We start from the raw sequence: 461373 nt of genomic DNA on the forward strand, positions 1-461373 counted from the left end.
TCATAGAATGATTAATGAAGGGCGTGTACAGTGGTTTAAACAACAATTAGTTTCTGGTGGGACAATTCAAATTCCAGAAACACCACAGATTCCACAACCACCAATGATAAGTGGGACAGGTATTGTTTATATTACTGGTAAAAACGTGAACTTAAGAAAAGGACCAGGTACTCAATATGATTCAATTAGAAAGCTAAATGCACCTGAAAACTATAAAGTATGGGGACGTTCTGGCGGATGGCTTAATTTAGGTGGCGATCAGTGGGTTTACGAAAACTCAGAGTGGTTACATTTCGAAGCGGATGGACAATCATCCACAACTTCGCAACCTTCAAATGATGGTGTAGGGGTAGTTACTATTACAGCAGATGTATTACGCGTTCGTACTGGACCAGGAACAAACTACGGTATTGTGAAAAACGTGTACCAAAGTGAAAGATATCAGTCTTGGGGATATAGAGATGGTTGGTATAATGTTGGTGGTGATCAATGGGTTTCAGATGACTATGTAAAGTTTGAAAGGTAAAAAAATTATATGGATGTAAATGTGAAGTTCTTTTTTTACAAAAGAATAGTTTGGTAAATAAAACAAGAGCTGCCTTTTTGACAGCTCTTGCTTCTTTATTAATATTGAATTTTAAAATTAAACGGCTCCATTTTCAATTCATAATTTTCACTCGAACCTTCAAGAGATATTTGAATCTCTCCTTTATCTACAGGTAATTTCGGAAATGCTAATACGGCATCAGCTGTAACACCAGGCAGTAAATCGCTTGGTATTTTAGGATATTTAGCTTCATAGTTATCTGTTCTTTCAAATTGTTGACCATTTACTACTAAACTTGATTTAAATTCATAGAAACTGAATTTAGAAGCCGCCTCATTTTTTATAGAGAAGAATACCCTAGTTTCGTTATCGGCAAGTTCAACTTTTTGGATTGAAAATTTGTAACCATTTTGAACTTGTTCTTGATTAACTTCGATTGTTTTTTTTGCAGGAGCAAAAGCAGTTGAATAATCTGATTTCTCAATACTAGAAGCAAGAATTAAAGGTGTTTTTAATGTTGCACCGAATCCGTTTTTACCTTCAAAAGTGTCTTTAACTTCTCCTTTTACATGAATAATATCATCAACTTTTACATCAATTTTAGTATCTTTAATACCAATTATAGTATTCATGCTATTATTGAGGCCAGCCCAACCTTGTATGTATGTTCCGTCTTTATCTTTTTCAGGTTGCACAAATACTTTAGCATAAAAATCAACTTTTTTACCTTTATATTCTTTTGGATTTGAATACATTTTTTCAAATTCTTCTTTAGTTAAAACTTTTTCAGATTTGGTCTTTTGCGTTTCTGTACTTTTCCCCTTAGATGATTCTTCTTTTGATGTTGTTTCTTTTGAACAAGCGGAACCTAAAATAATAGCTCCACAAATTAAAGATAAAAATAATTTTTTCACAGTGTGTCCTCCCAATTTATGTTTTAAAATTACAATATCTAGTATAACAAAAATCTTACATTTTTTAACGGGTAAAATGTAAGATTATTTCAATGGTAGAAAAATTAACTTTTTTCTATTTCTTCTATTTTTTAGAAAAGACTAGAAAACGTATGAAAAAACCAAACGATGAAAACCCTGATATAACAAAATGTTTAAAAGAGGAGAAAAACAAATAAAAGGGGTGTATCTATTTTTAGGACAAGGGCAATAGAAGAAATAAAAAAGTGCTAACAAGTTTGCAAACGAACTTGCTAACACCTATACGAAATAGACATAAAATATCGCTGATATGTCATTTTAAAAAACAGTAATAATTTAGTACCTATAACGAACCACTATTTATTATAATAGAAATCGTAAAACATATCGTTTTACAAAAGTAAGCGTGTTTGGAGGGGAAAACGGTGAAGGGGACTAAAAAGGAAATACATATAGACGAAAAAGTCATTCGTTACACACATATCGAAAAAGGTTCTAATACGGTTTGCTTTATGTTTTCAGGTTCCGGTTACAATTATGATAAACCATTATTCTATTATGCAACAATGCTTATGCTTGAAAATAAAATAGATGTAGTACATATTCATTATTCCTATGATGGACAGTTAATGGAAAAACCAATGGAAGAAGTAACGAAAGTAATGATGGATGATATTAATCCTATTATTAATGAAGTGCTAAGAAATGGACAATACAACGATTCGATGTTTTTAGGAAAATCACTCGGAACAATCCCGATTGCAAATGATTTAATGAAGAAAGAGGAATTTGCACAATCAAAAATGATACTACTTACACCTTTACTGACGTTTGATTTGATTTTTGAGTCCATCTTACATAGTCATCACGACGGGCTTTTAGTAATTGGAGACAAAGATCATCAATACAATGCAAGTCAAATGGAGCGATTAGAGCAATCCAATTTAAAGATTGAGATTGTTAAAAATGCAAACCATTCTTTAAATGTTGGGGAATTTGAAACGGAGAATTCAATTGAAGCTATAGCGAAAGTAATAGAAAAACTTAAAGAAGTTGTTAGGACAAACTAATTTATCAACACATGCAAAAAGAGGTGCAAATTGCACCTCTCTTTTGTTTAGTAAGCCTTCAACACATGAAGCAAATAATCTTTCCGATTTAGCGGATTAAAGTCAACACGTTTTCGAGTAGGGAAGGGAGCCGTAAGTTTTGTAAAACCACCTGGCTTTGTTGTAAAGATTCCTTCTCCTTCAGCAAATGAATGGAGCATTCGTTTAAAATTCTCTGTTTTTGCAACAGGTAATGATCCTGTTAACTGGTAAGAATCATTATTTAATATAGGCTCTACAAAAGTTGCTGGTATGGCAGCGAGCTTATACATTGTGGTACTAATTGCGTGCTCTGGTACAGTTAATTCAAATTCGTTTAATGGCTCATATACACATGTTTCAGCCCGTTTCAAAGCATCCATTAATACGAGCGGTGTTAAATTTCTAAAGTCACTCGCTGTTGTAACAGGGCTTGCATAGCCGGTATGTGTTAATGTGACGATAATGTCCGTAACTTCCCATCCAAATAAACCTTGTTTTAACGTTTGAAATACTGTATCTTCAATCGCTTTATGAAATGCTAAAGGCAGTGATCCAAGTTCAACACCTAAGTTATACGTTATGCCAGAGTTAAGCGCGCCACGTTCAACTTTGAACCCAATTGTTGCGTAAAAAGGATTCTCTTTTTCGCCCATTACATCAAAGCTATTCCCTATGCCAATTGGTTTTTCAATACATACAACTCGCGTGTTTGAAAAGGTAACTTGTAAATTGTATTTTTCATAAAGTGTTGTTTCGATAACTTCTTTTTGTACTTCACCGAAAAGGCGAATGTATAGTTCATTATGAACATCGTCTTTCCAAACTTTAATGAGAGGATCTTCTTCGCATAGTTCCATAAGTGCAGCGTATAAATCATGAATTCGTTCTTTTGGTACTGCTTCAATAGCAGCTTCCATTTGTGGTTCGGCAAAGTGAATATCCTTTATATAATCCGTCCGCTTACCGATAATATCACCAATTTTGATATTCGTAAGTCCCGATACTTTGCAAAACTCTCCACTATGAACAGTAGAGGCTTGAACTGCATTTCCATTATGAAATATGCACATTTTTTTAATCTTCTCTTTATGTGATAGAGACTCACTGCGCTGAATATCAACATATTTTCTAACGTGTAAACAACCAGAAAATAGTCTTACGTAAGCAATCTTTTCGCCAGAAGATTCACGTTCAATTTTAAATACAACACCGGATAATGTTTCATCTTGAGCCGATTTAGTAGCTGGAATTAAGGCTGAAATATTTTTAAGTAATTCAGTTACTCCTATACCTGTCATTGCTGAACCAAAAAAGATAGGAAACACATTTGCTTGTTGTATTTGTTTTTCTAGTTCTTTTCTTAATGGCGTATCTGATATTATTTCGTTATTTACATATGACTCAAGCAATGATTCGTTAAATGGTGCTAACAGTTCCATACAATCGTCATAGGATTTATATTCAATAATCCGAGCGTCCTTTGTACCTTCGTTCTCTACAGAGTAGAAGGGGGATGCTTCATTTGAAAGAAGCTCTTTTATTTGTTTCACAACTTTTTCAGTATTTGCGCCACTACGGTCTATTTTATTAACAAATAATATAGTAGGTATGTTTAATTTCTGTAATGTCCGCATTAAAATCTTCGTTTGTGCTTGCACACCTTCAACGGCAGAGATAACTAAAATCGCACCGTCTAAAACGCGGAATGATCGCTCCACCTCAGCGATAAAATCAGCGTGTCCAGGTGTATCAATGACATTTACTTTTAAACTGTCAATAAAGAAAGAAACGACCGATGCTTTAATCGTAATTCCGCGCTGTCTTTCTAATTCCATTGAGTCAGTTTGCGTGCTTCCGCTATCAACGCGGCCAATTTCTTTAATTACATTCGTTTCAAAAAGAATTCGCTCAGTCAAACTCGTCTTGCCAGCGTCTACGTGCGCGACAATCCCTATATTTATTGTTGTCATATATAAATATCCTCATTTCACTTTCCATTTTTAATTCCTCATTTCTATGTGTGTATTGCCGCATTACAATCACTCTCCAGTCATTTAAATTATTACTATTATAATGTAATTTACATTTTTTGTAACGCTACAAAGCGCCTTAATTTGGAAAAAATAAAAAGAAAACAAAATGCTTGCATTCTAAATCGATATAGATTATATTAATTGACATATCAACTATTGATACATCAAACATTTTTGATTTGGATGTAAAGGAGGGGTAATTTGACAAGTTCATGCTCAAAAGAAGCGATTATTTTATATAAATTACACTTTCTAAATAAAGAAGTAAGTTCGAAGTTTGAAGGGTGTACAGGTATGAGTCAGTCTCGATTAGAGCTTATACTTCAGTTATTTGAAGTAGATGAAATTAGTCAAAAAGCACTTCAGCAAGAAGTGAATATTGATAATGCCGCGATTACGAGGCATTTAAAACAGCTGGAAGCAAACGGAATGATTACAAGACGTAAAAATCCAGATGATAACAGAATTACGTTAGTGTCTCTTACAGAAGAGGGACGAAATAAAATTCAAGTGTATCAAGAGGAAAAAGAGCGTTTCGCTACTTCAGCATTTAAAGGATTAAGTGAAGAAGAACGCGACAATCTTTTAACGATGTTAGACCGCATTCAAGAAAATATAAAAGAACTTTAAAAAAGGGAGAATACAACTATGACTAACTCAGTAAAAACAAATGATTTTAACGAAATTTTAACAGGACGCCGTTCAATCCGTAAGTACGATCCTTCAGTGAAAATTAGCAAAGAAGAAATGACTGAAATTCTTACAGAAGCAACACTTGCACCATCTTCAGTAAACATGCAACCATGGAGATTCTTAGTTATTGAAAGTGACGAAGCAAAAGCAACACTTGCGCCACTTGCGAAATTTAATCAATCTCAAGTAGAAACATCTTCAGCAATGATCGCTGTATTTGGTGATTTAAATAACTTTGATAATGCAGAAGAAATTTACGGTACAGCAGTTGAGCGCGGACTTATGCCAGCAGAAGTAAAAGAAGATCAAATGAAAAAACTTTCAGGTTACTTCTCAATGGTTACACCAGAAGTAATGAAAGATACTGTATTAATTGACGGTGGTCTTGTAGCAATGCAATTTATGTTAGCAGCACGTGCTCACGGCTATGATACTTGCCCAATTGGTGGATTTGAAAAAGACCAAATCGCAGAAGCTTTCGGATTAGACAAAGAGCGTCACGTACCAGTTATGTTAATTTCAATCGGAAAAGCTGCTGACAGTGGTTATCCATCAGTACGTCTTCCAGTTGAAAAAGTTGCCCAGTGGAAGTAATTTTATAAAAAAACAGAAATAAGTGAGATATGAGAGGGGAAACACCATGATTATTATTCACGCAATATTTCAAGTAGATCCAGCAAAACAACAATCGTTTTTAGAAGAAATTCAGCCATTACTTCATGGTTCAAGAGAAGAAAGTGGAAATGTATCTTACGATTTATATAAAGATACTGAAAAAGAAAGTGTTTATACGATGGTAGAAGTATGGAAAGATGAAGCAGCAGTTGCGAGTCATAATACGAGTGAACACTTCACATCTTTCGTTAGTAAAGCATCACAGTTTTTAAATGCTCCGCTTGATATAAAAGCTTATAATGGAACGTTAGTAAAATAATATGGTTATAGAAGATGACTTTGGCGTATGCTGAGGTCATCTTTTTTATTTTGATAGGAATATATTTACTTCTAACGTGATGTGTTATAATTTGGAAAATAAATATTCTTAATTTTAAAAATATTTTAAAGGTGGTAGTGAAATATATGAACATATTAAAGAAAATCACTAACAATATTTCAAAGGTCATTATAGGGAAAAATGAATCGATTGAACTAGCAGCTATAGCTCTTATAGCAAGAGGACATATTTTATTAGAAGATGTACCTGGGACGGGGAAAACAACATTAGCGAAAAGTTTGGCTAAAAGTGTGGACGCTAAGTTCCAAAGAATTCAATTTACAGCTGATACTTTGCCTGGAGATGTTATTGGACTCGAATATTTTGATGTGAAGGAATCGGAATTTAAAACGAGGTTAGGGCCTATTTTTGCAAATATAGTATTAGTTGATGAAATTAATCGGGCTGTACCGAGAACACAATCTTCGTTACTTGAAGTTATGGAAGAACGTACTGTTACAATTGCGAAGCAGACACATTCACTACCAGAACCTTTTTTAGTAATTGCAACGCAAAACCCTCTTGAATCGGCTGGTACATTTCCTTTACCTGATGCACAATTAGACCGATTTTTACTTACTATACGCCAAGGTTACCCTACGAGAGAAGCGGAAAAGGAAATGATGAATCGGTTCCAAACGAATGATCCATTAGAAACGCTACATTCTATTATTTCAAGTGAAGAAATAATAAATATACAAAAACTTGCAAGGGAAGTGTTAGTAGGGAATGATGTGCAAGATTATCTTCTTGAAATTATTGAAGCAACCCGTAAGCATGAACTGATTGAAATTGGTGTAAGCCCGCGAGGCACATTGGCATTTATGCGGGCAATCCAAGCACGAGCAATATTAAATGAAAGAGATTACTGTACACCAGATGATATAAAACTACTAGCTGCATCCGTTTGTGCTCATAGGTTAACGTTAACGATAGAAGGGGAGATGAAAACGACGAAAGAACAAATCATGAAAGAAATTCTTCATACGATTAGTGTGCCAGTGGAGAATCTACGATGAATCAACAGCTTGTGTATACACCTTTAGCCGAGCCTTTCGTAATAGGAGTTATGTCAGTTGTAGCCGTTATTTTATGTGTATTTTCAAGTAATCTACTCATATTATCTCTCGTATTTTTGTATGTAATTTTAATAGGTACTATGCATGTATACATACGTAAAGTATCTCGTGTTCAATGGGAATACAATCAAGGTAATTCGAACGTTTTTATAGGTGAAACGAATACGTGCAAAATAAAAATTTCAAACAACGCGATATTTCCTATTTTCAATATCGTATTTCGATTTAAATGTGAAAACAAGCTAACTTGGAATCATGATGAACTAAACAAAAATCATAGTACAGGTTCAAATTATTATTTGAATTTCAATATAAAAGGTGGAGAGACCGTTTCATTTGATTTACAAGCTGTAGCATTAAAAAGAGGTATCGCGAAATGGGAAGAAGTTGAAATTGTTATTACTGATCCATTTGGATTCATAACGAAACATATAACATATAAACAAGTTGATACGCCGTCCTATTTAGTTTTACCAGCCGTTCCGAAAATACAAGTTCCTGAATTACAAGAATGGTCACGCGGATTTCGAAAAGCAATGTCTTCTCCGCTATATGATGAAATGAAAGTAATGGGAGTGAAGTCTTATGAAAATGAAGATTTTCGTTCTATCCATTGGGGTGCAACAGCAAAAACAGGGACGATAACTGCGAAAAAATATGAACGAACACAATCTGATAAATACGCGATTTATCTCAATTTACAAAATAAAAGTGGCGTTTCTTTACGAAATGATATTGAAGAGCTTATTGAATTAACCGCAGGCATATGCAAACAACTGCTCATGCAAGATTGTTCATTTGAGTTATGGATTAACAGTGTGAAAGGTAACGGATTGTTACATGTAAAGAACGGGGATAATCGGAAACATTTGCAAAATGTATTAAAGGTACTTGCCTCAATATCGGACCAAGATACGCCTGTATCATCTTCTTATTTTTACACAGCTGGATTTCGTCGTAAGGAATTGGATGCGGTTCCTTTAATTCTTGGTACTTCTCCAAGGAAATATAGTAGAACGAATAAATGGATTGTAATTAAAGAATAAGAAAGGGCTTATGTCATGTTGAATAAAAAGCGGCATATGAAGGTGAAGTTTTGGAGTGTAAAAGCTTTAATCATGCTTTTCTTTGCGATTAGTGCGATCATGTTATCACAAGGTATTGTGCATGTACAAGACATAGTAAAAGAGCGTTTTTTTAGTGAGACTGAGACCAGATCGGAAAAGAATTATAACTTTATAAGCAAAGACGAACCGTATGATGATTCTGCAAGATTTATAGATGAAGAAACAGGAGATATAGGTATAAGAACGACAACGGATAGGAAATTTCCACCTTTCGAACGAGAAAGGTCATGGGGAGACGTATTTTCTGTACTTTCAAATTCATGGATTACTATAGCGTTTTATATGATTATCGCAGTGGCAAGTATATATTTTCTCTACAAATCTATTAGGAAAAGGTTGACGAAAACAGAAATAGAGCAGGAGAAACAATCTGTAACAAAAGAGAATACGGTAAGAACTGTAAAGGATGAAAAAGTCATTCATCAGTTAGAGCAACCGTTACCTACAGATATGATAAGGAAAACGTTAGTTGAATGGGAAAGAAGTTTACCATTTCATGAACAGAGAAGGTCTTATGAAACGATACAACAATGGTTAAAACGAATATGTCGAACGAGAGATATTATTCCGATATATGAGTCTGTTCGTTATGGTGAAAAGACGTATACGGAGTTAGATGTTAAGAAGACTATGCGGTGGATAGAGCGGGATGGAAAAGGGCGATGTGAATAGTAGAATGTACTATATGAAAATAAAATGATGGCTGAGTTAATCTGAATATGAAAGTTATATAAGTAAATAAAATTAGCTGCAAATTAATTTTATTTACTTATATTTAATTGCATGTTAATGTATACTTAATTTTTTAATATCTCTACCAATGGAAAAAGAATATACAAGCTATATGGAACTCTTTGTAGAGTATTGCTTCTTTAATTGTTCATGAGTGTATCTTTGTTTTATTAATATAGAATGAAAAAAGGATGCATTAGAGCTAAACGATTAACGGGTAGCATGTTAATAAAAAATTACATGAGTTTAGTAAAAACTTATAATTTATTTTTAAGGGTGTGAAAATATAATGAAACCGGTATTGAAAAGCATACTTATTTCCTTTGCTTTTTCTGCAGTAGGGATGTGTTGGTTGCTGTTCATGTTATTTAGAGGAGGCGGAGACTGGTTATTGTCTTGGATAGGTGTATTAATGGCATATTTATCTTTATACACTTTAATAGATTTATATTGTAAAAATACATACGAAAAAACATTAAATATAGTGCTTATAAAATCAACAGTTACTACCTTTAGTTTTGGAGTATTAGGAATCATATTTGGTATAATACACGAGCTATTAACACCATGGAGTCTCAGTTTAATGGTTTGGTATTGGCTGCTAATTCTACTTTTATTTTTAACGACCATAATATTATTAGTTATTTTAGTATTTGTAAATCGTAAAGATCAAAATTTCCCCGGGGTATATAGATTACTTATACTTCTAAGTTTACTTCTTACGTTAGGACCAGTATTGTGGCCACTGTTTTTTACTATTATTGGAAATGGTATGAATGCTAGTGCAGGATGGTAAAACTGAATAAAGATTAGTAGTTTAAAGAAGTGAATGAAATAAAAAGTTGATATAGGATTTTAAGTATGTAAGAGAACGTGTTTTGATAAATTGAAAACACGTTCTTTTTTTATTGTTAATATTAATATGAACTCCTTAAATTTATAAGATAATTCGATTGGGAAAAAGATATGTTACTGGAACAAACATATATGTACCTTTGAAACGAACGCAATTAATGAATCATCTTAAAAATAATAAAGACGAGGTGAAATGAAAATAAGGGCAGTTAAGTGGCTGTCCTTATTTTATATGCCCTTTTTATTTTCATGCATAGCTCTTTCGCAGTTTATCGTATCAAAATTTGAACGTAAGTATTTCGTAAGGAATGGATAAGAAAAAAGAGAGTTTTATCATATAGGATTAAAGTATAACTTGAATTAATCCGATATTAATAGAGGAGAGGGAGCCTTATGAAAAAATGTAATTCAATTAAGTTAGCAAGTTTGGCAGTTTTATTAGCGGGTACTACTCTATTCACACCAGGTTTTACTGTGAAAGCAGAGTCTGTTCAAAATTTATCTAGTCCGTCACAATCACATGATCAAAAGAACCGAAATGGTTGGAAACAAGTAATGCAGGAAACAGTTCAGCTTGGAACCCCAGGAATATTAGCGAAGACGTCTAACAATGGAAAGATTAGTAGTTATACTGCTGGCGTCGCGGATTTAAATACAAAGAAAACAATGAAATCGGATTATCGTTTTCGGATTGGGAGTGTGACGAAGACTTTTACCGCTACGACTGTTCTTCAATTAGTAGGAGAAAATCGCGTGCAACTTGACGATCCAATTGAAAAGTGGCTACCCGGTCTCATTCAAGGAAATGGGTATGATGGCAATCAAATTACGATACGTCAACTTTTGAATCATACGAGTGGTATAGCTGAATACTTAAAGTCAAAAGACGCTGACATAATGAATTCGAGAAAAACGTATACAGCAGAAGAAATAGTGAAAATGGGACTTTCTCTACCCCCAGATTTTTCACCAGGTAAGGGATGGCTGTATTCAAACACAGGATACGTGATATTGGGAATGCTTATTGAAAAAATAACTGGAAATAGTTATGCGGAAGAAATTGAAAAGCGAATTATTGAACCTTTGGATCTGTCAAATACGTTTTTACCAGGGAATTCACCCGTTATTCCAGGAAAGGATCATGCTCGTGGGTATATGAAAATAGAAGAAACAAGTGAATTGAAAGACATGACGTATTATAATCCGAGTTTAGCTAATTCAGCTGGAGATATGATTTCTAATGCGGACGATCTAAATAAATTCTTTTCATTTTTACTTGGTGGTAAGTTACTGAAAGAACGTGAGCTAAAAGAAATGCTTACTACAGTTCCTATAGAAGGAAAAGGTGTTGGTGATGGATATGGGCTTGGGATCTATGAGACTAAACTTCCAAACGGTGTTTCAGTTTGGGGTCACGGAGGGGCAATTCCTGGATTTACAACTTTTGTTGGCGGAGTAATGGGAGGCAAACATACATTAGCTGCCAATATTAACTCTTTAGGTGCGATGGATGTTTTTACACAGTTTAATAAAATGATGCAAATTGAATTTAAGAAATAGATGAAAAGAAAGCGAATGGAATACTGCTTTAAAGGACAGTATTAGCATTCATGGTATGGCAGCAATCAAGTATATGTAGAACATAAATACGGATACAAGTGTAATTCAATCTTATAGTCTAGTATAAAAAGATGTCAGTTGCATGACATCTTTTTTATTTTGGATCAAAGAGATATATTACGAATTTTGAAAATTGTTATTTTTGTAATTATTACATATAATAAAGGGTATAGGGGATATACAGGGGAGTTATGAATGGATAATACTTTAGTTAGTTAATTAATTTTTGTTTTAATAAATAAAAGTAAATTGATGTGGAGTGAAGTACATTGGGACAAAATCAGTTTAGATGGAGTAACACACAATTACGAGAACATGTTGAAGTAATAGATGGCACAAGAAGCCCGCACATTTTATTCAAGAATGCAACATATTTAAATTCCTATATGCGCGAGTGGGTGCAAGCAAATATTTGGATCTATGATGACCGCATTATATATGTAGGAGAAAAACTACCAGAGCAACTACATGAATGTGAAGTGATTGATTGTGATGGAAAGTATGTAGTTCCTAGTTACATTGAACCGCATGCACATCCATATCAATTGTATAATCCAGAAACTTTAGCGAATCATGCGATGCAGTTTGGGACAACAACTTTTATTAATGATAATTTAACTTTATTTTTCACGTTACAACGTGAAGAAGCATTTCATTTATTAGATGAATTTGAAAAGATTCCGGCAAGTATGTATTGGTGGTGTCGTTTTGATGGACAGACTGAACTACAAAATGGGGAATCTTTATTTAATAGTGAAGAAATAATGGAGTGGCTGAAGCATGAAGATGTTCTTCAGGGCGGCGAGTTAACAGCATGGCCAAAACTATTAAATGGCGATGATGAAATGTTACATTGGGTGCAGGAAACAAAGCGCTTACAGAAAAAAGTAGAAGGTCATTTTCCCGGTGCGTCTGAATCAACGTTAGCGAAGTTAAAGTTACTAGGTACTGATTGCGATCATGAAGCGATGACGGGGCAGGAAGCATTAACACGTCTTATGCAAGGTTACACCGTTACTCTTAGAAACTCTTCTATCCGTCCAGATTTAGAAGTTTTACTGAAAGAATTGCTGGAATTAGGTGTCAAGCAATTTGATAGATTCATGTTCACAACAGATGGTTCACATCCGTCATTTTATGAAAACGGAATGACGAATAGGATGATAGAAATCGCGATAAAGCAAGGAATACCAGTAATTGATGCCTATAATATGGCAAGCTATAACATTGCTTGTTATTATAATATGGAGCATTTACACGGCGCGATCGCGACAGGAAGAATTGCAAATATTAATATTTTGGAAAGTAAAGAAAATCCGATTCCAATAAGTGTAATTGCAAAGGGTAAGTGGATGAAGCGTGACGGAATAAACAAAAATGCATCATTACATATAGACTGGAGTAAATTCAAAGTAACTCCATTATCATTAGACTGGTCTTTAAAGAAAGAAGATATGATTTTTTCTGAAACAACAGGTATAAAATTATTAAATGATGTTATTTCAAAACCATATGTAACTGAAATCGACTTAAACGGTGAGGAACTTTCTCTAGATCATGATGAGTGTTTCCTTATGATGATTGCTCGTGATGGTACTTGGCGAGTGAATACAGTTGTAAAAGGCTTTGCAAATAAATTAGGAGGCCTTGTTAGCTCCTATTCCGGTACAGGTGACATCATCCTCATTGGAAAGAGTAAAGAAGATATGCTTACAGCTTTTCATAGGGTAAAAGAGCTTGGCGGGGGAATGGTAATAGCTGAAAAGAATGAAGTATTACACGAAATAGCATTACCATTGCTCGGGATTATGTCTAATTTAAAAATGAGTGAATTAATACAGGAAGAAAAACAGATGGTGAAATTATTGCAAGAGCGTGGCTACGCGTATGACGATCCGGCATTTACGATTTTATTCTTTTCTGCGACGCACTTGCCTTTTATACGGGTAACACCTATAGGATTATATGATGTGAAAAGTAGTAAGGTACTTGCTTCGCCGATGAAACTGATAAATCAATATTAAAAGGAAAGGTTCTATAAAAAGTCTATTTTATAGGACCTTTCTCATTCTTAGCATAAGAATATCCTAAGCCTCAAATAATATAGTATCTAAATCATTTGAGGTGATACTTAAATATGAAAAAACTATTGTATGTTTTAAGTGTATTTATTTTGTGCGTATCTATACAGCATGTGGTACATTCTCAGTCAAATGCACCAAGGTTATCTTCGGATTGTCTGGAAGAAAGTAAAATTCGTGATGAAAAGTATGTGAAAAACATTATGAATGACATTATATCTACATTTGATTTAAAGATTGATGGAAATAGTTTTTGGGAAATTAGTAAAAGAGACCTAGAGGCTGCACATTTGATGTATGGCGGAAGGGAAAATGATTCTTATTATAATTCGCTAACTAAAGTTTATGATAGTGGTGGATATAGGGGAGAGCCTAGATTATTTGTGAAGGCGCAAGAAGCATTTTTACTTTATAAAGAAATAGACGATACTAATGTAATGAAACGCCTAAACCTTGAAAAAGGGGAATGGATTGTTACCGAAACGAAAAAGAAGCAAGGGAAAATCGTGGAATACAAGCCGTTACAATGTGAAAAGGATTATCTGGAAAAAAGAAATGAGTACCATAATATGAAATGAGATGACGAAAATCTTGAAGGGGAAAGATTTCGTTAATAAATGTACATTGGTCGATAGAAATCACGAGTAAGTTCGCAAAAAAACGTCATTTTAATCATTAAAAATGACGTTTTTTTATATTCTTAAAGCCTTTGCATCGCACTCTCAATCCTCTTTGCCAAATCAGCTGACACTTCATGGAAATACCCTAAAACTACCTTTCTTATATCATCGGAGATAACTTTCAAATCACTAGCTAAGTTTTCGGCAAGATGTTCTTTTTCTATCGGTTGTAACTTCGCATAAAATTCACCAGGCTGCCCAAAGTCGTCTTGCTTAGTTATAGAAGCTCTTTCAAGTTTTCCTTCAACGTATCTTCCGTCACCGCTAGTTGCTTGATTAGCAGGTGTCCAATTTTGCTGTTGGTTGATCGCTATTTTACGAAATTCAGGTCCAATTCTTCTTCTTTGAGAATCACTATAAATGTTAGCACGACCTTGTAGCATTTTATCATCTGATAGTTCTGCACCGTCTAGTAAATTAGAAGGGGAGAAAGCGACTTTTTCTACTTGTTCTTTATAGTTTTCAGGATTTTTATTTAATACCATTTTGCCTACTGGTATAAGAGGATACTCCTTTTCATCCCATACTTTTGTATCATCTAAAGGGTCATAAGAAAGGTGTGTTTCATCTTTAGGATCCATGAGCTGGACATATAAACCATATTCCACTGCTTTACCAGCCTCAATTGCATCGTATAAATCTTTCCCGCTATAATCAGGATTTTCGGCGGCCAGTTTATTTGCTTCCTCACTAGTAATGAATTGTACACCTTCAAATGGATACCAATGATACTTTACATACTTTCGATAACCTTGAGCATTTCTCCAAACATATGTATTTACACTATGTCCTGGGATGTGGCGAAGACTTTTTGCCGTACCAGCATCAGAGTATAAACGGACAACAAAATGAATGGATTCGGGTGCTCTAGCAACAAAATCCCAAAATCTATCAGGGTCTATTAAGTTATTTTTAGGTGAAGGTAATAACGCATTAATAGTTTCAGGGAAACGCATCGGATCACGAACAGAAAAGACAGGAAGGTGGTTACATAAAAGATCAAATACGCCTTCTTTTGTATAAAATTTTGTAGCAAAACCTCTTACATTTCTAGAAGTATCAGGTGTTCCTTTCGTACTAACAGCTAATGAAAATCGAACCATAACAGGAATTTTCTCATTAGAATTTTGTAAAAAGCTTAGTTTTGTATGTTCAGACATCGGATATATCGTTTGAAAATAACCGAATGCACCAAATCCTTTTGCATGAACAGGTCTTTCTAAAATTTTTTCATGAATAAATTCTTGTAACGCCTCGTGCAGTACATTATCTTGCTTTAAAATAGGTCCACGTGAACCAACTGTTTGAGAGTGAAGTATAGCTTGTTCATTACGTTCTCCATTTTCATTAAAGCCTTTCCCTAGTAAAGATTGTCCCTGTTTATCATAGTTTTCATCCATCGATATAGCCTCCAAATCTTTTTTTTCCATTGTTACTAAATATGATTTTATAGCCTTGATTATGTATGAAACGCAAAGTTCAAAATAGTAACAGACCGCTAGATGAAAAAAACGTGTATGTAGTGGACCTGTTGAAATAGAAGAAATTATGGAAAAATGAATATCGGGAAGAAAATTACTATTAAAATTACAATCTTAAAAATGAATTTATACATGACTTTATAGAGAATGAACATAAATAAACAGGGAAAATAACTAGGAGGAATTTAAAATGTCGGATTGGTTTCAATTAGATAAAGAATATATGATGCCTACGTATTGTCGTACGAAGGTTGCAATAGAAAGAGGAGAAGGGTGCAAGCTTTATGATGTGGATGGTAAAGAGTATGTAGATTTATTTTCTGGTGTCGGAGTGAACGTATTAGGGTATAATCACCCGAAAATCGTGCAAACGACAATGGAGCAAGTTACGAAGTCTCTGCATCTTCCGTTTCATTTTTTAAATCCAGTTGCGATTGAGTATGCAAAGAAATTAGTTGATTGCTCTTTAAAAAATGGAAAAGTCTTTTTTACAAACTCTGGTACGGAAGCGACAGAAACAACATTGAAATTAATTGATAAATATAGAGCGAATACGCATGAGGAACGTGAAGGAATCGTAGTGCTGAAGAATAGCTTCCACGGGCGTACGTTAGGGGCACTTCATTTTACGAGACAAGAAAGTGTATATCAAAATTTCCCTAAAACATCGATTCCTGTATATGAAGTAGAGCGCGAGAATATAGAGCAATTAGAAGAAACAATTGTTAAAGAAAATCCAATTGCGATTATGCTAGAGCCTGTATTAGGTAGCGGGGGGATATACCCTTTATCGGGTGAATATTTACATGGTGTTCAAAACTTATGTGATAAATATAATGTCATTCTTATCGTTGATGAAGTTCAAAGTGGTATGGGGAGAACTGGTAAACTATTTGCTTATCAAAATTTCAATATTACACCGGATATTATTCAAATTGGTAAGGGAGCAGGAGGCGGGATACCGCTTGGCGGAATTATTGTAGGTGAAAAGTTATGTGATGTATTTGCACCAGGAGATCACGGCACAACGTTTGCTCATTCTTCAATGGGAACGGCTTTAGGGTTAACGGTTTTAAATACATTGATTGACGATGGTTTAATGCAAGAAGCGTATGAAATGTCACACTATCTAAATGATAAATTGCAAGAAATTCAGAAAGAAAATTCTTATTATATTCAGGAAGTACGTCATGCTGGGATGATGTTTGGAATTAGTTTGAATGATAAGAATGAAAATGTTAAGAAATTACAGGTGGAGCTAATGGAGAAAGGAATGTTAGTTGATGTTACACAAGGGAACATCATCCGTTTACTTCCTCCATATATAATTACTAAAGAAGAAATTGATGCATTTATTTATGAGCTTATCTCCTGTATTCATAGCTTATCAGCTATAGCGAGTGTTTAAAAAACTTTATAAAAAAGCACCTTATTTTTAATTCAAATAGGAAGAAAATAGGGGTGAAAAAAATAAATTTACGTATTAAAATAAAAAGCTGAAAAAGGTACTCGTATAGCGCCTTCTTCAGCTTTTTAAAATAGTAAATTACTTAATCTAGGAAGCATCTCGTTGGACAAATAATTAATTATGTGAAACAATAATAACAGATAAGGAGACGTTGCTTTTCCTTAAGTGCTTCGTATTGAATTTATTCTAGTAAGAGAAGGTGTGCTTAAAGAAGTTAAATTAAATAAGGGGCTGTTTTACTATATGCAACAAAATAATGATTTGAATTTTGAACCTCAAGACGTTAATATTGTCAATTCTAAACAAGCGAAAAAAGCAGTTATTGCTACTGGTATAGGGAATGCAATGGAGTGGTTTGACTTTGGATTATACGCGTATTTAGCGGTAATATTAAGTCAATTATTCTTCTCAGGTGTGGATAATAGTGGTTTGCAACTTGTACTTACATTTGGTACATTTGCAGCGGCCTTTCTCGTTCGACCAATCGGAGGTATTTTCTTTGGTAGAATAGGAGATAAGTATGGCCGAAAGATTGTTTTAAGTACAACTATTATTTTAATGGCACTTTCTACATTATTCATCGCATTACTACCAACCTATGAACAAATTGGTGTATGGGCACCAATACTACTTTTAATTGCTCGAATGATTCAAGGCTTCTCTACAGGCGGCGAATATTCAGGAGCAATGGTTTATATCGCAGAATCTTCTCCAGATAAAAAGCGTGGTATACTCGGTAGTGGTCTTGAAATTGGAACACTCTCAGGTTACATTGCTGCCTCGGTAATTGTTACCATTTTAACGTTATTATTAACAGATGAGCAAATGCTCAGCTGGGGATGGCGTATTCCTTTCTTAATTGCTGCACCAATTGGTTTGGTCGGTTTATATTTACGACGTCATTTAGATGAATCTCCAATCTTTCAAGAGATGGAAAAAGCACAAGAGGAATCTGAAGACAACGAACAATTTTCATTTATGGATATATTAAAATATCACAAAAAAGACTTCTTATTAAGCACAGTAATTGTTGCCTTCTTTAACATTACAAACTATATGATCCTTTCGTATATTCCTTCTTATTTAACACAAGTACTAAAAGTCAAAGAAACAACGGGCTTATTAATTATTTCAATTACGATGGCACTTATGATTCCACTAGCACTTTATTTCGGTAAATTAAGTGATAAAGTAGGTAATAAACGCGTAGTACAAATTGGTTTACTCGGTTTAGCATTATGTTCAATTCCAGCATTTTTATTAATTGGTAACGGACATATTGTAGCCATGTTTGCGGGTATTTTCATTTTAGGTTTCTTCCTTAGTGTATATGAAGGAACATTGCCTTCGCTATTACCAGCACTCTTTTTCACAGATGTACGTTATCGTGCGCTTTCTATCTCCTTTAATATTTCTGTATCTATATTCGGTGGTACAACGCCGCTTGTATGTTCATACTTAGTTCATGCTACTGGTAATCCACTGGCACCAGCATTTTATTTAACAGGTGTAAGTGTAATTGGATTAATTGTGTTTAGTGTACTGTTTGTCACAACATCAGGACGTGCACTAAAAGGTTCTTATCCTACTGTAGAATCGAAAAAAGAAGCACATCAAATTGCTAAAGAGGATCCTGAAGAAACACTTTGGTGGCATGAAGAATCTTTAGAAATTGAAGCAGGAAAAAAAGCATAATTTGTGAAAAGCAACGTGGACTTTTACACAAAAAGACTCCTAGTTTAATAGGAGTCTTTTTGTATACATCATTTTCTCTTCTTCTTCAAACTCTTCTGATACGCATAAAGCTTATAAACCTCTTCCTTAAATTCATGCAGAAGTACAGTGTTTTCACCATTTGAATAACGCACTACATTATACGCGTCTATAATAATATGACTCTGAATATTTACCTCTTCTTCATCATTAATTCTCTCTAGCCAAGCTTCAACAGTTTCTCCTCGTTCTCGGTTTAAAGGGGGGGATAGTTTACTCTCGAGTTTGAAAATTTCTTTACGAATTTCGTTATGTGGTGGTTTATTTCGTTTGAACCGTTTTGGGCTAATGCCTTCTTTATCAGTAATGATTGTAGATTCAAAGACAGGCATATTTGGTAAACTCAAATGTTTTCGTTTTTTTACTATTTTCCAAACGACGTAAATAGCGATGGCTGTACAGGCTATTATTGTAATGCTATTTATGAGAGTTGGATCAAAAGGACGCTGCCCCAGGTCCTCTTTAATTTGAGGATCTTTTAAATTTCCTTTATTCGACCAAAAGTCGTCTGTATCTTTTAATGCAGCTGCCGAGAACAATGGATTTAAAGCATAACCAAATCCTAAGGCAACTACTTGTATGATATAAGAAAAAAGAAGCCGAATATAAGGAAATACCGGAATAAGTAAAACGCTAATTATTCCAATCGTAATAATAGAAGTGAAACGTAATAGCTGTTGATTACGATTGGAACCTGTTAACCAAAATGTAATCATAATGTGTAAAGTTAATAGTAACAATTTCCACAATGGTGGAAAGGGGGCATAAAATATAGCTGAAACGACAAACCATACAATACCGCCTAACGATTTTTGTACTGGATATCCCGGTCCAACAGAGTGTAAGATAAAGAAAAACAGTGGTAATAATATTGTGCCTAAAATAGAGAAAGGTAGAAATAAAGAACAACCGATTATTTGAATAACTAACAGTAGTACAAAACCTGTTGTTTTTTTCTTCATAAATTTATGAAGAAGAAATATTCCTACATAACCGGTCACTAAAAATATAGCAATACCAACTAGTTCGTCCCTTTCTGTTAATAACGAAAGGAGGAGGAGCAGAATAAAGTCATTAACGTGATAGAGCCAAGTTTTCAAGCTTCTCCACCATCCCTTCATTATTAATGAGGAACGTAGGCTGAGATAGAAGAGGGAGATCATTCTTCTGCATACCGATGTATATCATTGTAGAGGATCGCTCCCTTTTTCTCGTTACATAGTGAAGAAATCCTTGTTTTGGAAGTAACGTACTATCATCTGAAATACGTGCTAATTCCTCTAAAGCCTTCCCGTAATGTGTTTGTCCTTCATTTAATGGTAAATGCAATGCACCAGTTTCTGCTAATAGACTAATAAATAATTCAAACGGTATTTGATGCTTCGTTGCGAATTGACAAATGTATGTTGTAAATGAAATAAGGTCTTCTACATTTTCTTTCCAACCGAATCCGCGATCAGCAGCTAAAGAAAGACAAATCGTCCAACTATAATTTTTTACAGGTTCATATTGCTTCGCTTGTAACGCCTGCATTTTGGCGGATGCTTTCCAATGAATAGAGCGGAATGATTCACGCTCGTAGCGCTTTACACCGATAATGGATGTTTCATCATTGTAAAAAGAGAAATTCGTTCGATACGAACCTGTTAATAGTTGCTGAAGTTCTTGTAAGCCGGCTACCTCTTTAGGAGAAGGGTACACAATAATTTCAGCCTTTAACTTATCGAAAACAGGTAAATGTACAGTTAAAAGATGAAAAGGATCTTTTAAAACACATTCGAACTGTTCAATTTGAAACACACCACGCTTCGTTGCGGTTAATGTTAAATCCCATTTTTGTGCTGAATGAGCAGGTTGTGAAAATGGGAAAGAAAATAACGTTTTCGATATTTGTTCAATCCCTTGATCCTTATGCGGTATAAGAGATGAATTTAAATGAAAATAACAAACGCCGTTAACAAGTGGTATGTTTGCACCATTTTTTAAATGAATATAAAATTGTCCAGATTCATCTGGGAAAAGCCGAGTTGTTTGTTTCTCATTTATAATTTGAAATTTTTTCTCTAAGTAAGCGACATATTTATAAATGAAAATCGCAAATAAATAGTAGAAGAAAAAGAGAAACATAATAATTCGTTGCGGCAGAAAAAACGTAAAAAGTATAGCGCCTGGCACAGTTAATTGAATAATATGGAGTTGAAAAAATAAAGGTACAGTTACAACGCGCTGTCCATTCATGCTTGTTCAATCTCCACAGGTACGTCCACTTCTTTTAAAATCCTTTGCATTAATTCATTTTTTGTCGTACGTAAAGCTCCTTCCATTGATAAGACGATACGGTGATTCCAAACGGAAGGAACTAAAAATTGTATATCTTCAGGTGTGCAATATTCTCTGCCGCGTAAAAAGGCTAGTGCTTGAACGGCACGTACTAAAGCTAATGTAGCACGCGGGCTTACACCGTTAGCAATGTAATCATGATTTCTTGTAGCGTGAGCAAGCTTAATAATGTAATGTTCTAACGGTTCTGATACGAAAATTTCTTTCACTTGTTTCTGTGCTTCTAAAATGTCTTCTAAAGAAATGACAGATGTGACGCTTTCTAACGGTGCATTGTTACGAAAACGGCGCATCATTTTTAATTCATCTTCAGGAGACGGATAACCAATTGAAATCGTCATTAAAAAGCGATCAAGTTGTGCATCTGGAAGAGGGAAAGTTCCTTGTGATTCAATCGGGTTTTGCGTCGCAATAACAAAGAATGGTTTCGGAAGAGGAGTAGACTGCTTTTCAAGCGTTACTTGTCGTTCTTCCATCGCTTCTAACAAACTAGATTGTGTTCTCGGCATCGCGCGGTTAATTTCATCTGCAAGTAGTATATTTGTCATAACTGGTCCAAGTCTTAATTCGAATTCACTAGTTTTTGGATTGAAATATTCAATACCTGTTACATCACTCGGAAGTACATCAGGGGTAAATTGAACGCGAGAAAAATTACCACCAATGCTTTTAGAGATTGTTTTTGCTAGTAATGTTTTTCCAGTACCAGGTACGTCTTCAAGCAGTACATGTCCATCAGCAAGCAGTGAAACGAGGAGTAAATCAATTACATTTTCCTTACCGACAAAAACAGATCCTATGTTTTCTTTTAATTTATTTATCATATGTATCATTCCTTTCAAAATAAAAGTGGATATTTCTATATTTTAACAAATTATTCAGAAAATTGGTATGATTTTTTAATCCGAAGAAATAGATATTTAATTTTAATATTACACTTGCATATTTTGGAATATGATTACACAATATCGTTATACGATGTATCGTAAGTCGATATATCATGAAGCGATGTATCGGAGGTAGTTATAATGAATGCGAAAGCGCAAAAATACATTCCATTAACTGAGGCGACATATTACATATTGTTGTCACTTGTAAAGCCAATGCATGGTTATGGAATTATGCAAATGGTAGAAGAGATGACAAATGGGGAAGTAAAGCTCGGTCCTGGTACTTTATATGGGAATACTACGAAGTTATTAAAAGAGAAATTGATTGTTGAAGTTGCCTCTACAGACAGAAAGAAGTGCTACGAGTTAACACCATTTGGTAGAGAAGTGTTAGAGCTAGAGTATAACAGACTGCAGAGATCTGTAAGGAATGGAAACAGTATATTAGGGGAGTGAATGGAAGATGGAGACAAAGAAGATATTCAAACCTTTCGCGGTATGGAGCGTAGAAAAAGAAGAAGCTTTTTTACGGAATATGCACCAACAAGGCTGGGCATTACAAAAATACAATGTGATGTATACGTTTAAGAAAACGGAGCCGAAAGATGTAATATATAAAGCGGATTTTAGATTGGATTATAAAGATTCAAAAGAAAAACAAAAAGAATATATTGAACTATATGAAATGTGTGGCTGGAAACATGTAACGAGTTTTACAAAATGGAATTATTTTTGTAAGGAAGTAGAAGAGGAAAATGAGTTGCCGGATATATATTCAGAAAAGGAGACGAGGATACAAAAACTAAAGGAGTTATCACTATTCTTTGTTATTATGTTAGCAACTATATTACCATCAATGTATAACGTATTTTTAAGTCCGATAGAATCAAGAGTGCCTATTTGGGCGAAAGTTATGGTGGGGGTTGTTAGTTGTATGTGGATGTATCTCTTTATAAGGCTCTCTTGGAAAATTAAGAAATTGAAAAGCGAAATATTATAATAAAGAGCGGATTTTAAAAGAAGATGATTTCGTAGATATTATACGGGAATCATCTTCTTTCATTTCTATGTAATTTTATTTTGTTCACTCTTTTTTACATAATAAAAGACTGTATATTTAAGGAATAGAACTAACAGTTACAAAGATAATACTAGTAATAATACCTAAAAAAATCATAAATGATGAAGAAACGATTAATAATAATGAACTACTGATTAAGACTATTTTATTAGAGTTTTGATGTTTAAAGTGGTAATAAAGTAAAAAGCCGCAAACAGTAGAAACAATCCATATAGCTAGACCGTAAGGAGTTGTTATCTTCTTCCAATCGAAAATCCAAAAGTAAAAAATACTTATGTGACAAGTTAATAGTAGAAATGTAGATGGAATCATTAACTTTTTATTTAAAATCATTTATTTCACCTCTCTTATGTAAATATTACTAAAAGAGTGTGGAGTTGAAAATATAATAGGGAAGTGAATAAGGTTTTCACTTAAAGAAACTACGAGATGAGTAAGAGATATTTCTAAATCAATTTCCATTTGCAGGGGAATTTAAATGGAAAAAGAACCATATAAAATTATGAAGGGAGGAGAGTCATAAAATGCAGAGAATGAACAATTATTTTCGTGCTCGTGCGAGTATGGTATACATGATGACTAATAATGAAGTAATGAATCACATTGTTGCTTTTCATATGGATACGAATGGAGTGCTCACTTTTGTGGGTTCTTACCGAACTTACGGAAGAGGTACTGGTATAAAGGAAGTTTCTACAGAAACGGCAAACGATGGTATAGATCCTCTAGCATCACAAGGTTCTCTCACTTTGTCCCGTGATGGTCGTTTCCTATTTGCAGTTAACGCAGGCAGTCATAGTATTAGTAGCTTTATCATAGCAGATAACGGGGTGCCGACTTTCGTGGATGTAAAGTCATCAGGGGGTGCTCAGCCCAATAGCATTGGTGTGTATGATAATCTTCTCTATGTCTCCAATGTAGGTAATGCTGCAAACAATTTTGCATCAAATATTACTGGATTTCACATAGATGATAAGGGAAACCTTACACCTATTCCAGGATCCACTCATGCTCTCAGTACCTTTAATGCTCAGCCTGCACAAGTGCTCTTCACCCCGGATGGTAGTAAAATTGTTGTCTCCGAGCTTACATCAAACCATCTCAGTATCTTCCATGTAAATAAAGATGGTACGGTTACAGGACCAATTGTTAATGATTCTTACGGTAAAGGCCCATTGGGTGCTTACTTTCTATCGTCCGGAATTCTCTTAGTTACAGAAGCGGTTTCAAATGCGTTGTCATCTTATTCATTGAGCAATGACGGTACTCTTCATGTAATCAGCGGCTCTGTACAAAACGGATATAAAACTGCCTGTTGGGTTATAACAACGAAGGATGAACGTTTTGCCTACACTACGAACACTTTAAGTGGCACCATCTCCACCTACCAAATCGCCCCCAATGGAGTACTGTCAGTAGTAAGGCATATTACTAGTACACCGCCGGGGACAGCACCGGGTCTTCCGATGGATGTTGGAGTGAGTAAAGATGGACGACATTTTTACACCCTTAATGGAAATCAGGGCACAGTGTCAGTATTTAATATTCACAGTGATGGTAGTCTAGTAAGGTTGCAGGTTGTTGCTTCATCAAATTTTCCTTACTTTGGGTCGCAAGGCTTAGCTGTTCTTTGATTCTATTGGGCCGCTATATTTGTGTGGAAAAGAAAAATATATAACGGTGTATGAATAGTAGACATGTAGATGAATTAGGAACCTTTGATTAAACAGCAATTGTCCACCTTACTTACGTAAAACGGAAAATCCCCCTATAGAAAATTGATAGGGGGTAGGGAAATGTTTAAGAGAAAGACTGATTTTGCGCAGGTTTTATAAATTGTTCTGGGTTTTCAACAAGCCCACATACAGCACATTGGACGCGGTAAGTAGGTCCTTGATAAGCCATATGAAAAGCGTTCATCGTTTCATTCGTGTATTCTTCTTCTACATGACCAGTTTGTGGATTTAATTTTACTGGTTTTACTTGTTGCTCAAGAATATTAAAGCGCGTTCGGTTCGTTTTACAACTTGGACAAAGCATTGGTTCCATATGTATACACCTCCATTTGTAGCATTTCTTAAGCGGTATGATTTTATGCAAGTAAAAAAACTTTCTCAATATAAATAGGTGTTTATTATATTTAAAATTCAGAAAAAATAAAATATAATAAATGTAAGAACTGGTTATGTCCAAACCAAATCTCCTGTTTTATGCCAATAAGCTGGGGGGCCGAGAAATCGGCCTCATTTTTTTGTGCCCATCTCAATAAGGTACAAGGTTTTTAAAAACATTTGTCGAATTTTTAAAGGTGAAGGTTAAGGGGGAATAATTATGAACTTAAAAATGAAATACATTATTTTATATGTAGAAAGGTTTGAGCAATGTCTTCAGTTTTATAAAGAAATTTTAAGATTACCAATAAGAGAAGAGCACGGTACATATATTGAATTTGAAACAGGAGCAACAATTTTAGCGATGAATACACGAGAGGATGTTAAGGAGTTAACGGGACTACCTCTTACAGAAGGTGTACTACAATCTTCTCATTTTGAGTTAGGGTTTGTTGTAGAAGATGTAAAGGGAACGATTGAGAAATTAAAAGAACAAGGGGTGAAAGTTCTAGTTGAGCCAATCGTAAAACCGTGGGGACAAACAATTGCTTACATTGCTGATCCAGACGGTAATTATATTGAAATTTGTAGTTCATTAGAATAGAGGGAGAAAAAGAGGATGGGGTTTCCAAAATTAGAGACAGAACGTTTACTATTAAGAGAACTTACACTATTAGATGCAGAAGCGATGTTCCATTATTTTTCAAAAGAATCCGTTATTCGTTATTTTGGAATGGACTCTTTCGAAAATATTGAGCAAGCGAAAACGACAATTCAAACGTTTAGAAAGCGTAATGAAGAGGGAAGCGTATTTCGCTGGGGAATAGAGAAGAAAGGAACGGATCAATTAATTGGTACGTGTGGATTTCATTTAATTAACAATCATCATAAACGGGCTGAAATTGGTTATGAGCTAGATGATACATATTGGGGGCAAGGATACGCAACCGAAGCACTGCAAGCAATGCTAGCTTACGGATTTGAAACGTTGCAATTTATAAGAATTGCAGCTGTCGTATATATAGAAAATGAAGCTTCCCGTAATTTATTAACAAAAGTCGGATTTCAAGAAGAAGGATTACTTCGAAAATATATGATTCAAAATGATGTTGCTCATGACACGGTCGTTTATTCATTATTAAAAGAAGATTGGCAAAAGTAATGAGCACAAATGAAATAATGAAGGTTATTAAGGAACATAAAGATAAGCGATTTATAATAGGTATAGACGGACTAAGTCGTTTGGGTAAAACAACATTGGTTAAAAAATTAGAAGAAAATATGAAACGAAGTGGAATCTCGTTTCATATTTTTCATATTGACGATCATATTACCGAGCGTAACGAGCGATATAATACTGGATTTGAAGAGTGGTATGAGTACTACAACCTTCAATGGGATATCGATTGGTTGCTGCGAAACCTTTTTCAAAAGTTACAAAGCGACATTGAATTAGAATTACCTTTTTATCATGATGAAACAGACTCATGTGAAATGAAAGAAATACAGCTTCCTTTAGTAGGTGTAATAATTATAGAAGGCGTTTTTCTGCAGCGAAAAGAATGGAGAGATTTCTTTCATTATATGATGTATTTGGATTGTTCAAGAGAGACAAGGTTTCTACGTGAAAGTCCAGAAACGCAGAGGAATCTTTCAAAATTTCAAAGTAGGTATTGGAAAGCTGAGGAGCATTATTTGGAAGCGGAATTGCCGAGGGATAGGGCGGATTTAGTAATACAAAATATGTAACAATGTAAGTAAGTACAAAATAGAAGGTGTATAAAATGAATATATTATGGGATTTTGATGGGACGTTATTTAATACGTATCCTGCATATACAATGATGCTTTCTGAAATATTAGGTGATGCAGTAGATAAACAAGAAATATACAAAAACTTAAAAATATCATATTCCCACGCAATCCAGTATTACAACATTTCAAGTGCGCAGGAAGAAAAGATTAAGGTTTTGAAGAAAAAGTTTACTCCAAAAGATATGAAACCATTTGAAGATGTCGAAGAGATTTTGAAATTTGCACATAAAAACGTGATTATGACACATAAACATAGGGCAGGAGTTATGGAAATCTTAAAATATTACGGCTGGGACAAATACTTCGTCGATATGGTTACAATTGACGATGGTTTCCCCCGAAAACCGAACACTTTATCTTATGATCATTTGCATAAAAAGCACAGTATTGATTTAGCTATTGGTGATAGAGAATTAGATTTATTACCTGCAAAAGAATTAGGTATTTCAACATGTATGTTTCAAGGGAATTGTGATGTAGCGGATTATTCTTTATCGCATTACTCGGAATTTTTTAACGTAGTGATTGATAGAGAGGTTATTTTATAAATAATTCAAATAAAACCTTTACTTTTTGCTTGAAAGTAGAGGTTATTTTCTATGCTTTATAAAAACTATAGAAAATTAATACTTTCTAGTACTTAGGAGGAGATTGGTATAACGATTTGAATTATATAGTTATAGATAAATCTATAGATGAAAAGATTTCAATAAAGCGAGTGATCACATGAGTATTTTCATTTTAGAAGATGATGTCATACAAGCACAGCAAATGAAGCGGCTAGTTGAAGAGATTTGTGAGGAGTATATGTTGCCTTTTGATTTTATAGAGGTAACTAGTAAAAGTGAAAACATCATTACTAACATTCCTAAGGCGAAGTATATCCCAATCTATTTTTTAGATATAGAGATAAAAAGAGAAGAACGTAAAGGGTTACAAGTGGCACAAGAGATACGAAAGTATGATACGCAAGGAATTATTGTGTTTGTAACGACGCATTCTGAATTTGCGCCTATTTCATATCAATACATGGTATCAGCTTTAACTTTTATTGATAAAGGGTTGCCATACGAGGAGAGGTGTAACGTTTTTGAACAATGTTTACTCCAATATGAAGCGCGTAATAAGCATATTATTCCATCTGATGATTTTATCGTTGAAAATAGTAATGCGACTGTGCGGGTTCCGTTTCATGAAGTTGAATATGTTATGACTGATGAACCGCACCGTTTAGCATTAGTGACGTTAGATCGTATCGTTTATTTTTATGGAACATTAAAGGAGATAGAAATAATAGATGAACGTTTATTTCGTTGTCATCAATCATATATCGTGAATACGAAGCAAATGTCTTATTACGATGCGAAGCAAAAAATGATAGTTTTAAAAAGCGGGAAACGTATTCCAGTATCACGTCGTTTATTGAGTAAAGTACGTAACATATTAAAGGGTGAGATGTAATGTATATTTATGATTTATTTGCAATACTGCTTACTAGTATGAGCCATACGTTTTTATACATTCAATTAATTCGGTACAATAGATTGTCAGTTAGAATGTTAATAACTTTAAGTGCGGTATTCATTATTTTACTCGCGATTGTTGTAACAGTAACGAGATATCCAGAGTTGAATAGTACCATTGTGTTATTTCTAATAAGTTTAGGATTAATGCAAAATGAATTGAAATTTAAGCATAATTTATATTTTGCACTAGTGAGTATGGTGATTATAACGTTAGTGAAAATGTTGCTTTTCGATTTAGGAATGAAAATCTTTATGTTAACGCCATTCAATTTATATTTATGGACAGGTAGCATTATTCACCTTATCGTATCAACCCTTACTTTTATAGGTATTGTATTAGCTCGTAAACGAATTCAAAGCATTGCTCAGTACATAGTAGGAAGTCCACTATATTATATTACTTATATTTTGTTAATTGTCGGGTTTATTATTGAACTAATTTTGACTAGACCATCCACTGATTTTTTAGCAAAGTTAAATCAACAATATGGTGAATTAAGTTACATATCAGCAATTGTATTGTTTTTTATATTACTACTTATTGTATTACTAAGTTCACATTTGGCGAAAGAGGAGTTAGTGGAGGAGCATGAAAAACGTTTAGATAAAGAGTTATTAGATTATGTGGAGAAATTAGAGGATATGCATGATGAGCTTGCTAGTTTCCGTCACGATTATATGAATGTATTACTATCGTTAGAAGAGGGAATACGTACGAAAAATGTGAAAGAAATTGAGCAAGTGTACTATGACGTTATAGCTCCTACGTTAAAAACAATAAATGATCATGAACTTGATCTTGCGAAATTATCTCGTATACATATACCTGAAGTGAGAAGTGTATTGAGAGCGAAAGTTGGTACTGCCCAGCAACAACAAATAAAAGTAATGCTTGATATACCGGAGAAAATTGAAATTGTTTCGATGACGATCATTTCATTTATTCGCATCATTTCAGTTTTAGTAGACAATGCAATTGAAGAGGCAGTACATAGTGAGGAAAAGATATTGCAAATCGCATTCTTTGAAATGGATTCACGACAATATTTTATTGTACGTAATAGTTCAAAGGATGAAGTGATTGATTTGCAAAAAATTTATGAGAAAAACCATTCAAGTAAAGAAGGGGCTAGAGGATACGGGTTATTCTCATTAAAACGTATTATGAATAAAACAAATAATGCGACGTTAGAAACAACGTATGTAAGTCCTTATTTTACTCAAACATTCATATTAAAAGAGATGAAATGACCATCTATGATGAAAATGAAACCGAATAGGAAAGAACTACATACTTTCTTCACTCGTTTTTATACACTTCAAGTAAGAGGTGAAACGAGATGAATGGTCTTATTTTTACAGCGTGTATAAGTATAGGATTACCGCTTGTTGCACTTTTATATGCTTTTTGGAAGAAACGTTATATCCCGTATATGCTAGGCGTATTGGCATTTGTTGTATCACAAGTTTTAATCCGTATACCAATACTGAATTATTTAAATGGAAATAGCACAGCTTTTTCAATGTTTAGTGTCATGCAGCCTATATTATTTGTGATTATGCTTAGTTTGTCAGCTGGTATTTTTGAAGAGATAGCTCGTTTTATTGCAATGCGTTATTTTATGAAACCACGAGATTGGCAGTCTGGATTTTTATTCGGAGTAGGGCACGGTGGTATTGAAGCTGTATTGATAGTCGGTATTCCAGTAGTATCTCTATTATTATCGCAAACAGTTAGCGGAAATACGGATAGTTATTTTGTCGGTGGAGTGGAACGTATCTTTGCGATGTTAATCCATGTCGGTCTGTCATTCATTGTATTGCAAGCTGTTGTCCAAAAGAAATTTCGTTATGTTGTATATGCAATTTTCATCCATGGGACTGTAAATGCACTAACAGGCATCATCCCACTATACGTACCAGCAGATAGGGCTATATTAACTGTAGAAGTTACAATAGCAATTTGTGCTTTACTTCTATTTAGTTATAGTTTCATCTTAAAAAGAAAGGGTGTATTAAAATGAAAAGAATGTTACTCATTATTATAAGTGCTATTGCGGCGTTCGCACTTGCAGCATGTACCGGTAATAAAGTAGATGAAAGTACGTCAAAAAAATTTATTCCGAAGGCGGAAGAAATTGTAACGTTACTAAATGAAGCTAAGTATAAAGAGGTGCATGACAAATTTGATAGTAAAATGAAAGCTGGATTACCAGAAGAAAAAATGAAAGATCTTACACCTGTAATTGAAAAAGCTGGTACATTCGAAAAGATTGAAAAAAAGTCGATTGAAGAAAAAGATGGTTTATATACAGTTGTTCTCGTAGCAAAATATAGTAAAGAACAACGTACCTTTATCATAACTTATAACGCTAAAGAAGAAATAGCTGGTTTATATATTAAATAAAAACAGATACAGTGGAAGTTTCCACTGTATCTGTTTTTTTGTTTTAACCAAATTATGGTTATTCGTGCTAATATGAACACATAGCTATATAAAAGGGGTGGGTATTATGAGAACCGAAATAGTTCCCAAAAAGAAGTACAGTATAATAAGCTATATATCTTTACTCATCGGAATTATGTGTTTTTTATTCGTTTTTATAACTCCGACGAGAATAGCGAATGCGGGAAATATAGTTGGAGATTATGTAACGATTGCTCTTACAGGTGTAGGTATTATACTTTCAATAATTACAATGACGAAACAAACAGAGAAGAAGGCAATTGCAATTATCTCATTAATACTTTCCTCATCGTTTTTTATTTTTTGGATTATCGCGATTATCTTATTGTTTACTGGGCAAATAAGTTTTGCGCCGTAATGAGCGATAAAAAGAGTCCTTCATTACGAGAAGGACTCTTTTTTATTCGCTATCTTCAGGTTGATATTCTAAAATATCCCCAGGCTGGCATTCTAATGCTTTACAAATAGCATCTAAAGTTGTAATTCTAATTGCTTTTGCTTTTCCATTTTTTAATATAGAAAGGTTAGCCATTGTAATTCCAACCTTCTCCGAAAGCTCTGTTACACTCATTTTTCTTTTAGCTAACATTACATCAATATTAATTATTATTGCCATGTTATTCACCTCAGACCGTTAAATCATTTTCTGATTTTATATCTATCGCATCTTTTAAAAGTCTTTGGAGAACGGCAGCAAAGACTGCGATAACCATTGAAGCAAAGATTAGGAGCATGCCAAGTATAATAATACCTGGTGCGTCATCTCTCTCTGCTACAAGATAGAAGAGTGGCATACCTACCACATATAAAATACTGATTGTTACTGCGCAGTTTTTTATCTTTTTTAAAGCCCTAACAGATAATTTCGAGAAAGCGTTACCCTTGTCAATGAAGCTTACAAGCTTAAAGGCTTGATATAGAGCAAAATAAAAAGGTAGCACCGTTGCATATAGATTGATTAAAACAAGATATTTTATAAATGCAATATCTGGGAACAATTCTGCTGCATATTTCCCTATGTTAGGAACTAAAAATATACATAAAGCAAGAACAGGGATTCCAATCAGAATAATAGCTGTCTTTAAAAAGAGTGTTGATCCTTGTTTCATATAAAGCACCTCATTTATTAATTATCTATTTAATCTAACATGAAATTTATCGTTTAACAATAAATTTTTATTTATTATAATCTTGTTTTTATTGTTAAACCAATTTTGTATTTTAATGAAGATAATCATTCCTTCTTTCTGTAAATGATGTTATGTTAAAAGTAACGATTAAGTCGTTCTTATCCCGCTATTTGTGGGAGTCGGGCTGCCCGTAAAAGCCCGATTGGTGAAGGCTAATAATCAGTGGGGATGGAAAAAAAAACCTCTGATTAAAGTTTCACTTTATAGATAATAATTAATATGATTATACCTTTAGAATTTCTTCAACTACTACAAATAAATCAATAGTAAAAAGCCGATTATCCTTTAGATTACAAGAAATCGGCTTTTTATATAAAAGATCGCTTAGCGTACGAAAATCGCTTTTTGTTGGCAGTGCCCTGTCACAATCAAGCTGAGAAAAACAAATAATCCAAAACGAGAAAATTCTTAAGTTGATGGATGTGTGATGCTACTCATATGTTAAGGTTCGAGTCATTTGAAACAGCACCCTCTATATTGAGTGGTGTTAAAGCGACGTATATGATAAAAAAGATGTATCGCTTGTAAAAAAATTGCATCACCTTGAATGAGCTAATACGACAAGAATCCGTTTCGGGCCTAATTAGGGAATGCAGTACAGATCAGTATATAGTATACAAGCATTCCCTTTCTATAAATACGGTATGTTTTTAATATAATTAAAAGAAAATTTTTGTGTTCTTTAATATGATGTCACATAATACCAGTTTTTTTCTATTTTTGTGATTTCTTTATATTCATTATTAAAGTCGTATTTGTTTGGTCTAGTATCATTTGGTGTATAAATAAATCCTGAAAAATTATCTAATATACCACGATAAGTAAAAAAGAAAACAGAAATACCATTTTTATTTTGTTGAATAATTACATCCCCACCGTTTTTGGAAGTGGATGCAAACTGTTTAGGTAAATGAATTTGTCTACTATCATAATGAACATTAGGAGTTAACTCTTTATGTTCTATAAGTGCTATAACTTTTTCACGGTCTTCTTTATAGATAATAAAATCTAAATTTATATAAATCTCATTAAATGGTATACATATCCAAGTAATTATTATGATTAATTGAATAATTAATGGTTTCCAATTTTTGTATTTGATAAGATGTATGATTGTGAAAATTAATATTAAGAAAAACAATCCATGAACTATTATTGAAAGAAATGGCATAACAAATGGGGTAAGGAATTCAACTAAATACCATTTGAAAAAATGATAAAGTATGAGAGCGAGACCGCTTATTAATGTAATTTTGGTTAAATTCTTATTCAAATTTTGAATCTCCTTTCTATACTAAAAACTATGTGATTTTAGTATGAATATAAAATATATTCTTTCATAAATTTCCCTTGTTTTCATTTTATTAACTTTGTGTGATTAATATTTTGAATATATCATAGATTTGAAATTAAATAAACGGACGTTGAATTTTTATATTTTATATAGAATAACAGTTAAATAAAAGTGAGGGAAGTTTTCAAAATAGACTAGTTTTTTATTTTAAATGTAATTTGATTTGTTTCATGAAATAGATCCGGTTCCGGTAAAATCAGTTGTAACAAGTGAACATTACGTTCATTGTGTATGTTATTCGTTTTTTATCGTTCTAGAAAACTGGTTATTGTTAGTTTCCTGACAGTGGGGAATTAATAATAAAAAAGAATAAATATAAGCTTGCGTAAATGTTATGGAAAATCAAATCCTTGTTTACATTGAGGATGTCGAAAACAGCTTATGGAGGAGCAACAATGATGAATCTTCGTAAAAAGATAATGAGGCTAGCATTAGTGGGAACGATTGTACTAGGTACAGGAAGCATAATGAACGATAACGAGGTAAAAGCTGAGACGAAAAAAGCAGGACAGCTCACTTCTTATTGTGGAAACAGGGCAGTACAGAAGTGAAAAAAACTCTGTGTTTCTTTTTAATTAATATATTTATTTGGAAAAACTTCGAAATTTCCGGCACAAATGCTCCTTCTATCCTATAATAGAAGCTATTCTGGACGTAAGTAATTTGTAAGGAATGAGTAAGAAAAAAGAGATTTTCATAGTATAAAATATTTATTATACCTACGTATAACACCTACTACTAATAATGTGTTATAATACGAATTAGCAACATAAAGGAAAGGAATTAGAAAAAATGACATTACAAAATACTAAAAATTTAAAAAAACAAGTTGCTCCTTTTGAAAAATCAACGGCAAAAAAAAGTGTTTGGCAAATCATCAATACGGTAGTGCCATTTATTATCTTATGGTACCTTGCTTATAAAAGTTTGTCCGTTTCTTATTGGCTAGCATTAGTTCCATCTCTGTTAGCCGCTGGATTTATGACACGGGTTTTCATTATTTTTCATGATTGTACCCATCATTCTTTTTTTAAAAGTCGCCGTGTAAATAGAATAGTAGGGACATGTATGGGTGTTTTAACTTTATTCCCGTTTGATCAATGGGGGCATGAGCATTCCGTTCATCACGCTACAAGTGGTAATTTGGATAAGCGAGGTACAGGAGATATTTGGACGCTTACAGTGAATGAATATTTGGCAGCGCCATTTAGACTCCGTTTAGCATATCGTTTATATCGCAACCCATTCGTTATGTTTGTGTTAGGTCCGATTTATGTTTTCTTACTTAAAAATAGATTTAACAGAAAAGGTGCTAGAAAGAAGGAACGCATGAACACCTATTTGACGAATGTTTTAATTGTTGCTTTAGTAGGGTTACTTTGCTGGGCAATCGGATGGCAATCGTTTCTTTTAGTACATGGTTCCATATTCTTAATAGCAGGTTCAATAGGTATTTGGCTGTTTTACGTACAGCACACATTCGAGGATTCTTATTTTGAAGAAGATAAAGATTGGGAATATGTGAAAGCGGCAGTGGAAGGAAGTTCGTTTTATAAACTTCCCAAAATCCTGCAATTTCTAACTGGTAATATTGGATTTCATCATGTTCACCATTTAAGTCCAAGAGTACCTAACTATAAACTAGAAGAGGCACACAATAATACGCTTCCTTTAAAGAATGTACCAACGATTACTCTTGCTACAAGCTTGCGGTCAATCCGTTTCCGTCTTTGGGATGAGCAAAACAACAATTTTGTTAGCTTTAAAGACGTTAAAAAATTAGTGAAAAACAATGTTTCTATTCCAGTAAAATCAGAACTATAACTTCATCAAATATGACTGACTCCCCTTAATCATTTTCGATTTAAGGGGAGTTTTTGTTTAAATGGTAAATGCCGGATAAACAGCAAACTTAAATGATTTAAATTGTAATGGAGGTGGATTAGGAAATAGTAGGTATTAATATTAGAGGACGATAAAAATATTATGTTAACAATTTAGGGCGATTGATATTACTTTTTTCAATAGATATTATGCTTAGTCTCTGAGTATATTTCATCTGGTATGTATCATGTCTTTTACAAGAAACGTATGATTTAAAACTTAATACAATCTGCAGAAAATACATATAAAAATGATGTTACCTTAATGATAAAAGGGTATTACGCTATAAAATAAATGATAATAAGAACAGTGAAATTATTTTAAGATAACAAAATAGAAAACGGACAAACTCAATTATCCTTGAATTTGTCCGTTCAGTTAAAGGTGAAAAAGGAGGAGTATGTAAATGTAATGTACATATAGTCTAAAACTGTTTAAAGATATGTGAATGTATTTAAAGTGGGTTTCTTTACACTTATTTATTACTTTTTAGTTTGCCTAGATAGTTCAACAGACTTTTGCGTACAACGCTGCATAGCTGAAATGATTGCTGTTCGTAAGCCTTTTTCCTCTAATGTTGCTACAGCTTCTATCGTTGTTCCGCCAGGAGAACAAACCATATCTTTCAATGCACCTGGATGTATTCCTGTTTCTAGTACCATTTTTGCAGAGCCTAATACAGCTTGAGCTGCGAATTTATATGCTTGATTTCTTGGCATACCATCTAGTACGGCAGCATCTGCCATCGCTTCTATAATCATATATACGTATGCTGGCGAAGAACCACTTACAGATGTTACAACGTCCATTAATTTTTCGCTTACAATCTCTGTTTGACCAAAGCTATTGAAAATGTTTAGCACATCTTCTAAATCTTTTTCTGTCACCATTTCATTAGGGCATAACGCAGACATTCCTTCTCCAACAAGAGCAGGGGTGTTAGGCATTACTCTTACAACCTTTAATTTTTTAGCAAAAGCTTCTTCAGTACTTTTAATGCTTTTCCCGGCAGCGATCGTTACGACGATAACATCGTTTTTGATTATTTCTTTTATTTCGTTAATGATTGATGCGTATAGGTCTGGTTTAATTGATAAAATTAAAATATCAGCATTTTTAGCTACTTCATTGTTGTCAGTAGTTGTAGTTAGCCCATATTTTTCACTAGCATTTTTTAAATTCGTAGTGTTTAAATCCGAACAACGAATATTATTTGCAGACACTATCTTTTTGTTTAGCATCCCACCAATCATAGCCATTCCCATATTTCCGCAACCGATGAATCCAATTTGTTTATCCATAATAACTCAATCTTGCTCCTTTTATAATAAATTATATCATTTTGAAATTGTTATCTTAAAATAACAATAACATCTCCATGCAATATAAAGAAACATTCTAAGAGAATATATTCCTTTTTGCAACACCAAAAGTTGAAAATCAATTATATTCGACATTATGTAAATATATACACTTTAATTTTAGGTTTTATGTTGATGAATATGAGGTAAACTTATATCGATTTGTATTTTCATTCAGTAGGGTAATAATTTCATACAAGTAACTTGCCGCTCTATTTATTTTTAAAAATACTTCTTGACACCAAATCAAATTATATCGCATAATATAAAAAATTAAACCGAAAATCGTTGAAGGGAAATAGTACATATGTCTTCTTGCGAAAGAGAGTGGAATTCACCGGCTGAAAGATTCCTCGTATAGAATGTATCGAACCTATCCCTGAGTCTTAAATGAAAGTTTAGGCGTACGCCTGCGTTATAGGCGCCAAGTGGATATCTATGTATATCAATTAAGGTGGTACCGCGGAACAATGACCGTTTCGTCCTTTTTATTTTATTAAGGGCGAAGCGGTCATTTTTATTTTGCCCTTTAGTACTATAGGTGCAGCATTGATGAGGATAGACATAGCTGCAAACTGTATAAATAAAAGTGTAATTTATAAAAACTTTGATTTTAGACTTGGGGGATAAAAAAGTGAGAAAGCAAAGAATTGTTGTAAAGATTGGGAGCAGTTCCTTGGCAGCAAGTCATGGAGGCATCTGTAAAGAACAACTTTCAGATCACGTTGCTGCATTGGCACGATTGAAAGAGGAAGGGCATGAAGTTTTGTTGATTACATCTGGGGCAGTCGCTGCAGGTTTTTCTGCTCTAGGGTATCCTAGCAGACCTGTGACAATTAAAGGGAAACAGGCTGCTGCCGCTGTCGGGCAAAGTTTATTAATGCAGGCATACACGGAGGAATTCCGTAAATATGGTATCGTTACTGCACAACTTTTACTAACGAGAAGTGATTTTTCTAGAAAAGAACAATACAGTAACGCTTACGCTACTTTAGGAGAGCTACTAAATCGTTCCGCTCTTCCTATAATCAACGAAAATGATTCCATTTCTTTAGAAGAGCTGACGTTCGGTGATAATGATATGCTGTCAGCTTTAGTAAGCGGACTTGTTTCGGCGGATATGCTCATGATTTTTACAGATGTGAACGGTTTATATGACCAAAATCCTCAGAAAAATGCGGATGCGAAAAAATATCATTTCCTTCCTGAGGTAACGGAAGAAATTGCTTCTCTTGCAGGAGATGCTGGCTCAAAACTTGGGACTGGCGGTATGAAATCAAAAATCGATGCTGCAAAGACGGCACTATCTCTTGGAGTGAGTGTATTTATCGGAACGGGATGTGGACAGGAGAAGTTTTTAGATGTTATGAAGGGCAAAGGTGATGGAACATATATCGGGAATGCTCCTCAAAAAGTGATTAAGATAAACAAGCAATGGATCGCACTACATTCGCTTGTTAGCGGACAAATTGAAGTAGATGCGGGGGCAGCCACTGCCATCATTCAACATGGAAAGAGTCTTCTTCCTGCTGGTGTTACAAATGTGTCAGGATTTTTCCAAGTGGGTGAAGTCGTGGAAGTAATCACGCAACAAGGGCGCGTAATAGGAAAAGGACAATGCACATATAGCGCAGAGGAACTAAAGGATCTAAAAGGTATGCAAAGCCAAGATATTCAAGCAAGAGGGGAAAGGCCTAGTTATGAAGTTATCCATAGGGATCATTGGGTTTCATTTTAAGAATAGTGAGGGCAGAGTCCACTGCTCAAATTCTTTAATTCCATAGGCGGGAAACACTTAGTTGGTCGAGATAAACGGGTCTTTAATTTTTACTTATTAACTTTTTAAAAGGAGGAAATAAAAATGAATGAAGTGTTGGCAAAGGGGAAAAAGGCGAAAGAAATTGCTAGAGAACTTGTACTTAAATCTACAAATCAAAAAAACGAAGCACTTGCTGCGATTGCTGATCAGATGATAGTAGAAACAGCTTATATTTTAGAGGAAAACAAACGGGATATTGAAGAAGGGAAGACAAAAGGATTTTCTGATTCTCTTCTTGATCGCCTTATGCTGAATGAACAGCGTATCATTGATATGACTGAAGGTATTAAGCAACTAATTGATTTACGTGATCCTGTTGGAGAATGTGTTAGTGCATGGGAACGACCAAATGGATTATCTATTCAGGAGATGCGCGTACCACTTGGTGTTGTCGGAATGATTTACGAGGCAAGGCCGAATGTGACAGTGGATGCTGCTACAATTTGCTTGAAAACAGGAAACGCAGTAATACTACGTGGTAGTTCTTCTGCTATTCATTCTAACAAAGCCATCGTTAGCGTTATTCACCGAGCGCTTAAACAAACAAGCTTGCCTCCAGAAAGCGTACAGCTCATAGAAGATACAACGCGCGATAGTGCAAAGCAGTTGTTTACATTGAATGAGTACTTGGATGTTCTTATCCCAAGAGGCGGCAAGCAGTTAATAGATACTGTAGTGAGAGAAGCATCTGTTCCAGTACTTGAAACAGGTGCGGGAAATTGTCATATTTTCATTGATGAAACAGCGGATAAACAAATGGCATTTAATATTATTATAAACGCAAAAACGCAGCGTCCATCTGTATGTAATGCAATTGAAACGATTATACTTCATGAGAATTGGGCGCAACAATTTGGTAGCGAGCTATTTTCTTCCTTGAAGGAAAGAGGCGTGGAGCTACGTGGTGATAATAAAGCATTGGCAATTGATTCTTCTATTGCATTAGCTTCAGAAGAAGACTGGGAAACAGAGTTTTTATCTCTCACACTGGCAGTTAAAGTGGTTTCCACTACGGAAGAAGCGATTCATCATATAAATACGTATGGATCCATGCATTCCGAAGCGATTATTACAGAGAACGAGGAAAACGTCAGTAAGTTTTTCACATCTGTTGATGCGGCTGCACTGTATCATAATGCATCAACTCGTTTTACTGATGGATCTGAATTCGGATTCGGCGCAGAAATTGGCATCAGTACACAAAAGCTACATGTAAGGGGACCAATGGGGCTACCTGCATTGACTTCCACAAAATATGTGATTCGTGGAAATGGACAGATTCGGAGATAAGAATTATAAAAGAACAAGTAATAAGATGAAGACACCCAATTCAGTTTAAGTGTCTTCATCTTATTACAATTATTCATTTACCATACAAAAAGCCCCACAAGCATAGCGCTTAATAAGGAAACAGCCATTCCGCTAACAAGAAGCTTCCAAACATTTTTACCGATTATTGATGATTTTTCCCCGCCAAATAATGAATTATAAGTTCCATAAATCATACCTACTGTACTAAAGTTTGCAAAAGAAGCTAGAAATGTAGTTGCAACTGCAATTGTATGTGGTTGTAAAGACTTTAGGTTTGATTTTAAATCCATCATTGCAACAAATTCATTCGTTGTTATTTTTATCCCCATTAATTCAGCTACATACATAGCATCTTTTCCTGATAAACCAAGTAAAAAAGCGAAGGGACTAAAGATAATCGAGAAGATTTTTTGAATTGTTAAACCTGTTACAAAAAAGCTTAAAATACCATTTAAACATGCTGTTAATGCTACATATCCAATTACCATCGCTAAAATAACAATAACCATATTCATCCCAACTAACATACTGTTTGAAATAGTAGAAAAGAAATCTTTTTTTTCATTTTTTGAAGGTGAATAAATAACATCCTCTTCTTTAGTAACTTCTACAGGATTTAAAACATTAGCCAAGATTAATGCGTTAATACAGTTTAAAGGAATAGCGCTGAAAATATATGTTGCTGGAACCATTGATAGATAAGCACCAAGAATGGATCCGCTGACGCTACTCATACTCATAATTCCAAAAGTCAACAAACGATTTTCTTTTAACACAGATAATTGATCACGAACAACTGCAAGTGCTTCCGTATTTCCTAAAAACATCATTTGAATGGAAAAGAAGCTTTCTAACTTTGGTAAACGAGAAATCTTTGAAATGATTGCACCAACTTTATCAATAATCCAAGTTAAGATTCCAAAATACGAAAGAATATCAAAGAAAGTGATAACAAAAATGATAGGAAGTAAGGCGCTAAAGAAGAAATCAACTGTTTGATTTTCCATAGCTGAAGGAAATACAAATCGAATTCCTTCATTCGCACATGATAGTAGCCAACTGAAAAATGACGCAATTTTATTAATGATAATACTGCCCAATTTCGTGCCTAACATAAACCACGTAATAAAAAGCTCCAATATTATTAGAATAACAATTGGTCTCCATTTTATTTTTCTTTTATTAGGCGAACATAGGAAAACGATTAATATTACAACGAAAATCCCTAACATATTTAATATGAAATGCATGTCAACAACTCCTTGAGGCTTATTATTTGTATATAAAAAAGCCTCTATTCTTCCAAATTTGGATTATGATCAGAAGTTATGAAGAATGTAAATTATGTTTGGGAGTAATCTATTTCAATTTATGTATTAAAAATTAATGTTTTTTCGCTTTATAAAGGATATGTATTAATAATGTAAAGCAACAAAATAAATCTATTGGTAGAACGAAGGACAATAATTATTGGAAGTATGATAAAATTTTCTAAACTAATAACTGTGTCCATTTTTAAATTGTTTAGGTGAAATACCAGTATGTTTTTTAAAGACCTTTGTAAAATGACTTTGGTCATGGAAATTTAATAGTGTGGAGATTTCTGATATAGAATGTTTTGTATAGGTCATTAAGCTTTTTGACTCATCTATCTTAGCACGCTGAATATATTCGTCTAATGAAATTCCAACTTCTTTCTTGAAAAGGGAAGATAGATAACTAGGATTTAATACGACTATTTCTGCTAGATGGGATAGTGTAATATCTTCGTAAAGATGAGTAAATATATAATTTTGGCATATGTTTATAGGCTTTGAATGTTTTTGCATTTTCCCGTTTTTAACTCGTTCTGAGAACTCAAGTAAAGCATTCTCTAAAAATGGGGAAATGGCTTCACTTTTTTTTATCTCTTCGAGTTTTTGAATTAATAAATCACTGAGGGTATATGCAATTTCAGGGAATAGTCCACCATCTATAGCCGACCTTGTCGCGAGTGTAATTGCTGCGATGGCAGAATTTTTCTGGCTTCGCAGGTGACTTGTTTTTGACAACACCCCAAAATCTCCTGATTCAGGTAATTTTCTTAGATTTTTAATTAAATCATCCTTTTTTCCTTCCTTAATACACTCAAATATTTTCCTTTCAACTAGTGGATCGATATGAGTTAATGTACTTTGACGTTGCTCCGATATATGTATAGCGGGCTGTTCAATCTCAAAATCATCCTTTTTTAACAGTATATTTTTTTGCAAAATATCAGCAATGTCTAATTTTTGTTGATACAGCATGTAATAAAGAACCATGCTTATATTTAAAAATTGCAAATTGCTTAAAACAGGGAGAGATTGATAATAGCGAATCATTTCCTCTTTGTTTATTTTTAGTTGAAGATCATTAACGATTCCTTTAATTGAGGTTTCTAATAACCTGGAATAAAGGACTGGTCCAACGATGATATTCCCGCAAAGTTGATCGTTTAAACGTAAGTTAATTGAGAAAAAATTTTCAAGAAAGGCAGTCTCTTCAAGTACCGGAAAAGTATAGGGTGGATTTCCCTTAAATAGTTGATTAAATAACGCCTCTTTTGAAGAATACAAAGGGTTATGTTGAAAATTGTGCGAGATTTCAAATGCCAAATCCCCTTTGTTATCAATGAAAAAGATAGGTGTTTTATGTATGTCAAAGACTAGCTTACAAATATAATATAAATCTTCAAGTTTGGAGCAATTCATTATTTTAACCTCTATTCTTTAAGCATTAGCCTATATATGTACAAGTTAAAATCCTCTCCTAAGCAAAGGTTTTAAAATAAGAACGAAAGAGAGTACGGTTTAACCATAAATATAATCAGCTAAAATTTTTACCGGTATTCTAAAAAATATACCATAACATCTAAAAAATAATAACTATAATGACATTAAGAAAGCGTTTACTTAATTATTTTTTAGGAGGGCTATCATGAAAAGGGATATTAAGAAAATCATTTCACAAATGACATTAGAAGAAAAGGCAAGTCTATGTTCTGGATTAGACTTTTGGAATACAAAAGGGATTGAGCGATTAGGAATTCCTTCAATTATGGTAACTGATGGACCACACGGACTTAGAAAACAGGCAGAGGGAGCAGATCACTTAGGGATTTATAACAGTATTCCAGCGACTTGTTTCCCTTCAGCAGTAGGGTTAGCAAGTACATGGAATAAAGAATTAATAAAACAAGTAGGAGTTGTATTAGGAGAAGAATGTCAGGCTGAAAATGTAGGAGTTCTCCTTGGACCAGGTGCAAATATAAAACGTTCGCCGCTATGCGGAAGAAACTTTGAATATTTTTCAGAGGACCCGTATTTATCATCACAAATGGCTGCAAACCATGTTAAAGGCGTACAAAGTCAAGGGGTTGGAACGTCATTAAAACATTTCGCTGCTAATAATCAGGAGCATCGCAGAATGTCTGTAGATGCAATTGTTGATGAAAGAACATTGCGTGAAATCTATCTTGCTAGCTTTGAAGATGTTATTAAGGAAGCACAGCCTTGGACAGTAATGAGCGCTTACAACAAAGTGAATGGTGAATACGCTTCGGAAAATAACTATTTATTAAATGATATTTTAAAAGATGAATGGGGATTTGAAGGTTTTGTCGTTTCTGATTGGGGTGCAGTAAATGAGCGTGTTGCAAGTATAGCGAACGGCTTAGAGTTAGAAATGCCTTCAAGCTTTGGAATTGGTGAGAAGAAGATTGTTGATGCAGTTAACTGTGGTGAGCTGGCTGTAGAAAAGCTTGATCAAGCAGCAGAGCGATTACTTTACATTATTTTTAAAGCGTATGATAACCAATTAGAAAACGCTGTGTATAGTAAGGACGCACATCATCAGCTTGCAAGAGAAGTTGCAAGTGAAAGTATGGTTATGTTACAAAATGAAGCTTCCATTCTTCCGCTGAAAAAAGAGGGAACGGTAGCAGTAATTGGAGGGTTTGCAAAGCAACCACGTTTTCAAGGTGGCGGAAGCTCTCATATTAATTCAACAAATCTTGAAAGTATTCTCGAAGAAATTGAAACGGTATCAGGTGAAAAAACGAACATATTATTTGCCCAAGGCTATGACATTGCAAGTGATGATGTAAATGAAAGCATGGTTAATGAAGCAAAAAAAATAGCAGAGCGAGCAGATACAGCGGTCCTTTTCGTTGGACTTCCAGATCGTTATGAATCTGAAGGCTTTGATCGAAAGCATTTACAGATGCCAGAAAATCATGTGCAATTAATTGAGGCTATCGCTGAAGTTCAAAGTAATATCGTTGTAGTTTTAAGTAACGGTGCTCCAATTGAAATGCCATGGATAGGTAAAGTAAAAGGAATACTTGAAGGCTATTTAGGTGGCCAAGCATTAGGCGGGGCGATTGCCGATATATTATTTGGTGATGCGAATCCAAGCGGGAAATTAGCGGAAACATTCCCGAAAGTGTTAAGCGATAATCCTTCTTACTTAAACTTCCCTGGTGAAGGGGACAAAGTGGAATACAAAGAAGGTGTGTTCGTCGGATACCGTTACTACGATGCGAAAAATATTGAACCGTTGTTCCCATTTGGTTTTGGATTAAGCTATACAAATTTTGAGTATAGTAATCTTTCAATAAATAAGAAAGAGATAACGGATACGGACACTGTTTCTATCAGTGTGAACGTGAAAAATACTGGCAGTATAGCAGGGAAAGAAATTATTCAGCTTTATATAAAAGATGTTGAAAGCAGCATGACTCGTCCTGAAAAAGAGCTAAAAGGATTTGAAAAAGTAGAATTGCAACCGGGAGAAGAAAAAACGGTTAGCTTTACTTTAAATAAAAGAGCATTTGCTTATTATAATGTTGAATTAAAGGACTGGCATGTTGAAACAGGCGAATTTGAGATTTTAGTAGGAAAGTCTTCAAAAGAGATCGTTTTACATGATAGCATGTATGTTCAATCAACGACTATAACTCGAAAACCAGTGCATCGTAATACGTTACTTGGGGACATACTTACGGAACCAATCTTAGCACCACTTGCAAAAGAGCTTATGGAAAAAGCATTAAAAGACAGTCCGTTTGGTAGTATGACTGAAGGGGATAGTGATGCCTCTGAAATGATGGACGCTATGCTGAACTATATGCCATTACGAGCATTAGTGAACTTTAGCGCAGGTGCTTTTACAGAAGAAATGTTGAGTGAAATCATTGGGATATTGAACGATGCGCAGATGAATTAATAAGTGTGAATGAATTTTTTATCCCGTATTAACGGGCGGTAAGACTCCTACCTTAAAACTTGGCGAATGCGAGGAAGTGAGGTGGGAGATAATGGCCCGGAGATGCCCGGTTGGTTTGGGTAATAATCAGTCGGGATGGACAAAATCCCACTGATTAAAGTTTTATTTTATCCATGTAGGACGTTTCTCCAGCACGCAAAAAGGCAAATGAGAGTTAGAATCTCATTTGCTTTTTTTGTACTTATTTTGCTAAATGTAGAATCATATGCTTATCTATCATCTTTAATCATTGCTTATAAATATGAACGATGAGATGGCCATGAACCTTGGAGTTTACGAAGTTGTATAATTTGACCTGTATGATATGCATCGTGCAATAGGATATTCATATATTGTTGCCAAACTGGTAGAGACGGACTTGGTTGATCCAGTTCTGCTTCTTGAAGGGATGTTAATGAAGATCGTAAGGCATCATGTACTTGGAGCGTTCGCTTCACTGTTTGTTGCCAAGCATCATCATCATTAGGTCCACCTTGGACAAACGTGTCATCATTATTTTGTGGAGCAACAAATGTGTCATCTTGATGTAAGCGGGAAAGTAAGCGCTCTTTAAAGGTTAGTAAATGGTTTGCATTTTCCCAAATCGTATTACTGGCCTTTCCTTCTAGTTGCCAACATGCTTGTGCAGCAGTAAGATTCTTTAACGCTTCTGATATCGGTGGATACCATTCTTCTTCGTAAAAAACTTGCTTGACCCCATTTTGTAATATTTCTTTTTTACTCATTCGTATAGCCTCCTTAACTATGAGATAGACCGGCAATAAGTGTTAGAGAAATTAAGTAGAAACGTACCTACTTATCATCTAATTGATATTTGGAAGTCTCTAAAAGAACAATACGGCGCCGTTGTAGTAATTGCAGAAATAAACTTATGCTTTCTAAATCATTTTTCTTACTGCAATAAATTCTCCTTTCTCTTCAATAAACCTGCCTCATAGTTGAACAAGAAAATTAACTGCAGCTTAAATTTAAAAACTTGTAGCAATATAAAATTCAGAAAGTTTTAAAATTCCAAAAAATTAGAAGGTATAATTCGATAAAAATAGAATTAAATACATAGCAAATAAGGAGGGGATAAAATGGAAGTCTTTCACGTGACGAGTAGAAAGAGGGAAACGTACAACGTTGAAATGAAGTATTCGATACTTTTCGAATGCGCACTTGGCATTGCGGCAATTACTCATAAGAGGTTAATCGATACTCTTGAAAAGACTCAAAGTGAATGGGAAGAAATAAGACAATCTTTATCACATGAAATGATAGAGCATTTACAATTTGTTGAGAAGCATAATACGTGGAAAGCGTTGCTTCAGTTATTGTATGAGGGAGATTTTCAGGATCTATCACAGTTTATTGCAAATATCGATTCATTTTCAGAAGAAGATTTAAAGTATATATGTTTACCGTTTTTAGGAGAAGTGTATCAAGCGAAAAGACGTTTAGCCGCAAGCGGAGAAGCATCTGTAATACACGAACTAAAGGAACTGACACATGATCATCAGTTTTTCTCTACGTATATAGAGTTTGTATGTCATGCCGATGTGCGTGAACTAAAAACGCATTTAATTGCCGTTATGACAGGGTGGTATGACAGTGTTGTTAAAAAAGAGGCAGAAGAAATTGTTTCTATACTAGAGCGAGATTATGAAGCGAAAAATGAAATGAATAAAAAGATGCAACCGGAAGAGTTTGTAGAGTGGGCAACAGGTGGCGTTACATATATGCCAGAGCCAAGTGTTCATCACGTACTTCTTATCCCGCAAATTACATACAGACCGTGGAACATAGAAGCTGATATTGAAGATACGAAAGTGTTTCATTATCCAGTCGCAAATGAAAGTATACATCCAGAAGATCCGTATGAGCCGAGTTATTTTTTAGTTCATAAACATAAGGCGCTGGGGGACGAGGCAAGGCTTCGTATTGTAAAACTACTATTTGAACAAGAGCGTACGCTGCAAGAAATAACGGAAAGATTACAACTAGGAAAATCGACAGTACATCATCATTTGAAATTGTTACGTTCAGCAAAGTTAGTTGATATTCAAGACGGGAAATATGTATTGAGAAAGAAAGCAGTGCAGTCTTTAGCGAAAGAATTAGATGCATTTTTGAATAGATAATATATAACGAGAATGTACATAAAGGGAGGAATTTAATAGAAAAGTTGGTGAGCTATAGTGAAAAGTGTATTGAAAAACCGTTCATTCTTTTATATGTGGATTGGTAGTGCAATTTCAGAATTAGGCGGGGCTTTCGGGACGTTATGTAATTCAATTCTTGTATATGAGTTAACAGGATCGAAAACAGCATTAAGCAGTATGTGGTTACTATATCTAATTCCTTCTCTCATACTGCAACTTATAAGTGGCCCATTTATTGATAAATGGAGCCGAAAGTGGATTATGATTTTTTCGCAATGGATGCGGGCATCTGTTTTCTTACTGCCTTTGGCGATGCTAGTTACTAGCAGTATAGAAGTTTGGCACATTTACGTTGTCCAAATTATAGTTGGTATCATTACGCCTCTTTATACCCCTGCGAGCCAAGCGATTACACCAACTGTTGTGAATAAAGAGCAGCTTCAAGACGCGAATGCGTATATTGATGGAATGACTCGTCTTATGATGTTTCTCGCGCCAGTAATAGGTGGTATCGTCATTAAATTTATTGGAATCGAACTTACGCTATCTTTCGTATGTATGTGTTTATTTATAAGCGGAGGATTATTGCTTTTCATAAAAGAAAAGAGGGTACAGCAAGAACTTAGAAAAACGTGGCTAGAAGAGTTTCTTCACGGCTTTACATACTTTTTCGCAAAACCAGTTATCGTTTGGCTTGGTATCTTTCTAACATTCGTTCAATTTGGAGTAGGAGTAACGATGGTTACGAATCTTCCTTATATTAAAGATGAACTATCGGCAGGGTATGCTGAATACGGTTATTTTATGGCAGGATTCCCACTTGGCTATGTAGTTGGTTCCATGTTAGTTGGGAAAGTGAAGTATAGAAGCCGTAGATTACTTATGCTTGGAGGATTATTCGTAGGGGGCCTTACTTACATTTCACTAGGTTTAAATAATAGTATTATTATTGCGATTGTAATCGAGGTAATTGCTGGTATTTGTATTTCATTTTTCAATGTTCATAATACGACGATATGCCAACAAACTGTCCCAAATAATATGATAGGAAAAGTATTTTCAGTGCGATTATTTTTCATACGATCGGCAATGCCATTAGGTGTGTTATTAGGGGGAATACTGAGTGAAATGTGGGGAGTGAGAGTACTATACTTTATCATTGGCTCGATTATATGTGTCACTTCTTTAATAGGAATATTGCTTCCGTATTTCAAATTTTTAGATGAGGCGATTGAGGAGAAATCTGCATAATGCTAAAGATTCGAAACTTTATAATTGAAAATAATTATCATAATCAATTATAATAGAAGAATACTAGTATTCGTATTACAAAGAGGGAGTGGAATATATGTTTATCGAAACGAAGACATTTACAGTAAAAGAAGGTACATCTAATATAGTTGTAGAGCGTTTCACAGGAGAAGGAATTATTGAAAAATTTGAAGGATTCATCGACTTAAGTGTTCTCGTTAAAAAAGTAAGACGCGGAGACGAAGAAGTTGTAGTTATGATTCGCTGGGAATCGGAAGAAGCATGGAAGAACTGGGAAACGAGTGAAGAGCACTTAGCTGGACATAGAGCGGGCCGCGGTAAGCCAAAACCAGATCATATCATTAAGGTTGAGCACGGGGTTTATTATGTGAAATCATCGAAATCGACTTATCAACAGTCGTAAAAATACATTTGTTTAATTATATTCTTTCGAATAAATAACCATCTATCTGCTTACTGATAGATGGTTATTTATATTGAATAAAGAGAATGATTCGCCTGTGATGTAAGAAGAATTAACGGACAGGTTAAAACTAGAAATGTTATAATATAAACTCGATCAGTGAGTAAGATTAGGAGGGACAATAATGGTTCAATCGATAGTTCATATTGCATTAGTAGTAAAAGACTATGACGAGGCAATAGAGTTTTATACAAAGAAACTAAATTTCACATTAGTTGAAGATATTTATCAGCCAGAAGAAAACAAACGGTGGGTAGTGGTATCTCCTCCAGGTTCAGTCGGCACCACAATATTACTAGCCAGGGCATCTAAACCTGAACAAGAGCCCTTTATTGGTAACCAATCAGGTGGTAGAGTTTTTCTTTTCTTAAATACTGACGATTTTTGGAGAGATTATAATGAAATGATTTCAAGAGGAATAGAATTTGTGAGAGAACCGAAAGAGCAATCATATGGAATTGTGGCAGTGTTTAAGGATTTATACGGGAATTTATGGGACCTCCTGCAACTAAAAGATGATCACCCAATTGCACAAAGAATTAATAGAAAGCAATGCGACTAAGCATTTCACATGTATGTGAAAATAAAATAGAGCTCGGTATGTAAAAATTAGCAGTGTTTATAATGGAAATGTATGAGAAAAAATATAATTCAATATCGTTTAAAAGGTGTTTGCGTATTTTAGAAACTGAGAAATATCGATATATTCTTATAGGAATTCTATTACGTGCTCAATAACTTTGGAGGGTAAAAATGATAGAAAATCTTTCATTTATTACATATGAAAATCATAAAGAGTTAGTACATAAAATTCTAAATGAATATATAGCTAGGAATGAAGAGAGTGGATTAATGCTCATCGGATCTATAGCAAGAGGTGACGCATACCCCGAATCCGATTTAGATTTATACGTTCTTTTAGAGAATGGACAAAAGAAAGATTTTCATTCTGAAAAGAGAGAAGGTATTTTAATTGAATATAAGTATGCAGACTTTAAAAGAATTCAATTAAACTTTAAAAATAATCCAATGGAATTATACTCTTTTCTAGAAGGAGAAATTTTATTTGATAGTAACGGTGAGTTGAAAAGGTTAAAGGAAATAGCTCAACATAATTATGAAAATTATGCTGTTTCTAGTGATAAAGTAAAAAGCATTTCTCATTGGTTAAATAGTTCGCTTATTAAAATTCAGGCTGCTTTGAAAGTGAAAGATGAGTTAAAAGCTTCATACATAGTTCACACATCAATGTGGACATTACTAGAGGGAATATGGGCTATTAATAACAAGCCGACACCTCCAGCTGGATCTGCTTTAAGGTATATTCAAGCATTATCTATTAAACCGAATAATTTTGATGATTTACTTAATAAAGTGTTTTTAGGAGATACGACAGAGCGAATCTCTTCAGCAATTTCCTTGATTGAGTGGATTTTACTTAATTTGGAGAATAAATAATATGGCTATAACACTTGTCAAATTATATAGGTAAATCGATACTCCATGTCGAATTGTTCATATGATTGCATTCCTTTCGAAAAACGTTCTAAGCTATAGGAAAAAGCATAAGACTATAAAAAAGTCTTAGACGGTATATCTTTCTTTACATATGTAAGTGTTATCAATATGAGTATATATACCCTCTGCTTAAAAGGAGATGAGTAAATGAAGTTAAATCATTTGAATCTATGTGTCGATGATTTATCAGAAGCTAGACATTTCTTTGAAACATTTTTTGATTTTCAATTTTTGGAGCAAAAGGGAAAGGCACTAGTAGTGATGAGTGATGAGAGTGGATTTATACTTGTGCTAAGCGATCCAAAAGCATTTAAGGGGAATAAGGAAGTTATGTATCCGGAAGCTTTTCATATTGGTTTTTTAGTGGATAATTCAAGTGAAGTTGATCATGCATATAATCGTTTAGTAGCTGGTGGCATTGAAATAGACAAGGAACCGTATGCAATGAGAGGTAGTAGTTATGGTTTTTATTTTACAATGTTTAATGGATTGTTAATTGAAGTGTCTTGCCTTGACTATAGAGATGGTAAGAAAGTTTCAAAACTGAATGGCACTCATCAAGAATAATTCTTTGAAGGTGTATATATAGCCCCTTATCCAGTTTGGAAAGGGGCTTGTTCATTTTATTCGCTTTTTTAATGGAACACCCAAGTGAAAAATAAGCATCTTTTAGTCAAAAATCTGACTTGTGAGACAGCTTCTTTATTAACCTATAATGTAAATGGTCTCCATTCTCGTATGAAACAATGGATAGACCGATTTAAAGGCGTGGTTACAAAAGATCTCGATAACTATCTCGTTTGATTTTTATTTATTGATAGTTGCAGTAACGAAAGCACTAAACACAATATAAAAGAGTTTCTCCTATCGTCATTTGTATATGAAATGATTGATACGTATGAGAGCTTACGTTTATTTAAATTTATTGTGTAATTGTTCATTCTTATGCAACAAAAAATAATTATCGTTTCTTTCTTAAAATGATAAAATTATATTTGGAGGTTAAATTATCAAAAAATTCAGTGTATTTTCAATAGTCTTGATGTTTGTGGGGATATTATTATTCGGATTAAATTGGATAATAGATGGATATTCTGAGCCGGTTGTCCTTTTTAGTTTTATTTCTTTTTTAGTTGGAATTGTACTAAGTTTTATAGCAGTTGCTAAACGGGAAAAAGGAACATTAAAATTCATATCACTTATTTCTTTCTTCGTTGTGATGCTTTTAATTACTTGGTTTGAACCATTTCAGGTACTTCGAATTATTACTTGGCTAAAAAATGTCTCTTAACAGCGAAAAGTCGAAAGTATAAAAACGGGAAACCCTTATATTTGGGTTTCCCTCTAATTTACTCAATTTTCAATATTAAAATTTAGCAGAGCCAAAAATATAAATATTAAGCGTGAAAATAGTAAGGATACACCGATTATGGCAGAAAATTAGTGGGAGTTTATCATTATTTTAAGAAATAGAGGAAGATTTCTTATAGGATAAGTGAAAATCTAAAACAAATTATTTATGAACGAGAGTGTAGTCACTTTAAACCAACTGTTGTAGATTTTAAATAAAGTTTGATAAAAAGGACTATTTTGTAGGGGAATTGTTTATGCATAAAAGAATACTAATTTTTTGTATACTGTTTCTGTAAACTTTCGCGAGGGTTGGAAAATAGATTTGCAAATCAATCGGGTTTCCAATCTGATGTGGTGATGAGGTACGAAACTATTATGAGTGCAGTGAAATAACTAGGAGGTTTTCACTATGACAACTTCATATAAAGCTATGGCGTTCCAGCTGAAAACTGAACGACTTGACCTGAATATGTGGGAGGAATCCGATGCAGTCTGGCTGAGAAAATTAATTGGCGAACGTGGTGTGGACGTGCCAACCATTGACTCCGTTCGTAGCGATCTTATCGAGATGCATAAGAGAGCAACCGAAAATGGCATTTCCCTTCTCACGATTCGTAGGCGAGACGAAGGAGATTTTATCGGATACTGTGGCTTGATTATCGGTCGTTCCACGCTTGAAGAGCCGGAAATTGCATACGAGTTGTTCCGCAGTGTTCATCGTAATGGTTATGCGACTGAGGCAGCATCCGCTGTGCTGGAGGCTGCGATTGCTACTGGGCGCCACAGACTTTGGTCAACTGTAGGTGCTTGGAATGTTGCGTCCTTCCGGGTACTAGAAAAGATAGGATTTGAGCGGCATCACAGTACGTGGGACGAGCGCGGTGAGATTGTTTGGAACGTACGCGATCTGTAGAGATCCTGACTAAATTCGGAACAATGAAAAATGTAAAATGTAAAAGAAAGCCCATATGTTAGATTACTCAGTCATCTAACATATGGGCTTTTCTTTATAGTAGAATATTAAATTTTTGTATATTTAAGTGTAATAGTCTGTCTTTCACATTAATTTTTTACATCATCATATAATTCCAGCGCCTCTTTCACATTCAATCTATTTTTCACAATGCCATGTATCGCTTGAATCATCGCAGCCGGATGTTCGGACTGCCATATGTTTCGGCCCATGTCTACTCCGATTGCACCTTCTTGCAGCGCATTGTACGTAATGTTTAATGCGTCTTCGATTGAATCTAGTTTCGGTCCTCCCGCGATTACGACTGGAGCAGGGCATGTGCTTGTGATTTTTTCGAATCCTTCGCAGTAGTACGTTTTAATAATATCAGCTCCCATTTCAACACATACGCGGGAGGCGAGTGCTAGAAAGCGAGCTTCACGTTTTTGTAGTTCTTTCGCAACGGCGGTAATACCGAGTACTGGCAGGCCGTAATCGTGAGCTTCAGAGACTACGTTTGCGAGATTTGAAACAGTTTGTGTTTCAAAGTCTGATCCAACAAAGACAGAAACGCCGACGCCAATTGCGTTTTGTTTTACTGCTTCTTTCACAGGTGTAACAATTGTTTCATTCGCTAAATCTTTGCCTACTACAGTTGCCCCGCCTGATACACGCATAACCATCGGTGTGTTGCAGTTTTCAGGAATACAGGAACTTAATACGCCTCGTGTTAAAAAGAGGGAGTCAGTATATGGAAGCAAGTTTTTAACTGTTTCTAACGGTTGTTCAAGTCCGTGAATTGGCCCTAAAAAGTAGCCGTGATCTATCGCTAACATAACCGCTCTGCCGTCAGGTAAAATTGTGTTTAATCGATTTTTAAATCCCCAAGTCATTAGGAATCACTCCTTCGTTAATGTTGGATTTTCAGTTTGTACAGTATCTTTATTTGGTAAATGTGGTGACTTTATAAAAACAGCTTTAAAAGGCTTATCGGAATGGTTAATAAGATAATGAGATTCATGAGGGCGAATTTGCAAGACATCACCTTGTTTGATCGGAACTCTCTCGTTATTCACATAGAAATCTATTTCGCCTTCTAACGCATAGAAGACTTCTTCGCACGTTGTATGATAGTGATTTTGAAACTCTTGCCCAGGCTGAATGACGACAAGCCCAAGATCAATATTCGGACCTTGTATTAAATATTTCGGGCCGTTATCACCGAAGCGATAGGAGAAATCATTTTCATTCGCTTTTAACATACATTTCACTCCTTTATCCCGCGTTAACGGGCAGTAAAACTCCCATCTCAAAAATTGGCTGGAGCAAAGAAGTTAGGGGGAAGTCAACTGCCCGTAAACGCCCGATTGGTTCAACTAATAATCAGTGGGGGAGGAACAAAACCCCCACTGATTAAAGTTTCACTTTATGTAATGTGTTACAGAGCACCGGGTGCAATCCACATATGTGAGGTGAGCCCTTTATCGGCTAAAGCGAGCTGACTGTTATACACAGTTTTCCATGTTTCATAGAATTCCTTATATAGTTCATGATTTTCAGTGACTGGCTCAAATGTTTTTTCCCACTGTACAAATTGTTCGGCAGTCTCTGCCATAGATGAATATATGCCAGCACCAACCCCAGCGGCAATTGCCGTACCTAAAGCAGCGGCTTCTTTTACAACGGGTACTTTAACAGAGATTCCGAGGACATCTGCTAAGATTTGTGGCCAAAGTTTTCCTTTAGCAGCGCCGCCAGCAAAAATCACTTCAGAAGGAAATTTACCTGTGAGAGCCTCTATTAATTTCAAGTTGCCGAATGTAACGAAGGCGGCATTTTCTTCTATTGCCCGGAACATTTCTTTTTTACCGCATTTTTCAGCATCTAAACTTAAATTTAAAAAGGATGGTGCAGCATGTCGCCAAGAAATATAATTCATTACATTTGAAAAAGTGGGGATTATGCCATGTGAGCCTACAGGAACTTCTTTCGCTTGTTCTTCTAGTAATTCATAAGCCTCTATACTGAGTTTTTCAGCGAGCCGTTTTTCTTCATGGCAAAAGGCATCTCGAAACCACCTCATAACAAGGCCAGGGAAGAAAGCGATTGTTTCGTATTGCCATAGGTTAGGAATGACGTGGCAATTAACACGAATCGCCGCATTTGGATCAGTTTCTGGTTTTGTTATATTTACTTCTTGTTGCCAAAAACTGCCCCCACATATAAATGTTTGTTCAGGCTTTACAACTCCAGTTCCAAGCGATGCCATTTGTGCATCTCCGCCGCCAGCAACGACCGGTGTTCCTTCATGTAATCCTGTTAATTCAGCACTTCGTTTTGTGATATTCCCAATAGTTGTACCAGCTTCATTTACTTTTGGAGAAAAGGCTAGAGTAAGACCGCATTGCTCAGCGATGGAGTTATCCCAAGCTCTATTTTGTAAATCGAATATACCGGACGTACATCCATTTGAAGAATCAATTTGCAGTACGCCGCACAATTTATATAAAATCCAATCGTTTAACATCGTAAAGGAATGAATGTTTTTGTACACGTCTGGTTCATGTTTTTTAATCCAAAGTAAGCGAGGTAAAGCACCTAACGAAAAAGTTTGACCGGATTTTCTATATAAATCTTCTTCAATTTCGGAACGTATTTGTTTTAGTTCACTAACTTCCGCTGATGCGCGGCCATCAACATTTGCACAAGCCCATATTTCTTGCCCGTTTTTATCGTATAAAACAAAGCCTTCGCGCATGCTCGTTGCACTAATACCTTTAATAGAAGAGGAGGACGTATTACTTTTTTGAAGAACCTCTTTCGTACATTGTTGAACGAGCTGCCAGTTTTCAGTTACATCAAAATTCATAGAACCAGGGTAACGACTATCTGATTTATGAATCCATTCTTTTTGACTAACAGCAAGTTGATTACCGCTTAAATCAAAAAGAACTGCTCGAATGCTCCCTGTACCAGCGTCGTAAGCTAATAGAGTAGACATTAAGAGTCACCTTCCTTTCTTAATAAGGAGAGGGCAGTTTCTTCATCGGTAATTAATGTATGAATGAACTTTCCTTTTAAGGCGCCGTAAATTGCAGCTATCTTTTCCGTACCGCCAGCTACACCAACGACATGTTTCATATTTTGAAGAACAGAGAGTGGTGTGCCGATAAGACGGTTATGATGGGGAAGTTCTAATTGTTTTCCGTCAGTATTATAAAATTGCCCTAAAATATCTCCAGCCCCGTTTTGACTACGTATATAAGTCATTTCACGTAGTGTTAATTTTTCTTCTTTCACAATTGTGGCGTCTTGAGATAAGCTGCCAATGCCAACTACTGCTGTATGAGCGAGTGAAGCGACGTGAAGCGACGTGAAGCATATCTTTCACGCTCGGTTCAGATAGAATAATTTGTGTCATTTCATTTGTAGATGTAAGAAAAGGGGTAGGAATAATATGAAGATCGCCTTGCATGTAGTTTAAATAGCTTTGATTTCTTGGAATATAGTGATTTACGCCTCCTGTAAGAGTAACGATTGAAAGACTCATAGAGCTATCAAAATGAATGTTTTCTAGCATTTTACTTATCGTCTCTCCCCAGCCAATCCCAAGTAAATCACCTTGTTGCAATTGAGTTTCTAAATATTGTGCGGCAGCTTTTCCGAGTGAAAATGCATAATCCTCAGGTGGAGTTGGAATAACGAAAGCATCTTTTAGATGGAATTTTTTCATAAGGTCACGTTCGATGCTTAAACAGTGCAAACCAGTACCTTTTATGTGAAATGTGACGACACCTTCCGTCCGTGCTTTATCTAACAACCGAACGACTTTATTTCTTGAAATGTGAAGAAGTGAAGCAATTTCTTGCTGGGTTAGTTGATCTTTATAATAGTACCAAGCTACTTTTGTTAACAAATTGTCTTCAAAGCTCAGCTGTGACATGCTCTTCATCCCTTTCAACAATTGACCACTGCTTAAACATATGTGTTCGTTATTTTGTTTATTCCAGTTGAAGCGATAAAGTGAAACTTTAATCAGTGTAGGGTTTCATCCCCACACTGATAATTGGCCCAGTGAAAAAAGTGTTCTAGATATGAAAAAAGAAATATACAATGCTACAAAACAAGTAGAACAAAAAATTATTTTCTCAAAAAATGTTCTGCATAAAGGCAGGTGACAACATGTGGAGAGCGTGCCCTTATTACAAGTTACAAAGATGAGTAAATCATTTGCAGATCAACTCGTATTAAAAGAAGTCAATTTACAATTAGAGCGTGGAGATATATACGCTTTAGTTGGAGGAAATGGTGCCGGGAAATCAATGTTAACGAAAATACTAACGGGCTTGTATTCATACGATGCTGGCAAAATGTATGTGAAGGGGGAAATACAAAAGTTTTCAAACACAGCAGAAGCGCATCAACATGGTATTTACTTAATACCACAAGAACCGCTCATTTTTCCTCATATGACAATTGAAGAGAACATTCGTATCGGAATGAAAGCGAACAAGAAAGAACTGCGAAATAAAATTAATAAGTTGCTAGAAGAATTAGGGTGGAACATTCAACTTCATGATCTAGGGTTATCGTTATCCATTGCCCAGCAACAATTAGTAGAAATATTGAGAGGATTAATAAGGGAAGCTGAGATTCTTATTTTAGATGAGCCAACATCGACATTAACAACTCACGAAATTAAGAGTCTTTTTGTATTGATAAAAAGTTTAAGAGAAAAAGGAATTGGAATGATATATATTACGCATCGTTTTCCAGAAATCTTTGAAATTGCAAATAAAGTAGCGATTTTACGTGACGGAATGATTGTAAGTCAAGGTGATGTATCAAGGTATACATATGACATGCTAATGGAGGGGTTATTGCCGAAAGGTTATAGACTTGAGGAGAAGAAAGAAATTGCACATAAAGAAATAGAGCCTTCGGAAATAATATTAGATGTCACGAATGCGTCAAGCTATGCGTTTCAAAATGTATCATTTACTGTACACGCTGGAGAAGTTGTTGGGATTGCTGGGATCGTTGGATCAGGTAGGACTGAACTAGCTGAATCGTTATGTGGATTAAAGCCTTTGAAATCAGGTTCTGTTTTATTAGATAGGAAATCCATTACAAAGTATTCGGTACATAAGCGAATAAAGGAAGGTATGGTGTATGTACCGGAGGATCGAGCAGGGAGTGGTATTTTTTCAATTGCGTCTGTTAAGGAAAATATAACATCTGCATCTTTAAACAGTATGAGTAGCTTCTTTTTAAATAACAAAAAAGAAAGCGCTTTATCCGAATTGTATATAAAACAGTTTAGAATTGTTGTCCCTCATATGAATGAGAAAATGACGTCTTTATCAGGTGGGAACCAACAGAAGGTCGTGCTAGCGAAATATCTTGCATGTAATCCGAAAGTGATTATTCTTGATGAACCGACCCGTGGTATTGATGCGAAAGCAAGATTAGAAGTATACGAAACGATACAAAGTTTGAAGAGAAAGGGACTTGCGCTCATATTAATTTCTTCAGATATGGAAGAAATCGCTCAATTAGCGAATCGTGTTTATGTGATGAGAAACGGAGCATTCGTCTCTCATTTGGAGAAGAAGGAAATTTGTATTGATGAAGTTACACGCCTTGCGTACGGAGGAAATGGAGGTGTAACCGAGTGAACCGTTTATTTAAAATGCATGAGACGTCTATTATTATTTTATTACTTCTTTACATAGCCTTCGTTGGAGTGATGAATCCTAGTTTTGTTCAGTTTAGCTCTTTATCTTTAATTATGAAATCAAGCGTTATTTTAGTTATTTTGGCAATTGGTCAATCTTTCGTATTGTTTACGAAAAATATAGATGTATCAGTAGGATCTATTATGGGATTAAGCGCTGCGGTTTGCGGGATGTTGTTAACGGATGGTTACAATGCTTTCTTTTCAGTACTTGTGGCAATTATACTTGGCGCACTAATTGGCCTGGTAAACGGAATTGGCGTTACGAAATTTCGAGTGCCAGCTATCATTATGACATTAGGAATGCTCGGTATTATTAGAGGTGCAATGTTACTATTCACGGGCGGAAAGTGGATTGAAGATATTCCGAATGAGTATAAACAAATTTCTTCTATTATGATGTTAGGCATTCCGGTAACGGTATGGACCGTTCTTATCATATTACTACTACTATATTTCTTTTTAATGAAAGTACAAATTGGAAGATATTTTTATGCGGTCGGTGATAATGAAGATGGTGCAAGGCTTATTGGAATACATGTAGATAAAGTGAAAATATACGCGTTTATCATATCAGGCATAAGCGCTGGGCTCGCTGGATGTATATTCGTAATGAATATTGGATTCGTTCCAAATCAAACAGGTACAGGGATAGAATTGCAAGTTATCGCCGCTGCTGTTTTAGGTGGTATACATTTAAAAGGAGGAACAGGTTCTATATTTGGAGCGGCATTAGGTGCATTTTTTTTAGAAGTGATAAGCAGTTCACTCGTCTTTTTAAAAATACCTGCATTTTGGAATAGTGCTATTTCAGGATTTTTACTTTTACTCATCATCATATTAGATAGTGTCTTAAAAAAATGGAAGAAACTCCGGCAACTAGAAGAAAGAAGGGTGAATCTATGAGGGGAATACGTAGCTTGTATAGATGGGAAGGGGTTCTTCTCATATTGCTTCTCGTAGAACTCATTCTCTTTAGTTTCATAAATAGTGATTTCTTAAACATTAGTAACCTCCTTTTTAGTATGAACGATTTCCTCATTATTTCAATCGCGGCTATTCCGATGACATTTGTCATTGTAACTGGTGGAATTGATGTATCAGTAGGATCTATTATGGGGCTTACTTCGATTCTTATCGGAGCACTTTGGATGAATGGCATGCCTATACTGTTGGCCGTTATCATTGCGCTCGTAATAAGTTGCATAGCGGGCGGATTAAATGGACTTATTATAAAAATGACAGATGTAGAACCTCTTGTCGTTACACTTGGAACGATGTTTTTATATGCAGGAATCGCCCTTGTTATTTCAGGTGGTTCGGGTGCAGCGGGCTATGAAGGAATAAGTGGTTTACCAGATTCGTATGTGCAAATGGCAAATGGTAGTTTTATCGGTATACCTAATCTATTATGGCTCCTTGTCATTTTAACGATAGTATTTACGATATTGTTTCACCGTACAACATATGGTCGCTACGCAAAATTAACTGGCGCAAATGAAAGTACGGCGAGATATTCCGGCATTCGAACGAAGAAAGTAGTGATTATTGCTTACGTACTTTCTGGGTTAGGAGGTGGATTAGGAGGAGCTTTCTTAACAGCGTATTTCGGTTCAGCTCGTGCAGATATTGGAAGTGAAACGATTTTGCCAGTAATTACGGCAGTTGTATTAGGCGGCACACTTATTACAGGCGGAAAAGGGAGTATTATTGGGACAGTACTAGCGAGTATTTTTATAGGACTCATGCAGTACGGTTTGCAAATGACGGGCTTAACGAATGAACAATCTAATGTAGTAATAGGTATTATCCTTATTGTTTCTGTTATTATGAGACATTTCAAATTACAACGATTCACTACGGGGAAAAGAAGGAATTTGCATAAGGGGGAAATGTCATGAAGAGAAAACTGGGGATTGTTATTATTATGTGTATTTGTTTAATCGGTTTAATTGCTTGTTCTAGCCAAACAGCGGATAAGAAAAAAGCAGATGATGTGAAATTTGCATTCATTCCGAAATTAACAGGAGTTGGCTTCTTCACATCAGGCGGTGAAGGTGCAAAAGAGATGGGGGATAAGTTAGGTGTACAAGTGAAGTATGATGGACCGTCTGAGGCGAGCGTATCAGGGCAAGTAAAATATATAAACAATTTTATTAACCAAAACTATGATGCGATTATGGTTTCATCTACGTCAGTTGATGGTCTCTCGCAATCATTACAACGTGCAAAGAAAAAGGGGATGACTGTATTAACGTGGGATTCTGATGTAAATCCGAAAGACCGTTCATTTTATATTAGTCAAGGTACACCAGACCAACTTGCAAATTTATTAATTGAAATGACTTCTAAGCAAATTGGGGATAAAGGAAAAGTAGCATTCTTTTATTCTAGCCCAACAGTAACAGATCAAAACCAATGGGTAACGGAAGCAAAAGAAATTATTAAAAAGAAATATCCGAACTGGGAAATTGTAACGACGCAGTACGGTGAAAATAATGCACAAAAGTCTTTGTCAGTAGGGGAGAACATATTAAAAACGTATCCGGATATTAACGCAGTAATATGTCCAGATGCAACGGCACTTCCAGCAATGGCGCAAGCGGCTGAGAACTTAAAAATGGATAAGAAAGTAGTCGTAACGGGATTTTCGACACCGAACGTTATGCGTGATTATGTAAAACGAGGAACAGTACAACAATTTGGATTATGGGATGTAAAACAACAAGGTGCCCTCGCAACGTATGTTGCAAATGAAATTGTTGTAAAAGGGAAGAAGTTAAAAGTCGGGGATAGCTTTGAAGTAAAAGGAATCGGAAAAGTGAAAGTAGAGCCGAACTCTATTCAAGGGTATGACTATGAGGCAGACGGAAATGGTATTATCGTATTACCTGAACGAGTTGTATTTACGAAAGATAATATCGATAAGTATAATTTCTAGTAGAAAATAAAAACGTCCGAATATATCGGACGTTTTTATTATGTCGTTTTTTTAATCTATTCATTAATTGTGAACAGCTTCTTTTTCATTTAACCCAAGTGTGCGTCCTGTTGAAGCGTGAAGCTCTTGGAACAGTCTTGGATTTTCCGTAAGTGACACGCCGTAAGAAGGGACCATTTCTTTTATCTTTGGCTCCCATTCTAGTATACGTTCTGGGAAGCATTTTTCTAATACTTCAAGCATAACGTGAACCGCAGTAGAAGCACCTGGAGAAGCACCAAGTAACGCAGCGATTGATCCGTCATTTGCACTAACAACTTCTGTACCAAATTGAAGTGTTCCTTTACCACCTGCATCAGTATCTTTAATTACCTGCACACGTTGTCCAGCAACGACAGTATCCCAATCTTCACTTTTAGCGTTCGGAATAAACTCACGTAATTCCTCCATACGCTTTTCGTGTGATAACATAACTTGTTGGATTAAGTATTTTGTTAATCCCATTTCTTTTAAACCGGCTGCTAACATCGTTAAGACGTTATTCGGTTTTACAGAACCAATTAAATCAAGGTTTGAGCCAGTTTTTAAGAATTTAGGTGAGAAGCCTGCAAATGGTCCAAACAGTAAAGCTTTTTTGTTGTCTATATATCTTGTATCAAGGTGAGGTACAGACATTGGCGGAGCACCAACTTTAGCTTTTCCGTATACTTTTGCATGATGCTGCTCTACAACTTTTGGGTTTTTACATACCATAAATAGTCCACTTACTGGGAATCCTCCAATATGTTTTGACTCAGGAATACCAGTCTTTTGAAGTAGAGGTAGACTACCGCCACCGCCGCCGATAAAGACGAATTTCGCAGTATGATGTTCGATTTTGCCACTATTCATATCGTGAACTTTTACTTCCCACAAACCATTCTTCGTGCGTTTAATATTTTCAACACTATGTTTGTAGTTTAGCTCAACATTTTTAGTTTTTAAGTAATCAAATAACATGCGCGTTAACGCACCGAAGTTAACATCTGTTCCAGAGTCAATTTTCGTTGCAGCCATTGGTTCATTAGAGTTACGGCCTTCCATAATGAGTGGAAGCCATTTTTTTAATGTGTCAGGAGCATCAGAAAATTCCATTCCTTGGAATAGAGCGTTTTTTGAAAGCGCTTCAAAACGGTTTTTTAGAAACTCTACATTTTTTTCCCCTTGCACCAAACTCATATGAGGTAGTGGCATAATAAAATCTTGTGGATTACGAATTAAGTTTTTCTTAACAAGATACGCCCAAAATTGTCTTGAGAGTTGAAATTGCTCATTTACTTTTACAGCTTTACCAATATCTATAGACCCGTCAGATTTTTCGGATGTATAGTTAAGCTCACATAGCGCAGAATGTCCTGTACCAGCATTATTCCATTCGTTAGAACTTTCTTCTCCGGCATTTGTGAGTTTTTCAAATACTTTAATTTCCCATTCAGGTGCCAATTCTTTAAGTAATGATCCTAACGTTGCGCTCATAATTCCAGCGCCAATTAAGATAACGTCTGTTTTTTGCTGCATGTTGCTCATGATAATCTCTCCATCCCCTATATTGGCAAAAAAGAGTAGGTGTTTTTATATCTAAGCCGTAAAAAGAAAACACCGCCTAGGCCCCACCTAGGTATTTACCTTTTTTGTCTCAATTATATAACCATCTCATACTCTATTATAATAATTAATAGACTAAAATATCTAGTGTTATCTGATAATTTTAAACTATTTAACGCTTTATTTTGTAGAATTCTTCTGCCATAAGGGTAAAAAGCATTGTAGTAAAGCGGAATTTGGAGAAGAATTCCAGTTTGATGTTATCTCAAAAAAACTTACCAATACTTTTATTTTTAAGTTTTAATCTTTGAGAATTTGTAAAAATCTGTTTTTATTACATCTTATTTGAAAAAAATAACAAATAGATGATAAGATTATTCTGAAAATAATTAAGGAGGGATACCAATGCTTACAAAAGAACAAGTCGCAAACTTATTTCGAAACTTTTCTGTGAATGAATGTAAAGGATCTAGTGACTTATACGAATATTTATCAATAAAAATTTCTGAAGATGAGGAAGTTCTTACGTTAGCTTCCTACGCACAACCTGGTCAACCAGTCCCAAACTTATTATTAGGTGCAGTCCATTATTTATTGTTAAAAGGAAAAGAGCACAGTTTAAAAAACTATTATCAAAGTTTAGTTGAAAATGCTGATACAAATTTTGAAAATGCCTTTCACCAATTTAAAGATTTTTGCCATGTATATCGTGAAGAAATAATTACTTTATTACAAACGAAACTCGTTCAAACGAATGAAGTAAGACGATGTGCCTATTTGTATCCAAGTTTCTGTTACATATTTAATAAAGTGAACAAACCGTTAGCGTTAATAGAAATTGGTACAAGTTCAGGATTACAACTATTTTGGGATCAATATAGTTATTCATATGGAATGGAAGAAGTGTATGGAAATACACAATCGAATGTTCATTTAACCTCTGAAATAAGAGGGGAGAATATGCCGAATCTGCTAAAACAAAGTCCACCTGTCGTAGAAAGAATCGGACTAGATTTACACGTGAACGATTTAAATGATGACGAAGACTATTTATGGTTACGAGCGCTTATTTGGCCAGAACATAAAGAAAGACTGGTACTATTCGATCAAGCAGCAGAACTTGTAAAAGAACAATCAGTGCAATTAATTGAAGGAGATGGTGTAGTGCTTCTACCATCCATTGTAGATCAAATAAGGGAAGATGCAGTGATTTGTATTTTCCATACACATGTAGCGAATCAAATACCAGAAGGTGTGAAACATACGCTAGAAAAACAAATTAAAGAAATTGGTGCAAAACGTGATGTATTCCACCTATATAACAACATGTGGGACCGGGACCTTCATATTGATTATTATATTAATGGAAACGAATATTGTGAAACGGTTGGGGAAACGGAAGGGCATGGAAAATGGTTTAGTTGGGGGCTTGGGAATGAGTCGTTTTGTTAAATGTGATTTATATAGCGGACATAAACAAAACCTCCACTGATTAGATTGCTATAAATGTATCTTGAAAAAAGAGGGATGAATAATATATAATAGTATATTTATATATAAATTTTAATATATACAAAAGGGCTTGTTCACAATATTGTCACGAAAAATAATAGGAAATCACTTTAGAAAGTAAGTATACTTTGAAATCTAATCCACTCAATAAAGGAGATTATGTATGAAAAAAAAAGAGCTGAATGAGTTGAAAAGAAATCGAACGATACCAATCTTTGATTGCCTGTTTGAAATAGACGAGCAACTAGAATTTTACACAGCACTAGGATTCGATATTACGTATTATCAAAAAGCACCATATCGTTTTGCATCTGTAAAAAATGAATTTACAGAACTTAGTTTTTTCGGAGATAAGAATTTTGATATAGAGCAAAAACATGTTGGATGCTACATTGTCGTTTCAAACATTGATGATGTATATAACATATTGAAAACGAACCTTAAAAAATATTATGGCAAAATTCCTATGAAGGGAGTACCTCGTATTTCTAGATTAAATAATACGGTAGAGGATCGAAGGTGTAATATTACTGATCCAAGTGGAAACACACTTATTATAGGAGAGCCGTTAGGCGATTCAACACTTTTAATAAGCGAGGAAAATAAACAGACAAAAGCTGCCTCTAAGTTTGAAAAAATATATAAATTGGCTTATAAATATGCCTATCCAAAAGAAGATTTCCTGGCAGCAAGCAACTTATTAGAATCTGTTTTTAATAAACAATGCGATTCAGTTTCTAATGAACTATATTTTAAAGCGAAAGTGGTTCAAATAGATGTTTTACTTGCACTAAATAGGCAAGAGAAAGCTATAAAAATCATTCGAGAGTTAGAATCAATCCAATTAACATTAAATGAAAAAAGAAATGTAGAAAATGAAACCCAACGCTTATTAGAAATAAAAGATGAGATACTACTGGTAGTTTAAAAGTAGTATCTCATCTTTTATTTTCTTTTGTTTGAAATTTGTACTAACGATTATGAAATCATGTCACCTATTTTAAGGTTCAGATAAAATATATATTAATGTACGCTCGGGTTCACGTCTTTTTTCGTCTTGGTCAAATAAATAACTAAGCTCAAGATTATTGCGAGGAAAATTAAGCTAGTTCCCACGGTACCGAGACCAAGACCACCGGAATTGTGAGGCTGTGATAAATAATCTCCAAAAGAGGCGCCGAAAGGACGAGTTAAAATATAAGCGATCCAAAAGGCCAACACTGCATTTAATTTGAAGCGGTAGTAAGCGATGGATACAGCCCCAATTAATGCGGCAAATATGAGCGCTGAAATCAAGTAACCTAAGTTGAGACTTTCTGCTACGAGATCACCAGCTGCAGTACCTAATGCGAAGGTGAATAGGATAGCCAACCAGTAGAATACTTCACGTTTTGTTGTGTAAATAGAGTGAATGGACAGTGTCTTCTCACTCACATACCAAGCAGCAAAAGTTGCCAGTAGCAAAAGAGTGAAAACGATGGTTGTAGTCTCTAAAGCGATCCCGAAGTTGTCCGTAAGATTGTCGGTGACCAGCGTGCCAACAACGCTAATTAGCAAAACAGTGAGCCAGTAAACCGAGGGAACATACTTCTTCAACCTGAACTGGAAGAACAGTGTTATAAACAAGAGAGCACTCATAACAAAGGTCGTTTTAGTCAAGCCGAAGTTCAAGTTTGTATTTAAGAAGTCCGCGCCTGTTTCGCCCACTGTAGTTGCCATGATTTTGATAATCCAGAAGAAAATCGTGACTTCTGGAACTTTGCTCAGCATCTGCCAACTTCGTGATGAAACAGAAGTGACTTCATCAGGAAGAGGGATACTATTTCTATTCTTATTTTGGTCCGTCTCATAATTTTTCATATATGATTCCTCCTTACTAGTTATTTATGTATAAACTGAGTGTAACTAATAAGAATGAGATTCAGATGAAATTAGGATGAAAAGAACATTAAAAAAAGATGAAAAAAAAATGAAATATATCCAGCATAGAAAAAGAACGATTCTTCCCATAATTTTTATGGAAAGAATCGTTCCTTTTTTGCTAGAAATATAAACTATAAATTTCAGTATCGACTATTAAAAGGGCGGAATACTTTGCGGGAAGTTGAAAATGTTTTTTGGGTCATATTTAGCCTTTACTTCCATTAACCGATCAAAGTTACAGCTGTAGTAAGCATCCGGCCAATCTTTAATGGAGAGGTCGGGTGTATTAACGTAAACGCCTTTTGTGTATGGTAACATTGCTAATCGAAAATCTTCGGTCCATCGAATGCTTGCGGCAGCACCTTCTTCTTGATCCCAAGTGGAGAATATTGACATGTTCGAAAGTGCTTTTCGGTAAAAATAAGCTGTAGCTTCGTTCGATATTTCAGCTACGGCTCCGCCTAATCCATGGGAAAATAGAGAGGTTGTTGCATGCTGCGGTGAATTGTTTATAAAGTGCTCGATGATCGTGAGTGCTTCTTCAGGCAATAGTGCATACAAATATGGACCTACACTTTTAAATGGTAAAGGCGCTATAGGTTGTGTTGCAGCAATTCGTGTTGCAGCTTCTACCCAAGGTATTTCATTTATAGTTACTGTTAATGGTAAACCAGTTTGTAATAATGGCTGTAGAAGTGCTTGCAATTGTTGGACTGAACCTAGGAATACTCCTTGCATCAATAACGATGGTTCTACCCCTGAAGACATGAAGAGGTGCATGTAAATCGCTTATCAGCGCAAGGGAGGGTATATTCTTGCCATGACTTTAGTACAGGTTTTAAATCTTTTAAGCCCCAACTAATTTCTGCAAATCCCACTGTATTAATTTTATGTGTTCGAAACTTGAAGGAAGTACATATTCCAAAGTTACCACCACCTGCACCTCGATACGCCCAGTAGAGATCAGAATTATGATTAGCATTGGCTCGTATAATACAACCGTTGGCGTCAACCATCTCTAGCTCAATTAAATGATCAAAAGTTAATCCCCATGGACGGGAGAGTACACTATGTCCACCGCCTAATGTCACACCTGCAATACCAGGAGTAGGACAAACGCCGCTTGGCACAACTAACCCTTCAGCTGCGAGTGTTTCAGTTAAAGAAAGGTTTCTCCATCCAGTCCCGATTGTAACAGTCCCACCATTATGATCTATTTCTAATTGCTTTATTTCACTTACATCAATTACAATTCCAGCATTGTTAACGGATAACCCTTCGTAATTATGACGACCAGAGCGCATGCGCATAGGTACGTTATGCTGTCTCGACCAGAGAACTGCATTTACTACATCCTGTGTATTTTGAGCAAAGACAATGATTAATGGGAATTTGTTGAAAAATGTGTTGAATTCCTCTCGAGCGGAATTATATTCTGGATTTCCGGGAGTTACGATACGTCCTGTAAGTTCAATATTTTGATTACTCATTTAAGTCTTCTCCCCTTGTCACATAATAAAATATCTAAAATGTTATTCGTCAGGTGTAAAATCAAATAGAAAAATAGAACTGACTATACGTTATAAGTAGATGAATGAGTGAGTGAGGGGGATTATTCCTAGAATGGGATTTTCGGGCCTATCGGGGAATCGAGATAATAAATAAAAGGCAACACTACATGTATCTCAAATGCAGCATTGCCTTAATAAAGTTAAATATATATACTTAAAATTTCCCCAGGTAATCCATCAATCTCACAAACTACATCTGATGTAAAACCAACGTTTATTAATATTTTTCGAGAGGGGATATTATTTGGATCGATAATTGCCTTTAGTACGTTTACATCTGTCTGCTTCGCTATTTCAATTAATTCTCTTGCAATATAACTACCATATCTTTTTCCCCAGTGCTCTGGCAAAATCATATACCCAATTTCAGCTTCTTTTACGTTATCTTCATTCACTGTTACATGTCCAAGGCCGATAAATTCATTTGTTGCACTGTCATAAACTTTATAAGACCCAAACAGTTTATGCTTTTCATTGCGCCTTAACAATTTTTCATAGTCGTTTTGTGCCTCTTCTAGCGGAATAGCACGCTCTGTAATTTGTGCCATCACTCTTTCATTTGATACGAGCTGGAAATATGGACTAAAATCTGTTGCTTCAAATTTTTTGAAATGCAGTTTATGCATAGGGTTCCTCCAAACGAATTTTTATTTGTTCTTCAGAAAAGATAAACGATAGTTAAATAGTGATCTCTATTTGATTGCCTTCCGGATCACTAATTACACTTTCGTAATAGCCATCTCCAGTGAAACGTGGTCCATTTAATAAAGGAGAACCAGCTTCTTTTAACGTTTTTGTTAGTTCATTTACACGTTCTTCACTTCCAACTGAGAATGCCATATGTGCATAACCAGTAATATTAAGGTTAGGCTCATTTTCTATACCTTTTTTACGCATAAGTTCAAGCCTTGCTCCAGATTCGAACGTAATAAAATAAGATTCAAATTGCTTTGCTTCGTTATGATATAAAGAGTTTGCTTTACCATTAAAGTACTTTGTATAGAAAGTACGCATTAATTCTAAATCATTTACCCAAATTGCTATATGTTCGATTTTCATTCGTTTCACCAATCCTATCTTTATGTAAATTTGAAAATATGTACTCTGTAATAATTAGCGAAATTCAACAACACTAATTAGATGTTCACTTTATTAAATTTGCATGCATATTGCAAGAAATAAGAATGGATGTTAGGAAAAAGCGGATTGTAATGAAAAAATTTTATTAATGGTATTAGATAATTTTTAAGTCATAACATGCATACAATGTCTAATTAAGTGAATTACGTACGTCAAAATTTCAAATAAGGAGGGACATTTGTGGGGCAATTTGAACAAATGGTGATTGTCGGTATTTCCATGTCTTTTATACTGTCTATTATGATATTAGGGTCTACATATTATAATCCTCGCCTTTGGTTAAATGATTATCCGAAAGATATTCAAAAAGTAGTTTTGCCAAAATCGATAAATGAGAAAAAACAAACATTTTATTTCGGAATTATTTACAATATTATTCTCTTCGGAACGCCTTTAGTTTCTACATATATACTACATCACCATGGGAAATTATTGTATATTGAAGCCTATTTACATACTTTTGGGATTGTAATGATTTTCAATTTAGTAGATTTATTAATAATCGACTGGCTTATATTTTGCTGGATTACTCCAAGATTTGTTGTTATTCCTAGTACTGAGGGAATGAAAGGATATAAAGACTATAAGTTTCACTTAAGAGGTGCAATAGCTGGAACGCCATTTTTAGCAATTGTAAGTTTATTTTTGGCAGGAATTGCGACAACTATCTAGTGTGAAGTAGAAGGTCATGAAGAGTTTATAGAAGATAAATAGATTTATAATGTATAGAATTAGAAATGAAAATTTGATAATATTGGAGTAGGAAGTTTTAAAAACAGTATATTAAGTGGTATTGATATACTGTTACAAATGTTTTGATACTCTGTGGAATTCCCTAATTTTATGGAAGGATTTCATAGAATTCAAAAAAATGTAATGGAGGCTATTATGAAAAAAATAATTGGCGCAGCAACAGCAACGTTTTTTGGATTGGGGGCATTTACTACAACTGTTACCGCAGAAACGATCGTAACAGCAGATGTACTCAATGTACGTGAAAAACCGACTACAGAATCAAAAGTTGTCGAAAAAGTAAAAAATGGGCAAGAGTTAAAAGTCATAAATACCGAAGATGGGTGGTCAAAAATTGAGTTAAATGGTAAAGAAGTATTTGTAAGTTCGGAGTTTACAAAAGATATTTACCATGTAACAGCAAATTTGTTAAATGTACGTACTGAAGCAAACACAGAATCAGAAATTCTTGGCAGACTGAAACAAGATGATGTAATTGAATCAACACATCAAGTAAAAGATGGATGGCTGCAATTTGAGTATAAAGGAAAAACAGCCTATGCAAATGTTTCTTTCCTATCAAGTACAGCACCAATTGAAAAGAAAGCTGAAGAGAAAACGAAGCGAGTAGCGAAAGTACAAAAAGCAGTTAAAGCAAAGGAAGAAGTAAAAACGCAGAAAGAAGCAAAAGTACAAGAAATAGCAAAAGCGAAAGAAACAACAAAAGAGCAGAAAGAAACGAAAGCAGAAGAAATAGTAAAGCCTAAAGAAGAAGCGAAAGTAACAGAGAGAGTAAAAGTTAGGGAAGAAACGAAAGCAGAAGAAATAGCAAAGCCTAAAGAAGAAGCGAAAGTAACAGAGAGAGTAAAAGTTAAGGAAGAAACGAAAGCAGAAGAAATAGTAAAGCCTAAAGAAGAAGCGAAAGTAACAGAGAGAGTAAAAGTTAAGGAAGAAATGAAAGCAGAAGAAATAGCAAAGACCAAGGAAGAAGCAAAAGTACAAGAAATAGAAAAAGTAAAAGAAGAAGCGAAAGCGCAAGAAATAGCAAGGGCTAAGGAAGAAGCAAAAGTACGAGAAATGGAAAAAGAAAAGGAAGAAGCAAGAGCGCAAGAAATAGCAAAAGCTAAGGAAGAAGCAAAAGTACGAGAAATGGAAAAAGAAAAGGAAGAAACAAAAGCACAAGAAATAGCAAAGGCTAAGGAAGAAGCAAAAGCACGAGAAATAGAAAAAGCAAAAGAAGAAGCAAAAGCAAAAGCGCAGGAAATAGCAAAGGCTAAGGAAGAAGCGCAAGCACGAGAAATAGAAAAAGCGAAAGAAGAAGCGAAAGCAAAAGAAGCAACAAAGACACAAGAAGTATCTAAAAATAACACACAGTCTGCTAAACGTGAATTAACGGTAGTAGCGACAGCATATACTGCTGATCCAAGTGAAAATGGTACATATGGTGGACGCGTTTTAACTGCGATGGGTCATGATTTAACGGCAAATCCTAATATGAGAATTATCGCAGTAGATCCGAAGGTAATTCCATTAGGATCTAAAGTATGGGTAGAAGGTTATGGAGAAGCTATTGCTGGTGATACTGGTAGTGCTATTAAAGGAAATCGTATTGATGTTTTAATGGGTTCAAAAAGTAAAGCTATGAACTGGGGAAGGCAAACTGTTAAAGTAAAAGTTTTATAATAATTATAGTTATCCAAATAGAAGTCAGTTCTCTAATATTGAGACTGGCTTTTGTTTTTGAGTTAGTGTAATTCATTGGAAAACTTTGTTGATCTGACATAGGATTTTTAAGGGATGTGTTGCTAAATCTGCACCAAAACTTAAATTAAACATGAAACTTGTATTATGTCTATAAAATACAAATATATTAAGAACGAGCTGAGTTTTAATTTTTATTTTTATTTAAGTGAGTTTGTGGTTTGGTGTGGAACTGAAATTTATCGGGAAATACAGAATACTAGTATGATGGCAATGAAGAGTTAACGTATAATGAAATATATAAGTAAAACCGATTAAATCATTTACATAGCATTTTTATATAACATAATTGTTGGAGTAATCAGGCTGAAAGTGATGAAGTTGCGGTTTATTGGCAATTATATTTTGAATTACAATATTGTAATTAAGTTTAAAGGACAGGTGTATTTCATGAAAAAAGTAAGAGGATATATTGAAACAAAGAAACAAGGAGTATTTGAATTACATATAAAAGAAACCGAAGAAAAGTTAGGTGCTATTTTTCCAGCACAATATAGGGATCTTTTTAAATTAGTTAATAACGCCGAAATAGGAGAATGGATACTATATCCTATTAAAGATAATAGAAATTTAATGAAAACTTGGGATGATATAGTTAGACAAAACGTTGAGTTGAGCGATGAGCATATGCCTGAAGATCTTATTATAATTGGTGACGATGGTTCAGGGGATAAATTGTGTTTTAAAATAAATAACGGAATAATGGATGATGAAATATATATTTGGTATCACGAAGATGCTGAAATTGAAGAAATAGCCCCAAATTTAAAAGGTTTTATTATGGAAACTATTCAGGAAGATGACGACTTGTAATGTTTATTTTCTTATAATAAAGTGGATCAGATTTAAATGAAGCGAGGATTAAAAATGACAATGGAATTATATGGCGAACATTGGGATGGAATAAAAGGGTATAGAGTAATGGAAGGGAAAGATTCATATAATCATTATTTCGGTGGTCAAGATTGTGAATTACCATTGTGTAAGTTATGCGGTGAGAAAATGCATCAAATTTTTTGTTTTGATTTGAAAGATGAGAAACTTGCTGAACTTAAAAATGCTGAATTGATTGTATTACCATTCATCTCTTGTTTGAATTGTGCGATGGTGTGGGAGCCGCAATATTTTCAATTAAGTAATGGGGGCAAAACGGTACAAATAATAAAACAAGACAATACGGAAGAGTGGATTATGGAAGCTGAGTATAAGCTACCGGTCAATCTTCCAAAAACTAATGTAAAGCTAACGAATATGAAAAATGAAGATAGTTACTGGGAAGCTTTTGACTTATTCGGTTCGGAATATATATGTAGATTGTTAGGAGCGCCTTTATATGGTGATGTTCCAGAAGATTTAGGATGTCCAACTTGTTCGAAAGAGATGAAATATGTTGCTACAATTACACAAGATCTTGAAGAACGGGAACTTATTTCAGTAGTTGATTTCCAGTTTGGGGAAATGAATATATATTATTATGTATGTAAAGATTGTTCCGTTATGAAAACTGAAATTCAAGGAACATAAAAGAATAAGACTGACATAAAAAGTCAGTCTTATTTTTGATGTGTCACATCATTAAGAATCGTATGAAAGATGTCTTTTTGTATGAAATCATCTGTAAAAATAGTTTCTTTATCAACTTCAATTGTATCGTGAGGGTTATACCATTTACTTAATAAATCCTCACCAAACTCATGCCGTTTTTCTCTTGTATTATGTCGTCTAATGGTTTCCTCTAGTGATAAATCGAAGTAATATGTATGTGCGTCGTCAAAATAATGTATTAATTCTTTTAACATATCTCCATATCTACCGCTGTTTAGAATACCTTCTAAAATAACAAATTCACATTTTCCTTTTCCATACTTCGTAATTTCAAATAGTAAATCATGAGATAAGTTACCCATTGTGTCGTGCACTTTTAACATGTCTCTACGCACGACATCTTGAGAGACTAGTAGTGTCCCTTGGCCAAAATGCTCTTGCAGTTCTTTTGCGATTGTTGTTTTGCCACTTGCGGAGTTTCCTCGAAGAATAATTAATGTTGATTTCAAAGTCTCATCTCCAAATTGTATTGATTTTTCAAATCGCTTTATGTGAGACAATCTCTTAGTTGGTTAAGTAATAGTTTAGGGGATTTGTTCTAGGTTGAACAGTTTAAATTTTATTTGTAAAGATACAGCGAATAGCGAATAGGTAAACTCATCGTAAGTTAAAAGATTGTAATCGGCAAATCATATTTTGCTATAAAACTTTTGTCCAGCTAGGGTTGTCAGGGCGAACTGTTAAACGAATTCGCTGACAACATATAAATTATAAAAGTAGAAGTAGTTTTCAATTGTAGTGTTTCGTGTATTATTTACAATTTTTTTACATTTTTTTACAAAATAAAGTGTATAATTAATGTGATGAAAAATAAAGGAAGGATGAAGCAGGTGGGAGATACATGAAAAAGGCACAGCCTATATGGAAGCGGACGTGGTTTCGCTATCTAGGAGCATTTTTAATTGTACAATTACTATTTATTACTTGCGAAGTTACTGCATGGGCACCAAACTTTAGACCTGGCGGAGAATTTTTTAATAGAATATTAAATTCTCAATTTTTCACAGAATGGTTCACACCATATCAAATTCCGCAATTTAATGTATTTACAGCATTTTTCACCATTACATTACTGCCATATGCATTAATAGGTGCAATTAAAGATTTAACAGCAAGAAAAAATATAAATGAACAATAGAGGTGTCACATGCTATTTCAAGAAGGGAATTTATCTGTTAGATATGTTAATGACAAAGATGCATCTATCATCTCTAAATGGTTAACAGATCCAGAAGTCCTGCAGTATTACGAAGGACGAGATAATCCGCAATCTGTAGAAAAGGTGCTTGATCATTTTATACATCATCCAAACGGTCATGAAAAAAGATGTTTAATAGAATTTGATGCCGTTCCAATCGGTTACATTCAAATGTATCCAGTTGATTCTGAATGGAAAGCGTTATATGGATATGGAGAATCGCAGAATGTATGGGGAATGGACCAATTTATCGGTGAACCGATTTTTTGGGGAAAAGGAATTGGAACAAAACTTGTTCAAGCAGCTATTACATACATTATGGAGAAATTGGGTGCGGAAGCAATCGCGATGGATCCTAGAGTAAATAATGAACGTGCGATAAGCTGTTATGAAAAGTGCGGATTTAAAAAGGTGAAGATATTAAAGAAACATGAACTGCATGAGGGGAAATTAGAAGATTGTTGGATGGTAGAATATAAACAATTATAATAAATATGCAGGGGCTTATAAAAATAAAGGGAGCTGTGTGAAATGAAAAAGGCATTACTAGTTATTGATGTGCAAGCGGGTATGTATACAGCAGGAATCCCAGTACATAATGGGGAAAAGTTTTTAGAAACGTTGCAAGAGCTCATTGGGGAATGTCGTTCAAATGGTATTCCGGTTATTTATGTACAACATAACGGGCCAAAAGGTCATCCGTTAGAAAAAGGTACAGATGGCTGGAAAGTGCATGCGGCGATTGCTCCGCGAGAAGGGGAGCTTGTCGTTGAAAAGACGACTCCAGACTCATTCCATAAGACAAACTTAAACGAAGTGTTACAAGGAAAAGGGATTGAGCATGTTATTATTTCAGGAATGCAAACAGAGTACTGTGTTGATACGACAACGCGAAGAGCGTTTAGTGAAGGGTATAAAGTAACATTAGTAAGTGATGCACATAGTACATTTGACACAGATGTATTACGCGCTGAAGATATTGTAAAACATCATAATGTTGTATTTGGATCATTTGCAGATGTTATTACGTTAAAAGATTTAAAAGTAAAAGCGTAATTACAGAAGTTGCTGTCTCTTAATGGGGCAGCTTTTTTATTTGAAGATAGCCTATCAAACGTTGTCGACAAATTGATATTTCTTGTCGAATCGTTGATATAATTTCATTCACCGTATTGATAGTACAAAAAACAAAAAGGAGCGCCACATCGTCAAAAATTCGACTGATGAGACAGCTACTTTTTTGCACCAGTAATTATGGCTTTATTTCTTCTTATCTTTATCCAACACATTCTGTTCTTCAGCAAACTCCGTGCCATATGCAAACCGGCGATTAATTCGAATGTTATCATTGCTGTGCCTTGTGTGGGAATTAGAAAAGCGATGGACGATTACTTCTGATAATGTAAAGACGATGGCAGAAAGGATACTGCCCCATGCAATTTGCATGTAGTTGTCTAATAAAATATTACCAAAAATCCAAACGCTTAAATACGTAAGTAAGAAATCCGTCATAATGGCAGCGGAATTGCCAATTCGATTTAAAATAATTTTATCAACAAACATATAAGAAACGATTGTGACGAAGAGACTAAAAGAAATGATTTGGACGAGCGTTGCTGGGAAAAATAGAGCTAGTCCGATACTAAAAGCGATGATGCATGATATAAATTTGATAAGTATTACAGTAATATCACTCAATATTTACACCTCCCATTTATACATAGTTTTACAATAAATTCAGGAGTTCATACATTGGAACGGTTTAATTTATATAAAACTTTATCATGCTGAAATTTTATCTAAATATTAAAAAAAACAATTAAAAAATGTTATAGTGAAATGAGAGCGTATGACATTTTTAGGTAAGGGGGAATCCGGGATGTGGATAACTTCAGAAGTAGAAATTCCAGATGAGTTAATCGATCACCTTGAACAAGGTAAGTTAGTATTATTCGTTGGAGCAGGAGTTTCTATGAAGGGGAAATCAAACTTACCGAATTTCGATGATTTAGTTGATGAAATTTCGAAAGCTTTATATGTCGAAAGGCGTGAGATGACAGAACCCCACGATTATTATCTCGGTAAAATTGCGAAAACGAAAGATGTGCATCAAGTTGCAAGAGACCTCGTTAATATAGAAAAATCAAAACCAAATCCATTACACTATGCGATTCCAAAGCTGTTTCCGTTAGATACGGATGTTCGAATTGTAACGACAAACTTTGATCAACATTTTACGTCTGTAATTACAGAAATGAATAGAGAGCTGAATATTTATTATGCACCTGCTTTACCGACAGGGAGAGCGTTTAAAGGGTTGGCTTACATACATGGGAATGTAGAACAAGAGAAAGAAGCTTTAATTTTAACGGATGGTGATTTTGGAAGGGCTTACTTAACAGAAGGATGGGCGAGACGATTTTTAGTTGATTTATTCTCAAATTACACTGTTTTATTCGTTGGGTATAGTCATAATGATCCTGTAATGAAATATTTAGCAACAGGCTTACCACCGAGTACAAGGCGTTATGCTTTCGTCGCACAAGGTGATAATACATATCATTGGGAGCATTTAGGGATAAGACCGATTGTGTATCCGAATAAAGCAAATAATCATCAGGCGCTTGTGAAAGCGGTGAAGCGGTGGGCGGAATTAATGGGGGATAATTATATTACGAAAAGAATGCGTATTCGTGATATTGTAACCGTTCCTCCATCAGTAGAGCAGGAGCAATTATCCTATATAAAACAGTCAATAAAAAAAATTGAAACCGTTCGGTACTTCGTTGAATTTGCTCGTGATTATGAATGGGTGGAATGGCTTGAAGCAGAAGGGAAACTAAGAAATTTATTTCTGCTTACAGCAAATTATGATGAAGTAGATGAATTGCTTGCGGAATGGTTGGTGGAGCAATTTCTATTTAGTCATCAAAAAGAACTATTTCAATTGATTTTTAAAAATCATTCTAAAATATCCCCATTATGGTGGCGAACAATTTGTACTTACTTAAACGAAACGAAAGAAACGATGGACCCTTTGTTGTTTGCAAGATGGACATTGCTTTTATTAGAAACAGCAGAGAAAGATAGTAGCTCTATTGAAATGATCACATATTTATTGCAAAAATGTTCTTTCCCTGAGCATAAAGAAATTGGCTTGTTGCTATTAACGTTTATTTTAGACGGGAAACTTAAATTGAAGCGTGTAAGAAGATGGGGAAATGATACGCAAGAGTCGATTGAACTCGAGGAATCGAGTCGTATACCGATGCCTATTTTTTCTCATGTGGAGCGAATTTGGAAAGAGAAAATGAGACCACATATCGCTTACTACGCAAATCCGATTATGGTTACGGGGTTAGAAAAGATACAACTATTGTCATTAAGACAAAATGCACTGAAAAGAAGAGATAGAGAAATTTCAGAGCAGGAGTTACAGCAAAATGATTTTACATTTTTAATTCAAATTGTAAAAGAGTGTCTTACATATTTATGTGAAAACAATGAGAAAAAAGCAAATCATTATATTACAGAAATGATAGAAACTGCTAGTGTACTTCAAAAGCGAATTGCAATTGAAGCAATGATTAATAATGTATTCGTTACAGCGGATGACAAACTGAAGTGGTTGTTACATGTGGATGTTCTGTTAGATTTCACATGTAAACATGAAGTGTTTCAACTTTTAAAGAATTATTACGCAAATGCTTTAGAGGAAACGAAAGAAGAAGTAATTCAACATGTATTAGAGTATCTTGCAGAAGAGCGGGCGTTTGATGCTTGTCTTGTATTAGACTTACTATTCACGTGTGATTCGAATAGTAAGTGTACGGCGGAAGGATACGAGCTAATGAAACAGAAACACCCCCATTTTTCTTCAGATCTATACAGTGTTCCAAAGAAAGAGGCAAATGAACAACGTATTACATGCAATGTAACAGCTGATGGATTACTGCAGCTGAAAGACGATGAAATAATGGAGCAAGTTCGGCAATTTTCAAGAGATGGTGTTTTTGAGCAACGCCATTTTTTAGAGATGTTATCAAAAGCGTGTAAATTGAATGTAGAGTGGAGTATTTCGTTTGCTTATCAACTAGTAGGCGTGCACGAAATTAGTAATGAAGTATGGTTTGTATGTATTAGAGAGTGGCGAAATAACCGGAATTTGGCGAATGAACAAATTCAAAAAATCATTCCGTTATTGCAGAAATTTATTAGAAATACTGCTTTTCATTGGTTAATTAGTAGTTTTCTATATGAAATTAGTAATCGATTAGAAGAGCTAGATGAAAATAGTATAAGGATTGTAAAACGCTTTGCTTTTTCTGTACTTCCACAAGTTATGAGAGGGGAATCGGATTTTAAGATTGGAAAACAAGAGTTTTACAATGAATCTATTCAGCATCCTGTTGGGAAGATGACTGCTGTATTACTAAAACTGCTAGCATATGATCATTTATACGATCGCAACGTGTATGAATATTTATTTTTATTTGAGGAGCAGGTAAGGGTTACTTCGGAAAGAACGAATTTCATGTTTGCGCGTTTAACAGCAGATATTACGTTTTTATACCATATTGAGAAGCAATGGTGTCGGAAAAATGTATTACCTTACTTAGATTTAAAGAAAGAAAGTGAGCTTACGAAATATGCGTGGGCGGGATTATGTTATACGCAAATTAATCTACCTTTGTTTACAGAAATAAGACGATATATTAAGTATGCAGTAGAACATTTAGATGCACTACATCCATATACGAGAGAAGCATTTTTAAAATGGCTTAGCTTTGTATTTATTAAATGCGTATTATATTGGGAGCAAAAAACAGATTGGTTATATCCACTTTTGATGCAAGAAAACGAAGAGAATAAAATTAAATTTATGCAGTATTTATGCTACTACGTAAAAACGTTAAGTGGTAAGGAACAACAAAAATTTTGGACAGCGTGGCTTAGTGTGTTTTTAAGAGAACGTCCGAAAATGGGCGTAATAACAACGAGAGAATATATGATGCTTTTACGTATTGTTTTATGCATGGATGAGGTTTTAGAAAAAGGATTAAATATTATTTCGAGTAAATTTCAAGGTGTGGAAGGACAATCTAATCAAGAAGAAATGAAACAGTTGTTTATAGAGATACTTGAAAAGAAAGAGCGTATGAAAGCGTATAAAGAATTGTATGCAAATGTGTTTTTTACTTTACTTCAGACGTGTCAAGAAGCCGATTTATTTGAAAGTGAGATTATACAAATAAAAGAACTATTAACCAGGTATGAAGTAGAAAGACATGTATTAAATTTAATAGAAAATGAAATAATTCGCATCGGAATCGTAACGGAGAATTTACAAGAGGAATCATAGGGCGGAAGTGGAATTTTTAAAAAATATATAAAAAGTTATTGACAGTGTTTTGAAAAGCGTTCTATAATACGAATCATACTTATTCAATTTCAAAAACATTTGAATAAACAAAGTGCAATGAAGAGATCACAGTAGTGGTTAGTCTTACTGTAACAGAGAGCTGGTGGTTGGTGTGAACCAGTACAGGGATAATCATGAATTACAGTCTTGGAGCATCTTTTTCATAGTAAAGATAGTATTTTCTTTATGAAGAAAAAGCGGTCAATTGATCGTTAACAGTGAAGAGAGGTAGACGGAAAGTTAGTCTACAACTAGGGTGGTACCGCGATAAATATCGTCCCTACTGATTTATTCAGTAGGGACTTTTTGTATTTTGACGGTCCAACTTGAAAATATAATAAACATGCATTGAAAGGAAAAGCAGTAGTTGTTGTTTCCCTGTAACAGAGAGCTGGTGGTTGGTGTGAACCAGTACAAAAACAAGAGCGAATTACAGTCCTGGAGCATCTTTTTCGTAGTAAAGATATGTATCTTTATGAAGGGAAAGACGGTCACATTGATCGTTAACAATGAAGAGAGGTAGACGAAAGAAGTCTACAACTAGGGTGGTACCGCGATAAATATCGTCCCTACTGATTGAATCAGTAGGGCTTTTTTGTACAAAAAAGTGGCTTATTAACTAGTAGTTAGTGTCTTTATGGTAATTATTAGTTTAAAATAAGAAGAGGTATCGATTCCACTTTAAATTTGTATAATTAACCAGTTCAGAAAATAGAGAATTTTTTATTCTCTTACTATACTTTTAAAACATTAGAGGAGGATTTCCAAATGGCAAATCACGAATTAGATCAATTACGTAAACAGGTAGATGAAATTAACTTACAACTATTACACCTATTAAACAAACGCGGTGAAATCGTTCAAAAAATTGGAGAGCAAAAACAAGTACAAGGTACGAAACGCTTTGATCCAGTACGTGAGCGTGAAGTACTTGATATGCTTGCAGAGCATAACGAAGGACCATTCGAAACGTCAACGATTCAACATATTTTCAAAACGATTTTCAAAGCTAGCTTAGAATTGCAAGAAGATGATAACCGTAAAGCATTACTAGTTTCACGTAAAAAGAAAAAAGAAAATACAATTGTTAATGTTAAAGGTGAATTGATTGGAAACGGAACACAAACGTTCATTATGGGACCTTGTGCGGTAGAAAGTTTAGAGCAAGTTCGCCAAGTAGGGCAAGCTATGAAAGACCAAGGCTTAAAATTAATGCGCGGTGGTGCTTTCAAACCGAGAACATCTCCATACGATTTCCAAGGTTTAGGAGTAGAAGGTTTACAAATTTTACGCCAAGTAGCAGATGAGTTCGACTTAGCGATTATTAGTGAAATTTTAAATCCGAACGATGTGGAAATGGCGCTAGACTACGTTGATGTAATTCAAGTTGGTGCACGTAACATGCAAAACTTTGATTTACTACGAGCTGTAGGTAAAGTTAACAAGCCAGTATTACTAAAACGTGGGTTAGCAGCAACAATTGATGAGTTCATTAATGCAGCGGAATACATTATTGCACAAGGTAATGACCAAATTATTCTTTGTGAGCGCGGTATTCGCACATACGAGAGAGCGACACGTAACACATTAGATATTTCAGCAGTACCGATTTTAAAGAAAGAAACACATTTACCAGTTATCGTCGACGTAACACATTCAACAGGACGTAGAGATTTATTATTACCAACAGCGAAAGCGGCACTTGCAATTGGAGCAGATGCAGTAATGGCGGAAGTACATCCAGACCCAGCAGTTGCGTTATCAGATTCTGCGCAACAAATGGATATTCCAGAATTCCATAGATTCATGGATGAGTTAAAAGGTTTCAAAAATAAATTATCTTAATTCCATATCATAAATGCGCTGAAGAGGAAACAGTAGTGCTTATCTCACTGTTAAAGAGAGCTGATGGCCGGTGTGAATCAGTACAAAGGTAAGCATGAATTACAGCCTTGGAGCATCTTTCCCGCCAACTTTTGGAGAGAAAGACGGTCAAACGATCGTTAAAGAAGAAGAGAGGTAGACGAAAGAAGTCTACAACTAGGGTGGTACCGCGATAAACATCGTCCCTACTGAGCGCTCAGTAGGGACTTTTTTGTACAAAAAAATAGTAAAGGGGCAAGAGAAATGAGATATATTACAGCTGGAGAATCACATGGGCCGCAGTTAACAGTTATTTTAGAAGGTGTACCAGCAGGTTTAACATTAACAGCGGAACATATTAATAAAGAATTATTAAGAAGACAAAAAGGGCATGGGCGCGGAAGACGCATGCAAATTGAAACAGATACAGTTGAAATTGCAAGTGGTGTACGTCACGGAATGACACTTGGTTCACCAATTACGTTAATCGTAAAAAATGATGATTTCAAACATTGGACGAAAGTAATGGGTGCTGAACCAATTTCGGAGCAAGAAAGTAAAGAAATGAAACGTACAATTACAAAACCACGTCCAGGACATGCGGATTTAAACGGAGCAATTAAATATGGCCATCGTGATATAAGAAACGTATTAGAGCGCTCATCTGCAAGAGAAACGACAGTTCGTGTAGCTGCTGGTGCAGTTGCGAAACAAATTTTGAAAGAATTAGGCGTGGAAATTGCAGGGCATGTTCTTGAAATTGGTGGGGTACAAGCGAAGCGTATTTCAAACTTACCAATTGAAGAAATTCAAACGATAACTGAAAACTCACCAGTTCGATGTTTAGATAAAGAAGTAGAACAAGAGATGATGAATGCGATTGATGATGCGAAAAGTAGCGGAGATTCTATAGGCGGTATTGTCGAAGTCATTGCAGAAGGAATGCCAATTGGAGTTGGTAGCTACGTTCATTACGACCGCAAATTAGATGCAAAACTTGCCGGTGCTATTATGAGCGTGAATGCATTTAAAGGTGCTGAGATCGGAATTGGTTTTGAAGCGGCAAGACAGCCAGGAAGTAAAGTGCACGATGAAATTTTATGGGATGAAGAAAAAGGATACACGAGAAATACGAATAATGCCGGCGGTTTAGAAGGCGGTATGACAACAGGTATGCCAATTGTCGTAAGAGGCGTAATGAAGCCAATTCCTACATTATATAAACCGTTAGCAAGCGTAGATATTGATACGAAAGAAGCGTTCCAAGCGAGTATTGAAAGATCTGATAGCTGTGCAGTACCAGCAGCAGGTGTTGTAGCTGAAGCTGTCGTTGCATGGGAACTTGCCGGTGCACTAGTCGAGCAATTCGGAAAAGATCGCATGGAATTACTAAAACAAAATATTTCGCAACATAACAAATACGCAAAAGAATTTTAATGAAAAGGTGGATTTAACATGCGAGTAAAAGATCAACTATCATCATTACAACCGTATAAACCAGGTAAATCACCAGAGCAAATGAAAGAAGTATACGGGAATCATTCATTTGTTAAGTTAGCATCAAATGAAAATCCATTTGGCTGTTCACCTCGTGTTTTAGGAGAATTACAAAAATCGTGGGAGGAACATGCTTTATATCCTGACGGAGGTGCTGAAGTACTCCGTCAAACTATTGCAGAGAAATTACAAGTTCAAATGGAACAAGTGCTTTGTGGTAGTGGTCTTGATGAAGTAATTCAAATTATAAGTCGTGCAGTACTATGTAAAGGAGATAATATTGTTACGGCTGGTGCAACATTCCCACAGTACCGTCATCATGCAATTATTGAAGGCTGTGAAGTGAAAGAAATTGCTTTAAAGAACGGTGTATATGATCTAGATGAAATTTCTTCAGCAGTTGATGAACATACAAAAATCGTATGGATTTGTAATCCGAACAACCCGACAGGCACATATGTGAATGAGCGAAAATTGACTCAATTCATTGAAAGCATTAGTGAAAATACGTTAATTGTCATTGATGAAGCGTACTATGAATACGTAACAGCAAAAGATTTCCCTGAGACATTACCGCTTTTAGAAAAACATAACAACATTCTTGTACTTAGAACGTTTTCTAAAGCGTACGGATTAGCTTCTTTCCGCGTTGGTTATGCGATTGGACAGGAAGAGTTAATCGAGAAATTAAATGTCGTACGTTTGCCATTTAACGTATCTTCATTAGCGCAAAAAGCAGCGACGATTGCTTTTAACGATGAAGCGTTTATTGAAGAAATAGTTCGTGTTAATACAGAAGGATTACAACAATACGAGAGTTTTTGTACGGAAAATGAAATTCCATTTTATCCGTCGCAAACGAACTTTATCTTCTTGCCGGTAGATGATGCTGGGGAAATTTATGAAGCTTGTGCGCATGCAGGGTTTATTATTCGTCCGTTCCCAAATGGTGTCCGTATTACAATCGGAACTAGGGAACAAAATGAAGGAGTGATTTCAGTGTTAAAACAACACTTTGAAAATAAAAAAGGTAAGTCTCGAGATGAGGCAAATGTGTAAAAAGGTAGTATTAATCGGTACTGGATTAATAGGAGGCTCTCTTGCATTAGCGATTAAAAAAGAGCACGATGTAACGATTATCGGTTATGACATATTTAAAGAGCAAGTAGAGCGCGCAAAAGAATTACATGTAGTTGATGAAGTAGCAGTAGATTTACAGCGTGCATGTGAGGAGGCAAATTTAATTGTATTTGCCTCTCCAGTTGAAGAAACGAAAAAGTTGTTACACAAACTTGCATCATTTCATTTACGAGAAGATGTCATTGTTACCGATGTAGGAAGTACGAAAGGGACAATCATGAATGAAGCGGAAGCTTTATTAACAAAGAAAGTTTCGTTTATCGGCGGTCATCCGATGGCAGGTTCTCACAAAACAGGAGTTGAAAGTGCAAAGGCACACCTTTTTGAAAACGCATTTTACATTTTAACGCCAATGAATCACGTGCAGGCGGATCAAGTAGACGAGCTAAAAGAATGGTTAAAAGGAACAGGCTCTCATTTTCTTGTATTAAATACAAAAGAACATGATTATATAACAGGAATAGTTAGTCATTTTCCGCATCTAATTGCAGCAGGATTAGTAAAACAAGTTGAGAAACATGCTGGTGATAATCCGCTTATTCATCAACTAGCGGCAGGCGGATTTAAAGATATAACACGTATTGCATCAAGTAGTCCGAAAATGTGGAGTGATATCGTAAAGCAAAATCGCGGGCATTTATTGGAACTATTAGAAGAATGGATTTCAGAAATGGAAGAGCTATATAAGACGGTTTCTAAAGGAGATGCAGGAGAAATACAAAGTTATTTTGCAGATGCGAAAGAATATCGTGACTCTTTACCAGTTCGAAAAAGAGGGGCGATTCCTGCCTATCACGACTTATACGTCGACGTTTTAGATAAAGTAGGGGCATTAGCCCATATCACGAGCATTCTAGCAGAAGAAGAAATTAGTATTACGAACTTGCAAATATTAGAAGCGCGAGAAGGATTGCTCGGAGTTTTACGAATTAGTTTCCAAAGAGAAGAGGATCGAACGCAGGCAAAAATTGCGCTCGGAAAAGAAGAATACCAAACGTATGAAACAATTTAATGAGGAGGGTGACAACGTGAAAGAAAAAAGAGTACAAACTGTAAATAACGGATTGAATGGCACAATTACAATCCCTGGAGATAAATCAATTTCCCATCGCGCTGTCATGTTTGGCGCAATCGCGGAAGGTAAAACAACAATTAAAGGATTTCTTCCTGGTGCGGATTGTTTAAGTACTATTTCTTGTTTTAAAGAAATGGGAGTAGAGATAACGCAAAATGGAGAAGAAGTTACGGTAATTGGAAAAGGATTAGAAGGTTTGCAAGAGCCAAAAGCTGTATTAGATGTTGGTAATTCTGGTACAACGATCCGATTAATGTCAGGGATTTTGGCTAACACACCATTTTTCTCTTGCGTACAAGGTGATGCGTCTATCGCAAAAAGACCGATGAAACGTGTTACAAATCCATTAAAACAAATGGGCGCAAAAATTGATGGCCGAGAAGAAGGAACATTTACGCCGCTCACAATACGTGGCGGAGATTTAAAAGCAATTGAGTACACTTCACCTGTAGCAAGCGCACAGGTAAAGTCAGCTATTTTACTTGCAGGACTTCGTGCAGAAGGTGTAACAACTGTTACAGAACCGCATATTTCCCGCGACCATACGGAAAGAATGCTTGAAGCGTTCGGTGTAAAGGTAACTCGCGTGGGGAAAGCTGTAAAACTAGCGGGTGGGCAGAAGTTAACAGCAACAGACGTTCATGTGCCAGGTGACGTATCATCAGCGGCATTTTTCTTAGTAGCAGGTGCAATTATTCCAAATAGTAAACTACTATTACAAAATGTGGGAATGAATCCGACTCGTACAGGTATTATTGATGTTCTTGAGAAAATGGGCGCTACGTTTACTGTAGAGCAGATTAACGAAGGAGCATCAGAACCTGCTGCGAATATTACAATTGAAACATCGCCGCTGAAAGGAATCGAAATCGGTGGAGATATCATTCCACGACTGATTGATGAAATCCCAATTATCGCTTTAGCGGCAACACAAGCAGATGGAATTACAGTCATTAAAGATGCACACGAGCTAAAAGTGAAAGAAACGAATCGTATCGATACAGTCGTTGCTGAACTAACGAAACTCGGAGCCCGCATTGAAGCAACTGATGACGGAATGATTATTTACGGCAAATCAACTTTAAAAGGTAGTGCAGTACATAGTCACGGAGATCATCGCATTGGCATGATGCTGGCGATCGCCGGCTGTATTGCTGAAGGAGAAACAACGATTGAAGATGCAGAAGCAGTAGGCGTATCATATCCTACATTTTTTGAAGAGCTTCAAACGTTAGCTAAATAAATTGATGAGAAGCAGATATGCAATGTATCTGCTTTTTTATGTTGGCTTTTTTCTTAAATAATGTTGCTTTATTACGTAAGAATTTTATCCTTATTGATTTTATGAGATTTTTACGCATAATTGTAACTAAGGGAGATGGTTCCAAGTTGAGTAAACAGAATATCAGCACAACAGTTTCAGGGGATTTAATTGTTACCCATCTAATTGGCAAGATTAATACAGCTGATGTTTATGAATGGTTTAATGGCTTCGAGCAGGTTTGTCAGCAATTCATTTCCGAGGGTCGGAAATACAAATTGTTGGTGGATAGAAAAGGATACACGCCAGATCATTTTTCTGTTCAAAAAGCATGGAAAGATAAGTTCTTCAATGAAACCATTTTGAATCACAGTAAGGCAATTGCGTTTCTCCTTGAAGAAGGGGAGATAATGAATTATTTACAACAATCCAATACAAAAGAATCCGTAAAATTTTTCGATGATTATGAACAAGCATTAATTTGGTTGAATGAATATCCAATATAAAACCTTTATTGAACCAGTTTCTCTCAATCAACTGGTTTTTTTTATGCCCGTAATGTTGCCGTTGTCATAAGTTTCATCACTTTCAATGGTACCTCTTAGCTTCGCAAACCCAAGAGAACGCAAGGCTTTTAATATTCTTATGCCGCCAATAGAAAGCAGTTGAAAAGAGCCTTTATGTTAGATTGTTTCTAAATCGATATCTTTTGTTGAAACATCCTCGTAATTTCACTTACCGAACTACAATAGTTTGAATTATGATATAATTCAAACGAGGAATGGAGGAGAAATATATGAACGTTATACAATTAAAAGAAGATAAGTTTAGAGAAGCATTACGTTTATCAGAATATGCCTTTCAATATAAAGCAAATGAAGAACGAGTAGAGCAGCAAATTACACGAATGAAGGAAAGCCATCAAATATACGGTATTATGGAAGGAGAAGAGTTAGCTGCAAAGTTGCACTTAATTCCTTTTCATATTTACATAGGAAAAGAAAAGTTTAAAATGGGCGGCGTTGCGGGGGTAGCGACGTATCCGGAATATAGAAGAAGTGGATATGTAAAAGAGTTACTTCAGCATTCACTGCAAACTATGAAAAGAGATGGACATAGTGTATCGATGTTACATCCATTTGCCGTTTCATTTTATCGTAAATACGGCTGGGAACTTTGTGCGAATCGAATCGTATGTCAGATGACAAAGAGCGATTTAATAATTAAAAAACAAGTGAATGGTACAGTGAAACGTTTTAGTAAAGATAATCATCCAGAAGAAGTAGAGAATCTATATGAAACATTTGCAGAACGATTTTCTGGTATGTTAGTTCGCGGACGTAAATGGTGGCTACAAGCGGTGTATCATGATTTAACATTGGCAGTTTACTATGATGAAAATAAAACGGCGGCTGGTTACATTTTATACAAAATAGAGAATTCTAAAATGAAAGTAGAAGAATTTGTCTCATTACATAATGAAGCAAGAATTGGTCTTTGGAACTTCATCTGCCAACATGATTCTATGATTAAAGATCTAGAAATGATACTAAGTGAGACAGAACCACTTCTTTACACATTACAAGAACCACGAGTAAAAGCAGAAGTAACTCCATATTTCATGGGAAGAATTGTAGATGTAGAACAGTTTTTCAAACAATATGAATGGAACTGGAACAACGAAGAGCAAGAAGTAATTTTACATATTACAGATTCATTTGCACCGTGGAATAACGTAACGGTTCAACTTAAAAATAATGAAATAACAATCGTTAAAGAAGAAACAGCAAAAGAAAATGGAATTCAAATCGATATTAATGCGTTATCTACTATTATGTTTGGTTACAAGCGACCGCTAGAATTAAATGAAATAGACTTAATAAGCGGTAGCGAAGAGGAGATACGTGCATTTGAGAATGTAGTGCCGGTGCGTAAGCCGTTTATTTATGATTTCTTTTAATTAATGTCATGTGCTATGTATGAGTAACAAAGTACTATAATGATAAACTTTTTATTATAGTACTTTTCTATTTAATAGAGTGAAATCATTGTTTTAGGAGGAAAAGTAAAATGATTAGGCAAGCCGTAGGTGCGGTCGTATTCCAACACAGTGAATTTTTATTGGTACATAAGGTGAAAATTAGCGACATAGATGGAGAATATGCTATGTCAAAGGGGGAATGGGATTTTCCTAAAGGTAGAGTGAAACATACAGATAATGATTTAGAGAGTGCTATTTTGAGAGAGCTGGAAGAAGAAACTGGATCTACAAAGTTTAAAGTTATAAAACAATTTGAAGATAAAATTTGCTTTGGCTTTCCTGAAGAACTCAAAATGAAAATTGGATATGAAGAGCAAGAAACTACGATGTTTTATGTAGAATATATAGGTGACAGAATAGATTTGCATCCAAAAGATAATGAAATAAGTCAAGTTCAATTTTTTAAGATACAAGATGTATTGAGGGTTTTAAGTCATGATGATACAAAGAAATTTTTTGATGGGATAACGCAAAAAATGTATTAATATCTTAATTGAGTGTGTTATTTGATAAATGTTTCAATAGCGTATTTACACACTTGACTTTTAATTCATGTAATTTATAATTAAAAACGGAATGAATTTTCATTCCTGGAAATTGAGGTGAGAAAAATGGCTAAAAATAAACAAGAAGACATTTTTGAAGCGGCTATACAATTATTCGCAGAGCGTGGTTACGATGGTACGACAATTCCGATGATCGCTGAAAAAGCAAAAGTTGGCGCGGGTACTATTTATCGCTATTTTGAAAATAAAGAGGCACTCGTTAACTCATTATTTACCAAAAGTATGCTACAGCTATCTGAAACAATAAAAACTGATTTTCCTGTTGAAGCAAATATTCGTGAACAGTTTAGTCATACGTATAACCGTTTATTTGAATTTGCGAGAAACAATGTGAATGCCTTTCTTTTTACAAATTCTCACTGTGATAGTTATTTTCTTGATGAACAGAGTAAGAAAATATTTGATGATTTTATAGGCTTCTTTATGAATATTATTGAAGATGGAATCGAAAAAGGTTTTCTTCGTCCATTGCCTATAATTGCTTTAATTATTATTGTATATCAACCACTTGAAAAATTAATAAAAGTAATGGCGACAGGGCAGTTAGAATACTCAAAAGAATTAGTAAAAGAATTGGAAGAAAGCTCTTGGAATGCTATTAGAATCATTTGATTCTATAGCTTTATAAGGACAGGAATGAACATTCATTCCTAAATAAATATAAAAAACGATTACAGGAGATGATATATCTGTACAATTAATGGAATGAATATTCATTCCGCAGGGAGTGATTCAATAGAATTGGAAAATAATTTAATAGGATAATAGGAATGAACGTTCATTCCTAAGTGATATTTTCAAAAATAGGGAATGAATATTCATTCCCTATGCACCATGAAACTCTAATAACAGGAGATGATTCAAATGAGCAAGCTAAAAAGTTGGAGAAGTTTATCTTTTCTATTATGGATAGTTATTACTATTGCAATGGTCGTAACGATGCCTAATATGGATCAGTTAGTGAAGGAAAAAGGGCAAATCACGATTCCAAAAACAGAACAAAGCAGTATTGCTGACAAGATGATAAAGGAGATGGATAAAGAAGGGGCTGAAAAGTATGAAATTATAGCCGTCTTTAATAGTGGAGATAAAAACGCATTAACGAATGAACAGAAAGAGGAAATAACAAAAACGATCAACGCGCTGCAAAATGAAAAAGAGCAATTAGGAATTAAGGAAGTCGTTTCACATTTAGATAATAAAGAACTAGAGAAACAATTAGTTTCTAAAGATAATACGACTATTTTAACGCAAATATCGGTAGATAAAAAACATGGTAAAATATCAAAAATTGCAAATAATCTTCATAAAAAAGTACAAACGAAAGGAGTTACAACGTACTTAACAGGAAGTGATTTAATAGCGGGTGATTTTCTTACATCCTCTCAAGAGGGCGTGAAAAAGACAGAAGTTATTTCGATCATTTTCATTCTTGTAGTATTAATCATTGTATTCCGTTCACCAGTTGTTCCGATTATTTCTCTTCTTACAGTTGGTGTTTCGTATTTAATTTCAATGGGGATTATTGCCCATCTTGTAGATCAATTTAATTTTCCGTTTTCAAACTTTACGCAACTGTTTGTAGTAGTCGTCCTGTTTGGAGTGGGAACAGACTATAACATTTTATTATATACAAGATTTAAAGAAGAATTAAGTAAACAAGAAAATGCATTTTTGGCTACGAAAGAAACGTTTAAATCGGCAGGTAAAACCGTTTTATATAGCGGGATAGCAGTACTAATTGGCTTTGCATCTCTTGCTTTAGCGAGTTTTAAATTATATCAATCTACTTCAGCGGTAGCAATTGGTGTCGCAGTACTACTACTCGTATTAACCACTTTAAATCCATTTTTCATGGTGCTTTTAGGAAAAGGAATGTTTTATCCAGTTAAAACATTTAAAGGACATGAGGATAGTCGTTTATGGGGATTCTTTGCGAAAAATTCAGTAGCAAGACCATTTATCGCTTTAATTATCGTATTCGTGATATCGATTCCATTCGTATTAAAATATTCTAACACGCTTAATTACAATGATTTATTTGAAGTGGATAATAAATATGAATCAAAAATGGGGATTAACGTAATAGAAGAGCATTTTCCGCCTGGTTTTTCTTCACCAAGTACGTTAGTCATTCAATCGGATAAAAAGTTAGATGAGGCGACTTCTTTACAAACTTTAGATGAACTTACTGATAAAATCTCGAAAGTTAAAGGAGTCTCAGAAGTATATTCACCGACGCGTCCAACTGGAGATAAGATTAAAGAATTATATATAAATAAACAAGCCGGAGAATTGAATACAGGCTTAGGAGATGCCAATGGTGGTATAAAGGAAATTAATGATGGATTAACTGATGCGAAAGATAAGATGGATGGGAATGACTCAAATAGTCTCGCAAATGTTCAAAAGTTAATTGATGGAACAAATGAAGCGAAAAATGGCGTATCAGCATTAGGGACAGCTTTAAATCAATTATCGAATGGAATAAACAATGGAGCACAAGGGGCGAAGCAAATAGAGGATGGGGTAGCATCATTAAACGGAAATATCAATGCCCTGTCAAATGCAACTTCGCAGCTTCATGCTGGCTATGCTCAGTTAGAAAAAGGTTTAAGTTCGTACAATCAATATTTCGGAAGTATTTCTCAAGCGATTGATGGTGCGAAAAAAGGATATGAACAAATTGAAACGTTAATGAACAATTTCATTCAAACAAAACCAGAATTAGCAAATGATCCTAATGTGCAGCAAACATTAGGAATTGCTAAAGAAGCTCAAAAACAATTAACTGGACTTTCAAAAGAATTAAATCAATTGGCGGTGCAGCATAAAGCAGCGATGAATTCGTTTAAAGAAGCGAATCAATCGTTACTGAAAGTAGATAACGGTTTAAAAGAAATGAACAATGGAGTTACCAAGTTACAAAAAGGAGCTGCTGAGCTGAACAAAGGATTGAGCGAAGGGGCTACAGGTTCAAAACAAATTGCGAACAAATCAACTGAGTTACAATCCGGATTAACGAAAATAAACGATGGGCAAGGGCAACTTTTAACAGGGCTTAAAGATTTGCAAGAAAAGATGGGGCAATTACAATCAGGCTTATCTAAAAGTACAGAAGGGCTTGGAAAGATAAGTAACGGCCTAGGGGATGCTCAGAAATATTTAGGCGAGCTTAATGAATCAAAAAACTCTGAGAAATTTTATATTCCAAAAGAAGTTTTAGCGGGAGAAGATTTCCAAAAAGCATTGAATACGTACATGTCACATGATAGAAAAATTGCTAAAATGACAATTATTTTAGACGTAAATCCGTATTCAAAAGAAGCGATGCCAATCATACAAGAGATTAATAAAACGATAGATGGTACGTTAAATGGTACAGAATTAAAATCGGTGAAAAAAGCGATCGGCGGGACAACAGCTAGAAACGTTGATTTAAAAGAAGTAACCGGGCAAGATTTCTTACGTACTGCTACGATTATGTTATTAGGGATTTCGCTTGTATTAATCGTGATTACACGCTCATTCTTAAATTCAATCTTTATTATTGGATCATTAATATTAGCTTACTTTGCTTCACTTGGTATAAGTGAACAAATTAGTTCACACTTATTAAACGTAGAGTCATTAAGCTGGAATGTTCCATTCTTTAGCTTTATAATGATTGTCGCTCTAGGTGTGGATTATAGCATTTTCGTAATGATGCGATACAATGAGCTAGAAGGGAATTCAGTAACGAAAATTGTAAATGCATCTCGTCACATAGGGGGAGTCGTATTATCAGCGGCACTTATTTTAGGCGGAACATTTGCTGCATTAATCCCTTCAGGAGTATTGACGCTAATACAAGTGGCATTAGTTGTTGGCATTGCCCTTATGCTATTAGCTTTAATTGTAATGCCGATATTGTTACCAGCTTTAATAGGATTGGCGAGTAAATTGAAGAGTTATAAAGAGAAAATAATAAATACGAGATAAGAAAAACCTGTAGGGAATGTTTTCTCTACAGGTTTTTTGTATATAAAATATGAAATGAAAAAATGATCTAATGTATTACAGAATGAGAAGCGAATGGGGATATTAGAAAGAGGTCGATGATATACAAAAAATAACTAGGGGAATGGATAAAAACTATTCGATTTCATTGTAGAAAGCTAATCAACCGTTGCTATTCATCCAGCTTCTACTATATAATAGCTATAGTCTACAATAATTGAGTCGTAATATGCGATTTTTTAAGACAATCGGTGAGAAAACGCTGAAATAAGCGGTATTAGTAGGAGGACACAAATGATTACAGTAAGTAACGTTAGTTTGCGTTTCGCAGATCGCAAATTATTTGAAGATGTTAACATAAAATTCACGCCAGGTAATTGCTATGGTTTAATTGGAGCAAACGGTGCTGGTAAATCAACATTTCTAAAGATTTTATCTGGAGAAATTGACCAATCAACAGGTGACATACATATTACGCCAGGTGAGCGTCTAGCAGTATTAAAACAGAATCACTTCGAATATGAAGAGTTCCCTGCACTAGAAACAGTAATGATGGGTCACACACGTCTTTATAAAGTAATGCAAGAGAAAAATGCAATTTACATGAAAGAAGACTTTAGTGATGAAGATGGCATGCGTGCTGCAGAACTTGAAGGTGAGTTCGCTGAGCTAAACGGTTGGGAAGCTGAGTCAGAAGCTGCAATCCTTCTAAAAGGATTAGGTATCGGCGAAGATATTCATGATAAAAAGATGTCTGAATTAACAGGGGCAGAGAAAGTAAAAGTATTACTTGCTCAAGCTTTATTCGGTCAACCTGACATTCTATTACTAGATGAGCCTACCAACCATTTGGACTTAAAAGCGATTCAATGGTTAGAAAACTTCTTAATGAACTTTGATAATACAGTTATCGTTGTATCCCATGACCGTCACTTCTTAAATAAAGTATGTACGCACATGGCTGATCTTGATTTCGGTAAAATTCAATTATACGTTGGTAACTATGACTTCTGGTATGAGTCAAGCCAATTAGCATTAAAACTAACGCAAGATTCTAACAAGAAAAAAGAAGAGAAAGTAAAAGAGTTACAAAACTTTATTGCGCGCTTTAGCTCAAACGCATCTAAAGCGAAGCAAGCAACTTCTCGTAAAAAATTATTAGATAAAATTACATTAGATGATATTAGACCGTCATCACGTCGTTATCCGTTCGTTGGTTTCACACCAGAGCGTGAAGTAGGAAATGACTTATTAACGGTTGAAGGTATTTCTAAAACAATCGACGGAGAAAAAGTATTAGATAATGTGAACTTCACTTTAAATAAAGGTGATAAAGTTGCATTTATCGGCCGTAACGATATTGCAATGACAACATTATTTAAAATTCTTATGGGTGAAATGGAGCCAGATAGCGGTTCATTCAAATGGGGTGTAACAACATCTCAAGCTCATTTCCCAAGAGATAACTCTGAGTACTTCGAGAACAGTGATTACACTTTAATTGATTGGTTACGTCAGTTCTCTCCACAAGATGAATCAGAAAGTTTCTTACGTGGTTTCTTAGGCCGTATGCTATTCTCTGGTGAAGAAGTAAAGAAAAACGTTTCTGTTTTATCTGGAGGAGAAAAAGTTCGTTGTATGTTATCTAAAATGATGTTAAGCGGTGCAAACGTATTAACATTAGATGATCCAACGAACCATTTAGACCTTGAGTCTATTACAGCATTAAACAACGGTTTAATCACATTTAAAGGAACATTACTATTCACTTCTCATGACCATCAGTTCGTACAAACAATTGCAAACCGTATTATCGAAGTAACGCCAAACGGTGTAGTTGATAAGGTAGCGACGTATGATGAGTTCTTAGAAAATGAAGAACTTCAAAAACAAGTTGATGCAATGTACAAAGGTCAATAATGAATGATTAAAACCCCCGCTCTCTTTTATGAGAGCGGGGGTTTTTTAAGTAAACAAATATTCGTTTTAATATAAAGTGGGGGAAGGATTAAAATGAATAATTATTCAAAAATAACATTAGCGAAGGTAAGAAATTTTTGAAGCGTGGATAAACCCTGAAATGATGAAGAAATGGTTTTTTACATTGGAAGGGACGGATAAAGTAACGGGAAATACTCCTGAAGTAGGAGGGAGTTGGGAAATTATTGATCATCGTGGCGGAAAAGATTATCGAGCAATTGGGGAATATATCGAAATGAATCGTCCTAAAAAAAATTAGTATTTACATTAAAAACGCCGCAGTTTAGTGAATTATTAGATAAAAACACAGTTGAAATAAAAGAGAAACAACAAGGGTTTAAAATGATATTTTCACAAAATATAATCGTTGCTCATGAAGAAGATTGGACAAAATATGATGTTGAAAAAGCTTTAGAGGGGTGTCATGATGGCTCTGAACATGGTTGGAATGTAATGTTCATGGGACTTAAAGAGTTGTTTAAAAGAAGAGGGAATAGCTACAAAGGATGATAAACGGTAGTCGAAAAAGTGTAGTTTGAGCAAATTGCCCAAACTACACTTTTTATTTTATGAAATTGGGTAGTTTACATGAATGTACCAAAATTGGAGATAGATTAGTTTGCAAATGAGGAAATAAAGGATTATAGTTTGTGGAGTCATAATTAGTGGATGGGCCCCTGGGAGAAAACAGGAAATGTTACAAATGTATTTTGTAAAATAGAAACCAAAGTCAAAATGTTTAAAAAGAAATAGTTGAATAAATAAAAGCTACAAATTATAATTACTAATATTCTTCATATAGTTAAACAAATAAAATCTATTTGAAGAAGAAAAATTAAATAGAGAGACAGACTTATATAAAATAAGCCTTGGATGATCAAAAGAGGTGGAGAGATGCAACAATTTTTATTAAAGAGTAAACGAGTATTAAGTAATCATTTTGGATTTTTCGTATTTGCCGTTATTTTACTTTGGTTAAAAACATATGCAGCATATGTGACAGAATTTAATTTAGGGATATCGAACACAATCCAAAAGTTCTTACTGTTTTTCAACCCGTTAAGCTCAGCAGTTCTATTTTTAGGGCTCGCACTATTCGCGAAAGGGAAACGAGCTTACATTTGGTTAATTATTATTAATTTGCTAATGTCTATACTTTTATATGCCAACGTAGTATATTATCGCTTTTTCAGCGACTTTATTACGTTCCCGACATTAACACAAACGAATAACTTTGGAGATTTAGGTGGTAGTATTTTTGCATTGCTACACTTATATGACCCACTATATTTCTTAGATACAATCATTTTAATTGTTTTAGTCGCAACGAAATTTGTAAATCCTAAACCAATCCGTGTTGCGAAGCATAAATTATCGCTAGTATTTGTAGCAGGTATTTTATTCTTTAGCGTTAACTTAGGTCTGGCAGAATCTGACCGTCCTGAATTGTTAACAAGAACATTTGACCGCAATTATATCGTGAAATATTTAGGGGCGTACAACTTTACGATTTATGATGGTATTCAAAGTGCGAAAGCATCAACAGAACGAGCATTAGCGGATGGAGATAATATGACAGAAGTTAGAAACTATCTTACATCAACTTATGCAAGTCCAAATCCTGAGTATTTTGGTAAAGGAAAAGGAATGAACGTAATTTATATTCATTTAGAGTCATTCCAAAACTTTTTACTAAACTACAAGCTAAATGGTCAAGAGGTTACACCATTCTTAAACTCATTTACAAAAGATGCGAATACGTTATACTTTGATAACTTCTTCCATCAAACAGGACAAGGTAAAACATCTGATGCGGAGTTCATGTTAGAGAACTCAATGTTTGGATTACCGCAAGGATCTGTTTTTACAAATAAAGCTAATAACACGTATCAATCAGCACCAGCTATTTTAGGTCAACAAGGATACACATCAGCAGTGTTCCACGGTAACTACAAAACGTTCTGGAACCGTGATGAAATTTATAAATCGTTTGGTTTTAATAAATTCTTTGATGCGTCATACTATGATATGAACGAAAAAGATGTAGTAAACTATGGGTTAAAAGATAAACCGTTCTTTAATGAATCCATTCCATTATTACAAACGTTAAAACAACCGTTCTATTCAAAATTTATTACGTTATCGAACCATTTCCCTTATCCAATTGATAAAGCGGAAGCGACAATTGAACCAGCGAAAACAGGTGATTCATCTGTAGATACGTATTTCCAAACAGCACGTTATTTAGATGAATCTGTAAAAGGCTTCATGGATTACTTGAAACAATCTGGTTTATACGATAACTCAATTATCGTTATGTACGGTGACCATTACGGTATTTCAGATAATCATGGCGCAGCAATGTCTCAAATAATGGGTAAAGAAATGAACTCATTTGAAAATGCTCAATTACAACGTGTACCATTAATCATTCGCGTACCAGGAATGAAAGGCGGCATACAACATCAATATGGCGGAGAAATTGACGTTCTTCCAACTTTATTACACTTACTAGGTACAGATACAAAGAATTATGTCCAATTCGGATCAGATTTATTATCGCCAGATCATAAACAAGTCGTTCCTTTCCGTAACGGTAACTATGTAAGTCCAACAGTGACTGCACTGAACGGCAAATACTATGATACAGCGACTGGAAATCCAGTAGAATTTACAGACGAAATAAAACAAAATGAACAAATGGTTCAAAAATCACTAAAATACTCTGACCAAGTTGTTAACGGCGACTTATTACGATTCTACACACCAGAAGGCTTCACTCCAGTAGAGCGTTCTAAGTACAACTATAACCATCGTGATAAAAATAAAACGAAGGTGAAGACGACTGAAGACGGGGAAACAAAATAAATAACAAAAAATCCTACTCGTATAGAAAACGAGTAGGATTTTTTGTTTTAAGATTTACTTTCAGATTTTTGGAGTGCTACTTTTTTAGGCATGAAACATGCGATAATCAAAGCTACAAAAGATAAGACTAACATAAATACGTAGGCATCACTTGAGCTGAAGATAGAAGATAATTTCTTTACTTGCATAACTGAAATGTTTCCATTTTCACTAGATAACTGCGAAGCATGTGAAGTTGATTGAATTGTGTATACCGTGATAATAACTGCTGTTCCAATAGCACCTGCTAATTGACGTACGGTATTATTCACTGCAGAACCATGTGAACCCAGTTCTCTTGGTAAAGCGTTTAAACCTGCTGTATTTAAAGGCATCGAAATGAAACTTAGTCCAATACGTAGAATAATGGTACGAACCATTAAATACATATAAGTGGTGGATTCGGTCAAATCAATTACACCCCACATAGATATAATGATACATATTAAACCTGTAATAAAGAGTGGTTTCGCCCCATATTTATCAAACATTTTACCTGTGATAGGTGATAAGAAGGCATTAATCACAGCTCCAGGTAATAGAAGTAAACCTGATTCAAAAGCAGTAAAACCTCGTCCATTTTGCAAGTAAATCGGTAAAAGAATTAAATCAGCATACATAATCATCGTAATGAGTACGTTAATGACTGATGTAAGAGTGAAAATTTTATATTTAAATACGGATAAATTTAATAGTGGATCGCTAGACTTTATTTGACGTAAACAGAATAGGGTTGTAACAATTATTCCGATGATAATTGTAGTAATAACAACTGGATGATCCCATCCTTTACTTCCTGCACTACTAAATCCAAATATAATACAACCAAAGCCAATCGTTGATAAAATGACACTTACGATATCTAATTTTGCTTTTGTTGTCTCAGCAACATTCATTAAATATTTTAGCGCGAGAATAATAACGATTAATACAAATGGAGCTAATCCAATAAATAACCATCTCCATGATACATATTCAATAATAAAGCCAGATAATGGTGGAGCGATGGCTGGCGCGAAAATTATGGCGAAACCGATGGTTCCCATAATACTGCCACGCTTTTCACTAGGGTATAAATATAAAATAACTGTCATCATTAGTGGCATAATAATTCCTGCCCCAACTGCTTGAATCATTCTTCCTGTTAACAAAATGCCAAAATTCATGGCACATGCGCAGAGAACAGTCCCAATAAACAAAGAGAGCATCGAGCTAATAAATAGCTGCCTTGTTGTAAATCGCTTCATTAAAAATGCCGTAATTGGCACGAGAACACCATTTATGAGCATAAAGCCTGTTGATAGCCATTGAACTGTAGCGGCCGTAACATCAAATACTTCCATTAGATTACTCATCGCTACATTTAATAGCGTCTGATTTAATGTTGATAAAAAACAACCGGAAATGAGCACAATTAATATAATTTTTTTATTTCTTTCTGATATTTCCTTTTGCATTGGTAAACTCCTTCATTGTTGTCTTGATTTATCGACATTGTGTCGATAAAATTAATGGTAACAAAATAAATTTTCTTTGACCATGAACAGTTTTGTTGAAAATGTTCACTACTCGACATAGAAGGTATGCACTGTCGAGTAAGTAAAGAGAAAATCTATAAAGGAGTTTCAAAATGTCTACACCTAAAAAAGAAGATCCTCGTACAGTTCGTTCAAGAGAAATGTTTAAAAATGCTGTTTTTTCTCTCCTATGTGAGAATCCTAGTATTTCAAGTTTAACGGTTCAGAAAGTCGCAACAAAAGCAGGATTAAACCGAACAACCTTTTACTTACATTATCAAGATATTCAAGATTTACTAGACCAAATCACGAATGAGATTTCAAATGAACTTTCAAATAAAATAACCGATTTAATACATGCAAAAGATTTATCAGAAAAACAAAAGCTAACACAATTACTTGATTATTTATATATCCACCGAAATTATTTATTTATATTATTTAAAATGAATCAATTTGAGGAGCAACTATTTTTATTTTTAAAAGAGTTAATAGAAACGAGAAGAGAGAATACGAAAAAGGGTTTGCCTAATGATTATGTTGCGGTTGATATTAAAACAGCTTCATTGGTAGGTATTATCATGTGGTGGATAAGGAATGGACTTCACTTTAGTTCAGATTATATTGCAAATCAAATTTATTTCATGTACAGAGGGTAATGAGTTAAAAATATTTTATGTATCGACACATTGTATTATTAAGTGCGACACCTAAAGAAAAAAGCCCATATCGCTTCGTATAAAGTAGAAGTTATCACATCACTTACTTCATACAGAAAACTGCCCATGAAGGGTTTCAGGAAGAACTGTCGCACTTAGATTGACAAATTGTCTTTAAAATAAAAAATCGTATTGTATAATTTCATATGCCGCATGTATATAGTAAAATTTTTAAATGAAAGTACAATCATTGCACTGTGCATAAACAAGAATTTGGACTTAATTTTAGAAGAGATACAAGATAAGATATTAATAGAAAGCGATTTCAAACTCTAATTTTGCAAAGTTAGTATCTATACTTGCAATTCTATTTAAGAACAAGTATAGAAAGGGTGTATATCATATATGATATTAGATAATCGAAGTATAAGTATTTTACAGCAAATTATTCAAGCGGATAGCTATGTTTCTGTATCTCAATTAATGGAAGTCATACAAGTTTCAAAGCGAACAATTTATTATGATATGAAGAAAATAGAAGATTGGTTAGTTGCAGAGGATTTAAATTCATATGAATATATTCGCCCTTTAGGCTACTGTTTTGATAATGAAACGAAGCAAAGAGTGATAAAAAAGTTAAATGGATTTACAACAAACCAATATGAATATTCTCCACATGAACGAAAAATATTGCTGGTTCTTTATATACTAACAATGGAGAAAAGGATTCTATTAGAAGACTTAATAGAACTTGTGCAAGTCAGTCGTAATACTGCTCTTGCTGACTTAAAAAAAATAAAAGCAGAGTTAGTGAAGTTTAAGCTCGCATTAAACTTTAATCGTAAACATGGCTACAATATTATAGGGAATGAACATGGAAAACGAAATATATTAATCTTAAATCTTTCACAAATAATTTCAAAGCATGGATGGGAATATTTAATATCGCATGTGAAATATATTACGAATGATAATAAAAATGTAAAAGGTAATAAAGATCACGAGGAACTTCTTATAATAAAAAATATTTTATCAAATTGTGAAGAGCTTTTAGGGGTCCAGTACACAGATGAGGTACTTGAAAGTTTAAGCGTTTACATGTATTTATTCCGCAATCGTATTGTAAATGGAAAATGTGTTGAGATGGAAGATGCTGAAAAGGATGTACTAAGAGAAACAAAACAATTTGAAGCAGCAAAATATATTGCAAAACAGTTTGAAAGAGTATTTTTCGTGGGTTTTCCAATAGATGAAATTTATTATATTACGACTCATTTGTTAGGAGCAAAAGTAAATGCTCAACAAAAAGACTTTGAAAAAAGTGAGATTGATGGAATACATTCAATGGTCGGGTATATGATAAAGGATTTTCAACATTATGCTTGTGTTATATTTCAAGATTTTAAAGGACTTGCTTCAGACCTATATCTGCATATGAAACCGGCATATTATCGTGTAAAGTACGGGATTGAAATAGAAAATCCATTACTTTATACAATCCAGCAAAATTATGAAGAAGTATATACTCTTACAAAAAAAGTAATTCATCATTTTGAAGAATATGTTGGAAAAATAGTTTCAGATGATGAAATGGCATATATTACTATGCACTTTGGTGCTTGGATGAGGAAAGAGGGAATCGTTCCCAGCCCAAGAAAAACCGCGCTACTTGTTTGTCCAAATGGTATTGGTACATCACGTATGTTGCAGTACCAATTAGAGCAAGTGTTTTCAAGTGTAGATATTTTAAAAGCCATTTCAAAGCGGGAATATGAATCAAATACATTTGATGTAGATTGTATTATTACTACAACTGAACTGGAGAAGGGGAAAATTCCTATCTTTATGGTAAATCCAATTTTGACCGATTCCGAAAAAGCATCGTTACTACGAAAAGTCAATGTAGCTTTATATGGCGAAAATCAAAATGATTCAGTTGATATGATGATGGGTATTATCCAAAAATACACAGACATTTTAGATGAAAAATCTTTGAAAAATGAATTGAGAGAGTTTATGAGTGGTCCGGTACATATTGATAAGGAGGAGAAATATAAGCCTATGTTAAACGAGCTATTAACTAGAGAATTTATAGAGCTTGAGAATCACGTTGAGACGTGGGAGGAAGCAATTCGTGTTGCGTCGGAACCTTTATTACAAAGTGGACATATTTCTGAAGAATATATTTCTGAAATGATTGCGAATGTAAAGAAGTTAGGCCCGTATATTGTAATTGCACCTAAAATCGCTATACCTCATGCTCGTCCAGAAGCAGGTGTCAAAAAATTAGGGATGAGTTTATTACAACTAAAAGAGGGTGTGTTATTTTCAGAAAAACAAGAGCATGCTGTAAATTTAATTATTGTATTAGCAGCTATAGATAACGAGACACATTTGAAGGCATTGGCACAATTAAGTGAGATGTTATCTGAACCAACGAACATAGAAATGTTAATGCATTCAAATTCAAAAGATAAAATGCTAGAAATGATAGCTAAATATTCTAATTAAAGGGGAGATTGAAATGAAAAAAGTATTAGTTGTATGTGGAAATGGATTAGGAAGTAGTTTTATTATAGAAATGAATGTAAAGAAAATATTAACTGAACTTGGTATGCAAGCTGAAGTTTCTCATACGGATTTAGCATCAAGTAAATCAGAACAAGCAGATCTATATTTAGGTGCGAAAGATATCATTTGCAACCTTGAAGATGGTACTCGCACAGTTGCTGGATTAACAAACATTCTAGATTTAAATGAAATTAAAGAAGCATTACAAAAACACCTGATGTAGAAACGGTGAAAGGGGAGTAGTGCTATGTTTGATTTAATAATGAAAGATATTTTGGGACAGCCTGCAATATTAGTTGGATTGTTTGCTATGTGTGGTTTACTATTGCAAAAAAAGAATTTTGCAGATACAGTTTCAGGAACATTAAAAACAATTATGGGCTTCGTCGTTTTAGGAGGCGGAGCCACTATATTAATAGGGGCTTTAGATGTTTTTGGTAAAATATTTGATAAAGCATTTCATATTAAAGGGATTATTCCAAATAACGAAGCTGTTGTTGCGATAGCACAGCAAACTTTAGGAACAGAAACGGCATTAATTATGGTATTTGGGATGATTGCTAATTTACTAATTGCACGATTTACAAGATTTAAATATGTATTTTTAACTGGTCATCATACCTTATTCATGGCATGTTTAATTTCAGCTGTATTTTCAACTACAGGGATGAAAGGCGCTTCACTAGTTATTAGTGGGTCTATTATTTTAGGATTACTTATGGTCATTTTTCCAGCTCTACTTCAACCGTATGTTAGAAAAATTACGGGAATGGATGATATCGCAATTGGCCATTTCGGTTCAGTTGGGTATTTAGCAGCAGGATTTGTTGGTAGTAAATTTGGAAATAAGGAAAAATCTACAGAACAAATTAAAGTACCGAAGTCATTAGGGTTTTTACGTGATACATCAGTTTCTATGTCATTAACAATGGCTGTGTTATTCTTTATTGTTGCACCATTTGCTGGGAAAAACTTTATCGAAACAGAATTAAGTAACGGACAAAATTATCTCGTGTATTCATTCATGCAAGCAATTACATTCGCTGCGGGTGTATATATTATTCTAGCTGGTGTCCGTATGTTGATTGCAGAAATTGTCCCTGCATTTAAAGGGATAGCAGATAAACTTGTACCAAATGCCAAACCAGCATTAGATTGTCCAACAATCTTCCCATTCGCGCCAAATGCAGTTATTATTGGCTTTTTAACAAGTTTTATTGCTGGATTACTATCTATGTTTATTCTTCCGTTTATCGGATTAAGTGTAATAGTGCCAGGATTAATCCCTCATTTCTTCACAGGGGCAACAGCTGCTGTATTTGGAAATGCAACTGGAGGAAGACGAGGAGCAATACTTGGAGCTTTTGTAAATGGATTATTAATCTCATTCCTACCAGCTATATTATTACCTATATTAGGTGGATTAGGATTTGAAAATACAACATTCGGTGATTCCGACTTTGCTGTTGTTGGTATTTTAATTAGTGAAATTGCGAAATTGCTAGGGAATGTTTTCTAAATAATAGAGCATAAAAAGACTTGAATTCTAATTATGAATTCAAGTCTTTTTATTTAAATATTAAAGTGTAAGAAAGTGAGGGGATTTGAATAAAAGAAATAGGGATTGGTTTGAAAAAAATGTGTTATGATTGTTTGTAAAATCTTTTGATTTTCCTTGAGGATCAATATTGAAACAGAAAAGTATATTTTCAAAATAGGGTAAATAAAAGGAGTCTATGCATGAATTTTAAAAATGAAAAAATATCATTACATTTAGAGGTTGTAAATTACCAATATGCAGATGCAAAAGACGAGTGTGATAGAAATTGGTTAAGAGTAAAAGCGAAACTATCAGAAGAAAATAAAGTTTTTGAAACGATGGATCCTTTTTTACAAACATACGATTTACAGTACATGATAAAATGGTTTGAATCTTTACCAAACCCTACATATAATGAACTAGATTTCATAGAACCAAATTTAGCGTTTGAATTTATGGGGGGAAAAGCAGGGGAGTTTAACATTGTTATTCGCTTATCGCTGGAACTTAACCCCACATGGTGTAAGGAAGAAGAATACGAATTTTCTATCGGTATAACTCAAGAGGATAGGGAGAATATTATTCGTTCTATTGAAGAGCAACAAAGGAAATTCCCAAAACGATAAAAAAAGACTTGATAACCTACAAGAGGGAATCAAGTCTTTTTATTACATACGATTATCATGCCAGAAGTTTAATGGGAAGTGTTCGTTCTCATTATAGGCTTCTAATTCATATCCTCTTTCTTTCAGCCCTTTAATAATTCCAGGTACTGCTTTAACTGATTGTGGATGAATATCGTGCATTAGAATAACTTCTGTTGGGTTTGTAGCACCATGTAGAACGTTTTCTACGATTTTAGCAGATGCAGCGTCTACTGGCATTTTGTTGTATTTCCAGTCTAATGAATCAATTGTCCAGTCCCAAACTTTTAAACCATTTTCTACAACTTTGTTGCGAAGGGCTTCATTTAATCCTGGCATTGAGCCGTAAGCAGGGCGTGTTAATACTGGTGATTTTCCTAGAACACCAGCGATTAAGCCTTGGTCTTCTTTCATTTCATCAACGTAATGACCTTCTGTGTACAGCTTCTTGTAGTTATGAGTCATACTGTGCATCCCAACATAGTGGCCTTCAGCATTTTCACGTTTTACAAGATCAGGGAAAGCTTTCACGTTTGAACCAATTAGGAAGAATGTTGCTTTTGCATTTTCACTTTTTAACATATCTAAAAGCTCAGCTGTGTATTTTCCAGGACCATCATCAAATGTTAAGTAAGCAACTTTTCTAACCTGCCCATTATAGTGTTTTGGAGCTTCTTTTGGTGCTAGGGATGTTTGAATTTCACTTACAAGTTGAACAGATTTAGTTTCATCCTCTGTACTTGCTAGAGCAGTATGTGTTGATCCATAAGCAGCTTCGTATGTAAACAATACCCCGACGCATATCAACAGAGCCCTTTTCATTAAAGTTGTCATCCGAATTCCATTGCGCATAATTTTCCTTCTCTCTATAAAAGTTCTACTCTACTATATTAGCAATTTTAGAGGGGGAAATGCAAAAAAACTTTTTTACAAGCGTAAGAAAGTTTGTAAAAAAATATGCAAGATTTCAACGTTTTGCAGGTTTAAAAAAATGAAACAAGAATTGAATGTATGGAACTGCATGTAAAATGGTTCATTCATGTTTTTTGTTTTAGAAAGGGAGGATAAGTATGAAAAAATTAGCTTGTTTACATGCTCATCATTCAAATATTGAATACATTGACCGAGCGTTGCAATCTTTTGGAATCGAAATACTCCATTTTGTAGATCCCATCTTATCACGCATATTAAAAAAAGATTGTGATTTTGAAAAAGAACAAGCACGGAATAATTTAAAAGATATTATAAAGTATATAGCCAAAAGTGATGTAGATACACTTTTATTAACTTGTACAGATTATATTACGCTATTAGATGAGAATTTCAAAATAGACATACCTATATTGAAAATTGATGAGCCATTTTTTGAAATGATTTGTCATGTTGAAGAGCCACAAACAATACTTTTTACAAATAATCGTACGGTTTCAGGAACGATGGAACGTTTAAAACAATACGCTCGGCAGAATAATAAATCCATACAAGTAAAAGTAGAAGTGATAGAAGGGATATTTGAGTTAATTATGCAAGGTCGTAAAGAAGAGCATGATGTTAAATTAGAAAAGTATTTATATGAAATTATGAAAGATAGAAACGAAATGCTTTCAGTTGCACAATTATCGATGGTAGACGCTGCTACAAGGGTAGAAAATATAATAGGAAGGAACATAATAAATCCGTTGAATGCGCTTGTGGAGTATTGTATACAGAGTGTGAATGAACAACCGTGTGCAAAATAAGGAAGAGGATGTTTTTTGTTTTAAAGAACATCAATAAAATTTCACATACCGTATTTAAAAAATAAATATAGGAAAACCAAAAAATAATGTAGAATATATCGTACATACATATGTGAAGGCAACAAAATATATAAAAGAGGTGGACCTATGTTACTTGAAGAAGTAATGCAGAAACTGGAAGAATGTGGAACGGAACAAAACCGTAAAATCTTTAAAAATCATGGGGCAAAAGAGCCGTTATTTGGAGTTAGTTTTGCAAATTTAAAATTGTTGAAAAAGAAGATAAAAAAGGATCATGATTTAGCAATCTCATTATGGGAAACGAAAAATATGGATGCAATGACTTTAGCAACGATGATTTTAGATCCGAAGAAACTAACGTCAGAACAACTAAATAGATGGGTTCAGGATGTTGATTATTATTGTTTAATGGACGTTCTTATGACAGCTATATGTACGTCGCCAATCGTGATAGAAAGAATGGAAGAATGGACGAAGTCTGATGATGAATGGATTGGAAGAGCTGGTTGGTCATTATTAGCGAATATCGCAATAAAAAATAAAACGTTAGACGATGACTTTTTCTTACCGTATTTAGAAGAGATTAAAGTTCATATACATAATGAAAAAAATCGTAAAAGAGAAGCGATGAATAGAGCTTTAATTGCGGTAGGGGTTCGAAATGAAAGTTTGGAACAACAAGCAATTAAAATCTCACGTGAAATTGGAAAAGTAGAAGTTGATCACGGTGAAACGTCATGCAAAACACCAAATGCAGAATCCTATATTAAAAAGACACGAGAAAGAGCTGAAAAGAAGAAAGTAAAATAAGAAGGGATAAGATTATGAAACCAATTGAAGCGGCACAAAGTATTATTACATCACAATTTTCGAATTGTGATGTTGCTTTACTAGGGGGAAGTGTTGCTAGAGGAGAGGCTACGAAAACATCTGACCTTGATATTGTAATATTTGACCAAAGTTTGTCATCTTGTTATAGAGAATCTTTCTATAGTAATGGTTGGCCTGTTGAAGTATTCGTACATAATTTTGAAACGTATAAAACCTTTTTCAAAAGTGATTGTGAGCGCGGACGACCTTCATTACCTCAATTAGTTTCAGAAGGTATTGTGTTAAAAGGAGAAGATGAAATTGTAAAAATACTCAAAAGAGAAGCGAATGATTTATTAAATAAAGGACCAGAAAAATGGACAGAAGAAACGATGAAGCAGAAACGCTATTTTATTACGGATACTTTGGATGACTTCATTGGTGCAACAAAGAGAGAAGAAGAATTGTTCATCGCAAATTTATTAGCTGATTTAGTACATGAATATGTTTTAAGGGTAAATGGTCAATGGCTTGGAAATTCAAAATGGTTTATTAGAGTATTAAAAAGATATGACGAACAATATGCAGACCAATTTGTAGCAGTTTTTGATCATTTTTATAAAACAGGAGATAAAAATGAATTAATTAGTTTTATAGAAAATACGTTAGAGCAGTATGGAGGAAGAGTTTTTGAAGGGTTTTCTATCGGGAAATGAAAAGGGGATATCAAAATGAATGTACCATTCGTTCAATTAAGAGAATTGACACAAGACGATGTAGAAGATCGATATCAATGGTCATTAGATACAGAAGTAACAAAACATTTAGTTGTACCAGATCAATATCCACCGTTCACTCGTGGCGATACGAGAAGGTGGATTGAAACATGCATAAGTCGAGCGAATGGTTATGAACAACGAGCTATCGCTACAAAGGAAGGTATACACATTGGATGGGTAAACCTAAAAAACTTTGATAATACAAATAAAAATGCTGAACTAGGGATTGCAATTGGAAATAAAGAATATTGGGGTAAAGGATATGGAATAGCAGCCCTATACAGTATGTTACAAATCGGTTTTTCTGAATTCAAATTAGAAAAAATTTGGCTACGAGTAGACGAAGATAATTTACAAGCTAGAAAGAGTTATGAAAAAGTAGGATTTGTTTGTGAAGGAATAATGAGAAATGATCGGTTACGTAAAGGGAAGTTCATTCATCGTTATCGCTATAGTATGTTAAGAGAAGAATACCAATCTTTAAATAGTAGCTTATAAAAATATTATGTTAACTTAAAGGGGCAGGATAAATATGATTCGATTACTTACGAAAGAAGATGCGGAAAAATATTGGGACTTACGTTTACAAGCTTTACAAGTAAATCCAGAGGCATTTGTAACAACGTATGAAGAGGCGATTCGCCAGGAAAATCCTATTAAGAGAGTGGAAAGTAATTTAACAGCTACTACTAGTTGTACATTTGGTGCATTTAATGAAGAAAATCATTTAGTTGGAGTTGTCACTTTACTAACAGAAGAGAGAGAGGCGTATAAACATAAAGGTCATATCGTTGCGATGTATGTAGATGCACAAAACAGGCGGAACGGATTGGCACGTGAGTTAATAACAAATGCCATTCAAAGAGCGCGAGATATAAAACTAGAGCAATTGAACTTAGGTGTTGTATCCACAAACGAACCAGCAAAAAAATTATACGGATCAATGGGCTTTAAAACTTATGGAATTGAAAAGAGAGCTTTAAAAATGAATGGTGTGTATAGTGATGATGAAAATATGGTGTTGTTTCTTTAAAGAATACATATATAATAAGAATTGCGAATTTTAATTATATTCATTTTGTTGTATCGTATAACAAGAAACTAAACAAGGGGTTTTAAAATGAAAGCTATTGTAATAGGGATATTGGCATCATTTTTCTTTGCCTTTACCTTTGTGTTAAACCGGTCGATGGACTTAGGGGGCGGGAGTTGGATTTGGAGTGCATCACTACGGTATTACTTTATGGTTCCAATGCTATTACTTATTGTCATGTATAGGGGGAATTTAAAACAACTCTTGCAATATATGAAAAACAATCCGAAAGAGTGGTTGTTATGGAGTATTGTAGGGTTTGGTCTCTTTTATGCACCGCTTAGTTTCGCGGGTGCGTTTGGACCGGGGTGGCTTGTCGCTTCGACTTGGCAAATTACAATAGTTGCAGGGATTTTGTTAACACCATTTTTTGCGGTAGACCCATTACATAAAAAAATTCCAATGAAAGAATTAGTAATGTCAGGCATTATTTTATTCGGTGTTGTTCTTATGCAAGTAGAACACGCTTCTTCTTTAGGGATTCGTGAAACCATTTTATGTGTGGTTCCTGTACTCATTGCTGCGTTTGCATATCCACTTGGAAATAGAAAAATGATGCAAGTATGTAAGGGCGAATTAGATGTCTTCCAACGAGTTCTCGGTATGACATTAGCAAGTTTACCATTTTGGTTTTTACTATCTGGTTATGAAGTATCAACAGGCGGACTACCGTCAAGTAGTCAAGTTTTCCAATGTTTTATTGTAGCAGTTAGTTCAGGGTTAATCGCAACGGTATTATTCTTCTTTGCGACAGATCTTGTAAAAGATGATCCGCAAAAATTAGCAACAGTCGAGGCGACACAGTCTGGTGAAGTTTTATTTGTATTAGTAGGAGAGCTGATCTGGTTATCGGCTCCAATTCCGTCTTCTTTATCGTGGGTTGGAATGAGTCTTGTAATTGTCGGAATGATACTTCATAGTTATGTAGCTGTAGTTGTGAAAAAAGAAGAGAAAATAACGGCGTAATGAGATTAGCTCTTTTTCAATAAAGAGCTAATCTTTTTTCATGAGAAAGGATGGAGATAGGATGTTACAACGTGTTGAGCATTTAGAAATAGATCCCATTAAAAAAGTATTAAAGCATGCGACCGGTCCGAGTGAAGCAAGCTTATTTAAAGCAGTTTCAATGTATAAAAATAATCAGGCAGTGCTATATAAATATGGGAATAAGGGTTGCATAGGTATAGTGCTAATTCATACAAATAGAGCGAGAATGTGTCACATAGCTGTTGATGAAAAATATCGCAATCAAGGAATTGCACTTCAAATGATTAAAGAAATAATTAGGGAATATGAGTTAACATATATTGAGGCTGAGACAGATACAGAGGCAGTCGGATTTTATAAAAAGTGTAAGTTTAAGATTAAAAGTCTAGGAGAAAAACATCCAGGGGTGGAAAGATTTCATTGCTATCTCGAGAATGAACAGCTGAAAAGTATGTGAAATATGTAATTTTACATATTTAGTTTAGTTTGAAAAAAATGATATTTACAGTATATAATAAAGATAATTGGAAAAATATAGATAAACAGAAATTAGGTGCATAACACATGAGAATGGATAAAAGCAAATTTGTGAAAATTGCAGCTTCAATAGGAGTGTCATCTTTTTTATTAACAGGATGTGCTGATAATGATGAAGAGAGTGCACAAAAAGAAAGTAGTGCGGTAAAAACAGATGGTACGAAGCAAGAAAGCGAACAAGAAAAATTAAATTGTGATGATAAAGCGCCAACGACAGGAAATATAGAAAAAGAAGAATTATGTAGAGATAATAATTCACCCGCTTCATTTAATAATGAGAGTTCCCATTTGCCAATACTTCCGTTCGTTGCTGGATATTTATTAGCAAGTAAGACGTCGAATATGTATAATACTGCGAAACCAAATCTTACAAAGAAACCATATGCAAATAATATTATCCCATACCGTGAAAAGGATGAGCGAAGAAGTGGTGGCGGTGGGTATTACGGTGGCACTAGTAGTAATAATGATTCTTCAAAGAAAGTGGATTTGAATAAGCAACAGCCGAACAGTTCAACTAAAGTGACGCCAGATTCAAATACGTCAAAATCATCTACTACACAAACGCCAAAAGTGAATTCTGGTTCAAATGGAATTGGAAACGCAAAAGCACCAGCTGGATCCTAATTTGAAAGGATAATGGAGAAATGTATACAGAAAAAGAACAGGAAGAGTATATGAAAATCTGGTTTTCTCTTGCAGAAGAGGCTGGTAGAAATGGATTTACATGGCCGAGTTTGTTAGAGAGTGAAGAATGGAATCAATATATGGCAACTAGTATGTATCGTATGCCAGTACGTACATATACTGCAATTTCTAAAGCGACAGAAGAAATTATGTATGTGTTATATAAAACATATCAATACATTACAAATACACCAGCACAATTTCAAAAACTTGGTTTTCCACCAGAGACGTGGGAAATTGCAAGAATGAAACATACTGGTTTATTTTCATATTTTACAAGGCTTGATTTCATCGTAAATCATGATGATATTAAATTAATTGAAGTAAATTGCGATACTCCGACAGGTTATTTAGAACCATCTGTCGCTAATGAAGTATTGTGTCGATATCACGATGTGAATCATCCGAATCATATTGAAGAACACATCGTTCAAGCTTGGGAACAAATTAAACATGATTACAAAATAAGTCCTGACGAAACGATTTATTTTACAAGCTACGATTGGCATGATGAAGATCATCAAACCGTTCAGTTTTTACGAAGTTATTGTTTACAGCAACAAACCGATTATGTAGGAATACAAGATATCGTTGTTGCAGATGATGGAATATACACCCCGGCAGGCGATAAAATTAAATACTTATATCGTTTATATCCAATTGAATATTTAGTTTCAGATACTGATAAAAATGGTAAAAGAATCGGTCTGCAATTTTTAAATCATATCGCACAAGGAAAGGTGCAAATTATTAACCCACCGGCTGCTTTTGTTATGCAAAATAAAGGTATGCTCGCATTAATTTGGCAACTTTATGAAGATGAAGTTTTCTTTGAAAAAGAAGAGCGAGAGATTATTAAGAAATACTTCCTTCCAACGTATTTCACAAATAAACGATTCTTAGAAAGAAAAGAATCATATGTTTCAAAACCGTTATTTGGTCGCGAAGGCGGCGGAGTATCTATTTATGACAATGATGAACTATTGGCTGAAGATCAAACAGAGTATTATTTTGAACAACGAAAAATATATCAGCAATATGTAGACATGCCTGACTATACAATTGATACGTGGGATGGACCATATACTGGTAAACTACTTATCGGTTCTCATTGTATTAGCGGAAGAGCCGCTGGACTGTTTTTACGAGTAGGTGAAAGAATAACAGGGAATTTATCGATGTTTACTGGAGTTACGATTGAAGGGTAGCAACATTTGAATTAAAAGGTAATTAACAAAGAGCGCATCATTTGTGATGGGCTCTTTCATATGAGTATAAAGCTTGAATTAAGAGTGCTAGAGTGATCATTGCTTTGATGTAACGCTTTCATTTTGTTTCATTTCAAAAATTTTCATACCATCTTCATCTACAATTTTAATAGAATCTCTAAGTTTAGGCACACCGATATACATAACAGGGTTTTTTATCTTTTCCTTTGTTTTTTTCAATACGTAAGACGATAACTGATGTATCTTTTTCGTCTGTAACTTCTTTTACTGTAATTTTATCGTTTTTATACTTTTCTCCAAATGCTAAATATACCATCCTTTTTCCTTCACTAATGCTATCGTTTGAGTAATGAATCATAGTTGGATCTTCCTGTGCCTTTTCATATAAGTTTGAAGGGCCATATCCACCTTCGTTATATCTAGATTTTTCTAACACCCAAAAATCTTCATATTCATTATTAGAAAAAGTACAGCCACTTAAGCTAATAATCCCTAATATGAAAAGGGGTAATATAATTTTCTTCATTGTGTGCACCTTCCTTTATTAATTTTAAATAAATACACCATAATTTAACTGTTTCCGATATGATAAGAACGATAGGTCTATAGTAATCTGTATGATTATGTTAAAAATTAAGAAAAATATGATAATATATGTATGTATTAGTTTAAAGCAAAATGGGGGAACAATCGTGAAAATGAATGACATAGTGGCGAATACACAATTTCCAAATACAATCGAAACAATTACAAATGATTTAAAAGCATTAGGGATAGAAAAGGGAATGACAGTTATTGTACATTCTTCATTAAGTTCAATCGGTTGGATATCAGGCGGTGCAGTTGCCGTAGTAGAAGCGTTAATGAAAGTTGTTACAGAAGAAGGAACGATAATTATGCCGACGCAATCTTCGGATTTATCCGATCCAAAACATTGGTCAAGACCACCTGTACCAGAAGAATGGTGGCAAATTATTCGGGATAACGTCCCAGCATTTGATCCACGTATAACACCAACAAGGGCAATGGGAGAAGTAGTTGAATGTTTTCGTACATATCCGAATGTATTGCGCAGTAATCATCCACTCAGTAGTTTTGCAGCATGGGGGCAACACGCAGAAGAAATTACAGCGAATCATTCACTTTCCATAAGTTTTGGTGAAGAATCGCCATTACGAAAAATATACGATTTAGATGGATACATATTATTACTTGGTGTTGGTTATGACTCTAATACGTCTATACATTTATCTGAGGTACGTACAGGTGCACGCGAGTTAATAAAGGTAGGAGCACCTATTATAGAAGAAGGTGTAAGAGTATGGAAAGAATTCGTTGAAATGGATTACGATTCTGATACGTTTGTAGAAATCGGAGTTGAATATGAGCTTAAAGGAACAGTTACGCGTGGGAAGATAGGGAATGCGACGTGCCGTTTTATGAGGCAGCGTGATGCAGTTGACTTTGGAACAGAGTGGTTTCGTGCGAAAAATCAGTAAGGGATGGTTATTATGCAGGAGAAAAAAGTATTAATTACGAGCGGCGGCTGCCTAGAAAAATGGGATCAAGTACGTGGACATACAAATTTAGCAAAAGGTACGATTGGAAGAATTATTGCGGAAGAGCTAATGACAAAGGGCGCACATGTAATATATTTGCATGGCTATTTCGCTGAGAAGCCAATGGATGTAAATAACCAATTAGAATTGCACCCATTTGAGGGGATTATTGATTTACAAGATAAGATGAAAAGTATTATTACACATGAAAAAGTAGATGCAGTTATTATGGCTGCTGCTGGCTCAGATTGGGTTGTCGAAAAGATTTGTGATCAAGATGGAAATATTCTTAATATGAACGGAAAGATTTCAAGTGACATCGCTCCAATTATTCATTTTCAAAAAGCGCCAAAAGTATTAAAACAAGTAAAGAGTTGGGATCCAGAAACGATACTCGTTGGCTTTAAACTTGAAAGTGACGTAAATGAAGCAGAACTTATTGAAAGAGCAAGCAAAAGAATGGAGGGTGCAAAAGCGAGTGTAATGATAGCGAACTCACCGCATTCTTTATATTCTCGCGGTGCTGTGCATCACGTTATTGGACAAGACGGTAATGTGAAGTTATGTAATGGGAAAGATGAAACTGCAAAAGAAATTGTCAATATGTTAGAGCATTTATGTAATCGTATCACTACTATGTAGATTTAAGCTTTTAGAAAGAGATGCAGTCGCATAGTATATAATGGAGTTAATATTAAATTAGTGGGGGAACGTATCCCTCACTAATTATTAAATTGAATCAAATCAATGAAATAGGCCATTAGCTGCTCGTAAATGTGTAATACATGATATATGCATAATGAACATTTTTTGAGGAGTGGATTGTATGGAACATTTATTAAAGCAAGCTATTAAACTTAGAAATGAAAAGAAATATGCGCAGTCTAGAGAGATACTTATAGGATTAACAAACTTTACGAGGGATGCAGAAGTACTATATCAATGTGCTTGGATACATGATGTAATGGGTCTTGAAACGGAGGCGGTTCCGTATTATGAACAGGCAATTGCGAACGGACTTGATGGTGAATCCCTTTGCGGTGCGTATATCGGTCTTGGCAGTACGTATCGTTGTATAGGGGAATATGATAAAGCGATTACTTTATTAGAAGCAGGGATAAAGAAGTTCCCGGAAAATGACGTGATGAAAGTGTTTTTATCATTAGCAAAATATAACGTAAACGAACATGAAGAAGCGATGAAATTACTGTTAGAGACAGTTGTGAAAGTAGATGAGATAAAAGAATTTGAACGTGCTATTTCATTTTATAAAGACCATTTAAATGAGGTTTTTGAATAGAGGAGAGAAGGAATGAATCCATCAATTTCAAGAAGGAAAAAAGGCATTTGGATTGGACTCGTATCTTTAATTATGTTATCAAACTATTTATTGTATGCCCTGCCAATAGTGCCAGCTGCCCCGAAAGAAGTAGTCCTCGGTTCATTATTAGATTTTATGTTTGTAATTCCAGTCATCACATATTTCTTTATTATACGGAAAAGATATTCGTTAACGTATATGTTTCCTGTAGTTATAGCTGGATATGTATTCGCAAGATTTATAATTCCTAGTGATTATTTACAAGCTTTTTCATTTGTTTCGTATGTAATAGTTGCTGGAGAAATTGTGTTCGTATGTTTTGAACTGTTTCTTATATATAAAATTATAAGAGTACTTCCTAAAATAATAAAACGATATAAAGAATATAGAAGTGAGTATTCTTCATTTTCTTATGCGATTGATGCAGCGTTTGATGCTACTATGAAAAGAAGTAAGGCTGTAAGTATCATTCTTACTGAGTGTAAATTAATCTATTATGCATTTTTATCGTGGCGTGAAAAAGTACCAGATGGTGAATGTACATATTCCTATCACAAAAAGACCGGCGCTATAGGTGTTTATATTATGATTATTCACGCAACAGTAATTGAAAGTATCGGTTTTCACTATTTACTTCATCAATGGAATCCAGTAATAGCTTGGATTTTACTCATACTAAACGTATATGCGATGATTTATTTTTTAGCTGAAATACAAGTGATGCGTAAAAATCCAATTGTCGTAACAGAAGAACAAGTTATCATTCAAATTGGATTAGGAAAGAAAGTTGTATTGTCATTTACACAAATTGATAATATTGCATTCTACAAGGGGGAATCCCTAACAGCAAAAGAAGAAAAAGAGGTGCTGGATGCAACTGTTATGGAGTTCATAAAAGAACCTCCTACTTTTGAAATAACGCTAAAAGAGCCAGTGAAAGTGCAGTTGTTGTATGGATTTACTAAAACAGTAAGTCGTGTTCACTTAAATGTTGATGAGAAACGAAAATTTTATGATGCGGTTACTGAAAGGCTAAAACATATGAATGGTGGATAGTGAAAAACTCCTTCTAAATAAGAAGGAGTTTTATTGTGTAATTGTAGACCGTACACTTCTTTATCGCTATATAAACGGATATAATTAAGACTAGAAATAGCATAAGGGGAAACAAAAAAATGAATAAATTACGAACACCTAAAAGTGAAATTATAGAAAGAAAAATCCGATATGACTCGACAATAGTAGATCACAATTGCTTAATACTTGAAAAGAAATCGCAAAGTATCGTGTTATTTTATGAGGTTCAGTATTCATTTACGATGAATACAAATGATTCGAGTTTAACAATCCCAAAAGGAAGTTACACCATTGCATACTACTGGGAAAATCGTCCGTACAATTTATACATATGGAGAGATAAGAACGGAATGTATTTAGGCGCTTATTTTAATGTTGTAAAAAATACGCAAATAACAGACGAACTAGTGTCATTTGAAGACTTAATTATTGATATTATGGTAATGCCAAGTGGAGAATGTTTTATTTTAGATGAGGATGAGTTACCTGAGCCCTTAGAGAGTTTTGAAGGTGGCTATGTGGATGAAGCTCTTTATGTATTAAAGGAAATAATTCAAAAGTCGCTTCCTCAAATGATTGTAGAGACAGAAATGGTGCGGCTAAAATAAAGTTTAATCGATTTGAAAAGAGAATACGTGTTTAATGAAAATGAGTAGTCTCAAGTTATATGATCTAACTTTTTTGATAAATCTAAGGTTAGAAGCATATTTCTTGGGATTACTCTTTTTTTGTAGGAATTTTGTTGCTTAGTTTCTAAATTGATTTTTAAATTTATCAAATAAGATTGACTGAATCAAGTTCAGTCGTTTATGATTGAATCAGATTCAGTCGTGGTAAAAAACATAGTAGGAGATGACGTATGAAAAGAATATCAAAAGAACCCGATATAAGACGCCAAGAGTTAATGGATATTGGTTTTGAACTATATATGAAAAATGGTATGGGAGGATTTAGCATAAAAGATGTTGTTAGTCGGGCTGGTGTAGCAACAGGGTTGTTTTACTATTACTTTAAATCTAAAGAAGATTTTGTTGATGAGACTTTAAATAGCTTCATTGTGAAAAATATGGAGTTAATTGAAGAAATACTTATTTCAAATGAACGGTCTGTAATGCAGAAGATGAAAGATTCTCTAGATATATTTTGGACATTTATTGAAAAATTAGCACCCTATAAAAATGTGAGTTCGTTTCAGACGGAACAACATTTTCAACTGGAACAGAAATTATTCACACGAATTCAACCATTAATTCGACAAGTAATTGAAGAAGGAGTGAAAACGGGGATTTTTTATACTGACAACTCCTCATTAGCTTCTGGATTTATTTTATACGGTCTTAGCAGTATTGCTCATTCAGAAGTAAAGTTGAATCTAGATACGAAGCAAGAAATGGTTAATTTAGTATTAACTACACTACGATACGATCAAAAAGAAGGTGAATGTATATGAAGATTATTATCGATGGAAACAATATTTCGCAAGAGCAACTTACAAAATGGAAAAGAGAACGTATTAAAAAAGCATTAAATACATTAGGACATAAAGGGCCTGAAATAAATGATACAGACGTCATGATAAAAAAGCTAACGGAAGTAAAGTTGAAATATTCATATAATGAAATGTATGATAAACTGAAATCAAAACTTAGATTAAGTGGAATAGGTATGCGTATCTGTACTGTTTTATCTGGTGATAGACGAAAATTTTCAAAAACAAGCATCTATTTAGATGGGATTACAGCAGAAGAAGCTATAAATGGAATTGATAGTTTTATGCTTGAACAATCACGTGAAAATAATCAAGTGAATTTATCGGCTTGTCCTGATCACTATGTACTAAGCCCCTTTGGGGAAAATGAATTAGAGGTTATCGAAACTACAGGTAATTCTCCGTTCCCAGTTCAATTTTTCATTGTTTTTGGTGACGAAACGGGATTGAAAACACCTAGAGATAAGTCTTACCAATACCAATCAACAGGTGTTGCACGTATGAAAGATGGTACTATTATTGGTGGAGTTCGGCATCAATTTAAAGATATTGATACTGGGATAGAAGTAAGTCTAGTTGTTGAGTTCCCAGCACTTTGTCCTAATAGTCTTATTAAATCACATCAAATGCATTTAGCATGTGAGTTTTCTTATTGGTTACAGCGGATTAAGGACCATAAAAAATAGTAAGTGAAAAATACCTTTCAAATAAAGAAATATACAATTTTTATGAATATAAATCGAACTGTATTTCAAACAAACAGTAACGATGTTCAAACGAATCATATGTGTCTTTAAATAAAGACTAGTTAACTTATAGGAAATGTTTTTATAATATGTAGTTAATTCTATAACGTATCGCTGATTGGAAAAACCGAATCCATTCATTTATATGAATCAGTTCAAGGAGGGGGAAGAAGTGGCAGAACTGTTATTCCCTTTATTAAAAGACGAGAAGCAACAAGAAAATAAAATCGTTGGTGAAATGATAGCTGATGCATATGCTTTAAAAAAATAGTGAGAAATAAAAAACTCGCAAGTTTTTAAGCTTGCGGGTTTTCATCGTAAACAATTAATAAATATGATAAAATTAAGAGGTAACTTATGGTACGGTTGGTTGTTCAATTATCACTTCTCCGAGTAGGAGGGGGGTGATAATAAGTGAGTGAAATTGCGTTGTTATTGCAAGGTGGACTGTTTCTCATTGCATTGTTAACGTTTATTGTCGTCTTAATTGACAAGCTCAAAAAATAACAACCCACCTATGCCTATAGAAAGTGGGTTGTTGTGTTTGTACGAAACAAATAGGATAAATGAACAATCCAATCTGCTAAGTTACGTGGACTAGTGTGTAGCCGCACACTAGTCTTTTTTATTTATATACAGGTTTTAATTGTTTTATGTGATTGTATTGTTCTTTTCACACTCATTATAACACAGTGTCTTTTCATGAAGAAAGGAGACCGTATGTTCCTATATGGATTAAATAGAACGTGTAGTTTCTTTAAATAGCCCATCCATATACTGTTTTAAACTTTCCACAAAAAATCCTTTTTTGTCTACATTATTTACGCCGACAATTGGTGATGGAAGATTGTATCTTTTTTCTGATAAATGAACAACAACATCAAAAATATCAAATAGGCGAATGAAGCAGAATAGACCGTCTTTATCACTAAGTAAAATAAAGTAATGGTTTTCGCTCGTTGTATTTAATGTATTCCATAAAGAGCTTTTGCTTAAGTCACGAACGATACTCTTTTCCTTTAATTCCATGAAATCGGCATTTAATAGAATGGTAGAAATATCAATCGCATCTGGATCGTCAAAGTAGCCATCAATTGTTTGTACAGCAAAAGTATAAGCCATTTTTAATACACTCATTTTATATTTACGGTTATCTAAAAGCAATTCACGTTGAATAGAACTAGCTACTTTTGTTACGCGCTCTTCTTTCCAAATTTCATTATGTAATGAAATATCGTGCTTTTTACATAGTTTCATAATTAATGCATTGGAATAAAGTATCTCATCACTTACTTCGACTACATCTGTCTCAGCGGCTGCTAGCTCCTCACCATGTTCATTCGTATAGAGAGGGGAATCGATTTGTTTTTTCATTTGCTCAATCTTATATTGACTTAATTTATGTCTAATTAAAGGACGATCAATATTTGTTGTCATATGTTCATGACATGAATCACAAATTGAATTTATGAAATAATATCCACATAATATCTCTGGAATGACATATTGTTCACTGAGTTCTTTCGTATCTTTTCTGCAAATGATGCATTGTGTCATATTTATCACCTTTACCTGCAAATTTGTCTGTAATCTCATTGTAGTGTATTTAATGGGATTTTGGAATATTGTAAAGGAAAATATTATGTGAAATCTAAGTTTAATTTGGTACAATGAAGAGAAGTGCTAGTTTAAAGGAGGACGTTTTTTTGAAATCGAAAGTGCACTTTTGGACATTAGAAGTGCTGATGGTTGTAGGAATTATATTTATTTGCACAAAAATATCGTTTCTATTTCAACCGATTGGTATCTTCATATCAACATTATTTTTCCCAATTTTAATCGCGTTATTTTTATACTTCATATTTAACCCATTGTTAGTCTTTTTGGAGAATAAAAAAGTACCTAGAGGTTTAGCGATTTTACTACTGTATCTTTTTATCATCACATTAACTGGAGTTGCTATTGGAGTAGTTGTTCCAACCATCTCACAACAGTTAATGGATTTAGTAAAAAATATGCCGACTTACATAAAAGAGGGAAAAGTATACATACAAGATCTATCCCATCATAGATTATTTGAATGGCTATCTACACAAAACTACGTTTCCATTGAGACAATTGAGAAAAATGCAATTGAATACTTAAAGGAAATACCAAACACACTTACGTCGAGTGCAACGGCTTTATTTGGTATTATCACGAACGTGGCGTTAGTTATCTTTACAGTACCGTTCATTTTATTTTATATGTTTAAAGATGGACATGCATTTCCAGGAAAAGCTGTTAGTGTATTACCAGAGTCTTACCGTGAAGAAGGACTTCGTATCATAAAGGAAACGAACGAAACATTATCTGCATATATTCAAGGTCAAGCGCTCGTTTGTATGTTTATTGGTGCCTTTACATTTACTGGTTATTTAATCATCGGTTTACCGTATGCTTTCGTTTTAGGAATTATCGCAGCATTTACAAATATAATTCCGAACTTAGGTCCATTTATCGGAGCAGCACCAGCTGTCATTATAGGTCTGTTCGTATCTCCGATGCAAGCTCTGTACGTAATTATTATAGTAACAATCGTACAACAGTTTGAAAGTAACATCATTTCACCGCGTATTATGAGTTCAAAATTAAATATCCATCCGTTGACAATTATCATCCTTATTTTAGGGGTAGGTAATTTCGCGGGAATTATCGGAATGATTTTAGCAGTACCAGCTTATGCGGTAACAAAAACAGTTGTTTCGAACTTAGTGAGATTGTTTAAGACGAAACGAAGTAAACGGAAATAGAATATGTTGAGAAAGATACACCGCTTAATAAAAAGGGGTGTATCTTTTATTTTTTAGTGTATGAAATACTTATTATTGTATATTTTTTACACATCAAATCAGGCGGTGAATTTTTGTTAAATGAACTATGTGGAATCCCTCTGAACTATCCAAATCATTTCTTTACACCGCGTTATTAACATCATAATCGACTCCTTTCATTTCTAATATAAGTTCAAACAATTATAGGTGAGTGTAGTACTTGCTTCTACGATCACGAATTTCATCTATAATCTTTTTATACTGTTCCTCTTGTTTTACTTCATTTGCAGATATAGTTTCTTTTTGAATCGTAATGGTTAAAAAGAAAAGGTGAAACTTCATACATGAATTCCTCCTTTCGAATAGGAATTACAGGTGACTACAATAATGACTTTGTCGTTCTTTTACGTTGTACATAGCCTGCTCAATTTGTCGGTCATGAAGCATATCAGACTCAGACAGTTTGTTTTTTTGAATGGTAATTGTTAAAAATAATACTCTGAATTTCATTGGATATTACCCCTTTATAATTTATTTAGTAAAGACGATTGTAATAAGAGGACTGACGCTCTTTCACATCATCCATAATATTTTTAATTTGTTGTTCACGAGAAATTTCATCTCTTGAAAGTTTACGCTTTTGAATGGTAATCGTTAAAAAGAAAGCTTTAAATTTCATTAGGATATTACCCCTTTATAATGTATTTAGTAAAGACGATTGTAATAAGAGGACTGGCGCTCTTTCACATCATCCATAATGTTTTTTATTTGTTGTTCACGAGAAATTTCATCTTTTGAAAGTTTGTGTTTTTGAATGGTAATCGTTAAAAAGAAAGCTTTAAATTTCATTAGGAAATTACCCCTTTATAATTTATTTAGTAAAGGCGATTGTAATAAGAGGACTGACGCTCTTTTACTTCGTCCATAATAATTTTAATTTGTTGTTCACGTAAGATTTCAGCTTTTGAAGATTTACGTTTTTGAATGGTGATAGTTAAAAAGAAAGCTTTGAATTTCATTAGGATATTGCCCCTTTAAAAAAAATTTAATACATTTGTGTATAATACGAACTTTTAATGTCCGTTATTTTATCCATAGTTTGTTTTAATTGTTGTTTACGAAAGATTTCAGCTTCAGATAACGTTTTTTTCTGAAGTGCTGTCGTAAAAAAGAAAATATGAAAAGTCATGGACGAATTCCTCCTTTCGAAAAGGAATTACAGGTGATCGCAATAAAGCACTTGGCGCTCCTTAACATCATTCATAGCTTTTGTAATTTGCTCATTATGAAGAATTTCAGCTTTGGAAAGTGTATTTCTTTGAATCGTAATACTTAAAAACAATACGCTAATAGTCATCGAATGTTGCTCCTTTCTTTAAAAAATAATGTATGAGACTAAAAAATCGCACAAAAAAGCCACAGGAAGATATCTTTTTCCTATGGCTGGGCGTGAAAAAGCCACAGGAAAGTATACGACCTCCTGTGGCGAATTTATGAATTAAAAGAAATAAAGTACGATTTTTAATTCTCCATTAGGGTGGTCGAATTCATATTTAATTGTCCGAAAAACACAGATGCAGTTAACGCTAAAGTTAAAGCATGTAATTGTAATTTCATCATTTCCTTCGACCTCCTTTTAGAATATTTTTCTTACGTTAGTAATTATATACAATTAATGGATAATTGTAAACATAAAAAGTGAAAATTTTTAATTTTGATTAAAATGCGTATATTTAAAAGGGCTTTTTAAAGGATACATTGTATGGATTGGATAATAAATAGAACGTGGGGGTGTCTAATGAAGTATATGAATAGAATAGCAGGTGTTATGCTAACAATTTTATTAGTTGTTACTGCTTGTTCTAATGGGGAGCAAATAAAAGAAATATCACATATTGAACCTGGGGCTTTTAAAAAATATACGGGGACATACGTTGGAAATAATTCCGACGTTATTGCGATTGTTACAAACTTACCTGGTGGTGAAACAGTTCAAAGTATAAATTTGAAAAATGAGAAGATCGCGGTGAAATACGGTGAGAAAAAGAACGGTAACTTAACAGAAGATATCATTGAGACGTATTGGTTTGACGAAAAGGATACGATGAAAAAGAACTTTCTCTTTAATGCTATTTATCTTGCAGTTTTAGTACCGAATGCGAAAGGGTATGAGTTTCGGGTTGAAAATCAAAGTTTTGCATTAAAAAGAGAAGAACTTTTACCCATACTGTATAAAGAATTTAATGATTTACCAAAGGATAATCTTATATGGAATAAGGGAATCGTAATGAATTTCTTTTACGGTAATCAAGAAAAAATAGAAAAGCTAGTTAATAATAAAGATTTTCGAAAGCAATTTTTTAATGAACATCCTGTGCGGGAATCTAAGTGATATGGAGGAAGATATGGTTATTTAACGATTGAAAATACGGACATTTTTTAAAGAGAGTCATTCAGTATCGAATGATTCTTTTTTTTTGATGAAAATTATGGAAAAAAATATAACATTGTGCTATGGTTAATTACATAAGTAATGAACCTATGAACCTAAGGTGGTGAAATCGTGAAACCTACTCTAGAACAAAATAAGTTAATATACATACAAATTGCAGAAACAATTGAATCTGATATTTTAAAAGACATATTACTTGAAGAAGGACAAGTCCCGTCGACAAATCAATTTGCGAAGATGTTACAAATTAATCCGGCTACAGCTGCAAAAGGAGTAAATCTACTAGTAGATGAGGGGATCTTATATAAAAAGAGAGGGATCGGGATGTTTGTTACAAAGGGAGCAAAAGAAGTCGTACTAAAAAAAAGACAAAATACTTTTATGACTGAGTATTTACCTAAAGTGTGGGAAGAAGCAAAAGTACTAGAAATATCAAAAGACGAATTGATGGACATGATACACAAAATTACGAAGGAGGGGAAAGAGGGATGATTGCACTTGAAACGAAAAACTTGTCTAAAAAATATAAAAAGAAATTAGCTGTTAACGAAGTAACTATTTCATTGGAAGAGCATAAAATATATGGTTTGCTTGGAAGAAACGGAGCGGGGAAAACAACTTTATTAAACATACTCGCAGGTCAGATTATTTCAAGTAGTGGAAGCGTATCTGTATTTGGTGAAAATGTATTTGAAAATAGTAAAGCGATGCGAAATATTTGTTTCGTAAAGGTGAAAGAAAACATTAATTTAAGTAGTAAGGTAAAAGATGTTTTTTATTTGTGTAACATGTTTTATGAAAATTGGGATCAAGAATATGCTGAGGAACTTATTAAAAAATTTCAATTGAATGCAAAAGAAAAATATTATGATTTATCCCATGGTATGCAAACAATTGTTGGTATTATTAAAGGTTTAGCTAGTAGAGCACCAATTACTATTTTTGATGAGCCGACTACCGGTTTAGATGCAGCACATCGAGAGTTGTTTTACGAATTATTATTGGAAGATTATAGTGAATATCCACGAACAATCATCTTATCAACACATTTAGTTGAGGAAGTGTCCCATGTTATAGAAAATGTAATCATATTAAAAGAAGGATCGTTAGCTGTTCAATCCTCTGTGGAAGATTTTTTAGAAAAAGGACACATAATATCAGGACATAAAGATAAAGTGACAAATTTTTTAATGGGGAAAAATGTTGTAAAACAAGAGTTGTATGGGAATAAAGAGATTTCTGCGATATGGGGAGATCTTTCTGCTAGAGATTATGAGCTAATAGAAACTGAAGGGTTAGAAATAGGCAGAGTAACACTGCAAAAACTATTTATTTATCTAACAGATAATGAGGTGAAATGAAAATGCTTTTAAAACAATTAAAGTTACATATGAAATTTCATTATAAGGCTATTCTTATCTTTTGGTGTGTGGCATTATTTATAAAATGGACAACAACTGCAACTGATATAAAGGGACTAAAGGTAGCATTTTTACATGATATCTTCAATAATTCATCTATTGCAATTGCAATATTTATTGTGGCAAGTGTTTTTCTTGTTCAAGATGACATATTTCGTACAGTTGTCTCATTTGGCGTTACTAGATTACAATTCTTTATTGGTTCAGTATGTTTTATCATATTACAATCAGTAATTTTTTCATTTCTACAAGTTTTGCTTTTACAAGGTACATTTTATGAAACGAAACATATAAATTTAGGAGCACATACAATTGAACAATTCTTTGCACAGTTCGTGTTCTATCTATTATTAGCTAGCTTATTTCAATTAACAACTATTTTTCAGAAAAGATTTAATTGGATAGGCTTTGCTTTTAGTGTGATTTTTTTCTTGGGGTTGACGAGTACAATTTATGGTAAGGTAGGTTTGAAAGAATTGGTATTTATTGATAGTAAATCGTTACTTGATATACCCAATTTTATATCAATTTCGATAGTGCTTATTTTAATATACTTTATAATTAGCGCTCTATTTATTCGTAAAGTTTCTTTTGAGGATACGATTTAAGCACAAATACTTTAAGAGAGAAGGAAGACTGTATGGGAGATACTTCTTCACTAATAACCGTCTTTTTATGCGTGGCACTGCTAATTTTTTGGCGACGATATCGTTCTATGTATAAGCCGATAAAGGGAACGGGAAAACGTATTTTGTGGCCATTACTATTTTTAACACCGGGTATTTTATTGTTTTTTGGTCCAGTACATCCAGCTATATTACAAGTGACTATAGCAGCATCCAGTGGGGTGATTTTCGCAATCCCACTTATATTTCTAACAAACTATGAGCGAAGAGAAGACGGAAACATTTATACGAAAAAAAGTGCTGCCTTTTTAATTACTTTTATCGGAATTGTTATTTTAAGATATAGTTCAAGACAATATATCGTTGGCTTAGATCCGCAAATAATTGGTTTATTATTTTACGTCGTTGCGGTGTCTTATATTATTCCGTGGAGAATTGCTTGTTATATAAAATTCAGGAAAGTTTGGCGGGAAAATAATAATCATGCAATATGAAAACTTCTCATTTGAGAAGTTTTTTATTTTTCTATGTAAGTGAAATAACTTGTTGAAGTGCAAACTACCATGCAATATGATAAATATAAAAAATTGAGGAGAGTGGGGGATATAAAAATGCGTACAATTTTACTTTTTCTAACTAACATGTCTACTGATGAGATAGAAAGTATTAGAGAAATACACGATCCTTTATTTGGTTTAATTCCTCCCCACATAACAATTGTATTTCCTTTTGAAGGTAATATTTCAAATGATGAATTGAAATCACATATTTCGAATCTAGCAAAAGGGATAGGTACAATTGAGATTAAGTTTGCAAGTGGTGTAACTAGTATAGGAGGCTATTTATTTTTAGAAATTGAGCAAGGAAAAGAACAAATAGAAAAACTACATGATAAATTGTATACAGGCCCCTTATTACGATTTTTGAAAAGAGACATTCCATACATACCACATGTAACAGTTGGGAGAAAAGATAGCGCGGAGTTAGCGGCTGAAATAGCGAAGGATATTCCTAGTTTTCATGAGAAGTTAAATTGTGTAATTGATAGAATTAGTGTGGAACGAATTGGTGAGAATGGAGAATCAATTATTGAATTTGAAGTACCATTGCAAAAAAGCTGACAAAAGTCAGCTTTTTTATTTCATACCATGAAGTAAAGTACCAATCGCACCACTATAACCGCCGTCTTGTAAAAAGACAGGTATTTTGTTTTGATATTTTGTATAGCTACTTATAATATTTTGAAGATGTACGTTATTACATAGAGTAGAACCGATGTAAATGATATGGTCAATGTTTTTTGCTTCGGCGAATTGAAGGCTTAATGCTGTGACGACTTCACCGACAAGTCCTTGAACGGTAGCTAGTATATCTGAACTACTATAATTTGAGTCTGTAATGGTCGCTTTTCCGAAATTGCTAGCAGTTAAGTTATTATCAAGAGGGGAGAGAATCCCGCCATAAATATCTCCAACTGTAATATCTAGACTGTTTCTTGAACCAATTTTCGTAAGCGGAATCACGTCTTCAAAATGATCTATATTTGTTAATAGTTTTGAAAGACCCATAATAGTACCACCGCCAACTCCAGTTCCACCAGCGCGAACATATTGCTTGTCGTGAACATAGTGAATGGAAGTACCTGTACCGATATTTGTTAATACAAAGTTGTTTATAGCACGTTTTTCTTCTTTTAGTATGTATCGTACTCCTGCTAAAGTAGCTTCAAACTCGTTTAACTCTACTATTTTATATGAACTTGAAAGGAGTTGCTCTAACTGTGTAGCTTTACCACCTGTAATGCATAATTGTGTAATTGAATTATGATTTTGAAGCCATTCTTTAATTCTTTCTTGTTCAAATGAATAAAATTTTTCAAAACATAATTTTTTCTCTAGGTTAAAGTAAGCAATCTTTGTTAATGTTCCCCCAGCATCAATACCAACAACATTCCGCATTTTCCTACCCCTTACTATGTGATCTGTTTAATCAGCTTGATATATTAATAGCTTTTCAATGGTAACGATTGATTGACCGTTTACAGAGGCAATTCCTTTCCCAAGAACAAAACCTCGTCTGTTACGTGTTAATTCATAATGTAAGTCAAGTTTATCACCGGGATACGCATTTTCATGAAATTCCACCCCATCTAAAGAGGAGAGGAAACCAAGACCTTCAGATTCACCTGTACTTACAAAAGCACTAAGTTGAGCCAGTGCTTCTACAATTAGCATATGAGGCATATAGTTTTGATTTTCATTAATAAACCACTCGTTATTTGTGATCAGTTTGTATCCTGTAGCTGATTGAGATTCTTTAACGTTTGTAATTTTATCAATCATTAAAAATGGATAGCGATGGGGAAGAGTATCTTTAATATTCATATCGTACCTCCAGGAATAATAATACCCCTGCTAAAGTTAAGCAGGGGAGTTATTATTAATTCTTAACTAATTCTTCTATTTTTTCAATAGAGAAAATACCGCTATTTTTAATGTTTTCAACTACTTCTTGTAATACTACTTTATCTTGAACAAGTGCAATACGAACAAAACCTTCGCCATGAGGACCAAATGCATGGCCTGGTGTGACAACGACATTTGCACGATCCATAAGTGCATAAGCGAACTCTAGCGAAGTCCATCCTTTCGGAATTTCAGCCCAAACGAACATACTTCCAGCTGGTTTATCGACATTCCAACCGAATTTGCGGAATCCGTCCACTAAAGTATCTCTACGTTCTTGGTAAATTTCACGGTTTTTTTCGCAAAATGCAGCGCCGTGTCGTAATGCAGCGGATGCAGCTTTTTGAATTGGTAAAAACACACCGTAATCTGTATTAGACTTAAATTGCGTAAGCGCGCCGACAATTTCTTCGTTACCAATCATATAACCAATACGGCTACCAGCTAAACTATAACTTTTAGATAAAGAATTAATTTCAACGCCAACTTCTTTTGCACCAGGTACAGATAAGAAGCTAATTGGCTTTTGACCATCAAAATAAAATTCAGCATAAGCAAAATCATGGACAACGATAATATTATGTTTTTTCGCGAATGCGATTACCTCTTTAAAGAAATCTTCATGTGCCATTGCTGGAACTGGATTTCCTGGGAAGTTCAAAATCATCATCTTTGCTTTATTGGCGATTTCTTCAGGGATAACTTCCAAGTTAGGTAAGAAATCATTTTCTTTTTTTAATGGCATGTAGTAAGATGTTGCACCGGCCATTTGAATTCCTGTTTCATAAGCCGTATATCCAGGATCAGGAACTAATATAATATCTCCCGGATTTGCAAAAACCATCGGTAAATGAACGAGTCCGTCTTGTGAACCCATTAATAATAAAACTTCTTTATCGGCATTTAAAATAACGTTATGAGTGTTGTTGTAATATTCAGTTACAGCTTCGTGAAATTCTTGAATACCAGATAATGTATATCCGTAACTTTCTTTTGCACTTGCTGTATGTACCATTTCTTCTCTCACAAAATCAGCAGGAGGCATATCAGGATTCCCGATACTTAAATCGATCATTTTATGACCTGCTGTAATTTTCTCTTTTTTATAGGCGCCTAATTCACTAAATATAGAAGATTGGAATGCTTTCATTCTAGTTGCTAAAGTGTAAGTCATCAAAACCCCTCCTAAAAACAGTGTTTTCTTTCTGTATTTTTAATTATTCTGAAAACACATGTTTACATTTTATCATTTTTTTATGAAAATTAAAACGATTGACAAATTTAGAGGGAGGATAATAAGGGAGAATATAAAAATAACGTAGAAAATATTTTCTACGTTATAAATGAAGATTAATTGTTTGTTTTTTTATATGTACATGTTTTTTCAGTTGTAAAAAAGTATACATTTAATTCATTATCGACAACTTTTAAAGATTGATCTGATGTAAACGAGTTACCATAATCAATACGATACACGTTAGAATTTTTAACAAACGATCCCTTAAATAAATCCTCTTTTTTAGTTGTTGTTTGCATTTCCACTAAATTGTGAACAACCTTTTCTTTCTTTTCTTCTTTTACAACTGTTTCAAATTTATAATACACAGGGCATTCACCTTTTTTATTATCAATGACTTCCCAAGAACCGTATATATCATTATTGCTACATCCACTAAGTAGAACGATTAATATAGGGAAAATAAATAGAAGCTTTTTCATTGTGTACTCCTTTCTTATTAGTTTTTATAAACGTGCGAATACGATAGGAATATTGTAATGAATAAAGTTTAAATTTTTATAAAGAATTAATAAATTTCACATAAAAATTTGGAGAAGGGTGGGATTTCAAAATAAAAAGGCATGAATCTAGTGTAATGCCAGATTCATGCCTAATGGTCTATCTTATGTTATGTCTTTTGAGGATAAATGAAGTGGAAAGAAGAATGACAATTCTACATATTTGCAATAATAAAGGCTAGGTTAGCTGCGCCAAATCCACCTTTATCGAATATAGAGGTGAATACTGTAGTAGTCAAAAAGATAATGGGAGTTAACAGTAAAAATAAGAAACCTGCAACAATTCTTCTTTTAAAGTTATTTTGGGATAGGGAAATGGCTAAAAAATTAAGGGCGCCAAACATAATGAATGAAAACAGAAGGGTAATTAATAATTGGATGCCATCAGACATTTCCACAGCTCCTTTTTGAAAAATCTATAATTTATTTTATTCGAAAGTAGTAGGGGATAATCCTTTAAATATTTGAACTACATTAAGAGAATAGATTTTAATCCTTGAAATTCAAAAAGAATGGACCCAGTAAAATACGGGATCCATTCTTAAGAAGTATTAGTTTTATAAATTCGCAGATTGCGACGTTTGTTTTTCAAATCGTTTCTGTTTAGATAGGGAAATAAATATAATTAACAATGAAATGACTCCGAAAATTAGAACCATATACTGTAATCCAATCGTATCTAAGAAGAAGCCTGTGCCGAGTAAGACAATTTGGAACATAATTCTTTCAAACATATTACGGAATGAGAAGAGACGTCCGTGATAGCTTTTTTCGACTTTCGTTTGGAAAATTGTCGACATAATAGGGAAGAAGCAGCCAACACTAAATCCAAACAAACCAAATGAGGCAAGTGCCATCCATTTAATATCGCTAAAGAACAACGAAAGGTGTGCAAAAGCGGTACAAAATGCGAAGAAATATAGTAACTTTTCAGGTTTGAAATGATCAGATAAACGTTTAATAACGAATGCACCTAACATAAACGCTACACCTTCAATTGTATATATGAATCCTTTAATTGTTGGGTCATGTTGCATTTCGCTAATGTTAATAACCATTAAATTGAATCCAGCTATAAATAAAAGAGGGATAATACTTAATATAAGTGCTTTAAAAGCAATAGGGATTCCTTTTAAAATACGAAATACTTCCATAAAACTATTATCTTTAGCTGATTGTTTACTTGATGTAGCGGATTTTTTATCTTCAAATTGTAGGAAGAAAGTTGAGAGGAATAATAAAGCGTATGCTGCCATTGAGAAGGCATACATATACTGTAAACTCATTACAACTAAAAGAATGCCACCTAGTGAAGTACCTGCAATACGAGCGATTGTACCGATATTCATATGTACACCGTTCATTTGTAATAGCTCATGTTCATTAACGATGAGTGGAATTACAGATTGTAATGCAGGGAAATAAAATGCCGCGGAAATTTGAAGTGCAATCATAAATGCAATCATGAAAGCGATACTTTCATATTGAATAGCGAAAAACATGAAAATAACACTAATAACACGACCCAATCCAGCGTAAAGAAGAACTTTCTTTTTTTCATATTGATCAATGACACGCCCAGCCATTGGACCGACTAGAACACCAGCTAACAGTCCGATAAATAATATAACGGATTTCATAAAATCAGAAGGGACGTATTTTTGCATAAATTCAAGATTACCAAGAATACCAAGCCATAACCCTAGACCAGCAATAAACTCCCCAATTAACACAATCCAAACATTTTTATTACGCCACATAATGTAAAACCTCTCTGTCTTTTAAAATGAAAAACTCGTATATAAAACCTACTTATTTTATGTATTATTTTTAACGAACTTTTTTAGAGTCAGAGTCTATATTACGTGTTTCATTGATGGATTTCAATCTTTTTGATTTGTAAAAAAATGATGAATTAAGTGATACAATGGGTAACTAAAAATACAAAAAATTCACAAGTAAATTCAAAGGGAAGGTAAGTGTGGGGAAAATAAAAAAAGTAAGAACGCAGATAATACGTCTTACTTTTCTCAAAAAACCAAAATAGATTAAATTAGCAACACTTATGATCTTGTCCAATAGCTAAGCCGCTAAAAGACAGAGGACCAACAATGTCTGCACTTGCACCACTAGTAAGGTTTTCTACAGTTAATGAATACTCGTGAGTCCCGCAGCTAACATTTTGATCTATAGCTTGAAATGTTTGCGCGTAAAATTGCTCAGAATCTGTAGATTCAATCCCTACTTGAGCGTTGAAGATTTCTGTATTGTCACGGAAAATTCGGAATAAAACTTGTGAAATCTCAGTTATACCTTTAACCCCAACTGTAGCAATTAATTCTACTCGATTATTACGTGAATCTCTTCTTGAAATTTTTAATTTAATACTTGCTAGAATTGCTTTTTCTGGGGAATGGGGAATTACAAAAGTTGTTTCACCTGTTTTATTTAAAGGTTGAGTAGCTTGATAATCAATGATATGAGTCATATTCGTCACCTCCTCATATACTAAAATATGAAGGTAACGATGAATTAGCTTGGACATATACTATAAGATTTTAAGAGAATTGAGGAGTAATGTTGAATAAAGGGAGATAATATAAAAGCATCAAGAAAAAATCCCAATTATGAGAGTCATTTTTTGATGCTTTTCATACTTTAGGCGGAATATTCTTCTTTACGTACTTCGAAGAATTCATTCCGGCGTAAGTAATTAAAAATTTTTTCCGAAACCTCTTCTTCATGAGACACTAAGAATCGTTGATCAAAAGCATAGAAAGATTGACCTTTAATTAATTTTACGTAGTATATTTTACACGCCTCCTTTAAATTAGGATTCTTAAATACTTTATATTATGATGACCTATCTGGTTGTTAATAATACTTAAAGTTTCGAAGGGGAGAAGTATAAATTCAAAAAAACATTGAAATAGCTTACAAATCTGTAATGTTTTTGTCACCTTTGCCAATAGTTAAAATTAACCAGTATCTTCTATACTACAAATAGGTTCCATAAAACAAGGGGGTAGAAAGATGGAGGAAGTAATTGGAGAAGTTGTAGCAGGGATTTGTGAATTTGTAGTTGAAGTTACGGTGGATGTTTTAGGAGATTTAGTTTCCGGAAATGATGAAGAGAAAGAAACATTATAAAATTTGTAAAAAGTTTAAAGATAAACAATGTGTAAAAGCTGATTTCTAAAGGGAAGTCAGCTTTTATATTTTTTACATTATATTAATAATATCTAAATATTAACCTGTTATGATATTAATGAAATCAATAAAGGAGCTGACCGATATGAATATGCCGAATTCTAGATGTGATGTACCTGATTCTAGTACGATTGTAGCGAATATAAATGAAAAAGAATATCAATTTATTGTTCGTATACATCCACTTGCAGGAAAGATGATAGCGCTATTTGAAAATGGGAAAGAATATGGCTTGCTTGATAAGGAAATCGCTAGTAGGGATAAATTTATTAGGTCAGAGCTTACTAAGTTGAAGCATTTCAACATAGATATTCTTTATGATAGTCCTGGGTGGATATGGATTGGCATGGACCAATATGGATTGCATGCAAGAGAGGCTACTAATAGCGAAGTAGAAATTATTGTGAAGTTACAGGGGGATTAAGTTATTTAGACGTGTAAGAAGATCCTCAAATATAAGAGATACTTTGTGGGGTTGTGGGATAATTCCCCATAACTTTTTTTGTTTTGTGCTTAAAAATAAAAGAGTTAAATTTTTTTGATAGAAGGTCTCTAATACAAGAGACGAGACTAAACTAAAAGAGGATTTGAAATTATATAAAGAGAACTTATAAATTAAATATAATACTTTATAGAAAGAAGATGATAAAAGTGAGTAAAGAAGAACTTGTGAAACAACAATTTGGTAGTAATGCAGAGAAGTATGTGAAAAGTAAAATTCATGCAAAAGGACTGGATTTACAATATGTAGTTCAGCAAGTTGAAACTCGTCATAATACTCGTCTTCTTGATATTGCTACTGGTGGCGGACATGTTGCTAATTTGTTAGCCCCAATGTTCAAAGAGGTAGTCGCTCTTGATTTAACAGAAAAAATGTTAGAAAAAGCAAAAGGTTTTATAGAAGGGAACGGACATGAAAATGTATCATTTGTAGCAGGACATGCAGAAAGGTTACCATTTGCTGATGAATCCTTTGATACAATTACATGCCGAATTGCAGCACATCACTTTGTTGATCCTTTGCAATTTATTTTTGAAGTAAATCGAACGTTAGAAGATAATGGGTTATTTATATTAATTGATAACGTTTCACCAGAAAATAATGAGTTTGATACATTTTATAATTTTATCGAAAAGAAGAGAGATCCAAGCCATGAACGAGCTTTGAAAAAAACAGAATGGATTACTTTATTAGAAAAACATGGTTTGCAAATGCAGTCATGTCATACTTTTGACAAGAAGTTCGATTTTGATTGGTGGTGCGATATGATGGATGTTCCTATGCAAAAACGTGTAAAGTTAACAGAGTGTATGATGAAAACATCAAATGAAATGCAAGAATTTTTCAAAATTCAATTTGAAAACAATAAAATAGAATCGTTTTATACTGAAATGGCACTGTTCGTATGTAAAAAAAGTTCAACATTAAAAAGATAAATTTCTTGCAGTCTTTCTGATGTACGATATACTTAGTACAGAGAAAATGAGAATTGAGGAATAGTAATAATGATTCGTGTACGTATTGAGGGAACTGAGGAAGAGATGATTGAATTTTTAGAGAAAATGCCTGACATTCCTGGGTTTGAAAAAACACATATGAGAGAACCGAGAAAAGGGAATAATCCGAAATATGATTCAAGCAAAAGTATACTAGCATATTTATCTTATAAAAAGATTGAAGTCGCCAATAAATAGGCGGCTTTTTTAATTATCTCTGTTTCACCGCCTTGTCTTTTTCGCATAATAATGATAGTAGATTACGCTGGAGAGGGGTGAGGAAAGTTAATAAAAAAATAATCTTTTTCGGAGATTTTGGTATTGATGATGCAGTGACGTTAATTTATGCGAATAAAACATGCAAATTAGATATTATCGGTATCGTTGCAGAGTATGGAAATGTATCAAGAGAAATTGTTACGGAAAATGTTTATTTTTTAGAAAGATACTATGCTACAAAAGTGAAGATTATTGAAGGTGCCAGTAGACCAATGACAGCTGAAGAACCTTTGTTTTTCCCTGAAATTCATGGGGATCACGGTTTAGGTCCAATTATTCCACCGAAAATGAGAATTTGTGACAGAGAAAATTTTTGTGAATTGATTAAATTAATTGAGCCTTGTCCAGAAGATATTATTATAGTCGCGACGGGACGATTAACAACACTTGCAACATTATTTTTATTGTACCCCAATTTAATGAATCGAGTATGTTCTTATTATATAATGGGCGGTGCTTTTCTATTTCCGGGAAACGTTACACCTGTATCAGAAGCTAATTTTTACGGCGATCCAATTGCCGCGAATATCGTTATGAAATATGCGCAGAATGCTACTATATATCCGTTAAATGTAACACAGCGTGCTCTTATTACCCCTGAAATGGTCGATATTATTGATAAAGAAGGAACCGGGCAGGCGAAACTTATTAAGCCAATGATCGATTTTTATTACGAGAACTTTTACAAAAAAGAATATCCAGGTATTGCTGGGAGTCCGATTCACGATTTACTTCCGTTCATTTCATTTATAAATGATGATATTTTTGAATATAAAAAATCAGCAGTTTGGATAAGTACGACGAATGATGTAACGAGAGGTCAAAGTGTTGCAGATTTTAGAAAAATAGCTGAGCCAACGACGTTTGATAATCGTCCTATACAAAAAATTGCCGTTGAATTTAATTATCAAGCGTTTAAAGACGAATTTATGAGAACAATATTGAAGCCAGATTGTCCTTAAAAGGGTGAGCAGATTTGAATGATTTTCATAAGACGAATAACTTACGAAAAATGTAACATAACTAATGGTAAGCAATTGTTTCTGATTATAATTTTTATTGGTCAATTATAAAGGAGGAAATGATATGATTTGGTCTTTAATCGTTGGTGGTATATTGGGATGGTTTGCAAGTTTAATTACTGGGAAGGATGTACCTGGCGGTGTAATCGGTAATATTATTGCAGGTATTGTCGGTTCTTGGCTTGGTACAGCGTTACTTGGTAAATTCGGACCTGTTATAGGCGGATATGCGATTGTTCCGGCTTTAATAGGCGCGATTGTTTTGATTTTCATCGTAAGCTTTATATTCCGTGCAATGCGGAAATGAATACAGGGGACTGTTTACATTTGTAAGCAGTCCCTTTGTATTATGTTGTCTAATCTGTTATGCTACTGTTATACAATTAGGAGGTGTCAGCATTGAAATCATTTACAGTAAATTTTCATCAAGAGGATAATGCAAAGGCAACAACAGTACATAAATTAAGTGAAGAGGACTTCGAGAAAGCAACAGAAAAAGGTACTCGTCATCTATTTGATTTAGATACAAACGTTGGTTTCTTCGTATTCTTTGATGCTGAAGATACAGAAGGAAACGAGCAATACTTAATGTTACAATATGAAGGAGATCATGAAGAACCAAGTGCTTGCTACGGATTTGATTTGAAATTGTTCTATCAATTTTTAGCACTATACTTAAATGATCTTGAATTCCAAGGTGAGACAAATGAAGAAGAGGAAGAAAATGGTCCAATTCATCATTTAGCGCACTTACTTTACCATATCGTTGAAGATGGTAAATCTATCGAAGTGTAAAAATACATATTTGAAGCTGTCCTTTAATAGGGCAGCTTTTTTAATTATATAAATAGGCAATTTTAATGGATTTCTGACGGCGAAAAATGGTTTGATTAAATTTCAGAAACCCCAAAAATATTAAACCAGCAGGGAATGATTATTCACTCCCTGCTGGTTTTTTGCATTTAAAGGAGCCTTTGTGACAGTGTATTTTAAGTTATAGAAAAAGGATATAACGAGTAAGGAGAGAAGGTGTAAATAAGGAGATGAATAAGATGATTAACAATACAATTCCAAGCTTTTTAAAGCTTTTGGAAAGCAATGATATAGGATTACATGACTTGAACAAATATTATGATATGCACCCAGAGGCATTCGAAGAGTATTTTAAGTTTCACTGTCCTAAGACAGAAGAACGTCTCTCTAGTGCGATTGAAAAGTATCCTGCAAAACTAGAAGACATTCGTATTATTTCAGAAATTGTACCATCAATTATTCAAGAAGTTAGTAAGGACTATCGCATTCAATTTGGTAGTAATATAGATGTAACTTTTCATATATTTGTAGGTGGATTTGGTTCTAATGCATTTGTGGAAAGGGAGATTATTGGGGATATATTTTTTGCGGCTGAGAAATTATCTCCTGTAAGGGAGCACCTCCGTGTTATCGTTGCTCATGAAATCGGACATATATATCATAATGTAGCATTACAAGAGAATGGAATGATGCCCCGGTAAGTTTATATCGTGAAGGGGTCGCGACCTATTTATCACAACTAATAGTTAAAGGTTTAAGTGAGTCCGTTTACTATTCATGTAGTAGTAATGGTGATTCATCGTTACAATATTATAAAGAAATTGAAGAGCACATTAAGAAACATTTTTTACAAGATTATGTTGAAGGGTGGACAGGTGAAAAAGAGAAAGAATGGTTCCGTCTATCCGGAGGGACTTATTTCGGATACAACCGACTCGGTTATTTTTTAGGAAAATCATATATAGAGTATATGGTCCGTACTTTCGGAGAAACGGAAGCACTTACTTTTTTGGGGGGAAATAATTTGAGGAGTAGTGTTATGGAATGGTTACAAAAGTGAATATATTGAAGAGGGAGGTTGAAAATGATGAAAGTATATATGAAAGTACTTATATTTTTCCTAACTTTAACGTGTGTAGCGGCTTTAACCGCATGTACTAACGCTGAGGAAAAGAAGCAAACTAATTCAACATCAGAAAATAGTACGGAAAAAAAGAGCGATACGTCAGAAAAGAGTAAAAAGAATGAAGAGACTGCTCCCAAAAAAGAGAAAGAACCTGTGGAAAAACAAAAAGGTCAAGAATCGGTAAAACCTTCAACGGAGTCTAATACGAAAAATACAGTGCTTAATCAAAAATCAATTAACCATGTAAAAGATTTATTTGAGCAAGCGAAAGTAGGTAAAGTACCTAATGTTCCATATGCGGCGCATACAGGAGATATTGAAGAAATAGAGAAGGTGTGGGGGAAAGCTGATAAGACGGAGCAAGCAGGAAACGGGATGTATGCGACGTTTACAAATAAAAATGTCGCATTTGGCTTTAATAAAGGATCACAAGTCTTTGACGTGCGATCTTACCATTCAGAACTTAAAGTGATTATGTTACAAGAGATCGAAAAGGCTTTAGGAAAACCAGCGTCTGTTAAAGAAAATGGTAATGATAAAATTTATGTTTATAAAGTAAATGACCAGTTTGAATTGAAATTCGTAATTCCAAAATCGACTGGTAAAGTACATCATATTTCTGTGTTCTCACCGGAGGATAGTATTAATAAAATGGCAGGTTAAATAAAAGAGCTGTTCCTATAGGGACAGCTCTTTTGTTTTGTTTCTTTCTAACGATTGAACAAAAAAAGCTTGAATAATACCGCCAATTATTAATAAGAAGGCACAAATATAAAATAGCGTACTACCGCTTAATTTACTTAATAACAATGCTCCTACAAAAGGCCCACAAGTTCTTGAAATATCCCAATGTATACCGTATATAGAAAAGTACAATCCGCGACTATGACTTGGAGCTATTTGTGAAACGAATCGTAGTAAGTGATTCAAAGCGATACTTTCCCCAATTACTAAAAAGAGCAATGTGAAGAATAATGACCATATTGTTGTGGAATAGCCGTAGCCAATCGCAGCTAACGTATAGCAAGTATAGGAAATAACAATGATTTTTGGCATAGAAAATCGTTCTGACCATTTCACAAGGAAAATTTGGAGCATAACTTCCATGACTGCTTTACAAGTTGAGATAAACACGAGTACAAATAGAAAATTTGGAAATACACTTTCGGCGAATATACGATAATTCGATTCGGTTTGAGCGTAGAAAAAACTAATCGGTAGCGTAGAAACCATAAGTCCAAACACAGCGTAATGCTTTGAAATAAATTGTTTTGTCGAATATACTTCTTTAGTTTTATTAACGTTTTTCATGAGTGGAGCTGTTTCAGGAAGCTGCGTCCAAACGAGAATAGCATATAGCGTAAGGGCTACACCTTGCAAAATAAATAAATACTCAGGGTGACTAGTATAGAAAAAGGCGCCAATTAATGGGCCAATTACAGAGCCGATTGCTCCCATCGTTTGAAGAACAGCAAATATTTCTGCCTGTTGTTCTTCCTGCGTTAAGTCAGCGATTTGTGCTCGCTGTGCCGGAATATATAAAGAGCGTCCAATACCATTTACTACATACAATAAGGCGAAAAAGGCGACCGATTCAGCAAAAACGAATCCGCTTACGGCAAAAGCTTGTAAAAGTAATCCGAGTAACATTATTTTCTTTCGGCCGTATTTATCTGTTACACCTCCAGCGATTAATGTAAACACAATATCAGCGAGAGGCTGTAATCCGAAAAGAAGCATTGTAACTATAACATTACCATTTAACGCTTTATTAACGTGAACAATAAAAATGATAGCTAACATCGCTTCAGTCGTTCGGACTAACAATTCACCGAACAATCGAATGAGAATAGGCTTATTATAACGTTTTAAAAGATACTTCATTTTTATTTCCTCCTTTCTATATTGAAATGATAAGATGGAAGCCGGAAATGAAAAAGGGTAGAATGAAAGAGGAAGATTTTTCATCTTTTAGGGGGCGTTTTATGATTATTTTGGAGCAATATATGCACCTGTGGCTCCAGTATGGAAATGGGAGAGCAGAGGGAGAACAATTAGAAATAACAATACAAAATATATCTGAAACTTTATTTTGTACAGAGCGAAATAGTAAATTAATCATAAAAAAATTAGAAGAATTTAATTGGATTATGTGGTTTCCAGGCCGAGGAAGAGGAAATCGTTCAAAGTTGTTATTTCAAAAACATCCACTTTCTTTAATTTTAGAAAGAGGAAAAGAAATAACGAAACAAGGGGATGTAAAAAACGGGAGTGCATTTATTGAAAGGTATAGCTCATATTTTCCATCACTTCAAACTCAATTTCAAACTTGGATAGATTCGATATTCGGGTATCAAGTCGAAAGGACATCTAAAGGGAGAAGAGATGTACTACGTTTGCAAGTCCAAATGAATCTAGACATTGCATTAGACCCTGTATACGCTACGATGCGTTCGGAATGTCATATGGTAAAACATATATACGACACGTTAGTGTATATAGACGGAAATACAAACAGTGTAGAACCAAGACTTGCGTTTTATTGGGAATATGATGACCAGAAATATATGTGGACCTTCTACTTACGAAAAGGTGTTCAATTTCATAATAGAAAAGAACTAACCGCTTATGATGTTGAACAGACATTTAAACGATTTATGAAAGAGAAAAATAACCCGCATGCTTGGATGTTACAGCACATTGAAAGTTTACATATTCTTGATGACTACATTGTGCAGATTCGTTTATCTACAGATAATAAGTTGTTTTTACATGCTTTAAGTACAGAACAGTGTTCTATTGTAAATGAAGATGGAGATGGAAGGTTAATCGGTACTGGACCGTTTCGATTATGTGAAAAGAATGAGGATGTATTCGTATTAGAAGCAAATGATTTATATTTTCGCGAGCGACCATTTCTCGATCGAATTGAATTATGGAATGTAGAGCACAGCGTAAATACGTGCGATATTTTAGCGAAAGCACACTATAACAATATAGAAAAGCATCATAAAGAACTAACTAGACTTGAGTCGAATGTAACATACATTACATTAAATACCACAAAAGAAGGACCTATGCAAAACACGATGTTTCGGAAAGCTCTACATAAAATCATTCATAGCAATGCGCTTATCGAGGAATTGCAAGGAGCGCGCGGAGAAATAGCAGAAGCATTGGTTCTAACAAAGGGTGGCACTATACATATAAATGAGGACATATATACGCTTATTAAAGAGAGCTCTTACCGTAATGAAACACTGCGACTATATACATTTACAGAACAAGATCATGTTGAAGACTCAGATTGGATACAAAAAGAGTGTGCGAAGTATGGCGTCACTATTGAAGTCGTTTTTCTTGAAACAAAAGAGTTATTGCAAGCAAGTACGATACAAAAGGCTGATATAATACATGATAGTGCGACAATTAGTGAGCGTATTGAAGAAAGTTTACTATATATGTTTCTTACAAAAAACAGCTTTATTCATCAACATAGCAATATAAAATTTAACGAAGTATTGCAGTCTTATTTTATAGAGAATCAATTAGAGAAACGGATGACACTGTTACACGATATTGAAGACACATTGTTACGTCAAATTCATATTATTCCTTTATACCGTAACAAACAGCAAGTAAGTTCACACGAAAAAGTGCAAAATATAATGATTAATCCACAAGGTTGGATTGATTTTTATCAAATATGGTTTAAGGCTTGATATATAAAGGTTCTTATGCATTTTAGTAAGATGTGTAAGAACCTTTTTTGTATGGAAATGAAGTTTGTTTTCCACATTGTTACGCTACATGTTATAAAAGTCCATTTACAGCGTAACAGTGTTATGTTACATTGTTATTAGGAAGGAGTGATATACAGTTGATTACAGATTTAATTTCAAAAAAAGATTTATTAGAGTTAACTGGTATTTCATACGGACAGTTATATAGGTGGAAGAGAAAAAATTTAATACCGGAAGATTGGTTTGTACGGAAGTCAACGTTCACAGGTCAGGAAACATTTTTTCCGAAAGAAAAGATATTAGAGCGTATTGATAAAATTCAAACGATGAAAGAGGATCTATCGCTTGATGAATTGGCAAATATGTTTTCACCAAGCGTAACAGAGATTCTTTTAGCAAAGGAAGATCTCATTCGTAAAGAAATTACATCAGAACCTGTTTTACAATTTTTCATGGAGCAAACGAACAAAACGGCAGATTTTCAATTTGCAGATATTCTTTATGTATACGTGTTAGAAGAACTTCTTCAATCAGGAGACGTTAGCTTAGAAGAAGGGAAAATGGTTTTACAAGTTTTACGTGAAAATTATGAAGCGATTAAACATAAAAATTGTGACTTAGTTATTATTCGGAAGTTAGGGATTTCTACATGCTTCTTAGTATCAAGCGTTGAGGATTTAATTTTTGAAAAGGGAACAAAGATTGTTTTACGTGTAGCAATTATGAAATATACCGAAGCATTAAAAACTAAACTGTTGTAGTGGAGGAGAAATAATGCGTACAGAAAATTTAATTATAAACGGATATGGTTCATCAAACGGTGGAGAGTTTCATAAAGTGCAACTAAATGGAAAAGGAACTGTTAATGGAAACGTTGAGTGCGACCAATTTGAATGTAATGGTTACGGAATTGTTACTGGTGATTTGAAAAGTAGCGATGCGAGAATTAGCGGATCAGGTAAAGTTGAGGGTACAGTTAGTGCAGAAATGATGCGAATCGATGGGAAAGGGACAATTACACAAGATGTAAAGGCGACCACTTTAAAAATTGCAGGAAAAGGGACGATAGGTGGTAATGTAACTGGTGAAGAATTTAAAATCAATGGTCAAGCGACGATTGATGGTAATTGTGAAGTTGATATTTTTTCTTCAGAAGGGCAATTTACAGTTGGTGGATTATTAAGCGCAGATGAAATTAATATAAATATTCATGGTACATGTAGAGCGAAAGAAATTGGTGGCCAAACCATTAAAGTAAAACATAGATTGAGTGCTTTTAGTAGACTATTTAAAACAGTATTTGGCTTACAGTTAGAAGCTGAACTGCTAGAAGGTGACAATATCGATATTGATTATGCTCACATTAAAACAGTAAGGGGAAACAATGTTACTGTAGGGCCGAACTGTGAGATTGAACTAATTGAATATACTGGGGTTCTTACTGTTGATAAAAGCGCAAATGTAAAAGAAATTAAGCAAGTTTAAGTTTAAAAGGGAGAGAGGAATCGGTATGGAAAATCAACATAGTCTTACTGTAAATGGATCAGGTAGCTCAGCAGGTGGAGATTATAACAAAGTAAAGATACGCGGCGAAGGAACAATCTCTAATCATATGAGTTGTAATGATTTTAAAACGTATGGTACGAGTGAAGTACGTGGCAATATGAAAGCGAAAAATTATGTCGTGTATGGAGATAGTGAAGTACAGGGGAATATGGAGGCGGAATATGTAAAAGTATATGGCAATGCCCAAGTACAAGGCGACGGACAAATTAATAAAACAAAAGTTAGAGGTATGATAGAATTTAAAGGGAAGCTATCCGGTGATTTCGTAGATGTGAAAGGCGCTTTAAATGTAAAGGGAGATATAGAAGTAGAGGAATTATTACTAACTGGTGGTCTTGAAAGTGATGGTTTGCTTAATGCTGAAAATATTGAAATCTCACTTCGTTATGAAGGAAGTAAAGTGAGAGAAATCGGTGGGGAAAAGATTACAGTACGTAAAAAAGCGAGATTTATTCCTTTTACAAGTCATGCAGGAAGCCTTCAAACATCAATTATTGAAGGGGATGATATTTATTTAGAACATACAATAGCAGACGTAGTAAGAGGAAATCATGTTATAATTGGCCCTGGCTGTGAAATTAGTGTAGTAGAATATCACACTAGTTTTAATCAGAAAGGTAATGCAGTCGTAAAAGAACATAAACAAATATAAGTAGTATGAGGGAGAGCAAGGTTATGGTTGAGAAGAATAATAAGCTCGGTTTTGTTGTGGCGGGCTTATTGCTAGGGATTTTAATGGCATCAATGGATAATACCATTGTCGTAACAGCGATGGGAACAATCGTTGGTGATTTAGGAGGCCTTGAAAACTTTGTATGGGTCGTTTCTGCCTATATGGTCGCAGAAATGGCAGGTATGCCGATTTTCGGTAAACTATCAGATATGTATGGTAGAAAGAGATTCTTTATTTTCGGTTTAATCGTCTTTATGATTGGTTCGGCACTTTGTGGAACTGCTGAAAATATTACACAGTTAGGTATTTATCGTGCCATTCAAGGTATTGGCGGCGGGGCACTAGTGCCAATCGCATTTACTATCGTTTTTGATATTTTCCCTCCAGAAAAGCGCGGGAAAATGGGTGGTTTATTCGGAGCAGTATTTGGTTTATCAAGTATTTTCGGGCCATTACTTGGCGCATATATTACGGATTATATTAGCTGGCACTGGGTGTTTTATATTAACTTACCACTTGGAATTTTAGCACTTATTTTTATTACATTATTTTATAAAGAGTCACGAGTTCATAGAGAACAAAAGATTGATTGGTTTGGCGCAATTACTTTAGTTGGTGCAGTAGTTTGTTTAATGTTCGCCTTAGAATTAGGCGGACAAAAGTATGATTGGGATTCTAGCTTTATTTTAAGTTTATTTGCTGGGTTCGCTATTTTAGTAATTGCTTTTATTGTTATTGAACGAAAAGTAGAAGAACCAATCATTTCATTTGAGATGTTTAAACAACGTCTATTCGGAATGAGTACAATTATTGCCTTATGTTACGGGGCGGCATTTATGTCAGCAACTGTGTACATTCCGTTATTTATTCAAGGTGTATACGGTGGTACGGCAACAAACGCAGGATTATTGTTATTACCAATGATGTTAGGATCAGTAGTTACAGCGCAGTTAGGTGGATTTTTAACATCGAAACTTAGCTACCGAAACATTATGATTATTTCTGCTGTAATTATGCTAATCGGATTATTCTTATTAAGTACATTAACGCCAGAAACAAGTCGTATATTATTAACAATTTATATGGTTATTATCGGTTTTGGAGTTGGTTTCTCATTCTCTGTACTAAGTATGGCTGCTATTCATAACTTCGGTATGGAGCAACGCGGTTCTGCGACTTCAACGAGTAACTTCATTCGTTCATTAGGTATGACACTTGGTATTACAATCTTCGGGATGATTCAAAGAACTGGTTTCCAGGATCAATTAGAAGAATCGTTTAAAGGTATGAGCGGAGGAATGAATACAAACGCTTTAGGAGATTCAAGAGCTATTCTATCAGAATCGGCAAGATCTCAAATTCCGCCGCAAATATTAGATAAAATTATTGAAGCTCTCTCTAGTTCAATCGTTCAGACATTTATGTGGGCGTTAGTCCCCGCAAGTTTAGCGTTCGTATTCGTTTTCTTTATGGGAAATGAGCGCATGGTATATAAAAAAGAACAAAACAAGGTGAAAAGTGAAACATCAAAAGCATAAAGAAAAAGCTCCTTTCAATTTTGAAAGGAGCTTTTTCTTATGTACGGAGTCGAATTAGCCTTCGATAATTTCGTATTCTTCGTCTGCTAATAATAAAATGTGTGTTTTCTTACCTTTGTTTTGAACTTCGATTACATCATATGTACCTAAGTCTCTTAGCTTGCTTTGAGAAGCGTTAACCATAACTTCCATAGAATCAATTAAGATATCTTCTTCAATGTATGATTCAGGTAATGCCATATCTTCAGTATCTAATACACATGTATATAGATTTTGTAAGTTCTCAGCAGTTGGATTTTGTTCCTCAACATCAATAATGTTTTTTACTGCTTCCATATTTTCTTCTTTTACTTGATATACTTTAATTTTAGTCATTGTTTTAATCTCCTTTATAACGTAATCTTAGAGGCTGCAATTCATCCCGCAATAACGAGCAGTAGACTCCCACCTCAAGATGAAGAAGTAAATGATGAGGACGGCGGGAGATGACTGCCCGATTGGTGAGGGCTAACCATTAGTAGGAGATAAAGTTCCCTGCTAATAGAAGTTTCACTTTATTATAACGCTTTTTTGTTGAAAGATGAAATTGTTATATGCATTTATAGTGAAAAATATATTTTATTACTTATTTGAGGAACGATTAGTTTCTTAATTTGACAGGCATATGTCTGTATACTTATCTAGACTAATATTAGAGTTATATTGTCCAAGCTTTTCTTACATGCCTTTCATATTATATTTATTAGGTAAAACATATAGGAAAGGAATGGAGAATCAGTGGATTGTGAGCCGAAACGTGATTGTCAATGTTGTCAAAATAGTATATGTGAATTTTTGAAAAGTTTAAATCCTTATTCTAGGGTTGAGAGTATCGTAATAGACGGAAACGAAATAGTTGTATCCTATTTTATTTCATTTAATGAGATAAAAGGTATAGTGTCGTTTGCACAAGAAGACAGTGAGGTAATATTTGTAGATTGTTCAAGAATTGATGCGATTCGAATAGGGAAAGTTTGTAGTTGTAAAACGAAAGTTAAATTTATTGAAGAGGAATTCAGTTTACTTGGAAATGTTTGTCCACATTGTTTAACTGAGGGAAGTACACTATTCTTCGATTTTAATAACCCTGAATTAAGTTTATCTTTACAGGCAAAAATGATTGATCCACCTAGATGTGTTGAATTTGTAGATGAGCTTGGGAATGTAGTAAAGCAAATTACTATAGTAGGTGAAGCGATTGTTTCTAAGGATTTTGTTCCAGTACCTGAACTGTTAGATTTTCGATTAATTTTATCGGATACAGCTGGGAATCCTTTGAAATTTGGATTGCTATTTATTAATTTCCCTGATGTTACTTATATTATTATTTTAGCATCAAGCGGATATCTTTCCATTTCGAACTGTTTAAAAATAGAGAGTGGAACTAGTAATGCCGAAATAGAAGAGATGAAAAAGATGATAATGAATGACAATAATACGTACAAGTCAATTATTAAGTTGACTAAAATATATAAAAATGGTGCGACGGAATCTTTTATTTCTAAGAAGGAGTTATAACGTATCTATTGATTAACCCTCTTAGTTAAAATTTTATGTTTCGAAAAAATTTATTAAATAATAAAAAACATTACTTTGTTATTATTCACGGAGAACATTTTTAATTAGATAAAAGCTCATTTGTAAGTATTCGAAAAACTATATAAAAGTAAATGCTTAATAGTAGCTTCAGAACAGAAGAAGTCATTTTGGAGTCGCTTGTTGGGTAAATAAATTAAAATTTCATAATAAAAAAGTTCACTCCTTCTATAAATGTAGATAAGGAGTGAACTTTTTTATTACGCATTATGATAATTAGAATTGTAAGAAACTTGATTTTAGTATATTTTTATGAGTTGGTGTATATATCTTGTTTTTATGTTGCATTTATTCTTTTTGGATTTCAAATGAAATTTCTTTGGCTGCTTTTAAAGCTATTTTTTTAGCTTCTGTTTTAAAATAGGATGCTGCTAAAACGTAGCCACATCGATGTCCCATTGATGTAGGTGGTTTTAAGACAGTTCCTTTTTTAGGTTTTATATAAACTTTCTCTACGCCAGGATATTTAGAACTACGGTTCTTTCCTGTAACTCGAATTAGTTTCCCTTTAAATTTAACTGTTAGGTAATGAGTGTATACATATTTATGATGTTTTTTATTTAGTGAAGGTTTATTTCCTAACATTAACTGAATAGTCTCTTGCACTAAGTTGATTCCATGTCCAATTTCAATTATATCATTCATTGCTCCACCTGATATTCTGGGGTTTATCTCAATTAATTTCCAATCATTATTTATTCTCCGGAGTTCTAGATGACAAGCTCCATTTTTCATATTAAAAGCCTGAATAACAGAATTAACTGCATTGAAAAGACTAGTATATAGACTTTTGTCTACCTGTCCTAGTAAAGAATAACCAGTAACAATAAAACGTTCAAAGAGTGTAATTTCTTGTTCAATTACTGCTATAATATGGACTTTTCCATTTTGAACTAAAATTTCGACTAAGTACTGAGGTCCATCTACATATTCTTCAAGTAGAATTTCTTCATTAGGTAGTTTTTCTAAAAGGCTTTGTATAGATAAAATTAATTGATTTTTATTTTTTACTAATAATACATCTTTTGATCCTGATGATTTAGGGGATTTCACAATAAGAGGGAAATTTATCTTTTTATTTTTTTTTAGAAAAGATGATAATGGTTCTGTTGGTTTGTAAATTAAATAGTTGAGTGAGATTGGTAAATCTTTAAGGACATTACGAGTTAATATTTTATTTTCCATACGATAGATAGCTTCAGTGGATACAATATTTGAGCAGAATTTTTCTGATAAACGTGCAGCCAGATAAACAAAGGGGTCAATAAAACTAAAGATTCCTTTTATGTTCTTTCCTGATTTATTTAATTTTTCAATTGTAGTAATTATATTATCATAATCATTTATATCAGTGAAAATCATCTGATGTACATCAGGGAATGTACTGCGTTCTTCAATAAATTTTGTTTTTTTCGTTAATAAAACAGTAAAGAAATTAAGTTTTTCAGCTGCTTTGATCGCTTCCCTACTGGATCCAGATTTATTTGTTTCAATAAAAACAATAGTATCCATCTTATGCCACCCTACCTTAATTATTTTATAAACCCTTAGATTTATTATTTCTATAGGTAGAATATTAAAATGAGGTTAAGCTTGTTCTAGACTTTTCAAAAAATGGTTGAATGAAGGAGAACATGAATATATATATAATGAAGTTGATATTTGTTTTGAAAAAGATCTTTAAAAAGAGGGGAAGAGGAACCGATATGACTATAATTGGTATGCTTCATCATCGGAAAGATCCGAATGTCGTAAAGAAAGCATATACTTATGCTGCTGTAGCCAAAGCTGAAGGTATAAACTTTTTTTATTTCACTTTAGGGAAAGTAAATATAGAGACTGAGAAGATTTTAGGTAAAACTTATGAAAATGGTGAATGGGTTGAACAAGAATTTTCTTTTCCTGATGTTATTTATAATGCAAGTGTTCATGTTAGTGATAAAAATCAGCAAATTTTTGATTATCTATATGATAAAGTTCCATTCACAAGTCATTCAATCGGAGATAAATTAAGTGTATATAACAGAATAAAAAAAGCAGAAAAATTTAAGCAATATCTTATTCCTTTTTATGAATTAAATGATGTTAATAAGTTTTTTGACATGATTGATCGTTATGGAAAAGTTATTATTAAACCAATTTCTGGACATCAAGGTAAGGGTATCGTTTTCATTGAAAAACATGGGATGAATTACAGTATGAATGAGTCAGAACAAATTTCATTAATAAATAAAAAACAATTGCTAAGTTTTTTATCTGATAAGATTCAAGAGAAAGGTTACATAGTTCAACAGTTTATTTCATGTCAAATGAAATCTGGTCATGTTTATGATTTTCGATTGCATGTTCAAAGAAATGGAGAAGGAAAGTGGGTTATTACTTCAATATTCCCGAGAATAGGTCCATTAGGAAGTGTTGTATCAAATATGGCTAGCGGTGGTTATAGTACTTATTTAGATATTTTTTTAAAAACGGAGTTTGATAACGATTGGTATAATATTCAAAGGTATTTAGAACGATTTGCGGTAAGTTTTTCTAACCATTTTAATTCTTTATATAAGGATGTATTATTTGATGAGTTAGGAATTGATGTTGGGATTGATGAAAACCAAAAATTGTGGTTGTTTGAGGTGAATTGGAGACCAGGTGTACCTAATATATTTAATCTTGAATTAGATGTAGCTAGAAATTTAGTTCACTATGCTAGATACTTAGCTGATAAACATAAATAAGAAAAGGGAAATAGAAAATTGTGAATTTAAAGTAAGCGTAAAGTAACTCCAAAATATACATTAAAAGTTGATTTTGGAGTTATTTTTTGTTTACTTCACTTTTTTCGGCACTCTGCATCTAGATGGAAAATCCGTTGACCACGGCAAGACTTTATCAATTGATAGATGATTATATAAATCGAGGTATTGGTTATAGTATTTTCTATAAAGGAGACGTTGTATGCGGTGCATCATCATATAGTATTTATGATGATGGGATTGAAATTGAAGTTGCTACTGATCCGAATCATAGAAGAAAAGGATTGGTGACTGCAGTAAGTACGGCTTTAATATTGGATTGTTTAGAAAAGACGAAATATCCAAACTGGGATGCAGCGAATAGCACTTCTGCTAAACTAGTGGAAAAGCTTGGATATGTTTTTGATAAGGCGTATGATACTTTTTTGTAAATAATAGGTAAATGAACGAGTTTGTACGAATTGAATTTTACAACATAAAAAGGCTAGAAAATCCAATTAAATTAACATCAATTAGCCCTTTTTTATAATTACAAAGATAAAATATCCAAAGATAATTTTACCTAAACTAAAGGTGTTAAGAGAGATGTTAATTAATAGTATTAGAGGGGAGAACAACGACAAGATTGTTTTCATTAGAAGTATTGATAAATTCTATTGGAAAAGGTGAGAGTAAAAAAACGATGTGAATGATAAAGATGAAGTGATTCCACAACAATGTAGGTATAAAAACCGACTTTATTAAGTCGGTTTTTATTTTTTAACAATCAGGTGTTACCCAATATTAAATTGCAGTTGCAAAGATATTATGAGATGAAGAAATCAACAAACTTAAATTTATCTGCCTTAATAAATGTAAGAATAGATTTTTTGAAAGTTTCTTCGAAAATATGGTTATCTTTTTTACTATTGAACTTAATTAACGTATCATTGTATTTTTCCACGTTGAGAGTTAAGAAATTCTATTTTTTATAGGTAAATATACATGAAAATTAAGTACATTAAGTTATGTGTATTTGACTATTAAAGAGAGAGTACTCTTTTTATTTGTAAATGATAAAAGTGACTATGATACAAACCCACGCATTAATAGAAGACAAACATATACAGTATAGAGAGTTAAAAAGCTCTAAATTTTTCATATAAAGGAGATTATAAAATATGAGTGAACAATGCCCAATTAATGTACCATGTCAGGTAGCGGGACAAACCCAAACACCATTAAGTGATGCTGCAGCAACACCAATTACTACTCCAGGAGCACCAATCGTAAAAATACCAGTTGTATTAGCGGAAAGAACAATTCAAATTGTTGTAGAAGCCGATGTTCCATTAGATCCTCCAGCAACTGAGATTAAACGTGTCTTAAAAAATGTATTTTTAACACAAGGTAAGTTAGTTCCTGTAGCATTTACTCCGGTAGTTGGTACACCTTACAACCGAGTTACAAGAGGAAAATTATTTGTACAAGGGTATATTCGTAAAAATATTGAATATGCAAATGATGAGTGTAATGGAGTTCTATATGACCGCATTGCAAATGTTCCATTTTCTGGTTTTGCAGATCTAACAGAAGCTGATTTTCTATCACTAGCTTTAATAGCTGCTTCTTCAGACACTACATCTCATTTTATTAATCCTAACAACGGCGATTTACCACGTTTAGATAAATACTTCTTCCAAAATTCAGTTTTTTATAACGAACAACCATATGTCGAATTAGTAAGTGCTCAATTTTTCGAATTAGACTTTTCCCCTTGTCCAACAGAATTAAACGAGCCATTTGGAACGCTTCGTGAAAAAATTGTACTAGACCTTACTTTAAAAGTTTTACAAGTACAACAAGTACAAGTATAAGACTAAAAAAGCATTGTCTTTAATAAAAAGACAATGTCTTTTTTATTATTATAAAACATATATAATGATGGAATGGTCGCGTACAAAAAGCATATTTTTATGAATTTCATCAGATGGGGGGATGGTGATGAATAAGCCATGGGTTGGTAAGGAAATATGGAACAAAGTTTACAAATGGAAAATGCTGAATGTTCAAGATGATTCGCGCGAAATAAGAGAAAAAAAGGAAAGTAAAGAAACAGAGTCAAAAAAAGAAGATAAAGCAATTGAATTAGAGGAAGAAAGTGAAGAAACTAGATCAGCAAAAGAAGAAAAAGCAATTGAATTAGAGAAAGAAAGTGAAAAAACTAGATCAGCAAAAGAAGAAAAAGTAATTGTATTAGAGAAAGAAAGTGAAGAAACTGAATCAAAAAAAGAAGAAAAAGCAATTGAATTAGAGGAAGAAAGTGAAAAAACTGTATCAGCAAAAGAAGAAAAAGCAATTGGATTTGAGGAAGAAAATGAAGAAATTGAATCAAAAAAAGAAGAAAAAGTAATTGGATTAGAGAAAAAAAGTGAAAAAACTGTATCAGCAAAAGAATATGAAGAAAGAGAATTAGAGCAAGAAGAAAAAGCAATTGAATCAAACAAAGAAAGTGAAGAGACTGAACCAGCAAAAGAAAATAAAGTGATTGGATTAGAGAAAGTAGAAGTAGCAAATGAATCAGAGAAAAAAAGTGAAGAAACTGAATCAAAGAGAGAAAGTATAGGTTTAGGATCAAAAATAGAGACTTCAGTGCATTCAATGGTAGTGAAAACGCCATTTTCTATTATTTCAGAAGTGTCTAGCTTTAATGTATTTCCAAAAATAAATGTGAAAAATCAAGATGCATTTGTATTTCGAAATGAAAAATATGCGGAGGGGCGTGAATTAGATTCTAAGTTATTAACTACAGTGCAACAGTATCATTCGGAGGCTTATTGTAAATTAGTTTCTTTAAATCTTCATGAAAAGAGAATGCTTGTTGAATTATATAATCAAAAAGTTAAAGGGAATAATGAAGAGAATAAGGTAGAGACATCTTCATGGATTCCTATTCACAGCATAATATTAGAGAGTGGAAATGAAGGAGAAGTAAATAATTATATAACAGCCAGACTACCAGTAGAAATAGGAAAATATAAAGGTGAAATTAGTTTACGAGAAAAAGTGGTATTTACAGAAAAAGTCATAGGAATAAAAGAGGTGGAACAGGAGATTATTTTGACAAAAACCGAATTTTTAGTACCAAAAGTAAAAAAGAATGGACAAAATAAATTTACAGTTGAAAAAGGGAGCTTATTGGTAGAAGGATATATATATCAATGTATTGAATACATATCAGAACAAAGTACATTTCATGACAATGTGTATCAGTTAGTACAAAATATTGTATTGGAATTAATCATTCAAGTGATACAAGAACAGGAAGTACAAGTGCGAATTACATAAAAATGATTATATTCCCTTGATTAGCTCATTATTTTTATTCGTAGCGTATCAATGCGTAATCTTTTGTAAATCATTCAGTGCTATAGAATATCCTCCAAACGGTTTATCCTCAATGAATTCATTTTAATATTTATGAAGGATGATATTATTGCTAGCTAGGATAGTTACTTAATTGTATGAATTTCTTCAGGTTTATGTTTTAAAAAGGTGCTAACAAGTTTGTCAACGAACTTGCTAACACTTATTAAAAACAGGCATAAAATGTGGCGTATATGTTGTTTGAATAAAGAAGCTAATTCACAGATAATTGCTTGTATAATCTGATGTGTAATACAAAGTGCATTGACTCCTTTTTTACAAAACTCACAATTTAAATAGTAAAACATGTTTATCGTAATTTTCCAAACACCAATTATATTTTTTTAGAATAATTGGGTGGACAACTTCTTTCGTAGTATCGACTTCAGTATAGCCATATTTTTTATAAAAGTTTTCTAGTTCCTCGAAAGGAAGACAATACACATTTTGTATTTGTAATTTTTTCGCAGTTTGTACTAAAAATGATACGAGTTCCCCAGCTAATTGTAGACCCCTGAATTTAGGGAGAATAAAAATCCCACCCATTTCAATAGTATTTTCATCTATTTGGACTAAACGTCCAACACCTGCATACTCGTTGTTGTATGTAATGATCGCAACTGTGTCTCGTGTTAAATCACTTGGTACAAATCCTATCGATTCATAATGATTATTAACCCATTCTAAATCATTAGATGTAGCTAGTTGAATACTCATATGTATCCTCCCTCAGAAAAAATGTAATATTCTCATTATACACAGTGTAATAACTTGTAAAAAGAGGTTAAAATGAAATCATTTTTATTTGCAGTTCAAGTTTTGAATAATAGTGCATACAATATAAAGTCTTTTCCTTTCTTCATTTTAGTTTTACGTATATAATTTAAAAGTAATATTTTTTATTTTATTTATTATATATTTATAACAGAATAGAGGTTTAAAAATGGGTGTTAAAATCATTACGGATAGTGCGGCGGATTTACCGTTAGAATTGCTGCAAGCATATGATATTGATTTAATTCCACTCCGTGTATATGATGAAGCAGAAACAGAGTATTTAGATGGGGTTACATTAAAATCAGTTACTTTATTGCAAAAAATGAGAGAAGGCGCAGTTTATAAAACGTCATTGCCTTCACTTGAAACATTCCAAGAAAAATTTGTTTCCTATGCAAAAGAAGGTAACCCTTGTATATATTTAGCTTTTTCATCTGAATTGTCTGGTACATATCAATCGTCAGTTCTCATTAAAAAAGAAGTGAAAGAAACATACACTGATTTAGATTTAGAAATTATCGATACAAAATGTGCCTCACTCGGTCAGGGTATTGTCGTATTAGATGCTGCAAAAATGGCAAAAGAGGGCGCATCGAAAGAAGAAATATTAAACCGTGTCGCTTTTCTAATGGAGCATATGGAGCATATCTTCACTGTAGCTGACTTACAGTACCTTGTTAGAGGTGGCCGTTTAAGTAAAGTAGCCGGTTTCATCGGTGGTTTGCTAAACATTAAGCCAATCTTAAATGTGGATGAAGGAAAACTTGTACCACTTGAAAAGGTACGAGGGAAAAAGAAAGTATTAAGCCGAATTGTTGATATTATGGAAGAGCGCGGGAAAGACCTTAAAGGTCAAACAATCGGTATGACTCACGGTGATGATTTAGAAACTGCCGAAGCATTAAAAGCATTAATTACTGAAAGATTCGGCTGTGAAGTATTTATCGTAAATACAATTGGAGCAGCAATCGGAGCGCATACAGGACCAGGTGCGTTAACATTATTTTTCTTAAATGAAGTAGAGTAAAGGATTGATCTTTTGATCAATCCTTTTTTAATTCTAAAATAATTGTTTTATGCGAATGAAAAATATGTAATTACTTCTTAACTTTCTCTTTAAAAGGTAAGAAGGTAGATAGGAAAGTAGTGATAGCTAGTGCAAAGCTGACTCTTTCAGTATGATCAATTACTAAGTCATTTTTCCACTGATAAAGGAAAGAAGCGATTATTAAAAGTAAAACAGCGCCTCCAACATATCTTACTATTTTTCGTGCTGATTCGTTTTTTAGTCTTACAATCATGTTTATCTTCCTTTCGAGTTTACTAAATAATTCGACAAACTAATTACTAGGATGCGATATTGGTAATTCATCTATGAAATTGAGTGAATTTTTATCGGAGAAACATCAAAAGGTATATGCATTACGAAACATGATAGAGGTGTACATAGAACTTAAAGATTGGAAAAATGTTAATAAAGTTATGAATGAAGCATTTCATTTTTTATCAATTTATGATGTACCAATTGCACATGTCCAACTATATGGTTTGAAAGCTAAAATATTCAATATACGTGGAGATTATTATGAATATGAAAAAAATATGCAAAAAGCAATTGAAGTGGGAGTAGAAAAAAAGCAACATCGCTTAGTTGCTGAATTATCCTATGAATTAGGTAACTTTTATAATGAGAATCGCTCTTATAAATTATCTGCGAAGTACTTTAAAATTTCAGCTGAAAATAAAATGGATTAAAAAAGAAGTTTAGTCAAAAGTTCTTATAAATTGTAAAGGGTTATCCAAAAGAGTATGATATTTTATAATTTTTGGATAACCTCTTTTTATTACTATTCTACAATTATCGGTCGATATGGTATCGGTGATGATAAAATCATAGAAGTTTTTACTATACCAAATGGTATAACGATATCAATTAATTCCTCTAATTCTTTCATTGAGTGAACCGCTACTTTTAAGTAATAGCTACTTTCACCTGTTACTCGGTGACATTCGAGTATTCTATGTTCTTCGTATATTTTCTCCTCAAATTTTTTGCATGGAATCTTTAAATTTTCGATTCTTAAAAATGCTTGAATTGATTTTCCAACTGTATCCAGTGATATCCGTGCTGTATACTTTTCGATTATTCCTGCATCTTGTAACCTTTTTAGTCTTTCTGAAACGCTAGGGCGGCTAAGGTGTAGATGCTCAGTCATTTCTGTAATTGTCATCCTGGCATCTTCTTGTAATAATAGGGTTATTTTCTTATCAATCTCATCCATTACTCATGCTCCTTTGCAAAGTTGAAAGTAAACTTCTGAAATACATGCATAATATAAAATCTAATGCTAAATTACATACACAATTGAATGTTGAATAGACTGATAACTTTCTATAATTAAAATATAAATGGAGGTGCATGTAATGTCTAATCATTTCAACGAAACAATTTCTATTAAAAAGGGAACAGCTTTATACGTAGGGGCAGTTTTAGGATCAGGAATTCTTATATTACCTGGTATGACTGCGAGTATAGCGGAAGGGAATGCGATTATTTCTTGGCTTATTATGATTTTACTTAGTATCCCACTTGCATTAACATTCGCTTTTTTATCTATTGAGCATCCAAGTGCAGGGGGAATTGCAACTTTTTCTGAGAAGGCTTTTGGTAAAAAAGTAGGTGCGATTATAGGGTGGTGTTTTTTTATCGCAGGTAGTGTTGGGCAAATCATTGTATCACTGACAGGTGGAATGTATATAGTAAAAGTCTTTTCTTTACCATCGTATTTTTCTTATATTATCGGGTTAATCATAGTAAGTATTTCTATCGGCTTTAATTTATTTGGATTAAAAATGAGCGGTTCATTTCAAGTATGTATCGGTGTATTAACTTTTTTTATTTTAATCGTAACAATTATAAGCTCACTACCTTATATTGAAATGAAAAATATAAATGTACATATTTCTATGAAAGCAGTAAACCCGATTTTAGATGCGTCATTATTAATTTTTTGGTCGTTTTTCGGTTGGGAAGCAATTGCGAGTTTAGCTCCAGAATTTAAAGCACCTAGAAAAAGAAATATTATTTTGTCTACAGGATTTGCAATTATTATTATTGGATTTTTATATACGGGGATTGCATTATCAGTAATTGGAACAAAATCATATCATATTAATGCTGATAATACTACAGCTCTAGTACTTGTAATAAAACAAACATTAGGTAATCAATTTGCATGGTTAATTGGATTTGTAGCTTTTATTATTTGCTTAGGGACGACAAATGCATTTATCGCAAGCATGGGCCGTTTAGGCTATTCGCTAGGGCAGGAAGAAGTTGCACCTCGTTATTTAGCAAGTATTAATGTAAAAAGAGCAGCGCCAACAAATGCAATAAAAGTTGTAGGTTTTATTGCAATAATAGGTTTGTTAATATGTTTCGTTTTTCATATTAGTATAGATAGAATCGTATTAATACCGAACTCGTTAGGGATTGTTACATATATAGTCGGTACTGCGGCCGGAATTAAGTTAATAAATAATAGATTAGGTAAAGTTTTTTCTATAATAGCTTTTACATGTTGTATAGCGGTTTATCCCTTTATTGGAGGAGTCATACTTATTCCAATAGTTGTAGCTTTAGCGTCTTTATGCTATTTATATTGCATAAAAGGTAGACTTGTAAATGGGAGGGAGCAGAATAAGGAATGTTAAAATACATTCGTTTAAGTTTTAATATTTAGAGATATCTAAATATTGGAGATTCATATATAATTATGGAGGGATTAAATTGTTGTAACTATTTGTAAAAATAGGAGGCTATTAAAATGAACATACGTATTCAAGCTCCAACTAAATGGGATTTAGACAGACTTTATTCTAATAAACAAGATCTTATATTTTCTATAGAACGGTTAATTATAGAATATAAAGCAACAAAAGACTCAGTAATCCTTTCACAACTTATACAGGCTATCGAAAAAGCAGAGTATTACTTATATTGCCGTGCTGCTGAAGATGAGAAGCAGCCTGAAAATACTTTACTAAGTGTAAAAGTAAATCAATTAAAGAAAGAAGTTCAACTATTAATAGAATCTAGTAAGGGACAAAGTGTTAATACAAATCATTCAAGTATTAAACTAATAGAAAATGAATTAAAAGCTTGGGAAGATATGTATACACAATTAAGAAATAAAATAGAAGTAATACACGATAAAGAGACTTTATCATTTGGACAAGCAAATTACGTTGCGATGAATAGTGATGATCATAATGAAAGATTAATAGTATTTGATTCTCTTACAAATGCTTTGAATAAGGAAAAAGATATCTTTGCTACTGTATTGAATCAAATAGGAAGATTACGTCATGCTAAAAGTGATGAAATGGAAGGAACAGAGATTTTAAAACAATCACTACAAGCAAATGGCATCTCTGAAACTGCATTATCCCAAATGTGGAATGCAACGGAACAAAATCTTACGAAGCTAGCAATTGCGTTAAACGGTTATAAAAAAGGAAAGAATTCAATTACATGGTACGAGCTAATGACATGGAAAGAAAGTAATGAGACTGTTATTCCTTTTTCAGTAGCAGTAAAAAACATATATGATGCACTAAAAAATATAGATGAAGAATTGGCACAGTTCGCACAGAATGCAATAGCGAATGCCTGGATCGATGCTGAACCGAGAGATAATAAACCGCCGGGTGGATTTTGTGCTCCTTTTTTCAGTGAAAAAGAATCTCGCATTTCACTTCGTTATGATGGAACAATTGATAGTGTAAGAGTACTTGCTCATGAACTGGGACACGCTTGGCATTTTTATGTTATGAGTCTTGAACAATCTACAACATTTTTAGATGATTATCTGCCAATGAGTACAGCTGAATCAGCGTCTATTTTCTTTGAAACGGTAATCATGAATTATTTAATTCAAACAACAGATTGTGTAGAGATGAAAAAGTCATTGCTTAGCTGGAAAATTAGAAATAGTTTTAATTATGTTATGGCAATTCGTGCATCGTTTCAGTTCGAAAAGAGTTTTTATGAAAAAAGTAAAGAAGGTCCTATAAGTGCTGATGAAATTGAGAAATTATCTATAGCCGCGCAGGAAAAGGCATACGGGAATGCACTAACAGAATATCAGCCGTTTGTTTGGATGAAATACGTTCAGTTTTATATAGCAGATGTTCCTTTTTACAATTATCCATACACACTTGGGTATTTAGCAAGTTTTAGTTTAATTGAAATAGCAAAGGAAAATAAAAATGCATTTCATTTGAGGTATAAAGGGTTTTTACGAGAAACAGGAAAGGCCCCAGTTGAAGAATTGATGAAAAAACATTTTGATATTGATCTAACAGAGTATGAATTTTGGAATAAAGCTTTTATGCAAATTCATAAAGATATTGATGAATATTTGCAAATTAATTAAGGGGACTACATATATGAACAGAATCGGTATTATCGGAGCAATGCAAATAGAAATAGACTTACTTTTAGAAAAACTACTTATTAAAGAGGAACATACTATTGCGGGAATACCTTTTTATAAAGGAAACTTCATGGATACAGAAATTATTATTACGCGATGTGGTGTAGGAAAGGTAAATGCCGCCGCATGTACACAAATTTTAATTAATAAATTTGATGTGGATTCTATCATTAATACAGGTGTTGCGGGTGGATTACATCCGGATGTGAAAATTGGTGATCTAGTTATTTCTACAAATGTTACGCATCATGATGTTAATAAAAATCAAATGAAGAATCTATTTCCGTTTCAAGAAACGTTTCATGCAAGCGAGGAATTAAGAGATTTAGCCCGAAAAGCTGTTAATAGTAGTAGTTTAAATATTACTGTTCATGAAGGAAGAATCGTCAGCGGAGAATGCTTCGTCGAGGATTCAAAATTAAAGGAGCAATTAGTCACTGAATATGCACCTCATTGTACAGAAATGGAAGGAGCGGCAATTGGGCATGTCGCTTATATAAATGACATACCGTTTCTCGTTATGAGATGTATTTCTGATGGCGCTGACGATGAGGCGCAAGTTTCATATGATGATTTCGCAAAAACGGCCGCGAATTATTCTTCAGAAATTATTGTCGAGATACTTAAAAATAAATTGAGTAAAACTATTTTGTAGTTCAAAAGTAAAGAATGGGAGAGAATATCATGTTACAAGCACTAATTTTCGATATGGATGGAACTTTATTTCAAACAGATAAAATTTTAGAATTATCACTAGATGATACATTTAATCATTTACGTTCACTACAATTATGGAATACGGTAACGCCAATTGATAAATACCGTGAAATTATGGGTGTTCCTTTACCTAAAGTTTGGGAAGCGCTGTTACCTGATCATTCAAATGAAGTAAGAAAACAAACAGATGCTTATTTTTTAGAGAGATTAATTGAAAACATAAAGAGCGGAAAAGGGGCTTTATATCCGTATGTAAAGGAAGTTTTTAGTTTTATAAAAGAAAATAACTGTTCCATTTACATTGCTAGTAACGGTTTAACGGAATATTTACAGGCAATCGTATCTTATTATGATTTAGACCAATGGGTTACGGAAACGTTCAGTATCGAACAAATTCAATCGCTTAATAAAGGTGACTTAGTAACAAGCATTTTGATGAAATATGATATAAAAGAGGCAGCGGTAGTTGGAGATCGTTTATCTGATATTAACGCTGCAAAAGATAATGGTTTAATTGCGATTGGATGTAATTTCGATTTTGCACAAGAAGATGAGCTTGCTCATGCTGATTTAGTAATTGATGATTTAATGGAGTTGAAGGGGATATTACCTGAATTGAAGAATACTTACATAACAAAATGAATAAGTTCACATTCAAATGAATGCTCAGGATGATATATTCTTGGGCATTTTTATTTTTCAAAAAGATACATTTGGATAGAGAAAGTGGGGGATTAAGCTGGAAGATATACAAATAAAACGAATTGGAGATTTGCTAAAATATGAGGTCAATCACCTTGTCCAGGAAAGTAAAGAAGAAGGATTTAACTTCTTAATAAAACTAATAAATGAATATGAAAGTAAAAGAAATACATTTAGTAAAACGGGCGAATGTTTATATGGCATTTTTCGAGGTGATACGTTAATTGGAATCGGGGGATTAAATCAAGATCCGTATACGAAAGATAATAAGATTGGCCGATTGAGGAGATTTTATATTGCAAAAGATTACCGGCGAAAAGGATTAGGAAAGTTACTGTTAGGGAGAATCTTAGGCGATGCAAAAATCTATTTTACTATCGTTGTCTTACACACAGATACAGAACAGGGGAACCAATTTTATACTTCGAATGGATTTGTGAAAGGGGCAATGTATGTAGGAACGAGCCATTATCTAAACTTAGATAAAAGGATGCAGTGAATTATTATTTATTCTCCGATAAGAACGTTTGTTCTTTTGTATGTAGATTTATGGTATGATTTATCTAAATCTATTATTAGAATGGGGAATTAGATGATGGGAGAAAATAAAATTATTAATGATTTCAATGAATATTCAATTTGGATAAATGCATTGAAAGATATGAAAGAAGAATTGTGGACGACACCAATATCAGAGGGGAAATGGACTGTTGGTGAGATCGTATCTCATATTATGAACTGGGATGACTATCTTTTACGTGAGACATTATCATCAGTGAGAGATGGACAGGGAATGGAGTTCCCTGACTTTGATACATATAATAAACTAGCCTCTAATTATGCGAAATCAGGTATATCTAAGATAAAACTTCTTGAAGAAGCAAAAGCTAAAAGAGATTTACTTGTTCAAGAGCTTCACCGACTGTCTATTGGAAAGCTAAGGGAACATTTAACTGCCAATGGAGTATCGTATTGTCCTCATACTGGAACGCCGTATTCTCTTATATATATTATTAAGGAATTCGTAGATCACGATAACCATCACAAAAGGCAGATTTTGAATTTTTTAAACGAAAATCATATTAAAAAATTAACTTGTTAACTGATAAAGAAAGATTCCACAAATGATACTTGTGGGATCTTTCTTTAATTAATTTTAACATTCATTTGTTTCAATAAACCCTTCGGATCACCTTTTACATAATAAAAATGTGGATTATTCTCATCATCGTAAAGCATAATGTAAGGTTTTTCATTAAGTGGGAGAAGGATGAGTACTTCATCGATTGTTGTATGTAACCATTGATTTGTAATAGGAACAGGTTTTGATAACGGGATTTTTATCATATGACCATCTTTCGGAACGACATTTAAGTTTTTGAACGGGCCAGTAATGGATTTAGCATATTGAACAGCTTCTTTTTGAATAGCTGAATCTAAAGATTGTTTTTGGACCACCATTTCTTTTTTACAATCAAATACTTCAATTTGTTTATTTGTATTTGCGAACGCATTTGTTGATAATAAAAAGAAGAGAAGAGTAATGACTCCTATTTTTTTGAACATGAAACAACACCTCACACTTACTATACCCTCAAACGTTGTAAATATTTTTATGTCACATTGATGTAACAAAGAAGTTGTATGATAAAATTGATATTTGTTTATAAGTAATGGAGGAAATGTAATGAAAGTATTAATCGCGGATGATGAACAAGATATGCTGAAAATTTTAAAAGCGTATTTTGAAAAAGAAGGCTTCGAAGTTTTATTAGCAAAGGATGGAGAGGAAGCACTTCAAATATTTTATGATGAGAAAATTGACTTAGCTATTCTAGACTGGATGATGCCGAAAAGTAGTGGTATTGCTGTCTGTCAGGAAATAAAAAAGAATTCGAGTGTAAAAGTATTAATGCTTACTGCGAAAAGTGAAAGTGAAGATGAATTAGCAGCTCTTCAAAGTGGGGCAGATGAGTATGTGAAAAAACCATTTCACCCAGGAGTGCTAATTACGCGAGCGAAAAAGCTTGTACAGCATGAAGATGTTATTCAAGTTCAAGATTTAAAAATAGATTTCACCAAAAATAAAGTATATAAAAATGAGAAAGAATTAGACATTACAAAGACAGAATTACAATTAATAAAGTGCTTTTTAAATCATAAAGGCACGATTTTAACGAGGAAAAAGTTGTTAGATATAGTCTGGGGATTTGATTATTTTGGGGAAGAGCGAACGGTTGATACGCATGTAAGAAGATTACGTAAAAAAATAGGAGAAAATATTATAAAGACACATCGCGGTTTAGGATACAGTTTGGAGGAAGAGTGTGAATAAACTCGGTAAAAAGTTATTTTTCAGCATCTCTTTAACAGTCATCCTTATTTTTGCCATCTCTTTATTATTAATTAACTATTTTTTACCAAAATATAATGTGCACAAAACACGCGAAAGCTTAGAAGGCATTACAGCGCAAATCCAGTCAATACCGCGTAAAGAGCTGGATGATGCTATAAATCGTATTGAAAATGAAGGTAATGTTACGATTGCGTATACATCAATAAATAGTTCAGAAGATGCTATTAATGAAGAATTACGCATGCAACTTACAAAAAAGAGAGTTGCATTGAATAAACTTTGGATTACAAAAGAAGAAATTACGAAAGTGAAGAACCTCGGACAATCGAATAAAATATATGATCAAGAAAAGATAAAATCTAGTTTTTTTGCGAAATACATTGCGAAAGATGATATGTTGATTTTAGTAGGAGTTTCTATCGCACATTCCAATGAAGTAATTAAAACGCTTAACTCATTTTATTTATACATTTTGGGATTCTCACTATTTCTTATTATCGTGCTCGTCTGGATTTTTTCAAAAACAATCACTACACCACTGAATGAATTGAGTGATGTCGCAGAAGATATTTCACGTCTGAAATTTAAACGGACGAAAGTTAAAACGAATGATGAAATAGGTGATTTAGCAAATAGTATAAACATTATGAGTGATAAATTACATGAAGCACATCAAGATTTAACAGATCGAAATGACCACTTAAAACGATTTATGGGCGATGTAACTCATGAATTAAAAACACCAATCGCATTAGTAAAAGCATATTCTATGGGAATAAAAGACGGTTTAGATGATGGCACATATGTTGATACAATCATTAAACAAACAGATCAAATTTCAAATTTAATTGAAGAGTTATTGCGATTTTCTAAACTAGAAAGAGATATTTTACAAAAAGAAGAATTCCCTATTGAACCACTAGTACAAAGTATAATAGATAAGCATAAGATTGAACTGGAGTCGAAAGAAATCAAGTTGCAAGTGAACTATAGTGTTGGTGACACGATTGTTTATGCTGATTTAAATAAAATGAGAATGGTCTTTCAAAATTTAATTTCTAATGCGATAAAATATACAACGAATCAAAATATAAAAATCACATTAGAAGAGAAAAATGGCATTGTGTATTTTCAAATTCAAAATGGTATTGCTGCTGAGGGAATTAAAGAGATAGATAAAATTTGGGAGCCTTTTTACGTATTAGAGTCTTCACGTAGCAAAGAAAAATCAGGTACTGGATTAGGATTAGCGATTGTAAAAAGTATATTAGAAAGACATGGATTTGAATACGGAGTTTCGGTAGAAGATGGAGAAATACAATTTTATATGTATATAGAAAGGAACTAATTATTATTAGTTCCTTTTCTATTATCTTGAAAGAGTCGAATGTTTTACAAATTTCTCAACTTTCTATAAAATATAAACTGAATTTTCTGCATTTTTAATGTATAGTAAAAGAAGGAATATATGGGGAGGGAAGGGCATGAGGAAAAAGAAATTAGCAATAACACTTTCAGCTATATTATCTTTAACAATTACTTCAGGAGTTTCTAGTATGACTGCACATGCAGAAAATAAGGAAGGGAGCTCTGTAAAAGGGAGCGATATTAAGTTAAATGGTCAAGTTTCAGAAGCTTTAACTCCAAACACAAAAATTCAATTGGAAAATGGGGTGACAAAACCAATCTATTCTCTTGATGAGGCCATCGTAGAAAATTTATTTGTAGAGACAGAAGTTGATAGTGATCGAGATGGTAAAAAAGATCGTGTATCAGTAAAGGTTATGCGTCCAAAGACAAATCCAGATGTGAAAGTCCCTGTTATTTATGAAATGAGTCCATATCGATCTGGATTGAAAGATGTTCCTGTTTATAATGTTGATGAAGAATTGAATGCATATGGAGGAAAACCGTATGGAGCTGTTAATCTTGGTTCATACGGAAATTATTACGTTCCAAGAGGATATGCAGTCATTTTAGGTGAAAGTATCGGAACTGGGAAATCAGATGGATGTCCGACCACTGGAGATGAGCAAGAAATATTAGGGACTAAGTCTGTCATTGATTGGGTAAATGGACGTGCGAAAGCATATACAGAGGATGGTAAGGAAGTAAACGCAAGTTGGTCTTCGGGAAATGTAGGAATGACAGGAGTTTCTTATAATGGTACGTTACCGAATGCTGTCGCAACGACAGGAGTGGAAGGGTTAAAAACAATTATTCCAATCGCAGCGATTAGTAGCTGGTATGATTATTATCGTGCAAATGGGGCGGTTATTGCGCCGGGTGGTTATCAAGGAGAAGATACAGATAATATGGCAGAAGCAGTACTAACAAGAAAAAACCCTGAAGTTTGCGGGCAAATTATTAAAGAACTAACAGCTGGACAAGATCGTAAAACAGGCGATTATAACGATTTTTGGGATAAACGTAACTATGTAAAAGATGTTAAGAATGTGAAGGCTAGTGTGTTTGTTGTTCACGGTTTAAATGATTGGAATGTAAAAACGAAGCAGTTCGCACAGTGGTGGGAAGCTCTTGGCAAAAATAATGTTCCTCGTAAAATGTGGTTACATCAAGGTGGACATGGCGGAACATCAAGTAATAACTGGCAACAAGCCCAAAATAAATGGTTCGATTATTGGTTATATGGAATTGAAAATGGAATTATGGATGAACCGATGGTAGATGTACAACGTGAAAATAAATCGTGGCAAAAAATAAAAAATTGGCCAGATCCAGCAGCTGTACCATCAAAAGTCCGTATGTATTTAAGTAATAAAGCAGTCAATCTACCATTAAGTATGGGATCAGTAAACAATGTTTTCTCATTAGTAGATGATGCTAAAATAAAGTCAAATCAACTAGTAGAAAACCCTGAGTTAGAAATAGCGAATCGATTAGTATATACAATGCCTGTACTGCAAAAAGATATGCGAATAAGTGGTACGCCTAAAATTTCAATAACAGGAAATATTGATCGATCTGTTTCAAATTTAACAGCTTTACTCGTTGATTATGGCGGAGCGAGGCCTGAAATTGTAACGAGAGGTTGGATGGATCCGCAAAACTTAAATAGTATAGAAAATTCAACAGCGATTCAACCTGGTAAAGATTACACATTTACATGGGACATGCAGCCAGATGATTACGTATTTAAAGCAGGGCATCAAATGGGAGTCGTTTTAATCGCAAGTGATTACGATTATACAATTAGACCGAAAGCAGGAACGAAGCTAACTGTGAAATTGAGTGAAGTGACATTGCCGATTGTGAAATAAATAGTTTTTGATGAAGAGCTTACTATAGTAAGCTCTTCATTTATAATCAGAATTTTCAACTTTTATATGTTCAATCGCGAGGAAATATTATACAATGTAAATATATTACATGGAAAGCGAGTGATATATTATGACAGTCAGCTCTTTCGAATTCTCATTAAAATTTGAGGTACGGAAAGATTAAGTAAATTAGAATCTTCCGTACACATAAAACGGAGGAGAAAATAAATGTTTAGTTATTATAGTACACTTTGTACGGAATTATATGATTTCACAAAACCTGTCGGTTACTCTTTGAATGGTGATATTGAATATTATCAAAATCGTTTAAAGAGTTGTAAAGGAAGAATTCTCGAAGCAGCAGTAGGGTCGGGACGTGTCATTATTCCATTTCTTGAAGTTGGATTTAAAGTTGATGGGATAGATTATTCACCTGAAATGCTAGATTCTTGCCGTAAGCGTTGTAAAGAGAGAGGCTTAAACCCTAATTTATACCAAGGAAGCTTACAACAATTTTCATTACCATATAAATATGAGGCGATAATAATTCCTACCGGATCCTTTTGTTTAATTGAAAATCGTGATGATTCTATAAACGCTTTGAAATGTTTTTATGAACATCTTAATCCAGGTGGGCGTTTAATTGTAGATCTTGCGCTTCCATATGACTGGAAGACGGGTGAGATTCATACATCGACTTTTTCTCTACCAAGCGGGGACGGAATTACATTAGAAAATAAATCAATTGAAATAGATTGGCTTAACCAAGTAACTGTATCATATTTAAAATATGAAAAATGGAGTAAAGGACAGTTAGTACAAACTGAACTACAACGTTTTGCAATGCGGTGGTATGGAATAGAAGAGTTTAAACTCCTTTTAGAAAGTATAGGTTTCACTGACATTACTTGCTCTGCTGACTATGTTTATGAAAAGCAACCGTCAAATGCAGAACAAATTATTACTTTTGAAGCTGTACGAAAGGAATAATATAGGAACTATTCATGAAAATAAGGCAATCGACACAACATCGACTGCCTTATTTTCAATTTTAGGATATGTTTTATTTCATTGTTTATAGAGAAAGATCGGAGGAAAATAAAGGAAATTCATCTTAATATTTGGCCCGCAAGCAGTCGGGAAAATGACAGTCGGACAAGAATTAGTGAAATTAACAGATTTGAAAATTTTTCATAATCACATGACCATTGATTTAGTAAGTCCATTTTTTGATTACAGTACAAAGGAAGCAAAAAGATTAGTAAGTTTGTTTCGTAATGAAATATTTGAAGAAGTGTCTAAAAGTGATTTATACGGAATGATTTTTACATATGTATGGGCATTTGACCTTCAATCAGATTGGGAGTACATAAACCATGTAGTAAGTATTTTTGAATCAAAAGGCGCAGCAGTATATTTTGTAGAGCTCGAGGCAGAATTAGATGAAAGATTAGAGCGAAATAAAAGTCCACATAGACTAGAGCATAAACCGAAAAAAAGAGACATTGAATGGTCTGAAAAAAATTTAAAAGAAACGATGAAAAAACATAGATTAAATTCATTTCATGATGAAATTGAAAAAAAAGAGTACATAAAAATTAATAATACTCATTTGAGTGCTAAAGAAGTAGCTGTAATGATTAAGGAAAAATTCCGATTGTAAAATACTTAAATGCTGTTACGTTTTCATAGTCCAAGCATTCTCCTACTAACTACATATACTATTTATATTAAGGACGGTCACTAATTTATTGAGAAACCGTCATTTGTATATAAATGACAAATTTGGAAGGAGGTAAGAAAAAATTGGAAAATGAACAGCCAGGAAGAATTGAAAATCAAGTGTATTCTAATCGAGTTGTAAGATCAGAATTTGATAAGCATTGGGAAACTTGTATTTCAAAAAGTGGTTATGTAATCTATGTAGCGACAAGTGATCATGCTGAAGTAATAGTTTTACTTTCAGATGGTTCAAGTAAATTATTAATCTTCGAAAAAGGCGGTAAAGTAATAGTAGGCGGTGGTGGAACAAGCCATTATAGTAAACCGCATATTGCAAGAAACATTTAATGTAAAAAATGTTAATCGAGAAGATGCTGGTAGCCTTATAGTCTTTAATTTTTATATGGAGATACGTATAATAAAGTGAGTTTTTGTTTTAGGTTCTGGCGTTTTTTCTAACAAAAATAAGATGAAAAAGATCTTTAACGTATAAAGGTCTTTTTTGTTTTATTCACAAATCAAATTAATGGAGGTGAGCTAATAATGAAAAATATTTGAGTAACCTATGTTTTTTCGGGTGTTCTCCTATTCGGCCTTACATATATAACTTCCGCAATTTACTCGGGTTCATTAGAAATTTGGGATAGAGGAAGCGGGAAATTCTTTACTGCATTTTATGAAATCCAGGGTACAATTTTATCGGTAATTTCAATTTGTTTTATTATAGCAGGGATATACTGTATACATAAAAAAGTGTAGTGAAAAACAATCAGCCTTTCATGTACTATACATGAAAGGCTGATTGTTTTTATGTGTTGAAGAAGTCTTTTAGAAGAATTGTAGTTTTTAGATTGATAGTTGAAACTGTAACAACTTATGTATAATTAATATCATTTTGTCAAATGAATGTCACATAAAAGTCTTATAGTGTATATAGAAAGTGAAACATATACAAAGCAGGAGATGAAATGATGAAAAAGGCACTACAATATATATTCATATTATTTACGTTAGTTACTTTAAGTTATGTAATTTATATTAACTATGAAAAGCAGAAAGAGATTAAAAATAATAAACAAGTAATTAGTGAAGTTGCAAAGAGGTATGATATTCCAGATTGGATACCATTATCAATTGCGGATCATGAAACAAAATTTAACCAAAAAGCAATAGGAGATAACGGAACATCTTTTGGATTATTCCAATTACATCGTGGTGGATTAGCACCAGCGCAATTATCGGAAGAGAGTTTAGTGGATTCGCGTATAAATACAACGATAGCAATTTCAAGTATGGTCAAATCGTATGAACGTGGTGTGAAAAAAGGATTGCAGGATTGGGAGTTGCTTAAATATGTTGCTAATACATCAGGGTGGCCAGGAAACTTAGGGGGAGAATGGACAGATAATAATACGAAATATAATAAAGGGCTAGAACAATCATATCAATTATATAAAAAAGAGAAGTAGATATAAAAAGGCATTTTCAATTTGGGGAAATGTCTTTTTTATGTTATAGTATAAAAGTGTTTGGGCGTTATGTTATTTCGATATATCTTCAAATTTGTTATGTAGTATTTTTATATTAAATAACTACTAAAATCATTTTTTTATATAAGGAGTAAGAAGTATGAATATGAAAAATATAGATTTTATACTAGAAAGTGATGAAACATTAAAACCGTCAGAACGATTAGTACTATTATTATTAGAGAAGCATAGAATGTTATATACGAACGATCTATTAGCTCTTTCAAATTTATCATATAAAACATTAACAGATTCACTAACAGCACTCGTTTTAAAGTCTTATGTTTTAAAGGATACAGGTAAGGGAAGAAGGCAGAATTGTTATAGATTAGTATGATAAGAGTACTGCTATAGATTCTTGCTATATACGTATTTTTCAAATGTAAGGATAAATTCCATTTTTATTTTCAAATGATAAAAAACTATTAATTTAAGTAAATAGCCGGTTTTGATATGTAAAGAGTTCATGGCTGCTAAATATATAATTTCATTTCATTTTTAATAATGTTTGTTAGTTGTAAGTGAAAATGATATTTTTTAAAAACAATTATAAAAATGAAACTCAAAAACAATCTACTCATTAGAGTCGGTTGTTTTTTTATTAGGATAGCGAATTATAAAAATAATATTATTATGTAAACTTAATTATTTAGAAAGGAACATGTGATTATTAATGGAATTTATTAAGGGGTACTTAATATTTCTATACATGGAGGTTCATTATGGAACAAATCATATCAATATCACAAGCAGTCATAAGCGGGGAAAAAGAAAAGGTAGTAGAAATCATTAATACGGATCCAAGTTTTGTTAACTCATTTAGTGAAGATGGATGGACACCGCTTCATTTAGCAGCTTATTTTGGGCAGAAAGAAATAGCAAGTTTCCTTTTAGAACATGGAACAAATATACATATTAGAGCGAAAAACGAAAATGAAAATACGCCACTTCAAGCGGCAATTGCAAACAAACAAATCGAACTTGTATCTTTCTTAATTGAAAAGGGATCAGATGTGAATGCAGTGCAAAGTGGTGGCTGGACAGGACTTCATGAAGCTGCATTATTAGGAAATGAAGATATAATTACATTGCTTCTTGAACATGGAGCCAATAAAACGACTAAGAAAAATGATGGGAAAACTGCATTTGATATCGCTGTAGAGAAAGGGCATGAGCATCTTTTACATCATTTGCAAGAGGAAGTGAGCTTATGATTAGCCGCTGGAAAGTAGGGGTTTTTCTTTTTAATGAAGTGGAAGTGTTAGATTTTGCCGGCCCATTTGAAGTTTTTTCCGTTACAGCAACAAGTGAAGGTCAACCATTTACAGTTCATACTGTTAGTCAAGATGGAGAAATGATTACAGCAAGAAATGGATTAAAGGTACAACCAGATTATAGTATCGAAGACTTACCTCCAGTTGATATTTTAATAATTCCTGGTGGCTTAGGTGCTAGAGAAAACGAAATGAAAAATGAAATAATAATAAATTGGATCCGTCAGCAAATGAAAGAAGTGAAGTTAATGACTTCTGTTTGTACCGGTGCGTTTTTACTTGCGAAAGCTGGATTACTCGATGGGCTCAAAGCGACAACACATTGGGCTAGTGTTAAAAATTTTAGAAATGATTTTCTGAATGTGGAAGTTTTAGAGAATGTAAAATTTGTCGATGAGGGACATATTATTACGTCTGGAGGAATTTCAGCTGGAATTAACATGTCATTTCATATTGTGAAAAATTTGTTGGGTACTGGGGTTGCTGAAGAAACAGCGAAGAGAATGGAATATGATATTGATTTAAAATATTGAAAGTAAAACAAGACCAGCAGTTGAAATATCCAACTGCTGGTCTTGTTTTATATTGACTGAATATAAGCTAATTCCTCATCCGTAAGTATCGGACGGGTAGTTGCATCTGCATTTTCTTTCGCTTGTTTTTTTGTTTTTGCGCCAGGAATTGCGACCGATACTGCTGGATGAGAGAGGACGTAGCGAAGTGCAAGTTGTCCTAATGTTTGATTTTCATTTGAGAGTAATCGTAGTTTCTCTACTTTTTGTAAATCTTCTTGAAACCACTTTTCTTTTGGCCATTCTTTGCGTAAATCTCCGTCAGGAAAAGTTGTTTTATTTGTAAATTTTCCGGTTAATATCCCCATTTTTAAAGGGCCGCGTATAACAGCTCCTAAATTGTTCTCTTGTAGGTAGGGCAGTATGTCGTTTTCTGGTTTTCGGTTTAATATGTTGTAATCAAGTTGCACAACATCAATTTCATCGTTTTTATTGAAGTGTTTTATATATTGTATGTCGTGAGTTGAAACACCAACAGCTCTTACTTTTCCGTCCCGTTTTAATATTTCAAATGCTCGTAAAAATGCTTCTGTTTCTTCTTGTTTATCCCACCAAATGTGACAGAAATAAACATCAATATAATCTGTTTCTAGGCGTAGTAAGCTAGTTTCAAATACTGCGATCACTTTTTCGGCAGTATTATAAACAGGCTCTCCACTTGGATCATAGTGATGCCCAATTAAACCGCCTTTCGTTGATAAAACGATATTATTACGGTGCTCTCTTATCGCTTGAGTTACTAACCTTTCACTATGTCCTAATCCGTATACATCAGCAGTATCAATAAAGTTTACGCCGCATTCAATTGCTTTCTTCATAGCGGTTATAGATTGTGTGTCGTTAACAGGACCCCATTCATCGCCGCCAATCGCCCACGCTCCAAAGCCAATTTCAGAAACAGTAATTCCAGTTTTACCTAATGTACGGTAGTGCATCATTTTTCCTCCTTGTAAGCATGTTATAACATCGGTATGCAAAACTAGAATTTATATGTGTAAAAATATTTTCTACAATTGGGGAAAAAGAATAACATAAACTACTATTTTATAGCAGCATAAATAAAAATTCTCATTTTAAATACAGAGATGTCGTCGAACGCTATCTCTAATTGGTTAATTTGTGAGATTTTTTTGTGAAGGAGGTTATTTTATAAGAATAGAATTTAAGTTAGTAAGAGATCGTGCCTATGGTAGTGAGAAAATATGGGTTAGGGGGATTTGAAAATGAGGAAACTCAAAAGAGTCAATGTTCCTAATATACCAGAGCAACTATCACAGCCTAACGACAAGCGAACTATAAATAAGAAGAAGTTAAGGCGTTTTATTTTCATGTTCATTTTTATTGCTGCGACTACTTTGTACGTTCAATATATTTTAACGAAACAACAAGAAGTAATTAATGGCAAAAAAAATACTATAACAAATCAAAAGAAACAATTAGTTTCTTTAAAGAAAGATCAAGGTTCTTTAAAGACTAACATTGAGAATTTAACCGGTAATGAAGAAGAGATTTTAAAGTTTGCTAGAAAAGAGTATCAATTTTCTAAGTCAAACGAAACAATATTCGTATTGCCAAAGTGAAGTGGTGGAACAGTTAGCGATAGCTAACTGTTTTTTGATGTATGAGGGAAAAAGTTGTTTGTAGTGTGAATGTCATGGTACAAGGAGCAATGACATATTGTAAAAATGAGAAGTTTGAGCCAATTTTAATTGTTTCAAGAGATTTTCATAATTATGGAATATATGTCAAAATAAATATTGTTAAAATTCTGTCAATTGTATATAATACAAGGTAAGCGGATACATTTTTTAATCAACGTTGAGTTAACAGCTTATACGTCTGTTAAGAAAACCGTTATCCTCGTATAAGAAAGGAAGATAGCTGTGTACGCTTCAAATACAATTTACGTCGTAGGGGATGCGAAAGCACCTCAAAATAATCCCATTACCGAAAAGTTCAAAAGTTATTTTGTAGCATTTGTACTTGAGAAGGATACAGGGGAAATTGTAGATGCAGATTGCTCAGCCACAATTGCATTAACATCTCAATTTGTTAAATATTTGTTTCTACATAAAAATATTAATGACCCAGCATTAGTAACAGAAATAAAAAATCGGTACTTCGGTTCGTCTCAAAAGGCGCTACTTGTAGCGCTAAAGGATGCACAGAAAAAATATAATCAGATCGCTGCTTTGTCTACCCATTCATAGACAAAATCCAGCCGTAAGAATCTTCTTATGGCTGGATTTTTTTGTTTCGCATTAACGGAAAAGCCAACCGGATATTAAAGTATCACCCTATAAACAATGAAAGGATGAACAAAATGAAAATTACCGATGTGAAGGTAAACCGCCGACATGTAAAGCTTCATACACCGTTTAAAACTGCGCTTCGCACTGTAACGGAAATCGAAAGTATAGATGTGTTTATTCATACAGATGAAGGGATTGTTGGAAAAGGAGCTGCTGCAGCAACACCGGTTATTACAGGTGATTTTGCCAACGGGATTGAGGAAGCAATATTAGGGCCAATTCGCTCCGTATTAGTTGATAAAGATGTGCTGCAATTTCAAACGTTATTGTTACACATTCAAATGAGCTGTATAGGAAATACAAGTGCGAAAGCGGCGGTAGATATGGCTTTATACGATGTATATTGTCGATTTCACAACATACCGTTATATGCATTGTTAGGTGGGAAGAAAGAGATTCATACTGATATTACAGTAAGTGTGGATGAGCCTTTATTAATGGCAAAAGAAGCGAAAAAGCATATCGAAAAGGGATTCCAAACATTAAAAATTAAGGTGGGTAAAGAGGCACATTTAGATTTAGAACGCATAGAGGCAATTCGAAATGTAGTACCAAAGAATACGACGTTACGTTTAGATGCAAATCAAGGATGGAAACCGAAAGAAGCGGTTTCTATTATTAGAGAAATGGAGAATAGAAATTTAAATATAGAATTTGTAGAACAACCAGTTCATGCGAAAGATTGGGAAGGATTAAAGTACGTGAAGGACAATGTACAAACGCCTATTATGGCAGATGAAAGTATGTTTTCGGCAAGCGATGCATTAAAGATTGTCCAAGGAGGATATGCAGACCTACTTAATATTAAATTAATGAAATGCGGCGGCATACGAGAAGCATGGAAAATTGCGGATATTGCGGAAGCAGCAGGTGTGAAGTGTATGGTTGGAAGTATGATGGAACCTTCACTTTCAGTTAGCGCTGTTGCCCATTTAGCTGCGGCACATCCGAACATTCATTACTTTGATCTTGATGCACCGTTATGGTTAATGGAAGACCCAGAAGGAATGACTTACAATGGTCCAAAGGTAAACCTGCATTCTGTAGTGAATATACAATCTTAGAAGTAGTACCTAGTAAACTATCTTTTAAGGGGGATATATATGAAAAAAGTAGGAACTGCATTTTTGACAACCTTATTTATATTTTCATCGTTTACATCGGCAAATGCTGAAGAGAAGAAGGATAATAAAGCATTTATAGATGTATCTGCTGCAACGTTATGGACTGCACCAGATTCATTACGACCAATTGATGCACCGAGTGCGACAAATCCAGTTGATTTATGGAAGTGGACGAAATCAATGACGCTAGATGAGAAGCTTTGGTTAACGAGTGCAAATAAATTAGAAACGCAAGCGCTACTCGGTCAAGAAGTAACAGTAATTGATAAAAAAGGTGATTGGGTAAAAGTACTAGTGCACGGACAGCCAACGCCGCGAAATGAAGAAGGGTATCCAGGGTGGATGCCTGAAAAACAATTAACGTATAATCAAGAATTTGTAGATAAAACAAACGAACCTTTCGTATTAATAACGAAACCGACAGCAATTGTATATATTAACCCTTCTGAAAAACATAAATCGCTTGAAGTCAGCTATAATACGCGTTTACCGCTATTAAGTGAAGATACGATCTCATACCGCGTATTGTTGCCAAATGGTCAGAAGGCGTGGCTACGGAAAAATGATGGGACTGTTTACCATTCTCAAAATGATATTCCGACTCCAACCGCTGATGACTTAATAAACACCGGAAAAATGTTTTTAGGATTACCGTATATATGGGCTGGTACAAGTGGTTTTGGATTTGATTGCTCTGGATTTACACATACGATTTATAAATCACATGGCATTACAATACCGAGGGATTCTGGGCCACAATCAAAAGCAGGAATTGCGGTTGATAAAGAAAACCTACAAAAGGGCGATTTAATATTCTTTGCACATAATCAAGGAAAAGGTAGTGTTCATCACGTTGCCATGTATATTGGTGATGGGAATATGATTCATTCACCAAGAGCTGAAAGATCGGTAGAAATTATACCGTTAAATACACCAGGATATATAGAAGAATACGCTGGTGCTCGTCGTTATTTACCTTAAAAAAGATAGGGGGGCTTTATATGAAAAAGGTTGTTCGCTATTCATTAGTTAGTACTTTACTTGTCTCTTCATTTTTAGTAGGCTGTGCGAAAGAAAAAACAGCTACGAAGCCGAAAGATGAGAAAAAAGTATTACAACTACTAGAAACGGGTGAAATTCCATCACTGAATTCTGGAAAAGTAACAGATGCAGTATCGTTTAATGTTTTAAACAATGTTATGGAAGGATTATTCCGTTTATCGAAAAATGATGAAGTGATTCAGGCTGGGACACAAAAATATGAAGTGAGTAAAGACGGAAAGACATATACATTCCACTTGCGTGATGCGAAATGGTCTAATGGTGATCCGGTAACAGCTCAAGATTACGTATATGCTTGGAAGCAACTTATAAATCCAGATACAGCCTCTCAATATGCATATATCGCGTACGATGTGAAGAATGCGGAAAAGATAAATAAGAAACAATTAGGCTTAGAAGAATTAGGTGTGAAAGCAAAGGATGATAAAACGTTCGTTGTTGAGTTAGAACATCCAGTACCGTATTTTACGAAACTACTTATTTTACCGTCTTTCTATCCAATTAATGAAAAATTTGCGAAAGAGCAAGGTGATAAATACGGGTTAGAGGCAAATAAAGCGATATATAATGGGCCGTTTACATTATCGGAGTGGAAGCACGAAGCGAGCTTTACAATGAAGAAAAACGATAAATATTGGGATAAAAAAGAAGTGAAATTAGATGAAGTAAACTACCAAATTGTTAAAGAAATTTCAACTGCGGTAAATTTATATGAAACAGATAAGGTAGATAGGGCTGTCATTTCTACAGAATTCGTAGATAAATATAAAAATAATAAAGAACTGAAACAATATACAGATCCAGTTATGTATTTCTTCCGTTTCAATGAAAATGTACCGATTCTTAAAAATAAAAACGCACGCCTTGCACTTAGTACAGTTTTTGATAAGAAGGGACTTGCGACTTCATTTTTAAATGACGGATCAGTTGCTGCGAATTATTACGTACCAAAAGGATTTTTAAAAGGACCAGATAAGAAAGATTTTAGAAGTACGGCAGGTGAGTTTAATAAGACTGATGTAAAACAAGCGAAGGAATATTGGGAAAAGGCAAAACAAGAGACCGGTACAAATGAAGTTACGTTAGAACTATTAAATTATGATTTAGAAAACTTTAAAAAAGTAGGAGAGTATATTAAAGAACAGCTTGAGAAAAACTTACCAGGCTTAAAAGTAAATGTGAAACTACAACCACATACTCAAAAACTAGCGTTAGAGAAGAAAAAAGAATATGAAATGTCGTTATCACGTTGGTTACCTGATTATCCAGATCCAATGACATACTTAGAAGTTTTCCTTTCGGGAAGTACCGTAAATAATACAGGATATGCAAATCCAGAATATGATGCGTTAATTAAAAAGATTAAAACAGAATTAGGTAATGATGAAAAAGCCCGTTGGAAGGCATTGCAAGATGCGGAAAAAATGCTCCTTGATGATGCAGTAATCGCACCAGTATTCCAGCGCGGATTATCTTACTTACAAAAACCATACGTGAAAGATTTATATGTTCACCAATTTGGTCCAGCAACTAGCTTGAAATGGGCGGATGTACAAAAATAAAGTGATGGAGAAACAGACTTCACGTATGTGATAGTCTGTTTTTTCTTATAGCTTCAAATGAATTATAGACATTTTATAAGTTTTTTCATCGCTTAAAAATAAAATTATTACATAAATTCCAGTGTGAAATTTATGTAGAATCTTGTATAATTAACATGTTTCTTTGGAAGCATTTTCTTGCGCTATTTGTATAGGACTTAATAGAGCAAGGGAGGAAATACATACATGTATATAATAGATAAATAGAATGGAGCATGTATTGAAAAAAAGGAGAGAAATGATGACGTGTCATAAACAAGGGTTACAATTTATTCGTAATAGAAAGAGGAACAACCGATGAAGATGAAGCATGCTTTTGGTCCAATTATTTTAGCCTGTGTACTCTTTTTCATTGTATTGCTTATTCCATCTAAGAGTTTAGTATCACTATTAAGCGATAAAAAGATAGAAGATGCAGCAACTTCCTTACAAAAAGAGAAATTACAAAGTGTTTTCTTGCAACAGAAAATGTTAGAGAATTCGCAGTATTTACCGATGTATGGTTCATCAGAGTTTTTACGAATGGATGCATATCATCCATCTAACTATTTTAAAGTAAATCCAGCAGGTTTTACTCCATTTTTAATAGGGACTGGTGGTACGCAAAGCTTGGCTCATATATTAAATATGACGTCTACAATGGATGAATTAGAAGGTAAAAAGGTAGTCTTTGTTCTTTCACCACAATGGTTTACAAAAACCGGTGTATCACAAGGGGATTTTACAAATAATTTCTCCAAACAACAAGCCTATCACTTTATTTTTAATGACGAAATAAAGCCTGAAATGAAGAAAAAAATCGCGAAACGTTTACTAGATTATAAAGTTGTTCGTAAGGATGCGATATTAAGTAGTTCGCTAGAAAGTATTGTATATAACGATACAAAACATAACATAAAAGCTGAACTAGCTAAACCGCTAGCGTATATGTACCGGAACATTTTAGATCATCGAGATTTATTTAACTCTCTATTTAAGATCGAACCGATGAAAGAGGAAACAAATATGGGTTTACGTTCGCTTTCTTGGGAAGATGCACGTAAACATGCGGAACAAGAAGGTAAAGTAGGATCCACAACAAATACATTCGGAATTGCAAATCCATATTATTATAAACATAATTTAAAGAAAAAATTAAAAGGTTTAAAAAACTTTAGAGCAAATGAATCGTATGATGATTCACCAGAATATGATGACTTACAAATTGTTTTAGATCTTTTCAAAGAAAAAAATGTAAAACCACTCTTTATTTCTGTGCCTGTAAACGGACCGTGGTATGATTACGCTGGTTTCCCAAAAGAACGTCGTGATGTGTATTACAATAAGGTTCGCGATCAAGTCGAGAAAGCAGGATACCCAGTAGTCGATTTTTCTAGCCATGAATATGATAAGTATTTCTTAAAAGATACAATTCATTTAGGCTGGAAAGGCTGGATCTATTTTGATGAAGCTGTGCAGAAGTTTTACTCTGAAAAATAATGCATAAACAATAGAAACAGGAATGGCAATAAAGCCGTTCCTGTTTTTTAGTATAGAGGATTTTGGTGTGGGCAATTTGGAAAGGCGTGTATATCTTGAATTTGTCTAAAGTCATAATGTTTCATGGCGAACTGGGCTTGGTAAAGGTATTCGTAAACAAATAATTGATTATTTTGAACGCCGCATAAAACGCCGGAAGTTCCTTGCCCATTAATAAGAGAAACACCAACAGGGCGTCCGATTAAGTATGGTACTTTTTGCTGCCAATGCATAGGGGGATCACTCCTTTTTGAGTTACTATACGAAATTACAAATGAATTGTAACTTATCCAAGTAAATCTTAAACTGGAGGGTTTTAATGAAATGTCTAGAAATCATTAATATGAATGAATTATTTGTGTGGAAGAGGAGTGCATTATGGAGAAAGGAAGGATTCTGAAAGAAAAGTTAAATCTAATAGAATGGTGCCAAACATTGAATGGAATATCGGAGGATATATGGTTTCAACCATTTAAAAAAGGTTCATGGGCAATTGCGGATGTAATTTCACATTTTATTGTTTGGGATGCGTTTCTAATGAAGTATAGAATTTCATATTTTGTAAGCGGGAAATCTGTACCTATCGTTCCAACAGATGTTGAGGAAATGAATAAGGGTGCAATAAAATATGCAAGGTCTGGTATTTCAAAAGAAGAACTAATAGATCAATTTAGCTTTACTCGTAAACAATTAGTAGACCAAATTGAGCGAATTCCTGCTCGGAATTTTAATAATGACTATCAATTTGGCACAAAAAAATTGAGGTTAAATAATTATTTTTCATCACTTATCGAGCATGACTTAAAGCATAAAAAAGAAATAATACAATTTCTAATACATGATCAAGCCGATAATAAAAACCGCTATAATTCTTAATGAATTTATAGCGGTTTTTATTATAATCTTAAGCAAGATTTTTACGTTTTTTTGTCCACTTTTTTATAACGAAATATAAAAGTATAAGTACAACGCCACCGATAGCGAACGATTTCACATACGGTCCAGCAATATCGTTAATATTCTCCCAATTTTCACCTAGTTTCTCACCTAAATAAATGAAAATGATAGACCAAGGGATGATCGCAAGTGCTGTTAATGTAGTGAAACGTAGTAATGGCATTTTTGTAATACCAGCAGGAATTGATATCGCATGACGAACGATAGGAATGAAACGTGCAGTGAAAATTACGCCAGTTCCGTAACGATTAAACCAATCTTCAGCAGCATCCATTTGTTTTTTATGTATGAAAATATACTTACCGTAACGTTCTAATACAGGGCGACCACCATATCGACCAATCCAGTAAACAAAGATTTGGGCAATAACACCACCAATTGTACCGAATATAACTGCGCCTACAAATGAGATACTACCATTGAATACTAAGTATCCCGCATAAGCAAGGACAATCTCACTTGGAATAATTTCAATCATAAGTCCAAGCATTATGCCCCAATAACCTAATCCCTCAAAAAATGTTAATACTGAATGAATAAAACTACTTAACATTGTTGCACCTTCTAATGTATGAATTTTGAATATAAGCCCCTTTATTTAACAATATAAAAGGTTCACTATATGTAGATTATACCTTATTTATATAGTGGATTGCCATTTCAATTCTTTTATGTCTCTCATAAGTATTATAGTAAAGGATATAAGCCCAGTTTTCATGAAGAGATAATGAAAAGATTATTAAAAATTTCTCATATATTAGTTAGAATAAAGGTGTCTACATAAAACTTTTTAGTCTCCGAAAAAGTTCATGAAGGGCAATTTCGAATTTCATGTGAGCTTAATAGTACAAAAGATATATTGATATAAAAAAACAGGAGCAAATCTGCTCCTGTTTTTTAAGGTTTCACATCTAAATTTTGTAAAAATAACGTTGCTGTCACATATCGTTTCGCTAGCATTTGTACATAAGCGGTATGTACAGAAAGTGTGGCGATAATAATAGCGTTACGAATTGCTTCGCGTTGTTCGTTATTAATTTGATCGAACTTACTTGCTATTTTATCAGCCTTTTCTTTTACGATATTTTCGATCGTATGAACTGTATCTGTAGCATTTAGTTGTAAGCAATTCCCTTGATTCAGTTCTTCAAATAAAGAAGAATAAGCTACATATAAATGAAGAGGGTTAATTAAATCATCACTTCGATCGGCCGGGTCATTTACGATGAGTCGTAATAGTTTGCGAATAGATTCAAAATCAAGCGCTGTTTTTAAATCTTCGACAATGAATAATAATGCTGCTTGTTCGATTGAGTATTTCTTCCCTTTTTGAGGGGAGCCGATCATTTCTTTTATATCTCGTTTCACCCAGTTTTGCATAGCAGTTACAGAGAAGCTCGTATTTTCAATCTGATTGCCAAGCGCAACTATTTCATTTAAAGAAAAACCGACATCCGTATCGTCAATCTTAATCAATTTTTCAAAAATAGGCGAAAGTGCGGTTGTAATAAAAGCAGTAACGCTTTGTCCGCTTTCAATATCTTTTTTATGTGACTTTGCCCAAGCTTCTTGTAAAATGCCGAGAGGCTTCTTCGTATTCCATCCTCTTAGTGATAGAAGGAGCGTTGCCATTTCGTTTCGTGTGAGATGAAATGTTTCCATCTTTTCACCTCCAAAATTATAAAAAGTTCTTATGAACTTATAATATGTTTTGTTTCATTTAAAGTCAATTCCGTTTTGCTTAATTTTTCCTATGTCATGAAATTGTCGTAAGTAAATAATGCTTGCATATTTCGACAAAAGTTCATATAATAAGTTCATAAGAACCTTTAAAATGGTTTTAAAACAAATCTATCATTCTGAATTTACTAGAAAGGTAGATTTCACATATATCTATATAAAAGGAGAATGGATATAATATGTTGAAAAAACTTGTAGCAGTAATGACAGCATTCATGGTTATCTTTGGGGCTAGTAGCTTTATGTTCGTAGATCATGCGGCAGCGAAAAGTTACAAATCTGGTAAAAAATCATATACACCAAGTTCAGGTCAAAAGTCAAAAGTTGATTTAAACAAAAAAGATTCTAATGTGAATTCACAAAAAACGACAACTGATTCAAAAACAAAAGCAACAAACACAGCACCAAAAAGTAATAAAGGTGGCTTTATGAAAGGCTTATTACTAGGTGGTCTTGGTGGTTTACTAATGGGTAGCTTATTTGCAAATATGGGAGCACTTGGTTCTGTATTAGCGTTTATGGTAAATATGTTAGTAATGGCTGGTATCGTAATGTTAGCAGTTCGTGCATTTAAATACTTCAAAGATCAACGTAAGAAAAAGGCAGATGAAGTAGCATGGAAACAATAAAAATTTCTGAACAAGAATTAATAAATGCGCTTTGTGTATATATCGCTGAAAAAAGACAAGTTGGTCCAGAAGAAGTTTCAGTTGAACTAATGTATGATGACGACTACGGTTTCTCTGCAGAAGTAGAGGTAAATGGTCGCCAGCAAATTTTAATTCAAGCAAACTTAATCGAAGCACTACGCTTGTTGCTTGATCGAGAATACAACGTCAATTCATTTGCAGCAAGATTGCAACTTGAATTAGATGATGAAGAAGGTATTTACGCATTAGCGAAATTTAATAATAATGAACAATAAAACTGTTAGAGCTGTATGCTCTAACAGTTTTTATTTGGATTAATATTGCTAGTATGTTTCTTCTTTTAGAATAAAATCCAGTATTTCATGTGTCTTCAATTTAGTATTTGCATCATTTTATCTATCTAATCCAAAGTTGGCTATCCAAATAAATAATAATTTTGACATAAAACGACTTTTATTTATCTATTCGACGAATTGTGACAAATAAATCACAACTATATTTGATATGATATTTCAGAAATCTAATATTTTATTATTCAAAGCGAGGTAGAAGAATGATGGTGTGAATTTAGCTGAATTTGCTCATGAGGCTTCTGGTAAAAAAGAAGTGTGTATATCGAGAAGATTAGAAAAGTTCGAAAAAGGAGAACGGAACATGGAAACACAAACTTACAAGTATCCTAGACAAAAGATTAATGGGATTTGGCTAATAATTGCTGGAGCAGCAATGTTTTTACTTTTAATAAAACATAACGGCTATCCAAACGTTTGGCCTTTTATTATTGTTTATACATTAGGAATGATATGGCAATTGAACTCTAAAACTAGGAAAAAATTTGCAGTTGGTTCTGGAACACCGGAACAAAAGAAGTGGGCTAATTTTTCAATGATTATATTGGCTATTTTAGTTTTTCTCATTTTTCATTTTGTTGGTGATGATTATAGAAATTGCTGGCTATTAATTCTTTTAGCTGTAGGTGTTCATTTTTTAATGTTTATTCCGGTACATGGAAAAATGATGTTTTTTCTATCCATCATTTTGATAATCAATTCATTCATAGGATTAATCATTACTAACGTAAATCTAGATGTCTTTTTTGTAGTAGATGGTTTAATGAAAATTTTAGTTGGTGTAATTTTTATTAGGTTAAGTCCTATTGATTTTTAAAATACAGTTGATTAATACATTAGAAAAGAAGGCGTAGTAATGATATTTTTTATGTTAGCTATTAGTGTAGGATTAATATTTTTTGTTCATTATATAACGAAACAGATGTTTAAATACGAAGCAAATCACCTAAGTTCAAAAAAACGCTTTTTAATAAATCTTTTGCAATTTGTTAGATTTGCACCAGTAATTGTATTACTTGTAATATGCATACTGGTATTAACAACTTTGCACACGAAAACAGGTATTCGACTATCTCATGCATGGTATGCTGCGCAATTTTGGGCTTATTATACGTTTTTGTATTGTATTTATGTGATAACTAGGAAAAAACTGCTTCTTTTTTCAATGGTTATATCCTTAATTATGGCCATTTATTACACTCCGTTGTTCCACTTTGAAAACCAATTTATAGGATTGTATGTAATTGTCGCTAATATTTGCGGAATTTTAATGTTTATAAATTTATGGATGTCGATATCGAAAGTTTTAGTCGGAATGAAAAATAGATAATACCTTTGGTTCCTGTAATTGACGTAACAGAAATACTAGATGTAGTACAAAAATTATAAAAAAGGCGGTGGAAATGAATCCACCGCCTTTTTTATATGCTAGTATTTCACGCTTTCATTTGTTGATTTTCTTCAAATGATTGAAAATCACGCCAAATCTCATTCATCTTTTGTCTACCAACACCAACCATCGGATTAAACTGAATCGCAGCTTTCTGACGTACAGTGTGAACATTTTGAATTGCTTGTTGTAAATGTTTTTCAATCGAATTAGATGTTTTATTAGCTTGTTTTACGATTGAATATCCAGCGACTGTTCCTTGCACCATCGCGATTTTTCCGCTTTCAATTCCAGTAATATTTCCAGCTACAAATAAACCTGGAAGAGGGGTTTCCATTTCTTCTGAATGAAGTGGAACATGTCCGCCTAATTCTGGAATGTAATGGAAAGGGCATCCCGCTACAGCCGCAAGCTCAGCAAGCGGATATAAACCTCCGGCTATACAAACGAAGTCTGCCTCATATATCTTTTCTGATCCGTTAATAATATTCCCTTTAGAGTCAATGTTAGCAACACGAACACCTTCAACTTGTTCCGCTCCGATAATCTCAAGTGCAGCTTTACGAAGATGAAGCGGCGTCCCGTTTATTTTCATGCCGCTATTTGGATAAAATGTTAATCCAACTTTTCGAATCCAATCATATTTCATAAAACGGCTACCTATACGTAGGAAGGGAGATGAGGCGAGGTGAGCCGCATTTAAGAGTGAGTTTAAAACTTCTTCTGGTTCACCGGCTTTTTGGCTTAATTCGCTTTTTTCAGGGAGTACAATATGATCCACTGTGATTCCAGCTAATTGCAATTCGTTTAAAATGGCGAATGACAAAATATTAGCACCGATAATGATTCCTTTTTTACCAACTTGAACGCGGTGAACATTTGTCATAACTTGAGCTGCTCCAATTGACATAACTCCTGGAAGTGTCCAGCCAGGAAGGGGAATGGAATACTCAGCAGCCCCAGTAGCAATTAGTACGAACGGTGCTTCTAACGTACCGATATTTGTATGCACGAACCAAGACCCCTCATCTTCATCTAAGTTATATACGGAAACACCGCACCGAATATCGACTGAAAGGGATTTTGCTTCTTCATGAAGGCGCTTTGATTCTTCTATTCCGTTCCACCATTCCCCAGTAGGCTCTTGATGCAACTGACCTAACAATCTCCCGCCCGGCTTCATAAATTCATCAATAACAAGTACGTTAAGTCCAAAATGGGCACAAGAGATAGACGCTGATAATCCTGCTGGTCCTGCGCCAATAATAATTACATCGATCATCGCTTTTTCACCATCTCTCTCACGATGTTCGGATGCTGTTTTCCGCTTTCAACAACCATATCGTTTTCAACTACAGTTAAGCAAGCTCGTACATTCGTTTGATTGTTTACAGTCACGCGGCATTCAGAACAATGCCCGATATTACAATAAATACCTCGCGGAGTTCCGCTATCTTCATGCACTCTTAACGTTCTTATTCCGTTTGCAAGTAAAGCGGCCGCTATCGTTTCATGTTCATATGCTTCGTATTGTTGACCGTTAAATTGAAAAGTGATGTGCTGATTATTATTTAAACTACCTAAAATAGGGTGATTTGTAATTCTACTCATGATTTTCACCTACCGCTCCAAAAGTAACTGCGCGCACGGGTGGCTGATATTTTAATGGAATTTCATTGGGAGTTATGTCAGGGTTTGTACTTTCAATCATTCGATCTATCATCATTCTACATGTGCGACCACCACAAAATCCCATGCCAGCACGTGTTCTTAGTTTTAATTCTCTTGCCGAGCATTTATATTCAGCAATTGTCGATTGAAGTTGTCCGTATGTAACTTCTTCACAACGACAAACAATTAAGTTCTCTTTATTCGTCATATGTATTCCTCCTCTAGTTCGGTTTACATAAATTATTATGCAAAAACTATGCCAATATAGAGGAGGAGAGGGATTATTGTAACCCCAGTCTTTTTAAACGATTATATAAAGTGGCCCTCGTTACGCCAAGTTGTTTCGCACATTCTAATTTATTACCATCTAAAATGCGTAAAGCTCTTTCAATTACCTTTTTCTCATGCTCATCCATTTCTTCTTGTAAAGAAAGAATCGTATTATTGTTGCTGAGTAATAGGGATTGAGCCGTATGATTGTCTAAAGTATCATTTGTGTGAAACGGTAAATATTCTTGTTTTATAATGCCGTCTGTCGCAAATACGACGAGTCTTTCAACTACGTTGCGGAGCTCGCGAATATTACCAGGCCAATTGTAATGAAGCAGTTCATGCATAATATTTGAAGGTAAGTCTCGAATAGGCCTGTTATAGTTTATTGAAAAATCGTTTAAAAAGGAGTACGTCAATTCGATAATATCCTCTCGTCTTTCGCGCAGCGGTGGAATAAGCAAGCTAACTACATTTAAGCGATAGTATAAATCTTCTCGGAAAGTTCCTTTTCTCATTTCTTCTTGTAAATCACGGTTTGTAGCAGCGATAATACGGAAATCAATATTGATTTCTTTTTCTCCACCAACTCGGTAATACTTTCGTTCCTGCAGTACACGCAAAAGTTTCACTTGCATATCGAGCGGCATTTCGCCTATTTCATCGAGGAATAAAGTACCGCCTTGTGCAAGTTCTATTTTACCTTTCTTACCTTTACTATTTGCACCAGAAAAAGCCCCACGCTCGTAACCAAATAATTCACTTTCAAATAACGCTTCTGGGATTGCGCCGCAGTTAATTGAAATGAAAGGGGCATTTGCTGTTTCGCTTGCTTCATGAATTGCTTTCGCAAACACTTCTTTTCCAACTCCGCTTTCTCCGAGTATTAAAACCGTAGATTTCACTGAACAAACCTTTCTAGCTAATTGAATCGTTCTTTGTATAACAGGGCTTTTTCCATTCATCGCAAGGAAAGGATCGGATGTATCTTTATATTTTGCTACTTCTTGTTCTAAACGGTGCATTTCATGAGACATATTAAATAGTTTTTCATTTAATACGACTTGATTTGTAACATCCGTTTCTGAAACGACTGCTCCAATAATTTTATCGTTGCAATAAACTGGGTTTGAATTAATTAATACGAACAAATCTGGACGTGGCTGATGGAACTGAGCAATTATGCTTTTTCCGTCATGTAATGATTGCAAAATTTCTAAATCTTTATAATCAAAAAAACGGGTGATGGGTTGTCCGATAATTTCATTATGGTTCACTGAAAAAATCTTTTCAGCGCCATCTGTCCAAGTACGAACGCATTCTTTATCGTCGATGACTGTAACAGAAGAATCAGACGTTTGAATAACAGTGTTATAAAAAGCTAGTAGTTCATTGTAATACTTATAAAGAAAAGGAATCATTTGCTGAGCAGTTATACAGCATAAAGGCTCTTGATTTTCTTTAATGATGACAACGGCTAGTTCATGAGAAAATGCGTCGATTAAAGTAGTGAAAGAGTCATCTTCATATATAACTGTGCACCTCCATTCCTCAGTAGGTGAATGGAGGTAATAAAATTTTTCACCTACCTGTTTCATGCGCTTAACGATACTTGTACAATCAATTGACAAAATTTTTATTAACTCTTTTATTGTTGGGAATGAAAATGCCATATTGCCCTCCTATTATGTATAAAAATTTAGACAGTGATAAAAAAATAATACACCTATTTACGATAAATTTAAAATATTTTTACAAATAAAAATTATTTCATATAAATAGTTCTGTATGTAGAGTTGGCACACCAATTGCATAAATAGAAAGTGAGAGATTTAGGAGAAAGGAGGGGTGCTATGTGAGACACTGTGACGTTTTAATAATAGGCGGTGGTATTATAGGCTGTTCTATCGCGTATTACACATCAAAATATGGAAGAGACGTAACAATCATCGAAAAAGGAGAATTTGTCAGTGGGACGTCTTCACGGTGTGACGGGAACATTTTGGCTATTGATAAAGACCCAGGATTTGATAGTCAAATGTCGTTAGTAAGTCAAAAATTAGTAACTGAATTAAGTGAAGAGTTGGCACACTCATTTGAATATAGGGCGCCAGGAAGCATTCTCGTTTGTGAATCAGACGAAGAGATGGAGGCAGCGCAGCAATGGGTAAATCGTCAAAAAGAGGCTGGTTTACCATTTCGAATGCTTGATAGGCAAGATATAAGAGAGGAATCACCATTTTTTGCGGATGATTTATTAGGTGGTTTAGAATGCGCAACTGATTCGACTGTAAATCCATATCTTCTTGCTTTTTCACTTCTTGCAGAATCGAAGAAATTTGGTACGAAAGCTTTTAATCATACAGAAGTGAAAGAAATAAAAATAGATATAGACGGTTCCTTTATTGTAGAAACGACAAATGGAACGTTTACTGCGAAGCAAGTTGTGAACGCAGCCGGTGTGTGGGCTCCTAAAATCGGACAGATGTTAGATGTGAATATCCCAATTGAACCGAGAAAGGGACATATTATTGTAGCTTCAAGGCAACAACACGTTGGCTGCCGTAAAGTAATGGAATTTGGTTATTTAATTTCTAAATTTGGTGGAAAACGAAAAGTGGATGCTTTAACTGAAAAGTATGGGGTGGCACTTGTATTTGAACCGACAGAAAGCCAAAATTTTTTAATTGGTAGTAGTAGAGAGTTTGTAGGTTTTCATACGAAGATAAATAACGAGGTTATTAAATGTATTGCGAATAGAGCAATTCGTTTTTATCCGAAAATGGCAGATATGATGGTGATTCGTTCATATGCTGGATTACGCCCGTGGACAGAAGATCATTTGCCGATAATTTCACGAGTGGAACATATTCCGAATTATTTTATTGCAGCAGGACATGAAGGTGATGGAATTAGTCTTGCGGCAGTTACTGGGAAAGTGATTGAAGAGTTATTAAATGAAAAAGAAACAAGCATTCCTATTGAACCACTTCGTTTGAGTCGTTTTACAGAAAGGGTGTTAAACGGATGAGGTCACAAAGAGTCTTTACGACAATTGATACACATACGGGCGGGAATCCAACGAGGACATTAATTAGCGGACTTCCTAAGTTAATTGGAGAGACGATAGCAGAGAAGATGTTACATATGAAAAGAGAGTATGACTGGATTCGGAAATTGTTAATGAATGAACCTCGTGGTCATGATGTAATGTCAGGGGCATTATTAACAGATCCGTGTCATCCTGAAGCTGATATAGGTGTTATATACATAGAGACAGGTGGATATTTGCCGATGTGTGGCCACGATACAATCGGTGTATGTACAGCTTTAGTTGAATCAGGTTTAATTCCAGTAATTGAACCGGTTACTTCTTTAAAGCTAGATACACCAGCTGGCTTAGTTGAAGTAGATATTTCTGTTCAAGATGGGAAAGCGAAAGAAGTCTCCTTCTGTAACATACCAGCTTTTTTACTGAAAAATATTTCTGTACACGTCGAAGAAATTGGAGCTGTAGAGGCTGATATTGCGTATGGAGGGAATTTTTATGCCATTATCGATGCGAAGTCAGTAGGTTTAGAGTTAGTACCAGAAAACGCATCTACAATCATTGATAAGGCGATTCATATTAGAAATACAATTAATGAGAAGTTTGAAATCATTCATCCAGAGTATTCGTTTATAAGAGGATTAACACATGTTGAATTTTATACAGATCCTACTCATGAAAGTGCGCATGTGAAAAATACAGTTGTTGTTCCGCCAGGAGGAATTGATCGATCTCCATGTGGCACAGGAACATCAGCGAAGTTAGCTGTATTATACGCTCATAAAAAAATTAAAATCGATGAAGAGTTTATTCATGAGAGTATCGTTGGCTCATTATTTAAAGGGTGTGTCATAAATACGACATATGTGGAAAATATTGAAGCTGTAATAACGAAAATTACAGGATCAGCTTGGCTTATGGGTATGCATAGATTTTTTTACAATGAAAAGGATCCACTTAAAGAAGGCTTTTTGCTAATTCCGCCGATGGAACATGAAACGGAGGATGTAAAATGAACATTCAAAAAATGTATACAGCAGTAGACGTACACGTAAATGGCGAGGCGTTTCGTGTAATGAAAGACGTACCATGCAAATACTATTACAGTTTGGAGCAATTAAATGAACAATTTTTAGGTGAATTAGCAGAAGAAATGAAACTTTTATTAAATGAACCACGTGGTTTCATCGGTTTAAATGGATGTATTGTCGTTCCTTCTATTCATAATGAAGTGGATGCAGCTGTATTGTTTTTTAATCATGAAGGAGCCATTCCTCTTCATTACGGAGGCATTGTCGCAGTAATAACGATGTTACTAGAAAGTGGGTATTTAAAAAAGAGAGAGTCTAATCAATACAAAATCGAAACGCTATCTGGAATATTTTCAGTGAATGCATATGTAGAGAATGATGAAGTTGTATCTGTTTCGTTTGAAAGCAAACTATGTTATATGATTGAGAAAAATTTAAAGGTTGGTAATATAAGTTACTCTCTCATACAGGCAGATAAAGTATATGCAGTTGTAGAAAAAGATACGTATTCGCCAGAAATCAGTATTGAAAACATCTCTAAATTAAAAAAATGGGGTGAAGCTACACTTCAAGCTATACAAAAACAGTCATTAATAAAAAGACTTATTTTAGTAGATTCTATGCGAAAAGAAAAGAACCATATAAAGTCGATTACATTTCATGAAGATAACTTTATAGTACGTTCACCAGGTTTTGTTTCTACTATTGTGTCTTATGTTCATACATTATTTAAAAATGATTATATAGCGGATAAACCTTTTAAAAATGAAAGTATTTTTAATAGCTTTATAACAGTAGAAAAAGTGAAGAAAGAAGAACTTGGATACATTTTTCGATTTGAAAGTAGAGGGTTTATTACAGGTATGCAAACATTTATATTAGATCCTACTGATCCGTTTCCAACAGGTTTCTTATTAAAATAATATGTTAAAGGGAGAGATAAAGATGCAAAAAATTAAAGGGGCATTTCCAGTATTAATAACACCGATGGATGAATTTCAAGAGATTGATTGGAAAGGCGTAAAACAAAACGTAAACTACTTTATTGAGCAAAAGGTAGTTGGAATTATTATTAATGGAAGTACAGGGGAATTTGTTAGTTTATCAAAAGAAGAACGATTTAACATGGTAGAAACAGTATTAAAAGAAGTTGATGGCCGTATTCCTGTCATTGTTGGAACTGCTGCAGAGACGACGAAAGAAACGATTGAATATACGAAACATGCAGAAGCGCACGGAGCGGATTGCGCATTAATTATAAACTCTTACTATTGTAAACCGAAGGAAGAGGAGATTTATTTTCATTTTAAAGAAATCTCAAACGCTGTAAATATACCAATTATGCTATACAATAACCCATTTACTTCTGGTGTTGATATGAGCACAGAGTTAATGCTCCGTATTGGAAAAGAATGTGAAAATGTTACACATATTAAAGAATCTAGTGGAGATATTCGAAAAGCGAGAGATTTAGTAAGACAAGGTGAAGGTGCTTTCCAAGTCTTCTGCGGATCTGAAGATTTAGTTATGGAATCTTATTTAGTTGGTGCATCGGGATGGGTTTCAGTAGCAGGAAATATCGTTCCAGGACTCGTTACGAAAATGTATGAGCATTTTCAAAATGGTGAATTAGAAAAAGCGTGGGAAATGAACGATGCTATTTTACCTCTTTGTGAGTTTCTTGAAGGATCAGGAAAGTATGTGCAAATCGTTAAACGTTCAATGGAATTACATGGGCAAGTCGGAGGACCTTCACGTTATCCGAGATTAGGATTAACTGAAGAAGAAGATCAAAAGCTTCAAGCTATTTTACTAGAAATTGCAGCTCATGCAGCTGTTTAAATAAGGAGGAGAGTATATATGTTAACGACAAACATTGAGCTGAAACCAAAAGTGAAAGCGTTTTTAAATGAAGAAATTAAAATGTTTATTAATGGTGAATTTGTTTCTTCAATAAGTGGAAAGACGTTTGAAACATACAATCCAGCAACAGAAGATGTTCTAGCAGTCGTATGTGAAGCGCAAGAAGAAGATGTTGATGTCGCAGTAAAAGCGGCAAGATTTGCTTTTGAATCAGGCCCGTGGGCAGAGATGACTACTGCTGAAAGAGCACACCTTATTTATAAATTAGCAGATTTAATTGAAGAGCATAGAGAAGAATTAGCACAGCTGGAAGCTTTAGATAATGGAAAACCATATCAAGTAGCACTTGATGATGATATTTCAGCGACTGTAGAAAATTACCGCTATTACGCGGGATGGGCTACAAAAATTATCGGGCAAACAATTCCAATTTCAAAAGATTATTTAAATTACACACGTCACGAACCGGTTGGTGTTGTAGGTCAAATTATTCCGTGGAATTTTCCGCTCGTTATGTCTTCTTGGAAAATGGGAGCCGCTCTTGCGACGGGTTGTACGATTGTATTAAAACCAGCAGAGCAAACACCTTTATCTTTACTATATACAGCGAAGCTTTTTAAAGAAGCTGGTTTTCCAAACGGTGTCGTAAACTTTGTACCAGGTTTCGGTCCTGAAGCAGGATCGGCAATTGTAAACCATCATGATATTGATAAAGTAGCTTTCACAGGTTCAACAGTTACAGGGAAATATATTATGCGTCAATCTGCAGAAACAATTAAACATGTAACGTTAGAACTTGGTGGTAAGTCACCAAACATCATTTTAGAAGACGCTGACTTAGAAGAAGCGATTAACGGTGCGTTCCAAGGCATTATGTATAATCATGGTCAAAATTGTAGCGCAGGATCTCGAGTTTTCGTTCATCGGAAACATTATGAAATAGTAGTAAATGAACTTGTGAAAATGGCAAATAACGTGAAGCTAGGGGCAGGTATGGAGGCGGAAACTGAAATGGGACCGCTCGTATCTAAAAAACAACAAGAGCGTGTGCTAAATTACATTGAACAAGGAAAATCTGAAGGTGCTACTGTTGCAGCTGGTGGTAAACGTGCATTTGAAAAAGGTTATTTTGTACAGCCAACAGTATTCACAAATGTTACAGACGATATGACAATCGTTAAGGAAGAAATTTTCGGACCAGTTGTCGTTGTACTCCCGTTCGATTCGACAGAAGAAGTAATTGAAAGAGCAAATCGCTCGTCTTACGGACTTGCTGCGGGCGTATGGACACAAAATATTAAAACAGGGCATCAAGTTGCCAATAAATTAAAGGCAGGAACAGTGTGGATTAATGATTATAACCTAGAAAATGCTGCTGCACCATTTGGTGGATATAAGCAATCTGGTGTTGGACGTGAGTTAGGTTCATATGCACTTGATAATTATACAGAAGTGAAAAGTGTTTGGGTAAATATAAAGTAATAGAGAGTCTAACTGTTAATAAATAGAGGGATGAAATAATGAGAGATGCGGACAACTGGAAGGTTTAATAATAGTTGTCCGTTTTCTTATATATAAAATAGTTTTCAAAAGAATGATAAGGGGGATTTGGATGGAGCAGTTAGTAGAATGGTTAGTAGGGCAAGTTTGGAGTATTGGCTTAGTTGTTTTCGCATTAGGAGCAGGAGTGTATTTCACAATTGCAACTCGTTTTTTACAAATTCGCTATTTTAAGGAGATGATTAAACTATTATTTGAAGGGAAGAGCTCGGAGACTGGGATATCATCCTTTCAAGCATTTTGTTTGGCGTTATCAGGTAGGGTTGGAATTGGTAATATCGCAGGAGTAGCGACAGCTATCGCTTTCGGCGGACCTGGAGCTGTATTTTGGATGTGGGTGATGGCATTATTAGGAGCAGCTAGTGCATTTGTTGAATCAACATTAGCACAAGTATATAAAAGTAAAGTAGGCAATGAATACCGTGGTGGTACGCCATATTTCATTGAGAAAGGCTTGAAAATGAAATGGTTTGCGGTCATGGTAGCGGTCGTTGTAACACTATCATATGGCGTTTTATTACCAGGTATTCAATCGAGTAGTATCGCAGTTGGATTTGAAAATTCTAATGGTATTAGCAAATATATAACTGGTATATTGTTAGTCGTATTATTAGCAGCTATCATTTTTGGTGGTGTAAAGAGAATTGCGGGCGTTTCTCAAATGCTAGTTCCATTTATGGCAATTGGTTATGTAATTGTTACATGTATCGTATTAATTGCGAATGTAACGGAAATTCCAAGTATGTTTGCTTTAATTTTCTCAAGTGCTTTTGGTGTAAATGAAATGTTTGGCGGCATCGTCGGCGCAGCTATTGCATGGGGAGTAAAGCGTGCTGTATTTTCAAACGTCGCTGGTGTTGGGGAAGCGACATATAGCTCCGCTGCTGCTGAAGTATCACATCCTGCAAAACAAGGGCTAGTTCAAGCGTTTTCTGTATATATTGATACAATTGTAGTATGTACAGCGACAGCTCTTATGATATTAATAACAGGTATGTATAATGTAATACCTGAAGGGAAAAGCGCTATTGTAAAGAATATGGGAAATGTAGATGCAGGTCCAATCTATACACAACAAGCAGTTGAAACTGTTATGACAGGATTTGGTCCAATATTTATTTCAATCGCAATCTTCTTTTTTGCATTTACAACTTTACTCGCGTACTACTATATCGCTGAAACGACGCTTACTTATTTAGATCGTGACCTCAAATATAGCTGGTTAAAACCAGTTTTGAAAATTGGGTTTTTAATTATGGTTTACATCGGTAGCGTAGAATCAGCTTCGCTATTATGGAACCTTGGAGATTTAGGAATCGGTAGTATGGCATGGTTAAACTTAATCGCGATTCTATTATTAAGTAAAACGGCATTAAAAGTGTTAAAAGACTATGAAACGCAGAAAAAAGAAGGGAAAGATCCAGTGTTTGATCCTAAAAATGTGGGAATTGAAGGTTTAACATTTTGGGAAGAAAGAAGTAAAGAGGTTGAAAGGAAAAATTCTAAAGAAAAAGTGTCAGTAGATAATGGGCTGAAACTTTAGATGTGCAAATTTAAAAGTTAAATAAACTGAAAATTCATTCTATTTTTAAGAGTAAATATTTGTATATGTCTTTCATTTTATCTCATACTAAAGTAAGTGTGAATAAAATGAATGGAGGATATACGATGGAAAATCAACAATATGGCTCTATAAATGATGTATTACTTGATTATAAAGAAGGTATAGGGAATTTTACGCAACAAATCCCTGAAATTGCAGAAACATATAACGCTTTTACACAAGCATGTTTTCAGGAGGGTACATTAACTAAAAGAGAAAAGCAGCTCATTGCATTAGGGATTAGTTTAGCAACACAAGACGAATATTGTACGATTTATCATACGAAGGGCTGTATTGACCAAGGATGTTCTGATAAAGAAATTTTAGAAGCTTGTGGTGTTTCAGCCGCGTTTGCTGGTGGAGCTGCAATGAGTCAGGCAGTAACCTTAGTACAAGAATGTCTGGTGGAATTGAAACATCAAAGTCATTAAACAAGAAAAAGCCCTCCTTAAAATATTCTTTTAAGGGGGACTTTCTAGTTTAGTCTAATTTTTTTGAAAGAGTTTCAATTGTTTCATATAGTCGATAGCTTTTGTTTTATTCCTTTGTGTAGAAACATATTGTGCCTCGTTTATATCTCTATAATAATTATTAAATATTTCTTCAGAAAGAATTCCGTCAGAGAGAGCTTTTTTAACTTCACAGTGTGGTTCATTTGTATGCGAACAGTTAGAAAATTTACATCTCCTGGATATATTCGTTATATCTTCATATCCAAAATCAAAGTTACCTTCATGATTTATTAAGTCAAATCCTATTTTACTAATAAGTAATCCCTCCACTTTTAAATGAGTTTTTTAGAATCATACATACAAAGTGTATCGTTTTTAAGTTGTTCTTGTTTTAATATTCTGTATTCTTATAAATTGATTTCTCTACATCAGGGAGAAGGGTGTATATGCTCTTCCCAATTAAAGATTCTAATTCATTCTTAATTGTATAGAATCCTTTCCAATGTAAAGAGGTATGAGAGGTTGTGCCATGACGTAAACCAACAGAAACCAATCTTCTTTCAAGCGTAGTAAAACCATCCGCATCAGCGAGAGCGTCGCAAAGAGTAATTACTTTATTGTATAAGTCATAGTCACTATTTTTATTCAATATTTCAATTAATCGGCTTTCCATATAATCGGGAACAAGGCTCCACTCTGCTGCGATATCTAAATGCTCATTTTTGCAAGGAAATGAATGTGTCACACAAATAATCGCGTTTCCTGTATACCCTAAATCATTCATATACATATAGCCATCATAGGAATGAATAACAGATTTAGTAAAACCTTTATATCTTCCTATGTCATGCAGGAGGGCAGCGTTGTATGCTATATCAGCATCTAGGTCGTACCCATTATTAATAAGTTCAACAACTATCTTTTCAGTTGCAAGGGCAACATTACGTGAATGTTCGAACCACGGACCTGGGTTTTGTTCATATGCCCAATCCAGCAATTCTCTTGCATATTTTCTATCTAATATATATTTCATATAGTTATCCTTTCTCTAAAAAATCGTATTTTAAATAATTTCATCTTAGTATTTCATTATTCCTGCTTTAAAAATTGTTACAATGAAACAAAAGGGGGATTAGTAATGCAAGATTTAGTAATTGAAGAGATTAAGCAACTAGAAAATGATATTGAAGAGCTTTCTGAACTGTTGAAAACTGTAGTAGATGATGGAGCGTCGATTGGTTTTTTACCTCCACTAGAAGAAAAAGAAGCAGCGAAGTATTGGCAAACTGTATTAGCACCAGAAGTGATATTGTATGTTGCTAAAATAAACAATGAAGTGGCAGGGAGTATTCAATTATATTTAGTTACAAAGCCTAATGGGATACATAGAGCTGAAATTTGCAAGTTAATGACTCATCCAAACTTTAGACGTAACGGCATTGGACGTTCACTTATGCAAAAAGCAGAGGAACGAGCAAAGCAAGAAAACAGGTCTCTTTTAGTGTTAGATACTAGAGAAGGAGATCCCTCGAATAGATTGTACAAGTCGTTAGACTATCAAGAATCCGGTAAAATACCAGGGTATGCAATTTCTCCGAATGGTGAGTTAGATGCAACAGTAATTTATTATAAAATGATTTAGTTTTTTATTTGAAAAGGGAGATAATTTCAAACGACATATTTGTTATTATGTCTGTGTGTTGATTTACAAAAAGATTAATAATTCAAAATAAAGTTTGATAAAATCCTGTATAATAGTTTTTTTCTTTTGACCCTTTAACTTCATCTGGAATGTTTAATTTAAAGGGCTAGTCTGTAGAGAATTTTAACAGTTTTTTAGATTTTGATTTTGAAGTCTTTTGGTGAATATTAAATGTTAATCTAAAAGATGGAGGTTGCTGTCATGTTGAAACCGTTTCAATATAATTGGCAAGTTCGTGATGAGTGGTTTACATTGTGCAAAGACATGCCGGATGAAGAACTATTAAAGAAACGGGTCGGTGGGTTCGGTAGTATCCTACATACTTTATTTCACATTGTAGATGTGGAATATATGTGGATCTTAGGTTTGCGAGGTGAGCCAGTTCCTGAGGAGCCATTGTTTGAAGAGTATGCCAGCTTGCAAAAAGTAAAAAATCTCTCAGCTCAATATCACGAGAAAGTGAAGCCATTTGTGACATCTTGGACAAATGAAATGGATTCTCGGAAACTTTCAGAAACTGATTTCAATGAAGAACCGATTAGCTCTAGAGACGCATCAATTAGGCGCCGAGTCATTGAATGTACACACGGAGAGATAATACGTCATGTCATTGTCCACGAAATCCACCATATCGGCCAGTTATCTATATGGGCACGTGAAATAGGAAAGGAGCCTGTTTCCGCAAATCTGAGAGGAAGAGGGCTATTCGATAATTAGACTGCCTTTGCCAATTTCGTAATTTATTTATAAACGAATGGTTTAATTGAGTATATTTAAAGCGTGTTTAGATCAATCTTTTTCAAAACACACTTTTTCTTTATATTATTTTATCTAGCTTTATAGAGTTAATGTAATCAAACTTTTTTCGAAGCTACACTGTGATATATAATTGTAAGTAATTATTAACTACTTTAACGCCGTTTGTATTTTCAGACGGTGTTATAAGTATTTAACAATAAAACGACAAAATAAATAATAGATTTGATAACTGGTAATTAAAATGTGAAGAAGAATTGATATTTTTGTAGCTAAACGAATTTGAGAAAGTTTTTAGAGGGTTCTTTTAGTAATGCTCTTCCACTTATAATGGATGTAGAGAAGATGACTAGGCAACTATAGTTATTTTCGTTTCATTTTTGGGAAGGGGATGAAAGAATGAAAAAGACAAGTTTACAAAAGATAAAAAAGGTTATGTTAAGTGGTGGGATATTACTTACTGGATTATTAACATTTGGATTTTCAGAAAAGGCTTCAGCTCATGGGTATGTAGAATCACCAGCGAGCCGATCTTATTTATGTAAGCAAGGGGTAAATGTAAATTGCGGTCCAGTTCAATATGAACCACAAAGTGTAGAAGGAATAGGTGGCTTTCCGCAATTAGGACCTTCTGATGGACAAATTGCAGGTGCTGGTCATTTTCCTGCTTTAGACGTTCAAGCAGTTGATAGGTGGAAGAAAGTTACGTTAAACGGCGGGATGAATACATTCAAGTGGAAACTAACCGCTCCTCATAGTACGAAAGAATGGAAATACTACATTACAAAGAAGGATTGGAATCCAAATATGCCTTTAACAAGGTCTAGTTTAGATTTAGTGCCGTTCTATGTAAAAAATGATGGCGGAGTTAGACCGGGGACAACAGTAACGCATGAAGCAAATGTACCAACTGACCGTAGTGGCTACCATCTTATTTTAGCTGTTTGGGAGATTGCGGACACTGGAAATGCGTTTTATCAAGTTATTGATGTGAACCTTGTGAATAATGGTTTAAATTCCAAATTTGCTTTTAACAATGTAGTGCAAGTTCCTACACTATTTTAAATTAAATATACATTTTGATCATCTAATTCATTTTAGATGATCTTTTTTATGAAAAATATAGAAGAAAGTACAATTATTTATAAAAAAATGTGTCTAAAATATTGTCATATTTGCTTCTTTAAGATATCCTTTTCATGAAGAGGTGGAAAACATGGAAAAAGTACTAGTTTTCGGGCATAAAAACCCAGATACAGATGCAATTTGTTCTGCGATTGCTTATGCAGAATTGAAAAAAGAATTAGGAATGAATGCTGAGCCTGTACGTTTAGGCGAAATCAGCGGTGAAACTCAATTTGCGTTAGACTCTTTTAAAGTAGAAGGACCGCGTTTTGTTGAGACAGTAGCAAACGAAGTGGACAACGTTATTTTAGTTGACCATAACGAGCGTCAACAAAGTGCTAACGATATCGAATCTGTTCGTGTGTTAGAAGTTATTGACCATCACCGTATTGCTAACTTTGAAACAAGCGATCCTATATACTACCGTTGTGAGCCAGTTGGATGTACAGCTACAATCTTAAACAAAATGTACAAAGAAAACGGCGTTGCAATTCGTAAAGAAGTTGCAGGTTTAATGTTATCTGCAATCATTTCAGATTCTTTACTATTCAAATCTCCAACTTGCACAGAGCAAGACATAGCAGCAGCTCGTGAATTAGCGGAAATCGCTGGTGTAGATGCAGATAGCTACGGCTTAGAAATGTTAAAAGCTGGTGCTGACTTAAGCGGAAAAACAATGGAGCAATTAATCTCCCTTGACGCTAAAGAATTCCAAATGGGTAACGCGAAAGTTGAAATCGCACAAGTAAACGCTGTTGATACAAACGACGTTCTTGTACAACAAGCGGAACTTGAAAAAGTTATCTCTGCAGTAGTAGAAGAAAAAGGTTTAGACCTATTCTTATTCGTTGTAACTGATATCTTAACTAACGATTCTGTCGGTCTTGCGATCGGTAAAGCAACAAACGTTGTTGAGAAAGCATACAACGTAACATTACAAAACAACACAGCTACTTTAAAAGGTGTTGTATCTCGTAAAAAACAAATCGTTCCTGTATTAACAGAAACATTCCAAGCTTAATAATATTGAGTACGGATAAACAGAAAGGACAAGTAGTCAGATTGGCTGCTTGTTTTTTTCTTTTTTAAAATGACAGAAAATTATAATTTTAAAAAAGGAGGTTTGCGTATGTTTAATGGTTCAAAGACGTTAAAAAGGGATGGAAATAGGAAATGTTATGACTTGAAAACGTTGGAAAACAAATTTCAATCACTTTTAAATCAAAATATTTCTTCTGTTGCTGAATTAGAGGAATGGCTAATAAAGGAACAGCGTTTAACTGCTGAAGTAGAAGAGGTGTTAACGAGTCAATTAATTGCTGTGTATAGAGATACGAAAGACAGTACAATACGTAATCTACATAAATATAACCAAAATAGTATTCAACCACTTTTAAAAAAATACAATGCAAAATTTGATCGGAAATTTAGTGATTGTCCGTTTTCAAAGCTATTGGATGAACGAAAATACGGATACATGAAAAAAGTAAGATTGGTGAACAGCGAATTATTTAATGAAAAGAATATTTCTCTTGCCGTTAAGGAGGAGGGTTTTATAACGAAGTATAGAGAAATTATGTCTAACATAACAATCAATTGGAACAACGAAATAAGGACGTACGCATACGTTAAAGCAGAGTTGGATAACCCAAATAGAAGCATTCGTGAAAAGGCATGGCATGCTTTATGTGAAGCACGAAGTGTAGTAAAACCAGAAATAGATTGTATTATGAATGAACTTGTACAATTACGGAATCAAATGGCCCTAAATGCAGGGTTTAACAATTATAGCGAATATATTTTTAAGCTAAAAAACAGAGAATATAGTATTGAAGACTGTTATACGCTTCATGAATCTATAGAGAAGCTGGTTGTACCCGTATGGAAACGATTAGGAAATCTTTTTAAAAAGGATCTTGGTGTAAAAGCGTATCTTCCATGGGATCTTGCTCCTTGTACATTGCAGAAAGTTTCATTTCAAAATTCCAATGATTTATTGGATGGGATTGAAGAGATGTTAAGAAAGACAGATTCATATTTTCATGAGGAATTTATTCATATAAGGAAATCAGGATTAATTGACGTAGAAGAACGGGAAAATAAGGCGCCGGGGGCTGCTTGTTTTACCTTACCTTATAACCAAGAGGTTTTTATTTATTCTAATTTTAGCCCATCATTTAACGCAATTAATGCACTCATACATGAAGTGGGTCATGCACTTCATTTCAATAAACAGTTTAACAATGAAAGTAGTATGCAAGAAAAATATCTTCGTGAAGAAGTAGCTGAGTTGTATTCTCATAGTCTCGAGCTATTACTAATGGATAAACTTAACATTTTTTATAAGGAAGAGAATGAATATAAGAAAGCACAACGAGAACAACTGCATCGAGCTTTGTCTTTATTAATTACGCCAGTTTCAGGTGATCTATTTCAGCATTGGCTCTATACCAATCCAAATCATTCATCAGAAGAACGGGATGAGAAATATCTCGAATTATGTAAAAGGTATAAATTTTCGTCAATCGATATTACAGGCTATGAGGAAGGGCTTGGTGCGAGTTGGATAGAATCGTTCCATTATATTCAGTATCCTTTTTACAAAATTGAATATGCAATTGCACAATTAGGAGCACTACAATTATTTCAAATATATCGGGAGAATCAAGAAAAAGCGATTACTTTCTTTAAAGAGGGAACGAGTGCGGATTGGAATTTTTCCATACAGGAAATCTATGAAAATACAGGTGTTGCATTTGATTTTTCACAAGAAACGGTACAAAGTACTGCTGGAGCTGTGTTGAAGTTTATAAGTGAATTAAAATAAGGATAGCATTCGCTATCCTCTTTATTCATAAGATCGTTTCTTGTTTATATAAAATGTAACAATAGCAGCAATAATGAAAATAGGTATTGCGTACGCTTGCCCAACGAATAATTTCCATCCCACATTATTATAGCCGTCAGATGCTGGAATGATAATTGCGATGATACAAACAATAATATAAGCTAATAATGCTGGGAGTATATTTTTCATAATTGTTCACCTCCTTTTAATACCAATGTTATGACTATATTTATATAACACATGATAAGTTTGTGTTTAGAAAATTATGTATAAGACATATATTTTTGTAATTATGTAAATGAAATGGTTATTTGAAAATAGGGTAGATGATATATATAAAGAATGATATAGGGGGATTTGTATAATGGACAATATATTAAATAGAATGAAGCAAGATATAAATATGGAGTTATTGTATAAGCTATGGCCTGATTTTAAGAGGGCTGCTTTTGCATTGTATGATGATGAGTATGTGTATGTATTTCATCATCCATTATTTCTGACAGAGGATGATGATGGGTATACCGTTTTAAATTGGAATGAACAATTTAAAGGAGATACATTCATCATATTCAAAGATTATCCAACTGCCATCGTCAATATGAATAGGTATAGAGATTATGAAAGTTTATTTGCGATTGTAGTGCATGAACTTTTTCATTGTTATCAATATTTGAATGGTGAAAGTAGATTTCCAAATGAATCTCTAGGATTTCAATATCCTATATTAGAAGAAAATATTGAATTACGAAATAAAGAACGAATTTGTTTATATGATGCTGTTCATTGTAAGTCACAAGCTGAGAAGAATAACTATATTAAGCAATTTATTGAACTAAGAGAGCGAAGGGCTAATTTTATGAAAGAAGAGTTTGTAACATACGAGTGTATGGTTGAAAGTATAGAAGGGCCTGCTTGGTATGTTGAAATGAATGCTTACAATACAGTATGTAATAATGATGAAAGTGAAACATTACGAAAATATAGTAGATTAATTTTAGATGCATATGAAGCTAATTGTAACATAAGAAAGAGTTGCTATAGCTCAGGAATGTTTTTATGTTTATTATTAGATGAAATCCTTCCTGAGTGGAAAACGAGCTTCTTTAATAGTGATAAATCGCTATATGCTTTTTTAAAACAAAATATAAATGTGGATTTGGATTTACACAATGAAATTACAATAAGTAATGAAACAAAGCAAATGATTCATTTTGTTCAAAACGAAAGAGACAAGGATTTTAAAGAATTTAATGAGAAAAAAGGATATCACCTGTATATTATAGGGGATATAAAATTAAATATGTTTAATCCAATGAACGTAAATTTAAAGGGAAATAAAGCATTACATAAAACCTTTGTAAGTGTAAGTATACATAATAAAACATATATGCTAAATCAGCCTGTGTTAGCATCTTTTGAAGAAGATTATAAAAATATGAAACAAGTTCATATCATTATGAATGAAAAACCGGTAGAAAAAAATAATAGTTGGAACGTTGTGGGAATTGGAGACATAGAAGCTGAGTATGAAGAAGTGGAGAATTCTCTATTTTTATATTTAAAAAGTTAGAAGCGAGGTAAGAAATAACAATGAAAAGATTATGCATTATTCCGTGCGGAAAAAAGAAAATTTGGGATAAGTATCCAGATTACGGAGAGGAAGAGGCAAAAGATGTATATATTAGTCCATTCGGAAAAGCATGTCAGGCGTATGCAACTGAGTTTTTCGAGAATTGGGTTATATTATCAGCAAAGCATGGATTTTTAAGACCAAATGATATTGTAAAGGAAAATTATGATCTTGCATTTGATTCAAATAGTAATGAGATTATTAGCATAGAACAATTAAAACAACAGATGATTGATAAAGGTTTACTTCAGTTTGAAGAGATCGTCTTACTTGCGGGGAAGAAGCATAAAAAAGTAGTGACGAAGTTATATCCAGAAGAAATCATCACATATCCGTTAGCGGGATGTAGAGGGATTGGGTATATGCTGCAGAGGTTGAATGGGGCAGTGGAAGCGCAGAAGGAAGTATAGGGATAAATTAGTAATATAGATTCAAATTATACCAAATTAATACATTTAAAATAGACTATTAAACAAGCCTTTTTACCCTTTTAAACATAGAATATGATGAATTCTATTTTATATTAGGGGAGAGTCATATTCATGTGTAATAATTGTGGTTGTAGACGCAGAGATTGTAATAGATTTTGGGATGATTTAATGTTTGGAAGATGTAGACGCAGAGATTGTGATGATTGTGGTTGTAGACGTAAACGTGACTGTGATTGTGATGATTGCCGTCGCAATCGTAAACGTGACGACGATGATGATAAATGTCGTAAGTGGTAATATTTTAAAAAGAGTACTTTGAAGTAAGTACTCTTTTTGTGTATAAACCTTTTAAATTCCATCTTGAACAGATTTTTTTTCAATTTCCCATGAATCCTGTTTTATAATCTTTAAAGCTACATTAGTACCATTAGATTCCTTATAAAAGATATATCCGTGGTTTGATTTAACGTAAGTTAAAGGTTCGCCAATGCAATCTTTAGAACAAGATGTGTTGATAAGTTCAATTAAGGATAGTTCGCTAGGATCGGTTTTACTAGCATCTATAAGTGTATCAAGGTTCGTTTTACGAAAACCTTGTAAGTTTACATCGAAATTCTTTTCTATTTCTCCAGTAACGCTAGTATTCATTACTTCAACTGAATTTTTCTTTTCTAGAAGAAAACCATTTCCATAAAGGAATTTTGTATATCCAATCCATGCGATTAAAAATAGTATAAAAAACATACCACTTGTTTTAAGTTTTCGAAGCCGTTTACTTACGATTGATTCTGAATATTTCATTCAGCCTAATCCTCCAATGTTTTTATTTTAAAGTATGCGTGGGTATATATATTTAGAAGGAGATGAAAGTTAGAGAGTTACTGATTCAAAAAAAGAAAGCATCTGAAGTTAGGTGCTTTCTTTTTGAATACTGTCCGCTATCTGTTAGTTACTTGTTTCATAAGCGGTCTTATTTCTTTAACAGGTGGTTTTTTATCATAGGCATCAACGTAAGAAAAGTAATAATTTAAGTTTCTAAGAAGTCCCTTTCCTATTTTTGCGCTTAAGAAGGGGAATACTTGTCCAGTATAATCATCGAGAGATTTACAGTAGTATTTTTCGTCTAAGTATATGCTGTATTTACATGTTAGTTCTACTAATGAGTTACCTTCATCATCAAATACTTCTTTAGAATCAATAATGTCTATTAATGCGAATTTTTCATTCAGATAAACTTTCTTCTTTTTCTCGTGCTTATTTGTGAGAATAAATACGAGACCAATTGCGTTAATCAAACTATTTCCTCCTATAAAAAACGGATATTAATAAAATATATCGATATACGTTAAATGTAAAGAGGAGTAGTGAAATATCATTGATAGAAAGCTAAATAAGCCGATTTGTTTTTTCAAATCGGCTTATTTTTATTGAAATACTTGCGGAAATTGTTTTACGATTGCGTCTGTTATCATGTCGGCCATTTCTAATGCTTCTTTTTCAATTTTATCGTATAGTTTTACACTGGCATCATAATCTTTATTTAGGAAGGCAAGTGCTTCCGCTTTCGTTAACGCTAAATGCTCATAAAACATTTTTCTAAATTCTTCTTTTTCTATATATGGATTGATACTAGTTAGAAACTCAACAATTTCGTCTCCATTAGCGTACCATTTCTTTTCTATAGCGGCCGCTGCGTTTTGATCACCAGCTTTTGCGGCTTTAACAAGATCAGCAGCGATTGTTAAGTGGTCTTTAATTAATGCACTATATTTTTTTACTGCATTTTCTCCGTAGAATGGTTCAAGTGATAGCCCCATGTGTGTTGCATTTTGTAGAAGACGTCCAACGGTAACGTTTACGTCGGGCAAGTTAAAGATGATGCCTATAATGGCTAATCGTGTCCAAGCAACGTGTTGTTCCCATAAAGAACGCATATATCCTTTTAGAAAGTTTTCGTTTTTACTAACTGGGTAATTTCTTACAAATGAATCGAAGTTTCCATTAGTGATATGATAAGGGGAGTAATACGATTGCCAATAAGTATACATAAATAGTTACACTCCTTTGAACATGTATATCTCACAATATGATAAACATTATTTTTAAGTTACGTGTCCAAGAGTTTTTTTGAGAGTTGGAAAAGGAGAAAGTTGAAGGGGAATGAAAAATATACTTATGATATATATAAATCAAAAGAATTTTAAAATAATAGAGGTCCTGCAAGGGAAATTACAGGACCTCTAAAGGGTATTGTCGAGATGTCGGACTCGACTACGTAATATTAACATAAAATTCTTTCAAAAAAACCTGGTAAATGTGTCCAAATAAGAAGAGTACTTTTTAATAAAGTTAAAGGGGTCTGCTTCCCGCGGCAGACCCCTTTAACTAGATAATGTTGATGAGCAAAAACTCATCTAGAGTACTTTTATAGTAACAAATGAAATTCACTTTGTGTATTGAGAAAAAATGAATTGCTTGTATGAATGTAGCGGATTTATATTTTGCTTTTTGGAATTATAATCATTTGTGGAGAGCGGAATAGGGTTCTAAAATGGAGAAAAGACTTTTCAACCAGGCTACGATATATTGCGATATGTAAGTGTAAAAAAAGACCTGCTAATTTAAGCAGGTCAACATAAGGGGTTTATCTAACAGATTATTATATATGGTAACAACTGTATTGTAGTAAGTCTATAAGTTATATGTTGAGAAAATTTGTTTGAATGATATATATTTGGCACATGTATTAACGTTTAAAAAGTTGAGAAAGGAAATTCATAAGCTTGCTATAAGAAAATAAGGGCTGATACTTATAAAATGATTCATATTTCCACGCATCATTATTAGAGAATTGGAGTTGTTTATTTGACGCTTTAGGTTTGTTGGAATTATTGTAACGACTCTTCATAATTTAACCTCCTTAAATTCATATGTATACGATTAGTAGTATTCTAGGAAGGTAAATTAAATGAATATTTATTTTGAAATTCTTTCTTCTTGTGTACTAGATTTGTTTTTTTATGTTGGAAAACGTAAGAAGCAAATAGAACTCAAATACTTATAAAATTCAAAGTGGCGAGAATCAGTTTGATGATATAATGGGAATAGATGAAAGATAAAGAAAAGCAGGTGACTCTTTTTTGTTTACAAAAGCACAAGAACTTTTAGCGTCTTATTTCGGTTATTCGTCATTCCGAAGAGGACAAGATGAAACAATTAAAAATGTATTAGATGGGAAAGATACAGTTTGTATTATGCCAACGGGCGGTGGTAAGTCAATTTGCTATCAAATTCCCGCATTAGTATTCGAAGGAACGACATTAGTTATATCACCTTTGATTTCACTTATGAAAGATCAAGTAGATACATTAATACAAAACGGTATTTCCGCTACATATATTAATAGTTCTATTTCTATTACAGAAGCGAATCAACGAATTCAATTGGCGAAACAAGGACATTACAAATTGCTTTACGTGGCGCCTGAGCGTCTTGATTCTATGGAGTTTGTTGACCAACTTATCGATATGAAAATTCCAATGATTGCGATTGATGAGGCGCACTGTATTTCGCAGTGGGGTCATGATTTCCGTCCAAGTTATTTACATATACATCGCATATTAGATTATCTTCCAGAAAAACCGCTCGTTTTAGCTTTAACGGCAACGGCAACACCACAAGTACGTGATGATATTTGTAGTACGCTTGAAATTAATCAAGAAAATACAATTATGACAACGTTCGAGCGCGAGAACTTATCATTTTCAGTAATTAAAGGACAGGATCGTAATGCGTATTTAGCAGATTATATTCGTCAAAATCAGAAGGAATCTGGGATTATATATGCAGCTACAAGAAAAGTAGTCGATCAGTTATATGAAGATCTAGGGAAAGCAGGAGTTTCGGTATCGAAATATCATGCAGGTATGAGCGATCACGATCGAAATGAACAGCAAGAACTCTTTTTACGAGATGAAATAAGTGTTATGGTGGCAACATCTGCATTTGGAATGGGTATAGATAAATCGAATATACGTTACGTTATCCATTATCAACTTCCAAAAAATATGGAAAGTTACTATCAAGAAGCAGGACGTGCTGGTCGTGATGGATTAGATAGTGAATGTATTTTGTTATATTCTTCTCAAGATGTGCAAGTACAACGCTTTTTAATCGATCAATCAACTGGAGAATCACGTTTTTCAAATGAGCTTGAAAAACTCCAAAATATGACCGATTATTGTCATACAGAACAATGTTTACAATCATTTATTTTGCAATACTTCGGAGAAGAACCGAAGGAAGATTGTGGTCGCTGCGGTAATTGTACGGACGACCGTGAAAGTATCGATGTGACGAGAGAATCCCAAATGGTACTATCTTGTATGATTAGGACGAACCAACGATTCGGAAAGCAAATGATTGCACAAGTATTAACTGGATCTAAAAATAAGAAAGTCATTGAATTTAATTTTCATACTTTGCCAACGTACGGTCTTTTATCAAACCGTAGTGTAAAAGAAGTCAGTGAGTTTATTGAGTTTTTAATTTCAGATGAGTTAATTGCAGTTGAACATGGTACGTATCCAACATTAAAAGTAACGGAAAAAGGAAAAGAAGTATTACTTGGTAAAGAGAATGTTTTACGCAAAGAACGAGTAGAAACGAGACAAATTGTTCAAGACCATCCTTTATTTGAAGTGCTTCGTGAAGTGCGTAAAGAAATTGCACAAGGAGAAGGTGTACCGCCGTTCGTTATTTTCTCTGACCAAACGTTAAAAGATATGTGTGCGAAAATGCCACAAAGTGACTCCGAACTCCTAACTGTAAAAGGAATCGGAGAACACAAACTCGTGAAGTACGGGTCTCACTTCTTACAAGCAGTTCAGCACTTTATTGAGGATAACCCAAACTATGCGGAAACAATTAAGACTGAAGTTGTTTCAGAGAGTAAAAAATCAGGAAAAGCGTCAGTGAATTCTCATTTAGAAACGTATGAAATGTATAAACAAGGCATTGATCTAGATGAAATTGCGAAAGAACGTAGCTTATCAAGACAAACAATTGAAAATCATTTAATTCGCTGCTTTGAAGATGGAATGGAAGTAGAATGGAACAGTTTTGTTCCTGCAGAATATGAATCACTGATTGAAACTGCCGTGCAAAATGCAGAGGGTGGTCTGAAATCGATTAAGGACCAACTTCCAAATGAAGTGAGTTACTTTATGATTCGTGCTTATTTACAAATTAGAAAGTAGAGACATATAAAGGGGATAGGGATTTATGCATCACGTTTTCGTGTATGGCACGTTAAGAAAAGAGCAAACGAATGCTCATTTTATGCAAGTTGCAATATGCATCGCAGACGAAGCATGGACGTATGGTAAATTATTTGATACATACGAAGGGTATCCTGCAATGATTTGTTCAAATGGGGAAAAGGTATACGGAGAAGTTTATGAAGTAAATGATGATGTTCTGCAAAAGTTAGATGAACTTGAAGAATACACAGGTAATGCAGAGAGTGATTTATATGACCGAATCACCGAAACGATTTATTTAGGTGATAGAGAAATACGTGCATTTGTGTATATTGCTCAAGATAAAGAGATGCTAAAGAAAGTTATCATTTCTGGTGATTGGGTGGAGTATCAACAAGGAAAATAAAAGCAGCTATAGAGCAGATAGTGGAATCGACCATTATCTGCTTTTTATATTGGTACTTTCAAAATTCTTATTATTTTGATAAATTGTAAATATAGAGAAATAAGAATGGTTTTTTTTCATGGATGTCAGAAATTTAGTTTCTCACCTGTAGCAGAAAAATCTAGTGCAGGAGGAGAATAATAATGAAAGAATTAAATGTGAAGGAATTTTACCAAAAACAATTCGAACTGTCGAATTACGATATCAATACAGAAAGCTGGTTAGAGCAGGTTGCTAAAGAAGTTCAAGAACAAGTTGGTCATCCATTTCAAACGATGTTAGAACTAGGAGCAGGAAATGGCAGATTTGCAAGGGCGATGTCTAGGTTACAAGTGAAAATGACTACGGTTGAACTTGTACCAGAGTTAGTTATGTTTGCAAAAGAACATTCTACTAATAATATAGATATTCATTGCGCTGATTTTTATAAAATTAACTTTGAAGAAAAGTTTGATGTTGTTAGTTATTTAGACGGATTTGGTGTAGGAACAGATGATGAGCAATTGATTCTATTAAAACGGATTAAAAATTGGATGAAGGATGATGGATGTGCACTTATTGATATTTATCAACCATTGTATTGGAAAAAAGTAAGTGGACAAGAAATGTCCTTAAGCGCAGCTATGCGAAAATACGAATATGATAGTATAAATGAAAGAATGTTAGATCATTGGCGGGACCCTAATTATCCAAATGATGTAGTAACACAGTCTTTACGATGTTATACGGTAGATGAGATTAGCAATCTATGTGCTGAAGCTGGTTTAAGTATTATGGGAGTCTTCCCTGGGGGAGCATATGATTTTGAAAAACGAAAATATAAAGAATTGGCAACATTAAATGAATGTTTGGCATATCGAATTAAAGTAAGGAAGAGTAGGGATTAATCTCTACTCTTTTTTAATTTAGAAAATTCTTACTAAAACTATTGACTTTATGAATGGATTTTTAATACAATTATATTTCGACTGAAAAAATTGGAACGGACAGGAGGGAATCATCAAATGAACAACATTTTTGACGAAGAGTTACAAAAAATGAAAGATACTTTAAGTACGATGGATGATCAATTAGAACAGCTTGAAAAAATCCCGGTTTATTATGGAGAAGATTTTAAAGAGCAAATTCTTGAAAGTATGAGGGAGTCTAATAGACAAAGCTTACGTATTGGTGTACATGAGCCGTATTTTGGAAGATTAGACTTTCAGGAGGATGGCAAGGAAGACGTAATGCCGATTTACATCGGTAAAGTAGGTGTTTCAGATAAAGATACGATGAAACCAATTGTAATTGATTGGCGTGCACCTGTCGCAAGTATGTTTTATTCATTTACCGGTGGTGAAGAATTAGCATTTTATCATTCACCAGACGGATTAGTAGAAGGCGATGTTTATTTAAAACGAAACATTTCGATTCGAAAGAGAGAACTAGAACGTGTTGTTGATACATATGTGAAAGGAAATGAAGATGTCTCACATGCTGATGATTTTCTTCTATATCGATTAGGTGAGAATAAAGATAATAAATTAAAAGATATCGTTTCGACTATACAATCGGAGCAAAATGATATTATACGTGCGGAAAGAAACTTACCATTATTAATTCAAGGGGTTGCAGGGAGCGGAAAAACAACGATCGCTTTACATCGCCTTGCTTTTTTAATTTATGAATATCGTGAACAACTTGAAGCGGAGAGAATGATCGTATTCGCTCCAAACAGTTTGTTTTTAGACTATATTTCAAGTGTACTTCCTGAGTTAGGGATAGGAAATATTAGTCAAACAACGTTTCCAGATTGGGCATTGCGTCTGTTAGATGGTTCGGTGAAACTGAAGCAGACAGAAGAAAAATTGAAAGAAGCTTTCTCAATTAATCGCGATGAAAAAAAGGTTATGCTAGGTAAATTGAAAGGCACGCTGGAATTTAAGTCGTTTATTGAAGAAAGAATGATTCAATTTGAAAAAGATTTAGTGCCAACAAAAGATTTTGAGGCATGGGATAAAGCTGTTATTCCAGTGGAAGACGTTAAAAAATGGATGCAGGTTGAATATAAACACTATCCATTAAAGAAAAGAAGAGAACGTTTAGTCGGCCGTATGAAGCGCTGGATTGAAATTGAGCTTAAAAAGTTTGGAGAAACAAACGAGAAAAAATTACTAAAAAAAGAAGCGACAAAGAGATTGAACACATATATGAATTTTTGGCCGAAAATGAGCCCGCTTTCACTATATAATTCAATGATAAAGAGTAAAGAAATACTCGAAGTATTACCTGAAGAACTTGTTCAAGAAACAGAAAAGAATTGTCGTAAAAAAGAAGTGTATGTAGAAGACTTACCAGCTTTAATTTACATACAACATCGCATAACAGGAATTGAAATTGGACAAAAGTTCCATCACGTCGTTATTGATGAAGCGCAAGATTTCTCGCCATTCCAAGTATATGTATTAAAAGAAATTACACTAGGTAATTCTTTCACTATATTAGGTGATTTATCTCAAGCAATTTATGATTACCAAGGAATTGAAGACTGGGGTGCTTTTAAGGAAGTATTCCAAGAAACAGGTTATTATGAACTGACGAGAAGCTATCGTTCTACAAAAGAAATTATTGAATTTGCGAATGAAATAATAAAAAATGCAGAAATTCCTGTAGGACTCGCAACACCAGTTTTTCGTAGCGGTGAAGACGTGAAAGTAATTCGGGCAGAGGACCAATTTACTGAAGTTTTAAAGACATTACAGCATTTGCAAACTGAAGATGTGAAAACAATCGCGGTAATTGGAAGAACAGACGATGAATGCCGTGATATATATGAGAAGTTAACAAATGTAGGGTTGACTGTTAATGTCATTGAAGCAGATCAAAGCAAATATGAAGGTGGTATTTCGGTAGTACCTGTATATTTGGCGAAAGGATTAGAATTTGATGCCGTACTTCTAATCGACGTTGATGAAGAACATTACAAAAATACAAAACATGATGCGAAATTATTGTATGTCGGATGTACGAGATCGCTTCATGATTTATGGATTTTCTATAGCGGGGAAGTATCACCTTTAATTAAGGGATTAAAATAAATAAAAAAGAGGATTTTCTAGTAGTTCATGAAAATCCTCTTTTTATAGTTAAAAGGTATATGAATTAACGATCTAAGCTGTTTTTTAAATAATAAAATATCATATTCTCAAATTCTTTAATTTGCTCTTTTTCCCATAGACGAACAGCATCTACCGGATTTTGTGTATTCTTTAACCAATCTAGAATTAAGTCTAGTTGTTCTTGTATTTGCCATATTATTTGTTCTTTTATGTTCTCATCCCGAATTCTCTCAATTAATTGAATCATATATGGAAGTTTTTCTTTACATTCGTTTAAATCTCCGCAATAACCTGATGGAAATTCATGCGTACCAAACTCTAAGCTATTTATATAGTAAGAAACAAGATGTATCATTGCCTCTTGAGTATAAATCTTGGTGATGGAAGTGTTTCTTGTTCTGCTTCAAAATACGCAACTTGATTTGTAATTGAGTATAGAATAGAAGGCATTCCCATTCCAACAGCAACCTCTAATGCGTCTAGCAAAGGGAGGGTTTTCCCATCAATTTTTCTGTCCCATGATATGGCGTAGCAAGAATCATCGGCCCCATGTTTTTTTAACAGACGACCTATATCAATTGGACACGAATTAGGTTTAGGAATTTCAATCATATATTCTTCACGTAACGTAGTTCTGTAATTATGGCAAAGTCGACCTATCGCATCTTTACGTTTCTTAGTAGAAGAAAGCTCAAACATGATTCTACCTTGAAGTCGTTTAGTAAAAAATGATTTTACAATGATCTCTTCTAATTTTTTATCCATTATAGGTCTCCAATCTATTAATCATGTGTTGAAAATTTTAGTATTATTATATCATTACATATATTAAAAAAGGAGAGTAACTATGATTACAAAAGTAATAACAAAAAGAAATTGGAGAATCACGAAAAACATTGGAGAGATTAATGAAGCTTCACTTAAAGAAGAGGGATTTATTCATTGTTCATTATTAGACCAAGCTTTAAAAGTTGCTCAAAAACATTTCAATCATGAAAAAGATGTTTTATTACTTACAATAGATCCATCTCTTGTAAAAGCAGAAATAAAATATGAACTTGCTTCAAACGGTCAAGAATACCCGCATGTATATGGAGTAATTAATGTTGAGGCGATTGTAGAAGTTGTCCCATTTTCTAAAGAAAAAGGAGTGTTTATATTACCAGAGGTACATCGTTAAAAGTATTAATGGTATTTAAGTTTGTTAGTAAGCTGCAAGAAAATAAGAACACAAATTATATAGTTTGTGTTCTTATTTTCTGATTTTTATAAAAAAAGATTGTTTTTGTCACAACTATACTGTACGATACATAGTATAAAACATATACTGTATGACATATAGTAATACAAATGAGGTGGGTAAATGGATACTTTATTAAATTCATTAATTACTGAGCTAAGAAGAGGGACGTTGACATTAGCAGTTTTAAGCCAATTAAGAACACCGCAGTATGGTTATTCACTTGTCCAATTATTGGAGCAATCAGGAATCATGATAGATCAAAGTACTTTATATCCACTACTTCGCCGATTAGAAAAGCAGGAGCTAGTGACGAGTAGTTGGGATAAAACGGAGAGTAGACCTCGTAAGTATTATATTTTAAGTGAATATGGATTAGAGATATTTTTACAATTGAAAAAGGAGTGGATAAAGGATTCGAAAGAACTTTATAACTTATTAAAGGAGGAGGACGAGAATGAATTTAATTGAGGTTTATATTCAGGAGGTTGCGAAGAGATTACCTGAAAAAAATCGTGAAGATATTACACTAGAACTTCGGTCAACTATAGAGGATATGTTACCTGATGAATACAATGAGGAAGATGTAAAGAGTGTCCTTGAAAAATTGGGGAGCCCAGTTTCATTGGCTAATGGGTATTTGGATAGACCGATGCATTTAATTGGACCACGCTATTTTGATGTATATACGACGTTATTAAAAATGATTATACCAATTGCAGCTGTTATCGCACTCATTGCAATGATTGCAGAAAATTTTATAGGCTATACTGGTGATCAAGCAGTATTAAATGTTATTTTACAATTGATAGGTAAAGGCATTGGGGAAATTATCGAAGTAGGCCTCCATGTATTTTTCTGGTTGACACTTGTATTTGCTATTTTAGAAAGAACAGATAAAGACAAAGGTACCCAACCGTTGACGACAAGTTTAAAAAAATGGACTCCTGATGATTTGAAAAATATCTCGTATGTTCCAAAGAAAAAGTCAATCTCAAAGTTTGAAGTTTTTGGAGGTTTGATGTGGACAGCAATATGGGCGACATTTTATTTTTATGCAAATCACCTTGTTGGTGTATATGAAGGTACTGAAAATGGCCTGAAATTTGTAGTGCCAACGTTTAAGCAAGATGTTTTACTTCAATACTGGCCAATCGTTGTGGTTATGATCGTTTTCGAAGTAGCTATATCTCTTTATAAGTTAGTACAGGGACAATGGACGACAAGATTGGCAATTGGAAATACAATTCTTCAAATAACCGGAACAATAGTATTCATTATAATTGTAGTAAATCCTCATTTATTTAACGAAGGATTCATTACGTATGTGGCAAATGTGTTTACGATTTCCCCAGAGGGATTTAAAACGTGGTTAGTTGGTGGTGGAATTATCATTTATACGTTGTCCGCTGCGATTAATATATTTGATGGTTTCCGAAAAGCTAGTATTCGTATGTGGAAATGAATCAGAAATTCCGATAATATGAAACCATTTAGAAGATAACCATTATGAAAGGAAGAAAACAATGATAAGGGAAGCAACAAAAAAAGATTTAGCATGTATTTTAGATATTTATAATGATGCGATAGTTTATACAACAGCTGTATATGCGTATAAACCTGTAACCCTTGAAAATAGAATAGATTGGTATGAACAAAAAAAGGCTGATGGCTATCCAATTTTCGTATACGAACTAGATAATAAAGTAGTAGGATTTGCGACATTCGGCCCATTTAGAGCGTGGCCTGCCTACAAATATTCAATTGAACATTCTGTGTATGTTGATAAGGAATATAGAAAAAATGGTATTGGGTCCTCTTTGATGGAAGAATTAATCACATTTGCAAAAGAAAGAGAATATATGACCTTAATTGCTGGAATTGATGCGGAAAATGAGAAAAGTATTGCCTTGCATCAAAATTATGGATTTGTTCATGCCGGAACAATACAAAAAGCTGGTTATAAGTTTAATAGATGGCTGGATTTAGCCTTTTATCAATTGGAGCTTAACGGGCCTGAGAATCCTATAGAAGAATAGAGATATTTATTACGGTACAAATAAATTTAAAAAGAAATTGTATATATTTCAAAAGATAGTATGAAGAAATCTCATGCTATCTTTTTATATTCACCAACATAATTAAACAAAAAAAGGTTTTTTACATTTTATATCGAATTTTCAGAGGTGATAAAACAATATAGAAATAGAGATGAATATATATGACAGGTGGATTGCCCACAGCTACAATAAATATTGGTATAATGGGAATGTTTAATGAACTCCCGTTTCTTTATGTAATTGGAGGAGAAGATTTACCCGAGCGAGTTCATAATATAGAGGTTGATGAAACTATTACAACAGCTTTGAAATACATATACAAAGAATATAGTGAAAGCATGCTAGGAGTGAGCGATTGAAACGAAACTTAAAGACTTCAACAATTATTATTCTAATTGTAACGATTATTGCTCTTGAAGTTGGAATTGCACTATACGATCACACTTTGTCATTAGATACAATTTACTTTGCAGCGATTCTTATTTGTATTGTATTGCTTTTTGGCACACGTGTTTCTGAAGAGAAAGAAAGTACATCGAAACAGAGACGAAGAAAAACGGCTCTTATATTTTGGCCATCTATTTTAATATTAATTACTAGTTTTGCAGTTATAAGTTATGTAAGAATAGGCTATGTCTCTGTACCTGGGATAATTGGTTTTTCGTGCTTTGTTACATATGGTGGATTTGTGTTCATTAGTATTTTAAAGAGACGAAATAAAAATTAAATGTAACTTACTAAGTTGAAAGGAAGCAATGTATATGAAACATATAGAGAACGGTACACGCACTGAAGGAGAATACATTAAAAATAAAGTAATTCAATATAATATGTCCATCTTAACAGATGAAGTAAAACAGCCGATGGAACAAGTAAGCTTTGTAGTGAAAGATGAGGAAGGGAAAATCTTTGGCGGCGTTACAGGAACGATGTATTTTTATCATCTTCATATCGATTTTTTATGGGTTGATGAATCGGTGCGTCATGATGGTTATGGAAGTCAACTGATACATAAAATCGAAGACATTGCGAAGGAAAAAGGATGTAGACTCATATTACTAGATTCATTTAGTTTCCAAGCACCAGAATTTTATAAAAAGCACGGCTACCGAGAGTATGGTGTCGTTGAAGATCACCCGAAAGGGCATAGTCAGCACTTTTTAGAAAAGAGATTATAATAATGTTATGTAAACTGTTTGACAGGAGAAAGAAAATGTACACGTATAAATTACAACATGAACAACCAATCTGTGCAGAGAAAATAAAGAAGCTTTATGATTCAGTCGGCTGGTGGCCGGAAAGAAAAGAAATTGATATTGAAAAAATGTTAAAGAATAGTATAGCAATTGGAGTATGGGAAGAAAATGAATTAATTGGATTTGCTAGAGTCGTTTCAGATGGTGTTTTTCGAGCGTACATAGAAGATGTTGTCGTACATGAAAGTGTAAGAAATAAAGGTATTGGAGAGAATATGCTTACAATATTACTGGAAGAGATATCTCATATTGATATTGTTAGTCTATTTTGCGGAGAGAAACTAATAAAGTTTTATGGTGAACAGCAATTTAAAGCGACGAAGCAAATTGTGATGCATCGTAATCAAATAGTGGAAGAATAAGAGGTGCCAGAAGAATGAATGCAACGAGAGAGTATTGTTTATCGAAAAGAAAAGCGACAGAAGATTCTCCGGATGGCTGGAGTGCAACATGTATGAGGCTCAATAATAAAATATTTGCGATAGTGAACCATGAAGAAGGTGAAAAAGCTGCAATTACATTAAAATGTGATCCAGAACTCGCATTAAGAATAAGAGAAGATTACCCAGAAACAATAATTCCTGGATATCATATGAACAAAAAGCATTGGAATACAGTGTACATACATAAAGATGTAGGACAAGAACAAATTAATAAGATGATAGATTGGTCGTATGATTTAGTACTGCAATCATTTTCAAAGAAAAAGCAGCAAGAGTTATTGGATTAATATGTATTAGGAGTGGATGTAATGAAAGACTCAATCAAAGATACGTATGATAAATTAGCGAGTACATATAAAGAAAATCTAGATTTGGCAAATCCATATAACAGTTATTATGAAAGACCAGCGATGATGGAGATTATTCCAAAGAAACTAGAAGGGAAGAGAATACTAGATGCTGGATGTGCAGCTGGATGGTATACTTCTCAATTCGTAGGAAGAGGAGCAAACGTTACAGCAATTGATGTAAGTTCTGAAATGGTAAAAGCCGCAAAGGAAAGTACAGGTGATAAAGCAACATTTCTTTGTCATGACCTTCAAGAAACATTACCATTTGAAGATAATTCTTTTGATATGATTGTAAGTTCGCTTACTCTTCATTACTTGCAAAATTGGAGTAATGTATTTCAAGAGTTTCATCGCGTCCTTAAACCAGGTGGTTTATTTGTGTATTCCGTTCATCACCCATTTATGGATTTTACAAAGTTTCCGTGTGAAGATTATTTTAAAACGCAATTGTTAGTAGATACTTGGCGGAAACCTAATATTACAATTGAAGTAAGTTTCTTTAGAAGGTCACTTCAAGATATTATAAATGAAACAACGAGTAATTTTGTATTAGAAGAGTTAGTCGAGCCGAAACCGATTGAAAAGATGAAGGAAGTAGATGAGAAATCATATTATTATTTAAACACTAACCCGCATTTCCTTATTATAAAAGCGAAGAATACAAAGTGAAACCGTATATAAATAGCTAGTAAAATGATTATATTTTACTAGCTATTTGCAGTTTTACATTATATATTAGGAGATTTTGAAATGAATACGAAACGAAATAGATTACTATATGCAATGTTTACTATAGTTGTTATTATTTTAGGCCTTAGTTCAAGAAAGTTTGCTTTTGCGTTACCTGATTTATTAAATGATTACTTAGGTGATGCTTTATGGGCGTTAATGATTTTCGTTGGATTCGGATTTTTGTTTCCTAAAATAGAAACGAAGAAATTAGCTTTTATTAGTTTGATATTTTGCTACGGGATTGAAATTAGTCAATTGTACCATGCGGAATGGATAGATAGCATTCGAGCAACGACTTTAGGTGGACTCGTATTAGGTTACGGATTTTTATGGAGTGATCTAGTTGCTTATACAATTGGTGTTGGGATTGGAATGTTTTGTGAGTTTATGCTACGGAAGAAATAAAAGATGTAAAAAGGGGTATTTATGAAAAAAATTATATTAATTGGTTCTGGTGGTTCAGGAAAATCCACATTAGCAAGGCAGTTAGGTAATAAGCTAAATATTAAGGTGCATCATCTTGATGCACTATTTTGGAAACCAAATTGGGAGGGTGTACCGAAAGAGGAGCAAAGAACGGTTCAAAATGAATTAGTTAAAGGGGAAAAGTGGATTATTGATGGGAATTATGGCGGGACAATGGACATAAGAATTAACGCAGCTGATACAATTATCTTTCTTGATATTCATAGAACAATTTGTGTTTATCGTGCTTTTAAAAGAATTGTGCAATATCGGAATAAAACAAGACCGGATATGGGGGCTGGATGTGAAGAAAGATTTGACTTGCAATTTTTCAAATGGATATGGGAATATCCTAAAACGAAACGACCTTCAATTTTAAAGGGGCTAAATCAATTGAGTAAGGATAAAGATGTTATTATTTTAAAATCTTCAAATGAAGTAAGACTATTTTTAGAGAAGCACGATACCATAAATAGTTAGATTATAAAAAGAAGTAACATGGGGGGATAGGATTGAATAGATTCATTGGCCCGGTTGACTCTAATATGGTGAAAATTCCAACAGGAAAAGTAGAATTAAGAGATGATCGAATAAAAAAAGAATGGCAAGTTCAAATAAAACCATTTCTTCTTGCAAAGTATGTTGTAACAGCGGAATTATATTACGCAATTACGAATCGTGCACTAAATGGTAATGAAAATGGTAATAAACCTGTTGTAAATATTTCATGGCATGATGCAATTGCTTTTTGTAATTTACTGTCTAAAATAGCAGGGTTTACAGAGTATTATTCTATACAAGATGATGGGAAAAAGGTTAGTTGTAACTTGCATTCAAATGGCTATCGATTACCGTCTGAGGCAGAGTGGCAATATGCATGTAAAGCAGGTACGACGGGATATACGTATGGGGAACTTCAGAAAATAGCGTGGTATAATGAAAATTCAAGTGGGCAAATTCATGACGTCGGTAAAAAAGAGCCGAATGCATGGGGACTTTATGATATGTTAGGGAACGTTTGGGAATGGTGCTATGATTTGTATGATGAAACAGTGTACGGGTCATACCGCATTTTTCGTGGTGGTAGTTGGGCTGAAGCAGCTAGAGGTTGCGGTGCCACTTGTCGCCGTCGTAGTCATCCTACGTTTCATATAGATGATCTCGGTTTTAGGCTTGCTAGGTCAATTTAGCAGGAAAATGATACATATAACACCGTAAAGAGTATGGAAAGTATCCATACTCTTTACAACATAGAAATTTTAAAATTTAAGGAGTGTTTTGAATGGCACGTGTTTTATTCATTAACGCTGGATCAGAAGGACATATAAATCCAACATTACATGTTGTAGAAGAACTGATTTCTCGCGGTGAAGAGGTAGTTTATTTTTCAATAGAGGCTTTCAGGGAGCGTATTGAGAAGACAGGTGCTACTGTACGAACGATTGATGATCAAAAATTTATACAAGCATTTCTTTCCGGTGGTCGGAATTATTTACAGGAAAGAATAAATGGTCTTTTACATACAGCAGATGTTATTATACCGAGTGTTCTAGAACAAATTGAAGGAGAACATTTTGATTATATTATTCATGATTCGATGTTTGGCTGTGGACGCTTAATTGCCCAAATTCTTAATCTTCCAGCCATAAATTCATGCACATCTTTTGCACAAGATGAAAAATCATTTAAACAAATGTTAGACCATCTTTCTAAAAATATCCCACTGGAATTTCAGGATAGAATACATAATGATTTTGAAAACTTAACTAATGGAATTACAGAAAAATATGGTGTTGATATAAACTCACCGTATGAAGTTTTCTGTAATCCAGCTTCACTTACTATTGTGTATACAATTAAGGAGTTCCAACCTTTTGGGGATACATTTAATGAAACATTCAAATTTGTGGGTCCATCTATCTCTACACAAGTGAAAAATGAAGGTTTTGATTACACTTCAATTGAAGAAAAAAGCCTGATTTACATTTCATTAGGTACTGTTTTTAATGAAGCGCTTGATTTTTATAAACTTTGTATGAAGGCGTTCGAGAATAGTAAGCATACAATTGTTATGTCTATTGGCAACAAAATGGAAATAAGTGATGTAGGTAATATCCCTAAAAACTTCATTGTGAAAAACTATGTACCACAAACTGAACTTCTCAAATATACGAAACTATTTATTACACACGGCGGTATGAACAGTACGCATGAAGGGATATATAACGGTGTTCCACTCGTTGTAATTCCGCAAAGTGCAGATCAGCCAGTAATCGCAAAGCAAGTGGAGAGTCTCGGGGCAGGAGTTAAATTGCAAATGCAAGGATTAACTGCGGATCAACTAAGTGAAAGTGTAGAAATAGTATTAAATAATCCGTCATGTAAAGAAGCTACTTTGAATTTGAAGGAGTCTCTCCGAAAATCAGGTGGGTATAAGCAAGCAGTTGATGAAATTTTTAAATTTACAGGCTGTTATTAAAACTATACATGTGAAAGGGTGTCTATATTAAATGATATAGACACTTTTATGTTATATGAAGCGAGGAATTGATGAAATGGAAAGAATGAAAATACTAGATGTAAATTTTGCTGACATGACAGCTACACCATTTTTTCAAGTGGAGGCGAAAAATAGAATTAGATTCGATATAGAATTATTTGAGGGTAATTTGAGAGGATTAAGAGGGATTTTGACTGAACTTTTTAAAAGTCCTGATGCAATTGATGTTTCATTTATTTCCGGTTACATAACATATGGTAAAAGTAAGAGAATAAATGAGAAAACAAAAATTGGAAGGTTCATGAAGATTAAGAATTGGGCAGAAACGAAAGTAGACGTTGATGATCTTGAAAGTACAATCATATTTACTACGATTAAAGGTGTACATGAAGATGAAGTATATAAGTATTGCAAGTATGTCGTTAATGGTGGTCAGCAAGCGTATATTTCTTTTTATAACGATACTTATTTATTGTATATAAGTACAGACGTTATTGACATTGTTTCACCAGATACAAGTTTAATAGAAAAGTTAAAACTTCAATACAGTGAAGAATATGATAAGTTTTATGAAACTATATTGACGGATTCGGAAATGTTTACAAGTGATAAGTAATTTCAAAGTATTGATAGAAAGATATATGGAAAATGGAGATGGCACGTTGTTTTAAAATAATGTGATCTCACATTGCCATGCGTTTTAAGTTAACGATGAAGGGTTCAAGACGACTTGGTGCAATTCATCCATATATATACCTAAAATTTTTCATTACAAGTACTACAATTTCTATTGCTCACTTTTACTTTATAAATTTAGGATGTAGTTTTACGTGTTAGTAGTAATTTCACTGTTTCTGCACAACTTCTGCACACATTTAGGTGATTTCTATGTCATGATATATTCAGTAAGTGAAATATATCACAAGAAATGAAATGTTTCTTTACGACGGTGTATGCATATTTACGTATACACGAAATAAGGTTGACTCTTGTTATTCTTTTACATCAAAGCCCACATTACACTACGAAGTATAACAAGAAGGGGACAGGAACATGAATAATCGATTTTTAAAACAACTACAAAACTTGAAAATGAACAAAAAAAGTATAGGAGCTGTTGCATTAACAGCTGGAATTATCGGCACGACACTTATTCCTCAAAATGCATACGCGCACGGCTTTGTTGAAAAGCCTGGTAGCCGTTCCGCTTTATGTAGTCCAACTTATGGTGCTCTAAATGTAAACTGCGGAAGTGTTATGTATGAACCACAAAGTTTAGAAGCTCCAAAAGGATTCCCACAAGGTGGCCCAGTTGATGGGCAAATCGCTTCTGCAGGTGGCAAATTTGGCGGTATTTTAGATCAACAAGCAGCGGATCGTTGGTTTAAAAATACAATCACTGGTGGGGAAAATACATTTACTTGGAAGTATACAGCGCCTCACTTAACAAGCAAATGGCATTACTATATTACAAAAAAAGGATGGAATCCAAATAAAGCACTAACAAGAGCAGACTTTGAGCCGATTGGCACTGTACAACATGATGGTTCTGCAGCTTCAAATAATTTAACTCACAAAATCAATGTACCTACTGACCGTAGTGGATATCATGTGATTTTAGCAGTATGGGATGTAGCTGATACAGTAAATGCATTCTATAATGTAATTGATGTTAACCTCATCAACGATGTGAAACCAGACACAGAAGCTCCAAGTATTCCAAATGGACTTCAGACGCAAAAAGTAACAGCAAATAGTATAGAACTAACATGGAACACTTCTACGGATAATGTAGGGGTGAAAGGATATCAAGTTTTCCGTAACGGAGAGATGATTGACACTGTACTAGGCACTCATTTTATTAATAAACAATTAAAACCAAGTACAGAATACACTTATACTGTAAAAGCAATTGACGCGGCTGGCAATGTATCGAAAGAAAGTACAGCGCTTACAGTGAAAACGACAGTTGAGGCTCCTGATACAGAAGCACCAACACAACCAAAAGGATTACATAGCATGGGAACAACAGCGTCAAGTGTGGATCTAATGTGGAGTCCATCTGATGATAACGTTGGTGTAGACTATTACGATATTTATAGAGAAATAGAAGGAACAATGAAAAAAATTGCAACATCCAATACGACTTCTTATATGGATAAAAATTTACTCGCTAATACTACTTATAAATATGCAGTGAAAGCAGTGGATGTAGTTGGAAATGAATCCGTACAAAGTGATACGTTCACAATTACTACAAAAACTGAAAGCGCTTCATATGAAGCGTGGAATGCAAAGAAAGCATATAAAAAGGGAGATAGAGTTTTACACGAGGGAAAAGTGTATGAGGCAGTCCAGAATTATGAAGGACATGGGGATCCAAACTGGATTTTTGCTTTATCCTTATGGAAAACAGTGTAAGCTTTACCTCAAAATGAAATGAAAGATGATGGGCTTTGATACAAAAAAAGGAAGCTTGAGAATTAACTTTTCTGCTTATAAAAAAGACGACGTATTCAGCGTCGTCTTTTTGTATTAATCTAGAATATTCATCAAAGAGACTTTCAAACGAATACGCTACAGAAAGGTTACTATACGAATACATAATGTAGAATCATATAGTAACCTTTCTATTATGATAACACTTTCGTCATAAGAATATGTGGAATTCCATCTTCCATAAATAGGTCGGAAGAAGTTTGATAGCCTAATTTTTCATAAAACCCTTCAGCTTGTGTTTGACCGTGTAGTTTAACTTTGTTTGCTTCTTTGTTACGAGCAATCTCTTCTAACTTTTGAATGATTACTTTGCCTAATCCGTATTTGCGATAGTCTTTTAAAATACAAATTCTTTCTAGTTTACCCATTCCGTCAACGAATCGTATACGGCCAGTTCCTACAGGAAGTTCATTATAATAAACTAATATATGTTTGCATGCCTCGCCAATTTGGTCATATGTATCGAATTCATCTTCAAGTGGGACACCTTGTTCTTTTACGAATACTTCTTTTCGAATGTGAAAGGCAGTTTCTAAATCTGTAAGTTCTGTTATAAGTTTGGATTGCAAATTGTTCAGCCCTTTCTAGTGTGATATGAATGTGTTTTCATAGTATATCATAATGTAATACTATAAAAGAAAAAACTGACTTGCAAAAGTCAGCCTTTAAAATGCTTAATATTCTTTTATACCGTTTTTTGTTCCGATGATCGCTTTGCTCGTCATATTGATAAATAATCCTGTTTCAACTACACCGGTAATCATCTTTAACTCTGTATGTGTATCATTTGGATTCAATATTTTGTTTGGAAAAATACAATCAATAATTAAATTGCCGTTATCAGTTATAAATGGTCCGCCATCTTTCATACGTAAACGTGTTTCGCATCCTAAAGATTGAATTCTCTTTTCAGTTTGCTTCCAAGAGAAGGGGATGATTTCAATAGGAAGTGGAAAGGTACCTAAATGTGAAACGAGTTTGGATTCATCTGCAATAATTATAAGCTTTTCAGAGGAGGTAGCGACAATTTTTTCGCGAAGTAATGCACCACCGCCACCTTTTATTAATTGTAAATCATTATTGATTTCATCTGCACCATCGATTGTAAGATCGAGTATGTCGATTTCATTTAAAGAGATTAAAGGAATAGCTAGTTGTTTAGCTAATACTTCAGTTTCTTTTGACGTTGGTACAGCTTGAATGGATAAACCTTCTTGCACACGTTCACCTAACTTTTGTATTGTCCAATATACAGTTGAACCCGTACCAAGTCCAACCTTCATTCCATCTTTTACAAAGCCAGCAGCATATTCACCGGCTAGCTGTTTTAAATTCATCCTTTTACTCCGCCGGACGTGGTCCAGCATCTAAACCGGAACTTTCAACTGTAAGTATTGGGCGCACAGTAATATCTTTATGTACACGCATTTGGCACGATAATCGTAAGTGGTCTTCAATTCCTTTTTCCGTAATAGCTTGTTTTTCATCATTTGTAGCTTCACAAAAATCACCTGCAATGACTTCAACTCTACAAGTTGTACATCTTGCTTTACCACCGCAACGATGAAGAATGTGTACACCGTTATCTTCAAGTGCTAATACTAATTTTGTCCCTTCTTCAACATCAAAAGTTCCGGTACCTTCAACTGTTAATTTTGGCAAATTGATTCCTCCTCATGTAAAATGCTATATAACATATTTATGACCCGTATTCATGAACATAAACATAAAATTAATTATAAGCCCCGTAACTTTTTTCTTTGTTCAATCGTTTAATAAGTAAGCGCTGAAAAGGAGTGGTTATTTTGTGCACAAAAGTAACTCCAGTTTTAAAGGATCATATCGATATGAATCATTCAAATATAAATTTTTTAATTGAACATTATGCAGAGGTAAAAAGATACTGTACGTTTTTGACAAAAAACAAATGGGATGGGGAAGACCTTGCCCAAGAAGCAATTTGCAAAGTTCTTCAAAAGTATAGTGAGAAGGAAATTTGTATAACGCTTCTGTATAAAATTGCTCGAAATCAATGGTTAGATCAAATGAAATCAAAATCCGTTCAAGAAAAGTTAGAACAGCAAAATACATTTGAAGAACCACATGGGAAAATTGCAGATTTGCATGAAATGGTAGGGAAAGTATTGTCTTCGTTAAATGTGCAACAATCTGTAATTTTATTATTGAAGGATGTTTTTCAGTATAGTATCGCGGATATTGCTAAAGTATGTTCGGTATCAGAAGGTGCAGTGAAAGCATCGTTATTTAGGAGTAGAAATAGGCTGAAAACTGTAAGTGAAGAAGGCATTGAAATAGTGGAGTACACGGATGATATTGAAATCGTTGTAACTTCTATTCGTGAAGAAAGACCTGAATTGTTGACGAAACTGCTCCCAACAATAGACTTTACTAAGTTACCATCAATACAACCGGTGTTATTATTCAGTATGAAAAAACCTTCTTCTTACAGTTGTATGCTTAGTGCGGCATAAAATAGATGGAGGGATTTAATATGAATACAATTCCTTACGTAGTAGAACAAACGAAATTAGGAGAACGCTCCTATGATATATATTCAAGATTATTAAAAGACCGAATTATTATGATTGGTTCAGAAATTAACGATCAAGTTGCAAGCAGTGTAGTAGCACAATTATTATTTTTAGAAGCGGAAGATGCAGGAAAAGATATATTCCTGTATATCAATAGTCCAGGCGGTTCAACGACAGCGGGATTTGCAATATTAGATACGATGAACCTTATTAAACCAGATGTGCAAACACTTTGTATGGGCTTTGCGGCATCATTTGGTGCGCTTTTACTATTAGCTGGCGCAAAGGGAAAAAGATTTGCGCTACCTAACAGTGAAATCATGATTCATCAACCGCTCGGCGGTGTAAAAGGGCAAGCAACAGAGATTGAAATTACAGCAAAAAGAATATTAAAGTTAAAACATGATATTAACAAAATCATATCTGATCGAACAGGGCAACCAGTAGAAAAGGTAGCTCATGATACAGAAAGAGATTATTTTATGACGGCAGTAGAAGCGAAGGAATATGGAATTGTTGATGCAGTTATTGAGAAAAAATAACATGAAACAGGCTAGAGAATATGATAAATTCCCTAGCCTGTTTTTGTCATTCTTTTACCCATTCATCAACTAAAGCTTGATTTTTTTTAATCCATTTTCGCGCGGCTTCTTCCGGATCTTTCGTTTTATTTAGCATGACCATTAAAGTACCTAGTTGTTCATCGTTCATTTTCCATTGATCAAAGTATTTCACAATATCCGGATGATCTTTTTCGAAACCTTTGCGAACGGAGTAATAAATGTCATCTTTTTCACCATATACTTTCTTAGGGTCTTTTAAATATTTTAAGTCAAATTCTGAAAAGCCCCAATGCGGATTCCAAAGCGTAACAGCGATTGGTTTCTTTTTCGTATATGCCTTCTTGAGTTCGCTCATCATCGCAGCTTCTGAAGATTGGACAAGTTTTAATTTTATATCATATGCCTTCATTGCTTTATTCGTTAAATTCATTAGGCTACTACCAGGTTCAATCCCAACAATTTTATTATCTAGCTCATCTTTATGTGCATTTAAATCTTCAATACTGTTAACGTTTTTCACATAAGAAGGGACGACTAAACCAAGCCCGGTACCTTCATACCATTTTGATTTTAAGACGAAGTCATCTTTGTAACGGGCATTTAATGGTTTATCCGTAACAGGAAGCCATACTTCTAGATTCGCATCAACATCACCACGTGCGACGCCAGTCCATATCGCAGCTTTTTCTAAATACATGAGTTCAACTTTATAGCCTTTTTCTTCTAATAAAACTTTCCACATATTTGCGGTTGCGATATTTTCTTTCCAACTTGTTACACCAAGTTTAATTTTTCCTTTCGAATTTGCATTTGTTGCATTACAAGAAGTGAAAATCATACTAATAAATAGTAACAGACTTATAATCCATATTTTTTTTCGCATTCAAAACCTCCTGTGAAGCTTTTGCTTTTCATAAATTAATCTATAAGTGAACCTTCTTATTATGAACGGAAACAAGAATTTTTAAAGAAATCTTATATATGTCATTTTTATGTAATATTTCTCTGTAAAATCGCAACACTATGTAAATAGATGGGTAGAAAAGGAGTAGTGACATGGATAATACAAAGGTACGTGTTGAAAATGTAACAAAAGTTTTTGGGAAACATCCGCAACGAGCGCTTACCTTATTAAAAGAAGGAAAAAGCAAATCGGAAATTTTAAAGGAGACAGGAATGAACGTTGGTGTGAAAAAGGCAACGTTTGAAGTATACACTGGAGAAATTTTCGTTATTATGGGTTTGTCTGGTAGTGGGAAATCTACATTGGTTCGAATGCTAAATCAATTAATTAAACCGACAGCGGGGCATATATACATAGATGGTGAAGATATCGCGACGATGGGAAAAGAAGAGTTGCGAAGAGTAAGAAGAACGAAGATGAGCATGGTATTTCAAAAGTTCGCTTTATTTCCGCACCGTACAGTGATACAAAACGTTGCGTACGGGTTAGAAATTCAAGGAGTTCCAGTAGAGGAAAGAGAAAATAAGGCGTTAGAATCGCTACAGTTAGTAGGGCTAGATCATCATAAAGATAATTACCCAAGCCAACTTAGTGGTGGTATGCAGCAGCGTGTTGGAATCGCAAGGGCACTAACGAATAATCCAGATGTATTACTAATGGACGAGTCATTTAGTGCATTAGATCCACTAATTCGAAAAGAAATGCAAGATGAATTGTTAGAGTTACAAGATAAAATGGAAAAAACAATTATATTTATTACACATGATTTAGATGAAGCTCTTCGAATTGGTGATCGTATCGCATTAATGAAAGATGGAGAAATTGTCCAAATTGGAACACCGGAAGAAATTATGATGAGTCCTGCCAATGAATTTGTAGAGAAATTCGTGGCGGACGTGAATTTAGGAAAAGTAATTACGGCGGAATCTATATTGAAACGACCGGAGACTTTATTAATTGATCGTGGACCACGTGTAGCACTTCAAATTATGAGGAATGCAGGTGTTTCTACGGTATATGTTGTAAACAAAAAGTATGAATTTCTAGGTATATTAACTGCGGATGATGCAAGTAAAGCGGTACAAAAACAATGGCCAATTGCTGATTTATTACTTAACGATATCCCGCACGTGTATTTAGATACATTACTGGAAGAAACGTATGCAAAAATGGCGGAGATGAAATATCCATTACCGGTAATTGATGAAAAGAAAAGGTTAAGAGGAATTATTAAACGTGAAAGTGTCATTCAAGCTCTTGCAGGAAACATCGAGGAAGAGGTGAAAGACGATGAATAATATTCCGCGCATTCCATTAGGCGAATGGGTTGATTCATTTGTTGCAAGTTTATATGAGCACTTTGAAGGCTTGTTCCGAGGATTCTCCTATATTATCGGTGGATTCGTTGATTTACTCACTAATTTTTTAACAATAATACCAGCCATAGTGATGATTATCATCTTATGTTTCCTCATTTGGTACACAACGAGGAAATTATCTTTAGTCATTTTTACGCTCATCGGATTATTATTTATTTTAAATATTAACTACTGGGCACAAACGATGCAAACATTAGCGCTCGTACTTACGTCAGTTATTATTTCAATTATTATCGGAATTCCCATTGGCATTTTAGCATCTCAAAATGAACGTTTCTCAAAATTTTTAAAGCCGACATTAGATTTTATGCAAACAATGCCGGCATTCGTCTATCTCATTCCCGCGATAACATTTTTTGGAGTAGGCGTCGTACCAGGCATTATTGCTTCCGTTATTTTTGCTATGCCACCGACAATCAGATTTACAGACTTAGGAATTAGACAAGTTCCAGAAGATTTAATTGAAGCTGCGAATGCATTTGGCTCTACCGCATCACAAAAATTATTTAAAGTACAATTACCGCTCGCAACCGGAACGATCATGGCTGGCGTGAATCAAAGTATTATGCTTTCGTTATCAATGGTTGTAACAGCTTCACTTGTAGGAGCGCCAGGACTTGGCGTCGATGTGTATCGCTCTGTAACACAAGTAAATATCGGAATGGGATTTGAAGCTGGACTAGCTATCGTCGTGATTGCGATTATATTAGATCGAATTACGCAAGGGTTTTATACAAAAAGAAAATAATTCAAAAAACACACTTTATACTACAAAGTGTGTTTTTTGAATTCGAATTACATCCGAACAATAACAGAACCTCCAGCTGGTGCACAAACTTGGTTTTGCTGTTGTTCCATTGATTTAATTAAATGATTATTTTCTTCGATTAATGAGATTAATTTAGCTAATTGGCTTTCAAGGCTTGCGATGCGCTGCATCATGTATTGCGAATCATAATGCAGTGTATTCCTTACTGGATGGGGGGAGTAAGCATATTGTTGATTTATATTTGGATTCCAATGAGGATACATTTGAATCGTTCCTCCTTCAATAAATTACTGATCTTTCTTATAGTAAATGCCTATGTATATGTAATGGTGACTTGAAAATTCTTTCAAACGAAGAGGATTATGTAGGGGGAATGGAAAAGTAATAAAGTACATTTTTTGGAAATTTTTAAGCGGAATAGTAAATATATTAGGAAACAGCAACGTTCATGTAAATAGATATTATATAGGGAGAAATGATGAGAGGAGATGCAATTTTGTCTAAACATAAAAAAAGAAATGATGCTATGACAATTGGTGTCGCTATAGGTGTTGTAATCGGTGTAATTCCTGGTGTATTTACTGATAATATAGCAATCGGAATAGCGATTGGGATTGCAGTTGGAATGGGGATTACGCTTTTGAAGAAATAATGAGTTGTAAATTATTTTAATGTGAAAATTCTCATTTAAAGAGATTGAATTTTCGGAATATAAAACCTATTTCTCCTTTTTTTATGATATTATATATGCAAAGGATGGTGATGAATATGCCAATAAACAATCAAGCAGAACAAAACTGCTTCATTTGTGAAAAACATAAAGGGAATATTACAGTTCCGGGTGGAGCTATTTACGAAGATGAACTCGTTTACGTTGGACATGTCCATTGGGATGCAGAAGAAATATATCTTGGTTATGTAATGATAGATATAAAAAGACATGTACCTGGTCTCGCTGAATTAACTGAAAATGAGGCAAAAGCATTCGGACTTATAACAAGTAGAATAAGTAAAGCGTTAAAAGAAAGCGAAGGTGCAGAACATATTTACACTTTCGTTTCAGGAAATGGTGTACCGCATATGCATATGCACATTATACCGCGTTATCCAAATACACCAAAAGAGTTTTGGTTACCGACTGAAGTAGCAAATTGGACTGGTGCACCCTATGGAGATTCAGAGAAAATAAAAAAACTATGCGAAAGAATACGAAAGTATATGGTGAATGAGTATGCATACAACAAATAATACACAATATTCATGGGTTGGAAGTAGAGAAATGTGTTTAGACGAAGTTTCAGTCAAGCAATATGGTGATATCGTACTTGGTAAATACGGCGGAAATATAAGTGCCGGAGCAAAAAAGAATGAAGACGGTGCATTAGTTTGGTCGAATGGTGATTGGGAATTCACCGTTATATTAGACGGACATAATAGTGCAGAAAGTGTTGATTTAGTAGTAAGTACGATTCAAGCAGAATATGAAAATATAAAAGTAATTATGAATGAACCGATTGAAACAGTATTTCGATCTGTTGAAAATCATATACTTACAATTTTTCAATCCTCCTCATTTAAAGAAAAGTGCAAAAGAGTAAAAGGTGAAACAGCTTGCTTAATATGTGTAAGAAAAGAAAATTACATATGGTGGCTATCTATTGGTGATTGCCTAGTTTATGTATTTCATGATGAATTACATAAATTAGGACAATATACATTAAACCAACGTCAATTTTATGAATGGATTGGTAATGTAAACACGTTTGATTTACCCGTTCCATGCTATTCTTCAGGAATTCGTGAACTACGTACTGGAAAGAATCGAATTGTAATGGTGACAGATGGGATATTAGAATGCGGGGAACGCCGTTATGAAACGCCATTAAACCTATACAGTGATATGAATAAAAATAATATAGAGCTTAAAGAAAATGTTCACAATATTTTAGAACACGTTCATCATCAATTAGGACGAGATAGTGCGACCATTATTAGTTGGGATTATGAAAATGATGCATATGCTACGTATCCGAGTGATCAGCCGGAGAAAATTAAAGTTAAAAAATAAAAAGGAGAGGGTTGTCTGTCAGTTACAAAAATATCCTTATTAATTTTATGGGTGCTATCTTTATTGGTTTTTGAAAGAATAGCGAGAAGACAGTTAAATATACCGAAACAAAAAGGATGGAATAACCAATATGTGAATGATACACATAAATGGGGAAATAGAATTATTATTTCCTCTTATATAGTTGTTATTGCTATAAGCACTTTTCTTCCAAATCGTATATTTATGGGCTATGTACCTCTTTTGTTTTTTATTACGTTATATGGATTTCAATCATATATGGAGTGGAAGTATGATAAGGAATCGCGTGAGTTTTTGATTTCATTATTAGGAGTTGTAGCATTAATAATAACAGGGTTCATACTATATTTCTTCCTTTAATATAGTATAAATTTAAAGTAAGAGGGAGAGAAGAAATGAAAAGACCTTTCTTACGTGCAGAAGCGATCATTTTTAATGAAGATCATTCAAGAATACTCGTTCAATAACCGTTAATATAGTCCACTTTATTTTAAACAATTCAATGAAGTAATAGGAGGAATGATATTGAGAACCTATACATTTTGGATTATAATTTTTGTTTTTTGTATAGCGGGCTACTTTTTGGATCGATTTTTAAGAAAAAAATTGAATATGCCAAAGAGCGGATTTTGGGGATATAAGAAACATGTAAATAGTTTACATAAAAAATTGGAAATAGGACTACTTTTTATTTATTTAATAACTAGCTTTATATTTATCTTTAAATTCGAACGTGTAAATATTGCTTATGTCATTTTTACTTATTTAGGGGGGACGATAATCTTAAGAGCATTGATGGAATGGAAGTATGATAGAGAATCGAAAGAATATATATTTTCGATAATTGGGATATTCACGTTTATTTTTATGACTTCAATACTATTTTACTTCTTTCCATCTGCTGCATAATAAAATGATTTTTGAAGGTATAAATAATGAAATAACTAATTAATAAGAAACCATTTATCTATACATGAATGGTTTCTTATTATGTGTACGAAGTTCGGTCTTCGCAATTTAATCATTTATTTTAGTCAAGATGGATTTAATGAAATTTGTTTTATCCTCTGCATATTTATGCTTATCATTTGGGTTAGCTTTTGAAAGTTGAATCTTTAACTGTTCATACTGCATACGAGAGGTTTTATTGTCTATTAAGTAATCTCTGAATTTTAATTGTTCTATTAAATATGGATTCCCTTGTTCATACATATGAATTTGATGGGTTCTTGGCTCACCTTTATTGAAATAATACCTTTCTGGTAATACATCTTTTCTATATTTATAATTTAATTGTTCTAGGTTTGTAATACATTTTAGACCACTTTTGGAATCTCTTAATTCCATCGCAATATCAATAATAGGTTTTGCGCTTAAATGCGGGATGGAAGTACTTCCAATATGGTGTATTGCTAAAATATATTTTCCAATGTGTTCCTCAATTAATTGTTTTTCTTTTGAAAACTCAAATTCCCATTCTTCGGACCACGGAACTAAAAACACTTTACCATAGGGTAAACCTAGCATTTAATTAGCACCCCTTACATATTTTTTAAATAAAGTTACTTACATTTTCTTAAAGCTCCTCAATACAAGAAACTCCCACAATCTCCAAGGAAGAACCTTCTTCGCAAAGATCATAAATTTTACACCTTTCCCAATTGGGTATCGTAATGTAGTACGCCTTGCTTCAGCAATTTCTACGATTTTATTTGCAACATCCATCGGATTACCAAGTGTATCGTTGCCATTGTTTATGTGCTTTTGTATTTTATCCATATATTCTTTGTAAGGAGAGGTTGTATCAGATTGGTTTTCAGCTAATTGTTTACCAACTTCCCATATGTTCGTGTTATAAGAACCAGGTTCAAGTAAGGCAACGTCTATTCCGAAAGGCTTTACTTCTAAGCGAAGGGATTCACTCCAGCCTTCTAATGCATACTTTGAAGAAACGTAAGGGGATAAACCAGGGAATCCTACTTGCCCGCTAATACTGCTTATATTAATGATTTTTCCGCTTTTCTGCTTTCTCATATATGGTAAGACAAGTTGCGTGATGGATATAGCTCCAAAAAGATTTGTTTCAAATTGTTTTCGGTATTCCTCCACTGGGATTTCTTCGATAAAGCCCCCATTTGCATATCCTGCATTATTTATGAGAATGTCTATTCTGTTTATTTCGTTTAAAAATAATTGGAAGTTATGTATAGAACTTTGATCTGTTACATCTAATTGTTGAACTTTTATATTTTGTTGTAAGTGGAGTTTAGTAGCTTGAGATATTAAGTCTACTTGTTTTTCAAGATTTCGCATTGTAGCAATGACAAAATAGTCTTTTTTCGCAAGTTCAAGTGTCGTTAAAAGTCCGAATCCACTTGATGCCCCTGTAATAATCGCGATTTTTTTATTCATTGTTCGCTCGCTTTCTTTTTCTTTTATCATAACGAGTTATGGGAATAAAATCTATTTATTGTATAAAGATATTTGTTATAATTGAAAATAATTATCAATTAAATTTTAGTTTTATATAAAAGGAGTGTGGATTTCATGAAGACTAACGGTTTTCATGATATTTTTCATAAATACTTTCATGGTTTACAAGTTGTAGAGGAAAAACATATGAATATGCCCAAAACAATAGGTATGGGTGAAATACGAAGATGGACTTCATTTTCAGGTATGGAAATTGTGTTATCAAATTATCAATTTCATAATAACCATCGCATTCAGTTTGCATCGGACGCAGCAATGGTGGAGCTTAATTTTTGTTTACAAGGGTTCGGAGAAGTGCAAGTTGGTCATTCTTCGTATGAATTAATGACTGGAAATAGCTATTTATATTTTATGAATGATTTTGATGTAGTATTTGAATATGAAAAAGAAACGCCTCTATATTCATTAGCGATTGGGATTCCTGTACAATTGTTTAATCATTTCATGATGAATAATGCTATTGAAAAAAGTCTTGATTTTCATTCTATATTAGGAAATCAATCTTTTAAAAAGTTTCAAAATCCAATTGATTCTATAACATCTAGTCTTATTAAGAGAATGATAGAGCATCCCCAAAAGGATCGTATTAATCAACTAGAAATAGAAAGTAAAGCGCTCGAATTGCTTTCTATACATTTTGGGAGAGTGTTGCTTAATGATGGTGACGCAAATAAAAGGAGTCAATTATCAAAAAAGGATTTGAATAAAATAAAACAAGCCGAAGAAATTTTACTTCAACGAATGGAATCACCCCCATCATTATTAGAATTGGCTAAAATAGTAGGATTAAATGATTATAAATTAAAAATTGGGTTTAAAGAATTATTTGGGACGTCCACATTTGCATATTTACGAGAAAAACGTATGGAACATGCGATAGATTTACTGCGTTCGGGAAATAGTAATGTGACCGAAACGGCATTTGCAGTTGGATACAATAATGTCAGTCATTTTTCAGAGTTATTTCGTAAAAAGTATGGAATGAATCCATCAGAACTTTTACGTATTTATTAACGTAAAACAGGAATAATCCGCTATACCGTAAATTCCTCCGTCATTTGGTAGTTGCTTTTTGTAATGGTCATTATAATTACAAACAACATCCAATTGGAAATAACTTTTTATGGAGGAATTTAAATGAAAGAGCGGAATGAAAGTCATTTTTGGCTATTTGTATTAACAGGGATGTTTCTTATTATAACAACGACTGGATTTGCTCGTATGGCATATGGAATTATATTGCCATTTATGCAGGAAGGACTCCGCTTGTCCACAGCTCAATCAGGTATGCTAGGAACGATACTCTTTTTAGGCTATTTATTAACAGTCGGAACATCTGGAATACTCACCATTCGTTTTGGAGCAAAATCAGTTTTATTAATAGGGAGTTGGCTCGTCGTTATAAGTTTAATAGGATTAGCATTTGTTTCCTCATTTTGGGTAGCTTCTATTTGTTTGTTATGTGCTGGGGCTGGTAGTGCCCTTGTATATACACCACTTATGTCAATGACAGTAGGATGGTTTCCAGACAAAAGAGGAATTGTAATGGGCCTGTTATTAAGTGGTGCTGGCATAGGTATGTTATTTAGTGGAATAATTGTTCCTTATGTAGTACGTACACTCCCAGAGTATAGTTGGCGTGGTGCGTGGTTTTTGTTTGGAGTTATTACATGTATCGTTGTATTCGTCGCTTCAATTGTTTTGAAAAACCCAGAGGTTACTAGAGCTGAGGAAAAAAGGATTAATAAATCGTTTTTATGGAAAACGAAAGCGCTATATATCATTGCATGGATGTATTTTATTGTTGGTGTTGTATATTTGATTCCAAATCTATATCAAACTAGTTTTATGATTGATAGTGGTATTTCGGCATCAATTTCGGGAACTGTTTATGCGATTGCTGGTATGTTTTCAATTGTAGGAGCTCCTGTCTGGGGAGTGATTTCGGATCGGATTGGTATACAGAAGACGTTATGTGTTGCACTTTTATTAGCTGTAATAGGTGATATGATTCCAATTATATCTGAAAGTATAACTGGCTTTATCATATCGGCAATTATTTGGGGTTCTAGCCTCGGAGGTATCCTTTTATTAATTCAAGTCGCGGCATCAAAGCAAGTATCTCTCAAATATGTTTCAATGGCAATTAGTTTTATATCCGTTTTCTATGCAGTTGGTCAAATGATCGGACCAGGACTTGCGGGGTGGATTATTGGGGTAATTGGTTATACAGCAGCGTATGGATTAGGTGCTTTCGGTTTCTTTATGTGCATATGTATGGGATTGAGACTAAAAAGAGGGGATCTTGCAAACTCAGCGTATATAGAGAAGTGAGTATTGTCTTGAAATGAATCTTTTTAACGGGGGGAAGTAAAGTGTTCCATGTTAAAGACGTATTAGCAGATCAGTTATTAGCAAATGCGAATGATCCCAGTTGGTATATTCCATTTTCAGATGCAGTTAAGGATTTATCTGAGAGAGAAGCTTTCTGGAAACCGAATGAAGAGTGTAATAGTATAGCTGAAATTGTACAACATTTACTTTATTGGAATACGACGTGGCAAACTAGGTACAAAGAATCAAATGTTAATGCCGTGCCCGCTATTGGTGATAATAACAAAAGTTTTATGCTATCTGATAATCAAACATTTGAAGAGTTAAGAGAAAAACTATTAGAGAAACTGTTACAATGGCAAAATCTTATAAATGAAGATAAGGTTGAAAGTGATGTAGTTGGATTTCCTGTATGTGCGAAGTGGTGGGAAGTATTAGCTAATGTAACGACTCATAACGCGTATCACATTGGTCAAATTATTTACATTCGGAAATTACAGAAGAGTTTTGATAATGAATAAGATAATAATTCTCAAATTAGGTGAACAAAAGTGGACAAAACGAGACAGATGTCTCATTTTGTCCACTTTTTTATTATGAAAGAAAAGAGAAAACCTATTAAATCAGGGATTAGAATTTGGCACAGTACTTGCAATATAAAAGATGAACAAGAAAATAGGAGGGCTGAACATGTTAAAAACAACTGAAAGTAAAGGGAATGAAATTACGAAAGAACAAGCTCGTTGGATGTATGAAAAAATGTTAGAGATTCGTAAGTTTGAAGACAAGGTGCATGAATTGTTCGCGCAAGGCGTTTTGCCAGGTTTCGTTCATCTATACGCTGGTGAAGAAGCGGTAGCAGTTGGTGTATGTGCCCACTTAACAGATAGTGACAGTATTACAAGTACGCATAGAGGTCACGGCCATTGTATCGCAAAAGGTTGTGATTTAAATGGCATGATGGCTGAACTTTTTGGGAAAGCGACAGGGTTATGTAAAGGTAAAGGTGGTTCAATGCATATTGCCGATTTAGATAAAGGAATGCTTGGTGCAAATGGGATTGTAGGCGGAGGTTTTCCACTTGCTTGCGGTTCAGCATTAACAGCTAAATATAAAGGAACGAAAGATGTGAGTGTTTGCTTCTTCGGCGACGGAGCAAATAATGAAGGGACATTTCACGAAGGGGTTAATTTAGCAGCGATTTGGAAGTTACCAGTTATTTTTATCGCAGAAAATAACGGCTACGGTGAAGCAACAACATTTGAATATGCGTCAAGTTGTGATTCCATTGCAGATCGAGCGAAAGCTTACAATATTCCAGGTGTTCAAGTGGATGGAAAAGATTTACTTGCAGTGTATAAAGCGGCGGAAGAAGCAGTAGAACGTGCGCGTAATGGCGGTGGCCCAACAATAATTGAATGTATGACATATCGTAATTACGGTCATTTCGAAGGTGAAGCGCAAACATATAAAACTTCAGAAGAAAAAGAAGAACATTTAAATGAAAAAGATGCGATTGTGAATTTCCGTAAGCATTTAATTCATGAAGCTTTATTAACGGAATCTGAACTTGTGGATATGGAAAAGGCAGTAGATGAAGCAGTGCAAAGATCGATTGAATTTAGTGAAAATAGTCCATATCCAGAGGATGAAGAATTATTAAAAGATGTATACGTTTCTTACAAATAAGAGGAGGGTGAAAAATAATGACTAGAACAGTAAGTATGTCAACTGCAATCAATGAAGCGATGAAAATATCAATGCGTCGTGATGAAAACGTAATTTTAATCGGAGAAGATGTTGCAGGCGGTGCACAAGTGGATCACTTGCAAGATGATGAAGCATGGGGCGGTGTACTCGGTGTTACGAAAGGACTTGTACAAGAATTTGGCCGAAATCGTATTTTAGATACTCCAATTTCAGAAGCGGGTTATATGGGAGCGGCGATGGCAGCTGCGGCAACAGGTTTACGTCCGATAGCTGAATTAATGTTTAATGATTTTATCGGAAGTTGTCTTGATCAAGTATTAAACCAAGGTGCAAAGTTCCGCTATATGTTCGGTGGTAAAGCGAAAGTGCCAGTTACAGTACGTACGATGCACGGTGCTGGATTTAGCGCAGCGGCACAGCATTCACAAAGTTTATATGCGTTATTTACGAGCATTCCAGGTATAAAAGTTGTCGTTCCTTCCACTCCTTATGACGCAAAAGGCTTATTATTAGCGGCAATTGAAGATGACGACCCAGTAATCTTCTTTGAAGATAAAACACTTTACAATATGAAAGGCGAAGTACCAGAAGGGTACTATACAATTCCTTTAGGAAAAGCAGATATTAAACGTGAAGGTTCTGATGTAACAATCGTTGCAATTGGAAAACAAGTTCATACAGCGCTCGCTGCTGCTGAGCAATTAGCGAAAAAAGGACTTGAAGTAGAAGTAATCGATCCGCGTTCTTTATCACCGCTGGATGAAGATACGATTTTAGCATCTGTTGAAAAAACGAATCGCCTGATTGTTATTGACGAAGCAAATCCAAGATGTAGTATCGCAACAGATATTGCGGCAATTGTAGCGGATAAAGGATTCGATTTGTTAGATGCACCTATTAAACGAATTACAGCACCACATACACCAGTTCCGTTTTCGCCACCACTTGAAAAGTTATATTTACCAACGCCGGAGAAAGTAATTGAAACTGTATCAGAAATGATCGGAGACCAATCTTTATTACATGTGTAATGAAACGATGAGAAGGGAGAGAGAAACATGGCTGTAGAAGTTGTAATGCCGAAGTTAGGTATGGCGATGAAAGAAGGTATTATTACGAGCTGGAATATTAAAGCAGGTGATAATGTAGAAAAAGGTGAACTAATTGCTAGTATTAACTCGGAAAAAATCGAAACTGAAATAGAAGCACCAGCTGATGGAACTGTTCTTGATATAGCTGTAAGTGAAGATGAGGGAGTGCCGCCAGGTACTGTAATTTGCTACATCGGTAAACCGAACGAAAAAGTAGAAGCTCATGAAAACATACATGTTGTAGAAGAAAAAGCATCTAATCCAGAACCTAAAAAGGTACAACATCCAGAACCATATGCGATAGATGTGACGAAGCAAAGAGTTAAAATATCTCCAGTAGCAAAGAAAATTGCAAAAACTGAAAATCTCGATATTAGATCATTAATTGGTACAGGACCTGGCGGAAGAATTACAAAGGTAGATGTATTAAAGGCGCTTGAAGAAAGAGTAGCAATTCCAGAAGTACTTGAACAAGAAGAAAGTAAAGTCATTCCTATTACTGGTATGCGAAAAGCAATTGCGAACCGTATGCATGCAAGCCTACAAAATAGTGCGCAATTAACATTAACGATGAAAGTAAATGTTACAGATTTAGTTGCTTTACATAAAGAAATAGCGGAAGTTGTACAAAAACGATACGATAACAAACTAACTATTACTGATTTCGTTTCTCGTGCTGTTGTATTAGCGCTTAGAGAGCATAAAGAAATGAACAGCGCGTATATAAATGATGCCATTCATCAATTTGAACATGTTCATTTAGGTATGGCGGTCGCGTTAGAAAAAGGATTAGTCGTTCCAGCTATTCGCTTTGCTAATAATCTATCTTTAGTAGAGTTATCTAAAGAGATTAAAAATGTGGCACAAAAGGCACGAGCAGGCAGTTTAAGTAGTGATGATATGCAAGGGACAACATTTACAATTAGTAATTTAGGTAGCTTCGGTATTGAATATTTTACGCCAGTATTAAATACACCTGAAACTGGTATTTTAGGTGTAGGTGCAATTGAACATGTTCCTGTATATAAAGGGAAAAAATTAAGAAAAGGAAGTATGTTACCTTTAAGTTTAACATTTGATCATCGTGTACTAGACGGTGCACCAGCAGCTGCATTTTTACGCACAATTAAACGTTATTTAGAAGAGCCTGTAACAATTCTTTTATAAAGAGAAGGTGAGAAAATGAGTAATTTAGTTGTTATTGGGGGCGGACCTGCTGGTTATGTAGCGGCAATTACCGCGGCTCAAAATGGAAAAGATGTCACTCTTATTGATGAAGCTGATCTTGGCGGGACTTGTTTAAATGTCGGTTGTATGCCTACGAAATCATTGTTAGAAAGTGCGGAAGTATACGATATTGTTAATCATGCGAATCGTTTTGGAGTATTAGTAGATAAGCAGAATATATCAATTGATTGGAAACAAATACAGACGAAAAAATCACAAATTGTTACGCAACTCGTACAAGGTATACAATATTTAATGAAGAAAAATAAAATAAAAGTTATACAAGGTAAAGCGAAATTTGAAACGGATCACCGTGTACGAGTTACACATGGTGATAAAGAAGATGTAGTAGTTGGAGACCAGTTTATTATAGCGGCAGGATCAGAACCAACTGAATTACCTTTTGCTCCATTTGATGGGAAGTGGATTTTAAATAGTAGTCATGCAATGTCCCTAGAAAATATACCAAAATCATTATTAATCGTTGGTGGTGGTGTAATAGGTTGCGAGTTTGCAAGCATTTATAGTCGTCTTGGAACAAAAGTTACGATTGTTGAAATGGCATCGCAATTATTACCTGGTGAAGATGAAGATATCGCACAAATTTTAAGGGAGAAACTAGAAAATGATGGCGTAAAAATATTTACAGGAGCGGCTTTAAAAGGATTAAATAATTATAAGAAGCAGACTTCATTTGAATATGAAGGAAGTATCCAAGAAGCCAACCCGGAATTCATTCTCGTTTCTGTAGGTCGAAAACCACGTGTACAAGAATTAGCTTTAGAAAAAGCAGGCATTCAATTTTCAAATAAAGGAATTTCTGTGAATGAACATATGCAAACAAACAGATCACATATTTACGCAGCGGGTGATGTGATTGGTGGAATACAGCTTGCTCACGTTGCCTTCCATGAAGGAACGACAGCGGCATTACACGCGAGCGGAGAAGATGTGAAAGTAAACTATCATGCTGTACCTCGCTGTATTTATACAGCTCCAGAAATTGCTAGTGTCGGTTTAACAGAAAAAGGAGCAAGAGAGCAATACGGTGACATCCTCATCGGAGAATTCGCATTTACAGCGAACGGAAAAGCGCTTATTATTGGAGAACAAACGGGGAAAGTAAAAGTTATTGTGGAACCTAAATATCAAGAAATTGTAGGGATTTCTATTATCGGTCCTCGTGCAACCGAACTAATCGGACAAGGAACGGTGATGATTCATACAGAAGTTACAGCTGATATAATGCGAGATTATATTGCAGCGCATCCCACTTTATCTGAAGCGATTCATGAGGCATTATTGCAGGCAGTAGGACATGCTGTACATGCTTGAAGGTAAAAAGACCAGTCTAATATGACTGGTCTTTTTAGTAAATAATATTTAAGTAGCAATATGTATAAAAAGATACTAGAAAAATCACTATACTCTCATGTTTTTTTAATCGATGAGAGTATAGTGATTTTGAAACTTCTTCACTTATTTAATTGAAATGCGCTGTTACTATTTAATTTCAATAGCTGAAGTTATATCGTTCCAATCTGCAGCTAAATTAGCAGTTTGACCATACCAATCAGAGTGTCTAAAGGAGACACCTTTTCCATATCCTTGAGTTGAAGAATGTTCCCATAGTGTTGTTGAATAACTTGCAGAAGGTGAAGCTGTACTTACAGAAGAAATTCTGTCGTTCCAGCTAGAAGGTAGGTTTTTAAAGCCACTGCTCCAATAAATATACTGTCCACCTTTATTTTGATGCTCATAAAAATCGGTACTACCAGCACCACTACCTAAAGGGTTAATTTGATTTTTAAGTGCCTTTTTATCCTTTTCAATAAAAGCATTCAATGTTTCTCTGCTAGTAAAGCCATAAGCTAACCAATCTCCATTTTCATTTTGCTTAGGTAGTACCATAGTAATTTGGATGTCTTTTTTTGATTGATCGCTTAATTTTGTGAATGAATTAACATTCTTTTCATCAACTTTTAAATAATCAAATGATTTAATTGTATTATCTTTTTCTGCAGCACTTACTACTCCTAATCCTCCAGTTAATGCAAAACCTGCTACTAATGTCCCTGCTACTAATTTCTTCAACATATAACCATCCCTTTTTGTTTAGATTTTTGTACAGGTAAAACTTGTACATGTAAAATGTATTCTAATTTCGAATTTTTGTAAATATTCTGAAGTTTTAGAAATAATAGGCGGAATATTTACAGTTTTGCATTTATTCTTTAGAAAAAATAGCTATTGGAATGATATAATAAATAGATATATTGCTTTTGTTGGATGTTAAAATGTTTTAGGAGGAAAGCCATTGCAGTATTTCAATAAAGATTGGTATAAAGAAATGCAAGTATCTGGATTTTTAATTTTCTCAGAAACATTAGAAGAATGGGAAGAGATTTTGCGAGAGAGCGAAAAGGTAGGAATGGATTATAAGAAAAGTTTGAGAGAAGACGTGGAAGAAAAGAAAGAAGATTTATTAAAGTTTCTACCTAAGTCACTACATCCATACATTCATGATAATACAATTAAGTCAGAATACCCATCAGAAAAGTTAAAGAAACTTATGCTTGATTGGACAGAAGATTATGAGAAAAGAATGAATGATTTAGAACAAGCTTATATAGATAATTATAATGCTATAAAAGAGAAGCTCGCGCAGAATGTCGTTCAACTACATGAATACTCACTACATGACAGTGTAGTCAAATCAGTAGAGAGAAGATCAAAAGATACGCTAATTATAACTTTAGATTGCAGTGGTACTTTCAGTGAATTTGACAAACTGGAAGTAACTTTTACAGGCGTAACGAAATGTTCTATTCCGGAAAATTTTGAAGGTGCTTGGTGGTTATATCATGAAATAGATCTTACTAATGAAGGTTTCGAATTGGGTGTTTTATTTGATTGCCCATTTGAAGAAGTGACGATTTGTGCAAAAGATATATTGTTTGAGAAAGGTAACTAGTAAACTTTATAACTTTACAAACAAAAAAACAGTCTTATATGACTGTTTTTTATTTAGATGCTAAATTATCAAGTTTCCAATATGTATCTGTTAACGGCGCAGCTTTGCTATCTATGTATAAATACATATTATTTAAATCTTTTGGAGAAGTTTTCATATTAAATACAATGTCGGTAGTTAAAGAAAACTCAGATGGAACCTTTTTAGCATTTTCATTTTGTATAAATTCACCTTCGTATTTTTCACCCGTTTTTTCATCTTTTATGAAATATTTTATTTCTGAAAGATCTATCGTTTGTCCGTCAGCACGAGCATTATTTATAGTAACGCGAGCTGTGAGACGCCACTCTTTGTCTATTTTATCGAATTTAGCATTTTCAACAGTTGCTCTATAGTATTCGTTTTTAAATATTTCCCCATAGTGCATTGCATTCTTTTCAAAAGCGCTCTTTTCTTGTTTTGGTGCAGTATTTCCACTACATCCTGCCATTATTCCTGTAAATAATAATGCTGTACAAGTTACTTTAATTATAGATTTCATAGTAATCCCTTTCTGTATTAAAAAGTAAAAAATAGGAATAATTTTACATCAATAGGAAGATAAATGGAAGTATGTTTGTGGAATATGCAAATATACATTTATTTCGTTTTCAAGTTAATGGGATAAAAATAGAGAGAAAAACTGTATAAAGCTGAAGAAATAAGAATTGAAAATATTGTAAAACAGAAAAAACATGCATATAATTGAATGAGAAGGATTAAATTTCTGAATCTTCAATAACGGTGGTGGGAACATGTTTACTGAAGAGCGTAGAGAGAAAATTTTAGAGTTACTTAAGAAAGATGGAAGAGTAATCGCAAAGGATCTTGCGGAAAGTTTTGATATGTCTATTGATTCTATAAGAAGAGATTTGTCTATTATGGAGAAGGATGGTTTATTAAAAAGAACGCACGGAGGTGCAGTTGAACTTACGCGAGTGAGAAACTTAGTTGCCGAACCATCGAAACGTTATCGTGATGGTTCAATAGATGAAGATGCGATTGCGAAAGTTGCTGTATCCTACATACAAGAAGGAGATTCCGTTTTTATTGGCGGGGCTTCCATTCATTATGCCATGTTAAAGTATTTACCTGAAACATCATTTATAGTTATTACGAATGCTTTAGAAATTGCTAGTAAGTTACGAGAATATAAGAACATTGATACGTACTTAATTGGTGGAAAAGTGAAACCATCAGGAAATATGACAGATACACTGGCCTCTGAATTGATAAGTAGATTCTCTATTGATCTTTATTTCTCTACAGGTGGCGGTATTTCATTGAATGGTATAAGTACTGCGACACCGGAAGTTGCTTATTTTGGAAAAACAGTAAGTAAAATTGCTAGAAGAAATATTTGTTTAGCTCCTCATAATAAACTTGGAATAGACTGTTTTATAAAAGGAGAGTCACTGTTAGAAATTGACCTTATAATAACAGATGAAGGGGCTAGTAAAGAAACGATTCAACAATTTGAGAAACAAGGTAAAGAAATTGTAATAGCGTCAATAGACCTCATTTAAAAGGAGTTTGAAATGATTATAAAAGGACAAGAGTTTCATATAAATGGATTAACTTATATAGTTCGTTCTGCAGTTCAAACGGATGCTGAGCAGTTATCAGAAATTAGAGTTCAGATCGATGGCGAAACTGAAAATATGGATAGAGAAGCTGGAGAGGGGTTTATTGATAAGATAGGGTTCCAAAAAATAGTAAAAACAGATAGTGAAGAGATGAAGAATCTTTTTTTAGTTGCAGAAGTGCACAACCGAATCGTAGGATTTTCGAGATGTGAAGGATCAAATTTGAAGAGATTATCCCATAAAGTAGAGTTTGGTGTTTGTATTTTAAGAGAGTTTTGGGGATATGGAATGGGTAAGAGTCTATTGCAACAATCTATTCAGTGGGCTGATGAAAATGAAGTGAAAAAGATATCATTGCAAGTGTTAGAGACAAATGAAAAAGCCATCCAACTTTATAAAAAATTAGGTTTGGAGGTAGAAGGTATTCTAAAAAATGATAAAAAACTGTCGGATGGTAAGTATTATAATACGGTAGTAATGGGAAGGTTTACTGATACTTTTCATAAAAGAGTTGAAGAAGTATGTTTTACAGAAGGAAATACTATGTAGTAAAAAATGAATTCATAGAAATATTTAATGATCATTTCAATGATACTAATTTACCTAATCAAATAAAATATGGTTCTCGTTTAATAGGACGCTGGATGAAAGATAATAATGATGGTACGACTGAAGTATTTGCAATATGGGAATATGATAGTTATGAACAGTATAAAGAAATTGAATCAAAAATTAGAAGCGACAAGATACATGTTAAAAGAATACATGATTGGTATGAAAAACATGGCGGGAAAGAATATGTTTTACAGGAGTACATATTAGAGTTAAAAAATGAAGAGTTAGTATGTACTGTAAAGTGATAGAGGGGTGAGGAATAATGGGAATTAAAACAAAATTATATTTTAGTTTAGCATCCACCATTTTATTTGCAATAGCGGTGATAGTTTTCTTTATAAACGGCAATCCACAAAAGTGGTTTTGGTTATGTATTTTCTTTGCGTCCATTATACAAAATATAGTTCTACTAAAAAAGAATAAAGAAGTTCATTAAGATATTCAAATTATTAACATATTTGTGTCATCTTTCTAGTTGTATTGAAAACGCTTTTATTCAGTTTTATAATAAAAGTATGTTTTATAAATCTCCAAAACAATTAATAGGGGAGATGATACAATGTTAGCTTCACCGTTTTACTTACATACATGGAAAAAGTTTATGGATGAAGGAGTCCTTGATTCGAACCGTATAAACGAAAGAATTTCAGAGTCATGGCATCGATGTAAACAAGCAAATGTGAATCCTCATATGAATAAAGGTCAGAAAATTTTGTCTTCTGATATTTTTCAGGATCAAAAGAAAAAGAGTGAAATCTTCCTTGATATAGCAATACCTCAAATACAAAATATGAGAAAAACCATTGATGAACTGCAAATGATGGCATTATTAATTGATCCAGATGGTTATGTTCTATCATTAAGTGGAAATCAGCAAACGTTGAAACGAGCGAAACATATTAATTTTATTGAAGGTGTGAAATGGACGGAAGCAGCTGTTGGTACAAATGCGATAGGAACAGCGTTACAGATTGAAGAGGCTATTATGATAAGTGGTACAGAGCATTATTCTGTCGCATCTCATAGCTGGAGCTGTGCGGCCTCTCCGATTCATAATGATGACGGGAAATTAATTGGTGTTCTAGATTTCTCTTGTCCAATTGAGTTTTCACATCCATATATGCTCGGAATGGTAACTTCGATCGCGCATGCGATTGAACGTGAATGTAGTATTCGAGTACATCAAAATGAACTGCATTTAATCCATCGTTTTTTAGATGTAATTGACAGTGATGAACAAGTTGTTATTTGTAACCATCGTGATGTTATCGTTTCTGCGAGCAAGAGGGTTCGTGAACGAGTATGTAATTGGTCACGAATGAAACTTGAAGATTTAATGCACAATGGATTGAAACCTAAATTAGAGGTACCGGTATATAGTAATGATAGAATGATCGGGAAATGTATTTACTTAAAGGAAAATAAACAAGAAAATTTATTTTCTACTTACCCGTTTATAAACGGAATTACTTTCCCTGGAGTTATTGGGACAAGCAGCGTATTTCAACATACTTTAGAAGAAATTAAGCTTGTTTCACCAACTGACGCTAGTGTATATGTATGTGGTGAAACAGGTGTAGGGAAAGAATATGTAGCGAGAGCGATTCATGAAAATAGTCCAAGAAAAAATGGTCCTTTTATAGCTGTTAACTGCGGTTCATTACCGAAAGAATTAATGGAAAGTGAATTATTCGGTTATGCTGAAGGTGCGTTTACAGGTGCGCGGCGCCAAGGATATAAAGGGAAATTCGAACAAGCAGACGGAGGAACAATATTTTTAGATGAAATTGGTGAAGTGCCGCCAGAGATGCAAGTGGCATTATTGCGTGTTTTGCAAGAACGAACAGTAACCCCAATTGGTAGTTCAAAAGAGGTACCAGTAAATATTCGTATTATTACTGCGACACATAAAGATTTACTAAGATTAGTAGAAGAAGGGAAATTCCGTCAAGATTTATATTATCGTTTACATGTTTATCCGTTATATGTTCCGTCGTTAATAGAAAGAAAAGAGGATATTCCGTACTTCATACAACATTTTTGTGAACGAAAGGATTGGAATGTTGTATTTCCAAAGAGTATTTGTAATCAATTTTCACAGCATACATGGCCCGGAAATATTCGAGAATTATTAAATGTATTAGAACGCATATACATTTTGTCGCAAGGACGGGAAATATGCGAAAAACAAATCTCTTTTTTATTACAAACAATGATGGGAAATCAACATCAACTTGAATTGCAAGCAGAAAATAAAACGGAGCATACATTAAATTTCCGTGAAAAAATACAGCGTGATAGCATGATTGAAGCGCTAGAAAAGACGAACGGAAATGTTTCATTAGCTGCAAAACTATTAGCTGTGCCGCGCAGTACGTTTTATAAACGAATGCAAAAATTTAGGCTATAAAAGTAGATTTTTGTAATCTACTTTTTCTTTATGGGCTCACGTTCTGTCGGAATGTGCGCTTGCCAGGGAAATAATAGAATAATTAGAAAGAAGATTTCCTGAAGGGGGTTAGCATGTGAAGTATATTGAAATTGGAATCGGGAATAGGTGGTTCATTCGAACGGAAACCGAAAATAAAGATGGAACTGAATTCGAGGAACGAGGAATTATTAAACCAATTTATTTTGAGTCTTTATATGTACGGATTTGGTTTCGGAAAACGTGTTTTATTTTTGATACGAAAGAGGGCTTTAAGAAAGTAAGAAAAAGTAGAGCTGAGTATAAGTTTATTGTTGGGATGGTGAGTAGGTTAAAACAATAGAATCAAACAGGGGGTGTTTTTATGATTAGAATTATCACATTCATACTCGCTTTTATTATAATGGGCTATTCTATTTACAGTTGGAATGATGATTCGAAGCAAAGTATGCTCATTTTACAATTACTTTTAGGTTTTATGCTTGCCGGTATGGGGATACACAACGTTAAGAAGGATGAAAAAGAGAATAAGAATATGGGGATTCTGCTATTACTTACATCACTTTTTTGTATTATTGTATCGTTAATAAAATATTTTAAATAAACCGTTACTAAGCATATTGAGTAACGGTTTTTTGAGGTTATAATGTGCTATTTATATAACCCCGTCGTATACATTACCGTTAAAGTATGTACAATTTCTTCTAATTCTAGTTCTTTATCATTTTGCACGATTGTCCAAAGAAACGTTTCATTCATAGAGAACCAGCCGCATGCGACAATCTCTTTATTTAACTTAGTTCGTACTAATTCATTTTCCTGGGAATGAGTAATGTCTTGTATAATCCGTGTTACAAAGCGTTCGCGAATCTCATCCCATTTTTGACGTATTTCTTTTGAGGTTCTTATTGCTTCTTCAACAACTTGTAATATAGCTCTTTCTTCTTGTGCTAACTGTAAAAAAGCGCGCACTTGATTCTGAATCATATCTCGTGCTTCGGCCTTTGTTTGAGGTAAAAAAGAGCGATCAGCAATATCATAAAAGCGATTCATAACATCTTCCATCAAAACGATGAGGAGAGCATCTTTGTTTTTAAAATATACATATGCTGTTCCATAACCAGTTTCTGCATGTTTAATAATTTGCGTGATTGTAGTTTTCTGAAATCCGTTTTTTATAAAAATAGTATAACCGGATTGTAATAGTTTCTTTTTTGTTTCTAAGGAGCGGTATTTTCTTGTTGAAAGAGTAGAATTTTTCAAGGAATCACCTCTTTATACTGAAATATCTGAAAATATAATTGTATTGTAAAAGAAGTTCGTATATAAAGTCAACTGACATAATATCATTGACGTTATATCAATTCAAGTGATATATTTCAATTAGTTAGAATAAAAAGAAAATTAAAAGAAGGTGACACCATGTATAAAGAACCATTTCAACCAACTTATGAGTATGCGCTTGAATGTGATAAACATGATGAACTGAAAGATTTTCAATCTGAATTTTATAAAAAAGAAGGAACAATATATTTAGATGGTAACTCTTTAGGGTTGCTTTCAAAAAGAGCAGAGAAATCGTTACTTACATTGCTAGATTCATGGAAAGAGTATGGAATTGATGGATGGACTGAAGGAGAACATCCTTGGTTCTTCCTATCAGAAAAGCTAGGGGAATTGACTGCACCTCTTATTGGAGCTTTGTCAGAAGAGACGATTGTAACCGGCTCCACGACAACGAATATTCATCAAGTAATCGCAACTTTTTATGAACCAAAAGGGATTCGGACAAAGATTCTTGCGGATGAATTAACGTTCCCGTCAGATATATATGCGCTCCAAAGTCAAATTCGTTTAAAAGGATTAGATCCAGATGAGCACCTAATGAGAGTAAAGAGCAGAGATGGTAGAACATTAAATGAGGAAGATATCATTCATGCGATGACTGATGATATCGCTTTAATTTTATTGCCTTCTGTACTATATAGAAGCGGACAGATTCTTGATATGAAGCGATTAACAACTGAAGCCCATAAACGTGGTATTCATATTGGATTTGATTTATGTCATTCAATTGGATCTATTCCACATCATTTCAAAGAGTGGGATGTTGATTTCGCTATATGGTGTAATTATAAATATTTAAATGCAGGACCTGGTGGTGTTGGGGGCCTTTATGTAAATAAAAAGCACTTTAATAGAATTCCAGGATTGTCTGGGTGGTTTAGTTCTAGAAAAGATAAGCAGTTTGATATGGAACATTCATTAACTGCAGCTGATCATGCTGGGGCGTACCAAATAGGAACACCTCACGTATTGAGTACGGCACCATTAATTGGTTCTCTTGAAATTTTTAAAGAAGCTGGCATTGAGAGAGTACGTGAAAAATCATTACATATAACAAGATATATGCTCGATTTAATTCAATTAGAGTTAAAGGATATGGGATTTACAATCGGAAATCCGCTAGAGGATGAAAAACGAGGCGGGCATATTTATTTAGAACATGCTGAGGCGGCGCGTATATGTAAAGCGTTAAAAGCAAAAGGGGTTATTCCGGACTTTAGAGCTCCAAATGGAGTTAGACTTGCGCCAGTTGCTTTATACAATACGTATGAGGAAGTATGGAACTCTGTACAAATTTTAAAGAAAATTATGAAAGAGGAAGAATATAAGAACTTTGAAAATAAGCGAGAGGTTGTGGCATAAGCATGAAAACATCGCAGTGGATTGATATTTCACAACCGCTAAATAATGATATCGCGACGTGGCCAGGGGATACACCGTTCTCGTATGAAGTTTCATGGTCAAAAGAAGACAGTGGTTCAGTAAATGTTGGAAAGTTAACGATGAGTATTCATACAGGTACTCATATTGATGCACCTTTTCATTTTGATAATAAGGGGAAGAAAGTAATAGATTTAGATGTTCAAATTTATGTTGGCCCAGCGCGAATCATTGACGTTTCTAATCTTGAAAGCATCGGGAAAAAGGAATTAGAAAACTTTCATTTAGAAGGTGTAGAACGATTGTTATTACGTACATCTTCACATGGTAAAGCAAATGAATTCCCAGATGTAATCCCGCATTTACGCGCAGATATTGCAGCCTTTCTTTCTGAAAAGGGAATTCGTTTAATCGGGGTGGACGTACCATCTGTTGATCCTTTAGATGATAAAGAACTAGCAGCGCATCATCAATTATTTAAACATGGAATTCATATTTTAGAAAATGTCGTACTAGATCACGTAGTAGACGGCGATTACGAACTTATTGCATTACCACTTGCATTAACAGATGCGGATGGGAGTCCAGTTCGAGCTGTTATTAGACCAATATAAGTAGAAATGAACACAAAGGGGCGTTTGGCTAATATGAAAGAAAATGAAAAGGTAATTATGGAAAAAGGGATTCATACGGATTTTAAGGAGAATATGACGTACGGAGAGTATTTACAGCTAGATAGCTTATTATCTAGTCAACAAAGATTATCAGATCATCATGATGAAATGTTATTTATCGTCATCCATCAAGCGAGTGAGCTTTGGATGAAACTAATTTTACATGAATTGAATGCAGCGATTGAATCTATTAAACAAGATAAATTACCACCAGCCTTTAAAATGTTAGCACGTGTATCAAAAATTCAGTCGCAAATTATTCAATCTTGGGATATTCTTGCGACATTAACGCCATCAGAATATATTGAGTTCCGCGATTCACTTGGTCAGGCTTCAGGTTTTCAATCGTATCAATATCGAATGATTGAATATGCACTTGGTTATAAAACACCACATGCATTAAAAATTTATGAAAAGGACCCAGAATTACATGCTCGTCTTCATAAAGCACTTCATGCACCAAGTTTGTATGATGTGGCGATACAAGCCCTTGTTAAAGAAGGATTTCCAATTCATAAAGATGTGTTAAATCGTGATGTTACGCAGCCTTACGAAGAGGATGCAACTGTAGAAGCGGCTTGGATAGAAGTATATGCGGACGTGCAGAAATATTGGGATTTATATCAGCTTGCAGAGAAATTAATCGATATTGAAGACTGGCTACAACAATGGCGTTTCCGTCATATGAAAACGGTAGAACGAATTATTGGTCATAAAATGGGAACAGGTGGCTCTTCTGGCGTATCTTATTTAAAGCGAGTGCTTGATCAATGCTTCTTCCCAGAGCTTTGGAACGTTCGAACGAAATTATAAAAATAAACTTGTCAGCTATTAAATGCTGGCAAGTTTATTTTTTTGTTTTAATAACAAATATGATTTAATAGAGAGAACGAGATGAACTACAAATATTACATAACCGTTTAGATGGAGGAAGATTTCTTGAATTTCGAGCAAATACAAAATAAATTTGAAAAGAAAAAGGTTAATACATTTCTTGTTTATCAAAAGGGGGAATTAACGACTGAGTACTATAAAACGATAGACTGTGCAAATGACTTATTTAAAATTAATTCGATTACAAAAAGTATCGTATCTATATTAATTGGTATCGCAATTGATAAAGGATTTATAAATAATATACATACACCAATCACAACATGGATTCCAAATGTACCGGAGAATAAGAGGGAATTAACGCTGTATCATTTATTAACGATGACAACAGGAGAAGATTGGAAAGAGTTCGGAAATGGGGTTGTTTTCCCGAATGATTTTGTGGAATCAGACAATTGGGTGCAATACATTTTAGAAAAGCCGCTCATTGAAGAAATGGGTACGAAAATGAATTATAACTCAGGTTCTTCCCATTTACTTAGTTACATCATTCAAGAATCAACTGGAATGTCGACGGAGCAGTTTGCGAAAAAGTATTTATTTGAGCCGTTAAACATTACGGAGTATGAGTGGCAACAAGACCCGCAAGGTGTATATGTCGGGGGATTCGGTATGAAAATGAAATCTATAGATTTATTAAAGTTAGGAAAATTATGTTTGCAGAATGGATATTCGAAGGGAAATGAAATTATATCATCGAAATGGTTAGAGCAATCAAGTACAGCTCTATTTGAAACGTATGAACATGTCGGGGCATATGGATATCACTGGTGGGTGTTAAATAACGAAAGATTTCACATACCGTATTGTATGTATTTTGCTATGGGATATGGAGGGCAATACATTATTATCATTCCGCAGTTAGAGCTCGTAGCTGTTATTAGTAGTCACATGCCCAAACGTGGCCTCGTACCATTAAAGTTATTTATAGAGCATATAAAAGAGAATTCCAATCATAAATAAGAAGAGACAGGAGGTGTTTTATGAGAAGTGCAAAAATGATAGCGATATTAAGATTGTTTTTAAGTCTTTTAGCGTTTAGTGCACTTATTACTCAATTTGTTACAAGAGCACAAGTGAAACCGTTCAATCCAGTTAATTTTTTTAGTTACTTCACAATTGAAAGCAACATTTTAGTGGCGGTAATTCTTCTATTAAGTAGTTTAGGGACAACCCTATTTGGACGTTCGGAGCAGTTTGGAGTTCTTCGAGGTGCAGCTACAGTATACATACTGACTACAGGGCTTATTTATTTTTTGTTATTAAGGGGATTAGAAGAGTCACTTCAAACACCAATACCGTGGGTAAATACTGTGCTTCATTACATCATGCCATTAGCGATGATTTTAGACTGGGTTATAAATCCACCTACGAAGACCATTACATGGAAACAGGCTGCGAGTTGGCTTGTTTTCCCGCTTTTATATGTTGTCTATAGCTTAATACGAGGTCCATTCGTTAATTGGTACCCATATCCGTTTTTAGATCCGAGAATAGGGGGATATGGTAGAGTGTTTTTATATAGTATAGGGATAGCAGTTGTTATTGGAGGTATTTGTGGATTGGTGAAAATGTTAGGGAATCGATCTTTAAGTTTAAAACAATAACTTTCATTATTAAATATGTATGAATAAACCCCTCTGTTTTAAGTAAAACAGAGGGGTTTATTTGTTCTACCGATTTGTTTTGTGAAAGGACATCTTTAAAAATTTCTCTGTTTTCGTATCGAATTCTACATCAACAAAAACACCATATTCTTTTCCATCCTCACGCAGCCACAACTTGAATTTTTCAACTGTTATTTGAATTGTTTTTGGTTTTCTACCTATATGAAGGTAATCAATAATCTCTGCTTTCGGATATTGTTCTTTCGTTTTTTCAACGGCTAGTTTACCCCATTTTGCGTATGGCGGCTGTGCGTGAACAATAGATGGGTCGGTATGTATATTTGAACATGTTGTTATTAAAAAAAATATAAATGCTGTGCGTGCGAAGAACTGCCTCATAATAAGCTCCTTTTGTCTTTTTTTATATTATTTACATATTTCTTCAAGCATATAAGTTTGGATTTTTTTGTCTTCTTTACATAAAAGCGAGGGTTTTACAAAACATAACCATGAAATCATTTCCGTAATTAAGGAGGGAAATACATGCGTCAAAAAGCTGTTTTTAAGATAGCGATCTTGCTTGTCTTTATCGGGCTATCTTTAATGGTAAGTAGTATACAAACCAAAAATGTGGAAGCCTTTTCTAATCAAGTGATTCAAAGAGGGGCATCTGGAGAAGATGTCATTGAACTGCAAACTCGTTTGAAATATAACGGATTTTATACTGGGAAAGTTGATGGTGTTTTCGGATGGGGTACATATTGGGCGCTTCGAAACTTTCAGCAAAAATTCGGATTGCCAGTTGATGGTTTAGCGGGTGCTAAAACGAAGCAAATGCTTGTAAAGGCAACGAAGTATGATAAGTCGACCGCTAATAAAGATACTACAACTAATAAAGGGAACAGTGGTGGAGGTACACAGGAAAATAAGCCGCCAAAAAGTACAGGGACAAATGTTCCAAACGGTTATTCTCAAAATGACATTCAGTTAATGGCAAACGCTGTATACGGAGAATCCCGTGGTGAGCCGTATTTAGGACAAGTTGCAGTAGCTGCGGTTATTTTAAACCGTGTCACAAGTGCATCATTTCCAAATACTGTTTCAGGAGTAATCTTTGAGCCGAGAGCATTTACAGCAGTAGCAGATGGACAAATATATTTAACGCCAAATGAAAATGCGAAAAAAGCCGTATTAGATGCGATCAATGGATGGGACCCAACTGGGAATGCATTATATTATTTCAACCCGGATACTGCGACAAGTAAATGGATTTGGACTCGTCCACAAATTAAAAAAATTGGTAAGCATATTTTCTGTAAATAGAGCGGAGGTGGAAACATGTTACGAGGTATTATCATCGTATTGTTAACAGTAGGTGTAGTCGGAACAGGGTATTGGGGCTATAAAGAGCATCAAGAGAAAAATGCAGTATTAATTCGAGCGGAAAATAGTTATCAGCGTGCGTTTCATGATTTAGCATATGAAGTTGATTTATTACACGATAAAATTGGAACAACACTGGCGATGAATTCACGTTCCTCATTATCGCCAGCTTTAGTAGATGTATGGCGTTTAACATCAGAGGCTCGTTCTGATGTAGGACAATTACCTTTAACATTAATGCCATTTAATAAAACGGAAGAGTTCCTTGCGAATATCGGTGATTTTAGTTATCGTGCAGCGGTTCGTGATTTAGAAAAAGATCCGTTAAATGATCAAGAATATAAAACGTTACAAGGTTTATATTCAAATGCAGCAAATATACAAGATGAACTGAGAAAAGTGCAGCATCTTGTATTGAAAAATAATCTTCGCTGGATGGATGTAGAAATGGCTCTTGCGTCAAACCAAGATCCAGCAGATAACACAATTATCGATGGATTAAAGACGGTAGAAAAGAATGTAACATCATACTCGTCCACAAACTTTGGACCGACTTTTACAAGTGCACAAAAGAATAAAAAAGGCGGATTTGAGGCAAAAGGAAAGGCGATTTCGAAAGAGGAAGCGGAAAAAATCGCGAAATCATTTTTAAACTTAAAAGGGAATGAAAAAGTAGAAGTTGAGAAAAGTGGAAAAGGTGCAAAAGAATCATTCTACAGTGTGAAAATTCAAGATCCAGCAACGAACAATGAGTATTATATGGATATTACCGGAAAAGGTGGATATCCAATTTGGGTAATGAACAACCGAGAAATTAAAGAGCAAAAAATCAGTTTAAATGATGCAGGAAGTAAAGGATTGACGTTTTTAAAGGATCACAAGTTTACAAATATGGAGCTGTTTGATAGTTCTCAATATGATAATATCGGTGTGTTTACGTACGTTGTAAATGAAAATGGAGTGCGTATTTATCCAGAAGCAATCCAAATGAAAATTGCTTTAGATGATGGGTCGATTGTTGGTTTTTCCGCAAAGGAATATTTAGCATCACATCAAAAACGAACGATTCCGAGTGCGAAGCTAACCGCTGCTGAGGCGAGAAAGAAAATTAACCCCGATGTAAAAGTTATGGAAGAACGTAAAGCTGTAGTAGTAAATGACTTGCATAATGAAGTACTTTGTTATGAATATATTGGTACTTTAGGGAAAGATACGTACCAAATTTTCATTAACGCAAATAGCGGTGCAGAAGAAAAAGTGAAGAAGATGCAAGCTGTTGAGAAAATTTATGATTAAACATCAATGATAAAGTGGTGAAAATAATGAAAATCATTATATATATGTTAATGCTTTGTTTCGTTATTACTGGATGTAGCATTGGAAAAAAAGACAATCCTAATGAAAAGCCAGAACAAAAAAATGTGTCGATGAAAAATGTTACGTATACAAATAAATCAAATAAGCCAAATGAAAAAGCAGCTGATCATCTGGCATCTTTAGCTGCAAGTATACCTGGTGTAAACGATGCGACAGCAGTAGTAGTTGGGAAGTATGCTGTTGTAGGTATTGATGTGAAAGCGAAACTTGATCGAACTCGCGTTGAGTCAATTAAGTATTCTGTTGCAGAAAGTTTAAAGAATGACCCGAACGGTGCAAATGCAGTCGTTGTAGCAGATGTTGATACGTATGAAAGACTAAAACAAATAGGCAAGCAAATTAAAAAAGGTAAAACTGGTGAAGGCATACTTGATGAATTAGCAGCAATTGTTGGCCGAGTAATGCCGCAAGTTCCAAATGATATGATTGAAAATAGAGAAACGAATCCGATTAAAGATAATGATAAACAATTACCAAAAGATGAAGAACAAGAACTACGAAAAGAACAAGAAGATCAGTCAAATAACCATTTGAAAAAATAGTGAAAACCCCGTACTAAATTGTACGGGGTTTTTCTGTAAGATTAAATATTCAGTTTATTTTCAAGGGAATATATGGTTTAATAATGAGGGGAGGGACAGCCGTTATGATTAAAAAAAGCGCACTCATATTAGGTAGTTTATGCATAGGTTTTAGTATGACAGCGTGTGACCAGAAGAAAGAAGTGAAGAAGAAAACAGCTATGTCTTCTACTATAACGGAAAATAAAAAGCAAGAGACCATTAATATAAATCATTTCTCAAATATTAATGAAGGAATGACTTATTTAGAAGTGAAAGATTTAATCGGTTTTGAAGGGGATTTACTCATAGAAGAAGGGGAAGAACATTCTACACGAATTAAGCAAATTTTTGCTTGGAAAGGAAACGATCCAAAATCATTTGCTAAAATAACATTTTTGGATGGAAAAGTGCATTCTAAAACACAGCAAGGTTTAAGTTAATAACTTGAAGGAATGGGAGAGTTAAGCATGAACATACATACAAGCGAAATACAATTAGTGCCGTATAAGGAGCAATATAAAGAGATAATACAATCATTTACTTTACCAAGTGAACAAGTTCAATTTACAGCGAATCCAGGTGAATTACTGGAGAAAGCGAAAAATGATCGAACGAAAAATGTAGTTGTTATTTTAGACTATAACGGAGTACCTGTCGGTGTATTTATATTACAAACAGGTGATAGGGTACAGGAGTTTACAGAAAATAAGGATGCCATACTTTTAACCTCTTTTTCCGTTAATCACAATAAACAAAAGAAAGGATATGCTAAAAAATCATTGGCGTTATTACAAGACTTTGTAAAATATTATTATCCAATAAAAAATGAAGTGATTCTCGCTGTAAATGAAAAAAACATTCCGGCACAAAAGTTATATGAGAAAGTTGGATTTCAAGATAAAGGGTTTAGAAGAATGGGACCAATTGGACAACAATTCATATTACATTTGCCTATAACGAGATAATGAGATAACAAAGCTTACTCTTGAAAAAAATCATGTAGTAAGTTTTTTAATTTGAGATATTTTCCGTACATGATATGTTAGATGTATTAAAGTAAGTATTCGAGAAGCATGAAGGTGCAAAACAATTCGATTGTTAAGCATTTAAATACGTGAGGGGTAATCATATGACAATTTATATTGCACTACTACGGGGAATTAATGTAGGTGGACATAAAGTAATCAAAATGGCAGATTTGAAAATAATGTTTGAATCAATAGGGTTAAAAAGAGTGAAAACATATATTCAAAGTGGAAATGTAGTGTTTGAGTCAGAAGAAGAGATAAGTTTTTTAAAGGAACGAATTGAATGTGAAATTAAGAACGTTTTTGATTTCAATGTTCCAGTCATGTTACGAGCAAATGATGAATTTATTAATATTATTAAAAAGTGTCCTTACGAGACCCATTCGTTATTAGAAGGAGAAAGTGTACATGTGGCCTTTTTAGCTAATCTACTTTCTGAAGAAGACAGTAAGCGGTTACTTATGTGCAAAAGTGACATAGAAGATTGCCATATCGAAGGAAGAGTAGTGTATTTATTTTTCAAAAAAAGCATTCGGAATTCTAAACTAATGAACCAGTTTCAAAAATTACATACGCCAGCTACAGTAAGGAACTGGCGGACTGTGAATAAGCTGAAAGCAATAGCAGAAGGTATTTAAACATAAAAAAGTGGTTTTCTAAATGCAGAAAACCACTTTTTTTATTTATATTGTTTGGCGACAATGAGTTCAACAATAGGGAAAATAAGAAAGGAAGAACAGAGTGCAATAAAGAGTGGAAGGTTTTTTACACCATCCAAATTGGAACCCATAGAAAATCCTTCCGAGCAGAGTAATATAAGGAACATAACACCTACAAGCACAAAATACGCGATTTTAAAGCTTTTATAGGTAATTTGTTGTCCCATCTCATCTTGACTTTCTTCCGATACTCCGTTTGGATCTCCCCATGTAATATGATTTATTAAATTACTAAGTATTAAAGAAGCAGCGAAAATAGTCCCGCCCAAAATTGAACCTTCAGTTATGTATTTGTATGTGCCATGTACAAGTATAGCGATTAAAGATAAAGTTATGATTACAAAAATAATTTTTTTAGTATTCAATATATAATTGCACCTCCACCTTTGTAAAAAAACTCTTTACATCCATAGTATAAAATTGGAAAAGATTCATGTCAAACATTTTTTACATATGAAGTGAATGTTTAGGATGTCTTATTTTTGAGATAAATAAAAAATTACAATACATTTGAATGTAAAAGAATGGGCTCGCATATATTTGGAAGGGATGTCAGATTAATTTAGGGGGTAGTTATGTCTATTCTTTTAAAAGCGGGTGCAGATGCAGGAAATAATGGTTTGAAGTTAATGGTGAAAGGGCAGGAACCTATTTTTATTCCGAGTATTTATTCTTTATATATAGGTGAGTCTACGGGGTTGTTAGATGAGGGTGAAGTTTCATCGTCAGAATTAGAGAATCACATTGATGTGACCATTAGTTCTCCATCGCTAATGTTAAATAATGTACGATACATCGTTGGAGAAAAAGTGATTCAAGATCAATTAAAAGGTACTGAAGTGGAGAAGAAATCAAATAAATCTACTGATGAATTAATGGTCATTACAATCCTTTCAGGTTTAGCGATAAGTGCTATGCGTCAAAGTCCAACTTCAAGTCATATTAATATTCGTTATGATTTATCTGTTGCTCTTCCAATGCAACTTATTACACAGGAAATTGCTGCTGAAAATGCGAAACGGTATATGGGTAATCACAAGGTCATATTCCATTATCCAAATGGACGCGATGTTACGATTAATGTTTCTATTGAGTTTTGTAAATGTCTACCTGAAGGCGCTTCTGGGACGTGGGGGATTGTATATGATGAGGAAGGAAATGTTGTGAAACATAAAATAGAATGTGAACAAAATCAAGTTTCAGAAATTGATTTTGTAGATAAAACTTTATTGTCTTTTGATATTGGCGCGGGGACAACGGAAGAAGTTGTTTCATTAGGGGTAAATTTCCGTCCGCAATTAAGTAAAGGATTATCGTACGGTGTAAAAGAAACGTTACTACAAATTATTACGAGATGGAATCGGAAATATCCTACGAAAACAATTGATAGCATTACAGAATTTAACCAAATTTATTTAAATGAAAAGCACCCAAGAAATGCATTGTTAGTTGAGGAATCGCAGCCAGCATTTTTAGGTTTAGCAGCACGTGTCGCAACGGATATTATTAACAAAATTGATGATATGAAAGACGATCCATATGTATTTATTTATGGTGGGGGCGCAGTTATTATTAAAAATAGCTTAAAAATGATTTTGAAACAAAAAGGACGCTTGAAAAATGTGATCTTTGTAGATAACCCGTTATTCACCAATGCTCGCGGGTTATTGGTATATACATGTTCGCCAAAATATAGAGAGCATAAGCAAAAAGAGTTAGGGTTTACAAACTTAACGATAAGTTAGTTGGTGGAAGTATGCGATCTAGGCGATATAAACGTGGTGATCGAGTGAAAATTAATATTAATAAATCAGTATCGCCTGAAATGATTGCTTGGCTTAATAAACAATCTAATCCAACTAATTTCTTTTTCTTTGCGGCCCAGCAATTATTTAAACAAGTAGGAGATATTGATGTATCAAAAACCTTGCCAAATAGCCATGTTTTTTCTTTATATATAGAACCATCATCTCTATTAAAAGTTGAAATGAATCCATTTAAACACGTACCACTAGAAAATAGTAAATCCACCGAAAATGTAAAAAAAAAATCGTGGGAATCTGTTGACCAGTTAGATTGTCCATTTTTTTAAGCATAGAAAAATATAGGTAGAGCCCATCACTATACATACGAATGCAGTGATGGGTTTTTGATATTGTATCGTAATCTTTATAAAGTGAAACTATAATCAGTGGGGGTTTTGTTCATCCCCCACTGATTATTAGCCTTCACCAATCGGGTGTTTACTGCCCACAAATAGCGGGATAAATAGAAGGGCAAAACAATTTGTGCCCCTTCTAATAGTTGTTCTTATCTTATACGGGATATATGTTCTGAAACTGCTTTAATAATTTTATCCCAGTCATCGGGATGAATCTCGTGCCCTGTACCTTCAAGGGATAATAGCTTTGAGTTCGGAATTTCATCAATAAGTGCGAGTCCATGTTCAAGTGGAAGAGCTGTATCGTCCGTACCGTGAATTACTAAAGTAGGTACTAGTAACGACTTTAGTATACCTTCATAAGAATCATCACCTGTAAGGAGGGCGTGATTAAACATACTTAATAGATTGTTAGCACGTTCTATTTCTTGCTTTACTTGTTTTAAAGTTCTTGCTTCATCAAATATACGCTTTGATCCACAGAGTAGACGTGATCCTGTAATTAAATATTTCGCTATAATATCTTTATTTGTCCAATCTAAATTTGCACCATTAGCATGATGTGTCAAAATTCTTTCATCCATTGGAGGCAAATCACGAGTATTGTTATCAGATCCAATAACGCTTGTTGCTAGTAATGTTAAGGTCAAAATTCTTTCTGGGTGTTTTACTGCAGCAATTTGAGCAATCATACCTCCTAATGACATGCCAAAAAGGTGTGCCTTGTCAATATGATACGCATCGAGTACTCCGATTGCATCTTCAGCCATGTCTGCTACAGTGTAATTGAAAGTCCCAGGCTCATATGTAATAGAGCGACCAACATCACGGTTATCATAGCGAATGACAAATCTTCCTGTGCTAGCTAACCTTTCACAAAATTCTTCATCCCAATAAACCATTGAACACGTAGCTCCCATAATTAATAATATTGCTGGGTTATTAGGATTGCCAAAGCTTTCTGTACATATATCGATACCGTTTACTTTGAAAACTTGTTCACTCATAGCACACTCTCCGTTTCATTTAAAGGTCATTAATAAATAAAGAGAAATATAACTTTGGGTGTTTCTTAGGCGTAAATTAGATTGTATTTAAGTGAAATAAATGTTTTTTGCACTCATGATGCTTAATTAGTAGAGTAGCATAAATATCACCTCCTAACATATTTATTGTCATCCAAGGCGGAAAATTTTGAAAAATAATTGTTTGTTATTACAATAAACAACAAGGGGGAGAGGAAATGAAAGCAATTGTTATTGATCAATATGGTAGTGTTGAAGAATTACAAGAAAGACAAGTTCCTAAACCAGTTGTTAAATGTAATGAAGTATTAATACGTATACAAGCAACATCTGTCAATCCTGTTGATTGGAAAATAAGAAAGGGAGAATTACAAGAGAAGCTGCAATTTTCATTTCCAATAATATTAGGTTTAGATGTTGCTGGAGTAATTGAAGAAGTTGGAGAAGATGTGGACCATTTCAAAATAGGAGATAAAGTGTTTACGAAACCAGAAAATATAGGGAAAGGCTCCTATGCTGAATACATTACAGTGAAATCAGATTTAGTAGCACATATGCCAAATAATATTAGTTTTGAAGAAGCTGCGTCTATACCTCTTGCAGGACTAACAGCTTGGCAAAGTCTTGTTGATTACGCACAAATAAAAGAAAATGATCGAGTATTAATTCATGCTGGAGCGGGCGGAGTAGGTAGTTTTGCAATTCAAATCGCAAAATCATTTGGCGCCTTTGTCGCTACAACTGCAAGTAGTAAAAATGAAGAGTTTTTAAAGTCTTTAGGTGCTGACCTCATTATTGATTATAAAAAAGAGAAATTTGAAGAGCTGCTATCAGATTATGATATTGTGTTAGATACAATCGGCGGAGAAGTACAAGAAAAAAGTTTTCAAATTATTAAATATGGTGGTGTTCTAGTTTCTATCGTTCATGAACCATTTCATGAAGTAAAGGGCATAAAATCAGGGTTCTTATGGTTAAAACCAAGTGGAAAGCAATTAGAAGAATTAACTAGTTTGATCCAGGATGAAAAGATAAAACCGATTATTAGTAAGGTTGTTCCGTTTAGTGAACAAGGAGTTAGAGAAGCTCATATTTTGAGTGAAAGTCAGCATACTAGAGGGAAAATTGTAATTACGATGGAATGATGTTTACATAAATATACGAGTGGTGACTTAAAAAAATTGTCACCACTCATATAAACTACAATTTTTGCATGACAAAAGTAATCGCATTCGTATTTAATTGAATGTGTGTACCGTTTCGTACAATATTATACGCTAAATTTTTTATTTCAACTTTTACTTCTTGCCATTCGGTATAAACGCCTTTTAGTGTCCGTATCATTTCTTCCATAGAAAGGTTAATTTCAATTAAGGCATCTAATTCTTGATTCGTTTCCAAGTCAATTTCTTGAATGTTAGAGTTAACTATTAAACAATTGATACCACCACTCTTTGTCCCATTTTTCATAGAGTGAAGCACTTTTTTAAAATCGTCTATTGATCTGACATGTTCTAAACTTGATACTGCAACGATGTAGTCATAAGTATTAGGAGCAATATAGTAGTTTTCAATTGCTGCTTGTTCCGTTTTTATGTATTCAAATACACCATATTCTTTGCTATAAACTTGTAACTTCATTAAAGCCGAATCGAGTAGATCAACACAAGTAACAGTGCCGCCACTATTCGTGATTTTTTGTGCAATCGGAATACTGTTTCTACCGACACCAGAGCCAAGGTCAAGTATTTGTAGGTCTTTCTGTCCTTCAAAATAGTTCAGCATGTCCATAACTGTTTTAACAGGTTTATAAAGCCAAGATCCCGCTTCGAATAATTTATATTGTTCATAGCAAAGATCGTGATACTTTTTCTCTTCTCGTCTTATGTAATCGATTCTGTTCATAGTGTTTCAGCTCCAATAGTTTCATGGCGAAATGAATAGGTTGGACAACCTTTAACATTCATTTGAATTCGAAATATACCACCAGCATGTGGGTACAGTTTTAATTCCGCATCCGTCATTCTTGTTCTGGCTGTTGTGATATATAAATCGGTCAAATTAGATCCTCCAAATGTACACGACGTTACATATAAAGCAGGAATCGGAATACTTAAAATCTGTTTTCCAGTAAAGGGATTCCATCTAGTAATCTTCGAGCCTCCCCAATGTGTAATCCATAAACAACCTTCTACATCAATTGTCATACCATCGGGTATACCTTCATTTTCAGGGAAGATGATAACATCTGTTGGATTGCTAATTACACCAGTATGTATATCATAATGAAAACGGACTACTTTTTTGGTAGGTGTATCAATAAAATAAAGGTATGTATCGTCAGGAGACCATGCTATGCCGTTTGATGTATTTACATGTGCAACTTTTTTATCTACGTTGAAATTATTGTTTAAACAATACAAGGAACCAGCAGCATTAATACCGTATAAGTCTGTAGTGCCTGCCCAAAAGCGGCCAGCCGGATCGCATTTTCCATCGTTAAAGCGGTTTTCTAATAAATCTGGTTCAGGGTCATAAATATGTGTAAGTATTTTTGTGTCAAGATTAAGAGAATAAAAGCCTTGTTCCATTGCTACTAAAACTTCATCGTTCGTATATGGAACAACACAACCGATTTGTTGGTCGAGAGTGATCACTCGGTTTGTTTTTTTAACAGGATTATAAAGACATAATTTTTTCCCGATAATATCAACCCAGTATAATAATTGTTTCTTCTCATCCCAGCAAGGACCTTCCCCTAAATTCGCCTTAGCATCAACGACTAATTCTATATTTCCGTGCAATATGTTTCACCTCTATTCATTAAAGCTATATATAAAGTTCGATAAGAAGAGAGGTAAACCTTTCACTGAAATGAAATTAAGATTTCCAGTGTAAGAAAAGAGGGCCTTATCAAGTAATTCGAAAATAGCGTATAGCCATGGGTAGGAAAATGCATATGATGTTTTATGAAATTGTCTATTTTTCATGTAAAAATGTATTTCGCGTATACGAAGGAAGCGGAAAATATAGGGAATTCAAGAGAGATCCGGAGGGGAAATATTGTTGTGATGAATGTAGTCATAAAATTCAACTGGAAGCGATAAAACATTTTTTTAGATAGTTATATGCTATTTGTTTTCGTTCAGAAAAATTTGACAAAGTATTTGTTATAAATTATCATATGTAAAAATCAATATTCAAAATGGCATTGAAGAGAAGAGTAGTTAAGAATGAATACATACAGAGAGCTCCGGTAGCTGAGAAGGAGAGGTGAAAATCTTAATGAAAAAAGACTTAGAGCTGCGCAAGGAACTAATTCATTTAGGGATGGTGCGACGGGTTCTCCCGTTATAGAGATAGGGTATAAGCATGTTTTGCCGTACCTGAAGAGGTTAATATGGTGACGTATTAACAAACTGAGGTGGTACCGCGAAGTTAATAACTCTCGTCCTCAAGATGAATAATCTTGGGGGTGGGAGTTTTTTTATTGCATAAAACTGAAAATGTGAAAACAAAAATACAATTGAGGTGAGTAACATATGCATTGGGCGTATGAAGTAGCACATGAATTGATTAGAAAAAATCCAAACAAAGAAACCTTTGTTTGTGCATCTGGAATTAGTCCATCTGGTTCTGTTCATATAGGGAATTTCCGTGAAATATTAACGACTTATTTTGTTGTAAGGGCGCTTCAAGATTTAGGGAAGAAGACTCGTTTTATCTTTTCGTGGGATGATTACGACAGGTTTAGAAAAGTTCCCAAAAATATTGATCTATCTTTTGCACAATACATTGGTATGCCGTACTGTAATATTCCTGATCCGCATGGGTGTCATAACTCATATGCAGAGCATTTTGAAAAAGAGTTTGAGGAATCGCTTCAAGCATTTGGAATTGAAGTAGAATTTATTTATCAACATGTTGAATATAGAAGCGGAAGGTATAACGAAAACATATTAGAGTCTTTGTATAAAAGAAAAGAAATATATGATATTTTAATGGGTTTTAAAACAGGAATACACCGAGAAGAAGATAGAGAAAACTTTTATCCCGTTACGTTATATTGTGAGAGCTGCGGGAAAGATGCAACAACTATTACCCATTTTGATGAAGTATTAAAAACAGTTCGGTATGACTGTGAATGTGGAAATCAAAATAAATTATCCGTATTAAATACAAGTCAAATGAAACTGAATTGGAAAATCGATTGGCCGATGAGATGGATGATAGAGGATGTTATTTTCGAACCGGGCGGAAGAGATCATTCATCGGAAACCGGTAGTTATAATGTATCAAAAGAAATTGCAAGGAAAATATTCAATTGTGAAGCCCCTCAATACGTTGCTTATGATTTTATTGGAATTAAAGGGCATCATGAAAAAATGTCCAGTTCTTCAGGGAATAGTATTACACCTAGCGACTTATTAAAAGTGTATGTACCAGAAGTAATTCTTTTTATGTTTGCAAAATATAGGCCCGGCGCAGCTTTTCACATTGGGCTTGATGAAGATGTAATTCGCAATTATACAGAGTATGAGAGATTGAAGGATAGTTATGAAAATAAAACACTCAAAAATGAAGATTTATTTGATGCAATTAAACTTTCTAGACTAGATAGCCGATTTAAAGAATATCCAAAGTTTAATCAAGTAACAGGAACTTTACCGTTATTAAATTTTGATTCATCTATTTTACAAGATATATTAGAGAAAATAGATAGGAGCTATGCATTACCTGAAATGATAGCGATAAGTAATCGTGCTGAGTATTGGATAAGAAACTTTCAATCTAAAAAATTAATTGCGGTAAATAAAGAGAAAAATACGGAGTTTTATAACACATTGGATGAAAGGCAGAAAAAATGGCTAGTAGAAGTTTGTAAAATACTTCGTTCTAATAACGATCATTCTAAACTAATGGAGCAATTGTATACGATTTGTCATCATGAAAATAAAAAAATAATGAAAGAAAATCAAAAACAATTATTTACCATTATTTATAGGCTCGTTATGAATCAATCAAGTGGTCCACGTATACCGTTATTAATACATGTGGTAGGCATCAGAAGATTCATCACATTATTAGATTTCTAAACTACAGTAAAACAACGCAAGTACTCAAAAAAATAAGTACTTGCGTTGTTTAAGTTTAGTTATCTTGAATACATTTTCGGACATTCATCACCACGTGGTTCATAAAAACAATGGCTTTTAAATTGTCCTGCAAACGGCTGGTTATACCATTCGGGTGGACAAGCTCCAACTGGACGAAAATACCAAAGAGCCCATCGTGCTGGCCAGCGCCATTCACCTTGTAAAACTTTTCTTGCGATTTCTTTTTCTGATTCACGGGCACGTTGATAAAAGTAACCGTATTGAACAGCTTCGAATCCGCCAGGGCTTTGATATACTGCATCACGCACAGATCGAAGCTCTTTAAAATCTAAACAATCACAAAACACACGATTTACGACAACGCAGCCAACAAGTTGTTCACCTTGTCGGCCTTCACCCTCAGCTTCAGCACGGATTAAACGTGCTAATAAATCAACGTCACTTTCGTTGTATGGAATAAGGGGCATTGTAATACCACCTTTCTTTACCTGTTATAGTAAAGAGTGTATGTTTCAAAATGAGCTAAGTGCATTTTTCTTGAAAATAACTACTAATTTTAAAAAGGAGCTTATACAGATAAAAGCTAACTATTATATAGAAGATAAAAACGAAAAAGGAGAGGTATTATGCATCGTATTCATAAAGAACATATCATTTACGCAATGTCACCAGAAAATAATCCATGTATTGAAGTAGAAATTGGGAGCCGTCTTGTATTTGAAACATATGATTGCTTTGAAAATCAAATTGATTCTGAAGATGTTGTGTTTCAAGAGTTAGATTGGAATCGAATTAATCCAGCAACTGGACCTGTATATATTAAAGGTGCAGAACCTGGCGATATTTTAGTCGTAATGATTGAAAAAATTAAAATTGCAGGGCAAGGCGTTTTAACGACAGGTGCGAACCTTGGTGTAATGGGTGATAAGTTAAATGAAAATATAGTGAAAATTGTCCCAATACATAATGGACATGTTTCATTTTCAAAAGAACTGCAAATTCCGATTAATCCAATGATTGGTGTGATTGGTACTGCACCGAAAGAAGAGAGTATTTCATGTGGCACACCGCATGATCATGGCGGGAATATGGATTGTAAAGAGATTAAAGAAGGAACAACGTTATTATTACCTGTAAATGTTCCTGGTGCTCTTTTAGCATTAGGTGATTTACACGCTGCGATGGGTGATGGTGAAATTGGTGTTAGTGGAGTAGAGGTTGCTGGTGAGGTAACTGTAACTGTTCAAATTATAAAAGAAAAGAAATGGCCACTACCGATGGCGATCCAAAAAGAAAAAATAATGACAATTGCTTCAGAGAAATTGTTAGATAATGCAGCGAATCGTGCTGTACGTAATATGGTGACATTTTTACATGAAGAATTAGAAATGTCTAAAGCTGATGCAACTCTTTTATTATCAGCAGCAGGTAATTTAAAAGTATGCCAAGTTGTGGATCCACTGAAAACAGCGCGGATGGAACTAGGAAGGGAATATGTGGAGAAGTTAGGGTTTTCTCTAAGTCAATTTCATATTAAATAAAAAAAATAGAAAAAGGATACTTTTGTATAAAAGTATTCTTTTTCTATTTTACGGATTTTGTGAAAAGAGGTAGTATTTATTTATATAAGTATATTTGAGATTGTGGATCAAAAAGGAGTTCAGAAATGGTTAAAATTATGATTGTAGAAGATGATATGAAAATTGCGGAGCTATTATCAACTTATGTTGCGAAATACGGTTACCAAGGAATTGTTATATCGGATTTTCAAAATGTGTTAGACATATTTTTAGAAGAACAACCAGAGCTAGTTTTATTAGATATTAATTTACCAAGCTTTGACGGTTACTATTGGTGTCGTCAAATTCGTGCGGTTTCCACATGTCCAATTTTATTTATCTCGGCCCGTGAAGGTACGATGGATCAAGTTATGGCGTTAGAAAATGGTGGCGATGATTTTATTCCGAAGCCTTTTCATTATGAAGTTGTAATGGCAAAAATTCGTAGTCATTTAAGACGTGCTTACGGAGACTATGCACCGAAACTAGAAGAACGAATGGTTGAGCAACAAGGTCTTTGTTTATATCCAGAAAGACTTGTGTTAAAACTTAGGGGTCAAGAGATTGATATAACGAGAAACGAAGCTATTTTATTAGAGACGCTAATGAAAAATTATCCACGTGTTGTGAGTAGAGAAGTATTATTAAATAAATTATGGGATAGTGAATCCTATGTTGATGACAATACATTAAGTGTAAATACCACACGTGTGCGTAAAAAGTTAAAAACGTTACAAATTGAAGGAGCAATTGAAACGATTCGTAGTGTTGGATATAGGTTGCATATTACTTGGGATACTGGTATGGAAAAATGATAAAGCTGTTTATACGTGATCATATACCACTCATTTGTTTTACAGCGATCCAACTACTAGCCATATTCCTAGTTTATTGGTTTGATGGGCATAATCATATTTCAACGGCATTATATGCAATGTTTTTAGGTGCTTTTTTTATGGTAAGTTATTTAGTTTTTCGTTATTTTACACATCGTTCTTTTTATGAACGTTTAGCAAATCCATTGCAATCTTTGGATGAATCTGTTCAAAAATCTGATTTTGCAGTTTTATCTACTGCACTTCAAGATCTGCTTGATGCACAATATCGTCATTATCAAAATCAGCTGCAATTACAAGAGAGAAAAAATAATGATCATTTAACCTTTATGAATCAGTGGATTCATCAAATGAAAACACCTCTATCTGTAATAGAATTAATTACACAGGATGAAGTGGATTCACGTTTTGAAAGTATTAATGAGGAAACAGATCGGTTGAAAAAGGGATTAGAGATGGCATTATATGTCGCACGTTTAGAAGCATTCACACAAGATTTTTATGTAGAAAGAGTACAACTACATAAAGTAGTAAATGATTCCGTGCATGAACATAAACGCTTCTTTATCCGGAATTTTGTATATCCAGAGCTTGAAATTGATAAAGGTATTACTGTAGAAAGTGATGCGAAATGGTTGCAATTTTTAATTGGACAAATTATATCGAATGCGATTAAATACTCATCAGGTAGTAGAGAAAAGATTAAAGTGAAAGCATGTAGGGAAGGTAATACAGTTGTACTTGAAATTATTGATAGTGGCGTAGGGATACCGAAGCAAGATTTACCAAGAGTATTCAAACCTTTCTTTACAGGAGAAAACGGTAGAGATTTTAAAGAATCAACTGGAATGGGGCTCTATCTTGTATATGAAATTACGAAACAATTAGGGCATAGTGTAGAAATCCATTCAGAAGTTGATAAAGGTACCGTTGTACGAATAATATTTTGTAATGTGTAAAAAGTAAACAAGGCTAAAAAACTTTTGAGATAAGTTTTTTAGCCTTGTTTTGTACCCTTGATAAAATTGGAGAATGAAATATTATATACGTAAGAGAAGCAAAACGAATCCGATAAGAATAAATGAAATACTACATACATAAACGCTTTTTAATAATAAAATAGAATCCTTTATAAGTTGCGAATGATAGGGGGCTTGAAATGGATATTCGGAAAATGAGATATTTTATAACGGTGGCAGAAGAATTAAACTTTAGCCGTGCAGCAGAACGTCTTATGATGGCACAACCACCTTTAAGTCAAGAAATTCGTAAATTAGAAGAAGAATTAGGAGTTCAACTTTTTCATCGAACGAAAAGGATGGTTGAACTTACCGATGCTGGAAAAATATTTCTAGAAGGTGCACGACAAACGTTACTTCAAGTAGATAGAACCATTAAAGAAACACAGCTTGCGAATGAAGGGAAGATAGGACATTTAATAATCGGTTTTGTCGATTCTACAGAAACCGTTATAAATGTATTAAAAAAATTTCGAGAACGGTTCCCTAGAATCCAGCTCATATTACGCGAAATGACAACAGATCAACAAATAAAAGCGCTCTATGAAAAACAAATTCATATTGGATTTATTCGTTCCAAGCAGAATAATGAAATATTAACTTCCGAAGTTTGTTCTGTAGAATATTTAAAACTGGTTTTGCATGAAGAGCACCCTTTCGTTTCGTTACGTAAAATTCCAATCAAATCATTAGTGGATGAACCATTTATTTTATTTCCACGTCATTTTGGTACAAATTTTTACGATTTAATTATTAGTTACTTTTGGGAACATGGAGTAAGTTTAAATATTGTTCAAGAAGCGATTCAAATGCAAACGATTGTGAATTTAGTTGCAGCAGGAATGGGGATTTCTGTCGTTCCATCATCAGTGGAAAGTTATAAAAAATCGGGAGTCATATATAAAGAAATTCAAGAAAATACCCCGAAAATAAATTTATATGTTGGATGGAGACTAGATGAAAAGTCTGTTGTGTTAGAGAACTTTTTAACAGTTATTAGAGAGGTTTATACGACTTCACAATGTGAATTTAAAAGATAAAAGCCCATCTTTATAGGATGGGCAGTGTGGATTTGGAAAGGAAAGCTTCTTTATAGGGAGAATTCACTGATGTTTCAACCTGTTTTGCTCGGATCATACTCAATGAAACCTTTTAGTACACTATCAATCTGATCCATAATTTCAGGTTGCAATTTAACACTAGAAGCAATTACGTTTTCTCTTATTTGCTCCGGATTTGAAGCACCGATAATCGCGGAGGAAACAGCTGGATTTTGTAGTACCCAAGCAACAGCGAGTTGAGATAAGGTAAGATTAGTTTCGTGCGCGATGGGATTAAGTTTCTGAATTGCAGTGAGTACATCATCACTCATCCAACGTTGCACGAGTTTTTGGAAAAATGGTTCACCAGCATCAGAGTTAGCACGGGATTGATTCGGCAAGGGTTTACCAGGTTGATATTTTCCTGTGAGAATACCTTGTGCAAGGGGAGACCAAACAACTTGACCAAGTCCCTCACGTTGACATGTTGGTATTACATCAGTTTCAATAACTCGCCACAACATCGAATATTGAGGTTGGCTAGCGATAAGTGGAATGTTCAATTCTCGTGCAAGTGCTGCACCGCGGGTAATTTGTTCTGATGTCCACTCACTTACGCCTAAGTAAAGGACTTTACCTTGTCTTACAAGATCACCAAAAGCTAACATCGTTTCTTCAAGGGGAGTTGTTGTATCAAATCTATGTGCATAATAGACATCAATGTAGTCTGTCTGCAACCGTTTTAATGATGCATTACAATTTTCTATAATATGTTTTCGCGATAATCCACGATCATTTTTTCCAGTTCCAGTCGGATGACATACTTTTGTACATAGTTCTATACTTTCTCGGCGTATACCTTTTAAAGATCGGCCAAGTACTTCCTCGGCTATCGTGTCCGAATAAACATCAGCAGTATCGAACGTTGTAATTCCTACATCTAGTGCGGCTTTCACGCAATCATTTGCAGTATCTTCGTTTACTTTTCCACCATGGTTTATCCAGTTCCCATATGCAATCTTACTTACTGTTAATCCACTGTTTCCTAGTTTGCTAAATTCCATTGTAGAATGCCCCCTTAAAAATGATATCTTTATTATAAGAACTGAAATTCAATATGTATAATATATAATTGATGATAAATTTATATAAAAATTATATAAGGAGGAGTATATAGAAGTTTATAGATAGGGAAATCTAAAGCAAGAAGAACATGAAATTGTAGTTTGTGTTTTATTGATATGAAGTGCAAAGAGGGAAAAGTTTTTTTGCAGTACATATAATAATATTTACGTATACAATACCACTATGGTATAATATGGTTACTAATGACGGAAAGGAATGATGGGTGGACGATGATTAACTAATCTTATTTTTAAATGTTGAAATTAAATAAATTTCAATTTGTAAAAAATAGGATTAGTCTGCCCGATTCCATTCAACGGTATTGCTATTTGATTTGCGTAATAGCTTATTTGGGTATAAATAATGTAACGACTAATCCTGCCAAAATTACTTTGGGAGGATTTTTTTGTTCTCCCTTAATGAAAGGGATCGGTAATATGAAAGAACTTTTAAAATTAAATGATGTTTATGTTGAAATAATGGAAAATACTTTGTTAGAGAAAATGAATGTTACAGTAAAACAAGGGGATGTTATCGGATTAATTGGTAAAAATGGTGCCGGTAAATCAACGTTGCTTCAATTAATAAATGGGAAGATTGAGCCATCAAAAGGTACTGTTGAATGGCAGCAAATGGATGTGACAACAGCATATGTTGAACAAGAAATAGAATCCTTTATTAGTAATGATGTGATTGCAAAAGAAGCAGAACTTCTTGCGAAATGGGGCGTGCCAACGAACGATTTTCTTACGTTAAGTGGTGGTGAAAAGCTGATAGTTCGACTAGCTAAAGGATTTGCTGAAAATCCTAATGTCTTAATATTAGACGAACCGACAAATCATTTAGATGAGATGAGTACGGAATTTCTCATTAAACAAATAAAAAATATGAAAGGTACCGTTATCGTCGTATCGCATGATCGATATTTTTTAGATGTTGTCGCAACAAAAATATGGTCAATTGAGGATAAAAAATTAATCGACCATAGCGGGAACTATACAAGTTATATGAAAGTTCGTGAGCAAAAAAGATTGACGCAGCAGCGTGAATATGAAAAACAACAAAAACGTATTGAACTTGTAGAATCACAAATAAAAGAATTAAGTTCATGGTCACAAAAAGCGCATGCACAGTCTACAAAACAAGAAGGTTTTAAAGAGTTTTATCGTGTAAAAGCGAAGCGAACGGATGCACAAGTTAAGTCAAAACGAAAACGTCTTGAAAAAGAGCTTGAAAAATCGAAAGTAGAACGAGTTAAAGAAGAGTATGCTGTTGAATTTTCTATTCAAGCGAATAAAAAAGTAGGAAAACGCTTTTTAGAAGTGAAACAATTGAGGAAAGGATTTAATAAACAAATATTATTTGAAAACGTTAATTTTACAATCCAGCACGGTGAGAAAGTTGCGATTATTGGACCAAACGGTTGCGGGAAAACAACCTTATTGAAGATGATTATGGGAACAGAAATGGCTAAAGGGGATATATGGATTTCACCATCTGCAAACATCGGTTATTTAACACAAGAAGTATTTGATTTACCACTTGATAAAACACCAGAAGATTTATTTTTTAAAGAGACGTTTGAAGAAAGAGGAAAAGTCCAAAATTTAATGAAACATTTAGGATTCCAAGCTTCTCAATGGAAAGAGCCGATTGAACATATGAGCATGGGTGAACGAGTAAAATGTAAGCTAATGGCTTATATTTTGGATGAAAAAGATGTGCTTATTTTAGATGAACCGACGAATCACCTTGATCTTCCTTCGCGTGAACAGCTTGAAAATACATTAGCGGAGTATAATGGAACACTAGTTATAGTTTCTCACGATCGATATTTTCTAGAGAAAACAACTAACACGAAACTTGTGTTTTCAAATAATACGATACAAAAGCAGCTAGAGAAACCTATTAAAACAAGAGATGAAATTGAAGAGATTCGTTTAACGTTAGAAACAGAAAGACAAGAAGTATTAGGGAAATTAAGCTTTTTAACTTCTAAAGACAAAGAATATAAAGAACTCGATGAACGGTTTATAGAACTTACGAAGCAGATTAAGGCGCTTTAACGTAAGTAAGGGGGATTAAAATGGAAGAAAAGAGTTTGACTAATATATTTAGAATAGATTGTGGAGATATATACCTACAAGAGTTTACGGTCAAAGATGCAGAGAGTATTTATAAAATATCAAATCAACCAGAAATAGAAAAATTTTTACCCGACTGGAAATCAACGAAAGAACAAAGGGGTAATTGGGTTGCAAATTATGAAATACCAGAAAATAAAGCATTTCTTAATGCAGTGAGAACTACGACTAACATAGATGATCACATATTAAGACTAGGAATATTTAAGAAAACCACAAATGAATTTATTGGATGGTGCTGCACAGGTATGAAAGATGAGCTTCCTGCACCGAACAGAGAAATTATGTATGCTGTTTCAAGTGAATATCATAATAATGGCTATGCAACGAGAGCGACAAAAGGCTTGATCGGCTATTTGTTTGAAAATACAAATGTGGATGTCCTTAACGCAATTGCATTAATAAACAACGCACCATCAAATAGAGTTATTGAAAAATGTGGATTTACTTATATAAGCCAACAGACGATAGAAAACCAACTATATAATCATTATTTATTGAGCAAATCAGAGTGGATAAAAAATATCGCTCTTTAAAAGGAGTTATAATGGAATGAAATGATTTTAAAAAAGCTTAGAGCTAAAGCTCTAAGCTTTTTTATGTACTATTTACTTTTTGATTTTAATTGTGAATTATAAGTTGTTATTCATCGTTTTGAAGTTCTATAGTTTTTCTTTATAATATATTTTATGTTGCTAATAAAGAATACAAGGAATACAGCAACTTTTAATGATGATAATTGTTTCTTAAACTCACTTTTATTTATATATTTAATAGGTTTACAAGGTGTCCTGGCAACCAGAAATAAGTAGTATTGTATTTCATACTACTATATAGATATTATAAGATGAATAATCGTTAATTATAGTTTGAAAATAGGTTTGTTATCAGTTTTTTTAGAAATCTTACAAGCGTGTAAGATAAATGAAAGATGAATCAATATGTGCTATAAGACAATTCATTTACACTATATTGTGAGAAGTGCAAATGAAGGGAGAATATAAATGGAAATTCTACATGCAAAAAGTATTAGTAAAGTATATAAAGGGAAAGTACCTTTTAAAGCATTGGCAGATATTGATTTATCAATTCAAGAAGGTGAATTTATAGGGATTATGGGGCCATCAGGGAGCGGGAAAACAACGTTATTAAATATGGTATCTACTATCGACTCTCCAACATCGGGAGAAATATTAATAAATGGTACAAATCCTTTCCAGTTGACATCAGATAATTTGGCTTTATTCCGTAGGAAACAATTAGGATTTGTTTTTCAATCATTTAATTTACTTAGCACACTTACAGTAAAGGAAAATATCGTATTGCCGATGACATTAGATGGTGTTTCTGTACAAGAAATGAACAAACGAGTTGAAGAAATTGCAGAGAAATTAAATATTACAGATATATTGAGTAAAAGAACTTTTGAAATTTCAGGGGGGCAAGCTCAAAGAACAGCAATTGCTCGTGCAATTGTTCATAAGCCACAATTATTACTTGCAGATGAACCAACAGGGAATTTAGACTCTAAATCTTCAAATGATGTAATGGAGATGCTAGATACTTTAAATAAAGAAGAAAAAGCTACGATGATGTTAGTTACACATGATCCGTATGCAGCGAGTTTTTGCAGCAGAGTCATATTTATTAAAGATGGTCAACTATATAACGAAATTTATTGTGGTGAAAGTAGGCAAGCATTTTATCAAAAGATTATGGATGTCCTTTCTTTGTTAGGAGGGAAAAGGCATGACTTTTCGTCAGTTCGCATTTAATAATATTTTTCGCAATAAGCGTACATATGCTGCTCATTTTTTAAGTAGTGCATTTTCTATTATGATTTTCTTTACGTATGCTCTTTTATTATTTCATCCTGATTTACAAGGTGAGTTGAAATCGACAAGTGCAACAATAAGTGCATTTGGTACATTGGGATTTTCAGTTTCGCAAGGCTTGATTTTTGTATTTTCATTTTTCTTCATTCTATATTCAGTTAGTTCATTTTTAAAAACGCGTAAGAAAGAATTTGGGATATTAATGATGCAAGGTATGTCAATGAGACAGCTTAAGAAATTATTATTAATTGAAAATATGTTGATTGGACTTGGCTCAATTTGTATAGGAATTCTCATTGGACTCGTATTTTCTAAACTAGTTTTATTGATAAGCGCAAGTGTATTAATGATTAGTAATGGTTTGCCTTTTTATATACCAGTGCAGGCTGTATTATTAACAGTCATCACATTTCTTTTATTATTTTTAATTGTTTCGCTCGTTACATTTAAAATGATAAAAGTAACAGAACTTGTGGAACTTATACAAGCAGAGGAAAAGCCAAAGCCAGAACCGAAAGCATCAATTTTATTATCGCTACTTTCTTTAATTAGTATAGGGTATGGATATTTTTCAGTATTTCGCTTTATCCCAAGTACTAATTTTATTACGCTTGGGATAGGGGTGCTCCTAGTAATTATAGGAACGTACTTTTTATATACACAGTGTAGCGTTTATATATTGCACCTTGCGAAAAGGAGAGAATCTTTCTTTTTAAAGAGAACAAATATATTAACATTTTCTGAATTAATTTACCGTATGAAAGATAATGCAACGATGTTTTTTATAGTATCTATTGTTTCAGCAGTTGCATTTACAGCGATTGGTACAACAGCTGCAATTGGAAATAGGGATTTGGTAAGGATGACAAATCCGTATACATTTTTGTATGGAAGTTTTGAAAACGACAAAGTATTAAATAAAAATCTTTCTATTATAAAAAAACACCTTTCTGATGCTAATATCCCGTATCGAATGGCTTCATCTTCATATATATACACGGAAAATGGTGTAAATGTAATGAAGTTAAGTGAATATAACGATCTTGCTAAAGCACTAGGCTATCAACAAGAAACAATCGAAAAAGAAGATGAAATTTTATTAATTCCTGGAGTCGTATCGCAAAAACAAGAATTTAAAAATGGCGAGTATAAAAAGAATATAGAAGTCATTCAAGGAGATTGGACAAAGACATTTCATGTGAAAAAAGCTGTAGAAAATTTAGTTTTACCACATGATTCTAGAACTATTTATATCGCTGTTAAAGATCAGGTATATGATGGAATACCTCTTACTAGTGACCCGGTTAATAAAGACATTCAATATCGTACTTACGGATTTGTTGTAGACGATTGGATGAAAACGAAGGGAATTTCAAACGAATTAATTAGTAGATTTGAGAAAGATACTAGAGTAGGTAATTTTCAATTTCGGGCTTTAACTATAGATTTGTTAAGTGCAAAGCAAACGAATGGATTATTACTTATGGCAAGTGTTTTAGTCGGAATCGTCTTCTTCACATTCGCTGCTAGTTTTATTTATTTCCGATTATATACTGATTTGGATCGCGATCAACAGCAATATAAAATGATTTCGAAAATGGGATTAAGTAAACGAGAATTAAAAAAAATTGTAACGAGACAGTTATTATTAATGTTCTTCTTACCGATTGTTGTTGCAGTGATTCATACTATAGTCGCTTATACGGCATTACAGCAATTAGTCGATTTTTCTATAATTAATAGCTCTATCGTTATTTTAATTTCATTTATATGTATACAAGTATTATATTTCTTTATAACCCGTTGGCGTTACCTGCAAAAGCTTTATAAGGTTATGGAGCAATAGAGTTTATTAGCTTGTAAGACTACATTAAAGTATGTGGAAAAAATGAACTGTATGATGAAAGGAAACGCGATGAAAAGAACTTTAACTATTTTTATGTTAACGATACTACTATTAATAAGTTTTAGTGCATGTTCTAAAAAGGAGAATCCATTTCCTGCAAACGGTTTATTAATCATTGGAAATGAAAATAAAATTTCACCAATTATTAATCGTTATCAGGAAATTACGAAAGCAAATGAAGTCTTTTCTGTGAAAACAGGTACTTATGGAAACGGACAGGTATTAATTTTAAATGAATCTACAGCACAAGCATTGATTAAAGAAAAAGTTTTTCGTAAACGAGATAATGGCTCCAATTATATTATAGATACGTTACCGAATTTCCCAAAAGAAGGTTCGCTGTTGTTTACACATGAAGACGAAAAGAATATGAAAAGTATTGAATTAGAAGGAAAAGAGATTCCAGTTTTATACGATAGTGACGCTTGGATAGGTAACACTCGTAAATATCCAACACAATGGTATGTGATTGTAGCACAAAATAGTGTGTATAAAGAAATAAAGGTAAATGAAACGAAAATGCACCTTCTTCATCTGAAAAAATCTTTAGGAGATGAAAAACCTAAAATGTCGACAGATAATACATTGGTTAATGAAAATGTCAAAGTAACAAGGCTAATTAAAGGTTTGGAAGGAGAAGTATCTTTTCAATTTGTAACGATTGGAGAAAAATCTTAAAAAAGAGTTCAAGGTTGATAAAAACTTTATCAATCTTGAACTCTTTTTAGTTTATAGACCAATCAAATATTATGCTTTACATTACTTCATCTAATCGAGCCTCACTCGTTTCTTCAATCGTATTTGAATTTTGAACTGAATTATTTTGAGCTTCTTTTTCTTTACGAGACTTTTGTAGCATTTCAAGGATGATCCATAAAGGAACACCTTTATCCTTTAACATCTTCCATAAATCTAATTCGTTAAATTTATGCTCAGGCTGTTTCATTTCTTTTTCAGAGGAACGAATATCGAACTTGATAGGATCATACGCTTTCTTACCTTCAAGTTTAGTAGAAGAGATAGTATTATGCTCAAGAATAGATGGAGTTATTTTAGTAGGTTGAGATAATGTATGAATGTTTGATTCGATTTGCATGCTTTTTCCTCCTTTTCAAGTAATGAAATAAGTTTTCTTATGATTATTAAATCCATTTGACATGAGGAAACTATATTCAATTATAAATTCAAATAATCAGATTTACAAGTTGTATTGTAAAAAGAAAATGTTTACTTGAATTAATATTTATCAACATTTGTGTATGTTGTCTATATATACAACGTATATAAAATACTTTACATTATGTTTAAGTTAAAAACTGATTGTGTCAATCTTTTTCACAGAAAAATGAAAGCGTTTAATTAGGGGGAGAAAGTATGGGGAAGTTATTTTTAAAAGTATGTTTTTTTACATTAGTAACTGTTTGTTCATTCGCAGCGAAAACAACATACGCTGAAGAGAGACAACAAAATAATTATCCTATCATTTTAGTGAATGGATTTGCTGGATGGGGTAGAGAGGAAATGCTAGGGGTAAAATATTGGGGTGGTGTTCATGATATACAAGAAGATTTAAAAAGAAATGGTTATACAGTACATACTGCAGCTGTTGGGCCAGTTTCTAGTAACTGGGACCGTGCATGTGAATTATACGCGCAAATTAACGGTGGAACAGTAGACTACGGCGCGGCGCATGCTGAGAAACATGGACATAATCGTTTTGGTAGAACTTATAGTGGATTTGCACCGCATTGGAGTGAAACAAATAAAGTTCATTTAGTTGGGCATAGCATGGGTGGACAAACGACAAGAACATTAGTGCAGTTATTAAAAGAAGGCAGTTATGAAGAAAAAAATCATGTGAAAAATCATCCGAACGCAAAGATATCACCACTATTTGAAGGCGGTAAATCGTATGTTCATAGTGTTACAACTTTAGCAACTCCTCATAATGGGACAACACTTGCAGACGGGAGTCTTCTATTGCCATTCGTTAAAGATTTTCTCATTACAGCTGCGAGTTTAGGAGGAAACAATAATTTATCATTATATGATTTTAAATTGGATCAATGGGGTATGAAAAAATATGCTGGAGAGTCCTTTTTCCAATATACTGATCGTATTTTAAATAGTTCAATTTGGGAGAATACAAAAGATATTAGTCAATGGGATTTAAGTACTGATGGAGCAAAGGAGTTAAATAATTGGGTAAAGACGCAATCGGATGTATATTACTTATCCTATAGTGGACATGCATCGCAAGCAGCACCTATAACAGGTTTGCATCTACCGCATATAACAATGAATAAAGTGCTAATGGGGAATGCATTCTTCTTAGGCTCTTATGCAAGATATGAAGAAAACCGACCATTAATAGATACTTCTTGGTGGCAAAACGATGGTGTAGTAAATACAAATTCTATGATTGCGCCTGCGTCTAATACTTTTGTAAATAATAATGAGTCTTTACAAATTGGAAAATGGAATCATATTGAAACGAAAGCAAATTGGGACCATCTTGATATGGTAGGACTTAGTGTTTCAGACACGTTAGGTTTTTCTAACATTCAAGAGTTTTATAGAACAATTGTTGGAAAATTATCACGTCTACCGAAATAGATAATATAAAGCGCTCTCGATGGAATTCGAGGGCGCTTTATATTATATTGAAAGAGGGATTTGGTATAAAGATATGGGGGGATATTATGAAAATTCAAATTGTATTATCAGGATACGGGACAGTAGGAAGAGAGTTTATAAAATTATTAAATGAAAAATATTTATATATAAATGAAACATATGGAATTGACTTAGTTGTTAGTGGAGTGATAGGAAGAAATATTGCAATACATAACGGGAAAGGTTTGCAGATTAATGATTTATTGACGTATGGTGATGGTTCTGCTGCAATTGAAAAATATATCGAACATTATCCAGAGGAACGCGGAACGATTAATATAAATGGTACTGTATTGGTTGAATCAACTGCTACAAATCTTAAAAATGGAAATCCAGGGAAACAGTATATGAAACAAGCTATTGAAAAACAAATGGATATAGTAGCTATTTCAAAAGGTGCACTTGTTACAGCTTGGAGTGAACTGAATACAGCAGCACGTATTTCAGGCTCACGCATTCGATATAGCGGTGCAACTGCCGCTGCGTTACCGACATTAGACATAGGACAACTAAGTTTAGCAGGTTGCCATATTGAAAAAATAGAAGGAATATTGAACGGGACAACAAATTATATTCTTACAAAGATGCATGAAGAATATAAGACGTTTGAAGAAGCATTGCAAGAAGCACAAAATAAAGGAATTGCGGAGACTAACCCGTTATTAGATATAAGCGGGATGGATAGCGCTTGTAAATTATTACTTTTGACGAATAGTTTAATGGGAAACGATTATTCACTCAAAGATATAAAAATAAACGGAATAGAGCACGTTACAACGCAACAAATTCAAAATGCAAAGGAACAAAATAAATCAATTAAATTAATTGCATCAGCATATAAAGATGATAATGGAAAAGTAAACCTTAGTGTACAACCTTGTAATTTAGAGAAAGAACATCCGTTAGCAAATATAAATGGCACGGAAAAAGGAATTACGTTCTTTACAGATACAATGGGACAAGTCACTACAATTGGTGGAGCTTCTAATCCACGCGGAGCTGCAGCTGCTGCTTTAAAAGATGTAATCAATTTATATCGAAATGATTTATAGGCTTTATAACCGTACCGCTATTAATAAAAAATACATATGTAGTGGACCTTTTGAGAATGAAATAAATATGCAAAAATAATTGCAGGGGGTAAGAAATTGTTTAAAGATTTTAAAGTTGTAAAAGATCGTCCCGTTTATATTCAATTAAAGGATTATTTAAAAAAGATGATTATGAAAGGGCATTTGTTGGGGGACCAAAAAATCCCATCAACAAGGGAACTGAGTGAATTATTATCAGTGAGCAGAAATACAGTACTCTCTGCATATGCGGATTTGGAACAAGAAGGACTCATTTATGCAGTTAAAGGAAAAGGAAATTTCGTTGCGAAGGTGGATATAAGTAACACCTCGTCTGTTGAAATAGATTGGAAAAATAAACTTAATACAGTTACCACATTAGCGGATGAATTAGACTTAATGAAGCATGGAGTTCGCTGGGAAAAAGGAATGATTGTTTTTAATAGTATAGCCCCTGACGAAAAGCTATTTGATGTTGAAAATTTCAAAAGAGCTTTTCTTACTCGTATGTCCATTGAAGGGGATATCGTATTGAACTACGGATATGCAAAAGGTTATAGACCGTTAATGAATTATTTACTTCATTACATGGAAATGAAAGGTGTAGATATTTCGAACAAAGATATTCTAATTACAAATGGATTTACAGAAGGATTAGATATTGTGTTATCTTCTTTATCGAAGAAATCAGGGCGTGTTATTTGTGAGAACCCAACTCACCATGCTGCATTGAAGCTTTTTCGTTTACATGGACTTGAAGTTCATGGAATTGATATGAATGATGATGGTATTGATACGAATGAAGTAGAAAAAAGTTTGCGTGAAAAGGATTTTGATTTCGCGTATTTAATCCCTTCTTATCATAATCCAACTGGTATTGTTACGAGTTCGGAGAAAAGAACGGAATTGATGAGGTTATTTTCAAAATACAAGATCCCTATTATAGAGGATGGGTTTAATGAAGAATTACGTTATTCGGGTTCACATTTATCGCCATTATTAACTTTTGCAGGGGCTGGTAATAATGTGATTTATATTAGTAGCTTTTCAAAGGTACTTTTCCCTGGTTTACGTGTAGGTTGGATCATTGCAGATAAAGAACTGATACATTATTTAGAAAGTGTTAAAAGAGCCAGAACCATTCACACATCTACGTTAGATCAAGCTGTTCTGTTTCAATATTTACATGAAGGATATTTTGAAAAATATTTAAAAAAAGCAAGATCTGTTTATAAGAAAAAATATGAGTTAGCTGTTGGGGCGTGTAATCAGTACATTCCGTTTAAAAGAATGACTGGAGACGGTGGACTTCATTTGTTTATAGAGTTGGAAGAAAAAATTCAAGCCCGCACACTTTTACAAAAGTGTTATGAGAAAGGAGTTACCTTTTCTCCTGGTGATGTTTTTTACTCTGATGGAGGAGGAGCGAACACATTCCGATTAGGATTTTCACGTTTGAAAGAACAGGAAATTGTTAGAGGGATTCAAATAATTGGTGAAACTTTAAAAAATGAAACTTGGAGTTGAGAAAATGAGAATTGGCGTTATTATGGGAGGAGTATCCTCTGAAAAACAAGTATCAATTATGACTGGGAATGAAATGATTGCACATTTAGATAAGAGTAAATATGAAATCGTTCCAATTACGTTAAATGAAAAAATGGATTTAATTGAAAAAGCGAAAGACATTGATTTTGCATTGCTAGCATTACACGGAAAGTACGGAGAAGATGGTACAGTTCAAGGGACGCTAGAGAGTTTAGGTATTCCTTATAGCGGTAGCAATATGTTATCTAGCGGTATATGTATGGACAAAAATATTTCGAAAAAGATTTTGCGTTATGAAGGAGTAGAAACACCAGATTGGATTGAACTTACAAAAATGGAGGATCTAAAGTTTGAGGAGTTAGATAAATTAGGATTTCCGTTAGTGGTAAAACCAAACTCTGGCGGCTCAAGTGTTGGAGTTAAGATTGTCTATGATAAAAATGAATTAATCTCTATGCTGGAAACTGTATTCGAATGGGATTCTGAAGTAGTAATTGAGAAGTATATAAAAGGTGACGAGATTACATGTTCAATTTTTGATGGGCAACAGTTACCTATCATTTCGATTCGACATGCTGCTGTGTTCTTTGACTATAATGCAAAATATGATGATACTAGTACAGTTGAAGAAGTTATTGAACTTCCAGCTGAAATAAAGGAACGTGTAAATAAAGCGTCACTGGCTTGTTATAAAGCATTAAAATGTAGTGTTTATGCAAGGGTTGATATGATGGTGAAGGAAGGACTTCCATATGTAATGGAAGTTAATACATTACCAGGGATGACACAATCAAGTTTACTACCAAAAAGTGCGGAAGCAGCGGGAATTAATTATAGCAAACTATTAGATATGATAATTGAAACTTCATTAAAAGTAAGGAAAGAAGAAGGTTTTTAAGGTAGTTATATAATTAATTCTTTTGACAGTTCCATGAATTATGCTATGATAATTACAATACGACAACTAAATATTTATCCACTAGGGGGGCCTTTTATAGGCTGAGATCAGATGAAATTTTGAGACTCTTAGTACCTGATCTGGTTAATGCCAGCGTAGGGAAGTGGGAAAGACGTTGCTATTTAACGAATATATACTGTCAATTTCACTTTCTTTACGCCTGTAAAGAAAGTTTTTTTATTTTACAGCTTTAATAATTGTGGATAAATACGTATATTTTTTACATTATTTGGAGGGATTTAAATGACTTTTTCACAATCATTACGTAAAGAAGTAGATTCAATTTGGGAAGCAAGTTTTAACCATCCTTTTGTAAAAAAACTAGGCGAAGGAACATTAGATTTAGCTAGTTTTCGATATTATGTGCTTCAAGATTCTTATTATTTGAGTCATTTTGCTAGAGTACAAACGTTAGGTGCTGCAAAGGCTCTTGAATTAGAAACGACAGCTCGTATGGCACACCATGCACAAAATACGTATGAAGCTGAGTTATCATTACATGAGAATTTCGCAAAAAAATTAGGGATTACAAAAGAAGAAAAAGATAATTTTATTCCTGCGCCAACTGCATATGCATATACATCTCATATGTATCGTGCAGCTTATGAAGGGCATTTAGGAGATATTATTGCGGCTATTTTACCTTGTTATTGGTTATATTATGAAATCGGTGAACGATTAAAAGAATGTCAACCAGAAGAGCCAATTTATCAAGAATGGATTTCTGCATATGGGTCTGATTGGTTCCGTACTCTAGTAGAAGAGCAAATCACACGATTAGATATGATCGCTGAAAAGGTAACAGAGGCAGACCGTAATCGTATGAGACAACATTTTATTTTTAGTAGTCAATATGAATATTCATTTTGGGAAATGGCATATACATTAGAAAAATGGCCGATGAATGAAGAAGTTAAAGGTGTTATTTAAATAAGAGTATATAAAAGGTATCGCTATATAAAGAGGCGATACCTTTTATTATATTTAGTTTCTGTAATTTTTTTGTAAATCATAGATAAAAAATATAATAATTTATTATAATGATTTTATAATATAAAGTCCCATAAGGAGGTAGTTATATGTTAATAGGTATTTTATATTAATTTGATTTTAATAATGTTTTATTTATATAACTAAATGTAATTTAGCTATTTCCTTTAATGTGCTTGGTTAAAATTTGATTCGTTAATGCTTAAAAAATTGGTATCTTTTCTAGTATTATTCATGATCAATATAAATTAAGAGAGGAAGTATTAATAATATGGAAAAATTACAGTTATTAGCATTTAAAAATATAGTAGAACCCCTCTATAATGAGAAAGTATCGTATATTTATTTTCCTATTGAATGGCTTGAGATTGTAGAGATACATTATAGAACATTTTTATTAACGAGCAAATTAAAACTTGTAAATGAAAGATTGTATGAAATGTTTTCTGATATATTATTCATTCAGCATAATCCATATATATTAAAGGAAGATACACCTTGGATTGTGGCTAAGGAACCAATGAGACAAGAACAGTTAGACTATATTTTCCAAAGCTGGTATGAGGTTATTCGTGATTGGAAACCGAATAAATTAATAGATCCACCACATTTAGAATGGCAGCATGATTTAATTAGTAATTTACCAGTATTACATGATAAAAAAACGTTTTCTAAATGGGTACCAGCTCTAATTACTCATATTTTTTGCGAACAGCCTTTACGTATGGAAAATAAAAATGAGGAAGAAATATATTTTTCACCACTGCGATCACAACATGTTTCTGAAGCGATGTCTGAGCCAATTAAAGATGAAGAAACACATGATTATTTCTCTTATGTATATCGGTTTGAATACGTAACTCGTGGAGGTGAGAATATTCCGCTATTAAAAGTATCTGTAGGGATTAGGAGGTTTTATCAACAATATAATCATAAAGATATCCCTATACTTTTAGGGCGAAAGCGGAGCCAAATACTGATTTCAACTCCTGAATTTGAATCAAATAATAAAAAGCAAAGATTTGTAAAGTTAAAAGTACAACAAGCTGTAAAAGGAATAAAGTGGATTAAACGTTTTAGAAATTTAAAAGATGATTATAGGATAGGGGGAGAAGTTAAATTAGAGAACATTCTCCAATGTCCGAAAGAGTATATTAGAGGAACTAATGTAAGAGTACTTCTTCCATATAACGAAAATATATATAAAGTTCAAGGAACAAAAATAAAATTTGGTATAAAAGTAAGAGAAAAAGAGGAACTTTTTAATGAATTCCAACGAATATTCCCATACTTCACATTACTTCCAGAGGGTAAAAAAGTATTAACTAATAATGAGAATGAGTTATTACCTTTATTTGCACCAAAGGGATTAGACACAATTACGTTAGAAGTATGGTCAGATGATATAGTAATAGAGATAGAACAAGCGTTATTAGATAGCAAAATAGTTTTAGCTCAAAACGGAGATTCCTCCTATGTATTAAATGCAGACAATCCGGTGTTGTTAAAAATAGTAAGATATAACATTGGGAAATTGTTACAAAATCCATATAGAATGCAATATAGTCATAAAAACAAAAAGAAACTAGTAGACGATGTCGTAAAAGCTGTACATGCTACGGCAGGTGAGCAAAATGAAATGAAATTAGCATTAATTGCAATAAAAAATTGTGATGGTCGCGAAAAAATTAATCCAAAGCAAATTATTCGGGAAGGATTCGCTCAAACGGAACGTATTTCAGCATTTATTAATTTATTTATTGGACAAAGTGTATCTAAAAAAGAAATTATTAATGCCATTCTTAGTTTGTTAGAACAAAAGGGGTTCTTAAAGTGTAGTTGGAATAAGATAAAATTACCGGGGATAATTGTAAATTTATCAATTGAGAAAATGTCTAAATATGATTTCTTACCTATTTTTTCAAAAATAAATGGGAGAGAAATATTATATAAATTATATGGTCAAGAAGAATGGGGCACAATTGATCATACTTTATTAAATATAGGTAATAATAAAGTGTTTTTACCACAACCATCAAAAAGGAATGATATAGGAGTCAGTTTTAAACAATTTATGTCAGAAACATTAGTTGAAATTTCACAAGATGCACATAAACAAAATAAAGAAGTTTATTTTATTGTAGATGCCAATATGAGGAAATATTGGATAGAGGAATTGCAAAATAAAAGCGTTAATATTGGGGTTTCACCTGAAATAATCTCAAATTTAAAAGAGGATATAAACATAATTAGAATTAATACTAACTCAGATGTACCGAACTATATTGTTAGAGACCAAGAACATGTTATGAATGAAACGAGATTATTTGTAGATCAAATGGGAATTTACTATAGCACGGCTGCATACGAATTAGATTGTAATGAGATAGTACATCAGTACATACTCGAAGTTATCCCGCTTGGTGTAAAATCTGAAGAGAGAGAAGAAATCGCCAAAATGATACATTACATGTGCTGTAAATCAACCTTGCTCTCAGAACAAAATATTCATAATACGCATGTAATGCATATGGCTAAATTAATTAAAAATTATACTACCGATATTGATTCAAGGGAGTTTAAAGAATTCAATGACGAATTAGATGAAGATGTAATAATTTTAGAAAAAGAAGATACATTGATATTAATATAAATAATAGTGTACAAATCCTGCTAGTAATAATGAGCAGGATTTGTCATTTTTCATTGTAAATATAGATATGATTTGTCATGTATATTTTCGGTTTCATATTTACTTTATTTACATACAGGATTAAGATGTTTTTTAGAAATACAAAAACTACATCATATGGAAAAGCGATTTTTATTAATTGAAAAGAAAATTTGAAAGGAATGGGGAATTGTGAAGAAATTAGATGTATTATTAATGCTACTGAGCGGCCTCTTTCCAATTGCAGGAATGTTAAAGCAAATCCCTCTTGAACAATCTTTATATATTGGAGGACTTTTATTTTTTACTAGTTTCGGTAGTTACTTTGCGAAAAAGATATATTCACGTATATGTAGCTGGATAGCCTATGCACCATTTATAACACTACTGTTAGTTATTTGGAATCAGGATATTTCAATAAATTCAATAATAGCGAACGCGAAAATCGCCGCTTGCATTGCGTTAATTCCGTGTTTATTCCGGTTTCGTACATACGGGCTTACTTTGGGCTTATTCTCATTATGGGCCGCGTTACTATGGGATATAAAAGAAGTGCAGTCGTTAGTCATACTTGAGCGTATGATGAATTTAATGACAAGCCATTATTTATATATTCTCCTTTTAGTTGGAGGACTTATATTAGGTGGATTACTTGCGATGTTATTACACGGTAAAGAGAAAGACACTAATAAAGAAAATACTAATTTATTTAAACAAAAAAAGAAACGTAAAAGGCTATCATTTAAGATCCGCTTTCCAAGATTACCGAAATTTAAGATAAAATTATTTAAGTTTGGTGGAAAAGGTTCTAAACGTAAAAGGCCAGAAACAATGCATGAGCGTAATAACGAAGAACCAGTTGTAACATATGAAATGGCAGAGCAAATAGATCAATATAAAGAAAGTACTGTTCAAGGTCAAACTAGGATGGAACGTCGAAAAAATAGGTATAATGCATAATAAATTCCACTAACCCCTTAATGATTTATCGTAAAATTGATAAATCACTAAGGGGTTTTTATGTAATTAAATATAGGTTGCGTATGAAGTATTCATAGCATATTTTAAAGGTAAGGATTTAAGTAAAATAATGGGAGGACAAAATGCTTATTATTACATATATTTCTGTTTGCATATTATTCTTAGTTAGTTTTTCACATGTTTATTGGGCTTTCGGAGGTAAGTGGGCGACAAATAGTTTCATTCCAACTAAAGCTGGAGAAAAGGCGTTTACACCAGGTGCAGGAATGACATTGTTCATTGCATTATCGTTAAGTATGGCAGCAATGATTTTATTACAACAAGAAAATATTGTTCATTTCGCAGTTCCCAATGTTTTTGTTCAAATAGGACCCTGGGTTTGTATGGTTGTTTTTTCATAAGAGTAATTGGTGAGTTTCATTATTTTGGTATATTTAAACGAAAAAAAGATACGCAGTTTGCTAGAATGGATACTGTTTTATATGTACCACTTTGTGCATTTTTATCTTTATCCTTCTTATTAGCAATAATAACGTGAACATATAAAAGGTAATTGTATAGTGAATTTAAAAAATATAAATATACGTATGTCGGATAAGCGGTTTCTGTGTAATCAGAAACCGCTTATTTTGTATGATTGCATTTTATTGCAAAAGAGTGTGACACATTATAGCGTATGCACAGTTTTAGAAGTATTAGTCAATTAAATAATAACTTCATGTATATCTTGAGGTATGTATTTGTGAAGATAATTTCTTTTTCAATCATATAATACATTAGGAGGAGGGATTATCTTGACCGAAATAACAATTAGTTTATGCATGATTGTAAAAGATGAAGAGCAAGTTATCGCAAGGTGTCTAGATTCAGTAAAACACATAGTTGATGAAATAGTTATTGTAGATACTGGATCTACAGATAGAACTAAAGATATTGTTCGAAAGTATACACCTAATATTTATGATTATAAGTGGAATGATAATTTTGCGGCGGCCAGAAATTTTTCATTTTCTAAAGCGAAAAAAGATTATATTTTATGGTTGGATGCTGATGATGTTTTATTTGAAAAGGATCAGCAGAAATTTTTAAATTTAAAACAAGAAATGAATAATGATATTGACGCTGTATTAATGTTTTATCATTTGAATACTGGATTAAGTATGGAGCTAATGTATATTACAACACGTTATAGGCTTGTTAATCGCTCAAGAAATTTTCAATGGATTAACAAAGTGCACGAATTTATACAAGTTGAAGGAAATGTGTTGCACACGGATATAACTATTACTCATTGTAAAGAAAAGCCAAGAATTGATCAGAATTTTAAAATTCTCCAATCCATAATTGAGACAGAAGAAGTTACACTTACAGATTGGTTCAATTATGCGAATGAATGTATGTTTCAGCAAAAGTATGATCAGGCAATTCAATTTTATAAAAAAGTATTAGATAGTAAAGAAAAATGGGGAGAAGGAAATGTTTATGTGTGCGGAAACTTAGCGTATTGTTATATGCAACTTCAAAAGTGGGATAAAGCATTAGAAACTTTTACAAGGGCTTTTCAATACGGGAATCCAAGAGGGGAAATTTGTGTTGGGATAGGGCATGTCATGATGGAACAAAAAAATATAAAGAAGCAATTCGTTGGTATTTAGCAGCCACGAAAATTACATATCCTAACGAGGCGATACTTTATAACCCCGCAAGTTACAATTGGGTTCCATATTTCCATATAAGCTTGTGCTACAGCCATTTAGGAAACTATGAAAAGGCGTTACAGTATAATGAATTAGCAGCAAATTATATACCTAATCATCCAGCGGTAATATATAACCAGCAATATTTTAATACTTTATTACAAAGTAAAGAGAAGGGTTAATTAAGCAAATAAAGTCAAGTTATTTTTATTAATGATTTCATTTTCTATAGTGATATACACAATATTAATTATGAGGATGGACTGCTTCTAGTTGGTACGTAACTAAAGAAATTATTACAACTATGTAAGGTTAATGTAATGATAATTGATAGTAAATTAAGATGTTTGAGTGTATTGTTAATAGGATTTAAAAGTATTTTTTATATATAAGGGGAAATAATATTTAATTAGGAAGTGTAATTAAATGATTGAAATTAAATCTATTATCCATTCGTACAAACTAAAGAGAAGAATAGCTAGGGATTTATACGGCAATAGAGATGAATTGACGCTGTTATTAAATGAATTTAATAATATAAAATGTACGGCTGCATCTGAAAAAAAGAAAAATAGTATGCTATCTCGTTTACAATTAATTTATCAAAATATGAAATTAGATAAGCAGTACCCTCTTCCATTTGCTTTAAATAACAAGTTATTGGAGCGGTTAGAAAATGAATCTCTTCAAACTATTGAGGGTTGTGTATCATGTCTACATGTAATGTTGGATATAAATTATGAGAAAATAAAACATTATGGATCGAGCACAAGTAGGTCATTTGTTCCATTATCGCAATCTTCAATTTGTCTTGCTGATTGTGTTTGTTTAATAGGAGTTGTATTAGGGTTACTAGGAACAGTGACATTTGGAGGATTAATGTTATCTGTATGTTCTCTTACATAAAGAAAAAAGGACACCCACTTAAGGTGTTTTTTTTTAGCTACTTAGGAGAGCTTTTGAGATAGGAGGGACATGGATTCAAATCTATAGTTACACATTTTTATTGTGTTGTGTAACTTAAAAAGGAAAGTATCAGCAACTGCTTATTTTGTATGACTATAAACATTGGCTATTTGGGAGCTGTAATAGAATGCTTAGAAGGGGGCAAAAAATGGTGTGTGAAATATTAATAAAAAAGGACAAGCAGTCGTACCTACTGTCCTTTAAAGGAGAAAAGTCTTTTGGTTAAGAACTACGAATAAACAGAAAGTCTGCTTGTAATTAGTTTTATCCCAAATATACATGCCTATACAAAAAAGGGATAAGTTCAAAAATACTTATCCCAGGAAGGGAAATCCCAAACATCAAAATGGCTTGTATTGGTATACAGGTTCAAAAGTAGTATATGTCAAACGAAAAATCTCATACAAAAAGCAGACAATCAAAAGTATTGTCTGCCAGAAAGTTGGATGAATTAGCCAACTGTGAAAAATTGCTTTCCCACTTCAAGAAGAGTAAAGGCAACAAATTTGAAAGAAATGAATTGGGATTTAGTTATTGCTCTATGAATGATGCATTTTTTTCATTTTTTTTGTCCCCAAAAAACAACTAATAATTGCGAGTAATGCATTTGAAGAAATGAAATTTACGGTCCAATAAATTCCTGTTCCAGCAATTATATCGATAATTATAAATCTTTTAATTGCCGAACTTTGTACTACATGAAAAATAAATTGATTGTTATCGTTACCCAATGTTATCACATCCCTTATCTAATATATGACAAGGCATGCTTGCTCTAGTCTTCATGATAATATACGAAAAAGAGTAATTAGCAGAAGCTTATAAAGTAGTTATAAATAAAAGATAACTATCGGAAGTTAAATTATTAACTTCAGTGAAAAAAATAACAATCATAATTTATCCTGCGTTATTGATGGGATATTATGTTTTACTTAAGGTAAGGGCTTATGCGGAAAGTTTGATGAAAAATTCTTTCATTAAAAGTACGATTCCTAGCAGAAACAAGACTTCAATTGAGAACCAAAACATACTTTTGTGAGGTTTTTTAAACTCCATAATAATTGATGAAAATAAAAAAAATGCGATAAGTATGATGATTAAGAGTCGGATTATATCAACCATTAATAACACTCCTAATATTTAATCAGTACTATTATATAATCTTTTCCAAAGATATATAATTCTAGAAACATTCTATTGAAATTTTAATGAAAAGAACAGGTGGTGTTTAGTAGCTTTTTTCTCAAAATCATTTCAAACGTGTAGTGGGAAGTGATAAAAGTGATAAATCCACGTTTTAATAAAAGGATGTAAGCGTATTTTTAGCGAATTATAGATAATTAAGAGAGGCGGTGACACTATGAAGTATGTAAAAGTCAGTATGAATGGTGGAAGTGAGCACAAATTCTCAATGACTTTAGAACGATTTGAAGAGTTTATTACTACAGAGAATGGATTATTAGAAAATAAATTAGTTTGTATTGAAAATGTAATGATTAACCCTACTAATATATCTTCTGTAGTTGAAAAAATTGGTGTACCTGCTAAATTTATGGAAGTTTAAAGGTAATTAGATAAAAAACATCCATGGGGATGTTTTTTGTTTATAAATAAAGCAATTGTACAATGAAAGTATGAGAAAATTTTATTAGTAATAATGTAGGCTATTAAGAATGAATGGATATAGAAAGGTCTTTTCTAGCGTGTTAGTTACTCCAATGTGTATGTATCTATTTGGCATCTAGACATTGTGCTTTCCAGTGCACGATGTAATAAGTACAAGCATATAGTATGTAATAGGACAAGATCTTCGTGTCCTACTAAATACTCAGAAAAAACCTCTAATCACATTAGGGCATCCAATAGCAGGGTGCTCTAATTTTTTATGAAAAATGTATCTTCACAACGGTTTCGTTTCAATTATAGTTTTCTTTAATGTTAATAAATATTAAGATTAATATGATAGCAATAATTAAATTAGACAAATAAAAATTTTGGTGACACAGTAGTTCAAAGATGACATCGAATGTATACAATAAAGCGACAGCAGGTAATATACAAATAAATATAAATCTCCAATTTTTTAAATAATGTTTATAATTAGTAAGTACTTTCGCCATTAATATTGCTCCTGTATTTTTTATTTTCCATATAATTATACATTTAAATAAACAGATTTACAAAGTGTTTAAAAATTATTTAGCAACTAATGTGATTTTGGGAGATAAATAAGGAGGAAGAAAAAAATATTATAGATCTATAGATTGAGAGGAATATAGAGAAAGCTTTTGTTAAAAACTTAGATGGCTGCAGCAATCTGTGTAATAAACGATTTGATTTTAAAAAGACTTTTAAACATCTGGGCTAAAATGATACACTATAATCTACGTTATTTTAGAAATGAATAGAGGGATTTATATGATAGATAAAATTAAAAATGTTGTAGAGGATATGTATGAAGATGAAGCAAAACATTTACTTCAAAGTATTCTAATACAGTTAGATGTATTAGACGGGAATTATAGCGAAGATATGATAAAAAATTTAACGAGTATCCCTAAGCAATTGACGAGTCATACAACTCAGGAAAAGAATTTAGAAGAAAGCACACACATTCATATTGCCTTTGATGATTCAACTGCCGGATGTTTAAAATATATGTTGAAACAAGAAGGATTACACGAGGAGAGTGTTGTTTCATACTCTGAATTCTTTTCAATTGGTCCCATACATCAATTACATACGAATGAAGGTCAATTAGCAAGGGCACAGTGGTTATTAAATAACTTAACTTCTTATGATTGTTATTTTGAAGAAGAGTATTTACCAAGATTTAAGGAGACTTTAGAAGAGCTACATTCAATTCCGAATGAAACACCGATTACCGTTTGGAAGGCGGATAATGCCCATGAGCACGTAGGGCTTTGTTTTGCAATTGCGCAATTAAAAGATAAGAAAAATATTCGTGTTATGAATACTTCTGAAGCGAGTAGAGAAATATTAAAACAAGATTATGATATCCGTGGAACTGGAGAAGTATCTCCTGAAAGTTTAGCTCTTTTCCAAAAAAGTTTTGTGGAATTTCCGTATTTAACTGAAGAGAAGCGAATGAAGTTTGCACATGAGTGGGATAGATTATCGCAAAGCACGGAGTTTTTAAGAGTTTGGAAAGACGATGAAGTGCATTCTGTACAAGAAGATTATTTTGATCAATTCATTATTGAGTGTGCGAAAAATGTAGGAGCAGATAAAGAGTTTCATAAAGCTCCGAGAGTAATAGGTGAAGCACTTGGACTTGCGGATCAATTGGTTGGGGATACGTTTTTAGAATATCGCTTGAAAGAATTAATTAAGCAAGAAGTATTTGAATATGAAGGTTCGTTAGATCAAATGCGTTTTTATAGTGTGAAGTTAATAAAATAAAAAATATGTTTTGTTTATAAAAAAGCTCGTATTTTTAAAATACGAGCTTTTTTTAGATGAATTTAGGCTATACATAAGCTTCCTATGAATGGCGTATCACATATGAATGTTAAAAGAAACAAATGAAAAGAAGGTGATGGGTTATTATGTATAACCAACAAAACTATCCATATGATCAAGAGATGTATTATAATCCACAAAACTACGGTTATGAATCTACAAATGAAGTGAGAGATATTGAACAAGAAGACTATAGACCAGATGATGCGGAAGATGCTCCAACATCACCACCACCGTCACAAGCTCCGTCGTTACCGTCCACATTTGCTTCTCCAGCACAAGCAGGCAATATGAAATCTTGGATGTGTAACTGTTTAGGAAGATGGGGCTATTTACGTTTACATCGACCTGGTCCTTTCGGAAGAGATTTATGGTTCTTTCCAACCGAGGTAAGAAGAAGCGGGGTTTCAGGCTACACTTGGCAAGGTGGTCGTCGTCGTAAAGTAAGTTATCGATATCAACAAATTAGTAATTTTATGTGCTTCGCATAATAGGAAGTGAGAGAGTAGAATAATTTTACTCTCTCACTTTTTTATTTTTCAATATACGAAGTAAGATTTTAATTAAAAATTTACAATTTTCTAGTTTTTATTGAAGTATAATTCAAATGTTAGGTTGATTTACACAAATAATTGAGAGTGAGGGAATGTAATGTCAATAAAAAATAAGGTTGGCCGAAAAATAGAGGATGGCATTAATTTAGCTTCTGCTCAGTTTAAAGAAGATGCATATGAAATTTATAAAGAGTCACGAAAAATGCAACCTATATTATTTGTAAATGAAGTTGAAATCGGTAAAGAATGGCTCATTACAAGATATGAAGATGCTGTGCCACTTTTAAAAGATAATCGTTTAAAAAAAGATATGGCAAATGTGTTTTCTCAAGATACAAATAACATGTATCTTTCTGTTGACAATAGTGATCATTTAACAACGCATATGTTAAATTCGGACCCACCTAACCACAGTCGTTTACGATCTTTAGTTCAAAAAGCTTTTACACCAAAGATGATTTCACAATTAGACGGAAGAATTCAGAGAGTAGCGGATGATTTAATAAATGAGATAGAGCGAAAAGGTACATTAAATCTTGTGGATGATTATTCATTCCCATTACCGATTCTTGTAATAAGTGAGATGCTTGGAATTCCAAAAGAGGATCAAGCGAAATTTAGAATTTGGTCTCATGCTGTCATTGCATCGCCAGAAACACCTGGAGAAATAAAAGAAACCGAAAAACAACTATCTGAGTTTATTACATATCTTAAATATATAGTTGATGTAAAACGAAAAGATCCAAAAGAAGATTTGGTTAGTGCGCTAATCCTTGCGGAAAATGAAGGGCATAAACTTAGTGCTCGAGAGTTATATTCAATGATAATGTTACTAATCGTAGCAGGACATGAGACAACAGTGAATTTAATTACGAATACGGTATTAGCACTTCTTGAAAATCCAAATCAATTACAGTTATTAAAAGATAATCCAAAATTAATTGATTCTGCAATTGAAGAAGGATTGCGTTATTATTCTCCAGTTGAGGTTACAACTGCAAGATGGGCGGCTGAACCTTTTCAAATCCACGATCAAACAATACAAAAGGGAGACATGGTTATTATTTCATTAGCTTCAGCAAACCGTGATGAAACCGTATTTGAAAAACCAGAAGTATTCGATATTACACGAGAAAATAACCGTCATATTGCCTTTGGGCACGGTAGTCATTTCTGCCTAGGAGCACCACTTGCTAGGTTGGAAGCAAAGATTGCTATTACTACTTTGTTTAAACGGATGCCATCGTTACAAATAAAAGGTGAGCGTGAAAAAATTAATTGGCAAGGTAATTATTTAATGCGTTCTTTAGAGGAATTACCATTGTCTTTTTAGAATAGTTATATTGAGACATGCATACACGACAAATGATTAACATAGAGTATGTATGTGTTATTTAAATTCGAAACGGAAGGGTGAAAACATCCCAATGATCAACTAATTCTATTTGTAAGAGATCTTCGTTAAAAAACGAAATATTCTTCTGAATAGGATTAGTATGTGCATGTATAGAAAAGGGATGTGTTTCGCACTGCGAATATATAGTCTTTTCATATGATTTGTGCTGCCTCCTGTTCAGAACACGAAATAGGAGGCTTTTTTATGTCGACGACTGCAGAAACGAAACAAAATCATGGGGTATCACAAGTATTAAAAAATCGATTTGTGCAAGGGATTCTAGCATCAGCACTATTTTTACAAGTTGGTATTTGGGTTCGTAACTTTGCGATATTACTTTATGTTATGGAAATGACGAAAGGTGATGCTTTTGCCATTTCGATGATTTCGGTTGCTGAATTTGCTCCCATTTTTATTTTCTCATTCATTGGTGGAACTTTTGCTGATAGGTGGAAGCCAAAGAAGACAATGATATGGTGTGAGACGTTAAGTTCTATTTCCGTATTCGCTGTATTAATTACTCTTATGTTTGGAACGTGGAAAATCGTGTTTTTTGTGACGCTTATTTCTGCAATCCTTTCGCAGTTTTCTCAACCATCTGGTATGAAGTTGTTTAAACAGCATTTATCAACGGAACAAATTCAATTAGCGATGTCTATATATCAAACAATATTTGCGATTTTTATGGTGTTAGGACCGATTCTTGGAACATTTATTTTTCATAGTTTTGGAATTTATATTTCAATCATCATAACAGGTATCGCTTTTTTACTTGCAGCAGCTGTGTTGTTATTTCTTCCGAAAGATCTTGAGAATGATAATGAGAAGAAAGAAATTACGCTGTTACAGGAAATGCTGGATGGTATTAAATATGTAAAAAAGAAAAAAGCATTAACTTTGCTAGGGTTTTGTTTTATGGCAGCTGGACTAGGTATAGGTTTAATTCAGCCACTAGGCATCTTTATTGTGACTGAGCAGTTAGGGTTATCAAAAGAGAGTTTACAATGGTTACTAACAGTAAATGGTGCGGGAATGATTGTTGGCGGGGCTTTAGCGATGGTATTTGCGAAAAACGTTGCTCCCCAAAAGATGTTAATTGTAGGGATGCTCGGTCAGGCAATTGGAATTGGTATTATAGGCTACTCCACAAATTTATGGGTGACACTTACGGCACAACTTTTTAGTGGTTTAGCTCTTCCATGTATCCAAATTGGTATTAATACGCTCATTATTCAAAATAGCGATACCGATTTTATTGGTCGCGTGAACGGCATTTTAAGTCCACTATTCACCGGTTCAATGGTAGTAACGATGAGTATAGCTGGTTCCTTAAAGGAGATGTTTTCATTAGGTACGATGTATGAGGGAACGGCTCTACTATTTATAATTGGATTATTGTTTATTTTACCTATATACAATTTAAAGCCAGTAATAGCAGTAGAAAGTGAAATGAATGGTAAAGGAAGTGCTGTGCAACATGAATCCTAATCCAAATGTTAAATACCCTATTGAAGGAAATCAAAACGTTCATTTTATAAAAAATACAATAACGAAATCTAATATATTTGTTGGTGACTATTCTTATTATGATGCGAAAGATGGAGAAACATTTGAAAATCGAGTATTATATCATTATGAATTTATTGGAGATAGGCTTACCATTGGAAATTTTTGTTGTATTGCAAATGGAGTTACCTTTATTATGAACGGAGCGAATCACCGGATGGATGGATTTTCGGCATATCCATTTAATATATTTGGAAATGGGTGGGAGAAGTATACACCTAGTTTGTCTGATTTACCTTACAAAGGTGATACAGTTATAGGAAATGACGTTTGGATTGGTATGGATACAACTATTATGCCCGGAATAAAAATAGGGGATGGTGCAATCATTGCAGCTAAATCTGTTGTGACTAGAGATGTCGCACCATATACAATTGTTGGCGGAAACCCTGCAAATAAAATAAAGGAACGATTCACAAATACAATAATAGAAGAATTATTGCAAATTCAATGGTGGCATTTTGACATTGAAAAAATAACCGAAAATATAGATGCTATTGTACAAGGAAATATTGAACCATTAAGAAAGTTAAAAAGGTAATAAAAAATGCATGACAAAGAGTATCATACCTCCGAATTTTGTTAATGATAATAGAACAAGGAGGTGTGATACTATGGCACAAGACGTTTTATGTGAAGTAAACAACTGTAAATTTTGGGCTAACGGCAATAAATGTAGTGCAGATGCAATTTATGTAGTAAGTCATAAAGGTAAACATGCATCTACAACTGAAGAAACAGATTGCAAAACTTTTGATCCAGAAGTATAAATTTTTGAAGGGTAGCCAAATCGTGGTTGCCCTTTTATTAATTATAGTATTGATAATAAATCTCATTTTCATTCATTGTTTTTAACTTTTCTTTTTATTTTTTCATATTTTCTTCATAAGTGATGCAATCCAGAGCAATTCATGTTCAATACGTGATTTACTAAATTCAATGACTTCTGTAATAAAAGATGAGCTAACATGTAAAGATTGAATAGCAGTAAGTTGTTTATGTAGTACGTCTTGGCGTATTGTTAAAATTTCTTTTCTAGCTTCGTAATCAAGTTTTTCAAATAGTGCGATACGCACAAGGAACTCAGCGTTATTTGTCGCAATCTTTTCGGGAAACTCTCTTAACATTTCAGAAAAAATTTCTTCTCCTGTTTCAGTTATGTCGTACATATTTCGGTTTGGCTTTCCGACTTGTTTATGTATTTTTTTCGTTATAGCGCCCATATTTTCGAAGCGCCGAAGAGCGGGATACAGTGTATTATGATTTAATTCGAAATTCTCACCTAACCGATTTTGAACATTTTTCTTTATTTCATATCCATGTTTTGGTCCAGTCGTTAATTCTGCTAGTAATAAAATGTCAACGTACATAAAAATCCCCCTTATATATTTCTCAAGTTCTCCAATGAAAAATCTCCTTTAACATATGTTAAAATAACATATGTTAGATTATACAACTTTGAACTACCGACCTATGACTTTTATTGTAAAAGAAAAGGGAGGAAAGAACTATGGCTTCGCCTGAAAATGTGATTTTAGTTCATGAAATTTCAAAGCTGAAAACAAAAGAAGAATTGTGGAATCCGTATGAGTGGTATGAATTTATGAGGGATAACCATCCGGTTCATTATGATGAGGAGCAGGATGTATGGAATGTTTTTTTATACGATGATGTAAATCGAGTTTTATCGGATTATCGCTTATTTTCCAGTAGAAGGGAACGAAGACAATTCGCAATCCCACCTTTAGAAACTAGAATAAATATAAATTCTACTGATCCACCAGAACATCGCAATGTACGTTCTATTGTTTCTAAAGCATTTACTCCAAGAAGTTTAGAACAATGGAAACCTCGAATACAGGCTATCGCAAATGAACTTGTACAACATATCAGAAAATATAGTGAGGTTAATATCGTTGAAGAGTTTGCTGTAGCTTTACCTGTTACCGTCATATCCGATTTATTAGGAGTACCAACAACGGATCGTAAAAAAATTAAAGAATGGTCTGATATTTTATTTATGCCGTATAGTAAAGAAAAATTTAACGATTTGGATGTAGAAAAAGGAATTGCGTTAAATGAATTTAAAACATACCTTCTTCCAATTGTCCAAGAGAAAAGATATCATTTAACCGACGATATTATTTCAGATTTAATACGAGCTGAATATGAAGGCGAAAGATTAACCGATGAAGAAATAGTTACTTTTTCTTTAGGTTTATTAGCGGCAGGTAATGAAACAACTACAAATTTAATTATTAACAGCTTTTATTGCTTTTTAGTAGATTCACCTGGAATATATAAAGAGTTAAGAAAAGAACCTACGTTAATTTCAAAAGCGATTGAGGAAGTTTTACGCTATCGTTTTCCCATTACATTAGCTAGGAGGATTACTGCGGACACAAATATATTTGGACCTTTTATGAAAAAGGATCAAATGATTGTTGCGTGGGTTAGTGCAGCAAATTTAGATGAGAAAAAGTTCTTACAAGCTTCTAAATTTAATTTACACAGAATAGGAAATGAAAAGCATTTAACCTTTGGTAAAGGTCCTCATTTTTGCTTAGGGGCGCCACTTGCACGTTTAGAAGCTGAGATTGCATTAACTACCTTTATAAATGCCTTTGAAAAAATAGAGTTATCTCCATCGTTCAATTTAGAAAAATGTATATTAGAAAATGAACAAACATTAAAATACTTACCTATTCTTTTGAAAACTAGGTAAAACGTTCAGCAAGGTACAAAATTACTGTACCTTGTTTTTTTATTTCTCAATTGTAAATTTTTAGTGGTCTATTTAGTATGGAAGTGTGTGAAAGAAGAGTGGAGGAGAATGCTTATGTTAACGTGCGATGGGAGTAAAACGTTTCAAATATTTATTAAAGCTGTAACTGATTTAATAGATGGTGATTTATTGGAAGAACAAATCGTGTGTGAAATTGAAACATTACTAGAAGAACTTTTAGAAAAGAAAACATGGCTTCCGTTAGATAAACAGAAGGTGAATTCGGCTCAATATGCACGACACTTACTGTATGAAGATCCGTTAAAACGTTTTGAAGTATTAGCTCTCGTATGGAAAGATGGACAATCTACACCATTACATGATCATGATGGCACATGGGGAGTAGAAGGCGTTTTTTCAGGAAGGATAATGGTGCAGAACTTTGTTCAAACGAAGCAACTTGGAAATTCACTTTCTTATTTAACACATACAGGAAATCTTTATTTGGGAGAAGGCGAAACAGATAAAGTAATTCCACCAGCTGATTGTCATATTCTAGAAATATCCGGAAATAAAAGCGTAATCACTATTCATATATACGGAAAACGTTTAGAAAAGTTTAAAGTATATATACCAACAGAAGAAAAAAACGTATACATGTGTGAGACAAAATATATTAGTTATAATTCGTAGCTTAAAATCCAAAGCTTTTCTTTAAAAAGAACAGCTTTGGATTTTATTTTTAATTATTTCTTGACCTGAAACGCTTTTCATAAATTATAAATAAGGAGTGCTTCACGAGATTCGTATGAAAACGATACCTTTTATTTAATAAAAACTCGTGTATTTATAGAAAGTGGTGAAGAAATAATGAAATTAATCGCAATTGATCTAGATGGAACTCTTCTTTCAGGGAATAAAATGATTAGTAAAGAGAATGCAGAAGCAATTCGGAAATGTCAAGAAGCTGGCCATGTTGTAGCAATTTGTACTGGACGTTCTATTGTGGATATTGAACGACTATTGTTAGAAGTTGATTTGGAGTGTCCGATTATCGCGGAGAATGGTGCACTTATATATAAAGATAAAAAAATGATGAAGAGATACCCAATTCAAAATATGCAGGCACTTGAGATTGTAGAATATCTTGAAGAGAATGGCTTGTATTATCAGCTTTATACTAATAAAGGTGTGTATGTACCGGATTATGGAGTAGAGAGTGTACGTAATGAAATCGAGTATGTGAGGAATGCAAAAGAGAATTTCGATTTGAAAGAGTTAGAAACGATTGCTGCATTATACCTTGAGCATACAGCATTTCATATTACAGAAAGTTGTAAACCAATTGTAGAAATGGATATACATGTGCATAAACTTTTACCGTTTTCTTATGACATAGAGAAATTAAAAAAATTAAAAGAAACGTTTCTGCATAATACAGATTTAGCTATTACATCTTCCTATTGGCATAATTTAGAGATTAATCATCGAGATGCTCAAAAAGGAAATGGATTATATACTTTAGCAGAACATCTTAATATTCCAGTTGAAAACACTGTAGCAATAGGTGATGGCTTAAACGATGTTTCTATGATGGAGAAAGCAAATATATCAATTGCAATGGGAAATGCAGTTGAAGAAATAAAAGCGATGTGTCAATACGAAACGTTAACAAATGAAGAACATGGTGTCGCACATGCTTTATATAAATATGTAATGTAATAAAAAAAGAAAAAAAGAATCCAAATAGATTCTTTTTTCTTTTTATTAGGGGTAAGGTATTCTATGTGATTCATAGAAGCCTTATTACACCTAATTATATAGAATATATTGGAATAAATGTTTATATTTTTCATGAAAGTTATGAAAAATTTGTGAACTTTATGTTTATTGTATTTTTATAGTGCTGTTAGCAGCACGTAACACTCCCATATTATTTTCTGTTTTTAATTGAAAAATAGAATTTGTTCGAATAATTATTCTACAGCTATATACCTAGGAGCACTTTCTTCGTATAATGAAGAAGTATGAATTTTTAATTTGTATAAATTTTACATATCGAGGTGAAAAAGGAATGAATGCGCGGCTAATGGAACTTATTGATGTGAGTACAATAGAAACCATGGCAGAACAATTTTATAAATTAACCAACATATCACATCAACTTCTTGATGCTGAAAACGAATCTATATTTTCATTTGGAATTAATGAAATGAAAGTATGTAAACTTCCCAAAATTGAAATCCCCCTTTTCTTATACAATCAATATTTAGGATCTTTTGTTGTATGGTCCAAACGAAGCGAAATTTTCAATTGCCAAAAATATTTTGAAATGCTTTCTAACCTCATTATAACTGAGATGAAAAAAGCAGTTCAAAGTAAAAATACATCGTTACTTTCTCGAAAAGAGGAAGAACTACATACGATCTTACAAAACATGCCTGTTATGGTTGATGCGCTTGACTATAATGGAGATTTTGTTTTGTGGAATCGAGAATGCGAGATTGTAACAGGTTATACTGCTGAAGAAATAATTGGGAATCCAAACGCTCTTCAATTACTGTATCCTGACCATAATTATCGCAATCAAATACAAAATAAATTTTTGACTCGTGGAAAAAATTTTAGAGATTGGGAAATGAGTTTAACATGTAAAAATGGTGAAATTAAAACGATAATGTGGTCCAATATATCAGAGCAGTTTCCTGTAACAGGATTTAGTTACTGGGCTGTTGGGGTAGATATTACACATTTAAAAGCGATAGAAGAGCAATTAAAACAACAAACGTCTGAATTAGAATTAATTTTTAAAGCTTTACCAGATTTATGTTTTTTAACAGAAGATGATGGGACAATTATAGATTATAAAGCAGGATCCCCTACAAAATTTTACGTACCTGCAGAAGCTTTTATGGGAAAAAAATTTTACGAAATATTACCGTCTTCAGTAGCACAGCAATTTCAAGAAGCAATTCGCCAATTGAAAGAAGAAGGAAAGAATGTAATTGTAGAATATTTTCTAACAATTAATGGAAGTATCGATTTCTTTGAAGCTAGATGTTTACCATTATTACAAGATAAAATTATGATCATTGTACGCGATATCACAGAGCGGAAAAAGGCAGAAGAATTGCTAAATAAATCAGATACACTTGCGGCAATTGGTCAATTAGCAGCCGGTGTAGCTCATGAAGTGAGAAACCCATTAACTGTAATTAAAGGATTTATACAGTTATTCCAAATTAATAGAGAAGATCAAGAAAAATATTTTGACCTTATGCTTTCCGAAATAGAAAGAATAGAAGCAATCCTCCAAGAGTTTTTGTCGATTGCTAAAACTGATGAAATAAATACAGAAAAGAAAAATATTTATCAAATTTTTAAAAATGTCGTATCGTTAATTAATACAAAAGCAATCATGACAAATATTCAAGTTGAACTATTTACAGATTCCAAAGAGATAATCATTGAATGCTCAGAAAATCAATTGAAACAAGTATTTATTAATATTTTGCAAAATTCAATCGAAGCAATGCTAGATGGCGGGAAAATTTCAATCCATATAAAAGAAATACATAAAAAAGGTGTCATTATTAGTGTAATAGATGAAGGAATAGGAATACCTGAAGAAAGAATTAAAAGATTAGGTGAACCTTTCTATAGTACGAAAGAAAAAGGTACCGGTATTGGATTGATGTTAAGTTATAAAATAATTGAAGGTCATCAAGGAACAATAAGTATAATGAGTGAGGTTGGCGTCGGGACAACTGTAACTATTTACTTGCCGAAAATTCAGAGTAAACAATCTCTATCAAATTGTGATGATAGATGTATTTCAATACGTTCTAATATTAACTCCTAAAATACTTAATACCCAATAACAAAGCTAAGCTTTTGTTATTGGGTATTTTTATATTTAATTTAGTAAACTTTACCTTTTCTTTATGTTTGTTTTAATTTCTATTAAGTTTTAAACGTTATATTAATATGCGTACAAAGTAATGTATGGAAATTGTACATTATTTTTAATATAGAAAGCTTAAAATTATTAGAAATGTTGTAAGGAGGAGATTATGACAAGGTGAAAAAGAAAGAGAAAAAGAGTGGTAGAGCACTACCTATACGATTAAATATTTTATTCTTTTGTGTGTTTTTATTATTTTCTGGAATTATAATCCAGTTAGGCAAAGTACAAATTTTCGATGGAGAAACATATAAAAACGAAGTAGAAAAAAGAGAGAATGCAACTGTTAATCTTACAGTACCACGGGGCAAAATTTATGACCGTGAAGGTAATCCAGTTGTTGACAATAAGTCTTTACGTACGATTACATATACAAAGGTGAAAGGTGTAAAAGCGGAAGAAATGTTAAAAACCGCAAGACAACTTGCAGCAATAATTGAAATGCCGCAAGAAGATATTGATAAGTTAACCGAGACTGATAAGAAAGATTTTTGGATGCAATTAAATCCAAAAGTTACTCAAAACTTAGTATCTAAAAAAGAAATAGATACGTTTAGGGAAAAGGATATTAATGGAAAAGATCTAGACAAAAAAATAGAAGAGTTAAAAAGAAAGCGCATCACAGATAAAAATCTTCAAGAATTAACAGCCACAGATATAGAAGTGTTAGCTATTAAAAGTAAAATGACTTCAGGTTATCAAATGGCACCTCAAATTATTAAAAAAGATGTTAGTGAAAAGGAATATACTGTGATTAGTGAAAATTTAGCAAATCTCCCAGGTGTAGACGCATCAGTTGATTGGGAAAGGCTCTATGTAAATGATGGCTTATTCCGTTCAGTTCTTGGAAATGTTTCGAATGCTAATGAAGGATTACCACGTGAACGATTAGATTATTATTTAGTGCGTGAGTATAGCCGGAATGATCGTGTTGGGAAAAGTTACATCGAACAGCAATACGAAGATGTGCTTCATGGTACGAAAAAAGAAGTAAGAAGTATTGCTGATAAACAAGGTAATACAATTAGAACTGAAACAGTTTCTGAAGGAAAAAGCGGCAAGAATTTAACTTTAACAATAGATATGGAATTACAGAAAAAAGTAGAAGAGAGCATAGAAAAAATATTAAAGGCCTATAAAGGTTCAGAATCGATGTTGGACCGTGCTTTCGTTGTAATGATAAATCCGAAAAATGGTCAAGTATTATCAATGGCAGGGAAAAAATTAGTAGAAAAAGATGGGAAAACAGAAGTTGAAGATTATGCTTTAGGTACGATGACAAGTTCATATGAGCTTGGATCAACTGTTAAAGGTGCGACAATATTGACTGGTTTTGAAACGAAAGCTATAACACCAGGTACTTATTTTTATGATGCGCCTATGAAGTTTAAAGGAACTAAGGAGAAGAAGTCTTGGAAAGAGTTTGGAAATATAGACGATTTAAGAGCGTTACAAGTTTCTTCAAACGTTTATATGTTTAATACAGCATTAAAAATTGCAGGTGTGGATTATGTGAAAAATAGCTCATTAAATATTAAACAGGAATACTTTGATAAAATGAGGTATTATTTCAGGCAATTTGGATTAGGTGTTCCAACAGGTATCGATTTACCGAATGAAACAGCTGGACAAATTGGTAAAAAAGATAACCAGCCAGGTTTCTTATTAGACTACTCAATTGGTCAGTATGACACGTATACACCGCTTCAGCTTGTACAGTATATTTCAACAATCGCAAACGGTGGATATCGAATGAAGCCACAAATTGTTCAAGAGGTTAGAGAGCAAACCGCGCAAAAAGATGAGATTGGTAAAGTGGTGCATTCAGTAGAACCAATCGTTTTAAATAAAATAGATATGAAAGAGGATTATATAAATCAAGTAAAGGAAGGATTTAGGAGAGTATTCCAAGAAGGTGATGGAACTGGAGTAAGGGCATTCCAAAAAGCACCGTATAAACCAGCGGGAAAAACAGGGACAGCACAGACAGTATACGGTGGAGAAAGTGATATTGGAAGAAATGAAAAAGGTGAGCGAAGAGAATGTTATAATTTAACGTTAGCAGGATATGCGCCATATGACGATCCAGAAGTAGCATTTTCTGTTGTTGTGCCCTGGGTTATAAATGATAAATCAGGTATTAACTCTGATATTGGAAAAGAAGTTTTAGATGCTTATTTTGATTTGAAAAATAAGCGATTAACTGGCGAAGCACCAAAAATAGATGACTCTAAAGAGAATTAAAATATACGAAACGTCTCTAGCAATTATATGAACTAGAGACGTTTTTTACATACGAATAGTTTAGAAATGAGGTATATATGAAGCAATTGATTCTAAAAGATTGGAGAAAAATATGTAGCTATATTTTAATTATAATAGGAATTATTTTTATTAATAAGTTATTTTTATTTTGTATTGTAGAAGGAATTTCGATGCAACCTACTTTGAATGAGAATAATCGCATACTAGTTAATAAGGCTAGCATCTATTTTTCTTCTTTTCATCATGGTGATGTTGTAATAATAAAAAAAGAAGACTCGCCTACATACTACGTGAAGCGAATTATTGGATTACCAGGGGATAACGTACAATTAAGAAACGATGTGTTATATATTAACGGTAAAAAGCGAGATGAGTTGTATATACAGTTAGATATGTCACAAGTATCAAATCGTTTTTCAAACTTTAGAGAAATGAAAGTTCCCTCGCATAAATTATTTGTACTAGGTGATAATCGTAATCATAGTATGGATAGTAGGAATACACTTGGACTGATCAATGAGTCACATGTAATAGGTAAAGTAAAAATGGTATATTATCCATTTGATCAAATAAAATGGTTAAAATAATTCTATTAGATATGCACGTTTTACAAAATAAATCATATATTGATAGCATAGGACAAGCAGAAAAGCTTATCCTAACCTCACAGAACACTCCTTATCACAGTTAGGCATCTACATTTTATGTAGATGCCTTTTTCAATGTCTGATAATTATTTATCAACCTAAAGTAGTAAGTATATTGGGACTATTAAGGGGAGATTGCTTGTAATAATAACAGTACGATTAATAAGAACATTGAATTGTAAGGAGTGAGAAATAAGTGATGAACATTTTAATAGTTAATTTCCCTGCAGAGGGACATGTAAATCCTACATTAAGTTTAGTAAAGGCCTTAACTGAAAGAGGTGATAACGTACACTATATTACAACGGAAAGCTTTAAGGAAAGGCTTGAAGTTTTGGGAGCCATTGTACATACTCATCCGGATTTATTAAAGGAGATTTCTATTGATAATGAAACTTCATATGGATTAAAATCTTTCTTTCATGTACATGTTCAAACTTCTTTATACATATTAGAAATTACGAAACGATTATGTAAAAGCATTAATTTTGATTTCGTAGTTTATGATATATTTGGTGCTGGAGAGTTAGTAAAGGAATATTTACAAGTTCCAGGCATAGTTTCCTCTCCTATATTTTTAATTCCACCAGTATTATTGGAAACCTTGCCTTTTCATCCAAATGCAGAAATACAATTCCAACCCGATGAACTCTCTGAAAAGTTACTGTATCAAATGGAACATGAATTTGGAGTAAAGCCCAAAAATAATCTTCAATTTATGCATAATAAGGGAGATATTAGTCTCGTGTATACAAGTCGTTATTTTCAACCTAATAGCGATTCGTTCGGAGAAGACAATGTTTTTATTGGACCGAGTATTATAAAGCGCAAAACAAATGTAAAGTTTCCACTTGAATTGCTTTCAAAAAAGAAAGTTATTTATATTTCAATGGGAACACTTCTCGAAGGGCTCGAACCATTTTTTAATACTTGTATTGATGCTTTTTCAAATTTCGAAGGGATTGTAGTAATGGCGATTGGTGATAGAAATGATATTTCAAAAATTAAGCAAGCGCCAGACAACTTTATTATAACCCCTTACGTACCTCAATCAGAAATATTAAGTGAAGCAGATGTTTTTATTACACATGGTGGAATGAATAGTGTGCACGATGCAATCCATTATAATGTCCCATTTGTGATAATACCGCATGATAAAGATCAACCTATGATAGCGCAAAGATTAACTGAGCTTGAGGCAGCACATAGATTATTGAAAGAGCATGTTAATGTGCAAACTTTAAAAAAGGCGGTAACAGACGTTCTTTCAAATGAAAAGTATAAACATGGCATTCGAAAACTGAATGAAAGTTTTTTAGGGTGTGGTGGTTCCAAAAGAGCCATTGCAGTTATTGATGCTCTTTTAAATAAATAGTTCGGACAATATAAAAGCATAGAGGCTCTACCTGTATGCTTTTATATTATTATCCAGCAAATTGTACAGCAGTATTTGCATGTAAATAAGCAGTATCAAAAACAGGAACAGTAAGGTCATTTTGGGAAATAAGCAATGGTATTTCAGTACAGCCTAGTAATATTCCTTCCGCACCATTTTGAATTAATGAATTGGTAATTTGTATTAGTTTTTCTTTTGATGTTTCTGAAATAATTCCTCTACTTAATTCATTTAATATGACGTGATGGATAAAAGTTCTTTCTTCGTCATTTGGGATAATTGTCTCAATGTTATATTTTGCTAGTCGTGATGTATAAAAATCTTGTTCCATCGTTTGTTTCGTTCCTAATAATCCGATCCGTTTTATATTCTGTTCTACCATTTCTTTAGCACTTACATCACCGATATGAAGAAGTGGGATTGATATTGCTTGTTCTACTTCCTCAGCAAATAGATGTACAGTATTAGAACACATTAGTAAACATTCAGCTCCTGAGTTTTCTACCTTTTTTGCTACCGTGACTAATTCATTTTTCACTTCTTCATATTGATGGTTTTGCAATAATGTAGTTACCTCCCCAAAGTCCATGCTATATAAAACAAGCTTCGCATTTTGATCATATTGAGAGAGAGTTAGTGTATTAATATGTTTATAATATAACGATGTTGATTCCCAACTTAGTCCGCCAATTAAGCCAATTACTTTCATCATGCATTCCTCCCGTAACAATTTTGAATTTATTATTTCATAATTCCGATAAGAATACAATGATTTAAATGAACTATTTATCGAAAAATAAAAATAGTAAGAAAAGTATTGAAATTATTTATTGTTAGTGCCATAATACAGATTACAACTACATACTTATCCAGAGAGGTAGAGGGAACGGCCCTATGAAACCTCAGCAACCCCTATGTAATTACATAGGAAGGTGCTAATTCCGCAGAGGACACTATGTGTCTTTTGAAAGATAAGGGGATTCTTGTACGTGAAAGAAAATGACCTCTTATTTAAGAGGTCATTTTTTGTTGTATAGAAAGGAAGTGTCGATGCATAATTCATTTTCAAAATAAATATAGAGTATTAAAAGTTGAATAATACGAGAGGGGAATTGTAATGAACAAATTAACGACAAAGCTAGTAGTAGCTATTGGAATTGGAGCAGCTTTATACGGGGTATTAGGGCTTTGGGGATTTTCTATCGCACCGAATACATTTATTAAACCCGCATTGGCTATTTTAACAGTTTTTGGAGCGTTATTTGGCCCAGTAGCAGGACTTTTAATAGGACTCATCGGTCATACCGTTACAGATACGATCGCTGGATGGGGTATTTGGTGGGGATGGGTTATTAGTTCAGGTATTATTGGATTAGCAATGGGACTCATACAAAAAAGAGTTGGTTTTAGTGTAAAACATGGAACGTATAATAACCGTGATATTTCTTATTTTGCAATTGCAGGGTTAATTGGTATTGTCATAGCTATTATATTTGCTGGAGCATTCGATATTATTGTGATGGGAGAACCGTTTGACAAAATAGCTATACAAGTACTAGGCGCAACAATTGCAGACGTTATCGTATTTTTAGTTCTTGGCTTACCAATCACGATCGGTCTAGCGAAATCAAATAAGAAACATACACATTTAAAAATTGAAAAGTAGGGATGAATACATGCAACCAATTATTTCTTTTGAACAATTTACCTTTCAATATAGGCATACCACGCAGCCTACTTTAAAAGATATTACATTTCAAATATATCCTGGGGAAAAGGTACTTATCGCTGGACGAAGTGGTTCAGGTAAGTCAACATTAGCTCATTGTATAAATGGGCTAATCCCATTTTCTTACGAAGGGATAAGTACCGGTAACATTTTAATAGCTGGAAAGGATCCGAGAAAAGGTAGTGTTTTTGAACAGAGTAAACACGTAGGGACAATATTACAAGATCAAGATGCACAATTTATAGGCCTTACTGTCGAAGAGGATGTAGCATTTGCATTAGAAAACGATTGTGTAAATCAAATAGAAATGAGAAAGATTGTTACGGATTCTTTAAAAAAGGTAAGCATGCAGGACTTTCATACACAAAGTCCACATGAATTATCAGGAGGTCAAAAACAGACAGTCTCTCTTGCAGGTCTGCTAACGACAAATGCAGATATATTATTATTTGATGAACCGTTAGCTAATTTGGATCCTGCATGTAGTTTGAATACAATAGAACTCATTAAAAATATACATGAGAAATATAATAAAACAATTGTAATTATTGAACATCGAATAGAAGAAATATTAAACCTTGATTTAGATAAAATTATTTTAATAGATGAGGGAGAAGTTATTGCCGTTGGTTCACCGGATAGTATTTTAAATTCTGATATATTACCAAATATCGGACTAAGAGAACCTATTTATATAGAGGCGCTAAAGAAATTAAATTTTGATAGTAATAATGTTAGGGTATTTCCAATTGAAAATCTTCGTAATGCAGACGTTCATAGCCTATTAAAGAACTGGATGCATAAGCAAGTTTCATCAAAAAACAAATATATTAAAAAAGCTTTATGCAAGATAGAAAATTTATCATTTACGTACAATAACAAACATACAGCCTTAGAAGATATCAACCTTTCAATAGGAGAGGGAGAAATAGTAGCGTTATTGGGTCATAATGGAGCAGGGAAATCGACATTAGCTCATACTCTTATAGGAATAAATAAAACAAAGAATGGGAGAATAACATTCGATGGAGAAAATATAAATTGTTGGTCTATTCGTAAACGCGGGGAAGTTATTTCTTATGTTATGCAAAACCCAAATCAAATGATTACACAGCCTACTGTTTTAGAAGAGGTTTCATATTCATTACAATTAAAAAAGGTTTCTAAAGATGAGATTGAGACAAGAGTCGAAAAAGCTTTAAGAATTTGTGGATTATATCCATTTCGTAACTGGCCAATTCAGGCATTAAGCTATGGACAAAAAAAGAGGCTTACTATTGCATCTGTACTTATAACAAACCCAAAACTTATTGTATTAGATGAGCCAACAGCTGGACAAGATTATTACCATTACAAACAGTTTATGTCGTTTATTAGAAAACTGGCTAAAAGGGGCACATCCTTTATTATTATCACACACGATATGAATCTTGCTTTAGAATATGCAGATCGAGCGGTAGTTCTGCATGAAGGGAAAATTATTGCGGACAATACTGTATCTGCTGTTTTAAGGGATCGAGGAACGTTACAAAGAGCTAATCTACGGGAGATTTCATTAATAAAACTAGCTAAATTAAGCGGAATTCCAACTCCAGAAACATTTGTGAAACTTTATATTGAAGCTAATAGGAGGGAGGAATATGCATAATACGTATTTTTATCGTATGGATGGTGCAATTAAATTATCTTTATTTATATTTTGTATGACACTTACTTTTTTATTTTTTGATTTTCGTATATTGCTAATTTTATTTATTGTTGGATGTATCGGCCTCTTAATTGCAAAAATTCAATTGCGTAAAATTATAGTTATTTTCAGCGTTATATTTACATTTAGTTTATTAAATTCCGTTATGATTCTTTTCATTACGCCCACCCATGGATCGGAATTAACGGGATCGTATACCTCTTTTTTTTATATAGGTTATGCAACAATTACATATGAAACTTTATTTTATGCAGCTACACTTTCATTGAAATATTTTACGTTATTACCATTTACACTTCTTTTTATTTATACAACTCATCCAAGTGAATTTGTGAGCAGCTTAAATAAATTTGCTGTTCCTTATAAAATTACATATGCAATAAATATTGCACTGCGTTATATACCAAGCATTCAATCTGAATATATAATCATTAGACATGCGCAGGAAGCAAGAGGCGTACCTTTTGAAAAAGGAGAAGCGAGCTTGTGGATTCGTATGAAAAACCGTGTTTTAATTTTTTGGCCACTTATTATTCATTCCTTAGAAAGGATTGATACTGTTTCAAATGCAATGGATTTAAGAGGTTTTGGAAAAAATGATAAACGAACGTGGTACTATGCAAAAGACGCACAAAAGGAGGATTACATCACACTTTTTGTTGGTATTATCATTTTGATTATTGCAGTTTACTTAAAGCTGAATGTATTCCAAAGCTTCTGGTACCCATTTTAAAGCACTCTCAATAGAGTGCTTTTACTAATTTTTATGAAGACATGCTCAAAAAAGGGAGATATACATACTGTATAATACGAACCAGTTAAAATGATCAACTACCTATTAGTTTTCAAACCAAAAGGAGGAGAAAATATGAGTTTCGGCGGTTCTTGTGGTTTTGGTGGAGGTTTCGCTTTATTAGTTGTGTTATTTATTTTATTAATTATTGTTGGATGTAGTTGTTGGAGCTAAGGGTACTAATTTCTAATTAGTCTCTTCTAAATGTAAATTAAAAAAACATAGCAGATACTTTTTGTATCGAAATAAAAAAGGAGCCATTATGCTCCTTTTTTATTTAGTATGCAACGTGCTCTCATTATTATATTTTGGGAATGTAATAGTTAAAGTAGTTCCTTTATTAACGATACTTCGGATTTTTAAACTGCCTCGCATCGTTTCAATAATTTTAACAGCAACCATCGTTCCTAAACCCGTACCTTTCGTTTTCGTACTAAAATATGGTTCGCCAAATCGATTAATTTGCTCTTGCGACATTCCAACTCCACTATCTTGAATCCTTATTATGACCTTATTATTGCTAACAGTTGCAGAAATAATTAGATTACCGCCACATGGCATTGCTTCTATACTGTTTTTTATTAAATTTAAAAAACATTGATGGAAGTGCTGTGTATTACCAATAATTGTTCCCTCTGAGAACTCTTTTGTAATATTAATATTATTCATGTTACAAAAAGGCAACATCATATTAATAACTCGATTTAACTCGTGCTCCACTGAAATATGATCTAGTTTTTCTGAAGCTGGTTTGGCAAAAGTTAAGTAATCATCAATAATTGCTTGTGCACGATTTAACTCTTCAAGAATATGTTCAATATACTCATCTTTGGATTGTTGAGTTATATTGGGTGTTTTTAAAAGTTGTGTAAATCCTTTTACAACAGTCAATGGATTCCTTACTTCATGTGAAATACTTGCAGCGAGTTGGCTGACAATCTCCATTTTTTCAACTTTTATTAATTTTGATCGCATAAATATTGCATCTTTTAAAACCTCATTAAAATAGACCATAAATAATATTAAAATAGTTGGTAATAGAATGAAATAAATAATGTACAAATTATTCACTTCAAAATCTGATAGAGTTAAAACAATTACTGTTGTAAATATTGCAAGGAAAAAAGTTAAAAACATAGATGAAGTTACTTTTATTTTCCTATTGTATGTATTAAATTTTGATGATGCGAATGCTGTAATGATTAACATCGTTCCATAAACAATGATTGTTAACAGGCTAAAACCATAAAACATAAAACGTATTATTAATAAAATCATGAGTAATGCAATACCGACTGGAAATCCACCATAAAGTGTACCAATTAAAAAGGGGATTTGTCTTAAATCATGAATATAATTTTCATCCATATAGATGGGATACCGCATACATAAAATTAGTGGGATACTCGTACAAAGAATGATAAGTAGTTTCTTATATTTCTTCCCGAAGTACCCACTATCATAAATAAAATAAAAAACAAATATACTGCTTAAAATATAAAGAAGATTATTTAAAACATTTTGATTAATGTAAACAAAGTTCATAATACATGCCCCGTTATCCTGAATTTCAATCCCATATGTATTATACATTATAAAAGTGCAAGTTTTACATGTACTTTTACAATGTATGTAGTTTTTATAGATTTTCAGTGTTATAGGCTTTTAACCATGCATTATTAAACTCTTCCATTGACGCATAGCGCTCACTACGATTTTCATTTACAGCACGGTATGCTACTTCATATAAGCCTTCACTAGTTTCCCATTTCATAAAGGAACGATCTTGCCCGCCACCTAGTAGTGCAAAAGCTATAGCCCCCATATTAAATACGTTTGTTTGTCCGTCTATTATAGAGTTAAGTTGAAACTCTTCAGGTGACATAAAACGAGATGACCCCCACATTCGTCCCATTTTATTTACATACGGTTTGTTACTGTATAAATCAATATCACAAATTTTTATTTCATTAGTTTTAAAGTTGTACAAAATACTACCGTCATAAAAATCAATAGCTACATAGTTTTTGTGTTCAACGTAAGTATGGAAATTAAAAATAGAATTTAATGAAACTAGCCTATTTTTAACGGATAATTTTTTATATTTATAAAATGGTGAGTTAGGATTAGTATATTTTGCTGGGGGGAGGGAAACTCCAGTGCGAGTGAAGACATTCACCGTCAAACCAATCAAAAATTAAAACATATCCATGTTGTACAGGGTAGTGATCAATTAAACTTATAAGAGAAACGTGTTTTAATTCATTGTATATAGTAACTGAGCTTTTTAATCTTTGTATAGCTTCATTTGTAGAAGCATTATATGAGAGTGTTTGTGCCCCTGCATATTTTATAAAGTTCTTTTTCCCATTCTTTTCAACACCAAAACTTATATTACCGGAATCTTGTTGGTCAAAAACCGCAAATACTGTACCTAGTTTTGTAAGCCAATCAAAATTATGATGTTTTTTTAGTTGGAATGTTATAGTATCTAACTGAATTTTAACTGGAATATCTTTCATAATTCACCTCAAATTTAATATAATTAAGTTGTCCATTACAGTATTCGACATATTTTGTGAAATCCCTATATTTATAAATTTAAATTTTATAAATATAATAATATATAGTTATAAGGAGGAAAGCAAATGGATGGAAAAATCATAATTAAACCGTACCAACAATATTGGCATACAGAGTTTTTAAATGAAAAAAATAAAATTGTGCCGTTACTCCATGAAGAAATTATTGCTATTGAACATATCGGAAGCACAGCCGTAGAAGGGTTAGGGGCTAAACCTCTTATTGATATGATGATCGGCGTAACAAATTTACAAATTACCGGGAATTGGAGGGAAGCCCTAGAAGAAATTGGCTATGAACATGTTCCTAAAAAAACACCTAATTGGCGTTTTTTTAGAAAAGGTAAATGGAGAGCTGGTACCCACCATTTACATATTTATATTTATAATAGCGAGGAATGGAGGAACAACCTTTTATTTCGAGACTTTCTAATAAATCATGAGTGGGCACGTGAAGAATATAGAGTATTAAAAGAGATGCTTGCTGCTACCTATCCTTTTGATCGTGTTTCATATACAAATGCAAAAGCACCGTTTATTTGCAACATATTAGAATTGGCCAAAAAAGAGATAAATAAAATATAAGTAGTTTGCAGATTCTCATTTTATTTTAATCTTTCTCTCATGTTATTCTCTCTTTTACTTGATACACTGCTGATTATAGAGCTTTTGAGTCAAAAGGAGATTATATAAAATGGAGAAAATACTTAGAAATAAATATTTCCATATATATGTTAAAATAATTGGTATTACTATTATTGTTTGTAGTGTAGAATTGCTATTTATTAATGTTTTGTACGGGAATGAATTAAATGTACAATGGCTAAATAAGAAATTAGGTTCTTTAGGTGAATACGGGGTAATTATAGCTGCATCATTATGGTCCTTACGTCATATATGGTTATTTTTAAAGAAGAAACATATTCACGGATTTAAAATAATTAAAGAGCTATATCTTTTTATAAAACATTTTCATGTATTAATTGGATACGCTGTAATAGCCGTTGCGACTACTCACGGTATTTACTTTTTAATAAAAGGAAGTCGGCATATTATGCTAGTATACAGTGGTATATTTTCTCTTTTAACCTTAATAACATTAGGGGTTGCGGGATTTGTTTTACAGAAATCTAATCAGAAAACAAAATTGAAGATGTATCGAAAAGCACATCAAATTATTGCAGTCATATTCGGAATAGGATTGCTTATTCATTTAATCGTATAGGAGGAAGTATCGTTGCAACATATACTAATTATTGAGGATGAGGAAAGCTTAGCAGATTTTTTAGAATTAGAATTAAAGTATGAAGGATATATAGTAGATATACAACTTGATGGAAGAAAGGGATTAGAAGCAGCACTTGAAAAGAATTACGATCTCATATTACTTGATTTAATGTTACCGGGATTAAACGGACTGGAAGTATGTCGTCGACTAAGAGCAACTAAAAGTACACCTATTATTATGTTGACTGCTCGTGATAGTATTATGGACCGTGTGACAGGGTTAGATAGTGGAGCTGATGATTATCTTCCAAAACCGTTTGCAATTGAAGAACTTTTAGCACGTATGAGAGTGATTTTTAGGAGAGAAGAAAATACAGAGCAAAAGCACGCATCATTTCTTTCGTTTAAAGATCTACAGCTTCAGATTGAATCTCGAACTATAACTAAAGGAAATGAAGAAATCGAACTTACAAATAAAGAATTCGAGCTACTGCTTATGTTTATGAAAAATATTAATCGAGTTCTTACCCGTGATATTCTACTGGACCAAGTATGGGGATATGATGCAATGGTTGAGACAAATATAGTCGATGTGTATGTTCGTTATTTACGTAATAAGTTACATAGTTTAGATAAGGAGGAGTATATCCAAACAGTCCGCGGTGCTGGATATATAATGAAATGATAAAAAACATTGTGTACCGAATTCGAAATTTACCTATAAAGTGGAAATTAACACTTTGGTCCACTACACTAGTATTCATTTTGTTTATTTTGTATAGCACGTTACAATTCATTGTAATTAATAAGTGGACTATAGATTATGAACAGAAACAAATAAACAGACAATTGACAGAAATAGCGGCATATTTTCAAGATAAAAACGAAACGCTCTCGAGCAAAACATTTGAAAACAGTAATGAATTTCTTAACAACATGATTGATAAACATCAAATGATTCGTATTATCGGAAATGATGGAAAACCCATTGTTACTGTTTCGCGAGATTTTAATGAATCGTGGATAGAACCAAAAAATGTTACACAAGATGAATCATTTATAAAAAGACATATAGAAGATCGAATATTAGTTGAGCGCATACCAATTCAAACAAAAAAATTCACGGGAACTATTGAACTTACGAAAAACTTAGAGACATTTGATCATTTATTAAAAATTATCTTAGTGGTAATGGTCTTTGCAGGGATATGTGGATTAGTGTTTAGTTTTTTAGGCGGAATACTTATAACGAAAAAGCTTTTATCAAGTGTCCAAAACATAACGGATACGATGAAGCGTATTAAGAAAAACGGACTAAATGAAAGAGTTCCAGTACGAGAAAATAATGATGAACTCGCAAAATTATCGATTCTTTTTAATGAAATGATGGATGAAGTAGAAACTTCTTTTACACAGCAAAAACAGTTTGTAGAAGACGCATCGCATGAATTAAGAACACCATTAACAATTATTCAAGGGCACTTATCAATGCTGAATCGATGGGGAAAAAATGATTCAGCAGTATTGGATAAATCTCTTCAATCCAGTCTAAAAGAAGTAGATCGATTAAATAAATTAGTTTCAGAACTGCTAGAGCTATCAAGAGCCGAATCAGAACAGATGCATCCTATAGCAGTCGAACGAGTCCATGTTAATAGCGTATTAAAACAAGTTACACAAAACTTTGCAATACTGCAAACGGACTTTAAATTTGATATGAAATTGGATGCAGATGATGCATATGTTTCAATGCCATCATCTTACTTAGAACAAATTATTATTATTGTAATGGATAATGCAGTGAAATATACAAAAGAAGCTAATAAGTATATTTGTATTGAATCAAGTATACAGTCGGGGGAAATTAATATTCGCATAATAGATCATGGAGCGGGAATACCTGAATCGGATTTACCATTTGTTCTTAACCGTTTTTATAGAGTCGATAAAGCGAGAAGCCGAAAACAAGGTGGCAATGGGCTAGGTCTATCTATTGCAAAACGGCTTGTAGAAAAATATAGCGGAACTATTCAATTAGAGAGTAAAGAAAACGAAGGAACAATTGTTACAATTACATTTCCTGATACTACACATGAATAGTTAAAGGTAAAAAATTCTTTTTGAAAATACTCTTTAAAAGGAGGAATACATTTTGTATTTCCTCCTTTTTTGATGCTTAGTAATCAAATTATTTTATTTATTTCGATATTTAAAGTACATTGAAAGGATTAAGGGGGAATAATTAATGAAAGCTATTGTACATCAACATAAAAAAGGATTAGAAGGTTTAGAATATAAATTATCACCGGAGATAACTCCTAATGTGGGGGAAGTTAAAGTGAAATTAAGAGCAGCAGGTTTAAATCATCGTGATTTATTTATAATGAATAATAGAAAAGAAATGGAACTACCATTAGTTTTAGGGTCAGATGGTGCAGGTATTGTTATAGAACTAGGAGAAGGAGTTTCAAATATTTCACTACATACCGAGGTTATTATTAACCCTAGTATTGGATGGAATAATACTCATGAAATACCAGAGTTACCTGAAGTACTAGGTGGACCAGCCGATGGAACGTTTGCTGAATATGTTATTGTACCAGCAGAAAATGTAGTGGAAAAGCCATCATATCTTACGTGGGAAGAATCTGGCGTTTTATCTTTATCGGCATTAACTGCATATAGAGCGCTTTTTACAAAAGGTAGATTAAAACCTGAAGAACATGTCCTAATTCCGGGAATCGGCGGTGGTGTAGCTACTTATGCTATGTTATTTGCTAAAGCAATTGGAGCAAAGGTGAGTGTTACTTCAAGGATAGAGGACAAAAGAAAGGCTGCTGAAAAATATGGAGCAGACTTTTCTTTTAATAGTTCTGGTAATTGGGACGAGTGCCTACATGGAGAAAAAGTGGATTTAATTATAGATAGTATAGGTCCGGCGACTTTCTTAAAATATTTTGATATATTAAAACCAAATGGAAGAATCGTTAACTTTGGTGCAAGTTCAGGAGATAAAATCGAATTACCGTTACGAGCATTATTTTATAATCAAATCGATATTATGGGAACATCAATGGGGAGCAGTGAAGAGTTTAATGCGATGATTCATTTTATAGAGGAACATAATATTAAACCAATCATTGATAAAGTATATCCATTAGAAGAAGCAATTCAAGCTTTAAATCGAATGCAGCAAGGAGAACAATTCGGTAATATTGCCCTTCGTATGGAATAAAAATATGATTTCAGAGAAATTATATTTAAATGAACATGTTAAGTATTATATTCATGCATAAAGTGTTTACCATACTATTTAAAATGTTTTACAAGCTGTATACATACTTAGCTCTTGTAAATAGTTACACGATTGTCAAATGAATAGTAATAAAATGAGAATTAGATGAGAAAAGTTTAAGCCCATTTTCATATTGATGTTGTATACTGTGTAAATCAAGAACACTTGTATCTTTATTTAAAGTACAATGAGTAATAATAAGGAGAGAGTAATATGAATTACACAGTATTTCAATGGATTAATAACTTTGCTGGATCATCCAAGCTATTAGATACGCTAATGATCGCTATTACAAATAGTGTTCCATATGTAGCTATTCTATTCATGCTTATCCTATGGTTCAATAATGGAAAGAAAGAGAATGCAATTAGAAAACAATATACAGTGTTATATACGACACTTTCAGTTAGTATTGCATTATTAGTAAATGTTCTTATACATGCGGTATATTACCATCCGCGTCCTTTTATAACACATCATGTAAATCAATTAGTACCGCATGCAGCAGATTCATCATTTGTAAGTGATCATTCTGTACTCGTATTTTCGATTGCTTTCGTATTTATTCTAAGAGGAGAAAAACTTAAATATATCGCGTTAATATGGGCAATATTAGTCGGTGTATCACGCATGTACGTAGGCGTTCATTATCCTCTAGATATACTTGGTGCTGCGTTCTTAACATTTATTACAAGTGGATTAGTGATGCAAAGCGCACGTATATTTGAACCGTTAGCAAGTTTTATTTTCAAAATGTATGCACTAGTAGCAAAACGCGTTCCTTTTTTAGCGAAATATAACCACAGAGCGTAAACTTAAGAACCTACCAAAAAGTAGGTTCTTTTTATTTGAAGATTCGAAAAATTTCACTCACCGTATTTTATATTTAAAAACATAAACGATCAGAAACAAATAGCAACTTAGATTGTTTTCTTATCGTTTTAGAGGAATTCACTGAAAAAACTACGAAAAATATAGTATCTAAAATAAAAAAGTGCATCTTCGCATTAATGCATTGTAAAGGAAAGGAGATTAGTATGCATAAACTTCAAACGAATAAAAGCGCTCGATATATGATGATTGCTTTTATTGTTTTGTTTCTTACTATGCTTTTACGCATATTTTATATTCAAGCGGTAGGAGTCGTGCATAATGTTAATGTAAAGGATCTTGCGAAGGAACAACAAAACAAAAATGGAGTTTTAGAGGCAAATCGCGGGACAATTTATGATCAAAACGGTAAAGTATTAGTCCAAGACTCAACGACATATCGCATCGTTGTAAACCTAAAAGGAAAAGATAAATTAAAAGATAAAGAAGATACCGCACAACGTTTAGCAGATGCGCTTGAAGTTGATAAAGAGGAGATCATGAAAAATTTTCACGAAGGACGTACGCAAGTTGAAATTGGTAAAATTGGACGGAATTTACCTAGAGAAGTGAAGGAGGAAATAAAAAAATTAAAAATACCAGGGGTGTCATTTACGACAGAAAAAGCAAGAGTATATCCAAACGAAGACTTTGCATCATATATCCTAGGTTTTGCTAGGCCAGATGAAAAAGGAAATGCAGAAGGTAAGTTTGGACTCGAACAAAGTCTTGATAAATATTTGCGCTCTACAAACGGAAATGTAAAATATGTAGGTTCACGAAATGGTATCCCACTTACAAATGATATAGGAAAAATAGAACCTGCTAAAAATGGAAATAACGTATACCTTACGCTTGATAAACAAATTAATAGTTTTTTAGAAGATGCAATGAACAAAGCGGAGCAACACTATGACCCTTCTATGTTAGTAGGAATTATTGCAGATCCAAAAACAGGTAAGATTTTAGCAATGTCTAGTAAGCCTAGTTATAATCCTAACAAGGGAGACATTGAATATTTTTTAAACGATCCAATTGCGAATGCATTCGAACCAGGGTCTACAATGAAAGTTTTTACATTAGCTGCTGCAATTAATGAAGGTGTATATAACGGGAAAGAATATTTCCAATCAGGAAAATACGCAGTTGGTTCAGCAGAGATTAAAGATCATAATGGCGGCTATGGATGGGGCTCAATTACATTTGATGAAGGGTTTGAAAGGTCATCGAACGTTGCTTTTTCTATTTTAGAAGACCAGTTACTGAAACCAAATAAATTCAAGCAATATATGAATAAATTTGGTTTCAATCAAAAAACAGGGATAGATTTACCTGGAGAAAGTAAAAATACATTATTGTTAAATACTCAAATTCAACAAGTTACTACATCTTTCGGCCAAGGCTCAACTGTAACTCCTATTCAAATCGTACAAGCGGCCACAGCTATAGCAAATGACGGGAAAATGATGCAACCTTATATTGTTGATAAGGTTGTAAATCCAACAAATAAACAAGTTATTATGGAAAATCAACCTAAAGAAATAGGGAATCCGATTAAAAAAGAAACCGCAGATAAGGTAAGGAACTTAATGGAGCGTGTTATAACATCATCTAAAGGAACGGGAACGATGTATAAAATTGATGGTTATCCGATTGGTGGTAAAACAGGGACAGCGCAAATTCCGAATCCTGAAAATGGACGATATATGGAAGGGAAAGATAATTATATTTTTTCATTCTTAGGAATGGCTCCAATTGATGATCCGCAATTAGTCGTATATTTAGCCATTAAGCAACCTAAATTAAAGGGGAATGAATACGGTGCTCAGCCTCTTGCTGAAATTTTTAAACCAGTTATGAAAAATAGTCTAGAATATTTAAAAGTGAAACCATATACAGAAAAGCAAATGGCAGATGCAACAAAGCAATCTGAAATAAAAGTACAAAATTATGTAAATCAAACAATGGATACCGTAAAAAATATTGCAGAAAAAGAGAAACTTCAGCCGGTATTATTAGGAGAAGGAAAGATAATAAAACAATATCCACAGACTGGCGAGGTAATGAGTGAAGGAGATCGCATATTTCTAGTAGGAAGTAATGTGAAAATGCCTAACCTAAAAGGTTGGTCAATGCGTGATGTTATGTATTTCTCTAAGTTGTTGAAATTAGATTTAAAAACAACAGGTACAGGGTATGTAACGAGTCAAAGCATTGAAAAGGAACAATATATACAAGAAGGTGATACTTTAAAACTAGATTTGGAACCGTCTCTAGAACCATTAGCAGAAGCGAGTACAAATTAATATCGAATTTTGTAAGAGTCTATAGTATAATAGGCTCTTTTTGTTAGAGTTACAAGCAATTTCACGCACCATATTTTTTAATAAATAAAAAATCAAGTTACAAAATTATAAAGGATGCTCACTTTTTAAAAAAACTGATTATTCTTTTTAATTATTTACAATATAAAACCTATGTGATAATATGGAAAAAACCAAATGCAGTGAAGAGAAGAGTAAATAAAATGAATTTTTCACAGAGAGCTCCATTTAGCTGAAAAGGAGCAAAAATTCTTTATTGAATCAAGTCTCTGAGCAGCACATCGGAACCTTTTAAAAGTGGATGGTGTGACGGGAGCTCCCGTTATAGAGCTAAGGTATAAGCATGAAAATAGTGCAGTACCTGATAAGGTTAATATGGCGACATATTAACAAACTAGGGTGGCACCGCGATGATAAATCTCGTCCCTAAGACTTTAAGTCTTGGGGGTGGGATTTTTTTATTGTTTTAAAACAATTTAGAAAGCGGGTGCCTAAAGTGAAAAAATTACTTAAAGATTGGAAATATCCTTTATTACTATTGTCCGGAGTTGGTATTGCGAATTTAGGTGCATGGATTTATTTAATCGCACTGAATGTACTTGTCTATAATATGGGTGGCTCAGCCTTAGCTGTCGCTACTTTATATATGATAAAACCATTAGCCACTTTATTTACAAACGCTTGGTCAGGAAGTATGATAGATCGTTTAAATAAACGAAAGTTAATGATTCACCTCGATATATATCGAGTAGTATTTATCGCTATTTTACCCTTGGTTCCATCCCTTTGGATTGTCTATCTCTTAGTATTTTTTATAAGCATGGCCAGTGCGATTTATGAACCAACTGCTATGACATATATGACGAAATTAATTCCAGTAGAGCAAAGACAACGTTTCAACTCACTACGTAGTTTAATAGGATCTGGTGCATTTTTAATCGGTCCAGCAGTAGCGGGGATATTATTAATTGCTGGTACACCAGAGTTTGCTATATATATGAATGCTATAGCATTTTTGCTATCAGGGTTCATTACATTACTTTTACCTAATCTTGATAAAAAAGACGATTTTAATACATCCAATGATAAATTGTCACTAACTGTATTAAAGAAAGATAGGAACATAGTTTTAAATTTCAGCAAAAAATCTGTGTATATAGTATGTGTTTATTTCCTATTCCAAGGAATGATGGTTTTAGCTACCGCTATAGATTCACTTGAACTATCGTTTGCGAAAGAAGTTTTATTGTTAACAGATAGTGAGTATGGCTTTTTAGTTAGTACCGCTGGTGCGGGTTTTATTTTAGGAGCAATAACAAATACAATTTTATCAAAAAAATTAGCACCTTCATTTCTAATTGGGATAGGATCATTATTCATTGCAATCGGATATTTGATTTATGCTTTTTCAAATGAGTTTTTAATGGCTGCTATCGGATTCTTTGTTTTATCTTTCTCTATGGCATATGCAAATACAGGATTTTACACATTTTATCAAAATAACGTTCCGGTTCATATGATGGGACGAATCGGGAGTATATACGGGCTCGTTATAGCTGTTTTAACAATTTTTATAACGATTCTGTTCGGCGTTGCAACTCAATTCACTTCTATACAACTTGTAGTCATTGTAGGAGTATTGGTAATGCTACTTATTACTATCATATTGTGCGTGTTTACTTTATTACCATCGCAGTCTAAGGTATATTCCGCTGAATCAATAAATTCGAAATAGTTCCCTTGGTTTTTATTTGAAACTTAGGGGGTTGAATAGGAGGTTTCTTTCCCCTATATATGGAAAAATAATAAGGGGAAAGAACAATACCAATAAACAAGGGTGGTTATTATGATAAAAACAAAAGATCAAATAGAGAAAATTGTAAAAGAAATACATCAGAATATAGATTTTTCTGGGGTAGTCTTAATAAAAAAAGATGATGATATTATTTATGAAAATTCATTTGGATATGCTAACCGAAGTGAATGTATAAACAATACACTACAAACAAGATTTGGAATTGCCTCAGGATGCAAATTATTCACTGCTATCAGTATCTGTCAACTTGTTGAAAGAGGTGTAATTACTTTTCATACAAAGTTAAAAGATTGTCTACATATTAAATTTCCAAACTTTAATGAAGATATTACAGTACATCAACTTTTAACGCATAGTTCAGGTATTCCAGATTATTTTGATGAAAGTATCATGGATAACTTTGAAGACCTTTGGAAACAAACTCCTATGTATCTATTAAAAAGTTTAAAAGACTTTTTACCATTATTCCAAAACAGTAATATGATGTTTACACCAGGAAGTAAGTTTTACTATAACAATGCAGGTTTTATTATACTTGGATTAATTATAGAACAGCAGACAGGACTTGAATTTACGGAATATATAGAAAGAAACATATTTGTTCCAGTTGGTATGAATGATTCAGGCTATTTCTCTTTAGATAATTTACCAAAACATACAGCTCTCGGATATATAAAGGATGGAAATAGTCAAAAATGGAGAACAAATGCATACTCTATACCCATAAAAGGAGGTTCTGATGGTGGTGCTTATATTACTGCACCAGACATGGTGAAATTTTGGGAAGCTCTATTTAACAACGAAATATTAAGCCACGAATATACGAAGTTACTTTTAACTCCTCATATTTTAGTGAATAATAGCCAGTCTTACGGCTATGGAATATGGATTGAAAAAAGACAAGGAAATATTTTTAAATATCATGTAATGGGATATGATCCAGGCGTGAGTTTTCGCTCGGCCGTATACCCGGAATTAGGAATTACATTAGTTATTCCATCAAATAAAGGGGCAGGACCTGAAAAACTAATGGTAGAAATAGAAGGAGCGTTTTAATTACATGGATATAAAAATTAGAGCATATAAAAAAGAAGACGAAATAGGCTAGGTACGTTGCCGTGTGTTATCTTTTTTAGATACAGCATATTATGACAATGTACTTAGAGGGAAAGAAAAATATGAAAATCCCGCAATTGAACTAGTTGCTATACATGAAGAACAAGTAGTAGAAGACGTACGAGTAAAAAGTACGTCTTTTTACTTTTATAAATAATGCTTAAGGCTGATGGGAAATCACATTCCATATTATACAAATTAAAGTAGCTATCGTATTTCAAGTATGGTATGAACAGAGACGAATATAATTTTCAAAGGTAAACAAGTATATAGGAGGACTCTAAATGGATATTCTATTTGTTATTCTACTTGTTATTCTTATAATTGTATTAATGCAAGGTAAGGAATACAAAGTGAATATTAATCGTATTTGGCTCATTCCGGCTTTGCTGTGCTTTGTAACAATCCAGTCCATTATTCATATGGGACAATTAAATATATTGCACATACTACTATTCGTTGCAATGTTTGGAATTGGATTGGCACTTGGGATTATTAGGGGGAAAGCTTTAACATTTCGGTTAGATAGTGAAACGGGTCATGTATTACGAAAAGGAAATTGGTTAAGTACAATTATTCTCCTTGTTATTTTAGGTGCGAAAATCGTGATTAAGCAAAGTATGTTTTCTGGCAGTACGCACTCCACATTAATGGTTGTAACGAATGCCTTCCTCTGTATCACATTAGGTACAGTAATTAGTAGACGATATTATATTTGGAAAAAATATAATGAATTAACACAAAGAGTATAAAAAAAATCATCCCTTGTTTAACAATCTTTTGAATGGTGATACTAATTAACATTGAACTTTTTATAATAAGGGATGATATTATGATTTTTATCTACACAGATTTCGGCGGAACGCATACAACCTCGCTAGCTGCAGCTTATCATTTAAATAAATTACCAACTGATCGGAAGTTAACGAAAGAAGAAATTTTAAATGTGGAGTACTTTAATAAATTGAAAACAGAAGATATGGGGAAAATTATTTTTCATGGACAAGATGAATATGGGAATCCCGTATATACAATTGGATGCGGGGCATCAAAAGTCGTTGTACCTGCGATGAAGCATTTAGGAGAGATTCTGCAAAAACATTATCAAAACCATGACAAGATTATTTTCTCTAATACATCACCAACAGTCCCATTGCCAATGACTTTAGGCGGTTTGTTTTCTAGAAGATTTCATATTGATTTTATTGGTGTACCGTTACTCGTATGGGGAGCAAAAATTTGCTGTGATAATATCCAGCGACTTGTCAGTTATACGAAAGAAGCGGGGCGAATGACGAATGATTATGTTGTTATTTTAGATAACGAAACATTTAAGTAATTTAATGTTAAAAGAAAGCCGGAAAATTTTGTGGTTTTCTTTTTTTGATAAATAGACAAAAAACATTCACATTTATTATACATCTACTATAGCCAAAATAATAAAGTCCTGTTACTATTACAGGGGATATTCTCTTTTCGTAAGATAAATATATAGAAAAGTCAGAAAAGAGGAACAGAATAAGGGAGGAACAACATGAAGCGTGTTGCTTGGTTTACTGATAGTACAACTGCGAGTTTTACAACAGATGGTGATAACTTTGTTATCCCAATTGAAGTTATTATCGATGGAGTGTCTTATAAGGATTGTGAAGAAGGAGTTCATAAACGTCTTTATGAAGCGTTAAATGATGGAAGAACAGTTACTACTTCGCAACCTAATATAGGGGAAATGGTAGAATTATTTACTAAATGCAAAGAAGAATATGAAGAAGGCTTTGCAGTTGCTATTAGCGGAAAAGTAAGTGGGACCTATCAAAATATGAAGTTAGCTGCTGATATGGCAGGTTTCCCTTTAACTGTATTAGATAGTGAAACGACAAGTTATCCAATGGATGAACTTTTGAGAAAAGCTAAAACGTTATACAATGATGGTATGACTTTACAAGATATACATAAAACATTAGTAGATGAAAAAAGAAGGCCTTTTTATGTATTTCCAAAAAGCTTAAAAGGTTTATATGCAAGTGGTCGAGTAAAGGGAGTTCAATTTTTACTTGGAAGTTTATTAAGTGTCAACTTAATCTTAGAAGTAAAAGGCGGCGAACTTTTACTTGAAAAGAAAGTGCGTAAAATCCAAAAATGTAGAGAATACATTAAAAATGAGCTTGAAAAAGAATTACCAAAAGTACTTCATATGTTCTATGCTAACGATAAAAATGGAGCTGAAGAATGGATTTCAGATATTAAACAAGCATTCCCTGAAATGGATTTCAAGCTTTATCCATTGCCGATTTCATTTGCTGTACATGCAGGTGAAGGTACAATAGCAATTAGTTATTAAGAGGAAAACCCGTGAATGATTCGCGGGTTTTTTTATTTTTTTCTACAATTACCCTATACTAGATAATTATATATAGATGGATAAAAGGATTTCCTACTATTAGAAAAGAAGTATTTATAAACAAATACTAAAATGGTAGTGATATTATGAAAATCGGAAAGTTTGGAGAAAAAAACAATATAAGTATAGATACAATTAGACATTATATGGATCTCGGACTAATTATTCCTGAAAAAAAGGGTGGTCATTATTTTTTTGATGAGTATTGTCAAAAAGATGTAGAGCTTATATTAGAGTACAAATGGCTAGGATTTAGTTTGAATGAAATTAAAGAACTTTTTCTTTATAAAAGTTTAGCAAAATCTATAAATTATGAAAAAGATACTTTTTACCAATCTTTATTTAAATTGAAATATGAAAAGATTGAACAAGAAATACAAATTTTAGAGGAAAGAAGAGATAAATTAAAGGCAGCGTTAAATGATTTATCTATAACAACTGAGATTTCTAATTCAATTTTAGGGATAGATTTAAGGGTGCTTAATTTTCTTACATGTTTTAAGTGTAGCGGAAATTTAATTCTTCAAGATGGAATTATTAATAGTAATCAAATTACGGAGGGGAAATTAACTTGTAATTGCGGCGAAGAATATGTTATTAATTCAGGGATTTTAACAGCAGATAAATCGTTTGAAACGTCTGACAGGGCTTCTTTTGAAGATCCTATTTCAGATTATATCCATGCAACTGATTCTTCTTATTTGGAGAATATACATAGAATAGGAGAATGGGCGAAAAAGAAACTAAAACAACTAGATTTAAATGACAAGGTAATACTTGATATAGGATCGGGTCTTGGATTCTTTTTACGAAATATTTATGAAGAGCTGCCAGAGGATTGCTTATATATTGCTGTTGATCGTGATTTGAATAAACTTCTATTTTTAAAAGATGTAATTGAAAAAAGAAATTCCAAAAGAAACATTCTTTTTATTTGCGCTGATTTTTTAAGTATACCTATTCAGAACCATTCTGTTGATATTGTAATTGATCAGTCTGGTACAAGTAATTACAGTTTTGAGCATGAGGATTTTTTACTTCACGAATTAAACTATCTATTCAAACCTGATTGTTATTTATTAAGTTCATTTATTGTATTTAAAAATTTTAGCATAAATAGCCAAATTACAACTAGATTAAGAGATAATTTTACGTCTTCAAAAGTCAAGGGAGAAATCCAAAAGCTACAGTTTAATTACATAGATGAAAGAACTTCAGAATATATAGAACGAGGCGGAAAGTACGAAGATTTCTTTGTTCAAGGAGAAGAAATTTATACATATTCATTTTTCGGAAAAAGATGGGGTTAACCCCATCTTTTTAAATTTTTCTTTTAGAAGTTTTTAATAATAGCATATTGATATTGGGTTAACCCGAGAACTTACACTGTACGTAATACAAAGTTCAGCGGGAGGGAAATGTTATGGGAAGTTTACGATTACATATAGAAAATAAAAAAAGAAACCAAGAACTAAGAAATATTTGTTTATATTCAATTGCAAAAACAGTATCAATATCCGGTAGCTCTATATATAGTTTCGCATTAGGATTATATGTTTTACAAATAACCGGATCTGCGTTAAATTTTGCGATTACGCTCATTTTAGGAACGATTCCAATGATTGTTATGAATCCATTTGCCGGTGTAATTGCTGATAAGGTTGATAAAAAGAAACTGGTTATTTGTATGGATTTACTAAGTGGTTGCTTATTAATAACTGTTTATATATTAAGCAGCTATTATGGATTAAACTTATTCATCATTTATACTACTACCTTTCTTATGACGGTATTTACAACATTCTTTGGAATAGGGTTAGAAGCGGCAAAACCAAATATCGTCTCTAAAGAGAGGTTAATGAGTATTAACTCTATAAGTAAAATTATCGATTCTGTATCTTTAATTCTCGGTCCTATGTTAGGTGGCATCGTTTTTGCTGTATTAGATATAAAAACTTTTATAATTATAAATGGTATTTCATTTATTCTTTCGGGCATATCCATATTGTTTATTCACTTTAAATTGTTCGAGTACAACATAAATGATGGATGTTCAAAAAGAGAAATTAATTTTATTAAAGATATAAAAGAGGGGTTTTCTTACTTAATTGAAAAGGAAAGCTTAAAGAATACGTTTAGTATTTTAACTTCACTTAATTTCTTCCTAGGTTTTGCTGTAACTGTTCCATTGCCATATATTATAAACACGGTTCTCAATCTAAGTTCTAAGCAATTTGGTATGATTCAAGGGACTTTTCCTGTAGGGATGATAATTGGTGCAATTTTAGTAAAAAAGATAACTAATCGTTTTTCTTACTCTTATCTTTTGAAAAAGCTAAGTTCAATGTTGGCAGTTTTTATGATTATTTCAGGAATTCCAGTTCTATTCAAAAGTTTTGAAGTAAATGATTTTGTATACGTTATTACGTATTGTGTTGTTATGTTCTTTTTAGGGCTAATAATAGCGTTAATTGATATTCCTTTAATTTATTTCACGCAAAAAGAGATTCCTGATGAATATAGGGGGAGAGTACTCAGTATTGGATTAAGTATAGGTAAAATGATGCAGCCAATAGCATTGGCATTATCAGGATTATTATTAAATTATATCCCTGCTTACACGCTTCCAATTACAGGAGGGATAGTATTTCTTATTTTGAATAAGGCTTATTCAAATAAGTTGAACTTAGAAATTCATTCAAAAGATTATAGTGTTTTGCGTAGCTAAGTAAATTTGTTAAGTAACAAAAAGATGTTTATTTTGCAATAGAGTCCTTTAAAAAATAATAATGTTGTTTAAAAATCCTTCTTTAACTAAAGTGATAGATGGTCGAAGTAAAGGCAGTAATAAAGAAGTGCCATTCCTAATGTGGACTGGCACTTTGTAAGATACAAAATTTATTATTTGATCTCGGCTGTAGAATTTGATTTATCTATTTTGTATTTACTAATAAATGTGTTAATGCTTGCTTTAATGGTGTAGCCTGACGTTCTAATAAGAAATTTAAATGGGTATGTGTTGATTCTAATCCTCCTTCACGAATCCCTTTTTGAGTCATTACTAACATTGGAAGGTAGGCTTCAGGTACTCCAGCACCTTTTAACATTTCTTCATAAGAAGAGTCATCTACTTCTAATAAAGGAATTTCTTTACCTAATACTTCACTTAATGTATCAACAAATTGCTGTTGTTTTAAATTTTCACCAGAAAGTTCATAAATCTTATTTTTGTGACCATCAGCTACCAAAACATTCGCTGTTGCTTCAGCTAAATCCGGACGATATACCCAACCGATTTTCCCTTCTCCTGCAGAAGTCACCCAAGGGGCACCAGCCATACAGCTTTGAATTGTACCAAGTTCATTTTCTACATACCAGTTGTTACGCAGAATCACATAAGGAATACCTGATTCAATAATTGCTACTTCACGTGCTCTATGCATGCCCGCTAGGAAAAAGTCATTTCCTTCTGCTCTTGTAACACTTGGATAAATAATTTGTTTTACACCTGTTACTTTGGCAGCTTCTACTGCATTTGTATGCTGACGTATAACTGTATCAAAGTCACCAAATGTTGACATGATGAATAAATGCTCAACATCTTTGAATGCTGAAAACAAGGTTTCTAGATTTTCAAAATCCGTTACACGTACTTCTAAGCCTTGTTCCTTATAGCTAAGTGCTTTTTCAGACTTGTCATCACGTACCCCAACAATTATTTCTTCAATTGATAATCTGGTAAGTAAATACTCAACAATTTTAGAACCTAAATTTCCGTTTGCACCTGTTACTAAAACTTTCATACAATCTCCTCCGTTACATACAGCGTTATTTTTGATTTTTGTATACATTACATATACTATTTCTTAAGAAGGATTTATGTAAGTAGGCACAATTTAATAACATAGTCATAAAAATAGTACTTAGCGAAAAAGGAGATTTTATTATGGCACGTTTTAGTTATCAAGATGAATCGGTTTCTGAAGAAACACAGCAAGAAATTTGTCCATTAACAGTTACCCAAAATGCAATTGCAGGAAGATGGAAAATCGTGATTTTGTGGCATTTAAGCAAAAATGAAATTATTAGGTTTAATGAATTATTGAGGATGTTACCTGGCATCTCAAAAGGAATCTTAACTAGACAATTAAGAGAGCTTGAAGAGGACGAGCTAGTACACAGAGAAGTTTATAAAGTTGTTCCACCAAAGGTAGAATATTCTTTAACAGAGCAGGGGGAAAAGTTTATACCTGTATTAGAAGCAATGCAAGCTTGGGGTAAAGATTTACTAAATAAAAAAATAGAGATGTATGAAAAGCGTCAGGACTAATAAATTATTAATACCTTCCTATTACCAATAGGAAGGTATTAAGTTCAAATTAAATACTGAACAATTTATTAATGTAAGTTGTACTGGAAAACTATCGTAATTCGGCTGTCTTTCTAATAACTATTTTATCAATATCATCTTCTTCATCACCAATAAATAATCCGCGCTCTTTTAAATATGTTTCGAAGTATAAATCTGCTTCTGCACGTTCATCATATGGCTTTACAGATAGAACGAAACCTAATTTATTTTGCTCCTCTAAATGAGAAGTGGAGATGTAAGCCGGTACATTGTGGCGTAAAAAGAGCTCTTTAACCGGAATAATCATATCTTTCATTAATTTCGTTAGCATACCCATTTCAAACTCAAAATTAAAGCGATCTATACTAGATAAATCCGCGAATACTACACCAATAAAACCTGTATTAAATACTTCTTGATATTCAATGTCTTCGTCACCATAAAAATTCTTTTCGATCAAATAATTTATAAAATAAGAAACACCATCACTTTGTTCAAAAGGTTTTGTTGAAAGAACGAAGCCAATTTTCTGTTGTTTATGTAAATACACACATGACATGTATGCAGCGATATTATGTTCTTTAAATAATGCACTCGTTGCTCCAGATAGACCATCTAGTACGTGATGAACAATTTGAAGTTTTTTACGAGCGAAATAATAGGATTTCTTTTGTAACTCCAATGTATCAATAAAGACAGAGCCGATAAAGCCTGTATTTGAAATAATAGGTGTTTGCTTTTTTCTTCCTCTGCGCTTTGCTTGAGTCATTGTTAAAATCATCCCTTCATGTACAATTAAAATAAAAAGAACGTTTGTTCGTATATTTATATTTTACTATTAAAACGCTCTAAAGTAAAGGGTTTTTGATGAAAAAACAACAAAAAAGACACCTGTAAAAGGTGTCTTAAACGCTGTAGGGAAGAGGGTTCATCCCAACTATTTATATTATGATACAGAAACAATCTCTTCTGTATCTTCTACATCTAAATGACAGTCCATAGTACGGACATCTTGATCCTCATGACTTCCGAAATAAATAGTAATTTTCATATGTATCGCTCCTTTATTCTAGGAATACCTAAAATAATTACTAGTAATGTTAATATTTATTATATACCACTTTTTTCATTCCGACAACGTTATATCATTTTTAATTCTTTTAGGGCGCATAGAGTGATTTATAGAGATATTTTTATAGAAATAGGTACATTTCTTATATGTTATATTTAATACTGAAGGATTCGAATACGAATTTTTATGAAAGGAGCAAAATTAATGAATTATAAACAGTTACTAATAGACAATTTCACATATAAAACCTCATATATTGCGCGGCAGGTAAATGGAATGGATGTAAAAGAAACGAAGGATTACATTACTATCGACTGCGGATTACCTGCAGATACATTTAATATTATTACACTACTAAATAGTAATGTAACGGAAGGGATTGAGAAATTATATAAGGAGGTAGAATGCTATAATCAAAAGAAATTTCCAATGAGTGTTTGGTTTTGGGATGATAAACAAGAACAGACTATAAAAAGCGAATTAATCAAACTTGGTTTAAAAGAAGCAGAACAGAATATCGCGATGGTAGCAGACTTAAGAAAAATTCATCCAATAATAGACATTCCAGTAGGTTTTACAATACAAAAAGCAACATCGCCAGAACAAATACAACAATTTGGCGAAACGTTAGCGGCTTTATTCGGTACATCAGCAGAAGGTACTCACGTTCAAGCATACTATAATCAAATTTCTTCTTTAGATGTATGGAATAGCGATGACATGAAACTATACTTAGGTCTTTATAAAGGTGAGGTAGTATCTGTTGGCTCTTTAGTATGTACGAAAGATAGTGTCGGTATTTATGATATAGCGACTAAAGAAGAAATGAGAGGAAAAGGTTTTGGCTCTACTATGTTTAATTTCCTGCTGCAAGAAGCAAAACAATTAAAAAATATGTACTGCGTACTACAAGCTTCACCTGATGGAATTAACATTTATGAAAAATCTGGGTTTAAAGCTGTAGGACAAATGACTGTTTTTGAAAACCAGCATTTATTTGGATAATTAATCCAAATAAAATCGCTTTAAATATAGGAGTTAACATACCGTTATGAAAAAAATATCTCTAATTACACTCATATGCTTCTTTATGGTAATAAGCATCTTTGTTTTTCAGCAAATAAATGAACATAAATACATTAAAGCTACTAATACATTAAATCATATAAAAAACATTGCACATAGAGGTGCATCTGCATATGCACCAGAACATACAATAGAAGCTTACAAATTAGGACAACAATTAAAGGGAGACTATATAGAAATAGATCTTCAAATGACAAAAGACGGACGTTTAATAGCTATGCACGATGAAACATTGGATCGTACAACGAACGGTACTGGATTAGTAAGAAATCATACATTAACAGAAATAAAACAACTTGATGCAGGCAGCTTTTTCAATGAAAAATACCCCGATTTAGCAAAAGAAGAATTTAAAAATGCTAAAGTTCCAACACTAGAAGAAATTATTGAAACGTTTGGACATAATGCTAACTATTATATCGAAACAAAATCACCAGATGAATATCCTGGAATGGAAGAAAAACTATTAGAAATTATAAATCGCTACCAAATAAATGATAAGGCTATTATTCAATCATTTAGTGAAGAAAGTCTGCGAAAGATTCATAATTTAAATGCCAATATACCGTTAGTACAATTATTATCATATAAAAAAGCAGTTCAATTAACAGAACTAGAAATTGAGAATTATAAAAAATACTGCATTGGCCTAGGAATGAACTTTAAATATATTGACGCAGCCTATGTAAAAAAAATAAAGAAATATGGATTAGAAGTGCATCCATTTACAGTAGATAATGAAAAGGATATGAAAAAGTTACTTATATGGGGTGTAGACGGGATGTTTACTAATTATCCGGATCGTTTACATTCAATAAAGCCTTTAAAAAAACAGAAATAAAAAGAATCCAATAAAACTTGGATTCTTTTTATTTTCTCTTCTATGTCTTTACTACATTAAATATCATTTTTACAAAACAAACTAGAAAGTAAACAAAATGCAATTAATTTTTCCTTTGTTTTTTATATTTTCTTGATACACTGGCTACGAGAGGAATACCGATTATAGTAGGTAAGAACCAAAACCATATTGGTGGAAGTAGATTTAAAATAGGGATATACATACCAATGTTTACTAAAAGTGCGGTAACTGCACCAATATAAGAGCCTAACATACCTCTAATATGGTGTTGCAACCAATTTCTCCATCGTTTTTTTCTTGCGAGATATCCGTAAATCGCAAATGAATAGGAGATAATTGCTACATAAAATAAATATGCGATTTCATCCCACTTTATAATGGCCAATATAATTGCCGTCAGGGTTATGACAACATAAGATGCATGATATATTTCGCCCCATTCCGTATGTTTTCCTTTCTTTTTTTGAGCAACCATCGCTACAATACCAGTAATTAAACATATGGTTCCAAATAATATGTGTATGGTCAAAAGAATATTGAAAATGCTCATAAAAGTTCCTCCTTTTTTATTTTTATAGTATTGCAGTATAGGAGAAAAGTTGAAAAATATAGTTAGTTCGCCTTAATATATTGAAATAAAGGTACTCCTAGAACAAAATGAAATGATTAAATTTTTTCTCAAATTTAGTGAGATGAGTATTACGTTAAATGAAGGAGAGACTTCTATATTTACATCTATCACATACTTACAATCCGGGAACGATAAACAACAAAAAGTTTACGACGTTATGAATAAGCTAAACATAATGGCGGATTTAGCTTTATATAGTCCTGTACTTTGTGGGACAATCTCTATTAGAATTGATACCCTTCACTCTGACTTAGATATTGTAATGGAAGTACATAATTATGATGTTTTTGAACAGGAAATTAGATCTTTGTATGGTTCATATGAAGGTTTTGAAATGAAAAAGAAAAACATTAGAAATATCTTAACAATAAAGGCAACTTTTCAATTTGAAGGTTTTGAATTTGAATTATTTGGTCAACCGCAGCCAGTGCGTAACCAAAATGCATATAAACATATGATAGTGGAGCACATGCTATTAATGCAGCATCCCCATATTAGAAAAAAATCATCCAATTAAAAGAACAAGGCATAAAAACAGAACCGGCTTTTGCACAAGTATTAAAAATTGACGGAGATCCTTATGAAGAACTTATTTTATTAGGACAGGAAATGAGATTTTGGTAAATAGGGTACACATAAAAATCCTCTTTATATAAAAGAGGATTTTTATTATGCCATTAACTTACGAATTAAATTACTTAATATATAAATACCTTGAGTAATTTGTTCAGAGGAAGCATATCCATACGATAAGCGTATGCACTGATCCGATTCTTCTTCATAAATACGTCCTGGGTTTAAAAGAACTCCCTTTGATAGTGCTTCTGAAAACAGTTTTTTCATTGGAATGTTAGGTACAACCGTTAGCCATATAAAAAATCCACCACTTGGAATATCCCATGTAGCAATATCTGCACAATACTTGTCTAAAGCTTGTAACATCATTCGTCTCCGCTCTTTCAGGTGGATCCTTACGTTCGCAACGTGTTCTTCATAAAATCCTTTACTCAACCATTCTGCAGCAACTCTTTGTGATAAAGAACTTGATCCATAGTCAGTTTGCATTTTTATGTCTGACAATCTCTCAATAACAGGCTCTGGCCCGATAATCCAGCCAATTCTAAGTCCTGGGCTAAGTGTTTTAGATAGACTGCCGATATATAAAATATGTCCATGTTTATCCATCGACTTTAAAGGTAGTGGCGGTATTTCATCAATCCATAATTCACGGTAAATATCATCTTCAATGATAGGCAATTGTTCTTTTTCGCATATTTTTAGTATTTCTTTTCTTCGATCCTTGGACATTAATACACCCGTCGGATTTTGAAAACAAGGAATCGAATATAAAATATTTTTCTTTTGACTATAATTAATTCTTCTTAACAAGTCATTAGGGATAATTCCATGTTGATCCATCTGTATTCCAGAAAGGTGAATATTAGCCGATTGAAATACATGAAGAGAATATAAGTAAGAAGGTCGTTCAAGTAAAACAGTTGACTCTCTATGTAAAAGACCGATTGATATTAATTGTAATGCCTGTAATGCACCAGAGACTATTAATATAGAGCTTGGTGATGTATTTATTCCAAATGATTTTACATAATTACTTATTGCTTCACGTAAAGGGAAATATCCTTTTTGTTCTTCATATCCGAAATAATCTAGTTCCTCACATACGTTACGCATAATGAATTGCATAGTTTCTAACGGGAAAAGATGAGGTGCAAGTTCTCCTTTACTAAGATGAATCAATTTTTTATTTGCTTCTGCTTTATTTATTTCTCGTACCATTAACTTGCTTGGTTTATGAATACCAGCCTTTACATATTCACTCCAATCGGGCGGGGGATTGGTGGCTAATAATGACCATGTATTATTCGTTACAATTGTTCCTGACCCTATTTGCCCTTGAATTAAGCCATCTGCCATAAGTTCTTCTAGTGCGGTTATTACAGTACTACGATTTACATGAAATAATTTCGCCAACTGCCGCTGGCTAGGAACCTTACTTCCAATCGGCCATTCTCCGTATTCAATTTTTTCTTTCATATAGTCTATTATCTGCCGATATTTAGGCAGTTTTTTATCAGTAGACATATTAAAAACTCCCTCATTCATTTTAAAAATGCAAAGTGGTTGGTTTTTTCGAGGATTAACTGGTTGAAGACATTGTATCAACTATTAAATATGATGAAAAGAAATAATTGGTAATTAGAAAATGGCTGGTTTATTGGAGAGGGAGAGAAAATATGCATAATAAAAAATGGGATTTTCGTATTGTATGTGCTCACGCTTTTACGATTCTTATATGGGGAACAGCTTTTCCAGGAATTCGGATGGGGCTTGAAGCTTACACCCCTGAACACCTTACTTTGCTACGATTACTAATTGCTTCTTTGATTCTTCTTCTGTTTTCACTTATATACAAATTACGGTTACCTGATTTAAAAGATATTCCAGTAATTTTTATATTTGGCGCTCTAGGATTTACTATTTATCATATTGCACTAAACTACGGTGAACAGAGTGTAAATGCTGGACCTGCTAGTTTAATTGTTTCAGTAACACCTATATTAACGGCAATTCTTGCTTCTGTTTTTATGAATGAAAAAATGAAATTAAATGGTTGGATTGGTGGTGTAATTAGTTTAGTAGGAATTGCTTTTTTATCATTAAGTCAAGGAGATTCCATTCAATTGAATAGTGGGGTATTACTAATATTATTAGCGGCATTTTCAGAAAGTCTATTTTTCGTTTTTCAAAAGTCTTATTTAAAAAAGTACGGTTTCTTACCATTTACAATATATACAATTTGGTCTGGTACTGTATGTATGCTTATTTTTTTACCAGGGATTTATCAAGAAATTGTAGCAGCTCCTATAGAAATTACTTTGAGCGTTATATATTTAGGTGTGTTTCCGACAGTCCTTCCATATATTGCATTAGCGTATATTACATCTCATGCCGGGGCTTCTGAAGCAACGAGTTCTCTATATTTAACACCAGTTACTGCATGTTTTATTGCGTGGATATGGTTAGGCGAGGTGCCAACCTTTGTTTCGATAATTGGAGGGATAATTACTATACTTGGAGTTGTGATTGCTCATTTAATATTTAAAAAAGATAATTATAAGCAAATCGAGAGCGAAAAAGTATGGTAAGACATCCCTGCGAGTATTTGCAATTTGAATGCAAAATTTCGGATTAATAACAGGCTTTCAATTCTATAAATATAGTGGGGATAATCTATATTAAAATCAGTTAGTCCAATATTTGTACGAGATTTAATTAAACTGGTAGATTATTTATCTGCAAAAGAACTAGCATAATGCTAGTTCTTTTTTATCAATACATTACTCACCATTAATATTTGCTTAGAACTGTATAGATTTAAATTATTTCCACATATACATAATTATCTTACCTATGAAAGGAGTGCATTTCTTGGAGAAGGTTTTATTTTTTGGAGACCCAGGTATTGATGATTCGTTTGCAATTATGTATGGCTTACTGCATCCTGAAATTGAAATTGTTGGTATCGTAACTGGATATGGAAATGTTGGACATATACATGCCGCTCATAATGCCGCATATATTTTACAGTTAGCAAACAGACAAGATATTCCTGTAATTAGCGGGGCAACAAAGCCACTTACAAATGAAATTACAACGTATTATCCTGAAATTCATGGACCAGAAGGATTAGGACCCATACATGTACCGGAAAGTGTGTTATCTATTCCGATATACAATTTTGGTAGTATTGCTGCGATTCTTGTAAAGTATGGAAAAGATTTAACAATTGTCGATGTAGGAAGATCTACCTCGTTAGCGATTGCTTTTAATTTATGGAACGACTTGATGTTAAATATAAAAGGAATTTATTTTATGGGTGGTGTCTTTTTAGAAGCAGGGAATGTTACTCCATTAGCAGAGGCAAACGTGTACGGAGATCCTATAGCAAGTCAAATTGTATTTCAGCAAGCGAAAAATTTAACGTTATTCCCTTTAAATGTAACAAATAAAACGGTTTTAACCCCAAGTGTATTTACTTATATTTTAGTTAATACACAAAATCCATTTAAGCCGATTATGAAACCCATGTACGATTATTATTTATCAGCATACCAAAAACTCAATCCATCTATTGAAGGGCCATTATTACACGATGTACTTGCTATAAGCGGTTTAGTGAATCCTACATTTTTAAATTATACATCCCGAAAAGTGACTGTGGATATTTGCGGCGAAACGAAGGGACAAACTTTTGCTGATTTTCGCCTACACTCTAAATCTGAAGGGGCGCGTATAGCGTTACAATTAGATGAGGAAAAATTTATTCAGGATTTTATGAAAATCATGTTATAAGTTGATGTCGAAAAAGGGAATCATTTCACTCCGTTGAATATAAAAGATAAATTCTCTTTTTAAAGGAGCTTAAAATAGTGAACGTCCAATTAAAAATTGTTACGAGAGAAAATTGGGAAGACGCATTAAAGTTACGAGTTAAAGAAAATCAAATGCAATTTGTTCCGGCAGTGGCAGTATCACTTGCTAAAGTATACATAAAACCAGATGGTGAAAATGTCGAATATATTCCATTCGCTATATATGATGGTGACCTTATAGTTGGTTTTATTATGCATGCTTTTGTACGAGAGTCAACAGATATGTATTGGATTAACGGATTTATCATTGATGAAAAAGAGCAAGGAAAAGGATATGGAAAAGCAGCATTACAGGAAATCATTAACTTAATAAAAAATAACTTTAAAGAGTGTGAGGAAATTAGATTAACTGTCCATAAAGATAATATTTCTGCAAAGAAACTATATGAATGTTATGATTTTAAACCATTAGGAAATGTATATGACGGTGAGGAAGTATATCGCTTATTGTTGTTGAAATAAAGATGTACTGTTTTGAATAAAGTTATATCGTGTATTTATAGTGAAAAGGAAAAGAACATCTAGAATTGAAAGATCGATTAAGAAACTGTTTTGAAACAATAAGTTGTTCCGTTAAAGGGCCATATTGCGGAGAATTGGTTGTACTAATTCATATAAATTATCGCAAACTCAATTCACGCAATTATTTAAACATTTTATTATAAAACAGTATTTATATATACTTAAACTATCATTAATAAAAACATCAATGGAGGAACTAATATGAAAGAAAGCAATAAAAAAAAGTTGTCACTAGAGCAACGTGAAGAATTACTACAAACATTGAAAGATCGTTTTGAGAATAATATGAACCGTCATAAAGGTTTAGAATGGGCTAATGTTCAAGAAAGGTTGGATGCTAATACTGAAAAGTTGTGGTCGCTCAACGAAATGGAACGAACTGGTGGCGAACCTGATGTTGTTGATTTTGATAAAGAAAAAGGCGAATATATTTTTTATGATTGTTCAGCAGAAAGTCCTAAAGGTCGTAGAAGTGTTTGTTACGATCTTGAAGCGCTAGAATCAAGAAAGAAACATAAACCAGAAAATAACGCTATTGATATGGCAACTACCATGGGTATTGAACTATTAACGGAAGAAGAATATCGTACATTACATAATCTTGAAAATTTCGATATGAAGACGTCGAGTTGGGTGCAAACACCTTCTGATATTAGAGAACTTGGCGGTGCCCTTTTTTGCGATTATCGCTTTGGACACGTCTTTGTGTATCACAATGGGGCAGAATCTTACTATGCCGCAAGAGGCTTTCGTGGTTCGTTAAGAGTCTAAAATTTGTACAGGCAGGTAAATTTAAAGTAGAGAATAGATTTGCTTAGGGAATAGTAGTGATTGCATACTTTAGCTACGGCTTCGATTTTGAGGCCGCAAAGAATAGGGCTAATCAAACCTTATTGTAAAAGAATGAATCAACTAAAAATATTAAGAGTATGTTTTGATAATTTTCTTCATAAACATACTCTTTTTTAGAATCGTTTATCAAAATTATTAGTTTTAATTAACGTATAAACGAGAACTTGTAAAAGGTACTCTTGCAATTATCAATGAAATTCACCCATATGAAACACCTATGATTTATATTATCCCGCTTTTAAATGAAAATTTTCGAGCAAGTATAAAGTGAATGATTAGGAGGAATACAAAATGAAAAGTAAATTCCATCATATTGTACGAGCTATCATGATACAAGATGAAAAACTACTAGTTGCTGAATACATAGGCCATCACTATTTTTTACCCGGTGGTCATGTGGAAATTGGGGAATCAGCAGAGAATGCACTAATAAGAGAGTTACGAGAAGAACTTGGAGTAACTTGCAGTATAAAACAATTTTTAGGCGTCATAGAGAATCAATGGCAAGCCAAAGAAACCCTCCACCATGAAATTAACCACATTTTTGAAATAGATTCAAATGAGTTAAAATCCGATTTCACTCCAATATCTAAAGAGTCCCATTTAGCATTTCACTGGATTGATTTTAATAAAGAAAATATAAATTCCTATACAATAATGCCGACACCTTCAGTAAAAGAATTACTAGAAAGAAAATTAAGTGATGAACTATTAACTTGCTGGATTAGTAACTTTTAATTGTCTCTATTTATATTAATTCCGTCCACTAAAAGAATATAAAGAAAATAGGCTCATAAACAAGGTACATCACCTAGTGTAAAGTCATATTTTGTTGATGTACGCATTTAGTCTATAGCCTTATTTCTACTTTATTTTTAAAAGTAAATAAACTCGAAAATTTGGACGGAATTTACATTTGTAAATGGAGGGTTTCATAATGAATGAGTTTCAACAAGAACTACAAGCGTTAAACCTTAATGCTTATCAACCTGGTAATGTTGTGTATTGGGATCAGCAACAAAATCAATATCCATATTACTACATTCAAGACGATGCACGTCGTTGTGGCGGATGCGGTGGCGGCGGACGTTGTGGCGGTGGCGGTTGTGGTGGTCGCTGTGGTGGTTGTGGCGGCGGACGTTGTGGCGGTTGCGTAGGTTGTGTTGGTTGTTTCAGCTGTTCTAATTGCTGGAACTGGTGGTTTATTTAAGTATTATAGATCTATAATATTTCACATGAAAGAAAAGTGCAGATGCAAAGTTATAATGTATTGAAACTTTTCTTTCATGCTGTTATTTTTATATGTTTTAGGGGGATATTTATTTGTACAAATATGAAAAATTAATTTCATGGGTAGAAAGCATTAAAGAGACCAATCAAAGTTCTGCGGCAGCACTTTGTATTATGAAAGATAATAAGATTGTACTAGAGCATTATAGTGGAACGCATTCAAATACTCCTACTAGTAAAAAAGTAACCATATCTTCACAGTTCAATGTCGCTTCCGCAAGAAAAAGCTATTTAGGATTAATGGTAGCTTATGCAGTTTATGAGGGGGAAATAAAATCACTTGATGACGAGGCAGTAAATTATTTTGAAAAACATGATCCTTCATTACTCGGTAAGACAACGATAAGACATTTAGTAACTCATTCACACGGTTTAAATGAAACCGATGAGGGGACAGTTTTTCGTGAATTTGAACCGGGACAAGCTTGGGCGTACAGAGATATTAATGTAAGAATGGTGACGCAGCTTATTTATCAGCTGTATAATAAGAGTTTTCCTGAATTACTAAAGGAGCGTGTATTCCTACCTGCCAACTTCAATGAAACTGGATGGAGAATAGAACATGATGAAAATTTAGTTAAGGTTATTGTAAATCCAAATGAAGATGCAATAAGTAGTGTTGGTGCAGTAGATGACGGCTCCGAGAAAAATCTTTTTGTCTCCGCGAGAGAATTTGCCTACTGGGGGAACCTGCATTTAAATAAAGGGTTTTTAAATGGTAAACAAATTGTGCCAAAAGAAGTTATAGCACTTGCTACGAGCTTACAAAGTCCAGAGTATACAAATAAAGAACTACCTCAAAACGGGTTGTTTTGGTTCGTTCAAAATGAACCTGCTTTATTTAGCGAACTTGGTGAGCGAGTTCCTAAAGGTTCCTATCAAATATTAGGAATTACAGGACCAACGATATTAGTCATTCCAGAATATAATGTCGTCGTTGCTAAAATGTACAATAAAAGATACAACTATGGTGGGGATAATTATTTATATTATTTACGTGAATTTAGCAATTTAGTCGCTGATACATTTAGTAGCAGTAAAAATAATATGGTTAGGGTATAACTACTCCTATAATAAAAAGGAGTGAACTTTAATGAAAAATGAAGTGAATAAAAATAAAAAGCAAAATATAAAGGATGTAAACACAGAACAAAACGCGATTTATAGCGATCCGAAAGATGCAGCTAATATGCAAACTGTACCGCAGCCGAAAGACTTTGAGGAAATTGAATATTAATTTTCTCTCCGACTTATTTATGAAAGAAAAATACGTCTTAAGTCTCATCACTTTCAGCAAATTATTTGATAACATATATACATAAGCATTCGAAAATGTCTTATCTTAACAAAGCTTTCTTTAAATGCTGTATATAACCTACAAAAAGGCACTTCTTGATGAAGTGTCTTTTTGTGTAAGCTAACTCAATTTCCATTTTCCGTACAGTATCTTGCAATTTATCATGGATATACTAACTGTGAAAATTCATGTCATGATAAAAGAAGGGGACAGTTAGCATGAAACAAACATCTATAAATCCATTGCTAATTGTTCTAGGTACAATCATTGTTCAAATTGGCCTAGGAACAATTTACACATGGAGTTTATTTAATCAACCCCTTGTAAGTAAGTTTGGATGGAATCTCAATTCAGTCGCGATCACGTTCTCAATTACGAGTTTTTCTTTATCATTCTCAACTCTATTTGCAGGAAAGCTACAACAAAAATTTGGACTTCGTAAACTTATCGCTACTGCAGGAATTGTTTTAGGACTCGGTTTAATACTTAGTTCACAAGTTTCCTCATTACCATTACTTTATTTATTAGCCGGTGTTGTCGTTGGATACGCTGATGGAACAGCATATATTACATCACTATCTAATTTAATTAAATGGTTTCCAAACCGTAAAGGGCTTATTTCTGGTATATCTGTTTCAGCATATGGAATGGGAAGCTTAATTTTTAGATATGTAAACGGAAATCTTATCGATAGTCTTGGTGTATCACAAGCATTTTTATATTGGGGTATTATCGTCTTACTTTTAGTATTAATCGGATCGTTCTTCTTACGTGAAGCAATTGTAAGTAACACTACGGCTGAAACATTACACAATGACTATACTCCGCGTGAAATGATGCGCACTAAACAAGTATATTTCTTGTTTTTTATGCTATTCACTTCCTGTATGGGTGGTTTATATTTAATCGGTATGGTAAAAGACATTGGGGTGCAGCTCGTTGGTCTTAGTACAGCGACGGCCGCTAATGCCGTCGCAATGATTGCAATCTTTAATACAATAGGTAGAATTATTCTTGGAACGTTATCAGATAAAATAGGTCGATTAAAAATCGTCTCGGCTACATTTATTATTATTGGATTATCCGTCTTCACTTTAAGTTTTATTCCACTAAATTACGGGATTTATTTTGCTTGTGTAGCAAGTGTCGCCTTTTGCTTTGGTGGTAATATCACTATATTCCCAGCCATTGTCGGGGATTTCTTCGGATTAAAAAACCATAGTACAAACTACGGGATTGTTTACCAAGGTTTCGGATTTGGTGCACTTGCAGGATCATTCATTGGAGCACTACTTGGAGGGTTTCAACCAACCTTCATTACAATCGGTGTTTTAAGTATTATATCATTCGTTATCTCTATATTAATTCGCCCTCCAAATGCAGAAAAGAAGAAGGAAATAAAACAGTTAAATCGAAAAATAGCTTAATGCTAAGAAAGAGTCCTTATGCTAGGGCTCTTTTTCATTACAGCATAATGTATAAACAATGGATGCCATTCAAAAAATCTAATTCGTTTCGTATTAGTTATTTACTCAAATTACTTTTTATGAATCCAAGCAATTTAATGATAGAATAAAACAAAGACAGAAAATTCTCACCATTCAAGGGGGTTACATATGAAAAAAGTAAATGTTACATACGCACTTCTATATGATGAAACTCATGAAAAGCTATTAATGGTTAAAAACAAAGGGGAAAATGGTTCTTATTACACTTTACCAGGTGGAGCAGTTAAATTCGGGGAAACGTTAGAAGAGGCAGCAATTCGTGAAGTGAAAGAAGAAACAGGGCTAGATATATCCGTAAAAGGGGTTTGTTCCATTAGTGAAGCCTTTTTTGAGGAGAGAGGACATCATGCAATCTTCTTTAATTTTTTAGGAGAAATAATCGGAGGGGAAATCTGTATATCACGGCCAAAAGAGATTGAGGAGATTACCTGGATGGAATTAGATTCAGCAGAACCTTATTTACGTATACCAGAACACTTAAAAAGCCTTTTACAAAAGAAAGAAACAGTTCCTTATATTTTTAATGGAACTATTATTCATCAATCTTCATAAAGATAGTATTTCATTTAAGGCGGGGGAAAAATGGAGTTTATCGTTAATCACAAACAATTTACACAAGCTCTTTCAGAAGTAAGTAAAGCTATCTCAACAAAAACTTTAATTCCTATATTATCCGGAATAAAGATAACAGCAGATCAATCTGGAATTACTTTAATCGCAAGTAATTCGAATATTTTCATTGAAAAATTTATACCTATTTCAATTGAAGACGAACAAATTACAACTATTTTAAAAGCAGGGAGTATTGTTGTACCAGCAAAGTATTTCATTGAAATTATTAAGAAAATGCCAAGTGAGATTTTAATAAAAAGTATGAATGAGCAGTTGATTACAATTCAATCAGATGAAATTACTTTAAACTTAAATGGACTCTCGGCAAATGAATTTCCTAATGTACCATTTTTAGACGCACATACAGAAATACAAGTAGAAACGGAACAGCTGATTGAGGTATTCAAACAAACTGTCTTTGCAACTGCTAAAAATGAATCTAGACCAGTTCTTACTGGCGTACATTTCGTTATTGATCATAACAAATTAATTTGTGCTGCTACTGATTCGCACAGACTGGCTTTACGTGAAATACCCATTTCTTCACATGCGAAATTAAATTGCATTGTACCAAATTCGACTATTAGTGAACTACTAAAATTAATGAACAGTAATTCAAATTTAGTATACATATATCTTTCAGAGAGTCACATTATTTTTAAATTCAGTACAATTACGTTGTATTCAAGGCTTATTGAAGGAAAATATCCTAATATATCCGGCCTAATTCCAAATGAATCCCAAACGGTTATTAATATAGATAGAAAAAAGATTTTACAAGGTGTAGATCGGTCAAGTTTATTGGCTAGTGAATGGGCAAACAACAACGTTAACTTAGAAATCATCGACGAATGCACAATACAAATCTCTTCTAACGCTTCTCAGATTGGTAAAATATCCGAGACACAACAAATAGATGCTATTCACGGCGAAAAGCAATTAAATATATCTTTCGATGGACGATATATGGTCGATACTTTAAAAGCAATAAAAGAAGATAGAGTTACTTTAAGTTTTGGCGGTTCCATGAGACCGATATTAATTGAAGCAGGTGAACAATCTGCAGCAGTATATTTAATATCACCTGTTAGAACTTATTGAGAACAAAGGAAGGAATTAAATTATATACAAGCACACTTTATGTTTTATAAAAAGAAATGAAGAAATACTTATGCTAAATAGAGAATATGATCCTGTAAAAGGATTATGGAACGGTGTAGGAGGGAAGATATAAAAAGGAGAAACACCGTTAGAAAATGCAATTCGTGAAATAAAAGAAGAAACAAATATAGATGTTGAACAAAATCAAATTCAATTTAAAGGCATTATTAAATGGGAGGATTCCTCATATTCTGGTGGCATGTATGTCTATTTAGTAGAGCTACTTAATGAATTTACATATCACACTCCAAAAAAAGTCTCAGAAGGAATTCTAGATTGGAAAGAGGTATCTTGGATTCTAAGTGACTATAATTACGGCGTAGGAGAGATGATACCTAAATTTTTAACTGAAGTACTTTATAATGAATTAATATTAGAGCACTCTTGCGTTTTATCAAATCATAAATTAGTAGAGTATAAGAATAAAGAATTAGCTAAGCAGACCAGCATAGTAAAGTAGTAATTAGGGGAGATTAGTATGTAATAGAAGGAGGAGCTCATGAAAAAAGGAAATCACTTATTTTGGATATATATAACTAGTGTTACTATTATAATACCCTTGATTATTTACTTAGCATTGGCAACCTCTAGCGAAAAAGATACTCTTACTCAAGTGAAAAAAGCCCCCAATATCCCATCTGCTATTCAAGATTCAAACGATATAGAAGACCCCACAGGATATTGGACAACAGAAAAGATGAAAAATGAAATTCCAGTAGATAAAACAAAAAATTTTAATAGATGAGTCATAAATGAATAAAAAGCGAACCATCAATATTAAATTGGTTCGCTTTTTATTATACTTACACTTCTCGCCACCAAGCAGCCGTAGGATAATCTTTAGATTGTAACGCAATAGCTTCACCGATTTGTGGCGTTGCAATATTAACCCCTAAACGATTTGCTTCTTTCGTAACACGTTCAATAGGATCACTCCATTCATGTAATGCTAACGTAAAAGCACCCCAATGAATAGGAACAAGCAATTCTCCTTTAACGTCAATATGAGCTTGTACTGTTTCTTCTGGCAACATATGAATAGCAGACCATCTCGTATCGTACTGCCCGCATTCCATTAAAGTAAGATCGAATGGACCATATTTCTCACCAATTTCCTTAAAGTGAGGCGCATAACCGCTATCACCGCTAAAGAAAACTTTCGTTTCTTGACCAAGAATAAGCCATGAACACCATAAAGAACGATCTTTATCTGTCATACTTCGTCCAGAGAAATGCCTTGCAGGAGCGCAAACTAACTTAATATTATCAAACGTAATTTCATCCCACCAATTATGTTCACTAATTTTATTAGGTGAAACACCCCATTTAATAAGATAACGCGCAACTCCAATCGGGACATAAAAATGCTTCGCATAATCTTTTAACCGCATAATACTTTTGTAATTTAAATGATCATAGTGATTATGAGAAATGATAATCGCATCAATTTCTTGAAGTTCATCATGTTCTAAAGAAAAAGCACCACTATACCGCTTACTATTAAACACAGGAAATGGGGAAGAGGCATCTCCAAACATAGGGTCTAATAACAATTTTTTACCTTCTATTTTCAAAAGAGAAGCAGAGTGCCCAAACCATGTCACACTCTCTAAAGATTCATTATTTTTATTGGATAAAACAATAGGTAAATTCTTTACAGGACGTAGCTTTGTTTTCATTTTAAAGTAATCAGTCATTAAACCGATAATATCTTTCGGATTAAAACTTACATCAGTCGGAATTTGATTCATATATTTCTTTTTCATTAGTTCTCCTTTTTACGTTTAACAATATACGTATGTTGTTATTGTAGCTAATTGTAGTTTAAACGAAATCATTTTACCTTTCATCTTAAATGCAGTACATTTCATAAATTCTTCAAATTTATTATTTATATATAAAAAATAGAATTCATTTAGCAGCAGCTAAAACTAATATTATGTATTTGTGAATTGTTTTGTTTAAGTACATTCTTTCTTATAAACAACAAAGACTGTATGTTTCTTTATATGTTATAGAAGCAGATAGGTAACTAATTATCCACAGGAAGGAGAGTCTATAAATGCTAGAAGAAAGAAAAAAGAAGTCTAAATGCAAACTATTAAATAGCAATAATTAAATATAGAATTCTAGATAACCTTAGTATAGGTATCAACATAGCTATACTAAGGTTTTTTATTTGAAATCATTAAAGGATACTAATTTTTATTTATAGAACATAGTAAATACATAGGTTTTACAATTAAATTACTAAAAAAGAAGGTATTTTAAAATGCTTGCTAATTATACTCCGGAGAAAATACTTAAAACAACTTATGAGACAAAAATGATTTCATAAGTTGACAATTATCCAACTTTAAAAATAAGCGGAACAAACCTTCAATATTTACTTATAATGCTCCATCTGGGCATAGAATCAAATACTATAAAAACGAAGCTAAATTGGACTAACGAGGAATTCAAAAAACAAATGCACGCATTAGAACTAGGAGGTTTATTGAATGAGACAGAAGGGAGTTACTATCCAACATGTATGGTTATAACAGCTAATGAAGGAGAAAAACTGTATAACCTATGTGAGCCTCTAATTAAAACTGCACTTAACATAATTGAAAAGCATTCTAATCAAATTGATGCTATGTCTAAAAGAATCGAGACATTTAATCATTTACCTAAAGAATCGTATAGTCTTTTACTATATAGTGGTGTGTTATTAGATTTTGGACAAATAATTAACATTGAGGAAAACTATTTAGAAACAGAACGGCCTTTGAGAAACAATAAAAGATATTATTATGCGATTATAGAACAAGAACAAACAGACAAAGAGTCCTTTGGAATGTATGGTAATACGTATTTGGATTTAGGGGAATATCAAATTGGTCTTTATGGAAACACTCGATATACAACTTTGAATTTAATAACTGCGAATAAAGAAACGTTTGAAGAATATTTTCACGATGCTATTACTGATATTAATTATACAAAAAACAATTAGTTAAAAATTTTGTAGCAATAGATAGACAAGTAGACTTAAATTCAAATGTATTATACGAAAAATTAGGCTTATATAAAAATTCGCAATGAATTATCCCAGTGTTTAAAGCTAAAGATTTATCTATACTTAACGAAATCGCGAACACAATCAGTAAAGATTTGATCTTATTATGTAAAGAAAATGAGAAACCTTTAAAAGAATACTTTGCAAGCAGCAGATACGCAAAAGAAATAACTTACGAAGAATTTTTTATTTGGTGGTATCACTTTTTCTATACAAAAATAACTGAAGAATTAATAAAACAAGGCATAATTAGTATCAGCACTCAAGAAAATCAAACATATATAATCTATTAAATACCTAATTTTATAAATATAAGCAGCGTATTATAACTCCACATATGTAGCAGAAGGATATGTGAAAAATCATTTGTAAAATAGATATTCATCTAAAATCAAACATGAAGAAAATACGATATAAATAGGGGAGATGCACCTTGCAAAAGAAATTTATCAACCCGGAAACTATGCCAGCAACTTTTGGATACTCACATATTGTTGAGGTTAGTAACGCTACACGGACAATTTACATATCAGGACAAGTAGCGATTAATGTTGATGGTCATATAGTTGGGCATGAAGATTTAGGTACACAAACGCGCCAAGTATTTGAAAATATTAAAGTAGCATTAGAAGCTTCAGAATTAAATTTTAATGATGTAGTAAAATTAACATTTTTCTTAACAGATATTTCTCAAATGGCCATTGTTAGAGGTGTTCGAGATCAATACATTGATACTAAGAATCCACCAGCAAGTTCAGCTGTAGAAGTTAGAAAGTTAATTAACGATAACTTATTAATTGAAATCGAAGCAATTGCTGTAGCAAACTAATTTTAAAAACTTATTCTTAATCATATCAACGCAATTCGTTCACTTTAAACGAATTGCGTTGATATGATTAACTAAAATATAAATTATACACGGAAACATTCTTATCAATAACACAACATAAATAACTTAAAAAACAAATAACCACACAATCTACAACACAGTATGAACCCAATTAAAAAGGGGAGACTAACAACCACAACTAACATATAATAAGTTTATTACTTTTTACTAGTTAACATAATATATATTATACGAAGTTGAATAGAGTAAGTGTTTACCTGTATCAAAAACCAAGTAAACTATACTTAATGAGACAAAGTGGGTATTTTTAATGAGATTCACATAAAATCTTATCTAAATGAATTTCTACAGTTTTTATCGTTTATTTTGCTATAAATTAATCACAGCAAATCTTAATCGATTAATTATCGTTTAACGAATCAAAAATAATTTTGATTCGCACGGAATTTTTTTATGCGAAATAAATTTTTCTATACAAATGATAAATTTCATTTTATGTTTTGCTTTATTGATTTATTGCTAATTACATATGTTTTATTATTTTATATTTTTGTTGTTATTTCTTTTATTTACGCTTGACTTTCATTGTATTCTTCATTCTAGTTAACATAACGTTTATTTTTAACGTAAAAAAATCCTCCTCACCTTCAGGAAGATTTCTTTTGCTAGCTAGTAATCCATTTATCTATTTTTAGTAACAATCCCAATTGTAAATAACATTGGAAAAATCTAGATTTAATAAATCGTCTTTCTTTATAAAGAAATTAGCAACACCAGAATCTCCCCACATAATATTTAATGAATCATCTGTATCGATTTGCAGCAATAATATATCATGTTGCTGGTATTTTTCTTCCCATTCCCTTGGATCTGTCTGTGTGAAAAATGGATAACCACCAATTTTATGCCCTTGATCTTTACATAAATCATCATACAGTTCGCCTAGTTCTGTATTATTTTCTTCATCAACAATTTCTTCCCAATCAATTTCCTCACTAAACATCTTTTCAAATCGATAATCCCTTGATGTTAAGGGCTGATAACCCAATTCAAACTTTAATTTCGCTGCTTCAGGTATGATAAAGTCCTCTAATTCTGAAGTGTTTAAATAACTAAAATCAGTAATAACCTTATTTAAATCTTCTATAATTGTAGAATGATAAATAATTCGAAAGTCTTTTTGGATTGTTGGATGATCAAAATCTGCTCCGTAAAGCTCATCTTCAGCACTTACGAAAAACTGTAGCATACCCTTTTGAGGCATATATTCAACATGCGGCATTTCTTCAAAGTTTAGCTGCGCAAGTAACATCATAGGTTGTCCATTTGAATCTTTAGGATGCTCTTGATCTATAGGTAAATACGGATAACCACCAAATTTACTCTCAAAAAGCGTTGTCTCTGCTAATGTTCCAGACGCTTTAATATAAGGTTTCACACTTTCTTCTAAAATACTACGATACTGCTCTAGTTCTTTCGGAATTTGAAGTTGATACGTATTCTTCATTACATTTGCCTCCCCTTAATAATGAATTGAAAATGCCCTACTTAATTATATAGCAACAGATAACTTCATTGAAAATCGTTAAATATCCGTTTTAACCCTCATTTTTTGCGCACTTGGCGGACAAAGTAAATTATGTTCTGAGACCTTTTTATTAATAGTTGTAATTAACATAGCTGCTTCTACATTATCCGTTAGTTCTTTTAAATTTTCTTTTAGATGATCTATTTCCTTTGAAAGTTCAATCCACCTAGGCAAAACATGATTATTTTTCAAAGTTCTATAAAGTTGCTTGTCAGGATTATACGAAAGATCTTTATCAAGATTAAGAGGTTTCCCTTTCCCAGGTAAATCATTAAACACTCCTGTCTTTTCTGCCTGTTTAACGATAGAGCTAATATGATCCTCATACGTGAACGACCAAACTTTTTCATCTTTAACTAAAATTTCTTGTTTTTTAAGTTTTTTATCTAGCTCATCTTGATTCATAGATTCTCTCTCCTTTTTATTTTATAGTGTGGTTTTTGTATGTTTTAATGCTTTCAACCCATCAAATAACTTTTCTCGCCACCAAACACCGTCATGACCGCCTTGAAACTCTTCATAAGTAATTTGGTATCCTTTTTCTTTTAAAGCTTTATACAGGAGTCTATTAGCCGTTAAAAGAGGTTTGTTTTCAAGTTCTCCTGCTGCTATGTAAAAATGAGGTTGACTCGTATTAGAATCTATAGATGAAATTTGATTTTCAATCCAAGGAATTTGATTTTCATAACCATCCTTTTTCCAATGCACGGATCCAGACATTGACAACACGTTTCCGAAAACATGTGGATTTTGAAGCGCTGCATAAAAAGCTGCTAAGCCACCAAGACTGAAACCAGCAATTGTTGTATGATTCTTTTCTTGATATACGTGATACCTAGCTTGAATCCACGGAAGTAATTCCTCCGTTAAAAATGTATTCATTTTATCGTTATAGGTTAGCTCTTCTAGCCGATCAACAGGATCTATAGCAACAGCTATACAAGACGGAATTTCTTTTTTATAAATTAAATAATTGAGTGTTCTTGTGATTGAAAGGTCTTTAATAAAAGAATTCCCATCAAATACAATGAGAAGTTCATGAAGGTGTGAAGTTTGAGAATAATTATGAGGAGTATAAATATGAATCTTACGTGTATTATTTAAAGTTGAACTATAGAAAGAATATGTTTCAATTTCTCCAGATGGATAATGATTAGAAGAAAATCGACTATCATACGGCACTTTCATATCTATTTCTAACACGGATGCTTTATTGGCATCTTCTCCAAATACATTTCCATTAAATCGGTCTAGTCGGTACTGCTCACTACGCTTTATCCAATCATTTTCGAAAAAATCATTTACTGAAAAATAGTAAGTTGAAATAAAACGCTTATCCGTTCTAAACGTTCGATACCAAATATCTGTATGTAACAACCTTTGCAATTGATTTACAGACAGATCCCAACCAGGAAAACTACCGAATACATAGACGTTTTCAGTTATTTGATCCCCTAGCCAAATATACGTTATAAGCTTATACCGATTATCTACTGGACACTGTTCTATTAATGGCGTATTATTTGACTTTATTTCATACAAAAAAGTATAAAAAGCTTTCTCGTTTCCCTTTTTTAATTGATTATTCAGTTCCTCTAACTTTGGACTAATTATTGAAGTCATCCATCTTCCTCCTTTGAATTTCTTTTCACTAGATTGCTTTTATAAAATTTAGGATTAGGATGTTATTTATTTAGATGAGTTATTTATTAGAAAGTTTATCAATTGCCTGAATAGAAAGCTCCAACGCTTTTATCCGTCTTGTTAAAAGCGTTCTTTGAGGACTACCATCTTTAGACTTATCATAGGCTCTCTCAATTGATGGAAGCAAACCAGCAAGAACATTACGAGCTTCTTCTAACTCTTCTTGGCTATACCGATGACTTTCTTGATTCCACACGTTCTCTAACACTGCTAGCCCTATGCAAACGGCTTTAAGCCTTTTTTTCACTAAGGTAGTATTTGCTCCTTTTTGAGTCATCTGTGAAAAAGCATTTTCAAGTTTACGAATTGTCGATTGTAAAGATTTTATTGATTCCAATTTATCTATATTTGACACGTTTTCCATGTTAGTGCTGTCCCTTCTGCGTTTCTAATTTATTTTGTTTAATGTTTGATAAAATCGTTAAGAACTTGATTTCACTCGAAATATTTTAACATAAATAACTATATTCAAGTTGGACAATAACTTAAAGGAAAACGGCTACTAAACTTATTCTCCCTCCCTTACATCATTCTATATATAGTTCTTTCTTCTCATTAGAATTCCTATATAAACAAGTTGATAATATTGTATATTTTATGAACTAAAAAAACGCACAAGCTATTTAACCTGTGCGTCTTCGTCTTTATTCAGTAAGATAGTAAAGTAATAGTTTCCGGGCCTTGTCATAATTCATGAAATCTCTATACAAAATGGGATACTTCACAATTTCTGTTTCTATAAAACGATTTCCTTAGCCACTTAATTTGCTGAAACGTAATATTCTCTTCGTTTTCATTTAGTACAGAATTTAAAGTTGCTGCTGTATGCATCCAATAATAATTAAAATCAGCATTTATCACGTCATCTTCTGTAAATTTACTTTTTAAGTCTCGCTGCAATTTTCCTGTAGCACGATACGGAAACGGTTTATGCAGAGGACTATGCATTTTCTGCAATTCATTAAAAATAACCTTTTTTCCTAATATCAACGTCCCACCCCTTTATTTCTCCATCCAATTCAATAAATTTTCATAATGATTATGAGCATCCTTATACCCAAGATTATATAAATTAACGAGCTTTTCTTTATTTCTTTCTATTCCGCTTATAGGAAGCTGTGCGCTTGGCTGAATTACGTAAAAATTATCTTTTTGTTCGTTGTGATTCATATAAGATACAGTTTCATTATAAAAACGATAATGTTCTACTAAATGCTCTGCGATTTTTGGATATCTTCTATATAAAATTTTAGCTAGTCCAGAAAATTTATTACGCTGCTTCTCGTATCCTTCTGGCTTTGTCATTATAACAACGTTTTTTAAATAACCATCATTTTGCGCTTTAAAAACTGGAATAGGATCTATAATCCCTCCATCTAACAATTTTCGATTATCATATTCTACAGCAGGTGCTATAAACGGCACAGAGCTTGATGCACGAATAATTTTTAAAATATCATTTCCATGTTCTGTTTTATTATAATAAACTGCCTGTCCTGATTCGCAATCAGTCGTTCCGATTACAAACTGTTCATTTGAATTTAGGAAAGTTTGAAAATCAAACGGCACAATTTTGTTTGGTACTTCATCAAATAAAAAATCCATTCCAAATAATTCACGTTTTTGAATTAAGTTTCGATAAGATATATACCTGTGATCTGCTACTAGCTCTGTATTTACTTTCTTATTTCTTCCTTTTTGACGCGACAAATATGTTGCTCCCATACACGCTCCAGCGGATACACCGACTACATACGGAAAGAATAAGTCCCTTTCCATAAAATATTCGAGTACTCCTGCAGTATATAACCCTTTCATTCCGCCGCCTTCTAATACTAAACCGATATTTTTCATGCTATATCCCTCTGCTTCTGTTTTCTTAATTATATGTTAGCACAAGATTTTAGGATGAGGTTATATAAATTGGTTGCAATAATAACAAAAAACTATTGAAGCAATGTCATAATCTATTAGTCATTCGCATGGTACAATATAAGAAACTCATTCCACATATTATAAAGGAGGAATTTCATATGGGTTTATTTAGTGGTATTTTAGGAAATGCATCAAGTGCGAGTACAGAAAGCGTTGAACATGATTTAGAAAAGATTATGCTAGATGATGAAAAAGTTGAGCATGCTTATAAATTAATTCGTGATTTAATCGTATTTACAAATCGTCGTCTTATTTTAGTAGATAAACAAGGAATATCAGGTAAAAAAACAGAGTATCATTCTATTCCTTATAAAAGCATTACACAATTTAGCATTGAAACAGCTGGGCATTTTGATTTAGATGCAGAGCTTAAAATTTGGGTATCTAGTATGGATGATCCAATTACGAAAGAATTTAAAGGTGACGATAGTATTTTAAGCATTCAAAAAGCGTTAGTAACATATACGACGAAATAGTTCATTTTTGTATATTTATTCGAATTCAAAATTACTAACCCGGACTTTTTGGAAGAATATACATTTAAATTGTATATTTAATCTAAAACAGTACAAAAAGGTAAAGCATTTAAAATGTGCTTTACCTTTCTTTTTTATAATAAATTAAAGTTGCTTTATCATTTAATTTCTTTTTAAATTCCGTTCTTATATATCCCATCTTTTCGTATAGAAAGCAATTTCGCTCTTCCTCTAAAATTGTAGCAAGCTCCAAAGTCGTTATTTCCGGAAACATCTCCTCGATTAAAATTAATACTTTTTGAGCAATTCCGTTCCCTTGATAGTTTGGAATAATAAACATCGGGCTGATCCAAAATTTAGATGCCCCTTCTTTACGTGATATACATATCGCCCCGACAAGATTCATGTTTACGAAAATTTTATAAAATCCACCGTCCAGATTATTTATTCTTGAAATTGTTTTTTCAATAAGTTCATTTGCCGGACTTGTTTCATAGTCCTTATACTTTTCTAATAATGAACTAAATGATTCTACTTGCATTTGAAATATAATCTCTGCATCAATTTCTGTCGCCTTCTCTAATGTTACCAATTTAAACGCTCTCTTAAAGAAGTAATATGAGCTGTATGATGACGACCGTGCCATGCATATAGTCCAATTGCAGCAGCAAGTTTTGTTTCTCCTGATTCAGGATGATTAAATGTCTTTTCTAAATCTGCTGGTTCTAAAGAATATAATAAGTTAACCCATCTTTTATGTAATGAATCTAGCATTACAAGTGAAACATCTACTGGTAATTTTGAGTCAGGTAGCTCTGCCCATTTTTCTTCTTTGTACGGTTTAATAGTTGGATTCTTTTCTGTCAGTGCTAATTTAAAGCGTATATAGCTATTCATATGACTATCAACAACATGATGAACAACTTGACGAACAGTCCATCCACCGACGCGATACGGTGTATCTAACTGCTTCTGATCTAAATTTTTTATCGCTCTTGCTAGTTCATTAGGTAAATCCTCAATTTCTTGAATCCATTTATCAATTATTTCTTCTGTAATAGTTCCTACATAAGTAAATTGACCTATTGGATAACGTAAATCCTTCATGTACATGTCCCTCCCTATTATCTTTAACCCTTAGCGGTCCTCCAAATATAATGTACGAAATTTACGTTTTCCCCGTTTAAATCTACAGTAGTTGTCTCCGCTTCCTTTTCACGAGAAAATCCGTTCTTTTCTAATACAATTTGTGAAGCTATGTTATTTGTTGTTGTCATAGCATGTATTTCATTAATTTCATAGACTCTTGCTTGAGCCAAAATCAATTTTACAGATGCTGCTGCAACTCCTTTTTTAGTAAACTTCTCTCCAACTCGGTAGCCTAACGACCCAATTCGTTTTTCCTTATCTACATCAACTAAATTGATACGTCCTACAATTTCTTTTTCTGTATTACGTATGAGATGAAAATAAGAAATCCCCTCAGTTTGTTCTTTTAATAGTTCGTCAAGTTGCTTTTGAAAGTATTCATACACGTAATAATTAGAGCCACGACTTGGTACCATTGTTTCAAAAAATGATTTGTTCGTTAGTTCAAAGTTAAATAAATCTTCAGCGTCTTGATTCTTTAATTGTTCTATGTATATTTTCATCCCGTTTACCCCTTCTTGATTTACTAACTGTTATACATTCTTTTTTAACCGATAATTTTCCTGCTATTTCTTTCGCATCAGTAATACAGCGAGTAGCACTTTCGGATGAAATAGGTGAAATGGACTACGAATTAAATTCATCACTCTTACTAATCGAATATAAACGTCAGAGTCACTTGCAGATAGTTGATATATTTGTTTCGTATACCATAGCTGAAATTTTTGCTTTATCGTTAATTTTCTTTTTAGCTGAGGATGACGTGATATTTCCGTTGTAGTCATTTCCCAAGGAGTTTGTATGATATTAGCAGTTTCTTTATAAAACTGCTGTGTAAATGCTTTATCAAGCCTTTGTCTCCGTTGTAAAAGCAACTGCAATCGGTGAGCTTCCATAGCCGCAACTGAAACTCCTTGCCCGAAAACGGGATCAAAACGACATTGTGCATCTCCGACTACTAACAAGCCTTCTGGTAAATGATTAACTAAATCAAATCGCCGACGTACTTGATAAGGAATTTTGTACGTTTTGATATCTGAAATTGCCTCCGCTTTGTTTAGAAAATCTGTCACGTTAGGGATTGATAGATTTTCAGCGAAATCATAAAACTCATCATCTGTTTGTGGTGCTTTCTCATTTGCGTATCCACTGAAAGTAACAAAATAACGATTATCCTCAATCGTTTGAATAAGTACACCATACGGATTGTCCGGGAAACTTGGAGACATTAGCATATTACAGCAGTCTAATTTCTCATTTTCTTTGAGTTTAAACATTTTAGTTGCGTAGAATAAATCGATACGCACTTTCTCTTCTTGCACTTCGATATTGTATTCACGTAACCACGCTATACTTTTTGAACCGAATCCACTCGCATCAACAACAATATCTGCTTGAATTTCTTCTTGCATGCCAGTCTCTAAACACTTAGCTTTTACTCCACATACTTTGTTAAGCTTTCCATCTACTAATAACCCTTCAACCAATGTTCCAAACTGAGTTGTAATATTTGAAATTTGATGTATTCGTTTTTGAATATGCCATTCAATCAAAAGCCTACTTTGTTGAATCATATGCACTTCTCCTATGAATGGCTGTTTCCATAAACCAAATTGATGCCATTTTATATCACGAGTAAAGTTATTTACGATGCTGCCTGCTTCTATTAATTCATTAGTAATAGTAGGAAACAATTCCTCGATTGTATTTTCTCCGCCTTTTAATAACACATGAGGATGATTACTTTGTGGAACTCTTTTTCTCAAAGCTTTTCCATCCCATCTTTCACCGACTTCTATAATGATTACTTCTTTAAAAGAAGTTGATAATGCTTTTGCTGCGAGTTTTCCTGCTATACTTCCGCCAATAACGATAGCCTTATTAAACATATTTTCCCCCTTAATGAAAAAAGATCCTGCCTTGTATGAATGAAACAGGATCTAAACGAAGAATTACGAAATTAAAACACATGAGTAAATTGCAACGTTAAAATTAAAATACCTAATCCCCATACGTAATACGCGAATACTTTTAAGGAGTGACGTTTTAAATATTGAATCATCCATGAAACAGCTATGTAACCAAAAAACGCTGCTGATAACGTGCCGACAATTAAAGATGTACTAGAAATAGATTCTGCTTTCCCTTGATAAACATCTACAAATTGCAAAATGATAGCTCCAACAATGGCTGGAGTTGATAATAAAAAAGAAAAGTAAGCAGCCGTTTCACGGTCTAGCTTCCTCCATAATGCAGCCACGATTGTCATACCAGAACGGGAAATTGCCGGAAAAATAGCAGCCGCTTGAAATGAACCGATGATAAATGCATCTTTATATGTAATGTCATCCATTTTTTTACGACCATTTTTTTGTTTATCGGCCATATAGAGAAAGAAACCTGTCACTAAAAACTCCCATCCAATGGTAATACCTGTTTTTGAAATATCTTCAAAGAAGTCTTTAAATAACAATCCGATTACAACTGCAGGTATCGTCCCAACAATAAGTAATAACATTAGTTTTGAAAATGGATTTTTAATTAAGTATATAAATTCTTTTTTGTAATAAATAAACACTGCAAGCAAAGTCCCGATATGCAGCATCGTATCTAAAAATAATCCAGCTTCATCTAATTGAAACAAATGCCTTCCTAAATAAAGATGTCCTGTACTACTAATCGGCAAAAACTCTGTTAAACCTTGTATTATCCCTAATATAAAAGCTTCTAACCAATTCATGATGGTCCCCTTTCTCGTTTGCTTGTACCAATATATGAAGGTTCAATTTTCGATATGAAAAAAACTATTTTTCTCTATGAATTTACTTTTATTTCATGGATATATATGTAAAAAGGAGTAAGGAGGGTTACTATGTGGCAACATACGAAATTCGGCAATGTATTACTGTGGGCAGGACCTATCCTTGTGTTTATAGGGTTATGTATGACAAATGTTATTTCAGATATTCCTTTTTTTGAAGGAAAGCATAAAACGTTTGGAATTATAATTTTATTTATAGGGCTTTTCAGTTTAATTGCTGCTAATCATTTTAAAAAAGGAGAAAGAAATGAAGAATGAAACACAAAAAAACAATCCTAGTATATGTGCTAGGATTGTTTTTTTTACTTATTTATAAAACACTTTATCAACGTTATATTTCGCTTTGTACTTATTAATGATGTATGTTTCGTAAATTTCTCTTTCAGTTGGATCTTCTACGATACATGCATCGATACGGTATACTTCATCACGATTATTTTTGATTGGTGAAACATTATCTTCAAAATGCTTTTTAATACGTTGTCTAATTTTACGAGCTTTACCTACGAAAAGAAGTTCGTCATTAATATTGTAAAACATAAAAATGCCGCCTTTATCTCTAGGGAACAAGTGGAAATCGATAAAACCGTTAATTGGAGTAATTAATGGCTCGTCTCCTTTAATAACTTGGTTACGTTCAGTAATTGAAACATCAGCTTCAGGAATATTAATTTTAATCAAGTTCATTCACGTCCTCTTTTATTATAAAGATAAATAATAGCATAAGTATGTAAGAAAAGCTATGTTAAGAGAGATATTTCATTTTATAATTCAAATATTATAGGTATATCATGTAAACTTTTTCTCCAAATCATATGATCGTTTGATTCGCCCCAATAATCCTTCAGCATATAACTAGGTTTTCCAAACTTTTTTGTCCATATACTTTGTGCTTTTTTGTATCCGCTATCTAAACAGCATTCGGTTATTCCTCTGCTAAGTAATGTAAGATACATTGTATTTAGTAGTAAACTCCCTATACCTTTTCTTTGATACTCCGGAAGTATAAATACAGTTCCTATTTCATACAAATCCTTAAGTGCACCGTCTGTACAACTATTAATCAATGTACTTGCTGGACCGATTTCAATCGTTCCAATGATTTTATCGTTACTTGTATCTATTGCTAATAAAAAGTAACGACTTTCTCCATTACTATCAAAATCATTTTTCAAATATTGCTTTTTCGTGTTAAGTTCATTTTCTATGTCATCTAATAATTGGGATAACCCTTCATTTTTATATGTATTCGTAATAACTATACGGAAAAACAAGTATAGTTCATCTATATCATCCGAATTCGGCCTTCTAATTTCAACGTTATACATGGCTTACATCTCCAATCTTTGAAAATATATGAGAAAGTGTATTCGTTCAAAAAGATTTTATACAATTGTTAAGACCATACTTTATATACTCTATTCATTATTATTCTACACAGCTCTGCATAGATCCAGCAGTATAGAAAACTCAGTATAAATATTAATGTAATAACTTTTATATCCATAGTCGTATGAATAGTAGGACCAAGTACAGGAAAGCGGAATATATCGAGAATGATCATAATTCCTATAAGTAGACATATCGCTGAGAAGGAAATTACCCAAATCCTCCTCTTGAATTGTAAAAAGGATACTCCTAACGCTATACCTAATAATCCTGTAGTAAAGGGAAAGACAATTAGTTCACTTGGCTCAATAATGAATAATAGGAAAATAGTAAGAATGTAAGAAAGTACTCCCTCACGAATAGAATAACAAATAGCCAGAAAAATCGGTAGCGTCGCGAAAGGACTAATAAATAACCCGATTCCAGGGATTAAGTTCCCCGCAGATTGAAAAATAGCAGCAAATGAACCGAGTAATGCTGTAATGACTAACCTACTTGCAGGCGTCACCTTTCTTTTATGAACAAAATTCGCATCCTGCTCTATCATCCATTGATACCAATAGCTTCTAAAGCGATTCATCAAATTCCCCCCTAAAGAGACCTAATTCACCACTTTCTATTTTTATTCAAATACTTATTGGTTATGTTTTACTTTCTGCTTGTTAGGAATCACTATACAATAGATGTTTATCCATAGAAGGTTTTTTAAGAGGCGCTAAGTCGTGCGTTTGAAAAAGTATGAATTCCATATATTGTTAGACTAAGAGTTTATACCGTATCATGGAACAATTTCAAAAATAGTACCTTTGTTAAAATCCGTTACTTTCATAGATCCATAAACCCCTAAATATAATCTAGTTTGATCTCCGTTTGTTCCCAAGCTCATATAATAAGCTGCTTGAGAACAAAAATCATAATTGGTTTCAATAACATGAAAATCATTACGTTTCCCGTCTAGAGCTGCTCTAGTAAAAGCTAACACTCCCTTTACTGGAGATTGAAATTCTTCTTTCTTAGCAAGATCAGTAAACACGATACTACCAGTTAAACTAGGAATTGTAGTTCCCATATATGGTTGTACTCCTGTAAGTGAGGTTCCTCCAAACTTATCTGCTCTGGAATCTTTATGAAAATAACTAATTAGGGGCTGTATGCGCCTCACTGATGTTTCTATTGTTTCATTATAATAAGCCATTGTTCTCTCATCCAAAGTAGGATTCTCAGAACAGTGCCTTATAAAAGAAGTAGGAAATTCTCCTTCCCATCCTCGCCAACCAAAATTAATAAATCCATCTTGATTGGGAGTGGATCTCATTAAATGCGTTTGAACAAGTTCGGTAACCGGTATGGGTTTATAATGAACAAACGAAAAAATAGACTCTACAATATCCTGCCCGACATTTCCAGCATATTTGATATACTGATTATAAAACCTTTGAAATGAAATACCTGTTATATTCCGAACTCCTTTCGCAATTACGGTAAGTGTTTCTTGTATAGATAAAGGAAACTCATTAAAGCGTGTAACTACTGGAGGGTTATTTATGAATGTATTTTTACTTACATCAATTTCAATTATTTTACCCGCTATTTCTAAATCATCCTGGCTTAAATTAAATGGATCATAACCCGATCCACCATCTCCATTTGTAAAAACAAGTTTTCCACTCTCAGGTGAAAAATTTAAACTATTGACTCCGTTATGATTAAAAAAGGGCCTTCTTATGTTAAGTAATGTCCGTCGTTTTTGAGGTTGACTATGTGATTGTAAAATCCATTCCTCAACCGTATCAATATGATCATATTGAGTATCTCTATTTACCCACTTTAAGTTTAAAGTTTTCGGATCACACGGATTAGGTTTAAAAGGTTCAGAAAGGGCACCCGGACCTTGAGTGCCAGCTACTGAATAATGAAGGTAAAATAAACCGTTTTGATAAAATTGTGGATGAAACGCTAGTCCTAGCAATCCGCGTTCATCATAACCGCTACTAGAGACACCTTCTTCAAACGTGCCTAATTTGATAATTCGCGGGCGAATATCTAAAAAAGTCCTTATAACTCCGTCTCCTATGTAAAAGATTTCTCCTACCTGGGTGGCAATGAATAACCTTTCAATTGAGTCACCTGGTAGTATAGTTGTTTTCAAAACAGTAGGTAAATTGAACTTACTTGCAATGGGTCGTAAACTAACCTTAACTTTTGTCAACTTACTTTACACCCCTTTAATTGCCTTTTATTAAAAGAATATGATTAGAACGGTTCAATTAGTATCTAATTAGGGACTAGGGACTTGGATACTATTTCTGACTGCGCTACTTTTCCTGCTTCTCCATATAACTACGCATCCGTCGCATATATTCAGGTGCGTCCATTGGATTCCCTGCGATCATTTCAATTATACAGAGTCTTTTGGTACTTTCCTTTTCAGCATGGATTATAGCCTGATCAAGCTCTCCATAGGTCCGGACCGTAACGGTAAACGCGTTACCTCCAAAAGCTTCGGCCAGCTTGGTGTAAGACCATCGAGGGATTTGGTTGTACTTTTGATCCTCTGTTTTGACATTTAAATATCTCTCGATTGTATAACCATCGTTGTTCAAAACAAAGATTATGGGCTTGCAGCCGTAATAGAGCATAGAACTGATTTCCTGTGCCGTTAGCTGCAGGGCACCGTCACCTGTAAACACCAATACTCGGCGTTCCGGCGCGGCCATAATAGCACCAAACGCCGAAGGGATTGCGTAACCGATGGACTGCCATCCACCTTGTCCAATATATGTTACATTGCCCGGCAGTCTGACCTCTCCCATTCCATAATAAAACGTTCCGGTCTCGGCGATTACAATATCCCCATCTTTCAGCATGCGCTGAAAACGCGGATAATAGCCGTCCGCCAATAGAGGTCCGTCGACATTAGTTGTTAATTGATCGTAAGGAAATGAATTTTTTTCTGTCAAACCTTTGCCCGTATAACTCAATTTCTGAACGGCAAGTAGCATGTCGGCTGCAAGAACATTCAGATATTCCGCCTCAGCGATTTTAACTATATCTGGTTGAATATTGACAGTTATCAGCGGGTTCAGCTTTGCGGTAAAACTTGCGGTGTTTGTGTCCGCCCATACCATGCCAATCGCAATGATACAATCTGCATTCTCCACCGTACTTTGGACTTCAGTCCTCCCGAAAGAGCCTAGATACATTCCGATATAATTTGGGTGGGCCTCATCGAATCCTCCCTTCCCGTACATCATCGTTACAACAGGCACATTCATTGCATCGGCCAGTTGCCGAGTTGCTGTCTGAAGGCCGAAGTGCATAGTTTTCACATCCACCAAGATAACTGGTCGGTGGGCACGTTCCAAAAGCGGACGGACATGATTCACTGCAGCCTGAAGGGTATTCGGGTTGGATGCTGGACGTGGCGGTACTGGCTCTGCCCAGACTTTAATCGGCTTGGCCACTAAATCATTAGCCACAACCAGGTATACCGGCTTTTTCTTTTCCTTAGCAATGCGAATCGCAGTCTGAATTTCAATCTTGGCATTTTCTGGCGTAAGGACCGCGGTATATGCCGTAATCTGCTCATACACCTTGCGAAAAACGTCAAAATTCCCATCCATTAAGGTGTGATGCATCAGCTTATGCTCTTTTTGGTCCTTCTCAGGAGGCGCACCCACAATGTGTATAATTGGTACATGCTCGCTGTTGGCTCCCGCTATCGCATTGCATGCGCTGAGCTCCCCGACCCCAAATGTCGTAATAAGAGCCGATATTCCTTTGATTCTTGCATAGCCATCTGCAGCGTAGCCCGAGTTTAGTTCATTTCGTCCTTCTATAAAACGGATGCCGTTATAACACTCCAAAGTATCAAGAAGTGTAAAATTATAGTCCCCTGCGACACCAAAAATTTCGGTAATGCCCTCGAGTTTTAGGCAATCGAACAAATACTGGCCAACCGTTTTTTGAGCAGGTCCCCTTTGTAAACCAAAGTTGCCCGTATTAATCATGTTGTCCATCGCTTGCTCACTCCTTATCCATTTCTTTTTAATAGTACTACCCTTTTTGATAATGCCCTTTAATTAAATCGGTTATCCGTTATGCAACAATTAATGGGGAAGATTTTTGTACAACCATATATTACAACTACATTCTTCGTATTTTATATATCATCAATAAAGAGTTCAGAAAACCCATAAATAAAAAAACGAGTGCTGTGAAGAAACGCACTCATTGAAAGGAATTTACCATTCTCGACGATTATCGCGATCACAGTCACGATCATGATTACGTCTGCGACGGCATTCATCACAATCGCAGTCACGGTCACGTCTACAACGACGGTCATCACAATCTCTATGTCTGCGTCTGCAGAACATTAAATCATCCCAAAATCTATCACAATCTCGGTCACGTCTGAAATTACCATTACATCCCATAAATATAATTACCTCCTCTTAACTCTTGGATTCATCATATTCTATGCTAAAAAACAAAAACAGCTTGTTTACTAGTCTATTTTCTGCATTTTAAAGTAATAATATTATTATCTAATCTTTAAATTTCAAATAGAACCTTAAAAATGATAAAAACCCACGAAGAAAATGAATTTTCACCGTGGGTTTTAGTTATTTAAATGGACTTTCGGGACACCTAACTCAAGAAGCATCCGCACCTTCAAACTGACTATTATAAAGCGAAGCATAGAAACCATCAGCTTTTAATAACTCTTCATGATTACCTTGTTCTACAATATCCCCGTCTTTCATGACAAGGATTAAATCTGCATCACGTATTGTTGATAATCTATGAGCGATAATGAAGCTTGTTCTACCTTCCATAAGGTTTTCCATCGCTTTTTGAATCAGTACTTCTGTACGAGTATCAATGGAGCTTGTTGCTTCATCGAGTATTAATATTTTCGGATCCGCTAGAAGGGCGCGTGCAATTGTTAGTAGTTGCTTTTGTCCTTGGGATACGTTGCTTGCTTCTTCGTTTAGTTCCATTTGATATTTATTTGGTAATGTTTTTACGAAGCTGTGAACGTGAGCTGCTTTCGCTGCTTCAATTACTTCTTCGTCTGTAGCATCGAGTCTACCGTAACGTATATTTTCCATGATGGAGCCGTTAAATAGCCAAGTGTCTTGCAGTACCATACCAAACATGTTGCGTAGGTCTTCTCGCGTGAAGTCTTTTATATCGTGACCGTCGATACATATTGCACCGCTATTTATGTCATAGAAACGCATTAACAGTTTTACAATCGTTGTTTTACCAGCTCCGGTTGGTCCGACGATTGCTACTTTTTGTCCAGGTTTAATGTTAGATGAGAAATTATTGATGATGATCTTATCTGGATTGTATCCAAATTGAACATCTTGGAAGGTAACTTCTCCTTGAACTTTTTGCAGCTTCACTGGATTTTCTGCTTCTGGTACTTCCTCTTCTTCTTCTAAAAATTCGAAGACTCTTTCTGCAGCAGCTGCAGTGGATTGAAGTACGTTCGCGATTTGCGCTACTTGAGCGATTGGTTGCGTAAAGCTTCTAACATATTGCACAAAGGCTAAAATGTCTCCAACTGCGATGGTTCTCTTTACCGCAAGCCATCCGCCTAAAATAGATACAGCGACGTAACCGATATTACCGATAAATGTCATAATCGGCATCATCATTCCAGATAAAAATTGAGATTTCCATGCGGAGTGATAAAGGGTATCATTTACCTTTTCGAATTTTTTTACTTCTTCTTCTTCTTTGTTAAAGGCTTTTACGATATTGTGACCACTATAAATTTCTTCGACCTGACCGTTTACGTGTCCTAAATATTCTTGCTGGGATTTGAAGTATTTTTGTGATCGTTTTACGACTGCCATGATGAGAATCATCGATACTGGCAATATTAAAAGCGCCACTAATGTCATTTGCCAGCTGATGGATAACATCATGATAAGTACACCGATGATTGTAATAACGGATGTGATGATTTGCGACATACTTTGGTTTAACGTTTGGCTCACCGTATCTATGTCATTTGTAATTCTCGATAATACTTCGCCGTGCGTTGTTTTATCAAAGTAATTCAGCGGCATACGATTAATTTTTTCGTCGATTTCTTTTCTGAAGTTATAAGATACTTTTTGAGCTACTCCAGAAATAATGTACCCCTGGATAATACCAAACACAGTGCTCAGTATATATAATCCAAGAAGTAAAATAACAATGTTTCCGATATAGGTAAAGTCAATGGCCGCACCGGGTGCTCCTGATACTTTGCTTACGAGTCCTTCGAAAAGTTTTGTTGTCGCATTTCCTAAAATTTTTGGACCAACGATTGTAAAGGCTGCACTACCGATTGCGAAAAGGATAACGACTAAGATTGATAATTTATAGGGCTTCAAGTATTGAAGGAGTTTATTCATCGTTCCTTTGAAGTTTTTTGCCTTCTCAATCTTTCTCATGCCGCCGCCCATAGGACCGCCACCGCCAGGACCAGGACCGCCTTGTTTTCTATTTTCTATTTTTTTATCACTCATGATGACAACTCCTCTCTTGAAAGTTGTGATAAAGCAATTTGCTTATAAACTTCACAGTTTTCCATAAGCTCTTCATGAGTACCAGTTCCAACTATTTTTCCTTCGTCAAGTACAATGATCTTATCGGCATTCATGATTGTGCTGATTCTTTGGGCAATAAGTAAAACAGTACTTCCTGTAATCTCATTGTTTAAAGCTCTGCGCAATGCTGCGTCTGTCTTAAAGTCAAGAGCTGAGAAACTATCATCGAATATGAAGATTTCCGATTTTTTCGTAAGAGCACGTGCAATAGAAAGTCTTTGTTTTTGACCACCGGAAACATTCGTACCACCTTGTGATATTTCTGTACGGAAGCTTTCAGGTTTTTCGTTAATAAACTCCATAGCTTGCGCGATTTCTGCCGCTTTTGCGAGTTCTTCTTCAGTTGCTTCTTTCTTACCGTATTTCAAATTACTCTCGATTGTACCTGAGAATAGAACTCCTTTTTGCGGTACATAACCAATTTTCTCTCTTAATTCCTTCTGAGATACTTCTCTAATATCCGTGCCATCTATTAATATTTGGCCGCTTGTGACATCGTAAAATCGTGGAATTAAGTTGATTAATGTTGATTTACCACTACCTGTACTTCCGATGAAAGCTGTCGTTTCACCAGGTTTTGCAGTAAAGGTGATATTGGAAAGCACATCTTCTTCTGCACCTGGGTATCTAAAGCCAACATTTTTAAATTCAACGTAACCTTTCTTGTCTGAAGCAAATGTTTTCGGCTCTTTTACATCACTAATGGTAATGTCAGTATCTAAAACTTCTGCGATACGTTGTGCGGAAACTGAAGCACGCGGAACCATAATAGATACCATTGAAATCATTAAGAAGGCCATGATGATTTGCATTGTATATTGCATAAATGCCATTAAATCACCAACTTGCATATGTCCCATATCCACTTGGTGTGATCCAACCCAAATAATAAGTACAGTAACGGCATTCATGATAAACATCATCATTGGCATCATAAATGACATTAAACGGCTTACAAATAAATTTGTGTTTGTTAAATCTTGATTTCCTTTTTCAAATTTCTTTTCTTCATGTTTTTGATTATTAAAAGCACGAATAACGAGCATACCTGTTAAAGATTCACGAGTGATTAAGTTAATTTTATCTACTAACTTTTGGATACGCTTAAACCTAGGAATCGCGATGCTAAATAAACCAATGACTAAGCTTAAAATCGCGATTACCGCAACTGCGATAATCCATCCCATTGAAAGATCTGTAGTAAGTACTTTAATAATGCCGCCGATACCTAAAATTGGTGCATAGAATACAATGCGAAGCATCATAACCATAAGTGTTTGAACTTGCTGGATATCATTTGTACTTCTTGTAATTAGAGATGCAGTGGAAAACTTATCAAACTCCGCATTCGAGAAGTTTGTAACTTTCCGGAATACTTTCTTTCTAAGGTCTCTGCCGAGTCCAGCAGCTACTTTTGCAGCAAGTAAACTCACGATAACGGTAGCTGCCATACTTACTAAGGATAAAAGCAGCATTTTCCCGCCGGAAGTAAGAATGAAATTAGATTGAAGCTTATCTATATTGATACCGATCTTTTTATACTCATTCTCAATGAATGAAACGGCTGATTGTGTTACCATGCTGCCTGACATATTCTTAAACTTTTCATCTGCCTTTTCTTTCATTGCATTGATTTGATCTTGAGGAAGTTTCGCAATGATTGCAAAAGGATCTGTATTTGGCGGAAGCTTCGCTGGTGTTTTGTTGTCACCCGTCGCAGCAGGAGGGAAAGCAGATGCGCCTCCTTTTTCAATTCCTTGTGTAATTAACATTGGTTTCCCAAAGATATTGTTAAGTTCGTTAATTATATTTTTATCTTCTGTATGTAGCTTATAAAGCGGCTCTTTATCAAGCTGTGGATAATCTTTTAAGTCATTTTTTAGTTCACTTTGAGAGAGGTTGTTCTTATCTAAAAGCGCATAGTTGTCAGCTACTTGTTTCTTCTCATTTTCATTCATAAAGAGCGTAAGTTTATCCATTTCACTTTTACGAATAACCTCAGGTACTGCATTTTCTACACCTTTTTGTTGAATCCCTACATTGACAATGTTAGACATATAGTCTGGCAGTGATAGATCACATACTGCCTGCACAGTTAAAAGACATACAACTGCAATGATGGAAGTAACAAATGGTTTTAAATGTTTAATGATCTTTAACATTTAATTCATCTCTCCATTTTCCTTATCTAATTTTTTTAGTTTTTACTCCGTTTCTCTCCTTTATTCTTCGTATTCTCAGTAATTCATTCTAGCAGCTCTTTACGCATTTTCGACCACAGATTAATTTTATGACTATATGAAGATATAATGCAACTTTTAGAGAGAATAGACTTACCTTTGATCAAACATGTTTATAAACCAACATAACGTACAGGAAATCGGCTTTTCTCTTGTCGAAATTTACTTAGCATACAGTGGTCATATATTTTCAAGAATAACGGAAGAATATATAGAAAATGCTACATAAATGTGAAGTTTGATCAACTTAGGGGGGACAACCTTGTTCAATCAGATAGTAAAAGCTGTACCCAATTTATTTACGATTGGAAATTTATTGTGCGGTGTTTTTTCAATTACCATGAATATGAGTGACTATTTGGAAGTAGCCTCCATTTTTATTTTCTTTTCAGCTGTTTTAGATCTCCTTGATGGAAGAATTGCGAGAAAATTAAAAGTGAACAGTGAGTTTGGTGTACAATTGGATTCCTTAGCTGATATTGTTAGTTTCGGAGTTGCGCCTGCACTTCTATTTCATTCGATAGCAACACCATCTATTTTAACTTCTTTGGCATTTATCCTTTTCCCAACGATGGGTGCTTTAAGATTAGCTAAATTTAGTGTAAAACCAACCATTGGATATTTTAAGGGATTACCTATTCCAGCTGCTGGATTACCATTGGCCGGTATGGGATTGTTTTCATATAGCAATGCATGGATTACATTAATCCTCGCTCTCTTAATGGTAAGTCCAATTAGGTTTAAAAAACTTTAATTGGGATCCCGTCTATCGCTTTAATTTCATTTGTGGAACGGTTCGCTAACATCCATCAAGTTGAGGGTTTTGATGTTATTCATCATTTTACGAATGCAGCGATGGGACAGACTTTAAAGAGCTTACCTATTGTAATTGCTCATAATAGATTGTGAAATTGAATAGCCTCCAGTTTTTGAGGCTATTGTTAATATTTCTGATATGTATAAAAAGAAATGATATTCTCCTCTATATTGAACGAATCAACCTTTTTTCTCTAATACCTCAAACGATAAAAATGCACTTCGTTGCTATAAAAGGCAAAAATTTTTCGTTTTGTGGGTTATCTATTTTCTTAGCTTGATAGCGATGTGGTGGTACCTGTTTAAAAGAACTCCTACCTCCCCAAATACTTAGTTACTCCCAAATAACATGACAAAAAGATTAGGAAATCACTCCTAATCTTTTTGTTTATTACTATTCCATTGCCCCAGCAACATCATAATCATTTAAATCTAATTCAATCGGTTGCCCTAACGCAAGTTTAGCAAGTTCTGATCCTAAGTATGGACCTGCTGTTAATCCTGAAGCACCTAATCCGTTCGCAATGAGTATGCCTTCAAAATTAGGTAGTGGTCCAATAACAGGTAAGAACCCTGGTGTAAACGGTCTAAAGCCAACTCTTGTTTCAACCATTGTACCATCTTCTAAACCAGGCGCTACTGTTAACGCTTTATGGAATACTTCATGTAAACCACCAGCTGTTACACGGTGATCGAAACCAGTATCATTCTCATGCGTTGCACCAATTACGACATGGCCATTGTCAAATGTTAAAATATATTGATCGTTCGGCGGCATAACAACTGGCATATTTTCTGTTGCTGTATTTTCCATTTGTAAATGAACAATTTGTCCTTTTTGGAACGTAACTAAGAAATTAATTCCTAATGGGTTCAAGATTTCGTTCGCCCATGCGCCTGCAGTTACCATTACCTTTTCCGCTACAATTGTTTCGTCGTTTACTTTAACTCCCGTAATATGATTCCCTTCACGGACTAATACTGCATCACCTTTTATGAAAGTTGCACCATGTTTTTTCGCAGCGCTTATTAATGCGTTGCGTAATAATCTTCCATTTACTCGTGCAGCGCCACTAATATGAACAGAACTATATTCTTCCGATAATGCTGGGAATAATTTTTTCGTTTCTTCAGCTGATAAGCGAGTGATTTCACCAATCTCCGGTGCATCTTCACGGCGTTTATACGCTCTCTCTTCCATTTGATCTAGTTTTTTCTCATCAGTATGTAAACTAATTGCACCTACACGGTTGTAACCTGTATCCGTTTCACCGTCTTCTTCTAATTGCTGAATTAACGAAGAATAGTAACGTGCACCGCCTTTAACGATTTTATACCATGCTTTATTACGACGTTGCGACAGCCAAGGACAGACAATACCTGCTGCTGCGTCAGTTGCTTGACCTAACTCTTGACGATCTACAATAGTAACCTTCGCACCAGCCTTAGCAAGATGATAAGCAGTAGATGCTCCTAAAATTCCAGCTCCAACTACAATATACGATTTCATTTCAAACACCTTTTCTCTTTTGCTAATTATTTAAATATAAGAACATACTTTAGTATACTGAAAGGAATCCTTTTTTCAATGTGTTCAACGTAATTAATTGTTGCATCATTGTGACGTTCCTAATCGTTATTTTTTCTTCTTACGGAATAATTCAATTGTTTTATAGCCTTGTGAAAGGATTTCAATCATTTTCTCAAGACGTTTTTCACGTGTTTTTTCTTGTTTTACAGAAAATAAATTACGTGCCCAATCTTTTTGATATCCAGGAGTTAAACTTTGATAAAATTTAAGTTCAGTGGGATGATTAGCCAATAATGCTTCCACATCTTGAATTCGATCAGCATAATCAGCAACACATTGACTTGCAGCAGGCGTTTTCTTTGCTTTTTTCTTTTCACGTTTTAAACCAACAACAGTGAAAACGTCATCCATACTTACCATTCGCGCAAATTTAATATCACTATTTCCTACATATCCATCTTCTCCAACATTTAACGCTGGAAACATTTCATCACGATGAATAAAAGTACTGTAACGAGCATTACCTTTTTTCGGATAAGCAAAAAAGACATAACCTTTCTCAAGTAACAACTCTTCATTTTTAATAATGAAATTTGTATGCTCTACCATCTCATCAAGCGTTTCTACAAAAATAAAAACAGCATCATGCTCTTTAGAAAATGTAGTTGGTTTATCTCCAAACACTTCATAATCGTTCGGTTCGTTAATAACCACCATATTCGTATACTTATTAAGTTTCAATTTATCGATAACTGACATAATAATCTTCCTCTACATTCAATATTCATTTTATATATTTTTTATACTGTTCTAGTGTATTATATCTATTAAGAAAATCAAACTTTAAATTGAGAACGGAATCTACTTGGCTCGAAATAACAAAATAGCCGATTCCAAATAGGAGTCGGCTATTCACTTTTTCATAGTTCAATATTAAAAAGTGAATGTAATAGTTCTCTATATTGATTCCCTGTAATTTCACGCTTACTTTTTTCTCCGTAAATAATTTCAGTTAAACTAGCATTCGTTAAGGAAACATGACCAGAATCCGTCAACTTTACTGCAATCGGCCCTTTATTGAAAATAGACTTCTCATCTTCTATCACCTTTTTTTGAACCTCATTTACAATTGACTCATCAATAACATGATTATAAAAAGCATGACAGACTTTCCACTCTTCATCAACATCCATTCTTTCTAAAACATAGTTTCCTTTGCTTGTATCTTTCCGTCTCACACGGTACATGCCGTTTTTAGAAGAAACCGGTTGCCCAGAAAACGGAACTGGAACAAGAGGTACCAACGAAGCAATCCCTACATCAATTAAATATGTTTCATTATCAAAATTTATAATAATAGTAATATGTCCGTCCTCAAGTGCCCATGCATTAATATCATTTTTATAAACTGTTCCTAATGCTAGCTGAGCATTAAAACCACAGTCTTTTAAAAAATAGTAGAAAAGAGTATTTGATTCATAACAAAGCCCGCCACGCGAACTTGTTAATATTTTCTTCTGTAAGTTCTCTTTTGAAATTTCATTTGTATTACCTGCTATAACATCTAAATTTTCAAACGGTATTGTATGCGCAAATGCAAAAAGCATTGTACTTAATTCTTCAAATTTCACTTCAGTATGTTTTTCAAAGTTCAATCTTTTAAAAAGCTGATCTTGTAAACTTGTCATATTCAGCACCCCTTAAAAATTATAAGTTAAACTAATATATGCTGACCATGCATATTTACAGTTACTGTACCGGTACAAACTCCGAAAACATATTTGTATCAGAATACAAATAAGAGGCACCATAACGGATGCCTCTTTCGAAATACACTTTATATCATTTACTTCAATGAGCTTAACTTTTCAATTGCTTGTTGTTCAGTTGCTAAATAAAAAATATCATTACCTTTATTACATTCAAAAATAAAGTCTTTTAAGCTTTTACTAGTGTACATAGAGAAATCTCCAACGATAGCAATCTTTACTCTGTAATTTATAAACTTTTGAAGAATATCACCCGCAAGACGTGTTTTTAAGTCAAAGAAACTTTCACTTATTAAAGATTTGTGGATAATAATACGCTTTGAATCTACTTCATATTGAACTGTTGCCAAAAGATCTAATGCAGATTGAACATCAGATATTACTAACGTATCGTTTCTTACGACAGCAATATTTATTCCGCCGGTTACTATTTTCTCTAATTCCATAGTCTCACTCCTCTATAATTTACACATCATGTAGTAAACATGCTTTGCAGCTCTTCATATTGATCATGGCTCAAAATTCCCTCTATACCATTTAGCCCTTACTTGAGTGATACGTATTACATCATGAAAATGGATTCTTTTATCTTAACTACAAATATAAATATAGTTTTATACTTCTCATACGGTCAATGAAATTAAGGATAATCTATCTTTTAAATATTTTTGAAAATTCATCTCTCCAAATTGTTTTTACTTGTTATAAAAATATTGTGGAGTGACATAACTTAACAAACTATCCAAGGTATTAATCTCGGCATATGGTTTTATTTCGGTAGTATTCGTGATCATATGAGGGTTAAACCATATACCCTTTATATTTATATTTTGACAACCAGCAATATCCTTTTCTAAGTCATCTCCAACAAATAGTACATCTTCTGGTTGTACATTTAGCTTCTTTAATGCTAATTCAAATATGCGTTTGTCAGGTTTACTAAATCCCGTTTCTTCAGAAATAATGATTGTATCAAAATGACGATTCAAATTCGTGTTAATTATTTTAGCTTTTTGTCTCTGAGTTGATCCATTTGTTATAATTCCAACTTTAACATGCAACTTTATAGTATTTATAATATTAATAGTACTTTGGTTTATAGAAAAACATTTAGGAAAATTATTATTCCAAAAATCTTGAATACTATTGCGTGGTAATCTATATTTCGATGGGAATTCATTAAAAAATGATTCCAAAACCATTACTTTATCACTGTGACCATAGCTTTTTTTATCATATTCTTTGAATTTCTGTAACATAATGTTTTTTACTGCATGTTGCTTAACATCCTCATAAAACTTCTCTAAAATAATGGAGAACAATTTATCTACTGCCATATCCCTATCAAGTAACGTATCATCTAAATCAAATAGCATTGCTTTATAACCCCTCAAATCATTTCACAACCTTTCTCACATTATATAAATACCCCCACTTTAAACTTTTGGTTTAGCCGGAGAATTGTTATGTAGGTGATTAACGATTAAACAGAAACTAGATAAAAAAACTCCAAAGTTTGTGGTACGCGCTCTACGCTCTACTATTTCGGTGGCTTTTTTATTGAAATTCATTTTCTATTTCCCCTTCTGGTAAAGAAGCGAAAATATATTTTCATACAATTTAAGAAATTACATGTATTTCACATTATTATACATTAGTTTTTTGTAAATATTAATCGCTCATCTTTTTATACGATGAGTATTTTTTTAAGCATACAATTATTTATCCGTAAAAAAGTTATGTGGCTATTAATACTTATTAGTTGATAACACACAATCTTGAACGTAGAGCTAACAAGATATACGTCCTATTCATCTCCACATAAACTCCAGATAGTAAGGCTATAATGACTACCAGAGGTGATATTATGAAAAACTATCATATTCTCGTGGTAGAAGACGATCAAGAAATTCAGGAATTAATTAAACAATTTTTAATGACACAACAGTATACAGTTGTAGTTGCATCAGATGGATTAGAGGGTATGACACAATTTAATAAGCAATCCTTTGATTTAATTCTTCTAGATGTAATGATGCCCAATCTTAATGGATTTGAAGTATCCAAGATGATTCGAAGTCAGTCAAACGTACCAATTATTATGCTAACTGCATTGGAAGAAGAGGAAGATCAAATGAAAGGTTTCGATCTTGGAATCGATGATTATATAACAAAACCCTTTTCGTTTCATGTTTTGATTAGACGAGTCGAAGCTGTACTTAGAAGAAGTTATGATAAAAATGTAAATAATCATTTGGTATTTAAAGAAGTACGTATCGATGTTGATGCATATAGAGTATATGTAAATGACGTTGAAATTTTATTAACGACAAAAGAGTTTGAAATTCTACAACTACTATTTCAAAATGAGAGAAAAGTACTCACAAGAGAAAATATCGTAGAAAAAGTTTGGGGGTACGATTATTTTGGAGAAACACGAATAATTGATACACATATTAAAAACCTACGTAAAAAGTTAGCTATCCCTTATATTAAAACAATAAAGGGTATTGGTTATAAAATTGATGAATAGTATTGTGAAAATCATGAAGATGAAGCAAATTACTTATAAACTCTTTATGACTACCTCTCTCATTTTGTTATCCTTTGCAGTATTGATTTATTTAACTTTATACTTCTTTCTCCCTACGTTTTATGAGCAATACAAAACAGATCAACTTCAAACAGGGATAAAAGAAATCATTGATAAATCTAAAGATCTTACGTTTCAAGATGCGATACCACTTTTTGATGAATATGCAAAAAAAAATAATGCGATGCTTTATCTTCAAAATAATGAGGGAATAATTAAATACTCTCCTTCATTTTCTTTTACTCAAAATGGTTCGCAAACAACAGTAGTTACTAGAGCCACACGGTTCGAGAATGCAGGTACCCTTAGCAATTCATATAACGTTACGAAACCAATTCAATTCCAAGATGGTAGTTTAACGCTTATAGTCTTTGCTACATTTCAACCAATTGATGAAGCTTCACAGGTTTTAGTACGCTTTCTCCCCTATATTAGTATCATTGTACTCATAATTGGTGTAGGGAGTGCTTATTTCTATTCCAGGTTTATTACAAAACCACTTATTTATATTAATGAGGGTGCACAAAAGATGGCAAATTTAGATTTCTCCGAAAAAATTGAGGTTCGCTCTACAGATGAGTTAGGAGAATTATCTAATAGTTTGAATGACATGTCTATTAACTTACAACAAGCTATGTTTGATTTAAAAAAAGCAAATCAACAATTAAAAAATGATATTGAAAAAGAACGAGAAATAGAAACAAAACGCAGAGAGTTTTTTGCGATTGTAGCACATGAATTAAAGACCCCTCTAACTGTAATGAAAGGATACTTAGAAGGGATGATATACAATATTGGCCCTTATCAAAATCGTGATCAATATTTAAAGAAAAATCATCAAATTATTGAAAGTATGGAACAATTAGTCCGTGAAATTTTAAGCATGTCGAAATTAGAACAACACACCTTTAAACTAAAAGTAGAAGAAGTTAATCTTTCGAAGTTAATAGATACAATCACAAAAGATCTCGAATTTTTTGCTTCTCAAAAAAGCATCCAAATAATAAAAGAAATTGATTCTGATCTTTCTGTTTATACAGATCGTGTTCTTTTTGAAAAAGCATGTAAAAATATTATCCATAATGCGGTTATGTATTCACCACATAATGAAAAAGTCTATATAAAGTTAAGTGAGGATTCTAAACAAGGTCAAATCAAAATGCAAATTATGAATACAGGTGTCAATATTAAAGAAGAGGATATACAACAAATTTTCAAACCATTTTATCGAATTGAAAAATCAAGGAATCGAAATACTGGAGGAAGTGGTTTGGGGCTATATATTGTTAAACAAATTCTTGAAACGCTAGATATAAAATATTCTATAAAAAATATGGAACATAGTGTACAATTTTGCATGAACATTCCATTATCTAAACAAAAAACAAACAAACTCCCCTCTTAGTAGGACGAGTTTGTTTGTTTTTTGTAGTTTTAGTATTGATATTTTTCGAGTTACTTTTTAAGCAATATTGGGATTAGCTTTTTTACCAATCCACATACCTAAGCCCACCATGCCAAGCCAACAGCAAATTGCTAACATAAACATCAATCGTTGTACGGATAACCCTTCAATCTGCATTTGACCCTTCCCAACAATTGTTTGGAAAAGTTGCGACCATTCGACATCGTAAAACACCCCTACTCCCACAATCACAATCAATATAAAAAATTGTAAAAATATATTCCCCATATTTCTCCATGTTGTGTAAATGAGTAAAGAAAGCTCTCTATGTGTAGCATTCACCATATATACTTTCATATTATTTTGAGAAGAAATACTATTAATGGCATAGCTTCCAAATGTAACGCTAAGGACTATAAATATTGGAGAATAAAACCCGAATATCATGATTAAAGTACTTACTAAAAACAAATGGATTGGATTAACTTTCTTAGCAGCTTTGATATCTAAAAATATGGACATCAAAATCCCTAATAGGTATGGTCCAACTACAATGAAAATACAGGTTAACATGTTATAGAAAGTAAAACTATAAAAAATACCCATCAAAAATAAATATCCATTTCCTAATCCAAGTAAAAATGATTCTGCCTTTAAGCGGATTGGTAAAGAAGATGAAAGTTTATGAAAGAACTTTCCTTTCAACAAACTCAAAAACATGAAACAAATAAGCGCTATAGAAAGTAGAAAAAAATAAAAAATATATTGTTCATTATTTATGTTACGACTTGTTCGAATCAAAAGAATAAGCATTGAGACAAAAAGAAACTTTCCTACAACCGATACGATGGAGATAGGTAAAAGCCCTTTGGCTAACTCTGTTCTCGGCATTTTTTTTATAGCAAAAAGGATACTGATTAAACAAATCCCATATATGCATGTTATCAGCGGCGGCGATAAAAAACTAATCGCTAACAAAACGATTATTAGTAAAAGAAAAACGATACCAATAATAATCGCTTGTTGATTTTTATTATAAACCTTTCCCCCGCCTTCCACATGTAGAAACAATAAAGTACTCGTCATGGTAGAAATTGTACTAACTGCAAAACCAGAAACTAACGCACTTATTTCTAGCCATCTTGAACTCCATCCAAAGAAAGTAACACTAAGTAATGATACTATCAGAATAGAAACAGTCCAATATAAGGAGCGGTGAATCCCAGCCTTATTCACAATAGGTATCCAGATAAACACACCCGTCATATAAGTTGTATAAAACAGGATTGATGGCCAGTATCCCTCAAAGCCTTTCGAAATCTGTAATCCATAAACAATGTAAATAAGCATGGGTGTAAAGATAGTCGTTATTAGTAGACTAAATGTAGTTATACTTTGCACCACAAGTCTTTTTTGCTTTGTCGTATGTATCGTATAACACCTCACTTAAAATGAAATCAGTAGTTGTTATTACTTATTCTGTCCGGAACGAGGTTGTTATATATGCGCAATCCAATTGAAATTCCCATTACGAGGTAAACTCAATCTAAATCCACATTAAATTAAGTGGCGTGCAAAAAAGATGGATTTTGTGATTCTTATAAATAAAATTAATGGATATATTCAAAACCTTAATCATAAATGGAACAAATGTGTTACTTAGATTGTCTATTACGTATAAAAAAGGTGCTTTTGGTAGTTCTCTCATTTTGTAATGCAAGAAACACAAGATGAGTGCTATCCTGTGCATTTGTTAATTGTATAGGTATGTAAAATACCTATACAAAATCCATATATTCTTGAAAGAGGTTGAAAATGTATGATAGTTTCAAAGAAGTTTTTTCACATTTCGCATTATAAAAAGATGTTACCTGTAGTATTACTTTCATGTGTAACGCTTATAGGCTGTTCCAATAGTAATATTCAATCCGCACCACCGAAACAAACCAAACAAGAAAATACAAGTAATCATTCTTTTGTAAAGCTGGAAAAAGAATATGATGCTAAACTTGGTATTTATGCATTAGACACAGGTACGAATCAAACCGTTACTTATCGTTCAGATGAACGGTTTGCATACGCATCTACCCACAAAGCCCTTGCTGTTGGAGCACTGTTACAAAAGAAATCAATAGAAAATTTAGATCAAAGAATTAAGTATACTAGCAAAGATCTTGTGAATTACAATCCAATTACTGAAAAATATGTAGATACAGGTATGACTCTGAAAGAGCTTGCGGATGCTTCCCTTCGATATAGCGATAATACTGCACAAAATCTTATTCTTAAGCAATTAGGTGGGCCAAGTGAATTCAAAAAATCACTGAGAGAAATAGGAGATACTGTCACAAATCCTGAACGTTTTGAACCAGAATTAAACGAAGTGCAGCCAGGAGACACTCGTGATACTAGTACCCCAAAGGCATTAGCTACTAGTCTTCAAGCATACGCGCTAGGCGATATACTTTCAGTTGAGAAACGGAACTTTTTAATAGATTTGATGAAAAGAAATACTACGGGGGACAACTTAATTCGTGCTGGAGTTCCAGGAGAATGGGAAGTAGCCGATAAGACCGGCTCTGGGTCTTATGGAACAAGGAATGATATTGCAATCATTTGGCCACCAAATAAAAAGCCAATTATTCTTGCGATACTTTCTAATCATGCGAAAGAAGATGCGAAATACGATGATAAACTTATTGCAAATGCAACTAAAATAGTGTTAGACGCTTTAAAAGTAACAAATAAATCATAGTAATGAATTTAAGCTGCTCCTACTTTACGGCACATTTAGTTTTAAAGACTAGTACTTATCTAAACGCTAAGAAGTGTAAGCGTATTTTCAGACAACGAAGGAGGTAAAAGCCTCCTTCTGCTCCTAATCGAACTCTCATCCCATTCCGCCACCACATCGTAGTGGTCTTTCGCGTTCGAATCTCCTATTTAGAGTTAATATTTTACGTTTCCTTTCATCTTCAACCATTCTAATGCTCAATCATATTACGCATATTTTTAGATTTTCCATTTGTAGCTATATTAATCGAGACATTTAAATCTAATTCTTTATTTTGAAGGGGTATCCCCCCCTCTTTTTTATATTGTTTCCACAATTTAGAATTCTGCCGATATAAGGAATGTGATAACTGATACGTGTCAATCCCTCTTTCGATTCCTTTTCGGTACGTTTTTTTAATTTCTTTTTCAACTTGGTCCTCTGCAATTTTTTTAATATCATTTACAGGCATAGAATTTATTAATTGAAAAATATCAGCATCGAAATGGATGTTCATAAGCATACGTAACTTTCCATTTTTAATAAAATGCTTTGTATCTATCTTTGGATTTTTTAATACTATATGTCCAATGATTTTCTTGTTAAATTTTAATAGTAATGGAGCTCGTTTGGTATTTTCATCCGTCCATCGAACCCCAGCAATATCATGGCTGTTTAAATGATTTATATAGGATTTATCGTTTATAAAACCATAACCACTAAATTTTAACATTGGAAATGATGTATGTCCTTTTTTCCAATATGTTTTAGTCGTAGCTAAGAATGGAATGCGAGTTGTCATCCCAGGTTCATAATAATTTCTTTGGAATTTATATAAAGGTAAAGGATCTATTATTGTATATTGCTTGGTTATCTCTTTTGGTAAATTAATGATTGTATATAATTGAGAAATATTTAATATATTATTGTTCGCTAATATATTTTCTAAAGGCTCCTTAGTTCCAAATATCCACATAGTATCTCGAAATTGAAAAAACCGAGAAAAAAAATCATTAAATTGATTTAAGTCACCATGTTTTAGAAATCTCTCTGTTACAACAATTGTTTTGAGATGCTCCCATGAGATTTCTTGTTGAGCACCCTTATAAAAATCAAATGCTGCCTCATCTAAAATGGGGCCTTTTCCCTTTCCGATATAGGCCTGGCTGTAATTACGGGTAGTGCTCCCTTCTTGTTTAGCTATGTTAGAAAAATTAATAAATTGCGGACGGATGATATAGTTATTATCTTTAAAATCGATACCTAGACTATTTATATACAAAACGTGATGCAACTCTCTTTGATCCCAACACCCTGTTAGAAACGTACACATCATAAAAAGAAATATAACTATTCTTTTATTTTTCTTCATCGGTACTCTCTCTTTTCCTTGTATTATCTTGCGTATGCAATTCTTTAGGTCTTTTTTTCATATACGTGAAAGGAAGTCTAAATGTGGCTGCTAGCATACTTTTAAACACAGGGGGTGAATATGGTGTAAAGAATGGAACTCCAAAAGAGCGTAAATTTACTACATGTATCACCATCACAAGGACACAAAAGATAAATCCTACTATGCCTAATAAAGAAGATACTAAGAATACTACATACCGCAATATACTTATTATTCCTGTTACTGACTGATTAGTTAAAGCAAATGTCGAAACAACCGAGATTGCTATTATAATGACCATAGATGCTGAAACAATTCCTGCACTAATAGCAGCTTGTCCAATAATTAATCCCCCTACAACAGATAATGTTTGACCGAATACGGCAGGAACACGCAATCCTGCTTGTCTCAAAATTTCAAATAAGGTCATCATAATTATCCCCTCTAAAGGAGCTGGAAAAGGAATCCCTTCTCTTGATAAGCTTAATGTAGCTAGCAACGTATAGGGAATCTGATCTGGATGATATGTAATTAGTGCTATCCAAATTCCTGGAAGAAATATAGAAATTGCTATCCCCAAAAGACTTACAAGTCGTACAAAGCTACCGAATATGTAGAAAAGATCTTGATCTTCAGATGTATTCACAAAAAAAGGAAATGTAACTGGTGCAATTGTCGCTGTTGGTGACCCTTCAACCAGTAAAATAAAACGCCCATATAGCAAACAATTCACAGTATAATCAGGGCGCCCTGTATATTCGACTAAAGGAAATACACTAAATTGATTGTTTGTGATTAACTCTTCAATTTGTGCACTTGAAACAACCCCGTCTATTTTAATTTGTCTTAATTTTAATCGAACTTGATTAATGATATCTTGGGATGCGACATCTTTTAAATACAGGAGTGCTATTTTAGTTTGTGTTCTTTCTCCAATAATAAATTCTTCATAACTAAGAGAACTCGTTTTTAGTCTTTTTCTAATTAATCCTATATTTGTGTTTAACTCTTCAACAAATCCATCACGTCCACCACGAATGGTCATCTCTGTATTTGTTTGTTCAACCGATCTGGTAGGTATTTGGGCAATATCAACTATATATCCATGTTTAGATTCTTCAAAAATAATAAGGAGGTTACCTTCAAATATAATCTGAGAGATAGTTTCATTCGAATTTACCATATCTAATTTCTTTACTGATAACTGGGGAATTAATGTTGAGAGGTTAAACTCTTCTATTGAATTACTTAAAAGCTCTTTGCAAACATGGGATGATGTGGCTTGTTTTAATTTTGTATTGTCAATTAAGTTTTGACAATACATAAACAATACTGAATTCCTTTTTTCTTTCTCATCCAATTCACGCTTTATTACTTTTACATCGTTGCATCCTTCAAACCACTCTAGTATTATCTTCTCATTTATTTCTACTTGTTTGTTCATCTACGTTGTCTCCTTCAAACTCAGCAACCTTATATAAAATACATCCCCATACTCTTTTAAGAGCTTTTCTTAAATTTAGCAACCCATACAAACACTATTAGTAAGATAGAAAACAAAAATAGCCCTAAAGCTGAAACTGGTAAAATAATTTGAGATACAAACCAATAGAAACTAGAGTCACTGATGGGTAGTATACTTATTAATAAAATACATGAAAGTATTGCAAACATAATCCCATTTCTCGTTTTTCGATTTGTAATTGATAACAAATCTGGTATAAGAAAAACAACAAGTGATAGACGAATAAAGATCCCTACAAGCCACTGATACACGGAGAGAAAGTCTAAATTTTCAATGTACCTTCCTATTGACACAAGTCTCCATTCTTCAAATGCTGGATATCGTTGGTTTGCTGCTACGAAAGGTCCAAATTCTATAATAGCTGCCATAACTGGGCCTATTGTGATACCGATAATAACCATTCCCAAAGCGATCAGTTGATATAATTTGACTTTTGAACAAATGTGATGCTGTAAGAAAAGAATAAAAATCAACTCTAAAAATCCTGCTGCAGGATAAACCATTCCCTTAAATACTGGCTTCATTCCATTTTCTATCATTGGCTGAAGTAAAGAATAATCTTTATGCGGAACATTTGCAAACATTACAAAAAAACCAAGTAGGAATACAATAGGTAACAAAACACCTGTTGTAAGTGCAATAGATTGAATTCCTCTTGTAGCATTATAGAGACAAATCATTGAAAAAAGTATTCCTAATACAAAATGAGGTGTTTCTGGTAAATAAAAGGAGAAAAAGGTTAATGTTTCTTTTAGTGCAACGACACCAATTGTTATTAAATAAATCACAACTATGAATATGATTGGATATACACTGAGTTTCCCAAAATTATTTTTTAACCACGAAAACAAGTGTTCATTTTTTATGTTTCTATATATGATGAATATTAATGAAATCCAAATCAAGTATATAATGCTTACTAATATGATAGAGATCCACGAATCTCTACCTGAGGTATCTAATAACATAGGAATCATAATGACATGATTAATTATCCCAATACTACCAATGAGTATCATAGAAACTTGAAATAAAGTAATTGTTTGCTTAGTCATACATACCACCATATTTTGTAATGAATAAATATTACATAGTATAACTGATACATTGCATCTTTATTCCAAATGGTTAGTGCTTAGAGCCATGGACAATTAAACGCTCTTATTTATAAAATCTATCACATGAGATGTAAGCTAGTTCATTTTTTCAAATAAATAATTAAACGGGACAGTATTTAGATCATACACCTAAATACTGTCCCGTTTTTTATATGCAATTCTTCAATGATATAGTAAACCGATCATAACAAAAAGAACCTGTAGAATATACTACAAGTTCTTTTCTAAAAATTGTTAAAAAGGGAATAACAAACTATCTTAACATTCAATACAGGGAGACCATTTTAATTATGGCTTGGTTATATTGTATATCAAATATAAATATTTGAAGAAACTGATTTCGAAAATTATGTGAATTAAAAAACTAGGGTGATATTAAATTTCGTTTACTACCAACTTCTTCTTACATAAATAGACTGCACGGTCTGATTTTTTAGCAACTTCCTGTGAGTGCGTCACAACAATAATACATTTATTTTCTTTATGTGCAAGTTCTTGAAACAGTTCTATTATATCCATTGCCGTTTCTTCGTCGAGGTTTCCTGTCGGCTCATCCGCAATCAGTAAATCAACATTACAAGATAACGCTCGAGCGATTGCTACACGCTGCTGTTGCCCGCCACTTAGTTGCAGAACATTTCGTTTCGCTTCTACTTCTGTAAGTCCTACTTTCTCTAATAATTCTAACGCCCTTGCCGTTTTATTTTGCACTTTAACACCTGTAATTTCCATTGCTGTTAAGACATTTTGAAGAGCAGTCATATAGGTAATCAAATTATAAGATTGGAAAATTACCGATACATTTTGATTACGGTACCGATCCAAACCAATTTTCCGAATATCCTTTCCATTAAATAGTACATAACCATTTTTAGGTATATCTAGCCCACAACCTAAGCTAAGCGTAGTGGTTTTACCAGATCCGGATGGTCCTAGAATCGTGTAGAAATGTCCTTTTTGAAAAGAAAAGTTAACATTTTCTAGTATCGCTACTTTTTTTCCGTTACTTTCATAATAATAATCTAAGTTTTTAAATTGTAAAATCGTCTCCATATCGAGCCTCCTTATTCATCTTTTAAAAGAATTTGTTTTGGATTCAGGCGTAGAATAGATAATGCTGGAAGAAGCGTTGCTAATATAGCAATAGCTAGTCCAATCCCCCCCATTTTCCCTACATCTTCTCCAGTTACACTTACATTAATTTTATCAATTGGATCCTCTTTTTGATTTTGTACAGTTCCACCAGGTCCAGCTACCATTACAGTTCCATTTTGTGGTGTGTTTGTTTCTTCTCCTGCTGTAGCAATTTCACTCGAAAGTAAATTATTCCCTATGAATTGAGAAATTTTCGCTCCTGTTGTTATGGATAATCCAAATGCTAAAATAGCGATACATACTACTTCTACTACGAACTGCGCCATCAGTTTCCACTTTTTCTCTCCAATGGACAATAGAATCCCCATTTCCTTACGACGTGCTTTAATCGATAACATAATGATTAACCCTAAAATAATCGCACCTGCAATTGATACAATATAAATAATCATTTGAGAAGTAGATGAGATATTTTCGATAGGCCCAATCATTTGTTTGTACAACGAATCATGTGCATCTAATTTATAATAATTAAAATCAATATCAGATTTTTTTGCTTCTTCTTTAAATGCTTCAATGTTTTGTGGATCTTTCAAGAAATACACGACTTGAATGCTACTTATACCTTGATCTATTTCTAATTTTTTCATAGTTGAATGCGGCATATATAGTTTATTAGCTGGATCCATTATAGGAGGAGCTTGTTGCCCCATTGCTTGCTCATTCGTTTCATAAATACCGATAATTTCAACCTCCAGGGTTTCCTTCTTATCCCCTGATTGCACTTTAACTTTGTCTCCTACTTTCAAGTTGTTTAATTCCGCTAATCGTTTTTCCATTAAAGCTACATTCTGATCTTTCATCTGTTCTGTAATTGGTTTCCCATCAATGATTTTACTTTTTCCATTCTTAAAGCTTTCTTGTAATGCAGTTTTGCGAACTCCCTCAATCATAAAAGAAGAATTCATATCTATTTCTGTACCGGAGCCTGAACCGCCTCGTACAGCCGCCATTCCCGCCTTACCTTTTCCTTCTTCTTCTCCTTCTGAAGCCCCTACTAGTTTAAGTCCGTCAGAAATTCCGAGAGTGCTAGTTATGTAATTATAGTCTTTTACATACTTTGACTTCGCTAATTGATCTGCTTCTTTTGTATTAAGCTTCGGTGGATTAGGCATCTCTCCAGTTTCCCTAGCTTGTTGACCTAATTTGTCAAAATCAAGACTTAAAGTAACATCTGCACCGAGTTTTTTTCTTGCTGCATCAGCAGCTTTTTTTGATGCATTTTGGATTGTGAATCCTGCCAACACTAAATTTGTAACAATTAGGAAAACTGCCATCAAAATTAATGATGTTCCTACTCTTTTTTTCATACTGAGAATTGCTCGTTTCATAAAGTTCATTTTTTCTTACCTCCTTGATAACTTGTATTTTATATAGGTTATCTAGAGTCTATATGGAGCTAATCGGTAGTTTATCTAGAGATATAAGGAGTTTATGTGTAGTTATTCATTGACCTGGTCAAGAAAGACCGGAACACATATTCAAAAACGTAATCGTTTTTGAATATTGGCAAGGAAGTTATGGCTTTAGATAGCATTGAATGAGAGCATACAAATCCATGCTTATTACGTAATTTCTATACAACAAATAAAAACCACCCTATTTGGATGGTTATATGTGTGCTTGTTAAATATGAAAATTCATTAAAGAATATGGAGGTTTATTGAAGTTGGTCGGATTCTCTAATAATAATATTGTTTTAAAAAGCCTAACTTATAATTTTATAAGTTAGGCTTTTATGCTATCTATAAGAAAAAGTTATAGAGACTCATAATATTTTATAATTTAACCTTTTGTATTTAAACAAGTAAAATAAAAGTAACAAGTGCATACATTAAGGAGGTTTTTTGATAGTGACAGAAACTATAACATTTAGGATTGCAACGGCAGATGATTTAGATGAAATTGTAAAAATGCTTGCTGATGATGTTTTAGGAAATAAAAGAGAGCGCTATGAAACACCACTCCCTGATAGTTATATAAGAGCATTTCATGCTATTGATTGTGATCCAAATAACGAGTTGATTGTAGCGTGTGATGGGATGGAGATTGTCGGTATTCAACAAATTACATTTACGCCTTACATTGTACGTCAAGGGGGGTGGAGAGCTACAATTGAGGGTGTACGGACAGCCTCATCAAAACGTGGTAAAGGTATAGGAAGTAAACTTATTAAATGGGCTATTCAACGTGCTAAATTACGGGGATTTCATTTAGTACAGTTAACAACAGATAAAGAACGACAAGAAGCTTTACACTTTTATAAGAAATTAGGTTTTAAAGATTCTCATGAAGGATTAAAACTCTTTCTCTAATGAATATAGCTATTCATATACCAAAAAGACGTATATTGTAAGGTTAATTAACTATAGGCTTCGAAAATTATGGTAACTATCACTGTATTAAATATACAAATTGACACATTGTCTTTCATATAAATTACGTCACTTCAAAAGGTGTACCTTTTGATACGAAAATAAGCAAGTTAATGTTCTCTTTTATGAATGAGAATATTAACTTGCTTTTTAGGTTTTTGTAAAAGATATTTATAGTTTTATTTTATTGATAGCTTTATAATATAATATACAAATTCCCCACCTGTTTTATAATTCAAGCATCTACTATTAGGAAAAGAGAATATTTTACAATTAATTTACAGCATAAATTTTGTCCATCTTTTAGACGATATGTATTTTGGAGGAGGTTAATTTGATTTTTTCAAAACTCATTGATCGATACGCCTTGTATGATTTGCACAAAAAAAGAAGTGTAAAGTTTCAGTATACTTCTCTTTCTAACACCTCACTATATATAAAGGACATAGAATTTTTTTATAAAGTAAAACCATCTCATATTCATTTTAACATTAAGCATTTAAAACAAGAAAAGGAATACATGGTTGGACAATTCAAATATAAAAGCTCGGTTCAATCTGGTGATTCACGCAACGATTCTGTCACTGGGGAATTATTTTTACATAAAAATGAAGATGCACCTCATGTCATCTTTGTTCATGGTTGGAGAATGGATTCTAACGAACGTGTAAAAAAAATATTCCACGACCATATGACCAACTTGAAGTGGAATATGTATTATTTCACTTTACCATATCATTTTGACAGAAAACCGAACCAATCCCTATATAGTGGAGAGTACATGGTAAGTGCCAATGTTGAACGAACTGTAGAAGCAACTAAACAAGCGGTAGCTGATTTACGAACTTTGATCAAATGGATTAAAGCAAATAAAAATGGTCCCTTGATTTTAATAGGAATCAGTTTAGGTGGAGTTATTACTAACTTAACATCTCTTGTTGAACCAGAAATTGATGTGTTAGCATCCATTTTCTACGCGAATCGACTCTCTTATTCAATTTGGAAGACAAATCCAGGTAAATTTATTAGAGAAGACTTGGAACATCATGGTGTTACGTATGATGATTTAATAGCTTATTGGAAAATCACTGAACCGAGTCAAGCATTACCAAAAGTAAAAAAAGAAAATATTTTATTAATTTCAGGCAAGCATGATCTTTATGTACATTCTGAGGATACGGACTATTTGTGGGAATCCTGGGAAAGACCTACGCGATATATTTATACATGTGGGCATGCCGGGATTGTCCTTAAACGTAAAAAAATTGCAACTGATACTATCAATTTTATTCAGAATCGATTGAACTCCCAAAACTTCCCCAAAGACATACCTTAAAGTGAGGGATTACTAAGCATAGAATCTTATACTTGTAATCTTTCATTTTATACCAAGTTCATTTCATATGGAAAAGGGTTACTCATCATTTTCACCAGGGGCTTATTTTTATGAAAAGAAATTATTGTTGTTTACCCTTTATATGCAATATTACATATAAAAATCTTTAATTGTTCTGTTATAATTTTAAGAGTAAATTATTCATCCATTAATTTACACCATCCATATCTACAGTTATGGAAACCCTAATTACACATAAAAAAGAGAAGAACCTTGGTGAGTTCTTCTCTTTTTGTTTATTAAATTGTAATATAATTACAGTATGTGAAATTATATTAAGTTAACTTTTAAAGCGAAGTGAAAACAACCGTCACTTCGCTTTTTGCATTTATTTAATCGGTTTCTCTGTTTTTAAAACTAGTGAACTTAATGCAGAAACTTTAATTTTATTGTCATGGACAACGTAAAGTGTTTTACTTCCCGCCTGATTCCCGTTTACTAGCACTTTCCACGGACCTTTCGATGGAAGTGTTATGTCAACGGCTTCCCTATTTGCATTGTGAGCCACCATAAAATATTCGCTTTTATTCCCACTTCCCTTTCCATCTATTGTATAAGCTACAACATTTTTGGGAACATCGATAAAAGCTACATACTTTTTAATTTGCTCTGCAGAAGTCATACGAAAAGCTGGGTATTTTTTTCGTAAATCTATTAAGCCCTTCATATACTCTACTTCATTATTAAATGCTGCACGGCGTAACCAATCCATCTGGTTAATAGAATCAGGAGATTTGTAACTATTATGATCACCATATTTTGTGCGCATAAACTCTTGTCCTGCATGTAAGAATGGAATACCTTGTGATGTTAATAAAATAGAAGAAGATAATTTATGCATTTGTTTTCGCATTTCTTCACTGTCACCTGAATTAGTCAACTCAAGTTTATCCCATAATGTATGATTGTCATGTGCTTCCACATAAGTTAGCACCTGCTCTGGATCTTGATAAGTAGACGAATTTGTATCATAGTCAATACCTGCCGTAATGCCTTTTTTAATACGGTCTTCCATGTTTTGCTTTCCGTTTACAAAACCATTTTCTTTCTCCTCAAATACGCTACCTTTCAATCCATCACGTATATTATCGTTAAAATGAGCAATCCCTTTCATTTTCTCCGCGTTTTTTTGATTTGCTTTTAATTCAGCTGCTAGAGGTGTATTTAAATCCCAGCCTTCTCCATGCAGAATAATAGAAGGATCAATTTGATTAACAGCTTTACGTATCTCATTCATCGTTTCATAATCATGAATACCCATTAAATCAAAACGGAACCCATCTAAATTGTATTCTTTTGCCCAGTATGTGACGGAATCTACCATAAATTTTCTCATCATCTTTCGTTCTGAAGCGGTATCATTCCCTACTCCAGTTCCATTTGCTAATGTTCCGTCTTCATTGTAACGATAATAGTAACCTGGAACTAACTTATGAAAATTTGATTCAGCGGCATTATACATATGGTTATATACTACGTCCATCACAACACGAAGATTATTATCATGCAGTGTTTGAATCATTTGTTTTAATTCAGTTATTCGAACAGTTGGCTCATATGGATTTGTAGAATAGGAGCCCTCTGGGACGTTGAAATTTTTCGGGTCATATCCCCAGTTATATTGTGGTTCATTTAAATTATCTTCATTTACTGAAGCATAATCAAATATCGGTAAAAACTGAACGTGAGTAACACCAAGATCTTTCATATGATCAAGTCCTGTTTTTACACCTTCAGGCCCTTTTGTTCCTTTTTCTGTTACACCTAAATATTTTCCTTTTTGCTTAATACCACTTTCAGGTTGAATGGAAAGATCGCGTACATGCAATTCATAAATAATAGCATCTTCCGGATTTTTAAATTTTGGCTTTTTGTTTGCTTTCCATTTTTTCGGATTTGTTTCTTCTAAATCAACAACTGCACCTTTATCTCCATTTACAGAAGCAGCACGCACATACGGATCAACCGCTTCAGTCCACTTATCCCCAATTTTCACCTTATACGTATAAAAGAGACCTTTTTGGTTCCCTTTAAGTTCTGCTTTCCAAGTTCCCTTTTCACCTTGTTGCATTTTTATTTCAGTACCTATTTTATCGCTCCATTTTTTATATGTAACTAACTTCGCTTCACTCGCTGTAGGAGCCCATAAACGGAACTTTGTATGTTGCGGAGTATATATATTCCCTAAATCATTACCACCATAATAAAATAAATTATCAAATTCCTCGCTACGAATGACTTTACCGATTTCAGTATTCGCATCAGCTAAGTTTGCTATTTTAACTTTGTATGTTTGTTTTAAATCAATTTTCTGTTCCGTAATTATTTTAACCTTATTAGTAATATCTCCACTATTTTTATCATAAGGACTAATTCCCTTAATTTTAACGCCTTCAATTTCAATTTTCTGTTCCTTACTATTAAACGGAACATTAGTCGTTACAGTAATTTCATTAAAACTATCAATAGTAGCTTTTTGAATTGAGAGATCAGAAGAAGGCTTAGAATTATATACTTTTTCATCACCCGAAAGGATCCATACTTCAGCACGACCATCCCTTATATTTTCAACCCAGTGATCACCTCCATCTTTTTCCCATTCATTGGTACGAACTATAAATCCTACACGATTATAGTCACCATCTATTTTTATCTTAGCGTATTTTCCAAATTCATCTTCACCAGTAAATTCATAAGATTTACCGTTTGCATTTTCTCCCCATACCCAAAGATTCCAGTCTTTTGTATTTCCAGATTTCTCTTTGTAATGAATGATAACTTCAGTTGTTTTCGAATTTGAAACTGCCTTCACACTCTGAAAAGAGAAAACAGATGATAACATAACGATTATGGCAAGTAATAAAAATGATTTGTTAATTAATCTTTTTGTCATTTGCACCACATACACCCTTTCTTTATATAGTACGAGCTATTTATTATGCTCATACTAAATTACACTGCTTAAATTAATGTAGAAATCCCTTTTACTTCACCCCCATATTGACTATTTTCACGTATGTATTTCAATGATCTTTTAATACGAAAACGTTTGCATTAATGCTTTAAAAAATTGATTTTTTTTGCCTTCATATAGTTGTAAATACTAAAAAATCAGGGAAATCATTTTAAAGCAATCGTTTGTTATCGCTTTCATTTTATAGTACTTACTATTAAGAGGTCAATATATTATTAATTTTCTGTTTTTATACCCTTGAAATCTTATATATTTGTCGTAACTTATTGAAGATAGATGCCTAATTATTGCTTAGTAATTTTATTTTCACTAATACATTGCTACGTAAAAAATCAGCTAATATCCTTAAAATGAAATTAGCTGATTTTCATAATGTATTAATATATGAATGGAAACTATATTTCTAACTTACTTAATTTTTGCTGCATCAAATGCTTTTTGCACTGCTTGAACTTCAGCTGTATTCGCCCCATATTTATTAGTTGCCACTCGAATACATGCTGATTTCAATTCTTTGAAATTAGATGTCATGTTTAACTCATCTGTATTTGCATAATAGAAAATATCAAACATTTTATCTTCACCAATTCCTTTAACAGTTACTCCGTTATGAGTTCCGCCTTTTGCAATGAGATACGCAACTTTATTAATAATACTTGAATTAAAATGAACGCCACCTTGATCCCATCCATTAAAATCGTTAAATTCACTGTAATCATCTGGATACGGTACTCCAAGTGAAGATGGAACAGAAGCTGGGTTTTCCATATCACGGAAAACAGATCCAGTTTGTTCGCCCATTGTCCAGTTAAAGCTTCCATTATTTACGTATTTCTCAATAGATGTTCCCATAATATCAGATAGCGCCTCATTAATCGCACCAGATTCACCGTAATATTCAAGATTAGATTCGCTAGAAGTAACAGCATGTGTAAATTCATGTCCAGCTACGTCATATGCCTTGACAATAGGATCGCCATATACAAGCATACTTCCATTATTAGCACTTAATGCATTTTGCCAATTTTTCGGATCGTTCGTATCTTCAGAATCCCAAGCATGTACAACTGAAACTACCTTTTGTCCCTTATTATCAAAACTATTACGCTTATATTTATCTTTATAAAAATCAAATACCTTTGTTGCTAAGTAATGAGCACTTACTGCTTTTGAATCGTTAAATGTTGTTGAAGTGCTGGTTGCTAGTGTACCAGGATAATAGCTTTCTTCTTTAGTAATATCTCTGTAATTCACATCATATGTTTCAATTCCTTGCCCTCTTGTATAATCAGCAAGTGCATATTTGCCATTACTTTGTTTAGAAATACCAAATGAACGAGATATACCTAAATCATCTTTTCCTGTTCCAGTTAATGATGTAAGACTACTTTTTTTACTTTCCTTTAAAGCTCCAACTAGTTTTTCACTTGCTTTTAAGTTAGATTCTTGTACCATATTTTTTAACATATCACCATTTTGTGCATTTACTAAATAAGTTCCGGAAACATAGTTTGGTGTTGCCGCTTCAAAGGTAACTTGGTATGCATTGCTAGCTTGTCCATTATTTTCATCAACAAAAATAACTTCCTTAACTTCTGGCTCAGAAATAAACTTGATATCGTTCCCGTACTTCGTATAAATATATTGTTTCGCTCCATCTTTTGATAGATTAATAGGCTTTTTCAATTCTTCTTGTTTTAAATTTTGCGCGCTATCGCCTGAAACACTTTTAATAACGCCCTTATTATCTACGTGTGCAGTTAATTGATGGCCATATACTTCTTTTCCTTCGTATGTTTGCTGCATACGCACAAGTGTTGTTCCATCATACGAACCACGTTTTTGAAGAACTTTATAATCTACTCCTGTTTCTCCATTGACTTGATTTGGAGAAAGAGCTTGTTCAGCTTTCTCCTTAAGAGCATCTTTTACTACATTCTCTGGTGTTTTTTGTGACGGTTGTGTAAGTTCACCTGAACGGAATGAGTCCTCTTGAATTTGAACTTGTAGTTGATCTGTTTCCTCTGCATGGCCTATTCCGTATGGTGCCACAGCTGTTAAAGCTAATCCTGTTGTTAATGCTAATTTAGTTAATGTCTTTGTGTTTTTCATTTTTTCACCTCTTATAATTTTTGAAATAGAAAGCTTGTACAAAGTATACTGTCTATTTATGTCGAAAAAAAGAGAAAATACAAAATTTATGTAATATTATGCAAAATTACATAAATGTGGTCGATAAAATAAAAAATGAGCCCTTTTAGGTGCTCATCCAATTGGTTAGTTATTAATTATCTATATTCATTCTAATCAAAGTACACTTATATCTTATTAACAACATAAAAAACCACTCTTTACTATTTTAAGAATAGTAGATAAATACTTTAGTGAGGCAACGCATATGCAAGTTAGATTTTTCAATATAATTTTGTTATTTATGTCTATAGCTGCATGGATTGGAACGTTTTGAGACTGCTGAAGTCTTATATGAGTTTCAGGCTTTTTTATCTTGTCAAAAATATCTTTTAAAGATAAATTTTTCTCCCCATTTAAATATAGAAAAGGACGTATCTATTGCATGTTATTAACTTAAGGTATGTTCTTTTAAAGCATATTATAAATATACATAGTGAGAAATAAAACAATAATTATTCAAATGAAAAATCCCCTGAATTTTTAAAGCGATTCAGGGGATTTTTTACCGATGATTCTCTATATTTCCATACCGATCACAAACTTTTTTAGGATAATGGTATGTCCAAGTTGAATAGTTTTTTGCACGAGAGCCATCTTTTTATATTTATTTAATTATCCTACTAAGTTTTTTGTAAAATTCACCTTTTCTTTTTACATGATTAAACTGATTTGGATTAATATTAGCTTTTTGTGAGAGTGCTACAATCTCTTCTTTTGTAATTGAATCTTTAGTATTTATAGATGCTATATTTGTATATTTTCCATCTTCTGTTTTTGGGATTTCTAAAATCCCTTTATTTACAAGATCAACTACAGCCTTATGCTCTGAAGAATGTGTATCTACACCAGTAATTTTCCAATTATGCATAACTTTTGGCGTGTATACACCGTTCTTTACCTCTTTTAAATATGTAATAGCAAGGTTACGAATGGTTCCACCTGTTTCTCCGAATGCATTCTCTTGTTTAGATGACCAAGTTTGTTCAAATTTACGTCCCTCTAAAGCTCCCCCTTTTGCCTGAAGAGCCTCCATTCTATACGCATTCATTCCTAGCGTCATAACATCGCTCATTTTGATTGGTTTATTTGTACGAATAGAGCGTAAATTTGTAATTCTACTACCATATGGTTTTGTTAAGTCAATTTCGTATTTTACACCTCCAAAGAAATCGTTCGTACTGTATTTAGATGCACGACGGTTTTTATCAAAGCTAACTGTTACATCTCCGGCACGAGATGAGTTAAAATATCCTGCTGCCCATTCCATATAGTCTTTTAAATCTTTTCCAGTTATCTTATATACTGTAATTTCTCCCAAAGCATATTGATAATTATAAGCAATATCTTTCTTCTTTATAGGACCTATATCCAAACGGGCATAATCATTATCAATTTGATGGGCTACTACATCCGCCTTGCTGTAATGGAGCATGACTTCATGAAAGAAATCTGATAAAGGTGTCTCTTGAATCTGCACACTTGGAATACCCTTTATTTCATTTTCAGGAACAAGGTTTCTACCCTTTAATTGAGCGACTACAACATTTGCATCTCCTCTCGCATACTCATGAAAAGGTGTTAGTGTTTCTTCAAGTGTAGAATCAGATAATACTGTAGTTCCATCAGCATTTTTTACAGGTATAGCGGTAGCTGTTTTATCTTTTAAAACAAGCTTCCCATCTTGCTTTGTAAAAGTAAGGTCAATACGTGAAATATGCGTTCCGTATTTATCTGGTTCTGTAATAATTACGCCATTTACAACTTCTTTTTTTACAAGTTTATGCATATGAGCCGCAAAAATAGCGCTTAGTTCCGGACAAGCATTCGCAATATCTTGAACACCAGTACCTGGGATTCCATTCTCATTTTCTAGTCCCATATGCATAACCCCTACCATTACATCTACTTTATCTTCTAATTCTTTAATAGCCTTTTTTGTCTCTTCTACTGGATTTTTCACTACTAAACCATCCAAATGATTTGTCCCTTTTTCAAAATCACTAATCATTGGTGTATTCATACCAATAATCCCGACTTTAATTCCACCTTTTTCAACAATCGTATATGCAGGAAGAAAACGCTCTCCATTTTCCTTATAAATATTTCCTGCTAACGTCTTTCCCTTGTATTGCTCACTAACTTTTTTCAATGTATCTAATCCAAAGTTGAATTCATGATTTCCAAATGTCCAGGCGTCATATCCCATTGTATTCATTGCTACCATCATTGGCGATTGTGGCTTATCGTTGAATAATTCTACTGAGTTTCCTTGAATTGTATCCCCGGCATCTACTAATATGGTATTTGGATTTTCTTGACGTACCTTCTTTATAACCGTATAAAGCTGCGTCAAACTTCCACTCATATTTGCTCCATCAAGCGCATAATCCCAAGGCATAAATCTACCATGAATATCTGCAGTACCTAACAATGTAATATTAACATTAGATTCCTCAGCCTTAGAAATAGCTGGTTTGACTGTTACTGCTGTTACAAGAAGCATAAGAATAATAAAATAGCATACATAGTTCTTCCATTTCGTTTTTTGCATAATATCAATATTTCTCCCCTTTTTGTACTGTCATAAAGTTGCTTGAACTTTAAAAATATAACTTGTTATTCAGAAAACTTCAACTACAAAAATAAAGAGAATAAAATGCATATATCCCTTAATAGAATTGTATTTTATCGTTTTCTGACAAAATACTTATTCCTCAAACGCGTGAAAGGTGCTTACCCAATGGTAGGTGTAAGATTACTTTCAAAAATTTGGACATATAGCTCATTTCCGAAAATCATTATAACTTAAAGATATAGTGTGTAATGCTGATTACATTTTCGGATTTCATTGCCAATTTATTTCCTTCTAAATGAAAATGCTGAGATCACTTCCAAAAATAATAACCCCGCTCTTCATTTAAGACGGGGTTACACTTATACAGCAAATCGGATTCAGATTTTTTTCAAATGTTCGTTTCCTCTTCAGGAGTAAAATCTGCTAGTTTCGTATTTTTTTCTGCTTATTGGTTGCTTTCAACTAAATTCATCATAATTTTAATCAGGACTTGTATTTTATCACTCGAATCCTTGATGCTATCCCAAATCGCTCAATAAATAGATAATGATTTTTACTTTTCAACTCCACAAAGCAATTTTATCTCTTTAATTTGTTCTATATGACGCTGTTCATGCAAATAGATCAGTTCTATCCACTGATCAAGAAGTAATTCTCCAAGAGCTGGATGCGTCACTGATTTTTTCGCTAATATAGATTCATCTTCTATTGTACTCAGGAAACGCATCAATTCTTTTCTAGAGTCGTTTAACAAATCAACCATTTGCTGCACTTCAAATGGTTCTATACTTGGTTCAATCATTTCTGGGGCTATAAATTTTATCGATCTATCTAATAAAATAGTGTGAATTTCTTTACGCTCATTTAAGATACTATCCATCTTTTTTAATCCCGATGAAATAACTGTTATAACTCTCTCATCTAATAAAACTAAGTGATGACAAACTTGTGCTATACTCCATTTATCCTTATCTGGTTTCCTATTAAATTGAGCATCACTTAACAAAGTAATTTCCTCAAATAATTGATTTCTAGTTTCATAAAACTTGTCATTTACAAATGTATTCATGTGAATTCTCCTTTCATTAGAACCTACATACTTAGATTCCTACGCTAGAAATATTCTCTATGGAAAAAAGATTTTCCTTCACTATTATTCCAATCCAATCTTTTCTTTCTTTAGTAGGTTCTCTAATTCATGCTGAAACGTATGAGTTCTCTCAACATCCTTGAAGATTTCCTTGGGGTTATTATGCGCTACAGCTACATCATAATACTTTCCACGGAATCCCTTCAATATAACCACATAAAACGTTCCTAATTATCAATCTAGCATTAAATATATGTAAAAAATCATCCTATTCATTCATTTTTAATGCTTATGTATGTACATTTGTTAATTTATTAGTTATATTATGGGTATTGAATGATTACGAAAAGTCAATAAATCGCTTGTATAACACCTTATATTTTTATATCCGTGAAAACTACAAAATGTATAAAATTCCATTTGTCAAATGAATTTAATGCGGAAGGAGGTTTGTGGTTACTTCATCGGGATATAATAATCAGTTTTGAACTGATAAAAATATAGGAGGCGACATAATGTTTCGTACGATTTCAAATTTCATGAGAGTAGCTGAGATAAGAAACAAAATTCTTTTTACACTAGCGATGCTAATTGTTTTTCGAATTGGCACGTTTATTCCAGTTCCTCATACTAACGCAGAGGTATTAAAAGTACAAGATCAAGCCAACGTTTTAGGTATGCTAAACGTATTTGGCGGAGGAGCACTGCAACACTTCTCAATCTTTGCTGTAGGTATCACACCATATATTACAGCTTCTATCATTGTACAATTACTACAAATGGACGTTGTACCTAAATTTACAGAATGGGCAAAGCAAGGAGAAATGGGCCGTAAGAAATCAGCTCAATTTACTCGATACTTTACAATCATTCTCGCATTTATACAATCCATTGGGATGTCTTATGGTTTTAATAATATAGCAGGTGGACAATTAATTACAGATCAAAGCTGGACTACATACTTATTTATTGCGACAGTTTTAACTGCTGGTACTGCATTTTTACTTTGGTTAGGTGAACAAATTACCGCTAATGGCGTTGGTAATGGAATCTCAATGATTATCTTCGCAGGACTTGTTGCGGCGATTCCGAATGTCGCTAATCAAATTTATTTGCAACAATTCCAAAACGCAGGCGATCAGTTATTTATGCACATAATAAAAATGGTTTTAATTGGACTCGTAATTTTAGCGATAGTTGTTGGTGTTATTTACATTCAACAAGCTGTTCGAAAAATACCGATTCAATATGCAAAAGCTGTTTCAGGAAACAATCAATATCAAGGGGCAAAAAATACTCATTTACCTCTTAAAGTAAATAGTGCAGGTGTAATTCCTGTTATCTTTGCTTCAGCCTTTTTAATGACGCCGCGTACAATTGCGCAGCTCTTCCCTGATTCAAGCGTATCTAAATGGATAATTGCGAATCTTGATTTTGCACATCCATTTGGAATGACACTATATGTGGGTCTTATCGTTGCCTTCACATATTTCTACGCGTTTATTCAAGTAAATCCTGAACAAATGGCTGAGAATTTGAAAAAGCAAAACGGATATGTCCCGGGTATTCGCCCAGGAAAATCTACAGAACAGTATGTAACAAAAATTTTATACCGTTTAACATTTATCGGTGCGATTTTCTTAGGAGCAATTTCAATATTACCACTTGTATTTACAAAAATCGCTACATTACCACCATCTGCTCAAATCGGTGGTACAAGTTTACTAATCATCGTAGGTGTTGCATTAGAAACGATGAAGACGTTAGAAAGTCAACTTGTGAAGCGTCATTATAAAGGTTTTATAAAAAAAGTGAATTAATTACAAAAACACACTAGGATATAAAGACCTAGTGTGTTTTTTATTCTATAAAAATAAAACCCTCATTTTCTCGCTTCATATTTTTATCTTTATTTTATTACCATAAAAGTAGCTCCTTTCTCTCACCTTCAATATATCCCTCGGTGGTTATAAAAAGTCTCAGCATGAATTTATCTATAATTAAATAGTCTGGTACAAAATCTTTTAATGTTATTACTTGCTTTCTAACAATTCTTTTGTCACCTTTTATTCCAAAAACTTTAGCTTCTAAATAATCAATTTCACCTAAAAATAAATCTATCCTTTGATATATAGGGATTCCAACCAATTCTTTAACTTCTGGTTATATTGTGTAAGTTGTCTATTACTATCGTATAAAAAGAGATATTGAAATTCATTAACAATGTAGTTTGTAGACACAGGTATCATATTTTTCTTTCAAAAAAAACAGAGTGCCGCTCAACTAGCTCTCTGTTTTAAACTAATTATATTATTGCGTATGTAAAATACCTTGCAAAACAACTTCTAATCCCCAGCGGAATCGTTCTTCTCCACCAGATAACATATCTTCTTTTAGACTTACAATCATTGGATACCTTGCTGTATCTAAAGCCTCATACGAAGCACGAATTGGGTCAAGAGTGGTACCTTTTTCTTTGCGAGCTGTTTGTTCATATGCGACCGAAGCAGCATATAACAGTAAAATATCTACTCCCCATGCTGATGCTCTTGCATTAACTCCACCTTCATGTAATTGACGCAAAATCTGTTCAGTAAGGGCTAAAGAATTTGGCCCAATTGGAATTGTCATTAAAGCTAATTCTGCCATTCCAGAAGAGTCGAATAAAATTCGAAAATATGAATGTACAAGTGTAAATAGTTCTTTTTTCCATGGTTCATTTTTCTCATCTGTTATTTCAATTTTCCCTAGACCATAATCTAATACATACGCTCTTAATTCATCAGCATTTTTTACGTATACATATAAAGAAGACGGACCTGTATCTAATACTTTTGCAATTTTACGCATACTAAGGCCAGAAATACCTTCAGACTCTAATAGGTCATAAGCAGTCTTAACAATGGTTTCCTTACTTAACGGTTCTTTTGCTGGTCGTGAACGACGACTAGTAATTGTATTCGTTTGCTCTTCCATAGTTCTCCTTTAGTAAATATATTTTTATTGTTGCTCATGAAGTTGATTCATAAGATTATACATTTTCATAGTAGCATCCTCCGAGAAACAAATCTCAAGATTATCATTTGACACTTCAGCGGATTGAGAAGAATAATCGTACATTTTTTCTTCGTAATTTTCAATTGCCTCGTTCAAATTATCATGTTTTACAATAGATAATGCAAGTTCTGCCGCATCACGCATCGCTAGATTCACACCTTCTCCAGCAAATGGAGACATTAAATGTGCAGCATCACCAATTAAAGTAACACCAGGCTTACTTTTCCAAGTTAGTCCAACAGGTAACATGTAAATTCGTCTAGGAAAAATCGCACCATCTGCACATCTAATATAATTTTTAAGTGTTTCATCCCAGTCTTTGAAATATTGTAGAAGTTGATGTTTTGCTTCTTCTAAATTTTTAAATGGAATTCCACAATTATCAAGCCATTTTTTATCTGTTCTAAAACTTAAATACACGCGAATACTGTCATCTCCATTTAATTGCGCAAGAATCCCTTTATGCTCCGCAAGTGCAAATACTTTGCCACGTCGATTAAATTTCGCCATCTGAGGATGATTTTTCGTTACATTTTTCAAATTCAATTCTACCATGCTAATACCAGTATATTGCGGTATAGAATTTGTGACAAGTGGACGAATTCGAGAGAAGGCACCATCTGCTGCTACCACTAAATCAACAGTGTCTACATGTCCATTTTCAAAATGAAGTTCATGTATACCATTTTCTACAGGAATGGCTTTTGTTAAGTTATAGCCCCAATGTATACATTGCGGATCAACAGAATTTAAAAGTAACTCACGTAAAGTGCCTCGATCAATTTCTGGACGATCTCCGCAATTAGGATCCGCTACTTCATCTAAATATATTTTCCCGTTCTTATCACATAAACGAAAATCTTCTCCCTCAAATCTAGCAAGTTCATTAAATTGTTCTAACAATCCTGCTTCTTTAAGCGCCTCTTGTCCGGAATCATGATGAATATCTAATGAACCTCCTTGTTGCCGAATCCATGGTGATGTTTCTCTTTCATATACGACACATTTTAAACCATGTTTCTGTAATATACGAGCTAATGTTAAACCTCCTGGTCCAGCACCTATAATTGCAATACGTTTTTCTCCTTTATTTTTTCTTTCCATCATTTATCACACCTTATATTTTATTGAATTACTTGTTTTATTTATAACACAACGTACACTGTTCGTAAAGTACACCGTTCGTTAATTACTAAGCAAATTATGTTAAACTTAATGTGTAAAAATAAAAAGCATGTTACAAGTCGGTAGTAACATGCTTTTTAAGTTGATAAAGTAATAAACTTTTATTAACTTAATAGTCCAATGATTCCATTTGTATTATTTACATTTCTTTCTTCAATAACTTCCCTTGCTTAAAATAAACGCCCAGCGTAGAACGATTTGCTAAAAATACACCAATCAAGATTAAACAAGCACCAATTCCCATTGCAGGATTTAATGGTTCTCCTAATACAAAATAACCTACAATAACAGCAATTAACGGAGATACATACAACCAAGTCGATGGAAATACTGGATTTGTTTTTGATAAAAGCCAGTAATATAAACCGTGTCCACCGATAGATCCTACAAATATAAGATATAAAATTGGCCATTGTACATTCCAAGATGTTAATACAGCTAAATTCGGCTGTTCCATTACAACAGATACAATTAATAGCAAAACTCCTCCATAAAACATTTGAATGCCGTTAATAAGAAATGGTGATACGTTAGGTAAATCTGAAAGTATCTCTTTAGAACGAATAGAACCTATTCCATAAAACAACTCTCCTACTAATATAACAAGGCATGCAATACTCCATATGAAAGTAAGTTCTTGATGCATGCCAGGTAAAGATATAAACAAAACTCCTGTAAGTGCTATAACTAAAGCAACAAGTTGTTCTTTTTGCAATTTTGTTTTATTTCTCTTTGATTGTAATAGCAAAATCATCATTGGGGCTGTTGCAGATAGAACTGCAGCTAATCCAGAAGAAATATATTGTTCAGCCCAGTAAAGGGTCGCGAATGTCATAAATGTTAAACAAAAACCAGCATATATAATACGTTTCGATAATAAGTAAGGCATAATATCCTTTCGCTTTAATTTAAAAATAATAATGAGAATAAGGCCCGCCAAAAAGAAACGAATTCCAGCTGAAAATAATGGTGGTGCCCCCGCTTCTATTCCAATTTTTATCGTTAAAAATGTCGTTCCAAAAATAATACATACTAAAATATAATTTAAAATGACCATTTTCCTTCCTCCTTTTTACTCTTGAAATGAGTATAGAGGATATGGTGTATAACAGTGTATCCACGCATATAACAGTTGAATAAAAATATAGTTGATTGTCAGGATGTTTTTCGCTTTAATTAAATTAAAAAGAAAAACAGGTGATTCTATGAAGATAGTACTACGTAAAGAATCCAACATACCATATTACCAACAAATATATATGCAAATTGTTGAGAGAATTCAAAGCGGGATGCTTTCACATGGCGATTACCTCCCTTCTTTACGTTCTATGGCCGATGATTTGCAAATTAGTTTATTAACTGTTCGTAAAGCTTATAAACAGTTAGAAACGAAAGGTTATATACGAATTGAACAAGGAAAAGGTGCCTATATACATAAACGTGTGAATAAAGAGTTCAAACCAATTCCATATCAATGGCAACAAACGAAATCCATTAATGTTATGCGTTCTCAATATGTGATGAACCAACACCGTAAATATTTCGATTTTTCACAGGCGGTCCTTTATCCGCGTTTATTACCAAATCCGTTTCTTTCAGATGAAATGCACAAATTACTTAATAAAGATCAAATGATACTAGCAACTTACGGACCTGTTCAAGGCGATAAAGAACTTAGAGTGGAAATAACAAACTACTTAAAAGAACACCAACAATTAGTTACAGATCCATCTCAATTATTAATTACAAGTGGTGCCCAGCAAGGAATCGATTTAATCGCCCAAACATTATTAAAGCCTGGAGACATAGTGTTAGTAGAAAGTCCGTGTTATGGGGCGGCGCTTGATGTATTTGTTAATAAAGGAGTTCAAATTATCCCTGTTAGTCTTGATAACAACGGCATTCGCTCAGATTTAATCGATGATATTTGTCAAAGAAAGAATCCTGTTTTGTTATATGTGAATCCTACTTTTCAGAATCCAACGGGCACAGTAATGAGTAAAAAAAGAAGAATGGAACTTGTAGAACTAGCAGAGCTATATAACTTCTTCATTATTGAGGATGATTCTTTCGGAGAAATTTATTTTGAGGATTTTAAAATTCCCCCTCCAATAAAAAGCTTTGATACAAATGGTCATGTTATATATTTAAAAGGATTTAGTAAAACGTTAGCACCAGGTCTTCGCATCGCGGCACTTGCAGCTGAAGGACATATCTTTGAATGGTTATACGCTGTGAAGGCTTCGATGGATATTGGTAGCCCTTTATTAACGCAGAAAGCACTACTTCCTTTTTTACGAGCGGAACGAATGAAAAATCATTTAGAAAAATTACGGACTGCTTTACAAATTAGACGCGATTTAACAATTGATATATTATCTCCATTAAAAGAATTAGAATTTGAAATACCTAATGGAGGATTTAACTTATGGGTTACACTCCCTCAGTCAGTCGATCCTTTTACATTATTACAAAAAGCGAATGAAGTTGATGTTTCTTTTTTACCTGGAACAGCTTGTTTGTTAAGCCATGAAACTCAATATAATCATTTGAGAATTAGTTATTCAATGTTAAATGATAAAGATATGTTGATTGGATTAGAAAGATTACATGATACAATTGCTAAGTTTAAATCATTCATTTAAACTCCAAAACAACAAATAACCTCTTATTCACACAATAAAAAACCAACACTTTAAAATTTTATTAAAAGTCAAGATATAAGCTGAACCTATTATTAATAGTGAATTCTTATCTAATGTCATACATTATATTTATAAAAATTAAAAGGATAGAAGAGCTTGAATAAATTCGCCCTATCTATCCTCTTTTTAAACACAAATGACTAATCATAGCGGACTTCGCTGTCACCAGAACCCGTATTGCTCTATTGCTATGCTCAAACTTCTTTTTATTACTACTTGTTCAATAAGAGGTGTTTTCTTCCTGCATAAAATTTATTTTATAGGGAATTCATTATACTTATTAAAACAACAACATGATATAGACAAAACCAAAGAATAAACATAATGGACTATAGAACCAAGTGTCATATCTAGCAAACTGAGAATGTTTAATTTTTTTAAAAAATCCAACAAACTTAAAATCACCAATTGCCCTAATAATGAAAACTAAAGCACAGACAATACTTCCGATTTTAGATAAACTATTTGCTTCGAACCCCTGCAAATAACCTACTTGAACAACAATAATGACACTAGCTAATAGAATAAGAATGGCTACGAATAATGTTCCCCATATTCTCGGAGTAAAAGCAGGCTTATGTTCTCCCTCTTTTACTGGGATAACAGCAGCAGACCCCCATCGACCTCCAAAAGCCCAATAAATATGCAAAAAACTGATAAACCACAGAAGCCCCACAGCCACTACTATTAATAGTAATTTCATTTATTCGCCCCCAATTTCGTAACTTCAAAGATAACATACACTACCGTATGTTATAGTGGAAATTTTGTCCCTTCAGGTTTTATAACCATACTAGGGACATTTATTATCGAATAATCAATTATGCCTCAGCATAATTGCGTCCGGAGGCTTTACTTTTTTCAATGGATGTTTGGACACCCGCTGAAAGAAGTTAAAAGCTCAACCATTTTATCAATATCAAAATTAGGATTTGCTTCAAACCTTGTCATCCATCCTACATACGTTAAATAGGCAAGTCTCGCTCGATCAATTGATTCAGTTTCGTCTACGCCCATTTTTTGATACAATTTTGCAACACAAGAAATTCTTTGTTCTTCTATATCTACTAAACGTGCTGCCACAACAGGATCATATTTAGCCCAAGCATAAATACCATTCTCAATTTTTTTATCTCGATTAAAACTAATCTGTAATAGCTGTTCTAAAGAGGCATCCTGTTGCTCCATACTTTGAACAATCAGCTTTGTTGCATGTACTTCCCAAAAGTCGAGCATAGAATCTAAAAGCTCTTGATGGTCACGAAAATAGTGATAGAAGCTTCCTTTGCTTATTTTTAGCAATCGAGCAAGTGCTTCAATGCGAACTTTATGTATACCTTCATTAGCTAATTGTTGTAATCCTACTTTTATCCAGTCTTCTCTCGTTAATTGCATATTATCTCTCCAATAAAATACGCTAGCGTATGTTTTACGTTAGATTACTACTATTCTCATTTTTTGTCAATTATTCATTCTGTTTATTTTTATGAACTTTAACGTTGTTGTTAATCGTAATATTGATCTTCATCACCCTCGATAAATTAGATAACACGAAAGTCCCTTCAGGATTACTGAAGGGACTTTTACACGTTTGCGAAAAGTGCCTTTATGTACAAGAAGCGCTTTTTAGTCTAAAACTATTTTTTCAGATTACATTGCTCTAGAAGCTTTTCTAGCATTTCCAAAGTAACTGGTTGTGCCTTGGTAGTTAGTTGGTACCCAATCCGTCCATTCGTTTCTACAGTTGCTTGTTGTAAATTCTTGATTTCATGTATGCCTTTTTCTCTCAGATGCATAAATAATTGTTGTTCTGACATTTTCGCGCGTAATAAATTCTTTTTTAAGATTTCTCCGTTTTCTATAACAATAATGCTAGTTCCATTTAGAAACTTTTCTACTTTTCGTGATTTCAATTCAAAAAAATGAATAATAAGTAAAACACCCGCAAAAATAAACGCAGCAAAAATAGATGGGCCTACTTTCCTACTTAATATAGGTTCTACAATAATACGTCCTATAGAAACCACAATAATAATTTCAGCTCTCGTCATTTGGCTAACAGATTTACTACCTGTCAATTTTAAAACAATGATTCCAGTGAGGATTAAAATAATGCTTTCAAAAAGTATATTCATTACAGCCCAATCCTTTAATAGTGAATGTTACTAGTATTCCCATTAAAGGATTTTTATGATATTTTAAAGTATCCATTCACTTTACGTGCCTTATTCTTTGAAGCACCTCTCTCCCAGCTAGTAATGGTAAAGCATCAACTTCCTTCATTGCTTCTACTTGTGATTCGTTACGAATCATTGCATACACAGTATGACCTTCTTTTATTAGCATTGGTATTAAAGAACGTGCTGTTGCACCTGCCACAAAAATTTCCATATGTGTTTCTTCTTATTTTGAATATCATAATTGAGACGAGACATATATAAGCTATGTATAATAATCAATATGAAAGATTCATCCAAAATTAAAGCTATAATGTTGGCTAGCAACCAATAGTGATAACATGATAATTGAATTTGATGGATATGGAATTAATGAGTATGTTATTGGTCATAACTGTTCTATCAGTAAGTTAAAAAAATGTATTTTAACGTAAAAAATGAAGAGTTATCTAATGAGGAGCTTATAAATTTATTTTGTGTACGTTATCATTTTGAAAACATTCCAAAGTCATTACAAGAAGCCATTAAGACCGATGTCGTCATTGACTTAGATACGGACTATATTTATATCCCTAATAGATAACAATAACCCAGTAAACTAAAATGGTTTAATGTAACTTACGATTCAGACAAGAATTTAATAAAATAAGTAATTGCCCAAATAGAAGTCGCGAATTGAGTGACAAAATACATTGTCCATTCGAAAGAAGTCAGTTTTCTCTCTCGTTTAATCTTCTTTAAGTATCTGTAAAATATTAATGTACTCAAAAACATAAGTAATAAAGAGAATTGTTGTAAATCATCGACTATACGTACCGCCATAGACTCCATCACCCTCCTATACAAAATATAGACTATACTTTAAAGATATCATTTTTTTGGTAATGATTCCCTATATATTTAATGAAGTTAAAAAATGTTTTATGCGATATATGTGTACAGATAATAAAGTTGTTTAATTTTGTTCTTAGAAATACATTAATCGCCTACTCATAAATTTGATGGGCGATTATTATTTTTGTTTAATAATTGCTTTATTTCAATCACGACATTAATAATAGGTTTTGGTCTAAATGATTCTTGCAAGGAATCTCCTAATCTTGGACTTACTGATTTGGAAAAATAAAATTATTATGATCGTCTCAATTACCATTATTTTGGAGAACAATGTGCTATTATATATTCGTAATCAATGAAATAATAAGAAAGAAGGGGTAGTTGTGGAAACAAAGATTATAGAAACAGAGAAGAAAATTGATTCGAAATCCCTTTTGGCTTTGGGATTATTAATTATTTCCGGGATTGTATATCAACTTTTCGCAGTGTTAGGAGATAATATACCTGAAGTATTGAGGATGATTTTTGAAGCTTTATGGAATCTTGTATTATGTGGAATTATAGGATACTATTTTTTAGAAAAAATATCATTAGAGCAATTTAAACATTTTAATTTCAAGACATTACTTTGGGGTTTGCCTTTAACAATTATCGTAGGTATGGCTTCCAACTTAATATTCAGTTACATTTTTGAACCTGCAACTAAAAATTCCGTTGCTGAAGTAATAAGTATTTCTATGATTTTATTCCGTGTACCCTTTATGTTAATGGGTGAAGAGTTGATTTGCACTAATATAATTATCGCATTACAAAAATTAGGATTAAAATTTGGCACGGCATCATTAATATGTAGTTTGTTGTTCGCTTTGTGGCATATTCCAGCTTATGGTTTTGTGCCAATGCAGTTATTAATAACTATAATCCCAATTAGATTAGCACTAAATTATATATGGAAAAATTCAAAAAGTATTTGGGTAAGTTGGATTTGTCACTTTATTTTTGACTGTATTTCATTTGTACCAATGCTTTTTAAATAATCATTTTATTTTTAAAAGGACTTTATTATTTGCGTATTGTATAAAGAACAAGAGCACTCAGCTATTGAGTGCTCTAAAAACATTAATTTTGATTCAAAACATTCTCCTCAAAATATTTCCCCCAATCTGGGCGTCTTCCATCCATATCTGTAAATCCATACTCTCTTCCTAATTCCCATGAACTTAACGCTCGTCCCGTTTTTTCATGAACATTTGAATCACTTGCTAAAGCTGCTACTGCTCTTCCAACAAAGAAAGGAGTTTCTGATGCGATAAAATGAGGGTCTTGTTTAGCTCCTTCTCGCCAATTCTCCTCTGTTACACCAAATATATCTAACATCGCTTCTGAACGAAGGAATCCTGGACTAACTGCGACAGCTGTAATATTGTGTTGTTCTAAATCTTTCGCCATAGCTTCTGCTAAATGAATTGTTGAGACTTTTGCTAAACTATAGTACAAATTACCTCGATATTGATAATCGACTCCATCTGTAATTTCAATAACAAGTCCCATTTTATTTTTCACCATTAATGGTACACCGTAATGGCTTGTCATTATATGAGAATGAACAGCTCTTTGTTGCATAAGTAGTCCGTTATGTAGGTTGTGTTCCCAGAAAGGTTTCTCCCATTCCGTTAAAGGATCGCCGCCCCAAACATCGTTTACTAAAATATCAAGCTGTCCATTTTGTTCGTCTTGAATCTTTGTAAATAATACTTTAATATCTTCTTCTACCGTATGATCAACACGAACTGCGATTCCTTTTCCGCCTTGCTTTGTAACAAGCTCTGCCGTTTCTTCAATCGTTTCAGTTCTTCCCATACAGGATAAATTCCCTTTTGTACTTCTTCCTGTTACATATACAGTTGCACCGGCTTCACCAAGCATCATCGCAATACCTCTTCCGGCGCCTCGTGTTGCTCCGGCCACAACTGCTACTTTACCTTGTAATGGTTTCATATCATTCTCCTTAATTATTTTTGGTACACTCTTATTATCATATTTTTTATATAGATTTCTCCATGTGGAGTAATAAATTTTAACGTAATTACACCACAAACACCATTATAAAACTGAAACTCACCTTGCATATTTGATATAGAGACTTCCTTATCTTTAAATGAGCTTCACATTTGATATAGGAATGTTGTTATGATCGACAATAACAGCCTTCGTATGAATTGCAACTGTTATACATTCTTTACTTTTCTTATTATATATAGTAATTGTAATCACTCCAATGACTATAGCAACACATACATAAAGCCATTATTTTTCTGTACACAACAAGACCCTTCATAAGCACTATTCTTTTTTGAACTGAAAATCTACACGGTTCATTCGCTTTATTTCCTCACTTACTTTGCGAATCCCTTCTTCAATCTTGTCTTCTTTTACATTTGATACGTTTAACTTTAACAATCTCTCTTTATGAAAGTTACTTAAATAATTTTTATCAATAGAATCTATGCTTATTTGACTCTTGCTTAAATTTTTAATAAATGTGTCCGTGACTATATTTCTGTTCAACTGTAAACAAGTATGTATCCCGATTGGATCAACTGTTCTATAAGTAAACAAATGTGGATTTTCATTTTGAACACCTTCTACTACTGCCGCTAGTTTTTTTGACCTATTGTAGTAAGATGCTTTTATTTTATGTTTATGCCGATCAAACATTCCGCTCTTTATGTAAATTTCTAAAGCAGCTTGCGAAATCATAGGACTATCGATATCTAAAATCTTTTTATACTTATAAAAGGCATCTGTAATGGATTGCGGGATGACTGCAACACCGACTCGCAAACCAGGAAAGATGATCTTCGAATAACTTTTTAAATATATAACATGATTACAATTATCTTGGCTGTAAAACGTATCTACTTTTGAATCAGTTTCTAAATCTGCTAAATAGTCGTCTTCCACTATAAATACATTATATTTCTTCGCAAGTTTAATAATCTTTTCTCTCTCTTTTTTAGAATACGAAGTTCCAAGTGGATGATGAAATCTTGGAGTTGTATAAAAGAATTTAATTTTTTCTGTGCTAAATATCCGCTCTAGTTCATTTAAATCTATCCCTTCATGCGTACGCTTTATTCCGATCACAGGGATCTTATTTATTTCTACATATTCAATATATAAATGATAACTTGGCTGCTCAATTAGTATCGTTTCGTTTTCATTCGGAAATGGTATTGAAGTTAATATAGCAAGCGCCTGCTGCACACCTGACGTTATAAATATATTATCTTCCTTTGTGAAAACTTGATAGTTTGCTAACTGTTTTTGCACAACCGATATTAAAGATGGTAACCCTTTCGGTGTTCCGTATATAAACAAATCATTCTTATAGGTATCAATCGCTTTATTAATGCAATGCTGAAAATCTAAGTATGGAAAAACATCTGGATCTGGGGCCGAAGAAGCGAAATCAATAATCTCGATACTTTCTACGTAACTTCCAGATTTCTTAACAACGTAGTATCCACTTTGAGGTACAGAATAAATAATATGACGCTTTTCCAATTCATGCAGCGCTCGTATTACAGTCGCCTTATTACATTCATATTGTGTAACAAGCGACCGTATAGACGGTAATTTCTTTCCTTCTTTTATCTCACCATTTTGAATCATACTTTCTAAGTCGTTCAAAACATGTAAATACTTATACATCCTTACACCTCCTATTTTTTTGTACCGGTACAGTTTGTATTTGTTCACATTGTAGCACTAGATCAGAAGGATTACTATGTACGTATACTGGCCAGTAAGAAATCAACTACTATGAGGTGAAATTATGAAAAATACAACAAAAGCATATATATCAGCATTACTCTATTCATTTATTATTGGATTTTCATTTATGTTTGTGAAACTAGCACTAACCATTACGAGTCCTCTTGATACTCTGGCTCACCGTTTTACAGTTGCCTTCATAGCAGCAACCATTCCGGTTATTTTCGGTTTTGTAAAGTTAAATATTTCACTCAAAAACATACTTGCACTTTTACCACTCGCAATATTTTATCCAGCATTGTTCTTTGCTTTCCAAGCATTTGGCTTAGTATATACAAGTTCATCTGAAGCTGGAATTATACAAGCAGCGATCCCTATATTTACGATGATACTAGCTTCCTATTTTTTAAAAGAATATACGAATACATGGCAAAAAACATCAGTATGTATTTCTGTCATAGGTGTCATTTATATATTTGTTATGAATGGTATAGGGGCCCATGAAACGAGCTTCATCGGTGTTATCCTCATTTTATTATCGGCATTATCATCTGCTTGCTATAATGTATTAGCTCGAAAAATGACAAAGAAATTCAAGCTAATGGATTTAACATACACAATGACAGCAATCGGTTTTATTAGTTTTAATTTCATCGCAATCATTGACCATATGAACAAAGGTACAATAACTGTATACTTTAAGCCATTTACGAATGGAACATTCCTTATCTCCATTTTATATTTAGGATTATTATCTTCCTTACTAACAGCATTGTTATTAAACTATTCATTATCTTATATTGAAGCAGCGAAAATAAGTGTTTTTAGCAACTTATCTACACTTATTACCATTATCGCAGGCGTTGTATTCTTACAGGAGCAAATTTCCTACTATCATATTGTCGGTACACTTATGATTGTTCTTGGAGTAATAGGCACAAATTTTCTAGGCAAAAAAGGAATCATAGCGAAAAAGAAGAATACCTCCTTGAGTAAATAAAAAGTGAGGGGTAAATAATGCAGAACTCTAATACGATCGATATCCGTAATATACATGAGCTAGAAAACGAATTGTCTACTTTATTAAGTAAACCCATTTCTTCAGGAGAAGATTTAGAAAATCGGCTGAAAATACAGTCGAAATTAATATGGGAAATCGAAGAACAATTAAGATCACACTATATTGACTTTCAATGTAATACAGATAACAAAGAAATAAAAGATACGTTTGAATATGATCAACAATATGTAAGGCCTCTTTTGAAACGTTATCAAAATTCATTTGATAATAAATATTTAGAGTCACCATTTCGAATGCAACTTGATCCAAAAACTTATAGCTTACTAGATAAAAAAATAAAAAATGCGCAAACATTATTTTGTGAAAAAACATTGATTTAGAAGTAAAAGAAGACAAATTAGTAACCGAGTACTTCGAAATTACAGGCAGTTTGACTGCACTATGGGATGGCGAAGAAAAAACAATTACTGAACTACAGTCTTACTTACAAAATCCGAATCGTGATATACGAAAAAAAGCAAAAACGCTCATTTCTGAAAAATTCTTATCTGTTGAAAATAATTTACAACATATTTTAAATGAATTAATTGCAATCCGTCACCAAAAGGCAAAAAACATTCAATTAGATAATTATCGTGATTATATGTTTAAAAAATATGAACGTTTTGATTATACGGCTGATGATTGCTATGAACTGGCTGAATCAATACGACAATATGTTGTGCCACTTACAGATAAAATATTAAATGAGAAAAAAGCTGAACTTCAAGTGGATATCCTTCGTCCATGGGATGTAGCAGCTGTAGCTCCCAATCAAAAAGTGTTAAAACCTATTCAAAATGAAAAAGAGTTAATTGAAAAAAGCACTCACATCTTCAATAAGCTAGATATTGAATTTTCAGCACTACTAAACCGAATGCATAAACATAATTGCTTAGATTTAAGAAGTCGTAAAGGAAAAGCAGCTGGTGGTTTTTGTGAGTACTTACCGGCTTCTCAATTATCTTTTATTTTTATGAACCTTAACTATACACAAGATGACATCCTTACTTTCATTCATGAAATGGGCCATAGCATTCATAATGAATGCATAAAGCAACTAAAGATACGACAATATATAGAAATCCCCGCTGAGACAGCTGAATTAGCTAGTATGACAATGGAATTATTCTCGATAAAATATTGGGATGCATTCTATAAAGATAAAAAAGATTTGAAACAAGCAAAAGTTAACTTCTTTAAAGATATTATTACTTATCTTCCAGGTATGCTAATAGTTGATCAATTCCAACACTGGCTTTACGAAAACCCAAATCATACTTTTGAGGAAAGAAATGAAAAGTACTTAGAGCTTCAGAAAACTTATCAATCTAGTGTAGTAAATATTGATGGTTATGAAAACTGGTTTGCAAATGGCTGGTTACCTGTACTACATATTTATGAAGTACCATTCTATTATATCGAATATGCGATTGCACAGCTCGGTGCACTGCAAATGTATAAACAATATAAAGAGAATCCTAAACAAGCACTACAAAATTATAAAAAAGCATTGTCTTTAGGTAGTACAAAGACTATTAAAGAAGTGTATGAGGCAGCCGGCATTCACTTTGATTTTTCTGGAAAAACAATTAAAGATTTAATGGCATTTGTAGAAGAAGAATTAAATTTACTTGAACAAATATAAGTAAAAAAGATGCACCTAAAAGTATAGGCGCATCTTTTTTACTGTATTCTCTTCTAATTAGTTTCAATTTTCATCTCGCTTTATTAATAAGCTCTATATATTGTAGGTCCCCATATCCTATTGTTGGAAAAAGATTAAATAACCTTTTTAATAACTCTTGTGTTGGTAAATCTTTATTTTTGGAGATATACTTTACTACTACATTATTTTCTTTTAGCATTTCTAAATATAAATCTATCGCCTGATACATTACAGGTAGTACCTCATGAGATGGCTTTTTATGATTTACTAGAACTTCATTGTAAACAGAAAAATAGTTCCCTAATTCAAGTCCAATTTGACTAACTTTAAATTCATCCTCTCTGAAGCTATTTAAGTATACTTTTCCCTTATAACCAGACTGTTCAAGGTAAGAAAGTACTGTAAGTAGATTCATTTGGCAAAACATATCTTCACCGAACCATAAAACAATACATTTATACTCTTTCTTAAAAAGATTCTCTAAAGGATGAATAACCTTTTTCGTATAATTTTCTACAGTACCTTGGTGTCCTTCTGCCCTTGTTTTAATAAACTCATCATCAAAAATCTGTGCAGTAGTCGTATTTACACACATAGCTTCATTAAATGGAGCGTAATCAGACTCCCCCATTAGTTTTTCACTTTTAAATTCTTCATACATAAATTGACCATTTAATATATTTAGTACATCTTTATCAAACAGCTCACTCTTCGCATTTCGTAACTGATCAACTTCAATTTTTCTAGAAAAATTCATTCTATCCCACTCCTTGCCATCATTGATTGAGAGTTTAATAAATGATTGAACCGGTATTTTGTTAAGTTGGAATTTTCCTGGGGTTATACCAAAAACAGTTTTAAATGCTCTACTATAAGCCTCTTGCGAAGAGTAATCGTAATCAAATGCGATATCAATTATCTTTCTATCATTCGTCAAATCTTCCGTTGATAAATACAATCTTCTAAGAAGAATATATCGTCTAATACTTATCCCTGTTACTTGATGAAATTTAAACGAACAGAAGTAAGGAGAATATCCCATATAATTAGATAATTTATCTAATGAAAACTTCTTTTTTAAATTGCCCTCAATCCATTCAATCATTAGCTGTATATGTTCATTCATTTATCCCCCTCCTCACTAAAAATTATAAGAAGTATCCACTTCTTTCTTTTGATATTTCTTGTGGTTTATAACATTAACCACTCTCTAGAACCTTTAAATATCATATGTAATTACTCATTTCATATTTTTTCAGCTATCTTATTTTGTCATACATTTACTTAACTTTCCAATAAAGTGAAACTTTAATCAGTGGGGAGTTTCTTCCTCCCCACTGATTATTATCCCATACTAATCGGGTTTTTACGGGATAAATCTTTTTTAAAGGATTCTACCAAATAAAACACGAAATTTGTAAGTTAAGGAACTAGTAGTGTTGTGAGTGGAAAATTTATGTTTGGAAAGGAAGTTAAAATGAATAATATAGAAAAAGAGATACTTAAACTAATTAATAAACTATATCCATTGGATTTTATTGAAATGACACCAATAACAAATGAAATGTATCAATGTCTCACAGCACAAGGTACTTACTTCGTTAGAATTACAAACTATAAAACATATGAAGAGCAATTAGAAGAAGTTACATATACGAACTTTTTATATCAAAAGGGCTTAGGAGTCCCTCCAATAATACCTTCTTTAAAGGCGAATTTAGTAGAGAAAATAACCTTAGACAAAGAAGTTTTTGCTGTATTATATAAAGCTGCTCCTGGTATACATTTACCAAGAAACGAATGGAATTCTAATGTATTTAAAAAGCTCGGTCAACAAATTGGAAAATTACATCGTATATCTAAAGACTTTGAAAGAGTTCAACCGGTAAATCATATAAACGATTGGTATGAAAATGAAGAGTATAATTTTCTTAACTATATCCCAAAAGAAGAAACTACTATAAGAGAAATTGCATCTGACGTTTTAACTTCTATAAAGGAGCTGCCAAAGTCCACTTCAAATTACGGCTTAATTCATGGAGATTTATGGTTAGAAAACATATTAGTGGACAATGATTTAAATTTAACAATGATTGATTTTCAAGACTGTGAAAAACATTTTTACATATTCGATTTAGCTATTCCAGTCTATAGCGCGATAGAATATTCTTTCGTTGGGAATGGCAACATAGTCGACTATGAGAATTCTATTACAAAAGCAATAATCGACGGATACCAGGAGGAAAATGATCTACCTAAAGAAATGATAGAGCAGCTTCCATTGTTTATTAAATTAAAGGAGATATTCGAATATAGTTTAATGCATATGTATTGGAATAAAGAAGAGTTAACTGAGGAGCAAGTACGGATAATGAACCTTTATAGAATAAAGATTGAAAAAAGCCATTCTTTAAACACAGTTGGTTTCCTATGAAGTACACCCAATTGTTACATTCAGTTTAACAATTGGGTGTACTTTTCTATAGATAAGTTTTCTTCAAAAGACAAAATACAAGGAGCGAAACGATATTTAATCGTACAGTGGCACCTATTTTTCAATCCATTCAACGGATTTATCTAGCTTAATACCATCCTCGATATTACTTTCTTCCAAAGTATTTGCCCTAGCTTGAATACAAATAAAATAAAGAGGTTCACTTGAATTGTTACGCCAAATTCTTTCCCCCTCTTGTGCCACCCTTATGACAGTACCCTCTTTGATTTCAAGGATTTCATCATCAATCTTGAATTCCCCTTGTCCTTTGACGAAGATATACAGCTCTTCATTTTCTCTATGCTTATGATAAAAGGGCATTGAAATGCCTGGAGGGAAAACATTTAGTGAAGCTTCCATCCCTGTACATTGTAAGTCATCTTTAAGAAATACCTTTCCAGGAGCTTTAAATGGATTTCCATTTTTATATTGAAGCAGATCCTCCCACTTTCCTACTTGAACAGCACTAAAATTTTTACCTTCCATTGTTGAATTAACAAATTGACTCATTTGTATTCTCCTCTCATATTTATTTTCCATAATTTCACTTTTTATTCTCTAATAAATGAATAAATCCTCTCACAAAAAGAAACCGAATAGTCTCTTTTTGCGGTAAAAAAACGGCTCAATTAGCCATAATATGTTATTAAGAAGTTTATTAGTAAAGATTGTTTTTTACATATTTATTTATCTCTACATTTATTTTATTTAGAATTTCTAAAAAACGAAGCAATCCAATTTTTATTAATTAATATTTATTTAAAATTGTAAATTATGGCCTCAGCAGCTTCCATCACAATCTCACTTAAAGTTAGTTGAGCATGTGGTGTTAATGCAATATCCTCAACTGTCATGCCTGATTCAATTGCTAAACCCATTTCGGCAATTATTTCTGATGCACCATTTCCCACGATTTGAGCACCTACTAATACACCATCTTCTTTACGCACCAATAGCCTCAAGAACCCTTTTCCTTCATTTGATACAAGTGCACGACCGTCTGCTGAAAATGGGGATTGAATCACTTTTACTTCCATGCCTTCTGCCTTTGCTCGCTCTTCAGCATAACCAACTGTAGCTAATTCAGGATTTGTGAAACAAACTGCTGGAATTGCCAAGTAATCAACAAATGATAGTTCACCAGAGATAGCTTCGGCAGCTACTTTCCCTTCGTAAAATGCTTTATGTGCAAGCTGTGGACCAGCAATGATATCTCCTATAGCAAAAATGTTCGGAAGGTTAGTACGGCATTGTTGATCAACTTTTAATAAACCGCGGTCAGAAAACTCAATACCGATTTTTTCAAAACCCATATTTTCAGTATTAGGACGACGGCCAACCGTTACTAATACGTAATCAGCGTCAACTTTCTTTTCTTCACCACCAATTTCGTAGGTAACAATTACACCATTTTCAACTTCTTCTACACCTTTAGCGGATGCATCTACTATTACTGTAACACCTTTGTTTATAAGGTCTTCTTTCACAATTTGAGTCATTTGTTTATCGAAGCCAGTTAAAATATCTTTACCTCCTTCAATAATTGTTACTATAGAACCGAGGGAAGCGTAAGCAGAGCCCAATTCAGTACCAATGTAACCACCACCGATTACAACCAATTTACTTGGAACTTCAGTTAAACTAAGTGCACCTGTAGAGTTAATCACACGTTTTGTAAATTTAAATGTTGGAATTTCAACTGGGCGTGATCCAGTAGCTATAATTGCATTTTTAAATGTATATGTTTGAGTTGCATCTTTATTGGTTACTCGTATAGTGTTAGCATCCATGAAATAAGCTTCACCTTTTATCACTTCTACTTTATTGCTTTTTAATAACCCTTCTACACCACCTACTAATTTCTTTACAACGTTGTTTTTAAATTTTTGTACTTTTGCGAAGTCCACATTTACACCAGAAGAAAAAATCCCCATATTTTCTGAATGCTTTGTTTCCTCAAAACGATGACCTACAGAAATAAGTGCCTTAGATGGAATGCAGCCGACGTTAGCACATACGCCACCAAGATTCTCTCTTTCTATAATTGCCACTTGTTTCCCTAATTGTGAAGCTCTTATTGCAGCAACATATCCTCCAGGTCCAGAGCCAATTACGATTGTTTCTATTTCTCTCATATCCTTTTTCACACTCCTCCAAAAATTAGAAACAGGTAGGCCGAAATCGTTCATATTCTACACATTTTTCAATTTACTATTTTGTATTAGTACCATTCTTCTCTCATCCGTTTTTTCATAGTTCCATCATGGAATTTCTATTAAGTGATCACCCCCTCAAAAAAGAAACCGAACAGTCTCTTTTTTGCGATAAAAATTACGGCTTACTTGGCCGTAATTTGTTTTTCCAATTCATCTAAAAGTCGTGACGATACTGTATCAATATAAACTGTATCTTGGTATAAGCGTGACAATGCAAGTGCTCCTTCAAGAGAAGAAATCCAGATGATAGCAATCTGTTTTGCTTGAGTATCTGATTTTAACTCTCCTTGCTCAATTCCATACGTAATAATCTTTTCAATTATTCCAAGTAATTGATTCATCGCTATCTGTGCTTGTTCTGCCATGAGAGGATGGGAATCATCTGCTTCTAACGTTACGTTCATGATTGGACACCCTCCAGGAAGAGGATCATTATGAATGAGAGATGTAAAAACTGAAATAAAAGTTTTTAACTTATCCAACGTATTGGATGCTTTTTTTATCTCTTCGACATAACGCACTCCCATTTGTGAAGTTGCATGCTGAAAGGCTTGAACAGCCAAGTCATCTTTATTTTTAAAGTGACGATAAATACCGCCCTTCTCTAGCCCAGTCTCTCGCATAATATCAGAAATTGAAGAACCACTATAGCCCTTTACATTAAACAGAGCAGAGGAACGATCAAGAATCATTCTTTTTGTTAATTCACCTTTACGCATTGTGTCCTCCTAAAAGAAAACGTTTGGTCTCTTTTAAGTATATGACAAACCGAAAAGAATTAGCAAGAAAAAAATAACAGGGAATATCAATGAGTAAAAAACAAATGATACACCATCCTTACAAGAATCAGAATAAATACATGAAAAACATCTTTTATTTACAGAGGTTTAGTCTCTGCCAGTCTAGCTGCACTAATTATAGGAGCCCACTGGAAAATTTCATCTCTTAATAGACCTGTTTTTTTGCAATATATATGTAAATACATTTCAGCTAATTCCACTGAATTCTGTGAATACAATAAGTATGTCCGAAACACATCTGCACGAATATCACCTGAACTAGCATCAACCCAATCTATAATATTCACATCACCATTACTCATAATTAAATTAAACGGATGAAAATCACCATGACATACTCTAGGTTCAAATGTGATTGAATCTAACTTTTTTAATATATTTCCCTTTTGTTTTTCATCCAGATCATGTACGGAGTTAATTTGACGATAAAGCCTTTCTTCCATCGGTTCTATTTCATCCGAGCTCACAGATATAGCATGAATTTTTTGTTGTTCACTAACACATATACTTATATAATGCTCCGCTTTACTCAAATTATTAAGCAAAAGCTCACCAACACTTTCCCCTTCTACATATTCCATAATAATAGCTTGTCTACCTTGTATCTCTGTAACTTCAAATACTTTAGGAACGTGTAAACCACATGAATATGCATACTTTTGTTTTCGTGCTTCGTATAGAGATTCTGTATTAGGGAGGTATTCTTTAAACAATTTCACAACTTTATTATCACAAAGATAAATTTCAGCCGTATTTCCTTTGGCTATCGGATTTCCTAGATTCAATTCATTTCTCTCCTTACAGTAAATTAGAATAACGCCTTATAGTCCTCTATAAATTCAGTGTAATTATACTGATACCCTTCTTCATGAAAATTAAAAAAACTTACCCCTACCTATAATTATATAGAAAGTGGTAAGTTTAATTTTCTAGGAATATCGGAATGAAACTCTGGTGTATGCAAAACAGAAAATGAATACCCTTGTTGAATAAATGATATTTCATTTTGTTTACTTTCAAATGGAACACTATTTTTCTTAAAATTATTTTGGATTTGTTGTAAAAACGCATGATCCGGTGTTCCGAATGTAACATGTACTTTCGGTGGTAAAGCTTTCATCGCAATGGGAATCCAAGGTCGCTGCCACCAGGTTGCGATGATATATGCAGTGCCACCTATAACAAAGTTGAAAATATCCCCATCTTCCTTCGTTTTCATGTCTAGATTTGATTTCAACCATTCCGTAAATACAGGTACACTTTTAACCGGAAGACCAATTTCCCTTACGTATAAAATGTTTAACGGTGAATGCGGGACTAATACATCTTCTTTAACATAACTATGTGCAATAATTTCGAGAAGATTTCCATCACCATCTTTAAAGTATAAATTGAATAGACCATTCTCCTCACCAATTGTATGACCATCTTTCCATTTCACAATGAGTAATCCAGACTCTTTAAGCCATTTTTCCGTTTCATGAAACTTTGAATATGGGATCTCAAAAGCGAAATGCGCAGGTGCAATTGGTTCATATACTTCCTGAAAACTAATTGTTGTATACGGTGTTACTTCAAATTGAATATATGATTCGGTTTCTTTTTTTATTGGAAAAGATAATATGTCTTTATAAACTTGTTTTACCCCTTCTATGGAAACCGTTTGTAGTTTTATATCTGATATATGTGTAATCACACTACATTCCCCCTTGTTTCTTACTATCTATTCTTATTGTATTACACTTATAAATAGATAAAATCAAACCGAAGGGTGGATTTTTCATGTAAAAACTACAACTTTAGTATGAATATGTTAGCTCCAATTACTTTTTATTTCCGCTATAACAACTTCTGGTTTATCCCAGTGTAACAAATGTGTAGTATCAGGAATTACTTTTACTATACTGCCAGTTTTCCCTGCATTCTTTTCCACAAAAAAAGCTGATTTTCTTTTAAAGAAAATCAGCTTTTACGTTAAAATACACTATGATTTAACAGCAATAATCATAAACCTTTTTGAATTCGTACGAATACCTTTTTCGGAACTATTAGCGTCAATGAACTTTTGTAAAATATTAAAGTCCTCTTCTTTTTCTCCAAATCTAGGAATAATAGGCGTATGTTTTAATAAAAAAATGAGATCCTCAGGAGTACTGTAATAATCGGTTACATCATATTCACATACTTGCACGAGTTCAAATCCTGCACTAATAAGTTCACCCATATACTTATCTTTTAACGTACCATCTCTTTCACCTAAGCATTGCCCTCTACCAAATGCTTCTTTAAGATTTAATTTATCATATTCGCTAACTTGTTGTGTTAAGAAAAAAGCACCTTTTTTCATTACTTTTGCCAATTCAGATGCTACAAACGGCGCATGACAACTTGAAGCAATATCAAAATGAGCATGCGGAAACGTTAAAACTTCAGAATCCATTTGGAGAAATTCAACGTTTTGTACACCTGCTTTATTCAAATTAAAATGTGCTGTTTTGATCATTCCATTAGAATTATCTATTCCAATCAGTGATGCAGCTGAAGATGCTATGTTAAGTACATTTTCTCCTCCACCTGTACCAACATCAAGTAAAATATGTGATGACTTGCATCTTTCTTTTACCTCGCCATAAAAGTCCCATGAATCTCCTACAGTTTCACATTTTATTTTACTAAAATCCCATCCATTTAATCTGCCTACTTTATCATAAAAGTTTTTGTACTCTAATTCGTTCATTTTATGTTTTCCCCTTTGTTGATGCTTTTATATTCCTTAGCTGTCTAATAAAAATGAGCCATCCATTATTTATTCTATATATGCAAGCCAAGCTTCATGAAACGCTTGAACAGTGCGATACCTTTTATTTTTTTCTTTATGTAGCGCTTTTTTACATATATTATATAATTCTTGTATGCTTTCCCATTTTTCATAGCTTTTATCATTTTTTCCGCCGATAAAAGCGAAAGCAATTCCAGCTAGTACATACACATTCGTTTCGCTTGTAATTTGTGCATGCAGTTCATATTCTTCCGATGCTTTGAAACGACCTGCTCCCCAGAAATTCTCCCCAATTTCATTAAATACAGGTGCTTTTTGAAAAAAATCAATATCACAAATCGTCAGTTTTGATTGCTCGAAATTATATAAAATACTACCGTCATAAAAATCAACCATGACATATCCTAGTGACTCCACATATGCTGCAAACTCAAAAATTTGTGTCAATATGTTAAGTCTCTCCGTCACGCATAATTTTCTAAGCTTTACAAACGGCGAATTTGGTGCGTGGTGCTTTTCAAACGGTGTAAAGTCCCAATGATTGTGCATGCATTCCCCATCAATCCAATGAAACCTTAAACAAAATCCATTTTGCATTTGAATGGAATTAATATATGGAACTAGTAAAGGATGTTTAATTTGTTCATACACTTCTTTTGCTTTCATTAGTCGTTGGATTGCGTCCTCTACATTACCTTTATATTCTAAATTACGAGCACCGGCATACTTCAAAAAGTAACGATGTCCATTTTCAATAATACCAAAACTAATATTTCCTGAATCTTGTTGATCAAAAACAGTAAATATTTCTACACCCTTTAACCAATCAAAATTATGATCCTCAGCTAATGTTATTGGGTATTGATTTTTTCCTATTGTAATATTTATCATGCGCTGCTCCTAGCTTTGAGCGAACGTAGTTTATAGAGGTATGATACGCATACTCAAATTATTTTTACCTCATACTTTGTTTTCTTCTGTTTATTCATAAAACATCACTCCTTTCCAATATCGACCCTTAATTTCATTCAATAACTACCACAATGTTCTTACTTTCTATTATATATTATAAAATACAAATTATAAGAAAAATATATACCATGCGCACAAGCAGTTTACATAATAATATTATAGTTTGTTTTTATCGATATATTCTAAATGTCCTCTTCCCCAACCACACATACTATCCAAAACAATACTAACTGTTTTTCCATGCTCAGTTAAGCTATATTCCACTTTAGGTGGTATTTCTTGATAAATTTCGCGTTTTATTAGTTGATCGTGCTCTAATTCACGAAGCTGCTTCGCTAATGTTCCTTGAGAAATGTCTGGTATTAATCGCTTTAATTCACCAAACCGTTTCGTTCCATCTGTTAATAATATAAATAAAATGAGTGGTTTCCATTTACCTCCGATTATTTGTAATGTTGCTATTACCCCTTTTAATTTCGGTTCCCCTAAATTCATTTTCCTCACCACTCCCCTCAAATCATAAATTATAATGAATAATTCTTTATATTATGTATCCATATAACAAGCGATTAGTACGAAATTAGCGACTAAGTACATATAAAGTGCGTACTTTTCAATAGTCATTTTTTAACGAATAATAAAATTAACACAACTTATTTTAAATCTTATATTAAGGGAGATGTTTAATCATGTCTATTACTGCATTAAAAGATAAACATATCGTTATCATTGGTGGAAGCTCTGGTATTGGATTAGCAACAGTAAAACAAGCAATCGGACAAGGTGCACATGTTATTATTGCAGGGCGCTCGGAAGAAAAACTAAAGGCTGCTCGAGAAATAATAAATAACAACCATCTTCAAACTTATGTATTGGATAATCAAAATAAAAACCAATTACAAGATTTTTTCAAGACAGTTGGGAATTTTGATCATTTATTCACACCGGGAGCCTCTTACACACTTGGACCAATAACCGCTACAGAGGAAATTGCTGAAAGCAGCTTTATCGGAAAGTTTTGGCCACAATATTACGCCGTAAAATATGCGATTCCTTTTCTTTCAAAATCTGGATCTATCGTGTTAATGTCCGGTGCATTTAGTCAAAGACCACTTAAAGGTGCACCTGCTTATGGCGCTTGTAATGGTGCTATTGAAAGCTTAGGGAAAGCTTTAGCTGTTGAATTAGCTCCTATTAGAGTTAATGTTGTTTCTCCTGGAACGATACGAAGAGAGAATGAACAAAATGAGAAAAGACTAGCTGCTTATGAAGATTATAAATCTCTTTCTCTTGTACAGAGACCTGGGTATAATGATGAAATTGCACATACTGTCCTGTATTTAATGCAAAATGGTTTTACTACAGGTAATGTATTATTTCCTGATGGAGGATACACATATCATTAATTTATAACAATTCAATGCCTCCTTAGATTAACTAGTATTAAGGAGGCTATTATGGTTAATCAACGAGTCCTTTGTGCTAAATATTTTCAGATGGAAATAAAGTAAAAAGGCATATACGATGCCTTTTTTACTTTATTGTTTATTTGTTTATCGGATAACAAACCTCTGTAACCCACTTATTAGGATCTGATTCCATCGCTGGACTAACGTGATAAATATTAAACATCGGTCCGGCTAATTCATAACCTTCTGTTTCAATCCATTTTGCTGCCGCCTCATTTACAGCTGTCATTTGTTCATAACTTCCGTTAACTGTTATTGAAGCTACATAGGATGGATCTATCTTTTTGAAATTAACATCTTTTGTATTTTCATGCTTCCCTAAAATATTTATCTGTATTTCTACATCCACATCATTTTCCTTATATTCTTGATCATGGAATGTAGCAATACTATAACTCGGATTAGCTATACTAATATTTTTAACATTAATTTCTTGCATCAATATACTCCATAAATCCCCTTCGCAATTATACGATGGAATAACCTTTCTAACACTTGCTACATTTCTTTCTGGAATTTCTTTTAATGAAACATGATAGTTCATTTCAATAACATCCTCTCTCATCGTTTTCATTGAGTCTTCGAGGAGACGTAATTGTTTTTTGAGATCGTCCATTTCTTCCTTTACTTGAGCACTACGATTTTCAAATTGTGACTTTATTACTTCAATATTTTCACTCTCTACTAATTCTTTAATAGTGGCAATATTAAATCCCATATCTTTTAACACTTGAATTTGATTTACTTTCTTTAATTGGGCTGCTGAATAAAATCGATAACCACTTTGCTCATCGACTTTTATTGGTTGTAATAATTCCACTTTATCGTAATGTCTCAACATACGTATACTAATGGAAGATAGTTTTGAAAAATCTCCTATTTTGAACATTAGTTCCTCCTATTTATTACAATTATTCGAAGCTCAACTTAAGCTTAAACAATGACATTTGTGAGAGTGAACTATTTATAACAGTTTAAACAATTATTTAATGTATTATATTTATATAATTAAAAGCTCTTACGACTTATTTACCAATTCACTTTTCAACGCAATATATATTGATATTAATCCATTTACATTCAATAAAGTAACTATAATACTAATGAGCAACGCTACATCTGCAGAAAACGTTTTAATCGTCTGCCACGGTGAATTTGTACTATAAATAAGAAGTGGAATTAAAGTAATAGATAATATTAGAAATAAACTCCCTAGAAAAAGCCAGGTCATTTTTTTACAAATTTTCTTACGTTTATACTTTATTATTAACATAATTGCTGTAATGAAAAGTGCGAATATTAATATTGACATAACAATTTGAACTATTGGTATATTTTTTGGTATATCAACCGGTTCTTCACCATTCAAAATATTAATAATCCCTTTTTTAAATTCTGGTAGTGATGCTTCTTCTAAAACATGATTTTTATTCGTTAAAATCACAACACCCCAGCCAGTTTCATTTAAAATAAATATCTCTGCATGTGAATCAGGAGTTGAGCCTGAATGCCAAACCATCTTTTCGTTTCCATTTATATTTGTTGTCCTCAGTCCAAAACCATAATATTTCGCTGAATCTATTTTATATAATGGAGATAAATAAAGATCCATACTATCTTTATTTAAAAATTGTGTATGCTCTTGGTGATTCAAAAACTTAATGAATTGAATCATATCTTCTAGATTTACTGTAATACCTTTCAGTTTAAAATTTAATAATTTAAGAATAATTTATATTAATATTACAAATAGATTTTTCTTGCTATATGGGGTAGCGACAGGAAAATACGGATTTACAACGTTAAGGAAATTCCAAATTAAAAAGCCCAACTTCTCTGCAAAACAAAATAGAGAAAGTGAGCTTTTCAGTTACTTCATTATTTTTATTTGAATTAATATAAAACTGCTAAGTTGATTTTTCAGCTCAGCTATTTATTGAATTCATTAACTGGAAGAAGTATTCAGGTTTATGAGTCTTATTTAGGTTATACCATGAATGTAATGTGTCGGGTGCAAATACATCTAATTTTTTCAGTACTTCCATCGCAAATTCCAGAGGAGCTATTCCTGATGCAGTAACTAAATTCGCATCAGATACCGCAAATCTCAACTCATAGAACTTTTCTCCTTTATAGTTAGGACATACCATTTTAGTGTATTCTAAATTATTACTTGTATGCTTTCTAGTATCTAAGTATCCCATATTCGCAAGGGCCTCAGTTGCACCACAAATTGCAGCAACAATAGTGCCAAGCTTTAAAGCTTGGCCAATTCTTTCCAAGATAGGTTGATGAATTTCTTCACTCCAAGTACTCCCTCCTGGTAAAATCAAAAGATCTTTACTCTCAAGAGTACATTCATCAAGGGAAATATCTGGTTTTATGCTCAGTCCTCCCATAGTAGTAATCATTTCTTTATTAGCTCCTACTGTAATTACTTTTAAAGGTGCTAAATCTTTTTTGAAATATCTTCCTGAGTTTAGTTCAGCAATTAAATATCCATATTCCCAGTCCGACATTGTATTAAATACATATAGAAAAGCTTTTTTTGTTTGCATCCAATAACACTCCAATCACAATTGATATAGCTATTATAATATAACTTCCCTGACAGTTAACGTCAGGGAAGTTATCATACTTGATGAAATTTTATTAATTCCGACAGAACTTCAATAAGTCTTTTCTTAAGACTTATTGGCTCAATAACTTTAATAGATTTATTGTACGGTAAAAGTAAATAAGGTACATATGTATGTATCATATCTTTTTCAAGAAGAAAAACTGCTTGATTTGAAGTCCGTTCTTGTAAATAATGTCCTAAAAACCAATGTTGGCAAATATCAGCCAATACACTTTTATCCCCATTAAGAACCAAAGAAATAATCCCTTCCTTATCTTCTATAGTTGGAAGAAGACTTTTTATAAAAAAGTCACGTGCTGAAAAATTTTCTGGCCGGTTAAACTTATTTTCGGTTAGCATTAGACTTTCAATTCGATCTACTCTAAAACTACGGATATCATTCCTAAGATGACAAAATCCAATCACATACCACTTATTATTCCAATAGATAATTCTGTACGGATCGACCAATCTATAATTTAATTGCTTTTCGCCACTTTTATAGTAAAGAATTTTTACTGAGTACCCGTCAGCTACGGCCTGCTCCAACTCCTTCAAAAAAGGTTCCATAGAGAGTGAACTTAATCGACTTATTACTTCTAGACTAGTTAAATGTTGGTTTATCTTTGCTTCCTGCTCTTGATTTGAGTATTTACTTAGTTTTGAAATGGCCCTATTTAGTGCTTCACCTCCATAATATCCGGCTTCTTCTGCAAAAACAGCAGCGTGAAATAGTGAAGTTTGCTCCTCAAAATCAAAAAAAAGAGGAGCCTCAATAAAATTGTTCAATAAAGTGTATCCACCGTTATGTCCTGGTTCTGAAATTATAGGTACACCACTTGTTGAAATAGTATCAATATAACGATACACAGTCCTTATATTCATCTCTAACTTTTCTGAAATTTGTTTTGCCGTAACTTTTTTACCTGAGCGAAGCATCCATAGAATTGCTAACATATTGTCAATTTTAGGCATATAATTCCACCTCTATATGGAATTTATTTTCTATTATATATTTCTGATTTTTGGTATAACTCATCAACTGTTCCTTTCCGATAGCTTTCTATATAATGAGGCCCTAGACACATTTGTAATTTCACAAATTTGATTTACAGTCATATCTCCCTCTTTATAAAGCTTTACTGCATAATTCATTCCTGCATGATTTTTATGATACTTCTTTAATCGACCTTTAAACTTTCCTTCTTTCTTAGCCAGTTCAATCCCTTCACGCTGCCGCATACGGATAAGATTACGTTCTAATTGGTTTACACCCGCCATAACCGTAATTAAGAATTGGCTGTAGGGATTATCTTCTGATAAATCTAGCCATGTATCTTTTAAGGATTTTAAATTTGCCTTTTTACTCCGTATGTTATCGATTAATTCAAATAAATCTTGTGTACTACGAGTAATCCGAGTTAAGTCCGTAACATAAATGATGTCACCTTCTTGTATATCCTCTAACATTTTTTGAAGTTGCTCACAATCTTTTGTTGCTCCAGAAACTTTTTCTTTAAAAATAATATCCATTCCGAGTTCGTTCAGTTGCTGGAATTGCCTTGAAGGATTCTGGCTAGTTGAACTGACACGTATATAACCAATTTTTCGCAAAATATCACCTCGTTTTTGAGACAAGTCTTATGGGACGCTCTTAACTATGATTTTATCAGTCTTCTACACTTGTATCAATAGAGTACACTCTATTGATATATAATTGAACTAATTAACTGAATAATTACAGAAATGAGATGATACTGTATGAAAATAGCGAGAGGTAGCGAATTACTTACACCGGAACAACGACAAGCCTTTATACAAATTTCTGAAGATGAGTGGGTGCTAGGAACCTACTACACTTTTTCCAAACGAGATTTAGAAATTATAAATAAGCGAAGGAGGAAAAATTAGACGCTTTTGAGGTTTTAGGTACCCCTATATTATGTTAAAGAAACTCTTCTTCAACATAAAAACTCATTTGCAGATTATTGCAAATGAGTTCTTAATCCTTAACTAACCACTATTTTTTATTCTTCTTAATTTAATTATTTTTCTCAAGACATTCATAAACTGCCATCATTTCTCGCTTATTCAACTCACGAATTCGATTAAATATTAGAATGTCTGCAACATCCTCAGTTCGTAAGCTTTCATCCACAACATCACTAACTTTTCCGGTTAACCATGTTTGCACATCTATTCCATCAACGATTTCTTTAAGTCCTTCATCGTTAATACCACTTGCATTACAAGTTATACATGGAATTGTTAATTTAAACACGCCATCATGTAGATTATCTTCGGTTATAACTTTCTTTCCGTTACAGAATGGACACGGGCTGCTTTTTTTAATTTTATTAATTTGGGTAACTAATTTTTTGTAACCAAATGCTTCGTATACATATGTTAGTTTTTTATATTTACCATTTGTGAAATACTTATCTATAATGGTTTCTCTTGTTTCATAAACATTAGGAAAATCACAAATAGTTACTTGATTGTTGAAGCAAATGGATTCTATATTTCCTTTTATTTTGTCCCAGAATGGTAAAACATTTTGTAACACCATTTCATAATTTGAAAAGCTTGCTTGTTCTAATTCAAACATTTTCAGTGCGACTTGTATATTTCTAGGTAATAAAGAAACATCTTCTGTCATAATCATATCGTCACCTACGATAGATTTCAATTTGACGAGTACAGGCAAATCTCCTACAATTTTTAATACTTCGTTAAGCGGCTGATTAATAATTTCACGAATATCTGTATCTCCAAAATTAAGTGGTTTATGGTGATTTAATAAAGTCCCCTTACAAATTGGACATGTCATCATTTCTTTAGAAGTCTTAATATCTTCTTTAATAGCTGCTTTTGAAATAACAATATACCCGCCAATAATCGTATTAAATCCTACCCATGTTCTACGTGTCTTTCCTTTCTTATCATAAAAGGACTTATCAAAATAGCCGTACCAAAATGTATGTTTCTCTTCCTCAGACATATCATTATAGCTTTTCGTCAAATCATGACCAAGCTCATTTTTAATTTCTTCAAATAGAAATTCTATTTTTTCATATTGATAAAATTTTAATACTTTCATGATTTCCGGATCGAATAGACCATCCCAATATGGAACGTTTTTATCTTGAATTGTAATTTCTTTATCAAAAACTTCAATTTGAAGACGTCCAGAACAAGATCGGCAATGATTATCCTGAGAATAGAAATCGAAACTTCTCGTATCTTTATTAGTCGGATGAACAGCTACAATATGATTGATCAATCCACCAATTTCATATAAGAAACTATATTGACTATACAAATGTCTTTCGAGATCAATAGCAACAACAGGTGCCATTGTATCAGATTCATATTCACCATAAATTAATCGTGCCATTGATGATAAGCTTTTTAAAATACCACCCTTATAAACGTTTTCAGCATTTTTAAAATAGTTAATATGATTTTCTTTTAAATAGTGAACTCCTTCTTTACGCTTAAGCGTTGAAGAAATGTGTATTTGTTCAGCATTATTCACACTTCTTTTTTGACGATAATAATCCTCATGACTTACTACATCAAGATGCTCTATAGATTCAACCTGTCTTTTTCCAAAATCGACAATATAATCAGAGCTTTCTAGCATGTAACTGTTATGCTCAATCATTATGATAGAGACTGATTCATCTTGCAATATCCCTCTAACACTATCTATAAATTGATTTAAAATATTTTGCGATAAACCTTTTGAGGGCTCATCAAAAATAAACAATGTATGTGGATTTCTTGTTTTTGCAAATAACTCAGAAACTAAATGAACACATTGAAACTCACCCGTTGATAATGTTTGTGTTTTTCGTTCTAATGTTAAATATCCCAGTCCTAATTTGATTAGTAGGCTCAAGCGTTTATACGCAATATCTTCATTTGGAATTTCATCAATAATATCCTCAATTGAGCGCTCAAAAATATCATCAATTTCTTCACTATACTTTGTCAGTTTCTTTTTAACATCTAGGAAAGTTGCTACAGTTGATCGACTTGTAATCGATTGGTTTCGATCTTGCCCTACCATAACTAGTTTATCTTTTGGATATCGTTTCAAGAAATCTGTAGCTAAACACTCATTGACAAGTGTAGATTTCCCGCATCCAGACTCTCCTGTAACAGTTACAAGTCTATTTTTAGGAATCTGAAACTCAGTCATTTGGATATTTCGGCAATATAATTCATGGAATGTATAATATTCTGTTGGCATTTCGTAATTTCGTTCCGATAGTATTGGTTTTGGTCTTGGTGATTCTTTCACGATTTGTCCACCATATTTTCCGCTACCAGGTCCGAAGAACAATTGCTCATCTGTTGTATCCAGTACTGTATCAGAATGATCAATGAGCCAGATTTGATTTTTACACCCTAATTGCTTGATTTCTTCTAATATTTGTAATAATGTTTCATTATCAAGTCCAACTGAAATCTCATCAATAATAATTACAGTATTTTCACTAACTGCCATGAATTCAGCTAAGTAAAGTCGTGTTAATTCTCCACCTGACAACGTACCCATAATTCGATTTAATGTTAAATAACCAATGTTCATATTGATAATATTTTGCAATATATGTTGTTTTGCTTCACTAATATTTAATTCTTCTGCTAATGAAAGAATAGATTCAACACTTAAATCGTTAATATCCGAAATTGTATGTGATTTAGCAAATAACTCAATAGTACGTTGTTCAACTTCTTCACTATAACGTTTCCCCTTACATTTTTTACACTCAATATTTTTAGTAGTACCACGCCCTTTACAGCCAGCACACCAACCTAATTGATTATTAAATGAAAAGACTTCAGGAGAAAGATTAAATTCTTCCGCTAGTTTTTCACGAATCTCTTTAAAAACACCTGTATGAGTACCAATCGTCGAACGCGGATTGGAAGAAATTGATGATTTTCCTAAAAAAAGTACTAAAGGCATTTCCTCCATCTTAATGGCACTAAAATTAGTTTCCATAATATTAGGAAATAAATATTGATATTCAGCCTTTGGCAATAAGGAAACTAGACGCTTCTTTGATTCTTCACCAATTGTTTGACAAAGAGTTGTTTTTCCAGATCCAGATAAACCAGCAATACCAAGTGATTTATTAAATGGAATAACAGTATCAAGTTTATTTATGTTATTAGCAATTAATTGATTTACTTTCATATTAACCTCTATTCTTATTTTTCCATAAAATCATTTTTACAATATAATAATTACATAATGAATATTGCCTATTATACAATTATCCTCTCACTTCTTGAATCTTACCTTGTATTTTTCGAACCATTGTTGCCATTCGTTTTTAGAAAATTCCTTCTCTTCCTCTTCTAAAACTGAAGAAAAAAGGTCAAGACAAATATGCCAACCAGCTATATCTTTTGGTGTATGATCAGTTAATTCATGAATGTATTCTTTAAGTAGTAAAAGAGAACCATTTTCCTCTTTATGTATTTCAAATCGGACACGATCTTTATCCCATGTGAATTCAAGTACTGAATTTAGTTGGCACTCTAAAATATCAATATTTAAAAATGAACCATCCATCATGTCGAACTTTATAATTCCACCTGTTTTAAGATTTTCAATCTGTAAATTAGACATCCATTTTTTAAGCTTGCTGTTTTCAGTTAAAACAGACCAAACTTCTTCTATTGTATAAGAAAATTGGCGTTCAAATTTCACAATATAGCCGTCAGTTTGTTTCTCTATTTCAGCCAACATATTTATTGCCTCCTACTTGTATATAGAATGTATGTTCTTATTTTATTTTACACGAATTTATGTATAAAAGAAATCTCTATGGCAATGAAATATTAATTTAATGTGTGAATGGTAATTTGAACATTGATTTATTATATATTCTCTCCATATGTTTATTACAATAGGCGTATCTCAACATTTCCACAAAAAAATTCAATATGAGAAAACGTTGATTTATTTATTTTATATAATATTTCCATTAAATATTTAAAAGCAATTTCCTTTAAGATAAATGGTGTTAATAAGAGCTAATATAGTATTCAAATCAAGTTATGTAATGTTCAAAATCACTTATTATGTATGTCTAATTCCTTGCTAAATGTAGGTTTACAAAACAAATAAAAAAAGCCGCATTTGCGACTCATGAACGAATAGAACTAACACCTATTTTAGGTGAATGACTTACCTTTTAATCGCGTCAACAATTAGCGATGGAAAACCAAGTTTATCGCCTCTATTTCTAGAATCATACCTTTTCGAGCGGAAAATAACGCCGTCATTCGCATCCCATTCTGTGTAATAAAATTGACCATTTTCATCACAATATTCAAGTAAAACTACCTCAAATCCAGCAATTTCAAACATTTTCGTTAATGTTTTATAATTATGTACGATTTTATGGCTTGCAGCTGGGTGGTCTTTCGGGCCAGGGCCGCCTATTTGAACTATATTTTGGTAGGTTTCATCTCGGAAAAATGCATCAGGTACTCCGCACCGAATATGACCTGATGGCTTTAAAAATTTATAACAAATTTCAGCTGCTTTTACACCTTCTTCAAAAGTAAGATGTTCCCATACATGCTCTGCTAAAATAGCTGAAATGGAATTGTATTCAAATCTTTCTTCCCAAGTGGTATTGTCTAGTAAATTAAGTTCATCTTCTTGCGTTTGAACCCAACCTGGATTATTATTAAATACTCCAGCTCCGACTACTACTTTAATTTCGTCTTGCTTAATTGCCATCACTTTCACCTCATAAATCTTTTAATGTATTAATATATTCTATGTTTACTATATTTTTTCCTTCTTCAACTAAAGTGCCAGTTAGTTCAATAAGATAGATAACAAAACTTCTGTTGTTTTTACTTATCCTCCCACATACAGCAAAAACGTTTATAGTACAAAATAAAAAGCGAAAAGAATAATTCCTTCCGCTTTTTATAGCAATAAATACATTTCATATTGTGCTAAAGAATTCTTTTCAAATCCAGATTTCTTTAAAAACCCTTCCAGTAAATTGTTGTTTGGAAACCCAATTGATAAACTTGATAATTTTAATTCTTCACTTGCTACCTGTAATAATTTCGTCCCAACACCAATATTTCTATAGTCTTTGTCTATGAAAATAAAACTAATTTTTCCTTGTTCATTTACACATACAGAACCTTTTATATCACTATCAACATATGCACCGTAAAATGTATGATTTGTTTTTTCGATATAATCAATATCATTTTGCCAATTTATATGGAAGTTTAGCCATTTCTGAATTTCAACTTTAAATGTTGGAAATTCTAATTGTTTTACTTCAATATTTTTATTACCTTTATTCATTATTTTAGTTAAATCATTTAAATTATAATAAGAAAGATCATATACTTTTTCATAACCTAATTTGTTATAAAAATGAATCGCCCGATCGTTTCCTACAATAACTTCAAGAAAAAGCTGCTTACATTTATTTTGTGTCGCTTCTTCTTTATGTAACTCAAATAAATTTTGACTTACACCAATGCCTCGAAACTCTGGATGAACAGCTAATGTTCCGCAGCGCATTGTTTTTATACTTTCATACACCTTAATACCACCAAGTATTACACCAACAGATTTGTCACCGTCTAACGCAATAAAAGAGTGTTCCAGTGAATTCCCTTCTGGTCCAAAAAACCTTTTTATAAAGTCTTCTTTTGAAACATCCATTTTAATAATATAATCTGAAAATCCGTCCTTAAAAGCTTCATATACCAAATCTATACTTACTTCACTACATCTTTTGTATTGAATCATATAAGTATAATCCCCCGCTTTGACTCGTTATAAACTGCATTCAAATACATGAAATGAATTACCTTCACCATATCCATCTTTTATTTCATGAACAACAATTTGACTAAACCCATTAGTAATAAGTATATTTTCAAATTCTTTTAAATCATATAGTCTTATAGGAAAATCCATAATCTCAGTTTCTTTTATTTTCTCATCATGAATGATTTCGTATTTCAGTATAATATTTAGAAGTTTTTGCACCTTATCATATGAAACTTTTCTATACTCAACAATTAATTCATTGTTAATTTCTTTTCTATTTGTCTCTATCCAATCTAAAATTTGTTCTGTCTCACTTCCACCTTGTACAACTGTAAGAAGTAATTTTCCATTTTCCTTTAAGTTATTTTTCATATTTTGAAGACTAATGTCTACTAAATTATTTGGTAAAAGTGAAAATGAACCTATAGGGATCATAATAAGATCATATTTTTTATCACTATAGTATTCTTCTATTTTCCCTTGTGACACAACCGGTTTTAAATTTAATTTTTCTGCTTTATCTTTACAAACTTTAAGCATATCTTTCGAAATATCGAATCCCTCTATATTCACACCATTTTGCATAAAAGGAATTAACATTCTACCATTTCCGCACATTGGTTCTAACACATGTATATTTTTATCTTTTGCAAAAGAAAGATAAAAATCCAATTCTTTTCCGGCTGCAATTGATTTATCACTTTCATATATCTTTGTACAAAGTTCTCCATAATACGTATGCAATTATAATTCACCTCTTAATTTGAAATGAGTGGACATTTTCCTACATATGTCTCACTATTTATTTGTTTTATAACAAACGGTGCAATATCCCCATTTTGAATTTTGATTCCTGGCATATCTACTAAACTCTCTTTAATATCACCAGTACCATTTCCTTCTATAACAAAGGGTAATCTAACAATTGTCCAATCTACTTCACTACTTTGTATAATTTGCAATTCTTTATATTTATCCTGCATCATCTTTGGAAGAAATAATCGAAACAAATTAGCCCCTATTTTATTTGCAATTCCCTTCTGATCTCCTTTTACATTTAAGGAGCCTCCAGAAATAAGAATATAGCGCTTCATTTCATATTCCTTCATTACTTTTAAAATATGCTTCGTAACTGTACTAAAAATATAAGGTTCATTTTTCGGCTGACCCACCGCATTAATCACAGCTTTACACCCTTGAAGTAATTCCTGTATGACTGAAAAATTGCGGGCATCCCCACTGATAGTCTCTATATTTTCATTAGTTATCGTCATATTTTTAGAATTTCTCGTTAATATTCGTACTTGATAGCCCTTTTCTAACGCTTGATTTACGAGGTATTTTCCGACTTTTCCATTCGCACCAAGAATCGCTATTTTATTTGTAGCTTTCATCACTATACTCCTCTTACTATACATTGTTAACTACAGTAATCTCATAAACACGTAAAAAAGTAATTAAATGCTCACATGCTCGTTCACATGCTAACATTTTAAAAACCTTTTGTTCTTCTTTCGTTTTGTCATTCGCTTGATCTGAGGCAGCTTTTAAACATAGAAATGGTTTGTTATTTACACGACATACATAAGAAAATGCTGCCACTTCTTGATCAACGGCTAAAGCACCGTATACAGTATGAAGTAAATACCTCATTTCTGAACTTCGAATACGTTGATCTCCAGATAGAAATGTACCAAAATGGACCGGGTCATACGAACGCAATTTCTTCATTCGTTTTACGAGTGATTTAGTTGTTTCAATAGGTGCTGTTCTACCATCATATAGATTAAAACTATCTTCTCCTGAACCAGCCGCTGTAACATCATGCTGTAAAGTATTAAGAGCTACAACGATGTGCCCATTTTTCACCTTATCTGATAAACTCCCGCAAATCCCTGTCATAAATAACTGGTCTGGCTGGAATTCACTTATTAATAGTTGTACACAACTAGCACAACTTACTTTACCGACACCAGTTACAACTGAAATAACTTCTAATTCATTAATAGAATGAAAATGAAATTCCCAAGCTGCTATTTTTTCTACACGCTCACTTGGATAATGTTGATGCAAATACGTAAGCTCTGGTTCCCATGCAGATACAATTGCCATCCTTTTCATTACACACTTCACTTCCTCCTATTTTCATGTAAATAACTCATCTATACTCTCTCGTTCATATTCTGGTATCCACTCTTTATACTTCTCATATAAATCCCGTATCTTTTCTTTATTCTTCGAAATTACTTCACATCCTCTATCTTCATAAATAAACATGATAATATCCTTTGTTACATTTATAAAAAATACATCTGGATATGAAATTTCTTTTTTTCGCCCTAGACGTGGACGTAGGTCAGGGAAATCTTCATGATTAACAGCTTCAATAAGCGGTTCATATTTAATATCTTCTGCAAAACATTGTAAAGAAAATTGATATGTACAATATAAGTCAGCTTCTTCATCTTCAAATAGAAAAGGGAATGTTTCTTGTCTTATATGAAACTTTAAATCCCTCTTTTTAATAAACCTATTGTATACATTTATTTTCTGCGCATTTTTTATATTTTCCTGTTTAAATCGATAAACATTTGTGACTAAAAAGACGGTATCTTCTTTAGAAAATATATCTTTAAATAGACTTTTATTATACCTATATAGTTGTGTGAAATATTCCATATTATACGTGTTACCATCTTCTTTGAATTGATATTTATCTTTCCCAAAATCAAAATGAAGATGATTTTCCCACTGAAAGTATATGGACGGTACTAATGTAACTCCTGGGAATCTTTGATTCATATATTCTTTTAATTGCATTTTTATACCCTTTCTACTCTACAATTTCTTTTAAATACCAATATGCTTCTTCTAACCACGGGTGTATGACTTTTAATGTATCTTTTCTTTCCCACAAATATGAAATATATACAAAAGCAGCATGTTCTAAAGAGTTTCCTAAAGCTTTTTTTACATTTATTAAATATGGAGGTGTCCCTATTTGATCCCATTCTAATTTATCAGCAACAAATAGTACTAAATCCATCTTTGTAGCATGTTTACGCAAAGTAGTGTGGCAACAGATAGCATTTAAAACTTCTTTATCTTCTACTTTAAATACCTCTTTTGCAATTACTCTCGATAATTTTTGATGAATAATCATTGGAAATTCTCTTTCTTCTTGTAATATTTCTATTCCAAATTTTTCAGCAACTGCAATCCGCTCCTCGTTCGGAAAGATTGCACTAATATCATGTAAACATCCTGCAATCGCTGCTTTTTCTTCATCTTCATAAAATATTCCCGCAATTTTTCTTGCCTCATTTGCCACACGAATTGAATGTTTATATGTAAATTCTTTATTGTATTTTAATAGAAAAGCTTTAATATCATTTTCTATTTTTCCAGTTGGAGTAAATGAATATATATCATTATATAACATAGCAAGTCCCCCTTATAACTAACTTTCAATATAATGTGAAATTTAAATCTCCTTCTTATTTTGTATTCGTTATAATTGTATTAATTCCTTTTTAATACGTTATGTGAAATTTAATGTAGAAACATTACTACAAAATACATAAATGTTTGATATTATAGTAATATTGATGATTCGCAAGGAAAGGAACTATATGATGAATAAAAACATATTAATTATTGATGATGATAAAGATATTGTAGAATTACTCGCTGTTTATTTGCGAAATGAAGGTTATAACATTTATAAAGCTTATGATGGTGATGAAGCATTACAAATGATATGTACATATGAAGTTGATCTTATGCTTTTGGATATTATGATGCCAAAACGAAATGGATTAGAAGTTTGTCAAGAAGTGCGTGAAAATAATACTGTACCTATCCTTATGCTTAGTGCAAAAGCTGAAGATATGGATAAAATATTAGGACTTATGACCGGTGCAGATGATTATATGATTAAACCGTTTAATCCACTAGAATTAGTTGCTAGAGTGAAAGCATTGTTACGTAGATCATCTTTCCAAAACGCTGCCACACCAAAGAATGAAGATGGTATTATTCGCATTCGTACAGTTGAAATTCATAAACATAATCATACGGTTAAAGTAAATGGTGAATATATTAAGCTCACCTCTATCGAATTTGATATTTTATATTTACTAGCGAGTAATACTGGAAGAGTATTTAGCTCTGAAGAGATATTCGAACGAGTTTGGAATGAAGACGGTTATGGTTCTAATAAAACGGTTATGGTCCATATTAGTAATTTACGTGATAAACTTGAAACCGTAATGAATGGTGAAAAACTAATTCATACGGTTTGGGGAGTAGGATATAAAATTGAGAAATGAAGCATTTGATATATTAAAAGATATACCAAAGTGGAAGCTTATTTTTTGGCTTTTATTAGCTATCACTCTTACACCAATTACCGAATTAATTATATTTCGCCTCGTAACGAGTGTAATTGAGAGTTCACTCACTCTAAGCGAACTAGGAAAAGAATTCATTAGAATTTTTGGCCATGAAAAATATATTGGATTAAAAGAGTCTTTATGGATGATGATTGTATCTTATTTGTTTTTATTTTCTATTTTCTCATCCTATTTATACATTTTTTATCGTCATGAAAGAAAGGTTTACTATGAAACTTGTATAAAAAAAATGATTGAAGAGATTCGGTATATTGCAAGTGGAAACTTTAATCATAAAGTTTCCATCGTACACCATAATTATTTAGAAGAACTGGCAACTGGGGTCAATCAAATTATTGAGCAATTAAAAGTTTCGATTGATGAAGAAAGACAGGCAGAACAAGCAAAAAGCGAACTTATTACAAATGTATCACATGACTTACGAACCCCTCTTACATCTATAGTTGGATACGTAAATTTAATCCATCATGATAATTATAGAGATGAAGTAGAATTACGATACTATATTCAAGTCATTTACGATAAAGTAACTCGTCTTAATGCATTAATGAATGACTTGTTTGAATATACACGCGTTCAAAATAAAGAGTTAAGTTTATATTCTGTTCCTATTGATATTGTAGAATTGCTTGGACAATTAACTGTCCAATTTCGGATACAGCTTCAAGAAGCTAATATTGAATGTCGCCCTTCTTTCCCATCTCAAAAGCTAATGGTACTAGCTGATGGGGATAAATTAGTACGTGTGTTTGAAAATCTAATCATAAACGCTATTACTTATGGAAATGATGGAGATCATATTGATATTACCGCTTACGAAAGCAATAACATGATTACAATTGATATAACAAATTACGGACAACCTATCCCTAGTACTGATTTACCTCATATTTTTGAACGTTTTTATCGTGTTGAAAAATCACGTTCAACAAACACTGGTGGATCTGGGCTCGGATTAGCAATTGCAAAAAGTATTGTTGAATTGCATAAAGGAACAATTGAAGTATATAGCGATGATAAAAAAACAACTTTCACTGTAAAATTACTCCCTTATAAAGCTTAATACCACATATTTATAGGTTCAATTTTTTATCATATAAGAAATTGAACCTTTTATATTCCATCAATATCCAAAATTAAAGAATTCCTTAAAATTCTTTAGAAATTCTTTACCTTTTCTTTCTTCCTAATTAAGCATTCCTTTTTACAATACTATTATTGATGTAATAGTAGGAGGATCGCTAATGCAATTCTTAAAAAAAATAACAGTTTTATTATTATCTTTTCTTATTACTGCACTTATCGTTTTATATTTTTATCTTTATGTAAATGGTCCAATTATTCAAGCTAAATCAGCTATTTTAATAGATACTAATTCTGGTGAGATTGTTTATAAAAAAAATGAAGAAGCTCCTATACAATCAGCTACTTTATCTAAATTAATGACGGAGTATATCGCACTGGAACAACTGAATGAAGGAAAAATACAGTTAGATGAATTAGTAAAAATAAGTAACGAAGTTTTCCGAGCAGAAACGAGTCCTATACAAGTAACTTCGAAAGATAAAACGACGGTTCGTGATTTACTTCATGCATTGTTTTTGACAGGGAATAATCGTTCCGCACTTGCCCTTGCAGAACACATTGCTGGAAACGAAGATAACTTTACACTTTTAATGAATGACAAAGCAAAACAACTAAAGTTATCACAACCATCCCCGTTTCTAAATGCTACTGGAATTAATAACGATACGAATAAACAATCAACTACAACATCGATAGACGTCGCTAAACTAGCAACACAATTAGTAAAAGACTTTCCAGATGTATTGAATGTTACGAAACTAACCTCTTACCAATTTACCTTCAAAGATTCAAAAGTTTTCAATACAAATAAAATGATATATTCCCTTAATAAAAACATTAAACTCCAAGGTGTTGACGGCTTACAAACTAGTTTTTCAACTAATGGTAATTATAGTTTTGTCAGTACAGCCACACGAGGAGATACTAGACTTATTTCAGTAATATTAGACGCCGGTGATGAAAACAGTACTTTTATTGAAACAAAAAAGTTACTTCAGTACGGTTTTGATCCTTCCTCGTACTCTGCACTCCAAGCTTTTAAAGATGCTGTTACATCTTGGACAATATTGTTTCAGTTTAAAAATTTAATCATACAAACGATTATGATCTTTTTCATCATTACAATCTTAATGTTTATATATATACGTCAAAAAAAAGCCGAGGATTTTAATTAAGAAATCTTCTTATATATAAAAACCGACTTGCGTTTACACTGCAAGTCGGTTTCTAAATCTACAATCCTCTTCCAATTAAATTCGCTGAAACGGGCTGAAGATTTAATTCTCTTGCCCATATAGATATCTGACCAATATGATGAATTTCATGTACAATTACATGCCTTAAAACTTCACCGTATTTATATGTTTTATCTGTCCATGAAGCTTTCAATATTTTTGATTCGAAGTCGCCAGACCATAACTGCAAAAAGCTTTCTAATTCTCGTCTATATAAATCAGATAACGCTTTCACTTTTTTGATTGATAATCTTTAAACTGTGGTTCGTTATCCTCTTTTTCTTGAAGCGCACTAATCCAGCTATACTCAACGTCTACAATATGGAAAAGTGTTTCTAAAATACTCCCAACACGTTTGCGAAGCAATTCTTCCTCTGTAAGTTGTTCACAACATTTAAACCAATCATCTCTTACTTGCCTCTACATAAGCTTTCTTGCATGTGTTATATAATGATTCAAATCTTTAGCAGTTCAATAATTGATTTATCTTTAAAATCCCTTATAATCCGTTTAGCCATCGCAATATCTAAAGGAGTGTCAACATAAATAGATACATCAATTAAATCCCGCATGCTACTATTTAAGTAAGCAAACGGATAATCTACAAGAATATAGTCTATATCATAATTATTTTTATAGGTATTCCGTATTAGTTGGATTTAATTGATTACGGCTATTTTTAAAGATGACATATCAACGATATTTTATGTCTATTCCGTATAGGTGTTAGCAAGTTCGTTTGCAAACTTGTTAGCACTTTTTTATAAAAATTGTATAATGCTTTACAAAGTAGGAATCCGTTTTGATCAATCTTTTTTCAAAATGGATTCCTTTCGTCTCTTATCAATATTCAAATGTTACAGTAGTACCATTAAAACCATCAAAACAATTAGAGCAATTAGAGCAACCACCACAACCAAAACAACTAAAGCAACCGAAGCAACCAAAACAACGAAATCCGCCACAACCGCCACAACGACCGCAACCGCCACAGCGACGAGCATCATCTTTAATATAGTAATATGGATATTGGTTTTGCTGGTCCCAATACACAATATTTCCATACTGATAATCATTAAGGCTTAACGCTTGTAGTTCTTGTTGAAACTTATTCATCTTCATGACCTCCGTTTATAAACTACAACCCCATCGATACTTTCCTATATTTCTGTTAGTTAAATCTAAGTAGAAATAGCACTATAAACTAAGTTCAATACGTACACCAACAAAATATGACCCATCACTAGATGATGCACCTTGTTCATATGCCTATTTTTAGGTTATTTTTACTATGGGCTCATTTTTATAAATGGAAATTATAAAATATGAATTTAAACAATATCATTTAGATTTATGTCATCATTTTCTAGTTCTATAGTCGTATATTCCATAATTTTGTTTGGTCATCTTCGTATTTCCAATATGCACTCCCATCTTTATTTTTCTTCGCTTCAATATCTGCTATATCAGAGCTAATTTTATAAGTATTTATAATTAGTGATTTCTGCTAAAAAAAGTCTATTTTTATGAATGGCATATCAGCGATATTTTATATCTATTCCGTATAGGTGTTAGTACTTTTTATATTGCTTCTATTACATACACCTTCATAAATACATCGTACTTTGCTGCTAAGTCCTCCAGTTTCTTTTCTCTGTATTTTGTAATCGTAAAAAAAGGAACGATTGGCATCTTAAAAAATATTTATACTCTTTATTGTTTCCATTCATATTCTAACATACTCATTTCCCATAAATTCCAATACGTTTCTCCTACTTTTTTTGATTCTCTTAATAAACCTTCTTTTACAAATCCTATTTTTTCATAACATGAAATGGCGGACGAATTAAAATCAAAAACACCCAGAGTAACTCTATGTAGTTTTAATTCTTCAAATGCAATATGAAGTACTCCTTTCATCATATGTTTCCCTATAGAACGTCCTCTCATTTTCGTATCGCCAACTAACACTTTTCCAACCCTTGCAGACTTATTTATATTGTCTATTTGCCCAAGTGAAATATGACCAATAACTTCTTCAGTCTCTTCATCTGTTACTGTGAAAGAGAGTGTATTTGCACTTTCTGTATATTTCTCTAATTGCTGTTCATTTAAAGGATATGTGAATGCATTTCCCGACCATTGTATTAAAAATTCTTCGGAATTAATCCAATTTATTAATTGTTTGAAATCAGATTTTTTAAAGGGCACTAATTTAATCACTCTCATTCTCCTTTCGTACATCACTCTTTATAGCCTCAAACCTATTTCTATATAAAGAATATATTCTCCTTTTATACGAAATTAAAATAAAGCCATTCATAAGAATGGCTTTACAAAAAACAGCATAATTATGCTTTGTTTGCTACGTCAACACCATTAAAATCAAACTCAGCGGTAACCGTTGTAACAGGAGGGAAAATTGCTTCAATTTTGCAAATGGAGATAATTACTCCAACAGATCCAGGAATAGCTGCAAGCTTAACAACATCACAACTTACAGACAAAACAGTACCTACATAAGTACGTCCCTCTGTATTAATTTGAACTGTTTGATTAATTAATTTCTTAAGCTCATCTCTAATTCCTTGTACACAAGAATTATCACATTTCTCATGCTTTTCTTTTTTACACTCTTCGAATATTTCCAAACAATCATCCTGTTTACATGTACACTTCTTTTTACAATTATTAAATCGAGAACCCAAAACCTCACCCCCTAATCCTTTCTATTAGTAAAGTATGTCCAATAGCTTAAAAGTGTACGAGACGAAAGCATAAAAACAAAAAAACAAACACTTGTACTAAACCTTCTTTTTATATACTAAAAACGAAATTGCGTCATTTATAAAAACACCACTAATCTATTTTGTTAATAAAAAATAAAAAAGCGGACACCAAACTACAGAGCAATATAACAACGCCCTTTTTAGTTTGATGTGCACTGGTTCTTCCAGTAGGACTAAATGTATAATTATTATTACAGCATTTTCTCATATTTTAGTATATTTCTTATTAGAAAAGAATTATTATATATAGATTACTATAAGCATCCATAAAGCCAAGGCGCCAATGATAGCGAGCGCTATACGTGTAGATAGAACCCTTAATTCAAAGTCTGTTTTCTTGGAGGATTCAGGATATGCAATTATGTAGATCCCCTTTAGAACAATTCCAACACCTTTATATTGGCCAAATTCTGCTCTTTTTTAATACAAACATGGCATATTCTATGCCCATCCTTAATCACCTCATTTCTCTACAAAATGAAATTTTTATATCATTCTTCATCATCATCTATCCGAATCAACCGAAGTCGCTTTGTACTATTACCGCACACTTTTTCATAGCTTGGAGCTAACATGCACCAACGCCAATATAATGATTTATTCGCCTTTTCACTAACCTCTAAAATTGTCCCCTCTGTAATAAAATGATCACCTTGATACAATGTATACTCGCTTGTCCCATGGAATCATCATTATTCCCCTCCCTATTAAAATAGCGTTTTTGTTTCAAATAATGCTCTCATTAATTTGGACGCATTTACCAGTATATTTACCAAAAAATTCATGATATCGTTAACTAGTCGATTACGTCATTACTTGACGATTACCCTTAGGAGCCCCGCAGACAATCGGGGTTCCTTTTATTTAAATAAGGATTTTGTTTAAACTTTACAAAACTCACCTAGATTAAACTATCTTCTAAAATTCCCATTGAACATTTATAATACTTTTAAACAGTTTAAATTCTACAATCAGTAATGGAGGCATTTTAATGGGAAACATCCCAAAAATATCATCACAACAATCAAATCCTAAGATACCCTCACAGCAAGTGAACGTTAACACCAAACAAGGTAATAATAAAAAAACAAGACGCCGTATTATAACTACTTTGGCTATTATATTACCTATAATTTTTGTCCTTCAATATTCTCTGAATAACCAACAAGAAATGATTAAAGAAAAACAAATCACGCTGAATACGGAGCAACAAAAATTATCTTCTGTAAAGAAGGATGGTCATTCCCTTAAGAATGATGTAAAAGTTTTAACAGGTAGTGAAGAAGAAATTTTAAAATTCGCAAGGAAACTGTATGGATTTTCCAAACCGAATGAAACTATATTTCAAATAACTGAATAAAATTACACTGTATTATCCAAAAGGCGATATGAAGATAATCGCCTTTTTATATTTAATTTCTAAAGTAATCATACTAATCTCTCTTTCTATCAAATAACTATTTTGTTTAATTTATTAAAATACAGCCACTTGTCCATTTCACTTTGCTCTATCATTACATTTACTATTAGTAATACGATTTTTAGAGGTGATATATAATGGACGAGTTTTTATCTTTTGCTGCACTTAATCCGAGTTCTATTGGACCTACACTTCCACCTGTTCAACCCTTTCAATTCCCTACTGGTCCCACCGGTTCTACAGGAGCTACTGGTGCTACCGGTTCAACTGGACCAACTGGACCAACTGGACCAACCGGACCAACTGGACCAACCGGACCAACCGGACCAACCGGACCAACCGGACCAACCGGACCAACCGGACCAACTGGACCAACCGGACCAACTGGACCAACTGGACCAACTGGACCAACTGGACCAACTGGACCAACTGGACCAACTGGATTTAATCTTCCTGCTGGGCCTGCATCTATTACCTTGACTTCTAACGAAACCACAGCATGTGTATCCACTCAAGGAAATAATACTTTATTTTTTTCGGGTCAAGTATTAGTAAACGGTAGTCCTACTCCAGGAGTAGTAGTCAGTTTTTCATTTAGTAACCCTTCTCTTGCTTTCATGGTTCCTCTTGCTGTCATTACCAATGCTTCAGGTAACTTTACCGCTGTATTTCTAGCCGCTAATGGGCCTGGAACAGTAACCGTTACTGCTTCACTTCTTGATTCTCCTGGAACAATGGCAAACGTCACTATTACCATTGTGAATTGTCCGTAACGGTTTTATTTTTAAGGACTAAGCAATTTCTGATAAGATGAGCACAGATTTACAGTGCTCATCTTATCATTGGGATGTTCCTTTCAAATGAAATTTCGTAGCATCCAACGAATGGGATCTAGTTACCACTAATAGAAATGTTCAAGTAACCCCCATTCATTATCTGTTGTCATTTTTGAAAGGACTTGTTCCATACAACAGGTCCTATTTAATCTACACCCTACTAAAATAACGCTTTTATTAAGGACTAATGATCTTTATATTTCTTAAGCTTGTCATCACAAGTACTTTTTATTATTAGTTAAATTCTCAATATAGTTTGTGTATATAATTCCATTCAAAGATACATAATACCCACGTAACTATTTAAAAAAACATCGTTTTTATATCTAAGTTCAAAAAAGGAGCTACATAACATGGATAAGAAAAATCTATTAAGTCAACAACTTGATTATGTGTCATCGGATGCGCTGAATACTCCTAGTAAAGCCCAAGAGCAAATGCAAGAAGCATCTCAGGAGGCACATGATTCAAATAAAAAGGACAGTACTCAAGCTTTACATGGCGAAGATTTACCAATTTCTGATGTATATAGAACAACGAACAAACAGTAAATTTAAAAGGGAAAAATCTTAAGAACGAGTGAACTTAATTCTTTTCCCTTTTCCTATTTAAATAATATTTTTATATGAAACACGTACACATTTTTGACACATCCACTATCACAATCTCCTGAAAATTCGTGATAATATTAATTTGTCAGATACGCCAAATTTCGACATTGAACGACAATATTATCTCCCTTATCGAATCCCTGTCCCCCAGGGATTTCTCCTTTTATTCATTACTTTTTCTTCACTAAATTTTCATTCTTAACAAAATTCAATCACTCCATTGAATAGACAGTCTCAGTATCCTATTTTGATAAAAACTAAAAACAAACAGACATACTTACCACTAATAGTAGATTTTTTAACTTCAAATTTACTTTTTCTCTCGTATCTTTTTGTGAACATTAAAAATGAGCTCTATTTACATAGAGCTCATTCGTAATGTTATAGTTTGCTAGACTGTAGTTCTTGAATAAAGGGTACTACTTCAGGATTTACTAGTGACGATAAATCGCCTAACTCTTTTCCTAAGTAAGCTGCTTTAATAACACGTCGCATTACTTTAGAATTACGTGTTTTTGGTAAATCTTCTACAACATGAATATCTTTTGGACATAATGCTTTTCCGATATGAGAATTTACTAAACTCATTAATTCTTTCTTTAATTCTGCTGTAAATATTACACCGTCTCGTAATACTACAAAGCAATGACAAACCTCACCTTTAACATCGTCAGGTACACCAATTGCAGCTGCTTCTATTACATTATTATGTTTCACAAGAATAGATTCATATTCAGCAGGTCCAATACGTTTTCCAGCAATGTTTAACGTATCATCTGAACGGCCTGTAATGATATATTGTTCACCGTCATAAATGACCCAGTCACCATGAACCCATTTATTTTCAAAGCGTGACCAATATGTGTTTACATAACGTTCATCATCTTCCCAGAAACTTTTCGTCATACCTACCCAAGGTTTTTCTAAACATAATTCTCCGACTTCATCTCGAATTGGTTTACCTCGATCATCAAGTACAACCGCTGCCATTCCTGGTAAAGATGCGTTAAAACTAATCGGTGCGATTGGCTTAATTAGGACATTCCCGAAAATCCCACCTGAAATTTCAGTTCCACCTGAATAGTTACAAATTGGTACTTTACCTTTACCAACTGTATTAAATAACCACATCCATGGGTCTGGATTCCAAGGTTCTCCTGTTGATGCGAATACTTCTAAACTCTTTAAAGAATGTTTATTTACATACTCATCACCTTTTGCCATTAATGCACGGATTAACGTTGGCGAAATACCGAGATGAGTAATTTCATATTTATCAACTGTCTCCCATAAGCGATCTGCTTCTGGGAAGTCTGGAACACCTTCGTACATAACCATCGTTGCGCCATTAATTAAAGAGCCGAATAGTAAAAATGGTCCCATCATCCAGCCCATATCAGTTACCCATAATACGCGGTCGCCTTGTTTTATATTCATTCCAAATCCTGCATCAAATGCAGATTTTAGCGGGAAACCAGCATGTGTGTGTACTGTCCCCTTCGGCTTACCAGTCGTTCCTGATGTATATATAAGCATTAATGGATCATCACTGTTCATTTCTTCAGCATGTATAAATGGTTTTTCTTTTTCTAACGTACTCCATGAAAAATCATAATTATGCGGTGTAAAATCATTTCCTGCATGACGAACAATTACCACCTTTTCAACAGTTGGACAATGTTCACAAGCTTTATCTACTTCATCTTTTAATGAAACAATTTTCCCACGGCGTGAAAAGCCATCTGCGGTAATAATCATTTTTGAACCCGCTGCTTGTACACGTGTCATTACTGCATCCGCAGCAAAACCTGAGAATATTGGTGAAATAATCGCTCCAATTTTCATTACTGCTAACATAGCAACAACTGTTTCAGGAATCATTGGCATGTAAATTGTTACACGATCACCTTTTTCAATACCAGCATGTTTCAAACCGTTGGCAACACGGCTTACCCAGCTATCAAGCTCTTCATATGTAAATGATTTCGAAGTTCCGTTTTCCCCTTCATACATAAGTGCTGCTTGTGTTTTCGTTTTATCGTCTGCAAGCCAGCGAGATAAAGCAGATTCTACAACGTTACAGGTTCCCTCAGTATACCACTGTGCAAACGGTGTACCATTTTCTAAATCTAACACTTCTGTATATGGTTTCATCCACTGATAGCCAACTGCTCTCTCAGCTTCTCCCCAAAACCAAGCTGTTTCTTCAATTGACTTATTATAAAAAGCTTCGTAATCTTCATAGCCTAATGATTTCATCCAACCAAATAAACGCGTTTTTTCTTTATATTCTTCTGTTGGAAACCAAACTGCTTGTTTCAATGTTTTCCCCTCCTTGACTTTTTGAGCAAGAAAGCCCTAAATAGGGCTTTTAAACTGGATATACAGGATGTTTACGATCCGTGAATACTTGATATTTACTCATATACATTTCGAATCGTCCTTTTAACTCTTCACGTAAATTATTTGGATGAACAATACCATCAATCACCATCTCTGATGCTAAACGGTAAATATCAATATCTTTCTTATACTCTTCTCGTTTTTCAGCAATAAAGCTTGCACGCTCTTCTTCTGGTAAAGCTGCAATTTTATTTGCATATACAGCATTGACTGCTGCTTCTGGACCCATTACTGCAATAGAAGCTGTCGGTAATGCTAAGCAGCAATCTGGTTCAAACGCTGGACCTGCCATTGCATATAAGCCAGCTCCATATGCTTTTCGAACGACGATAGAAATTTTCGGTACAGTTGCTTCACTCATTGCAGAGATCATTTTTGCACCGTGACGAATAATTCCGGCACGTTCTACTTTTGTACCAATCATAAATCCAGGTACATCTGCAAGGAATAATAATGGGATATGGTATGCATCGCATAAATTTATAAACTTCGCTGCTTTATCAGCTGAATCGTGGAATAATACGCCGCCCTTCATACGCGGCTGATTTGCAATAATGCCAATTGGCTTACCATCAATGCGTGCTAAACCTGTAATTAGTTCTTGAGCAAATAATTTTTTCACTTCAAAGAAAGAACCTTCATCAATAATTCTGTTAATGAGATCTTTCATATTGAAAGGAGCATTTTGATTTTCTGGAATGATTTCTTCTAACGTTTTATCGAACTGTTTCGGTTCTTGAGGTGTAATCAAAGGAGTCTTTTCTAAATAGTTACTTGGAAAATAAGAAATATATTGTCTTGCTTGCGTAATTGCATCTTCTTCTGTTTTACATAAAACATCTCCGCATCCTGATACTGAGCAATGCATACGTGCTCCGCCCATTTCTTCTAAAGTTACCTTCTCACCGATAACCATTTCAGCCATACGCGGAGACCCTAAATACATAGAAGCATTTCCTTCAACCATCATAACAACGTCACAAAATGCTGGAATATACGCACCACCAGCCGCTGAAGGTCCAAATAATAAACAAATTTGTGGCACTTTACCAGATAATTTCACTTGGTTATAAAAGATCCTTCCTGCACCGCGGCGTCCAGGGAACATTTCAACTTGATCTGTAATACGTGCCCCAGCAGAGTCAACTAAATAAAATAACGGTACACGTAATTTCTCAGCCGTTTCTTGAATACGTAAAATCTTTTCAACTGTACGTGCTCCCCATGATCCAGCTTTTACAGTCGAATCATTTGCCATTACGCACGCAGTACGACCATGTATTTTACCAGTCGCAGTTACAACACCATCAGCTGGTAATCCAGTTTGTTCACAATTTGCAAATAATGCATCTTCCACATATTCACCATTATCGAATAAAAGAGCTAAACGATCTCGAACAAAAAGTTTCCCTTTTGCTTTGTTTTGTTCATGATATTTCGGTGCCCCGCCTTGCTTAATTGTTTCAACCCGTTCTTCAAATGGATTAGATTGTTGTTTTTGATCTAACATATTTACTCCCCCTTATACATTGGTTTGCGTTTTTCCTTGAATGCCTGTAATCCTTCTAATCTATCTTTCGTATCGATTACGCCCTCATACGCCTGTTTTTCCATTTGTAAGCCGGTATGTAAATCTACTTGAATACCATTTGAAATTGCTTCTTTTGCTAATCGAACGGCAATTGGACCATTATTAGCAATTCGATCTGCAATTTCAATTGCTTTCTCTTCTAGTAAATCAGCTGGTACTACGAATTCTACTAAACCATACTCTTTCGCTTCTTGCGCCGAAATACGTCTTCCTGTATAAATTAATTCTTTCGCTCTACCAACTCCAATTAATCTAGGTAAGCGCTGCGTACCACCCGCCCCAGGTATAATTGCAAGGGAAGTTTCAGTGAGACCTAGACTTGCAGTGTCAGAAGCAATTCTAAAATCACAAGCTAAGCTTAATTCAGTACCTCCACCAAGTGCGATTCCATTAATAGCAGCAATAACTGGTTGTGGTAATTGTTCCACCATCTCCATAGTAGAACGAATCATACCCACAGCATGGCGAACTTGTTCTTCACTCATGTTGGCACGCTCTTTTAGATCAGCACCAGCGCAAAATGCTTTTTCGCCATCCCCTGTTAAAATAACAACGCGCGTATTTGATTCTTCGTTTATTTGAGTTAATATAGTTTGTAATTCTTCTAATAATGCCAAGGATAATGAGTTTGCTTGTCTTTCACGATTTAACGAAATCTTTACAACGTGCGGTGTAACATAGTCAACTGAAATGTTTTGTAATTGTAGCATCTTCTCACCTACTTATCGTTTTATGTTGAAGCGCTCTATACACATGACTCGGTAATTGGATATTTAACTTACTTTGAATAAACTGACTAGCTCTCAATAACTTTTCTTCATCAATATTAGTTTGGACTCCCAGCTTATGGAGCATATGCACTAAGTCATCAGTAGCAACATTACCCGATGCTCCTGGTGCATAAGGACATCCTCCGAGTCCACCACAAGAACTATCAAACGTTGTAATACCATATTCTAAAGACTTAACTACATTCGCCAGAGCCATTCCATACGTATTATGAAAATGCATTGCAAACTGCGAAGCATCATACTTCTTTAATAGATGTTCTAATACTTGTTCTACTTGTAATGGATTCGCTACACCAATCGTGTCCCCGAGAGAAACTTCATAAATGCCGTATGAAAATAGTTGATTACATATTTCGTCAACTGCTGTGGCACTTATATCCCCTTCATAAGGACATCCAAATACAGTAGAAACATAGCCTCTTACCTTTTTACCTTCGAACGTTGCCTGTTTTGTTATATCTTCAATTACAGCTAATGCTTCTTTAATAGATTTATTAATATTACTTTTATTGTGAGATTCACTTGCTGATAAAAAAACATTCACCTCATCTACATTTTGCAAAAAAGCTCGTTCCAAACCATTTTGATTTGGAACAAGCGCTGCATATGTAACATTTGGATCCCTTTTTAGCTCAGAAAATACATCACTTGCATCTGCTAATGCAGGAACCCATTTAGGGTGAACGAATGAGGAAACTTCAACGTACGACAATCCCGCTTCTGTAAGTAGTTGAATCCATTTTACTTTATCTTTTGTGCCAACAATCTTTTTTTCATTCTGTAAGCCATCACGTGGCCCGACTTCTTTAATGACAGCAAAATTAGGTAGTTTCAATTCGCTTCCCCCTATATCTCCCTATTCAATTTCTAGTAATACATCTCCTTCATTTACAAAATCGCCTTCTTGTACGTTAATTTTCATAACAGTTCCGGCTTCTTCTGAAACGATTGGAATTTCCATTTTCATAGATTCCAAAATGACGACATCCTGCTCTTCCTCTACTGTATCTCCTACTCCTACAACAATTTTCCAAACATTTCCTGCCATCGATGCATATACTTTCGTCATCATTTTTTCCCCCTTAATATTCATAACTCTTATTTTTTAACAAGTTGTTTCGTTACGAAACCCGTTGTATAAATACCACTTTTGAACACATCGTCTCCGAGTACTTGCAGTAACATTGGTGTGTTTGTTTTAATACCTTCTACTTTTAACTCTTCTAGAGCAATTTTTAATTTTGAAATCGC

Annotated in this window: 466 protein-coding genes, 31 pseudogenes, 2 riboswitches and 6 other annotated features (2 of these 505 cut by a window edge); of the genes and pseudogenes, 315 read left to right on the forward strand and 182 right to left on the reverse strand. The window is 33.4% G+C overall.

The window, feature by feature from the left end; all coding sequences use genetic code 11:
* Positions 1 to 526 carry the 3' portion of an N-acetylmuramoyl-L-alanine amidase gene (locus tag ABH955_RS03280; RefSeq protein ID WP_404490871.1) on the forward strand. 413 nt of this gene lie to the left of the window's left edge, so only the last 526 of its 939 coding nucleotides appear in the window; its start codon lies beyond the left edge, outside the window; its stop codon occupies positions 524 to 526.
* Positions 527 to 624: 98 nt separating this feature from the next.
* Here the strand turns inward: ABH955_RS03280 and ABH955_RS03285 are convergent, their stop codons facing one another.
* A complete protein-coding gene (locus ABH955_RS03285; protein WP_404490872.1) occupies positions 625 to 1461 on the reverse strand; it encodes a DUF4352 domain-containing protein in 837 nt (278 codons plus the stop codon).
* Between the two features lie 446 nt (positions 1462 to 1907).
* Here ABH955_RS03285 and ABH955_RS03290 point away from each other — a divergent pair, with 446 nt between their 5' ends.
* The gene (locus tag ABH955_RS03290; protein ID WP_404447251.1) at positions 1908 to 2552 is read left to right on the forward strand and encodes an alpha/beta hydrolase; all 645 of its coding nucleotides are present in this window, start codon (positions 1908 to 1910) and stop codon (positions 2550 to 2552) included.
* A 47-nt stretch (positions 2553 to 2599) separates the two neighbouring features.
* Here ABH955_RS03290 and ABH955_RS03295 read toward each other — a convergent pair whose 3' ends face one another.
* Positions 2600 to 4543: a GTP-binding protein gene (locus ABH955_RS03295; RefSeq protein ID WP_404453303.1), complete on the reverse strand. Its 1944-nt coding sequence runs from the start codon at positions 4541 to 4543 to the stop codon at positions 2600 to 2602.
* A 264-nt stretch (positions 4544 to 4807) separates the two neighbouring features.
* Between ABH955_RS03295 and ABH955_RS03300 the strand changes: the two genes are divergently transcribed.
* From ABH955_RS03300 to ABH955_RS03345, 10 genes are all read left to right on the forward strand, one after another.
* Positions 4808 to 5236: a MarR family winged helix-turn-helix transcriptional regulator gene (locus ABH955_RS03300; RefSeq protein ID WP_000204160.1), complete on the forward strand. Its 429-nt coding sequence runs from the start codon at positions 4808 to 4810 to the stop codon at positions 5234 to 5236.
* Between the two features lie 18 nt (positions 5237 to 5254).
* Complete coding sequence (locus ABH955_RS03305; protein WP_404453306.1) at positions 5255 to 5893, forward strand: nitroreductase family protein; 639 nt, start codon at positions 5255 to 5257, stop codon at positions 5891 to 5893.
* A 46-nt stretch (positions 5894 to 5939) separates the two neighbouring features.
* On the forward strand, positions 5940 to 6233 hold the full coding sequence (locus ABH955_RS03310; RefSeq protein ID WP_002142306.1) for a putative quinol monooxygenase: 294 nt from the start codon (positions 5940 to 5942) through the stop codon (positions 6231 to 6233).
* Between the two features lie 122 nt (positions 6234 to 6355).
* Positions 6356 to 7312: an AAA family ATPase gene (locus tag ABH955_RS03315; RefSeq protein ID WP_265324634.1), complete on the forward strand. Its 957-nt coding sequence runs from the start codon at positions 6356 to 6358 to the stop codon at positions 7310 to 7312.
* Positions 7309 to 8418: a DUF58 domain-containing protein gene (locus tag ABH955_RS03320; RefSeq protein WP_061688471.1), complete on the forward strand. Its 1110-nt coding sequence runs from the start codon at positions 7309 to 7311 to the stop codon at positions 8416 to 8418. Before ABH955_RS03315 ends, ABH955_RS03320 begins: the two co-directional genes overlap by 4 nt.
* A gap of 15 nt (positions 8419 to 8433) precedes the next feature.
* Entirely contained in the window at positions 8434 to 9171 is a 738-nt protein-coding gene (locus tag ABH955_RS03325; RefSeq protein WP_404490873.1) for a signal peptidase II, read from the forward strand.
* 349 nt (positions 9172 to 9520) lie between these two features.
* On the forward strand, positions 9521 to 10027 hold the full coding sequence (locus ABH955_RS03330; protein ID WP_404447238.1) for a DUF3902 family protein: 507 nt from the start codon (positions 9521 to 9523) through the stop codon (positions 10025 to 10027).
* A gap of 452 nt (positions 10028 to 10479) precedes the next feature.
* Positions 10480 to 11646: a serine hydrolase domain-containing protein gene (locus ABH955_RS03335; RefSeq protein ID WP_404447235.1), complete on the forward strand. Its 1167-nt coding sequence runs from the start codon at positions 10480 to 10482 to the stop codon at positions 11644 to 11646.
* A 329-nt stretch (positions 11647 to 11975) separates the two neighbouring features.
* Positions 11976 to 13730: an adenine deaminase C-terminal domain-containing protein gene (locus ABH955_RS03340; protein WP_404447233.1), complete on the forward strand. Its 1755-nt coding sequence runs from the start codon at positions 11976 to 11978 to the stop codon at positions 13728 to 13730.
* Positions 13731 to 13843: 113 nt separating this feature from the next.
* On the forward strand, positions 13844 to 14365 hold the full coding sequence (locus ABH955_RS03345; RefSeq protein WP_404447230.1) for a hypothetical protein: 522 nt from the start codon (positions 13844 to 13846) through the stop codon (positions 14363 to 14365).
* 122 nt (positions 14366 to 14487) lie between these two features.
* Here ABH955_RS03345 and ABH955_RS03350 read toward each other — a convergent pair whose 3' ends face one another.
* Positions 14488 to 15867 (reverse strand): catalase, encoded by a 1380-nt coding sequence (locus ABH955_RS03350; protein WP_404447228.1) that lies wholly within the window; start codon positions 15865 to 15867, stop codon positions 14488 to 14490.
* 271 nt (positions 15868 to 16138) lie between these two features.
* Here ABH955_RS03350 and ABH955_RS03355 point away from each other — a divergent pair, with 271 nt between their 5' ends.
* Both ABH955_RS03355 and ABH955_RS03360 read left to right on the forward strand, forming a co-directional pair.
* On the forward strand, positions 16139 to 17356 hold the full coding sequence (locus ABH955_RS03355) for an aspartate aminotransferase family protein (RefSeq protein WP_404453314.1): 1218 nt from the start codon (positions 16139 to 16141) through the stop codon (positions 17354 to 17356).
* Between the two features lie 303 nt (positions 17357 to 17659).
* Positions 17660 to 19111: an MFS transporter gene (locus ABH955_RS03360; protein WP_012261183.1), complete on the forward strand. Its 1452-nt coding sequence runs from the start codon at positions 17660 to 17662 to the stop codon at positions 19109 to 19111.
* A 68-nt stretch (positions 19112 to 19179) separates the two neighbouring features.
* Here the strand turns inward: ABH955_RS03360 and ABH955_RS03365 are convergent, their stop codons facing one another.
* From ABH955_RS03365 to ABH955_RS03375, 3 genes are read right to left on the reverse strand one after another with little or no spacing between them, the layout of a single operon-like run.
* On the reverse strand, positions 19180 to 20289 hold the full coding sequence (locus tag ABH955_RS03365) for a DUF4018 domain-containing protein (protein WP_404453317.1): 1110 nt from the start codon (positions 20287 to 20289) through the stop codon (positions 19180 to 19182).
* Positions 20264 to 21427, reverse strand: coding sequence for a DUF58 domain-containing protein (locus tag ABH955_RS03370; RefSeq protein ID WP_404453320.1), 1164 nt, complete (start codon positions 21425 to 21427; stop codon positions 20264 to 20266). Before ABH955_RS03370 ends, ABH955_RS03365 begins: the two co-directional genes overlap by 26 nt.
* On the reverse strand, positions 21424 to 22353 hold the full coding sequence (locus ABH955_RS03375; protein WP_012261180.1) for an AAA family ATPase: 930 nt from the start codon (positions 22351 to 22353) through the stop codon (positions 21424 to 21426). Before ABH955_RS03375 ends, ABH955_RS03370 begins: the two co-directional genes overlap by 4 nt.
* A gap of 204 nt (positions 22354 to 22557) precedes the next feature.
* Between ABH955_RS03375 and ABH955_RS03380 the strand changes: the two genes are divergently transcribed.
* Together ABH955_RS03380 and ABH955_RS03385 are read left to right on the forward strand one after the other, a co-directional pair.
* Entirely contained in the window at positions 22558 to 22875 is a 318-nt protein-coding gene (locus ABH955_RS03380; protein ID WP_000991891.1) for a PadR family transcriptional regulator, read from the forward strand.
* A gap of 7 nt (positions 22876 to 22882) precedes the next feature.
* Positions 22883 to 23419 carry a DUF2812 domain-containing protein gene (locus ABH955_RS03385; protein ID WP_404453323.1) on the forward strand — a complete coding sequence of 179 codons (537 nt, stop codon included), beginning with the start codon at positions 22883 to 22885 and terminating at the stop codon, positions 23417 to 23419.
* 117 nt (positions 23420 to 23536) lie between these two features.
* Here the strand turns inward: ABH955_RS03385 and ABH955_RS03390 are convergent, their stop codons facing one another.
* Positions 23537 to 23833: a hypothetical protein gene (locus tag ABH955_RS03390; RefSeq protein WP_404453326.1), complete on the reverse strand. Its 297-nt coding sequence runs from the start codon at positions 23831 to 23833 to the stop codon at positions 23537 to 23539.
* Positions 23834 to 24024: 191 nt separating this feature from the next.
* Between ABH955_RS03390 and ABH955_RS03395 the strand changes: the two genes are divergently transcribed.
* Positions 24025 to 25134 (forward strand): lactonase family protein, encoded by a 1110-nt coding sequence (locus ABH955_RS03395; RefSeq protein WP_404490874.1) that lies wholly within the window; start codon positions 24025 to 24027, stop codon positions 25132 to 25134.
* Positions 25135 to 25300: 166 nt separating this feature from the next.
* On the opposite strand, the gene ABH955_RS03400 is transcribed toward ABH955_RS03395, so the two are convergent.
* Positions 25301 to 25549, reverse strand: a complete 249-nt coding sequence (locus tag ABH955_RS03400) for a hypothetical protein (RefSeq protein ID WP_002013535.1) — start codon at positions 25547 to 25549, stop codon at positions 25301 to 25303.
* A 282-nt stretch (positions 25550 to 25831) separates the two neighbouring features.
* Here ABH955_RS03400 and ABH955_RS03405 point away from each other — a divergent pair, with 282 nt between their 5' ends.
* The 9 genes from ABH955_RS03405 (at position 25832) to ABH955_RS03445 (ending at position 31777) form a co-directional block, all read left to right on the forward strand.
* Positions 25832 to 26215, forward strand: a complete 384-nt coding sequence (locus tag ABH955_RS03405) for a VOC family protein (protein WP_404453331.1) — start codon at positions 25832 to 25834, stop codon at positions 26213 to 26215.
* A gap of 15 nt (positions 26216 to 26230) precedes the next feature.
* The gene (locus tag ABH955_RS03410) at positions 26231 to 26773 is read left to right on the forward strand and encodes a GNAT family N-acetyltransferase (RefSeq protein ID WP_404453334.1); all 543 of its coding nucleotides are present in this window, start codon (positions 26231 to 26233) and stop codon (positions 26771 to 26773) included.
* Positions 26773 to 27360, forward strand: a complete 588-nt coding sequence (locus tag ABH955_RS03415; protein WP_404490875.1) for a kinase — start codon at positions 26773 to 26775, stop codon at positions 27358 to 27360. Before ABH955_RS03410 ends, ABH955_RS03415 begins: the two co-directional genes overlap by 1 nt.
* 35 nt (positions 27361 to 27395) lie before the next feature.
* Positions 27396 to 27974 (forward strand): HAD-IA family hydrolase, encoded by a 579-nt coding sequence (locus ABH955_RS03420; protein WP_404490876.1) that lies wholly within the window; start codon positions 27396 to 27398, stop codon positions 27972 to 27974.
* Positions 27975 to 28152: 178 nt separating this feature from the next.
* A complete protein-coding gene (locus ABH955_RS03425; protein WP_404453341.1) occupies positions 28153 to 28887 on the forward strand; it encodes a response regulator transcription factor in 735 nt (244 codons plus the stop codon).
* The gene (locus ABH955_RS03430) at positions 28887 to 30203 is read left to right on the forward strand and encodes a GHKL domain-containing protein (protein WP_404453344.1); all 1317 of its coding nucleotides are present in this window, start codon (positions 28887 to 28889) and stop codon (positions 30201 to 30203) included. Before ABH955_RS03425 ends, ABH955_RS03430 begins: the two co-directional genes overlap by 1 nt.
* Before the next feature lie 89 nt (positions 30204 to 30292).
* Complete coding sequence (locus ABH955_RS03435; RefSeq protein WP_404453347.1) at positions 30293 to 30976, forward strand: YhfC family glutamic-type intramembrane protease; 684 nt, start codon at positions 30293 to 30295, stop codon at positions 30974 to 30976.
* Positions 30973 to 31359 carry a DUF3887 domain-containing protein gene (locus ABH955_RS03440; RefSeq protein WP_404447198.1) on the forward strand — a complete coding sequence of 129 codons (387 nt, stop codon included), beginning with the start codon at positions 30973 to 30975 and terminating at the stop codon, positions 31357 to 31359. The genes ABH955_RS03435 and ABH955_RS03440 overlap by 4 nt, the downstream gene beginning before the upstream one ends.
* Positions 31360 to 31465: 106 nt before the next feature.
* A complete protein-coding gene (locus tag ABH955_RS03445; protein ID WP_404447195.1) occupies positions 31466 to 31777 on the forward strand; it encodes a hypothetical protein in 312 nt (103 codons plus the stop codon).
* Between the two features lie 42 nt (positions 31778 to 31819).
* On the opposite strand, the gene ABH955_RS03450 is transcribed toward ABH955_RS03445, so the two are convergent.
* The 3 genes from ABH955_RS03450 to ABH955_RS03460 form a co-directional block, all read right to left on the reverse strand.
* Positions 31820 to 32035: a helix-turn-helix domain-containing protein gene (locus ABH955_RS03450; RefSeq protein WP_002084833.1), complete on the reverse strand. Its 216-nt coding sequence runs from the start codon at positions 32033 to 32035 to the stop codon at positions 31820 to 31822.
* A gap of 10 nt (positions 32036 to 32045) precedes the next feature.
* Positions 32046 to 32528: a DUF2975 domain-containing protein gene (locus ABH955_RS03455; protein WP_002013525.1), complete on the reverse strand. Its 483-nt coding sequence runs from the start codon at positions 32526 to 32528 to the stop codon at positions 32046 to 32048.
* Positions 32529 to 33291: 763 nt separating this feature from the next.
* Positions 33292 to 33882, reverse strand: a complete 591-nt coding sequence (locus ABH955_RS03460; RefSeq protein WP_002065987.1) for a hypothetical protein — start codon at positions 33880 to 33882, stop codon at positions 33292 to 33294.
* Between the two features lie 476 nt (positions 33883 to 34358).
* On the opposite strand from ABH955_RS03460, the gene ABH955_RS03465 reads away from it, so the two are divergent.
* Positions 34359 to 34514 carry a hypothetical protein gene (locus ABH955_RS03465; RefSeq protein WP_404447189.1) on the forward strand — a complete coding sequence of 52 codons (156 nt, stop codon included), beginning with the start codon at positions 34359 to 34361 and terminating at the stop codon, positions 34512 to 34514.
* A 241-nt stretch (positions 34515 to 34755) separates the two neighbouring features.
* Positions 34756 to 35787, forward strand: coding sequence for a Delta(5) desaturase DesA (gene desA / locus ABH955_RS03470; RefSeq protein ID WP_404447186.1), 1032 nt, complete (start codon positions 34756 to 34758; stop codon positions 35785 to 35787).
* A gap of 542 nt (positions 35788 to 36329) precedes the next feature.
* Here desA and proC read toward each other — a convergent pair.
* On the reverse strand, positions 36330 to 37148 hold the full coding sequence (gene proC / locus ABH955_RS03475) for a pyrroline-5-carboxylate reductase (protein ID WP_404490877.1): 819 nt from the start codon (positions 37146 to 37148) through the stop codon (positions 36330 to 36332).
* Positions 37149 to 37487: 339 nt separating this feature from the next.
* Positions 37488 to 37698, forward strand: a binding site (T-box leader).
* 144 nt (positions 37699 to 37842) lie between these two features.
* Here proC and proB point away from each other — a divergent pair.
* Together proB and ABH955_RS03485 are read left to right on the forward strand one after the other, a co-directional pair.
* Positions 37843 to 38946, forward strand: coding sequence for a glutamate 5-kinase (proB, locus tag ABH955_RS03480; RefSeq protein ID WP_404490878.1), 1104 nt, complete (start codon positions 37843 to 37845; stop codon positions 38944 to 38946).
* Positions 38947 to 39069: 123 nt separating this feature from the next.
* Complete coding sequence (locus ABH955_RS03485) at positions 39070 to 40317, forward strand: glutamate-5-semialdehyde dehydrogenase (RefSeq protein WP_404453354.1); 1248 nt, start codon at positions 39070 to 39072, stop codon at positions 40315 to 40317.
* 77 nt (positions 40318 to 40394) lie between these two features.
* Here the strand turns inward: ABH955_RS03485 and ABH955_RS03490 are convergent, their stop codons facing one another.
* Entirely contained in the window at positions 40395 to 41588 is a 1194-nt protein-coding gene (locus ABH955_RS03490) for a NupC/NupG family nucleoside CNT transporter (RefSeq protein WP_002084844.1), read from the reverse strand.
* A gap of 246 nt (positions 41589 to 41834) precedes the next feature.
* Entirely contained in the window at positions 41835 to 43070 is a 1236-nt protein-coding gene (locus tag ABH955_RS03495; protein ID WP_404490879.1) for a helix-turn-helix domain-containing protein, read from the reverse strand.
* A 226-nt stretch (positions 43071 to 43296) separates the two neighbouring features.
* Here ABH955_RS03495 and ABH955_RS03500 point away from each other — a divergent pair, with 226 nt between their 5' ends.
* Positions 43297 to 45585, forward strand: a complete 2289-nt coding sequence (locus tag ABH955_RS03500; protein ID WP_404490880.1) for a glycoside hydrolase family 3 C-terminal domain-containing protein — start codon at positions 43297 to 43299, stop codon at positions 45583 to 45585.
* 293 nt (positions 45586 to 45878) lie between these two features.
* Here ABH955_RS03500 and ABH955_RS03505 read toward each other — a convergent pair whose 3' ends face one another.
* The gene (locus ABH955_RS03505) at positions 45879 to 46370 is read right to left on the reverse strand and encodes a DinB family protein (RefSeq protein WP_404490881.1); all 492 of its coding nucleotides are present in this window, start codon (positions 46368 to 46370) and stop codon (positions 45879 to 45881) included.
* 354 nt (positions 46371 to 46724) lie between these two features.
* Between ABH955_RS03505 and ABH955_RS03510 the strand changes: the two genes are divergently transcribed.
* The 9 genes and pseudogenes from ABH955_RS03510 to ABH955_RS03550 all read left to right on the forward strand — a co-directional run bounded on the left by ABH955_RS03510 (position 46725) and on the right by ABH955_RS03550 (position 53308).
* Positions 46725 to 47768, forward strand: coding sequence for an ArsR/SmtB family transcription factor (locus ABH955_RS03510; RefSeq protein WP_404490882.1), 1044 nt, complete (start codon positions 46725 to 46727; stop codon positions 47766 to 47768).
* A gap of 57 nt (positions 47769 to 47825) precedes the next feature.
* On the forward strand, positions 47826 to 49040 hold the full coding sequence (locus tag ABH955_RS03515) for an MFS transporter (RefSeq protein WP_404453366.1): 1215 nt from the start codon (positions 47826 to 47828) through the stop codon (positions 49038 to 49040).
* Between the two features lie 97 nt (positions 49041 to 49137).
* A complete protein-coding gene (hmoA, locus tag ABH955_RS03520; protein ID WP_404453368.1) occupies positions 49138 to 49464 on the forward strand; it encodes a heme-degrading monooxygenase HmoA in 327 nt (108 codons plus the stop codon).
* Positions 49465 to 49648: 184 nt separating this feature from the next.
* Positions 49649 to 50086, forward strand: a complete 438-nt coding sequence (locus tag ABH955_RS03525; protein WP_000250787.1) for a VOC family protein — start codon at positions 49649 to 49651, stop codon at positions 50084 to 50086.
* Between the two features lie 191 nt (positions 50087 to 50277).
* Positions 50278 to 50982 carry a nucleotidyltransferase domain-containing protein gene (locus ABH955_RS03530; protein WP_404453371.1) on the forward strand — a complete coding sequence of 235 codons (705 nt, stop codon included), beginning with the start codon at positions 50278 to 50280 and terminating at the stop codon, positions 50980 to 50982.
* Positions 50983 to 51189: 207 nt separating this feature from the next.
* Complete coding sequence (locus ABH955_RS03535) at positions 51190 to 51609, forward strand: VOC family protein (RefSeq protein WP_404490883.1); 420 nt, start codon at positions 51190 to 51192, stop codon at positions 51607 to 51609.
* Positions 51610 to 51756: 147 nt separating this feature from the next.
* A pseudogene (locus tag ABH955_RS03540) lies at positions 51757 to 51975 on the forward strand (IS1595 family transposase); the annotation flags it as partial.
* Between the two features lie 76 nt (positions 51976 to 52051).
* Positions 52052 to 52333 carry a hypothetical protein gene (locus ABH955_RS03545; protein ID WP_404453900.1) on the forward strand — a complete coding sequence of 94 codons (282 nt, stop codon included), beginning with the start codon at positions 52052 to 52054 and terminating at the stop codon, positions 52331 to 52333.
* 471 nt (positions 52334 to 52804) lie between these two features.
* On the forward strand, positions 52805 to 53308 hold the full coding sequence (locus ABH955_RS03550) for a GNAT family N-acetyltransferase (RefSeq protein WP_404453376.1): 504 nt from the start codon (positions 52805 to 52807) through the stop codon (positions 53306 to 53308).
* A gap of 149 nt (positions 53309 to 53457) precedes the next feature.
* On the opposite strand, the gene lsrF is transcribed toward ABH955_RS03550, so the two are convergent.
* The 4 genes and pseudogenes from lsrF to ABH955_RS03570 all read right to left on the reverse strand — a co-directional run bounded on the left by lsrF (position 53458) and on the right by ABH955_RS03570 (position 57290).
* Positions 53458 to 54240 (reverse strand): 3-hydroxy-5-phosphonooxypentane-2,4-dione thiolase, encoded by a 783-nt coding sequence (lsrF, locus tag ABH955_RS03555; RefSeq protein WP_404453379.1) that lies wholly within the window; start codon positions 54238 to 54240, stop codon positions 53458 to 53460.
* A 6-nt stretch (positions 54241 to 54246) separates the two neighbouring features.
* Positions 54247 to 54609, reverse strand: coding sequence for a cupin domain-containing protein (locus tag ABH955_RS03560; RefSeq protein WP_128854276.1), 363 nt, complete (start codon positions 54607 to 54609; stop codon positions 54247 to 54249).
* Between the two features lie 176 nt (positions 54610 to 54785).
* The gene (gene lsrK / locus ABH955_RS03565; RefSeq protein ID WP_404453381.1) at positions 54786 to 56348 is read right to left on the reverse strand and encodes an autoinducer-2 kinase; all 1563 of its coding nucleotides are present in this window, start codon (positions 56346 to 56348) and stop codon (positions 54786 to 54788) included.
* Positions 56348 to 57290, reverse strand: a pseudogene (locus ABH955_RS03570) (sugar-binding transcriptional regulator). Before ABH955_RS03570 ends, lsrK begins: the two are co-directional and overlap by 1 nt.
* Before the next feature lie 241 nt (positions 57291 to 57531).
* Between ABH955_RS03570 and ABH955_RS03575 the strand changes: the two are divergent.
* Genes ABH955_RS03575 through lsrB form a run of 4 tightly spaced genes read left to right on the forward strand, consistent with a single transcriptional unit; the run spans position 57532 to position 62025 of the window.
* Positions 57532 to 59025 (forward strand): sugar ABC transporter ATP-binding protein, encoded by a 1494-nt coding sequence (locus ABH955_RS03575; protein WP_404453385.1) that lies wholly within the window; start codon positions 57532 to 57534, stop codon positions 59023 to 59025.
* Positions 59022 to 59990, forward strand: coding sequence for an ABC transporter permease subunit (locus ABH955_RS03580; protein WP_404453388.1), 969 nt, complete (start codon positions 59022 to 59024; stop codon positions 59988 to 59990). Before ABH955_RS03575 ends, ABH955_RS03580 begins: the two co-directional genes overlap by 4 nt.
* The gene (locus ABH955_RS03585) at positions 59987 to 60985 is read left to right on the forward strand and encodes an ABC transporter permease (RefSeq protein ID WP_002189993.1); all 999 of its coding nucleotides are present in this window, start codon (positions 59987 to 59989) and stop codon (positions 60983 to 60985) included. The genes ABH955_RS03580 and ABH955_RS03585 overlap by 4 nt, the downstream gene beginning before the upstream one ends.
* On the forward strand, positions 60982 to 62025 hold the full coding sequence (gene lsrB / locus ABH955_RS03590) for an autoinducer 2 ABC transporter substrate-binding protein LsrB (RefSeq protein WP_404453391.1): 1044 nt from the start codon (positions 60982 to 60984) through the stop codon (positions 62023 to 62025). The genes ABH955_RS03585 and lsrB overlap by 4 nt, the downstream gene beginning before the upstream one ends.
* Before the next feature lie 63 nt (positions 62026 to 62088).
* Here the strand turns inward: lsrB and ABH955_RS03595 are convergent, their stop codons facing one another.
* Positions 62089 to 63591 carry a malate:quinone oxidoreductase gene (locus tag ABH955_RS03595; protein WP_404453394.1) on the reverse strand — a complete coding sequence of 501 codons (1503 nt, stop codon included), beginning with the start codon at positions 63589 to 63591 and terminating at the stop codon, positions 62089 to 62091.
* Positions 63592 to 64014: 423 nt separating this feature from the next.
* Between ABH955_RS03595 and ABH955_RS03600 the strand changes: the two genes are divergently transcribed.
* Positions 64015 to 65061, forward strand: a complete 1047-nt coding sequence (locus tag ABH955_RS03600; protein WP_404453397.1) for a DUF2332 domain-containing protein — start codon at positions 64015 to 64017, stop codon at positions 65059 to 65061.
* A 223-nt stretch (positions 65062 to 65284) separates the two neighbouring features.
* Positions 65285 to 66049: a VOC family protein gene (locus tag ABH955_RS03605; protein ID WP_404490884.1), complete on the forward strand. Its 765-nt coding sequence runs from the start codon at positions 65285 to 65287 to the stop codon at positions 66047 to 66049.
* A 95-nt stretch (positions 66050 to 66144) separates the two neighbouring features.
* On the opposite strand, the gene ABH955_RS03610 is transcribed toward ABH955_RS03605, so the two are convergent.
* The 4 genes and pseudogenes from ABH955_RS03610 to ABH955_RS03625 form a co-directional block, all read right to left on the reverse strand.
* On the reverse strand, positions 66145 to 66981 hold the full coding sequence (locus tag ABH955_RS03610) for a COG4705 family protein (protein ID WP_404453403.1): 837 nt from the start codon (positions 66979 to 66981) through the stop codon (positions 66145 to 66147).
* 216 nt (positions 66982 to 67197) lie between these two features.
* Positions 67198 to 68534 (reverse strand): annotated as a pseudogene (locus tag ABH955_RS03615) (FAD-binding oxidoreductase).
* A 221-nt stretch (positions 68535 to 68755) separates the two neighbouring features.
* Positions 68756 to 69241, reverse strand: a complete 486-nt coding sequence (locus ABH955_RS03620) for a GNAT family N-acetyltransferase (RefSeq protein ID WP_113937549.1) — start codon at positions 69239 to 69241, stop codon at positions 68756 to 68758.
* A gap of 52 nt (positions 69242 to 69293) precedes the next feature.
* Positions 69294 to 69674: a VOC family protein gene (locus ABH955_RS03625; RefSeq protein ID WP_113735820.1), complete on the reverse strand. Its 381-nt coding sequence runs from the start codon at positions 69672 to 69674 to the stop codon at positions 69294 to 69296.
* A gap of 261 nt (positions 69675 to 69935) precedes the next feature.
* Between ABH955_RS03625 and ABH955_RS03630 the strand changes: the two genes are divergently transcribed.
* The 4 genes from ABH955_RS03630 to ABH955_RS03645 all read left to right on the forward strand — a co-directional run bounded on the left by ABH955_RS03630 (position 69936) and on the right by ABH955_RS03645 (position 73772).
* A complete protein-coding gene (locus ABH955_RS03630) occupies positions 69936 to 70427 on the forward strand; it encodes a nitroreductase (RefSeq protein ID WP_078176511.1) in 492 nt (163 codons plus the stop codon).
* A gap of 216 nt (positions 70428 to 70643) precedes the next feature.
* The gene (gene entB / locus ABH955_RS03635) at positions 70644 to 72170 is read left to right on the forward strand and encodes a cell wall-binding protein EntB (protein WP_404490885.1); all 1527 of its coding nucleotides are present in this window, start codon (positions 70644 to 70646) and stop codon (positions 72168 to 72170) included.
* A gap of 468 nt (positions 72171 to 72638) precedes the next feature.
* Positions 72639 to 73061, forward strand: a complete 423-nt coding sequence (locus ABH955_RS03640; RefSeq protein ID WP_404453416.1) for an SMI1/KNR4 family protein — start codon at positions 72639 to 72641, stop codon at positions 73059 to 73061.
* 54 nt (positions 73062 to 73115) lie between these two features.
* Positions 73116 to 73772, forward strand: coding sequence for a hypothetical protein (locus ABH955_RS03645; RefSeq protein WP_404453903.1), 657 nt, complete (start codon positions 73116 to 73118; stop codon positions 73770 to 73772).
* Positions 73773 to 73801: 29 nt separating this feature from the next.
* Here the strand turns inward: ABH955_RS03645 and ABH955_RS03650 are convergent, their stop codons facing one another.
* On the reverse strand, positions 73802 to 74302 hold the full coding sequence (locus ABH955_RS03650) for a kinase (protein WP_404453419.1): 501 nt from the start codon (positions 74300 to 74302) through the stop codon (positions 73802 to 73804).
* 392 nt (positions 74303 to 74694) lie between these two features.
* Between ABH955_RS03650 and ABH955_RS03655 the strand changes: the two genes are divergently transcribed.
* Genes ABH955_RS03655 through ABH955_RS03665 form a run of 3 tightly spaced genes read left to right on the forward strand, consistent with a single transcriptional unit; the run spans position 74695 to position 76107 of the window.
* Positions 74695 to 74991 (forward strand): YfzA family protein, encoded by a 297-nt coding sequence (locus ABH955_RS03655; RefSeq protein ID WP_193653291.1) that lies wholly within the window; start codon positions 74695 to 74697, stop codon positions 74989 to 74991.
* Between the two features lie 9 nt (positions 74992 to 75000).
* On the forward strand, positions 75001 to 75540 hold the full coding sequence (locus ABH955_RS03660) for a GNAT family N-acetyltransferase (protein WP_404453423.1): 540 nt from the start codon (positions 75001 to 75003) through the stop codon (positions 75538 to 75540).
* Between the two features lie 42 nt (positions 75541 to 75582).
* The gene (locus ABH955_RS03665) at positions 75583 to 76107 is read left to right on the forward strand and encodes a cysteine hydrolase family protein (protein ID WP_404453426.1); all 525 of its coding nucleotides are present in this window, start codon (positions 75583 to 75585) and stop codon (positions 76105 to 76107) included.
* Positions 76108 to 76311: 204 nt separating this feature from the next.
* Here the strand turns inward: ABH955_RS03665 and ABH955_RS03670 are convergent, their stop codons facing one another.
* Positions 76312 to 76749: a YndM family protein gene (locus ABH955_RS03670; protein WP_002032800.1), complete on the reverse strand. Its 438-nt coding sequence runs from the start codon at positions 76747 to 76749 to the stop codon at positions 76312 to 76314.
* A gap of 151 nt (positions 76750 to 76900) precedes the next feature.
* On the opposite strand from ABH955_RS03670, the gene ABH955_RS03675 reads away from it, so the two are divergent.
* The 15 genes from ABH955_RS03675 to ltaS all read left to right on the forward strand — a co-directional run bounded on the left by ABH955_RS03675 (position 76901) and on the right by ltaS (position 98763).
* Positions 76901 to 80413 (forward strand): DUF4020 domain-containing protein, encoded by a 3513-nt coding sequence (locus tag ABH955_RS03675; protein ID WP_404490886.1) that lies wholly within the window; start codon positions 76901 to 76903, stop codon positions 80411 to 80413.
* 108 nt (positions 80414 to 80521) lie between these two features.
* Positions 80522 to 80758: a binding site (T-box leader), on the forward strand.
* A gap of 54 nt (positions 80759 to 80812) precedes the next feature.
* Positions 80813 to 81047, forward strand: a binding site (T-box leader).
* A 194-nt stretch (positions 81048 to 81241) separates the two neighbouring features.
* On the forward strand, positions 81242 to 82318 hold the full coding sequence (locus ABH955_RS03680; RefSeq protein ID WP_002189979.1) for a bifunctional 3-deoxy-7-phosphoheptulonate synthase/chorismate mutase: 1077 nt from the start codon (positions 81242 to 81244) through the stop codon (positions 82316 to 82318).
* Between the two features lie 9 nt (positions 82319 to 82327).
* Positions 82328 to 82547 (forward strand) — a binding site (T-box leader).
* A gap of 53 nt (positions 82548 to 82600) precedes the next feature.
* Positions 82601 to 83773, forward strand: coding sequence for a chorismate synthase (gene aroC, locus ABH955_RS03685; protein WP_002013434.1), 1173 nt, complete (start codon positions 82601 to 82603; stop codon positions 83771 to 83773).
* Between the two features lie 18 nt (positions 83774 to 83791).
* Positions 83792 to 84892, forward strand: coding sequence for a histidinol-phosphate transaminase (hisC, locus tag ABH955_RS03690; RefSeq protein ID WP_002189978.1), 1101 nt, complete (start codon positions 83792 to 83794; stop codon positions 84890 to 84892).
* Complete coding sequence (gene tyrA / locus ABH955_RS03695) at positions 84885 to 85985, forward strand: prephenate dehydrogenase (protein ID WP_002084896.1); 1101 nt, start codon at positions 84885 to 84887, stop codon at positions 85983 to 85985. The genes hisC and tyrA overlap by 8 nt, the downstream gene beginning before the upstream one ends.
* A 16-nt stretch (positions 85986 to 86001) precedes the next feature.
* On the forward strand, positions 86002 to 87291 hold the full coding sequence (gene aroA, locus ABH955_RS03700) for a 3-phosphoshikimate 1-carboxyvinyltransferase (RefSeq protein ID WP_404490887.1): 1290 nt from the start codon (positions 86002 to 86004) through the stop codon (positions 87289 to 87291).
* 17 nt (positions 87292 to 87308) lie between these two features.
* On the forward strand, positions 87309 to 87815 hold the full coding sequence (locus ABH955_RS03705) for a SpoIIAA family protein (protein ID WP_033734078.1): 507 nt from the start codon (positions 87309 to 87311) through the stop codon (positions 87813 to 87815).
* Positions 87816 to 88105: 290 nt separating this feature from the next.
* Positions 88106 to 89269 (forward strand): GNAT family N-acetyltransferase, encoded by a 1164-nt coding sequence (locus tag ABH955_RS03710; protein ID WP_404490888.1) that lies wholly within the window; start codon positions 88106 to 88108, stop codon positions 89267 to 89269.
* Positions 89270 to 89379: 110 nt separating this feature from the next.
* Positions 89380 to 89835 carry an NUDIX domain-containing protein gene (locus tag ABH955_RS03715; protein ID WP_404490889.1) on the forward strand — a complete coding sequence of 152 codons (456 nt, stop codon included), beginning with the start codon at positions 89380 to 89382 and terminating at the stop codon, positions 89833 to 89835.
* A gap of 126 nt (positions 89836 to 89961) precedes the next feature.
* Positions 89962 to 90528, forward strand: a complete 567-nt coding sequence (locus tag ABH955_RS03720; RefSeq protein ID WP_002084903.1) for a TetR/AcrR family transcriptional regulator — start codon at positions 89962 to 89964, stop codon at positions 90526 to 90528.
* A 252-nt stretch (positions 90529 to 90780) separates the two neighbouring features.
* A complete protein-coding gene (locus tag ABH955_RS03725) occupies positions 90781 to 93897 on the forward strand; it encodes an MMPL family transporter (protein ID WP_404490890.1) in 3117 nt (1038 codons plus the stop codon).
* A 312-nt stretch (positions 93898 to 94209) separates the two neighbouring features.
* Positions 94210 to 95835, forward strand: coding sequence for an ABC-F family ATP-binding cassette domain-containing protein (locus ABH955_RS03730; RefSeq protein ID WP_002013447.1), 1626 nt, complete (start codon positions 94210 to 94212; stop codon positions 95833 to 95835).
* A 160-nt stretch (positions 95836 to 95995) separates the two neighbouring features.
* On the forward strand, positions 95996 to 96154 hold the full coding sequence (locus ABH955_RS03735; RefSeq protein WP_002084908.1) for an SRPBCC family protein: 159 nt from the start codon (positions 95996 to 95998) through the stop codon (positions 96152 to 96154).
* A gap of 83 nt (positions 96155 to 96237) precedes the next feature.
* Positions 96238 to 96405 carry an ATPase gene (locus tag ABH955_RS03740; protein ID WP_404447110.1) on the forward strand — a complete coding sequence of 56 codons (168 nt, stop codon included), beginning with the start codon at positions 96238 to 96240 and terminating at the stop codon, positions 96403 to 96405.
* Between the two features lie 384 nt (positions 96406 to 96789).
* On the forward strand, positions 96790 to 98763 hold the full coding sequence (gene ltaS, locus ABH955_RS03745) for a lipoteichoic acid synthase (RefSeq protein ID WP_113937537.1): 1974 nt from the start codon (positions 96790 to 96792) through the stop codon (positions 98761 to 98763).
* A 47-nt stretch (positions 98764 to 98810) separates the two neighbouring features.
* Here the strand turns inward: ltaS and ABH955_RS03750 are convergent, their stop codons facing one another.
* Positions 98811 to 100259, reverse strand: coding sequence for a DHA2 family efflux MFS transporter permease subunit (locus ABH955_RS03750; protein WP_404453455.1), 1449 nt, complete (start codon positions 100257 to 100259; stop codon positions 98811 to 98813).
* A 173-nt stretch (positions 100260 to 100432) separates the two neighbouring features.
* On the opposite strand from ABH955_RS03750, the gene ABH955_RS03755 reads away from it, so the two are divergent.
* From ABH955_RS03755 to ABH955_RS03775, 5 genes are all read left to right on the forward strand, one after another.
* Entirely contained in the window at positions 100433 to 100978 is a 546-nt protein-coding gene (locus tag ABH955_RS03755) for a TetR/AcrR family transcriptional regulator (RefSeq protein ID WP_404453458.1), read from the forward strand.
* Between the two features lie 405 nt (positions 100979 to 101383).
* Positions 101384 to 103489 (forward strand): BglG family transcription antiterminator, encoded by a 2106-nt coding sequence (locus tag ABH955_RS03760; RefSeq protein WP_404453461.1) that lies wholly within the window; start codon positions 101384 to 101386, stop codon positions 103487 to 103489.
* 13 nt (positions 103490 to 103502) lie between these two features.
* Positions 103503 to 103772 carry a PTS sugar transporter subunit IIB gene (locus ABH955_RS03765; RefSeq protein WP_000757313.1) on the forward strand — a complete coding sequence of 90 codons (270 nt, stop codon included), beginning with the start codon at positions 103503 to 103505 and terminating at the stop codon, positions 103770 to 103772.
* Positions 103773 to 103796: 24 nt separating this feature from the next.
* The gene (locus ABH955_RS03770) at positions 103797 to 105068 is read left to right on the forward strand and encodes a PTS ascorbate transporter subunit IIC (RefSeq protein ID WP_000459912.1); all 1272 of its coding nucleotides are present in this window, start codon (positions 103797 to 103799) and stop codon (positions 105066 to 105068) included.
* A gap of 221 nt (positions 105069 to 105289) precedes the next feature.
* A complete protein-coding gene (locus tag ABH955_RS03775; protein WP_404453464.1) occupies positions 105290 to 105715 on the forward strand; it encodes a WapI family immunity protein in 426 nt (141 codons plus the stop codon).
* 42 nt (positions 105716 to 105757) lie between these two features.
* On the opposite strand, the gene ABH955_RS03780 is transcribed toward ABH955_RS03775, so the two are convergent.
* Positions 105758 to 106585, reverse strand: coding sequence for a peptidoglycan-N-acetylglucosamine deacetylase (locus ABH955_RS03780; RefSeq protein ID WP_113937533.1), 828 nt, complete (start codon positions 106583 to 106585; stop codon positions 105758 to 105760).
* Positions 106586 to 106803: 218 nt separating this feature from the next.
* Here ABH955_RS03780 and ABH955_RS03785 point away from each other — a divergent pair, with 218 nt between their 5' ends.
* The 9 genes from ABH955_RS03785 (at position 106804) to ABH955_RS03825 (ending at position 113594) form a co-directional block, all read left to right on the forward strand.
* Positions 106804 to 107472: a hypothetical protein gene (locus ABH955_RS03785; RefSeq protein WP_113937532.1), complete on the forward strand. Its 669-nt coding sequence runs from the start codon at positions 106804 to 106806 to the stop codon at positions 107470 to 107472.
* 147 nt (positions 107473 to 107619) lie between these two features.
* A complete protein-coding gene (locus ABH955_RS03790) occupies positions 107620 to 108303 on the forward strand; it encodes a DNA alkylation repair protein (protein ID WP_404490891.1) in 684 nt (227 codons plus the stop codon).
* Positions 108304 to 108317: 14 nt separating this feature from the next.
* Entirely contained in the window at positions 108318 to 109019 is a 702-nt protein-coding gene (locus ABH955_RS03795; protein WP_113937530.1) for a nucleotidyltransferase domain-containing protein, read from the forward strand.
* Positions 109020 to 109034: 15 nt separating this feature from the next.
* Positions 109035 to 109580 carry a GNAT family N-acetyltransferase gene (locus ABH955_RS03800; protein WP_404453476.1) on the forward strand — a complete coding sequence of 182 codons (546 nt, stop codon included), beginning with the start codon at positions 109035 to 109037 and terminating at the stop codon, positions 109578 to 109580.
* Positions 109581 to 109614: 34 nt separating this feature from the next.
* Positions 109615 to 110115, forward strand: coding sequence for a GNAT family N-acetyltransferase (locus tag ABH955_RS03805; protein ID WP_113937528.1), 501 nt, complete (start codon positions 109615 to 109617; stop codon positions 110113 to 110115).
* Between the two features lie 87 nt (positions 110116 to 110202).
* Positions 110203 to 111141, forward strand: a complete 939-nt coding sequence (locus tag ABH955_RS03810; protein ID WP_404490892.1) for a DMT family transporter — start codon at positions 110203 to 110205, stop codon at positions 111139 to 111141.
* 61 nt (positions 111142 to 111202) lie between these two features.
* Positions 111203 to 111619: a GNAT family N-acetyltransferase gene (locus ABH955_RS03815; protein WP_113937526.1), complete on the forward strand. Its 417-nt coding sequence runs from the start codon at positions 111203 to 111205 to the stop codon at positions 111617 to 111619.
* A 107-nt stretch (positions 111620 to 111726) separates the two neighbouring features.
* The gene (locus tag ABH955_RS03820; protein ID WP_404453480.1) at positions 111727 to 112326 is read left to right on the forward strand and encodes a hypothetical protein; all 600 of its coding nucleotides are present in this window, start codon (positions 111727 to 111729) and stop codon (positions 112324 to 112326) included.
* 20 nt (positions 112327 to 112346) lie between these two features.
* Positions 112347 to 113594 carry a glutathionylspermidine synthase family protein gene (locus ABH955_RS03825; RefSeq protein ID WP_404490893.1) on the forward strand — a complete coding sequence of 416 codons (1248 nt, stop codon included), beginning with the start codon at positions 112347 to 112349 and terminating at the stop codon, positions 113592 to 113594.
* 96 nt (positions 113595 to 113690) lie between these two features.
* Here the strand turns inward: ABH955_RS03825 and ABH955_RS03830 are convergent.
* A pseudogene (locus tag ABH955_RS03830) lies at positions 113691 to 114141 on the reverse strand (hypothetical protein).
* A 172-nt stretch (positions 114142 to 114313) separates the two neighbouring features.
* Between ABH955_RS03830 and ABH955_RS03835 the strand changes: the two are divergent.
* The 9 genes and pseudogenes from ABH955_RS03835 (at position 114314) to ABH955_RS03875 (ending at position 120314) form a co-directional block, all read left to right on the forward strand.
* Positions 114314 to 115114, forward strand: a complete 801-nt coding sequence (locus ABH955_RS03835) for an AAC(3) family N-acetyltransferase (protein WP_125930143.1) — start codon at positions 114314 to 114316, stop codon at positions 115112 to 115114.
* A 12-nt stretch (positions 115115 to 115126) separates the two neighbouring features.
* Positions 115127 to 115816, forward strand: coding sequence for a phosphopantothenoylcysteine decarboxylase domain-containing protein (locus tag ABH955_RS03840; RefSeq protein WP_404490894.1), 690 nt, complete (start codon positions 115127 to 115129; stop codon positions 115814 to 115816).
* 184 nt (positions 115817 to 116000) lie between these two features.
* Positions 116001 to 116474 (forward strand): tetratricopeptide repeat protein, encoded by a 474-nt coding sequence (locus tag ABH955_RS03845; protein ID WP_002013416.1) that lies wholly within the window; start codon positions 116001 to 116003, stop codon positions 116472 to 116474.
* A gap of 12 nt (positions 116475 to 116486) precedes the next feature.
* Positions 116487 to 117551, forward strand: a complete 1065-nt coding sequence (locus ABH955_RS03850; RefSeq protein WP_113937523.1) for a hypothetical protein — start codon at positions 116487 to 116489, stop codon at positions 117549 to 117551.
* Between the two features lie 119 nt (positions 117552 to 117670).
* A complete protein-coding gene (locus ABH955_RS03855; RefSeq protein ID WP_001038143.1) occupies positions 117671 to 118180 on the forward strand; it encodes a ribonuclease FAU-1 family protein in 510 nt (169 codons plus the stop codon).
* Positions 118181 to 118431: 251 nt separating this feature from the next.
* On the forward strand, positions 118432 to 119022 hold the full coding sequence (locus ABH955_RS03860; RefSeq protein WP_002127831.1) for a TetR/AcrR family transcriptional regulator: 591 nt from the start codon (positions 118432 to 118434) through the stop codon (positions 119020 to 119022).
* Positions 119019 to 119747, forward strand: coding sequence for a hypothetical protein (locus tag ABH955_RS03865; protein ID WP_002127829.1), 729 nt, complete (start codon positions 119019 to 119021; stop codon positions 119745 to 119747). Before ABH955_RS03860 ends, ABH955_RS03865 begins: the two co-directional genes overlap by 4 nt.
* Before the next feature lie 217 nt (positions 119748 to 119964).
* Positions 119965 to 120078, forward strand: a pseudogene (locus ABH955_RS03870) (alkanesulfonate monooxygenase); the annotation flags it as partial.
* A 143-nt stretch (positions 120079 to 120221) separates the two neighbouring features.
* On the forward strand, positions 120222 to 120314 hold the full coding sequence (locus tag ABH955_RS03875; protein ID WP_001289318.1) for a putative holin-like toxin: 93 nt from the start codon (positions 120222 to 120224) through the stop codon (positions 120312 to 120314).
* Between the two features lie 228 nt (positions 120315 to 120542).
* Here the strand turns inward: ABH955_RS03875 and ABH955_RS03880 are convergent, their stop codons facing one another.
* Positions 120543 to 121364, reverse strand: coding sequence for an HNH endonuclease (locus tag ABH955_RS03880; protein WP_000189680.1), 822 nt, complete (start codon positions 121362 to 121364; stop codon positions 120543 to 120545).
* Between the two features lie 149 nt (positions 121365 to 121513).
* Between ABH955_RS03880 and ABH955_RS03885 the strand changes: the two genes are divergently transcribed.
* Positions 121514 to 122599 (forward strand): AI-2E family transporter, encoded by a 1086-nt coding sequence (locus ABH955_RS03885; RefSeq protein ID WP_000837889.1) that lies wholly within the window; start codon positions 121514 to 121516, stop codon positions 122597 to 122599.
* A 222-nt stretch (positions 122600 to 122821) separates the two neighbouring features.
* Here ABH955_RS03885 and ABH955_RS03890 read toward each other — a convergent pair whose 3' ends face one another.
* From ABH955_RS03890 to ABH955_RS03920, 7 genes are read right to left on the reverse strand one after another with little or no spacing between them, the layout of a single operon-like run.
* Positions 122822 to 122962: a YrzI family small protein gene (locus tag ABH955_RS03890; RefSeq protein ID WP_002065956.1), complete on the reverse strand. Its 141-nt coding sequence runs from the start codon at positions 122960 to 122962 to the stop codon at positions 122822 to 122824.
* 27 nt (positions 122963 to 122989) lie between these two features.
* Entirely contained in the window at positions 122990 to 123130 is a 141-nt protein-coding gene (locus tag ABH955_RS03895) for a YrzI family small protein (RefSeq protein WP_000672237.1), read from the reverse strand.
* A 25-nt stretch (positions 123131 to 123155) separates the two neighbouring features.
* Positions 123156 to 123299 (reverse strand): YrzI family small protein, encoded by a 144-nt coding sequence (locus ABH955_RS03900; protein ID WP_002120145.1) that lies wholly within the window; start codon positions 123297 to 123299, stop codon positions 123156 to 123158.
* A 26-nt stretch (positions 123300 to 123325) separates the two neighbouring features.
* Positions 123326 to 123469 carry a YrzI family small protein gene (locus ABH955_RS03905; RefSeq protein WP_000668953.1) on the reverse strand — a complete coding sequence of 48 codons (144 nt, stop codon included), beginning with the start codon at positions 123467 to 123469 and terminating at the stop codon, positions 123326 to 123328.
* Between the two features lie 26 nt (positions 123470 to 123495).
* Entirely contained in the window at positions 123496 to 123639 is a 144-nt protein-coding gene (locus tag ABH955_RS03910; protein ID WP_000668987.1) for a YrzI family small protein, read from the reverse strand.
* A gap of 26 nt (positions 123640 to 123665) precedes the next feature.
* Positions 123666 to 123809, reverse strand: coding sequence for a YrzI family small protein (locus ABH955_RS03915; RefSeq protein ID WP_000142704.1), 144 nt, complete (start codon positions 123807 to 123809; stop codon positions 123666 to 123668).
* Positions 123810 to 123836: 27 nt separating this feature from the next.
* Positions 123837 to 123977, reverse strand: a complete 141-nt coding sequence (locus ABH955_RS03920) for a YrzI family small protein (protein WP_000156202.1) — start codon at positions 123975 to 123977, stop codon at positions 123837 to 123839.
* 441 nt (positions 123978 to 124418) lie between these two features.
* Here ABH955_RS03920 and ABH955_RS03925 point away from each other — a divergent pair, with 441 nt between their 5' ends.
* The 6 genes from ABH955_RS03925 to ABH955_RS03950 all read left to right on the forward strand — a co-directional run bounded on the left by ABH955_RS03925 (position 124419) and on the right by ABH955_RS03950 (position 128240).
* Positions 124419 to 125012 carry a DUF4825 domain-containing protein gene (locus tag ABH955_RS03925; protein ID WP_113937521.1) on the forward strand — a complete coding sequence of 198 codons (594 nt, stop codon included), beginning with the start codon at positions 124419 to 124421 and terminating at the stop codon, positions 125010 to 125012.
* A gap of 171 nt (positions 125013 to 125183) precedes the next feature.
* Complete coding sequence (locus tag ABH955_RS03930) at positions 125184 to 125564, forward strand: GntR family transcriptional regulator (protein WP_404490895.1); 381 nt, start codon at positions 125184 to 125186, stop codon at positions 125562 to 125564.
* Positions 125561 to 126433 carry an ATP-binding cassette domain-containing protein gene (locus tag ABH955_RS03935; protein ID WP_012261132.1) on the forward strand — a complete coding sequence of 291 codons (873 nt, stop codon included), beginning with the start codon at positions 125561 to 125563 and terminating at the stop codon, positions 126431 to 126433. The genes ABH955_RS03930 and ABH955_RS03935 overlap by 4 nt, the downstream gene beginning before the upstream one ends.
* The gene (locus ABH955_RS03940; protein WP_040963093.1) at positions 126430 to 127101 is read left to right on the forward strand and encodes a DUF4052 family protein; all 672 of its coding nucleotides are present in this window, start codon (positions 126430 to 126432) and stop codon (positions 127099 to 127101) included. Before ABH955_RS03935 ends, ABH955_RS03940 begins: the two co-directional genes overlap by 4 nt.
* A 32-nt stretch (positions 127102 to 127133) precedes the next feature.
* On the forward strand, positions 127134 to 127613 hold the full coding sequence (locus ABH955_RS03945; RefSeq protein WP_113937520.1) for a CcdC family protein: 480 nt from the start codon (positions 127134 to 127136) through the stop codon (positions 127611 to 127613).
* A gap of 117 nt (positions 127614 to 127730) precedes the next feature.
* The gene (locus tag ABH955_RS03950) at positions 127731 to 128240 is read left to right on the forward strand and encodes a 2'-5' RNA ligase family protein (protein ID WP_113937519.1); all 510 of its coding nucleotides are present in this window, start codon (positions 127731 to 127733) and stop codon (positions 128238 to 128240) included.
* A gap of 15 nt (positions 128241 to 128255) precedes the next feature.
* Here the strand turns inward: ABH955_RS03950 and coaW are convergent, their stop codons facing one another.
* From coaW to ABH955_RS03990, 8 genes and pseudogenes are all read right to left on the reverse strand, one after another.
* Positions 128256 to 129077: a type II pantothenate kinase gene (coaW, locus tag ABH955_RS03955; protein WP_404453492.1), complete on the reverse strand. Its 822-nt coding sequence runs from the start codon at positions 129075 to 129077 to the stop codon at positions 128256 to 128258.
* Positions 129078 to 129104: 27 nt separating this feature from the next.
* Positions 129105 to 129503 (reverse strand): 3-hydroxyacyl-ACP dehydratase FabZ family protein, encoded by a 399-nt coding sequence (locus tag ABH955_RS03960; RefSeq protein ID WP_002127819.1) that lies wholly within the window; start codon positions 129501 to 129503, stop codon positions 129105 to 129107.
* Between the two features lie 55 nt (positions 129504 to 129558).
* Positions 129559 to 130758, reverse strand: a complete 1200-nt coding sequence (locus tag ABH955_RS03965; RefSeq protein ID WP_404490896.1) for an LL-diaminopimelate aminotransferase — start codon at positions 130756 to 130758, stop codon at positions 129559 to 129561.
* Positions 130759 to 130934: 176 nt separating this feature from the next.
* Positions 130935 to 131303: a hypothetical protein gene (locus ABH955_RS03970; RefSeq protein ID WP_113937515.1), complete on the reverse strand. Its 369-nt coding sequence runs from the start codon at positions 131301 to 131303 to the stop codon at positions 130935 to 130937.
* A 178-nt stretch (positions 131304 to 131481) separates the two neighbouring features.
* Positions 131482 to 131773, reverse strand: a pseudogene (locus tag ABH955_RS03975) (hypothetical protein).
* A gap of 165 nt (positions 131774 to 131938) precedes the next feature.
* Positions 131939 to 133141: an MFS transporter gene (locus ABH955_RS03980; RefSeq protein ID WP_404453495.1), complete on the reverse strand. Its 1203-nt coding sequence runs from the start codon at positions 133139 to 133141 to the stop codon at positions 131939 to 131941.
* A 293-nt stretch (positions 133142 to 133434) separates the two neighbouring features.
* On the reverse strand, positions 133435 to 133869 hold the full coding sequence (exsC, locus tag ABH955_RS03985; RefSeq protein ID WP_002165595.1) for an exosporium protein ExsC: 435 nt from the start codon (positions 133867 to 133869) through the stop codon (positions 133435 to 133437).
* A gap of 170 nt (positions 133870 to 134039) precedes the next feature.
* A complete protein-coding gene (locus ABH955_RS03990; protein WP_078179002.1) occupies positions 134040 to 134192 on the reverse strand; it encodes a YqbF domain-containing protein in 153 nt (50 codons plus the stop codon).
* 484 nt (positions 134193 to 134676) lie between these two features.
* On the opposite strand from ABH955_RS03990, the gene ABH955_RS03995 reads away from it, so the two are divergent.
* The 8 genes and pseudogenes from ABH955_RS03995 (at position 134677) to ABH955_RS04030 (ending at position 139991) form a co-directional block, all read left to right on the forward strand.
* Complete coding sequence (locus ABH955_RS03995) at positions 134677 to 135015, forward strand: hypothetical protein (protein WP_404453501.1); 339 nt, start codon at positions 134677 to 134679, stop codon at positions 135013 to 135015.
* Positions 135016 to 135242: 227 nt separating this feature from the next.
* On the forward strand, positions 135243 to 136028 hold the full coding sequence (locus ABH955_RS04000) for a class I SAM-dependent methyltransferase (RefSeq protein WP_404490897.1): 786 nt from the start codon (positions 135243 to 135245) through the stop codon (positions 136026 to 136028).
* 69 nt (positions 136029 to 136097) lie between these two features.
* Positions 136098 to 136286: a DUF3970 family protein gene (locus ABH955_RS04005; RefSeq protein WP_215573431.1), complete on the forward strand. Its 189-nt coding sequence runs from the start codon at positions 136098 to 136100 to the stop codon at positions 136284 to 136286.
* 77 nt (positions 136287 to 136363) lie between these two features.
* The gene (locus tag ABH955_RS04010; protein ID WP_002013369.1) at positions 136364 to 137329 is read left to right on the forward strand and encodes a nucleoside hydrolase; all 966 of its coding nucleotides are present in this window, start codon (positions 136364 to 136366) and stop codon (positions 137327 to 137329) included.
* A 124-nt stretch (positions 137330 to 137453) separates the two neighbouring features.
* Positions 137454 to 137696 carry a GlsB/YeaQ/YmgE family stress response membrane protein gene (locus tag ABH955_RS04015; RefSeq protein ID WP_002013368.1) on the forward strand — a complete coding sequence of 81 codons (243 nt, stop codon included), beginning with the start codon at positions 137454 to 137456 and terminating at the stop codon, positions 137694 to 137696.
* Positions 137697 to 137788: 92 nt separating this feature from the next.
* Positions 137789 to 138184, forward strand: a complete 396-nt coding sequence (locus ABH955_RS04020; RefSeq protein WP_002084959.1) for a hypothetical protein — start codon at positions 137789 to 137791, stop codon at positions 138182 to 138184.
* A gap of 257 nt (positions 138185 to 138441) precedes the next feature.
* Positions 138442 to 139262 (forward strand): annotated as a pseudogene (locus tag ABH955_RS04025) (aminopeptidase).
* A 24-nt stretch (positions 139263 to 139286) separates the two neighbouring features.
* On the forward strand, positions 139287 to 139991 hold the full coding sequence (locus ABH955_RS04030) for a YjgB family protein (RefSeq protein ID WP_404453509.1): 705 nt from the start codon (positions 139287 to 139289) through the stop codon (positions 139989 to 139991).
* A gap of 15 nt (positions 139992 to 140006) precedes the next feature.
* Here the strand turns inward: ABH955_RS04030 and ABH955_RS04035 are convergent, their stop codons facing one another.
* Positions 140007 to 141212, reverse strand: a complete 1206-nt coding sequence (locus ABH955_RS04035; RefSeq protein ID WP_404453512.1) for an MDR family MFS transporter — start codon at positions 141210 to 141212, stop codon at positions 140007 to 140009.
* A gap of 62 nt (positions 141213 to 141274) precedes the next feature.
* Between ABH955_RS04035 and ABH955_RS04040 the strand changes: the two genes are divergently transcribed.
* The 5 genes from ABH955_RS04040 (at position 141275) to ABH955_RS04060 (ending at position 146848) form a co-directional block, all read left to right on the forward strand.
* Positions 141275 to 143050, forward strand: coding sequence for an SgrR family transcriptional regulator (locus ABH955_RS04040; protein WP_404453906.1), 1776 nt, complete (start codon positions 141275 to 141277; stop codon positions 143048 to 143050).
* A 158-nt stretch (positions 143051 to 143208) separates the two neighbouring features.
* Positions 143209 to 143832: a YhbD family protein gene (locus ABH955_RS04045; protein WP_002189908.1), complete on the forward strand. Its 624-nt coding sequence runs from the start codon at positions 143209 to 143211 to the stop codon at positions 143830 to 143832.
* Positions 143833 to 143845: 13 nt separating this feature from the next.
* On the forward strand, positions 143846 to 144556 hold the full coding sequence (locus ABH955_RS04050) for a bactofilin family protein (RefSeq protein ID WP_002189907.1): 711 nt from the start codon (positions 143846 to 143848) through the stop codon (positions 144554 to 144556).
* 25 nt (positions 144557 to 144581) lie between these two features.
* Positions 144582 to 145289, forward strand: coding sequence for a polymer-forming cytoskeletal protein (locus ABH955_RS04055; RefSeq protein ID WP_404453515.1), 708 nt, complete (start codon positions 144582 to 144584; stop codon positions 145287 to 145289).
* A 23-nt stretch (positions 145290 to 145312) separates the two neighbouring features.
* Positions 145313 to 146848, forward strand: coding sequence for an MDR family MFS transporter (locus tag ABH955_RS04060; RefSeq protein ID WP_002084972.1), 1536 nt, complete (start codon positions 145313 to 145315; stop codon positions 146846 to 146848).
* A 54-nt stretch (positions 146849 to 146902) separates the two neighbouring features.
* Here the strand turns inward: ABH955_RS04060 and ABH955_RS04065 are convergent, their stop codons facing one another.
* Positions 146903 to 147223: a hypothetical protein gene (locus ABH955_RS04065; RefSeq protein ID WP_105584988.1), complete on the reverse strand. Its 321-nt coding sequence runs from the start codon at positions 147221 to 147223 to the stop codon at positions 146903 to 146905.
* 402 nt (positions 147224 to 147625) lie between these two features.
* On the opposite strand from ABH955_RS04065, the gene ABH955_RS04070 reads away from it, so the two are divergent.
* Positions 147626 to 148405 (forward strand): BC_2878 family exosporium-associated protein, encoded by a 780-nt coding sequence (locus ABH955_RS04070; RefSeq protein WP_404490898.1) that lies wholly within the window; start codon positions 147626 to 147628, stop codon positions 148403 to 148405.
* Between the two features lie 366 nt (positions 148406 to 148771).
* Here the strand turns inward: ABH955_RS04070 and ABH955_RS04075 are convergent, their stop codons facing one another.
* Positions 148772 to 149995, reverse strand: coding sequence for an ATP-grasp domain-containing protein (locus tag ABH955_RS04075; protein ID WP_002065857.1), 1224 nt, complete (start codon positions 149993 to 149995; stop codon positions 148772 to 148774).
* Positions 149996 to 150117: 122 nt separating this feature from the next.
* Here ABH955_RS04075 and ABH955_RS04080 point away from each other — a divergent pair, with 122 nt between their 5' ends.
* From ABH955_RS04080 to ABH955_RS04095, 4 genes and pseudogenes are all read left to right on the forward strand, one after another.
* On the forward strand, positions 150118 to 151215 hold the full coding sequence (locus tag ABH955_RS04080; RefSeq protein WP_113937623.1) for a YheC/YheD family endospore coat-associated protein: 1098 nt from the start codon (positions 150118 to 150120) through the stop codon (positions 151213 to 151215).
* A 152-nt stretch (positions 151216 to 151367) separates the two neighbouring features.
* Positions 151368 to 151675: pseudogene (locus ABH955_RS04085) on the forward strand (GNAT family N-acetyltransferase); the annotation flags it as partial.
* Positions 151676 to 152393: 718 nt separating this feature from the next.
* Positions 152394 to 153089 (forward strand): CsxC family protein, encoded by a 696-nt coding sequence (locus tag ABH955_RS04090; RefSeq protein WP_002065863.1) that lies wholly within the window; start codon positions 152394 to 152396, stop codon positions 153087 to 153089.
* Positions 153090 to 153216: 127 nt separating this feature from the next.
* Positions 153217 to 154560, forward strand: coding sequence for a BC_2427 family protein (locus ABH955_RS04095; RefSeq protein WP_404490899.1), 1344 nt, complete (start codon positions 153217 to 153219; stop codon positions 154558 to 154560).
* Positions 154561 to 154923: 363 nt separating this feature from the next.
* Here the strand turns inward: ABH955_RS04095 and ABH955_RS04100 are convergent, their stop codons facing one another.
* Complete coding sequence (locus ABH955_RS04100) at positions 154924 to 155355, reverse strand: GNAT family N-acetyltransferase (RefSeq protein ID WP_340952621.1); 432 nt, start codon at positions 155353 to 155355, stop codon at positions 154924 to 154926.
* Positions 155356 to 155581: 226 nt separating this feature from the next.
* Between ABH955_RS04100 and ABH955_RS04105 the strand changes: the two genes are divergently transcribed.
* Complete coding sequence (locus ABH955_RS04105) at positions 155582 to 156442, forward strand: DegV family protein (protein ID WP_404490900.1); 861 nt, start codon at positions 155582 to 155584, stop codon at positions 156440 to 156442.
* A gap of 70 nt (positions 156443 to 156512) precedes the next feature.
* Here the strand turns inward: ABH955_RS04105 and ABH955_RS04110 are convergent, their stop codons facing one another.
* Entirely contained in the window at positions 156513 to 156716 is a 204-nt protein-coding gene (locus ABH955_RS04110; RefSeq protein ID WP_002136809.1) for a hypothetical protein, read from the reverse strand.
* A 70-nt stretch (positions 156717 to 156786) separates the two neighbouring features.
* On the opposite strand from ABH955_RS04110, the pseudogene ABH955_RS04115 reads away from it, so the two are divergent.
* Positions 156787 to 157170, forward strand: a pseudogene (locus ABH955_RS04115) (helix-turn-helix domain-containing protein); the annotation flags it as partial.
* A 92-nt stretch (positions 157171 to 157262) separates the two neighbouring features.
* Here ABH955_RS04115 and ABH955_RS04120 read toward each other — a convergent pair.
* Positions 157263 to 157697 carry an Lrp/AsnC family transcriptional regulator gene (locus ABH955_RS04120; protein ID WP_404490901.1) on the reverse strand — a complete coding sequence of 145 codons (435 nt, stop codon included), beginning with the start codon at positions 157695 to 157697 and terminating at the stop codon, positions 157263 to 157265.
* A 142-nt stretch (positions 157698 to 157839) separates the two neighbouring features.
* Between ABH955_RS04120 and ABH955_RS04125 the strand changes: the two genes are divergently transcribed.
* From ABH955_RS04125 to ABH955_RS04150, 6 genes are all read left to right on the forward strand, one after another.
* Positions 157840 to 159129: an APC family permease gene (locus ABH955_RS04125; RefSeq protein WP_404490902.1), complete on the forward strand. Its 1290-nt coding sequence runs from the start codon at positions 157840 to 157842 to the stop codon at positions 159127 to 159129.
* Between the two features lie 113 nt (positions 159130 to 159242).
* Positions 159243 to 160853: a M3 family metallopeptidase gene (locus ABH955_RS04130; protein ID WP_404490903.1), complete on the forward strand. Its 1611-nt coding sequence runs from the start codon at positions 159243 to 159245 to the stop codon at positions 160851 to 160853.
* Between the two features lie 13 nt (positions 160854 to 160866).
* A complete protein-coding gene (locus tag ABH955_RS04135) occupies positions 160867 to 161568 on the forward strand; it encodes a 5'-methylthioadenosine/adenosylhomocysteine nucleosidase (protein ID WP_002136800.1) in 702 nt (233 codons plus the stop codon).
* Positions 161569 to 161597: 29 nt separating this feature from the next.
* Positions 161598 to 162272: an HAD family hydrolase gene (locus ABH955_RS04140; protein WP_404453532.1), complete on the forward strand. Its 675-nt coding sequence runs from the start codon at positions 161598 to 161600 to the stop codon at positions 162270 to 162272.
* A 97-nt stretch (positions 162273 to 162369) separates the two neighbouring features.
* Positions 162370 to 162831 (forward strand): GNAT family N-acetyltransferase, encoded by a 462-nt coding sequence (locus tag ABH955_RS04145; protein WP_404453908.1) that lies wholly within the window; start codon positions 162370 to 162372, stop codon positions 162829 to 162831.
* A gap of 96 nt (positions 162832 to 162927) precedes the next feature.
* On the forward strand, positions 162928 to 163434 hold the full coding sequence (locus tag ABH955_RS04150) for a DinB family protein (RefSeq protein WP_404453534.1): 507 nt from the start codon (positions 162928 to 162930) through the stop codon (positions 163432 to 163434).
* 44 nt (positions 163435 to 163478) lie between these two features.
* Here the strand turns inward: ABH955_RS04150 and ABH955_RS04155 are convergent, their stop codons facing one another.
* On the reverse strand, positions 163479 to 163898 hold the full coding sequence (locus ABH955_RS04155) for a hypothetical protein (protein WP_002136793.1): 420 nt from the start codon (positions 163896 to 163898) through the stop codon (positions 163479 to 163481).
* Between the two features lie 121 nt (positions 163899 to 164019).
* Here ABH955_RS04155 and ABH955_RS04160 point away from each other — a divergent pair, with 121 nt between their 5' ends.
* From ABH955_RS04160 to ABH955_RS04210, 11 genes and pseudogenes are all read left to right on the forward strand, one after another.
* Positions 164020 to 164667: a response regulator transcription factor gene (locus ABH955_RS04160; protein ID WP_404448695.1), complete on the forward strand. Its 648-nt coding sequence runs from the start codon at positions 164020 to 164022 to the stop codon at positions 164665 to 164667.
* On the forward strand, positions 164660 to 166036 hold the full coding sequence (locus ABH955_RS04165; protein WP_340775294.1) for a sensor histidine kinase: 1377 nt from the start codon (positions 164660 to 164662) through the stop codon (positions 166034 to 166036). Before ABH955_RS04160 ends, ABH955_RS04165 begins: the two co-directional genes overlap by 8 nt.
* Before the next feature lie 136 nt (positions 166037 to 166172).
* On the forward strand, positions 166173 to 167969 hold the full coding sequence (locus ABH955_RS04170) for a Xaa-Pro dipeptidyl-peptidase (RefSeq protein ID WP_404453541.1): 1797 nt from the start codon (positions 166173 to 166175) through the stop codon (positions 167967 to 167969).
* A 228-nt stretch (positions 167970 to 168197) separates the two neighbouring features.
* Positions 168198 to 168959 carry a class I SAM-dependent methyltransferase gene (locus ABH955_RS04175; protein WP_404453544.1) on the forward strand — a complete coding sequence of 254 codons (762 nt, stop codon included), beginning with the start codon at positions 168198 to 168200 and terminating at the stop codon, positions 168957 to 168959.
* Positions 168960 to 169113: 154 nt separating this feature from the next.
* On the forward strand, positions 169114 to 169632 hold the full coding sequence (locus ABH955_RS04180) for a shikimate kinase (protein ID WP_404490904.1): 519 nt from the start codon (positions 169114 to 169116) through the stop codon (positions 169630 to 169632).
* A 143-nt stretch (positions 169633 to 169775) separates the two neighbouring features.
* Positions 169776 to 170039 (forward strand): hypothetical protein, encoded by a 264-nt coding sequence (locus ABH955_RS04185; RefSeq protein ID WP_002136786.1) that lies wholly within the window; start codon positions 169776 to 169778, stop codon positions 170037 to 170039.
* 195 nt (positions 170040 to 170234) lie between these two features.
* Positions 170235 to 170450, forward strand: a pseudogene (locus ABH955_RS04190) (hypothetical protein).
* 209 nt (positions 170451 to 170659) lie between these two features.
* On the forward strand, positions 170660 to 171160 hold the full coding sequence (locus tag ABH955_RS04195) for a lysozyme family protein (protein WP_404448705.1): 501 nt from the start codon (positions 170660 to 170662) through the stop codon (positions 171158 to 171160).
* Between the two features lie 166 nt (positions 171161 to 171326).
* Positions 171327 to 171557: a hypothetical protein gene (locus ABH955_RS04200; protein ID WP_000789035.1), complete on the forward strand. Its 231-nt coding sequence runs from the start codon at positions 171327 to 171329 to the stop codon at positions 171555 to 171557.
* A 385-nt stretch (positions 171558 to 171942) separates the two neighbouring features.
* Positions 171943 to 172434 (forward strand): ankyrin repeat domain-containing protein, encoded by a 492-nt coding sequence (locus ABH955_RS04205; RefSeq protein WP_404490905.1) that lies wholly within the window; start codon positions 171943 to 171945, stop codon positions 172432 to 172434.
* A complete protein-coding gene (locus tag ABH955_RS04210) occupies positions 172431 to 173027 on the forward strand; it encodes a DJ-1/PfpI family protein (RefSeq protein WP_404448709.1) in 597 nt (198 codons plus the stop codon). Before ABH955_RS04205 ends, ABH955_RS04210 begins: the two co-directional genes overlap by 4 nt.
* Positions 173028 to 173074: 47 nt before the next feature.
* Here the strand turns inward: ABH955_RS04210 and ABH955_RS04215 are convergent, their stop codons facing one another.
* Positions 173075 to 174001, reverse strand: coding sequence for an aldo/keto reductase (locus ABH955_RS04215; protein WP_404453550.1), 927 nt, complete (start codon positions 173999 to 174001; stop codon positions 173075 to 173077).
* Positions 174002 to 174289: 288 nt separating this feature from the next.
* Between ABH955_RS04215 and ABH955_RS04220 the strand changes: the two genes are divergently transcribed.
* From ABH955_RS04220 to dltD, 7 genes and pseudogenes are all read left to right on the forward strand, one after another.
* Positions 174290 to 174646 (forward strand): FtsB family cell division protein, encoded by a 357-nt coding sequence (locus ABH955_RS04220; protein WP_404448713.1) that lies wholly within the window; start codon positions 174290 to 174292, stop codon positions 174644 to 174646.
* Positions 174585 to 174861 (forward strand): annotated as a pseudogene (locus ABH955_RS04225) (hypothetical protein). The gene ABH955_RS04220 and the pseudogene ABH955_RS04225 overlap by 62 nt, the downstream one beginning before the upstream one ends.
* An 88-nt stretch (positions 174862 to 174949) precedes the next feature.
* Positions 174950 to 175276 carry a DUF3870 domain-containing protein gene (locus ABH955_RS04230; protein WP_002012954.1) on the forward strand — a complete coding sequence of 109 codons (327 nt, stop codon included), beginning with the start codon at positions 174950 to 174952 and terminating at the stop codon, positions 175274 to 175276.
* A gap of 104 nt (positions 175277 to 175380) precedes the next feature.
* Positions 175381 to 176442 (forward strand): dipeptide epimerase, encoded by a 1062-nt coding sequence (locus tag ABH955_RS04235; RefSeq protein WP_404490906.1) that lies wholly within the window; start codon positions 175381 to 175383, stop codon positions 176440 to 176442.
* A gap of 39 nt (positions 176443 to 176481) precedes the next feature.
* Positions 176482 to 177483: a C40 family peptidase gene (locus ABH955_RS04240; RefSeq protein ID WP_404490907.1), complete on the forward strand. Its 1002-nt coding sequence runs from the start codon at positions 176482 to 176484 to the stop codon at positions 177481 to 177483.
* A gap of 20 nt (positions 177484 to 177503) precedes the next feature.
* A complete protein-coding gene (locus ABH955_RS04245) occupies positions 177504 to 179126 on the forward strand; it encodes a peptide ABC transporter substrate-binding protein (RefSeq protein ID WP_002147300.1) in 1623 nt (540 codons plus the stop codon).
* 336 nt (positions 179127 to 179462) lie between these two features.
* The gene (dltD, locus tag ABH955_RS04250) at positions 179463 to 180644 is read left to right on the forward strand and encodes a D-alanyl-lipoteichoic acid biosynthesis protein DltD (protein ID WP_404490908.1); all 1182 of its coding nucleotides are present in this window, start codon (positions 179463 to 179465) and stop codon (positions 180642 to 180644) included.
* Between the two features lie 47 nt (positions 180645 to 180691).
* On the opposite strand, the gene ABH955_RS04255 is transcribed toward dltD, so the two are convergent.
* Positions 180692 to 180916 carry a hypothetical protein gene (locus tag ABH955_RS04255; RefSeq protein ID WP_002032598.1) on the reverse strand — a complete coding sequence of 75 codons (225 nt, stop codon included), beginning with the start codon at positions 180914 to 180916 and terminating at the stop codon, positions 180692 to 180694.
* Positions 180917 to 181061: 145 nt separating this feature from the next.
* Here ABH955_RS04255 and ABH955_RS04260 point away from each other — a divergent pair, with 145 nt between their 5' ends.
* The gene (locus ABH955_RS04260; protein ID WP_404490909.1) at positions 181062 to 181559 is read left to right on the forward strand and encodes a DinB family protein; all 498 of its coding nucleotides are present in this window, start codon (positions 181062 to 181064) and stop codon (positions 181557 to 181559) included.
* A gap of 28 nt (positions 181560 to 181587) precedes the next feature.
* Here ABH955_RS04260 and uptA read toward each other — a convergent pair whose 3' ends face one another.
* Both uptA and ABH955_RS04270 read right to left on the reverse strand, forming a co-directional pair.
* The gene (gene uptA, locus ABH955_RS04265) at positions 181588 to 182193 is read right to left on the reverse strand and encodes an undecaprenyl phosphate transporter UptA (protein ID WP_002032601.1); all 606 of its coding nucleotides are present in this window, start codon (positions 182191 to 182193) and stop codon (positions 181588 to 181590) included.
* A 344-nt stretch (positions 182194 to 182537) separates the two neighbouring features.
* Complete coding sequence (locus ABH955_RS04270; RefSeq protein WP_002085036.1) at positions 182538 to 183302, reverse strand: DUF1836 domain-containing protein; 765 nt, start codon at positions 183300 to 183302, stop codon at positions 182538 to 182540.
* Positions 183303 to 183559: 257 nt separating this feature from the next.
* On the opposite strand from ABH955_RS04270, the gene ABH955_RS04275 reads away from it, so the two are divergent.
* From ABH955_RS04275 to ABH955_RS04290, 4 genes are all read left to right on the forward strand, one after another.
* Positions 183560 to 184009 carry a hypothetical protein gene (locus ABH955_RS04275; protein WP_002032604.1) on the forward strand — a complete coding sequence of 150 codons (450 nt, stop codon included), beginning with the start codon at positions 183560 to 183562 and terminating at the stop codon, positions 184007 to 184009.
* Positions 183997 to 184305: a YxcD family protein gene (locus ABH955_RS04280; RefSeq protein ID WP_000447767.1), complete on the forward strand. Its 309-nt coding sequence runs from the start codon at positions 183997 to 183999 to the stop codon at positions 184303 to 184305. The genes ABH955_RS04275 and ABH955_RS04280 overlap by 13 nt, the downstream gene beginning before the upstream one ends.
* 379 nt (positions 184306 to 184684) lie before the next feature.
* On the forward strand, positions 184685 to 185197 hold the full coding sequence (locus ABH955_RS04285) for a DUF6609 family protein (protein ID WP_215585112.1): 513 nt from the start codon (positions 184685 to 184687) through the stop codon (positions 185195 to 185197).
* A gap of 39 nt (positions 185198 to 185236) precedes the next feature.
* The gene (locus tag ABH955_RS04290) at positions 185237 to 185710 is read left to right on the forward strand and encodes a hypothetical protein (RefSeq protein WP_404490910.1); all 474 of its coding nucleotides are present in this window, start codon (positions 185237 to 185239) and stop codon (positions 185708 to 185710) included.
* Positions 185711 to 185816: 106 nt separating this feature from the next.
* On the opposite strand, the gene ABH955_RS04295 is transcribed toward ABH955_RS04290, so the two are convergent.
* The 4 genes from ABH955_RS04295 to ABH955_RS04310 all read right to left on the reverse strand — a co-directional run bounded on the left by ABH955_RS04295 (position 185817) and on the right by ABH955_RS04310 (position 189384).
* Positions 185817 to 187052, reverse strand: coding sequence for an NAD(P)/FAD-dependent oxidoreductase (locus ABH955_RS04295; RefSeq protein ID WP_404490911.1), 1236 nt, complete (start codon positions 187050 to 187052; stop codon positions 185817 to 185819).
* Positions 187049 to 187381: a (2Fe-2S)-binding protein gene (locus tag ABH955_RS04300; protein WP_215576385.1), complete on the reverse strand. Its 333-nt coding sequence runs from the start codon at positions 187379 to 187381 to the stop codon at positions 187049 to 187051. Before ABH955_RS04300 ends, ABH955_RS04295 begins: the two co-directional genes overlap by 4 nt.
* Positions 187374 to 187649: a (2Fe-2S)-binding protein gene (locus ABH955_RS04305; RefSeq protein WP_131247506.1), complete on the reverse strand. Its 276-nt coding sequence runs from the start codon at positions 187647 to 187649 to the stop codon at positions 187374 to 187376. Before ABH955_RS04305 ends, ABH955_RS04300 begins: the two co-directional genes overlap by 8 nt.
* A 73-nt stretch (positions 187650 to 187722) precedes the next feature.
* A complete protein-coding gene (locus tag ABH955_RS04310; protein WP_404490912.1) occupies positions 187723 to 189384 on the reverse strand; it encodes a sigma-54 interaction domain-containing protein in 1662 nt (553 codons plus the stop codon).
* 182 nt (positions 189385 to 189566) lie between these two features.
* Between ABH955_RS04310 and ABH955_RS04315 the strand changes: the two genes are divergently transcribed.
* The 7 genes from ABH955_RS04315 (at position 189567) to ABH955_RS04345 (ending at position 197248) form a co-directional block, all read left to right on the forward strand.
* The gene (locus ABH955_RS04315) at positions 189567 to 190742 is read left to right on the forward strand and encodes an NAD(P)/FAD-dependent oxidoreductase (protein WP_404453574.1); all 1176 of its coding nucleotides are present in this window, start codon (positions 189567 to 189569) and stop codon (positions 190740 to 190742) included.
* Positions 190739 to 191776 (forward strand): proline racemase family protein, encoded by a 1038-nt coding sequence (locus ABH955_RS04320; protein WP_404453577.1) that lies wholly within the window; start codon positions 190739 to 190741, stop codon positions 191774 to 191776. Before ABH955_RS04315 ends, ABH955_RS04320 begins: the two co-directional genes overlap by 4 nt.
* Complete coding sequence (locus tag ABH955_RS04325) at positions 191773 to 192714, forward strand: proline racemase family protein (RefSeq protein ID WP_404453579.1); 942 nt, start codon at positions 191773 to 191775, stop codon at positions 192712 to 192714. Before ABH955_RS04320 ends, ABH955_RS04325 begins: the two co-directional genes overlap by 4 nt.
* A gap of 22 nt (positions 192715 to 192736) precedes the next feature.
* Positions 192737 to 193633: a 4-hydroxy-tetrahydrodipicolinate synthase gene (gene dapA / locus ABH955_RS04330; protein WP_404453581.1), complete on the forward strand. Its 897-nt coding sequence runs from the start codon at positions 192737 to 192739 to the stop codon at positions 193631 to 193633.
* An 18-nt stretch (positions 193634 to 193651) separates the two neighbouring features.
* The gene (locus ABH955_RS04335) at positions 193652 to 195136 is read left to right on the forward strand and encodes an aldehyde dehydrogenase family protein (protein ID WP_404453584.1); all 1485 of its coding nucleotides are present in this window, start codon (positions 193652 to 193654) and stop codon (positions 195134 to 195136) included.
* 130 nt (positions 195137 to 195266) lie between these two features.
* Positions 195267 to 196757, forward strand: a complete 1491-nt coding sequence (locus ABH955_RS04340; RefSeq protein ID WP_404453587.1) for an alanine/glycine:cation symporter family protein — start codon at positions 195267 to 195269, stop codon at positions 196755 to 196757.
* A gap of 125 nt (positions 196758 to 196882) precedes the next feature.
* Entirely contained in the window at positions 196883 to 197248 is a 366-nt protein-coding gene (locus ABH955_RS04345) for a carboxymuconolactone decarboxylase family protein (protein ID WP_002085063.1), read from the forward strand.
* 54 nt (positions 197249 to 197302) lie between these two features.
* Here the strand turns inward: ABH955_RS04345 and ABH955_RS04350 are convergent, their stop codons facing one another.
* Together ABH955_RS04350 and ABH955_RS04355 are read right to left on the reverse strand one after the other, a co-directional pair.
* Positions 197303 to 197599 carry a hypothetical protein gene (locus ABH955_RS04350; RefSeq protein WP_404453590.1) on the reverse strand — a complete coding sequence of 99 codons (297 nt, stop codon included), beginning with the start codon at positions 197597 to 197599 and terminating at the stop codon, positions 197303 to 197305.
* A 61-nt stretch (positions 197600 to 197660) separates the two neighbouring features.
* Positions 197661 to 198302: an HD domain-containing protein gene (locus tag ABH955_RS04355; protein ID WP_404453593.1), complete on the reverse strand. Its 642-nt coding sequence runs from the start codon at positions 198300 to 198302 to the stop codon at positions 197661 to 197663.
* A gap of 105 nt (positions 198303 to 198407) precedes the next feature.
* Here ABH955_RS04355 and ABH955_RS04360 point away from each other — a divergent pair, with 105 nt between their 5' ends.
* The 5 genes from ABH955_RS04360 (at position 198408) to ABH955_RS04380 (ending at position 203679) form a co-directional block, all read left to right on the forward strand.
* Positions 198408 to 198911: a GNAT family N-acetyltransferase gene (locus ABH955_RS04360; RefSeq protein WP_404448752.1), complete on the forward strand. Its 504-nt coding sequence runs from the start codon at positions 198408 to 198410 to the stop codon at positions 198909 to 198911.
* Between the two features lie 261 nt (positions 198912 to 199172).
* Positions 199173 to 199688, forward strand: a complete 516-nt coding sequence (locus ABH955_RS04365; RefSeq protein WP_404490913.1) for a DinB family protein — start codon at positions 199173 to 199175, stop codon at positions 199686 to 199688.
* Between the two features lie 438 nt (positions 199689 to 200126).
* Entirely contained in the window at positions 200127 to 200792 is a 666-nt protein-coding gene (locus ABH955_RS04370) for a lytic polysaccharide monooxygenase (protein ID WP_404448754.1), read from the forward strand.
* A gap of 151 nt (positions 200793 to 200943) precedes the next feature.
* The gene (ppaC, locus tag ABH955_RS04375) at positions 200944 to 201873 is read left to right on the forward strand and encodes a manganese-dependent inorganic pyrophosphatase (RefSeq protein ID WP_404448756.1); all 930 of its coding nucleotides are present in this window, start codon (positions 200944 to 200946) and stop codon (positions 201871 to 201873) included.
* 108 nt (positions 201874 to 201981) lie between these two features.
* On the forward strand, positions 201982 to 203679 hold the full coding sequence (locus ABH955_RS04380; protein WP_404453599.1) for a M3 family oligoendopeptidase: 1698 nt from the start codon (positions 201982 to 201984) through the stop codon (positions 203677 to 203679).
* Positions 203680 to 203700: 21 nt separating this feature from the next.
* On the opposite strand, the gene ABH955_RS04385 is transcribed toward ABH955_RS04380, so the two are convergent.
* Positions 203701 to 203889, reverse strand: coding sequence for a DUF4017 family protein (locus tag ABH955_RS04385; RefSeq protein WP_002032631.1), 189 nt, complete (start codon positions 203887 to 203889; stop codon positions 203701 to 203703).
* 175 nt (positions 203890 to 204064) lie between these two features.
* Here ABH955_RS04385 and ABH955_RS04390 point away from each other — a divergent pair, with 175 nt between their 5' ends.
* The 3 genes from ABH955_RS04390 to ABH955_RS04400 all read left to right on the forward strand — a co-directional run bounded on the left by ABH955_RS04390 (position 204065) and on the right by ABH955_RS04400 (position 206061).
* Entirely contained in the window at positions 204065 to 205273 is a 1209-nt protein-coding gene (locus tag ABH955_RS04390) for a peptide ABC transporter permease (protein ID WP_404490914.1), read from the forward strand.
* A 20-nt stretch (positions 205274 to 205293) separates the two neighbouring features.
* Positions 205294 to 205743, forward strand: coding sequence for a DUF6884 domain-containing protein (locus ABH955_RS04395; RefSeq protein WP_098168333.1), 450 nt, complete (start codon positions 205294 to 205296; stop codon positions 205741 to 205743).
* 132 nt (positions 205744 to 205875) lie between these two features.
* A complete protein-coding gene (locus ABH955_RS04400; RefSeq protein ID WP_002085081.1) occupies positions 205876 to 206061 on the forward strand; it encodes a hypothetical protein in 186 nt (61 codons plus the stop codon).
* A 51-nt stretch (positions 206062 to 206112) separates the two neighbouring features.
* Here the strand turns inward: ABH955_RS04400 and ABH955_RS04405 are convergent, their stop codons facing one another.
* The 3 genes from ABH955_RS04405 to ABH955_RS04415 all read right to left on the reverse strand — a co-directional run bounded on the left by ABH955_RS04405 (position 206113) and on the right by ABH955_RS04415 (position 207812).
* Complete coding sequence (locus ABH955_RS04405; RefSeq protein WP_404453605.1) at positions 206113 to 206565, reverse strand: hypothetical protein; 453 nt, start codon at positions 206563 to 206565, stop codon at positions 206113 to 206115.
* A 137-nt stretch (positions 206566 to 206702) separates the two neighbouring features.
* The gene (locus ABH955_RS04410) at positions 206703 to 207059 is read right to left on the reverse strand and encodes a hypothetical protein (RefSeq protein ID WP_000606233.1); all 357 of its coding nucleotides are present in this window, start codon (positions 207057 to 207059) and stop codon (positions 206703 to 206705) included.
* Between the two features lie 129 nt (positions 207060 to 207188).
* Entirely contained in the window at positions 207189 to 207812 is a 624-nt protein-coding gene (locus tag ABH955_RS04415; RefSeq protein WP_219302618.1) for an acetylglutamate kinase, read from the reverse strand.
* Between the two features lie 1092 nt (positions 207813 to 208904).
* Here ABH955_RS04415 and recQ point away from each other — a divergent pair.
* The 4 genes from recQ (at position 208905) to ABH955_RS04435 (ending at position 214550) form a co-directional block, all read left to right on the forward strand.
* Positions 208905 to 211022 (forward strand): DNA helicase RecQ, encoded by a 2118-nt coding sequence (gene recQ / locus ABH955_RS04420; protein WP_404453608.1) that lies wholly within the window; start codon positions 208905 to 208907, stop codon positions 211020 to 211022.
* A gap of 25 nt (positions 211023 to 211047) precedes the next feature.
* Positions 211048 to 211431, forward strand: coding sequence for a gamma-glutamylcyclotransferase family protein (locus ABH955_RS04425; protein ID WP_404448767.1), 384 nt, complete (start codon positions 211048 to 211050; stop codon positions 211429 to 211431).
* A gap of 182 nt (positions 211432 to 211613) precedes the next feature.
* Positions 211614 to 212357 (forward strand): class I SAM-dependent methyltransferase, encoded by a 744-nt coding sequence (locus tag ABH955_RS04430; protein ID WP_404453611.1) that lies wholly within the window; start codon positions 211614 to 211616, stop codon positions 212355 to 212357.
* Positions 212358 to 212474: 117 nt separating this feature from the next.
* Positions 212475 to 214550: a HelD family protein gene (locus tag ABH955_RS04435; RefSeq protein WP_404490915.1), complete on the forward strand. Its 2076-nt coding sequence runs from the start codon at positions 212475 to 212477 to the stop codon at positions 214548 to 214550.
* A gap of 64 nt (positions 214551 to 214614) precedes the next feature.
* Here ABH955_RS04435 and ABH955_RS04440 read toward each other — a convergent pair.
* Both ABH955_RS04440 and ABH955_RS04445 read right to left on the reverse strand, forming a co-directional pair.
* A pseudogene (locus tag ABH955_RS04440) lies at positions 214615 to 214935 on the reverse strand (hypothetical protein); the annotation flags it as partial.
* The gene (locus tag ABH955_RS04445; RefSeq protein ID WP_404448773.1) at positions 214923 to 215336 is read right to left on the reverse strand and encodes a hypothetical protein; all 414 of its coding nucleotides are present in this window, start codon (positions 215334 to 215336) and stop codon (positions 214923 to 214925) included. The pseudogene ABH955_RS04440 and the gene ABH955_RS04445, both read right to left, overlap by 13 nt.
* 82 nt (positions 215337 to 215418) lie before the next feature.
* Here ABH955_RS04445 and ABH955_RS04450 point away from each other — a divergent pair, with 82 nt between their 5' ends.
* The 16 genes and pseudogenes from ABH955_RS04450 (at position 215419) to ABH955_RS04525 (ending at position 226038) form a co-directional block, all read left to right on the forward strand.
* The gene (locus ABH955_RS04450; RefSeq protein ID WP_404448775.1) at positions 215419 to 215751 is read left to right on the forward strand and encodes a DUF952 domain-containing protein; all 333 of its coding nucleotides are present in this window, start codon (positions 215419 to 215421) and stop codon (positions 215749 to 215751) included.
* Between the two features lie 183 nt (positions 215752 to 215934).
* Entirely contained in the window at positions 215935 to 216282 is a 348-nt protein-coding gene (locus ABH955_RS04455) for a PadR family transcriptional regulator (protein WP_016091534.1), read from the forward strand.
* Positions 216269 to 217276: an HAAS signaling domain-containing protein gene (locus tag ABH955_RS04460; protein ID WP_404453614.1), complete on the forward strand. Its 1008-nt coding sequence runs from the start codon at positions 216269 to 216271 to the stop codon at positions 217274 to 217276. Before ABH955_RS04455 ends, ABH955_RS04460 begins: the two co-directional genes overlap by 14 nt.
* A 61-nt stretch (positions 217277 to 217337) precedes the next feature.
* Complete coding sequence (locus ABH955_RS04465) at positions 217338 to 217850, forward strand: GNAT family N-acetyltransferase (protein ID WP_002147366.1); 513 nt, start codon at positions 217338 to 217340, stop codon at positions 217848 to 217850.
* Between the two features lie 179 nt (positions 217851 to 218029).
* Positions 218030 to 218230 (forward strand): annotated as a pseudogene (locus ABH955_RS04470) (serine hydrolase); the annotation flags it as partial.
* Positions 218227 to 218598, forward strand: coding sequence for a hypothetical protein (locus tag ABH955_RS04475; protein WP_033734048.1), 372 nt, complete (start codon positions 218227 to 218229; stop codon positions 218596 to 218598). The pseudogene ABH955_RS04470 and the gene ABH955_RS04475, both read left to right, overlap by 4 nt.
* Before the next feature lie 34 nt (positions 218599 to 218632).
* Positions 218633 to 219049 carry a GNAT family N-acetyltransferase gene (locus ABH955_RS04480; protein ID WP_033734050.1) on the forward strand — a complete coding sequence of 139 codons (417 nt, stop codon included), beginning with the start codon at positions 218633 to 218635 and terminating at the stop codon, positions 219047 to 219049.
* Positions 219050 to 219084: 35 nt separating this feature from the next.
* Positions 219085 to 219489 (forward strand): GNAT family N-acetyltransferase, encoded by a 405-nt coding sequence (locus ABH955_RS04485; protein ID WP_003189822.1) that lies wholly within the window; start codon positions 219085 to 219087, stop codon positions 219487 to 219489.
* A 14-nt stretch (positions 219490 to 219503) separates the two neighbouring features.
* Entirely contained in the window at positions 219504 to 219857 is a 354-nt protein-coding gene (locus ABH955_RS04490) for an MmcQ/YjbR family DNA-binding protein (RefSeq protein WP_070143336.1), read from the forward strand.
* Between the two features lie 21 nt (positions 219858 to 219878).
* Positions 219879 to 220589, forward strand: a complete 711-nt coding sequence (locus ABH955_RS04495) for a class I SAM-dependent methyltransferase (protein WP_033734052.1) — start codon at positions 219879 to 219881, stop codon at positions 220587 to 220589.
* Positions 220590 to 220670: 81 nt separating this feature from the next.
* Positions 220671 to 221057, forward strand: a complete 387-nt coding sequence (locus tag ABH955_RS04500; protein WP_404448781.1) for a ribosomal maturation YjgA family protein — start codon at positions 220671 to 220673, stop codon at positions 221055 to 221057.
* Positions 221058 to 221078: 21 nt separating this feature from the next.
* On the forward strand, positions 221079 to 221597 hold the full coding sequence (locus tag ABH955_RS04505) for a DNA topology modulation protein (RefSeq protein ID WP_404453616.1): 519 nt from the start codon (positions 221079 to 221081) through the stop codon (positions 221595 to 221597).
* A gap of 32 nt (positions 221598 to 221629) precedes the next feature.
* Complete coding sequence (locus ABH955_RS04510; protein ID WP_033734055.1) at positions 221630 to 222307, forward strand: formylglycine-generating enzyme family protein; 678 nt, start codon at positions 221630 to 221632, stop codon at positions 222305 to 222307.
* A gap of 92 nt (positions 222308 to 222399) precedes the next feature.
* Positions 222400 to 223596: a macrolide family glycosyltransferase gene (locus tag ABH955_RS04515; protein ID WP_340952557.1), complete on the forward strand. Its 1197-nt coding sequence runs from the start codon at positions 222400 to 222402 to the stop codon at positions 223594 to 223596.
* A 76-nt stretch (positions 223597 to 223672) separates the two neighbouring features.
* Positions 223673 to 224233: a phosphatase gene (locus tag ABH955_RS04520; RefSeq protein WP_340953931.1), complete on the forward strand. Its 561-nt coding sequence runs from the start codon at positions 223673 to 223675 to the stop codon at positions 224231 to 224233.
* Between the two features lie 437 nt (positions 224234 to 224670).
* Positions 224671 to 226038, forward strand: a complete 1368-nt coding sequence (locus tag ABH955_RS04525) for a lytic polysaccharide monooxygenase (protein ID WP_340952556.1) — start codon at positions 224671 to 224673, stop codon at positions 226036 to 226038.
* A gap of 212 nt (positions 226039 to 226250) precedes the next feature.
* Here the strand turns inward: ABH955_RS04525 and ABH955_RS04530 are convergent, their stop codons facing one another.
* From ABH955_RS04530 to ABH955_RS04540, 3 genes are all read right to left on the reverse strand, one after another.
* Positions 226251 to 226685: a GNAT family N-acetyltransferase gene (locus tag ABH955_RS04530; RefSeq protein WP_404448788.1), complete on the reverse strand. Its 435-nt coding sequence runs from the start codon at positions 226683 to 226685 to the stop codon at positions 226251 to 226253.
* Between the two features lie 105 nt (positions 226686 to 226790).
* On the reverse strand, positions 226791 to 227453 hold the full coding sequence (gene rpiA, locus ABH955_RS04535; protein ID WP_098168322.1) for a ribose 5-phosphate isomerase A: 663 nt from the start codon (positions 227451 to 227453) through the stop codon (positions 226791 to 226793).
* Between the two features lie 4 nt (positions 227454 to 227457).
* Entirely contained in the window at positions 227458 to 227778 is a 321-nt protein-coding gene (locus ABH955_RS04540; RefSeq protein WP_002147392.1) for a 2Fe-2S iron-sulfur cluster-binding protein, read from the reverse strand.
* A 143-nt stretch (positions 227779 to 227921) separates the two neighbouring features.
* Here ABH955_RS04540 and ABH955_RS04545 point away from each other — a divergent pair, with 143 nt between their 5' ends.
* Both ABH955_RS04545 and clpP read left to right on the forward strand, forming a co-directional pair.
* Positions 227922 to 228608, forward strand: coding sequence for an RNA polymerase subunit sigma-70 (locus tag ABH955_RS04545; RefSeq protein ID WP_340952548.1), 687 nt, complete (start codon positions 227922 to 227924; stop codon positions 228606 to 228608).
* Positions 228609 to 228628: 20 nt separating this feature from the next.
* Entirely contained in the window at positions 228629 to 229210 is a 582-nt protein-coding gene (gene clpP / locus ABH955_RS04550) for an ATP-dependent Clp endopeptidase proteolytic subunit ClpP (RefSeq protein WP_404448794.1), read from the forward strand.
* Between the two features lie 46 nt (positions 229211 to 229256).
* On the opposite strand, the gene ABH955_RS04555 is transcribed toward clpP, so the two are convergent.
* Positions 229257 to 230114, reverse strand: a complete 858-nt coding sequence (locus ABH955_RS04555; protein ID WP_215583671.1) for a glycine betaine ABC transporter substrate-binding protein — start codon at positions 230112 to 230114, stop codon at positions 229257 to 229259.
* 173 nt (positions 230115 to 230287) lie between these two features.
* On the opposite strand from ABH955_RS04555, the gene ABH955_RS04560 reads away from it, so the two are divergent.
* The gene (locus ABH955_RS04560) at positions 230288 to 231493 is read left to right on the forward strand and encodes a quaternary amine ABC transporter ATP-binding protein (protein WP_000370622.1); all 1206 of its coding nucleotides are present in this window, start codon (positions 230288 to 230290) and stop codon (positions 231491 to 231493) included.
* Complete coding sequence (locus tag ABH955_RS04565; protein WP_002127727.1) at positions 231486 to 232322, forward strand: ABC transporter permease; 837 nt, start codon at positions 231486 to 231488, stop codon at positions 232320 to 232322. Before ABH955_RS04560 ends, ABH955_RS04565 begins: the two co-directional genes overlap by 8 nt.
* Before the next feature lie 47 nt (positions 232323 to 232369).
* Here the strand turns inward: ABH955_RS04565 and ABH955_RS04570 are convergent, their stop codons facing one another.
* Positions 232370 to 232606, reverse strand: a complete 237-nt coding sequence (locus tag ABH955_RS04570; protein ID WP_002110275.1) for a hypothetical protein — start codon at positions 232604 to 232606, stop codon at positions 232370 to 232372.
* 215 nt (positions 232607 to 232821) lie between these two features.
* Here ABH955_RS04570 and ABH955_RS04575 point away from each other — a divergent pair, with 215 nt between their 5' ends.
* The 5 genes from ABH955_RS04575 (at position 232822) to ABH955_RS04595 (ending at position 235341) form a co-directional block, all read left to right on the forward strand.
* A complete protein-coding gene (locus ABH955_RS04575; RefSeq protein ID WP_016095574.1) occupies positions 232822 to 232995 on the forward strand; it encodes a glycine zipper domain-containing protein in 174 nt (57 codons plus the stop codon).
* Between the two features lie 104 nt (positions 232996 to 233099).
* Positions 233100 to 233591, forward strand: coding sequence for an HIT family protein (locus ABH955_RS04580; protein ID WP_404453911.1), 492 nt, complete (start codon positions 233100 to 233102; stop codon positions 233589 to 233591).
* A complete protein-coding gene (locus ABH955_RS04585; protein WP_404453621.1) occupies positions 233569 to 234411 on the forward strand; it encodes a PP2C family serine/threonine-protein phosphatase in 843 nt (280 codons plus the stop codon). The genes ABH955_RS04580 and ABH955_RS04585 overlap by 23 nt, the downstream gene beginning before the upstream one ends.
* Positions 234412 to 234474: 63 nt before the next feature.
* A complete protein-coding gene (locus ABH955_RS04590) occupies positions 234475 to 234792 on the forward strand; it encodes a DUF4181 domain-containing protein (protein ID WP_082180372.1) in 318 nt (105 codons plus the stop codon).
* 165 nt (positions 234793 to 234957) lie between these two features.
* Complete coding sequence (locus ABH955_RS04595; protein ID WP_404453627.1) at positions 234958 to 235341, forward strand: DUF4181 domain-containing protein; 384 nt, start codon at positions 234958 to 234960, stop codon at positions 235339 to 235341.
* A gap of 108 nt (positions 235342 to 235449) precedes the next feature.
* Here ABH955_RS04595 and ABH955_RS04600 read toward each other — a convergent pair whose 3' ends face one another.
* Entirely contained in the window at positions 235450 to 235959 is a 510-nt protein-coding gene (locus ABH955_RS04600; protein ID WP_404453630.1) for a GrpB family protein, read from the reverse strand.
* Between the two features lie 39 nt (positions 235960 to 235998).
* Entirely contained in the window at positions 235999 to 236844 is an 846-nt protein-coding gene (locus ABH955_RS04605) for an oxidoreductase (RefSeq protein WP_404453633.1), read from the reverse strand.
* Between the two features lie 135 nt (positions 236845 to 236979).
* Between ABH955_RS04605 and ABH955_RS04610 the strand changes: the two genes are divergently transcribed.
* The 7 genes from ABH955_RS04610 to lpdA (ABH955_RS04640) all read left to right on the forward strand — a co-directional run bounded on the left by ABH955_RS04610 (position 236980) and on the right by lpdA (ABH955_RS04640) (position 244622).
* On the forward strand, positions 236980 to 237939 hold the full coding sequence (locus tag ABH955_RS04610; RefSeq protein WP_404448807.1) for a helix-turn-helix domain-containing protein: 960 nt from the start codon (positions 236980 to 236982) through the stop codon (positions 237937 to 237939).
* A 123-nt stretch (positions 237940 to 238062) separates the two neighbouring features.
* Positions 238063 to 239259 (forward strand): MFS transporter, encoded by a 1197-nt coding sequence (locus ABH955_RS04615; RefSeq protein ID WP_404448809.1) that lies wholly within the window; start codon positions 238063 to 238065, stop codon positions 239257 to 239259.
* 41 nt (positions 239260 to 239300) lie between these two features.
* Positions 239301 to 239780, forward strand: coding sequence for a DinB family protein (locus ABH955_RS04620; RefSeq protein ID WP_404448811.1), 480 nt, complete (start codon positions 239301 to 239303; stop codon positions 239778 to 239780).
* 169 nt (positions 239781 to 239949) lie between these two features.
* Positions 239950 to 240948 (forward strand): acetoin:2,6-dichlorophenolindophenol oxidoreductase subunit alpha, encoded by a 999-nt coding sequence (gene acoA, locus ABH955_RS04625; protein WP_000921285.1) that lies wholly within the window; start codon positions 239950 to 239952, stop codon positions 240946 to 240948.
* A gap of 17 nt (positions 240949 to 240965) precedes the next feature.
* Positions 240966 to 242000 carry an acetoin:2,6-dichlorophenolindophenol oxidoreductase subunit beta gene (gene acoB, locus ABH955_RS04630; RefSeq protein WP_074608677.1) on the forward strand — a complete coding sequence of 345 codons (1035 nt, stop codon included), beginning with the start codon at positions 240966 to 240968 and terminating at the stop codon, positions 241998 to 242000.
* A 27-nt stretch (positions 242001 to 242027) separates the two neighbouring features.
* A complete protein-coding gene (locus tag ABH955_RS04635) occupies positions 242028 to 243227 on the forward strand; it encodes a dihydrolipoamide acetyltransferase family protein (RefSeq protein WP_404448813.1) in 1200 nt (399 codons plus the stop codon).
* 15 nt (positions 243228 to 243242) lie between these two features.
* Positions 243243 to 244622 (forward strand): dihydrolipoyl dehydrogenase, encoded by a 1380-nt coding sequence (lpdA, locus tag ABH955_RS04640; RefSeq protein ID WP_404448815.1) that lies wholly within the window; start codon positions 243243 to 243245, stop codon positions 244620 to 244622.
* A 168-nt stretch (positions 244623 to 244790) separates the two neighbouring features.
* On the opposite strand, the gene ABH955_RS04645 is transcribed toward lpdA (ABH955_RS04640), so the two are convergent.
* Positions 244791 to 245384, reverse strand: a complete 594-nt coding sequence (locus tag ABH955_RS04645) for a hypothetical protein (RefSeq protein ID WP_000914462.1) — start codon at positions 245382 to 245384, stop codon at positions 244791 to 244793.
* A gap of 220 nt (positions 245385 to 245604) precedes the next feature.
* Here ABH955_RS04645 and ABH955_RS04650 point away from each other — a divergent pair, with 220 nt between their 5' ends.
* On the forward strand, positions 245605 to 246261 hold the full coding sequence (locus ABH955_RS04650) for a DUF4085 family protein (protein ID WP_404448817.1): 657 nt from the start codon (positions 245605 to 245607) through the stop codon (positions 246259 to 246261).
* 49 nt (positions 246262 to 246310) lie between these two features.
* Here ABH955_RS04650 and ABH955_RS04655 read toward each other — a convergent pair whose 3' ends face one another.
* Positions 246311 to 246802, reverse strand: a complete 492-nt coding sequence (locus ABH955_RS04655; protein WP_060751402.1) for a hypothetical protein — start codon at positions 246800 to 246802, stop codon at positions 246311 to 246313.
* Between the two features lie 253 nt (positions 246803 to 247055).
* Here ABH955_RS04655 and ABH955_RS04660 point away from each other — a divergent pair, with 253 nt between their 5' ends.
* From ABH955_RS04660 to ABH955_RS04685, 6 genes are all read left to right on the forward strand, one after another.
* The gene (locus tag ABH955_RS04660; protein WP_113936323.1) at positions 247056 to 247826 is read left to right on the forward strand and encodes a DeoR/GlpR family DNA-binding transcription regulator; all 771 of its coding nucleotides are present in this window, start codon (positions 247056 to 247058) and stop codon (positions 247824 to 247826) included.
* Between the two features lie 12 nt (positions 247827 to 247838).
* Positions 247839 to 248435, forward strand: a complete 597-nt coding sequence (locus tag ABH955_RS04665; RefSeq protein ID WP_113936324.1) for a GNAT family N-acetyltransferase — start codon at positions 247839 to 247841, stop codon at positions 248433 to 248435.
* On the forward strand, positions 248408 to 248746 hold the full coding sequence (locus ABH955_RS04670) for an NIPSNAP family protein (protein WP_002127705.1): 339 nt from the start codon (positions 248408 to 248410) through the stop codon (positions 248744 to 248746). The genes ABH955_RS04665 and ABH955_RS04670 overlap by 28 nt, the downstream gene beginning before the upstream one ends.
* Positions 248747 to 249060: 314 nt before the next feature.
* Positions 249061 to 250911 (forward strand): sigma-54-dependent Fis family transcriptional regulator, encoded by a 1851-nt coding sequence (locus tag ABH955_RS04675; protein WP_113936325.1) that lies wholly within the window; start codon positions 249061 to 249063, stop codon positions 250909 to 250911.
* Positions 250912 to 251026: 115 nt separating this feature from the next.
* A complete protein-coding gene (locus ABH955_RS04680) occupies positions 251027 to 251272 on the forward strand; it encodes a DUF3977 family protein (protein WP_000873838.1) in 246 nt (81 codons plus the stop codon).
* 21 nt (positions 251273 to 251293) lie between these two features.
* Positions 251294 to 251533 (forward strand): DUF3953 domain-containing protein, encoded by a 240-nt coding sequence (locus ABH955_RS04685; protein WP_002136675.1) that lies wholly within the window; start codon positions 251294 to 251296, stop codon positions 251531 to 251533.
* A 47-nt stretch (positions 251534 to 251580) separates the two neighbouring features.
* On the opposite strand, the gene ABH955_RS04690 is transcribed toward ABH955_RS04685, so the two are convergent.
* A complete protein-coding gene (locus ABH955_RS04690; protein ID WP_404448823.1) occupies positions 251581 to 252192 on the reverse strand; it encodes a TetR/AcrR family transcriptional regulator in 612 nt (203 codons plus the stop codon).
* 159 nt (positions 252193 to 252351) lie between these two features.
* Here ABH955_RS04690 and kynU point away from each other — a divergent pair, with 159 nt between their 5' ends.
* From kynU to ABH955_RS04715, 5 genes are all read left to right on the forward strand, one after another.
* Positions 252352 to 253638: a kynureninase gene (kynU, locus tag ABH955_RS04695; protein WP_404448825.1), complete on the forward strand. Its 1287-nt coding sequence runs from the start codon at positions 252352 to 252354 to the stop codon at positions 253636 to 253638.
* A gap of 2 nt (positions 253639 to 253640) precedes the next feature.
* Complete coding sequence (gene kynB, locus ABH955_RS04700; RefSeq protein ID WP_377865478.1) at positions 253641 to 254270, forward strand: arylformamidase; 630 nt, start codon at positions 253641 to 253643, stop codon at positions 254268 to 254270.
* 33 nt (positions 254271 to 254303) lie between these two features.
* Positions 254304 to 255143 carry a tryptophan 2,3-dioxygenase gene (kynA, locus tag ABH955_RS04705; protein ID WP_000661975.1) on the forward strand — a complete coding sequence of 280 codons (840 nt, stop codon included), beginning with the start codon at positions 254304 to 254306 and terminating at the stop codon, positions 255141 to 255143.
* Between the two features lie 126 nt (positions 255144 to 255269).
* Positions 255270 to 256187, forward strand: a complete 918-nt coding sequence (locus ABH955_RS04710) for a serine hydrolase domain-containing protein (protein ID WP_404448828.1) — start codon at positions 255270 to 255272, stop codon at positions 256185 to 256187.
* Positions 256188 to 256207: 20 nt separating this feature from the next.
* The gene (locus ABH955_RS04715) at positions 256208 to 256831 is read left to right on the forward strand and encodes a Pr6Pr family membrane protein (RefSeq protein ID WP_404448830.1); all 624 of its coding nucleotides are present in this window, start codon (positions 256208 to 256210) and stop codon (positions 256829 to 256831) included.
* A 66-nt stretch (positions 256832 to 256897) separates the two neighbouring features.
* Here ABH955_RS04715 and ABH955_RS04720 read toward each other — a convergent pair whose 3' ends face one another.
* Complete coding sequence (locus ABH955_RS04720) at positions 256898 to 257230, reverse strand: DUF3889 domain-containing protein (protein ID WP_404448832.1); 333 nt, start codon at positions 257228 to 257230, stop codon at positions 256898 to 256900.
* Positions 257231 to 257374: 144 nt separating this feature from the next.
* Between ABH955_RS04720 and sleB the strand changes: the two genes are divergently transcribed.
* The 6 genes from sleB (at position 257375) to ABH955_RS04750 (ending at position 261820) form a co-directional block, all read left to right on the forward strand.
* Complete coding sequence (gene sleB / locus ABH955_RS04725; protein WP_002013086.1) at positions 257375 to 258154, forward strand: spore cortex-lytic enzyme; 780 nt, start codon at positions 257375 to 257377, stop codon at positions 258152 to 258154.
* Between the two features lie 15 nt (positions 258155 to 258169).
* Complete coding sequence (gene ypeB, locus ABH955_RS04730; RefSeq protein WP_113936331.1) at positions 258170 to 259510, forward strand: germination protein YpeB; 1341 nt, start codon at positions 258170 to 258172, stop codon at positions 259508 to 259510.
* Between the two features lie 26 nt (positions 259511 to 259536).
* A complete protein-coding gene (locus ABH955_RS04735; RefSeq protein WP_002085166.1) occupies positions 259537 to 260133 on the forward strand; it encodes a YhcN/YlaJ family sporulation lipoprotein in 597 nt (198 codons plus the stop codon).
* 104 nt (positions 260134 to 260237) lie between these two features.
* The gene (locus tag ABH955_RS04740) at positions 260238 to 260594 is read left to right on the forward strand and encodes a hypothetical protein (RefSeq protein WP_002085167.1); all 357 of its coding nucleotides are present in this window, start codon (positions 260238 to 260240) and stop codon (positions 260592 to 260594) included.
* 27 nt (positions 260595 to 260621) lie between these two features.
* A complete protein-coding gene (locus ABH955_RS04745; RefSeq protein WP_242245678.1) occupies positions 260622 to 261119 on the forward strand; it encodes a GNAT family N-acetyltransferase in 498 nt (165 codons plus the stop codon).
* Between the two features lie 164 nt (positions 261120 to 261283).
* The gene (locus ABH955_RS04750; protein ID WP_016091496.1) at positions 261284 to 261820 is read left to right on the forward strand and encodes a DUF1697 domain-containing protein; all 537 of its coding nucleotides are present in this window, start codon (positions 261284 to 261286) and stop codon (positions 261818 to 261820) included.
* 41 nt (positions 261821 to 261861) lie between these two features.
* Here ABH955_RS04750 and ABH955_RS04755 read toward each other — a convergent pair whose 3' ends face one another.
* Complete coding sequence (locus tag ABH955_RS04755) at positions 261862 to 262266, reverse strand: hypothetical protein (RefSeq protein ID WP_012261049.1); 405 nt, start codon at positions 262264 to 262266, stop codon at positions 261862 to 261864.
* Between the two features lie 210 nt (positions 262267 to 262476).
* Here ABH955_RS04755 and ABH955_RS04760 point away from each other — a divergent pair, with 210 nt between their 5' ends.
* Positions 262477 to 263646 (forward strand): ParM/StbA family protein, encoded by a 1170-nt coding sequence (locus ABH955_RS04760; RefSeq protein ID WP_002013097.1) that lies wholly within the window; start codon positions 262477 to 262479, stop codon positions 263644 to 263646.
* 11 nt (positions 263647 to 263657) lie between these two features.
* The gene (locus tag ABH955_RS04765) at positions 263658 to 263993 is read left to right on the forward strand and encodes a hypothetical protein (RefSeq protein WP_404447617.1); all 336 of its coding nucleotides are present in this window, start codon (positions 263658 to 263660) and stop codon (positions 263991 to 263993) included.
* A 218-nt stretch (positions 263994 to 264211) separates the two neighbouring features.
* Here ABH955_RS04765 and mleBCA read toward each other — a convergent pair whose 3' ends face one another.
* A complete protein-coding gene (gene mleBCA / locus ABH955_RS04770; RefSeq protein ID WP_404447620.1) occupies positions 264212 to 265069 on the reverse strand; it encodes a BCA family alpha/beta fold macrolide esterase in 858 nt (285 codons plus the stop codon).
* Between the two features lie 236 nt (positions 265070 to 265305).
* On the opposite strand from mleBCA, the gene ABH955_RS04775 reads away from it, so the two are divergent.
* The gene (locus ABH955_RS04775; protein WP_404490916.1) at positions 265306 to 266232 is read left to right on the forward strand and encodes an NADP-dependent oxidoreductase; all 927 of its coding nucleotides are present in this window, start codon (positions 265306 to 265308) and stop codon (positions 266230 to 266232) included.
* A gap of 55 nt (positions 266233 to 266287) precedes the next feature.
* Here ABH955_RS04775 and ABH955_RS04780 read toward each other — a convergent pair whose 3' ends face one another.
* A complete protein-coding gene (locus tag ABH955_RS04780) occupies positions 266288 to 266992 on the reverse strand; it encodes a class I SAM-dependent methyltransferase (RefSeq protein WP_404490917.1) in 705 nt (234 codons plus the stop codon).
* Complete coding sequence (locus tag ABH955_RS04785) at positions 266989 to 267891, reverse strand: SMP-30/gluconolactonase/LRE family protein (RefSeq protein ID WP_404490918.1); 903 nt, start codon at positions 267889 to 267891, stop codon at positions 266989 to 266991. The genes ABH955_RS04780 and ABH955_RS04785 overlap by 4 nt, the downstream gene beginning before the upstream one ends.
* Before the next feature lie 149 nt (positions 267892 to 268040).
* On the opposite strand from ABH955_RS04785, the gene ABH955_RS04790 reads away from it, so the two are divergent.
* Both ABH955_RS04790 and lysS read left to right on the forward strand, forming a co-directional pair.
* Complete coding sequence (locus tag ABH955_RS04790) at positions 268041 to 268211, forward strand: DUF2197 domain-containing protein (protein ID WP_341091598.1); 171 nt, start codon at positions 268041 to 268043, stop codon at positions 268209 to 268211.
* A 78-nt stretch (positions 268212 to 268289) separates the two neighbouring features.
* Positions 268290 to 268546, forward strand: a binding site (T-box leader).
* Positions 268547 to 268629: 83 nt separating this feature from the next.
* Positions 268630 to 270183 (forward strand): lysine--tRNA ligase, encoded by a 1554-nt coding sequence (gene lysS, locus ABH955_RS04795; protein ID WP_404490919.1) that lies wholly within the window; start codon positions 268630 to 268632, stop codon positions 270181 to 270183.
* A gap of 59 nt (positions 270184 to 270242) precedes the next feature.
* Here lysS and ABH955_RS04800 read toward each other — a convergent pair whose 3' ends face one another.
* Positions 270243 to 270671: a cell wall hydrolase gene (locus tag ABH955_RS04800; protein ID WP_001128405.1), complete on the reverse strand. Its 429-nt coding sequence runs from the start codon at positions 270669 to 270671 to the stop codon at positions 270243 to 270245.
* Between the two features lie 159 nt (positions 270672 to 270830).
* Between ABH955_RS04800 and ABH955_RS04805 the strand changes: the two genes are divergently transcribed.
* The 4 genes from ABH955_RS04805 to ABH955_RS04820 all read left to right on the forward strand — a co-directional run bounded on the left by ABH955_RS04805 (position 270831) and on the right by ABH955_RS04820 (position 274658).
* Complete coding sequence (locus ABH955_RS04805) at positions 270831 to 271745, forward strand: acetamidase/formamidase family protein (RefSeq protein WP_341091594.1); 915 nt, start codon at positions 270831 to 270833, stop codon at positions 271743 to 271745.
* Positions 271746 to 271870: 125 nt separating this feature from the next.
* Positions 271871 to 272578, forward strand: coding sequence for a response regulator transcription factor (locus ABH955_RS04810; RefSeq protein ID WP_341091592.1), 708 nt, complete (start codon positions 271871 to 271873; stop codon positions 272576 to 272578).
* Positions 272575 to 273558, forward strand: coding sequence for a sensor histidine kinase (locus ABH955_RS04815; protein WP_404453916.1), 984 nt, complete (start codon positions 272575 to 272577; stop codon positions 273556 to 273558). The genes ABH955_RS04810 and ABH955_RS04815 overlap by 4 nt, the downstream gene beginning before the upstream one ends.
* A gap of 200 nt (positions 273559 to 273758) precedes the next feature.
* Positions 273759 to 274658, forward strand: coding sequence for a LysR substrate-binding domain-containing protein (locus ABH955_RS04820; protein WP_341091590.1), 900 nt, complete (start codon positions 273759 to 273761; stop codon positions 274656 to 274658).
* A gap of 74 nt (positions 274659 to 274732) precedes the next feature.
* On the opposite strand, the gene ABH955_RS04825 is transcribed toward ABH955_RS04820, so the two are convergent.
* A complete protein-coding gene (locus tag ABH955_RS04825) occupies positions 274733 to 275722 on the reverse strand; it encodes an aldo/keto reductase family protein (protein WP_404490920.1) in 990 nt (329 codons plus the stop codon).
* A gap of 498 nt (positions 275723 to 276220) precedes the next feature.
* Here ABH955_RS04825 and abc-f point away from each other — a divergent pair, with 498 nt between their 5' ends.
* From abc-f to ABH955_RS04850, 5 genes are all read left to right on the forward strand, one after another.
* Positions 276221 to 277849, forward strand: coding sequence for a ribosomal protection-like ABC-F family protein (abc-f, locus tag ABH955_RS04830; RefSeq protein ID WP_404490921.1), 1629 nt, complete (start codon positions 276221 to 276223; stop codon positions 277847 to 277849).
* 20 nt (positions 277850 to 277869) lie between these two features.
* Positions 277870 to 278463, forward strand: coding sequence for a GNAT family N-acetyltransferase (locus ABH955_RS04835; protein ID WP_404490922.1), 594 nt, complete (start codon positions 277870 to 277872; stop codon positions 278461 to 278463).
* A gap of 468 nt (positions 278464 to 278931) precedes the next feature.
* A complete protein-coding gene (locus ABH955_RS04840; protein WP_404447651.1) occupies positions 278932 to 279702 on the forward strand; it encodes an ABC transporter ATP-binding protein in 771 nt (256 codons plus the stop codon).
* A complete protein-coding gene (locus tag ABH955_RS04845; RefSeq protein ID WP_404453671.1) occupies positions 279677 to 281608 on the forward strand; it encodes an ABC transporter permease in 1932 nt (643 codons plus the stop codon). Before ABH955_RS04840 ends, ABH955_RS04845 begins: the two co-directional genes overlap by 26 nt.
* Positions 281609 to 281677: 69 nt before the next feature.
* Positions 281678 to 282346 carry a lipoprotein BA_5634 family protein gene (locus ABH955_RS04850; protein ID WP_404453674.1) on the forward strand — a complete coding sequence of 223 codons (669 nt, stop codon included), beginning with the start codon at positions 281678 to 281680 and terminating at the stop codon, positions 282344 to 282346.
* 76 nt (positions 282347 to 282422) lie between these two features.
* Here ABH955_RS04850 and ABH955_RS04855 read toward each other — a convergent pair whose 3' ends face one another.
* Positions 282423 to 282764 carry a DUF3914 domain-containing protein gene (locus tag ABH955_RS04855; protein ID WP_404453676.1) on the reverse strand — a complete coding sequence of 114 codons (342 nt, stop codon included), beginning with the start codon at positions 282762 to 282764 and terminating at the stop codon, positions 282423 to 282425.
* Positions 282765 to 283042: 278 nt separating this feature from the next.
* On the opposite strand from ABH955_RS04855, the gene ABH955_RS04860 reads away from it, so the two are divergent.
* From ABH955_RS04860 to ABH955_RS04905, 10 genes and pseudogenes are all read left to right on the forward strand, one after another.
* Positions 283043 to 284284, forward strand: coding sequence for an esterase/lipase family protein (locus ABH955_RS04860; protein WP_404490923.1), 1242 nt, complete (start codon positions 283043 to 283045; stop codon positions 284282 to 284284).
* 86 nt (positions 284285 to 284370) lie between these two features.
* On the forward strand, positions 284371 to 285396 hold the full coding sequence (locus tag ABH955_RS04865; RefSeq protein ID WP_098168297.1) for a homoserine dehydrogenase: 1026 nt from the start codon (positions 284371 to 284373) through the stop codon (positions 285394 to 285396).
* A gap of 96 nt (positions 285397 to 285492) precedes the next feature.
* Entirely contained in the window at positions 285493 to 286941 is a 1449-nt protein-coding gene (gene pdxR / locus ABH955_RS04870) for a MocR-like pyridoxine biosynthesis transcription factor PdxR (protein ID WP_002085207.1), read from the forward strand.
* A gap of 4 nt (positions 286942 to 286945) precedes the next feature.
* Positions 286946 to 287860: a D-alanine--D-alanine ligase gene (gene ddlB / locus ABH955_RS04875; protein WP_113936551.1), complete on the forward strand. Its 915-nt coding sequence runs from the start codon at positions 286946 to 286948 to the stop codon at positions 287858 to 287860.
* 73 nt (positions 287861 to 287933) lie between these two features.
* A riboswitch (TPP riboswitch) is annotated at positions 287934 to 288039 on the forward strand.
* A 124-nt stretch (positions 288040 to 288163) separates the two neighbouring features.
* Positions 288164 to 288850, forward strand: a complete 687-nt coding sequence (gene tenA, locus ABH955_RS04880; RefSeq protein ID WP_002136637.1) for a thiaminase II — start codon at positions 288164 to 288166, stop codon at positions 288848 to 288850.
* 331 nt (positions 288851 to 289181) lie between these two features.
* Entirely contained in the window at positions 289182 to 291563 is a 2382-nt protein-coding gene (locus ABH955_RS04885; RefSeq protein ID WP_404490924.1) for a pPIWI_RE module domain-containing protein, read from the forward strand.
* A 210-nt stretch (positions 291564 to 291773) separates the two neighbouring features.
* Positions 291774 to 292541 carry a DUF3959 family protein gene (locus ABH955_RS04890; protein ID WP_404490925.1) on the forward strand — a complete coding sequence of 256 codons (768 nt, stop codon included), beginning with the start codon at positions 291774 to 291776 and terminating at the stop codon, positions 292539 to 292541.
* A gap of 143 nt (positions 292542 to 292684) precedes the next feature.
* Positions 292685 to 293019, forward strand: a pseudogene (locus tag ABH955_RS04895) (DUF3995 domain-containing protein); the annotation flags it as partial.
* Between the two features lie 364 nt (positions 293020 to 293383).
* Positions 293384 to 294441: pseudogene (locus ABH955_RS04900) on the forward strand (glycosyltransferase).
* A 244-nt stretch (positions 294442 to 294685) separates the two neighbouring features.
* Positions 294686 to 295165 carry a homoserine dehydrogenase gene (locus ABH955_RS04905; RefSeq protein WP_404453690.1) on the forward strand — a complete coding sequence of 160 codons (480 nt, stop codon included), beginning with the start codon at positions 294686 to 294688 and terminating at the stop codon, positions 295163 to 295165.
* A 599-nt stretch (positions 295166 to 295764) separates the two neighbouring features.
* Here the strand turns inward: ABH955_RS04905 and ABH955_RS04910 are convergent.
* Positions 295765 to 295956 (reverse strand): hypothetical protein, encoded by a 192-nt coding sequence (locus ABH955_RS04910; protein WP_002070042.1) that lies wholly within the window; start codon positions 295954 to 295956, stop codon positions 295765 to 295767.
* A 629-nt stretch (positions 295957 to 296585) separates the two neighbouring features.
* On the opposite strand from ABH955_RS04910, the gene ABH955_RS04915 reads away from it, so the two are divergent.
* Positions 296586 to 296789, forward strand: coding sequence for a hypothetical protein (locus ABH955_RS04915; protein WP_002085220.1), 204 nt, complete (start codon positions 296586 to 296588; stop codon positions 296787 to 296789).
* A 352-nt stretch (positions 296790 to 297141) separates the two neighbouring features.
* On the opposite strand, the gene ABH955_RS04920 is transcribed toward ABH955_RS04915, so the two are convergent.
* Positions 297142 to 297345 carry a hypothetical protein gene (locus ABH955_RS04920; protein ID WP_002142003.1) on the reverse strand — a complete coding sequence of 68 codons (204 nt, stop codon included), beginning with the start codon at positions 297343 to 297345 and terminating at the stop codon, positions 297142 to 297144.
* A 298-nt stretch (positions 297346 to 297643) separates the two neighbouring features.
* Here ABH955_RS04920 and ABH955_RS04925 point away from each other — a divergent pair, with 298 nt between their 5' ends.
* From ABH955_RS04925 to ABH955_RS04950, 6 genes are all read left to right on the forward strand, one after another.
* On the forward strand, positions 297644 to 298648 hold the full coding sequence (locus tag ABH955_RS04925) for a DUF1835 domain-containing protein (protein WP_404447666.1): 1005 nt from the start codon (positions 297644 to 297646) through the stop codon (positions 298646 to 298648).
* Between the two features lie 146 nt (positions 298649 to 298794).
* Positions 298795 to 299199, forward strand: coding sequence for a hypothetical protein (locus ABH955_RS04930; RefSeq protein ID WP_002032464.1), 405 nt, complete (start codon positions 298795 to 298797; stop codon positions 299197 to 299199).
* Positions 299200 to 299359: 160 nt separating this feature from the next.
* A complete protein-coding gene (locus ABH955_RS04935; RefSeq protein ID WP_404490926.1) occupies positions 299360 to 300595 on the forward strand; it encodes a cytochrome P450 family protein in 1236 nt (411 codons plus the stop codon).
* Between the two features lie 267 nt (positions 300596 to 300862).
* On the forward strand, positions 300863 to 302146 hold the full coding sequence (locus ABH955_RS04940) for an MFS transporter (protein WP_002127654.1): 1284 nt from the start codon (positions 300863 to 300865) through the stop codon (positions 302144 to 302146).
* Positions 302136 to 302765, forward strand: a complete 630-nt coding sequence (locus tag ABH955_RS04945; RefSeq protein WP_404447676.1) for a Vat family streptogramin A O-acetyltransferase — start codon at positions 302136 to 302138, stop codon at positions 302763 to 302765. The genes ABH955_RS04940 and ABH955_RS04945 overlap by 11 nt, the downstream gene beginning before the upstream one ends.
* 73 nt (positions 302766 to 302838) lie before the next feature.
* Entirely contained in the window at positions 302839 to 302994 is a 156-nt protein-coding gene (locus ABH955_RS04950; RefSeq protein WP_000046089.1) for a DUF1540 domain-containing protein, read from the forward strand.
* A 102-nt stretch (positions 302995 to 303096) separates the two neighbouring features.
* On the opposite strand, the gene ABH955_RS04955 is transcribed toward ABH955_RS04950, so the two are convergent.
* Complete coding sequence (locus ABH955_RS04955; RefSeq protein WP_088033681.1) at positions 303097 to 303594, reverse strand: PadR family transcriptional regulator; 498 nt, start codon at positions 303592 to 303594, stop codon at positions 303097 to 303099.
* A gap of 140 nt (positions 303595 to 303734) precedes the next feature.
* Here ABH955_RS04955 and ABH955_RS04960 point away from each other — a divergent pair, with 140 nt between their 5' ends.
* The 7 genes from ABH955_RS04960 (at position 303735) to ABH955_RS04990 (ending at position 313200) form a co-directional block, all read left to right on the forward strand.
* Positions 303735 to 304949 (forward strand): cytochrome P450, encoded by a 1215-nt coding sequence (locus ABH955_RS04960; RefSeq protein ID WP_404447680.1) that lies wholly within the window; start codon positions 303735 to 303737, stop codon positions 304947 to 304949.
* A 114-nt stretch (positions 304950 to 305063) separates the two neighbouring features.
* Positions 305064 to 305642 carry a cysteine dioxygenase family protein gene (locus ABH955_RS04965; RefSeq protein WP_404490927.1) on the forward strand — a complete coding sequence of 193 codons (579 nt, stop codon included), beginning with the start codon at positions 305064 to 305066 and terminating at the stop codon, positions 305640 to 305642.
* Between the two features lie 177 nt (positions 305643 to 305819).
* Positions 305820 to 306671 (forward strand): Cof-type HAD-IIB family hydrolase, encoded by an 852-nt coding sequence (locus ABH955_RS04970; protein ID WP_404490928.1) that lies wholly within the window; start codon positions 305820 to 305822, stop codon positions 306669 to 306671.
* A 352-nt stretch (positions 306672 to 307023) separates the two neighbouring features.
* Positions 307024 to 308811: an ATP-binding protein gene (locus ABH955_RS04975; protein WP_404447684.1), complete on the forward strand. Its 1788-nt coding sequence runs from the start codon at positions 307024 to 307026 to the stop codon at positions 308809 to 308811.
* Positions 308812 to 309030: 219 nt separating this feature from the next.
* A complete protein-coding gene (locus tag ABH955_RS04980) occupies positions 309031 to 311157 on the forward strand; it encodes a peptidoglycan D,D-transpeptidase FtsI family protein (RefSeq protein WP_404490929.1) in 2127 nt (708 codons plus the stop codon).
* A 77-nt stretch (positions 311158 to 311234) separates the two neighbouring features.
* Positions 311235 to 311765: a signal peptidase I gene (gene lepB, locus ABH955_RS04985; RefSeq protein WP_404453706.1), complete on the forward strand. Its 531-nt coding sequence runs from the start codon at positions 311235 to 311237 to the stop codon at positions 311763 to 311765.
* A gap of 256 nt (positions 311766 to 312021) precedes the next feature.
* Positions 312022 to 313200 (forward strand): macrolide family glycosyltransferase, encoded by a 1179-nt coding sequence (locus ABH955_RS04990; protein WP_404453709.1) that lies wholly within the window; start codon positions 312022 to 312024, stop codon positions 313198 to 313200.
* 49 nt (positions 313201 to 313249) lie between these two features.
* Here the strand turns inward: ABH955_RS04990 and ABH955_RS04995 are convergent, their stop codons facing one another.
* Positions 313250 to 313933: an aspartate/glutamate racemase family protein gene (locus ABH955_RS04995; protein ID WP_002136616.1), complete on the reverse strand. Its 684-nt coding sequence runs from the start codon at positions 313931 to 313933 to the stop codon at positions 313250 to 313252.
* Between the two features lie 150 nt (positions 313934 to 314083).
* Positions 314084 to 314199: riboswitch (SAM riboswitch) on the forward strand.
* Positions 314200 to 314338: 139 nt separating this feature from the next.
* On the opposite strand from ABH955_RS04995, the gene ABH955_RS05000 reads away from it, so the two are divergent.
* The 4 genes from ABH955_RS05000 (at position 314339) to ABH955_RS05015 (ending at position 317625) form a co-directional block, all read left to right on the forward strand.
* On the forward strand, positions 314339 to 314887 hold the full coding sequence (locus tag ABH955_RS05000) for an ECF-type riboflavin transporter substrate-binding protein (RefSeq protein WP_404453712.1): 549 nt from the start codon (positions 314339 to 314341) through the stop codon (positions 314885 to 314887).
* Between the two features lie 10 nt (positions 314888 to 314897).
* The gene (locus tag ABH955_RS05005; protein ID WP_404453715.1) at positions 314898 to 316598 is read left to right on the forward strand and encodes an ABC transporter ATP-binding protein; all 1701 of its coding nucleotides are present in this window, start codon (positions 314898 to 314900) and stop codon (positions 316596 to 316598) included.
* Positions 316591 to 317391, forward strand: a complete 801-nt coding sequence (locus ABH955_RS05010; RefSeq protein WP_219302469.1) for an energy-coupling factor transporter transmembrane component T family protein — start codon at positions 316591 to 316593, stop codon at positions 317389 to 317391. Before ABH955_RS05005 ends, ABH955_RS05010 begins: the two co-directional genes overlap by 8 nt.
* A 135-nt stretch (positions 317392 to 317526) precedes the next feature.
* The gene (locus ABH955_RS05015) at positions 317527 to 317625 is read left to right on the forward strand and encodes a YjcZ family sporulation protein (protein ID WP_000007808.1); all 99 of its coding nucleotides are present in this window, start codon (positions 317527 to 317529) and stop codon (positions 317623 to 317625) included.
* A gap of 99 nt (positions 317626 to 317724) precedes the next feature.
* On the opposite strand, the gene ABH955_RS05020 is transcribed toward ABH955_RS05015, so the two are convergent.
* Together ABH955_RS05020 and ABH955_RS05025 are read right to left on the reverse strand one after the other, a co-directional pair.
* Entirely contained in the window at positions 317725 to 319044 is a 1320-nt protein-coding gene (locus ABH955_RS05020; RefSeq protein WP_404447700.1) for a LytS/YhcK type 5TM receptor domain-containing protein, read from the reverse strand.
* 46 nt (positions 319045 to 319090) lie between these two features.
* Positions 319091 to 319973 (reverse strand): annotated as a pseudogene (locus ABH955_RS05025) (protein kinase).
* A gap of 126 nt (positions 319974 to 320099) precedes the next feature.
* Here ABH955_RS05025 and ABH955_RS05030 point away from each other — a divergent pair.
* From ABH955_RS05030 to ABH955_RS05100, 15 genes and pseudogenes are all read left to right on the forward strand, one after another.
* A complete protein-coding gene (locus ABH955_RS05030) occupies positions 320100 to 320618 on the forward strand; it encodes a GrpB family protein (protein WP_404447703.1) in 519 nt (172 codons plus the stop codon).
* Between the two features lie 109 nt (positions 320619 to 320727).
* Complete coding sequence (locus ABH955_RS05035) at positions 320728 to 321258, forward strand: hypothetical protein (protein ID WP_404453721.1); 531 nt, start codon at positions 320728 to 320730, stop codon at positions 321256 to 321258.
* A 12-nt stretch (positions 321259 to 321270) separates the two neighbouring features.
* Entirely contained in the window at positions 321271 to 321945 is a 675-nt protein-coding gene (locus ABH955_RS05040; RefSeq protein WP_002141982.1) for a response regulator transcription factor, read from the forward strand.
* Positions 321942 to 323360 (forward strand): HAMP domain-containing histidine kinase, encoded by a 1419-nt coding sequence (locus tag ABH955_RS05045; RefSeq protein WP_098168276.1) that lies wholly within the window; start codon positions 321942 to 321944, stop codon positions 323358 to 323360. The genes ABH955_RS05040 and ABH955_RS05045 overlap by 4 nt, the downstream gene beginning before the upstream one ends.
* A gap of 145 nt (positions 323361 to 323505) precedes the next feature.
* Positions 323506 to 324495, forward strand: a complete 990-nt coding sequence (locus ABH955_RS05050) for a zinc-binding dehydrogenase (RefSeq protein WP_242311433.1) — start codon at positions 323506 to 323508, stop codon at positions 324493 to 324495.
* A gap of 273 nt (positions 324496 to 324768) precedes the next feature.
* Positions 324769 to 325368 carry an undecaprenyl-diphosphatase gene (locus ABH955_RS05055; RefSeq protein WP_404447714.1) on the forward strand — a complete coding sequence of 200 codons (600 nt, stop codon included), beginning with the start codon at positions 324769 to 324771 and terminating at the stop codon, positions 325366 to 325368.
* Positions 325369 to 325592: 224 nt separating this feature from the next.
* Entirely contained in the window at positions 325593 to 327731 is a 2139-nt protein-coding gene (locus tag ABH955_RS05060) for a penicillin-binding protein (RefSeq protein WP_404453725.1), read from the forward strand.
* A 191-nt stretch (positions 327732 to 327922) separates the two neighbouring features.
* Positions 327923 to 328180, forward strand: a binding site (T-box leader).
* A gap of 65 nt (positions 328181 to 328245) precedes the next feature.
* Positions 328246 to 329484 (forward strand): MFS transporter, encoded by a 1239-nt coding sequence (locus ABH955_RS05065; RefSeq protein WP_404453728.1) that lies wholly within the window; start codon positions 328246 to 328248, stop codon positions 329482 to 329484.
* A 111-nt stretch (positions 329485 to 329595) separates the two neighbouring features.
* Positions 329596 to 330621 (forward strand): serine hydrolase domain-containing protein, encoded by a 1026-nt coding sequence (locus ABH955_RS05070; RefSeq protein ID WP_002085259.1) that lies wholly within the window; start codon positions 329596 to 329598, stop codon positions 330619 to 330621.
* Positions 330622 to 330685: 64 nt separating this feature from the next.
* Positions 330686 to 330793: pseudogene (locus ABH955_RS05075) on the forward strand (GNAT family acetyltransferase); the annotation flags it as partial.
* Positions 330794 to 330965: 172 nt separating this feature from the next.
* The gene (locus ABH955_RS05080) at positions 330966 to 331433 is read left to right on the forward strand and encodes a CcdC protein domain-containing protein (RefSeq protein ID WP_404453731.1); all 468 of its coding nucleotides are present in this window, start codon (positions 330966 to 330968) and stop codon (positions 331431 to 331433) included.
* Positions 331434 to 331513: 80 nt separating this feature from the next.
* On the forward strand, positions 331514 to 332020 hold the full coding sequence (locus ABH955_RS05085; protein ID WP_002085266.1) for a DUF3189 family protein: 507 nt from the start codon (positions 331514 to 331516) through the stop codon (positions 332018 to 332020).
* 195 nt (positions 332021 to 332215) lie between these two features.
* Positions 332216 to 333022: a DegV family protein gene (locus ABH955_RS05090; protein ID WP_002013192.1), complete on the forward strand. Its 807-nt coding sequence runs from the start codon at positions 332216 to 332218 to the stop codon at positions 333020 to 333022.
* 146 nt (positions 333023 to 333168) lie between these two features.
* Positions 333169 to 334392 carry a methyltransferase domain-containing protein gene (locus ABH955_RS05095; RefSeq protein WP_404453734.1) on the forward strand — a complete coding sequence of 408 codons (1224 nt, stop codon included), beginning with the start codon at positions 333169 to 333171 and terminating at the stop codon, positions 334390 to 334392.
* Between the two features lie 113 nt (positions 334393 to 334505).
* Entirely contained in the window at positions 334506 to 335810 is a 1305-nt protein-coding gene (locus ABH955_RS05100; protein WP_404453736.1) for an MFS transporter, read from the forward strand.
* Between the two features lie 205 nt (positions 335811 to 336015).
* Here the strand turns inward: ABH955_RS05100 and ABH955_RS05105 are convergent, their stop codons facing one another.
* Positions 336016 to 336885 (reverse strand): NmrA family NAD(P)-binding protein, encoded by an 870-nt coding sequence (locus tag ABH955_RS05105; RefSeq protein WP_404453739.1) that lies wholly within the window; start codon positions 336883 to 336885, stop codon positions 336016 to 336018.
* A 143-nt stretch (positions 336886 to 337028) separates the two neighbouring features.
* On the opposite strand from ABH955_RS05105, the gene ABH955_RS05110 reads away from it, so the two are divergent.
* Positions 337029 to 337412: a winged helix-turn-helix transcriptional regulator gene (locus tag ABH955_RS05110; protein ID WP_002085280.1), complete on the forward strand. Its 384-nt coding sequence runs from the start codon at positions 337029 to 337031 to the stop codon at positions 337410 to 337412.
* 91 nt (positions 337413 to 337503) lie between these two features.
* Here the strand turns inward: ABH955_RS05110 and ABH955_RS05115 are convergent, their stop codons facing one another.
* Positions 337504 to 338202, reverse strand: coding sequence for a hypothetical protein (locus tag ABH955_RS05115; protein WP_002085281.1), 699 nt, complete (start codon positions 338200 to 338202; stop codon positions 337504 to 337506).
* Between the two features lie 507 nt (positions 338203 to 338709).
* Between ABH955_RS05115 and ABH955_RS05120 the strand changes: the two genes are divergently transcribed.
* Positions 338710 to 339510 (forward strand): GNAT family N-acetyltransferase, encoded by an 801-nt coding sequence (locus ABH955_RS05120; RefSeq protein WP_404453742.1) that lies wholly within the window; start codon positions 338710 to 338712, stop codon positions 339508 to 339510.
* Between the two features lie 46 nt (positions 339511 to 339556).
* Positions 339557 to 340432 (forward strand): glycerophosphodiester phosphodiesterase, encoded by an 876-nt coding sequence (locus ABH955_RS05125; protein WP_404453745.1) that lies wholly within the window; start codon positions 339557 to 339559, stop codon positions 340430 to 340432.
* Positions 340433 to 340535: 103 nt separating this feature from the next.
* Here the strand turns inward: ABH955_RS05125 and ABH955_RS05130 are convergent, their stop codons facing one another.
* Complete coding sequence (locus ABH955_RS05130; RefSeq protein WP_002085290.1) at positions 340536 to 341003, reverse strand: DUF2306 domain-containing protein; 468 nt, start codon at positions 341001 to 341003, stop codon at positions 340536 to 340538.
* A gap of 175 nt (positions 341004 to 341178) precedes the next feature.
* Between ABH955_RS05130 and ABH955_RS05135 the strand changes: the two are divergent.
* A pseudogene (locus tag ABH955_RS05135) lies at positions 341179 to 341708 on the forward strand (DUF4269 domain-containing protein).
* A 45-nt stretch (positions 341709 to 341753) separates the two neighbouring features.
* Here ABH955_RS05135 and pdxR (ABH955_RS05140) read toward each other — a convergent pair.
* A complete protein-coding gene (pdxR, locus tag ABH955_RS05140; RefSeq protein WP_002165703.1) occupies positions 341754 to 343187 on the reverse strand; it encodes a MocR-like pyridoxine biosynthesis transcription factor PdxR in 1434 nt (477 codons plus the stop codon).
* 152 nt (positions 343188 to 343339) lie between these two features.
* On the opposite strand from pdxR (ABH955_RS05140), the gene ABH955_RS05145 reads away from it, so the two are divergent.
* From ABH955_RS05145 to ABH955_RS05205, 13 genes and pseudogenes are all read left to right on the forward strand, one after another.
* Positions 343340 to 344251, forward strand: a complete 912-nt coding sequence (locus ABH955_RS05145; RefSeq protein WP_113936386.1) for a DMT family transporter — start codon at positions 343340 to 343342, stop codon at positions 344249 to 344251.
* Positions 344252 to 344534: 283 nt separating this feature from the next.
* A complete protein-coding gene (locus ABH955_RS05150) occupies positions 344535 to 345458 on the forward strand; it encodes a nucleoside hydrolase (protein WP_113936387.1) in 924 nt (307 codons plus the stop codon).
* Positions 345459 to 345535: 77 nt separating this feature from the next.
* Positions 345536 to 346000, forward strand: a complete 465-nt coding sequence (locus ABH955_RS05155; protein WP_113936388.1) for a GNAT family N-acetyltransferase — start codon at positions 345536 to 345538, stop codon at positions 345998 to 346000.
* A 261-nt stretch (positions 346001 to 346261) separates the two neighbouring features.
* Positions 346262 to 346831, forward strand: a complete 570-nt coding sequence (locus ABH955_RS05160; protein WP_113936389.1) for a DUF4256 domain-containing protein — start codon at positions 346262 to 346264, stop codon at positions 346829 to 346831.
* Positions 346832 to 347203: 372 nt separating this feature from the next.
* Complete coding sequence (locus tag ABH955_RS05165; protein ID WP_002013219.1) at positions 347204 to 347650, forward strand: NUDIX domain-containing protein; 447 nt, start codon at positions 347204 to 347206, stop codon at positions 347648 to 347650.
* Between the two features lie 199 nt (positions 347651 to 347849).
* Entirely contained in the window at positions 347850 to 348122 is a 273-nt protein-coding gene (locus tag ABH955_RS05170; RefSeq protein ID WP_002013220.1) for a heterocycloanthracin/sonorensin family bacteriocin, read from the forward strand.
* Between the two features lie 113 nt (positions 348123 to 348235).
* The gene (locus ABH955_RS05175) at positions 348236 to 349264 is read left to right on the forward strand and encodes a serine hydrolase domain-containing protein (protein ID WP_002013222.1); all 1029 of its coding nucleotides are present in this window, start codon (positions 348236 to 348238) and stop codon (positions 349262 to 349264) included.
* A gap of 31 nt (positions 349265 to 349295) precedes the next feature.
* Entirely contained in the window at positions 349296 to 349439 is a 144-nt protein-coding gene (locus tag ABH955_RS05180) for a hypothetical protein (protein WP_002013225.1), read from the forward strand.
* Positions 349440 to 349717: 278 nt separating this feature from the next.
* Positions 349718 to 350926 carry an L-lactate MFS transporter gene (locus ABH955_RS05185; protein ID WP_113936390.1) on the forward strand — a complete coding sequence of 403 codons (1209 nt, stop codon included), beginning with the start codon at positions 349718 to 349720 and terminating at the stop codon, positions 350924 to 350926.
* Between the two features lie 189 nt (positions 350927 to 351115).
* The gene (locus ABH955_RS05190; protein ID WP_016101906.1) at positions 351116 to 351559 is read left to right on the forward strand and encodes an NUDIX hydrolase; all 444 of its coding nucleotides are present in this window, start codon (positions 351116 to 351118) and stop codon (positions 351557 to 351559) included.
* A gap of 30 nt (positions 351560 to 351589) precedes the next feature.
* Positions 351590 to 352720, forward strand: coding sequence for a DNA polymerase III subunit beta (gene dnaN, locus ABH955_RS05195; RefSeq protein WP_088039470.1), 1131 nt, complete (start codon positions 351590 to 351592; stop codon positions 352718 to 352720).
* Positions 352721 to 352742: 22 nt separating this feature from the next.
* Positions 352743 to 353240 (forward strand): annotated as a pseudogene (locus ABH955_RS05200) (NUDIX hydrolase).
* Between the two features lie 39 nt (positions 353241 to 353279).
* A complete protein-coding gene (locus tag ABH955_RS05205) occupies positions 353280 to 353525 on the forward strand; it encodes a hypothetical protein (RefSeq protein WP_404447754.1) in 246 nt (81 codons plus the stop codon).
* 58 nt (positions 353526 to 353583) lie between these two features.
* Here the strand turns inward: ABH955_RS05205 and ABH955_RS05210 are convergent, their stop codons facing one another.
* On the reverse strand, positions 353584 to 354546 hold the full coding sequence (locus ABH955_RS05210) for an MBL fold metallo-hydrolase (protein ID WP_404447757.1): 963 nt from the start codon (positions 354544 to 354546) through the stop codon (positions 353584 to 353586).
* Between the two features lie 629 nt (positions 354547 to 355175).
* Between ABH955_RS05210 and ABH955_RS05215 the strand changes: the two are divergent.
* Positions 355176 to 356134, forward strand: a pseudogene (locus tag ABH955_RS05215) (hypothetical protein).
* A 140-nt stretch (positions 356135 to 356274) separates the two neighbouring features.
* A complete protein-coding gene (locus tag ABH955_RS05220; protein ID WP_404490930.1) occupies positions 356275 to 356670 on the forward strand; it encodes a RidA family protein in 396 nt (131 codons plus the stop codon).
* Positions 356671 to 357382: 712 nt separating this feature from the next.
* Here ABH955_RS05220 and ABH955_RS05225 read toward each other — a convergent pair.
* The 6 genes and pseudogenes from ABH955_RS05225 to ABH955_RS05250 form a co-directional block, all read right to left on the reverse strand.
* The gene (locus tag ABH955_RS05225; RefSeq protein WP_404453751.1) at positions 357383 to 358198 is read right to left on the reverse strand and encodes a YwqG family protein; all 816 of its coding nucleotides are present in this window, start codon (positions 358196 to 358198) and stop codon (positions 357383 to 357385) included.
* 78 nt (positions 358199 to 358276) lie between these two features.
* On the reverse strand, positions 358277 to 358684 hold the full coding sequence (locus ABH955_RS05230) for a DnaJ family domain-containing protein (RefSeq protein WP_078214373.1): 408 nt from the start codon (positions 358682 to 358684) through the stop codon (positions 358277 to 358279).
* Between the two features lie 21 nt (positions 358685 to 358705).
* Positions 358706 to 359902 (reverse strand): alpha/beta hydrolase-fold protein, encoded by a 1197-nt coding sequence (locus ABH955_RS05235; RefSeq protein ID WP_404453754.1) that lies wholly within the window; start codon positions 359900 to 359902, stop codon positions 358706 to 358708.
* A gap of 79 nt (positions 359903 to 359981) precedes the next feature.
* Positions 359982 to 360347 carry a hypothetical protein gene (locus ABH955_RS05240; protein WP_404453757.1) on the reverse strand — a complete coding sequence of 122 codons (366 nt, stop codon included), beginning with the start codon at positions 360345 to 360347 and terminating at the stop codon, positions 359982 to 359984.
* 280 nt (positions 360348 to 360627) lie between these two features.
* Positions 360628 to 360973: pseudogene (locus tag ABH955_RS05245) on the reverse strand (YxiJ-like family protein).
* A gap of 12 nt (positions 360974 to 360985) precedes the next feature.
* On the reverse strand, positions 360986 to 361837 hold the full coding sequence (locus tag ABH955_RS05250) for a patatin-like phospholipase family protein (RefSeq protein WP_242245601.1): 852 nt from the start codon (positions 361835 to 361837) through the stop codon (positions 360986 to 360988).
* A gap of 179 nt (positions 361838 to 362016) precedes the next feature.
* Between ABH955_RS05250 and ABH955_RS05255 the strand changes: the two genes are divergently transcribed.
* Positions 362017 to 362394: a PH domain-containing protein gene (locus tag ABH955_RS05255; RefSeq protein ID WP_404490931.1), complete on the forward strand. Its 378-nt coding sequence runs from the start codon at positions 362017 to 362019 to the stop codon at positions 362392 to 362394.
* 121 nt (positions 362395 to 362515) lie between these two features.
* Here ABH955_RS05255 and ABH955_RS05260 read toward each other — a convergent pair whose 3' ends face one another.
* From ABH955_RS05260 to ABH955_RS05280, 5 genes are all read right to left on the reverse strand, one after another.
* A complete protein-coding gene (locus tag ABH955_RS05260) occupies positions 362516 to 363040 on the reverse strand; it encodes a GNAT family N-acetyltransferase (RefSeq protein WP_404453760.1) in 525 nt (174 codons plus the stop codon).
* A complete protein-coding gene (locus ABH955_RS05265; RefSeq protein WP_219302409.1) occupies positions 362980 to 363501 on the reverse strand; it encodes a YfiT family bacillithiol transferase in 522 nt (173 codons plus the stop codon). Before ABH955_RS05265 ends, ABH955_RS05260 begins: the two co-directional genes overlap by 61 nt.
* A gap of 23 nt (positions 363502 to 363524) precedes the next feature.
* A complete protein-coding gene (locus ABH955_RS05270; RefSeq protein WP_404447778.1) occupies positions 363525 to 364046 on the reverse strand; it encodes a GNAT family N-acetyltransferase in 522 nt (173 codons plus the stop codon).
* 63 nt (positions 364047 to 364109) lie between these two features.
* Positions 364110 to 365432: an NAD(P)-binding protein gene (locus ABH955_RS05275; RefSeq protein WP_404490932.1), complete on the reverse strand. Its 1323-nt coding sequence runs from the start codon at positions 365430 to 365432 to the stop codon at positions 364110 to 364112.
* Between the two features lie 71 nt (positions 365433 to 365503).
* On the reverse strand, positions 365504 to 366283 hold the full coding sequence (locus tag ABH955_RS05280; protein WP_002065719.1) for an undecaprenyl-diphosphate phosphatase: 780 nt from the start codon (positions 366281 to 366283) through the stop codon (positions 365504 to 365506).
* A gap of 132 nt (positions 366284 to 366415) precedes the next feature.
* Between ABH955_RS05280 and ABH955_RS05285 the strand changes: the two genes are divergently transcribed.
* On the forward strand, positions 366416 to 366622 hold the full coding sequence (locus ABH955_RS05285) for a hypothetical protein (protein WP_404490933.1): 207 nt from the start codon (positions 366416 to 366418) through the stop codon (positions 366620 to 366622).
* A 48-nt stretch (positions 366623 to 366670) separates the two neighbouring features.
* Here the strand turns inward: ABH955_RS05285 and ABH955_RS05290 are convergent, their stop codons facing one another.
* The 8 genes from ABH955_RS05290 to ABH955_RS05325 all read right to left on the reverse strand — a co-directional run bounded on the left by ABH955_RS05290 (position 366671) and on the right by ABH955_RS05325 (position 376529).
* Entirely contained in the window at positions 366671 to 367051 is a 381-nt protein-coding gene (locus ABH955_RS05290; protein WP_002013261.1) for a nucleotide excision repair endonuclease, read from the reverse strand.
* Between the two features lie 77 nt (positions 367052 to 367128).
* Positions 367129 to 367692, reverse strand: a complete 564-nt coding sequence (locus tag ABH955_RS05295; protein ID WP_242311379.1) for a GNAT family N-acetyltransferase — start codon at positions 367690 to 367692, stop codon at positions 367129 to 367131.
* 68 nt (positions 367693 to 367760) lie between these two features.
* Positions 367761 to 368333 carry a YybS family protein gene (locus ABH955_RS05300; protein ID WP_002013264.1) on the reverse strand — a complete coding sequence of 191 codons (573 nt, stop codon included), beginning with the start codon at positions 368331 to 368333 and terminating at the stop codon, positions 367761 to 367763.
* Positions 368334 to 368531: 198 nt separating this feature from the next.
* Entirely contained in the window at positions 368532 to 369962 is a 1431-nt protein-coding gene (locus ABH955_RS05305) for a PQQ-dependent sugar dehydrogenase (RefSeq protein WP_404490934.1), read from the reverse strand.
* A 106-nt stretch (positions 369963 to 370068) separates the two neighbouring features.
* Positions 370069 to 371772, reverse strand: a complete 1704-nt coding sequence (locus tag ABH955_RS05310; RefSeq protein ID WP_404490935.1) for an alpha-keto acid decarboxylase family protein — start codon at positions 371770 to 371772, stop codon at positions 370069 to 370071.
* 225 nt (positions 371773 to 371997) lie between these two features.
* On the reverse strand, positions 371998 to 372192 hold the full coding sequence (locus ABH955_RS05315) for a hypothetical protein (RefSeq protein ID WP_002141916.1): 195 nt from the start codon (positions 372190 to 372192) through the stop codon (positions 371998 to 372000).
* Between the two features lie 219 nt (positions 372193 to 372411).
* A complete protein-coding gene (locus ABH955_RS05320; protein ID WP_098988617.1) occupies positions 372412 to 374286 on the reverse strand; it encodes an ABC transporter ATP-binding protein in 1875 nt (624 codons plus the stop codon).
* Complete coding sequence (locus tag ABH955_RS05325) at positions 374283 to 376529, reverse strand: ABC transporter ATP-binding protein (protein WP_404490936.1); 2247 nt, start codon at positions 376527 to 376529, stop codon at positions 374283 to 374285. The genes ABH955_RS05320 and ABH955_RS05325 overlap by 4 nt, the downstream gene beginning before the upstream one ends.
* A 340-nt stretch (positions 376530 to 376869) precedes the next feature.
* On the opposite strand from ABH955_RS05325, the gene pssA reads away from it, so the two are divergent.
* On the forward strand, positions 376870 to 377361 hold the full coding sequence (gene pssA, locus ABH955_RS05330; RefSeq protein WP_002085344.1) for a CDP-diacylglycerol--serine O-phosphatidyltransferase: 492 nt from the start codon (positions 376870 to 376872) through the stop codon (positions 377359 to 377361).
* Positions 377362 to 377817: 456 nt separating this feature from the next.
* Here the strand turns inward: pssA and ABH955_RS05335 are convergent, their stop codons facing one another.
* The 5 genes from ABH955_RS05335 to ABH955_RS05355 all read right to left on the reverse strand — a co-directional run bounded on the left by ABH955_RS05335 (position 377818) and on the right by ABH955_RS05355 (position 382099).
* On the reverse strand, positions 377818 to 378933 hold the full coding sequence (locus ABH955_RS05335) for an NAD(P)/FAD-dependent oxidoreductase (protein ID WP_078181462.1): 1116 nt from the start codon (positions 378931 to 378933) through the stop codon (positions 377818 to 377820).
* A 126-nt stretch (positions 378934 to 379059) separates the two neighbouring features.
* Entirely contained in the window at positions 379060 to 379713 is a 654-nt protein-coding gene (locus tag ABH955_RS05340) for a YdeI/OmpD-associated family protein (protein ID WP_016104957.1), read from the reverse strand.
* Positions 379714 to 379874: 161 nt separating this feature from the next.
* Entirely contained in the window at positions 379875 to 380642 is a 768-nt protein-coding gene (locus ABH955_RS05345; RefSeq protein ID WP_078181463.1) for an arylamine N-acetyltransferase family protein, read from the reverse strand.
* Positions 380643 to 380800: 158 nt separating this feature from the next.
* The gene (locus ABH955_RS05350) at positions 380801 to 381169 is read right to left on the reverse strand and encodes a DUF4180 domain-containing protein (RefSeq protein WP_002110118.1); all 369 of its coding nucleotides are present in this window, start codon (positions 381167 to 381169) and stop codon (positions 380801 to 380803) included.
* A 249-nt stretch (positions 381170 to 381418) separates the two neighbouring features.
* The gene (locus ABH955_RS05355; RefSeq protein WP_404490937.1) at positions 381419 to 382099 is read right to left on the reverse strand and encodes an HAD family hydrolase; all 681 of its coding nucleotides are present in this window, start codon (positions 382097 to 382099) and stop codon (positions 381419 to 381421) included.
* 491 nt (positions 382100 to 382590) lie between these two features.
* Here ABH955_RS05355 and ABH955_RS05360 point away from each other — a divergent pair, with 491 nt between their 5' ends.
* On the forward strand, positions 382591 to 383256 hold the full coding sequence (locus ABH955_RS05360; RefSeq protein WP_000800741.1) for a response regulator transcription factor: 666 nt from the start codon (positions 382591 to 382593) through the stop codon (positions 383254 to 383256).
* Positions 383249 to 384721, forward strand: coding sequence for a sensor histidine kinase (locus ABH955_RS05365; protein WP_002189716.1), 1473 nt, complete (start codon positions 383249 to 383251; stop codon positions 384719 to 384721). The genes ABH955_RS05360 and ABH955_RS05365 overlap by 8 nt, the downstream gene beginning before the upstream one ends.
* 57 nt (positions 384722 to 384778) lie before the next feature.
* Here ABH955_RS05365 and ABH955_RS05370 read toward each other — a convergent pair whose 3' ends face one another.
* Positions 384779 to 386071, reverse strand: coding sequence for a hypothetical protein (locus ABH955_RS05370; RefSeq protein ID WP_002168309.1), 1293 nt, complete (start codon positions 386069 to 386071; stop codon positions 384779 to 384781).
* Between the two features lie 469 nt (positions 386072 to 386540).
* Between ABH955_RS05370 and bla the strand changes: the two genes are divergently transcribed.
* Complete coding sequence (bla, locus tag ABH955_RS05375; RefSeq protein ID WP_404447804.1) at positions 386541 to 387476, forward strand: class A beta-lactamase; 936 nt, start codon at positions 386541 to 386543, stop codon at positions 387474 to 387476.
* A 229-nt stretch (positions 387477 to 387705) separates the two neighbouring features.
* On the opposite strand, the gene gerXC is transcribed toward bla, so the two are convergent.
* The 5 genes from gerXC to ABH955_RS05400 form a co-directional block, all read right to left on the reverse strand.
* Positions 387706 to 388866 (reverse strand): spore germination protein GerXC, encoded by a 1161-nt coding sequence (gene gerXC, locus ABH955_RS05380; RefSeq protein ID WP_000739710.1) that lies wholly within the window; start codon positions 388864 to 388866, stop codon positions 387706 to 387708.
* Positions 388853 to 390331, reverse strand: coding sequence for a spore germination protein GerXA (gene gerXA / locus ABH955_RS05385; protein ID WP_404453782.1), 1479 nt, complete (start codon positions 390329 to 390331; stop codon positions 388853 to 388855). The genes gerXC and gerXA overlap by 14 nt, the downstream gene beginning before the upstream one ends.
* Positions 390332 to 390387: 56 nt before the next feature.
* Complete coding sequence (gerXB, locus tag ABH955_RS05390) at positions 390388 to 391467, reverse strand: spore germination protein GerXB (RefSeq protein ID WP_404447811.1); 1080 nt, start codon at positions 391465 to 391467, stop codon at positions 390388 to 390390.
* Between the two features lie 438 nt (positions 391468 to 391905).
* Complete coding sequence (locus tag ABH955_RS05395) at positions 391906 to 392583, reverse strand: ABC transporter ATP-binding protein (protein ID WP_404447814.1); 678 nt, start codon at positions 392581 to 392583, stop codon at positions 391906 to 391908.
* An 11-nt stretch (positions 392584 to 392594) separates the two neighbouring features.
* Positions 392595 to 394025: an ABC transporter permease gene (locus ABH955_RS05400; protein ID WP_002085363.1), complete on the reverse strand. Its 1431-nt coding sequence runs from the start codon at positions 394023 to 394025 to the stop codon at positions 392595 to 392597.
* A 513-nt stretch (positions 394026 to 394538) separates the two neighbouring features.
* Between ABH955_RS05400 and ABH955_RS05405 the strand changes: the two genes are divergently transcribed.
* Together ABH955_RS05405 and ABH955_RS05410 are read left to right on the forward strand one after the other, a co-directional pair.
* Entirely contained in the window at positions 394539 to 395000 is a 462-nt protein-coding gene (locus tag ABH955_RS05405) for a GNAT family N-acetyltransferase (RefSeq protein WP_404490938.1), read from the forward strand.
* Positions 395001 to 395394: 394 nt separating this feature from the next.
* Positions 395395 to 396396 (forward strand): alpha/beta hydrolase, encoded by a 1002-nt coding sequence (locus ABH955_RS05410; protein ID WP_002085366.1) that lies wholly within the window; start codon positions 395395 to 395397, stop codon positions 396394 to 396396.
* A 388-nt stretch (positions 396397 to 396784) separates the two neighbouring features.
* On the opposite strand, the gene pulA is transcribed toward ABH955_RS05410, so the two are convergent.
* From pulA to ABH955_RS05435, 5 genes are all read right to left on the reverse strand, one after another.
* Positions 396785 to 399355, reverse strand: coding sequence for a type I pullulanase (gene pulA, locus ABH955_RS05415; protein WP_404453787.1), 2571 nt, complete (start codon positions 399353 to 399355; stop codon positions 396785 to 396787).
* A 483-nt stretch (positions 399356 to 399838) separates the two neighbouring features.
* Positions 399839 to 401542, reverse strand: coding sequence for a M4 family metallopeptidase (locus ABH955_RS05420; RefSeq protein WP_404490939.1), 1704 nt, complete (start codon positions 401540 to 401542; stop codon positions 399839 to 399841).
* Positions 401543 to 402227: 685 nt separating this feature from the next.
* On the reverse strand, positions 402228 to 404174 hold the full coding sequence (locus ABH955_RS05425) for a bifunctional metallophosphatase/5'-nucleotidase (protein ID WP_404490940.1): 1947 nt from the start codon (positions 404172 to 404174) through the stop codon (positions 402228 to 402230).
* A gap of 577 nt (positions 404175 to 404751) precedes the next feature.
* Positions 404752 to 405267 (reverse strand): DinB family protein, encoded by a 516-nt coding sequence (locus tag ABH955_RS05430; RefSeq protein ID WP_001091627.1) that lies wholly within the window; start codon positions 405265 to 405267, stop codon positions 404752 to 404754.
* 84 nt (positions 405268 to 405351) lie between these two features.
* A complete protein-coding gene (locus ABH955_RS05435) occupies positions 405352 to 405504 on the reverse strand; it encodes a hypothetical protein (RefSeq protein WP_181777901.1) in 153 nt (50 codons plus the stop codon).
* Positions 405505 to 405803: 299 nt separating this feature from the next.
* Here ABH955_RS05435 and secY point away from each other — a divergent pair, with 299 nt between their 5' ends.
* A complete protein-coding gene (gene secY / locus ABH955_RS05440) occupies positions 405804 to 407108 on the forward strand; it encodes a preprotein translocase subunit SecY (protein ID WP_002069884.1) in 1305 nt (434 codons plus the stop codon).
* Positions 407109 to 407205: 97 nt separating this feature from the next.
* On the opposite strand, the gene ABH955_RS05445 is transcribed toward secY, so the two are convergent.
* From ABH955_RS05445 to ABH955_RS05460, 4 genes are all read right to left on the reverse strand, one after another.
* Positions 407206 to 407436, reverse strand: a complete 231-nt coding sequence (locus tag ABH955_RS05445) for a hypothetical protein (protein WP_016101932.1) — start codon at positions 407434 to 407436, stop codon at positions 407206 to 407208.
* A gap of 162 nt (positions 407437 to 407598) precedes the next feature.
* Positions 407599 to 408264 carry a TetR/AcrR family transcriptional regulator gene (locus ABH955_RS05450; RefSeq protein WP_404453796.1) on the reverse strand — a complete coding sequence of 222 codons (666 nt, stop codon included), beginning with the start codon at positions 408262 to 408264 and terminating at the stop codon, positions 407599 to 407601.
* 24 nt (positions 408265 to 408288) lie between these two features.
* Entirely contained in the window at positions 408289 to 409452 is a 1164-nt protein-coding gene (locus ABH955_RS05455) for an FAD-dependent oxidoreductase (RefSeq protein WP_404490941.1), read from the reverse strand.
* A gap of 217 nt (positions 409453 to 409669) precedes the next feature.
* Positions 409670 to 410587, reverse strand: coding sequence for a DMT family transporter (locus ABH955_RS05460; protein ID WP_404447838.1), 918 nt, complete (start codon positions 410585 to 410587; stop codon positions 409670 to 409672).
* A 148-nt stretch (positions 410588 to 410735) separates the two neighbouring features.
* Here ABH955_RS05460 and pdxR (ABH955_RS05465) point away from each other — a divergent pair, with 148 nt between their 5' ends.
* Positions 410736 to 412175 carry a MocR-like pyridoxine biosynthesis transcription factor PdxR gene (gene pdxR, locus ABH955_RS05465; protein ID WP_404453802.1) on the forward strand — a complete coding sequence of 480 codons (1440 nt, stop codon included), beginning with the start codon at positions 410736 to 410738 and terminating at the stop codon, positions 412173 to 412175.
* Between the two features lie 340 nt (positions 412176 to 412515).
* Here pdxR (ABH955_RS05465) and ABH955_RS05470 read toward each other — a convergent pair whose 3' ends face one another.
* The 4 genes and pseudogenes from ABH955_RS05470 to ABH955_RS05485 form a co-directional block, all read right to left on the reverse strand.
* Entirely contained in the window at positions 412516 to 412938 is a 423-nt protein-coding gene (locus ABH955_RS05470) for a DUF3995 domain-containing protein (RefSeq protein ID WP_002085376.1), read from the reverse strand.
* A 158-nt stretch (positions 412939 to 413096) separates the two neighbouring features.
* Positions 413097 to 413630 (reverse strand): TetR/AcrR family transcriptional regulator, encoded by a 534-nt coding sequence (locus tag ABH955_RS05475; protein WP_404447844.1) that lies wholly within the window; start codon positions 413628 to 413630, stop codon positions 413097 to 413099.
* A gap of 242 nt (positions 413631 to 413872) precedes the next feature.
* Positions 413873 to 414370, reverse strand: coding sequence for a DUF421 domain-containing protein (locus ABH955_RS05480; protein WP_002189697.1), 498 nt, complete (start codon positions 414368 to 414370; stop codon positions 413873 to 413875).
* A pseudogene (locus ABH955_RS05485) lies at positions 414354 to 414626 on the reverse strand (hypothetical protein). Before ABH955_RS05485 ends, ABH955_RS05480 begins: the two are co-directional and overlap by 17 nt.
* Positions 414627 to 414753: 127 nt before the next feature.
* On the opposite strand from ABH955_RS05485, the pseudogene ABH955_RS05490 reads away from it, so the two are divergent.
* Positions 414754 to 414995: pseudogene (locus ABH955_RS05490) on the forward strand (hypothetical protein).
* 35 nt (positions 414996 to 415030) lie between these two features.
* On the opposite strand, the gene ABH955_RS05495 reads toward ABH955_RS05490, so the two are convergent.
* Complete coding sequence (locus ABH955_RS05495; RefSeq protein ID WP_000290880.1) at positions 415031 to 415234, reverse strand: hypothetical protein; 204 nt, start codon at positions 415232 to 415234, stop codon at positions 415031 to 415033.
* A gap of 398 nt (positions 415235 to 415632) precedes the next feature.
* Between ABH955_RS05495 and ABH955_RS05500 the strand changes: the two genes are divergently transcribed.
* Positions 415633 to 416286 (forward strand): CPBP family intramembrane glutamic endopeptidase, encoded by a 654-nt coding sequence (locus tag ABH955_RS05500; RefSeq protein ID WP_404453805.1) that lies wholly within the window; start codon positions 415633 to 415635, stop codon positions 416284 to 416286.
* 82 nt (positions 416287 to 416368) lie between these two features.
* On the opposite strand, the gene ABH955_RS05505 is transcribed toward ABH955_RS05500, so the two are convergent.
* Together ABH955_RS05505 and ABH955_RS05510 are read right to left on the reverse strand one after the other, a co-directional pair.
* A complete protein-coding gene (locus tag ABH955_RS05505; protein WP_404453807.1) occupies positions 416369 to 417247 on the reverse strand; it encodes an SDR family oxidoreductase in 879 nt (292 codons plus the stop codon).
* A gap of 345 nt (positions 417248 to 417592) precedes the next feature.
* Positions 417593 to 418963 (reverse strand): aminotransferase-like domain-containing protein, encoded by a 1371-nt coding sequence (locus tag ABH955_RS05510; RefSeq protein ID WP_159146702.1) that lies wholly within the window; start codon positions 418961 to 418963, stop codon positions 417593 to 417595.
* A 124-nt stretch (positions 418964 to 419087) separates the two neighbouring features.
* On the opposite strand from ABH955_RS05510, the gene ABH955_RS05515 reads away from it, so the two are divergent.
* Complete coding sequence (locus ABH955_RS05515) at positions 419088 to 420026, forward strand: DMT family transporter (RefSeq protein WP_404447855.1); 939 nt, start codon at positions 419088 to 419090, stop codon at positions 420024 to 420026.
* Between the two features lie 17 nt (positions 420027 to 420043).
* Positions 420044 to 421734 (forward strand): annotated as a pseudogene (locus tag ABH955_RS05520) (M3 family oligoendopeptidase).
* A gap of 70 nt (positions 421735 to 421804) precedes the next feature.
* On the opposite strand, the gene ABH955_RS05525 reads toward ABH955_RS05520, so the two are convergent.
* Positions 421805 to 422881 (reverse strand): helix-turn-helix domain-containing protein, encoded by a 1077-nt coding sequence (locus ABH955_RS05525; RefSeq protein ID WP_404449852.1) that lies wholly within the window; start codon positions 422879 to 422881, stop codon positions 421805 to 421807.
* A 330-nt stretch (positions 422882 to 423211) separates the two neighbouring features.
* Between ABH955_RS05525 and ABH955_RS05530 the strand changes: the two genes are divergently transcribed.
* Positions 423212 to 424189: a phosphotransferase enzyme family protein gene (locus tag ABH955_RS05530; protein ID WP_404449850.1), complete on the forward strand. Its 978-nt coding sequence runs from the start codon at positions 423212 to 423214 to the stop codon at positions 424187 to 424189.
* Positions 424190 to 424303: 114 nt separating this feature from the next.
* On the opposite strand, the gene ABH955_RS05535 is transcribed toward ABH955_RS05530, so the two are convergent.
* The 9 genes and pseudogenes from ABH955_RS05535 to ABH955_RS05575 all read right to left on the reverse strand — a co-directional run bounded on the left by ABH955_RS05535 (position 424304) and on the right by ABH955_RS05575 (position 431511).
* On the reverse strand, positions 424304 to 424759 hold the full coding sequence (locus tag ABH955_RS05535) for a cupin domain-containing protein (protein WP_219302350.1): 456 nt from the start codon (positions 424757 to 424759) through the stop codon (positions 424304 to 424306).
* A 245-nt stretch (positions 424760 to 425004) separates the two neighbouring features.
* Complete coding sequence (gene lpdA / locus ABH955_RS05540; protein WP_404453810.1) at positions 425005 to 426384, reverse strand: dihydrolipoyl dehydrogenase; 1380 nt, start codon at positions 426382 to 426384, stop codon at positions 425005 to 425007.
* Between the two features lie 203 nt (positions 426385 to 426587).
* The gene (locus tag ABH955_RS05545) at positions 426588 to 427184 is read right to left on the reverse strand and encodes a TetR/AcrR family transcriptional regulator (protein WP_404453812.1); all 597 of its coding nucleotides are present in this window, start codon (positions 427182 to 427184) and stop codon (positions 426588 to 426590) included.
* A 158-nt stretch (positions 427185 to 427342) separates the two neighbouring features.
* The gene (locus tag ABH955_RS05550; protein WP_404453815.1) at positions 427343 to 428050 is read right to left on the reverse strand and encodes a phosphotransferase family protein; all 708 of its coding nucleotides are present in this window, start codon (positions 428048 to 428050) and stop codon (positions 427343 to 427345) included.
* 116 nt (positions 428051 to 428166) lie between these two features.
* Positions 428167 to 428961: a VOC family protein gene (locus ABH955_RS05555; RefSeq protein ID WP_404490942.1), complete on the reverse strand. Its 795-nt coding sequence runs from the start codon at positions 428959 to 428961 to the stop codon at positions 428167 to 428169.
* Positions 428962 to 429078: 117 nt separating this feature from the next.
* Positions 429079 to 429180, reverse strand: a pseudogene (locus ABH955_RS05560) (alpha/beta hydrolase); the annotation flags it as partial.
* A 69-nt stretch (positions 429181 to 429249) separates the two neighbouring features.
* Entirely contained in the window at positions 429250 to 430002 is a 753-nt protein-coding gene (locus ABH955_RS05565; protein WP_404453821.1) for a class I SAM-dependent methyltransferase, read from the reverse strand.
* Positions 430003 to 430071: 69 nt separating this feature from the next.
* Entirely contained in the window at positions 430072 to 430935 is an 864-nt protein-coding gene (locus tag ABH955_RS05570) for a serine/threonine protein kinase (RefSeq protein ID WP_404449841.1), read from the reverse strand.
* Between the two features lie 237 nt (positions 430936 to 431172).
* Positions 431173 to 431511, reverse strand: coding sequence for a winged helix-turn-helix transcriptional regulator (locus ABH955_RS05575; RefSeq protein WP_404490943.1), 339 nt, complete (start codon positions 431509 to 431511; stop codon positions 431173 to 431175).
* Positions 431512 to 431705: 194 nt separating this feature from the next.
* Between ABH955_RS05575 and ABH955_RS05580 the strand changes: the two genes are divergently transcribed.
* Positions 431706 to 432422 carry an SDR family oxidoreductase gene (locus ABH955_RS05580; RefSeq protein ID WP_404453824.1) on the forward strand — a complete coding sequence of 239 codons (717 nt, stop codon included), beginning with the start codon at positions 431706 to 431708 and terminating at the stop codon, positions 432420 to 432422.
* 139 nt (positions 432423 to 432561) lie between these two features.
* Here ABH955_RS05580 and ABH955_RS05585 read toward each other — a convergent pair whose 3' ends face one another.
* The 5 genes and pseudogenes from ABH955_RS05585 to ABH955_RS05605 form a co-directional block, all read right to left on the reverse strand.
* Positions 432562 to 433374 (reverse strand): MerR family transcriptional regulator, encoded by an 813-nt coding sequence (locus tag ABH955_RS05585; RefSeq protein ID WP_404490944.1) that lies wholly within the window; start codon positions 433372 to 433374, stop codon positions 432562 to 432564.
* Between the two features lie 129 nt (positions 433375 to 433503).
* Positions 433504 to 434181, reverse strand: a pseudogene (locus ABH955_RS05590) (penicillin-binding protein); the annotation flags it as partial.
* Between the two features lie 229 nt (positions 434182 to 434410).
* Positions 434411 to 435043 carry a type 1 glutamine amidotransferase family protein gene (locus tag ABH955_RS05595; RefSeq protein WP_404453830.1) on the reverse strand — a complete coding sequence of 211 codons (633 nt, stop codon included), beginning with the start codon at positions 435041 to 435043 and terminating at the stop codon, positions 434411 to 434413.
* Positions 435044 to 435117: 74 nt separating this feature from the next.
* Positions 435118 to 436080 carry a helix-turn-helix transcriptional regulator gene (locus tag ABH955_RS05600; protein WP_404453833.1) on the reverse strand — a complete coding sequence of 321 codons (963 nt, stop codon included), beginning with the start codon at positions 436078 to 436080 and terminating at the stop codon, positions 435118 to 435120.
* A gap of 63 nt (positions 436081 to 436143) precedes the next feature.
* A complete protein-coding gene (locus tag ABH955_RS05605; protein ID WP_404453835.1) occupies positions 436144 to 436719 on the reverse strand; it encodes a recombinase family protein in 576 nt (191 codons plus the stop codon).
* A 147-nt stretch (positions 436720 to 436866) separates the two neighbouring features.
* Between ABH955_RS05605 and ABH955_RS05610 the strand changes: the two are divergent.
* Positions 436867 to 437010: pseudogene (locus ABH955_RS05610) on the forward strand (DUF4158 domain-containing protein); the annotation flags it as partial.
* 136 nt (positions 437011 to 437146) lie between these two features.
* On the opposite strand, the gene ABH955_RS05615 reads toward ABH955_RS05610, so the two are convergent.
* The 9 genes from ABH955_RS05615 to yqeK form a co-directional block, all read right to left on the reverse strand.
* Complete coding sequence (locus ABH955_RS05615) at positions 437147 to 440317, reverse strand: ATP-binding cassette domain-containing protein (protein ID WP_404490945.1); 3171 nt, start codon at positions 440315 to 440317, stop codon at positions 437147 to 437149.
* An 87-nt stretch (positions 440318 to 440404) separates the two neighbouring features.
* The gene (locus ABH955_RS05620; RefSeq protein ID WP_404490946.1) at positions 440405 to 440875 is read right to left on the reverse strand and encodes an SRPBCC family protein; all 471 of its coding nucleotides are present in this window, start codon (positions 440873 to 440875) and stop codon (positions 440405 to 440407) included.
* A gap of 441 nt (positions 440876 to 441316) precedes the next feature.
* A complete protein-coding gene (locus ABH955_RS05625; RefSeq protein WP_033728073.1) occupies positions 441317 to 441880 on the reverse strand; it encodes a class I SAM-dependent methyltransferase in 564 nt (187 codons plus the stop codon).
* A 192-nt stretch (positions 441881 to 442072) separates the two neighbouring features.
* Complete coding sequence (locus ABH955_RS05630) at positions 442073 to 442921, reverse strand: GNAT family N-acetyltransferase (RefSeq protein WP_404453844.1); 849 nt, start codon at positions 442919 to 442921, stop codon at positions 442073 to 442075.
* A 27-nt stretch (positions 442922 to 442948) separates the two neighbouring features.
* Positions 442949 to 443689 (reverse strand): class I SAM-dependent methyltransferase, encoded by a 741-nt coding sequence (locus ABH955_RS05635; RefSeq protein WP_404449827.1) that lies wholly within the window; start codon positions 443687 to 443689, stop codon positions 442949 to 442951.
* Between the two features lie 14 nt (positions 443690 to 443703).
* On the reverse strand, positions 443704 to 444339 hold the full coding sequence (locus tag ABH955_RS05640) for an SDR family oxidoreductase (RefSeq protein ID WP_002085427.1): 636 nt from the start codon (positions 444337 to 444339) through the stop codon (positions 443704 to 443706).
* 16 nt (positions 444340 to 444355) lie between these two features.
* Positions 444356 to 445066 (reverse strand): 5'-methylthioadenosine/S-adenosylhomocysteine nucleosidase, encoded by a 711-nt coding sequence (gene mtnN / locus ABH955_RS05645; protein ID WP_404490947.1) that lies wholly within the window; start codon positions 445064 to 445066, stop codon positions 444356 to 444358.
* Positions 445067 to 445090: 24 nt separating this feature from the next.
* Positions 445091 to 445765 (reverse strand): DUF3885 domain-containing protein, encoded by a 675-nt coding sequence (locus ABH955_RS05650; RefSeq protein WP_404453849.1) that lies wholly within the window; start codon positions 445763 to 445765, stop codon positions 445091 to 445093.
* 13 nt (positions 445766 to 445778) lie between these two features.
* Positions 445779 to 446387 (reverse strand): bis(5'-nucleosyl)-tetraphosphatase (symmetrical) YqeK, encoded by a 609-nt coding sequence (gene yqeK / locus ABH955_RS05655; RefSeq protein WP_193653887.1) that lies wholly within the window; start codon positions 446385 to 446387, stop codon positions 445779 to 445781.
* Positions 446388 to 446580: 193 nt separating this feature from the next.
* Here yqeK and ABH955_RS05660 point away from each other — a divergent pair, with 193 nt between their 5' ends.
* From ABH955_RS05660 to ABH955_RS05670, 3 genes are all read left to right on the forward strand, one after another.
* Positions 446581 to 447276 (forward strand): response regulator transcription factor, encoded by a 696-nt coding sequence (locus ABH955_RS05660; protein ID WP_033713793.1) that lies wholly within the window; start codon positions 446581 to 446583, stop codon positions 447274 to 447276.
* On the forward strand, positions 447266 to 448423 hold the full coding sequence (locus ABH955_RS05665; protein WP_201031041.1) for a sensor histidine kinase: 1158 nt from the start codon (positions 447266 to 447268) through the stop codon (positions 448421 to 448423). The genes ABH955_RS05660 and ABH955_RS05665 overlap by 11 nt, the downstream gene beginning before the upstream one ends.
* Positions 448424 to 448604: 181 nt before the next feature.
* Positions 448605 to 449621, forward strand: a complete 1017-nt coding sequence (locus ABH955_RS05670) for a D-alanyl-D-alanine carboxypeptidase family protein (protein WP_404453852.1) — start codon at positions 448605 to 448607, stop codon at positions 449619 to 449621.
* Positions 449622 to 449679: 58 nt separating this feature from the next.
* Here the strand turns inward: ABH955_RS05670 and ABH955_RS05675 are convergent.
* The 7 genes and pseudogenes from ABH955_RS05675 to ABH955_RS05700 all read right to left on the reverse strand — a co-directional run.
* Positions 449680 to 450098, reverse strand: a pseudogene (locus ABH955_RS05675) (DinB family protein); the annotation flags it as partial.
* A gap of 12 nt (positions 450099 to 450110) precedes the next feature.
* Positions 450111 to 450310: pseudogene (locus ABH955_RS05680) on the reverse strand (nucleoside/nucleotide kinase family protein); the annotation flags it as partial.
* Between the two features lie 214 nt (positions 450311 to 450524).
* Complete coding sequence (locus ABH955_RS05685; RefSeq protein ID WP_404490948.1) at positions 450525 to 450797, reverse strand: heterocycloanthracin/sonorensin family bacteriocin; 273 nt, start codon at positions 450795 to 450797, stop codon at positions 450525 to 450527.
* A 465-nt stretch (positions 450798 to 451262) separates the two neighbouring features.
* Positions 451263 to 451376, reverse strand: a pseudogene (locus ABH955_RS29160) (replication-relaxation family protein); the annotation flags it as partial.
* Positions 451377 to 451394: 18 nt separating this feature from the next.
* Positions 451395 to 451928, reverse strand: a complete 534-nt coding sequence (locus ABH955_RS05690) for a GNAT family N-acetyltransferase (RefSeq protein ID WP_404453857.1) — start codon at positions 451926 to 451928, stop codon at positions 451395 to 451397.
* Between the two features lie 104 nt (positions 451929 to 452032).
* Complete coding sequence (locus ABH955_RS05695; protein ID WP_088009004.1) at positions 452033 to 452389, reverse strand: hypothetical protein; 357 nt, start codon at positions 452387 to 452389, stop codon at positions 452033 to 452035.
* A 572-nt stretch (positions 452390 to 452961) separates the two neighbouring features.
* Entirely contained in the window at positions 452962 to 453132 is a 171-nt protein-coding gene (locus ABH955_RS05700) for a hypothetical protein (protein WP_016101959.1), read from the reverse strand.
* Between the two features lie 329 nt (positions 453133 to 453461).
* Here ABH955_RS05700 and ABH955_RS05705 point away from each other — a divergent pair, with 329 nt between their 5' ends.
* Positions 453462 to 453830, forward strand: a complete 369-nt coding sequence (locus ABH955_RS05705; RefSeq protein ID WP_404453859.1) for an FtsB family cell division protein — start codon at positions 453462 to 453464, stop codon at positions 453828 to 453830.
* 197 nt (positions 453831 to 454027) lie between these two features.
* A pseudogene (locus ABH955_RS05710) lies at positions 454028 to 454084 on the forward strand (exosporium leader peptide-containing protein); the annotation flags it as partial.
* 17 nt (positions 454085 to 454101) lie between these two features.
* Here ABH955_RS05710 and ABH955_RS05715 read toward each other — a convergent pair.
* Together ABH955_RS05715 and ABH955_RS05720 are read right to left on the reverse strand one after the other, a co-directional pair.
* Positions 454102 to 454386, reverse strand: coding sequence for a hypothetical protein (locus ABH955_RS05715; protein ID WP_404453862.1), 285 nt, complete (start codon positions 454384 to 454386; stop codon positions 454102 to 454104).
* Positions 454387 to 454431: 45 nt separating this feature from the next.
* Positions 454432 to 454647, reverse strand: coding sequence for a hypothetical protein (locus ABH955_RS05720; protein WP_000237377.1), 216 nt, complete (start codon positions 454645 to 454647; stop codon positions 454432 to 454434).
* Positions 454648 to 455079: 432 nt separating this feature from the next.
* Between ABH955_RS05720 and ABH955_RS05725 the strand changes: the two genes are divergently transcribed.
* Entirely contained in the window at positions 455080 to 455277 is a 198-nt protein-coding gene (locus ABH955_RS05725) for a hypothetical protein (protein WP_061690213.1), read from the forward strand.
* Between the two features lie 441 nt (positions 455278 to 455718).
* Here ABH955_RS05725 and ABH955_RS05730 read toward each other — a convergent pair whose 3' ends face one another.
* The 6 genes in view from ABH955_RS05730 to ABH955_RS05755 are tightly spaced (at most 49 nt apart) and all read right to left on the reverse strand, a layout consistent with a single transcriptional unit that may run on beyond the window.
* Positions 455719 to 457659 (reverse strand): AMP-binding protein, encoded by a 1941-nt coding sequence (locus ABH955_RS05730; RefSeq protein ID WP_404453865.1) that lies wholly within the window; start codon positions 457657 to 457659, stop codon positions 455719 to 455721.
* A 49-nt stretch (positions 457660 to 457708) separates the two neighbouring features.
* Positions 457709 to 459250, reverse strand: a complete 1542-nt coding sequence (locus tag ABH955_RS05735) for an acyl-CoA carboxylase subunit beta (protein ID WP_404453868.1) — start codon at positions 459248 to 459250, stop codon at positions 457709 to 457711.
* Between the two features lie 2 nt (positions 459251 to 459252).
* Positions 459253 to 460041, reverse strand: a complete 789-nt coding sequence (locus ABH955_RS05740; RefSeq protein WP_113936467.1) for an enoyl-CoA hydratase — start codon at positions 460039 to 460041, stop codon at positions 459253 to 459255.
* A 4-nt stretch (positions 460042 to 460045) separates the two neighbouring features.
* Entirely contained in the window at positions 460046 to 460957 is a 912-nt protein-coding gene (gene mvaB, locus ABH955_RS05745; RefSeq protein ID WP_002017011.1) for a hydroxymethylglutaryl-CoA lyase, read from the reverse strand.
* Between the two features lie 21 nt (positions 460958 to 460978).
* Positions 460979 to 461194, reverse strand: a complete 216-nt coding sequence (locus ABH955_RS05750) for an acetyl-CoA carboxylase biotin carboxyl carrier protein subunit (protein ID WP_001985297.1) — start codon at positions 461192 to 461194, stop codon at positions 460979 to 460981.
* Positions 461195 to 461220: 26 nt separating this feature from the next.
* A protein-coding gene (locus tag ABH955_RS05755) for an acetyl-CoA carboxylase biotin carboxylase subunit (protein WP_404448922.1) crosses the window boundary here: on the reverse strand, positions 461221 to 461373 show its end. The gene runs 1185 nt beyond the window's last position; only the last 153 of its 1338 coding nucleotides appear in the window; its start codon lies off the right edge, out of view — the gene reads right to left on this strand; it ends in the stop codon at positions 461221 to 461223.

It is taken from the genome of Bacillus sp. RC240, assembly GCF_044907945.1.
Lineage (GTDB): Bacteria > Bacillota > Bacilli > Bacillales > Bacillaceae_G > Bacillus_A > Bacillus_A mycoides.

Coding starts and splice junctions, on each gene's coding strand:
- ABH955_RS03295 (WP_404453303.1), bottom strand. CDS start 4,543: ATGACAACAATAAATATAGGGATTGTCGCGCACGTAGACGCTGGCAAG.
- ABH955_RS03305 (WP_404453306.1), top strand. CDS start 5,255: ATGACTAACTCAGTAAAAACAAATGATTTTAACGAAATTTTAACAGGA.
- ABH955_RS03310 (WP_002142306.1), top strand. CDS start 5,940: ATGATTATTATTCACGCAATATTTCAAGTAGATCCAGCAAAACAACAA.
- ABH955_RS03320 (WP_061688471.1), top strand. CDS start 7,309: ATGAATCAACAGCTTGTGTATACACCTTTAGCCGAGCCTTTCGTAATA.
- ABH955_RS03325 (WP_404490873.1), top strand. CDS start 8,434: ATGTTGAATAAAAAGCGGCATATGAAGGTGAAGTTTTGGAGTGTAAAA.
- ABH955_RS03330 (WP_404447238.1), top strand. CDS start 9,521: ATGAAACCGGTATTGAAAAGCATACTTATTTCCTTTGCTTTTTCTGCA.
- ABH955_RS03335 (WP_404447235.1), top strand. CDS start 10,480: ATGAAAAAATGTAATTCAATTAAGTTAGCAAGTTTGGCAGTTTTATTA.
- ABH955_RS03345 (WP_404447230.1), top strand. CDS start 13,844: ATGAAAAAACTATTGTATGTTTTAAGTGTATTTATTTTGTGCGTATCT.
- ABH955_RS03350 (WP_404447228.1), bottom strand. CDS start 15,867: ATGGATGAAAACTATGATAAACAGGGACAATCTTTACTAGGGAAAGGC.
- ABH955_RS03355 (WP_404453314.1), top strand. CDS start 16,139: ATGTCGGATTGGTTTCAATTAGATAAAGAATATATGATGCCTACGTAT.
- ABH955_RS03360 (WP_012261183.1), top strand. CDS start 17,660: ATGCAACAAAATAATGATTTGAATTTTGAACCTCAAGACGTTAATATT.
- ABH955_RS03370 (WP_404453320.1), bottom strand. CDS start 21,427: ATGAATGGACAGCGCGTTGTAACTGTACCTTTATTTTTTCAACTCCAT.
- ABH955_RS03375 (WP_012261180.1), bottom strand. CDS start 22,353: ATGATAAATAAATTAAAAGAAAACATAGGATCTGTTTTTGTCGGTAAG.
- ABH955_RS03380 (WP_000991891.1), top strand. CDS start 22,558: ATGAATGCGAAAGCGCAAAAATACATTCCATTAACTGAGGCGACATAT.
- ABH955_RS03385 (WP_404453323.1), top strand. CDS start 22,883: ATGGAGACAAAGAAGATATTCAAACCTTTCGCGGTATGGAGCGTAGAA.
- ABH955_RS03390 (WP_404453326.1), bottom strand. CDS start 23,833: ATGATTTTAAATAAAAAGTTAATGATTCCATCTACATTTCTACTATTA.
- ABH955_RS03395 (WP_404490874.1), top strand. CDS start 24,025: ATGCAGAGAATGAACAATTATTTTCGTGCTCGTGCGAGTATGGTATAC.
- ABH955_RS03400 (WP_002013535.1), bottom strand. CDS start 25,549: ATGGAACCAATGCTTTGTCCAAGTTGTAAAACGAACCGAACGCGCTTT.
- ABH955_RS03405 (WP_404453331.1), top strand. CDS start 25,832: ATGAACTTAAAAATGAAATACATTATTTTATATGTAGAAAGGTTTGAG.
- ABH955_RS03410 (WP_404453334.1), top strand. CDS start 26,231: ATGGGGTTTCCAAAATTAGAGACAGAACGTTTACTATTAAGAGAACTT.
- ABH955_RS03415 (WP_404490875.1), top strand. CDS start 26,773: ATGAGCACAAATGAAATAATGAAGGTTATTAAGGAACATAAAGATAAG.
- ABH955_RS03420 (WP_404490876.1), top strand. CDS start 27,396: ATGAATATATTATGGGATTTTGATGGGACGTTATTTAATACGTATCCT.
- ABH955_RS03425 (WP_404453341.1), top strand. CDS start 28,153: ATGAGTATTTTCATTTTAGAAGATGATGTCATACAAGCACAGCAAATG.
- ABH955_RS03430 (WP_404453344.1), top strand. CDS start 28,887: ATGTATATTTATGATTTATTTGCAATACTGCTTACTAGTATGAGCCAT.
- ABH955_RS03435 (WP_404453347.1), top strand. CDS start 30,293: ATGAATGGTCTTATTTTTACAGCGTGTATAAGTATAGGATTACCGCTT.
- ABH955_RS03440 (WP_404447198.1), top strand. CDS start 30,973: ATGAAAAGAATGTTACTCATTATTATAAGTGCTATTGCGGCGTTCGCA.
- ABH955_RS03445 (WP_404447195.1), top strand. CDS start 31,466: ATGAGAACCGAAATAGTTCCCAAAAAGAAGTACAGTATAATAAGCTAT.
- ABH955_RS03450 (WP_002084833.1), bottom strand. CDS start 32,035: ATGGCAATAATAATTAATATTGATGTAATGTTAGCTAAAAGAAAAATG.
- ABH955_RS03455 (WP_002013525.1), bottom strand. CDS start 32,528: ATGAAACAAGGATCAACACTCTTTTTAAAGACAGCTATTATTCTGATT.
- ABH955_RS03465 (WP_404447189.1), top strand. CDS start 34,359: ATGATGAATCTTCGTAAAAAGATAATGAGGCTAGCATTAGTGGGAACG.
- desA (WP_404447186.1), top strand. CDS start 34,756: ATGACATTACAAAATACTAAAAATTTAAAAAAACAAGTTGCTCCTTTT.
- proC (WP_404490877.1), bottom strand. CDS start 37,148: ATGGATAAACAAATTGGATTCATCGGTTGCGGAAATATGGGAATGGCT.
- ABH955_RS03485 (WP_404453354.1), top strand. CDS start 39,070: ATGAATGAAGTGTTGGCAAAGGGGAAAAAGGCGAAAGAAATTGCTAGA.
- ABH955_RS03490 (WP_002084844.1), bottom strand. CDS start 41,588: ATGCATTTCATATTAAATATGTTAGGGATTTTCGTTGTAATATTAATC.
- ABH955_RS03495 (WP_404490879.1), bottom strand. CDS start 43,070: ATGAATTGCTCCAAACTTGAAGATTTATATTATATTTGTAAGCTAGTC.
- ABH955_RS03500 (WP_404490880.1), top strand. CDS start 43,297: ATGAAAAGGGATATTAAGAAAATCATTTCACAAATGACATTAGAAGAA.
- ABH955_RS03505 (WP_404490881.1), bottom strand. CDS start 46,370: ATGAGTAAAAAAGAAATATTACAAAATGGGGTCAAGCAAGTTTTTTAC.
- ABH955_RS03510 (WP_404490882.1), top strand. CDS start 46,725: ATGGAAGTCTTTCACGTGACGAGTAGAAAGAGGGAAACGTACAACGTT.
- hmoA (WP_404453368.1), top strand. CDS start 49,138: ATGTTTATCGAAACGAAGACATTTACAGTAAAAGAAGGTACATCTAAT.
- ABH955_RS03525 (WP_000250787.1), top strand. CDS start 49,649: ATGGTTCAATCGATAGTTCATATTGCATTAGTAGTAAAAGACTATGAC.
- ABH955_RS03530 (WP_404453371.1), top strand. CDS start 50,278: ATGATAGAAAATCTTTCATTTATTACATATGAAAATCATAAAGAGTTA.
- ABH955_RS03535 (WP_404490883.1), top strand. CDS start 51,190: ATGAAGTTAAATCATTTGAATCTATGTGTCGATGATTTATCAGAAGCT.
- ABH955_RS03550 (WP_404453376.1), top strand. CDS start 52,805: ATGACAACTTCATATAAAGCTATGGCGTTCCAGCTGAAAACTGAACGA.
- lsrF (WP_404453379.1), bottom strand. CDS start 54,240: ATGACTTGGGGATTTAAAAATCGATTAAACACAATTTTACCTGACGGC.
- ABH955_RS03560 (WP_128854276.1), bottom strand. CDS start 54,609: ATGTTAAAAGCGAATGAAAATGATTTCTCCTATCGCTTCGGTGATAAC.
- lsrK (WP_404453381.1), bottom strand. CDS start 56,348: ATGTCTACTCTATTAGCTTACGACGCTGGTACAGGGAGCATTCGAGCA.
- ABH955_RS03585 (WP_002189993.1), top strand. CDS start 59,987: ATGAGGGGAATACGTAGCTTGTATAGATGGGAAGGGGTTCTTCTCATA.
- lsrB (WP_404453391.1), top strand. CDS start 60,982: ATGAAGAGAAAACTGGGGATTGTTATTATTATGTGTATTTGTTTAATC.
- ABH955_RS03595 (WP_404453394.1), bottom strand. CDS start 63,591: ATGAGCAACATGCAGCAAAAAACAGACGTTATCTTAATTGGCGCTGGA.
- ABH955_RS03600 (WP_404453397.1), top strand. CDS start 64,015: ATGCTTACAAAAGAACAAGTCGCAAACTTATTTCGAAACTTTTCTGTG.
- ABH955_RS03605 (WP_404490884.1), top strand. CDS start 65,285: ATGAAAAAAAAAGAGCTGAATGAGTTGAAAAGAAATCGAACGATACCA.
- ABH955_RS03610 (WP_404453403.1), bottom strand. CDS start 66,981: ATGAAAAATTATGAGACGGACCAAAATAAGAATAGAAATAGTATCCCT.
- ABH955_RS03620 (WP_113937549.1), bottom strand. CDS start 69,241: ATGCATAAACTGCATTTCAAAAAATTTGAAGCAACAGATTTTAGTCCA.
- ABH955_RS03625 (WP_113735820.1), bottom strand. CDS start 69,674: ATGAAAATCGAACATATAGCAATTTGGGTAAATGATTTAGAATTAATG.
- entB (WP_404490885.1), top strand. CDS start 70,644: ATGAAAAAAATAATTGGCGCAGCAACAGCAACGTTTTTTGGATTGGGG.
- ABH955_RS03640 (WP_404453416.1), top strand. CDS start 72,639: ATGAAAAAAGTAAGAGGATATATTGAAACAAAGAAACAAGGAGTATTT.
- ABH955_RS03645 (WP_404453903.1), top strand. CDS start 73,116: ATGACAATGGAATTATATGGCGAACATTGGGATGGAATAAAAGGGTAT.
- ABH955_RS03655 (WP_193653291.1), top strand. CDS start 74,695: ATGAAAAAGGCACAGCCTATATGGAAGCGGACGTGGTTTCGCTATCTA.
- ABH955_RS03660 (WP_404453423.1), top strand. CDS start 75,001: ATGCTATTTCAAGAAGGGAATTTATCTGTTAGATATGTTAATGACAAA.
- ABH955_RS03665 (WP_404453426.1), top strand. CDS start 75,583: ATGAAAAAGGCATTACTAGTTATTGATGTGCAAGCGGGTATGTATACA.
- ABH955_RS03675 (WP_404490886.1), top strand. CDS start 76,901: ATGACATTTTTAGGTAAGGGGGAATCCGGGATGTGGATAACTTCAGAA.
- ABH955_RS03680 (WP_002189979.1), top strand. CDS start 81,242: ATGGCAAATCACGAATTAGATCAATTACGTAAACAGGTAGATGAAATT.
- aroC (WP_002013434.1), top strand. CDS start 82,601: ATGAGATATATTACAGCTGGAGAATCACATGGGCCGCAGTTAACAGTT.
- hisC (WP_002189978.1), top strand. CDS start 83,792: ATGCGAGTAAAAGATCAACTATCATCATTACAACCGTATAAACCAGGT.
- tyrA (WP_002084896.1), top strand. CDS start 84,885: ATGTGTAAAAAGGTAGTATTAATCGGTACTGGATTAATAGGAGGCTCT.
- ABH955_RS03705 (WP_033734078.1), top strand. CDS start 87,309: ATGCAATGTATCTGCTTTTTTATGTTGGCTTTTTTCTTAAATAATGTT.
- ABH955_RS03710 (WP_404490888.1), top strand. CDS start 88,106: ATGAACGTTATACAATTAAAAGAAGATAAGTTTAGAGAAGCATTACGT.
- ABH955_RS03715 (WP_404490889.1), top strand. CDS start 89,380: ATGATTAGGCAAGCCGTAGGTGCGGTCGTATTCCAACACAGTGAATTT.
- ABH955_RS03720 (WP_002084903.1), top strand. CDS start 89,962: ATGGCTAAAAATAAACAAGAAGACATTTTTGAAGCGGCTATACAATTA.
- ABH955_RS03725 (WP_404490890.1), top strand. CDS start 90,781: ATGAGCAAGCTAAAAAGTTGGAGAAGTTTATCTTTTCTATTATGGATA.
- ABH955_RS03730 (WP_002013447.1), top strand. CDS start 94,210: ATGATTACAGTAAGTAACGTTAGTTTGCGTTTCGCAGATCGCAAATTA.
- ABH955_RS03735 (WP_002084908.1), top strand. CDS start 95,996: ATGATGAAGAAATGGTTTTTTACATTGGAAGGGACGGATAAAGTAACG.
- ABH955_RS03740 (WP_404447110.1), top strand. CDS start 96,238: ATGATATTTTCACAAAATATAATCGTTGCTCATGAAGAAGATTGGACA.
- ltaS (WP_113937537.1), top strand. CDS start 96,790: ATGCAACAATTTTTATTAAAGAGTAAACGAGTATTAAGTAATCATTTT.
- ABH955_RS03750 (WP_404453455.1), bottom strand. CDS start 100,259: ATGCAAAAGGAAATATCAGAAAGAAATAAAAAAATTATATTAATTGTG.
- ABH955_RS03755 (WP_404453458.1), top strand. CDS start 100,433: ATGTCTACACCTAAAAAAGAAGATCCTCGTACAGTTCGTTCAAGAGAA.
- ABH955_RS03760 (WP_404453461.1), top strand. CDS start 101,384: ATGATATTAGATAATCGAAGTATAAGTATTTTACAGCAAATTATTCAA.
- ABH955_RS03765 (WP_000757313.1), top strand. CDS start 103,503: ATGAAAAAAGTATTAGTTGTATGTGGAAATGGATTAGGAAGTAGTTTT.
- ABH955_RS03770 (WP_000459912.1), top strand. CDS start 103,797: ATGTTTGATTTAATAATGAAAGATATTTTGGGACAGCCTGCAATATTA.
- ABH955_RS03775 (WP_404453464.1), top strand. CDS start 105,290: ATGAATTTTAAAAATGAAAAAATATCATTACATTTAGAGGTTGTAAAT.
- ABH955_RS03780 (WP_113937533.1), bottom strand. CDS start 106,585: ATGCGCAATGGAATTCGGATGACAACTTTAATGAAAAGGGCTCTGTTG.
- ABH955_RS03785 (WP_113937532.1), top strand. CDS start 106,804: ATGAAAAAATTAGCTTGTTTACATGCTCATCATTCAAATATTGAATAC.
- ABH955_RS03790 (WP_404490891.1), top strand. CDS start 107,620: ATGTTACTTGAAGAAGTAATGCAGAAACTGGAAGAATGTGGAACGGAA.
- ABH955_RS03795 (WP_113937530.1), top strand. CDS start 108,318: ATGAAACCAATTGAAGCGGCACAAAGTATTATTACATCACAATTTTCG.
- ABH955_RS03800 (WP_404453476.1), top strand. CDS start 109,035: ATGAATGTACCATTCGTTCAATTAAGAGAATTGACACAAGACGATGTA.
- ABH955_RS03805 (WP_113937528.1), top strand. CDS start 109,615: ATGATTCGATTACTTACGAAAGAAGATGCGGAAAAATATTGGGACTTA.
- ABH955_RS03810 (WP_404490892.1), top strand. CDS start 110,203: ATGAAAGCTATTGTAATAGGGATATTGGCATCATTTTTCTTTGCCTTT.
- ABH955_RS03815 (WP_113937526.1), top strand. CDS start 111,203: ATGTTACAACGTGTTGAGCATTTAGAAATAGATCCCATTAAAAAAGTA.
- ABH955_RS03820 (WP_404453480.1), top strand. CDS start 111,727: ATGAGAATGGATAAAAGCAAATTTGTGAAAATTGCAGCTTCAATAGGA.
- ABH955_RS03825 (WP_404490893.1), top strand. CDS start 112,347: ATGTATACAGAAAAAGAACAGGAAGAGTATATGAAAATCTGGTTTTCT.
- ABH955_RS03835 (WP_125930143.1), top strand. CDS start 114,314: ATGAATGACATAGTGGCGAATACACAATTTCCAAATACAATCGAAACA.
- ABH955_RS03840 (WP_404490894.1), top strand. CDS start 115,127: ATGCAGGAGAAAAAAGTATTAATTACGAGCGGCGGCTGCCTAGAAAAA.
- ABH955_RS03845 (WP_002013416.1), top strand. CDS start 116,001: ATGGAACATTTATTAAAGCAAGCTATTAAACTTAGAAATGAAAAGAAA.
- ABH955_RS03850 (WP_113937523.1), top strand. CDS start 116,487: ATGAATCCATCAATTTCAAGAAGGAAAAAAGGCATTTGGATTGGACTC.
- ABH955_RS03855 (WP_001038143.1), top strand. CDS start 117,671: ATGAATAAATTACGAACACCTAAAAGTGAAATTATAGAAAGAAAAATC.
- ABH955_RS03860 (WP_002127831.1), top strand. CDS start 118,432: ATGAAAAGAATATCAAAAGAACCCGATATAAGACGCCAAGAGTTAATG.
- ABH955_RS03865 (WP_002127829.1), top strand. CDS start 119,019: ATGAAGATTATTATCGATGGAAACAATATTTCGCAAGAGCAACTTACA.
- ABH955_RS03880 (WP_000189680.1), bottom strand. CDS start 121,364: ATGACACAATGCATCATTTGCAGAAAAGATACGAAAGAACTCAGTGAA.
- ABH955_RS03890 (WP_002065956.1), bottom strand. CDS start 122,962: ATGAAGTTTCACCTTTTCTTTTTAACCATTACGATTCAAAAAGAAACT.
- ABH955_RS03895 (WP_000672237.1), bottom strand. CDS start 123,130: ATGAAATTCAGAGTATTATTTTTAACAATTACCATTCAAAAAAACAAA.
- ABH955_RS03900 (WP_002120145.1), bottom strand. CDS start 123,299: ATGAAATTTAAAGCTTTCTTTTTAACGATTACCATTCAAAAGCGTAAA.
- ABH955_RS03905 (WP_000668953.1), bottom strand. CDS start 123,469: ATGAAATTTAAAGCTTTCTTTTTAACGATTACCATTCAAAAACACAAA.
- ABH955_RS03910 (WP_000668987.1), bottom strand. CDS start 123,639: ATGAAATTCAAAGCTTTCTTTTTAACTATCACCATTCAAAAACGTAAA.
- ABH955_RS03915 (WP_000142704.1), bottom strand. CDS start 123,809: ATGACTTTTCATATTTTCTTTTTTACGACAGCACTTCAGAAAAAAACG.
- ABH955_RS03920 (WP_000156202.1), bottom strand. CDS start 123,977: ATGACTATTAGCGTATTGTTTTTAAGTATTACGATTCAAAGAAATACA.
- ABH955_RS03925 (WP_113937521.1), top strand. CDS start 124,419: ATGAAGTATATGAATAGAATAGCAGGTGTTATGCTAACAATTTTATTA.
- ABH955_RS03935 (WP_012261132.1), top strand. CDS start 125,561: ATGATTGCACTTGAAACGAAAAACTTGTCTAAAAAATATAAAAAGAAA.
- ABH955_RS03940 (WP_040963093.1), top strand. CDS start 126,430: ATGAAAATGCTTTTAAAACAATTAAAGTTACATATGAAATTTCATTAT.
- ABH955_RS03945 (WP_113937520.1), top strand. CDS start 127,134: ATGGGAGATACTTCTTCACTAATAACCGTCTTTTTATGCGTGGCACTG.
- ABH955_RS03950 (WP_113937519.1), top strand. CDS start 127,731: ATGCGTACAATTTTACTTTTTCTAACTAACATGTCTACTGATGAGATA.
- coaW (WP_404453492.1), bottom strand. CDS start 129,077: ATGCGGAATGTTGTTGGTATTGATGCTGGGGGAACATTAACAAAGATT.
- ABH955_RS03960 (WP_002127819.1), bottom strand. CDS start 129,503: ATGAATATTAAAGATACTCTTCCCCATCGCTATCCATTTTTAATGATT.
- ABH955_RS03965 (WP_404490896.1), bottom strand. CDS start 130,758: ATGACTTACACTTTAGCAACTAGAATGAAAGCATTCCAATCTTCTATA.
- ABH955_RS03970 (WP_113937515.1), bottom strand. CDS start 131,303: ATGAAAAAGCTTCTATTTATTTTCCCTATATTAATCGTTCTACTTAGT.
- ABH955_RS03980 (WP_404453495.1), bottom strand. CDS start 133,141: ATGTGGCGTAATAAAAATGTTTGGATTGTGTTAATTGGGGAGTTTATT.
- exsC (WP_002165595.1), bottom strand. CDS start 133,869: ATGACTCATATCATTGATTATCAAGCTACTCAACCTTTAAATAAAACA.
- ABH955_RS03995 (WP_404453501.1), top strand. CDS start 134,677: ATGAATATGCCGAATTCTAGATGTGATGTACCTGATTCTAGTACGATT.
- ABH955_RS04005 (WP_215573431.1), top strand. CDS start 136,098: ATGATTCGTGTACGTATTGAGGGAACTGAGGAAGAGATGATTGAATTT.
- ABH955_RS04015 (WP_002013368.1), top strand. CDS start 137,454: ATGATTTGGTCTTTAATCGTTGGTGGTATATTGGGATGGTTTGCAAGT.
- ABH955_RS04030 (WP_404453509.1), top strand. CDS start 139,287: ATGATGAAAGTATATATGAAAGTACTTATATTTTTCCTAACTTTAACG.
- ABH955_RS04035 (WP_404453512.1), bottom strand. CDS start 141,212: ATGAAGTATCTTTTAAAACGTTATAATAAGCCTATTCTCATTCGATTG.
- ABH955_RS04040 (WP_404453906.1), top strand. CDS start 141,275: ATGAAAGAGGAAGATTTTTCATCTTTTAGGGGGCGTTTTATGATTATT.
- ABH955_RS04050 (WP_002189907.1), top strand. CDS start 143,846: ATGCGTACAGAAAATTTAATTATAAACGGATATGGTTCATCAAACGGT.
- ABH955_RS04055 (WP_404453515.1), top strand. CDS start 144,582: ATGGAAAATCAACATAGTCTTACTGTAAATGGATCAGGTAGCTCAGCA.
- ABH955_RS04060 (WP_002084972.1), top strand. CDS start 145,313: ATGGTTGAGAAGAATAATAAGCTCGGTTTTGTTGTGGCGGGCTTATTG.
- ABH955_RS04065 (WP_105584988.1), bottom strand. CDS start 147,223: ATGACTAAAATTAAAGTATATCAAGTAAAAGAAGAAAATATGGAAGCA.
- ABH955_RS04075 (WP_002065857.1), bottom strand. CDS start 149,995: ATGGATACTATTGTTTTTATTGAAACAAATAAATCTGGATCCAGTAGG.
- ABH955_RS04080 (WP_113937623.1), top strand. CDS start 150,118: ATGAATATATATATAATGAAGTTGATATTTGTTTTGAAAAAGATCTTT.
- ABH955_RS04090 (WP_002065863.1), top strand. CDS start 152,394: ATGAGTGAACAATGCCCAATTAATGTACCATGTCAGGTAGCGGGACAA.
- ABH955_RS04095 (WP_404490899.1), top strand. CDS start 153,217: ATGAATAAGCCATGGGTTGGTAAGGAAATATGGAACAAAGTTTACAAA.
- ABH955_RS04100 (WP_340952621.1), bottom strand. CDS start 155,355: ATGAGTATTCAACTAGCTACATCTAATGATTTAGAATGGGTTAATAAT.
- ABH955_RS04105 (WP_404490900.1), top strand. CDS start 155,582: ATGGGTGTTAAAATCATTACGGATAGTGCGGCGGATTTACCGTTAGAA.
- ABH955_RS04110 (WP_002136809.1), bottom strand. CDS start 156,716: ATGATTGTAAGACTAAAAAACGAATCAGCACGAAAAATAGTAAGATAT.
- ABH955_RS04120 (WP_404490901.1), bottom strand. CDS start 157,697: ATGGATGAGATTGATAAGAAAATAACCCTATTATTACAAGAAGATGCC.
- ABH955_RS04125 (WP_404490902.1), top strand. CDS start 157,840: ATGTCTAATCATTTCAACGAAACAATTTCTATTAAAAAGGGAACAGCT.
- ABH955_RS04130 (WP_404490903.1), top strand. CDS start 159,243: ATGAACATACGTATTCAAGCTCCAACTAAATGGGATTTAGACAGACTT.
- ABH955_RS04135 (WP_002136800.1), top strand. CDS start 160,867: ATGAACAGAATCGGTATTATCGGAGCAATGCAAATAGAAATAGACTTA.
- ABH955_RS04140 (WP_404453532.1), top strand. CDS start 161,598: ATGTTACAAGCACTAATTTTCGATATGGATGGAACTTTATTTCAAACA.
- ABH955_RS04150 (WP_404453534.1), top strand. CDS start 162,928: ATGGGAGAAAATAAAATTATTAATGATTTCAATGAATATTCAATTTGG.
- ABH955_RS04155 (WP_002136793.1), bottom strand. CDS start 163,898: ATGTTCAAAAAAATAGGAGTCATTACTCTTCTCTTCTTTTTATTATCA.
- ABH955_RS04160 (WP_404448695.1), top strand. CDS start 164,020: ATGAAAGTATTAATCGCGGATGATGAACAAGATATGCTGAAAATTTTA.
- ABH955_RS04170 (WP_404453541.1), top strand. CDS start 166,173: ATGAGGAAAAAGAAATTAGCAATAACACTTTCAGCTATATTATCTTTA.
- ABH955_RS04175 (WP_404453544.1), top strand. CDS start 168,198: ATGTTTAGTTATTATAGTACACTTTGTACGGAATTATATGATTTCACA.
- ABH955_RS04180 (WP_404490904.1), top strand. CDS start 169,114: ATGACAGTCGGACAAGAATTAGTGAAATTAACAGATTTGAAAATTTTT.
- ABH955_RS04195 (WP_404448705.1), top strand. CDS start 170,660: ATGATGAAAAAGGCACTACAATATATATTCATATTATTTACGTTAGTT.
- ABH955_RS04200 (WP_000789035.1), top strand. CDS start 171,327: ATGAAAAATATAGATTTTATACTAGAAAGTGATGAAACATTAAAACCG.
- ABH955_RS04205 (WP_404490905.1), top strand. CDS start 171,943: ATGGAACAAATCATATCAATATCACAAGCAGTCATAAGCGGGGAAAAA.
- ABH955_RS04210 (WP_404448709.1), top strand. CDS start 172,431: ATGATTAGCCGCTGGAAAGTAGGGGTTTTTCTTTTTAATGAAGTGGAA.
- ABH955_RS04215 (WP_404453550.1), bottom strand. CDS start 174,001: ATGCACTACCGTACATTAGGTAAAACTGGAATTACTGTTTCTGAAATT.
- ABH955_RS04220 (WP_404448713.1), top strand. CDS start 174,290: ATGAGGAAACTCAAAAGAGTCAATGTTCCTAATATACCAGAGCAACTA.
- ABH955_RS04235 (WP_404490906.1), top strand. CDS start 175,381: ATGAACAAAATGAAAATTACCGATGTGAAGGTAAACCGCCGACATGTA.
- ABH955_RS04240 (WP_404490907.1), top strand. CDS start 176,482: ATGAAAAAAGTAGGAACTGCATTTTTGACAACCTTATTTATATTTTCA.
- ABH955_RS04245 (WP_002147300.1), top strand. CDS start 177,504: ATGAAAAAGGTTGTTCGCTATTCATTAGTTAGTACTTTACTTGTCTCT.
- dltD (WP_404490908.1), top strand. CDS start 179,463: ATGAAGATGAAGCATGCTTTTGGTCCAATTATTTTAGCCTGTGTACTC.
- ABH955_RS04255 (WP_002032598.1), bottom strand. CDS start 180,916: ATGCATTGGCAGCAAAAAGTACCATACTTAATCGGACGCCCTGTTGGT.
- ABH955_RS04260 (WP_404490909.1), top strand. CDS start 181,062: ATGGAGAAAGGAAGGATTCTGAAAGAAAAGTTAAATCTAATAGAATGG.
- uptA (WP_002032601.1), bottom strand. CDS start 182,193: ATGTTAAGTAGTTTTATTCATTCAGTATTAACATTTTTTGAGGGATTA.
- ABH955_RS04270 (WP_002085036.1), bottom strand. CDS start 183,302: ATGGAAACATTTCATCTCACACGAAACGAAATGGCAACGCTCCTTCTA.
- ABH955_RS04275 (WP_002032604.1), top strand. CDS start 183,560: ATGTTGAAAAAACTTGTAGCAGTAATGACAGCATTCATGGTTATCTTT.
- ABH955_RS04280 (WP_000447767.1), top strand. CDS start 183,997: ATGGAAACAATAAAAATTTCTGAACAAGAATTAATAAATGCGCTTTGT.
- ABH955_RS04285 (WP_215585112.1), top strand. CDS start 184,685: ATGGAAACACAAACTTACAAGTATCCTAGACAAAAGATTAATGGGATT.
- ABH955_RS04290 (WP_404490910.1), top strand. CDS start 185,237: ATGATATTTTTTATGTTAGCTATTAGTGTAGGATTAATATTTTTTGTT.
- ABH955_RS04295 (WP_404490911.1), bottom strand. CDS start 187,052: ATGATCGATGTAATTATTATTGGCGCAGGACCAGCAGGATTATCAGCG.
- ABH955_RS04300 (WP_215576385.1), bottom strand. CDS start 187,381: ATGAGTAGAATTACAAATCACCCTATTTTAGGTAGTTTAAATAATAAT.
- ABH955_RS04305 (WP_131247506.1), bottom strand. CDS start 187,649: ATGACGAATAAAGAGAACTTAATTGTTTGTCGTTGTGAAGAAGTTACA.
- ABH955_RS04310 (WP_404490912.1), bottom strand. CDS start 189,384: ATGGCATTTTCATTCCCAACAATAAAAGAGTTAATAAAAATTTTGTCA.
- ABH955_RS04320 (WP_404453577.1), top strand. CDS start 190,739: ATGAGGTCACAAAGAGTCTTTACGACAATTGATACACATACGGGCGGG.
- ABH955_RS04325 (WP_404453579.1), top strand. CDS start 191,773: ATGAACATTCAAAAAATGTATACAGCAGTAGACGTACACGTAAATGGC.
- dapA (WP_404453581.1), top strand. CDS start 192,737: ATGCAAAAAATTAAAGGGGCATTTCCAGTATTAATAACACCGATGGAT.
- ABH955_RS04335 (WP_404453584.1), top strand. CDS start 193,652: ATGTTAACGACAAACATTGAGCTGAAACCAAAAGTGAAAGCGTTTTTA.
- ABH955_RS04340 (WP_404453587.1), top strand. CDS start 195,267: ATGGAGCAGTTAGTAGAATGGTTAGTAGGGCAAGTTTGGAGTATTGGC.
- ABH955_RS04345 (WP_002085063.1), top strand. CDS start 196,883: ATGGAAAATCAACAATATGGCTCTATAAATGATGTATTACTTGATTAT.
- ABH955_RS04355 (WP_404453593.1), bottom strand. CDS start 198,302: ATGAAATATATATTAGATAGAAAATATGCAAGAGAATTGCTGGATTGG.
- ABH955_RS04360 (WP_404448752.1), top strand. CDS start 198,408: ATGCAAGATTTAGTAATTGAAGAGATTAAGCAACTAGAAAATGATATT.
- ABH955_RS04365 (WP_404490913.1), top strand. CDS start 199,173: ATGTTGAAACCGTTTCAATATAATTGGCAAGTTCGTGATGAGTGGTTT.
- ABH955_RS04370 (WP_404448754.1), top strand. CDS start 200,127: ATGAAAAAGACAAGTTTACAAAAGATAAAAAAGGTTATGTTAAGTGGT.
- ppaC (WP_404448756.1), top strand. CDS start 200,944: ATGGAAAAAGTACTAGTTTTCGGGCATAAAAACCCAGATACAGATGCA.
- ABH955_RS04380 (WP_404453599.1), top strand. CDS start 201,982: ATGTTTAATGGTTCAAAGACGTTAAAAAGGGATGGAAATAGGAAATGT.
- ABH955_RS04385 (WP_002032631.1), bottom strand. CDS start 203,889: ATGAAAAATATACTCCCAGCATTATTAGCTTATATTATTGTTTGTATC.
- ABH955_RS04390 (WP_404490914.1), top strand. CDS start 204,065: ATGGACAATATATTAAATAGAATGAAGCAAGATATAAATATGGAGTTA.
- ABH955_RS04395 (WP_098168333.1), top strand. CDS start 205,294: ATGAAAAGATTATGCATTATTCCGTGCGGAAAAAAGAAAATTTGGGAT.
- ABH955_RS04400 (WP_002085081.1), top strand. CDS start 205,876: ATGTGTAATAATTGTGGTTGTAGACGCAGAGATTGTAATAGATTTTGG.
- ABH955_RS04405 (WP_404453605.1), bottom strand. CDS start 206,565: ATGAAATATTCAGAATCAATCGTAAGTAAACGGCTTCGAAAACTTAAA.
- ABH955_RS04415 (WP_219302618.1), bottom strand. CDS start 207,812: ATGTATACTTATTGGCAATCGTATTACTCCCCTTATCATATCACTAAT.
- ABH955_RS04425 (WP_404448767.1), top strand. CDS start 211,048: ATGCATCACGTTTTCGTGTATGGCACGTTAAGAAAAGAGCAAACGAAT.
- ABH955_RS04430 (WP_404453611.1), top strand. CDS start 211,614: ATGAAAGAATTAAATGTGAAGGAATTTTACCAAAAACAATTCGAACTG.
- ABH955_RS04435 (WP_404490915.1), top strand. CDS start 212,475: ATGAACAACATTTTTGACGAAGAGTTACAAAAAATGAAAGATACTTTA.
- ABH955_RS04445 (WP_404448773.1), bottom strand. CDS start 215,336: ATGGATAAAAAATTAGAAGAGATCATTGTAAAATCATTTTTTACTAAA.
- ABH955_RS04450 (WP_404448775.1), top strand. CDS start 215,419: ATGATTACAAAAGTAATAACAAAAAGAAATTGGAGAATCACGAAAAAC.
- ABH955_RS04455 (WP_016091534.1), top strand. CDS start 215,935: ATGGATACTTTATTAAATTCATTAATTACTGAGCTAAGAAGAGGGACG.
- ABH955_RS04460 (WP_404453614.1), top strand. CDS start 216,269: ATGAATTTAATTGAGGTTTATATTCAGGAGGTTGCGAAGAGATTACCT.
- ABH955_RS04465 (WP_002147366.1), top strand. CDS start 217,338: ATGATAAGGGAAGCAACAAAAAAAGATTTAGCATGTATTTTAGATATT.
- ABH955_RS04480 (WP_033734050.1), top strand. CDS start 218,633: ATGAAACATATAGAGAACGGTACACGCACTGAAGGAGAATACATTAAA.
- ABH955_RS04485 (WP_003189822.1), top strand. CDS start 219,085: ATGTACACGTATAAATTACAACATGAACAACCAATCTGTGCAGAGAAA.
- ABH955_RS04490 (WP_070143336.1), top strand. CDS start 219,504: ATGAATGCAACGAGAGAGTATTGTTTATCGAAAAGAAAAGCGACAGAA.
- ABH955_RS04495 (WP_033734052.1), top strand. CDS start 219,879: ATGAAAGACTCAATCAAAGATACGTATGATAAATTAGCGAGTACATAT.
- ABH955_RS04500 (WP_404448781.1), top strand. CDS start 220,671: ATGAATACGAAACGAAATAGATTACTATATGCAATGTTTACTATAGTT.
- ABH955_RS04505 (WP_404453616.1), top strand. CDS start 221,079: ATGAAAAAAATTATATTAATTGGTTCTGGTGGTTCAGGAAAATCCACA.
- ABH955_RS04515 (WP_340952557.1), top strand. CDS start 222,400: ATGGCACGTGTTTTATTCATTAACGCTGGATCAGAAGGACATATAAAT.
- ABH955_RS04520 (WP_340953931.1), top strand. CDS start 223,673: ATGGAAAGAATGAAAATACTAGATGTAAATTTTGCTGACATGACAGCT.
- ABH955_RS04525 (WP_340952556.1), top strand. CDS start 224,671: ATGAATAATCGATTTTTAAAACAACTACAAAACTTGAAAATGAACAAA.
- rpiA (WP_098168322.1), bottom strand. CDS start 227,453: ATGAATTTAAAACAGCTAGCCGGTGAATATGCTGCTGGCTTTGTAAAA.
- clpP (WP_404448794.1), top strand. CDS start 228,629: ATGAATACAATTCCTTACGTAGTAGAACAAACGAAATTAGGAGAACGC.
- ABH955_RS04555 (WP_215583671.1), bottom strand. CDS start 230,114: ATGCGAAAAAAAATATGGATTATAAGTCTGTTACTATTTATTAGTATG.
- ABH955_RS04560 (WP_000370622.1), top strand. CDS start 230,288: ATGGATAATACAAAGGTACGTGTTGAAAATGTAACAAAAGTTTTTGGG.
- ABH955_RS04565 (WP_002127727.1), top strand. CDS start 231,486: ATGAATAATATTCCGCGCATTCCATTAGGCGAATGGGTTGATTCATTT.
- ABH955_RS04570 (WP_002110275.1), bottom strand. CDS start 232,606: ATGTATCCTCATTGGAATCCAAATATAAATCAACAATATGCTTACTCC.
- ABH955_RS04575 (WP_016095574.1), top strand. CDS start 232,822: ATGAGAGGAGATGCAATTTTGTCTAAACATAAAAAAAGAAATGATGCT.
- ABH955_RS04580 (WP_404453911.1), top strand. CDS start 233,100: ATGGTGATGAATATGCCAATAAACAATCAAGCAGAACAAAACTGCTTC.
- ABH955_RS04585 (WP_404453621.1), top strand. CDS start 233,569: ATGAGTATGCATACAACAAATAATACACAATATTCATGGGTTGGAAGT.
- ABH955_RS04600 (WP_404453630.1), bottom strand. CDS start 235,959: ATGCTAGGTTTACCCTATGGTAAAGTGTTTTTAGTTCCGTGGTCCGAA.
- ABH955_RS04605 (WP_404453633.1), bottom strand. CDS start 236,844: ATGAATAAAAAAATCGCGATTATTACAGGGGCATCAAGTGGATTCGGA.
- ABH955_RS04610 (WP_404448807.1), top strand. CDS start 236,980: ATGAAGACTAACGGTTTTCATGATATTTTTCATAAATACTTTCATGGT.
- ABH955_RS04615 (WP_404448809.1), top strand. CDS start 238,063: ATGAAAGAGCGGAATGAAAGTCATTTTTGGCTATTTGTATTAACAGGG.
- acoA (WP_000921285.1), top strand. CDS start 239,950: ATGTTAAAAACAACTGAAAGTAAAGGGAATGAAATTACGAAAGAACAA.
- acoB (WP_074608677.1), top strand. CDS start 240,966: ATGACTAGAACAGTAAGTATGTCAACTGCAATCAATGAAGCGATGAAA.
- ABH955_RS04635 (WP_404448813.1), top strand. CDS start 242,028: ATGGCTGTAGAAGTTGTAATGCCGAAGTTAGGTATGGCGATGAAAGAA.
- lpdA (WP_404448815.1), top strand. CDS start 243,243: ATGAGTAATTTAGTTGTTATTGGGGGCGGACCTGCTGGTTATGTAGCG.
- ABH955_RS04645 (WP_000914462.1), bottom strand. CDS start 245,384: ATGTTGAAGAAATTAGTAGCAGGGACATTAGTAGCAGGTTTTGCATTA.
- ABH955_RS04655 (WP_060751402.1), bottom strand. CDS start 246,802: ATGAAATCTATAATTAAAGTAACTTGTACAGCATTATTATTTACAGGA.
- ABH955_RS04660 (WP_113936323.1), top strand. CDS start 247,056: ATGTTTACTGAAGAGCGTAGAGAGAAAATTTTAGAGTTACTTAAGAAA.
- ABH955_RS04665 (WP_113936324.1), top strand. CDS start 247,839: ATGATTATAAAAGGACAAGAGTTTCATATAAATGGATTAACTTATATA.
- ABH955_RS04670 (WP_002127705.1), top strand. CDS start 248,408: ATGTTTTACAGAAGGAAATACTATGTAGTAAAAAATGAATTCATAGAA.
- ABH955_RS04675 (WP_113936325.1), top strand. CDS start 249,061: ATGTTAGCTTCACCGTTTTACTTACATACATGGAAAAAGTTTATGGAT.
- ABH955_RS04685 (WP_002136675.1), top strand. CDS start 251,294: ATGATTAGAATTATCACATTCATACTCGCTTTTATTATAATGGGCTAT.
- kynU (WP_404448825.1), top strand. CDS start 252,352: ATGTATAAAGAACCATTTCAACCAACTTATGAGTATGCGCTTGAATGT.
- kynB (WP_377865478.1), top strand. CDS start 253,641: ATGAAAACATCGCAGTGGATTGATATTTCACAACCGCTAAATAATGAT.
- kynA (WP_000661975.1), top strand. CDS start 254,304: ATGAAAGAAAATGAAAAGGTAATTATGGAAAAAGGGATTCATACGGAT.
- ABH955_RS04715 (WP_404448830.1), top strand. CDS start 256,208: ATGAGAAGTGCAAAAATGATAGCGATATTAAGATTGTTTTTAAGTCTT.
- ABH955_RS04720 (WP_404448832.1), bottom strand. CDS start 257,230: ATGAGGCAGTTCTTCGCACGCACAGCATTTATATTTTTTTTAATAACA.
- sleB (WP_002013086.1), top strand. CDS start 257,375: ATGCGTCAAAAAGCTGTTTTTAAGATAGCGATCTTGCTTGTCTTTATC.
- ypeB (WP_113936331.1), top strand. CDS start 258,170: ATGTTACGAGGTATTATCATCGTATTGTTAACAGTAGGTGTAGTCGGA.
- ABH955_RS04735 (WP_002085166.1), top strand. CDS start 259,537: ATGAAAATCATTATATATATGTTAATGCTTTGTTTCGTTATTACTGGA.
- ABH955_RS04740 (WP_002085167.1), top strand. CDS start 260,238: ATGATTAAAAAAAGCGCACTCATATTAGGTAGTTTATGCATAGGTTTT.
- ABH955_RS04745 (WP_242245678.1), top strand. CDS start 260,622: ATGAACATACATACAAGCGAAATACAATTAGTGCCGTATAAGGAGCAA.
- ABH955_RS04750 (WP_016091496.1), top strand. CDS start 261,284: ATGACAATTTATATTGCACTACTACGGGGAATTAATGTAGGTGGACAT.
- ABH955_RS04760 (WP_002013097.1), top strand. CDS start 262,477: ATGTCTATTCTTTTAAAAGCGGGTGCAGATGCAGGAAATAATGGTTTG.
- ABH955_RS04765 (WP_404447617.1), top strand. CDS start 263,658: ATGCGATCTAGGCGATATAAACGTGGTGATCGAGTGAAAATTAATATT.
- mleBCA (WP_404447620.1), bottom strand. CDS start 265,069: ATGAGTGAACAAGTTTTCAAAGTAAACGGTATCGATATATGTACAGAA.
- ABH955_RS04775 (WP_404490916.1), top strand. CDS start 265,306: ATGAAAGCAATTGTTATTGATCAATATGGTAGTGTTGAAGAATTACAA.
- ABH955_RS04780 (WP_404490917.1), bottom strand. CDS start 266,992: ATGAACAGAATCGATTACATAAGACGAGAAGAGAAAAAGTATCACGAT.
- ABH955_RS04790 (WP_341091598.1), top strand. CDS start 268,041: ATGCATATGATGTTTTATGAAATTGTCTATTTTTCATGTAAAAATGTA.
- lysS (WP_404490919.1), top strand. CDS start 268,630: ATGCATTGGGCGTATGAAGTAGCACATGAATTGATTAGAAAAAATCCA.
- ABH955_RS04800 (WP_001128405.1), bottom strand. CDS start 270,671: ATGCCCCTTATTCCATACAACGAAAGTGACGTTGATTTATTAGCACGT.
- ABH955_RS04805 (WP_341091594.1), top strand. CDS start 270,831: ATGCATCGTATTCATAAAGAACATATCATTTACGCAATGTCACCAGAA.
- ABH955_RS04810 (WP_341091592.1), top strand. CDS start 271,871: ATGGTTAAAATTATGATTGTAGAAGATGATATGAAAATTGCGGAGCTA.
- ABH955_RS04815 (WP_404453916.1), top strand. CDS start 272,575: ATGATAAAGCTGTTTATACGTGATCATATACCACTCATTTGTTTTACA.
- ABH955_RS04820 (WP_341091590.1), top strand. CDS start 273,759: ATGGATATTCGGAAAATGAGATATTTTATAACGGTGGCAGAAGAATTA.
- ABH955_RS04825 (WP_404490920.1), bottom strand. CDS start 275,722: ATGGAATTTAGCAAACTAGGAAACAGTGGATTAACAGTAAGTAAGATT.
- abc-f (WP_404490921.1), top strand. CDS start 276,221: ATGAAAGAACTTTTAAAATTAAATGATGTTTATGTTGAAATAATGGAA.
- ABH955_RS04835 (WP_404490922.1), top strand. CDS start 277,870: ATGGAAGAAAAGAGTTTGACTAATATATTTAGAATAGATTGTGGAGAT.
- ABH955_RS04840 (WP_404447651.1), top strand. CDS start 278,932: ATGGAAATTCTACATGCAAAAAGTATTAGTAAAGTATATAAAGGGAAA.
- ABH955_RS04845 (WP_404453671.1), top strand. CDS start 279,677: ATGACTTTTCGTCAGTTCGCATTTAATAATATTTTTCGCAATAAGCGT.
- ABH955_RS04850 (WP_404453674.1), top strand. CDS start 281,678: ATGAAAAGAACTTTAACTATTTTTATGTTAACGATACTACTATTAATA.
- ABH955_RS04855 (WP_404453676.1), bottom strand. CDS start 282,764: ATGCAAATCGAATCAAACATTCATACATTATCTCAACCTACTAAAATA.
- ABH955_RS04860 (WP_404490923.1), top strand. CDS start 283,043: ATGGGGAAGTTATTTTTAAAAGTATGTTTTTTTACATTAGTAACTGTT.
- ABH955_RS04865 (WP_098168297.1), top strand. CDS start 284,371: ATGAAAATTCAAATTGTATTATCAGGATACGGGACAGTAGGAAGAGAG.
- ddlB (WP_113936551.1), top strand. CDS start 286,946: ATGAGAATTGGCGTTATTATGGGAGGAGTATCCTCTGAAAAACAAGTA.
- tenA (WP_002136637.1), top strand. CDS start 288,164: ATGACTTTTTCACAATCATTACGTAAAGAAGTAGATTCAATTTGGGAA.
- ABH955_RS04885 (WP_404490924.1), top strand. CDS start 289,182: ATGGAAAAATTACAGTTATTAGCATTTAAAAATATAGTAGAACCCCTC.
- ABH955_RS04905 (WP_404453690.1), top strand. CDS start 294,686: ATGATTGAAATTAAATCTATTATCCATTCGTACAAACTAAAGAGAAGA.
- ABH955_RS04915 (WP_002085220.1), top strand. CDS start 296,586: ATGAAGTATGTAAAAGTCAGTATGAATGGTGGAAGTGAGCACAAATTC.
- ABH955_RS04920 (WP_002142003.1), bottom strand. CDS start 297,345: ATGGCGAAAGTACTTACTAATTATAAACATTATTTAAAAAATTGGAGA.
- ABH955_RS04925 (WP_404447666.1), top strand. CDS start 297,644: ATGATAGATAAAATTAAAAATGTTGTAGAGGATATGTATGAAGATGAA.
- ABH955_RS04930 (WP_002032464.1), top strand. CDS start 298,795: ATGTATAACCAACAAAACTATCCATATGATCAAGAGATGTATTATAAT.
- ABH955_RS04935 (WP_404490926.1), top strand. CDS start 299,360: ATGTCAATAAAAAATAAGGTTGGCCGAAAAATAGAGGATGGCATTAAT.
- ABH955_RS04940 (WP_002127654.1), top strand. CDS start 300,863: ATGTCGACGACTGCAGAAACGAAACAAAATCATGGGGTATCACAAGTA.
- ABH955_RS04945 (WP_404447676.1), top strand. CDS start 302,136: ATGAATCCTAATCCAAATGTTAAATACCCTATTGAAGGAAATCAAAAC.
- ABH955_RS04950 (WP_000046089.1), top strand. CDS start 302,839: ATGGCACAAGACGTTTTATGTGAAGTAAACAACTGTAAATTTTGGGCT.
- ABH955_RS04955 (WP_088033681.1), bottom strand. CDS start 303,594: ATGTACGTTGACATTTTATTACTAGCAGAATTAACGACTGGACCAAAA.
- ABH955_RS04960 (WP_404447680.1), top strand. CDS start 303,735: ATGGCTTCGCCTGAAAATGTGATTTTAGTTCATGAAATTTCAAAGCTG.
- ABH955_RS04965 (WP_404490927.1), top strand. CDS start 305,064: ATGTTAACGTGCGATGGGAGTAAAACGTTTCAAATATTTATTAAAGCT.
- ABH955_RS04970 (WP_404490928.1), top strand. CDS start 305,820: ATGAAATTAATCGCAATTGATCTAGATGGAACTCTTCTTTCAGGGAAT.
- ABH955_RS04975 (WP_404447684.1), top strand. CDS start 307,024: ATGAATGCGCGGCTAATGGAACTTATTGATGTGAGTACAATAGAAACC.
- lepB (WP_404453706.1), top strand. CDS start 311,235: ATGAAGCAATTGATTCTAAAAGATTGGAGAAAAATATGTAGCTATATT.
- ABH955_RS04995 (WP_002136616.1), bottom strand. CDS start 313,933: ATGATGAAAGTAATTGGCTTAATTGGCGGACTAAGTTGGGAATCAACA.
- ABH955_RS05000 (WP_404453712.1), top strand. CDS start 314,339: ATGAACAAATTAACGACAAAGCTAGTAGTAGCTATTGGAATTGGAGCA.
- ABH955_RS05005 (WP_404453715.1), top strand. CDS start 314,898: ATGCAACCAATTATTTCTTTTGAACAATTTACCTTTCAATATAGGCAT.
- ABH955_RS05010 (WP_219302469.1), top strand. CDS start 316,591: ATGCATAATACGTATTTTTATCGTATGGATGGTGCAATTAAATTATCT.
- ABH955_RS05015 (WP_000007808.1), top strand. CDS start 317,527: ATGAGTTTCGGCGGTTCTTGTGGTTTTGGTGGAGGTTTCGCTTTATTA.
- ABH955_RS05020 (WP_404447700.1), bottom strand. CDS start 319,044: ATGTATAATACATATGGGATTGAAATTCAGGATAACGGGGCATGTATT.
- ABH955_RS05030 (WP_404447703.1), top strand. CDS start 320,100: ATGGATGGAAAAATCATAATTAAACCGTACCAACAATATTGGCATACA.
- ABH955_RS05035 (WP_404453721.1), top strand. CDS start 320,728: ATGGAGAAAATACTTAGAAATAAATATTTCCATATATATGTTAAAATA.
- ABH955_RS05045 (WP_098168276.1), top strand. CDS start 321,942: ATGATAAAAAACATTGTGTACCGAATTCGAAATTTACCTATAAAGTGG.
- ABH955_RS05050 (WP_242311433.1), top strand. CDS start 323,506: ATGAAAGCTATTGTACATCAACATAAAAAAGGATTAGAAGGTTTAGAA.
- ABH955_RS05055 (WP_404447714.1), top strand. CDS start 324,769: ATGAATTACACAGTATTTCAATGGATTAATAACTTTGCTGGATCATCC.
- ABH955_RS05060 (WP_404453725.1), top strand. CDS start 325,593: ATGCATAAACTTCAAACGAATAAAAGCGCTCGATATATGATGATTGCT.
- ABH955_RS05070 (WP_002085259.1), top strand. CDS start 329,596: ATGATAAAAACAAAAGATCAAATAGAGAAAATTGTAAAAGAAATACAT.
- ABH955_RS05080 (WP_404453731.1), top strand. CDS start 330,966: ATGGATATTCTATTTGTTATTCTACTTGTTATTCTTATAATTGTATTA.
- ABH955_RS05085 (WP_002085266.1), top strand. CDS start 331,514: ATGATTTTTATCTACACAGATTTCGGCGGAACGCATACAACCTCGCTA.
- ABH955_RS05090 (WP_002013192.1), top strand. CDS start 332,216: ATGAAGCGTGTTGCTTGGTTTACTGATAGTACAACTGCGAGTTTTACA.
- ABH955_RS05095 (WP_404453734.1), top strand. CDS start 333,169: ATGAAAATCGGAAAGTTTGGAGAAAAAAACAATATAAGTATAGATACA.
- ABH955_RS05100 (WP_404453736.1), top strand. CDS start 334,506: ATGGGAAGTTTACGATTACATATAGAAAATAAAAAAAGAAACCAAGAA.
- ABH955_RS05105 (WP_404453739.1), bottom strand. CDS start 336,885: ATGAAAGTTTTAGTAACAGGTGCAAACGGAAATTTAGGTTCTAAAATT.
- ABH955_RS05110 (WP_002085280.1), top strand. CDS start 337,029: ATGGCACGTTTTAGTTATCAAGATGAATCGGTTTCTGAAGAAACACAG.
- ABH955_RS05115 (WP_002085281.1), bottom strand. CDS start 338,202: ATGACTCAAGCAAAGCGCAGAGGAAGAAAAAAGCAAACACCTATTATT.
- ABH955_RS05120 (WP_404453742.1), top strand. CDS start 338,710: ATGAATTATAAACAGTTACTAATAGACAATTTCACATATAAAACCTCA.
- ABH955_RS05125 (WP_404453745.1), top strand. CDS start 339,557: ATGAAAAAAATATCTCTAATTACACTCATATGCTTCTTTATGGTAATA.
- ABH955_RS05130 (WP_002085290.1), bottom strand. CDS start 341,003: ATGAGCATTTTCAATATTCTTTTGACCATACACATATTATTTGGAACC.
- pdxR (WP_002165703.1), bottom strand. CDS start 343,187: ATGTCTACTGATAAAAAACTGCCTAAATATCGGCAGATAATAGACTAT.
- ABH955_RS05145 (WP_113936386.1), top strand. CDS start 343,340: ATGCATAATAAAAAATGGGATTTTCGTATTGTATGTGCTCACGCTTTT.
- ABH955_RS05160 (WP_113936389.1), top strand. CDS start 346,262: ATGAAAGAAAGCAATAAAAAAAAGTTGTCACTAGAGCAACGTGAAGAA.
- ABH955_RS05165 (WP_002013219.1), top strand. CDS start 347,204: ATGAAAAGTAAATTCCATCATATTGTACGAGCTATCATGATACAAGAT.
- ABH955_RS05170 (WP_002013220.1), top strand. CDS start 347,850: ATGAATGAGTTTCAACAAGAACTACAAGCGTTAAACCTTAATGCTTAT.
- ABH955_RS05180 (WP_002013225.1), top strand. CDS start 349,296: ATGAAAAATGAAGTGAATAAAAATAAAAAGCAAAATATAAAGGATGTA.
- ABH955_RS05185 (WP_113936390.1), top strand. CDS start 349,718: ATGAAACAAACATCTATAAATCCATTGCTAATTGTTCTAGGTACAATC.
- ABH955_RS05190 (WP_016101906.1), top strand. CDS start 351,116: ATGAAAAAAGTAAATGTTACATACGCACTTCTATATGATGAAACTCAT.
- dnaN (WP_088039470.1), top strand. CDS start 351,590: ATGGAGTTTATCGTTAATCACAAACAATTTACACAAGCTCTTTCAGAA.
- ABH955_RS05205 (WP_404447754.1), top strand. CDS start 353,280: ATGAAAAAAGGAAATCACTTATTTTGGATATATATAACTAGTGTTACT.
- ABH955_RS05210 (WP_404447757.1), bottom strand. CDS start 354,546: ATGAAAAAGAAATATATGAATCAAATTCCGACTGATGTAAGTTTTAAT.
- ABH955_RS05225 (WP_404453751.1), bottom strand. CDS start 358,198: ATGAAGAATACGTATCAACTTCAAATTCCGAAAGAACTAGAGCAGTAT.
- ABH955_RS05230 (WP_078214373.1), bottom strand. CDS start 358,684: ATGAATCAAGATGAGCTAGATAAAAAACTTAAAAAACAAGAAATTTTA.
- ABH955_RS05235 (WP_404453754.1), bottom strand. CDS start 359,902: ATGACTTCAATAATTAGTCCAAAGTTAGAGGAACTGAATAATCAATTA.
- ABH955_RS05240 (WP_404453757.1), bottom strand. CDS start 360,347: ATGGAAAACGTGTCAAATATAGATAAATTGGAATCAATAAAATCTTTA.
- ABH955_RS05250 (WP_242245601.1), bottom strand. CDS start 361,837: ATGAAAAATATCGGTTTAGTATTAGAAGGCGGCGGAATGAAAGGGTTA.
- ABH955_RS05255 (WP_404490931.1), top strand. CDS start 362,017: ATGGGTTTATTTAGTGGTATTTTAGGAAATGCATCAAGTGCGAGTACA.
- ABH955_RS05260 (WP_404453760.1), bottom strand. CDS start 363,040: ATGGCACGGTCGTCATCATACAGCTCATATTACTTCTTTAAGAGAGCG.
- ABH955_RS05265 (WP_219302409.1), bottom strand. CDS start 363,501: ATGAAGGATTTACGTTATCCAATAGGTCAATTTACTTATGTAGGAACT.
- ABH955_RS05270 (WP_404447778.1), bottom strand. CDS start 364,046: ATGAAAATATACATAGAACAATTAAAGAATCAAGACGCTGAAGATTTA.
- ABH955_RS05275 (WP_404490932.1), bottom strand. CDS start 365,432: ATGTTTAATAAGGCTATCGTTATTGGCGGAAGTATAGCAGGAAAACTC.
- ABH955_RS05280 (WP_002065719.1), bottom strand. CDS start 366,283: ATGAATTGGTTAGAAGCTTTTATATTAGGGATAATACAAGGTTTAACA.
- ABH955_RS05285 (WP_404490933.1), top strand. CDS start 366,416: ATGTGGCAACATACGAAATTCGGCAATGTATTACTGTGGGCAGGACCT.
- ABH955_RS05290 (WP_002013261.1), bottom strand. CDS start 367,051: ATGAACTTGATTAAAATTAATATTCCTGAAGCTGATGTTTCAATTACT.
- ABH955_RS05295 (WP_242311379.1), bottom strand. CDS start 367,692: ATGTATAACGTTGAAATTAGAAGGCCGAATTCGGATGATATAGATGAA.
- ABH955_RS05300 (WP_002013264.1), bottom strand. CDS start 368,333: ATGAATCGCTTTAGAAGCTATTGGTATCAATGGATGATAGAGCAGGAT.
- ABH955_RS05310 (WP_404490935.1), bottom strand. CDS start 371,772: ATGGACAACATGATTAATACGGGCAACTTTGGTTTACAAAGGGGACCT.
- ABH955_RS05315 (WP_002141916.1), bottom strand. CDS start 372,192: ATGGGATGTAATGGTAATTTCAGACGTGACCGAGATTGTGATAGATTT.
- ABH955_RS05320 (WP_098988617.1), bottom strand. CDS start 374,286: ATGAGTGATAAAAAAATAGAAAATAGAAAACAAGGCGGTCCTGGTCCT.
- ABH955_RS05325 (WP_404490936.1), bottom strand. CDS start 376,529: ATGTTAAAGATCATTAAACATTTAAAACCATTTGTTACTTCCATCATT.
- ABH955_RS05335 (WP_078181462.1), bottom strand. CDS start 378,933: ATGAAATCGTATATTGTAGTTGGAGCTGGAATTTTAGGAGCATCTACT.
- ABH955_RS05340 (WP_016104957.1), bottom strand. CDS start 379,713: ATGTCAGTTATCGATAAATTGAAACTTAATAAGTATACGAATATGGTG.
- ABH955_RS05345 (WP_078181463.1), bottom strand. CDS start 380,642: ATGACAAGTTTACAAGATCAGCTTTTTAAAAGATTGAACTTTGAAAAA.
- ABH955_RS05350 (WP_002110118.1), bottom strand. CDS start 381,169: ATGGAATTAGAGAAAATAGTAACCGGCGGAATAAATATTGCTGTCGTA.
- ABH955_RS05355 (WP_404490937.1), bottom strand. CDS start 382,099: ATGCTATTTGATTTAGATGATACGTTACTTGATAGGGATATGGCAGTA.
- ABH955_RS05360 (WP_000800741.1), top strand. CDS start 382,591: ATGAAAAACTATCATATTCTCGTGGTAGAAGACGATCAAGAAATTCAG.
- ABH955_RS05365 (WP_002189716.1), top strand. CDS start 383,249: ATGAATAGTATTGTGAAAATCATGAAGATGAAGCAAATTACTTATAAA.
- ABH955_RS05370 (WP_002168309.1), bottom strand. CDS start 386,071: ATGCTTATTTACATTGTTTATGGATTACAGATTTCGAAAGGCTTTGAG.
- bla (WP_404447804.1), top strand. CDS start 386,541: ATGATAGTTTCAAAGAAGTTTTTTCACATTTCGCATTATAAAAAGATG.
- gerXC (WP_000739710.1), bottom strand. CDS start 388,866: ATGAAGAAAAATAAAAGAATAGTTATATTTCTTTTTATGATGTGTACG.
- gerXA (WP_404453782.1), bottom strand. CDS start 390,331: ATGAACAAACAAGTAGAAATAAATGAGAAGATAATACTAGAGTGGTTT.
- gerXB (WP_404447811.1), bottom strand. CDS start 391,467: ATGACTAAGCAAACAATTACTTTATTTCAAGTTTCTATGATACTCATT.
- ABH955_RS05395 (WP_404447814.1), bottom strand. CDS start 392,583: ATGGAGACGATTTTACAATTTAAAAACTTAGATTATTATTATGAAAGT.
- ABH955_RS05400 (WP_002085363.1), bottom strand. CDS start 394,025: ATGAACTTTATGAAACGAGCAATTCTCAGTATGAAAAAAAGAGTAGGA.
- ABH955_RS05420 (WP_404490939.1), bottom strand. CDS start 401,542: ATGAAAAACACAAAGACATTAACTAAATTAGCATTAACAACAGGATTA.
- ABH955_RS05425 (WP_404490940.1), bottom strand. CDS start 404,174: ATGCAAAAAACGAAATGGAAGAACTATGTATGCTATTTTATTATTCTT.
- ABH955_RS05430 (WP_001091627.1), bottom strand. CDS start 405,267: ATGAATACATTTGTAAATGACAAGTTTTATGAAACTAGAAATCAATTA.
- secY (WP_002069884.1), top strand. CDS start 405,804: ATGTTTCGTACGATTTCAAATTTCATGAGAGTAGCTGAGATAAGAAAC.
- ABH955_RS05450 (WP_404453796.1), bottom strand. CDS start 408,264: ATGGAAGAGCAAACGAATACAATTACTAGTCGTCGTTCACGACCAGCA.
- ABH955_RS05455 (WP_404490941.1), bottom strand. CDS start 409,452: ATGATGGAAAGAAAAAATAAAGGAGAAAAACGTATTGCAATTATAGGT.
- ABH955_RS05460 (WP_404447838.1), bottom strand. CDS start 410,587: ATGGTCATTTTAAATTATATTTTAGTATGTATTATTTTTGGAACGACA.
- pdxR (WP_404453802.1), top strand. CDS start 410,736: ATGAAGATAGTACTACGTAAAGAATCCAACATACCATATTACCAACAA.
- ABH955_RS05470 (WP_002085376.1), bottom strand. CDS start 412,938: ATGAAATTACTATTAATAGTAGTGGCTGTGGGGCTTCTGTGGTTTATC.
- ABH955_RS05475 (WP_404447844.1), bottom strand. CDS start 413,630: ATGCAATTAACGAGAGAAGACTGGATAAAAGTAGGATTACAACAATTA.
- ABH955_RS05480 (WP_002189697.1), bottom strand. CDS start 414,370: ATGAATATACTTTTTGAAAGCATTATTTTAATCCTCACTGGAATCATT.
- ABH955_RS05495 (WP_000290880.1), bottom strand. CDS start 415,234: ATGGCGGTACGTATAGTCGATGATTTACAACAATTCTCTTTATTACTT.
- ABH955_RS05505 (WP_404453807.1), bottom strand. CDS start 417,247: ATGAAACCATTACAAGGTAAAGTAGCAGTTGTGGCCGGAGCAACACGA.
- ABH955_RS05510 (WP_159146702.1), bottom strand. CDS start 418,963: ATGTATAAGTATTTACATGTTTTGAACGACTTAGAAAGTATGATTCAA.
- ABH955_RS05515 (WP_404447855.1), top strand. CDS start 419,088: ATGAAAAATACAACAAAAGCATATATATCAGCATTACTCTATTCATTT.
- ABH955_RS05525 (WP_404449852.1), bottom strand. CDS start 422,881: ATGAATGAACATATACAGCTAATGATTGAATGGATTGAGGGCAATTTA.
- ABH955_RS05530 (WP_404449850.1), top strand. CDS start 423,212: ATGTTTGGAAAGGAAGTTAAAATGAATAATATAGAAAAAGAGATACTT.
- ABH955_RS05535 (WP_219302350.1), bottom strand. CDS start 424,759: ATGAGTCAATTTGTTAATTCAACAATGGAAGGTAAAAATTTTAGTGCT.
- lpdA (WP_404453810.1), bottom strand. CDS start 426,384: ATGAGAGAAATAGAAACAATCGTAATTGGCTCTGGACCTGGAGGATAT.
- ABH955_RS05545 (WP_404453812.1), bottom strand. CDS start 427,184: ATGCGTAAAGGTGAATTAACAAAAAGAATGATTCTTGATCGTTCCTCT.
- ABH955_RS05565 (WP_404453821.1), bottom strand. CDS start 430,002: ATGAACGAATTAGAGTACAAAAACTTTTATGATAAAGTAGGCAGATTA.
- ABH955_RS05570 (WP_404449841.1), bottom strand. CDS start 430,935: ATGATAAATATTACAATAGGAAAAAATCAATACCCAATAACATTAGCT.
- ABH955_RS05575 (WP_404490943.1), bottom strand. CDS start 431,511: ATGAATTTAGGGGAACCGAAATTAAAAGGGGTAATAGCAACATTACAA.
- ABH955_RS05580 (WP_404453824.1), top strand. CDS start 431,706: ATGTCTATTACTGCATTAAAAGATAAACATATCGTTATCATTGGTGGA.
- ABH955_RS05585 (WP_404490944.1), bottom strand. CDS start 433,374: ATGTTCAAAATAGGAGATTTTTCAAAACTATCTTCCATTAGTATACGT.
- ABH955_RS05595 (WP_404453830.1), bottom strand. CDS start 435,043: ATGCAAACAAAAAAAGCTTTTCTATATGTATTTAATACAATGTCGGAC.
- ABH955_RS05600 (WP_404453833.1), bottom strand. CDS start 436,080: ATGCCTAAAATTGACAATATGTTAGCAATTCTATGGATGCTTCGCTCA.
- ABH955_RS05615 (WP_404490945.1), bottom strand. CDS start 440,317: ATGAAAGTAAATCAATTAATTGCTAATAACATAAATAAACTTGATACT.
- ABH955_RS05620 (WP_404490946.1), bottom strand. CDS start 440,875: ATGTTGGCTGAAATAGAGAAACAAACTGACGGCTATATTGTGAAATTT.
- ABH955_RS05630 (WP_404453844.1), bottom strand. CDS start 442,921: ATGATTCAATACAAAAGATGTAGTGAAGTAAGTATAGATTTGGTATAT.
- ABH955_RS05640 (WP_002085427.1), bottom strand. CDS start 444,339: ATGAAAGCTACAAATAAAATAGCGATTCTTGGTGCGAATGGAAAAGTC.
- mtnN (WP_404490947.1), bottom strand. CDS start 445,066: ATGAAAAGGATGGCAATTGTATCTGCATGGGAACCAGAGCTTACGTAT.
- ABH955_RS05650 (WP_404453849.1), bottom strand. CDS start 445,765: ATGCAATTAAAAGAATATATGAATCAAAGATTCCCAGGAGTTACATTA.
- yqeK (WP_193653887.1), bottom strand. CDS start 446,387: ATGTTATATAATGATATATATTCATTTACTCCAACTGGAAAAATAGAA.
- ABH955_RS05660 (WP_033713793.1), top strand. CDS start 446,581: ATGAATAAAAACATATTAATTATTGATGATGATAAAGATATTGTAGAA.
- ABH955_RS05670 (WP_404453852.1), top strand. CDS start 448,605: ATGCAATTCTTAAAAAAAATAACAGTTTTATTATTATCTTTTCTTATT.
- ABH955_RS05685 (WP_404490948.1), bottom strand. CDS start 450,797: ATGAATAAGTTTCAACAAGAACTACAAGCGTTAAGCCTTAATGATTAT.
- ABH955_RS05705 (WP_404453859.1), top strand. CDS start 453,462: ATGGGAAACATCCCAAAAATATCATCACAACAATCAAATCCTAAGATA.
- ABH955_RS05720 (WP_000237377.1), bottom strand. CDS start 454,647: ATGGTAATAGTGACGTTTGCCATTGTTCCAGGAGAATCAAGAAGTGAA.
- ABH955_RS05725 (WP_061690213.1), top strand. CDS start 455,080: ATGGATAAGAAAAATCTATTAAGTCAACAACTTGATTATGTGTCATCG.
- ABH955_RS05735 (WP_404453868.1), bottom strand. CDS start 459,250: ATGTTAGATCAAAAACAACAATCTAATCCATTTGAAGAACGGGTTGAA.
- ABH955_RS05740 (WP_113936467.1), bottom strand. CDS start 460,041: ATGCTACAATTACAAAACATTTCAGTTGACTATGTTACACCGCACGTT.
- ABH955_RS05750 (WP_001985297.1), bottom strand. CDS start 461,194: ATGATGACGAAAGTATATGCATCGATGGCAGGAAATGTTTGGAAAATT.